This is a genomic window from Candidatus Nanopelagicales bacterium (assembly GCA_041393815.1).
Classification (GTDB): domain Bacteria; phylum Actinomycetota; class Actinomycetes; order S36-B12; family JAWKJK01; genus JAWKJK01.
Genome location: JAWKJK010000002.1, coordinates 57672 through 519044 on the forward strand (window position 1 = coordinate 57672; position 461373 = coordinate 519044).

Annotated in this window: 417 protein-coding genes, 7 tRNA genes, 2 pseudogenes and 2 riboswitches (2 of these 428 running past the window's edge); of the genes and pseudogenes, 235 read left to right on the plus strand and 191 right to left on the minus strand. The window is 73.2% G+C overall.

What is annotated here, in order from left to right; genetic code table 11:
* From R2737_05740 to R2737_05755, 4 genes are all read left to right on the plus strand, one after another.
* Window positions 1-362 carry the 3' portion of an ATP-dependent Clp protease proteolytic subunit gene (locus R2737_05740; protein ID MEZ5115753.1) on the plus strand. It extends 214 nt beyond the left edge of the window, so only the last 362 of its 576 coding nucleotides appear in the window; the start codon falls outside the window, past its left edge; its stop codon occupies window positions 360-362.
* Between the two features lie 38 nt (window positions 363-400).
* On the plus strand, window positions 401-1024 hold the full coding sequence (locus R2737_05745) for an ATP-dependent Clp protease proteolytic subunit (protein ID MEZ5115754.1): 624 nt from the start codon (window positions 401-403) through the stop codon (window positions 1022-1024).
* Window positions 1025-1157: 133 nt separating this feature from the next.
* On the plus strand, window positions 1158-2450 hold the full coding sequence (clpX, locus tag R2737_05750) for an ATP-dependent Clp protease ATP-binding subunit ClpX (protein MEZ5115755.1): 1293 nt from the start codon (window positions 1158-1160) through the stop codon (window positions 2448-2450).
* Between the two features lie 22 nt (window positions 2451-2472).
* Window positions 2473-3402, plus strand: coding sequence for an LLM class F420-dependent oxidoreductase (locus tag R2737_05755; protein ID MEZ5115756.1), 930 nt, complete (start codon window positions 2473-2475; stop codon window positions 3400-3402).
* Here the strand turns inward: R2737_05755 and valS are convergent.
* Complete coding sequence (gene valS, locus R2737_05760) at window positions 3383-5992, minus strand: valine--tRNA ligase (protein MEZ5115757.1); 2610 nt, start codon at window positions 5990-5992, stop codon at window positions 3383-3385. The genes R2737_05755 and valS overlap by 20 nt on opposite strands.
* 66 nt (window positions 5993-6058) lie before the next feature.
* On the opposite strand from valS, the gene R2737_05765 reads away from it, so the two are divergent.
* Both R2737_05765 and R2737_05770 read left to right on the plus strand, forming a co-directional pair.
* Entirely contained in the window at window positions 6059-7486 is a 1428-nt protein-coding gene (locus R2737_05765; GenBank protein ID MEZ5115758.1) for a folylpolyglutamate synthase/dihydrofolate synthase family protein, read from the plus strand.
* Complete coding sequence (locus R2737_05770) at window positions 7483-7821, plus strand: DUF4233 domain-containing protein (protein ID MEZ5115759.1); 339 nt, start codon at window positions 7483-7485, stop codon at window positions 7819-7821. Before R2737_05765 ends, R2737_05770 begins: the two co-directional genes overlap by 4 nt.
* Here R2737_05770 and R2737_05775 read toward each other — a convergent pair.
* Window positions 7793-9319: a DUF222 domain-containing protein gene (locus R2737_05775; protein MEZ5115760.1), complete on the minus strand. Its 1527-nt coding sequence runs from the start codon at window positions 9317-9319 to the stop codon at window positions 7793-7795. The genes R2737_05770 and R2737_05775 overlap by 29 nt on opposite strands.
* A gap of 272 nt (window positions 9320-9591) precedes the next feature.
* Between R2737_05775 and R2737_05780 the strand changes: the two genes are divergently transcribed.
* The 23 genes from R2737_05780 to R2737_05890 all read left to right on the plus strand — a co-directional run bounded on the left by R2737_05780 (window position 9592) and on the right by R2737_05890 (window position 32599).
* Complete coding sequence (locus R2737_05780) at window positions 9592-9744, plus strand: hypothetical protein (protein MEZ5115761.1); 153 nt, start codon at window positions 9592-9594, stop codon at window positions 9742-9744.
* A 58-nt stretch (window positions 9745-9802) separates the two neighbouring features.
* Window positions 9803-10213, plus strand: a complete 411-nt coding sequence (gene ndk / locus R2737_05785) for a nucleoside-diphosphate kinase (protein MEZ5115762.1) — start codon at window positions 9803-9805, stop codon at window positions 10211-10213.
* A gap of 1 nt (window position 10214) precedes the next feature.
* Window positions 10215-11636: an alpha/beta-hydrolase family protein gene (locus tag R2737_05790; GenBank protein ID MEZ5115763.1), complete on the plus strand. Its 1422-nt coding sequence runs from the start codon at window positions 10215-10217 to the stop codon at window positions 11634-11636.
* A gap of 186 nt (window positions 11637-11822) precedes the next feature.
* Window positions 11823-12842: a rod shape-determining protein gene (locus R2737_05795; protein MEZ5115764.1), complete on the plus strand. Its 1020-nt coding sequence runs from the start codon at window positions 11823-11825 to the stop codon at window positions 12840-12842.
* Window positions 12843-12911: 69 nt separating this feature from the next.
* Window positions 12912-13895 (plus strand): rod shape-determining protein MreC, encoded by a 984-nt coding sequence (gene mreC / locus R2737_05800; protein ID MEZ5115765.1) that lies wholly within the window; start codon window positions 12912-12914, stop codon window positions 13893-13895.
* A gap of 2 nt (window positions 13896-13897) precedes the next feature.
* On the plus strand, window positions 13898-14410 hold the full coding sequence (gene mreD, locus R2737_05805) for a rod shape-determining protein MreD (GenBank protein ID MEZ5115766.1): 513 nt from the start codon (window positions 13898-13900) through the stop codon (window positions 14408-14410).
* Between the two features lie 186 nt (window positions 14411-14596).
* Window positions 14597-17008: a penicillin-binding protein 2 gene (gene mrdA / locus R2737_05810; protein MEZ5115767.1), complete on the plus strand. Its 2412-nt coding sequence runs from the start codon at window positions 14597-14599 to the stop codon at window positions 17006-17008.
* Window positions 17008-18183, plus strand: a complete 1176-nt coding sequence (rodA, locus tag R2737_05815; protein MEZ5115768.1) for a rod shape-determining protein RodA — start codon at window positions 17008-17010, stop codon at window positions 18181-18183. The genes mrdA and rodA overlap by 1 nt, the downstream gene beginning before the upstream one ends.
* Window positions 18184-18276: 93 nt before the next feature.
* Window positions 18277-20217 carry a TIGR03960 family B12-binding radical SAM protein gene (locus tag R2737_05820; GenBank protein ID MEZ5115769.1) on the plus strand — a complete coding sequence of 647 codons (1941 nt, stop codon included), beginning with the start codon at window positions 18277-18279 and terminating at the stop codon, window positions 20215-20217.
* Window positions 20214-21029 carry a TIGR03936 family radical SAM-associated protein gene (locus R2737_05825; GenBank protein ID MEZ5115770.1) on the plus strand — a complete coding sequence of 272 codons (816 nt, stop codon included), beginning with the start codon at window positions 20214-20216 and terminating at the stop codon, window positions 21027-21029. Before R2737_05820 ends, R2737_05825 begins: the two co-directional genes overlap by 4 nt.
* Window positions 21030-21163: 134 nt before the next feature.
* Window positions 21164-23995, plus strand: coding sequence for an Rne/Rng family ribonuclease (locus tag R2737_05830; protein MEZ5115771.1), 2832 nt, complete (start codon window positions 21164-21166; stop codon window positions 23993-23995).
* A gap of 278 nt (window positions 23996-24273) precedes the next feature.
* Window positions 24274-24588 carry a 50S ribosomal protein L21 gene (gene rplU, locus R2737_05835; protein ID MEZ5115772.1) on the plus strand — a complete coding sequence of 105 codons (315 nt, stop codon included), beginning with the start codon at window positions 24274-24276 and terminating at the stop codon, window positions 24586-24588.
* 3 nt (window positions 24589-24591) lie between these two features.
* Entirely contained in the window at window positions 24592-24843 is a 252-nt protein-coding gene (rpmA, locus tag R2737_05840; GenBank protein ID MEZ5115773.1) for a 50S ribosomal protein L27, read from the plus strand.
* A 116-nt stretch (window positions 24844-24959) separates the two neighbouring features.
* On the plus strand, window positions 24960-26315 hold the full coding sequence (gene obgE / locus R2737_05845; protein ID MEZ5115774.1) for a GTPase ObgE: 1356 nt from the start codon (window positions 24960-24962) through the stop codon (window positions 26313-26315).
* Complete coding sequence (gene proB, locus R2737_05850) at window positions 26312-27439, plus strand: glutamate 5-kinase (GenBank protein ID MEZ5115775.1); 1128 nt, start codon at window positions 26312-26314, stop codon at window positions 27437-27439. Before obgE ends, proB begins: the two co-directional genes overlap by 4 nt.
* 15 nt (window positions 27440-27454) lie before the next feature.
* The gene (locus R2737_05855; protein ID MEZ5115776.1) at window positions 27455-27844 is read left to right on the plus strand and encodes a hypothetical protein; all 390 of its coding nucleotides are present in this window, start codon (window positions 27455-27457) and stop codon (window positions 27842-27844) included.
* Between the two features lie 47 nt (window positions 27845-27891).
* A complete protein-coding gene (locus tag R2737_05860) occupies window positions 27892-29163 on the plus strand; it encodes a glutamate-5-semialdehyde dehydrogenase (protein MEZ5115777.1) in 1272 nt (423 codons plus the stop codon).
* An 88-nt stretch (window positions 29164-29251) separates the two neighbouring features.
* Window positions 29252-29401 (plus strand): hypothetical protein, encoded by a 150-nt coding sequence (locus tag R2737_05865; GenBank protein MEZ5115778.1) that lies wholly within the window; start codon window positions 29252-29254, stop codon window positions 29399-29401.
* A 71-nt stretch (window positions 29402-29472) separates the two neighbouring features.
* A complete protein-coding gene (nadD, locus tag R2737_05870; GenBank protein ID MEZ5115779.1) occupies window positions 29473-30066 on the plus strand; it encodes a nicotinate-nucleotide adenylyltransferase in 594 nt (197 codons plus the stop codon).
* A complete protein-coding gene (locus R2737_05875) occupies window positions 30063-31340 on the plus strand; it encodes an LCP family protein (protein MEZ5115780.1) in 1278 nt (425 codons plus the stop codon). Before nadD ends, R2737_05875 begins: the two co-directional genes overlap by 4 nt.
* 37 nt (window positions 31341-31377) lie before the next feature.
* Window positions 31378-31791, plus strand: coding sequence for a ribosome silencing factor (gene rsfS, locus R2737_05880; protein MEZ5115781.1), 414 nt, complete (start codon window positions 31378-31380; stop codon window positions 31789-31791).
* Complete coding sequence (locus R2737_05885) at window positions 31788-32435, plus strand: histidine phosphatase family protein (GenBank protein ID MEZ5115782.1); 648 nt, start codon at window positions 31788-31790, stop codon at window positions 32433-32435. The genes rsfS and R2737_05885 overlap by 4 nt, the downstream gene beginning before the upstream one ends.
* A 91-nt stretch (window positions 32436-32526) precedes the next feature.
* Window positions 32527-32599 (plus strand) — tRNA-Ala (locus R2737_05890).
* Between the two features lie 43 nt (window positions 32600-32642).
* On the opposite strand, the gene R2737_05895 is transcribed toward R2737_05890, so the two are convergent.
* Window positions 32643-33980 (minus strand): APC family permease, encoded by a 1338-nt coding sequence (locus R2737_05895; protein ID MEZ5115783.1) that lies wholly within the window; start codon window positions 33978-33980, stop codon window positions 32643-32645.
* Window positions 33981-34096: 116 nt separating this feature from the next.
* Here R2737_05895 and R2737_05900 point away from each other — a divergent pair, with 116 nt between their 5' ends.
* The 6 genes from R2737_05900 to R2737_05925 all read left to right on the plus strand — a co-directional run bounded on the left by R2737_05900 (window position 34097) and on the right by R2737_05925 (window position 40121).
* Window positions 34097-34828, plus strand: coding sequence for an SGNH/GDSL hydrolase family protein (locus R2737_05900; GenBank protein ID MEZ5115784.1), 732 nt, complete (start codon window positions 34097-34099; stop codon window positions 34826-34828).
* Window positions 34825-35466, plus strand: a complete 642-nt coding sequence (locus R2737_05905; protein ID MEZ5115785.1) for a lysoplasmalogenase family protein — start codon at window positions 34825-34827, stop codon at window positions 35464-35466. Before R2737_05900 ends, R2737_05905 begins: the two co-directional genes overlap by 4 nt.
* A gap of 166 nt (window positions 35467-35632) precedes the next feature.
* On the plus strand, window positions 35633-38113 hold the full coding sequence (gene leuS, locus R2737_05910) for a leucine--tRNA ligase (GenBank protein ID MEZ5115786.1): 2481 nt from the start codon (window positions 35633-35635) through the stop codon (window positions 38111-38113).
* Window positions 38114-38166: 53 nt separating this feature from the next.
* Complete coding sequence (locus R2737_05915; GenBank protein MEZ5115787.1) at window positions 38167-38667, plus strand: DUF4232 domain-containing protein; 501 nt, start codon at window positions 38167-38169, stop codon at window positions 38665-38667.
* Entirely contained in the window at window positions 38664-39524 is an 861-nt protein-coding gene (locus tag R2737_05920) for a DegV family protein (protein MEZ5115788.1), read from the plus strand. The genes R2737_05915 and R2737_05920 overlap by 4 nt, the downstream gene beginning before the upstream one ends.
* Before the next feature lie 27 nt (window positions 39525-39551).
* On the plus strand, window positions 39552-40121 hold the full coding sequence (locus tag R2737_05925; GenBank protein ID MEZ5115789.1) for a glycerol-3-phosphate acyltransferase: 570 nt from the start codon (window positions 39552-39554) through the stop codon (window positions 40119-40121).
* A 7-nt stretch (window positions 40122-40128) separates the two neighbouring features.
* On the opposite strand, the gene R2737_05930 is transcribed toward R2737_05925, so the two are convergent.
* On the minus strand, window positions 40129-41379 hold the full coding sequence (locus tag R2737_05930; protein ID MEZ5115790.1) for a hypothetical protein: 1251 nt from the start codon (window positions 41377-41379) through the stop codon (window positions 40129-40131).
* Between the two features lie 175 nt (window positions 41380-41554).
* On the opposite strand from R2737_05930, the gene R2737_05935 reads away from it, so the two are divergent.
* From R2737_05935 to R2737_05945, 3 genes are all read left to right on the plus strand, one after another.
* Complete coding sequence (locus R2737_05935) at window positions 41555-42547, plus strand: ComEA family DNA-binding protein (GenBank protein ID MEZ5115791.1); 993 nt, start codon at window positions 41555-41557, stop codon at window positions 42545-42547.
* Between the two features lie 119 nt (window positions 42548-42666).
* Window positions 42667-45165 (plus strand): ComEC/Rec2 family competence protein, encoded by a 2499-nt coding sequence (locus R2737_05940; protein ID MEZ5115792.1) that lies wholly within the window; start codon window positions 42667-42669, stop codon window positions 45163-45165.
* A 99-nt stretch (window positions 45166-45264) separates the two neighbouring features.
* On the plus strand, window positions 45265-46278 hold the full coding sequence (locus R2737_05945; GenBank protein ID MEZ5115793.1) for a hypothetical protein: 1014 nt from the start codon (window positions 45265-45267) through the stop codon (window positions 46276-46278).
* Window positions 46279-46366: 88 nt separating this feature from the next.
* Here the strand turns inward: R2737_05945 and rpsT are convergent, their stop codons facing one another.
* Window positions 46367-46639: a 30S ribosomal protein S20 gene (gene rpsT / locus R2737_05950; GenBank protein MEZ5115794.1), complete on the minus strand. Its 273-nt coding sequence runs from the start codon at window positions 46637-46639 to the stop codon at window positions 46367-46369.
* 209 nt (window positions 46640-46848) lie between these two features.
* Here rpsT and lepA point away from each other — a divergent pair, with 209 nt between their 5' ends.
* A complete protein-coding gene (gene lepA / locus R2737_05955; GenBank protein ID MEZ5115795.1) occupies window positions 46849-48687 on the plus strand; it encodes a translation elongation factor 4 in 1839 nt (612 codons plus the stop codon).
* 49 nt (window positions 48688-48736) lie between these two features.
* Here the strand turns inward: lepA and R2737_05960 are convergent, their stop codons facing one another.
* Window positions 48737-49237, minus strand: a complete 501-nt coding sequence (locus R2737_05960) for a hypothetical protein (GenBank protein MEZ5115796.1) — start codon at window positions 49235-49237, stop codon at window positions 48737-48739.
* Window positions 49238-49279: 42 nt separating this feature from the next.
* Window positions 49280-49867, minus strand: a complete 588-nt coding sequence (locus R2737_05965) for a hypothetical protein (protein ID MEZ5115797.1) — start codon at window positions 49865-49867, stop codon at window positions 49280-49282.
* A gap of 205 nt (window positions 49868-50072) precedes the next feature.
* On the opposite strand from R2737_05965, the gene R2737_05970 reads away from it, so the two are divergent.
* The gene (locus R2737_05970; protein MEZ5115798.1) at window positions 50073-51932 is read left to right on the plus strand and encodes a long-chain fatty acid--CoA ligase; all 1860 of its coding nucleotides are present in this window, start codon (window positions 50073-50075) and stop codon (window positions 51930-51932) included.
* 29 nt (window positions 51933-51961) lie between these two features.
* Window positions 51962-53179: a radical SAM family heme chaperone HemW gene (gene hemW / locus R2737_05975; GenBank protein MEZ5115799.1), complete on the plus strand. Its 1218-nt coding sequence runs from the start codon at window positions 51962-51964 to the stop codon at window positions 53177-53179.
* 304 nt (window positions 53180-53483) lie between these two features.
* Here hemW and R2737_05980 read toward each other — a convergent pair whose 3' ends face one another.
* The 4 genes from R2737_05980 to R2737_05995 form a co-directional block, all read right to left on the minus strand.
* A complete protein-coding gene (locus R2737_05980; GenBank protein ID MEZ5115800.1) occupies window positions 53484-53765 on the minus strand; it encodes a nuclear transport factor 2 family protein in 282 nt (93 codons plus the stop codon).
* 48 nt (window positions 53766-53813) lie between these two features.
* A complete protein-coding gene (locus tag R2737_05985) occupies window positions 53814-55715 on the minus strand; it encodes a DUF222 domain-containing protein (protein ID MEZ5115801.1) in 1902 nt (633 codons plus the stop codon).
* A 108-nt stretch (window positions 55716-55823) separates the two neighbouring features.
* Window positions 55824-56588 (minus strand): NINE protein, encoded by a 765-nt coding sequence (locus tag R2737_05990; protein MEZ5115802.1) that lies wholly within the window; start codon window positions 56586-56588, stop codon window positions 55824-55826.
* A 71-nt stretch (window positions 56589-56659) separates the two neighbouring features.
* Complete coding sequence (locus R2737_05995; GenBank protein ID MEZ5115803.1) at window positions 56660-57511, minus strand: DUF3097 domain-containing protein; 852 nt, start codon at window positions 57509-57511, stop codon at window positions 56660-56662.
* A gap of 118 nt (window positions 57512-57629) precedes the next feature.
* Here R2737_05995 and hrcA point away from each other — a divergent pair, with 118 nt between their 5' ends.
* The 10 genes from hrcA (at window position 57630) to era (ending at window position 66185) form a co-directional block, all read left to right on the plus strand.
* The gene (gene hrcA, locus R2737_06000) at window positions 57630-58652 is read left to right on the plus strand and encodes a heat-inducible transcriptional repressor HrcA (protein MEZ5115804.1); all 1023 of its coding nucleotides are present in this window, start codon (window positions 57630-57632) and stop codon (window positions 58650-58652) included.
* Window positions 58653-58699: 47 nt separating this feature from the next.
* Entirely contained in the window at window positions 58700-59821 is a 1122-nt protein-coding gene (gene dnaJ / locus R2737_06005) for a molecular chaperone DnaJ (GenBank protein MEZ5115805.1), read from the plus strand.
* Window positions 59822-59839: 18 nt separating this feature from the next.
* The gene (locus R2737_06010) at window positions 59840-60649 is read left to right on the plus strand and encodes a 16S rRNA (uracil(1498)-N(3))-methyltransferase (GenBank protein ID MEZ5115806.1); all 810 of its coding nucleotides are present in this window, start codon (window positions 59840-59842) and stop codon (window positions 60647-60649) included.
* The gene (locus R2737_06015) at window positions 60646-61002 is read left to right on the plus strand and encodes a histidine triad nucleotide-binding protein (GenBank protein MEZ5115807.1); all 357 of its coding nucleotides are present in this window, start codon (window positions 60646-60648) and stop codon (window positions 61000-61002) included. The genes R2737_06010 and R2737_06015 overlap by 4 nt, the downstream gene beginning before the upstream one ends.
* A gap of 112 nt (window positions 61003-61114) precedes the next feature.
* The gene (locus R2737_06020) at window positions 61115-62149 is read left to right on the plus strand and encodes a PhoH family protein (GenBank protein MEZ5115808.1); all 1035 of its coding nucleotides are present in this window, start codon (window positions 61115-61117) and stop codon (window positions 62147-62149) included.
* A 13-nt stretch (window positions 62150-62162) separates the two neighbouring features.
* Complete coding sequence (gene ybeY / locus R2737_06025; GenBank protein ID MEZ5115809.1) at window positions 62163-62633, plus strand: rRNA maturation RNase YbeY; 471 nt, start codon at window positions 62163-62165, stop codon at window positions 62631-62633.
* On the plus strand, window positions 62630-63970 hold the full coding sequence (locus R2737_06030; protein ID MEZ5115810.1) for a hemolysin family protein: 1341 nt from the start codon (window positions 62630-62632) through the stop codon (window positions 63968-63970). Before ybeY ends, R2737_06030 begins: the two co-directional genes overlap by 4 nt.
* Window positions 63963-64319, plus strand: coding sequence for a cytidine deaminase (locus R2737_06035; GenBank protein ID MEZ5115811.1), 357 nt, complete (start codon window positions 63963-63965; stop codon window positions 64317-64319). The genes R2737_06030 and R2737_06035 overlap by 8 nt, the downstream gene beginning before the upstream one ends.
* A 10-nt stretch (window positions 64320-64329) precedes the next feature.
* Window positions 64330-65250 carry an EamA family transporter gene (locus R2737_06040; GenBank protein ID MEZ5115812.1) on the plus strand — a complete coding sequence of 307 codons (921 nt, stop codon included), beginning with the start codon at window positions 64330-64332 and terminating at the stop codon, window positions 65248-65250.
* Window positions 65247-66185, plus strand: a complete 939-nt coding sequence (gene era / locus R2737_06045; protein ID MEZ5115813.1) for a GTPase Era — start codon at window positions 65247-65249, stop codon at window positions 66183-66185. The genes R2737_06040 and era overlap by 4 nt, the downstream gene beginning before the upstream one ends.
* Window positions 66186-66311: 126 nt before the next feature.
* Here the strand turns inward: era and R2737_06050 are convergent, their stop codons facing one another.
* Window positions 66312-67154, minus strand: coding sequence for a GNAT family N-acetyltransferase (locus R2737_06050; GenBank protein ID MEZ5115814.1), 843 nt, complete (start codon window positions 67152-67154; stop codon window positions 66312-66314).
* Entirely contained in the window at window positions 67151-68488 is a 1338-nt protein-coding gene (locus tag R2737_06055; GenBank protein MEZ5115815.1) for an AI-2E family transporter, read from the minus strand. Before R2737_06055 ends, R2737_06050 begins: the two co-directional genes overlap by 4 nt.
* 59 nt (window positions 68489-68547) lie before the next feature.
* Here R2737_06055 and recO point away from each other — a divergent pair, with 59 nt between their 5' ends.
* From recO to R2737_06070, 3 genes are read left to right on the plus strand one after another with little or no spacing between them, the layout of a single operon-like run.
* Window positions 68548-69279 carry a DNA repair protein RecO gene (recO, locus tag R2737_06060; protein ID MEZ5115816.1) on the plus strand — a complete coding sequence of 244 codons (732 nt, stop codon included), beginning with the start codon at window positions 68548-68550 and terminating at the stop codon, window positions 69277-69279.
* Window positions 69276-70118: an isoprenyl transferase gene (locus tag R2737_06065; GenBank protein ID MEZ5115817.1), complete on the plus strand. Its 843-nt coding sequence runs from the start codon at window positions 69276-69278 to the stop codon at window positions 70116-70118. The genes recO and R2737_06065 overlap by 4 nt, the downstream gene beginning before the upstream one ends.
* Window positions 70115-71026, plus strand: coding sequence for a cation diffusion facilitator family transporter (locus tag R2737_06070; GenBank protein ID MEZ5115818.1), 912 nt, complete (start codon window positions 70115-70117; stop codon window positions 71024-71026). The genes R2737_06065 and R2737_06070 overlap by 4 nt, the downstream gene beginning before the upstream one ends.
* Window positions 71027-71041: 15 nt before the next feature.
* Here the strand turns inward: R2737_06070 and R2737_06075 are convergent, their stop codons facing one another.
* Genes R2737_06075 through R2737_06095 form a run of 5 tightly spaced genes read right to left on the minus strand, consistent with a single transcriptional unit; the run spans window position 71042 to window position 74437 of the window.
* Window positions 71042-71458, minus strand: a complete 417-nt coding sequence (locus R2737_06075; GenBank protein MEZ5115819.1) for a Fur family transcriptional regulator — start codon at window positions 71456-71458, stop codon at window positions 71042-71044.
* The gene (locus R2737_06080) at window positions 71455-72282 is read right to left on the minus strand and encodes a metal ABC transporter permease (protein MEZ5115820.1); all 828 of its coding nucleotides are present in this window, start codon (window positions 72280-72282) and stop codon (window positions 71455-71457) included. The genes R2737_06075 and R2737_06080 overlap by 4 nt, the downstream gene beginning before the upstream one ends.
* The gene (locus R2737_06085; protein MEZ5115821.1) at window positions 72282-73073 is read right to left on the minus strand and encodes a metal ABC transporter ATP-binding protein; all 792 of its coding nucleotides are present in this window, start codon (window positions 73071-73073) and stop codon (window positions 72282-72284) included. Before R2737_06085 ends, R2737_06080 begins: the two co-directional genes overlap by 1 nt.
* A complete protein-coding gene (locus tag R2737_06090) occupies window positions 73070-73972 on the minus strand; it encodes a metal ABC transporter substrate-binding protein (GenBank protein ID MEZ5115822.1) in 903 nt (300 codons plus the stop codon). Before R2737_06090 ends, R2737_06085 begins: the two co-directional genes overlap by 4 nt.
* Window positions 73973-74026: 54 nt before the next feature.
* Window positions 74027-74437 (minus strand): DUF6703 family protein, encoded by a 411-nt coding sequence (locus R2737_06095; protein MEZ5115823.1) that lies wholly within the window; start codon window positions 74435-74437, stop codon window positions 74027-74029.
* Window positions 74438-74475: 38 nt separating this feature from the next.
* On the opposite strand from R2737_06095, the gene R2737_06100 reads away from it, so the two are divergent.
* The 4 genes from R2737_06100 to R2737_06115 are packed head-to-tail and all read left to right on the plus strand — an operon-like array spanning window position 74476 to window position 77480.
* Window positions 74476-74904, plus strand: coding sequence for an antibiotic biosynthesis monooxygenase family protein (locus R2737_06100; GenBank protein ID MEZ5115824.1), 429 nt, complete (start codon window positions 74476-74478; stop codon window positions 74902-74904).
* Complete coding sequence (locus R2737_06105; GenBank protein ID MEZ5115825.1) at window positions 74898-75404, plus strand: phosphoribosyltransferase family protein; 507 nt, start codon at window positions 74898-74900, stop codon at window positions 75402-75404. The genes R2737_06100 and R2737_06105 overlap by 7 nt, the downstream gene beginning before the upstream one ends.
* Before the next feature lie 44 nt (window positions 75405-75448).
* Window positions 75449-76831, plus strand: coding sequence for a glycine--tRNA ligase (locus R2737_06110; GenBank protein ID MEZ5115826.1), 1383 nt, complete (start codon window positions 75449-75451; stop codon window positions 76829-76831).
* 10 nt (window positions 76832-76841) lie between these two features.
* Window positions 76842-77480, plus strand: coding sequence for a class I SAM-dependent methyltransferase (locus R2737_06115; GenBank protein ID MEZ5115827.1), 639 nt, complete (start codon window positions 76842-76844; stop codon window positions 77478-77480).
* A gap of 52 nt (window positions 77481-77532) precedes the next feature.
* On the opposite strand, the gene R2737_06120 is transcribed toward R2737_06115, so the two are convergent.
* The gene (locus R2737_06120) at window positions 77533-79344 is read right to left on the minus strand and encodes a bifunctional metallophosphatase/5'-nucleotidase (GenBank protein MEZ5115828.1); all 1812 of its coding nucleotides are present in this window, start codon (window positions 79342-79344) and stop codon (window positions 77533-77535) included.
* Window positions 79345-79514: 170 nt separating this feature from the next.
* Here R2737_06120 and R2737_06125 point away from each other — a divergent pair, with 170 nt between their 5' ends.
* Entirely contained in the window at window positions 79515-80009 is a 495-nt protein-coding gene (locus R2737_06125; protein ID MEZ5115829.1) for an NAD(+)--rifampin ADP-ribosyltransferase, read from the plus strand.
* A gap of 42 nt (window positions 80010-80051) precedes the next feature.
* On the opposite strand, the gene R2737_06130 is transcribed toward R2737_06125, so the two are convergent.
* Window positions 80052-81725: a DHA2 family efflux MFS transporter permease subunit gene (locus R2737_06130; protein MEZ5115830.1), complete on the minus strand. Its 1674-nt coding sequence runs from the start codon at window positions 81723-81725 to the stop codon at window positions 80052-80054.
* A 77-nt stretch (window positions 81726-81802) separates the two neighbouring features.
* Here R2737_06130 and dusB point away from each other — a divergent pair, with 77 nt between their 5' ends.
* The 3 genes from dusB to R2737_06145 all read left to right on the plus strand — a co-directional run bounded on the left by dusB (window position 81803) and on the right by R2737_06145 (window position 86681).
* On the plus strand, window positions 81803-82975 hold the full coding sequence (gene dusB / locus R2737_06135) for a tRNA dihydrouridine synthase DusB (GenBank protein MEZ5115831.1): 1173 nt from the start codon (window positions 81803-81805) through the stop codon (window positions 82973-82975).
* Between the two features lie 181 nt (window positions 82976-83156).
* The gene (ppdK, locus tag R2737_06140; GenBank protein MEZ5115832.1) at window positions 83157-85859 is read left to right on the plus strand and encodes a pyruvate, phosphate dikinase; all 2703 of its coding nucleotides are present in this window, start codon (window positions 83157-83159) and stop codon (window positions 85857-85859) included.
* A gap of 87 nt (window positions 85860-85946) precedes the next feature.
* Entirely contained in the window at window positions 85947-86681 is a 735-nt protein-coding gene (locus tag R2737_06145; GenBank protein MEZ5115833.1) for a YdcF family protein, read from the plus strand.
* Between the two features lie 24 nt (window positions 86682-86705).
* Here R2737_06145 and R2737_06150 read toward each other — a convergent pair whose 3' ends face one another.
* Window positions 86706-87200 (minus strand): SRPBCC family protein, encoded by a 495-nt coding sequence (locus R2737_06150; GenBank protein MEZ5115834.1) that lies wholly within the window; start codon window positions 87198-87200, stop codon window positions 86706-86708.
* The gene (locus R2737_06155) at window positions 87197-87586 is read right to left on the minus strand and encodes a metalloregulator ArsR/SmtB family transcription factor (protein MEZ5115835.1); all 390 of its coding nucleotides are present in this window, start codon (window positions 87584-87586) and stop codon (window positions 87197-87199) included. The genes R2737_06150 and R2737_06155 overlap by 4 nt, the downstream gene beginning before the upstream one ends.
* Before the next feature lie 111 nt (window positions 87587-87697).
* Here R2737_06155 and R2737_06160 point away from each other — a divergent pair, with 111 nt between their 5' ends.
* Window positions 87698-88960 carry a deoxyguanosinetriphosphate triphosphohydrolase gene (locus R2737_06160; protein ID MEZ5115836.1) on the plus strand — a complete coding sequence of 421 codons (1263 nt, stop codon included), beginning with the start codon at window positions 87698-87700 and terminating at the stop codon, window positions 88958-88960.
* 161 nt (window positions 88961-89121) lie between these two features.
* Here R2737_06160 and R2737_06165 read toward each other — a convergent pair whose 3' ends face one another.
* On the minus strand, window positions 89122-90303 hold the full coding sequence (locus tag R2737_06165; GenBank protein ID MEZ5115837.1) for an aminotransferase class V-fold PLP-dependent enzyme: 1182 nt from the start codon (window positions 90301-90303) through the stop codon (window positions 89122-89124).
* A gap of 81 nt (window positions 90304-90384) precedes the next feature.
* On the opposite strand from R2737_06165, the gene dnaG reads away from it, so the two are divergent.
* From dnaG to R2737_06185, 4 genes are all read left to right on the plus strand, one after another.
* Window positions 90385-92340: a DNA primase gene (dnaG, locus tag R2737_06170; GenBank protein ID MEZ5115838.1), complete on the plus strand. Its 1956-nt coding sequence runs from the start codon at window positions 90385-90387 to the stop codon at window positions 92338-92340.
* A 28-nt stretch (window positions 92341-92368) separates the two neighbouring features.
* On the plus strand, window positions 92369-92890 hold the full coding sequence (locus tag R2737_06175) for a hypothetical protein (protein MEZ5115839.1): 522 nt from the start codon (window positions 92369-92371) through the stop codon (window positions 92888-92890).
* 74 nt (window positions 92891-92964) lie between these two features.
* Window positions 92965-93040 (plus strand) — tRNA-Asn (locus R2737_06180).
* Between the two features lie 226 nt (window positions 93041-93266).
* Window positions 93267-94076: an SDR family oxidoreductase gene (locus tag R2737_06185; protein MEZ5115840.1), complete on the plus strand. Its 810-nt coding sequence runs from the start codon at window positions 93267-93269 to the stop codon at window positions 94074-94076.
* Between the two features lie 117 nt (window positions 94077-94193).
* Here the strand turns inward: R2737_06185 and R2737_06190 are convergent, their stop codons facing one another.
* From R2737_06190 to R2737_06200, 3 genes and pseudogenes are all read right to left on the minus strand, one after another.
* Entirely contained in the window at window positions 94194-94880 is a 687-nt protein-coding gene (locus R2737_06190) for a DUF4386 domain-containing protein (protein MEZ5115841.1), read from the minus strand.
* A gap of 152 nt (window positions 94881-95032) precedes the next feature.
* Window positions 95033-96052: a PHP domain-containing protein gene (locus tag R2737_06195; protein MEZ5115842.1), complete on the minus strand. Its 1020-nt coding sequence runs from the start codon at window positions 96050-96052 to the stop codon at window positions 95033-95035.
* A 158-nt stretch (window positions 96053-96210) separates the two neighbouring features.
* Window positions 96211-97245, minus strand: a pseudogene (locus R2737_06200) (MFS transporter).
* Between the two features lie 270 nt (window positions 97246-97515).
* On the opposite strand from R2737_06200, the gene R2737_06205 reads away from it, so the two are divergent.
* The gene (locus R2737_06205; protein ID MEZ5115843.1) at window positions 97516-97722 is read left to right on the plus strand and encodes a dodecin domain-containing protein; all 207 of its coding nucleotides are present in this window, start codon (window positions 97516-97518) and stop codon (window positions 97720-97722) included.
* A 16-nt stretch (window positions 97723-97738) separates the two neighbouring features.
* On the opposite strand, the gene R2737_06210 is transcribed toward R2737_06205, so the two are convergent.
* Together R2737_06210 and R2737_06215 are read right to left on the minus strand one after the other, a co-directional pair.
* A complete protein-coding gene (locus R2737_06210) occupies window positions 97739-101173 on the minus strand; it encodes a hypothetical protein (GenBank protein MEZ5115844.1) in 3435 nt (1144 codons plus the stop codon).
* 86 nt (window positions 101174-101259) lie between these two features.
* A complete protein-coding gene (locus tag R2737_06215; GenBank protein MEZ5115845.1) occupies window positions 101260-101763 on the minus strand; it encodes an OsmC family protein in 504 nt (167 codons plus the stop codon).
* A 65-nt stretch (window positions 101764-101828) separates the two neighbouring features.
* Between R2737_06215 and R2737_06220 the strand changes: the two genes are divergently transcribed.
* On the plus strand, window positions 101829-102197 hold the full coding sequence (locus R2737_06220; protein ID MEZ5115846.1) for a hypothetical protein: 369 nt from the start codon (window positions 101829-101831) through the stop codon (window positions 102195-102197).
* A gap of 40 nt (window positions 102198-102237) precedes the next feature.
* Window positions 102238-104460, plus strand: a complete 2223-nt coding sequence (locus R2737_06225; GenBank protein MEZ5115847.1) for an FUSC family protein — start codon at window positions 102238-102240, stop codon at window positions 104458-104460.
* Here the strand turns inward: R2737_06225 and arsM are convergent.
* Complete coding sequence (gene arsM, locus R2737_06230) at window positions 104417-105280, minus strand: arsenite methyltransferase (GenBank protein MEZ5115848.1); 864 nt, start codon at window positions 105278-105280, stop codon at window positions 104417-104419. The two genes, R2737_06225 and arsM, sit on opposite strands and share 44 nt — an antisense overlap.
* A 448-nt stretch (window positions 105281-105728) precedes the next feature.
* On the opposite strand from arsM, the gene R2737_06235 reads away from it, so the two are divergent.
* On the plus strand, window positions 105729-106667 hold the full coding sequence (locus tag R2737_06235; GenBank protein ID MEZ5115849.1) for a hypothetical protein: 939 nt from the start codon (window positions 105729-105731) through the stop codon (window positions 106665-106667).
* 10 nt (window positions 106668-106677) lie between these two features.
* Here R2737_06235 and R2737_06240 read toward each other — a convergent pair whose 3' ends face one another.
* From R2737_06240 to R2737_06250, 3 genes are all read right to left on the minus strand, one after another.
* Window positions 106678-108363 (minus strand): MFS transporter, encoded by a 1686-nt coding sequence (locus tag R2737_06240; protein ID MEZ5115850.1) that lies wholly within the window; start codon window positions 108361-108363, stop codon window positions 106678-106680.
* A gap of 163 nt (window positions 108364-108526) precedes the next feature.
* Window positions 108527-108658 carry a hypothetical protein gene (locus R2737_06245; GenBank protein MEZ5115851.1) on the minus strand — a complete coding sequence of 44 codons (132 nt, stop codon included), beginning with the start codon at window positions 108656-108658 and terminating at the stop codon, window positions 108527-108529.
* Window positions 108659-108804: 146 nt separating this feature from the next.
* A complete protein-coding gene (locus R2737_06250; GenBank protein MEZ5115852.1) occupies window positions 108805-108963 on the minus strand; it encodes a hypothetical protein in 159 nt (52 codons plus the stop codon).
* Window positions 108964-109144: 181 nt separating this feature from the next.
* Here R2737_06250 and R2737_06255 point away from each other — a divergent pair, with 181 nt between their 5' ends.
* The gene (locus R2737_06255; GenBank protein ID MEZ5115853.1) at window positions 109145-110155 is read left to right on the plus strand and encodes an EamA family transporter; all 1011 of its coding nucleotides are present in this window, start codon (window positions 109145-109147) and stop codon (window positions 110153-110155) included.
* Window positions 110156-110167: 12 nt separating this feature from the next.
* Here the strand turns inward: R2737_06255 and R2737_06260 are convergent, their stop codons facing one another.
* Genes R2737_06260 through R2737_06275 form a run of 4 tightly spaced genes read right to left on the minus strand, consistent with a single transcriptional unit; the run spans window position 110168 to window position 115193 of the window.
* Window positions 110168-110902: a hypothetical protein gene (locus tag R2737_06260; GenBank protein MEZ5115854.1), complete on the minus strand. Its 735-nt coding sequence runs from the start codon at window positions 110900-110902 to the stop codon at window positions 110168-110170.
* Between the two features lie 55 nt (window positions 110903-110957).
* Window positions 110958-111887 carry an NmrA family NAD(P)-binding protein gene (locus tag R2737_06265; GenBank protein MEZ5115855.1) on the minus strand — a complete coding sequence of 310 codons (930 nt, stop codon included), beginning with the start codon at window positions 111885-111887 and terminating at the stop codon, window positions 110958-110960.
* Window positions 111884-113338, minus strand: coding sequence for an HAD-IB family hydrolase (locus tag R2737_06270; protein ID MEZ5115856.1), 1455 nt, complete (start codon window positions 113336-113338; stop codon window positions 111884-111886). Before R2737_06270 ends, R2737_06265 begins: the two co-directional genes overlap by 4 nt.
* A 1-nt stretch (window position 113339) precedes the next feature.
* Window positions 113340-115193, minus strand: coding sequence for a 1-acyl-sn-glycerol-3-phosphate acyltransferase (locus tag R2737_06275; protein ID MEZ5115857.1), 1854 nt, complete (start codon window positions 115191-115193; stop codon window positions 113340-113342).
* A gap of 137 nt (window positions 115194-115330) precedes the next feature.
* On the opposite strand from R2737_06275, the gene R2737_06280 reads away from it, so the two are divergent.
* The 3 genes from R2737_06280 to R2737_06290 all read left to right on the plus strand — a co-directional run bounded on the left by R2737_06280 (window position 115331) and on the right by R2737_06290 (window position 117676).
* Window positions 115331-116284, plus strand: coding sequence for a hypothetical protein (locus R2737_06280; GenBank protein MEZ5115858.1), 954 nt, complete (start codon window positions 115331-115333; stop codon window positions 116282-116284).
* A 46-nt stretch (window positions 116285-116330) separates the two neighbouring features.
* Window positions 116331-116405 (plus strand) — tRNA-Ile (locus R2737_06285).
* A 416-nt stretch (window positions 116406-116821) separates the two neighbouring features.
* Window positions 116822-117676, plus strand: coding sequence for a carotenoid biosynthesis protein (locus R2737_06290; protein ID MEZ5115859.1), 855 nt, complete (start codon window positions 116822-116824; stop codon window positions 117674-117676).
* 415 nt (window positions 117677-118091) lie between these two features.
* Here R2737_06290 and R2737_06295 read toward each other — a convergent pair whose 3' ends face one another.
* Window positions 118092-118655, minus strand: a complete 564-nt coding sequence (locus R2737_06295) for a hypothetical protein (GenBank protein MEZ5115860.1) — start codon at window positions 118653-118655, stop codon at window positions 118092-118094.
* A 968-nt stretch (window positions 118656-119623) separates the two neighbouring features.
* Here R2737_06295 and R2737_06300 point away from each other — a divergent pair.
* Window positions 119624-120250 (plus strand): HNH endonuclease signature motif containing protein, encoded by a 627-nt coding sequence (locus tag R2737_06300; GenBank protein MEZ5115861.1) that lies wholly within the window; start codon window positions 119624-119626, stop codon window positions 120248-120250.
* 7 nt (window positions 120251-120257) lie between these two features.
* On the opposite strand, the gene R2737_06305 is transcribed toward R2737_06300, so the two are convergent.
* Entirely contained in the window at window positions 120258-120572 is a 315-nt protein-coding gene (locus R2737_06305; GenBank protein ID MEZ5115862.1) for a DUF202 domain-containing protein, read from the minus strand.
* Window positions 120573-120583: 11 nt separating this feature from the next.
* The gene (locus tag R2737_06310) at window positions 120584-120925 is read right to left on the minus strand and encodes a DUF202 domain-containing protein (GenBank protein MEZ5115863.1); all 342 of its coding nucleotides are present in this window, start codon (window positions 120923-120925) and stop codon (window positions 120584-120586) included.
* A gap of 49 nt (window positions 120926-120974) precedes the next feature.
* On the opposite strand from R2737_06310, the gene pta reads away from it, so the two are divergent.
* The 3 genes from pta (at window position 120975) to R2737_06325 (ending at window position 124941) form a co-directional block, all read left to right on the plus strand.
* Window positions 120975-123065: a phosphate acetyltransferase gene (gene pta / locus R2737_06315; GenBank protein MEZ5115864.1), complete on the plus strand. Its 2091-nt coding sequence runs from the start codon at window positions 120975-120977 to the stop codon at window positions 123063-123065.
* The gene (locus R2737_06320; protein MEZ5115865.1) at window positions 123062-124303 is read left to right on the plus strand and encodes an acetate kinase; all 1242 of its coding nucleotides are present in this window, start codon (window positions 123062-123064) and stop codon (window positions 124301-124303) included. Before pta ends, R2737_06320 begins: the two co-directional genes overlap by 4 nt.
* A 224-nt stretch (window positions 124304-124527) precedes the next feature.
* Window positions 124528-124941 (plus strand): hypothetical protein, encoded by a 414-nt coding sequence (locus R2737_06325; protein ID MEZ5115866.1) that lies wholly within the window; start codon window positions 124528-124530, stop codon window positions 124939-124941.
* Window positions 124942-124964: 23 nt separating this feature from the next.
* Here the strand turns inward: R2737_06325 and R2737_06330 are convergent, their stop codons facing one another.
* The 3 genes from R2737_06330 to R2737_06340 all read right to left on the minus strand — a co-directional run bounded on the left by R2737_06330 (window position 124965) and on the right by R2737_06340 (window position 126637).
* Window positions 124965-125150, minus strand: coding sequence for a hypothetical protein (locus R2737_06330; protein ID MEZ5115867.1), 186 nt, complete (start codon window positions 125148-125150; stop codon window positions 124965-124967).
* A 224-nt stretch (window positions 125151-125374) separates the two neighbouring features.
* Entirely contained in the window at window positions 125375-125857 is a 483-nt protein-coding gene (locus tag R2737_06335) for a PAS domain-containing protein (protein MEZ5115868.1), read from the minus strand.
* A 105-nt stretch (window positions 125858-125962) separates the two neighbouring features.
* The gene (locus R2737_06340) at window positions 125963-126637 is read right to left on the minus strand and encodes a response regulator transcription factor (protein MEZ5115869.1); all 675 of its coding nucleotides are present in this window, start codon (window positions 126635-126637) and stop codon (window positions 125963-125965) included.
* A gap of 184 nt (window positions 126638-126821) precedes the next feature.
* Between R2737_06340 and R2737_06345 the strand changes: the two genes are divergently transcribed.
* From R2737_06345 to R2737_06360, 4 genes are all read left to right on the plus strand, one after another.
* The gene (locus R2737_06345) at window positions 126822-127253 is read left to right on the plus strand and encodes a DUF1801 domain-containing protein (GenBank protein ID MEZ5115870.1); all 432 of its coding nucleotides are present in this window, start codon (window positions 126822-126824) and stop codon (window positions 127251-127253) included.
* Window positions 127254-127445: 192 nt separating this feature from the next.
* Window positions 127446-128681, plus strand: a complete 1236-nt coding sequence (locus R2737_06350) for a peptidoglycan-binding domain-containing protein (protein MEZ5115871.1) — start codon at window positions 127446-127448, stop codon at window positions 128679-128681.
* Between the two features lie 180 nt (window positions 128682-128861).
* Window positions 128862-131474, plus strand: coding sequence for a cation-translocating P-type ATPase (locus R2737_06355; GenBank protein MEZ5115872.1), 2613 nt, complete (start codon window positions 128862-128864; stop codon window positions 131472-131474).
* Window positions 131475-131520: 46 nt separating this feature from the next.
* Window positions 131521-133182 (plus strand): alkaline phosphatase family protein, encoded by a 1662-nt coding sequence (locus R2737_06360; protein MEZ5115873.1) that lies wholly within the window; start codon window positions 131521-131523, stop codon window positions 133180-133182.
* A 50-nt stretch (window positions 133183-133232) separates the two neighbouring features.
* On the opposite strand, the gene R2737_06365 is transcribed toward R2737_06360, so the two are convergent.
* Window positions 133233-133997, minus strand: a complete 765-nt coding sequence (locus R2737_06365) for a GNAT family N-acetyltransferase (GenBank protein MEZ5115874.1) — start codon at window positions 133995-133997, stop codon at window positions 133233-133235.
* Between the two features lie 329 nt (window positions 133998-134326).
* On the opposite strand from R2737_06365, the gene R2737_06370 reads away from it, so the two are divergent.
* Window positions 134327-134569 carry a hypothetical protein gene (locus R2737_06370; GenBank protein MEZ5115875.1) on the plus strand — a complete coding sequence of 81 codons (243 nt, stop codon included), beginning with the start codon at window positions 134327-134329 and terminating at the stop codon, window positions 134567-134569.
* Here the strand turns inward: R2737_06370 and R2737_06375 are convergent.
* Window positions 134562-134948, minus strand: coding sequence for a hypothetical protein (locus R2737_06375; protein ID MEZ5115876.1), 387 nt, complete (start codon window positions 134946-134948; stop codon window positions 134562-134564). The two genes, R2737_06370 and R2737_06375, sit on opposite strands and share 8 nt — an antisense overlap.
* A 385-nt stretch (window positions 134949-135333) precedes the next feature.
* Between R2737_06375 and R2737_06380 the strand changes: the two genes are divergently transcribed.
* From R2737_06380 to R2737_06395, 4 genes are all read left to right on the plus strand, one after another.
* Window positions 135334-136170 (plus strand): TIGR04255 family protein, encoded by an 837-nt coding sequence (locus R2737_06380; protein MEZ5115877.1) that lies wholly within the window; start codon window positions 135334-135336, stop codon window positions 136168-136170.
* Window positions 136167-136913, plus strand: coding sequence for a helix-turn-helix transcriptional regulator (locus R2737_06385; protein ID MEZ5115878.1), 747 nt, complete (start codon window positions 136167-136169; stop codon window positions 136911-136913). Before R2737_06380 ends, R2737_06385 begins: the two co-directional genes overlap by 4 nt.
* The gene (locus R2737_06390; protein MEZ5115879.1) at window positions 136910-137794 is read left to right on the plus strand and encodes a hypothetical protein; all 885 of its coding nucleotides are present in this window, start codon (window positions 136910-136912) and stop codon (window positions 137792-137794) included. The genes R2737_06385 and R2737_06390 overlap by 4 nt, the downstream gene beginning before the upstream one ends.
* A 115-nt stretch (window positions 137795-137909) precedes the next feature.
* Window positions 137910-137982, plus strand: a tRNA-Arg gene (locus R2737_06395).
* A gap of 28 nt (window positions 137983-138010) precedes the next feature.
* Here the strand turns inward: R2737_06395 and R2737_06400 are convergent.
* The gene (locus R2737_06400; protein ID MEZ5115880.1) at window positions 138011-138844 is read right to left on the minus strand and encodes a DUF2252 family protein; all 834 of its coding nucleotides are present in this window, start codon (window positions 138842-138844) and stop codon (window positions 138011-138013) included.
* Window positions 138772-139746: a DUF2252 family protein gene (locus R2737_06405; GenBank protein MEZ5115881.1), complete on the minus strand. Its 975-nt coding sequence runs from the start codon at window positions 139744-139746 to the stop codon at window positions 138772-138774. Before R2737_06405 ends, R2737_06400 begins: the two co-directional genes overlap by 73 nt.
* Window positions 139747-139868: 122 nt before the next feature.
* On the opposite strand from R2737_06405, the gene R2737_06410 reads away from it, so the two are divergent.
* From R2737_06410 to R2737_06420, 3 genes are all read left to right on the plus strand, one after another.
* On the plus strand, window positions 139869-141065 hold the full coding sequence (locus R2737_06410; protein MEZ5115882.1) for an FAD-dependent oxidoreductase: 1197 nt from the start codon (window positions 139869-139871) through the stop codon (window positions 141063-141065).
* A gap of 96 nt (window positions 141066-141161) precedes the next feature.
* Window positions 141162-141956: a hypothetical protein gene (locus R2737_06415; GenBank protein ID MEZ5115883.1), complete on the plus strand. Its 795-nt coding sequence runs from the start codon at window positions 141162-141164 to the stop codon at window positions 141954-141956.
* A gap of 186 nt (window positions 141957-142142) precedes the next feature.
* Window positions 142143-142652 carry a hypothetical protein gene (locus R2737_06420; GenBank protein ID MEZ5115884.1) on the plus strand — a complete coding sequence of 170 codons (510 nt, stop codon included), beginning with the start codon at window positions 142143-142145 and terminating at the stop codon, window positions 142650-142652.
* A gap of 8 nt (window positions 142653-142660) precedes the next feature.
* On the opposite strand, the gene R2737_06425 is transcribed toward R2737_06420, so the two are convergent.
* Together R2737_06425 and xylA are read right to left on the minus strand one after the other, a co-directional pair.
* Entirely contained in the window at window positions 142661-145228 is a 2568-nt protein-coding gene (locus tag R2737_06425; GenBank protein MEZ5115885.1) for a cation-transporting P-type ATPase, read from the minus strand.
* Window positions 145229-145356: 128 nt separating this feature from the next.
* On the minus strand, window positions 145357-146544 hold the full coding sequence (gene xylA / locus R2737_06430; GenBank protein ID MEZ5115886.1) for a xylose isomerase: 1188 nt from the start codon (window positions 146542-146544) through the stop codon (window positions 145357-145359).
* A gap of 73 nt (window positions 146545-146617) precedes the next feature.
* Between xylA and R2737_06435 the strand changes: the two genes are divergently transcribed.
* From R2737_06435 to R2737_06455, 5 genes are all read left to right on the plus strand, one after another.
* On the plus strand, window positions 146618-147874 hold the full coding sequence (locus R2737_06435; GenBank protein MEZ5115887.1) for an ROK family transcriptional regulator: 1257 nt from the start codon (window positions 146618-146620) through the stop codon (window positions 147872-147874).
* Window positions 147875-147944: 70 nt separating this feature from the next.
* A complete protein-coding gene (locus R2737_06440) occupies window positions 147945-149570 on the plus strand; it encodes a Gfo/Idh/MocA family oxidoreductase (GenBank protein ID MEZ5115888.1) in 1626 nt (541 codons plus the stop codon).
* The gene (locus tag R2737_06445) at window positions 149567-150529 is read left to right on the plus strand and encodes a Gfo/Idh/MocA family oxidoreductase (GenBank protein MEZ5115889.1); all 963 of its coding nucleotides are present in this window, start codon (window positions 149567-149569) and stop codon (window positions 150527-150529) included. Before R2737_06440 ends, R2737_06445 begins: the two co-directional genes overlap by 4 nt.
* 10 nt (window positions 150530-150539) lie before the next feature.
* Window positions 150540-151382, plus strand: coding sequence for a class II glutamine amidotransferase (locus R2737_06450; protein ID MEZ5115890.1), 843 nt, complete (start codon window positions 150540-150542; stop codon window positions 151380-151382).
* A gap of 34 nt (window positions 151383-151416) precedes the next feature.
* Window positions 151417-152502, plus strand: coding sequence for a carbon-nitrogen hydrolase family protein (locus tag R2737_06455; GenBank protein ID MEZ5115891.1), 1086 nt, complete (start codon window positions 151417-151419; stop codon window positions 152500-152502).
* Window positions 152503-152652: 150 nt separating this feature from the next.
* Here the strand turns inward: R2737_06455 and R2737_06460 are convergent, their stop codons facing one another.
* Window positions 152653-153174 (minus strand): peptidase, encoded by a 522-nt coding sequence (locus R2737_06460; protein MEZ5115892.1) that lies wholly within the window; start codon window positions 153172-153174, stop codon window positions 152653-152655.
* A 76-nt stretch (window positions 153175-153250) separates the two neighbouring features.
* The gene (locus R2737_06465; protein MEZ5115893.1) at window positions 153251-153934 is read right to left on the minus strand and encodes a hypothetical protein; all 684 of its coding nucleotides are present in this window, start codon (window positions 153932-153934) and stop codon (window positions 153251-153253) included.
* 38 nt (window positions 153935-153972) lie between these two features.
* Between R2737_06465 and R2737_06470 the strand changes: the two genes are divergently transcribed.
* The 17 genes from R2737_06470 (at window position 153973) to hypE (ending at window position 170320) form a co-directional block, all read left to right on the plus strand.
* Entirely contained in the window at window positions 153973-155388 is a 1416-nt protein-coding gene (locus R2737_06470) for an FAD-binding oxidoreductase (protein ID MEZ5115894.1), read from the plus strand.
* A gap of 31 nt (window positions 155389-155419) precedes the next feature.
* Complete coding sequence (locus R2737_06475) at window positions 155420-156727, plus strand: class I SAM-dependent methyltransferase (GenBank protein MEZ5115895.1); 1308 nt, start codon at window positions 155420-155422, stop codon at window positions 156725-156727.
* A 237-nt stretch (window positions 156728-156964) separates the two neighbouring features.
* Window positions 156965-157540: a DUF1641 domain-containing protein gene (locus R2737_06480; protein ID MEZ5115896.1), complete on the plus strand. Its 576-nt coding sequence runs from the start codon at window positions 156965-156967 to the stop codon at window positions 157538-157540.
* 10 nt (window positions 157541-157550) lie between these two features.
* Window positions 157551-157925: a hydrogenase maturation nickel metallochaperone HypA gene (locus tag R2737_06485; GenBank protein MEZ5115897.1), complete on the plus strand. Its 375-nt coding sequence runs from the start codon at window positions 157551-157553 to the stop codon at window positions 157923-157925.
* Window positions 157922-158626, plus strand: a complete 705-nt coding sequence (hypB, locus tag R2737_06490; protein ID MEZ5115898.1) for a hydrogenase nickel incorporation protein HypB — start codon at window positions 157922-157924, stop codon at window positions 158624-158626. The genes R2737_06485 and hypB overlap by 4 nt, the downstream gene beginning before the upstream one ends.
* Window positions 158623-159597, plus strand: a complete 975-nt coding sequence (locus R2737_06495; GenBank protein MEZ5115899.1) for a hypothetical protein — start codon at window positions 158623-158625, stop codon at window positions 159595-159597. Before hypB ends, R2737_06495 begins: the two co-directional genes overlap by 4 nt.
* 30 nt (window positions 159598-159627) lie before the next feature.
* Window positions 159628-161232, plus strand: a complete 1605-nt coding sequence (locus R2737_06500; protein MEZ5115900.1) for a nickel-dependent hydrogenase large subunit — start codon at window positions 159628-159630, stop codon at window positions 161230-161232.
* A complete protein-coding gene (locus R2737_06505; GenBank protein ID MEZ5115901.1) occupies window positions 161233-161751 on the plus strand; it encodes a hydrogenase maturation protease in 519 nt (172 codons plus the stop codon).
* Window positions 161735-162076 (plus strand): hypothetical protein, encoded by a 342-nt coding sequence (locus R2737_06510; protein ID MEZ5115902.1) that lies wholly within the window; start codon window positions 161735-161737, stop codon window positions 162074-162076. The genes R2737_06505 and R2737_06510 overlap by 17 nt, the downstream gene beginning before the upstream one ends.
* The gene (locus R2737_06515) at window positions 162073-163332 is read left to right on the plus strand and encodes a hypothetical protein (GenBank protein MEZ5115903.1); all 1260 of its coding nucleotides are present in this window, start codon (window positions 162073-162075) and stop codon (window positions 163330-163332) included. Before R2737_06510 ends, R2737_06515 begins: the two co-directional genes overlap by 4 nt.
* The gene (locus tag R2737_06520) at window positions 163332-163694 is read left to right on the plus strand and encodes a hypothetical protein (protein MEZ5115904.1); all 363 of its coding nucleotides are present in this window, start codon (window positions 163332-163334) and stop codon (window positions 163692-163694) included. The genes R2737_06515 and R2737_06520 overlap by 1 nt, the downstream gene beginning before the upstream one ends.
* A gap of 10 nt (window positions 163695-163704) precedes the next feature.
* A complete protein-coding gene (locus R2737_06525; GenBank protein ID MEZ5115905.1) occupies window positions 163705-164262 on the plus strand; it encodes a hypothetical protein in 558 nt (185 codons plus the stop codon).
* On the plus strand, window positions 164259-165503 hold the full coding sequence (locus tag R2737_06530) for an NHL repeat-containing protein (protein MEZ5115906.1): 1245 nt from the start codon (window positions 164259-164261) through the stop codon (window positions 165501-165503). Before R2737_06525 ends, R2737_06530 begins: the two co-directional genes overlap by 4 nt.
* On the plus strand, window positions 165500-167860 hold the full coding sequence (hypF, locus tag R2737_06535) for a carbamoyltransferase HypF (GenBank protein MEZ5115907.1): 2361 nt from the start codon (window positions 165500-165502) through the stop codon (window positions 167858-167860). The genes R2737_06530 and hypF overlap by 4 nt, the downstream gene beginning before the upstream one ends.
* Window position 167861: 1 nt before the next feature.
* Window positions 167862-168122 (plus strand): HypC/HybG/HupF family hydrogenase formation chaperone, encoded by a 261-nt coding sequence (locus R2737_06540; protein MEZ5115908.1) that lies wholly within the window; start codon window positions 167862-167864, stop codon window positions 168120-168122.
* 13 nt (window positions 168123-168135) lie between these two features.
* On the plus strand, window positions 168136-169239 hold the full coding sequence (gene hypD, locus R2737_06545; GenBank protein MEZ5115909.1) for a hydrogenase formation protein HypD: 1104 nt from the start codon (window positions 168136-168138) through the stop codon (window positions 169237-169239).
* A gap of 16 nt (window positions 169240-169255) precedes the next feature.
* Window positions 169256-170320 (plus strand): hydrogenase expression/formation protein HypE, encoded by a 1065-nt coding sequence (gene hypE, locus R2737_06550; GenBank protein MEZ5115910.1) that lies wholly within the window; start codon window positions 169256-169258, stop codon window positions 170318-170320.
* A 23-nt stretch (window positions 170321-170343) separates the two neighbouring features.
* Here the strand turns inward: hypE and R2737_06555 are convergent, their stop codons facing one another.
* From R2737_06555 to R2737_06585, 7 genes are all read right to left on the minus strand, one after another.
* Entirely contained in the window at window positions 170344-172008 is a 1665-nt protein-coding gene (locus tag R2737_06555; protein ID MEZ5115911.1) for an EAL domain-containing protein, read from the minus strand.
* Window positions 172009-172016: 8 nt separating this feature from the next.
* Window positions 172017-174428, minus strand: a complete 2412-nt coding sequence (locus R2737_06560; protein ID MEZ5115912.1) for an ATP-binding protein — start codon at window positions 174426-174428, stop codon at window positions 172017-172019.
* 86 nt (window positions 174429-174514) lie between these two features.
* Window positions 174515-175333 (minus strand): SDR family oxidoreductase, encoded by an 819-nt coding sequence (locus R2737_06565; GenBank protein ID MEZ5115913.1) that lies wholly within the window; start codon window positions 175331-175333, stop codon window positions 174515-174517.
* Window positions 175330-176319, minus strand: coding sequence for a ribonuclease III domain-containing protein (locus R2737_06570; protein ID MEZ5115914.1), 990 nt, complete (start codon window positions 176317-176319; stop codon window positions 175330-175332). Before R2737_06570 ends, R2737_06565 begins: the two co-directional genes overlap by 4 nt.
* A 43-nt stretch (window positions 176320-176362) precedes the next feature.
* Window positions 176363-176977 carry a C40 family peptidase gene (locus R2737_06575; GenBank protein ID MEZ5115915.1) on the minus strand — a complete coding sequence of 205 codons (615 nt, stop codon included), beginning with the start codon at window positions 176975-176977 and terminating at the stop codon, window positions 176363-176365.
* A 3-nt stretch (window positions 176978-176980) separates the two neighbouring features.
* A riboswitch (cyclic di-AMP (ydaO/yuaA leader) is annotated at window positions 176981-177127 on the minus strand.
* A 186-nt stretch (window positions 177128-177313) separates the two neighbouring features.
* On the minus strand, window positions 177314-177583 hold the full coding sequence (locus R2737_06580; GenBank protein ID MEZ5115916.1) for a metal-sensitive transcriptional regulator: 270 nt from the start codon (window positions 177581-177583) through the stop codon (window positions 177314-177316).
* Between the two features lie 134 nt (window positions 177584-177717).
* The gene (locus R2737_06585; protein MEZ5115917.1) at window positions 177718-178419 is read right to left on the minus strand and encodes a metal-dependent transcriptional regulator; all 702 of its coding nucleotides are present in this window, start codon (window positions 178417-178419) and stop codon (window positions 177718-177720) included.
* Between the two features lie 171 nt (window positions 178420-178590).
* Here R2737_06585 and R2737_06590 point away from each other — a divergent pair, with 171 nt between their 5' ends.
* Together R2737_06590 and R2737_06595 are read left to right on the plus strand one after the other, a co-directional pair.
* Window positions 178591-179979 carry a deoxyribodipyrimidine photo-lyase gene (locus tag R2737_06590; protein ID MEZ5115918.1) on the plus strand — a complete coding sequence of 463 codons (1389 nt, stop codon included), beginning with the start codon at window positions 178591-178593 and terminating at the stop codon, window positions 179977-179979.
* Window positions 179980-180007: 28 nt separating this feature from the next.
* Window positions 180008-180769 carry a ParA family protein gene (locus tag R2737_06595; GenBank protein ID MEZ5115919.1) on the plus strand — a complete coding sequence of 254 codons (762 nt, stop codon included), beginning with the start codon at window positions 180008-180010 and terminating at the stop codon, window positions 180767-180769.
* A 36-nt stretch (window positions 180770-180805) separates the two neighbouring features.
* Here the strand turns inward: R2737_06595 and R2737_06600 are convergent, their stop codons facing one another.
* Together R2737_06600 and R2737_06605 are read right to left on the minus strand one after the other, a co-directional pair.
* Window positions 180806-182269, minus strand: a complete 1464-nt coding sequence (locus R2737_06600) for an HNH endonuclease signature motif containing protein (protein ID MEZ5115920.1) — start codon at window positions 182267-182269, stop codon at window positions 180806-180808.
* 336 nt (window positions 182270-182605) lie between these two features.
* Entirely contained in the window at window positions 182606-183535 is a 930-nt protein-coding gene (locus R2737_06605; protein MEZ5115921.1) for a hypothetical protein, read from the minus strand.
* A gap of 102 nt (window positions 183536-183637) precedes the next feature.
* Here R2737_06605 and R2737_06610 point away from each other — a divergent pair, with 102 nt between their 5' ends.
* Window positions 183638-184081 (plus strand): hypothetical protein, encoded by a 444-nt coding sequence (locus R2737_06610; protein MEZ5115922.1) that lies wholly within the window; start codon window positions 183638-183640, stop codon window positions 184079-184081.
* Between the two features lie 13 nt (window positions 184082-184094).
* Window positions 184095-184760 carry a UdgX family uracil-DNA binding protein gene (locus R2737_06615; GenBank protein MEZ5115923.1) on the plus strand — a complete coding sequence of 222 codons (666 nt, stop codon included), beginning with the start codon at window positions 184095-184097 and terminating at the stop codon, window positions 184758-184760.
* A 9-nt stretch (window positions 184761-184769) separates the two neighbouring features.
* Here the strand turns inward: R2737_06615 and R2737_06620 are convergent, their stop codons facing one another.
* The 4 genes from R2737_06620 to pdxH form a co-directional block, all read right to left on the minus strand.
* Window positions 184770-186458, minus strand: coding sequence for a hypothetical protein (locus R2737_06620; GenBank protein ID MEZ5115924.1), 1689 nt, complete (start codon window positions 186456-186458; stop codon window positions 184770-184772).
* Window positions 186459-186569: 111 nt separating this feature from the next.
* Window positions 186570-189542 carry a helix-turn-helix transcriptional regulator gene (locus R2737_06625; GenBank protein ID MEZ5115925.1) on the minus strand — a complete coding sequence of 991 codons (2973 nt, stop codon included), beginning with the start codon at window positions 189540-189542 and terminating at the stop codon, window positions 186570-186572.
* Window positions 189543-189596: 54 nt separating this feature from the next.
* Complete coding sequence (locus tag R2737_06630) at window positions 189597-190844, minus strand: MFS transporter (protein ID MEZ5115926.1); 1248 nt, start codon at window positions 190842-190844, stop codon at window positions 189597-189599.
* A gap of 42 nt (window positions 190845-190886) precedes the next feature.
* Window positions 190887-191585: a pyridoxamine 5'-phosphate oxidase gene (gene pdxH / locus R2737_06635; GenBank protein ID MEZ5115927.1), complete on the minus strand. Its 699-nt coding sequence runs from the start codon at window positions 191583-191585 to the stop codon at window positions 190887-190889.
* Between the two features lie 135 nt (window positions 191586-191720).
* On the opposite strand from pdxH, the gene R2737_06640 reads away from it, so the two are divergent.
* The 3 genes from R2737_06640 (at window position 191721) to R2737_06650 (ending at window position 195294) form a co-directional block, all read left to right on the plus strand.
* A complete protein-coding gene (locus R2737_06640) occupies window positions 191721-192863 on the plus strand; it encodes a citrate synthase 2 (protein MEZ5115928.1) in 1143 nt (380 codons plus the stop codon).
* Between the two features lie 104 nt (window positions 192864-192967).
* Window positions 192968-194119 (plus strand): phosphoserine transaminase, encoded by a 1152-nt coding sequence (gene serC / locus R2737_06645; protein MEZ5115929.1) that lies wholly within the window; start codon window positions 192968-192970, stop codon window positions 194117-194119.
* 2 nt (window positions 194120-194121) lie between these two features.
* Entirely contained in the window at window positions 194122-195294 is a 1173-nt protein-coding gene (locus tag R2737_06650) for a hypothetical protein (protein ID MEZ5115930.1), read from the plus strand.
* A 60-nt stretch (window positions 195295-195354) separates the two neighbouring features.
* Here R2737_06650 and R2737_06655 read toward each other — a convergent pair whose 3' ends face one another.
* The 3 genes from R2737_06655 to R2737_06665 form a co-directional block, all read right to left on the minus strand.
* A complete protein-coding gene (locus tag R2737_06655) occupies window positions 195355-196440 on the minus strand; it encodes a hypothetical protein (protein ID MEZ5115931.1) in 1086 nt (361 codons plus the stop codon).
* Window positions 196427-197704, minus strand: coding sequence for an SAM-dependent methyltransferase (locus tag R2737_06660; protein ID MEZ5115932.1), 1278 nt, complete (start codon window positions 197702-197704; stop codon window positions 196427-196429). Before R2737_06660 ends, R2737_06655 begins: the two co-directional genes overlap by 14 nt.
* A gap of 270 nt (window positions 197705-197974) precedes the next feature.
* Window positions 197975-198613, minus strand: coding sequence for a 2'-5' RNA ligase family protein (locus tag R2737_06665; protein ID MEZ5115933.1), 639 nt, complete (start codon window positions 198611-198613; stop codon window positions 197975-197977).
* 55 nt (window positions 198614-198668) lie between these two features.
* Here R2737_06665 and R2737_06670 point away from each other — a divergent pair, with 55 nt between their 5' ends.
* Window positions 198669-199049, plus strand: a complete 381-nt coding sequence (locus R2737_06670) for a DUF2530 domain-containing protein (GenBank protein ID MEZ5115934.1) — start codon at window positions 198669-198671, stop codon at window positions 199047-199049.
* A gap of 43 nt (window positions 199050-199092) precedes the next feature.
* On the opposite strand, the gene R2737_06675 is transcribed toward R2737_06670, so the two are convergent.
* Window positions 199093-199887 carry a DUF3027 domain-containing protein gene (locus tag R2737_06675; GenBank protein ID MEZ5115935.1) on the minus strand — a complete coding sequence of 265 codons (795 nt, stop codon included), beginning with the start codon at window positions 199885-199887 and terminating at the stop codon, window positions 199093-199095.
* A 177-nt stretch (window positions 199888-200064) separates the two neighbouring features.
* On the opposite strand from R2737_06675, the gene R2737_06680 reads away from it, so the two are divergent.
* Complete coding sequence (locus R2737_06680) at window positions 200065-200532, plus strand: hypothetical protein (protein ID MEZ5115936.1); 468 nt, start codon at window positions 200065-200067, stop codon at window positions 200530-200532.
* A gap of 341 nt (window positions 200533-200873) precedes the next feature.
* On the opposite strand, the pseudogene R2737_06685 reads toward R2737_06680, so the two are convergent.
* A pseudogene (locus R2737_06685) lies at window positions 200874-201062 on the minus strand (cold shock domain-containing protein).
* A gap of 172 nt (window positions 201063-201234) precedes the next feature.
* On the opposite strand from R2737_06685, the gene R2737_06690 reads away from it, so the two are divergent.
* Window positions 201235-201504: a hypothetical protein gene (locus R2737_06690; GenBank protein MEZ5115937.1), complete on the plus strand. Its 270-nt coding sequence runs from the start codon at window positions 201235-201237 to the stop codon at window positions 201502-201504.
* On the opposite strand, the gene larE is transcribed toward R2737_06690, so the two are convergent.
* A complete protein-coding gene (larE, locus tag R2737_06695) occupies window positions 201495-202970 on the minus strand; it encodes an ATP-dependent sacrificial sulfur transferase LarE (protein ID MEZ5115938.1) in 1476 nt (491 codons plus the stop codon). The two genes, R2737_06690 and larE, sit on opposite strands and share 10 nt — an antisense overlap.
* A 216-nt stretch (window positions 202971-203186) precedes the next feature.
* Here larE and R2737_06700 point away from each other — a divergent pair, with 216 nt between their 5' ends.
* Window positions 203187-205652: a helicase C-terminal domain-containing protein gene (locus tag R2737_06700; GenBank protein ID MEZ5115939.1), complete on the plus strand. Its 2466-nt coding sequence runs from the start codon at window positions 203187-203189 to the stop codon at window positions 205650-205652.
* Window positions 205653-205683: 31 nt separating this feature from the next.
* On the opposite strand, the gene menC is transcribed toward R2737_06700, so the two are convergent.
* Together menC and R2737_06710 are read right to left on the minus strand one after the other, a co-directional pair.
* Window positions 205684-206820 (minus strand): o-succinylbenzoate synthase, encoded by a 1137-nt coding sequence (gene menC, locus R2737_06705; protein ID MEZ5115940.1) that lies wholly within the window; start codon window positions 206818-206820, stop codon window positions 205684-205686.
* Complete coding sequence (locus tag R2737_06710; GenBank protein MEZ5115941.1) at window positions 206817-207707, minus strand: hypothetical protein; 891 nt, start codon at window positions 207705-207707, stop codon at window positions 206817-206819. The genes menC and R2737_06710 overlap by 4 nt, the downstream gene beginning before the upstream one ends.
* Before the next feature lie 127 nt (window positions 207708-207834).
* Here R2737_06710 and R2737_06715 point away from each other — a divergent pair, with 127 nt between their 5' ends.
* The 4 genes from R2737_06715 (at window position 207835) to R2737_06730 (ending at window position 212723) form a co-directional block, all read left to right on the plus strand.
* The gene (locus R2737_06715) at window positions 207835-208995 is read left to right on the plus strand and encodes a M20/M25/M40 family metallo-hydrolase (protein MEZ5115942.1); all 1161 of its coding nucleotides are present in this window, start codon (window positions 207835-207837) and stop codon (window positions 208993-208995) included.
* The gene (locus R2737_06720) at window positions 208992-210641 is read left to right on the plus strand and encodes a DEAD/DEAH box helicase (protein MEZ5115943.1); all 1650 of its coding nucleotides are present in this window, start codon (window positions 208992-208994) and stop codon (window positions 210639-210641) included. Before R2737_06715 ends, R2737_06720 begins: the two co-directional genes overlap by 4 nt.
* A 151-nt stretch (window positions 210642-210792) precedes the next feature.
* Window positions 210793-212184 (plus strand): chloride channel protein, encoded by a 1392-nt coding sequence (locus R2737_06725; protein ID MEZ5115944.1) that lies wholly within the window; start codon window positions 210793-210795, stop codon window positions 212182-212184.
* A gap of 2 nt (window positions 212185-212186) precedes the next feature.
* Window positions 212187-212723, plus strand: a complete 537-nt coding sequence (locus R2737_06730) for a hypothetical protein (protein ID MEZ5115945.1) — start codon at window positions 212187-212189, stop codon at window positions 212721-212723.
* Window positions 212724-212755: 32 nt separating this feature from the next.
* On the opposite strand, the gene R2737_06735 is transcribed toward R2737_06730, so the two are convergent.
* The 3 genes from R2737_06735 to groL all read right to left on the minus strand — a co-directional run bounded on the left by R2737_06735 (window position 212756) and on the right by groL (window position 215914).
* On the minus strand, window positions 212756-213493 hold the full coding sequence (locus R2737_06735) for a hypothetical protein (protein MEZ5115946.1): 738 nt from the start codon (window positions 213491-213493) through the stop codon (window positions 212756-212758).
* Window positions 213494-213523: 30 nt separating this feature from the next.
* Window positions 213524-214075, minus strand: a complete 552-nt coding sequence (locus R2737_06740; GenBank protein ID MEZ5115947.1) for a hypothetical protein — start codon at window positions 214073-214075, stop codon at window positions 213524-213526.
* Between the two features lie 219 nt (window positions 214076-214294).
* Complete coding sequence (gene groL, locus R2737_06745) at window positions 214295-215914, minus strand: chaperonin GroEL (GenBank protein ID MEZ5115948.1); 1620 nt, start codon at window positions 215912-215914, stop codon at window positions 214295-214297.
* A 721-nt stretch (window positions 215915-216635) separates the two neighbouring features.
* On the opposite strand from groL, the gene R2737_06750 reads away from it, so the two are divergent.
* Entirely contained in the window at window positions 216636-217001 is a 366-nt protein-coding gene (locus tag R2737_06750) for a DUF5709 domain-containing protein (GenBank protein MEZ5115949.1), read from the plus strand.
* A gap of 167 nt (window positions 217002-217168) precedes the next feature.
* Here R2737_06750 and R2737_06755 read toward each other — a convergent pair whose 3' ends face one another.
* Window positions 217169-217519: a ubiquitin-like small modifier protein 1 gene (locus R2737_06755; protein ID MEZ5115950.1), complete on the minus strand. Its 351-nt coding sequence runs from the start codon at window positions 217517-217519 to the stop codon at window positions 217169-217171.
* Window positions 217516-218793, minus strand: a complete 1278-nt coding sequence (thrC, locus tag R2737_06760; GenBank protein ID MEZ5115951.1) for a threonine synthase — start codon at window positions 218791-218793, stop codon at window positions 217516-217518. The genes R2737_06755 and thrC overlap by 4 nt, the downstream gene beginning before the upstream one ends.
* Before the next feature lie 14 nt (window positions 218794-218807).
* A riboswitch (SAM riboswitch) is annotated at window positions 218808-218940 on the minus strand.
* A gap of 98 nt (window positions 218941-219038) precedes the next feature.
* Here thrC and R2737_06765 point away from each other — a divergent pair.
* On the plus strand, window positions 219039-220034 hold the full coding sequence (locus tag R2737_06765; protein MEZ5115952.1) for a glucosyl-3-phosphoglycerate synthase: 996 nt from the start codon (window positions 219039-219041) through the stop codon (window positions 220032-220034).
* Window positions 220035-220095: 61 nt separating this feature from the next.
* Here the strand turns inward: R2737_06765 and R2737_06770 are convergent, their stop codons facing one another.
* A complete protein-coding gene (locus R2737_06770; GenBank protein ID MEZ5115953.1) occupies window positions 220096-220503 on the minus strand; it encodes a DUF3263 domain-containing protein in 408 nt (135 codons plus the stop codon).
* Window positions 220504-220586: 83 nt separating this feature from the next.
* Here R2737_06770 and R2737_06775 point away from each other — a divergent pair, with 83 nt between their 5' ends.
* Together R2737_06775 and R2737_06780 are read left to right on the plus strand one after the other, a co-directional pair.
* A complete protein-coding gene (locus R2737_06775; GenBank protein MEZ5115954.1) occupies window positions 220587-220931 on the plus strand; it encodes a cupin domain-containing protein in 345 nt (114 codons plus the stop codon).
* Between the two features lie 5 nt (window positions 220932-220936).
* Window positions 220937-221869 (plus strand): DMT family transporter, encoded by a 933-nt coding sequence (locus tag R2737_06780; GenBank protein ID MEZ5115955.1) that lies wholly within the window; start codon window positions 220937-220939, stop codon window positions 221867-221869.
* Between the two features lie 4 nt (window positions 221870-221873).
* Here R2737_06780 and R2737_06785 read toward each other — a convergent pair whose 3' ends face one another.
* The 5 genes from R2737_06785 to R2737_06805 all read right to left on the minus strand — a co-directional run bounded on the left by R2737_06785 (window position 221874) and on the right by R2737_06805 (window position 226508).
* A complete protein-coding gene (locus R2737_06785) occupies window positions 221874-222677 on the minus strand; it encodes a CPBP family intramembrane glutamic endopeptidase (protein ID MEZ5115956.1) in 804 nt (267 codons plus the stop codon).
* Between the two features lie 178 nt (window positions 222678-222855).
* Window positions 222856-224421: an Ig-like domain-containing protein gene (locus R2737_06790; protein ID MEZ5115957.1), complete on the minus strand. Its 1566-nt coding sequence runs from the start codon at window positions 224419-224421 to the stop codon at window positions 222856-222858.
* A 304-nt stretch (window positions 224422-224725) separates the two neighbouring features.
* Window positions 224726-224798: transfer RNA gene (locus R2737_06795), tRNA-Thr, on the minus strand.
* 70 nt (window positions 224799-224868) lie between these two features.
* Window positions 224869-225492, minus strand: coding sequence for a hypothetical protein (locus R2737_06800; protein MEZ5115958.1), 624 nt, complete (start codon window positions 225490-225492; stop codon window positions 224869-224871).
* Window positions 225489-226508, minus strand: coding sequence for a LacI family DNA-binding transcriptional regulator (locus R2737_06805; protein MEZ5115959.1), 1020 nt, complete (start codon window positions 226506-226508; stop codon window positions 225489-225491). The genes R2737_06800 and R2737_06805 overlap by 4 nt, the downstream gene beginning before the upstream one ends.
* Window positions 226509-226606: 98 nt before the next feature.
* On the opposite strand from R2737_06805, the gene R2737_06810 reads away from it, so the two are divergent.
* On the plus strand, window positions 226607-227869 hold the full coding sequence (locus tag R2737_06810) for a DUF4032 domain-containing protein (GenBank protein ID MEZ5115960.1): 1263 nt from the start codon (window positions 226607-226609) through the stop codon (window positions 227867-227869).
* A gap of 24 nt (window positions 227870-227893) precedes the next feature.
* Window positions 227894-229138, plus strand: coding sequence for a cation:proton antiporter (locus R2737_06815; GenBank protein ID MEZ5115961.1), 1245 nt, complete (start codon window positions 227894-227896; stop codon window positions 229136-229138).
* Here the strand turns inward: R2737_06815 and rlmB are convergent.
* The 7 genes from rlmB to R2737_06850 all read right to left on the minus strand — a co-directional run bounded on the left by rlmB (window position 229111) and on the right by R2737_06850 (window position 235090).
* Window positions 229111-230082, minus strand: coding sequence for a 23S rRNA (guanosine(2251)-2'-O)-methyltransferase RlmB (gene rlmB / locus R2737_06820; protein MEZ5115962.1), 972 nt, complete (start codon window positions 230080-230082; stop codon window positions 229111-229113). The genes R2737_06815 and rlmB overlap by 28 nt on opposite strands.
* The gene (gene cysS / locus R2737_06825) at window positions 230082-231488 is read right to left on the minus strand and encodes a cysteine--tRNA ligase (GenBank protein MEZ5115963.1); all 1407 of its coding nucleotides are present in this window, start codon (window positions 231486-231488) and stop codon (window positions 230082-230084) included. The genes rlmB and cysS overlap by 1 nt, the downstream gene beginning before the upstream one ends.
* Before the next feature lie 66 nt (window positions 231489-231554).
* A complete protein-coding gene (locus R2737_06830; GenBank protein ID MEZ5115964.1) occupies window positions 231555-231968 on the minus strand; it encodes a PPOX class F420-dependent oxidoreductase in 414 nt (137 codons plus the stop codon).
* Window positions 231969-232021: 53 nt separating this feature from the next.
* Entirely contained in the window at window positions 232022-232546 is a 525-nt protein-coding gene (ispF, locus tag R2737_06835) for a 2-C-methyl-D-erythritol 2,4-cyclodiphosphate synthase (GenBank protein MEZ5115965.1), read from the minus strand.
* Window positions 232533-233246: a 2-C-methyl-D-erythritol 4-phosphate cytidylyltransferase gene (ispD, locus tag R2737_06840; GenBank protein ID MEZ5115966.1), complete on the minus strand. Its 714-nt coding sequence runs from the start codon at window positions 233244-233246 to the stop codon at window positions 232533-232535. The genes ispF and ispD overlap by 14 nt, the downstream gene beginning before the upstream one ends.
* A complete protein-coding gene (locus tag R2737_06845) occupies window positions 233243-234475 on the minus strand; it encodes a TRAM domain-containing protein (GenBank protein MEZ5115967.1) in 1233 nt (410 codons plus the stop codon). The genes ispD and R2737_06845 overlap by 4 nt, the downstream gene beginning before the upstream one ends.
* A gap of 132 nt (window positions 234476-234607) precedes the next feature.
* Window positions 234608-235090, minus strand: coding sequence for a CarD family transcriptional regulator (locus R2737_06850; protein MEZ5115968.1), 483 nt, complete (start codon window positions 235088-235090; stop codon window positions 234608-234610).
* Window positions 235091-235221: 131 nt separating this feature from the next.
* Between R2737_06850 and R2737_06855 the strand changes: the two genes are divergently transcribed.
* Together R2737_06855 and R2737_06860 are read left to right on the plus strand one after the other, a co-directional pair.
* Complete coding sequence (locus R2737_06855; GenBank protein MEZ5115969.1) at window positions 235222-236004, plus strand: hypothetical protein; 783 nt, start codon at window positions 235222-235224, stop codon at window positions 236002-236004.
* 42 nt (window positions 236005-236046) lie between these two features.
* A complete protein-coding gene (locus R2737_06860) occupies window positions 236047-236562 on the plus strand; it encodes a hypothetical protein (protein ID MEZ5115970.1) in 516 nt (171 codons plus the stop codon).
* A 29-nt stretch (window positions 236563-236591) separates the two neighbouring features.
* On the opposite strand, the gene R2737_06865 is transcribed toward R2737_06860, so the two are convergent.
* On the minus strand, window positions 236592-237272 hold the full coding sequence (locus R2737_06865) for a response regulator transcription factor (GenBank protein ID MEZ5115971.1): 681 nt from the start codon (window positions 237270-237272) through the stop codon (window positions 236592-236594).
* A 2-nt stretch (window positions 237273-237274) separates the two neighbouring features.
* On the minus strand, window positions 237275-238351 hold the full coding sequence (locus tag R2737_06870) for an ATP-binding protein (protein MEZ5115972.1): 1077 nt from the start codon (window positions 238349-238351) through the stop codon (window positions 237275-237277).
* Window positions 238352-238531: 180 nt separating this feature from the next.
* On the opposite strand from R2737_06870, the gene phoU reads away from it, so the two are divergent.
* The 5 genes from phoU (at window position 238532) to R2737_06895 (ending at window position 242738) form a co-directional block, all read left to right on the plus strand.
* Window positions 238532-239200 (plus strand): phosphate signaling complex protein PhoU, encoded by a 669-nt coding sequence (gene phoU, locus R2737_06875; GenBank protein MEZ5115973.1) that lies wholly within the window; start codon window positions 238532-238534, stop codon window positions 239198-239200.
* Between the two features lie 95 nt (window positions 239201-239295).
* The gene (gene mshA / locus R2737_06880; GenBank protein MEZ5115974.1) at window positions 239296-240657 is read left to right on the plus strand and encodes a D-inositol-3-phosphate glycosyltransferase; all 1362 of its coding nucleotides are present in this window, start codon (window positions 239296-239298) and stop codon (window positions 240655-240657) included.
* Window positions 240654-241178 carry a YbjN domain-containing protein gene (locus tag R2737_06885; protein ID MEZ5115975.1) on the plus strand — a complete coding sequence of 175 codons (525 nt, stop codon included), beginning with the start codon at window positions 240654-240656 and terminating at the stop codon, window positions 241176-241178. The genes mshA and R2737_06885 overlap by 4 nt, the downstream gene beginning before the upstream one ends.
* Window positions 241179-241230: 52 nt before the next feature.
* Entirely contained in the window at window positions 241231-241995 is a 765-nt protein-coding gene (locus tag R2737_06890) for a phosphoglyceromutase (GenBank protein MEZ5115976.1), read from the plus strand.
* 5 nt (window positions 241996-242000) lie between these two features.
* Entirely contained in the window at window positions 242001-242738 is a 738-nt protein-coding gene (locus R2737_06895; protein MEZ5115977.1) for an alanyl-tRNA editing protein, read from the plus strand.
* A gap of 3 nt (window positions 242739-242741) precedes the next feature.
* On the opposite strand, the gene R2737_06900 is transcribed toward R2737_06895, so the two are convergent.
* From R2737_06900 to R2737_06935, 8 genes are all read right to left on the minus strand, one after another.
* Window positions 242742-243299: a GNAT family N-acetyltransferase gene (locus R2737_06900; protein ID MEZ5115978.1), complete on the minus strand. Its 558-nt coding sequence runs from the start codon at window positions 243297-243299 to the stop codon at window positions 242742-242744.
* Window positions 243300-243308: 9 nt separating this feature from the next.
* A complete protein-coding gene (locus R2737_06905; protein MEZ5115979.1) occupies window positions 243309-243839 on the minus strand; it encodes an O-acetyl-ADP-ribose deacetylase in 531 nt (176 codons plus the stop codon).
* 14 nt (window positions 243840-243853) lie between these two features.
* Window positions 243854-244690 (minus strand): class I SAM-dependent methyltransferase, encoded by an 837-nt coding sequence (locus R2737_06910; protein MEZ5115980.1) that lies wholly within the window; start codon window positions 244688-244690, stop codon window positions 243854-243856.
* A gap of 25 nt (window positions 244691-244715) precedes the next feature.
* Window positions 244716-245003 (minus strand): DUF2516 family protein, encoded by a 288-nt coding sequence (locus tag R2737_06915; GenBank protein ID MEZ5115981.1) that lies wholly within the window; start codon window positions 245001-245003, stop codon window positions 244716-244718.
* A 256-nt stretch (window positions 245004-245259) separates the two neighbouring features.
* Window positions 245260-245886 carry a hypothetical protein gene (locus R2737_06920; GenBank protein ID MEZ5115982.1) on the minus strand — a complete coding sequence of 209 codons (627 nt, stop codon included), beginning with the start codon at window positions 245884-245886 and terminating at the stop codon, window positions 245260-245262.
* On the minus strand, window positions 245883-246380 hold the full coding sequence (locus tag R2737_06925) for a helix-turn-helix transcriptional regulator (GenBank protein ID MEZ5115983.1): 498 nt from the start codon (window positions 246378-246380) through the stop codon (window positions 245883-245885). The genes R2737_06920 and R2737_06925 overlap by 4 nt, the downstream gene beginning before the upstream one ends.
* Window positions 246381-246506: 126 nt before the next feature.
* On the minus strand, window positions 246507-247481 hold the full coding sequence (locus tag R2737_06930; GenBank protein MEZ5115984.1) for an asparaginase: 975 nt from the start codon (window positions 247479-247481) through the stop codon (window positions 246507-246509).
* Window positions 247482-248093 (minus strand): aerial mycelium formation protein, encoded by a 612-nt coding sequence (locus R2737_06935; GenBank protein ID MEZ5115985.1) that lies wholly within the window; start codon window positions 248091-248093, stop codon window positions 247482-247484.
* Between the two features lie 182 nt (window positions 248094-248275).
* On the opposite strand from R2737_06935, the gene R2737_06940 reads away from it, so the two are divergent.
* Together R2737_06940 and dtd are read left to right on the plus strand one after the other, a co-directional pair.
* Window positions 248276-249664, plus strand: a complete 1389-nt coding sequence (locus R2737_06940) for a hypothetical protein (protein MEZ5115986.1) — start codon at window positions 248276-248278, stop codon at window positions 249662-249664.
* A gap of 1 nt (window position 249665) precedes the next feature.
* Entirely contained in the window at window positions 249666-250139 is a 474-nt protein-coding gene (gene dtd, locus R2737_06945; GenBank protein ID MEZ5115987.1) for a D-aminoacyl-tRNA deacylase, read from the plus strand.
* A 49-nt stretch (window positions 250140-250188) separates the two neighbouring features.
* Here dtd and R2737_06950 read toward each other — a convergent pair whose 3' ends face one another.
* From R2737_06950 to R2737_06975, 6 genes are all read right to left on the minus strand, one after another.
* Window positions 250189-251253 (minus strand): folate-binding protein, encoded by a 1065-nt coding sequence (locus R2737_06950; protein ID MEZ5115988.1) that lies wholly within the window; start codon window positions 251251-251253, stop codon window positions 250189-250191.
* Window positions 251254-251260: 7 nt separating this feature from the next.
* Entirely contained in the window at window positions 251261-251704 is a 444-nt protein-coding gene (locus tag R2737_06955; GenBank protein MEZ5115989.1) for a Fur family transcriptional regulator, read from the minus strand.
* A gap of 18 nt (window positions 251705-251722) precedes the next feature.
* Window positions 251723-252280, minus strand: a complete 558-nt coding sequence (locus R2737_06960) for an FABP family protein (protein ID MEZ5115990.1) — start codon at window positions 252278-252280, stop codon at window positions 251723-251725.
* A 131-nt stretch (window positions 252281-252411) separates the two neighbouring features.
* A complete protein-coding gene (locus tag R2737_06965) occupies window positions 252412-252849 on the minus strand; it encodes a DUF4395 domain-containing protein (GenBank protein ID MEZ5115991.1) in 438 nt (145 codons plus the stop codon).
* 256 nt (window positions 252850-253105) lie between these two features.
* Window positions 253106-253612 carry a thioredoxin family protein gene (locus R2737_06970; GenBank protein MEZ5115992.1) on the minus strand — a complete coding sequence of 169 codons (507 nt, stop codon included), beginning with the start codon at window positions 253610-253612 and terminating at the stop codon, window positions 253106-253108.
* Window positions 253609-254421 (minus strand): alpha/beta fold hydrolase, encoded by an 813-nt coding sequence (locus tag R2737_06975; protein ID MEZ5115993.1) that lies wholly within the window; start codon window positions 254419-254421, stop codon window positions 253609-253611. The genes R2737_06970 and R2737_06975 overlap by 4 nt, the downstream gene beginning before the upstream one ends.
* A 99-nt stretch (window positions 254422-254520) precedes the next feature.
* On the opposite strand from R2737_06975, the gene R2737_06980 reads away from it, so the two are divergent.
* The 12 genes from R2737_06980 (at window position 254521) to R2737_07035 (ending at window position 268429) form a co-directional block, all read left to right on the plus strand.
* Complete coding sequence (locus R2737_06980; GenBank protein ID MEZ5115994.1) at window positions 254521-255336, plus strand: response regulator transcription factor; 816 nt, start codon at window positions 254521-254523, stop codon at window positions 255334-255336.
* Window positions 255333-256319: a mycothiol synthase gene (mshD, locus tag R2737_06985; protein ID MEZ5115995.1), complete on the plus strand. Its 987-nt coding sequence runs from the start codon at window positions 255333-255335 to the stop codon at window positions 256317-256319. The genes R2737_06980 and mshD overlap by 4 nt, the downstream gene beginning before the upstream one ends.
* A 62-nt stretch (window positions 256320-256381) precedes the next feature.
* A complete protein-coding gene (locus tag R2737_06990) occupies window positions 256382-258523 on the plus strand; it encodes an RNA degradosome polyphosphate kinase (protein MEZ5115996.1) in 2142 nt (713 codons plus the stop codon).
* On the plus strand, window positions 258520-260085 hold the full coding sequence (locus tag R2737_06995; protein MEZ5115997.1) for a CYTH and CHAD domain-containing protein: 1566 nt from the start codon (window positions 258520-258522) through the stop codon (window positions 260083-260085). The genes R2737_06990 and R2737_06995 overlap by 4 nt, the downstream gene beginning before the upstream one ends.
* 31 nt (window positions 260086-260116) lie before the next feature.
* Window positions 260117-261046: an NUDIX hydrolase gene (locus tag R2737_07000; protein ID MEZ5115998.1), complete on the plus strand. Its 930-nt coding sequence runs from the start codon at window positions 260117-260119 to the stop codon at window positions 261044-261046.
* Window positions 261047-261242: 196 nt separating this feature from the next.
* Window positions 261243-262337 (plus strand): phosphate ABC transporter substrate-binding protein PstS, encoded by a 1095-nt coding sequence (gene pstS, locus R2737_07005; protein MEZ5115999.1) that lies wholly within the window; start codon window positions 261243-261245, stop codon window positions 262335-262337.
* Between the two features lie 175 nt (window positions 262338-262512).
* Window positions 262513-263427: a phosphate ABC transporter permease subunit PstC gene (gene pstC / locus R2737_07010; GenBank protein MEZ5116000.1), complete on the plus strand. Its 915-nt coding sequence runs from the start codon at window positions 262513-262515 to the stop codon at window positions 263425-263427.
* A complete protein-coding gene (gene pstA, locus R2737_07015; protein MEZ5116001.1) occupies window positions 263427-264500 on the plus strand; it encodes a phosphate ABC transporter permease PstA in 1074 nt (357 codons plus the stop codon). The genes pstC and pstA overlap by 1 nt, the downstream gene beginning before the upstream one ends.
* Before the next feature lie 61 nt (window positions 264501-264561).
* A complete protein-coding gene (pstB, locus tag R2737_07020; GenBank protein ID MEZ5116002.1) occupies window positions 264562-265344 on the plus strand; it encodes a phosphate ABC transporter ATP-binding protein PstB in 783 nt (260 codons plus the stop codon).
* Between the two features lie 492 nt (window positions 265345-265836).
* A complete protein-coding gene (locus R2737_07025) occupies window positions 265837-266619 on the plus strand; it encodes a hypothetical protein (GenBank protein ID MEZ5116003.1) in 783 nt (260 codons plus the stop codon).
* A 51-nt stretch (window positions 266620-266670) separates the two neighbouring features.
* Complete coding sequence (locus R2737_07030) at window positions 266671-266958, plus strand: Dabb family protein (GenBank protein MEZ5116004.1); 288 nt, start codon at window positions 266671-266673, stop codon at window positions 266956-266958.
* A 340-nt stretch (window positions 266959-267298) separates the two neighbouring features.
* Window positions 267299-268429 carry an LppX_LprAFG lipoprotein gene (locus R2737_07035; GenBank protein MEZ5116005.1) on the plus strand — a complete coding sequence of 377 codons (1131 nt, stop codon included), beginning with the start codon at window positions 267299-267301 and terminating at the stop codon, window positions 268427-268429.
* A gap of 153 nt (window positions 268430-268582) precedes the next feature.
* Here the strand turns inward: R2737_07035 and R2737_07040 are convergent, their stop codons facing one another.
* The 3 genes from R2737_07040 to R2737_07050 form a co-directional block, all read right to left on the minus strand.
* Complete coding sequence (locus tag R2737_07040; GenBank protein ID MEZ5116006.1) at window positions 268583-268789, minus strand: cation transporter; 207 nt, start codon at window positions 268787-268789, stop codon at window positions 268583-268585.
* Between the two features lie 111 nt (window positions 268790-268900).
* Window positions 268901-269185, minus strand: a complete 285-nt coding sequence (locus R2737_07045; protein ID MEZ5116007.1) for a metal-sensitive transcriptional regulator — start codon at window positions 269183-269185, stop codon at window positions 268901-268903.
* 132 nt (window positions 269186-269317) lie between these two features.
* On the minus strand, window positions 269318-270157 hold the full coding sequence (locus tag R2737_07050) for an SDR family oxidoreductase (GenBank protein ID MEZ5116008.1): 840 nt from the start codon (window positions 270155-270157) through the stop codon (window positions 269318-269320).
* A 60-nt stretch (window positions 270158-270217) separates the two neighbouring features.
* Here R2737_07050 and R2737_07055 point away from each other — a divergent pair, with 60 nt between their 5' ends.
* The gene (locus R2737_07055; protein ID MEZ5116009.1) at window positions 270218-270922 is read left to right on the plus strand and encodes a Type 1 glutamine amidotransferase-like domain-containing protein; all 705 of its coding nucleotides are present in this window, start codon (window positions 270218-270220) and stop codon (window positions 270920-270922) included.
* A 21-nt stretch (window positions 270923-270943) separates the two neighbouring features.
* Here R2737_07055 and glgC read toward each other — a convergent pair whose 3' ends face one another.
* Window positions 270944-272164 (minus strand): glucose-1-phosphate adenylyltransferase, encoded by a 1221-nt coding sequence (gene glgC / locus R2737_07060; GenBank protein MEZ5116010.1) that lies wholly within the window; start codon window positions 272162-272164, stop codon window positions 270944-270946.
* A 63-nt stretch (window positions 272165-272227) separates the two neighbouring features.
* On the opposite strand from glgC, the gene glgA reads away from it, so the two are divergent.
* Genes glgA through R2737_07085 form a run of 5 tightly spaced genes read left to right on the plus strand, consistent with a single transcriptional unit; the run spans window position 272228 to window position 276887 of the window.
* Window positions 272228-273391 carry a glycogen synthase gene (gene glgA, locus R2737_07065; GenBank protein MEZ5116011.1) on the plus strand — a complete coding sequence of 388 codons (1164 nt, stop codon included), beginning with the start codon at window positions 272228-272230 and terminating at the stop codon, window positions 273389-273391.
* A gap of 27 nt (window positions 273392-273418) precedes the next feature.
* Window positions 273419-274375 (plus strand): EamA family transporter, encoded by a 957-nt coding sequence (locus R2737_07070; protein MEZ5116012.1) that lies wholly within the window; start codon window positions 273419-273421, stop codon window positions 274373-274375.
* A gap of 36 nt (window positions 274376-274411) precedes the next feature.
* Complete coding sequence (locus R2737_07075; GenBank protein MEZ5116013.1) at window positions 274412-274858, plus strand: nitroreductase family deazaflavin-dependent oxidoreductase; 447 nt, start codon at window positions 274412-274414, stop codon at window positions 274856-274858.
* 37 nt (window positions 274859-274895) lie between these two features.
* Window positions 274896-276401 (plus strand): hypothetical protein, encoded by a 1506-nt coding sequence (locus tag R2737_07080; GenBank protein ID MEZ5116014.1) that lies wholly within the window; start codon window positions 274896-274898, stop codon window positions 276399-276401.
* Between the two features lie 9 nt (window positions 276402-276410).
* Window positions 276411-276887, plus strand: coding sequence for a VOC family protein (locus tag R2737_07085; GenBank protein ID MEZ5116015.1), 477 nt, complete (start codon window positions 276411-276413; stop codon window positions 276885-276887).
* 35 nt (window positions 276888-276922) lie between these two features.
* Here the strand turns inward: R2737_07085 and R2737_07090 are convergent, their stop codons facing one another.
* Entirely contained in the window at window positions 276923-277366 is a 444-nt protein-coding gene (locus R2737_07090) for a YidB family protein (protein ID MEZ5116016.1), read from the minus strand.
* Between the two features lie 98 nt (window positions 277367-277464).
* Window positions 277465-278232, minus strand: coding sequence for a CPBP family intramembrane glutamic endopeptidase (locus R2737_07095; GenBank protein MEZ5116017.1), 768 nt, complete (start codon window positions 278230-278232; stop codon window positions 277465-277467).
* 46 nt (window positions 278233-278278) lie between these two features.
* Between R2737_07095 and R2737_07100 the strand changes: the two genes are divergently transcribed.
* The 4 genes from R2737_07100 (at window position 278279) to R2737_07115 (ending at window position 282686) form a co-directional block, all read left to right on the plus strand.
* A complete protein-coding gene (locus tag R2737_07100) occupies window positions 278279-278875 on the plus strand; it encodes a DUF2889 domain-containing protein (GenBank protein MEZ5116018.1) in 597 nt (198 codons plus the stop codon).
* On the plus strand, window positions 278872-280764 hold the full coding sequence (locus tag R2737_07105; protein MEZ5116019.1) for a hypothetical protein: 1893 nt from the start codon (window positions 278872-278874) through the stop codon (window positions 280762-280764). The genes R2737_07100 and R2737_07105 overlap by 4 nt, the downstream gene beginning before the upstream one ends.
* A gap of 225 nt (window positions 280765-280989) precedes the next feature.
* Window positions 280990-282012: a trypsin-like serine protease gene (locus tag R2737_07110; protein MEZ5116020.1), complete on the plus strand. Its 1023-nt coding sequence runs from the start codon at window positions 280990-280992 to the stop codon at window positions 282010-282012.
* 302 nt (window positions 282013-282314) lie between these two features.
* On the plus strand, window positions 282315-282686 hold the full coding sequence (locus R2737_07115; GenBank protein MEZ5116021.1) for a TfoX/Sxy family protein: 372 nt from the start codon (window positions 282315-282317) through the stop codon (window positions 282684-282686).
* A 21-nt stretch (window positions 282687-282707) separates the two neighbouring features.
* Here R2737_07115 and R2737_07120 read toward each other — a convergent pair whose 3' ends face one another.
* Genes R2737_07120 through R2737_07135 form a run of 4 tightly spaced genes read right to left on the minus strand, consistent with a single transcriptional unit; the run spans window position 282708 to window position 287230 of the window.
* Entirely contained in the window at window positions 282708-283421 is a 714-nt protein-coding gene (locus tag R2737_07120; protein MEZ5116022.1) for a PIG-L deacetylase family protein, read from the minus strand.
* A gap of 20 nt (window positions 283422-283441) precedes the next feature.
* Window positions 283442-284578, minus strand: coding sequence for a phosphotransferase (locus R2737_07125; GenBank protein ID MEZ5116023.1), 1137 nt, complete (start codon window positions 284576-284578; stop codon window positions 283442-283444).
* Window positions 284575-285723 carry an FAD-binding oxidoreductase gene (locus R2737_07130; protein MEZ5116024.1) on the minus strand — a complete coding sequence of 383 codons (1149 nt, stop codon included), beginning with the start codon at window positions 285721-285723 and terminating at the stop codon, window positions 284575-284577. The genes R2737_07125 and R2737_07130 overlap by 4 nt, the downstream gene beginning before the upstream one ends.
* Window positions 285716-287230 carry an aldehyde dehydrogenase family protein gene (locus R2737_07135; GenBank protein ID MEZ5116025.1) on the minus strand — a complete coding sequence of 505 codons (1515 nt, stop codon included), beginning with the start codon at window positions 287228-287230 and terminating at the stop codon, window positions 285716-285718. The genes R2737_07130 and R2737_07135 overlap by 8 nt, the downstream gene beginning before the upstream one ends.
* 39 nt (window positions 287231-287269) lie before the next feature.
* On the opposite strand from R2737_07135, the gene R2737_07140 reads away from it, so the two are divergent.
* Window positions 287270-288940: a thiamine pyrophosphate-binding protein gene (locus tag R2737_07140; protein ID MEZ5116026.1), complete on the plus strand. Its 1671-nt coding sequence runs from the start codon at window positions 287270-287272 to the stop codon at window positions 288938-288940.
* A gap of 5 nt (window positions 288941-288945) precedes the next feature.
* Here the strand turns inward: R2737_07140 and R2737_07145 are convergent, their stop codons facing one another.
* Complete coding sequence (locus tag R2737_07145; protein MEZ5116027.1) at window positions 288946-291660, minus strand: hypothetical protein; 2715 nt, start codon at window positions 291658-291660, stop codon at window positions 288946-288948.
* Between the two features lie 63 nt (window positions 291661-291723).
* Between R2737_07145 and R2737_07150 the strand changes: the two genes are divergently transcribed.
* The gene (locus R2737_07150; GenBank protein MEZ5116028.1) at window positions 291724-292623 is read left to right on the plus strand and encodes a L,D-transpeptidase family protein; all 900 of its coding nucleotides are present in this window, start codon (window positions 291724-291726) and stop codon (window positions 292621-292623) included.
* Between the two features lie 69 nt (window positions 292624-292692).
* Window positions 292693-293199: a hypothetical protein gene (locus R2737_07155; protein ID MEZ5116029.1), complete on the plus strand. Its 507-nt coding sequence runs from the start codon at window positions 292693-292695 to the stop codon at window positions 293197-293199.
* A 13-nt stretch (window positions 293200-293212) separates the two neighbouring features.
* Here R2737_07155 and R2737_07160 read toward each other — a convergent pair whose 3' ends face one another.
* Entirely contained in the window at window positions 293213-293866 is a 654-nt protein-coding gene (locus tag R2737_07160) for a hypothetical protein (protein MEZ5116030.1), read from the minus strand.
* Window positions 293867-293963: 97 nt separating this feature from the next.
* On the opposite strand from R2737_07160, the gene R2737_07165 reads away from it, so the two are divergent.
* The 5 genes from R2737_07165 to R2737_07185 are packed head-to-tail and all read left to right on the plus strand — an operon-like array spanning window position 293964 to window position 302480.
* On the plus strand, window positions 293964-296753 hold the full coding sequence (locus tag R2737_07165) for a DEAD/DEAH box helicase family protein (protein ID MEZ5116031.1): 2790 nt from the start codon (window positions 293964-293966) through the stop codon (window positions 296751-296753).
* A gap of 30 nt (window positions 296754-296783) precedes the next feature.
* Window positions 296784-297875: a Gfo/Idh/MocA family oxidoreductase gene (locus tag R2737_07170; protein MEZ5116032.1), complete on the plus strand. Its 1092-nt coding sequence runs from the start codon at window positions 296784-296786 to the stop codon at window positions 297873-297875.
* A gap of 17 nt (window positions 297876-297892) precedes the next feature.
* A complete protein-coding gene (locus R2737_07175; protein ID MEZ5116033.1) occupies window positions 297893-301063 on the plus strand; it encodes an FtsX-like permease family protein in 3171 nt (1056 codons plus the stop codon).
* Window positions 301064-301122: 59 nt separating this feature from the next.
* Window positions 301123-301827, plus strand: a complete 705-nt coding sequence (locus tag R2737_07180) for an ABC transporter ATP-binding protein (GenBank protein MEZ5116034.1) — start codon at window positions 301123-301125, stop codon at window positions 301825-301827.
* On the plus strand, window positions 301824-302480 hold the full coding sequence (locus tag R2737_07185) for an ATP-binding cassette domain-containing protein (protein ID MEZ5116035.1): 657 nt from the start codon (window positions 301824-301826) through the stop codon (window positions 302478-302480). The genes R2737_07180 and R2737_07185 overlap by 4 nt, the downstream gene beginning before the upstream one ends.
* Here the strand turns inward: R2737_07185 and R2737_07190 are convergent.
* The 8 genes from R2737_07190 to xylB all read right to left on the minus strand — a co-directional run bounded on the left by R2737_07190 (window position 302468) and on the right by xylB (window position 310854).
* A complete protein-coding gene (locus R2737_07190; GenBank protein MEZ5116036.1) occupies window positions 302468-302932 on the minus strand; it encodes a heme-degrading domain-containing protein in 465 nt (154 codons plus the stop codon). The two genes, R2737_07185 and R2737_07190, sit on opposite strands and share 13 nt — an antisense overlap.
* A gap of 5 nt (window positions 302933-302937) precedes the next feature.
* Complete coding sequence (locus R2737_07195) at window positions 302938-303675, minus strand: SDR family oxidoreductase (GenBank protein ID MEZ5116037.1); 738 nt, start codon at window positions 303673-303675, stop codon at window positions 302938-302940.
* Between the two features lie 58 nt (window positions 303676-303733).
* Window positions 303734-304555, minus strand: coding sequence for a hypothetical protein (locus R2737_07200; GenBank protein MEZ5116038.1), 822 nt, complete (start codon window positions 304553-304555; stop codon window positions 303734-303736).
* Window positions 304556-304579: 24 nt separating this feature from the next.
* Window positions 304580-305782, minus strand: a complete 1203-nt coding sequence (locus R2737_07205) for an ROK family protein (GenBank protein ID MEZ5116039.1) — start codon at window positions 305780-305782, stop codon at window positions 304580-304582.
* 121 nt (window positions 305783-305903) lie between these two features.
* Complete coding sequence (locus R2737_07210; protein MEZ5116040.1) at window positions 305904-307163, minus strand: ABC transporter permease; 1260 nt, start codon at window positions 307161-307163, stop codon at window positions 305904-305906.
* Window positions 307160-307966: an ATP-binding cassette domain-containing protein gene (locus R2737_07215; GenBank protein MEZ5116041.1), complete on the minus strand. Its 807-nt coding sequence runs from the start codon at window positions 307964-307966 to the stop codon at window positions 307160-307162. The genes R2737_07210 and R2737_07215 overlap by 4 nt, the downstream gene beginning before the upstream one ends.
* 102 nt (window positions 307967-308068) lie before the next feature.
* Window positions 308069-309229 carry a substrate-binding domain-containing protein gene (locus R2737_07220; protein MEZ5116042.1) on the minus strand — a complete coding sequence of 387 codons (1161 nt, stop codon included), beginning with the start codon at window positions 309227-309229 and terminating at the stop codon, window positions 308069-308071.
* Window positions 309230-309462: 233 nt separating this feature from the next.
* A complete protein-coding gene (gene xylB / locus R2737_07225; GenBank protein ID MEZ5116043.1) occupies window positions 309463-310854 on the minus strand; it encodes a xylulokinase in 1392 nt (463 codons plus the stop codon).
* Between the two features lie 80 nt (window positions 310855-310934).
* On the opposite strand from xylB, the gene R2737_07230 reads away from it, so the two are divergent.
* Window positions 310935-311333: an SHOCT domain-containing protein gene (locus R2737_07230; protein ID MEZ5116044.1), complete on the plus strand. Its 399-nt coding sequence runs from the start codon at window positions 310935-310937 to the stop codon at window positions 311331-311333.
* A 56-nt stretch (window positions 311334-311389) separates the two neighbouring features.
* On the opposite strand, the gene R2737_07235 is transcribed toward R2737_07230, so the two are convergent.
* Both R2737_07235 and R2737_07240 read right to left on the minus strand, forming a co-directional pair.
* Window positions 311390-312862: a HAMP domain-containing sensor histidine kinase gene (locus tag R2737_07235; protein MEZ5116045.1), complete on the minus strand. Its 1473-nt coding sequence runs from the start codon at window positions 312860-312862 to the stop codon at window positions 311390-311392.
* Window positions 312859-313572, minus strand: a complete 714-nt coding sequence (locus R2737_07240) for a response regulator transcription factor (GenBank protein ID MEZ5116046.1) — start codon at window positions 313570-313572, stop codon at window positions 312859-312861. The genes R2737_07235 and R2737_07240 overlap by 4 nt, the downstream gene beginning before the upstream one ends.
* 221 nt (window positions 313573-313793) lie before the next feature.
* Here R2737_07240 and R2737_07245 point away from each other — a divergent pair, with 221 nt between their 5' ends.
* From R2737_07245 to R2737_07265, 5 genes are read left to right on the plus strand one after another with little or no spacing between them, the layout of a single operon-like run.
* Window positions 313794-314114 (plus strand): hypothetical protein, encoded by a 321-nt coding sequence (locus R2737_07245; GenBank protein MEZ5116047.1) that lies wholly within the window; start codon window positions 313794-313796, stop codon window positions 314112-314114.
* Between the two features lies 1 nt (window position 314115).
* Window positions 314116-315081: an FAD:protein FMN transferase gene (locus R2737_07250; GenBank protein ID MEZ5116048.1), complete on the plus strand. Its 966-nt coding sequence runs from the start codon at window positions 314116-314118 to the stop codon at window positions 315079-315081.
* Entirely contained in the window at window positions 315078-315605 is a 528-nt protein-coding gene (locus R2737_07255) for a ferric reductase-like transmembrane domain-containing protein (protein MEZ5116049.1), read from the plus strand. Before R2737_07250 ends, R2737_07255 begins: the two co-directional genes overlap by 4 nt.
* Window positions 315602-316942 (plus strand): NADH-ubiquinone oxidoreductase-F iron-sulfur binding region domain-containing protein, encoded by a 1341-nt coding sequence (locus R2737_07260; protein ID MEZ5116050.1) that lies wholly within the window; start codon window positions 315602-315604, stop codon window positions 316940-316942. The genes R2737_07255 and R2737_07260 overlap by 4 nt, the downstream gene beginning before the upstream one ends.
* Window positions 316939-317172 (plus strand): ferredoxin, encoded by a 234-nt coding sequence (locus R2737_07265; protein MEZ5116051.1) that lies wholly within the window; start codon window positions 316939-316941, stop codon window positions 317170-317172. Before R2737_07260 ends, R2737_07265 begins: the two co-directional genes overlap by 4 nt.
* Before the next feature lie 7 nt (window positions 317173-317179).
* On the opposite strand, the gene R2737_07270 is transcribed toward R2737_07265, so the two are convergent.
* Together R2737_07270 and R2737_07275 are read right to left on the minus strand one after the other, a co-directional pair.
* On the minus strand, window positions 317180-318469 hold the full coding sequence (locus R2737_07270; protein ID MEZ5116052.1) for an ArsB/NhaD family transporter: 1290 nt from the start codon (window positions 318467-318469) through the stop codon (window positions 317180-317182).
* Window positions 318466-318921, minus strand: coding sequence for a CBS domain-containing protein (locus R2737_07275; GenBank protein ID MEZ5116053.1), 456 nt, complete (start codon window positions 318919-318921; stop codon window positions 318466-318468). Before R2737_07275 ends, R2737_07270 begins: the two co-directional genes overlap by 4 nt.
* A gap of 53 nt (window positions 318922-318974) precedes the next feature.
* On the opposite strand from R2737_07275, the gene R2737_07280 reads away from it, so the two are divergent.
* From R2737_07280 to R2737_07295, 4 genes are read left to right on the plus strand one after another with little or no spacing between them, the layout of a single operon-like run.
* A complete protein-coding gene (locus tag R2737_07280; GenBank protein ID MEZ5116054.1) occupies window positions 318975-320453 on the plus strand; it encodes a pyridoxal-dependent decarboxylase in 1479 nt (492 codons plus the stop codon).
* Complete coding sequence (locus tag R2737_07285) at window positions 320450-320926, plus strand: YbaK/EbsC family protein (protein ID MEZ5116055.1); 477 nt, start codon at window positions 320450-320452, stop codon at window positions 320924-320926. The genes R2737_07280 and R2737_07285 overlap by 4 nt, the downstream gene beginning before the upstream one ends.
* On the plus strand, window positions 320923-321735 hold the full coding sequence (locus tag R2737_07290) for an SDR family oxidoreductase (protein ID MEZ5116056.1): 813 nt from the start codon (window positions 320923-320925) through the stop codon (window positions 321733-321735). Before R2737_07285 ends, R2737_07290 begins: the two co-directional genes overlap by 4 nt.
* A 34-nt stretch (window positions 321736-321769) precedes the next feature.
* Entirely contained in the window at window positions 321770-322996 is a 1227-nt protein-coding gene (locus tag R2737_07295; protein ID MEZ5116057.1) for an arginine deiminase, read from the plus strand.
* Between the two features lie 124 nt (window positions 322997-323120).
* Here R2737_07295 and R2737_07300 read toward each other — a convergent pair whose 3' ends face one another.
* Together R2737_07300 and R2737_07305 are read right to left on the minus strand one after the other, a co-directional pair.
* The gene (locus R2737_07300; GenBank protein MEZ5116058.1) at window positions 323121-324587 is read right to left on the minus strand and encodes an aminotransferase class V-fold PLP-dependent enzyme; all 1467 of its coding nucleotides are present in this window, start codon (window positions 324585-324587) and stop codon (window positions 323121-323123) included.
* The gene (locus R2737_07305) at window positions 324580-325845 is read right to left on the minus strand and encodes a cysteine desulfurase-like protein (protein MEZ5116059.1); all 1266 of its coding nucleotides are present in this window, start codon (window positions 325843-325845) and stop codon (window positions 324580-324582) included. Before R2737_07305 ends, R2737_07300 begins: the two co-directional genes overlap by 8 nt.
* Here R2737_07305 and R2737_07310 point away from each other — a divergent pair.
* Entirely contained in the window at window positions 325844-326227 is a 384-nt protein-coding gene (locus R2737_07310) for a nuclear transport factor 2 family protein (GenBank protein MEZ5116060.1), read from the plus strand. The genes R2737_07305 and R2737_07310 overlap by 2 nt on opposite strands.
* A 13-nt stretch (window positions 326228-326240) precedes the next feature.
* On the opposite strand, the gene R2737_07315 is transcribed toward R2737_07310, so the two are convergent.
* Together R2737_07315 and R2737_07320 are read right to left on the minus strand one after the other, a co-directional pair.
* A complete protein-coding gene (locus R2737_07315) occupies window positions 326241-327269 on the minus strand; it encodes an alpha/beta hydrolase-fold protein (GenBank protein MEZ5116061.1) in 1029 nt (342 codons plus the stop codon).
* 18 nt (window positions 327270-327287) lie between these two features.
* On the minus strand, window positions 327288-328073 hold the full coding sequence (locus R2737_07320; protein MEZ5116062.1) for a potassium channel family protein: 786 nt from the start codon (window positions 328071-328073) through the stop codon (window positions 327288-327290).
* A gap of 79 nt (window positions 328074-328152) precedes the next feature.
* Between R2737_07320 and R2737_07325 the strand changes: the two genes are divergently transcribed.
* From R2737_07325 to R2737_07340, 4 genes are all read left to right on the plus strand, one after another.
* Window positions 328153-328830: a response regulator transcription factor gene (locus R2737_07325; GenBank protein ID MEZ5116063.1), complete on the plus strand. Its 678-nt coding sequence runs from the start codon at window positions 328153-328155 to the stop codon at window positions 328828-328830.
* On the plus strand, window positions 328827-330461 hold the full coding sequence (locus R2737_07330; GenBank protein ID MEZ5116064.1) for a histidine kinase: 1635 nt from the start codon (window positions 328827-328829) through the stop codon (window positions 330459-330461). The genes R2737_07325 and R2737_07330 overlap by 4 nt, the downstream gene beginning before the upstream one ends.
* Window positions 330462-330602: 141 nt before the next feature.
* On the plus strand, window positions 330603-331127 hold the full coding sequence (locus tag R2737_07335) for a hypothetical protein (GenBank protein ID MEZ5116065.1): 525 nt from the start codon (window positions 330603-330605) through the stop codon (window positions 331125-331127).
* A 45-nt stretch (window positions 331128-331172) separates the two neighbouring features.
* Window positions 331173-332009 carry a CPBP family intramembrane glutamic endopeptidase gene (locus R2737_07340; protein MEZ5116066.1) on the plus strand — a complete coding sequence of 279 codons (837 nt, stop codon included), beginning with the start codon at window positions 331173-331175 and terminating at the stop codon, window positions 332007-332009.
* On the opposite strand, the gene R2737_07345 is transcribed toward R2737_07340, so the two are convergent.
* Window positions 331916-332251 (minus strand): TraR/DksA C4-type zinc finger protein, encoded by a 336-nt coding sequence (locus R2737_07345; protein ID MEZ5116067.1) that lies wholly within the window; start codon window positions 332249-332251, stop codon window positions 331916-331918. The two genes, R2737_07340 and R2737_07345, sit on opposite strands and share 94 nt — an antisense overlap.
* A gap of 92 nt (window positions 332252-332343) precedes the next feature.
* Between R2737_07345 and R2737_07350 the strand changes: the two genes are divergently transcribed.
* The gene (locus tag R2737_07350; GenBank protein ID MEZ5116068.1) at window positions 332344-333813 is read left to right on the plus strand and encodes a glutamate decarboxylase; all 1470 of its coding nucleotides are present in this window, start codon (window positions 332344-332346) and stop codon (window positions 333811-333813) included.
* A gap of 63 nt (window positions 333814-333876) precedes the next feature.
* The gene (locus R2737_07355) at window positions 333877-335157 is read left to right on the plus strand and encodes a serine protease (protein MEZ5116069.1); all 1281 of its coding nucleotides are present in this window, start codon (window positions 333877-333879) and stop codon (window positions 335155-335157) included.
* Window positions 335158-335183: 26 nt separating this feature from the next.
* Here R2737_07355 and R2737_07360 read toward each other — a convergent pair whose 3' ends face one another.
* Together R2737_07360 and R2737_07365 are read right to left on the minus strand one after the other, a co-directional pair.
* Window positions 335184-336161 carry a hypothetical protein gene (locus tag R2737_07360; protein MEZ5116070.1) on the minus strand — a complete coding sequence of 326 codons (978 nt, stop codon included), beginning with the start codon at window positions 336159-336161 and terminating at the stop codon, window positions 335184-335186.
* A gap of 242 nt (window positions 336162-336403) precedes the next feature.
* Window positions 336404-336480 (minus strand) — tRNA-Lys (locus tag R2737_07365).
* 240 nt (window positions 336481-336720) lie between these two features.
* Here R2737_07365 and R2737_07370 point away from each other — a divergent pair.
* Entirely contained in the window at window positions 336721-337272 is a 552-nt protein-coding gene (locus R2737_07370) for a hypothetical protein (protein MEZ5116071.1), read from the plus strand.
* A 150-nt stretch (window positions 337273-337422) separates the two neighbouring features.
* Here R2737_07370 and R2737_07375 read toward each other — a convergent pair whose 3' ends face one another.
* From R2737_07375 to R2737_07400, 6 genes are all read right to left on the minus strand, one after another.
* Window positions 337423-339246 (minus strand): DUF262 domain-containing protein, encoded by a 1824-nt coding sequence (locus tag R2737_07375; protein MEZ5116072.1) that lies wholly within the window; start codon window positions 339244-339246, stop codon window positions 337423-337425.
* A gap of 359 nt (window positions 339247-339605) precedes the next feature.
* Entirely contained in the window at window positions 339606-340283 is a 678-nt protein-coding gene (locus R2737_07380) for an RES family NAD+ phosphorylase (protein ID MEZ5116073.1), read from the minus strand.
* A complete protein-coding gene (locus R2737_07385) occupies window positions 340276-340647 on the minus strand; it encodes a hypothetical protein (protein ID MEZ5116074.1) in 372 nt (123 codons plus the stop codon). Before R2737_07385 ends, R2737_07380 begins: the two co-directional genes overlap by 8 nt.
* A 274-nt stretch (window positions 340648-340921) precedes the next feature.
* Window positions 340922-343921, minus strand: coding sequence for a DUF499 domain-containing protein (locus tag R2737_07390; protein ID MEZ5116075.1), 3000 nt, complete (start codon window positions 343919-343921; stop codon window positions 340922-340924).
* Between the two features lie 72 nt (window positions 343922-343993).
* The gene (locus tag R2737_07395; GenBank protein MEZ5116076.1) at window positions 343994-346780 is read right to left on the minus strand and encodes a hypothetical protein; all 2787 of its coding nucleotides are present in this window, start codon (window positions 346778-346780) and stop codon (window positions 343994-343996) included.
* Complete coding sequence (locus R2737_07400; protein MEZ5116077.1) at window positions 346777-350016, minus strand: helicase-related protein; 3240 nt, start codon at window positions 350014-350016, stop codon at window positions 346777-346779. The genes R2737_07395 and R2737_07400 overlap by 4 nt, the downstream gene beginning before the upstream one ends.
* A 263-nt stretch (window positions 350017-350279) precedes the next feature.
* Between R2737_07400 and R2737_07405 the strand changes: the two genes are divergently transcribed.
* On the plus strand, window positions 350280-351188 hold the full coding sequence (locus R2737_07405; GenBank protein MEZ5116078.1) for a site-specific integrase: 909 nt from the start codon (window positions 350280-350282) through the stop codon (window positions 351186-351188).
* A 451-nt stretch (window positions 351189-351639) separates the two neighbouring features.
* Window positions 351640-351981, plus strand: a complete 342-nt coding sequence (locus R2737_07410) for a hypothetical protein (protein MEZ5116079.1) — start codon at window positions 351640-351642, stop codon at window positions 351979-351981.
* Between the two features lie 512 nt (window positions 351982-352493).
* Here R2737_07410 and R2737_07415 read toward each other — a convergent pair.
* Entirely contained in the window at window positions 352494-352931 is a 438-nt protein-coding gene (locus tag R2737_07415; GenBank protein MEZ5116080.1) for a hypothetical protein, read from the minus strand.
* A gap of 316 nt (window positions 352932-353247) precedes the next feature.
* Here R2737_07415 and R2737_07420 point away from each other — a divergent pair, with 316 nt between their 5' ends.
* The 4 genes from R2737_07420 (at window position 353248) to R2737_07435 (ending at window position 357230) form a co-directional block, all read left to right on the plus strand.
* Window positions 353248-353970 (plus strand): hypothetical protein, encoded by a 723-nt coding sequence (locus tag R2737_07420; protein MEZ5116081.1) that lies wholly within the window; start codon window positions 353248-353250, stop codon window positions 353968-353970.
* Window positions 353971-354179: 209 nt separating this feature from the next.
* Window positions 354180-354371, plus strand: a complete 192-nt coding sequence (locus tag R2737_07425) for a hypothetical protein (protein ID MEZ5116082.1) — start codon at window positions 354180-354182, stop codon at window positions 354369-354371.
* Window positions 354372-355901: 1530 nt separating this feature from the next.
* A complete protein-coding gene (locus R2737_07430) occupies window positions 355902-356615 on the plus strand; it encodes a peptidoglycan-binding protein (protein MEZ5116083.1) in 714 nt (237 codons plus the stop codon).
* Window positions 356616-356651: 36 nt separating this feature from the next.
* Window positions 356652-357230 (plus strand): hypothetical protein, encoded by a 579-nt coding sequence (locus tag R2737_07435; protein MEZ5116084.1) that lies wholly within the window; start codon window positions 356652-356654, stop codon window positions 357228-357230.
* 326 nt (window positions 357231-357556) lie between these two features.
* Here the strand turns inward: R2737_07435 and R2737_07440 are convergent, their stop codons facing one another.
* The gene (locus tag R2737_07440; GenBank protein MEZ5116085.1) at window positions 357557-358558 is read right to left on the minus strand and encodes a hypothetical protein; all 1002 of its coding nucleotides are present in this window, start codon (window positions 358556-358558) and stop codon (window positions 357557-357559) included.
* A 560-nt stretch (window positions 358559-359118) separates the two neighbouring features.
* On the opposite strand from R2737_07440, the gene R2737_07445 reads away from it, so the two are divergent.
* Window positions 359119-359898, plus strand: coding sequence for a helix-turn-helix transcriptional regulator (locus R2737_07445; GenBank protein ID MEZ5116086.1), 780 nt, complete (start codon window positions 359119-359121; stop codon window positions 359896-359898).
* Between the two features lie 49 nt (window positions 359899-359947).
* On the opposite strand, the gene R2737_07450 is transcribed toward R2737_07445, so the two are convergent.
* The 4 genes from R2737_07450 to R2737_07465 form a co-directional block, all read right to left on the minus strand.
* Window positions 359948-361096, minus strand: coding sequence for a site-specific integrase (locus R2737_07450; protein MEZ5116087.1), 1149 nt, complete (start codon window positions 361094-361096; stop codon window positions 359948-359950).
* 214 nt (window positions 361097-361310) lie between these two features.
* A tRNA-Lys gene (locus tag R2737_07455) sits at window positions 361311-361383 on the minus strand.
* Window positions 361384-361506: 123 nt separating this feature from the next.
* Entirely contained in the window at window positions 361507-362409 is a 903-nt protein-coding gene (locus R2737_07460) for a hypothetical protein (protein MEZ5116088.1), read from the minus strand.
* 353 nt (window positions 362410-362762) lie between these two features.
* Entirely contained in the window at window positions 362763-363089 is a 327-nt protein-coding gene (locus tag R2737_07465) for a hypothetical protein (GenBank protein MEZ5116089.1), read from the minus strand.
* A 208-nt stretch (window positions 363090-363297) separates the two neighbouring features.
* Here R2737_07465 and R2737_07470 point away from each other — a divergent pair, with 208 nt between their 5' ends.
* Complete coding sequence (locus tag R2737_07470; protein MEZ5116090.1) at window positions 363298-363564, plus strand: hypothetical protein; 267 nt, start codon at window positions 363298-363300, stop codon at window positions 363562-363564.
* A 74-nt stretch (window positions 363565-363638) separates the two neighbouring features.
* On the opposite strand, the gene R2737_07475 is transcribed toward R2737_07470, so the two are convergent.
* Window positions 363639-364043 carry a hypothetical protein gene (locus R2737_07475; protein ID MEZ5116091.1) on the minus strand — a complete coding sequence of 135 codons (405 nt, stop codon included), beginning with the start codon at window positions 364041-364043 and terminating at the stop codon, window positions 363639-363641.
* Window positions 364044-364189: 146 nt separating this feature from the next.
* Window positions 364190-364813 carry a hypothetical protein gene (locus R2737_07480; GenBank protein MEZ5116092.1) on the minus strand — a complete coding sequence of 208 codons (624 nt, stop codon included), beginning with the start codon at window positions 364811-364813 and terminating at the stop codon, window positions 364190-364192.
* Between the two features lie 181 nt (window positions 364814-364994).
* Here R2737_07480 and R2737_07485 point away from each other — a divergent pair, with 181 nt between their 5' ends.
* Window positions 364995-365915, plus strand: a complete 921-nt coding sequence (locus R2737_07485; GenBank protein MEZ5116093.1) for an alpha/beta hydrolase — start codon at window positions 364995-364997, stop codon at window positions 365913-365915.
* Between the two features lie 12 nt (window positions 365916-365927).
* Here the strand turns inward: R2737_07485 and R2737_07490 are convergent, their stop codons facing one another.
* From R2737_07490 to R2737_07505, 4 genes are all read right to left on the minus strand, one after another.
* The gene (locus R2737_07490) at window positions 365928-367949 is read right to left on the minus strand and encodes a hypothetical protein (GenBank protein MEZ5116094.1); all 2022 of its coding nucleotides are present in this window, start codon (window positions 367947-367949) and stop codon (window positions 365928-365930) included.
* Between the two features lie 89 nt (window positions 367950-368038).
* On the minus strand, window positions 368039-370519 hold the full coding sequence (locus tag R2737_07495; protein ID MEZ5116095.1) for an FAD-dependent oxidoreductase: 2481 nt from the start codon (window positions 370517-370519) through the stop codon (window positions 368039-368041).
* A gap of 146 nt (window positions 370520-370665) precedes the next feature.
* The gene (locus R2737_07500) at window positions 370666-372126 is read right to left on the minus strand and encodes a DUF222 domain-containing protein (GenBank protein MEZ5116096.1); all 1461 of its coding nucleotides are present in this window, start codon (window positions 372124-372126) and stop codon (window positions 370666-370668) included.
* A 76-nt stretch (window positions 372127-372202) separates the two neighbouring features.
* Window positions 372203-372724, minus strand: a complete 522-nt coding sequence (locus R2737_07505) for an HPP family protein (GenBank protein MEZ5116097.1) — start codon at window positions 372722-372724, stop codon at window positions 372203-372205.
* Window positions 372725-372832: 108 nt separating this feature from the next.
* On the opposite strand from R2737_07505, the gene R2737_07510 reads away from it, so the two are divergent.
* On the plus strand, window positions 372833-374059 hold the full coding sequence (locus R2737_07510) for a hypothetical protein (GenBank protein MEZ5116098.1): 1227 nt from the start codon (window positions 372833-372835) through the stop codon (window positions 374057-374059).
* A gap of 27 nt (window positions 374060-374086) precedes the next feature.
* Complete coding sequence (locus R2737_07515) at window positions 374087-374650, plus strand: hypothetical protein (GenBank protein MEZ5116099.1); 564 nt, start codon at window positions 374087-374089, stop codon at window positions 374648-374650.
* Between the two features lie 6 nt (window positions 374651-374656).
* Here R2737_07515 and R2737_07520 read toward each other — a convergent pair whose 3' ends face one another.
* Window positions 374657-376099, minus strand: a complete 1443-nt coding sequence (locus tag R2737_07520; GenBank protein MEZ5116100.1) for a hypothetical protein — start codon at window positions 376097-376099, stop codon at window positions 374657-374659.
* A gap of 28 nt (window positions 376100-376127) precedes the next feature.
* Window positions 376128-376853: an NUDIX domain-containing protein gene (locus tag R2737_07525; GenBank protein MEZ5116101.1), complete on the minus strand. Its 726-nt coding sequence runs from the start codon at window positions 376851-376853 to the stop codon at window positions 376128-376130.
* Between the two features lie 100 nt (window positions 376854-376953).
* Between R2737_07525 and R2737_07530 the strand changes: the two genes are divergently transcribed.
* Together R2737_07530 and R2737_07535 are read left to right on the plus strand one after the other, a co-directional pair.
* On the plus strand, window positions 376954-377958 hold the full coding sequence (locus R2737_07530) for an SPFH domain-containing protein (protein ID MEZ5116102.1): 1005 nt from the start codon (window positions 376954-376956) through the stop codon (window positions 377956-377958).
* Between the two features lies 1 nt (window position 377959).
* The gene (locus R2737_07535; GenBank protein MEZ5116103.1) at window positions 377960-378865 is read left to right on the plus strand and encodes a hypothetical protein; all 906 of its coding nucleotides are present in this window, start codon (window positions 377960-377962) and stop codon (window positions 378863-378865) included.
* Between the two features lie 11 nt (window positions 378866-378876).
* On the opposite strand, the gene R2737_07540 is transcribed toward R2737_07535, so the two are convergent.
* The 5 genes from R2737_07540 to R2737_07560 form a co-directional block, all read right to left on the minus strand.
* Window positions 378877-381693, minus strand: coding sequence for a sulfide/dihydroorotate dehydrogenase-like FAD/NAD-binding protein (locus tag R2737_07540; protein MEZ5116104.1), 2817 nt, complete (start codon window positions 381691-381693; stop codon window positions 378877-378879).
* The gene (locus R2737_07545) at window positions 381690-386705 is read right to left on the minus strand and encodes a 2-oxoacid:acceptor oxidoreductase family protein (GenBank protein MEZ5116105.1); all 5016 of its coding nucleotides are present in this window, start codon (window positions 386703-386705) and stop codon (window positions 381690-381692) included. The genes R2737_07540 and R2737_07545 overlap by 4 nt, the downstream gene beginning before the upstream one ends.
* A gap of 120 nt (window positions 386706-386825) precedes the next feature.
* Window positions 386826-387239, minus strand: coding sequence for a hypothetical protein (locus R2737_07550; protein MEZ5116106.1), 414 nt, complete (start codon window positions 387237-387239; stop codon window positions 386826-386828).
* Window positions 387236-387778, minus strand: a complete 543-nt coding sequence (locus tag R2737_07555; GenBank protein ID MEZ5116107.1) for a hypothetical protein — start codon at window positions 387776-387778, stop codon at window positions 387236-387238. Before R2737_07555 ends, R2737_07550 begins: the two co-directional genes overlap by 4 nt.
* A gap of 2 nt (window positions 387779-387780) precedes the next feature.
* Window positions 387781-388758 carry an alpha/beta fold hydrolase gene (locus R2737_07560; protein MEZ5116108.1) on the minus strand — a complete coding sequence of 326 codons (978 nt, stop codon included), beginning with the start codon at window positions 388756-388758 and terminating at the stop codon, window positions 387781-387783.
* A gap of 98 nt (window positions 388759-388856) precedes the next feature.
* Here R2737_07560 and R2737_07565 point away from each other — a divergent pair, with 98 nt between their 5' ends.
* Window positions 388857-390101, plus strand: coding sequence for a hypothetical protein (locus R2737_07565; GenBank protein MEZ5116109.1), 1245 nt, complete (start codon window positions 388857-388859; stop codon window positions 390099-390101).
* Window positions 390098-391591: a 4-hydroxyphenylacetate 3-hydroxylase N-terminal domain-containing protein gene (locus R2737_07570; protein ID MEZ5116110.1), complete on the plus strand. Its 1494-nt coding sequence runs from the start codon at window positions 390098-390100 to the stop codon at window positions 391589-391591. The genes R2737_07565 and R2737_07570 overlap by 4 nt, the downstream gene beginning before the upstream one ends.
* 18 nt (window positions 391592-391609) lie before the next feature.
* Here the strand turns inward: R2737_07570 and R2737_07575 are convergent, their stop codons facing one another.
* Both R2737_07575 and R2737_07580 read right to left on the minus strand, forming a co-directional pair.
* Window positions 391610-392461, minus strand: coding sequence for a hypothetical protein (locus R2737_07575; protein MEZ5116111.1), 852 nt, complete (start codon window positions 392459-392461; stop codon window positions 391610-391612).
* Window positions 392458-393681 (minus strand): zinc ribbon domain-containing protein, encoded by a 1224-nt coding sequence (locus R2737_07580; GenBank protein MEZ5116112.1) that lies wholly within the window; start codon window positions 393679-393681, stop codon window positions 392458-392460. Before R2737_07580 ends, R2737_07575 begins: the two co-directional genes overlap by 4 nt.
* Before the next feature lie 217 nt (window positions 393682-393898).
* Here R2737_07580 and R2737_07585 point away from each other — a divergent pair, with 217 nt between their 5' ends.
* Both R2737_07585 and R2737_07590 read left to right on the plus strand, forming a co-directional pair.
* The gene (locus tag R2737_07585) at window positions 393899-396874 is read left to right on the plus strand and encodes a hypothetical protein (protein MEZ5116113.1); all 2976 of its coding nucleotides are present in this window, start codon (window positions 393899-393901) and stop codon (window positions 396872-396874) included.
* 61 nt (window positions 396875-396935) lie between these two features.
* On the plus strand, window positions 396936-397427 hold the full coding sequence (locus tag R2737_07590; protein ID MEZ5116114.1) for a hypothetical protein: 492 nt from the start codon (window positions 396936-396938) through the stop codon (window positions 397425-397427).
* A gap of 33 nt (window positions 397428-397460) precedes the next feature.
* Here the strand turns inward: R2737_07590 and R2737_07595 are convergent, their stop codons facing one another.
* Window positions 397461-400259: a cation-translocating P-type ATPase gene (locus tag R2737_07595; GenBank protein ID MEZ5116115.1), complete on the minus strand. Its 2799-nt coding sequence runs from the start codon at window positions 400257-400259 to the stop codon at window positions 397461-397463.
* A 77-nt stretch (window positions 400260-400336) separates the two neighbouring features.
* Here R2737_07595 and R2737_07600 point away from each other — a divergent pair, with 77 nt between their 5' ends.
* On the plus strand, window positions 400337-401563 hold the full coding sequence (locus R2737_07600) for an AI-2E family transporter (protein MEZ5116116.1): 1227 nt from the start codon (window positions 400337-400339) through the stop codon (window positions 401561-401563).
* Here R2737_07600 and R2737_07605 read toward each other — a convergent pair.
* Together R2737_07605 and R2737_07610 are read right to left on the minus strand one after the other, a co-directional pair.
* Window positions 401560-402051 carry a nucleoside deaminase gene (locus tag R2737_07605; GenBank protein MEZ5116117.1) on the minus strand — a complete coding sequence of 164 codons (492 nt, stop codon included), beginning with the start codon at window positions 402049-402051 and terminating at the stop codon, window positions 401560-401562. The genes R2737_07600 and R2737_07605 overlap by 4 nt on opposite strands.
* The gene (locus tag R2737_07610) at window positions 402048-402524 is read right to left on the minus strand and encodes a tRNA adenosine deaminase-associated protein (GenBank protein ID MEZ5116118.1); all 477 of its coding nucleotides are present in this window, start codon (window positions 402522-402524) and stop codon (window positions 402048-402050) included. Before R2737_07610 ends, R2737_07605 begins: the two co-directional genes overlap by 4 nt.
* Window positions 402525-402673: 149 nt before the next feature.
* Here R2737_07610 and upp point away from each other — a divergent pair, with 149 nt between their 5' ends.
* Window positions 402674-403312 carry a uracil phosphoribosyltransferase gene (upp, locus tag R2737_07615; GenBank protein ID MEZ5116119.1) on the plus strand — a complete coding sequence of 213 codons (639 nt, stop codon included), beginning with the start codon at window positions 402674-402676 and terminating at the stop codon, window positions 403310-403312.
* On the opposite strand, the gene R2737_07620 is transcribed toward upp, so the two are convergent.
* From R2737_07620 to R2737_07630, 3 genes are read right to left on the minus strand one after another with little or no spacing between them, the layout of a single operon-like run.
* Window positions 403297-404316, minus strand: coding sequence for a diguanylate cyclase (locus R2737_07620; protein ID MEZ5116120.1), 1020 nt, complete (start codon window positions 404314-404316; stop codon window positions 403297-403299). The two genes, upp and R2737_07620, sit on opposite strands and share 16 nt — an antisense overlap.
* 37 nt (window positions 404317-404353) lie before the next feature.
* Entirely contained in the window at window positions 404354-405772 is a 1419-nt protein-coding gene (gene pntB, locus R2737_07625; GenBank protein MEZ5116121.1) for a Re/Si-specific NAD(P)(+) transhydrogenase subunit beta, read from the minus strand.
* 7 nt (window positions 405773-405779) lie between these two features.
* Window positions 405780-407306, minus strand: coding sequence for a Re/Si-specific NAD(P)(+) transhydrogenase subunit alpha (locus tag R2737_07630; protein ID MEZ5116122.1), 1527 nt, complete (start codon window positions 407304-407306; stop codon window positions 405780-405782).
* Between the two features lie 117 nt (window positions 407307-407423).
* Between R2737_07630 and R2737_07635 the strand changes: the two genes are divergently transcribed.
* Window positions 407424-408422: a tocopherol cyclase family protein gene (locus R2737_07635; protein ID MEZ5116123.1), complete on the plus strand. Its 999-nt coding sequence runs from the start codon at window positions 407424-407426 to the stop codon at window positions 408420-408422.
* A 71-nt stretch (window positions 408423-408493) separates the two neighbouring features.
* Here R2737_07635 and R2737_07640 read toward each other — a convergent pair whose 3' ends face one another.
* The 3 genes from R2737_07640 to R2737_07650 all read right to left on the minus strand — a co-directional run bounded on the left by R2737_07640 (window position 408494) and on the right by R2737_07650 (window position 413351).
* Window positions 408494-410461, minus strand: a complete 1968-nt coding sequence (locus R2737_07640) for an AarF/UbiB family protein (GenBank protein ID MEZ5116124.1) — start codon at window positions 410459-410461, stop codon at window positions 408494-408496.
* A gap of 182 nt (window positions 410462-410643) precedes the next feature.
* Window positions 410644-412437 carry a sulfate permease gene (gene sulP / locus R2737_07645; GenBank protein ID MEZ5116125.1) on the minus strand — a complete coding sequence of 598 codons (1794 nt, stop codon included), beginning with the start codon at window positions 412435-412437 and terminating at the stop codon, window positions 410644-410646.
* 143 nt (window positions 412438-412580) lie between these two features.
* Window positions 412581-413351 (minus strand): DUF2510 domain-containing protein, encoded by a 771-nt coding sequence (locus R2737_07650; protein MEZ5116126.1) that lies wholly within the window; start codon window positions 413349-413351, stop codon window positions 412581-412583.
* Window positions 413352-413420: 69 nt separating this feature from the next.
* Here R2737_07650 and R2737_07655 point away from each other — a divergent pair, with 69 nt between their 5' ends.
* Window positions 413421-414479 (plus strand): SMP-30/gluconolactonase/LRE family protein, encoded by a 1059-nt coding sequence (locus R2737_07655; GenBank protein ID MEZ5116127.1) that lies wholly within the window; start codon window positions 413421-413423, stop codon window positions 414477-414479.
* On the opposite strand, the gene R2737_07660 is transcribed toward R2737_07655, so the two are convergent.
* Window positions 414476-415414, minus strand: a complete 939-nt coding sequence (locus tag R2737_07660) for an SDR family NAD(P)-dependent oxidoreductase (GenBank protein MEZ5116128.1) — start codon at window positions 415412-415414, stop codon at window positions 414476-414478. The genes R2737_07655 and R2737_07660 overlap by 4 nt on opposite strands.
* A 191-nt stretch (window positions 415415-415605) precedes the next feature.
* On the opposite strand from R2737_07660, the gene R2737_07665 reads away from it, so the two are divergent.
* The 4 genes from R2737_07665 (at window position 415606) to R2737_07680 (ending at window position 420374) form a co-directional block, all read left to right on the plus strand.
* Entirely contained in the window at window positions 415606-417477 is a 1872-nt protein-coding gene (locus tag R2737_07665) for a glycoside hydrolase family 15 protein (GenBank protein ID MEZ5116129.1), read from the plus strand.
* An 83-nt stretch (window positions 417478-417560) separates the two neighbouring features.
* The gene (locus R2737_07670; protein ID MEZ5116130.1) at window positions 417561-417929 is read left to right on the plus strand and encodes a hypothetical protein; all 369 of its coding nucleotides are present in this window, start codon (window positions 417561-417563) and stop codon (window positions 417927-417929) included.
* 68 nt (window positions 417930-417997) lie between these two features.
* Entirely contained in the window at window positions 417998-418900 is a 903-nt protein-coding gene (locus R2737_07675; protein ID MEZ5116131.1) for an alpha/beta fold hydrolase, read from the plus strand.
* Window positions 418901-418946: 46 nt separating this feature from the next.
* A complete protein-coding gene (locus R2737_07680; protein MEZ5116132.1) occupies window positions 418947-420374 on the plus strand; it encodes a wax ester/triacylglycerol synthase family O-acyltransferase in 1428 nt (475 codons plus the stop codon).
* On the opposite strand, the gene R2737_07685 is transcribed toward R2737_07680, so the two are convergent.
* The 6 genes from R2737_07685 to R2737_07710 form a co-directional block, all read right to left on the minus strand.
* Complete coding sequence (locus R2737_07685; protein ID MEZ5116133.1) at window positions 420340-421008, minus strand: cytochrome b/b6 domain-containing protein; 669 nt, start codon at window positions 421006-421008, stop codon at window positions 420340-420342. The genes R2737_07680 and R2737_07685 overlap by 35 nt on opposite strands.
* Window positions 421005-421772, minus strand: coding sequence for a molybdopterin-dependent oxidoreductase (locus R2737_07690; protein MEZ5116134.1), 768 nt, complete (start codon window positions 421770-421772; stop codon window positions 421005-421007). Before R2737_07690 ends, R2737_07685 begins: the two co-directional genes overlap by 4 nt.
* A gap of 77 nt (window positions 421773-421849) precedes the next feature.
* Window positions 421850-422644, minus strand: coding sequence for a hypothetical protein (locus tag R2737_07695; GenBank protein ID MEZ5116135.1), 795 nt, complete (start codon window positions 422642-422644; stop codon window positions 421850-421852).
* A gap of 1 nt (window position 422645) precedes the next feature.
* Window positions 422646-425306, minus strand: a complete 2661-nt coding sequence (locus tag R2737_07700; GenBank protein ID MEZ5116136.1) for a hypothetical protein — start codon at window positions 425304-425306, stop codon at window positions 422646-422648.
* Between the two features lie 194 nt (window positions 425307-425500).
* A complete protein-coding gene (locus R2737_07705) occupies window positions 425501-425938 on the minus strand; it encodes an OsmC family protein (GenBank protein ID MEZ5116137.1) in 438 nt (145 codons plus the stop codon).
* A 39-nt stretch (window positions 425939-425977) separates the two neighbouring features.
* Complete coding sequence (locus R2737_07710; GenBank protein ID MEZ5116138.1) at window positions 425978-426934, minus strand: aldo/keto reductase; 957 nt, start codon at window positions 426932-426934, stop codon at window positions 425978-425980.
* A 149-nt stretch (window positions 426935-427083) separates the two neighbouring features.
* On the opposite strand from R2737_07710, the gene R2737_07715 reads away from it, so the two are divergent.
* The gene (locus R2737_07715; protein MEZ5116139.1) at window positions 427084-427551 is read left to right on the plus strand and encodes an SRPBCC family protein; all 468 of its coding nucleotides are present in this window, start codon (window positions 427084-427086) and stop codon (window positions 427549-427551) included.
* A 199-nt stretch (window positions 427552-427750) separates the two neighbouring features.
* Here R2737_07715 and R2737_07720 read toward each other — a convergent pair whose 3' ends face one another.
* Window positions 427751-429238 carry a DUF222 domain-containing protein gene (locus R2737_07720; protein MEZ5116140.1) on the minus strand — a complete coding sequence of 496 codons (1488 nt, stop codon included), beginning with the start codon at window positions 429236-429238 and terminating at the stop codon, window positions 427751-427753.
* 456 nt (window positions 429239-429694) lie between these two features.
* Entirely contained in the window at window positions 429695-431680 is a 1986-nt protein-coding gene (locus tag R2737_07725; GenBank protein MEZ5116141.1) for an acyltransferase family protein, read from the minus strand.
* A gap of 276 nt (window positions 431681-431956) precedes the next feature.
* Here R2737_07725 and R2737_07730 point away from each other — a divergent pair, with 276 nt between their 5' ends.
* A complete protein-coding gene (locus R2737_07730; GenBank protein ID MEZ5116142.1) occupies window positions 431957-432865 on the plus strand; it encodes a phosphatase PAP2 family protein in 909 nt (302 codons plus the stop codon).
* A 45-nt stretch (window positions 432866-432910) separates the two neighbouring features.
* Here the strand turns inward: R2737_07730 and ccrA are convergent, their stop codons facing one another.
* The 3 genes from ccrA to mce form a co-directional block, all read right to left on the minus strand.
* The gene (gene ccrA / locus R2737_07735; protein MEZ5116143.1) at window positions 432911-434248 is read right to left on the minus strand and encodes a crotonyl-CoA carboxylase/reductase; all 1338 of its coding nucleotides are present in this window, start codon (window positions 434246-434248) and stop codon (window positions 432911-432913) included.
* 139 nt (window positions 434249-434387) lie between these two features.
* A complete protein-coding gene (locus R2737_07740) occupies window positions 434388-434606 on the minus strand; it encodes a hypothetical protein (GenBank protein MEZ5116144.1) in 219 nt (72 codons plus the stop codon).
* An 88-nt stretch (window positions 434607-434694) separates the two neighbouring features.
* Window positions 434695-435150 carry a methylmalonyl-CoA epimerase gene (mce, locus tag R2737_07745; GenBank protein MEZ5116145.1) on the minus strand — a complete coding sequence of 152 codons (456 nt, stop codon included), beginning with the start codon at window positions 435148-435150 and terminating at the stop codon, window positions 434695-434697.
* Between the two features lie 125 nt (window positions 435151-435275).
* Here mce and R2737_07750 point away from each other — a divergent pair, with 125 nt between their 5' ends.
* Genes R2737_07750 through R2737_07765 form a run of 4 tightly spaced genes read left to right on the plus strand, consistent with a single transcriptional unit; the run spans window position 435276 to window position 439985 of the window.
* Entirely contained in the window at window positions 435276-436463 is a 1188-nt protein-coding gene (locus R2737_07750) for an acetyl-CoA C-acetyltransferase (protein ID MEZ5116146.1), read from the plus strand.
* Between the two features lie 9 nt (window positions 436464-436472).
* Window positions 436473-437432, plus strand: a complete 960-nt coding sequence (gene meaB / locus R2737_07755) for a methylmalonyl Co-A mutase-associated GTPase MeaB (GenBank protein MEZ5116147.1) — start codon at window positions 436473-436475, stop codon at window positions 437430-437432.
* Between the two features lie 16 nt (window positions 437433-437448).
* On the plus strand, window positions 437449-438297 hold the full coding sequence (gene ureA / locus R2737_07760) for an urease subunit gamma (protein ID MEZ5116148.1): 849 nt from the start codon (window positions 437449-437451) through the stop codon (window positions 438295-438297).
* Window positions 438294-439985: an urease subunit alpha gene (locus R2737_07765; GenBank protein MEZ5116149.1), complete on the plus strand. Its 1692-nt coding sequence runs from the start codon at window positions 438294-438296 to the stop codon at window positions 439983-439985. Before ureA ends, R2737_07765 begins: the two co-directional genes overlap by 4 nt.
* 39 nt (window positions 439986-440024) lie before the next feature.
* Here the strand turns inward: R2737_07765 and R2737_07770 are convergent, their stop codons facing one another.
* Both R2737_07770 and R2737_07775 read right to left on the minus strand, forming a co-directional pair.
* Window positions 440025-440597 (minus strand): hypothetical protein, encoded by a 573-nt coding sequence (locus tag R2737_07770; protein ID MEZ5116150.1) that lies wholly within the window; start codon window positions 440595-440597, stop codon window positions 440025-440027.
* An 85-nt stretch (window positions 440598-440682) separates the two neighbouring features.
* On the minus strand, window positions 440683-441159 hold the full coding sequence (locus R2737_07775; GenBank protein MEZ5116151.1) for an Rrf2 family transcriptional regulator: 477 nt from the start codon (window positions 441157-441159) through the stop codon (window positions 440683-440685).
* Window positions 441160-441241: 82 nt separating this feature from the next.
* Between R2737_07775 and R2737_07780 the strand changes: the two genes are divergently transcribed.
* A complete protein-coding gene (locus tag R2737_07780; GenBank protein MEZ5116152.1) occupies window positions 441242-442870 on the plus strand; it encodes an amidohydrolase in 1629 nt (542 codons plus the stop codon).
* A 10-nt stretch (window positions 442871-442880) separates the two neighbouring features.
* Window positions 442881-443807 carry a tetratricopeptide repeat protein gene (locus tag R2737_07785; protein MEZ5116153.1) on the plus strand — a complete coding sequence of 309 codons (927 nt, stop codon included), beginning with the start codon at window positions 442881-442883 and terminating at the stop codon, window positions 443805-443807.
* A gap of 144 nt (window positions 443808-443951) precedes the next feature.
* Here R2737_07785 and glgB read toward each other — a convergent pair whose 3' ends face one another.
* Window positions 443952-446132, minus strand: coding sequence for a 1,4-alpha-glucan branching protein GlgB (gene glgB / locus R2737_07790; GenBank protein ID MEZ5116154.1), 2181 nt, complete (start codon window positions 446130-446132; stop codon window positions 443952-443954).
* A gap of 43 nt (window positions 446133-446175) precedes the next feature.
* Window positions 446176-448428, minus strand: a complete 2253-nt coding sequence (locus R2737_07795) for an alpha-1,4-glucan--maltose-1-phosphate maltosyltransferase (protein ID MEZ5116155.1) — start codon at window positions 448426-448428, stop codon at window positions 446176-446178.
* Window positions 448429-448574: 146 nt separating this feature from the next.
* Here R2737_07795 and glgP point away from each other — a divergent pair, with 146 nt between their 5' ends.
* A complete protein-coding gene (gene glgP, locus R2737_07800) occupies window positions 448575-451181 on the plus strand; it encodes an alpha-glucan family phosphorylase (protein MEZ5116156.1) in 2607 nt (868 codons plus the stop codon).
* Window positions 451182-451240: 59 nt separating this feature from the next.
* Here glgP and glgX read toward each other — a convergent pair whose 3' ends face one another.
* Window positions 451241-453382, minus strand: coding sequence for a glycogen debranching protein GlgX (gene glgX, locus R2737_07805; protein MEZ5116157.1), 2142 nt, complete (start codon window positions 453380-453382; stop codon window positions 451241-451243).
* Window positions 453383-453579: 197 nt separating this feature from the next.
* Between glgX and R2737_07810 the strand changes: the two genes are divergently transcribed.
* From R2737_07810 to R2737_07820, 3 genes are all read left to right on the plus strand, one after another.
* Complete coding sequence (locus tag R2737_07810; GenBank protein MEZ5116158.1) at window positions 453580-454350, plus strand: matrixin family metalloprotease; 771 nt, start codon at window positions 453580-453582, stop codon at window positions 454348-454350.
* A gap of 135 nt (window positions 454351-454485) precedes the next feature.
* A complete protein-coding gene (locus R2737_07815; protein ID MEZ5116159.1) occupies window positions 454486-455268 on the plus strand; it encodes an enoyl-CoA hydratase-related protein in 783 nt (260 codons plus the stop codon).
* Entirely contained in the window at window positions 455265-456266 is a 1002-nt protein-coding gene (locus R2737_07820; GenBank protein ID MEZ5116160.1) for a methyltransferase domain-containing protein, read from the plus strand. The genes R2737_07815 and R2737_07820 overlap by 4 nt, the downstream gene beginning before the upstream one ends.
* Here R2737_07820 and R2737_07825 read toward each other — a convergent pair.
* Both R2737_07825 and R2737_07830 read right to left on the minus strand, forming a co-directional pair.
* Window positions 456230-457333 carry a site-specific integrase gene (locus R2737_07825; protein MEZ5116161.1) on the minus strand — a complete coding sequence of 368 codons (1104 nt, stop codon included), beginning with the start codon at window positions 457331-457333 and terminating at the stop codon, window positions 456230-456232. The genes R2737_07820 and R2737_07825 overlap by 37 nt on opposite strands.
* A 1-nt stretch (window position 457334) precedes the next feature.
* Complete coding sequence (locus R2737_07830; GenBank protein MEZ5116162.1) at window positions 457335-457874, minus strand: helix-turn-helix transcriptional regulator; 540 nt, start codon at window positions 457872-457874, stop codon at window positions 457335-457337.
* Window positions 457875-457989: 115 nt separating this feature from the next.
* Here R2737_07830 and R2737_07835 point away from each other — a divergent pair, with 115 nt between their 5' ends.
* The 7 genes from R2737_07835 to R2737_07865 form a co-directional block, all read left to right on the plus strand.
* Entirely contained in the window at window positions 457990-458202 is a 213-nt protein-coding gene (locus R2737_07835; protein MEZ5116163.1) for a helix-turn-helix domain-containing protein, read from the plus strand.
* Between the two features lie 54 nt (window positions 458203-458256).
* Entirely contained in the window at window positions 458257-458511 is a 255-nt protein-coding gene (locus R2737_07840) for a hypothetical protein (protein MEZ5116164.1), read from the plus strand.
* Window positions 458508-460019, plus strand: coding sequence for a YfjI family protein (locus R2737_07845; GenBank protein ID MEZ5116165.1), 1512 nt, complete (start codon window positions 458508-458510; stop codon window positions 460017-460019). The genes R2737_07840 and R2737_07845 overlap by 4 nt, the downstream gene beginning before the upstream one ends.
* A 67-nt stretch (window positions 460020-460086) precedes the next feature.
* Window positions 460087-460440 (plus strand): hypothetical protein, encoded by a 354-nt coding sequence (locus R2737_07850; protein ID MEZ5116166.1) that lies wholly within the window; start codon window positions 460087-460089, stop codon window positions 460438-460440.
* Between the two features lie 143 nt (window positions 460441-460583).
* The gene (locus R2737_07855; GenBank protein MEZ5116167.1) at window positions 460584-461012 is read left to right on the plus strand and encodes a hypothetical protein; all 429 of its coding nucleotides are present in this window, start codon (window positions 460584-460586) and stop codon (window positions 461010-461012) included.
* Window positions 461009-461242, plus strand: coding sequence for a hypothetical protein (locus tag R2737_07860; protein MEZ5116168.1), 234 nt, complete (start codon window positions 461009-461011; stop codon window positions 461240-461242). Before R2737_07855 ends, R2737_07860 begins: the two co-directional genes overlap by 4 nt.
* Window positions 461239-461373, plus strand: the start of a protein-coding gene (locus R2737_07865) for a hypothetical protein (GenBank protein ID MEZ5116169.1). The gene runs 168 nt beyond the window's last position; the window shows 135 of its 303 coding nt (coding positions 1-135); its start codon is at window positions 461239-461241; its stop codon lies beyond the right edge, outside the window. Before R2737_07860 ends, R2737_07865 begins: the two co-directional genes overlap by 4 nt.

Consider the following 461373-nt stretch of genomic DNA (forward strand, 5'->3'; position numbering starts at 1 on the left):
TCTACGACGCCATGATGCTGGTCCCCAACGACGTGGCCACCGTCGCGATGGGCCTGGCGGCCTCGATGGGGCAGTTCCTGCTCTGCGCCGGCGCCGCGGGCAAGCGCAGCGCCACCCCCAACACCCGGATCATGATGCACCAGCCGCTCGGCGGCATCGGCGGTACGGCGTCCGACATCAAGATCCAGGCCGAGCAGATGCTGTTCATCAAGAAGCGGATGGCTCACCTGATCGCCGAGCACACCGGCCAGGACGTGGAGACCATCGAGAAGGACTCCGACCGGGACCGCTGGTTCACCGCCGAGGAGGCCGCGGAGTACGGCCTCATCGACACGGTCATCACCACCGGCCCCACGGCCTGACGGCGCACGACGCGCGAGAGAGGACGTCCCACGTGAGCATCCAGGTGCCGTCGGCCCGGTACATCGTCCCGGAGTTCCGCGAGCGCGTCGCCAACGGCGAGCGCGTGCACAACCCCTACACCAAGCTCTTCGAGGAGCGGATCATCTTCCTCGGGGTGCAGATCGACGACGCGTCGGCCGACGACGTGATGGCGCAGCTGCTGTGCCTGGAGTCGATGGACCCCGACCGGGACATCTCGATCTACATCAACTCCCCGGGCGGCTCCTACACCGCGATGACGGCCATCTACGACACGATGCAGTTCGTCAAGCCGCAGGTGCAGACGGTCTGCCTGGGCCAGGCCGCCTCGGCCGCCGCGGTGCTGCTGGCCGCGGGCACCCCCGGCAAGCGGTTCGCGCTGCCGCACTCGCGGATCCTGATCCACCAGCCCTACACCGAGGGCGGCGGCCAGGGGTCGGACATCGAGATCCAGGCCAACGAGATCCTGCGGATGCGCGCGGAGATGGAGACCATCCTGGCCCGCCACACCGGGCGCAGCCAGGAGGACATCGAGCGCGACATCGAGCGCGACAAGATCCTCACCGCCGAGCAGGCGATGGAGTACGGCATCGTCGACCAGGTCATCGCCTCCCGGAAGGTCGGGGCCGGAGCCGGGGCCTGACCTGGGACCCGGACCCCGGATGGGGCACACTTCCGCTGTCGGCTGAACGCGGGGAATCCCGCGGGTCGCAGCGGGCCATCGGTGGGACCCTCGGGGTACGGTCGTACCTCGACCGGGGCGGAAGGGGACGGACGTGGCGCGGATCGGCGACGGTGGTGACCTGCTCAAGTGCTCCTTCTGCGGCAAGAGCCAGAAGCAGGTCAAGAAGCTGATCGCCGGCCCCGGCGTCTACATCTGCGACGAGTGCATCGACCTGTGCAACGAGATCATCGAGGAGGAGCTGAGCGAGGCGTCCGACCTGCAGTGGGACGACCTGCCCAAGCCCCGTGAGATCTACGAGTTCCTCGACCAGTACGTCGTCGGCCAGGAGGTCGCGAAGAAGGCGCTGTCGGTCGCGGTCTACAACCACTACAAGCGGGTCCAGGCCAGCGCGCACGAGCGCGGCCGGGACGAGCAGGTCGAGCTGGCCAAGTCCAACATCCTGCTGCTCGGCCCCACCGGGTCCGGCAAGACGCTGCTCGCGCAGACCCTGGCCCGGATGCTCAACGTCCCCTTCGCGATCGCGGACGCCACGGCGCTCACCGAGGCCGGCTACGTCGGCGAGGACGTCGAGAACATCCTGCTCAAGCTGATCCAGGCCGCCGACTACGACGTCAAGAAGGCCGAGACGGGGATCATCTACATCGACGAGATCGACAAGATCGCGCGCAAGAGCGAGAACCCGTCGATCACCCGCGACGTGTCCGGCGAGGGGGTCCAGCAGGCGCTGCTGAAGATCCTGGAGGGCACGACCGCGTCGGTGCCGCCGCAGGGTGGCCGCAAGCACCCGCACCAGGAGTTCATCCAGATCGACACGACCAACGTGCTGTTCATCGTCGGCGGGGCCTTCGCCGGGCTCGACGCGATCATCGAGCAGCGCGTCGGCAAGAAGCGGGTCGGCTTCACCTTCGACCTCGTGGACGGGGCCGAGGGCGCCGACACCAACCCCGACGACATCTTCAGCAGGGTGATGCCGGAGGACATGCTCAAGTTCGGCATGATCCCCGAGTTCGTCGGCCGGCTGCCGGTGCTCACCTCGGTCACCCAGCTGGACAAGGAGGCCCTGGTCCGGGTCCTCACCGAGCCGAAGAACGCCCTGGTCCGGCAGTACCAGCGGCTGTTCGAGCTCGACGGCGTCGAGCTGGAGTTCAGCGCCGACGCGCTGGACGAGATCGCCGACCAGGCCATGAAGCGCGGCACCGGTGCCCGCGGCCTGCGCGCGATCATGGAGGAGGTCCTCCTCAACGTGATGTACGACGTGCCCAGCCGCGAGGACGTGGCCCGCGTGGTGATCACCGGCGAGGTCGTGCGCGACAACGTGCTGCCGACGCTGGTGCCGCGGGAGAAGACCCCGACCCGGCGCGAGCGGCGCGAGAAGTCCGCCTGACATCGTCGTCCCCGGCCCGCCCGTGGACCTCCGCGTCTTCACCGAGCCCCAGCAGGGCGCCTCGTACGACGACCTGCTCGCCGTCGCGCGGGCGGCCGAGTCGCTGGGCTACGGCGCGTTCTTCCGGTCCGACCACTACCTGGCGATGGGCGAGGCCGACGGCCTGCCCGGACCCACCGATGCCTGGGTGACCCTGGCCGGCCTGGCACGCGACACCGAGCGGATCCGGCTGGGGACGCTGGTCACCGCCGCCACCTTCCGGCTGCCCGGCCCGCTGGCGATCGCCGTGGCCCAGGTGGACGCGATGAGCGGGGGGCGGGTCGAGATCGGCCTGGGCACCGGCTGGTTCGAGGCCGAGCACGACGCGTACGGCATCCCGTTCCCGCCGGTGGCCGAGCGGTTCGACCGGCTGGAGGAGCAGCTGGCGGTGCTGACCGGGCTGTGGTCGACGCCGGTGGGGGAGACGTTCGACTTCGACGGCAGCCACTACCGCCTGCGGGGAGCACCCGCGCTGCCCAAGCCGGTCCAGGACCCGCTCCCGATCATCGTCGGGGGCACGGGTCCGAGGCGGACGCCGGCGCTGGCGGCGCGCTACGCCGCCGAGTACAACGTGCCCTTCGCCTCGGTGGACGACACCGCCGCCGCCTACCGGCGGGTCCGCGCCGCCTGCGTGGAGCGCGGCCGGGACCCCGCCTCCGTCGTCTACTCCGCCGCCCAGGTGCTGTGCTGCGGCCGGGACGAGGCCGAGGTGGCCCGGCGGGCGGCCGCGATCGGCCGCGAGGTGGACGAGCTGCGGGCCAACGGATTGGCGGGCACGCCGGACGAGGTGGTCGCGAAGGCGCAGCGGTTCGGCGCGTTCGGGACGACCCGGCTCTACCTGCAGGTGCTCGACCTGTCCGATCTGGACCACTTGGCACTGGTGGCCGCCGAGGTCATGCCCCGGCTGGGCTGAGCTCCACCTCGGTCACGGCCAGTGCCGCGGCGTCGTCGGGGGTGAGTGCGAGGTCGGCGATCCGGCCCGCGGCGCGCAGGTCGCCCTCGGCCAGCCCGAGCCGGGTCAGTGTCGTCTCCGGACCGGTGACCGCGGCCCGGGCGACGTCGGCCCGCATGCCGACCTTCGCCTCCGACTTGGCCTTGCGCACGGCGCTGAGCACGACGGCCAGGTCCGCCACCAGGGCCGGGTTGCCGTCGGCCGCGGTGGCGCGCACGTCCTCGGCGGTCGGCCAGGCGGCCCGGTGCACCGAGCCGACCTGCCACCAGGACCAGACCTCCTCGGTGACGAAGGGCAGGAACGGGGCGAACAGCCGCAGCTGCACGGACAGCGCCGCGGCCAGCGTCGCCTTGGCCGAGGCGGCGGCCGCCTCGCCCTGGCCTCCGTACGCCCGGTCCTTGACCAGCTCGACGTAGTCGTCGGTGAACGACCAGAAGAAGGTCTCGGCGACCTCCAGTGCGCGGGTGTAGTTGTAGTCCTCGAACGCGTCTGTCGCGCTCGCGACGACGTCCGCGAGGGTCGCCAGCAGCGCCCGGTCGTGCGGGTGCGTGACCGCGTCCGGGTCCTCGGTCGACCCCAGGCCGAGCACGAACTTGGACGCGTTGAGGATCTTGATCGCGAGCCGCCGGCCGATCTTCATCTGGCCGACGTCGAATGCGGTGTCCGTGCCGGGCCGGCCGGAGGCGGCCCAGTAGCGGACGGCGTCGGAACCGTGCTCGTCGAGCAGGCCCATGGGCGTGACGACGTTGCCGCGCGACTTCGACATCTTCTTGCGGTCCGGGTCGAGGATCCAGCCGGAGATCGCGGCGTCGGTCCAGGGCAGGCAATCGGATTCCAGGTGCGCCCGCACCACCGACGAGAACAGCCAGGTCCGGATGATCTCGTGCGCCTGCGGCCGCAGGTCCATCGGCCAGACCCGCGCCCACAGGTCGTGGTCGCGCTCCCAGCCGCCGGCGATCTGCGGCGACAGCGACGAGGTGGCCCAGGTGTCCATCACGTCCGGGTCCCCGATGAACCCGTCCGGTGCGCCGCGCTGGGACTCGTCGTACCCCTCCGGCGCGTCCGACGACGGGTCGACGGGGAGCTGGTCCTCCGTGGGCACCAGCGGCCGGTCGTAGATCGGCTGGCCGTAGGCGTCCAGCGGGTACCACACCGGGATCGGGACGCCGAAGAACCGCTGCCGCGAGATCAGCCAGTCGCCGTTGAGGCCCTCGACCCAGTTCTGGTAGCGGACCTGCATGTGCGGCGGGTGCCAGCGCAGCTCCCGGCCGCGGGCCAGCAGCTGCTCGCGCAGCTCCGGCTCACGCCCGCCGTTGGTGAGGTACCACTGCCGGGTGGTGACGATCTCGAGCGGCTTGTCGCCCTTCTCGAAGAACTTGACCGGGTGCACGATCGTCTTCGGCTCCCCGACGATGTCGCCGGCCGCGGTGAGCCTTGCCACCACCCGCTCCCGCGCGGTGTGCGCGGTGGCGCCGGCGATCTCCAGGTAGGCCTCGCGGCCGTGCTCGGTGGTGATCCAGTCGGGCAGCTCCGGCAGGATCCGGCCGTCCCAGCCGATGATCGGGCGGGTCGGCAGCTGCAGCTCGCGCCACCAGGTCACGTCGGTGAGGTCGCCGAAGGTGCAGATCATCGCGATGCCGGACCCCTTCTCGGGGTCGGCGAGGTGGTGCGCGACGACCGGGACCTCGACGCCGTATCCGGGCGTGGTCACGGTGGAGCCGAACAGCGGCTGGTAGCGCTCGTCGTCGGGGTGGGCGACGAGGGCGACGCAGGCGGCGAGCAGCTCCGGCCGGGTGGTCTCGATGTGGACGCGGTCCTCGCCGTCCGGGCCGGGCTGGTGCCGGTGGAATCCGATCCGGTGGTAGGCGCCGGGGCGCTCCCGGTCCTCGAGCTCCGCCTGCGCCACCGCGGTCCGGAACGTGACGTCCCACAGCGTGGGCGCCTCGGCCTGGTAGGCCTCCCCGCGGGACAGGTTGCGCAGGAACGCCTTCTGCGATGCGGCTCGGGCGTTGTCGTCGATGGTCTGGTAGGTCTGGGTCCAGTCCACAGACAGCCCGAGGCGGCGGAAGAGGTCCTCGAACGCCACCTCGTCCTCGGCGGTGAGCTGCTCGCACAGCTCGATGAAGTTGCCCCGCGAGATGGGGACCTGGCGCTTGGCGTCGGGCTCGGCCGGGGGCGCGAAGTCTCGGGCGTAGGGCAGCGACGGGTCGCACCGCACCCCGAAGTGGTTCTGCACGCGGCGCTCGGTGGGCAGGCCGTTGTCGTCCCAGCCCATCGGGTAGAACACCTCGAACCCGCGCATCCGCCGGTAGCGGGCGATCAGGTCGGTGTGGGTGTAGGAGAACACGTGGCCCACGTGCAGCGACCCGCTGACCGTGGGCGGCGGGGTGTCGATCGAGTAGACCTCGGCGCGCTCCCGGCTGCGGTCGAACCGGTAGACCCCGGCGTCCTCCCATACCTGCGACCAGCGCGCCTCGATGCCGTCGATGGTCGGCTTCTCGGGGAGGCGGGCGGCCCCGGCCGGGCGGGGCTGCTGGGTCTGGTCGCTCATGGGGCGACATCCTAGGGAGCGCCGCGGCACCGGGCCGTCCCGCGTGGCGCCGTAGACTCACCGGCCGTGACCGCGACCGACCCCGCCGAGCGCCTGGGCGAGGTGGAGGCGGCGCTCGTGGCGCGCTGGCCCGAGAACGTGATCGAGCCCTCGCTGGAGCGCATGCGGGCCCTGGTGGACCTGCTGGGCGACCCGCAGCGGGCGTACCCGGTGATCCACGTCACAGGCACCAACGGCAAGACCTCCACGGCCCGGATGATCGAGGCCCTGCTGCGCGCCTTCGGCCTGCATACCGGTCTCTACACCAGCCCCCACCTCACCTCCGTGCGCGAGCGGATCCTGCTGGACGGCGACCCGATCGAGCCCGACCGCCTGGTGCGTGCCTACGACGAGGTGCTGCCGTACGCGCAGCTCGTGGACGCCCGCAGCGAGGCCGACGGGGGACCGGCGCTGTCCTTCTTCGAGCTGATGACGGCGCTGGCGTACGCGGCCTTCGCCGACGCCCCCGTCGACGTGGCCATCGTCGAGGTCGGCCTGGGCGGCACCTGGGACGCCACCAACGTGGCCGACGGCACCGTCGCCGTGGTGACCCCGGTCGACCTGGACCACACCGAGCTGCTCGGGGAGACGGCCGAGGAGATCGCGGGCGAGAAGGCCGGCATCGTCGCCCCCGACTCCGTCCTGGTCATGGCCCAGCAGCGTCCCGAGGTCGCCGAGGTGCTGCTCCGCCGCGCCGCCGACGTGGGCGCCGAGGTGACCCGCGAGGGCCTGGAGTTCGGCGTCCTGCAGCGGCTGGTGGCCGTCGGTGGCCAGCAGCTCACCCTGCGCGGCCTCGGCGGGGTGTACGACGACGTTCTCCTCCCGCTGTTCGGTCCGTTCCAGGCCCACAACGCCGCCGTCGCCCTGGCGGCCGTGGAGGTCTTCCTCGGCGGCGGGGCCCGCGAGCTCGACCCCGACCTCGTCCGCGCCGGTTTCGCCTCGGTCACCAGCCCGGGCCGGGTCGAGGTCGTCCGCCGCGGGCCGACCGTGCTCCTGGACGCGGCCCACAACCCGCACGGTGCGCGCGCCCTGGCGGAGGCCCTCACCGACTCCTTCGACTTCCGCCACCTGGTCGGCGTCGTCGCGGTGCTCGAGGGCAAGGACGCCCGCGGCCTGCTCGAGGCCCTGGAGCCCGTGCTCGCCGAGATCGTGGTCACCCAGAACTCATCTCCTCGCTGCCTGCCCGCCGACGACCTGGCGGCCGACGCGGTCGACGTGTTCGGCCCGGACCGGGTCGAGGTCGTCCTGCGGCTCGACGACGCGCTGGAGGCCGGCGTCCGGCTGGCCGAGGAGTCCGGCGAGTACGGCGGTGCCGGCGTCCTGGTCACCGGGTCGATCGTGACCGTCGGTGACGCCCGCCGCCTGCTGGTGGGGGAGCCTCCCGCGCCGCGCCGCGGCGAGCCCCCGCTGCGCCGCGGCGAGCCCCCGCCCCGCCGCGCCGAGGCCTCCCCGTGAAGGTGCTCTGCTCGTCGGTGCTGGCGTTCGAGGCGATCGTGGTGTTGCTGGCCATCCCGGTGGCGCTCAACTTCGGCTGGGGCTCCGACCGCACTGCGCTGGTCGTCGGGGGCGGGTTCACGCTGGCCCTCCTCCTCCTGCTGGCGATCGGCACTCTGCGCCGACCGTGGGGTCTCACCGCCGGCTGGGTCCTGCAGGCGGCCGTGATCGCCTGCGGGTTCGTCGTGCCGGCGATGTTCGTGCTCGGCGTGGTCTTCGCCGTGCTCTGGTGGGTCGCGATCCACTACGGCAGCCGCGGCGACGCGATCAAGGCGGCCCGGTCGGCGTCGTCGTGAGTCGTGCGCGCGACCCCGTCGACCTCACCGGATCCCCCGACCTCCCCGGTTCCCGTGGCTCCCGCGGCGGACGGCTGAACAGGCTGGGTCGCAACGGATCTCGCTGACGTCGTAGCTCCAATTTGTCGTTCGCGTCCCCGCGGAGGACCCAGCCTCCCTCGTGCACCTGGCGGTGGTGCCACCAGCACAGCCCGACGCAGTTGCCGGTGTTCGTCGGCCCGCCGCCGGCCCAGTGCACGACGTGGTGCACCTCGCGGATCGGGCTGGGGCACCCCGGCCATCGGCAGTGCCGGTCCCGGTGCTCGACCGCGATGCGCGTCCCGGTAGGGATGACCCGGGTGGCGCGGCCCACGTCGATCGGGATCCCGGCCGGGTCCAGCACCAACCGACGGACAGCGGCGTCGCAGCTCAGCCGCCGCACGGACTCCGGGGACGTGGGCACCCGTCCACGAGTCATGCCGTCTCCGCCCGGCCCGGTCGACCAGCCGAGACCGGTGGGCCAGCCGGGGCCCCCGCCACTCGCGGCCGCGTTGTCGGTCGCGAGCCCGAGCAGGGTCGGGGCGTCGAGGGTCAGGTGCACCACGGGCCGGGATCCGCGTCCGACGGGGAGCAGCAGGCGCCCGTCGTCGGTCAGGGCGGTCTCGGCGGCGTCCAGAACGCGACCCAGGGCCTCCAGGTAGCGCACCGCCCGCGGCACCGGCGCCGGGTCGGGGGCCGTCGGGTCGGGGGCCGTCGGGTCGGGGGTCGTGGCGTCCGACGTCCCTGCCGCGTCCGGCGTCGCGGCCTCTTCCGGCGTCGCGGCCTCGTCCGGCGGCGCGAGGGCCGCGTCCAGCACGGCGACGAGGCGGATCCCGAGGTCCGGCGGCAGGAACGCCGTCACGCGGACCCACCCGTCGTCGTGCACCGTGAGCCGCAGGCCGGCGCGGTCGCGCAGGGCTCTTTCGTCAGCGGCGTCCGCGGCGTCGGGGTCGATACGGAGGGTGAGCTCGGTCAGGAATCGGGCCAGCTCCCGCGGCGGCGCCTGCTCGGCGTAGTCGGCGATCACCTCGGCCGCCGCCTCCAGCGCGGGCCGCGTGGTCGGCGCCTTCCCCCACACCGAGGCCAGGACCCGCAGGTGGTCCGCGGTGACGGTTCCCCTCGCGAGCCGCTCGGCCATCACCGTGTGTTGGTCCACGAGGTGACCCAGGCCGATCCGGCGGCTGATATCCGCCTCTCCCGCAGTGGTTCTCGCCCGGAGCCATGCGCGCATGGTGCGGTGCCCGTCCAGGCCCCAGGCGCCGCTGTCGGCATACCTCGCGAGCACCCGGGCGTCCAGCGCCTCGACCCGGGCCAGCAGGCCGGGGAGCGCGAGCACCGCCCACTCCAGCTCGTCCTCGGCCAGGTCCGCGAGATCCACCGACAGGGCGTCGTCGAGGGCACCACGGACTGCCGCGAGCCGCGCGCGCACCGAGCCCGGACGGCTCACCGAGCCCGGGTCACGCAGCGTCTCCACCGACATGGCAGTCTCCGACGGCGATCGAGGACGGGGAACGGGGGTCCGCGTCTCGATCCCGAGGGCGTCGGGGCGAACCGTCCGACGCCAGCCATGTCGCCTCTAGGGGCACCGCGTCCGAGACCACAGTCTCGAACACATGTTCGACTCTAGTCGTCCCGCGCGGCGGCGTCAACCCCCACCCGCAGAGAATCTCGCGGCGGCGTCCCGGTTCACCGCACGGGACCGAGGCCGGATGGCCGCGGGCCCTGGCGCTGCGGGCCCTGGCGCTGCCGGCCGTGGCGCTGCCGGCCGTGGCGCTGCCGGCCGTGGCGCTGCCGGCCGTGGCGCTGCCGGCCGTGGCGCTGCCGGCCGTGGCGCTGCCGGCCGGGACGCTGCCGGCCGGGACGCTGCCGGCGCCGGCGCCGGGGCCGGGCCGTGCCGGCCGGTAGGCTCCCGCGCGGCCCGGCAGCCGCCGGCGAGAACCGCACCCTCACCCCCGGAGTACCCGTGTCCGAGCGCACTCTCGTCCTCGTCAAGCCCGACGGCGTGGCCCGCGGCCTGGTGGGGGAGGTGCTGGGCCGGATCGAGCGGAAGGGCTTCCGGCTGGTCGCGGCCGAACTGCGCACGCTCACCCGCGAGATCGCCGAGACCCACTACGGCGAGCACGTGGGCAAGCCGTTCTTCGAGGACCTCGTGGCGTTCATCACCTCGGGCCCGCTGCTCGCCGCGGTCATCGAGGGCCCGGACGCCATCGTCCAGTGGCGCACGATGATGGGCGCCACCAACCCGGTCAACGCCACCCCCGGCACGATTCGCGGCGACCTGGCCACCGAGACGCAGAACAACGTCACGCACGGCTCGGACTCCCCGGAGTCGGCGGCGCGCGAGATCGCCCTGTTCTTCCCCGGTCTCGCCTGACGTGGCCCCCCGCCGCGCCGCCCTCGTCGCGGGCAGCTCCCTCGTCGCCGGCGGGGTCGCCGCCTGGCAGTCCACCCGCCCGTCGCTGATGCCGTGGCCGCGGCCGGCCCAGGTCGCCGTCGCCGTCGTCTCCGGGCTCGGCGGCGCCCTTGCCGGTGCCGCTCTCGGCGGAGCCGCCGCACTGACGGTCCCGCGCCGACGAGCGGACGAGCCGGCGGCCGACGCCGGTGCGACCGTACGCCGCGCCGTGGGCCTCACTCTCGCCGGCGTGACGGCGGGAACCGTTGTGGCACAGGTGGTCAAGCGTGGCCGCGGTGTCCTGCTCGAGCGGCTGCTCGCCGACGGTCGTGGCACGGACCCCGGTTTCGCCACGCCCCCAACCGACGACGACGTATCCGGCTCGCCGGCGTCGTACGTGGACCACAGCAGCCTCGGCCGCGAGGGCCGCCGCTTCGTCGGCACCGCCACGACCGCCGATGTGATCGCCGCGGTCACGGGCCGGCCGCCGCGCTCCCGTCCCGTCCGCGTCTTCGTCGGCTGGGACTCCGCGGCCACCATCGACGACCGGGTCGACCTCGCGATCCGCGAGCTCGAGCGCACCGGCGGGTTCGACCGGTCCTGGCTGCTGGTCGAGAGCCCGGCGGGCACCGGCTACGCCAACCCCACCCCGGTCGACGCGATCGAGCTCTACACCGGCGGCGACGTGGCCTCGGTCGCCGTGGCCTACGGCCTGCTCCCGTCCTTCCTGTCCCTGAGCCGGGTCCCGATCGCCGCGGAGACCCAGCACCTGCTGCTGCAGCGCATCCACGAGGTGCTGGCCGACCGGCCCGTGGACCGCCGCCCGCGGCTGCTGCTGTACGGCGAGAGCCTCGGTGCGAAGGTGCAGCAGGCGGCCCTGCCCGCCGGCCTGGCGGACCTGGACCGGATCGGCGTCCACCGGGCGCTGTGGGTCGGTACGCCCGGCGGCCGCGAGGCCGATGCGTTCCGGCAGCGGCTGGTCGGCAACTTCGTCACGCTGGATCGTCCGGAGCAGATTCCTGTTGTGCGGCAAGAGGTTCCGGACGCGCGCGTGTGGTTCCTCGAGCACGACGGCGACCCGGTCCACCGGTTCCGGCCCGAGGTGGTCGCCCGCCGGCCGGAGTGGCTGGCCCCGGACCTGCCGCGCGGCCGCGGCGTCCCCGAGGACATGCACTGGCGGCCCGGGGTGACCTGGGTCCAGCTGCTCGCGGACACCATCTACGCCACCGACGTGAAGCCCGGCGACTTCCGCAGCGAGGGCCACGACTACCGGGCCGACCTCGCCGCGGTCGTCGCCGCCGCGTACGGCCTGGACGCCGACCCGGGGTTCCCCGCGCTGCTGGACCGGGTCGAGGAGCGGCTGCGCACCGCCGAGCGGGACCGCGCCGCCCGGATCGAGGGGTAGCCACCCACAAGTCGCACCCTCAACCTCAGGGTGAGATGTGACGAATGGTGCGGGAGTGAAGGCTGGGACTCGGCGTGGCCGAGCACCCCCCGGGCGCCGTACCATGGCTGCTCGCACGCGCCGCGGGCGCCACGTGCCCGCGTGCTCCCAACCCGGAAGGCCCTGGCTCCTCGCATGGCGAACAACCTGTCGTTCATCGGCCGTGACATGGCCGTCGACCTCGGCACCGCCAACACCCTGGTCTACGTCCGCGGCCGCGGCATCGTGCTCAACGAGCCCTCGGTCGTCGCCATCAACCAGAACAGCGGCGGCATCCTCGCCGTCGGGGTCGAGGCCAAGAAGATGATCGGTCGCACCCCGGGCAACATCGTCGCGATCCGCCCGCTGAAGGACGGCGTCATCGCCGACTTCGACACCACCGAGCGGATGCTGCGCTACTTCATCCAGAAGGTGCACAAGCGCCGCCACCTGGCCAAGCCCCGCCTCGTCGTCTGCGTCCCCTCCGGCATCACCGGGGTCGAGCAGCGCGCGGTCAAGGACGCCGGTTACGCCGCCGGAGCGCGCAAGGTCTACATCATCGAGGAGCCGATGGCCGCGGCGATCGGCGCCGGGCTGCCGGTGCACGAGCCGACCGGCAACATGGTCGTCGACATCGGCGGCGGCACCACCGAGGTCGCCGTCGTCTCCCTCGGTGGCATCGTCACGAGCATCTCCATCCGCGTCGGCGGGGACGAGCTGGACAACGCGATCATCCAGTACGTCAAGAAGGAGTACTCGCTCATGCTCGGCGAGCGCACCGCCGAGGAGATCAAGATGGCGATCGGGTCCGCGTTCCCGATCCCGGACGAGCCGCACGCCGAGATCCGCGGTCGCGACCTGGTCAGCGGTCTCCCGCGCACCGTCGTGGTCACTGCCGAGGAGATCCGCCGCGCGATCGACGAGCCGGTCAATGCGATCGTCGACGCCGTCAAGACGACCCTGGACCGTACGCCGCCGGAGCTGTCCGGCGACATCATGGACCGCGGCATCGTGCTCACCGGCGGCGGCGCGCTGCTCAAGGGTCTGGACGAGCGGCTGCGGCACGAGACCGGTATGCCGATCCTGATCGCCGACAACCCGCTGGACTGCGTCGCGCTCGGCTCGGGCAAGTGCGTGGAGGAGTTCGAGGCGCTGCAGCAGGTGCTCATCTCCGAGCCGCGTCACTGACGCGGCCCGCGTTCCCGGTAACCCACCACCCCTTCCCCCGCGCGCGACGGCGACGTACCTGCAGACACGATGAGGGACACCCGGCGCACCAGGCTCGTCCTGGGCCTGCTGCTGCTGGCGGCGCTCACCTTCGTGGTGCTCGACCTGCGGGCCGGCGAGGGCGGACCGCTGCAGCCGATCCGCTCCGCTGCCGCAACGGTCTTCGGGCCGCTCGAGCGGGCGGCGGCCACCGTCTTCGGACCGGTCGTCGGGTTCTTCGGCGACATCGGCTCGTTGGGCGACAAGGACGCCCAGATCGAGCAGCTTCGCCGCGAGAACGAGCAGCTGCGCGCCGACGCCAACACGTACGCCGCGGACAAGGCCCGCGCCGACCAGCTGGACGCGCTGCTGCGCGTCGCCGGGGCGGGGCAGTACAGAACCGTTCCCGCACAAGTGATTGCGGTCGGACCGGCGCAGGGATTCGCCTGGACGGTCACGATCGACGCGGGCGAGCAGGACGGCATCGCCCCGGAGATGACGGTCATCAACGGCGACGGCCTGGTCGGTCGCGTCGTCACCGTGGGGCCCGACACGGCGACCGTCGTGCTCCTCGTCGACACCACGACCTCCATCGGCGCGCGGATCGCGGGGTCCCAGGAGATCGGCATCCTGTCCGGCACCGGGCGGCAGGACGTGATGGAGCTGCAGCTGCTCGACCCGCTCGCCCCGGTCGAGCCGGGGGACCGGCTGGTGACCTTCGGCTCGCGCGGCGGCCGTCCCTACGCCCCCGGCATCCCGATCGGCGAGATCACCGAGGTCGCAGGGACTCCCGGCCAGCTGACGCGGGTCGCGACCGTGCGCCCGTTCGTCAACGTCTCCGCCCTGGACCTCGTCGGCGTGGTGACGGAGCCGCCGCGCACGGACCCGCGCGACTCCGTGCTGCCGCCGGTCCCGACGCCCAGCGCCACCCCCTCCCCGGCACAGACCCCCTCGACGGAGCCCGGCGCGACCGCCACCGACGGCACGGCAACCAACGGGGGCACCGGGCCCGAGCCCTCCCCGAGCGGGGGCTGACCGTGGCGTGGCGTCGCGGGCTGCTCGTCACGGCCCTGCTGGTCACGTCGGTGCTGGTCGAGCTCACCCTGCTCACCCGGCTCGGCCTGCCGGGCGCGACCCCGCCCCTGGTGCTGGTCACCGTGGCCGGGATCGCCCTGACCATGGGGCCCGGCGCCGGGTCGGTCTCCGGGTTCGCGGCGGGCCTGATCCTGGACCTGGTGCCCCCCGCCGACGGCACCGTCGGGCTGACGGCGCTCACCCTCGCCGCCGTGGGCTACGTGTGCGGGGTGGTGCTCGACCCCCACGACCGGCCGGTGCTGCCGACCCTGGCCGTCGTCGGCACCGCCGCGGGGGCGGCGGTCCTGCTGCGGGCCGCCGTCGCGGGCCTGGTGGGGGACACCCGGGTGCTGTGGGACGACGTCCCCTCGCTGGTGCTGTCCTCCGTGATCTACGCCGTGGTCCTGGCCCCGTTCGTGGTCCCCGTCGTCGGCTGGCTGGCCCGCCGCCTCGACGCGGTGCCGGCGGGGGCGTGAGGCGGGTGCAGGACACGTGATCCGTCTCACCCGCCCCAGCCGCCCCGGCCACCTGGGCGAGGAACCCCGCCAGGCCCCGGGTCGTCGTACCGTCGTTGCCGCCGACCGGGCCGGCCGACGCGTGCTGTCCCCGGTCGGTCGGGGCGCTGACCGGCGACCCCGCCGCCGAGCCCGGGAGACGTCGACGTGAGCGAGAGGTCCAACCTCCGGCTCGTCGTCCTCGGCGTGCTCGTGGTCTCCCTCATGGCGACCCTGCTCGGCCGGCTGTTCTACCTGCAGGTCATCAGCGGCGACACCTACCGCGCGGCCGCGGCCAACAACTCCACCCGCGAGGTGGTGACGCCCGCCGTGCGCGGCCTGGTACTCGACGCCCAGGGCCGGCCGATGGTGGCCAACCGGATCTCGCTGGTGGTGTCGGTGGACCGCACCGTCGTCGCCCGCGAGGAGGACGACGGCAAGGCGGTGCTCACCCGGCTGGCCAAGGCCCTCGGCACCGACTACCAGGCCGTGTACGACCGGATGCAGCTGTGCGGCACCCCGGGGGCCAAGCGGCCGCCGATCTGCTGGAACGGCTCGCCCTACCAGCCGATCCCGGTCGCGAAGGACGTCGACACCGAGACGGCGCTGCAGATCATGGAGCAGCGGGCGGACTACCCCGGGGTGCAGGCGCAGCTGGAGGCCGTGCGGGAGTACCCCTCGCCGTACGGCGTCAACGCCGCCCACCTCCTGGGCTACCTCGGTCCGGTCACCGAGCAGCAGCTGGAGGACCAGGGCGACACCGACAAGCCCGGACGCCTTCGTCGCAACGACCTCGTCGGTCGGACCGGCCTGGAGGACCAGTACGACACGCAGCTGCGCGGTGTGCCCGGCGTGAAGACCCTGTCCGTCGACCAGGCCGGACGGGTGACCGGCGTCGCCGGGGAGGTCGTCAGCAAGCCGGGCAACTACGTGGTCACCAACATCGACGCGCGACTGCAGTCGGTGGTCGAGCAGCAGCTCGCCGACGCGATCGAGCGGGCCAAGACCAACGGGTACGTCGGTGACTCCGGCGCCGCTGTCGTCGTGGACGTGCGCAATGGTCATGTCCTGGCGATGGCGTCGTACCCGACGTACGACCCCGGGGTTTGGGTCGGCGGCATCTCGAAGAAGGAGTACAAGCAGCTCGTCAACGCGAAGGCGCTGTCCTCCAACGCGATCCAGGGAACCTTCGCCCCCGGTTCGACCTTCAAGGTCATCAGCACCTCCGCGGCGGGTGTGGAGGGCTACCCGCTGTACGGCACTTACGACTGCCCGAGCAGCTACCAGGTCGGCCCCCAGACGTTCCGCAACTTCGAGTCCGCCGGCTACGGGCCCATCTCGCTGTCGCGCGCGCTCGAGGTGTCCTGCAACACGGTCTTCTACGGCATCGCCGACCGGATGTGGGCGGACGCCGGCGGCCTGGACGCGGGGCCGAACGCACCGGACCCGATCGCGGAGACCGCGAAGGCGTACGGCCTGGGCAGCCCGACCGGCATCGACCTGCCGGACGAGCGCCGCGGTCGCGTGGGCGGCCGGAAGTTCAAGCAGCAGAACTGGGAGCAGCTGCGGGACACCTGGTGCCGCAACGCCGAGCTGGGCTACCCCGAGACGCGCAAGACCGATCCCGCGCTCGCGGACTACTACACCGCGCTGGACAAGGAGAACTGCGAGGACGGCTACATCTGGCGCGAGGGTGACGCGCTCAACGCCGCGATCGGCCAGGGCGACACGGCGGTGACGCCGCTGCAGATGGCGATGGTCTACGCGGCCGTCGCCAACGGCGGGACCCTGTGGCAGCCGGAGGTGGCCCGGGCGATCATGAGCAGCACCGGGGACGTGGTGAAGGAGTTCAAGCCCAAGTCGCGCGGCAAGGTCAAGGTCCCCAAGTCGACCATCGCCTTCCTCCAGGACGCGCTGCCCGGCGTGACGACGGACGGCAGCGGCCGGGCCCCGTTCGAGGGCTTCCCGCTGGACCAGATCCCGGTGGCGTCGAAGACCGGTTCGGCCCAGGTCACCGGGGACAAGCCGTCGACCTCCTGGTTCGCCTCGTACGCGCCGGCCAACGACCCGCAGTACGCGATCGTGATGATGGTGACGCAGGGCGGCACCGGCTCGGGGACCTCCGGCCCGAGCGTGCGCGGCATCTACGAGGCGCTGTTCGGGGTCAAGGGCGACACCGTCAACCCCAAGCGCAGCGTGCTGTACGGCGGCGAGCCCGCGACCACCCTGCCCACCATCAACCAGGACGGGACCCCGGTGACCCCGGAGGGCGACATCGTGCCGGGGCCGGAGTCCGCGCCGCCCGGAGCGAAGCTGGTGTCCCCGTCGCCGTCGACCGACGGGCCGGCCGCCGGTGCCGCCGATCCCGGGGCGACCACCGACCCCGGCGCGACCGGCGACGGGACCGGGGACGGCACCGCGCCGGCCCCGGGCGCCACCGAGCCCGGGGCGGTCTACGACGGGGCGAGCCCCGCGCCGCCGGACCAGGCGGCCCTGCTGGCGCCCGGGCTGCTCCTGCTCGGTGCCGGCGGCCTGCGGCTGACCGGGCGACTGACCCGTCGACGACGGAGGTCCGGCTGATGGCGCACGGATACCCCGCCACCTTCACCCGGACCGCGCCCGCCGGCCGGCCGGAGGAGAAGACCTCCTACTGGCGACGGCTGGACTGGGTGCTGCTGCTGGCGACACTGGCCCTCAGCGGGCTCGGCTCCCTGCTGGTCTGGTCCGCCAGCCGCACCGACCTGGCCGCCGCGGCCGGCGACCCCCAGTCGTTCCTGAAGAAGCACCTGCTCAACATCGCGATCGGGATCGTCCTGGGGCTGCTGGTCTCGCGGATCGACCACCGGCTGCTGCGCGCCTACACCCCGCTGCTCTACGTCGCGTCGATCGTCGGCGTGCTGCTGGTCTACTCGCCGCTCGGCACGAGCGTGGCGGGGGCGCGCGCGTGGATCAAGCTGCCGGCGGGGTTCACGCTGCAGCCGTCCGAATTCGCGAAGATCGCCATCATCCTGGTGATGGCCATGGTCCTGGCCGAGAAGCGCGACGCGGAGAGCGAGCCGCGCGACCGCGACGTGCTGCTGTCCCTGGTGCTGGCCGCCGTCCCGATCGTGCTGGTGCTGGCCCAGAACGACACCGGCACCGTGCTGGTGATGTGCACCATCGTGCTGTCCATCGTCGCGGTGTCCGGCGCCAAGACCCGATGGGTCCTCGGGCTGATCCTCGCCGCCGTCGTCGGCGTCCTGCTCGTCATCCAGCTCGGCCTGCTGCAGCAGTACCAGGTGGAACGGCTCACCTCCTTCGTCGACCCGGAGGCCGATGCCGGTGCCTCCGCGTACAACGCCAACCAGGCGCGGATCGCGATCGGTGGCGGCGGCCTGCTCGGTCGAGGCCTGTTCGAGGGTCCCCAGACGCAGGGCAACTTCGTCCCCGTCAACGAGAGCGACTTCGTCTTCACCGTCGCCGGGGAGGAGCTCGGCTTCGTCGGCGCGTCCGTCCTGCTGCTGCTGCTCGGCGTCATCCTGTGGCGCGGGCTGCGGATCGCGATGCGCGCCGACGACCTGTTCGGCCGGCTGGTGGCCACCGGGGTCGTCGCCTGGCTGACGTTCCAGACGTTCGAGAACATCGGCATGAACCTCGGGATCATGCCGGTCACCGGGGTGCCGCTGCCCTTCGTGTCGTACGGCGGCACGTCGATGTTCGCCGGGTGGATCGCGATCGGGTTGCTGGAGAACGTCCACATCCGCAGCAAGGAGTGACCGCGCCGAGTGGGCGCCCCCGGAGCCCCGGGTTACCCTCGTGCGAATTCCCCGTCCCGCGACATCCCCCGTCCCGCCGGAGGACCCCCGCTCATGCCGGTCGAGTCCGTGTTCCCCCGACTCGAGGCGCTGCTCCCGTCGGTGCAGAAGCCGATCCAGTACGTCGGCGGCGAGCTCAACGCCGTGGTCAAGGACTGGGATGCGACGTCGGTCCGCTGGGCCCTGATGTACCCCGACGCCTACGAGGTCGGCGCCCCCAACCAGGGCGTGCAGATCCTGTACGAGGTCCTCAACGAGGCTGACGACGTCCTGTGCGAGCGGACCTACGCCGTCTGGCCCGACCTCGAGGCGCTGATGCGCGAGCACGGCGTCCCGCAGTTCACCGTCGACGCGCACCGTCCGGTGGGGGAGTTCGACCTACTCGGGGTGTCGTTCTCCACCGAGCTCGGCTACACCAACCTGCTCACCGCGCTGGACCTGGCGGGGATCCCGCTGCTCGCGGCCGAGCGGGGCGACCGCGACCCGGTCGTGGTGGCCGGCGGGCACGCGGCCTTCAACCCGGAGCCGATCGCGGACTTCGTGGACGCCGCGGTCCTGGGGGACGGCGAGCAGGCGGTGCTGCAGATCACCGACGTGGTCCGCGCCTGGAAGTCGGAGGGCTCGCCGGGCGGCCGGCCCGAGCTGCTGCTGCGGCTGGCCGCGACCGGTGGCGTCTACGTACCCCGCTTCTACGACGTCGACTACCTGCCCGACGGGCGGATCCACCGGGTCGCGCCCAGCCGGCCCGAGGTCCCCTGGCGGGTGGCCAAGCACACCCTGATGGACCTCGACGAGTGGCCGTATCCCAAGGCGCCCCTGGTCCCGCTCGCGGAGACCGTGCACGAGCGGATGAGCGTGGAGATCTTCCGCGGCTGCACCCGCGGCTGCCGCTTCTGCCAGGCCGGCATGATCACCCGCCCGGTCCGGGAGCGCAGCATCACCGGAGTCGCCGAGATGGTGGACAACGGGTTGCGGCGCACCGGCTACGAGGAGGTGGGCCTGCTCTCGCTCAGCAGCGCCGACCACTCCGAGATCGCCGACCTGGCCCGCGGGCTGGCGGACCGGTACGAGGGCACCGAGACCGCGCTGAGCCTGCCGAGCACCCGTGTCGACGCGTTCAACGTGGACCTGGCCAACGAGCTGTCCCGCAACGGGCGGCGCAGCGGCCTGACCTTCGCCCCCGAGGGCGGCAGCGAGCGCCTGCGCAAGGTCATCAACAAGATGGTCACCGAGGACGACCTGATCCGGACCGTGACCACCGCGTACGCCGCCGGCTGGCGCCAGGTGAAGCTCTACTTCATGTGCGGGCTCCCGACGGAGACCGACGAGGACGTGCTGCAGATCGCGACCCTGGCCCGCCGGGTGATCCAGGCCGGCCGCGAGGTGACCGGGCGGCGGGACATCCGCTGCACCGTGAGCATCGGCGGCTTCGTGCCCAAGCCGCACACGCCGTTCCAGTGGGCGGCGCAGCTCGACCACGAGACCACCGACGCCCGACTGGCCCGGCTGCGGGACGACATCCGGCAGGACCGCAGCTACGGCAAGGCGATCGGCTTCCGCTACCACGACGGCAAGCCCGGGATCGTCGAGGGCCTGCTGTCGCGCGGCGACCGGCGGGTCGGCTCGGTGATCCGTGCCGCGTGGGAGGACGGAGCCCGCTTCGACGGCTGGAGCGAGCACTTCTCCTTCGAGCGCTGGATGCAGGCCGCGGAGCGGGCGCTGGCGGACGAGCCGGTGGACGTGGACTGGTACACCACCCGCGAGCGCGACCACACCGAGGTGCTGCCCTGGGACCACCTCGACTCGGGGCTGGACCGGGACTGGCTGTGGGAGGACTGGCAGGACGCGCTGGCCGAGACCGAGGTCGAGGACTGCCGGTGGTCGCCCTGCTTCGACTGCGGGGTCTGCGACCAGATGGGAACGGAGATCCAGATCGGGCCCACCGGCCGCACCCTGCCGCTCACCGTGATCGCCCCCGGCGGGACGGGCGCGTGAGCCGCCAGCCCGACCGCGACGTCGCGCCCCCGGTCCAGCGGCTGCGGCTGCGGTACGCCCGGCGCGGCCGGCTGCGGTTCTCCAGCCACCGCGACTTCCAGCGCGCGTTCGAGCGGGCGCTGCGGCGGGCCGACGTGCCGATGGCCTACAGCGCCGGGTTCAGTCCGCACCCGAAGGTCTCGTACGCCAACGCGGCCCCGACCGGGACCGCCAGCGAGGCCGAGTACCTCGAGATCGGCGTGGTCCGGGCGTGCGACCCGGATCGGCTGCGGGACGACCTGGACCGGGCGCTGCCGCCGGGCCTGGACGTGCTCGACGCCGTCGTGGTGCGCACCCCGGACCTGGCCGGACGGCTGGAGGCCAGCGAGTGGCGGCTGGAGCTGCCCGGGGTGCCCCCGGGCCGGGCGGCCGAGGCGGCCCAGGCACTGCTGGCCGTCGACGAGGTGGAGGTCGAGCGGCTGACCAAGAACGGCCGACGCCGGTTCGATGCGCGCGGCCCGGTCCTGCTCCTCGAGGCCCTCGAGGTCGAGGCCGACCCCGCGCGTGCCGCTGATGTCGCTGCCGGGTCCACGGCCGGCGACTGTGCGATACTGCGCCTGGTCGTGCGGCACGTCACACCGTCCGTCCGACCCGACGACGTTCTCGCCGCCCTGCGGCAGGTGGCCGACCTCGCGCCGCCGGTCCCACCCCTGGTGACCCGGCTGGCGCAGGGGCCGCTGGCCGCGGACGGCCGGTCCGTGGGTGACCCGCTGGCTCCCGACCGGAGTGGCGCGCAGCCCGCCGGATCCGGAGGGGCCGTCGTCGGCGCCTGACCGGCGCGGCCGTTGTCGGCCCGCGTGCGGTTCGGGCGCGTCCCACGCAGGCTTGCGTGCCGGTCCGCCGGCACGACGACGGGTCCTCGAGCGGCGCCCCGTGCGCCCGAGGACCGTGACAGGAGTACGTCGCGATGAGTGACGAGCAGACCAGTACCACCCCCGACGCGACCGAGCGCCGCGTCCGCCGCCGGCGCGCGGCCTCCCGCCCGGCGGGACCCCCGCCGGCGGCGCCCCCCGACCAGGCGGGCGGTCCCGACGCCCCCACGGGGACCGCCCCGGGCGGATCGTCGCCCGCCGAGTCCGAGGCGGTCGGGACGACGTCCCGCCGTCGGACGGCCAAGGCGGCCGCCGAACCGGCCGCGAAGGCGACGGCGAAGAAGACCGCCGCGAAGAAGGCGGAGCCGGCGAAGAAGGCCGCGGCGAAGAAGGCGGAGCCGGCGAAGAAGACCGCCGCCAAGAAGACCGCCGCGAAGAAGAGTGCCGCGGCCGACGCCGCGGCCGCGGAGGGCTCGGGCGAGCAGGCCTCCGCGCCCACGCCCGACGAGTCTCCCGCGCCCCGACGGCGTTCCCGTCGGGCGGCGGCCCCCGCCGAGCCGGCGGACGGCGGCGAGGCGCCGTCGGAGGCACCCGCGGCGGCGCCGACGGCGCGACGCCGGTCCCGGGCCGCGAAGGCCGCCGAGCCGGCCGAGCCTGCCCGGTCGGCCGAGGCTGACGGCGGCTCCACTGCCGCGCCGCTGTTCCAGGCGCCGGCGGCGCTGTTCCAGCCACCCGCGGACGAGGACACGAAGCCCGGCACGGGCACGAGGCGCCGCGGCAAGGCGGCCGCGGGCGGGTCCGACGCGGCGGAGGAGACCGCTGAGCAGGCGGACACCGACATCGCGGGGACGGACACCGACCAGGCCGACGAGGAGGGGGCCGAGCAGGAGGGCACCCGGCGGCGCCGTCGGCGCCGGGGCGGTCGAGGCCGACGCCGCAGTGGCGGCGACGCCGGTGGCGACTCCGGCGGCGACGCGACCGAGGGCGAGCCGTCCGCGGAGGGCGAGGCCACCGCGGCGCCCGAGGCGGGACCGACCGAGGAGGCCGGTGAGGACGAGGGCGGCAGTGCCGGCACCCGTCGGCGCCGGCGCCGGCGCCGCAAGGGGTCCGACGGCGACGTCGAGCCCGGGGACGACCCGCCGAACACCGTGGTCAAGGTCCGCGAGCCGCGCTCGCGCAGCGGCGAGGTCACGTCGCTGAAGGGCTCCACCCGGCTCGAGGCGAAGAAGCAGCGCCGCCGCGAGGGCCGCGAGGCGGGCCGCCGGCGCGTCCCGATCCTCACCGAGTCCGAGTTCCTGGCCCGCCGCGAGTCGGTGGACCGGGTCATGGTCATCCGGCAGGAAGGCGACCGCACCCAGATCGCCGCCCTCGAGGACGGCGTTCTGGTCGAGCACTACGTCACCCGCGGCGGGTCCTCGTCGATGGTGGGCAACGTCTACCTCGGCAAGGTGCAGAACGTGCTGCCGTCCATGGAGGCCGCGTTCGTGGACATCGGCCGGGGCCGCAACGCGGTCCTGTACGCCGGCGAGGTCAACTGGGACGCCGCGGGCCTGGAGGGCCAGCCGCGCCGGATCGAGTTCGCGCTGAAGTCCGGCGACTCGGTGCTGGTCCAGGTCACCAAGGACCCCATCGGCCACAAGGGCGCCCGGCTGACCAGCCAGATCTCCCTGCCCGGCCGCTACCTGGTGTACGTCCCCGACGGCTCGATGACCGGGATCAGTCGCAAGTTGCCCGACACCGAGCGCAGCCGGCTCAAGGGCATCCTCAAGCGGGTCGTGCCCGACGACGCGGGCGTCATCGTGCGCACCGCCGCGGAGGGCGCGAGCGAGGACGAGCTGGCCCGCGACGTCGGCCGGCTGGCGCAGTCATGGACCGACATCTCCGCCAAGGCCACGACCGCCAGCGCCCCGGCGCTGCTCTCCAGCGAGCCGGACCTGGCCATCAAGGTCGTCCGCGACATGTTCAACGAGGACGTCAGCCGGCTGGTGGTGTCCGGTGACGGTGCCTGGCGGCAGGTGAACGAGTACGTCACCTCCGTGGCTCCGGACCTGGAGGACCGGCTCAGCAAGTGGGTCGGCCCCGGCGACGTGTTCGCGGAGTACCGCATCGACGAGCAGCTGACCAAGGGGCTGGACCGCAAGGTGTGGCTCCCCAGCGGCGGCTCGCTGGTGATCGACCGGACCGAGGCCATGACGGTCATCGACGTCAACACCGGGAAGTTCACCGGGCAGGGCGGCAACCTCGAGGAGACCGTCACCCGCAACAACCTCGAGGCCGCCGAGGAGATCGTCCGGCAGCTCCGGCTGCGGGACATCGGCGGGATCATCGTCGTCGACTTCATCGACATGGTGCTGGAGAGCAACCGCGAGCTGGTGCTGCGCCGGCTGCTGGAGTGCCTGGGCCGGGACCGGACCAAGCACCAGGTGGCGGAGGTCACCTCGCTGGGGCTGGTCCAGATGACGCGCAAGCGCATCGGCCAGGGGCTGCTGGAGGTGTTCGGCGAGACCTGCGAGCACTGCAACGGCCGGGGCATCCGGGTGTCCCTGCACCCGGTGCCCGGCTCCGATCACGGGGGCAACGGCGGTCACGGTTCCGGCGGCAACGGTTCCGGCGGCAACGGTTCCGGCGGCAACGGTTCCGGCGCCAGCGGCGCCCCCGGCGGCAGCGGTTCCGGCGGCAGCGCCGGGTCCGGGCGCAAGCGTCGCCGCGGCAGCGGGGTGGACCCGGCGGACGTGGCCGCCCGAGCGCTGGCGTCCCGGTCCGACGGCGAGGCCGGGACGGACGGTCCCGACGACCGGGCCGCCGAGGTCGACGCCCCCGAGGTCGAGGCCCCCGAGGCTGAGGCCCCCGAGGTCGAGGCCCCCGAGGCTGAGGCCCCCGAGGTCGAGGCCCCCGAGGTCGAGGCCCCCGAGGCTGAGGCCCCCTAGGTCGAGGCCCCCGAGGTCGAGGCCCCCGAGGCTGAGGCCGCGGAGGTCGAGGCCCCCGAGGCTGAGGCCGCGGAGGTCGAGGCCGTGGAGGTCGACGCCATGGAGGTCGAGACGCCGGACGCTGCCGAGCCCGACCCGGCCGCGGTTTGACCCGGGAGCGGCCCGCTCCGTACCCTTGACCCTCGGTGCCTACGGCACCACCGCACCCGTGCGCCCGCCCCGCGGATCCCTCCGTGGTCGCGGCCGGGGTGCCCCGATCGATCCCGAGGAGACACCCGGTGTACGCCATCGTCCGCGCCGGCGGCCGTCAGGAGAAGGTCGCTGTCGGCGACGTGCTCGAGCTCGACCGCGTCAGCGGCGAGCCCGGCTCGACCGTCACGCTTCCGGCGCTCCTGCTGGTCGACGGCGAGTCCGTGACCACTGACCCGAAGGCGCTGTCCGGCGTCGCCGTGACCGCCGAGGTGGTCGCGCACACCAAGGGCCCCAAGATCGACATCCTCCGGTACAAGAACAAGACCGGCTACCGTCGCCGCATGGGCCACCGCCAGGCGCTGTCGCAGGTGCGGGTCACCGCCATCGAGACGGGGAAGTGACGCATGGCTCACAAGAAGGGTGCGTCCAGCACCAAGAACGGCCGCGACAGCAATGCCCAGCGCCTCGGCGTGAAGCGCTTCGGCGGCCAGCAGGTCAACGCCGGCGAGATCATCGTCCGCCAGCGCGGCACCCACTTCCACCCCGGTGACAACGTGGGGCGCGGCGGCGACGACACCCTGTTCGCCCTGGCCGACGGCCAGGTCGCGTTCGGGACCCGTCGGGGCCGGCGGGTCGTCAGCATCGTCACCGAGTGACACGCTGCGTCCGCGCGACCAGCTGACCTCAGCACTGAGCTGACCTCGACACAGAGCATCCTCGAGGAGGCGGGCCCGGTCCGGGCCCGCCTCCTCGCGTCCCCGGGAGCGGCCGCATGACGACCTTCGTCGACCGCGTCACCCTGCATGTCGCCGCGGGCAACGGGGGCAACGGCTGTGCGTCCATCCACCGGGAGAAGTTCAAGCCGCTCGGCGGCCCCGACGGGGGCAACGGCGGCCGGGGCGGCGACGTGATCCTGGTCGTCGACCCCAGCGTGAGCAGCCTGCTGGACTACCACCGCTCCGCGCACCGCCGGGCCGGGCACGGCAAGGCCGGGCAGGGCTCGCACCGGCACGGGGCGGACGCGGACGACCTGGTCCTGTCCGTCCCCGACGGCACCGTGGTGACCACCGAGGACGGCGAGGTCCTCGCCGACCTGGTCGGTCCCGGGACCTCGTACGTCGCCTCCCGCGGCGGTCGCGGTGGCCTCGGCAACGCCGCGCTGGCCTCGCCGCGCCGCAAGGCACCGGGGTTCGCGCTGCTCGGCGAGCCGGGGGAGTCCGCGGACCTGGTGCTGGAGCTGAAGACCGTGGCCGACGTGGCGCTGGTCGGCTACCCCAGCGCCGGCAAGTCCAGCCTGGTCGCCGCGCTGTCCGCCGCCCGACCCAAGGTGGCCGACTACCCCTTCACCACCCTGGTCCCGCACCTGGGCGTGGTCCGCGCGGGGGACGTGGTGTTCACCGTGGCGGACGTACCCGGCCTCATCCCGGGCGCCAGCCAGGGCAAGGGGCTGGGGCTGGAGTTCCTGCGGCACGTGGAGCGCTGCTCGGTGCTGGTCCACGTGCTGGACTGCGCCACCCTGGAGCCCGGCCGCGACCCGATCCACGACCTGGACGTGATCGAGTCCGAGCTGGCCGCGTACGGGGGGCTGGAGGGCCGGCCGCGGCTGGTCGCCCTCAACAAGGTCGACGTCCCCGACGCCCGGGACCTGGCCGAGCTGGTCCGGCCCGACCTGGAGGCGCGTGGCCTGCCGGTGTTCGAGATCTCCGCGGCCACGCACGAGGGGCTGCGCCCGCTGACCTTCGCGATGGCCGCCGAGGTCGTCGCCCACCGCGCCGCGGAGGGCCCCGCCACCGCGCCGCGGGTGGTCATCACGCCGGCTCCGGTCGACGACTCCGGCTTCACGGTCACCCGCGAGGGGGACCTGTACCGCGTGCGCGGCGCCCGGCCGGAGCGCTGGGTGCGGCAGACCGACTTCTCCAACGACGAGGCGGTCGGCTACCTCGGCGACCGGCTGGCCCGGCTCGGGGTGGAGGAGGAGCTCCTGCGCGCCGGGGCGGAGGCCGGCTGCACGGTCGTCATCGGGGGTGACGACGACGCGGTCGTCTTCGACTGGGAGCCGACGGTGGCCGCCGGCGACGCCGCTCACCACGGGCCGCGCGGGACCGACCACCGGGTCGAGGGCCGATGAGCCCCGCGGCCGCGCTGCGCCGCCAGGTGGCCGGTGCCCGGCGGGTCGTGGTGAAGATCGGGTCCTCCTCGCTCACCCGCCGCGGCGGCGGCCTGGACCCGGCCCGGGTGGACGCGCTCGTCGAGGCCCTCGCGCTGCGCGCGCTCGGCGGCGCGCAGGTCGTGCTGGTGTCCAGCGGAGCCATCGCCACCGGCTTCCCGTCCCTGGGGCTGCAGCGCAGGCCGCGGGACCTGGCGACCCAGCAGGCGGCCGCCAGCGTCGGGCAGGGGATGCTGCTGGCGCACTACGCGGGCGCGTTCGGCCGGCACGGCATCACCGTGGGGCAGGTGCTGCTCACCGCTGAGGACGTCACGCGGCGCGCGCACTACCGCAACGCCCAGCGCACGCTCTACCGGCTGCTGGAGCTCGGGGTGCTGCCGGTCGTCAACGAGAACGACACGGTGGCCACCGACGAGATCCGCTTCGGCGACAACGACCGGCTCGCCGCGCTGGTGGCCCACCTCGTGCACGCCGACGCCCTGGTCCTGCTGTCCGACGTCGACGGGCTGTACGACGGCCCGCCCGGTCGGGCCGGGGCGCAACTGGTCCCCGAGGTGCGGGAGGCGGGCGACCTCGCCCGCGTCACCGTGCGCGGAGCCGGTGCGGTCGGGCTCGGCGGCATGGTGACCAAGGTCGAGGCGGCGCGGATCGCCACCGCCGCGGGCGTCCCCGTGGTCCTCGCCTCGGCGGCCCAGGCCGGAGAGGCGCTGGCCGGGGACGTCGTCGGGACGCTGTTCCACCCCACCGGGGCGCGCACCCCCACCCGGTTGCTGTGGCTGGCCCATGCGACGACGCCGCGCGGGCGGGTGTGGCTGGATCCCGGTGCCGTCGACGCGGTCGTCCGCCGCCGGCTGTCCCTCCTGCCGGCCGGTATCACCGCCGTCGACGGGAGCTTCAGCGCCGGGGACCCGGTCGACCTTCTGGACCAAACCGGCCACGCCGTGGCCCGCGGGCTGGTCAACTTTGATGCGTCGGAACTGCCCGGACTGCTCGGACGCTCCACCCGGGAGCTCGCCCGGGAGCTGGGCCCGGCGTACGAGAGGGAGGTCGTCCACCGCGACGACCTGGTCGTGCTCGGCACGTGACAGGAGGAGGTGGCCGTGACCGGACTGCACGCGGCCGGCGGCGGCGTCCGCCCCGAGACCTCCAGCACGATGTGGCACGTCACCCTCACCCTGTCCGGGACCTCGGTGCCGTCCGCGGCCATCCGCAGCGCGTTGGAGCGGCTGGCGCACGAGCACCCGTTCCTGCTCGCCGGACGGTACGCACCCGACCGGGCGGAGGTCCGGTACTGGGAGGAGGCGCCGACGGCGCAGGTCGTGGCCGACCTCGCGCTGCGGCTGTGGGGCGAGCACAAGGCCAGCTGCGACCTGCCGGACTGGCGCGTCGTGGGGCTGGAGGTCGTGGACCGCGACACGTTCCACCAGCGCGGCCGGTCGGCCCACTCCGCCGGGGGGCTCGTGGTCGCCGGCGGCGTGACGCCGTTCTGACGTGACGCCGTTCTGATCGAGCCGACCCACCCCCGTACCCTCGGCGCATGAGCGACGACCGCGACCTCGTCATCGAGTGCGCCCGGCGCGGCCGGTCCGCGGCCACCGTGCTGCGCCAGCTGACCCGCGACCAGAAGGACGCGGCGCTGCGCGCCATGGCCGACGCGCTGGTCGGTGACCTCGGCCCGATCCTGGCGGCCAACGAGCGTGACGTCGCCCGCGCCCGCGACGCGGGGACGTCGGAGGCGATCGTCGACCGGCTCACCCTCACCGAGGCCCGGCTGACGGCCATCGCGGACGCGCTGCGCGACGTGGCCGAGCTGCCCGACCCCGTTGGCGAGGTGGTCCGCGGCTACACGCTGCCCAACGGCCTGCAGGTGCGCCAGGTCCGCGTCCCGATCGGCGTCGTGGGCATGGTCTACGAGGCGCGCCCCAACGTCACCGTGGACGCGGCGGGACTGTGCCTGAAGAGCGGCAACGCCGCGCTGCTGCGCGGGTCCAGCTCCGCGCACGAGAGCAACCAGGCGCTGGTCGCGGCGATGCGGTCGGCGCTGGCGGGTACGGACGTGCCCGAGGACGCGGTCCAGCTGGTGCCGGGCACCTCGCACGAGTCGGTGAAGCACCTGATGACCGCGCGGGGGCTGGTGGACGTGCTGATCCCGCGCGGTGGCGCGGGCCTGATCCGCAGCGTCGTCGAGGGCTCCACCGTGCCGGTCATCGAGACCGGCGTGGGCAACTGCCACGTCTACGTCGACGCCGACGCCGACCTGGACAAGGCCGTCGCGATCCTGGTCAACGCGAAGACCCAGCGGGTGAGCGTGTGCAACGCGGCCGAGACGTTCCTCGTGCACGCCGACATCGCGGCGGACTTCCTCCCACGGGCGCTGGAGGCGTTGCGCGACAAGGGGGTCACCGTCCACGGCGACGACCGGATGGCCGCGGCCGCGGCGTCGGCGGGGATCGCGTTCGCGCCGGTGACCGACGACGACTGGGCTGCGGAGTACTACTCCCTCGACATCGCCGCAGGGGTCGTCGACTCCCTGGACGAGGCTCTGGAGCACATCCGTCGCTGGTCGTCCGGGCACACCGAGGCGATCGTCAGCGACTCGCAGTCCGCCGTACGTCGGTTCGTGGCCGGCGTGGACTCCGCGGCCGTCATGGTCAACGCCTCGACCAGGTTCACCGACGGCGGGGAGTTCGGCTTCGGGGCGGAGATCGGGATCTCCACCCAGAAGCTGCACGCGCGGGGACCGATGGGGCTGACCGAGCTGACCACGACCACGTTCGTCGTCACCGGCGACGGGCACGTGCGGGAGTGAGCCGCCGGCGGCCGACGTCGGCCGCTACAGTGGCCGCCGACGTCGGGCCGGACGGGCCCGGCCCCGCACGAGGAACCAGGGGACCAGCATGGGCGTGGTGGCGGCGGCGATCCGGCTCAGTGAGGAGGCCGGCGGGCACGAGGCCGGTCAGGTCTCCCCGTACGTCTTCGGGGGATTCGCCTTCGTGGCGCTGTGCCTGCTGCTCGTCGTCACGATGATGGTCAACGTCGACAACTGAGCGGCGCCACCTGATCCACCCCACCGCTCGGCCCTCCCGGCCCCGACGCGACCCGGGATATCGTCGCCCTCGTGCGGCGCAGGGTGGGGGTCATGGGGGGCACGTTCGACCCGGTGCACCTCGGGCATCTGGTGGCCGCCTCTGAGGTCGCCCACCGCTTCGCGCTCGACGAGGTGGTCTTCGTCCCCACCGGGGCGCCCTGGCAGAAGTCCGACCGGCAGGTGTCCGACGCCGAGGACCGCTACCTGATGACCGTGGTGGCCACCGCGTCCGACCCCCGGTTCCGCGTCAGCCGGGTCGACATCGACCGGGACGGGCCCACGTACACCGCCGACACGCTGCGCGACCTGCGCGGGGAGTACGGCCCGGATGCGGAGTTCTTCTTCATCACCGGGGCGGACGCGCTGGCCCGGATCCTCACCTGGCGCGACCCGCACGAGGTGCTTGACGAGGCACACCTGGTGGGGGTGACCCGGCCCGGACACCCGCTGGAGGACCCGGGGCTGCCGCCGGGGACCGTGACCCTGGTGGAGGTCCCCGCGCTGGCGATCTCCTCCAGCGACTGCCGGGAGCGGGTCGCCCGCGGCGAGCCGATCACCTACCTGGTGCCCGAGGGGGTCGAGCGCTACGCCGCGAAGCGCGGCCTGTACCGGGACCCCCGGTGAACCGCCGTCCGGCGGTCGCCGGGCGGCCCCACGGGGGCACCGGCGCCACCAGCGGGCGGATCGTGGCCGTCGTGGCGGTCATCGCGGTGGCTGTCGTGGCCGTCACCTGGTGGCTCTCGCGGCCGTCGGACCCCCCGCCGCCGACCGCGTCACCCAGCCCGAGCGGCACGGCCACCCCGGACCCGGTGCAGCGGACCCTGCTGCTGCAGGTGCGCGACGACGACCAGCTCGCGGTCGACAACGTGCTGATCGGCTCCGGCGGCGCCCCGGACCGGGCCGCGTTCCTGTACCAGCCGGGGGGCCTGCTGGTGTCCGTCCCGGGCGCCGGCACGCTGCCGCTGGCGGAGGCGTCGCAGCTGTCCGACACGCTCGCCTCGGTGCAGGCCGTGTCCGACCTGCTCGCGGTCCGCGTCGACGGTGGCTTCGTGATGGACCGGCTGGCGTTCGCCGGGCTGGTGGACGCCGTCGGGGGCGTGTCCGTGCAGTCCCGCCGCGACCTGGTCGTGACCGACGACGCCGGTGAGCCGGTCGTCGTCATCCCTGCGGGGGCGCGCACGCTGGACGGCGTCGCCGCGTCCTACTACGTGACCGTGCTGATGCCGGACGAGCCGGAGAGCGCCCGGATCGCGCGGTTCTCCGACGTCCTCGTCAAGGTCCTCGCCGCGCTGCCCGACGACCCGGACCTGCTGCGCCAGCTGCTCACCGGGCTCGGCGCCCTCGCCCGGTCGACCGTGCCGACCGAGGAGGTGGCCGACTTCCTGCTGTCGGTGCAGGGGGAGATCCTGGGCGAGCGCTCGGTCGACGAGACGCTGCGCACCGTGGCCCTGGTGGTCGACGAGGAGACCGCCTACCTGCCCCGCCAGCCGGATGCCACCGCCCAGGTCGCCAGGCTGTTCCCCGACGCCGCGCTCACCACCGCCGACGGCGCCCCGCCTCGGGTGCTCGTCCTCGACTCCGGAGCCACGCCCGAGGGTCTCGACCTCGTGCGCGACGCGGTGGCGGAGACGGGGATGACGTACGTCTGGGGCGGTGCCGCCGGCGGCGCGCCCCGACCGGCCACGGTGATCGAGGTGGCGGACTCGGCGCAGGCCCAGGAGTGGGGCGCGCAACTGGTGCAGGTGCTCGGGCTGACGCCGTCCGCGGTCGTGGTGGTCCCGCCGAACCCTGCGGCGGACGTCGTGATCCGCGTGGGTTCGGACGTCGGCGCACCGGCCGAGCCGTCGTCGTCGGCCGAGCCGGTGGCTGTGGTCGATCCATCGGGTGTGGCAGGCTGACCCGCCGTACCGGAGCCCCCGTCCGTCGAGGAGATGCGTGACCGCGACCCCGCGTGCCGTCGAGTTGGCCGTCGCCGCCGCCGAGGCCGCCGCCGAGAAGCTGGCCGAGGACATCGTCGCCATCGACGTCAGCGACCAGCTCGTCATCACCGACGTGTTCGTCCTGTGCTCGGCGCCGAACGACCGCCAGGTGGGAGCCATCGTCGACGAGGTCGAGGAGCGGCTGCGCCACCTGGGCGCCAAGCCGGTGCGCCGGGAGGGTGAGGGCCACAACCGCTGGGTGCTGCTCGACTTCGTGGAGATCGTCGTGCACGTGCAGCTCAGCGAGGAGCGGGTGCACTATGCGCTGGAGCGGCTGTGGAAGGACTGCCCGTTCCTGGAGCTGCCCGAGCACGTGCGTGCCCCCCGCAGCCGGCACGACGAGGACGCCCGGCGCGGGTCGGGCGGGTGAGCGGCCGCCGGTTGGTGGTGTGGCGGCACGGGCGCACCGCCTGGAACCTGCAGCGCCGCTTCCAGGGCCAGATCGACGTCCCGCTCGACGAGGTCGGCCTGCTGCAGGCCGAGCGCGCCGCGCAGCTGCTCGCGGCGCTGGACCCCGACGTGCTGGTCTCCAGCGACCTGCAGCGCGCCGCGGCGACCGCGCAGGCGCTGGCGACGCGGGTCGCCCTGCCGCTGCGGGTGGACCCGGGGCTGCGGGAGACGTACGCGGGGGAGTGGCAGGGGCTGACCCGGGAGGAGCTGGAGGCCCGGTACGGCACCGACCTGGCCGCTTGGGGCGCTGGCTCGGACCTGCGTCCCGGTGGCGGTGAGACGCGGTCCGAGGTCGCCGAACGGATGGTCGACGCCGTGCGACGGGCGCTCGCGGACGTGCCCGACGGCGGGACGCTCGTGGTCGCGACGCACGGCGGTGCGGCTCGGGCGGCGATCGGGAGCCTGCTGGGGCTGCCGATGGAGCACTGGGCGGCGCTCGGCGTCCTCACCAACGCGGCCTGGTCCGTACTGCTGGAGAACCGGTCCGCCTCCGGGCCGCGATGGCGGCTGCAGGAGTACAACGCCGGCTCGCTGCCGGAGCCTGCCCTGGCTGACGACCGGTGATCCGGTTCACGGGCGGAGGGCCCTCGCCGGTTTCGTCCTGACGGCTTCCCCTGGGTATGCTCTGTCGTCGCTCGTCCTCCGCGGACGGCACGGGGCTGTGGCGCAGCTGGTAGCGCACTTGCATGGCATGCAAGGGGTCAGGGGTTCGAGTCCCCTCAGCTCCACCCGATCGAGGTTCACCCGGCGCAGCGATCGCGCCGCCTCATCTCATCCCGCCGTGGGCGTCCGCGCGGTGTCCTCACGGCGGTAGTAGCGCTCCAGCAGCGCCTCCGCGACGAAGCTCAGTACGAGCACACCCAGCAGGGTCGCCCAGGTGGCGACGTTGCCCGCCTTGGCGGTGTCGGTGAAGAGCATCGCGAAGAGCGCCAGGTTGAGCACGACGGCGGTGACCAGCGGCCACGCGTGCGCCTTCGTCTGGCTCCGTACGCGCAGGTGGGCCACGCTCACGGCCGCGTACACCAGCAGGAAGGCCATGCTGCCCATCTGGCCGACCGCCTCGAGCGGGAAGAAGATCACGAACAGGATCACCAGGCCCGCCGTCACGAACAGCGACATCTGCGAGCCGTGCCAGGTGTCCCGGGTGAACTCGCGGGGGAGTTCCTTGTCCTTGGCCACCTGGTAGGACAGGTTCGCCGAGCCGAACATGGTGGCGTTGACCGCCGACGCGGTGGCCAGCAGCGCAGAGACTCCGATCGCCACGAAGCCCACCTGACCGAGGACCTCCTGGCCGGCGATGGCGAGCGCGTGGCCGGACGAGGCCAGGATGTCGCTGTAGTTCAGCACCGTGACCACCGTGGTGCTGACCAGCAGGTACACCAGGGCGACCAGCCCCAGCGAGATGAACATCGCCCGGGGGACGTCGCGCCGGGGTCTCTCCATCGACCCCGCCACGGTCGTGACGACGCCGAAGCCCTGGTACGTGATGTACAGCAGGCCCGCCGCGGCGACGACGCCGAAGGCGCCCTCGCCGCCACCGGCGCCCAGTCGGCTCGGGTCGGCGTGGAACAGCCCGATGACCACGAAGGCCAGCAGGATCACCAGCTCGATGCCCACGATGAACGTCTCCGCCCGGCCGACCAGGCGGGAGCCGAGGACGTTGAGCCCGACGAAGAGCACCACGACCGCGGTGCCGGTGACCTTGGGGGTCCAGCTCGGCCACCCCTCGGGGAGGAACGTGCCCAGGTACTCCGCGAAGCTGGCCGCGTACAGCGAGATCGCGATGATGTAGGCCACGTACTGGAACACGTTCAGGCCGCCGGACAGCAGCCCCGGACCGAAGCCGCGGTTGAGGAACTCGGCCGGCCCGCCGCGGCTGGGGAACGTCGTGGCCAGCTTCGCGTAGGAGTAGACCGAGAAGATCGTCACGAACCCGGCGACGAGGAACGACAGCGGCAGCAGGGGCCCGGAGGACTTCGCGGCCAGCCCCAGCAGGGTGTAGATCCCCGCGCCCATCATCCCGCCGATGCCGATGGCGACCGCTCCTGCGAGCCCGATGCTGCCGCCGCCGGAGCCGGTTCCGGCGGCCTTCGCCGCCTCCTGGGTCATCGGGGCATCCTCCCGGCTGGCGCGGCGCTGCCGGGGCGCCGCTCGCGTCCCGGCCATCGTGACAGCGCCCGCGACGCGGATGCACGCCGAGTGGGCGCGACCGGCAGGATGGCGGTGTGTCCGGTCGCCACCTGCTCGTGCTCGGTGACTCGCTCACGTTCCACGGTCCGGAGCGGCCGGAGGTGCCCACGGACCCGCGGCTGTACCCCAATGTCGCCGCGGCGGCCCTGGGCGAGGACGTCGCGGTGGACCTGCTGGCCCGGGCCGGCTGGACGGCGCGTGACGCATGGTGGGCGCTGACCCGCGACCCGGTGGCGTGGGGCGTCTACCTGCCGCGCGCCAGCGCCGTGGTGCTGTCCGTGGGTCACATGGACGCGTTGCCCGCGGCCATCCCCGGCTGGGCCCGGGACTCCATCGCCTACCTGCGGCCCGGCTCGGTCCGACGGCGGGCCCGGGTCGCGTACGGACGCTGGGGGCCGCCCGTCATCCGGGCGACCCGCGGCCGGATGCGCCAGCTGCCACAGCGGGCCACCGACCACTACCTGGCGCGGCTGGTCGCCGGGGTGCGCCACTGGCGACCGGACGCCCCGGTGGTCCTGCTCGGACCCTCGCCGCACGACGCCGCGCTCTACCCGTCCCAGCGGCACCACGAGGCCGCGGTGGCTGCGGCCCGGCTCTGGGCTGCCACCCACGACGTGGCGTTCCTCGACATCGACCCGCTGGTACGGCCCTCCCTCGTCGACGGCACCGCCAACCCCGACGGGATGCACTGGTCCTGGACCGCGCACCGCCGGGTAGGAGAGGCGCTGGGCGCCAGCCTGGCTGCCGAGTTGGGCGGCACCACGTGACGACCGCCGCCTGGGTGCTGATGGCGCTGGCCGGCGTCGCCGCACTGGTCGACTGGTGGTCGGTCGGCACCGACCGAAGACCGGTGGAGTTCGTCGCGAAGCCGGCCGTCATGGTCCTGCTGGTCGGTGCCGCGCTGACCCTCGACGCGGGCTCGGAGTGGGTCCGCTGGTGGTTCGTCGGGGGGCTTCTGCTCGGGCTGGTCGGCGACGTGTTCTTGATGCTGCGCCGCTTCGTTCCGGGCGCGGCCGCGTTCCTGGTCGGTCATCTCGCGTACATCGCCGGCCTGGTCGTGATCGAGCACCCGTGGCCCGCCGTGCTGCTGGGCCTGGTGATCGTGGGCGCCGACCTGTGGGGACCCGGCCGCTGCATCGTGCGCGGCGCCGCGGAGCGGTCCCGGGTGCTCGGCGTCCTCGTGGCCGCGTACATGCTCGCGATCGGGGCCATGGTGGTGCTCGCGGTCGGGTCCTGGTCGACTCTCGCCGGGCTCGGTGCGCTGCTGTTCCTGGCCTCCGACACCCTGCTGGCCTGGGGCCGGTTCGTCGGCTCCGCACCGGGCGGGCGGGTGCTCGTGCACGCCACCTACCACGTCGCGCAGGCCCTGCTGGTCCTCGCCCTGCCGGGCCTGGTCGCGGCCTGACCGCGCTCGGGTACCCTTCTCCCCGTGCGTACCGGGCTGCTCCTTACCGGGCCGCGTCGAGGCTAGAGCGGCGTCACCACGACGCCCCCGACGCGGCCGACCCCTCCTGCGGAGGGGTTTTTTCGTGCCCGGACCCGACCGTGACAGACGAAGGACGCGACGACAGATGAGCGAGACGACCGCCCGCGGCGAGCGCGAGGTCTACGACGTCGAGGCCACCCAGGCCCGCTGGCTGCCGGTGTGGGACGAACTGCAGCCGTTCCGCTCCGGTCGCCCGGACGACGAGCGGCCGAAGAAGTACATCCTCGACATGTTCCCCTACCCCTCCGGCGACCTGCACATGGGCCACGCGGAGGCGTACGCGCTCGGGGACGTCATCGCGCGGTACTGGGTCCAGCGCGGGTTCAACGTCATGCACCCGATCGGCTGGGACGCGTTCGGGCTGCCGGCGGAGAACGCCGCCATCAAGCGCGGGGTCGACCCGGCCGGCTGGACGTACGACAACATCGCCCAGCAGAAGGCGTCGATGCGGCGCTATGCCTGCTCGTTCGACTGGGACCGGGTCCTCAACACCTGCGACCCGGAGTACTACCGCTGGAACCAGTGGTTCTTCCTGCGGATGTTCGAGCGCGGGCTGGCCTACCGCAAGGCCAGCAACGTGAACTGGTGCCCCAACGACCAGACCGTGCTGGCCAACGAGCAGGTCGTCGCGGGGCGCTGCGAGCGCTGCGACGCGCTGGTGACCAAGAAGAAGCTGACCCAGTGGTACTTCCGGATCACGGACTACGCCGACCGGCTGCTGGACGACATGGCCCAGCTGGAGGGGGCCTGGCCGGAGAAGGTGCTGCTGATGCAGCGCAACTGGATCGGCCGGTCGACGGGTGCCGAGGTCCAGTTCCGGATCGAGGGCCGGGACGAGCCGGTGACCGTCTACACGACCCGCCCGGACACGCTGTACGGGGCCACGTTCTTCGTGGTCGCGGCGGACTCCGACCTGGCTGCCGAGCTGGCGCACGGGACCCCGGCGCAGGTCGAGTTCGAGGCGTACGTCGAGAAGGTCAAGCAGGAGTCCGAGATCGACCGGCTCGACGCGGGCCGCGAGAAGACCGGGGTGTTCCTGCACCGGTACGCCGTCAACCCGGTCAACGGCGAGCGGATCCCGGTGTGGGCCAGCGACTACGTGCTGGCCGACTACGGGACCGGCGCGATCATGGCGGTCCCCGCGCACGACCAGCGCGATCTGGACTTCGCCCGCACCTTCGGGCTACCGGTGCGCGTCGTCGTCGAGGCGGGGGAGGACCCCGCGGAGACGGGTGTCGCGACCGCGGACGACGGTCCGCACGTCAACTCCGGTCCGCTGGACGGGCTGGACAAGGACGAGGCGATCGCCGCCATCACCGCGTCGCTGGAGGCCGAGGGCACCGGCCGCGCGGCGGTCAACTACCGGCTGCGCGACTGGCTGATCTCGCGCCAGCGCTACTGGGGAACCCCGATCCCGATCGTGCACTGCCCGGTCGACGGCGAGGTCCCGGTGCCCGACGACCAGCTGCCGGTGACGCTGCCGCCGGCCGAGGGACTGGACCTCAAGCCCCGCGGCACCTCGCCGCTGGGCGGCGCGACCGAGTGGGCCTCGGTGCCCTGCCCGGTGTGCGGCGGCCCGGCCACCCGCGACCCGGACACGATGGACACGTTCGTCGACTCGTCCTGGTACTACCTGCGCTACCTGGACCCGGCCAAGGAGGACGGCCCCTTCGACCCGGAGCAGGCCCGCGAGTGGATGCCGGTCGCCCAGTACGTCGGCGGCGTGACGCACGCGATCCTGCACCTGCTGTACAGCCGGTTCTTCACCAAGGTGCTGCACGACATGGGGATGGTCGACTTCACCGAGCCGTTCACCCGCCTGCTCAACCAGGGCATGGTCGGCATGAACGGCGCCACGATGAGCAAGTCGCGCGGCAACATGGTCCGGCTGTCCGACGAGCTGGCGCAGCACGGGGTCGATGCCATCCGCCTGTCCATGGTCTTCGCCGGGCCGCCCGAGGACGACATCGACTGGGCCGACGTGTCGCCGGCCGGCTCGCGCAAGTTCCTGGCGCGCGCCTGGCGGCTGTCCGGCGAGGTCGCGTGCCCGCCGGAGACGGACCCGGCGGCGGGCGACGTGGAACTGCGCAAGGCCACGCACCGCGCCGTGCACGACGCGGCCGCCGCGGTCGAGTCGTTCCGTTTCAACGTGGCCGTGGCCAAGGTGATGGAGCTGGTCAACGCCGTCCGACGAACCATTGACACGGGGGCCGGTGCCGCCGATCCGGCGGTACGGGAGGCCGTGGAGGCGGTCGCGGTCATGCTGTCGCTGGTGGCGCCGTACACCGCCGAGGACATGTGGGCGCGGCTGGGTCACCAGCCGTCGGTCGCCCTGGCCGGCTGGCCGGCTGTCGACCCGGCCCTGCTGGAGCAGGAGACGGTCACCTGCGTGGTCCAGGTCGCGGGCAAGGTCCGGGACCGGCTGGAGGTGCCGCCGTCCATCGGCGAGGACGAGTTGCGGGAGCTGGCGCTGGCGTCCGACGCGGTGGTCCGGGCGCTGGACGGCCGCGGCGTGCGGCTGACCGTGGTCCGGCCCCCCAAGCTGGTCAACGTCGTCCCGGAGTAGCTGCCGCGGACGGATACTGGCGCTCTCACTCCGTCCCGCCGTTGGAGGTCGTCATGCGTCGCTTCACCGTGTCCCTGGTCGCGCTCGCGGTAGCGGTCGCGCCGCTGGCGCTGCTCCCGTCCGCCGCGTCGGCCGCGACGCCGGCGACCTGCCGGACGTCCCAGCTGTCCCTGTCGAAGGTGTCGTCCGATGGCGCCGCCGGGACCATCTACAACGTCTGGGCCTTCACCAACGTGTCGTCGCGGACCTGTCGGATGCGCGGCTACCCCGACCTGCAGCGCTACGGTCAGGGCGGTCGCCCGTTCGTGACCACGGAGCGGAAGGTGCTGTCCCCGAACCCGACGACGGTCGTCCTGGCACCCGGTGGCAAGGCCTCGTTCGTGTGGTCGTACAGCGACGTCCCCCAGGGCAATGCCGAGGAGTGCACCACCAGCAAGGTCGTCGGCGTGCGGCCGCCCGGAAGGTCGGCGGGTCTCTACATCCCGTTCGACGTCCCCAACTGCAGCACCTCGATCCAGGTCAGTGCGGTCGCCGCCGGGGTCATCACCCCGTGACCGACCGCCCCGCTGTGGCCGGTCGGGTCGCCGTCGTCACGGACTCCACGGCGTACCTGCCGGCCGGCCGCGCGGTCGAGATCGGGATCCGCGTCGTCCCGGTCCAGGTGGTCATCGCCGGCCGGGCGTACGACGAGGGGTCGGAGGTGACCCCCGACCAGGTCGCGCTCGCGCTGCGGGAGTGGCAGCCGGTCAGCACGTCGCGCCCGGCGCCGGAGACGTTCCTGGCGGCCTACCGCGAGCTGGCCGAGGCCGGCGCGACCGGGATCGTGTCCGCGCACCTGTCGGCGGACATGTCGGGCACCTTCGAGTCGGCGCTGCTCGCGGCCCGGGGCGCCCCCGTGCCGGTGCGGGTGGTCGACTCCCGCTCGATCGCGATGGGGCTCGGGTACGCGGTCCTGACCGGCGCGGAGCTGGCGGGGCGTGGCGAGGGGGTCGACGCGGTGGCCGCGGCGATCGAGAAGCGCAGCACGTCGTCGTCGGTGTTCTTCTACGTCGACACGCTGGAGTACCTGCGCCGCGGGGGACGGATCGGAGCGGCTCAGAAGCTGCTCGGCCAGGCGCTGAAGGTCAAGCCGTTGCTGGAGCTGGTCGACGGGCGGGTCGCCCCTCTGGAGAAGGTGCGGACGGCGTCGAAGGCGCTGGCGCGGCTGGAGGAGATCGCCGTGGAGCGGGCCGGTCCGGGCGACGTGGACGTGGCCGTGCAGCACCTGCAGTCCCCCGACCGGGCGGCCGAACTGGCGCTGCGGCTCGGCGAGCGGCTGCCGCGCGCGGACGTGGTCGTCGGCCAGGTCGGCGCCGTGGTCGGCGCCCACGTCGGACCGGGCATGGTCGCGGTCGTGGTCTCGCCCCGCTGACCGGGCGGCACCGTGCAGTGGTGGTGGGTGGTCGTCGGAGCGCTGGGCGGCTACGCGCTGGGCGCCGTCAACCCGGCGTCTCTGGTCGCGCGGGCCCGCGGGGTGGACCTGCGCGCCGCCGGGTCCGGCAACCCCGGGGCCACCAACGCCGGCCGGGTGCTCGGTCCCGGGTTCGGCGTCCTGGTCGGCGTGCTGGACGTGCTCAAGGGGTTCGTCCCCGCGTTCGTCCTGAGCAGGTACGGCGGCGCCGGGGCCGGTGAGATCGCCGGCCTGGCAGCCGTCGTCGGCCACATCACGTCGCCGTACCTGCGCGGACGCGGGGGCAAGGGAGTGGCCACCGCCCTGGGGGCGATCCTCGGGGTGCAGCCGCTGTGGGCGATCCCGGTGCTGGCCGTCTTCGGAGTGGTGGTGCTGCTGACGCACCGGGTCGGGCTCGGCGCCGTGGCGGGGTCGCTCACGCTGGTGCCGGTGGCGCTGCTGACCGGTGGATCAGGATGGGATGTCGGCTTCGCTGCGGCCCTGACCGTCCTGATCGTGGCGCGCCACCGCGACAACCTGCGGGCGGCGTTCCGCTCGGGGGACGGCGGCTCGGCGTAGCAGGGGGTCAGCCGCGGGGCGGGAGGTCGCGGGCCCAGCGGACCGGGTAGGCCGCGCCCGCGCCGGCCCGGTCGCGCAGGGCCGCGTGGAGCAGCAGGACCTCCGCGGACTGCCAGGGCCACAGCGTCAGGGCACCGCCCCGCACCGTCTCGGGTCGCGACATCGGCCCCCACGCCCGTGACGTCGTCGGCGCACCCCGATAGCTGGGGTGCCAGCCGTCGTCCAGCCAGCCACCCCAACCCAGCCCGAGGATCCCGAACGGGTGCTCCTCCTCCGCGAGCGGAGCAGCGAGGACCCGCGCGGCCCACTCCGGCGGCGGCTCGTCGCCGGACAGCCACGCGCGCGACCCCCCGGCGCGGGCCACCCACTCCCACTCGGCCTCGCTCGGCAGTCGGAAGCCCTCCGGCGTGGCCGCGGCGGCGGCACGGCTGGTGGCCCGTACGACGTGGTGCGGGTTCGCGGCGTCGCCCTCGAGGCCGAAGCTGCCGGCCTGCTGCTGCAGCACCGGTGTCTGCGCGCACAGGAACGGGGCGATCGCGACCTGGCGCACCGGGCGCGCGGTCGCGGTGGCGGCCTTGAGGTGCTCCGCCGCCTCGGGGCCGTACGGCGTGGCCCGCCGGCCGGCGTCCCTGCGCTCCGCGGGTGTCAGGCCCATGGTCAGGTCTCCAGCGGGCACGGCGACGAGCACCAGCCGCCCCCGGGTCGACCCGAGGCGGGGGAGGGAGTACGGGCCCACCGGCTCCCTCGCTGTCCAGCCGCGGCCCAGCGCCGACGCGAGCGCCCGGGTGACGGAGTCCTTGTCCCGGGTCCGTCGCCACCGGTCCAGGCCGGCCAGCTGCGGCCAGTCCGCGGAGTGGTCGCGCGCGTCAGGGTCGATCGGGCGGGCGACCGGCGGGGGCTCGTGCTGGCGGAGGAACAGGACCGCGTACACGTCCTTCTCCCACGACGGCCGGGCGTACGACGGCGTCCCCGGGGGTACCGGTTCCCGGGGGACCCAGTCCGCGCTGGGCGGCAGCCCGAGGGCCACGGCGACCCGGTCCTGGGCCTCGGGCGAGAGCGGGTCGAACGCGTGCTCCGGGTGGGTCAGGGTGTCCCTCAGGTCGGACGCGAGGGCCTCGGCATCTCCTCGGGTGGGATCCAGCCGACGCCCCTCGAGGACCTGCCATTCCGCGAACGTGGCCATGGCGGCGCGCAGTTCGTCGGCACCCGCCGCGCTCAGGCCGCGGACGTAGTGGGGGTACTCGTCGGCTCGGCTCACCCGTGGCTCCTGTCGGTGGGGGAGCCGAGCATGGCACGGGTCTGCCCGCTGCGGAGGTCGTGTACGCCCTCGGGTTCCGGGGCCCTGTCCCCAGGTCCGGCCGAGGCGCGAGGGTCGTCCCCAACCGCGCTCTGACGGCTTCCCGGGGGTCGTCGTGCTCCCTAGCGTCCGCGGCATGCGCCCGGACGTCCCCGTCGAGGAGTGGACCGCGGGGGTCCGCGACCGCCTCGCGGACCTGGCCCGGTCCTGGCGTCCGCCGCCGGCGCCGACGAGGGGCCGCCCTGAGGCGCCCCCGCGTGAGACGAACCGGGGCGAGGAGGTCCGGGACGACGAGGTCCGGGACGACGAGGTCCGGGACGAGGAGTTCTGGGGCGAGGCGTTTCGGGACGCTGGGGATGAGGGCGGCCCGGCTGCGGCGTCCTCGCGGTGGGTGCCGGACCGGCGCGGGCTGCGGGCGGTCGGTGTGGTCGTCGCCACGCTGCTGCTGATCGCTGCCTGGTGGTGGTGGACCGGCCGACCCCGAGCGGTGACACCGGTCGAGGCCCTGCCGGCCGTCGTCTCCGACCAGGCGGTCGCTGCACCGTCCTCGGCGGCGCTCGCCGGGACGTCCGCGGATGCGATCGCCGCAACGGTCTCCACCGTCCCGGACGGGGCGACGGCCGGCGCGGCCACCGGCGGGCAGCCGGTGCCGGAGGTGGTGGTCCACGTCCTGGGCACCGTCGTCCACCCCGGGGTCTACCGGCTGCCGGCGGGGTCCCGGGTCGTGGACGCGGTCGACGCCGCGGGAGGGCTGCGCCCCGGGGCGCGGTCCGGCACCGTCAACCTGGCCCGGGTGCTGGTCGACGGGGAGCAGGTCCGGCTCGGTCCCGGCGCTGCGACGCCGGCGCCCTCGGCCGGACCGGGGGTCCCGGGGCAGGGGGCCGCGGGTGCTGCGTCCGCAGGCCCGGGCGCGCCGGGGGCGGTGCCGGGAGGGCAGGTCGTGCTGGACCTCAACGCGGCGACGGCAGAGCAGTTGGAGGAGCTGCCGAGGATCGGGCCGGTCCTGGCGCAGCGGATCATCGACTGGCGGCTGGCCCACGGACCGTTCCGCGACGTCGTCGAGCTGCAGGAGGTACCGGGCATCGGGGCGGCGACGTTCGCCGGGCTGGCCCCGCTGGTGCGGGTGTGACCGACGCCGCCGGACCTCGCCCGGCCGACGTCGATCAGCCGGCCGATCGGAGGCCCCCGGATCGGGGACACCAGGACCGGCGGCCTCAGGATGGGCGGCTGGTCCTGCTGGCGGCCGGGGTGTGGGTCGGCGCGTTCACGACCCGGCTGCTCCTGGACCGGGTCGGTGCCGGGGTCGCGACGCCGCTGGCGCTCCTGGGCGTCCTCGGGATGGCCGCCGTCGTCCTGGTCCCGATGGCCGTGGCCGTCCGTCGGCGGACCCGGCAGCACCACTCCGGGCGGCACCACTCCGGGCGGCACCCCTCCGGGCAGCACCCCTCCGGGCGGCACCCCTCCGGGCGGCACCGGTCCGGGGAGCACCGGTCCGGGCGACCGCGAGTGACGGTTCCGCTGGCGACGGCGGTGGTGCTGGCGGGTCTGGGTACCGCGGCCGGGGCCGCCAGCGCGGCCCTCCAGGTGGCCTCGGTCGGCCGCGAACCGCTGACGGCGTGGGCCCGCGAGCGGGCGATGGCGACGCTCGTCGTCCGGGTCAGCGGTGACCCGCGCCGGATCGGCGGCGCTGCCAGCGGACCGCGCCGGCTACCGGACTCGGTGCGGGTGCGCGCCGTCGCCCGGCAGGTCCAGGCGCGCGGGGAACGCATCCTCGTCGACCAACCGGTGCTGGTGAGCGCGCCGGTCTCGGGCCCGGCGGCCGGGTGGGCCGACGTCCGCGACGGGGAGACGGTGGTGGTGCGGGGCCGGCTCGCCCCGGTCCCCGTGCTGTCGGACGCCGCGGCGGTGGTCGCGGCCCGAGCGCCGCCGCAGCGCCTGTCCGACGCGGATCCGGTCCCCGCGGTGGCGACATCGCTGCGTCGGGGTCTGGCGGCCGCCACCGAGGGCCTGGACCCGGATCCGGCGGCGCTTGTCGCCGGCCTGGCCGTCGGCGACGAGTCGCGGCAGCCCGCCGACCTCGCCGACGCCATGCGGGCCTCCGGCCTGTCGCACTTGACTGCGGTCAGCGGCGGCAACGTCGCCATCGTGTTGGCCGCGGTGCTGGTGCTGGCCCGCCTCGGGGGGCTGCGGACCCGTGCTCGGCTGGTCCTGGCCGCGTCGGCCCTCGCCGGCTTCGTGGTCCTGGTGCGCCCGCAGCCGAGTGTGCTGCGCGCGGCCGCCATGGGCAGCGTGGCGCTGCTGGCGACGGTCCTGGGAGGCAGGCGCTCCGGCGTGCCCGCGCTCGCCGGTGCGGTGGCCGTCCTCGTCCTGGTCGCGCCGCCGCTGGCCACCTCCTACGGCTTCGCGCTGTCCGTCGCCGCCACCGGCGGATTGGTGGTCGCGGCACCGCGGGTGGTGAGACGGATGCGGCGCTGGCGGCCCACCGCGCGCTGGCCGCCGGCCCTGGCGCAGGCGGTGGCACTCGCCGTCGCGGCGCAGTGCGCGACCGCCCCGCTCATCGCGGCCCTCGGCGGCGGCGTGCCGCTGGTCACCGTGCCGGCCAACGTGCTCGCGGCCCCGGCGGTCGCGCCGGTCACGGTGCTGGGGCTGGCGGCCGCGGTCCTGTCCGCGGTCTCCCCGCCGGCCGCGGCCGCCTGCGCCGTGCTCGCCGCCCCGTTCGCCGGCTGGATCGCCACGGTCGCCCACCGGGCGGCGGCCGTCCCCGGGGGCAGCCTCCCCTGGCCGGACGGGGCCGTGGGTGGGCTGTCGTTGGCTGCACTCGCCGTGGTGGCCCTGGGTCTGGCGGCGCTGGCACGCAGACGGAGGGCGCGGCGCCCGCCAGCAGCAGCGCCCGCGTACGTCCCCACCGGGGTGCTGGTGGCCGCCGGCGTGGCTCTCGTCGTCGTCGTGCTGCTGCTGCGACCACCGAGCCGGGCCGGCTGGCCGCCGGACGGCTGGGTGATCGTGGCGTGCGACGTCGGCCAGGGCGACGCCTCCGTGGTCCGTACCGGCGACGGTTCCGGCCTGCTGGTCGACGCCGGGCCGGAACCCGCCGCGGTGGACCGTTGCCTGCGCGACCTCGGGGTGACCCGGCTGGACGCGGTGCTCACGCACTTCCACGCCGACCACGTGGACGGGCTACCCGGCGCGCTGGCCGGCCGCGATGTGGGGGAGGTCGTGGTGTCGCCGCTGGCGGAGCCGGCCGACTCCGCGGCCCTGGTCGACGGCTGGGCTCGGGCGGCCGGGGCGGGGGTGACGGCGGTGGGCGCGGGCCGCTCCGGCCGGATGGGTGATGCACGCTGGGTCACGCTGTGGCCGCGCCGGACGATCCGGGGGGAGGGCTCCGACGCCAACAACGCCAGCGTCGTCCTGCTGCTGGACGTGGCCGGGCTGCGCATCCTGCTCACGGGGGACGTGGAGCCCGCGGCCCAGCGGGCGCTGCGCGCCGGGCTGCCCGACCTCGGCGTCGACGTGGTGAAGGTGCCGCACCACGGCTCGGCGCACCAGGACCCGGCCTTCGCCGGATGGGCCGGCGCCCGGGTGGCCCTGGTGTCGGTGGGGAAGGGCAACGACTACGGGCACCCCGCGGCCGAGACCCTCGACACGTACGCCCGCTCCGGCGCGGTGGTAGTGCGTACCGACACCGACGGTGACATCGCGGTCGTCCGCTCGCCGGACGGTGCGCTCGGGATCGTCACCCGTGGCTGAGTGCCCGCATCGTCCCTCGCCGGGCGCGCCGTGCCCCGGCACCGGCGCGCAGGCCGGGGCGGCGGGAGGGCGTCGGCGCCCCGTGGCATGCTGACCGCCGTGGCGGCTCCCGCGCGTCCGGCGGACGCGACCCTGCTGGTCGGCCCCGAGCCGGTCCTGGTCGACCGCGCGCTGGCCGATCTGGTCGCCGCGGTGCGCCGGATCGAGCCCACCGCCGAGGTGCGCCGCCTGGACGCGTCCGCGGACGACGCGGCCGGCGCCCTGGCGGAGGCGCTGGGGCCGACGCTGTTCGGCGACGCGGCCGTGGTGGTGGTGCGCGGCGTGGAGGCGGCCGACCAGGCCACCGTCGACGTGCTGCTGCGCGCGCTGTCCGAGCCGGAGCCGGGCACCTGGGTGGTCGTGATCCACCCGGGCGGCGCCAAGGGCAAGAAGGTGCTGGAGGCCGCCCGTGCCACCGGTGCCGCCGAGGTGGCCTGCCCGGAGGTCCGCAAGGGCCGTGACGCCCTGGACTTCCTGGCCAAGGAGGTGGCCCGTCATCGGCGGGCCGCGACCCGCGAGGCGCTGGCGGCGCTGTACGACGCGGTCGGCCACGACGTCCGGCTGCTGTCCGCCGCGGTGGACCAGCTGTGCGTCGACGTCGAGACCGACCCCATCGGGGTGGAGGAGGTGGCCCGGTACTTCGGCGGCGTGGCGGAGGTCAGCGGGTTCCAGATCTCCGACGCGGTGTGGGAGCGGCGGCCGGTGGACGCGCTGCGCTACCTGCGCTGGGCCGCCGAGGCCGGCGACCGGGGTCGGATCGGTCCGGCGACCGTGGGCGCGGTCGCGTCCGGGCTGCGCGGGCTGGTCCGCTACGCGGGCGCACCGCGGGGCGTGCCCGAGGCCACCGTCGCCAAGGAGGTGGGCGTCCCGCCCTGGAAGCTGCGGGTCCTGCGCGGTCAGCTGCAGCGGTGGCGCCCGGAGCAGCTGGCTCGCGGGGTTGTCCGGCTGGCCGAGGCCGACGCGGCGGTCAAGGGCGGCCTGCGCGAGGGGGAGAACCTCGACACCGCTCAGAAGCTGCTGGCCCTCGAGCGCCTCGTCGTCGAGGTGGCGGCGCGACCCGACGACCCCGAGTAGCCCGCCGCCGACATCCCCGTCGGCGGACACGCAACGAGCCGCCCTCCCCGGCGGGGAGGACGGCTCGACGGATGCGTAGGCGACCGCGTCAGGCGGTCTTCTGCAGCTCCGCGGCGCGGGTGAAGATGGCCGACTTGCGGTTGGCGGCCTGGTTCTTGTGGATGATGCCCGCGCTGGCGGCCTTGTCCAGGGCGCGGCCGGCCTCGCGGGCCAGCTCCTGCGCCTTCGCCGTGTCACCGGCGTCGGCGGCCTCGCGGAACCGGCGGACGGCGGTCTTCAGCGACGACTTCACGGACTTGTTGCGCAGCCGCGCCTTCTCGTTGGTGCGGTTGCGCTTGATCTGCGACTTGATGTTCGCCACGGGCCAGCCTTCGTCGGTTCCTGCACAGGGATGGTGGTTCTCGGGCGCACGACACCTCGCGCACCGCGCGACCGCCTAGGATACCGGCGCCGTCGCGGACGCCCAAATCGCCCGTCGAGGCCCACCTGTTCGCGGTCGTGGCCAGCCCGCCGGTCGTGGGACGATGGTGCGTCCGTTCCCTCCCGACCGCTCCACCCCGAGGACCCTGCGTGCCCGCACCGCGCCCCGGCAGCACCGACCCGGCGCTGATCCGCAACTTCTGCATCATCGCGCACATCGACCACGGCAAGTCGACGCTGGCCGACCGCATGCTGCAGCTCACCGGCGTCGTCGACGACCGGTCCATGCGGGCGCAGTACCTGGACCGGATGGACATCGAGCGCGAGCGCGGCATCACCATCAAGTCGCAGGCCGTCCGGCTGCCGTACGAGGCGTCCGACGGGGCCACGTACGTCCTCAACCTCATCGACACCCCGGGGCACGTCGACTTCACGTACGAGGTGTCCCGCAGCCTCGCGGCGTGCGAGGGAGCGGTCCTGCTCGTCGACGCCGCGCAGGGGATCGAGGCGCAGACCCTGGCGAACCTCTACCTCGCGCTCGAGAACGACCTGCAGATCATCCCGGTCCTGAACAAGATCGACCTGCCCGCGGCGCAGCCGGACAAGTACGCCGCCGAACTCGCGCACATCATCGGCTGCGACCCCGCCGACGTCCTTCGGGTGTCGGCCAAGACCGGCGACGGCGTGCGCGACCTGCTGGACGAGGTGGTCCGGCTGGTTCCCGCGCCGACCGGGAGGGCCGACGCCCCGGCCCGGGCCCTGATCTTCGACTCGGTGTACGACTCCTACCGCGGCGTCGTGACCTACGTCCGCGTGGTCGACGGCCGGCTGTCGCACCGCGAGCGGATCGAGATGATGTCGACCGGCGCGGAGCACGAGCTGCTCGAGGTCGGCGTCATCTCCCCGGAGCCGGTGCCCTCCGACGCCATCGGGGTCGGCGAGGTGGGCTACCTCATCACCGGCGTGAAGGACGTCAGGCAGAGCCGGGTCGGCGACACCGTCACCACCCGGCAGCACCGGGCCACCGACCCGCTGGGCGGCTACCGCGACCCCAAGCCGATGGTGTTCTCGGGCCTGTACCCGCTCGACGGCTCGGACTACCCGGAGCTGCGTGACGCCCTGGACAAGCTCAAGCTCAACGACGCGGCCCTGGTCTACGAGCCCGAGACGTCCGCGGCCCTCGGCTTCGGCTTCCGCTGCGGCTTCCTCGGCCTGCTGCACCTGGAGATCGTGCGGGAGCGGCTGGAGCGGGAGTTCGGACTGGACCTCATCTCCACGGCGCCGAACGTCGTCTACCGCGTGATCATGGAGGACGGCCGCGAGCTGGTGGTGACCAACCCCAGCGAGTTCCCGTCCGGCAAGGTCGCCGAGGTGCACGAGCCCGTGGTGCGCGCCACGATCCTGACGCCCAGCGACTTCGTCGGCACCGTGATGGAGTTGTGCCAGGCCCGCCGGGGGAACCTGCTCGGGATGGACTACCTGTCCGAGGACCGGGTCGAGCTGCGCTACACCCTGCCGCTCGCGGAGATCGTGTTCGACTTCTTCGACCAGCTCAAGTCCCGGACCCGCGGCTACGCGTCCCTGGACTACGAGCCCACCGGCGAGCAGACCGCGGACCTGGTGAAGGTCGACATCCTGCTGCATGGGGACCCCGTCGACGCGTTCAGCGCGATCGTGCACAAGGACAAGGCGTACGCGTACGGCGTCGACATGGCCGGCCGGCTGCGCAAGCTCATCCCGCGGCAGCAGTTCGAGGTGCCGATCCAGGCCGCGATCGGGTCGCGGGTGATCGCCCGGGAGACCATCCGCGCGATCCGCAAGGACGTGCTCGCCAAGTGCTACGGCGGGGACATCACCCGCAAGCGCAAACTGCTGGAGAAGCAGAAGGAGGGCAAGAAGCGGATGAAGATGGTGGGCCGGGTGGAGGTGCCCCAGGAGGCCTTCATCGCCGCGCTGTCCACGGGCGGCGAGGAGCCCCGCAAGGCGTAGCCCGCCGCGCCGCTGCCGGTCTCAGCGACAGGGCCGGTGCCTCGGCCGGTCAGCCGGCCGTGGGGGTCACCGTCATCACGACCGTGGTCTTGTCGGACTCCACGTTCGAGATCAGCGCGACCGCCTCGGTGCCCTTCTTCAGCGCGTACAGGCCGCCGGTGCCGCCCTGGCCGGAGCCCTCCATCTGGGTCTCGACGGTCCAGCCGTTGGTCTCCATCAGGCCCACGTAGCCCTTGACGGCGGCGGACTGGTCGCCGGCCGCCTCCCAGACGGCGGTGAAGCTGGTCCTGCCGTCCGACGTGCCCTTGCCGGAGGTCTGCAGGGTGAAGCCGGGCATCTCGGGGACATCCTCGGGCCAGCCGTCGGGGAGGCTGGATCCCTGGCCGATCTCGATGGACCCCTCGTCGTTGCTGATCTTGACGCTGCTGGGGTTGACCTCGACGTCGCCCCCGACCACCTGCTCCGCGACGGTCTTCCCGCCGCAGCCGGTGAGCGCCAGCCCCGCCGCGGCGAGCGTTGCCGCGGCCAGACCGATCCGTCGTACGTCCATGGGTTCCTCCGCTGTCTGGTCTGCGCTGTCTGGTCTGCGCTGCTAGGGCTGCTGCTGGACGGTGACCACGATGCCGGTCTCGTCCCGGCCCTGGTCGCTCACGGTCACGGTCACCTGGGTCGCGCCGTCGGTCAGCACCCAGAAGGACCCGCTTCCGGCGTCGCCGGAACCCTCGTAGCTGGTCTGCACCTCGAACCCGCCGGCGACGAGGGTGTCCACGTACGCCGCCCCCTCGTCGGCCCGGTCGCCGGGGGCGGTCCACACCGCGGTGAAGACGACGCTGCCGCCGGTCTCGGTGCGGGCGGAGGTCTGCAGGGTGAAGCCGGGAACCGGAGGCACCTCTGGGGGCCACCCGTCGGGGAGCGCGGTGCCGTCTCCGACGGTGGTGCCGCCGCCGTCGGTGCTGTTGTCGGTGCCGGTCCCGCTGTCGGTGCCGGCGTCCGTCCCGGCGTCGGTGCCGGCGTCGGTGTCGGTGCCGCCGGAGGCAGCGCTGGAGGCGGCGTCGGTCGACTGGCCGGCGATCGTGCCGCCGACGGCCTGGCCCTGCACCGTGCGCCCCCCGCAGCCGGCAAGGGCGAGGACCGCCACCACCACGCCCGCGAGGGCCACACCCCGCCGCCGACGCTCCATTCGCCCCTCCTGCGCCTCTCGGCCCGGCCGGTGCACGCCGACCGGCGCCCGCGGGCACCCGCACCCTGGACCCGGCCGGACCCTCATGCCACCGTACGCATCCACGGTCTCGTCCGGGCCCCCCGTTCGTCCCATTGTCCGCTCCGGTCGGGACCCGGCAGGCCTAGGCTGCGACCAAGCGCGCGACCACTCGGAGGCGACGTCCATGAACGCAGGCCCGACCATCGTGAAGTCCACCGGATCGCTGACGGCGTCGTATCCGACGCCCTCGTCGTCGGTAGGCCGCATGTTCCTCGACCGGGTGGCCGCCACCCCGTCCCGTGAGGCGTTCCGCGCGCCGGAGCACGGGGGCGGGTGGCGCTCGATGTCGTGGAAGGACGTGGACGCGGAGGTCTCGGAGCTGGCCGCGGGCCTGGTCGCGCTCGGCGTGGGCGTCGAGGAGCGCGTGGGGATCGCCTGCAGCACCCGGCTGGAGTGGGTGCTCGCCGACACGGCCGTGATGTGCGCCGGGGCGGCGACCACGACCGTCTACCCCAGCACGCAGGCCGAGGACATCGGCTACATCCTGGGCGACTCCGGGACCCGGGTGCTGTTCGCCGAGGACCAGAGCCAGGTCGACAAGGTCGAGAGCGAGCGGGCGAACCTGCCGGACCTGATGGCCATCGTGCTGATCGACGGCGAGGGTGACGGCGAGCGGGTGCTGTCCTGGGCTCAGCTGCGGGAGAAGGGGCGCGCGCAGCTGGCCGAGAACCCCGAGGTCATCGTCGGTCGGGTCGACGCCACCGGCCCGGACAGCCTGGCCACGCTGATCTACACCTCGGGCACCACGGGCAAGCCCAAGGGCGTCGAGCTCACCCATCGCTGCTGGGCCTACGAGGGTGCGGCGATCGAGCAGCTGGGAATCCTCACGCCGGACGACGTGCACTTCCTGTGGCTGCCGCTGGCGCACTCGTTCGGCAAGGTGCTGCTGTCGGCGCAGCTGCAGATCGGCTTCTCCACCGCGGTCGACGGCCGGGTGGACCACATCGTCGCCAACCTCGGCGAGGTCCGGCCCACGTTCATGGCCGCGGTGCCTCGCATCTTCGAGAAGGTGCACGCCGCTGTGGTGCGGCAGGGCACCGCCGAGGGCGGCGTGAAGGCGAAGATCTTCGAGTGGGCGTTCGGCGTGGGCGCCAAGGCGTCCGCCAAGCGGCGCGCCGGGGAGTCCGTCGGCGGGGTGCTCGGGATGCAGCTGTCCCTGGCGGACAAGCTGGTGTTCTCCAAGATCAAGGAGCGCCTCGGCGGCCGGATCCGCTACATGGTGTCCGGGTCGGCCGCGCTGGCCGCGGACATCGCCACCTGGTTCGACGCCGCGGGCCTGATCATCCTCGAGGGCTACGGGCTGACCGAGACCAGCGCCGCGACGTGCATGAACCGCCCGGGCAACGTGGGCATCGGCACGGTCGGCGAGCCGTTCCCCGGCACCGAGATCGGTATCGCCGAGGACGGCGAGATCGTCATCCGCGGGCCGGGCGTCATGCGCGGCTACCGCAACCGGCAGGAGCAGACCGACGAGGTCATGCTGGGCGACGGCTGGTTCGCCAGCGGTGACATCGGCGAGATCGACGACCGCGGCCGGGTGCGCATCACCGACCGCAAGAAGGACCTGGTGAAGACCTCCGGCGGCAAGTACATCGCCCCCGGTGCGATCGAGGCCCAGTTCAAGGCGCTGTGCCCGATCGCCGCGAACGTGCTGGTGGTCGCCAACAACCGCAACTTCGCCAGCGCCCTGGTCACGCTCGACCCCGACGCGCTCAGCGCGTTCGCCGACTCCAAGGGGCTGTCCACGGTGGAGCCGGCTGCGCTCGCCCAGGACCCGGCGGTGATCGCCGAGGTGCAGGCCGGGGTGGACAAGCTGAACGCCCAGCTGAACCGGTGGGAGACCATCAAGACCTTCCGGATCCTGCCGCGCGACCTCACCGTCGAGGACGGCGAGCTGACCCCGAGCCTGAAGCTGAAGCGGAAGGTGATCGAGGAGCGCTACGGCGAGTACGTGGAGGACATGTACTCCGGCTCCGGCCGGTAGGGAGTCCCAGCGCCCCGCACAATGTCGGGGTGCCGTCGACGCCGCCACCGGGGGACCCGGTCCCGTCCGACGGCCGGCTGCCCGAGCCCGCGCTCGCGGGTCTGGGTCGCCGGCCGTTCGGCGTCTACGTGCACGTGCCGTACTGCGCGACGCGCTGCGGCTACTGCGACTTCAACACCTACACCGCCGAGGAACTCGGTCCGGACGCCTCCCGGGCGTCGTACGCGGCGTCCGCGGTGGCGGAGGTCCGGCTGGCCCGGCGGGTACTGGGGGACGTCGACCTGCCGGTGTCGACGGTGTTCGTCGGTGGCGGGACGCCGACGCTGCTGCCGCCCGCCGACCTGGTGGCGGTCCTCGACGCGGTGCGGGCCGAGTTCGGCCTGGCGCCCGGGGCGGAGGTGACCACGGAGGCCAACCCGGACTCGGTGAGCCCGCGGTCGCTGGCCGCGTTGCGTGAGGGCGGCTTCACCCGGGTGTCGTTCGGCATGCAGAGCGCCTCTCCCGCGGTGCTCTCGGTGCTGGAGCGCACGCATACGCCGGGAAGGGCGACGGTCGCGGTGGCGGAGGCGCGCGACGCCGGGTTCGAGCAGGTGAGCCTGGACCTGATCTACGGCACGCCGGGGGAGACCGACACGGACTGGGCCGAGTCCGTGGGGGCGGCGGTGGCGGCCGGTGTCGACCACATGTCCGCGTACGCGCTCATCGTGGAGCCCGGCACCCGGCTGGCCCGCCGGGTCGAGCGCGGTGAGCTGCCGGCGCCGGACGACGACGTGCTGGCCGACCGATACCTGGCGGCCGACGCGCAGCTCGCCGCGGCGGGGCTGCGGTGGTACGAGGTGTCCAACTGGTCGCGGCCCGGGGCGGAGTGCCGGCACAACCTCGGCTACTGGCGGGGCGACGACTGGTGGGGGATCGGTCCCGGGGCGCACTCGCACGTCGGCGGGGTGCGCTGGTGGAACGTCCGGCACCCGGCCGAGTACGGGCGGGCGCTGGCGGCCGGGCGCAGCCCGGGGGAGGGGCGGGAGGTGCTCGGGGCTGCGGAGCGGAGGACCGAGCGGGTGCTCCTGGAGCTGCGGCTGCGCGACGGGCTGCCGCTGGAGGCGCTCGACGGAGCCGGTCGTGCCGCCGTCGACCGTGCCGTGTCGGTCGGACTGCTGGAGGTCGCGGCGCTGGCGGAGGGGCGGGCCGTGCTCACCCTGCGCGGCCGCCTGCTCGCCGACGCCGTGGTGCGCGACCTGCTGGGGTAGCCGCCGCTCCTGGGTGGCCGCCGCCGGTCCAGGGTGGCCGCCGCCGGTCCAAAACCGGTCGGGCACGGCGGCCGGCGATGCCCCGTCGGCCGCGTCCGGTCCGTGGCGTCCGGTCCGTGGCGTCCGGTCCGTGGCGTCCGGTCCGTGGCGTCCGGTCCGTGGCGTCCGGTCAGCCGCCGCCGGGGTGAGGCGGGGGCGCTGGTGCACTGTCCGGGACCGGTGTGCCCTGGTGGAAGCGCATCCGCCACCCCTTCTGTCCGTCCTGGACCCAGATCGAGCTCCGCCGGGTCACGGCGGGCTCGGTCTAGGTGTACGTCACGAGGATGACGTCGGGCGCCAACCGGACCGCCCCGATGTCCGTCACCTCCGCGTCGAGGTCGGGGGCAGCAGGCAGATCACGCAGGACACTGTCGTGTGTGTGCGTCCGCCCGCTGGCGCCGAACTCGAGGAAGTCCGGGTGCACCAGCCCTCGCAGCCGCTCGGGGTCGGCCCGGGTTCCGGGATCGAGCAGCGTGATCTCGCCGAGGATCGCCTCGTCGAGGTCGGGGTCTCCGGCGAGGTCGGGGTCGGGGCCGGTCGCACGCACGGGCTGAACCTCCCCGGCGACCGTCACCGAGTCAAGCCGGTCCCGCCGTCACGCAGCCACGAGTGCTGCGGTCCAGCGTTCGAGCGGGCTGTCACCGGGTGTGGGGACCGGGTCCGCGGGCTCGGCGGGGATGGGCGGGGGTCCGGTGTCCCAGATCGGGTCGGGCGGTGTGGGGTAGGTGTGTCCGGTGGGGCTGGTCCAGGTGATCCGCCCGCTGCCCGGGTCTGGGGTCGCGGACCAGCTGGTGTGGGTCTTGATCCGGTGATGTCGCCGGCACGCGGGGTGCAGGTTGGCGGCGGTCGTGTTCGCCCCGTCGTAGTTGGTGGCGTGGTCGAGGTCGGTGTGCAGCGAGGGGATGGTGCAGCCGGGGAAGGTGCAGGTGGTGTCCCGGGCGGTGACCAGTTCACGCAGCCGGTCGCTGGGCCGGTAGCGGGTGGTGCCGGTGGCGACCAGGCGGCCGTGGTCGGTGAGGAACGCCCGCCAGGCGTCCGCGCCGGCCGCGAGCTCACGCGCGAGGGGTGCCGGTACCCAGCCGTGGCCGGGGATCCAGCCGGGGTTGTCGGCCAGCCCGAGCAGGGTGGCGGCGTCGACGATGATGACCGCGGACGACCACGACCTGCCCCGCCCGGCACCGGTCCCGGCTCCCGCGCTGCCACCGGCAGGTGCCGCCCCTGCAGCCGCGCCGGCTCCGGCACCGGCTTCTGCGCCCGTCCCGGCTCCGTCGCTCTCGTTCGCTCCCGTGTTGCCGCTGGTCCCGGTGCCCGGGAGCCCGGTGGCCGTGGTGGCGGCGCCGCTGGCCGGGATGGTCGCCCCGGTGGTGGTCGGGGCGTCGCTGGTGTCCAGGCCGAGGTGCCGGATGAGTAGGCGGGCGGCTTCGATGACGGCGTCGGCGCGTAGCGCTTCCAGGGTGGTGTCGGGGTGGTGCGGGCAGCCGAGCTGGTGCGTCCGGTCGGTGTCCGGCTGGGCGCTGGCACCGGTGCTGTGAACCCCGGTCGCGCGGTGTCCGCGCAGGGCGGCGAGGGTGCCGACCAGGCCGAACCCGGTAGACCCGGCCCGGCCTGTGCCCGCGGGCGCTGCTGCGCCGGTGCCCGCGCCAGTGTCGGTGTCGCGGGGGCAGGTGCAGGGGCCGAGCAGGGTCGTCAGGTCCGCGGTCGGGTCCTTCAGGGTCGCCTGCCGGTTGCGGGCCCAGGTGTCGAACTGGCGCCACGCCCATGACGCCATCGGCTGGGAGGCCTCCAGGGTGATCCTGGCGCGGAAGTCCGGCAGCGGGCTGATCCGCAGCGACCGTTCCCGCCGCCTCTTCTTCGCCCGCTCCGCGGCGGCGGCGGCGTCCAGGCGCAGGATGGTGCGGCGGATGCGGTGCCGCAGCCGGCCCGGGGTCTCCTCCGCGTACCGCGAGGGCTGCCCGTCCGCGTCGGGCAGCGTCTCGGCGACGACGGTCTGCACGACCTTCTCGGTCAGGTTCGGGGCGAGTTCGGCGGTCTCGGACACGACCGCGGACAGGTGCCCGTACCCCCAGGCACCGGTCTCCAGCAGCCGAGCGACCGGGGCACCGGGACCAGCGAGGAACCGGGCGGTGGTGATCCGGTCCGATGCCGCGACGGTGGACAGCCGGCAGGCGGCGGCGACCTCGGCGTGCCGGGCCTCCTCGACGCACTCGAACGGCCCGACGTCCACCGGCCCGCCCTGGTCGTCCGGGTCGGGGTCCCGTGCCGGCTCGGCACCGGCGACCGGGATCACCGCGGCGTACGACCGGGAGGTCACCCACGCCGCCTGGGCCTGCCACGTCGTCAGGAACACCACCCGGTCATGCCCGCACAGCGCCTCGGCGTCGACCTGCTCCAGCAGACCGATCGCCACCGGACCCGGCCCCACCGCCACGGCCTGCGCGAGCAGGGCGGCGTCCCACGGACGCGAGGTCCGCGGACCGGGAACCACGGGATCGAACATGTGTACGAGTCTAGCGTCAGGGTCCGACACCGCGCAAGACCCTGTGCACACGAAAACGTCTGCGCCCCAGACGAAATCACCTGGGGCGCAGCCGTCACACCAGAACCGCTAGTCGCGCAGGGGTCGTCCCGACGCATCCGTCTGGAACGACGGCGAGCCGACCAGGATCATGATCCCCTCGACCAGGCCCCACAGCGCTCCGACGCCGCAGGTCAGGATCGTCACGACGATCTGGATGATGCCGATCGACGTGTAGCCCAGGTAGAACCGATGCACGCCGAAGCCGCCGACCAGGATGCCGAGCAGCCCGGCCACCAGCTTGGACTTCGCCTGCGGGTCGTACGGGGCCGGGTAGCCGGCCGGCGGGTAGCCGCCCTGCGGGTACGCGGCCGGCGGATAGCCGCCCGGCGCGGGCGGAGGGGCGTAGCCACCCGTGGGAGGCGGCGCGTAGCCACCGGCCGGCGGCGGCTCGTAGCCCGGCGGCGGGTACGCCCCGGCCGGCGGCGGCTGGTAGCCCTCCGGCTGCGGCGGCGGGGGAGCGGCGTACCCGGGGTCGGGCGGCGGCTGGTAGCCGGGCGCCGGCGCGTCCGGCGGCGGGTTCACCTGGCTGAGCGTGGGCTCGTCCATCGGCGGCAGCGGGGAGTCCCCGGCCGGGGTCGACACGACCTCGGTCTCGGCGACCGCGGCGTCCACCTGGTCAGCGGCGTCGTACGCCGCACCGGCCGGTGCCGCGTCACCGGCAGCCTCGGCCGCAGCGTCCTCGGCGACGAACTCCGACTCCTGGGCGGCCACGGCCTCGTCGGCTGCCACCTCCGGTTCGGGCAGGGGCGCGGGCTCGGCGGGGTCGGGCACGGCGTTGGGCTGGTCGGTCATCGCACACCTCCGCGGCCCATCCTGTCCCGACGGGCGCCCGGGGTCTACGGCCTTCCCCCGTGAGTCGTGCCTCAGCCGGGCGGCTCGCCGTCCGACGTGACGAAGTCGATGAGCTCCTCCACCCGGCCGAGCAGGTCCGGCTCGAGGTCGGTCCAGCCGTCGACCCGGGCCAGCAGCCGCCGCCAGGCCGCCGCGGTGTCCGCGCGCCACCCGAGCGCTGCGCAGACCCCCTCCTTCCACGGCGTGCCGGGCGGGACGGACGGCCAGGCCGGGATGCCGGCGACCGAGGGCCGGACCGCCTGCCACACGTCGACGTACGGATGCCCGACGACCAGCACGCCCGCTCCGAACGCGGCCCGGGCCTCCGCCGCGACCCGCGCCTCCTTGCTGCCCGGGACCAGGTGGTCGACGAGGACCCCGAGCCGCCGTCCCGGCCCCGGGCCGAACCGCGTCGCCCGGTCCAGCAGGCGGTCCACGCCGCCGAGCTCCTCCACGACCACGCCCTCGACCCGCAGGTCGTCGCCCCAGACCCGCTCGACCAGTTCGGCGTCGTGCCGGCCCTCCACCCAGATCCGCGAGTCCCGGGCGACCCGGGCCCGTTGCCGGGCCACCGCCACCGACCCGGACGCCGTGCGCGAGGGGGCGGCGGGCGAGGACGCCGCCACGGGCCGGACCAGCGTCACCGGGCGCCCCTCCAGCAGGAACGCCGCCGGCGCCAGCCGGAACGGGCGGGCCCGCCCGTCTCGGTCCTCCAGCAGCACGGCCCACCCGTCGGGGCCCTTGTCGAACCCCACGACCGCCCCGCACCACCCGGTCTCGGCGCACTCCACGACCAGCCCCGGGTCCCCCGGCACCTCCGGGACCCGCGGGCGACGGTGCGGGTCGGCGCTGAGGACGTCGGAGCCGTACCGGTCGGTCACCACCCCGGGACCGTACCCGCGCCCGTCCGCACGGCACGGGAGGCGCGAGCGACGTACACTTGGCACTCGAACCCACGGAGTGCCAGAGCACGAGAGACCGACCCCGGCGAGGAGGTGCGCGGTGCTGGACGACCGGAAGCTGTCCGTGCTGCGCGCCATCGTCGAGGACTTCGTCGAGAGCCGGGAGCCGGTCGGGTCGAAGTCCTTGGTGGAGCGGCACAACCTCGGCGTCTCCCCGGCCACGATCCGCAACGACATGGCCGCGCTGGAGGACGAGGGCTACATCGCCCAGCCGCACACCAGCGCCGGCCGGATCCCGACGGACAAGGGCTACCGGCTGTTCGTCGACCGGCTCTCCGCGGTCAAGCCGCTGACGCCCGCCGAGCGCCGCGCGATCCACTCGTTCCTGGACTCCGCGGTCGACCTCGACGACGTGATGTCGCGCACCGTGCGACTGCTCGCCCAGCTCACCCGCCAGGTCGCGCTGGTGCAGTACCCCACGCTGCGGAGCTCCAGCGTCCGGCACGTGGAGCTCGTCGCCCTCGGCAGCCACCGGCTGCTGCTGGTCCTCATCGCCGACACCGGTCGGGTCGAGCAGCGGGTCGTCGACTCCTCGACCGTCATCTCCGAGGACACGCTGGCCGACCTGCGGGCGCGGCTCAACGCGGCGGTCGCCGGCCACCGCTTCGGCGAGCTGGGCGAGCTGGTCGCCGACCTGCCCCAGGCGTTCGCCCAGGACGAGCGGCCGCTGGTGCTGGCCGTGCTGGCCACCCTGCTCGAGGCCGCGGTGGACCGGCACGACGAGCGGGTCGTGCTCGGCGGCACCGCCAACCTCACCCGCTACGGCGACGACTTCCCGCACACCCTGCAGCCGGTGCTGGAGGCGCTGGAGGAGCAGGTCGTGCTGCTGCGCCTGCTCGGCGAGGTGACCGCGTCCGACGCGCTCACGGTGCGGATCGGGCACGAGAACCCGGTCGAGGGGCTGCAGTCCACGTCGGTCGTCGCGGTCGGCTACGGCCGCGGGGGCGATGAGACGGTGGCCAGCCTCGGCGTCGTCGGCCCCACCCACATGGACTACGCCGGGACGATGGCCCAGGTGCGGGCGGTGGCCCGTTACCTCGGGCGCATCCTCGGCGAGCAGTAGGCGTACTCCGACAGGCCCCCACGCGGGGCACGAGCAGTGAGGACACGGTGGCCACCGACTACTACGCGGTGCTCGGGGTCGCGCGCGACGCGGGACCGGACGAGATCAAGCGCGCCTACCGCAAGCTGGCCCGCGAGCTGCACCCCGACGTCAACCCCGACCCGGTGACGCAGGAGCGGTTCAAGGAGGTCACCGCCGCGTACGAGGTCCTGTCCGACCCCGAGAAACGGCAGATGTACGACCTCGGGGCCGACCCGCTGGCGCCCGGGGGCGGCCAGGCCGGCTTCGGCGGGTTCGGCTTCGGCGACATCATGGACGCGTTCTTCGGCGGGTCCGCCTCGCGCGGCCCGCGGCCGCGGACCATGCGCGGCCAGGACGCGCTGATCCGGCTGCAGATCGACCTGAACGAGGCCGCCACCGGCGCCGTCCGCGAGATCCAGGTGGACACCGCCGTCGGCTGCCCGACCTGCGCCGGCGCCGGCACCGCCGAGGGCACCACGGTAGAGACCTGTCCGATGTGCCGCGGCCGCGGCGAGATCCAGTCGGTGCAGCGGTCCTTCCTCGGCCAGGTGATGACGTCGCGGCCGTGCCCGCAGTGCCAGGGCTTCGGCACCACCATCCCGCACCCCTGCCCCGAGTGCGCGGGGGACGGCCGGGTCCGGACCCGGCGCACGCTGTCGGTGAAGATCCCCGCGGGCGTCGATACCGGCACCCGGATCCAGCTGTCGGGGGAGGGCGAGGTCGGTCCCGGCGGCGGCCCGCCCGGGAACCTCTTCGTGGAGATCGTCGAGGCCCCGCACCCGGTGTTCGAGCGGCGGGGCGATGACCTGCACTGCACCCTGGCCGTCCCGATGACCGCGGCCGCGCTGGGCACCTCGCTGGAACTGGAGACTCTCGACGGCGTCGAGACGCTGGACGTCCGGGCCGGCACCCAGCCGGGGTCCGTGACCACCCTGCGCGGGCGCGGCATCCCGCACCTGCGCGGGTCCGGCCGCGGCGACCTGCACGTCCACCTCGACGTGCAGGTCCCCACCCGGCTCGACGCCCGGCAGGAGGAGCTGCTGCGCGAGCTGGCCTCGCTCCGGGGCGAGGAGCAGCCGACCGGTCAGCTGGCACCGGCGCAGCAGGGCCTGTTCTCCCGCCTGCGCGACGCCTTCTCCGGCCGCTGACGCGGCGGACCGGCCGCCGTGAGCGCACCCGTCTTCGTCGTCGAGCCCGCGCTGCTGGCCGGTGCCGGCCCGGGGACCCGGGTGTCGGTCGAGGGTGACGAGGCCCGGCATGCGCTGCGCGTGCGCCGGCTGGCGCCGGGGGAGCCGGTCGACCTGGTGGACGGCCTCGGTCGTCGGGCCCGAGCGGTTGTCGCCCCGCATGATGACTCGCACGACGATTCGCATGACGACCTGCGACACGAGCGGCACCGGCTCCAGGTCGAGGTTCTGTCGGTAGTCGACGAGCCGAGTCCGACGCCGAGAGTCGTTGTCGTGCAGGCGATCCCGAAAGGTGACCGCGCCGAGCTCGCCGTGGAGCTGATGACCGAGGTCGGCGTCGACGTGGTCGTCCCGTGGGCGGCCGCTCGCTGCGTCGCGGTCTGGCGGGGGGAGAAGGAGCGACGGGGACCGGAGCGCTGGCGGGCGGCCGCCCGCGAGGCGGGCAAGCAGTCGCGGCGTGCCCGGTTCCCCGAGGTGCGCGACCTGGCCCGCGCCTCCGACGTCGTGGGCCTGGTCGGTGCGGCCGACGTCGCCCTGGTCCTGCACGAGTCCGCCGCCGACGGCATCGACGCGGTGGAACTGCCCGACGGCGGCGACATCGTGCTGGTGGTGGGCCCGGAGGGAGGGCTCACCGAGGACGAGGTCCACGCGCTGACGGCCGCGGGGGCCCGGGCGGTCCGGCTCGGACCCACGGTCCTGCGCTCGTCGACGGCCGGGTGCGTCGCCGCCGCGGTGATCCTGGCGCGCACCGGGCGCTGGGCCATCGCCGCACCTACGATCGACGCGTGACCGACTCCGACGCGTCCTGCCTGTTCTGCCAGATCGTCGCCGGTGACATCCCCGCGACGGTGGTGCACCAGACCGACCGCGTGGTGGCGTTCCGCGACGTCAACCCGCAGGCCCCCGTGCACGTGCTCGTCGTCCCGCGCGAGCACCACCGCGACGCCGGCAGCCTCGGCGCAGCGGACCCCGAGCTCGCCGGTGCGGTGCTGGAGGCAGCAGCGGTCGTGGCGGACCTCGAGGGCGTGTCCGACAGCGGCTACCGGGTGGTCCTCAACACCGGCTCGGGCGCGGGGCAGACCGTGTTCCACGTGCACGCGCACGTCCTCGGCGGCCGCCCGCTGCTGTGGCCCCCGGGCTGACCCGGTCCCCCGCCCCGCAAAGCGGATCGCCGGTCCGGTGCCCGCCCCGTACCATGGCGTCGTCCCGTCACCGAGGCAGAAGGGCAGGGAGACGGCCGTCCGCGGCCGACCCATGGCGACCACGGCAGAGGCTCAGGCGAAGATCGTCGTCCCGGCGTCGCAGCCGATGGTGGCCGTGCTCGGCTCCGGCGACGAGCTGCTCCGGGTGATCGAGGCGCAGTTCCCCGAGTCCGACATCCACGTGCGGGGCAACGAGATCACCGTCTCCGGCAGCCCTGAGGACGTCGGCCTGGTCGAGCTGCTGGTGGCCGAGATGCTCGCGATGCTCCGCACCGGTCAGGGACTCACCGCGGAGTCGGTCGAGCGTTCGGTGTCCATGCTGCGCAGCGGCACCCGGCCGGCCGAGGTGCTGACGGCCAACATCCTCAGCAACCGTGGTCGCACGATCCGGGCCAAGACGCTGAACCAGAAGCGCTACGTCGACGCCATCGACCACCACACGATCGTGTTCGGCATCGGCCCGGCTGGCACCGGCAAGACCTACCTCGCGGTCGCCAAGGCGGTGCAGGCGCTGCAGGCCAAGAAGGTCAACCGGATCGTGCTCACGCGGCCGGCGGTGGAGGCGGGGGAGCGGCTGGGCTTCCTGCCCGGCACGCTCTCGGAGAAGATCGACCCGTACCTGCGCCCGCTGTACGACGCGCTGCACGACATGATCGACCCGGACTCGATCCCGCGGCTCATCACCAGCGGCACCATCGAGGTCGCCCCGTTGGCGTACATGCGCGGGCGCACTCTCAACGACGCGTTCATCATCCTCGACGAGGCGCAGAACACCTCGCCCGAGCAGATGAAGATGTTCCTGACCCGCCTCGGGTTCGGTTCGACCATGGTGGTCACGGGCGACGTCACCCAGATCGACCTGCCGGACGGCACCTCCAGCGGGCTCAAGGTCGTGCAGCACATCCTCGACGGGATCGACGACGTCACCTTCTGCAACCTCACCTCGCACGACGTGGTGCGACACAAGCTGGTCGGGCGCATCGTGGAGGCGTACGGCCGCTTCGACGCGCAGAACGCCGCCAAGGCGGCGCAGGGCGGGGCGGTCGTACGGACCTCCGGGCGCGGCCCGCGCCGCGGCCGGCGCTGACGGGGTCAGGCGCATGGGTATCGACGTCAACAACGAGTCCGGGCAGCCGGTCGACGAGGTCGCGCTGTCCGAGCAGGCCTCGTTCCTGTTGCGGCGGCTGAAGATCCACCCGCTCGCTGAGCTGTCCGTCGTGCTCGTGGACGAGCCCGCGATGGCCGAGCTGCACGTGCGGTGGATGGACGAGCCGGGGCCGACCGACGTCATGTCCTTCCCGATGGACGAGCTGCGGCCCGGCGGCGACGACGAGGAGCCCGAGCCGGGCGTCCTCGGCGACATCGTCCTGTGCCCGCAGTTCGCCGAGCGCCAGGCCGAGCAGGCCGGGCACTCCCGGGACGACGAGCTGGCCGTCCTGCTGACCCACGGTGTCCTGCACCTGCTCGGCTACGACCACGCCGAGCCGGACGAGGCACGGGAGATGTTCGGCCTGCAGGCCCACCTGGTCGCGGAGTGGGAGGGGCACCGCGCCCAGGGGTTCCCGCCGTGAGCTCCGCCGACGTCTGGCTGCTCGCCGGCGCGGTGGCCCTGATCGTGCTCTCGGCACTGCTCATCGCCGGCGAGACCGCGGTCGCGCGGGTGTCGCGCGTACGGGTCGAGGAGCTGCGGCGCGAGGGGAGGCGCGGCGCGGACCGCCTGCTCACCGTCGTGGACGACCGAGCGCGTTATGTCAACGTGCTGCTGTTCCTGTCCTCCGCGGCGTCGACCACCGCGGTGGCCTTCGTGACCTTCGTCTGCGTCGACTCGCTGCCGTGGGCGGTGGGCTGGTCCCTGACGCTGGCGATCGTCGTCATGGTCGTGGTCCGCTACGTCGCGCTCGGGGTGGCCCCCCGCACGCTCGGGCGACAGCACGCGGAGCGCATCGCGCTGCGCGCGGCCGGGCCGGCCCGGGCGTTCGCCGCACTGCTGGGCCCGATCACGACCCTGCTCATCCTGCTCGGCAACGCACTCACCCCGGGCAAGGGCTACCGGCAGGGCCCGTTCGACACCCAGGCCGAGCTGCGCGAGCTGGTCGACCTCGCGGAGGCGGACCGCCTCATCGAGGACGACGAGGCGCAGATGATCCACTCCGTGTTCGAGCTCGGCGACACCGTGGCCCGCGAGGTGATGGTGCCGCGCACCGAGATGGTGTCCATCGAGCGGACCAAGACGCTGCGGCAGGCCATGTCCCTGGGCCTGCGCTCGGGGTTCTCCCGCATCCCCGTGACCGGCGACAACACCGACGACGTCGTCGGGATCGTCTACCTCAAGGACGTCACCCGGCGGACGTTCGAGCACCGCGACGCCGAGCAGTCCGAGCGGGTCGAGTCGCTGATGCGCCAGGCCTACTTCGTCCCCGACAGCAAGCGGGTCGACGACCTGCTGCGCGAGATGCAGGCGGCCCGGGTGCACATGGCCGTGCTGGTGGACGAGTACGGCGGCACGGCCGGGATCGTCACGATCGAGGACATCCTCGAGGAGATCGTGGGCGAGATCGCCGACGAGTACGACACCGAGTCCCCGGAGGTGCAGCAGTTGGCGGACGGCGGCTGGCTCGTCAGCGCCCGCATGCACCTGGACGACCTGGCCGAGCTCCTCGACGTGGACCTCGACGCGGAGGAGGAGGACGTCGACACCGCGGCCGGGCTGCTGGCCAAGCGGCTGGGCCGGGTGCCGATCCCCGGGGCGTCGGTCGAGGTGGAGGGCTACCGGTTGGTGGCCGAGGAGGCCGCGGGGCGCCGCAACCGGATCGGCCGGCTCCGCGTGACCCCGCTCGCCTCCGCCCCACCCCCGTCGTCGGACCGCCCCCCGACTGCACGAGAACCCCTGGAGCGCACCGATGCCTGACCCGTCCGGCCCCGTGGACCTCGGGCCCGAGGACCTCAAGCTCGTCGCGCTCGCCCGCGCCGCCCGCGCCAACGCCGGCGCGCCGCAGGGGGCGGCCGTACGCGACACCATGGGCCGGTCGTACTCGGCCGCCGCGGTCCGGCTCCCGTCCCTGTCCCTGACCGCCGCGCAGCTCGTCACCGCCGTGGCGGCGTCCAGCGGCGCGTCCGGGCTGGAGGCCGCGGTGGTGGTGGGCGGGGAGGAGCCGGATCCGGCCGACCTCCGCCCGCTGCGTGACCTCGCCGGTGCCGGCGTCCCCGTGTTCGTGTGCGGTACGGACGGCTCGGTCCGCCACCGCCTCTCCACGTGACCGCGGGGCGGTGACCCCCGAGGTCTCGTCGCCCCGGGCGGCACCGACCCGGCTCGCGGCCGCCGTGTCCGTCCTGGCCGCGGCGGTGCTGTTCGGGACGTCGGGGACGGCGCAGGCGCTGGCGGACGTGGGTGCCTGGCCGCCGGCCGTGGCTGCCGCCCGCCTGCTCCTGGGTGCCGCCGGGCTGCTGGCGATCGTCGTCTGGCTCCAGCGGGACGGGGCCGCGCTGGTCCGCCTGCTCCGGCTGCCGACGGTGTGGGCCATCGCGGTGGCGGTGGCCGCCTACCAGGCCCTCTTCTTCGTCGGCGTCGCCCGGGTCGGGGTGGCCGTGGGCACGCTGGCCAGCCTGGCGCTCGCGCCGTTCCTGGCCGGGACGCTGGGCTGGCTGGTCGGGGAGGGCGCGCCCGGCCGGGTCTGGGCGGTGTCCACCGTGGTCGCGGTCGTCGGACTGGCGCTGCTCGTGCTCGGCGACGAGGTGCCGCGCGACGGCTGGGGCGTGCTGGCGGCGCTGGGCGCCGGCGCGTCGTACGCCGTCTACACCGTCCTCGGCGCCCGGCTGGCGCGCTCCGGGCACCCGCCGACCGCGGTCCTGGCCGCCGGGTTCACGCTGGCCGCGCTCCTGCTGCTCCCGCTGCTGGTCGCCTCCGGGACCTGGTGGGCCACCCCGGGCGGGGCCGCGCTGGTGCTGTGGGTCGGCCTGGTGTCGACGACCGCCGCCTACTGGCTGTTCGGCCGCGGCCTGGCGGTGCTGCAGCCGGGGCACATCGCCACGCTGAACCTGGCCGAGCCGGTCACCGCGGCCGTCCTGGGCGTCGTGGTGCTCGGGGAGTCGCTCGGGGCCCGCGGCCTGGTTGGCTGCCTGCTCATCCTGGCCGCGCTCACGGCGCTGGGTGCGTCCGAGGGGCGCCCCGCGAGAGGATCGGCCGCGTGAGCGACCCGCACGCCGACCCCGTGGAGCACCGGTCCGGATTCGTCTGCCTGGTCGGGCGCCCCAACGTCGGTAAGTCCACGCTCACCAACGCGCTGGTGGGCCAGAAGGTGGCGATCACGTCCAGCCGGCCGCAGACCACCCGGCACACGGTGCGCGGCATCGTGCACCGGCCCGACGCGCAGCTGGTGCTGGTCGACACGCCGGGACTGCACCGCCCCCGGACCCTGCTCGGGGAGCGGCTCAACGACTTGGTCCGCACCACCTGGGCCGAGGTGGACGTCATCGGGTTCTGCGTGCCCGCCGACCAGTCGGTCGGCCCCGGCGACCGCTTCATCGCCGCGGAGCTGGCCCGCATCCCGCGCAGTCCGAAGGTCGCGGTGGTCACCAAGACCGACCTGGTGTCGCGCGACACCGTTGCCGAGCGGCTGGCCGAGGTGGCCGCGCTGGGAGACGAGACGGGGGTCGCCTGGGCCGAGGTCGTACCCGTCTCGGCGCACTCCGGGGAGCAGGTGCGGCTGCTGGAGGACCTGCTGGTGGCGCTGCTGCCGCCGGGCCCGGCGCTGTACCCCGAGGGCGAGCTCACCGACGAGCCGGAGCAGGTCATGGTCGCCGAGCTGGTGCGGGAGGCGGCCCTGGAGGGGGTCCGCGACGAGCTGCCGCACTCGATCGCGGTCGTCGTGGAGGAGATGGCACCCCGGCCGGACCGGCCCGCGGACCGCCCCCTGGTGGACATCCACGCGGTGCTGTTCGTGGAGCGCTCCAGCCAGAAGGCGATCGTGATCGGCCGCGGCGGGGAGCGCCTGAAGAAGGTCGGGACCGCCGCCCGCCGGCAGATCGAGGCGCTGCTCGGCACCCCGGTCTACCTGGACTTGCGGGTCAAGGTCGCCCCCGACTGGCAGCGCGACCCCAAGCAGCTCGGCCGCCTGGGCTTCTAGCGCGACGCACGGTCAGCCCGGCCGCCACACGCGCCGGCGCAGAAGTGAGCCGAGTGGTTGCTACCGGGACGTGATCGGGCTGGGTGACGACCGTTCGGCTCACTTCTGTGATCGGTGGCCCTTCCGTCAGCCCGGCTCGGCGGCCCCGGCGTGGCCGACCCGGGCGAAGCCGACCCGCTCGTAGACCCGCGCCACGTCGTCGTCGCCGGCGGACAGCAGCAGCAGGCCGACCCCGTGCGCGACGGCGTCCGCAGCCAGCGCGGCGACCACGGCGCCGGCCAGCCCCCGGCGCCGGTGGCTGGGCAGGGTCGCGACGCCGACGATCTCCGACGCGTCCCCGACCGGTTGGTGCGTCCCGGTGGCCACGACCCCCTCGTCGGTCTCCACCACCGCGACCACGCTCAGCCCCGAGGCCACCCGGGACCGCACGTGGTCGTCCGCCGACGGGTCCCGTACGGCGAGCCGTGCGTCCCGGTCCGCCGGGCCGGCCGGCCCGACGCCCGTGCCGGGGGCGGCGAAGCCGAGCTCGGCCACGACCTGGGCGGCGGGCAGCGCCGGATCGTCGGCGTCCAGGACCCGGACGGCGACACCGGCGACGCTGCCCCCGTCTGCGCGGCCGACACCGTCCGGCGCGACCAGCAGCGGGTGCAGCACCACGCGCAGCCCGGCGTCCGCGAGCAGGTCGCCCAGCGCCGGGGTGCGCTCGTGCACCCACTCGAACGACTCGGGCAGGTCGTGCGCCCGCAGGTACGCCAGCGCCGACGCGACGTCGTCCGCCGTCGGCGCCGGGTGGTCCCGGCGCGGGCGGGCGTAGAACGGCCAGGGCGACCCCTCCGCGACGAACACCCGGAACGCCGCGACGTCGACCGCCCGGGCGGACGACCGCGGTGCGGCGTCGAGGTAGGCGTCCACGGCGTCCAGCAGGTCGTCCGGCGGCCCGCCCCGGGATCGCCCGCGGGTCGCGCTCACCCGGTGGGCGGGGCGGCGTCGCTCCGCCCACCGCCGCGCTGCTCGCCGCCGTCGCGCGTCCGCGCCCCGTCCCTGCGCGTCGGGGCCGCGTGCTCGGACAGCTCCGGCACCAGCTCGTAGCGCTGGCCGTAGGTGTCGACGACCGCGATGATGGCGGCGGCCAGCGGGATGCCGATGATCGCCCCGATCGGGCCGAAGAAGGCCGCGCCGATGAACACCGACGCCAGGGCGAGGGCCGGATGGATGTCCATGGTCGCGCGGCTGACCTTGGGGGTGAACACGTAGTTCTCGACCTGCTGGTACACGGTGGCGAACAGAACGATCCACAGCACGTCCAGCGGGTCGTCGAAGGCCGCGAACACGGCCGGGATCGCGACCCCGATGTAGGTCCCGATGGTCGGGATGAACTGGCTGACGATGCCCGCGAACACGCCCATCGGCAGCCAGTACGGGATGTTGATGACCGCGAAGAACACCGAGTGGAAGAACGCCGACAGCGTCGCCAGGATCACCTTCGAGACCACGAAGCCGCCGGTCTTCTCGATCGCGATGTCCCACACGGTGACGAAGACCCGCTGGCGGGCCGGAGGCAGCCACGACCCGATCGTGCGGCGCAGCCGGGGACCGTCCGCGGCGATGTAGAACGAGAACACCAGCACGGTCAACGTGTCGAACAGGACGCCCACCAGCGACCCGACGATGCCGAACACCCCGCCCGCGAGGTTGCTGGCGATCCCGGTGATCTCCCCGGCGGTGAGGTTGAGCCGATCGGTGATCTCGTTGGGGTCCAGGTTGAGGCTGAAGGTGGAGTTCAGCCAGGCGACGATGTCGACCACCAGGGTCGGCAGGGCCTGCACCAGGCCGGCCAGCTGGGTGAAGAACAGCCCGCCGAACAGGCCCAGCAGCGCGACGACCGCCAGCACCAGCCCGAGCAGGGTGACGCCGGTGCCGAACCCGCGGCGGAACCCGCGGCGGGCGAAGAAGGACACCGAGGGCTCCATCGCGATGGCGAGCAGCCAGGCGAGCAGGATCAGGAACAGGAAGTGGCCCACCGACTCGAACGCCCAGGTGGCGAACTGCAGCGCGACGAACAGCAGCAGCACCAGCACCACGGCCCGGCGCAGTCGCTTCGGCTCGAAGGCGACGTACTGCAGCGAGCTCGAGGGGGTGAGCTCGGGCTCCTCGGGCTCCGTGGCGGCCGGGGGGAGGGACGTCTCCAGCGCCAGGTCGTCCGGGTCGCGGCGGACCAGTCCGGACAGGGGCAGGTGGAAGCGCTGGCCGCCACCCTCGTGGCCGGCCTGTTGCCCGCCGTCGGGCTCCGTCCGCTTCGACATGCCGCCTCCCGGGGGCGACGGTACCCCCGGGCGTCGGCCCGCAGTGCGACGATGTCCCGGTGCCGCTCTACCGGGACGAGGCCGTCGTGCTGCGCACGCAGAAGCTGGGCGAGGCCGACCGCATCGTCACCCTGCTGACGCGCGGACGCGGCCGGGTCCGCGCGGTGGCCAAGGGGGTGCGGCGCACCTCCAGCCGCTTCGGCGCCCGGCTGGAACCGTTCGGCCACGTCGACGTGCAGTGCTACGAGGGCCGGTCGCTGGACACCGTGACGCAGGCGGAGTCCCTCGCCGCGTACGGGGCTGTGCTGTCGACCGACTACACCCGGTGGACCGCGGGCACGGCGATGCTGGAGACCGCGGAGCGGCTCACCCCGGAGGAGGGGGAGCCGGCGGTCCAGCAGTACCTCCTGCTCGTGGGCGGGCTGCGCGCGCTGGTCGCTGACGAGCACGACGCCGGCCTGGTGCTCGACGCCTACCTGCTGCGCTCCCTGGCGGTCGCGGGCTGGTCCCCGTCGTTCGAGGAGTGCGCCCGCTGCGGCGCCCCGGGCCCGCACCGGTCGTTCTCGGTCTCCTCCGGCGGCGCGGTGTGCCCCGACTGTCGGGTCCCCGGGTCGGCGACGCCGTCGCCGTCGACGCTGGCCCTGCTGGGGGCGCTGCTGTCCGGTGACTGGGCGGTGGCCGACGCCAGCGACCCGCGGGACCGGCGGCAGGGCAGCGGCCTGGTCGCGGCCTACCTGCAGTGGCACCTCGAGCGCGGGCTGCGCTCCCTGCCGCTGGTGGAGCGGGCGTGAGCCGCCGCGCCGAGCGGGCGGCCCGCGCCGCGGCCGACAAGGCCACCGGCCGGACCGCTCCGGTCCGGCAGCCGACACCCCACCCCACCGGGGCGCGTCCGCCCGTGATCCCCGCGGACCTGGTGCCGCGGCACGTCGCCCTGGTGATGGACGGCAACGGCCGGTGGGCGAAGCAGCGCGGGCTGCCGCGCACCGCGGGCCACGAGGCGGGGGAGGCGAGCCTGCTCGACTGCGTGCACGGGGCGATCGAGCTCGGCGTCGGCTGGCTGTCGGCCTACGCCTTCTCCACCGAGAACTGGAAACGCTCCCCGGACGAGGTCCGCTTCCTGATGGGGTTCAACCGGGACGTGATCCGCAGGCGGCGCGACGAGATGAACGAGCTCGGGGTCCGGATCCGCTGGGCCGGCCGGCGCCCCCGGCTGTGGAAGTCGGTCATCGAGGAGCTCGAGGTCGCCGAGCGGATGACCCGGCACAACGACGTGCTCACCCTGACCATGTGCGTCAACTACGGCGGCCGGGCCGAGATTGCCGACGCCGCAGCGGCTATCGCACGCGGGGTGCGCGACGGCCGGATCGACCCCGACCGGGTGGACGAGCGCACCCTGGCCCGCCACCTCGACGAGCCGGGCATGCCCGACGTCGACCTGTTCGTCCGGTCCTCCGGCGAGCAACGCATCAGCAACTTCCTGCTCTGGCAGGTTGCGTACGCGGAGCTCGTCTTCCTCGACACGCTCTGGCCCGACTTCGACCGTCGGCACCTGTGGCACGCCTGCGAGCTGTACGCCTCGCGCGACCGTCGCTACGGGGGTGCCCAGCCCAACCCGGAGCCGGGCGCGTGACGGGCGGTCACGCCCACGGGGCGACGGGCCTGCGCAACCGGCGCCGGCTGCTGGTCGCGCTGCTGCTGGGCCTCGTCGTGCTGGCGGCGGAGGTCGTCGGCGCGTGGCTCACCGGGAGCCTGGCGCTGCTCGCGGACGCCGGCCACGTGGTCACCGACGTCGCCGGCGTCGCGCTGGCCCTGGCGGCCGTCACCTACGCGCAGCGCCCGCCCACGCCGACGCGGACGTTCGGGACGCTGCGCGCGGAGGTGCTCGCCGCGGCTGTCAACGGCCTGGTGCTGCTGGGCGTCGCCACGTACGTCGTGGTCGAGGCGATCCGGCGCTGGAACGAGGAGGACGCCGTCGACGGCGGCCTGATGCTCGTGTTCGGCGTGATCGGGCTGGTCGCGAACGCGCTCGCGCTCGCGGTGCTGTCCCGGGGGGCCCGGGAGAGCCTCAACGTGCGGGGGGCCTACCTGGAGGTGCTCGGCGACCTGCTCGGCTCGATCGCGGTGATCGTGGCCGCGGTCGTGATCGCGGTGACCGGGTGGGACCGGGCCGACGTCGTGGCCTCCCTGGCGATCGCGGCGCTGATGGTGCCGCGCACCCTGTCGCTGCTGCGCGACGTGGTGCACGTGCTGCTGGAGGGCACGCCCCGCGGGGTGGACCTGGCCGAGGTGCGCCGGCACATCACCGAGGTCGAGGGGGTCCGGGACGTGCACGAGCTGCACGCCTGGACCATCACCAGCGGGGTGCCGGTGCTGTCCGCGCACGTGGTCGTCGACGACGAGGTGTTCGCCAGCGGGGGCACCGGGCCGCTGCTGGACCGCCTGACCGAGTGCCTGGGCGGCTGCTTCGAGGTCGACCACTGCACGTTCCAGCTCGAACCGGCCGAGCACGCCCGGCACGAGGACGCCGACCACGCCTGAGGCGCCATCGGCCCGTCAGCGGGAGCAGGCCGCGCAGCGGCCGAAGATCTCCAGGGTGTGGCTGATGTCGGTGTAGCCGTACTCCGCGGCCATCTGCGCGGCCCAGCGCTCGACCCCCGCACCCGAGACCTCCACGGTGGCACCGCACTCCCGGCAGACCAGGTGGTGGTGGTGGCCCGAGCTGCATCGGCGGTAGCGCGCCTCGCCGTCGTCAGCGAGCAGCACGTCGACCTCGCCGGAGTCGGCCAGCGCCTGCAGGGTGCGGTAGACCGTGGTGAGCCCGACGTTGTCCCCGCGCTGGCGGAGCAGGTCGTGCAGCTCCTGCGCCGAGCGGAAGTCCGCGACCTCGTCGAGCAGTGCGGCGACCGCGACGCGCTGCCGGGTGGCGCGGCGACCAGGGACGGCGCCGGCGGTGATTCCTGCTCCGCTCACGTCGGTACCGCCCGCCGGCGCCGACGCAGCGGGACCGCGACGGCAGCACACACCCCGAACAGCGCCAGCGCGAGGATCACGATGCTCGGGCCCGGGGGGACGTCGAGGTAGTAGGACCCGACCAGGCCGGACACCGCGGCCAGGACACCGACGACGACCCCGACGACCATGGTGGCCCGGAAGGACCTGGTCAGCTGCTGCGCCGCCGCGATCGGGACGATCATGATGGCGCTCACCAGCAGCAGCCCCACGGTGCGCATGCCGATCACGACGGTGATCGCCGCCAGGACCGTGAGCAGCATGCTCATCCGGGTGGTGCGCACGCCCTGGACCCGCGCCACGTCCGGGTCCAGCGACATCGCGAAGATCTCGCGGCCGAAGACCGCCAGCGTGACCAGGACGATCGCGGCGACGGCCCCCAGCGCGACCAGGTCCTCCGGCGCGACCGTCGACAGCGACCCGAACAGGTACTGGTTCAGCGCGGTCGACGTACCCGCCGACGACAGCGACGTGAACAGCACGCCACCGGCGATGCCGCCGTAGAAGATCAGCGCGAGTGCCAGGTCGCCGGCGGTGCGGCTGCGGGCCCGGATGATCTCGATGACGACCGCTCCCGCCGCGGCGGTGACCAGCGCGGTCGGGACCGGCGCGGTGCCGAGCAGGAACGCCAGGCCCACGCCGGTGAGGGCCACGTGCCCCATGCCGTCGCCGAGCAGCGCCAGCCGGCGCTGCACCAGGAACACCCCGATCAGCGGGGCCACCAGCCCCACGACCGCGGCCGCCGCCAGCGCCCGGCGCATGAAGTCGAAGTCGAGCAGGTCCATCAGGCCTCCATCAGGCCCAGCGGCGGCTCGGGGTTGACCGGGACGTCCGCGTCGTCGTGGTGGACCACGTGGTCGTGCAGGGCCCGGGCGGGCGGCGGCGGCGGTCCGTCGTAGACCACCGACCCGTGCTGCCCGTGGCCGAGGACCACGACCCGGGTGGCCAGGTCGGCGATCGGGCCGAGCTCGTGCGTGACCAGGACGATCGTGCGCCCCTGCTGCTCGAGCTCGGCGAGGGTACGGGCGAGCCGGGCCTGGCTCTCCGCGTCCACCCCGGCGGTCGGCTCGTCCAGCACCAGGGTCTGCGCGTCGACCGCGAGCGCGCCGGCGATCATGACCCGGCGCTGCTGGCCCCCGGACAGGGTGTCCAGGCGTTCGTGCCGCCGGTCCCACAGCCCGACGGCCTCCAGCGCCTCACGGGCCGCGGCGTGGGCCGCGGCCAACCCGGGGCGGAAGCGCCGCCGCGGGCTGACCCGGGCGGCGAGGACGGTCTCGAGGACCGACACCGGGACGGTCCCGGTGGCCGCGAGCCGCTGCGGGACGTACGCGAGCAGGTCCCAGTCGCGGAACCGCGACGCCGGCTGGCCGTAGATCTCCAGCCGACCGTGGCTGATCGGCTCCAGGCCGAGCAGGGCGCGCACCAGCGTCGTCTTGCCGGTGCCGTTCTCGCCCAGCACGGCGACGAACTCGCCCGGCTCGATGACGAGATCCACCTCGTCGACGACGCAGACGCCGTCGTAGTCGACGCAGCCGCGGTGCAGCGCGAAGGGCGGGGTGGTGGGGGAGGGGGTCATGTGCACCGCTGCCCGGTGCGCACCGTGTCGAGGTTGGTGCGCATCACCGACAGGTAGTCCTGGTCGGAGCCGGGCGCCAGTCCCTCCAGTGGGTCGAGGACGGCGGTGGTCGCGCCGGCCTCGTCCGCGACGGTCTGCGCGACCTGCGGGTCGACCAGGGTCTCGAAGTAGACGGTCGTGACGCCGTTGTCCCGGACGAAGCGGGCGATCTCGGCGACCTGCTGCGGCGACGGCTCCGCCTCCGGCGAGATGCCCGAGATGCCGACCTGGGTGAGGTCGTAGCGGTCGGCCAGGTAGCCGAACGCCTCGTGCGAGACGACGAGGTCACGGTTCTCGCAGGTGGCGGTCCCCTGGGCCCACTCCTGGTCCAGCGCGGTCATGTCCGCGGACAGCGAGGCGGCCCCGTCCGCGAACGCCCCGGCTCCCGTCGCGTCCAGCGTGCTCAGGCGCTCCGCCACCGACTCGCCGATGGCGGCCATGTTCAACGGGTTCAGCCACACATGCGGGTCTCCCGGCAGCAGGGTGAGCCCCTCGGTGACGTCCAGCGAGGTGTCCGGCGCCTGCTGGGCGACCGCCTCGTCGACGGCGGGCTGGAAGCCCGGGAGGTAGAGCACCAGGTCGGCGTCGGCGACCTGGGCGACCTGCTGGGCGGTGAGCTCGAGGTCGTGCGGCTCGGCGCCCGCCGGGGTCAGGCCGGTGACCGTCACGCGGTCCCCGCCGACCCGCTGCGCGGCGTACTCCAGCGGGTAGAACGCGGCGACGACGGACACGGTGCTGCCGGCGGCGGCATCCGCGGAGGAGGACGGCTCGCCGGAGGCCGGGCCGTCCGCCGCGCTCGAGCAGCCGGCCAGGCCCAGCGCGACGACGAAGAGGGCAGCGAGTGTGGAACGGGGGCGCATGCCCCGCAGTCTAGCCCTTGTTGAAAATGATTGTCGATTCCAGTTCGGCGCGGGCTACATCCGGCCGAGGAACTTCAGCACCGCGATCCCCACGACCATGCCCACGACGACGACGCGCAGGACCCGCGAGCTGGTGGTGAGCACCGGCCAGGACAGCGCCAGCAGCCAGCCCAGGAACGCCGCGGTGACCAGCAGGAAGAGCCCGCCGAGCCAGGCCAGCGGCCCGGTCAGCACCAGGCCGGCGAACAGGAACAGCCCCATCGCGATGATGACCAGCCAGGTCGGCATGCGGCGCAGCCGCAGCAGCCACGGCCGGCTGGCGTCCTCGAACCGGGCCCGGCCCGGGGTGACCGTGCGGCCGCCGTACCGGGCCGGGTTCGGCGGCCCCACCGGCGGCGGGCCGCCGGGCCCGCGCACGCCGGACCGGCCGGTCTGCTTCGGGCGCTTCGGCTCGGACTGGGCCATCGGTGCTCCCGGGGTCGGGGATCGGGCGGAGGGATAGCGTGGCCCCCCATGGTGGCATCCCCGTCGCGGAGGCACCGCCGGTGCTCGTGCTGACCCGCTACTCCGTGCCGGCGTCGGGGGCCGCGGAGTTCCTCGCGGCGGCCCACCGTGCCCTCGACGCGCTCGGCGCCCAGCGCGGGTTCCGCGGCGGCTGGGTGGGCCGGTCCGCCGACGACCCCGACCTGTTCACCCTGACCACCCGCTGGGACGACGTGGGCTCCTACCGCCGGGCGCTGTCCGCGTACGAGGTCAAGCTGGTCGGCGTCCCGCTGCTGTCCCGCGCGCTGGACGAGCCGACCGCGTACGAGGTGCTCGTCGACCACGACGGCACCGCGTCGGTGACCGCGCCGAGCTCCCGCGCCGCGGACGCCGACACGGTGTCCCTCGGCCACGCCGCCGCCCCCGACGTGGAGAGCGGACCGTGGTAACCGCGGGGACGGGCCGGTTCGCGGACCTGGCCGACGGCGGGCGCGCGCTCGTGCCGCTCACGCAGCGGTTCGCAGCGGATCCCGCCGTGGTCGTCCTGGCGGTCCTGCCCAACGGCGTCCCGGCGGCGGTGGAGGTGGCCCGCGCGCTGGGCGCGCCGCTGCTCGGCGCCGACATGTACCGGCCGGACGGTGGCGAGCCGACCGTGACGCTCCCCGACGGGCTGGCGGGCCGCACCGTCCTGGTCGTCGACGACGCGGTGGAGACAGGCACCGCGGCCCGGCTCGTCGGCCGGGCGGTCAAGGGCGCCGGCGCCGGTCGCAGCGTGCTCGCCGTCCCCGTCTGTCCCCGCCAGGAGGAGGCGACCCTGGCACTGCTGTACGACGAGGTCGTCGCCGCCGTCAGGCCGCTGGCCCGGCGGTCCCTCACCTGGCACTACGAGGCGTTCGAGCCCCTCACGCCGGAGCAGGCCCGCGCGGAGCTGGAGGCCTACCCGGGTTAGGGTGTGCGCTCGTCCGCCGACACCCAGCCGGAGTGGAGGGCCACGTGGCCGCCGATCGGGTCGATTCCGTCGTCAACCTCTGCAAGCGCAGGGGATTCGTCTTCCCCTCCAGCGAGATCTACGGGGGCACCCGGTCCGCCTGGGACTACGGGCCGCACGGCGTGGAGCTCAAGGAGAACGTCCGTCGCCAGTGGTGGCAGGCCGTCGTGCGCGGCCGCGACGACGTCGTCGGCATCGACTCCTCGGTCATCCTGGCGCCACAGGTCTGGACGGCATCGGGGCACGTGGACGCCTTCGTCGACCCGCTGACCGAGTGCAAGAAGTGCCACAAGCGCTGGCGCGCGGATCAGCTGCTCGAGGCGTACGAGGAGAAGCACGGCCGACCCCCCGAGCACGGGCTGGGCGACGTCGTGTGCACCAACTGCGGGACCAAGGGCGAGTTCACCGAGCCCCGCGACTTCAACGGGATGCTGCGCACCATGGTCGGGCCGGTGGAGGACGCCGGCGCGGTGCACTACCTGCGGCCGGAGACCGCGCAGGGCATCTTCGTCAACTACCTCAACGTGATGAACGCGTCGCGGAAGAAGCCGCCGTTCGGCATCGGGCAGACCGGCAAGTCGTTCCGCAACGAGATCACCCCGGGCAACTTCATCTTCCGCACCCGCGAGTTCGAGCAGATGGAGATGGAGTTCTTCGTCCAGCCCGGCACCGACGAGGAGTGGCACGAGTACTGGCTGCAGCAGCGCTGGGACTGGTACGTCGACCTCGGCCTCGACCCCGACAACATGCGCTTCTTCGAGCACCCGAAGGAGAAGCTGTCGCACTACTCCAAGCGGACCGTGGACATCGAGTACCGGTTCCGCTTCGCCGGCTCGGAGTGGGCCGAGCTGGAGGGGATCGCCAACCGCACCGACTTCGACCTGACCACGCACGGCCAGCACTCCGGCGTGGACCTGTCGTACTTCGACCAGGAGTCCGGCGAGCGCTGGGTCCCCTACGTCATCGAGCCGGCCGCGGGCCTGACCCGCGCGGTGCTGGCGTTCCTGCTCGACGCGTACGACGAGGACGAGGCCCCCAACGCCAAGGGCGGCATCGACAAGCGCACGGTGCTCCGTCTGGATCCGCGGCTGGCGCCGGTGAAGGCGGCCGTGCTCCCGCTGTCGCGCAACGCCGACCTGTCCCCGGTCGCGCGGGACTTGGCGGCGACCCTGCGGCGGCGCTGGAACGTCGACTTCGACGACGCGGGGGCCATCGGCCGCCGCTACCGCCGGAACGACGAGATCGGCACGCCGTTCTGCGTCACCGTCGACTTCGACTCGCTGGAGGACCGGGCGGTGACCGTCCGCGAGCGCGACTCGATGGCGCAGGAGCGGATCGGGATGGACGCGCTCGAGGGCTGGCTGGCGTCCCGGCTGCCCTCCTGCTGAGGACGAGCCGGTGCCCGTCCACGCGCACGACCACCCGGTCTTCAGCCGGGTGTACGGCGTCGTCGCCGCTGTCGGCGAGCGCACCGGCCTGGGCGAACTGCGGGCCAGGGTGCTCGCGCCCGCGCACGGCCGGCTGCTCATCGTCGGGCTGGGACCCGGCCACGACCTGGAGCACCTGCCGCCCGCGGTGACCTCGGTCGTCGCCGTCGAGCCGTCGGAGCCGATGCGGCACGCCGCTCGGCACCGGGTCGAGCAGATCGTGGCTGGCGGCGTCGAGGTCGAGGTCGTCGACGCCCTCGGCGAGGCGCTCCCGTTGGAGGACGACTCGGTCGACTCGGTGCTGTTCGCCTACGTGCTGTGCACGATCGAGGACCCCGCCGCCGCGCTCGCCGAGGCCCGCCGGGTGCTGCGGCCCGGCGGCGTCGTGTGCGTACTCGAGCACGTGCGGGCCCAGCAGCCGCGGTCGTTCACCGGGGTGCTGCAGCGTGGCGTCCGCCCCGTCTGGCCGCGGCTCACCGGTGGCTGCCACGCCGACCGCGACACCCGGGCCGCGTTCGTCGCCGCCGGCTACGACGTCGAGGGCCTGCGCGACGTGACGATGCTCAACATCCCCCCGGTGACCCCCACGCTCATCGGCACCGCCCGCTGAACGCGCAGGACGCCCCGGGGCCGAGGCCCCGGGGCGTCCTTGTCGTCCTGTGTCAGCCGACCTCGGTGACCCGGTCGGTCGAGGGCGGTGACACCGGGCTGTAGGCGCCGAAGTAGTTGATCAGCGCCTGCAGGTCGTTGCCACCGTCGAGCCGTGCGCCGGTGACGTCGCCGAACGTGGTGAAGTTGTCACCGCCGTCGGCCAGGAAGTTGTTCACCGTGACCTGGTAGGTCGTGGCGCTGTCGAGCGCCTTGCCGTCCAGCTTCACGTTGGTGACGCTCACCGCGGTGCAGTCGCCGTCGGTGATGGTCTTGGACAGCGTGTACGTGAAGCCCTCGGACACCCCGAGGTGCAGGAACGGACGGCTCGAGCCGGCCGGCTGGCACTGCTCCTCCAGCACCTTCACGATCTGCGCCCCGGTCATGCCCATGGTGACGAGCGTGTTGCCGAACGGCTGGAACGTGAACGCCTCGCCGAAGGTCACCACGCCGTCACCCTCGCCGTCCTCGGACGACGCGTACGTCAGGTCCGAGCGCACGCCGCCGGGGTTCATGAACGCGACCTGCGCGCCCGCCGCGGACGTGGCCCACAGCTGGGCGTCGGCGACCAGGTTGCCCGCGGCCGACTCCACGCCGCGGTCCGACCCCGGCGGGTCGCCGCCGCGGTCGATGTCGGCGGTGATGCTGCCGACCGGCTTGGTCCCGGCCTCGTCGTACAGCGGCTTCCACTTGTCGATGATCCGCAGGATGGCCGGGTCGGGCTGCACCGCGCCCGCGACCGTGCCCTCCTCCGAGGGCTGCAGCACCGCGTGGTTGGTGGCCGTGCTCAGCTTGCGGCGGACGTCGCCGGTGTTCTTGTCCAGCACCAGGTTGATCTCGGAGACGACCTTGCCGTACGAGTAGGCGCTGGTCACGATGCGCGGGTTGCCCGCCGGGTCCTTCAGCTTGCACTTGTACGGCAGGTGGGTGTGGCCGGTGATCAGGGCGTCGATCTCGGGATCGAGCGCCTTGTTGATGTCGACGACCGGGCCGGTGATGCCGACGCAGGCGTTGATGTTCCCGGGCGGCGGGGTCTGGGAGGCGCCCTCGTGCAGCAGCACGACGATCGTCTCCACGCCCTTCTTCTTCAGGATCGGCACCAGCCGGTTGGCGGTGCGCGCCTCGTCGCGGAAGTCCCAGCCCTTGATGCCCGCAGCCGCGACGAGCGTGTCGGTGGCCTCCAGCGTCATGCCGATGAAGCCGACCTTGACGCCGGCGACGTCGGTGATCCAGTACGGGGGCAGCGGGGTCTTGCCGGTGGACTCCGACACCACGTTGGCCGCCAGCCACTGGAAGTCGGCGCCCGCGTACGGCTGGTCCGGGAAGTAGCAGCCGTCGACCGGGTGGCAGCCACCGCGCTGCATGCGCAGCAGCTCGGTGACGCCCTCGTCGAACTCGTGGTTGCCCACGCTGGAGACGACGAGGCCCATGGCGTTGAGCGACTCCACGGACGGCTCGTCGTGGAAGAGGCCCGAGAAGGCCGGGGAGCCGCCGATCAGGTCGCCGGCAGCGACGGTGAGGCTGTACTTCTTGCCCTGGCGCAGCTGCTTGAGCTTCGTCGACAGGTACGCGCCGCCGCCCGCCGCCTGGTCGCCGATGGTGCCGGAGTCGGTCGCCTCGACGTGGCCGTGGTAGTCGTTGAACGCCAGCAGCTGCAGGTTCACCAGCTTGGGCTTCGGCTTCGGCACGGGGGTCGGGTCGGTGACGTCACCGGCGCTGGCGGGGGAGCCGGCCCACAGGGTGGCGGTCGCTGCCAGCCCCAGGGCGGCCATCCCGGCCACCAGTCGTCCCCGTCGTGGTCTGCGTGTCGGCGCGTGGTCGCGCATGGGCACTCCCTCAGGTGTAGGCGCTGCCGAGGAGGTCTAGCAGCCCCGGGCGGGGGCCGACCCCTGGTTTGGCCGGATCCCAGGGGAATCCCGGGGGTGACCTAGGCCACTGCCGCCGGCGGAGCCTCGACCTCGGTCGCCGCCGTCAGTCGCGCGCGCATACTCGGCCCATGAACGACCCGAACCGACCACGCGACCTCGCGCACGTCCCGGACAGCGTCGCCGCCGCCATCACGGCACCCTCCGGTGCCACCGCCGTCTCCGATCCCGGACCGTTCTTCCACGGCACCAGTCGCCCACTCGCCCCGGGCACCCACCTCACTGCGGGCCACCCGTCGAACTACCGTCCCGACACGCTGATGAACCACATCTACTTCACCGCACTGGTGGACGGTGCGGGTCTGGCCGCCGAGATCGCCGTCCTGCTCACCGGTAACCCCACCGCTCACGTCTACCGGGTCGAACCGACCGGCGAGTACGAGAACGACCCCAACGTCACCGACAAGAAGTTCCCGGGGAACCCCACCCGCTCGTACCGGTCCACCGCGCCGCTCCTGATCGTCGAGGAGGTCCACGACTGGGCGCGCCTCACCGACGAGCAACGCGACTCCTGGCGGGAACGCCTCGCGGCCATGACGGCCGGCAACGCCCCGATCATCAACTGACCGGGTGCGTCGTGCGTCCGTCCCGCGCCGCGACTCACCCCGTCAGACCGGGTCCGCCTGGTGTCGCTCCCCGTGCGGGTGCGGCGGCTCGTAGCCCTCGTCCTCGCGCCGGGCGGCGTTCGCGGGCAGCAGGAAGCTGGTGCCCAGCCCGGCGGTGACGAACGCGGCCGCCACCCAGGCGACCATCCGGGTCGCATCCGCATAGCCCTCGGACGCCCCCTCGACCAGGACCTCGCCGTTGGGCGCCGCTGCCAGCGACGGGATGACCGTGCCTGCGGACGCCCGGACGGCTTCGGTCACCTGCTCGGCCTGCGCGGTCTGGACCCCGCGGTCCTCCAGCTGGCCGGTGATCGACCCCATCCCGATGAGCAGGGTGGTGCCCAGCACCGCCGTGCCGATCGCCGCCCCGACCTGGCGGGAGGTGGACTGGACGGCCGACGCCTGGCCGGACTCAGCGACCGGGATCTCGGCCAGGATCACGCCGGTGAGCTGGGCGGTGGCGAAGCCGACGCCCGCGCCGTAGAGGAACAGCCACGGTGCCAGTGCCCAGCCGGTGACCGACGTCGAGATCACCAGGCCGAGGCCGAGGATGCCGATCGCCTCCAGCCCCATGCCGATCTGCAGGACCCGCACGGGGCCGATCCGCTGTGCCAGGCCGGCGCCCGCCCCGGACGCGGTGAAGGACCCGAGCGCCAGTGCGAGCAGGATCACGCCGGTGTCGAACGCGGAGTAGCCGCGCACGGTCTGCAGGAACAGCGGCAGCGCGAACAGCAGGCCGAACTCGCCGAGGCTGACGACCAGCGCCACCACGTTGCCGGCTCCGAACGTGCGGATGCGGAACAGCCGCAGGTCGACCACCACCACCTGGTCGGCGGCGATGCGTCGTTGCTCGACCAGCAGGAACGCGGCGAGCAGCGCGAGGCCCACGACAGCGGCCACCAGAACCGGGGACACCGACCACGTCCACGTCACCGGGCCGGCCTCGAACGGCGCCTGCAGCACCACCCAGCCGTAGCGCTGCCCCTCGATCAGGGCGAACACCACGCCGAGCAGACCGAAGGTCGCGAGCAGCGTGCCGGGCACGTCCACGCCTCGTCGTCCGCCGGGCTCCCGGGTCTCCGGGACGATCAGCAGCACCGCGACGAAGACCGCGATCCCGATCGGCACGTTGATGAGGAACGCCCAGTGCCACGACGCGTTCTCGGTCAGCCAGCCCCCGACCAGCGGGCCGAGGGCGGCCATCCCGCCGATGGTGGCGCCCCACGCGGCGAAGGCCACGGCGCGCGCCTTGCCCACGAAGACCGCGTTCAGCACCGACAGCGACGACGGCAGGATCATGGCCGCGCCGAGCCCCTGCAGGGCGCGCGCGCCAATGAGGGCGGTGCCGCTGCCGGACGCCGCGACCAGCACGCTGGCGACGACGAACACCGCGACGCCGCCGAGGAACATCAGCCGGCGCCCGAACAGGTCCGCGAGCCGCCCCGACACCAGCAGCAGCGAGGCGAACACCAGCGCGTACGCGGCGTTGACCCACTCCGCGTCGGTCGTGGTGAGCCCGAGGTCCTTGACGATGGTCGGGATCGCGACGTTGACGACCGTGGCGTCGAGGATGATCATCGCGACGCCGAGCGAGAGGAACGCGAGGGCGACCCAGCGGCGGCGGCCGGTCAGGACGGTGGCGGCGTACGAGGGGCCGCCGGAGGTCGGTGTGGTCACGGGCGCCGATTCTGGCCCGTCACCGTAGGCGGCCGCGCGCGGGGGACCAGGACCGGGGGATACCGGACAATGGCCCGGTGACCCTGACCGCCGACCCGGCCGCCCCGGCGCGCGACCTGCGCCTGCGGGTCGGCGACGTCGAGGTCCCCGCTGTCGTCCTGGCGCCGATGGCCGGGATCACCAACCGGTCGTTCCGGCGGCTGTGCCGCGAGGCGGGTGCCGGGCTCTACGTCTCGGAGATGGTCACGTCCCGCGCGCTGGTGGAGCGCTCCGCCGAGACGATGGACATGGTCACGTTCGACCCGGACGAGGCGCCGCGATCGGTGCAGCTGTACGGCGTCGACCCGCAGGTCGTGGCCGAGGCGGTCCGGATCGTGGTGGACGAGGACCGGGCCGACCACGTCGACCTCAACTTCGGCTGCCCGGTGCCCAAGGTGACCCGCAAGGGCGGCGGCAGCGCGCTGCCGTGGAAGCGGGACCTGTTCCGCGACATCGTGCGGTCCGCGGTGGGCGCCGCGGACGGGCGGGTCCCGGTCACGGTGAAGATGCGGCGCGGCATCGACGAGGACCACCTGACCTACCTCGACGCCGGGCGGGCCGCGGCCGAGGAGGGCGTCGCCTGGGTGGCCCTGCACGGCCGCACCACCGAGCAGATGTACGGCGACCGCGCGGACTGGGCCTCGATCGCGCGGCTGAAGGAGTCGCTCGAGCCGTACGGGACCCCGGTGCTCGGCAACGGGGACGTGTGGACCGCGGCGGACGCGCTGCGGATGGTGGCCGAGACCGGGTGCGACGGGGTCGTGGTCGGGCGCGGCTGCCTGGGACGGCCGTGGCTGTTCGGCCAGCTCGCCGCGGCCTTCCGCGGGGAGCCGGTGCCCGCGGACCCCGACCTGCGTGGCGTGCTGGCGCTGCTGCGGCGGCACGCCGTGCTGCTGTGCGAGCAGTACGGCGAGGTCAAGGGCTGCCGCGACATCCGCAAGCACATGGCGTGGTACCTCAAGGGCTTCTCGGTGCCGCGCTCGGTGCGCGCCGCCCTCGGCACGGTGGCGACGCTGGCCGAGTTGGACGACCTGCTCGCGCAGATCGACCCCGACCAGCCCTTCGACACCGCGGTGGGCTCCGGTCCCCGCGGCCGGACCGGCGGCGGCCGCCGGCCGACCCTGCCCGACGGGTGGCTGGACTCGCCGTACCTCGACCCCGCCGCGGCCGCGGACCTCGCCGGCGCCGAGCTCGGCGTCAGCGGCGGCTGAGCGCGTCCCCGGGTCGGGTCCGGGACGGACGGCCCATACCGGTCGGGGTATCACGGTCGGAACGTCCCGCGTACGGGGACCTCTGGCCCCTACACCGGACGGCCGGCACACGGTGGGCTAGCGTCGCAGCCGTCCGACCGGACGGCCGGTGGCCCACGAGGAGACGCGAGGTCCTTCCTTCATGACCGAGTACGTGTACGACTTCACCCAGGGTGACAAGGACCAGAAGGACCTGCTGGGCGGCAAGGGTGCCAACCTGGCCGAGATGACCCGGATGGGTCTGCCGGTGCCCCCCGGCTTCACCATCACCACCGAGGCGTGCCGGTTCTACCTGCACCACGGCGAGCCCCCGCTGGAGCTCGCGGCCCAGGTGACCGAGAAGCTGCACTGGCTGGAGTCGACGATGGGCCGCCGCCTCGGCGACCCGGAGGACCCGCTGCTGGTGTCGGTCCGCTCGGGCGCCAAGTTCTCGATGCCCGGGATGATGGAGACCGTCCTCAACATCGGCCTCAACGACGAGTCGGTCGAGGCCGTGGAGCGGCAGACCGGCGACGGCCGGTTCGCCTGGGACTCCTACCGCCGACTGCTGCAGATGTTCGGCAAGACCGTCCTCGGCATCGACGGGGCGCTGTTCGAGGACGCGCTGGACACCGTGAAGGACCTCACCGGCGCGACGCTGGACATCGACCTGAAGCCGGAGGACCTGCGCGGCCTGGTGTCGACCTACAAGCACATCATCCGCGAGCAGACCGGCCGCGAGTTCCCGCAGGCCCCGCGCGAGCAGCTGGACATGGCGGTGCTGGCCGTCTTCAACTCCTGGAACACCGACCGGGCCCGGCTCTACCGCCGCCAGGAGCGGATCCCCAGCGACCTGGGCACCGCGGTCAACGTGCAGGCGATGGTGTTCGGCAACCTCGGCGAGGGCTCCGGCACCGGTGTGGCGTTCACCCGCGACCCGGGCTCGGGCGCCACCGGCTCCTACGGCGACTACCTGCCCGACGCCCAGGGCGAGGACGTCGTCGCGGGCATCCGCAACACCATGTCCCTGGACGCGCTCGAGGACCTGGACAAGAAGTCGCACGACGAGCTGCTCGAGATCATGCACACCCTCGAGACGCACTACCGCGACCTGTGCGACATCGAGTTCACCATCGAGAACCGCCGGCTGTGGATGCTGCAGACCCGCATCGGCAAGCGCACCGCGGCCGCGGCGTTCCGCATCGCGATCCAGCTCGTCGACGAGGGTCTCATCTCCATGGACGAGGCCCTCATGCGCGTCAACGGGGCCCAGCTGGCGCAGCTGATGTTCCCCCACTTCGACGCCGACGGGGAGTACGAGCGGGTCGCCAAGGGCATCGCGGCCTCGCCCGGCGCCGCGGTCGGCAAGTGCGTCTTCGACTCCGGCACCGCGGTCAAGTGGGCCCGCTCGGGCGAGCAGGTCATCCTGATCCGCCGCGAGACCAACCCCGACGACCTCGAGGGCATGGTCGCCGCGGCCGGCGTGCTCACCTCGCGCGGCGGCAAGACCTCGCACGCGGCCGTCGTCGCCCGCGGCATGGGCAAGACCGCGGTCTGCGGAGCGGAGGACCTGGAGGTCGACACCAAGTTCCACCGCATGCGCACTGCTGACGGCCGCCTGATCGAGGAGGGCGACGTCATCTCGATCGACGGCACCAGCGGCGAGGTGTTCCTCGGCGAGGTGCCGGTGGTCCCCTCGCCGGTGGTGCGCTACTTCGAGGGCGATCTCGACCCGGAGTGGGAGGAGGCCGGTGACCTGGTCAAGGCCGTGGACCGCATCATGCGGCACGCCGACGAGGTCCGCCGGCTGCGCGTGCGCGCCAACGCCGACACCCCCGACGACAGCGCCCGCGCGCGCCGGATGGGTGCGGAGGGCATCGGCCTGTGCCGCACCGAGCACATGTTCCTCGGCGAGCGCAAGCAGTACGTCGAGCGGCTGATCCTGGCCGAGGACGAGGTGGAGCGGCAGGAGGCGCTGGACGCGCTGCTCCCGCTGCAGCGCAAGGACTTCGTCCGCATCCTCGAGGCGATGGACGGCAAGCCGGTGACCATCCGGCTGCTCGACCCGCCGCTGCACGAGTTCCTGCCCGACCGCACCGAGCTCGCCGTGCGCACGGCCGTCGCCGAGGCGCGGGGCGAGACCAGCGAGAACGACCTGCGGCTGCTGCAGGCGGTCAACCGGCTGCACGAGGCCAACCCGATGCTGGGCCTGCGCGGGGTGCGCCTCGGCCTGGTCATCCCCGGCCTGTTCGCGCTGCAGGTCCGCGCGATCGCCGAGGCGGCCTGCTTCCGCAACCGGCTCGGCGGCCACCCGATGGCGGAGATCATGATCCCGCTGGTCGGCAGCGTGCAGGAGCTCGAGCTCATCGCCGAGGAGGCGCAGACGGTCCTGGCCGAGGTGGCCAAGGTGCACGGCTGCTCGCTGCGGTTCCCGATCGGCACGATGATCGAGCTGCCGCGCGCCGCGCTCACCGCCGGCCAGATCGCCGAGGTCGCCGAGTTCTTCTCCTTCGGCACCAACGACCTCACCCAGACCACCTGGGGCTTCAGCCGCGACGACGTCGAGGGCGGCTTCTTCTCGGCCTACCTCGAGCGCGGCGTGTTCGGCGTCTCGCCGTTCGAGTCGATCGACCGCGACGGCGTCGGGGCCCTGGTCAAGATCGCGGTGGAGCAGGGTCGCGCGACCCGGCCGGAGCTGCACTGCGGCGTCTGCGGCGAGCACGGCGGCGACCCGGAGTCGGTGCACTTCTTCGACGAGGCCGGGCTGGACTACGTGTCCTGCTCGCCGTTCCGGGTCCCGGTGGCCCGGCTCGAGGCCGGCCGGTCCGCACTCGAGGCGAAGGTGGGGATGAGCGACACCCGCTGACCCGGCAGACGGATCGCACCAGGCCCGGCGCGACGCGCCGGGCCTGGTGCGTGTGTGACGGATGTTGTTTGTGTGACGATGCCGGACGTGTCCGTCCCCGTCCGCGCCCCTGGCCATGCGCCCGACCGCCTCGTCGTCGTCCGGACGTCGGCCACGGGGGACGGGTCCGCCGAGGAGGCGGAGCCGGACCGCGGTCGTCGTCGGTCGCACCCGGTGCGTCGGGCAGTGGTGGCCGTGCTCGCCGCGCTGGGCCTGATCGCGGTCGCCGGCCCCGCCCTCGCCGGCGGCGACGTGGTGCTGTCGGCCGGCAGCGACGACCGGACCCGGACCGACGCGATCGTCGTCCTGGGTGCCGCGCAGTACTGGGGCGACCCCGGTCCGGTGGCCTCCGCGCGACTCGACCACGCCCTGCAGCTCTACGCCGACGGCGTCGCCCCGGTCGTGGTGACCGTGGGGGACGGGCGCCCCGGCGACGCCGTGACCGAGGCCGCCGCGGGACGCCAGGTGCTGCTACAGGCCGGCGTGCCGTCGTCGCGGGTGGTGGCCGTGCAGCGCGGCGGGGACACCTACTCCAGCCTGCGGGCCGTGGCGGACCTGATGGCCGACCGAGGCTGGTCCTCCGCGACCCTGGTGTCCGACCCGGCGCACCTGGCCCGGGTCCGCCGCGTCGCCGAGTCCCTGGGCATCGACGCCCACGTCTCGGCGGCCTCGACCGGGCCGGGCACCGGGCTCACCGCGGAGTACGTCGCCCGGGAGACCCTCGGGCTGCTGCGGTTCGAGCTGCTCACCCAGCGGTCGGTCGACCCGGTCCTCCCGGGCTGAGGGGGGTCCCGCCCGGCCGGGAGGTCAGCGGGCCAGCAGGTCGTCCAGGCGCTCGTACCCCTGCACCACGCCGGTCTCCATGCCGCTGGCCACGAACGCGTCCCGGTCGGCGAACGAGTCGACCAGGGACGTCGCGGTGAGCAGGGTGCGGGAACCGCCGTCCAGCGGGGTCAGCACGAGCTTCTCCAGCGCCACGCCGTCCGGCATCCCCTCGAACGTGAACGTCTGCACGATCCGCTCGCTGGGCCGGACCTCGTGGAAGCTGCCGTGGAACCAGAACTCGTCGTCGCCGCGCCGGTGGACGTAGCGGTAGCCGCCGCCGGTGCGGCAGTCGTACCGCTCGACCTCCATCACCAGGTCGCGCGGGCCGAGCCACTGCACGACCAGGTCGGGGTCGGTGTGGGCGCGGAAGACCGCGGCCGGCGGGGCGTCGAACTCGCGGGTGATGCGTACGAGAGGGACGTCGGCGTCGACCTCGATCCGGGTCTCGGGGTGGGCGGCGGCACGCGGCTCAATCATGACGGGTTCCTCTCGGCGGAGTCGGTGGTGTCCGGGGGGGTCTGCGGGGGGAGCGGCTCGACGTCGTGGGGGAGGCCGGCCAGGACCGTGTCGAGGCGGCGGTAGCGGTCCTCCGCGCGTCGCCGGTAGCGCTCGATCCAGCCGGTCATCAGGTCCAGCACCTCCGCCTCGAGGTGCACCGGTCGGCGTTGGGCCTCCCGGCGACGGGACACCAGGCCGGCGTCCTCGAGCACCCGCAGGTGCTTGGAGACCGCCTGCAGGCTCACGTCGTACGGGGCGGCCAGCTCGCCGACGGTGGCGTCCCCGGCGGTCAGCCGGGCCACGATGTCGCGGCGGGTCGGGTCGGACAGCGCCGCGAAGGCGCGGGACAGCGGGTCGGCCGACACGGCACCCCCTTGCTCAACTGTTCGGTTGACGACGAACCCTGCCCGGGCCGGACACTCTTGTCAACCCTCTGGTTGAACACGCGTGTGCGCGGGGTGGCTAGGGTCGCGCCGATGCCCGAGTACCGGCCGGAGCCGCCCGACGACCGGCTCTCCCCGGGGTACGACCCCGCGGACGAGCGGCGCTACGTCGAGGAGCCGCCCAAGCGCAGCGGCCGCACCGCGTTCGCGCGCGACCGCGCCCGGGTCCTGCACAGCGCCGCCCTGCGCCGGCTGGCGGCGAAGACCCAGGTCCTGGTGGCGGGCCAGGAGGACTTCCCGCGCACCCGGCTGACCCACACCCTCGAGGTCGCGCAGGTGGGGCGCGAGCTCGGGGCGTCGTTCGGCTGCGACCCCGACCTGGTGGAGGTCGCCTGCCTGGCGCACGACCTCGGGCACCCGCCCTACGGGCACAACGGCGAGGACGCGCTCGACGCCGTCTGCGCCGGCATCGGCGGCTTCGAGGGCAACGCCCAGTCCCTGCGGGTCCTCACCCGGTTGGAGGCCAAGACCTTCGACCCCGCCACCGGGCGCAGCGTCGGGCTCAACCTGACCCGGGCGGCGCTGGACGCCGCCACGAAGTACCCGTGGCCGCGGCGCGAGGGCACCCGGAAGTTCGGCGTGTACGCCGACGACGTCGAGGTCTTCGACTGGGTCCGCGCCCCGGCGCCGGAGGACCGGCGCTGCTTCGAGGCGCAGGTCATGGACTGGGCGGACGACGTCGCGTACTCGGTGCACGACGTGGAGGACGCCGTGCACGGCGGCCACCTGGACCTGCGGGCGCTGGCCTCGGGTGCCGAGCGCGCCCGGGTGGTCCAGCTGTGCGGGTCCTGGTACGTGCGCGGCGCCGACCCCGCGGCACTGGAGGCCGCCCTGGACCGGCTGCTGGCGCTGCCGTACTGGCCGGGGTCGTACGACGGTTCCCAGCGCGGGCTCGCAGCGCTGAAGAACCTGACCTCGCAGCTGATCGGCCGCTTCTGCTCGGCGGCGGAGACGGCCACCCGGTCGCGCTCCGGGGGTGGACGGCTGACCCGGTACGCAGCCGACCTGGTCGTGCCCGAGCCGACCCGGCACGAGGTCGCGGTGATGAAGGCCGTGGCCGCCGTGTACGTGATGCAGCGCGAGGGTGCCGAGGCGGTGTACGAGGCGCAGCGCGCGACGCTGACGGAGCTGGTGTCGGCGCTGGTGCTGGACGGGGGACGGTCGCTGGACCCCTGGCTGCGGCCGGCGTACGCCGCGGCTCCCGACGACGCGGCCCGGCTGCGGGTCGTCGTCGACCAGGTCGCCAGTCTGACCGACGTCAGCGTGGTGGACTGGCACCATCGGCTGTGCCGCTAGGCCGCGACGCTGCCCGCCGTCGGCGGAGTCCGCAGAAGTGAGCCGACGGGTCGTTACCCGGGCCCTCGAGCGTCGGGTAGCGACCGTTCGCCTCACAACTGTGCGGCGGGCGACTGGCGTGCGGCGGAAGTGGATCTTCCGCGGACGACCCACTGTCGGCGTCACCGCGTGACGTCGGCGACCGCCGCCACCAGCCGGTCGATCTCGGCCTCGGTGTTGTACGCGTGCGGGCTGACCCGCACCAGGGCGTCGACCTGCTGCGTGGTGAAGTCCTGCAATGCGTACTCCGGCGTCGACAGGCTGGTGTTGATGCCCAGCGACCGCAGCGCGCCCACGATGTCGGCCGCGGCGACCCGGTCGTGGGTGAGTGTCACGATGCCGCCCCGCTCGGACCCGCGGTCGCGCACCACGACCCCGGGGACCTCGGCCAGCCCGGCCCGGGCCCGCTCGGTCAGCGAGCGGATCCGGTCGCGCAGCCGGTCCACCCCGAGGGCCCGCGCGTAGTCCACCGCGGCCCCGAGCCCGAGCAGGCCCGCGTACGAGCGCTCCCAGAGCTCGTACCGACGTGCGGTGTCGGCGACCGCGTACGACGCGTCGCCGGTCCAGGTCGCCGAGTGCAGGTCCAGGGGGTAGGGCTCCAGGGCGAGCGCCCGGTCCGAGGCGTAGAGGAAGCCGGTGCCTCGCGGGCCTCGCAGGAACTTGCGCCCGGTCGCCGACAGGAAGTCGCAGCCGATCCCGGACACGTCGACGGGGAGCTGGCCGACTGACTGGCAGGCGTCGAGGAGGTACCAGGCGTCGCTCCCGGTGTCGCGGAGCACGCGTCCGACGCCGGCGGCGTCGTTGACCAGGCCGTTCTGGCTGGGCGCGTGGGTCACCGCGACCAGCCGGACCCGCTCGTCCAGCATCGACCGGAGCGCGGCGGGGTCCAGCGCGCCGTCCGCCCCGTCGGGGACGAACTCGACCGTGACCCCGAGGCGGCCGACCAGCTGCAGCAGCGGCAGCACGTTGCTGGCGTACTCGCTGGTCGCGACCAGCACCCGGTCGCCGGCCTCGAACGGGACCGACAGCAGCGCCCGGTGCCACGCAGCCGTCGCGGACTCCTGCTGGGCGATGTTGCGCGCCTGCGTGCCGAGGAGGTCGGCGACCGAGTCGTACACCCCGTCGATGCGCTCGGCGGCCTCGGCGTGCGCCTCGTACCCGCCGATCTCGGCCTCGCGGCGCAGGTGGGTGACCACCGTCTCGACGACCACGTCCGGCGGGAGCGACGAACCGGCGTTGTTGAGGTGGACGACGCGCTCGCAGCCGGGGGTGTCGGCGCGCAGCCGGGCCACGTCGAGGTGCATCCGCGCACCCTAGCCACGCGTCACCGACGGGGCTGGGGACGGGCGTCGGCGGCGCCGCCGAGCCGCGCCTAGGATCCCCGCATGGCGGGTCGGATCCGGGACGAGGACGTGGCCCTCGTCCGCGAGCGGGCCCGCATCGACGACGTGGTGCGCGAGTACGTCGGGCTCAAGCCGGCCGGCGGCGGGTCGCTGAAGGGACTGTGCCCCTTCCACGACGAGCGCAGCCCGTCCTTCCACGTGACCCCCTCCCGTGGTCTCTACTACTGCTTCGGGTGCGGGGAAGGCGGGGACGTCATCTCCTTCGTGCAGAAGGTCGACCACCTCACCTTCGCCGAATCGGTCGAGAAGCTCGCGGGCAAGGTCGGCGTCCAGCTGCGGTACGAGGAGGGCGGCGCCGCCGTCAACCGGCAGCAGGGCCAGCGGACCCGGCTGGTCGACGCGCACAAGGCGGCGGCCTTGTTCTACCGGGAGCGGCTGGCATCGCCCGAGGCCGAGATCGGGCGGCGGTTCCTCGCCGAGCGTGGGTTCGACGACGCGGCAGCGGAGCACTTCGGCGTGGGCTATGCGCCGAAGTCCTGGGACGCGCTGACGTCGCACCTGCGCCAGCGCGGTTTCACCGACCAGGAGATACTGGCCGGAGGGCTTGTGTCGCAAGGCAATCGCGGGGTTTATGACCGGTTCCGTGGTCGTCTTGTCTGGCCGATCCGCGACATGTCCGGGGACACGATCGGCTTCGGTGCCCGACGGCTGCACCAGGACGACGAGGGACCGAAGTACCTCAACACCCCGGAGACGCCGATCTACAAGAAGAGCCAGGTGCTGTACGGCATCGACCTGGCCCGCCGCGAGATCTCCAAGCAGCAGCAGGCGGTCGTGGTGGAGGGCTACACCGACGTGATGGCCTGCCACCTGTCGGGCGTGCCGACCGCGGTCGCGACCTGCGGCACGGCGTTCGGGTCGGAGCACGTGAAGGTGCTGCGCCGGCTGCTGATGGACGACGACGCGATGCGCGGCGAGGTGGTGTTCACGTTCGACGGGGACGCGGCGGGCCAGAAGGCCGCGCTGCGCGCGTTCGAGGAGGACCAGCGCTTCGTCGCGCAGACGTTCGTCGCGGTCGAGTCGTCCGGGCTTGACCCGTGCGACCTGCGGCAGCAGCGCGGCGACGAGGCGGTGCGGGCGCTGGTGGACCACCGGGTGCCGCTGTTCGAGTTCGCGATCCGGTCGACCCTGTCGTCGTACGACCTCGGCACCGCTGAGGGACGCGTCGCCGGCCTGCGGGCGGCCGCGCCGGTCGTGGCGCGGATCCGCGACGCGGCTCTGCGCCCGGAGTACGCCCGGGTCCTGGCCGGCTGGCTGGGCATGGACGAGCAGCCGGTCGCACGCGCGGTCGCGGCGGCGGGTCGCTCCGACGGATCGTCGGGTCGCCCCGCCGCCGAGCAGCGGCGGCGCCCGGAGTCGCCGGAGCACGAGGCGGAGCGCGGGTCCGAACGCGGGTCCGACCGTGAGCCGGGCCGCGACGACCAGGCCACGACCGCCCCGCCGCGGGTGCCCCCGCCGGACCGGCGGGACCCGCGCTACGCGGTGGAACGCGAGGCGCTGAAGTGCGTGCTGCAGGAGCCGGCGCTGGTGGGGGAGTGGTTCGCCTCGGTGGAGCCGAGCGCGTTCACGGCGGTCGCCTACGCGCAGGTGCACGCCGCGATCGCGGCCGCGGGCGGCCCCGCCGCGGCACTGAGCGGGCTGGAGTGGGTGGACGCCGTGCTGGCGGCCTGCCCGGACGACGCCGTCCGGGGGCTGGTGCGCGAGCTGGCGGTGGAGCCCGTCCCGTCCGTCGACCAGGCCGACGAGCGCTACGCCACGTCGCTGATGGCCCGGCTGCTCGAGCTGGACGCCGCCCGCCGCGTCACCGACGTCAAGGCCCGGCTGCAGCGGGTCGACCCGCAGGCCCAGCCGCAGGACTACGAGCGGCTGTTCGCCGACCTGCTGGCGCTGGAGGCATACCGGCGGTCCCTGCGCGAGCGGGTGCACGGTGATGTCTGAGCGCGGCCCGGCGCGGGAGGGCTGAGCCGTGGGCCTGTTCCGGCGCGGACTGCCGCCGGCCGCGCGCGAGTCCCTCGACCTGGTGGGCGGCGAGCGACCGATCGCCTGGGGAGCCGGCCCGCGCCTGGCCGGGCGGGAGGAGCCGCCGTACGTCGTCGCCACCGACCGGGCCCTGCACGTGGGCGCGCTGTGGGCGCCGTCTCGCATCCCGTGGGACCGGATCAGCCGGGCGACCTGGCAGGACCCGGTGCTGGAGCTGACCGTCCAGCTGCGCCCCGGGGGTCGGCCGGACACCGTACGGCTGGAGCTCGACGACCCCGGGGAGGTGCCGGTCGTCGTCCGGGAGCGGGTGCAGGCCAGCATCGTGGTCTCGCAGCACGTGCCAATGGAGGGCGAGAAAGGCGCTCGGATCGTCGCCCGCCGGGACTCCGACACCGGTGAGCTGCGCTGGTCGGTCGTGTTCGACACCGGCCTGGACCCCCGGGACCCCGACCTGCGGGCCCGCGCGGACGAGGCGCTGGCCGACCTGCGGGCCTCGTGGGGCGTGTGAGGCCGGCCACGCGCGTGGTCGGGAGCACGGTGCGGGCTTTGTTATCCTTCTCCGGCACCCGCAACGGGTGACGGTCCCGCGTAGCTCAATCGGCAGAGCGTCCGGCTGTTAACCGGCAGGTTATAGGTTCGAGTCCTATCGCGGGAGCCACCAGCGACGAGACGCGCTGACAGACAACGAGAAGGACCCGGCCCGAGGGCCGGGTCCTTCTCGTTGCAGCGGGCGCCGTGGGTCGATCCCACCCTCTGGTGCCCCTTCTGTCACCTACAGCGCGCACAACCGGCACCACAGCGAGTGTCGCTGACGATGGACCCTGGCCCACGCCCCGATGCCGCAGTACGCACGTGGTAGACGCGGCGTCGGTGAGGGGGCTCCCATGGAGGATCTGCGCGGCAGGGTCACGCTGCTGACCGGGGCCGCTCACGGCATCGGCGCGGTCACCGCGAACCTGTTGGCCACCCGGGGTATGGACCTGGCCCTCGTGGACCGCGACGGGGACGCCCTGGCCGACGTCGTACGCACCTGCACGGCCCTCGGTGTGCGGGCCGTCCCGATCCAGGCTGATGTCACCGTCGCGGAGGACCGAAGCCGGGCGCTGGCTGCGACCGAGCGCGAGCTCGGACCGGTCGACGTGCTTGTCAACAACGCCGCCATCATCGAATGGGTGCCGTTCGTCGAGCAGGAGCCCGACGGGATCACCCGGACCGTCGACACCAACGTCACCGCCCCTCTGCAGCTGGCCCGAGCCGTCCTGCCCGGGATGATCCGTCGCCGGTCCGGGCACCTGGTCACCCTGGCGTCCCTCGAGGGCAAGGTTGGCGTACCGCACACCGCCACGTACGGAGCGACCAAGGCGGCACTGCTGATCTGGAACGCGGCGCTGCCCTCCGAGCTGGACGGCACCGGCGTCGGGGCCACGGCCATCGCCCCCGGCTACGTCACCGAGGTCGGCATGTGGGCGGCCTGGGGACTGCCGGCACCGGCCATGTCCGGACCCGTTACCCCGGAGCAGGTCGCCCGCGCGGTGCTACGGGCCCTGAGTGACGACCCGCAGGAGATCATCGTCCGCAACACCCCCACTCGACCCCTGCTCGCCCTCGCCGCGATCCGACCCGAGATCGCCGGCTGGCTGCTGAAGGTCATGGGGATCGACAAGCAGATGAAGTCCCTCGTCAGCCGCCGCTAGCCCGCGTCCGGCAGCGACCCTCCCGCTCGTGTGGTGCCGCTTTCGTCACCTACAGCTCGTGAAAGCGGCACCACAGGGGCGGTCCCGCGGGAGCGGGGAGTTCCGGAAGGCTGCCGGTCACGCCGGTTCCGGCACTGGCTCCGGCTCCGTGGCTCCCCTGACCAGGAGCCAGAGGGCCAGCGTCAGCTCCGCGATGAGTCCCACGACGAAGCTGACGTAGCTCAGCCCGACCCAGTCCGGCAGCAGGAAGTACTGCAGGGGGTACGCGCCCCACGCGACGAACTCCACCATGAGCAGGACGCCGAGGAATCGGGGCAGGTATCCGGACCTGTAGACCAGGTAGCCCAGCGGGAGCAGCCAGGCGGCGAAGAAGAACTGGGCGATGACGAACCCGTTGTCGTACAGGTCGAGGAACAGCGTGGCCAGGGACTGGGACGGGTCGACGCCGACCGTGGCCAGGAACCCGGGGTCACCCAGGACGACCACCGCGGCGAAGAGGTTGAGCAGGTTCAGGCACTGCACCGCGACGCCCGCGAGGTTCAGCAGCAGGAACAGCAGCGCCAGGTCCCGGTTGACCGGCTTCAGCAGGACGTACAGCGCCCACGCCGTCAGCAGGAACAGCACGCCGGCGAGGACGTCGAGGACGAAGCTCACGCGCAGCAGTTCCTCGGATGCTGCGATGTTCCGGGCAGTTGCGGCCGGGTCCCCCTCGACGATGATCCCGCCGCGGGTGGTCGTGGCCAGGGTCGTCAGGAGGATGTAGGTCAGGTACAGGCCCCCCGCGAGCCGCGCCCTTCGGCTCATCGAATGCATGTCGTGCGCCTCCTCGGCAGCAGCGACTCCTGGACGCCTTCGGCCCTGATCGGGCACGGACCCGACCGCGTCCCCACCGGCCACCGTAGCCCTCTCGCATCCTCCGGCCAGGGTCGTCCGGCACTCCCCGCGCACTCGCCGCGTCAGCGCCGTGCCGTCCAGGACAGGACCTCGTCGACGGTCCACGTCGTGACGATGCGCTCGGCCGTCGCCCCGCATGTCGCTGCGCGTTCCACGCCGTACGGCTGCCAGGCGAGCTGTCCGGGCGCGTGCGCGTCGGTGTCGATCGCCAGCAGCAGCCCGGCCTCCACGGCGGCACGCAGGATCCGACGCGGCGGGTCCAGCCGCTCGGGCCGGCAGTTGACCTCCAGCGCCACGTCGAAGCGGCGACAGGCCTCGACCACGATGTCCACGTCGAACTCGGACTCCGGGCGGGTCTTGCCGCCCGCCACCATCCGGCCGGTGCAGTGACCCAGTACGTCCACGTGCGGGTTCGCGACCGCCATCACCATCCGACGCGTCATCGCCTCGCGGGGTGACCGGAGCTTCGAGTGCACGCTGGCGACCACGAGGTCGAGTCGCGCCAGCAGGTCGTCGTCCTGGTCGAGCGTGCCGTCCTCGTGGATGTCCACCTCGATCCCGGTCAGGTAGCGGAACGGCGTGAGCTGCCTGTTGATGTCAGCGACCACGTCGAGCTGCCGCTCCAGCCGTTCGCGGGTGAGCCCGCGCGCGACGGTCAACCGGGGGCTGTGGTCGGTCAGGACGGCCCAGTCGTGTCCCAGTTCGGCGCACGCCACGGCCATCTCCAGCGGCGGGCTCCCGCCGTCGCTCCAGTCGCTGTGGGTGTGGCAGTCGCCGCGTTGCGCGGTCAGCAGTGCGCGGCCGTCGTCATCCAGGCCGTCTTCGGGCGAGGGCCGTGCCTCGAGCTCGGCGAGGTACGCCGGGACCCGACCCGCGGCGGCCTCGATGGCCACCGCCGCGGTCGTGGGTCCCACGTCGGAGAGGTCGGTGAGGGTCCCTGCAGCGATCCGGCGTCGAACCTCCTCGGGTCCGGCGTCCTCCAGAGCTGCGGCTGCCCTTCGGAACGCGCGGACGCGGTAGCTGCTGGCGTTCTCGCGCTCGAGCAGAAACGCCACGCGACGCAACGCGGGGACCGGGTCCACGGTCCGACGCTACGAGACCGGCACGGGTGCGCGGGCGGTGAGCCGTGGCGCGGCCACCCCGACGACCAGCAGGGCGATGCCGCTGGCGAGCAGGATGGCCCCGTAGCCGGACGCGTCGAGCAGCTTCCCGAGAGCAGCCGTGCCGAGGCGCTTCCGACGAACAGCGAGAAGGCGAACAGTGAGATCGCCGTCCCCGGTGCACGAGGGTCCAGCGAGGTCGCCCGGGTCTGCAAGGTGGTGTGGCACAGCGCGAATCCGACGCCCAGTGCGATCACGGCAGGGATCACCGCCTGCCACCTGCCGACCAGCAGGATCAGCAGGAACCCCGCCGCCATGAACGCCGCACCGACGGCGATCAGTGCGTTCTCCGAGGCGCGGGCGGCGATGCGCTTCATCAGCCGGCTCGTCACGAAGATGGCGGCGCCGTCGAGGGTGAGGATGAGGCCGACGATCACGAGGGACAGCCCGTACTCGTTGTGCAGCAACGCTCCCAGGTAGCCGGTGCCCCCGATGATCGCGGCGCCCTCGAGCATCACGAAGCCGTACACCATCCACGCGCGTCGGTCGCGGAGGAGCCGTCGGTGCCCGGCGAACGGCGAGCCGGTCGGCGCCGTGCCAGCCACCGCCCCGCGGCGAAGCCAGAGCGGCACGATCAGCACTGCCGCGAGCGCAGCATCGATCACGAACATCGCCCGCCACGACAGCAGGTCCGCGACGATCCCGCCGATCGCGGCCCCCAGGATCTGGCCCAGGGCGACGGCGGCCAGCAGCGTGGCGATGACCGGCTGCCGGTCGGCGTATGGAACCAGCGTGCCCACGGTCGCCAGTGCGAGGGGGAAGAAGGCGGCCGCGACCGCACCGGCCAGGAACCGCAGCCCGATGAGTGCGCCCAGGTTGGGGACGAACGCGGTGACGGCCAGGACCGCGGCGAGCACGATGGCCGCGACCGACATCACCCGGATCGCGCCCACCCGGTCCGACAACGGCCCGTACGCCAATTGGAACGTCCCGTAGGCGAGCAGGTAGACCGTCAGCGCGATCCCGGCGAACGCCACGGTGGTGCCGAGGTCGGCGGCGATGTCCGGCAGCGTGGCCGTCATCACCCGGCCGTCGGCCATCACCACGAAGATCATCAGGGTCAGGACAGGGAGCAGGCGGGGCGGCATGCCCGGCGGCGCGGCAGGTTCGGTCATCGTCCCTGGCCGGCAAACCCGTGCGGGGGCCCGGCCCCTCCTCCCCGGACACTATGGCGCTGCGGGGAGGCCCTGGTCCGGGAAACGGGGTGGGCGTACCGCTGTGGTGCCGGTTCCGTGAGCCACAGCTCACGGAACCGGCACCACAGCGGTACGGATCGGAGCTCAGAGGCAGCCGCGGACCCGCACGGGGGCGCCCGGGGGGTATGGACGGTGGCGTCGGGACGCGGAAGAGTGCTGGAGAGACACCGTCACAGCGAAGGGAACGCCATGAGCGTCTACCGGGTCATCGACGTGATCGGGACCAGCTCCGCGTCGTGGGAGGAGGCGGCGGCGGAGGCCATCACGACCGCGGCCGGCTCGCTGCGCGACCTGCGGGTCGCCGAGGTGACCGCCCAGGACGTCGTCGTCGGCGACGACGGCGGCCTGGTGTACCGCACCAAGATCCAGCTGTCGTTCAAGTACGAGGCCGAGTAGGCGCGCCGGTCCGGGTTCACCCGGCGGGCAGCCGGGTGCGTACGACGAGCGCACGCACGTGGCCGTCCCGGCGGAACACGTGCGCGCTCAGGTCCGGCCCCAGGCCGGCGCCCTCGATCCGGGTATGGCCGCCCCGAGCGTCCGTCACCGTGATCGAGTCGGAGTCGCCGGGAGCCACGGGGACGAGCACGACCGGGGTCTGGCACAAGGTGAACGCCAGGCCGCCGGCCGGCACGTCCACCGTGCCGGGCCGGCCGTCGACATCGACGTAGCCGAACGCCCTCGGGTCGCGCAGCGGTTCGGCACCGCGCAGCAGCGCGGGGTCGAACTCCAGCGAACCCTCGGTGACACGCACCCCGAGCTCGCCGAGCCTGGTCAGGAACTCCTCCTTCACCTGCCCCGTCATGCCCGGCTGTTGGGCCCCTCGTCCCGCCGGGGTGTGCGAGTACGGGTCGGTCGGGAAGGCCCCGTAGGCGGACGGGGTCTTGTTGAAGCCGATCCCGGCCCGCACGTCCTCGTAGGCATCGGCAAGGGCGCGCACGAGCGCCGGGTCGGCGTCCGCGGACCGGGCCCACCAGTAGTTCTCCTGCACTGCCAGGAGCAGCTTGGACACCATGTGCCAGTAGATGCTGCCCAGGCCCTCGTACGCGAAGAACGTGCCCGAGCGCCCGGTGAAGGAGGAGTGGTCGAACACCTCCTCGAACAGGTCGACCACGCGCTGACCGTCGCTGTCGACGAGGTCGGTCAGCTCGGGGTCCGCCCGTAGCGCGTCGAGTGCCGCGCGCACCGACCCGGCGTTGCGGAAGTCGCCGTGGAAGTGCAGGACGCCGTCCGGCCCGGGCACCAGCACGCTGGTGTCGCCGCGCTCGATCAGCCTGCGCGCCAACGGGATCGCGGTCACCTGGTCGGCCGGTACCTGGTTCTTCCCGAGGAAGCCGGGCAGGTCGCGGTCGGGGTAGAGCAGGTAGCTGTGCTGGTCCGCGCGGTACAGGTCGCTGGCGCGCAGCGCCCGGAGCAGCGTCACCGCCTCCCCGGCGTCGAGCAGGCCCGACGACAGCACCGCCACCTGGCCCTCCAGCATCGGATAGAGGTGGCCGACCGATGCCGTCCCCGGCCCGAGCCGGAGCACGTTGTAGGAGTGGAAGAGTCCGTCCACCCGGCGGTTCGCCGCCAGCGTGTGGTCCACGTACGCGAGCGCGTCGGCCAGCAGCGCCATGGCGTCGGTGACCGGTACGTCGACCCGGGCGGCGGAGAGGCCGGAGGCGTAGACGCGGGCCCGGTAGTCGTCCCCAGCGCGCCCGAGCGCGTCCATGAACTCCCGCCGTGCCGTGTCGTCGAACCCGTCGACCAGCCGAGGGCGGTTGCGCGCGAGCACCGCGGCCACGCCCGAGAGCAGCCCGGCGACCTCGGGGGTCAGCGTCACGCTGCCGCTGGCCGGCTCGAACAGGGTTCTGAGGAAGGTCACCATCCGGCGCAGCTGCGCGGCCGTGACCACGGACAGGCCCTTGCCGACCAGGGCGTTGTTGGCGTCATTCCACTCCGGCCGCTGGGTGTTCATCCAGATGCCGCCCCCCGGCACCAGGTTGCCCAGCTTCACCAGGACCAGCAGCAGCAGCTTCTCGGCGAGCGAGACGTGGACCACCCGTCCGTCCGCGTCGTGCACCAGGGCACCGTCGGTCCCCTCCGCCGCGATCCGCGCGGCCACGTCACGATCGCGGGCCGCGTCGAAGTCGATCGTGCTGTACGGGTCGGCCAGGACCTGCTGGTACGGGCGGATCCGGTACGGGACGTCGGCGTAGCTGAACACTTGCGCGGACAGCAGGTCGCGGAGCGCGCCCGGGTGGAACCGCGCGGAGGTCTCCAGCAGGCGCTGCAGGTAGACGATCTGGTGGTCGCTCCAGTAGCCGATGTGCGCCCACGGGTTGTCCGGCTCCGGCACCTCCCACTCGACCCCCTCGCGCGTCACGCGGTACGGGTTGTAGCCGTCCACGGTGGTGGCGTCGACGAAGCGGGCGACCATGCCCTCAACGAAGCTGGGGAAGGACCAGGCGAGCGGCTCCCAGTTCTGGAAGATGTCCCTCCAGTTGCCCTGGTAGTCCAGCCGTCGTGAGCCGTCCGGGTGTCTGAGGTTGATGGAGAAGCGGTTCCAGGGCCGGCTCGGGTCGCCGTGGCGGCGGCTGAACGTCAGCGGCAGGTACTCGTAGCACAGCCGCACCAGGTCGGGACTGCCGCTGCCCCGGGCGACCTCGTGGAGCTCCTCGACCGGAAGCGACTCCGGCAGGGCGGCGAGGACCTCGCCGTGCTGGTGCAGCAGGGCCGGGCGGCGGGTCCGCATGAACCTGACCAGGTCCTCGCGGTCCACGAGGTCGTTGTCGGCGAAGACCCCGCCCCGCATGATGTTGAACTCGACGTTCGCCAGGTGGTGGGCCGTGGTCAGCCGGTCGGCCGACAGCTGCATCCCGTCGGCCGATGCGACGAGCGACGTGAGGTCCGCGCGGCCGCGCGCGACGTCCTCCTCCAGCTCGGCCGCGAGCGAGGCACGGTCGCGCCGCAACTGCGCCCGCAGCGCGCCGACGCGCGGGTGGTCCTGGTCGACGTCCAGCACGACCGACCAACTCCGCTCCGTGCGCCCGGGCAAGGACAGCTCGGCGACCACGATGTAGGCGCCTCGGCGCCCCTTCACGTCCCGTTCCCCGACCACCGGTCCGCCGCGTCGGAACGACTCGTACTGCAGCTCGGACACCAGGTGCGTCGGCGAGTCCAGGCCGACCTGCCAGGCCACGGTCGCGCGCAGCGACTCGCTGGGCTCCGCCCGGTCGGTGATGGCAGCGCTGAGGGAGTACAGCCCGAGTCCGGAGTCCGGGTCCAGCTCGTCCCGCTTGTACGCGTCCAGCAGGTTGCTCAGCGTGGCCTGCATCGTGCTGCTCACCCCCGCGGGGAGCAGGTTGCGCACGCCGTCGAGCAGTCGTACGTCGCAGGACTCGCCGGAGTCGTTGCGCAGCAGGCTCGTACGGACCAGGCCGAACCGGTCGCTGGTCCGCCAGGCATACCGGAAGGTCAGCCCGAGTCCGTGGTGGACCTCCTCGAAGACCAGCTCGTCGCCGGGCACGCTCTTGTAGAGGTTCCGCCGGGTGGCCGCGTCCTCCGCTGACGCGGCGGTGAACGGCTCCCAGCGGGCGACGGCCGCGCCGCGGGTGACGAACAGGCAGGTGGTCGGGCCGGTGTTGACCGCGTTCTCGCTGACCTTGTCGTCGGTGTAGTAGGGGAACAGGGCCGACTCGGCGCTCACCCGGCCGGCGGTGAGACCGCCGGTGCTGGAGACGAAGGCCCAGTGGTCGGCGCTGCTCACCAGCGTCAGGAAGAACGGCGGCATCCGGTCGTAGTCGGAGATCCGGTAGAACTCCCGGCCCCCCAGGTCGACGAACTCGCCCGCCGGCTCGATCCGCTCCATCCCCGTCATTCTGCTGCCGGACCGCCCGCTGTGGTGCCGCTTGCGTCAGCTACAGCGCACGCAAGCGGCACACAGGGGGAGCGGGACTACGCCAGGGTGGCGGTGACCGGGGGCGAGGTCCGCAGCGTCTGGAGCACGACGCAGTACCGCTCGGTCAGCCGGAGCAGGGTGTCCCGCTGCTCCTGGGTGAGGTCGGCGTCCACCTCGAAGGACAGCCGGATGTCGCGGAACCCGACCGGCGCCTCCCGGTCCACCGCCAGCGTGCCGCGGAAGTCCAGGTCCCCCTCCGCCGAGACCGTGCCGCCTCGGACCTCCAGGCCCAGCGCGGTGGCCACCGCGGCCAGCGTGACACCGGCGCAGGCGACCAGGGCCTCGAGCAGCAGGTCGCCGGAGCAGGCCAGGCTGCCGTCGCCGCCGGTGGCCGGGTGCAGCCCCGCCTCCACCAGCGCCCGGCCGGTGTCGACCTTGCAGCTCAGCTTCTCCGCCCCGAGCTCCCCGTGGGCCCGCAGGGTCACCAGCGCCCGGTCCGGGTCCTCCCGATAGCTCTCCTTCAGCGGTGCCTGCAGCTCGCGCAGTGACGCAGCGTCCACGGTCCCTCCCCGGGTAGGCCTCGCAGCGTAGGCCGCGGGCCTCCCGGCCGGGCAGGATGCGGGGTATGCCCACCGACGGCACGCCCACCGACGGCGGGGCCGGTCACCCCGGCCCGGAGTGCGACTGCGTACTGGCGATCCACCGAGTGGACCTGCTGGACCGCGAGTACCTCGGCATGGACGACGACTTCGGCGAGGTGAGCGTCGAGACCTGCCGTCACTGCGGCACCCGCTGGGTGGAGTACCTGCTGGAGGACGAGTACGAGACGGCCTCCGGCCGGTGGTGGCGGGCTCCGTTCGACCCTGCGGACGGTCCCCGGCCGACGACCCTCACCGCGCGGTCGTACCTGGAGTCCCGGGACTGGCGGATCGTCGGCGGATCGGCCTGGGGAGGCCGGGTGCACGTGGTCCGCGGACCCGTCACGATCGACTGATCCCGGCGCGCGAGGGCTCCCGTCCCGCCAGGATGGGCCGGTGCACTTCGAGCGGCTGCGCGTCGACGACCCGGGCTACGTGGCCCTGCGTCGTGGCATCCGCATCGCCGTCGTGCTGCCGGCGTCGATGGTGCTGTGCAGCAACGGGTTGGACAACCCGGTTGCTGCTCTGTACGCCGCCTTCGGCGCCTTCGCGTTCCTGGTGTTCGCCGACTTCGGCGGTCCGCCGAAGCGACGCGTCCTGGCGTACGCCGGCCTCACCGCGATCGGAGCGGTGCTCATCGTCGTCGGCGTCGCGGCGGCGCAGACGCTGCCGACCGCGGTGCTGGCCATGGCGGTCGTGGGGTGGGGGGTGGCGCTGTCGACCGTCCTGCGCGGGTACGTCGCGGGCGGCGCGCCTGCCGCGCAGCTGGCCTTCGTGCTGTCGGTGACCGTCGGCGGCGACGTCGAGCACCTGCTGGACTACCTGCTCGGCTGGCTGGTGGCCGCGGTCCTCAGCGTCGTCGCGGCGCTGGTGCTCTGGCCCGGCGGTCGGCGCGAGCAGTTGCGCCACCTGCTGGCCGCGGCGACCCGCGACACCGCCGCCGTGGTGCGGTCGCTGTGGGTCACCGGCGCCGACGAGGCCGCCGCGCAAGCGGCGGTCGGTCGCTTGCGCGAGGCCCACCGGAAGGTCTCGCTGTACTGGGGCGGCCTGCCGTTCCGGCCCGGTGGCGCGACCCGGCGGGACCGGGCTCTGGTCTCGCTCGTCGACCAGGTCGCCCGCAGCGCCACCTACCTGGGCTGGGTCGTGCAGTCCGGCGCGGCGCCGGCGAGCGGGCTGCGTGAGTCGGACCGGGCCCTGGCAGCGGAGTCAGCGCAGGTGCTGGAGGACTCGGCGGACGCGTTGGAGGGCCGGGGCTCGCCACCGGATCTGGACCGGCTCCAGGCCGACCGTGAGCAGCACCTGCGTGGCACCCAGGAGTGGATCGCCACGACGGACCTGCCGCCGGACCGGATCGTGCAGGAGTTGGAGGCGATGCATCCGCTGCGCATCTCGTCCTACCTCGCCGCGTTCACCGCGGGCGACACGGCGGCCGCGGTCGGAGTCGGACCCGGCGGCGACATCGTCGCTGTCCGGCACCAGCCCACGTCGTGGTGGCAGGCCGTGCGGAGCCAGCTGGCGCTGCGCTCGCCATACCAGCGCAACGCGTTGCGCGCCGGCCTCGGTCTGGCGCTCGCGGTGCTGGTGGCCGGGCTCACCGGCGTGCAGCACGGCTTCTGGGTCGTGCTCGGGACGATCTCGGTGCTGCGGACCGACGCCCGTGCCACCACCAGGACGGCGCTGAGCGGCATCGGCGGAACCACCCTCGGCTTCGTGATCGCCACCGCGGTGCTGTGGCTGGTCGGGGACAACCAGACCGTGCTGTGGCTGCTGCTGCCGATCACTGCGGCGCTGGCCGGCTGGGCACCCGCGGCCGTGTCCTTCCCGGTCGGCCAGGCTGCGTTCACCCTGGCCATCCTGATCATGTTCGCCGTCCTCTCCGGGCCTGACCTGGGGACCGGCGTCGTCCGGGTGGAGGACGTCGCCCTGGGCGCCGCGGTGTCCCTCGTCGTCGGGCTGGCGCTGTGGCCGCGGGGAGTCGTGGTGCTGCTGCGGCGCTCCGTGGCCGTCGCCTACCGCGGGAGCGCGGACTACCTGGTCGCCGCCCTCGCGCGGCTGTGCCGGGTGCCCGACGCGGAGCCGGAGGACGACGTGCCGGCCGCCCGTCGGCGCGGCGACGAGGACGTGCAGACGGCCCGGGACGTCTTCGAGCAGGCGATGGCCGCAAGAGGGGGGACCCTCGGGCACGCGGTGACCTGGGGTCGGCTGATCTCCGGCTCCGAGCACGTCATGGCGGTGGCGGACCTGCTGGCCAACCTCGGGGCCCGCGGCTACCAGGTGAACAGCCGCGCGGAGGCCGACGAGGTGCTTCTCGGGGCGCGGGACGTGCGGGCCGCGCTGGACGGGGTCGCCGATCGGCTGGAGTCCGGGGGCTCCGCCCCGGGGGTTCGCCGGGCGCGGGGCGGGGACACCGACGACCCCGGCGGCGACGTGGCACCGGCGCCGATGGCCGTCGCGGACCGGCTGGTCGGCCAGGCCCGGGACCGGCTGGCGGCGGGGGACCGCAGCCTGGGGATCACCGTCGACGTCTGGGTCGCCGACTGGCTACGGCACATTGCCTGGGTCGGGGACCGCGCGCTCAGCCGGACGTCCGTGCTCCGGCCGGCCGGCGGGCCCGGATGAAGGCCCCGCTGACCGCGCCGTCGAGGTCTCGTACGAGGTCGTCCAGGGTGGTGCCCGCCGGAAGGTCGGCGGGATCCATGCCCTCGGCCAGCGCGCGCAGGCCGTCGGCGTCGTAGACCTGCGTGGTCTCGACCTCGGCCGCCTCGAACCCCGCGCGCGACAGACCGGCCACGTAGTCGTCACGGGTGAGCGCGCCGGCCACGCACCCGGTCCAAAGCCGCACCACGCGCTCGGCGCCCGGGGGCAGCGGCCGGGTGAGCACGATGTCGCTCACGGCGAAGCGGCCGCCGGGCCGTAGCACCCGGAACGCCTCGCGGAAGACGGCCTCCTTGTCCCCGGACAGGTTCACCACGCAGTTGGAGATGACCACGTCAACCGTGGCGTCGGGGAGCGGGACCGCCTCGATGGTCCCGGACAGGAACCGCGCGTTGTCGACGCCCGCGGCCCGACGGTTCGCCTCGGCGAGCTCGAGCATCTCCGCGGTCATGTCCACGCCGTACGCCATCCCGGTGGGGCCGACCCGGCGGGCGGAGAGCAGCACGTCCAGGCCGCCGCCGGAGCCGAGGTCCAGCACGTCCTCGCCGGGGGACAGCTCGGCCAGCGCGGTCGGGTTCCCGCACCCGAGCGAGGCCAGCAGCGCGCCCTCGGGGACGGCCTCGCGGTCGTCGGCGCCGTACAGGGTGGCGCCGAACGGGACGTCCACCGGCCCGGCGGCACCGCCGCAGCAGCCGCTGGCCGTCCGGGCCGCCGCCGCGTAGTGCTCCCGCACCGCCCGTCGGAGACCGTCGGGTGTCGTCGGCGTGGTCGCCCGGTTCGTCATGGCCGCCTCCAGCCCTAGATATCGACCACCGTAGATATCGATATATGTCAATGTCAAGGGTCGATGGTCCAACGGCACTGCCGGTCGGCGAGGCGGGGGCGGACCGTGGAGGTGCGGGGTGCCGACCCGCCGCGGCACCCCACGGGGGGTGGGGATGCGCCCGATCCGGGCAACGCGTGCGACGTCGGCTGCTCTGCGCGTCTGCGTCGCTCTCGGCGTAGTCGCTGCCGTGTGCTCGTGCTCCGGCCCAGCCGCCCCGTCGACTACGCCCGGCGGTGCTGCGCCGACCGGCGCTGCAGCGACCTCGGTCCTCCCCGGGGCGGTGCCCGCGCCGGAGCCCGGGGGCGTGGCGAGTTGCCCGCCCGGCACGGACCCTGACCTCGCCGGTCCGGTGACGCAGGTCCGACCGCGCCCGGCATCACCGGCCTGGGTCGGGGACCTGCCCGCCGTGGTGATCCCGCGTCTCGGGGTCGTGCTCGCGCTCGACACCCGCAGCGCCACCACCTGGGGCCTGGACCTGTGCACGAACACCTGGCGGCTGATGCACCCCCACCGCGAGCCGATGCTGGAGGAGTCGGGGGAGGTCCGCCTCCTGTACGCCGAACACCTCGACGAGGTGGTCGCGCTGGCCGGCAGCGTGGACCAGTGGGTCTACTCGGTGGCCGAGAACTCGTGGAGCCTGCTCAGCGGCTCCGCCTGGGTGCAGCCGGTGGACGGCTGGCGGTACACGCCGGACCTGGTCTACGACCCGGCCCGTGACCGCATCGTCGCCCGGGACAGCACCTGGGGCGGGCAGCTGTGGTCCTACGACCTGGCCAGCATGGCGTGGGAGGAGGTTCCCGTCCGCGGCAGGTCTCCGCGCGACCTGGAGCTGCCCGGGTCCGCCGAGGTGGCGTCGGCGATGGCGTACGACCCCGCCGTCGACGGCTACGTGCTCGCGATGGTGCCGGTCTGGCCCGAGTCGGCGCGGACGGCCGCGACCTGGGTGTTCGACCCGGACTCCCGCCGGTGGCTGCGACGGAGTGCGGCGCCACCCCGGCTCACGTTCACTTGGATCGGCACGGTGGTCGACGTGCCGGTCGCGTACGACGAGTCGGCCGGACGCACGGTGATCATGAGCCCGATGGGCGGCACCCCCCTCGCCCTGTACGACGCGGCCGGGGACCGGTGGGAGGTCCGTGACGGCGAACCGGGCTGGGGGGCGGCCGGCGCCTCGCGAGAGGGTTACCAGATCCTCTACGACCCGGTGAACGAGCGCCTGGTGGTCCTCGGTGGACTCGAGGCGCACGGAAGCGAGGACTACGAACCGGCTTCGTCCGTCTGGGCGTACGACGTCGCGCTCGACGAGTGGACGGTGCTGGTCCCCCCCGACAGCGGCTGGCGCTGACCGGGTCCGCTCAGCCGCGCACCTCGACGCCGTCGAGCGCCTCAGCCGTGGGGGCGCCCAGCGGGGCCGGCCGCGGGGTCATCGAGCTCACCGGGTGGTCGTTCGCGACCGCGTCGCGCGGCCCGCTGCGCCGCAGCAGCACCAGCGCGATCACCGCCCCGAGGAGGACCAGGGTCGCCGACAGCTTCAGCGAGGTGCCCAGCGCGGAGACGAAGGCCTCGCGCAGTGCATCGGTGACGGGCGCGGCCCGGGTGCCGGCGATCGCGTCGAGGGCCTTCTGGGCCGACGGGGCACCGGCGAGCACCCCGTCGAGGGTCTGAGCCTGGTCGGACGTGATGGTGATGCCGGTCCGGCCGACCAGCTCCACCGTGTTGCTCGCCTGCAGCTGGTTGAACAGAGCACCGGTCACGGCCACGCCGAGGGTCGCCCCGAGCCCGCTGAGGGTCACCAGCAGTGCCGCGGCGGACCCCGCGTGGTTCTGCGGCACCGCGTTCATCGCGGCCAGGTTCATCGGGGTCAGCGCGACGCCGATGCCGAAGCCCATCAGCGCCGTGGGCAGCCACAGGTCCGCGTACGTCGTCTGCACGTCCATCGTCGAGATCCAGAAGACCGACGCCGACATCAGCAGCAGCCCACCCACGATCGGCGGCATGGGGCCGACCTTGCCCGCGATCCGTCCGCCGATCGGGGACGCGATGACCATCAGCCCGGTCAGCGGGAGCAGCAGCACGCCGGTCTCGACGGGGGAGTAGCCGAGCATCTCCTGCAGGTACAGCGGCAGGAAGAACAGCAGCGAGCCGAACGAGAAGTCGATGACGAAGACCGTCGCGATCGCTCCGGTGAAGTTGCGGTGGCGGAAGAACGAGAAGTCGACCATCGGGTTGGTGCTGCGGCGCTCCACGACCGTGAAGGCCGCCGCGAGGACCACGGCCAGGCCGAACAGCACCAGGATCGCCGGGGAGCTCCAGCCCCAGGCCGCTCCCTGGATCAGCGCCAGGGTCAGGGCGGTCAGGGCGGTCACCGACAGCACCGCGCCGGCGACGTCGACCCGGCGGACCGCGTCGGGATTGCGGGACTCCGGGGTCCAACGGGCGGCGAGCGCCGCGATGAGCACGGCCACGACGAGGTCCACGCCGAAGATCCAGCGCCAGCTCAGTGCGCCGGTGAGGACGCCGCCCACGAGGACGCCGATCCCGGAGACCAGCTCGGTGGCCGCCCCCCACATGCCGATGGCGAAGCCGCGGCTGGCACCGGTGAACATCTGCGTGATCAGCGCCATCGACGACGGCATCAGCAGCGCACCGCCGATGCCGGAGACCGCGATGCCGGCGATGAGGACCGGGGTGTCCGGCGCCACCATGGACGCCGCCGAGCCCAGCGCGAACAGCGCGCATCCCGACAGCAGCGCCCGCTTGCGCCCGAAGACGTCCGCGATCTGCCCGGCGACGATCAGGAACGCCGAGAACGGGATGTAGAACGCCGTCACGGTCCACTGCAGTTCCGCCAGGGAGGTGTCGAACTCCTGGTGGATCGTGGTGAGCGCGACCACGATCGCGGCGGTCGGCAGCTGCACGATGCCCGCGGCCGCGACCATCGCGGTCAGCGTCTGCCAGCGCCCCACGTGACCCGTTGCAGCGCCGGTCGTCGTGTCCGTTGCCGGGGCGTCGTCGTACGGCCCTCCGCGCGTCTCCTCCATCGGGCGACCGTAGCCCGGGCGCAGACCAACGTGGTGCTTGTTCCCCGGCCTGTGGTCCGGGCGATCGGTCCCACAGGCCTGGGGCGCGCTCGGCGTGCCGCTGTCGGGGTGCGTGGGGAGTGCCGGCTCGGCTGCCCGCCGCGCGCCAGGTTCGCAGTATCCGTCAGGTTGGCAGGGGGCCCGTCGGCATCAGCGGCTTCCCGCCGGCAACACCCTCGGCCTGGTCCTCGGGGACCTCGATGTCCTCCACCTGGTCGGCCTGCTGGTCGGTCTGCGGCTGCTTCTGGTCCGTCACGTCAGCCCCCACTCCGTACGGGCTCGGCCGCCTGGGCCGGCGGTCGGCGTGCGGCCAGGGTAGGCACGGGGGGTCGGGAGCGAAAGACCCTCATGTGGTGCCGGTTGCCTCACCTCCAGGTGATGCAAGCGGCACCACACGCGGGGCTACAGCGAGTCCCGCAAGCCCTTGCCCGGCCTGAACCTGGGGGCGCCGCCGGCGACGTCCTCGGCCTGGTCCTCGGGGACCTCGATGTCCTCCACCTGGTCCGCGCCCTCGGCCGACTGTGTGGCCGCCTGCTCCGCCGCCTGCTTCTCGTCACCCATGTCTGTCCCCCTCGTCGCGCGGGCTGACCCGACACCGGGTCGACCGGTTCGTGAGGCGCCCACGGTAGGCCGCGCAACCCTCGTTCCGGAAGAACCACTGTGGTGCCGCTTGTACGACTCCCAGGTGAGACAAGGGGCACCACAGACGAGGAGGCGACGGAGCGGGTCATAGGGTTCCGCCGTGTCCGGTCAGCCCTCCGCCGCCGGCACCCCCGGCTCGGGTACCTCCTCCGCCCGCGGGTTGGTCACGAGCGCCTCCGCCGTGGGCGTCGGGATGTACCTGCTGGCGGCGCTGCTGTTCGCGTTCAACGGCTCCCTGGCGAAGCTGGCGATGGGCGCGGGGCTGGACCCGATGCACCTGACCCAGCTGCGCAACGCCGGCGCCGCACTCGTCCTGGTCGGCTACGTCGCGGTCACGAACCGGGGCGCCTTCCGCATCCGACGCGGCGAGCTCCCCTTCCTGCTGGCGTACGGCGTGATCGCGTTCGTACTGGTGCAGTTCCTGTACTTCTTCACCATCTCGCGCCTGCCACTGGGCATCGGGACGCTGCTGGCGTTCCTCGCCCCGGTGGTGGTGGCCCTGTGGGTGCGGTTCGGCCGCGGCCAGGAGGTGAGCGGGCGCCTGTGGGGTGGCATCGGGCTCACGCTGGCCGGCCTGGCCCTGGTCGCCCAGGTCTGGCAGGGCCTGCGGCTGGACCTCGTCGGTGTGCTCGCCGGTCTGCTGCTCGCGGTCGCCCTCGCGCTGTACTGGGTGCTCGGCGAGGCGGGGCAGGTCCACCGCGACGGGGTGTCCCTGACCATGTGGGGCTTCGTCTTCGCCTCGGCGGCCTGGGCGGTGATCGCGCCCTGGTGGGGTTTCCCGTACGACGTCCTCGGCGCCGCCACGGACCCGGTCGCGGGCGGGTTCCCGGAGCTGCCGGTGTGGGCCGTGATGGTGTGGAGCGTGCTGCTGGGGACGGTCATCCCCTTCCTGCTGGTCATCGGGTCGCTGCGTCGCATCGGGGCGCAGCGGGCCGGGGTGGTGGCGACCACCGAACCGCTGTGGGCCGGCCTGATCGCGCTGGTGCTGCTGGGGGAGACGCTCACCTGGGTGCAGGCGCTCGGCGGCTGCATCGTGATCGCCGGCGTGGTGCTCGCCGAGACCTCGCGACCGGAGACGGCCGAGGAGCAGGAGATCCCGACGCCGGTGTGACGGCGAGACCCGTCAGTCCCCGCGCCCGTCGAGCCGCTGCTCGAGCCGCGCCATCTCCGCGCGCAGGTCGCTCACCTCCTGCGTGAGCCGGTCCAGTGACGCCGCTACGCCCGGCCCGGTCTCCTCGGGCGACGGCTCCTGCTCGCGATCGGAGCCCCGGCCCCGTGGTGTTCCCACGATCCAGGCGACGACCTGGGCGGTGAACATGCTCGCCGCCAACACGGCGCACACCCCGACGACGGTGGCCAGGACCCGGCCGTTGTCGGTCACCGGGTTCAGCGACCGCCCGTAGCTGACTCGCAGCAGGCTGGCGAACGCCCACAGGGCGGCGTCACCCGGGGTGCGCAGCTGCGCGTCCTCCTGCTCCTGCTCCAGGTAGACCATCGTGAGCGCCGCCACCACGCCGACGAACGCCACGAGTCCGAGCGAGAACGCGAAGCCATGGCCGGCGGCCTCGGTCCGCAGCAGCAGCACGTAGCCCACGACGAGCACGAAGAACAGCAGCCACGGGACCCCCCGGCCGACCAGCAGCCCGGCCGCCAGCCCGACCGGGTAACCCAGATGGGACAGCAGGTACGCGCGCCGGTCACGCGCCGCGGCGAGGCCGGACCACAGCAGCCCCAGCATCCCGAGCCACAGCACGACCCCGGCGACCAGCAGCCCGATGTCGACCTGGCTCCGCAGCTCCAGCGACTCCCCGGTCAGCACCACCAGTGCGTACGCGGCGTACAGCGCCAACCGCAGCACCGACCGAAGACCTTGGCCGCGATGCGGTGGGTCCGGGGCCACTGGTGGGGGGCGGTCATCCATCGGCGCCGGCCACCGGGCCCGAGAAGGCGTCGCGGTGCGCGGCGGCCCACTCCCGCACCGTCATCGCGGGCGTGCCGGTGAGCCGCTCGACCTCGTCGGTCACCACCTCGGCGCGTCCCTCGCGCCAGGCCCGCAGGTGGCACAGCACGGTCGTCTCCAGCGACTGCCGGTCGGGGGCCACGCCGTACGACAGGAGCATCGCGGCGAAGTCGTCCTCGGTCATGTCGTCGTAGGCGACCGGTCGCCCGAGCGCCTCGGACATCGCCGCGGCCACCTCGGCCATGGTCACCGCGGCCGGTCCGGTCAGCAGGTGGTTGTGACCGGTGTCCGGTTCACCGGTCAGGATCGCCGCGGTCGCGCGCGCCACGTCGTCCACGGCGACGAACCCGATCCGCCCGTCGCCCGACATCCCCATCAGCTCCCCGGCCGCGATGGCCTGCGCGTACGGCAGCAGCGAGGTCTCGAGGACGGAGTTGGGGGAGGAGAACTCGTAGGCCAGCCCGCTCGCGGCGAGGTGGTCGATGGCCCGCTGGTGCATCGTGGACAGGTGGTCGCCGGCGTGGTCCACCGCGCCGGAGAGGTAGACGAACTGCCGGATGCCCGGACCGCCGGCCGCTCGGCTGCGGGCGTCCTCCGCCACCGCGGCGTCGATGACCGCGACACCACGCTCGGTGATGTGCTCGTCCATCGGCGTCGCGTGGAAGACCCGGGTGACCCCGTGCAGGGCCGCCGCCAGCGTGTCCGGCCGGTCCATGTCGGCGGTGACGGAGCGGACGTTCGATGCGGGTGCGGTGAAGCGCGAGGCGTCGCGGACCATCGCCACGACCTCCACGTCGTCGCGACCGGCCAGCCGTGCGGTGAGGGCCCGGCCGAACATGCCGTTGCCGGTCGTGACGAGGACCGTCTCCCGCGGTCCGCTCATGTCAGCGGCTCCGGTGGTGTGGCGGGCCAGTCCGCGAGGGTGGACAGGAACATGCCGCGGACCTTCTCCACCTTGCGGTCGAGGTTCTTCGTGGTCCAGCCCTTGGTGGAGACCGGCGGCAGGACGGCGACGTCGATCGTGCCGGAACCCAGGAAGACCGAGTGGGCGGGCATGAGCTCGCCCGCGTTGCGGATGACGATCGGCACCATGGGGACGCCGGCCTGCATCGCCAGGTGGAACGCGCCCTTCTTGAACGGCAGCAGCCGCGGCGTCGCCGAGCGGGTCCCCTCCGGCGCGATCACGAGCGAACGGCCGGACTTCAGGCTGTCCACCGCGGGAGCGAGCGCGGCCTTTGCGGCGGCCGTGTTGGCCCGGTCCACGTACGCCACGTCCGCCAGCCAGCCCATCGCGGCGAACACCGGGTCGCTCTTGAGCTCCTTCTTCGCCACGGCGGTGAAGTCGGTGCGCAGCAGCGCGGCCAGGATGAGGACGTCGAGCTGGCTCTGGTGGTTGAAGGCGAACACCGCCGGCCGCTCGCGCCACAGGTTCTCCTGGCCCCAGACCTCCAGGCGTACGTCCGCCGCCGCCAGCGCCAGTTCCGACCCCACCGTGGCCGCCACGGACAGGGCCGTGCCGCGGTCGCGGTTGACCAGGCCGAGGCCGACACCGGCCGCCAGGCCGACGCCCAGTGAGGCGAAAGCGGCTCCGGTGCGGGCGATCCGGACGGGGGTGTGCCGCTGGACCTTCGTCAGGCGGGCGATCGGCCAGCCGCGCTCGCGGGCCACGGCGAGGAGCTCGTCGTCGGGGTTCAGCGGGCGTGGGTGGCCCACGACCTCCAGGTAGAGCACGTCCTCGCCGCCGTTGCCGTAGGCGTAGGAGCGCGCCAGGTCGATCCCGTGCTCGGCGGCGAACTCCTTCACCGCGGCCGCCTTGCCGGGGCCCCACAGGATCGGTCCGCGGACCCGGCCGGTGAGCAGACCCGCGTCGTCCTCCTCCGCCTCGGTGACCAGCGTGTGCTCGATGCCCAGGTCTTCGGCCGCTGCGGCCGTCTGGAAGCGGGTGGCCGACGACGCCATCACGATCGTGTGACCCGCGGCGCGGTGGGCCTCGAGGAGGACCCGCGCGTCCGGGAAGATCTTCTTGGCGATCTTGGTGTGGAACAGTCGCTGCCCGAACGCGTCGATCTCGATGACCTGCTTGCCGGCCAGCGCGCCGAGCCCGATGTCCATCAGCCGGGACACGTCCTGGCCGCGGGCCTCGACGTTGACCGTCTCGACGATGGTGTTCAGCAGTTCCCGGGCACCGACCTGGCGGCTGGTGATCCGCTCCTTGAAGTAGATCGCCGCGGAGTAGCCGTCGATCAGCGTGCCGTCGAAGTCGAAGAACGCGCCGACCTCCGGACCCTGCGGACCCGCCTCGATCTCCGCGACCAGGCCGTCGATGTCGGGCATGTCAGTCCTCCCTGCCGGTCGGTGCCGGCCGTCGTTGCGCCAGGTCCCGGATCACGCCCACCCGCTTGACGAAGGCGCGCAGCTCGGCGGCGTACGCCTGCCGCTCCAGCCGCAGCTCCTCGCCGCCCTGGCGAAGCAGGTCACGGTTGCCCGCCAGCTTCAGGGCGCCCTTCATCAGGTCCTTGCTGATCGATTCGGGCGAGTGCAGGTAGCCCTGCAGCCAGCGCTGCCGGGCCACGCCGAGCGCCTCCGACACCAGGTCGTCCTCGTCGACCGGTGCCGCGGGCTCGCGGGCGGCGAGTCGGTCGGCAGCCACGAGGTACGCCTCCAGGAACGGCCCGATCACCCGGTGCGCCAGCAGGATCCGGGAGTGCTCCAGCCCAGCGGTCAGGTCGCCGGGTTGGAGCGGCTCGGTCTCCCACCCCGGCTTGGCCATCTCACTCTCGGCGCGGATCTCCTCCGCGAACTCGCGCTTGCGGGAGAAGAAGAACTCGTACTTCAGCAGGTCGCGCAGCGCCAGCGCCGCCTGCCAGGTCGCCTCCGCCGGGTCGGCCGCGTGCTCCTCGGCGGCGGTCACGGCGGCCACCTCGGTGATGGCGCGGGCGACGAAGTAGTGGGTGATGGTGTTGCGGTAGAAGCCGGCCTCGTGCTGCCGGTCCCGGTTGATCGAGTACACCGGCTCCAGTCCGCCGTCGTACTCGTCCACGACGCCCTCGCGGACCAGAGTCCGCAGCGCCCGCCGGAGGCCCTCGGGCCGGGCCAGGTCGACGTCGGAGGTCAGCGGCAGGCGGCGCATCCGGGCGTACTCGAGGAAGGGGTCGAGCACGGCCAGGGTCTCGGCCAGGGTGAGTGCCTTGTCGTCGTTGTCCAGCAGCGCCGTGGTCACCAGGCTCGAGGGGGTGATCGGAGTCGCCTCGTTGATGCGGTGCGCGATCTCGAACGCCACCCGGGGGACCACGACTGTCGGGTCCGGCGAACCGGCCCGCTCCCGGGCGTCGTCGATGACCTCGCGCAGGGACAGCGGCTGGCCGAAGCGGACCCGGGCCCGCCCGCGCCGCCGGGATTGGGCCCGGGCGAACTTCACCAGCCAGCCGATGCTCTCCGGGCGCTTCGAGCCGCCGGACTCCTCGTACGAGATGGCGCCCACCTCGTGCTGCTGGTCGTACACGATCGCGACGGGCACGACGAAGACGTCGTTCTCCGTGGTCCCGTTGGCCAGGAACGCGTCGACCAGGTAGCGCAGGACGCCCATCCGCGGTGGGCGGAGCTTGCCGGTGCGGGTGCGGCCCCCCTCGAAGTACCACTCCAGGTTGGCGTGGATGTGCAGCAGGAAGCCGAGGTAGAGGCGCAGCATCGCCGGGTAGACCGGGTCGTCCCGGAACTGCCGGCGGATGAAGACCAGCCCGCTGCGCTTGGCGATGGTGCTCAGCGGCCACAGGGCCAGGTTGATGCCGCCGAGGATGTGGTTGGGCGGGAAGCCGCCCTGGTCCAGCGCGCTGCGGAGCACCAGCGGGTCGAGGTAGGAGCGGTGGTTCGGGAGGAAGACCAGCGAGTGGCGACGCCCCAGGGCGCGCAGCTCGGCCAGGTGGGAGGTGTCGGCGTCGACCGTGTAGGACCTGGTCAGCCAGCGGCCGAACCGGTCCCACACGTCGGTGGCGGCGTCGTCGATCTGCGCCGCCATCTCGTCCAGGCAGCGTTCGGCGTCGGCCCGGATGTCGTCGGGGGTGCGTCCGGTCTTGTCGGCGAGGTCCGCGACCGTCTCGGCGAACCGCGGAGACGCCATGATCGTGCGGACCGCGCGCCGCTCCACGGCGGGGCTCGGAATCGCGTCCGCCCCGAGGTCGGACTGCGGCACGAGGCCTCCTTCGGTCGGGCTGGTCGGGCGCGCGGCCGGCGCCCCTACCGAAGGCTATGAGGACGGTCGACTCCTGTCCTCGGGAACCGTGAGGTACGGCGCTAGCCTCGGGGTCGCCGTACCGCGAAGGAGGCCTCATGTCGGTGTCCGCTGCCGTCGCGGTGGCCGTCTACCACCCGGGGGAGGGTGGCGGCGCGGAGCTGGCGAACTGGCAGCGCCGCATCGACCAGGCCGCGGCCCGGTTCCCCGGGTTCATCGGGGTGCAGGGCGCGGCGCTGAGCTCGGACCCGGACGCGTGGGGCGTCGCGATCGGGTTCGACGGGCCGGACAACCTGCGCCGCTGGCTGGACTCCCCGACACGCCAGGCCCTGCTGGCGGAGGCGCTCGACCGCGAGCTGGTGAGCCGGGCCTACTCGGACGTGGTCGTCGTCGAGGGCGAGCAGCCGCCGGGCGGGGTGGCGGTGTTCCTGCACCAGGTGCGGCCCGGCGCCGAGGAGACGTTCATCGGTGCCCAGGAGGCGCTGCAGTTGGCCGCCGGGCAGTGCGACGGGTTCGAGTCGTCCGTCGTGTTCCCGCCCGGTCCGACCGCGGGCCGCTGGATGACGGTGCTGCGGTTCTCCGACGACGACGGGCTCTCGAGGTGGCTGGACTCGCCCGTGCGCGCGACCGCCTTGGACGTGCTGGAGTCCGCCTTGGCCGAGGACTTCGAGTCGTACGCCACCGGGAGGACGTTCGGCGCCATCGTGCGCGTGGAGGACGGCGTCCCCGAGGTCACGCCGCAGTGGAAGGTCGCGATGACCGTCCTGCTGGTCCTCTACCCGACGGTGATGCTGTTGACGAGATTCGTCGGCCCGGCCTTCGCGGAGACGGGGATGCCGTTCTGGCTGAACATGTTCCTCCAGAACATCCTGAGCGTCGCGGCACTCACCTGGCTGCTGATGCCGTCGGCCAGCCGGCTGCTGAGGCGGTGGCTGGACCCGGTGGACGGGCGGTCGCCGCGGGTGTCCTGGCGGGGGGTTCTGGTGGTCGCGAGCTGCTACGCGGTGTCCCTGCTGGTGTTCGCAGTCGTCCCGTTCCTGGAGATCACCTGACGTCTGGCAGGACGGGTGGATCCACCCGGCTACCCTGGGCCGACTCGGGGCGGTAGCTCAGCTGGTCAGAGCGGCGGACTCATAATCCGACAGGTCGTGGGTTCGAGCCCCACCCGCCCCACTGTGACCCGCTGCGAGACAAGCGAAACGGCCCCCCGCGTACGAAGCGCGAGGGGTCGCGTTGGGGTCAAGTGACCCCTACCGTCATCCGCGGGGCTTCCGGACTCGGTCGGCGACGGCCGAGGTCGCCTGACCGGCCTCGGACTCCCACACGCCTCGGCCCCTGGGTAGGAACGCCAGCTGAAGGCCCGCCCCGAGCGATGCTCGGGGCGGGCCTTCGCTGTTGTGCGGTGCCGTGCGGCACCGGGGGATGCGTCGCGCCCATGGCGGGCAACGAGCCGCGGCGGCCCCCTAGCGTGTGGGCAAGCTCAGTTCCTGCAGTGGACCCTCGGGAGGTTTCACATGGCGAAGCCCAATCAGGCAGCAGCGGTATCCGATACGCCTTCCTCCTCACCGCGCCCCAAGCCAGCATCCTTGGTGGTCATCACGTGGGTCCTCGGCGTGGCGTACGTCGTGGGCCTCGTCGTGGCGACCACGAACCCGAGCCTTGCTCCCGGGGTCATGTCGATCGCGTTGAATATCGTTCTCGTCACGACGGCGCTGGTCCACGGGTTGTCCCACTATCGGCTGGGTGACCTGGCCGTCTACTACGTCGCTGTTCTCATCGTCGCGAACGTCATGGAGAACACCAGCATCATCACGGGGTTCCCCTTCGGCCACTACTACTACACGTCGGAACTCGGCCCGAAGTTGTTCAACGTGCCGATCATGATCGGCATCATCTACGCGGCGGCTGGCTACTTCGCCTGGGTCGTGGCCATGTCGATCACGCGGGTCTGGTCGCGTCAGCTGCGCGGTGGTGAGACCTGGATCGTGCCTCTCGTGGCCGCGTTCTGCATGGCGGCCTGGGACTTGTCCATGGACCCGATCAAGTCGACCATCCAGAGTGAGTGGGTCTGGGAGGACGGCGGAAACTACTTCGGCGTCCCGATCCAGAACTGGTTCGGCTGGTTCCTGACCGTGTGGATCTTCTTCCAGATCTTCGGCCTGTGGATGTCGCGGCGCGGCGCGGCGGGCACGCCGGACTCCGATGGCTGGACCTACCGTGCCGGCAAGAGTGACTGGCTGTTCCCCATCTTGATCTACTTCGCCATGGGTCTGCAGGCGCCGTTGGGGGCGCTCCTGGGCTCCACCGAGCAGGTCACGGATGGCGCAGGGCAGGTGTGGTCGGTCGCGGTGATCAAGGACTCGTTGACGTTGGTGACCATCTTCACGATGTGGGCGTACAGCGTGTTCGCCGTCATCAACGTCGTTCGGTCCTACCGACGTTGACCGACCGGCCCGGACTGTTCGGATTGCGCGCGCAGATCACCGAACGGGCGGGGCGACCCGGTGGCAGGCGCGCTCGGCGTCACCTCTGCCCTGTCGGCGGGTCGTCGGCCGGTGCATCGTGGTGGAGACCGGGGGTGTTGCGCGTCCGCCTTCTTGGCAGGCCGGTTGGTGGATGATCGGTTCTGGCGGGAGGGAGTCGACATCGATGTCCAGACAGCCCGTGATTACGCCTGAGAATGAGATCTAGACCGTGCCGGCGTGCGCTGTCCGGTGAGGTGTCGATCGCGGATGCGGCCCGTAGGGAGAAGGTGTCCGAGCAGTCGATCGGGCGGTGGAGCGCGGAGTCCGCGTGGTCGACGAGGTGGCCCGAGTCGCGGCCGCGCTCGAGCAGTCCCTGTAAGGTCCGGGGTCCCGGTCAGCCGGCGAACGTGAGGCCGCGAGTCACCTTCTTGATGTCGGTCAGGGTCAGCCGCGTCGACCACAGTGTCACCAGGGTCGGCTGCAGCAGGGACGAACCGGCGGGCAGGATCACCTCGGTGTAGCCGCCGTACTTCTTCAGCCCGGCGGTCCCGATCTTCTTGCAGCTCCAGTACGACCCGGGGCACAGGACGAACACCCGGGCCAGCGCGCCGTCGACGGAGAACGTGGCGACCAGGGCGACGGGGGCGGGGCCGTCCTCGCAGTTGTTCTGGGACTCGAAGATCTCGAATCCGCGACCGTTGACGGATCCGTACTGGGCGGCGATCTGCTCGTCCAGTCCGGGTGCGGCGCAGTCGAGGAGCTTGAACGACTTCATCTTCAGTCCCAGCGTCTGGGTCGGCGCGTAGACGGAGTAGTCGAGACCGACCTGGGCCTGCTCCCACTTCGGCGACGGGGTCGCTGCCCGCGCCGGGAGTGCGGGGAGCAGCGCAGCGACGAGCGTGACGAGGACGGCGACGGCCAGCAGCAGCGGCGCGGGACGGCGGAGGGAGTGCGTCATGGCCGGAACGTAGCGGCTGGCCTGGCCTCCGGTGGCCGATGCGACGAAAGTGGCTGGAGTGCAACAGATTTCCTGCGCAGACCCCTTGCCGCGGGCGACCGTCGGCCGGTAGACTTCGTACATAAGTTCGACGTCACGGGGGAGTCGATGGGGCCGCAGCAGTACGCCGAGGCGCTGGAGCAGGTGCGCGCCGGGATGGCGGTCCTGGCCACCGCGGCCCCCGAGGACCTGCCCGCGTCGGTGGCGGCCGACGCCGCGGTGGTGCTGCAGCGGGTGCTGGCCCGCGGCGAGGCGGTACTGGCCACGGTCGAGCGGCGGGTCGAGACGTCGGGGCTGTGGGCCGCCGACGGGGCCCGGTCGGCCACGGCGTGGCTGACCCGGCACACCGGTGCCTCGCGCGGGAGGTCGGGGCACGGCTCACCGCGGCGCGGCGGTGCGAAGAACGCCCGGCGTTCGCCGCCGGCTTCGCGGCCGGTGACGTGCGGGTGCGGCACCTCACGGTCCTCGCGGCCGCGCTGGACGGTCCGGGCGAGGCGCGGCGGGTGCGCCGGGAGCGCTTCCTCGAGGTGGCCGAGGCGTTCGCGCAGGTGGCGGCCGCGGCCACACCGGCCCGGTTCGCCCGCGAGCTGGCCCGCTGGTGCGAGCGCGTCGACCGCTGGCCGCGGTGGAGACCGACCTGTCGGCCTGGCAGGACCGGCGGCTGGTGTTCACCGAACTGGGCGACACCGTGCTGTTCGAGGGTCGCTACCGCGGGCCGAGGGCCGGCTGCTCCAGCGCCGCTGCGAGGCACTGGCCAAGGCGCAGGCCACGCAGCGAGCGGGGCGGACGCCGACCCGATGCCGCCGGCGGCGGCGAGGTCGACGGCCACGGCGGTGCCGAGCGCGAGGCGTCCGCTGCTGTGCCGCGTGCGGCGCGGTTGGTGGATGCTGCGCGCTGGTGGAGGCAGCCGCGGCCGCAGGAGGGTGCCGATGCTCGACGGCGTCCCGGCACAGGTGATCGTCGTCGTCCCCGCACCCGACCTCGGCACCGTCACCGCGGGGTTGGGCGGTGCGGCGGGGCCGGGCGGCGGTGCGGCAGGACCGGGAGTCGGTGCCGCGGGACCGGGCTGCGGGCTCGGGCCGCCGGGCAGCGCCCCACCCGGTGGGCGACGGCAGGGGCCGGTGCTGCTGGGCAACGGCCACGGCCCGGCGCCGGTGAGCCGGGAGCAGGCGCGACGACTGGCCTGCGGCGACGCCGAGGTGCGCCGACTGGTCACCGACGCCGACGGCGTGATCACCGAACTCGGACGGTCCCGACGAGTAGCGTCACGAGACCAGCGCCGCTACCTGCTGCTGCGCGACGGCGGCTGCCGCTTCGCCGGCTGCGGCATGCCCGCCGACCGCTGCCAGCCGCACCACCTGCTGCACTGGGCCGACGGCGGCGGCACCGACGTCGCCACCATGGCCTGCCTGTGCACGCACTGCCACCACCTGGTGCACGAAGGCGGCTTTGCCCTGGCCGGTGACCCCGAGGCCGAGCTGATCACCCTGCGGCCCGACGGCACCGAGGTCGGCCGCACCATCCCGGTCCCCGTACCCACCCAGCTGGCCGTCTGACCGGACGTCACAGCCCGCTGACGACCCACAGCCCGAGCAGCCCGAGGGCGATCGGCGCACCGACGACGACCACCGCGGCGCCCGTCCCCATCGGGTGCGGCTCGGCCGCCCGCAGCTGCCGCTCGCGACCGAGCATGACCGCCGACAGCAGCAGGGGCACCGCGATGGGGGTGAACGCGAGGGCCACCGACTCGCTGTGCCGGTAGGCCACCAACCCGACCAGGACGGCCACGGCGGCCACCGCGACCGCGGTGCGGTGCCAGGCCAGCGCGGTCCGGTGCGGCTGCAGCCCGGGATCCACGTCGGTCGGGTCGTCGTCCACGGGGTGCACGGTCAGGAGCCCGTGAGGATCGCCACGACCAGCGCGAGCGCCAGCGCCGCGACGCCGAAGGCCAGGACCGCGGCCATCGGCTGGCGTGGCAGCCGGGTGTGCGACTCCATCGCGCGCTGCACGCGGTGCCAGTGCACCCAGCCGCCGGCGGCGACGACCATCCCCATCACCAGGGCGACCAGGCCCACCACCCGCGTGGTGCCGCTCGGCCCGACGGTGACGTACTGCTCGACCGCGACCCCGCCCGCGACCAGCCCCAGGCCGGTACGGACCCAGGCCAGGAAGGTACGCTCGTTGGCCAGGGTGAAGCGGTAGTCCAGGTCCGACTCGGCGTCCTCGGGCACTGTGCGAGGGTAGCGAGCGCAGGTGCGGCCGACGCGGCAGGATGACCGCGTGGCCCGAGCCGTCTACCTCACCTCGGTCGAGGCGGAGAGCGGCAAGTCGCTCATCGCCCTCGGCCTGCTCGAGGCGCTGTCGCGCGACGTCGACCGGGTCGGCTACTTCCGTCCGGTCGTGGCGGCGGGCGGGGCCGACCCCGCGGTGACCCTGGTACTGGAGCGCTACCGGCTGCGGCAGTCCTACGAGGGGTCGTACGGCGTGACGACGGCCCGCAGCCGCTCGGTCGGCGACAGCCGCACCGAGCCGGCCCTCCTCGACGAGGTGCTGCGGCGGTACGAGGCCCTCGCCGAGCAGTGCGACGTCGTGGTGGTGGAGGGAACCGACTTCGCCGGGGCGTCCGCGGCGTTCGAGTTCTCGCTCAACGCCGACCTGGCCCGCAACCTCGGCGCGACCGCGCTGCTGGTGCTGCGTGCGGCCGAGCACCGGGTCGACCAGGTGCGCGGCGCGCTCGACGCGGCGATGTCCGCGCTGGAGGAACGCGGCGTCCCGCTGCTCGGGGTCGTCGTCAACCGGGTGGAGCCGCAGGTGACCGACCGGCTGCGCGCCGAGCTCGCCGACTGCCGGGTGCCGGTCTGGTACGTCCCCGACGCGCCGGAGCTCCGCCAGCCGACGGTGCGCGACGTGGCGCACGCGGCCGGGGCGCGGCAGCTCTCCGGGTCCGAGGCAGCGCTGGGCCGGGACGTGGAGCGGATGCTGGTGGCGGGCATGGGCGTCGGCCCGCTGCTCGGACGGCTCACCCCGGGCGCCCTGCTCATCGCCGCCGGCGACCGGGCCGACGTCATCACCGGGGCTCTCGTGGCGCGGCAGACCGAGGCCCTGCCGAGTCCTGCGGCGCTCCTCCTGACCAACGACCTGGAGCCGGATCCCATTCTGCTGGAAGCGATCCGTGGCATGCCCGGACCCGAGATGCCGGTCTTCGTCACTGGGTCCGACACCTTCATGACCGCCAACGCGGTGTCCGAGGCCACGCACGTGATGACCGCGGCCGACGGCCGCAAGCTGGCGACGGCGCTGGCCCTGGTCGAGCAGCACGTCGACGTCGACGCGGCCCTGGAGCGGCTGCACGTCTCCGCGTCGGACGTGGTCACGCCGTTGATGTTCGAGCACCGACTCGTCGCGCGGGCCCAGTCCGACCGCCGGCGCATCGTGCTGCCCGAGGGCGAGGACGACCGGGTGCTGGCCGCGGCGGACCGGGTCCTGCGCCGCCAGTCCGCCGACCTGGTGATCCTCGGCGACGAGGACGACATCCGCGAGCGGGCGGACAGCCTGGGGCTGGACCTGTCGGGGGCGGAGATCGTCGCGCCGGCGCGCAGCGCCCTTCGGGTCGGGTTCGCCGAGGAACTCATCCGGCTGCGCGGCAAGCGCGGGATGACCTCCGACGTCGCGTGGGACCTCGCCTCCGACCCGTCGTACTTCGGCGTCCTCATGGTCAACGGTGGCCACGCCGACGGCATGGTCAGCGGGGCGGCGCACACCACCGCGGACACGGTGCGCCCCGCGCTGCAGATCATCCGGACCCGGCCGGGCGTGGGGATCGTGAGCAGCGTGTTCTTCATGGCGCTGGCCGACCGCGTGCTGGTGTTCGGCGACTGCGCGGTCAACCCGGACCCGGACGCGTCGCAACTGGCGGACATCGCCATCTCGTCCGCGGCCACCGCCGAGGCGTTCGGGATCGACCCTCGGGTGGCGATGCTGTCGTACTCCACCGGCGGCAGCGGCTCGGGCAGCGCGGTGGACAAGGTGCGCGAAGCCACCGCGCTGGTGCACGAGCGGGCCCCGCAGCTCATGGTCGAGGGGCCGCTGCAGTTCGACGCCGCCGTCGACCCGGAGGTCGCGCGCACCAAGCTGCCTGACTCGCCGGTGGCCGGGCGGGCCACGGTGCTGGTGTTCCCCGACCTCAACACCGGCAACAACACCTACAAGGCGGTCCAGCGCACGGCCGGCGCGGTGGCGATCGGCCCGGTGCTGCAAGGACTTCGGCTGCCGGTCAACGACCTGTCCCGCGGCGCCACCGTGCAGGACATCGTCAACACGGTGGTGATCACCGCGATCCAGGCCCAGCAGGCACGCGGGGCGGAGGCATGAGGCCGGTCCTCGTCATCAACTCCGGCTCCTCGTCGGTGAAGTACGCCCTCGTCGACCCGCGGTCGGGGGAGCGCCCGGCGATCGGGCTGATCGAGCGGATCGGCGAGGCGGAGGGACGGATCTCCCACCGAGCAGTGGCCGGGGACGGATCGGTCGAGGACGTCGTCGAGGTGCGCCGCGTGGCAGACCACTCCGAGGCGTTCGCTCTCATGGACGAGGCCTTCGCGACCGCCGGTCCGCACGGCCCCGACTACGAACCGGTCGCCGTGGGACACCGGGTGGTGCACGGCGGCGACCGGTTCGCCGCCCCGGCCCTCATCACCCCGGAGGTGGTCGCGGCGATCGAGGCGTGCGTGCCGCTGGCACCGCTGCACAACCCGGCCAACCTGCTGGGCATCCGCGCGGTGCTGGCCGACCGGCCCGGTCTGCCGCAGGTGGCGGTGTTCGACACCGCGTTCCACCAGTCGCTGGCACCGGCCGCCTACACGTACGCGGTGGACCGGGGCACGGCGGAGCAGCACCGGATCCGGCGCTACGGCTTCCACGGGACCTCGCACGCGTACGTCAGCAGGGCGGCGGCGGAATACCTGCGCGACGAGCACGGCGTGCCGGTCGAGTCCTCCCGGATCGTCACGCTGCACCTGGGCAACGGCGCCAGCGCGTGCGCGGTGCTGGGCGGTTCCAGCGTCGACACGTCCATGGGACTCACCCCGCTGGAGGGCCTGGTGATGGGGACCCGGTCCGGGGACCTCGACCCCGCGGTGATCCCGTACCTGGTGCGCTCGGCCGGGCTCGACGTGGAGTCGGTCGACGCGCTGCTGAACAAGCGCAGCGGCCTGCTCGGCCTGTGCGGCAACAACGACATGCGCACGGTCCTCGACCGCGTCGCGGCCGGGGACGCCGCGGCCACGCTGGCGCTGGACGTGTACGTGCACCGGATCCGGCACTACGTGGGCGCCTACCTCGCGGTACTCGGCGGGCTGGACGCGTTGGTCTTCACCGGCGGCGTCGGCGAGAACGCGGCCCCCGTCCGCGAGCGGGTCTGCGCGGGCTGGGACGACCTGGGGATCGGGATCGACCCGCAGGCCAACGCGGGACGGGGGGCCGCGGACGGTCGGGACGCGGGGCCGGTGCGGGACGTCTCGGCCACCGGATCGCGGACGAGGGTGCTGGTGGTCCGCACCGACGAGGAGCGGGAGATCGCGATGGCCGCGGTGACGGTGGCGGGAGTGGCCTGAGCGCGGACGTGACGCGGCGCCCGTGTGGCGAGTCGGCTGACCTCGTTGGTGTGTCCGCTGCGCACGGGCGCTGTGTCTGATGTGGTCATCGGCGCCGGGAGAGGCCGTCCGTTGGGCCGTTCGGGCGATCCGGATGCGGGGGGACTACGGTCGGAGGTGACGGGCGCCCGGCGCGGGCGACCGCCGTCGTGATCCGGACCGACGCTGGAGGACACGTGAGCCCCGTGAGCAGCACCTCGCCCTCGGACCGGGACGACCTCGGTCGTCTCATCGTGCTGAGCGGCGGCGAGGTCGACGCGCTGGACTGGGAGCCGCTGCGCGGACTGCCGGGCGTGCACCACAAGGTGCTGTGGCGGTCCGGCGACGTCGTTCTGGGTCTGATCCGGGTGGATGCGGGGGCGGAGAAGCCCGCGCACAGCCACCACGGCGCCCATCACCACATCCTGGTGACGCAGGGCAGCTGCACGATGGTGGGGACGCCGATGGACACCGGCGCGTACGCCTACATCCCGCCGGGCGTCGAGCACGAGGTCACCGACGTCGGTCCTGACGGGGTGACGTTCTTCTACACCTACCGGCCGCTGGAGGTGCCGGCCACGGTCGGCCTGGTCGAGGGCGACCACGGCCACCCGGTCTGAGCCGGGGTCAGCCCCTCAGGGCGTCAGCCCAGCCCGGGCAGGGCGTCGAAGCGCCGCGGCATCCGCCGCGAGTCGTCGGCCAGCCGGCCGAAGGCCGACGAACGGGTGACCCCGACGGGCGCGGTCGACACGTCGCCGAGCTGCTGCACGCGCTCGCGGCCGCGGGCGGTGAGGTCGTCGGAGCGGACGTCGTCGAACGAGCCGAGCATGGGTGGGGTCTCCCTCCGGGGGGCGGCCGGATGCCGCCGGTGCGCTGACGTCCCGGATCTACCCCGCCGTCGGCTGGCCGAAACCCCCGGCCTGGGACCGGTGTGAAGTAATACCCCCAGGGGTATGATGTGACCATGCCCGCGCCCGCCCCCCGCTGCGTGCTCGACCGGTCCCGGCCGTGCAACTCCTGCGTCGCTGACAGCCCGCGGGAGTGCCCCTACCCCTACCTGCTGGCGGACGAGCCGCGACCGGTCACCACCGGCGCCGCGGCCGACGCCGAGCCGTCGAGGTCGACGTACTCGCACACGTAGAGCACCGGGTCATCGCGCAGGTCGCGGACCAGGCGCACCGTCGTGCGCACGCGGACCGGGTCGTCCCCCGGCCGCCGGACGCGGTCCTCCAGGGCGACTGTCCCCGACGGCTCCTCGGCCACGTCGACGAACGCCGCCGTCACCAGGGGCACGTCCTCGGGGGGCGCGAGGTCCGGGGCGGGCCGGCCGAGGAACCAGGAGCGCGGCCGGCCGGCGAGCCGGCACAGCGCGTCGTTGACGTAGCGGATGCGCTCGTCCAGGCCCACCGCGGCCAGTCCCGCCTCGGCGTGGTCGGCCCAGGGCCGGTAGGGAGCGGTCGCCAGCCCGCCGGTGTGGGCGGGGACGGCGCCGGTGAGCACGGCGGCGGGTGGAGGGGAGACGGTGGACTGGGTCACGATGAACACCCCCGATCGGTCACTCGACGCTACGCCGACGCCCGCACGGCAGCCACGGTGCCGCCACCCGATCGGACGCGGGGATCCCCCGCGGCCCGACGCGGATCACCCCTGGGGCTGGGAGCGCTCGTTGAGGAAGATCAGCGCGGCGGTGAGCCGGCGGTCGGTGCTGCCGTCCGGCGGGAGGTCCAGCTTGCGGAAGATCTGGGTGATGTGGCCCTCGACCGCCTTGACCGTGATGGACAGCCGGTCGGCGATGCCCTTGTTGCTCAGGCCGCGGGACAGCTCGGACAGCACGTCGTACTCGCGCCGGGTCAGCTCGGCCAGGCCCGGGTGGCCGCCGCGCCCCACCAGCACGTCGACGGCGCTGGAGTCCAGCGACACCACGCCGGTGTTGGCATCCTCCAGCGCGCGCACCAGCGTGCGCGGGTCGTCGACGTTGCCGTCGATGAGGTAGGCGACGTTCTCGGGACCGGACTCCAGCAGGGTGCGCACCAGGCCGTCGCCGCTCGGTGAGACCACCACCAGCGACAGCGGCTCGGGGTCCTCCCGCACCAGCCGGGAGACCTCGCCGAGCTGCGGGCCGGCATCGGTGCCGGCCGGCAGGCACAGGACGACCGCGTCCGGCGAGGGGTCCGCGTCCAGCTGAGCCGGCAGCTCGTCCACCGTGCAGGTGCGCCGGACTGTGACCTCCGGCTGCCCGGACAGCAGGCAGGCGATGCCCTCGCGCGTCAGGGACACGTCGCCCGCGACCAGGACCTCCATCGCCGGTTCGACCATCGGGCGGCCTCCTTGTCGTCGGTGCCCACGTCGTCAGATGTCCGCGTCGTCGCCCTCAGGCTATGCGCTCGGGGTCGGCGCGGGTGGGGATCCCCCGGATCCGCAGGGCGGCGGGTCCCTCACTCCCGGGGGCGAGCGGTACCGTCCGGCGTCCGGGTGCCGCCGAGCGACGCGGGAGTGCGGGATGGCCGAGTCAGCGCTGGAGACGTACGTCGCGGGCCTGTCCGACGAGGACGCCGCCGCCGTCCGGACCCTGGACGCCGCGATCCGGAAGGCGCACGCCGGCTTCGACGTGGCGGTGAAGTACCGCATCCTGATGTACGCCCTCGCCGGCGACTGGCGGCACTGGGTGGTCTCCGTGGACGTGACGAAGCGGGGTCCCGCGCTGCGGTTCCTGGCCGGAGTCATCATGGACGACCCGCGCGGCGTGCTGCGGCCGGGGACGTCGACGCTGATGACCTGGGACTTCGACCGCGGTGCGCGGATCCCGGTGACGGCCGTGCGCGCGTACGTGCGGGAGGCGGTCGCGAGGTACCCCGACTACCGCGAGCGCGCCGAGGAGATCACCGCGCAGGCCCGGGAGGCGCACGGCCGGCGCGGTCCGCGTCCGCGCTAGTGGGCCGACGATCACCGAAGTGAGCCCAGCGGTTGCTACCCGGGTGTCCGCACGTCGGGTAACGACCCGTCGGCTCACTTCTGCGCGGGAGGCCCGGGGAAGGAAGCCGGTGGTCGCCCCCTCCCGCAACGGCGCTTCCGCTGTTACCGTGCTCAAACGTCACGCACGTGTCTTCCCGAACCACCACACACCATGCGGACCACCCACCCCATCCGTCTCAGCGTCGCCGCCAGCCTGTGCGTCGCCGCCGGATGGCTCACGCTCGCACCCGCCGGCCTCTCCGGCGCGGTGACCCGGACGTCCGCGGACTCCTCCGCCGGCGCCCGCACGGCACCGCGCGGCCTGCCCGCGACCGGCAAGGCCTCGGCCCGCGTCGCCCAGCCCGCCAGCCCGTACGTGCCCCAGACCTCCTGCGACCCGGTGGCCAAGCCCGGGGTGGTCGCCTTCCGCGACCTCGTCCTCGCGACGTACCGGGTGGGCCAGGACTGGGGCATCACCCGCGAGTGCACCGTGGGCGGGGTCAGCGAGCACAAGGAGGGCCGGGCGTGGGACTGGGGCGTGGACTCCACCGATCCCACCCAGGCCGCCGCCGCCCGCGACCTGCTGCGCTGGCTTCTGGCGCCCGGGCCCGACGGTGCTCCGGGCTGGCAGGCCCGTCGGCTGGGCGTGATGTACATCGGCTGGAACAAGCGGATCTGGGGCGCCTACCGCGCCGCGGAGGGCTGGCGCCCGCTCCCCGCGGGGTGGAACCCCCACACCGACCATGTGCACTTCTCGTTCTCCTGGCCCGGGGCGGTCAAGGCGACCGCGTGGTGGACGGCCCGGCCCGCGGCCGCCGACTACGGACCCTGCCCGTCGTACGAGGGCGGACCGGCGCCTCGGCGGCGCGCCGTCGGTGCCAACCACCAGCCCTGCCCCCCGGCGCCCCCCGCGCCCGTCGCGCACGGGCGGCTGCTCTGGTACGGCTCCAGCGGCGGCGACGTCGCCACCCTGCAGGCACGCCTGGGAGTGTCACCACAGTCCGGCTGGTACGGCCCCCTCACCGCCGATGCGGTCGCCGCGTGGCAGGCGGCTCATGGGCTGCCCCGCACCGGCGTCGTCGACGCCCGCACCCGACCGGGGCTGCTCCCCGCCCCGCCGGCCGCGGCCGGTGCACGTCCCCAGGCGACCGCGGGTGAGTCACCGCCGAGCCCGCAGACCCGGCGGCTGCTGGTCCACCGGTTCGGGTCGAAGATCCTCCGCCCCGGGAACCGCAACAAGGCCGTGCGCGCCGTGCAGAAGCTGCTGGTGATGCCGGTGGCGCACCGCACCGGGTTCTTCGGACCCCTGACGCGCGCCGCGGTCACCGCGTACCAGACCCAGCGCGGACTGGTCGCGGACGCCGTCGTCCGCCCGGCGATGTGGGAGCTCCTGCGCGTGGCGCCCTGACCGCCGCGGCCGCTGACGACGTCGTCTCTCACGGACCCGGTCGGACCTCGGCGAACGCGGGCCCCCCGTCCGGCCGAGTACGCCACGGTGACCACGGCCACAGGGCCGTGGCGTTCGGCACTGACAAGACGACGCCGGCGGGAGCATCGTGGTGCGCGAACACCTCGAGGAAGCGACGCCGTGACGGTCACCTCCGCGCAGCCCCGGACCGGCCTGTCGACCCGGGAGGCCGCCGAACGCCTCGCCATCGACGGGCCCAACGAGCTGCCGACCGCGAAGCCCCGCAACCTCGCCCGCCAGGCCTGGGACGTCGTACGGGAGCCGATGCTGCTCCTGCTGCTGGGTGCCGGCACGGTGAACTTCCTGCTCGCCGAGCCACTGGACGGCGCGATCCTGATGTCGTTCGTCGTGGTGGTGATCGGCATCTCGCTGTACCAGGAGCACAAGACCGAGAACGCCCTGGCCGCCTTGCGGGACCTGTCGTCGCCGCGCGCGCTCGTCGTCCGTGACGGCGTGCAGCTGCGCATCCCGGGGCGGGATGTCGTCCGGGGGGACACCATCCTGCTCGCCGAGGGCGACCGCGTCCCCGCGGACGGCGTGCTGGTCGAGAGCGTGAACGTCAGCGTGGACGAGTCCGCCCTGACCGGGGAGTCAGTGCCGGTCCGCAAGGTGGCGTCGCACGACGATGCCGCCACCTACCGGATGGGCCGCCCCGGCGGGGATGCCACCACGTGGGTGTTCTCCGGGACGCTGGTCGTGAAGGGACATGGGGTCTCGGTCGCGCTCGGCACCGGCAGCGACACCGAGCTCGGCCGGATCGGGACCCAGTTGCGCGAGATCGAGACCGGCCGCACGCCGCTGCAGCGCGAGGTCAACCGGCTCGTGGCCGTCATCGCCGTCATCGGGGTGCTCGCCGCCGTCGTGGTGGTCGTCGTGTACGGCCTGACCCGAGGCGTCTGGCTGGAAGGACTCCTCGCGGGGATCGCGACCGCGATGGCCATGCTGCCGGAGGAGTTCCCGGTGGTCCTGACCGTCTTCATGGCGCTGGGCGCATGGGGGATGTCGCGACGGCGGGTGCTGACCCGGCGGGCCGCCGTCATCGAGACACTGGGGTCGGCGACGGTCCTGTGCGTGGACAAGACGGGCACGCTCACCCTCAACCAGATGACCGTCCACGCGTTCGTCGTCGACGGGCGCACCATCCTCGTCGGCGACGGACCGCTGCCCGAGGACGCGCGAGCCGTCGCCGAGTCCGCCGCGCTGGCCTGCCCGCCGGAGCCGTTCGACCCGATGGACCTGGCGTTCACCTCCGTCCGCGACCACCACCTCCCCGACTCGGCGCGCCCGCCGGCGGGTTCCGAGCTGGTCCGGGAGTACCCGCTGACGGAGCAGCTGCTGGCCGTCACGCAGGTGTGGCGCGTGCCGGGACGCCACGACCTCCAGGTCGCGGTCAAGGGCGCACCCGAGGCCGTGACCGGACTGTGCGACCTCGACCCCGACCGTGTCGGTTCGGTCACCGCCGAGGTCGAGCGGGCGGCGGAATCCGGCCAGCGGATCCTCGCCGTGGGCCGGGGACGCCACTCCCCGGACCGGCCGCTGCCGGACGACCCGCGCGGGTTCGACCTGGAGTACCTCGGCCTGGCCGCCCTGTACGACCCGGTCCGGCCGGGCGTCGCCGACGCGGTCGCCGAGTGCGCGCACGCGGGCGTGCGCACGATCATGATCACCGGGGACTACCCCGCCACTGCCCTCGCGATCGCGGACGAGATCGGGTTGGACACCGGCTCGGGGTGCATCACCGGGCCCGAGCTGGAGCGACTGTCGGACGACGAGTTGACGGACCGGGTCCGCCGGGTCAACGTCTTCGCCCGGATGGTGCCCGAGCAGAAGCTGCGCCTGGTGCGGGCACTGCAGTCCCACGGGGACGTCGTCGGCATGACCGGGGACGGCGTCAACGACGCCCCCGCGCTGCGGGCCGCCGACATCGGGATCGCGATGGGGGCCCGCGGGACCGACGTCGCCCGGGAGTCGGCCGACCTGGTCATCACCGACGACGACTTCGGGTCGATCGTGGGAGGGGTCCGTCAGGGTCGCGGCATCTTCGACAACCTGCGCAAGGCGATGGCGTACATCATCGCGGTGCACGTGCCGATCGTCGGGATGGCGTTGGTCCCGGTCTTCGTCGCGGAATGGCCGCTGGTCCTGCTGCCGGTGCAGATCGCGTTCCTGGAGCTCATCATCGACCCGGCCTGCTCCGTGGTCTTCCAGGCCGAGCAGGTCGACCCCCGCATCATGGACATCCCCCCGAGGGGCCTGGGCGAGCACATGCTCCGCGCCCGTGTCCTGGTGCTGTCGATCCTCCAGGGCCTGTCCGTGCTGGCGATGGTCCTGGCCGTGTACGTGGTGGCGGTCCTCGCCGACCGGCCCGACGAGGAAGTGCGGTCGATCACCTTCGTCACGCTGGTCATCGGCAACCTGGCCCTGATCCTGGTCAACCGCTCGTGGCGGCTCCCGGTATGGCGGACGTTCGCCGAGCGCCGCAACCCGACGTTGAAGTGGATCCTGGCCGGCGCCGGGATCCTCCTGGTCCTGCTCATGAGCGTGCCCGCACTGCAGAACGCCTTCGGGTTCGGCCCGGTCACGCCGGCCGACTGGCTGCTGGCGGCCTCGGCCGGGGTTCTCGGGGTGCTGTGGTTCGAGGCGTACAAGAGCCTCCGTCTCATCCGACAGACTTCGCGGGGTCGGGCGACAGGCGGCCCGGCCTGCGAGCAGGATTCACCTCGGGCGTCGTGACGCGGCCGCCGAGACCGCGCCGAACGCCGGACCGAGGAGAGCCGCCATGGCAGCGCAGGACCGTTCCCACGCGATGGACCACGTCATCGTCGTCCTCTTCGAGAACCGATCCCTGGACAACCTGCTGGGCCACCTGTACGGCCCCGACGACGGCAGGTCGTTCGAGGGCGTTCTCGGCGCCGAGCTGAGCAACCCGGTCCCCGACTGGGCCGAGCACCAGCCGCCCGACGGCAGCGGTCGGGTCGCCGTCCACGTCGGCGACTTCATGGACGCGCCCAACCCGGACTCCGGCGAGGAGTACTTCCACACCAACACCCAGCTGTTCGGCGTCCTCGACGACCAGAACCGGTTCGCCGGTGGCGACGACATCAAGCCTCCGTACAACGCCCCGGCCGACGGCGCCGTCCCCACGATGGACGGCTTCGTGGCCGACTACATCTCGTTCTTCACCTGGGAGATGGGCCGGCAGCCGACGTATGAGGAGTACGCGCAGATCATGCAGTGCTACACCCCCGAGCAGGTGCCGGTGCTGAACGGCCTGGCCCGCGCATTCGGGGTGTTCGACCACTGGTTCTGCGAGGTCCCGTCCCAGACGTTCATGAACCGGTCGTTCTGGACGGCCGCCACCTGCACCCCGCTGCCCACGGGCGGGACGACCAACTCGCCCGTCGGCCACTGGGTGCACGACAACACCGCAGAGACCCTCTTCAACCGGCTGGAGGCCCACGGCCGGACGTGGAAGGTGTACGTCGAGGGCGATACCGGCGCCTCCCTGACCGGCCTGATCCACTGGCCCCGGCTGCACGAGCGCTTCGCCACGCACTTCGTGCCCTTCAGCGAGTTCGAGAAGGACGCCGCGGCCGGCGACCTCCCGGACTTCGCGATGATCGAGCCGAACCTGTTGGTGGGCCACGGTGACTACCACCCGGCCGCCGGCGCCGCGCTGGCCAAGGGCCTCCACCTCGACGTCGACGTCCCGTCGTCGATCCTGTCCGGCGAGGACTTCCTGCAACGGGTCTACGACGCCTACCGCGGCATGCGCTCCCCCGAGGGGGCGAACGTGTGGAACACGACCCTGCTGATCGGCTGGGACGAGCCGGGCGGCACGTACGACCACGTCCCGCCCGGTCCCGTCCCGGCGCCCGACCCGGCGGCCCCCGCCGGCCAGTTCGGGTTCCGGTTCGACCGGTCCGGGTATCGGGTGCCGGCCATCGTCGTGTCGCCGTGGGTGGAGCCCGGCTCGGTCTACAACGCCGAGCACCGACACACCTCGCTGATCGCGACCCTGCGGCGGCTGTGGGACATCGGCGACGCCTTCACCGAGCGCGACAAGGTCGCGGCGCCGATCGACTACGTCTTCAGCCGAGAGACGCCCACGGGCCCGGAGCAGTGGGACGTCCCCCGGGCGAACCCGGTGCCGCAGTGGCAGATCGACTGGGAGGCCAGCGACCGGACCCTCAGCACCCTCGGCAAGGTCGCCATCCCCGGCCTGATCAAGACGGCCCGGCAGAAGGGGTGGCCGGTCCCGCCCCAGCTGGAGGACCCGAACTTCCACCTGACCACGAACCTGGCGTTCCACGCGCAGCAGCTGCTCTTCAAGCACATCTGGCCGCTGCTGGGCCCACAGGGCCAGGATCTCGACCAGCTCAAGGCTCTCGTCGCGCAGGACCTGGCGGAGGCCACGACGCCGGAGGCATCGGCCGGGTGAACGACCCGGGGCGTCGCGGATTCCGGCTCACCGGAGTCCGTCGACCGCGGTCATCCTGAGTCGGCAGAGGTCCAGAACGGCCACTCCTCGAGCACCCGGAAGCCCACCCGCCGGTACACGCCGAGGCCGGGTGGGGACGACTGCAGCCACACCCACCTGGCCCCCTCGGCCAGCGCCGCCCGGGTCGCCGCGGCGGTGATCGCAGCTCCGTACCCATGCCCGCGACGCTGGGGCGGGGTGGCGACGTTGAACACCCCGACGCTTCCGTCCGCCGTCGGGATGGTCAGCGCCGTGGTCACCGCCACCTCGTCGACGAACCCCAGCCAGCACTTCTGGTCCGGGATGACGTCGGTGGCGCGCATCATCTGCTCGTACAACGGCACCAGGCACTCGAAGCCCGACGCCGCCACCTCCACGTGCGTGCCGCGCTCACCCGCCGTCGCCTGACGGACCGTGAGGTCGCCGACCTCGGCGTCGCCCCTCAGCACGGCGGGGTCCTCGACGGCCATCAGGGGGACGGACTGCTGCGCCTCGAGGGCGTGCTCCGCGACCGCGACCCGCGCAGCCTCGGCACACCCCGGCCGTACCTGCACGCAGTACGGCACTCCGCGAGCGGCCACCTCGCCGACCAGGTCGGCGACCTGGGTCGGCGACGCCTCGGCGCCGTGGACCCAGACGCCGTTCATGGTGGGGAAGGGGACGCCGCTGACGACGGCGAGGACGCCGGGCTCCTCGCGCACCCACCCCCCGGGCACTCGGATGCCCAGACGCCGGAAGAGATCCACGACGGCCGCCGCGGTCGCCTCACCGTTCATAGTCGACTCCGTCTCATCCGGTCCGCGAGTGCGTCGGCCACGCCCGGCGACGCCGGCCCGTCAGTGGCTGCCGCAGCCATGCGAGCATGGCTCTGTCGGACTGCATACTGTTCCGACCCCCGGCCCCGTAGGACGTCCGAGAAAGGGTGGTCGAGGGCGCTGATTGAGCGCGTTTCTCGGACCTTGTGAGCCCTGTCCTGCAATCCGGTGTCGTGCTGGATCTAGAAATGCCTAGGTTCGCCTGAGGTCGTCACGCGGAGTTACTTGGGGACTTTCGGACGCCTGAGAGCAGTGGTTTGAGTTCGCGGGCCGGCCTACCGTCCCGCGCCATGACCGACGGGCATCGCCACGACAGAACGCCGCTGCTCCTGGTGCGCGAGGGGGTGGGCGAACTGTTGCTGTTCGGGAACCCTGAGGAGCCTCAGTCGCTGGACGCTGCCTGGTTCAAGCCGGACGTGCCAGGTGGCCAGTGGGTCCGGGTACCTGACGGGATGGTTGAGGAGGTGGCCCGTTCGACGACGTGGAAGCAGGCGCTGCTTCGCATCGAGAAGGCCCGCCGCTGGTTCAGGTGACGGGGTCGATCGCGATCTCCAGTTCTTGATGTGGGCCCTCGGGATCGGTCATGCCGAAGATGACGATCCGGGTTGGGTGTCCGTCCCAGCCCTGCGTGATCATGCCTTCGCGGGCTTCGCGGATCTCGGCCTCGAACTCCTCGTGGACTGGTCGATCGACTCGTAGCGGGCTCTTCACGACGAGCGCCCTTCCTTGGTCGCCACGTTCCATGTCGGCGAGGACCTGTGTGTGAGGGTCGGTGCGCAGGGCGATGCTGTGTCCTGGCTTTCCGATGTAGAGGTCGATCGCCACGGCGTCGTACCCCCAGGGCAAGACCACGGGGATGACCGGCCGCTCGGTGACCTGCTCCGTGTAGTGGCGCAGTTCGGTTCGTGGCACCGAGATTCTCAGGGCGTGTTCCCACCCGGGCGCGATCTCGACGGAGCCTGGCGCGGCCGCGCGCGCTCAAGAGCGGCGCTTCGCTGCCGTGGCACCCGCACGACGCCCGGCAACTTGCCACCGCCTTCCGTGACGGCCAGGCCATGGCGTCCTGAACCCGGCGCCGCGGCAGATGTCGCGACATCGCCTCACCGGCGGGCGGCCGGCGCCGTAATGCGCGCCGAACCTGCCCAACGCTTATGCGGCCGACATCCGCGAAGGTCAAGAACTTCGCAAAACGGACATATACATCACAGATCCGCGAGTTTGAGCGTTCAGTGGAGGTCCGGGCGGACCGATAGGTAGCGTAAAGCGCACTGTAAAGTCGAGTGTAAGGTGGCGCGTGATGAAGATGGACAAGCCCTCACTCGTGTTCGTCATCGCGGCCGCCCGTTTCGCGCAGGCGCCGCTCGACCTTCTCCATGACGCCGATCGCACGTCGCAGTTCCGCTCCGCGATCCAGCGCCCCCTGGCCGCTGCTGGGCTCTCGCAGGTTGACGTGAGCAAGGGACGTCAGTTCAACATCGCAGCGAACGCCAACGGCGAACTCCAGGTCAACGCCTTCGAGGCCTCTGTCCTGACGGCCGCCGACCCGTCAAAGCAGGTTGCGGTAACAGTCGACCCCGGCGGGATCTCGGTGCGAGCCACCGCCGACGCCTACGTCACGCACGAGTGGTTGTTCGGACTACTCGACATCGCCCTAGGGTCGCTCGCAGCCTCGGCACCGGAAGTGCGCTACGCGAGGCTGGGCCTTCGATACCTGGATCTGGTGTTGCCCGCCGAGCAACACGATGTCAGCGACTATCTGTCTGGTCCGTTCGCCGTAGACATGTCCACCGCTCATGTGCCATCCCAGATGAACCTGGAGGAGTACGTCCAGGTGGCGGTGCTGAGCCAGCCCAAGAGCAGAGCAAGGCTGGTCGCAAAGTGCTTCCGGGGAAGCGGCAAGGTCCAGATCCCGGCAGACATGGCCGATGCAGTGGTCGTTCCAGCACTCCCCGACGCCCCGAGCGGCTTCGCTCTACTCGACATCGACCACTTCATCGAGGCAGCAAGTCCTGCCGAAACCATGGGCGTTGACGATCTGCGCGCCGAACTAACCTCGCTACACCAGGGTGTCAGGGACGTGTTCGTTAGCCTGCTGTCCGATCACGCCAAGACGGAATGGGGGGTGACGGAGTGACGACAATCGTTGGCCACGACGTCGTAGATAACGTCGAGCGTGCCATCAACTACGAGTCCACCGGAGAGCGCGAGCACCTCATCGCGACACCGGTAAGCACTCAGTGCAGCAACTTCGCCATCGTCTACGTCAACAACGAAGCCATCCCGATTGGGGAGCCGGTGTTCGCCACCGGCATCATGGCGCACAGCCTCGACGACCTTCTGCCGCATCATGCTGAACTGCGCATGACGCGCACGATCGACCTCTTCGCCAAGGCGATGACCGGGAACCTCCTCGGCGGCCTGAGCGAGTCCATCCTGAACGCGACCGTCCTGATCGACACGAGCCAGAAGGATGCAGCCCTTCTCGCCGACTCGGTGATCTCAGGGTTTCACCTGACCAAGACACAGTTGGCGTCCATCGCTGGCGTTTCCCGCCAATCGGTCCACGGCTGGCTGCGCGGTGCCCAGGACATGAGCCCGGCAACATACCGCCGGCTGACTCATCTGGACCATCTGCTCACGGCGCTGGCAAACGCAGGGGTGCGGCGCCCAGGGGCGGCTCTCGCTGTTCCCATCTTCGAGGGCCGCCGTTCGGCGGCCGATCTGATTCGCGACGATGAGTGGGATGAGGTCCGAGACACAGCCCTTCTCGTTGGGCAGGCCACCACGCGACCCCGACCGGCATCGGTAGACATCGACACCGAGCGTGTCATGCGCGAGGTCGACCGAGCAGGACGCTTCCTGTCGAGGGATGAGTGACAGCCTCACCTGCCCGTCGAACACAGGGATCGCTCGTAGCCGCCGGCGACCCTGTGCTCGAAGAGATCAAGAAGCGATACCAGTACACCTGGCGCGAAGACGCCCGCTGGATCATCACGACACATGAGTGCTGCTTCGAGTCTGACCAGGTCACCTCGCTTGAGGTGATGCAAGCGACCTACACGGATCACGAACCGGACTCGTGGGCCCAGACAGGTCAGAGCGCCCGTCAGATCGCCCTCCCGTTCGGAGAGGGATGGCTCCTGGTTGAGTCTGACCGTCGCGTCGTGCTGCGGAAGACCAAGAAGCAACGAGGCAAGGTGGGCCTGGAGAACTTCCTAGTCGACGACACACGGTTCGACATCTTCAGGAACTGGCTCGGACACAGGTACTCCCGGCCAGCGCTACCGGACAAGGTGAGCGAGTCGCTGTCGAACCGCGGCATCAACCGCGGGATGGCTGACCTTCTGCGTGAGCGCCGAGAGACGTACCGAGTGCTGATCACGGGCCACGAGGGGGCAGACGAGTCAGGCGACGCCGTTATCGGGATCAGCCTCGTGATTCTGCTGGACGGAAGCGAACTCGTCGGGCCCCCGTACGACGCGGAACGAGAAGCATGGCTCGACAAAGTTCGCTCGCTCAACTGGGCTACCGACGCTCCCGGCGACCAAGGAGTGGCACTCGATGAGGTGCGCTTCGACTCCGCGCGTGAGATGTCCGTGGCCGAGTTCGCCCAGTACGGGGTGGTCGACTTCGAGTTCATCTCGAACTCGTACTCGCTGGAGCGCCAGGACCATGCCCACGGCCACCGAGAACCGTGGTGGAAACTCTCCGGATGGTTCACGTCCGTGCGCAATCGCCTTCCGTTCCCAAGGCGTTAGCCGGCGCCCTGGCTGGCCACCGCCCCTGACAAATCTCAGCACCACGGACCCGTAGGCTTTGCCCCGTACGAACACGGTCCGTTACCTGTTTCTCGGACGCATGGTCGTACGTGCCGGCCCCGTAGCTCAGGGGATAGAGCAGCGGTTTCCTAAACCGCGTGTCGGAGGTTCGAATCCTCTCGGGGCCACGCGATGTCGATCTTCCGCGGAAGATCGCTACGGCGCCGTCGGCTCGGTGGCCGGCGCGCTCGCCGCCGCCTTCGTCGCCGGGGCTTTCCTCGTCGTCGCAGCCCGCGTCGCCGCCGTCTTCTTCGTCGCCGTCTTCCTCGTCGCCGTCTTCCTCGCCGGTGTCTTCTTCGCCTTCGCCGCGGGCTCCGCCAGCCCGGCGTTGCTCAGCGAGTCCACCGCGGTGACGACCTGCTTGCCGCCGGGCTCCTCGTACGCGGTCATCCGCCCATCACGGATGGCGGCCATGAAGGCGGCGTAGTCCTCGTCCACCTGCTGCACGTACGCGGAGCCGAACGCCTCCATCGCCTTGTCGAACGCGCGCCCCTTCCCGAGGTACGCCGCGAGCGCGACCGCGTCGCCGGCCCGGGCATGCGCGCGCGCCAGGGTCCGGCCGGTGACGACCGCGAACCGCTGGATGCGCAGCTCGTCGAAGCGGGAGGGATCGGGGGACCACTTCATGTCGCGCAGCTGGCGCACGTAGAAGCTGCGCCCCCGCGGGCCGTCGATCCAGCCGAGGAAGGAGTCGCTCGCGGCCTGCATGAGGCGCTGCCCGACGACGACCCGTCGCCCATGCCGGGTGTACGCCGAAGGCCTGGTGAAGGCCTCCAGCACGGACGACTGCGCCTGCTTGACCTGCAGCACCATCAGGTCGTCGTCGTCGCGCCCCTGCAGCAGGAACACGAACGCGAGCAGCCCGACACTGCCGACCCCGACCACCTTGTGCCCGAAGTCGATGATCTCGTAGCGCTTCAGGAGCTCCTGGCGGTCCTCCTGCAGGGTCGCCCGGTACTCGCGGAACAGCTGGCGGAACAGGGCCGCCACGTCATCGTCGAGGTCGAGCCTGGCCAGCACGGGGGCTGCGAGCGGAAGCGGCGCTGTCCGTCCACGACCTCGGTGAGCTTGGACACCGCGGACCAGGAGTCCCGCGAGCGCGCCTTCTCCGCCGCCGTGTCGATGATCCGGCGCGCTCGCCTCGCGAGCTCCTTCGACGTCGGGACCACCTCTGAGCCGGTGATCGTCGCGTAGACCCCGGCGAGGTCCAGCCGCTCGTACCACAGGTCGATCTCCGGCATCTGCGCGAACTCGGCCATCGACGTCCGGTACGAGGCCGAGGCGGCGGTCGCCGCCTCCTGGCCGACGCGGTCGGACAGCCCGGAGTCGCGGGCGGCCAGCAGGAACGACGTCACCAGCCGCTTGACGTCCCACTCGAACGGACCGGGGTGGGTCTCGTCGAAGTCGTTCACGTCGAAGACCAGGGTGCGGTCGGGGGCCCCGAAGACGCCGAAGTTCGACAGGTGGGCGTCCCCGCACAGCTGCACGTCCAGCGCGGTCCGAGGCTGCGAGGCCAGGTCCGAGGCCATCACCAGCGCGGACCCGCGGTAGAACGCGAACGGGCTGACCGCCATCCGGGCGTGCCGCAGCGGCACCAGATCCTGCACCCGGGACTCCTCCTGGCCCATGAGCAGGGCGACCGGGTCCGGGCGGTCCGCCGCCGGCAGCCACGCGCCGAGCTCACTGCGCGGGACCTCCGCTCGAGCCACGCGCCCCCGCCGCCGGCGGTCCTCCAGCGTGGGATGGACGACGGGCCGGACGTTGGAGGCCTTGGCCAGCCGCTGATGCAACTCCTCCTCGGCCTCGATCAGGTCGCGGTCGAACAGGTCCGTCACGCTGCCGGGCTTCGCCCCGGGACCGCCCGCTACGGGCGTCCCGCCACTGGTTGCCATGCCCGGAGCGTAGGACCCGCGCAGCCGCGCGGGGCGCGGTTGCCGGAGACTCCGCGGCCTGCTGTTCTGTCCCCACGGACGACCCGGTCCGGAGCCTGACCTCCGGCGAACGAGGAGACGACGTGGCCGACCCCACCCCGCTGGTGCTGTACGGAGCGGCCTGGTGCCCGGACTGCCGGCGCAGCAAGGCGTTCCTGTCCGAGCAGCGCATCCCGTACCGGTACGTCGACCTCGAGGCCCACCCCGAGGAGGACGCGACCGTCGAGCGCTACAACGACGGCAAGCGGATCATCCCCACCATCGTCTTCCCCGACGGCAGTCACCTGGCCGAGCCGACCAACGAGGAACTCGCGGACAAGCTGGGGCTCAGCCGCGAGGCGGCGGCCAGCACGTACGACCTCGTCATCGCCGGCGGCGGGCCCGCCGGGCTCACCACCGCGATCTACGCGGCCCGGGAGAACCTGCGCACCCTGGTGCTGGACCGCTCCGCGCTGGGCGGGCAGGCGGGCGCCACCGACCGCCTGGACAACTACCCCGGCTTCCCCGACGGCATCGGCGGGGCCGAGCTCGCGGACCGGTTCGTCCGGCAGGCGCAGCGGTACGGCGTCGAGCTGCTCGCGGCGACGGGCGTCGACGCCCTGGAACCGCGTGACGGCTGCGTGTCGCTCCGCACCTCCACCGGGCAGCGCCTGTGCGCGGGCGCCGCTCTCGTCGCCACCGGGTCCACGTACCGGCGCACGGGCGCGGACGGCGAGGACGACCTCATCGGCGCAGGCATCCACTTCTGCGCGACCTGCGACGGGCCCTTCTACCGTGACGCGGACGAGCTGGTCGTCGTCGGGGGCGGCAACTCCGGCTTCGAGGAGGGGCTGTTCCTGACGCAGTTCGCCCGGCACGTGACGATCGTGGAGCAGCTGCCGGAGCCGCGGGCCTCCCGGCTGCTGCAGGAGAAGGTCGCGGACCACCCGCGGATGACGGTGCTCAGCGGGACCAGCGTCGCCCGGTTCGAGGCCGACGAGGCCGGCCGGCTGGACACCGTGGTCCTGCAGTCGCCCGACGGCGAGGAGACCCCGCACCCGGCCCGGGCGGCGTTCGTCTTCGTCGGCCTGGACCCCAACACCGGCTGGCTGCAGGGGCTCGTCGACCTCGACGCGCACGGCTTCGTCGTCACCGACCGGACCCTGCAGACCTCGGTCCGCGGCATCTTCGCCGCGGGCGACGTCCGCGCCGGGTCCACCAAGCAGCTGGCCGCCGCGGTCGGGGAGGGCGCCGCCGTGGCCCTCCAGATCCGCCACCACCTCGACGACCTGACCGGCTAGCCGGGAGCCCGCCCGAGCGGCGTGACGTACGCCTCTGACGACCACACCGGCGACGTCTAGCGTGAAAGACGACGGTCATGGATCGAGGTGGTCGTCATGTCACGCGGTCGGACCGGGTGGCGCCTGCTCACCCTCGCCCTCCTCGCAGCACTCGCACTTCCCGTCGGACCCCCCGCAGCCGCCCAGACGGTGGCGGGCTCGTCCATCAACGTCACGATCCCCGACGTCATCCACGCCCCGGTCTCCTGCAGCCGGTATCCCATCAGCGTCACGATGCACAACGGCGGTCCGTTCGGCCGCCTCGATGACGTCACCATGACCCTGCTGGACTCCCGGCTCACCGAGGTCGGCCGCGCCTTCACCTATGCCGCCACCGACGGCATCACCACGCTCACCGACGACCTGCAGGTGTGCGAGTTCCGCTACGAGTCCGCGGTGCCTCCGTTCACGCTCAAGGTCGACTACGACGCGTACCACTACAGCACGGCACCGGACGAGACCCTGCAGATCCCGTGGACGTTCGTCGTGTCGCCGACGCCGACGCCGACCCCAACGCCCAGCCCGAGTCCGAGCCCGGCGCCCACGGTGTCGCGGCAGCACGTCTACTTCCTCGGCCCGTACCTCACCCCGAGCCGATTCACCATCGGCACCCGGGTATCCGTGCAGTGCAAGCTGCGGTACGCGGGCAAGGGCGTCGCCGGGGAGCCGGTCAAGATCGTGTACGCCCCGAGCGGGGCCAGCAAGCAGGTCCGCACCCGGTGGACGCTGAGCTCCGGCTCGGTCAAGGTCACGTTCGTCCCGACCAAGTCCGGCCGGATCTACTGCCGCTACGCGGGTGACGCGCGGCACTATCCCGCGACGTCGTCGATCGTGCGCCTGTACCGGGTCTGACCGAGTAGTCCCGCCACGCGCACGTACTCCCGGACGGCGGGGCAGGAGGGGCCCCGCCGTTCGGATGCACCCCTCCACCGTTCGGATGATTCTGTCCCGCAACGGTTTCAGTCAGACCCCCGTCGGGGACGACGTGGATGCCAGGCCGCCGGGACCCCACCGGGGCCGCACCCTCAGGAGGCTTGCATGACCCGCATCCGCACCCGAGCCGCCGCCCTCGCCGTCGCCGCCGCGATCGCCGTCCCCGTGGCGCTGGCCGCACCCGCGCTGGCGGCTCCCGCGACCCCGCAGCAGACGTCGACAGCGGTCGCGGCCGCGGCCCAGCCGACCAGTGCCCAGCTGGCGTCCTGGGGCTTCACCAAGAAGCCCAACGTGACCGCCTGGGGCGGGACCGCGAAGATCAGCACCAACTCGGCGAAGCAGTACCAGGACGTCCTCCTGACCGGTACGGCGCCCTCCTTCGCCAAGCCGGGCCAGGTGCTCACTCTCAAGCGCTTCGTCCCCACCGACAACAAGGGCAGCGGCTACATGGTCAGCGTCGGCGCCCAGACCAAGGTGAACAAGGACGGCTCGTACACCCTGCACATGCAGCTCGGCCGGACCGGCTTGTACGGCTACACCGTCGGCTACAGCACCGGCGGCTCCTCGCCGGAGTGGGTCGGCGTCGAGTTCCAGCTCAGGACCACGTCGGTCTGACCGCACAGTCACGGGCCACCCCGGCCTCGCCAGGCCTTGTCGGCAGCATCGGCCGCGACCACGCCAAGCGGAGTGGTCGCGGCCGCTGCCCATCCCAGCGCCGACGGCCAGGAGCCACCCAGCAGGGTCGCCAGGAACGGGACCGCGAGGAACGCCACCAGGAGCACCAGGCTGGACGCCACGGCCACGAGGAGCAGCCTGTTGCGCAGGAGGGGGACGGCACCGGCCCAGTGACTCTCGCTGCGGCAGGCGAACGCGTTGCCCACCTGCCCCAGGACGACCGCCGCGAACGCCGTCCCGGAGGCCACCGCCAGCAGCGTGCCGCCGGGCGAGGCGCCCCATACCCACCCGCCGACCAGCAGCACCGCGGCGAAGGCCGCCATCTCCACCAGCGCCTCCGTCGGCCCGAGAACCCCGAACGCCCGTCGTAGGACCACCCGGTCGATCAGCCCACGCGGCGGCGGCGCACCCCTCATGACGCGACGACCCGGCGGCTCCGCGCCGAGGGCCAGCGCGGGGAACAGGTCGGTACCGATGTCCAGGCACAGGACCTGCAGGACCGTCAGCGCCAACGGGATCCGACCACCGCTCAGCGCCCACAGCGCGAACGGGGTGAGCTCGGCGACGTTGTCGGTGAGGTGATAGGTCAGGAACCGGCGCACGTTCGTGTACGTCGCCCGGCCCTGGGCGATCGCGGCCACGATGGTCGCGAAGTGGTCGTCCAGCAGCACCAGGTCCGCGGCCTCCCGTGCTACGTCGGTCCCCGACTCGCCCATGGCGACTCCGATGTCGGCGGCCTGTAGCGCGGGCCCGTCGTTCACCCCGTCACCGGTCATCGCGACGACATGCCCACGCGACTGCAGCGCGCGGGCGATGCGCAGCTTGTCCTCGGGTGCCACCCGGGCGATGACGACGTCGTCGCGGTCGATCAGCTCGGCCAGCGCCGCGTCATCCACGGGCAGGTCGGATCCCGTCACGACCAGCGGGTCGCCACCGACCAGCCCGGTCGCGCGGGCAACGGTCAGCGCGGTCGCCGGGTGGTCCCCCGTCACCATCGCCACCCGGATGCCGGCGTGCCGGCAGGCGGCCAGCGCGGGGGCGACGTCCTCGCGCGGCGGGTCCTCCAGGCCGACCAGGCCGAGCAGGGTGAGGCCCGACTCGGCCTCCTCCGCCGTCGCCGGCCGGGACCCCTCACCGTCCAGGGGTCGCCCGGCCACCGCCAGCACGCGCAGCCCCTCCGCCGACAGGGCGTGGACCGCCTCGTCCGCGCCGGGCACCGGGGCGCAGCGGGGCAGGACGGAGTCCGGCGCACCCTTCACATGGACGGCTCCTGCGTGCAGCGCCGACATCCGCCGGCGGCGCGGGTCGAACGGGAACCGATCCTGCGCGCGAACCGGGTGCGTGGACGCAGGAGCGCCCAGCCGCAGCGCCAGCACGTGCAGAGCCACCTCCATCGGGTCTCCCTGCGGCACGAACCGACCCTCGCGGCGCACCAGCCGACCGGTCGAGCAGGCCACCGCCGACGTGGCCACCGCGCAGGCGGCGCACACCGCGTCGGCGCCCCCCTCGACCCGCGCGAGGGGCGCGTACCGGTCGCCGAGGACCCGCACCGACCCGACCGGGGTCCACACTGCGACCACCGACATCACGTTGGTCGTCAGCGTGCCGGTCTTGTCGGTGCAGATGTACGTCGTGGAGCCGAGCGTCTCCACCGACTCCAGGTGTCGGACCAGCGCCCGCCGCTGGGAGAGCCGTTGCGCACCGAGGGCCAACGAGAGCGTGACCGTCGGGAGCAGACCCTCCGGGACCAGCGCGACGGTGACCCCGATGGCCAGCAGGAAGCCGTCGTGGGCCGGCGCCCCGAGCGCCAGCGCGACCACGAAGAACACCGCCCCGACGGAGACCGCCACCACGCTGATGACGCGGACGACCTGGTGCAGGCGACGGGCCAGCGGGGTCGGCGGCCGCGGGGACCGGCGCGTCAGCGCGGCGATCTCGGCCAGGCGGGTCCGGGCGCCGGTGGCGACCACCTGGCCCTCGGCCTCTCCGTCGACGACGAACGTGCCCGCGAACGCGCTCTCCCCGACCGACGGCCGGACCGGGCGGCTCTCGCCGGTGAGCATGGACTGGTCGATCTCCAGCGAGCTGGTCACGGTCAGCACCAGGTCGGCGCAGACCCGGTCCCCGGGGAACAGCAGCACGTCGTCGCCGACGACCAGCCCGGCGGCGTCGAGGTGCAGTCGGTGCCCGTCGCGGCGGACCACGACCCGGGTCGGCAGCAGGTCGCGCAGCCGCTGGGTGGAGCGGTCCGCGCGCCACTCCTCGGCGAACGAGAACAGTCCGTTGAGCAGGATCACCACCACGATCGCGACCGCGAGGGCGGGCATCCCCGCGATCAGCGCCAGCACCGCCGCCACCCACAGCATCACGGCGAACAGGTGCGTGACCTGCCGCAGCAGCTGCAGGGGCACCGGCGTCGGCCGGGAGGCCGGCAACTCGTTCGGTCCGTCCCGGGCCAGCCGAGCGGCGGCCTCGCGAGAGGTCAGGCCGGGACCCCCGGGCACCGGGGTGGCCATACCGCCAGCGTCCGCCGGCGCTCCCCGGTGCCGTCAGGGCCGGACGGCCCGCAGACCCTCCGTTGTGGTGCCGGTTGCGTGCGCTGTGGCTCACGAAAGCGGCACCACAGGGGGGTGGCGGGGAGCGGCTAGCGGCGGGCGCCCAGCAGGTGCTCCACGGCGAGCTGGTTGAGCCGGACGAAGCCGTAGCCCTCGGCCCCCACCGCGTCGGGGTCGAACTCCTCGAACGCCGACCGGTCGGCCAGCAGGTCCTCGTACGTCTCCCCCTCGGCCAGCGTCGACTGGGCCAGCTCGGCCACCCGCGCGGCCGCGAGCGCCTCCTGCACCTCGGGGTCGGCGCGGAACGCCTTCGCCCGCTCCTTCAGCAGCAGGTAGGTGCGCATGTTGGCCTCGGCGGACTGCCACACCCCGGACATGTCCTCGGTGCGCGCGGGCTTGTAGTCGAAGTGCCGCGGGCCGTCGTACGCGGGTGCGCCGCCGGGGCCGTTCTCCAGCAGGTCCACCAGGAAGAACGCGTTGAGCAGGTCGCCGTGCCCGAACACCAGGTCCTGGTCGAACTTGGCGCCGCGCTGGCCGTTGAGGTCGATGTGGAAGAGCTTGCCGTGCCACAGCGCCTGCGCGACGCCGTGGACGAAGTTCAGCCCGGCCATCTGCTCGTGCCCGACCTCCGGGTTGAGCCCGACCATGTCGGAGTGCTCCAGGCTGGAGATGAACGCCAGCCCGTGCCCGACGGTCGGCAGCAGGATGTCGCCGCGCGGCTCGTTGGGCTTGGGCTCCAGGGCGAACCGGATCCCGTAGCCCCGGTCGAGCGTGTACTGCGCGAGGGTGTCGATCGCCTCGCGGTAGCGGTCCAGCGCGGCCCGTACGTCCTTGGCGGCGTCGGACTCCGACCCCTCGCGGCCGCCCCAGAAGACGTACGTCGACGCACCCAGCTCAGCGGCGAGGTCGAGGTTGCGCATCACCTTGCGGATCGCATACCGGCGGACCGAGCGGTCGTTGGAGGTGAAGCCGCCGTCCTTGAACACCGGGTGGGTGAACAGGTTGGTGGTCACCATCGGCACGACCAGGCCGGTCTCGTCCAGCGCCTCGCGGAACCGCTTGATGTGCGCCTCGCGCACGCCGTTCTCCGCCCCGAACGGGATGAGGTCGTCGTCGTGGAACGTCACGCCGTACGCCCCGCGCTCGGCGAGCCGGTGCACGCTCTCCACCGGGTCCAGCGCGGGCCGGGTCGCGTCGCCGAACGGGTCGCGGGCCTGCCAGCCGACCGTCCACAGGCCGAAGGTGAACTTGTCGTCGCGCGTCGGCTGGACCGACATGGGGTGCCTCCCGGGGAACGGATCTTTGTTTAGCCATTGAACATACCCCCGACGTGTGGCAGGGTCAACGGTCGTGGAGCACCGACCTCCCCACCTGCGTCCGGTACCCGAGCCGGTCCGGCAGTCCGGGCTGCGCGACCACAACCTGGCCGTGGTGCTGCGGCGGGTCGCGGAGGCGCAGGAGCCGGTGTCCCGCGCGGACCTCGCCGTCGAGACCGGCCTGACCCGGGCCACCGTGTCCAGCCTCGTCGACACCCTGGTGGAGGGCGGGCTGCTGACCGAGCTCGAGCCGCGCAGCGGCCCGCAGGGCGGGCGTCCCGCGGCCGGACTGGTGCTGTCGGACCGCCGCGCGGCGGGCATCGGCATGGAGATCAACGTCGACTACGTCGCCGTGGCGGTGCGCGACCTGGCCGGCCGGGTGCGCTACCGGACCGTCGCCCGCGGGGACCAGCGCAGCCGCACCACGTCGCGGGCGGTGCAGGCCCTCACCGGGCACGCGGTCGACGCCCTCGACGCCGCGGCCGAGCAGGGCCTCACCGTCGCGGGCCTGTCGGTCGCCGTGCCCGGCGTGGTCGACGTCGCCGACGGCGTCCTCCGGCTGGCCCCCAACCTCGGCTGGCGCGACGTCGAGGTGCGCGACCTGCTGCGGCGGGACCCCCGGCTGGAGGCGCTGGAGATCAGCGTCGACAACGAGGCGAACCTGGCCGCCCTCGGCGAGCTCGACACCAACCCCGAGTGCCCCGGCAGCTTCATCCTGGTGTCCGGGGAGATCGGCGTCGGCGCCGGCATCGTGGTGAACCGCCAGCTCTTCCGTGGCACCCGCGGGTGGGGCGGGGAGATCGGCCACGTGGCGGTGGACCCGCTGGGCGCGCCCTGCCGGTGCGGGTCGCGCGGCTGCCTGGAGACGGTGGCCGGGCAGGAGGCGCTGCTGCGCGGTGCGGGCCTGACGGCGCGTGCCTCGTCCGCGCTCAGCGGCGACGACAGCGTGCGGCAGCTCGTGGACGCCGCCCGCACCGGCGACCGACGGACCCTGCTCACCCTGGAGGACGCCGGGCGGGCGCTGGGGATGGCCATGGCCGCCGCGGTGAACCTGCTCGACGTCGAGGCCGTGGTCCTCGGCGGGATCTTCGCCCCCCTGGCGACCTGGATGCGGCCCGGGGTCGAGGCGGAGGTGAGCCGGCGGGTGCTGGTGGACGCCTGGTCGCCGGTGCGGGTGCTGGTCTCGCGGGCGGGCACGGACGCGGCCGTCCTCGGCGGCGCCCGGTCGGCCCTCGACCCGGTGCTGGCCGACCCGGCCGGCTGGCTGCGCCGGGTGGGCGCCACCGCGTGACCCCGCGCCGGCGCCTCGCCCCGTCGGGGAACCGGAGGCGCCCCACCCCGACCGCGCCTAGGGTCGGGCCATGACGCTCGCCGTCCTGGACCTGCGGCTGGCCGACGACGACCTGCGCGCGGCGGTGGCGGCCGCCGGGTGGGCCCGCGACGCCGGCATCACTACCGTGCCGCCGGACGACCCCGCGGCGGTCGACGCCGCGGTCGTGCTGCTCGTGACCGACGGGCCCCTGGACCCGCAGGTGACGGCCGACCTCGACACCGCCCGACGCGACCGGCCGCTGCTGCTGGTCGGGCCGACCCTCGCCGCCCAGCGCGGCGACCCGCTGGCGGAGGCGGCCGGAGTCCGGGCCGGCGGGACCACCCCGAAGCACGAGGTGCGGGTGCGACCGCAGGGGGCGCTGCGGGCGCGGGGAGCCGTCAGCGAGGAGTGGACGGACCGGGTGACGTCGGTGGAGTCGGTCGACGACGACGTCGACGTGCACGCGACCGCGAACCTGTCCTTCGCCGACCACCCCGTGCTGACCTACCGACCGTCGACCGGCATCGGCACCGCCACCCTCGGGGCCGCGCCGGACGCGTGGCGCGGGCGGGACCTGGTCCGGCTGCTGCACCGCTGGCTGCACGTCGTCGCCGACGTACGGAGACCGGAGCCGGTCGGGGTCGGCATGGTCGGGTACGGCGCGATCGGGGCGGAGCATGCGCGGGCCGTCGCGGAGGTCCCCGGGCTGACCCTCGCGGCCGTCGCCGACCGCGACCCGCAACGGCTGGAGGCCGCGCTCGCCCTCACCCCGGGCGTCCGTACGACCACCGACGCCGACGCGGTACTCGCCGACCCGGACGTGGGTCTCGTCATCGTGTCCACCCCTCCCAACAGCCACGCGGCGTGGGCCCACCGGGTGCTCGACACGGGCCGGCACGTGGTCCTGGAGAAGCCGATGGCGCTCACCGCCGAGGACTGCGACGCGGTGCTCGCCCACGCCGCCGAGGTCGACCGGGTCGCGCTGGTCTACCAGAACCGCCGGTTCGACCCCGACTTCCGAGTGCTGCAGCGGCTGGCCGCTGACGGCGACCTCGGCGAGGTGTTCCACCTCGAGGCGTTCGTCGGCGGGTACGGACACCCGTGCAACTACTGGCACAGCGACGCCGGCGTGTCCGGCGGCGCCCTGTTCGACTGGGGCTCGCACGTGGTGGACCAGGTCCTCGCGCTGCTGCCGCAGCCGGTGGAGCACGTGACCGGGGCCCACCACAAGCGGGTCTGGCACGACGTCACCAACGCCGACCACGCCCGGCTGACGATCCGGTTCGCCGACGGCACCGAGGCGGAGTTCGTCTACTCCGACCTCGCCGCCGCGCTGAAGCCCCGGTGGTACGTGCTCGGCACCCGCGGCGCCGTCGTCGGCGACTGGCGGCAGGAGCGGGTCGTCGCCCGGTCCCCGATCGGGACGCTGGCGGAGGACGTGCTCGCACCGGCGGACTCCCCGGCCCGGATGTCCCTGCACCACCCGGACGGGTCCGTCACCGAGCTGGCCGAGCCGCCCGCGCCGGAGCACGCGTTCCACCACGACCTCGCCGACCACCTGCTCGAAGGGATGCCCATGCGCGTCACACCCCAGCAGTCCCGCCGCGTCGTGGCCGTGCTGCAGGCCGCCGAGAAGTCCGCCCAGCAGGGCGGCCAGCCGGTACGGCCGTCATGAGCGTCCGGTGGGGGTTCATCGGCGCCGGCTGGATCGCCCGCGTCGCGCTCGCGCCGGCCCTGCACAGCGCCGACGGCGCGGTCCTGCAGGCCGTCGCCGCCCGCGACCCGCTGCGCGCGGCCGGCCTCGGTCCGGTGGGCGCCGTGTACGACGACTACGCCGCCCTCGTGGCCGACCCGTCGGTCGAGGCGGTCTACATCTCACTCAGCAACGAGGCGCACAAGCCGTGGGTCCTCGCGGCGCTGGCCGCCGGCAAGCACGTGCTGTGCGAGAAGCCGCTCGGCCTCGACGCCGAGGAGGTCGTCGCGATGGAGGCGGCGGCGCGTGACGCCGACCGGCTGCTGGTCGAGGCCACCTGGTCCCGGTGGCACCCGCGCACCCGTCGGGCCGCGGCCCTGCTGCGCGCCGGGGTCGTCGGCGAGGTGCACGCGATCGACAGCGGCTTCGTGTTCGAGGGCGTGGACGACTTCAACTACCGGCTCGAGCCGGAGCGCGGCGGCGGGGCGCTGTACGACCTCGGCCCGTACTCCGTGGGCGCCCCGCTGTGGGCGGTGCCCGACGAGGACCCCCAGGTCGTCCGCGCCGAGGCCACCCGCGGTCCCAGCGGCGTCGACCTCGCCATGGACGCGACCCTCGTCGTCGGCGGGGCCACCGCCCGGACCCGGTCGTCGTTCGTCGAGGCGGACCGGCAGTGGCTGCGGATCGAGGCCGACCGTGGCGGCCTGGAGTTCTCCGACCCGGTGTTCACCGACCGGTGGTCCCGCTCGACCCTGACGGTGACCAGCCCCGACGGTGAGCGGGTGGAGGAGTTCCCGCCGGTGGACCCGTACCAGGTGATGCTCGAGCACGTGAGCCGTCGCGTCCGCGGGGACCGGACCGCGTGGGTGCTGCCGCTGGAGGAGTCGCTCCGGGTCGCGCGTGCCCTGGACGCGGTCTTCGCCGCGGCCGGGATGCGCTGAGGCGCCTGCGATGTGCCGCCTGTTCGGGCTGACCGCCGGACCGGCTCGGGTGTCCGCGGCGTTCTGGCTGCTGGACGCGCCGGACAGCCTGGACGCCGAGAGCCGGCGCAACCCCGACGGCGCCGGGATCGGATGGTTCGACGGGGACGGGCGACCAGAGGTGGAGAAGCATCCGGACCCGGCGTACGACGACCCGGCCTTCACCCGCACCGCGCGCACGGCGACCTCGCGGACGTTCGTGGCGCACGTGCGGCTGGCCACCACCGGCGCCCACACCGTCGACAACACCCACCCGTTCCTCGCCGAGGGCCGGCTGATGGCCCACAACGGCGGCTTCGGCGACCTCGACGCGATCGACGCCGAGCTGGGCGACTACCGGCGGCTGGTCCACGGCGACACCGACTCCGAGCGGTTCCTCGCGCTGGTCACGAAGCGGACGGACGAGCACGACGGCGACGTCTCCGCCGGGATCACCGCGGCGGCCGGGTGGATCGCGGCGAACCTGCCGATGTACTCGCTGAACCTGGTGCTGATCGAGGACGGCGAGCTGTGGGCGCTGCGCTACCCCGACCAGCGCGCCCTCCACGTCCTGGCGCGGTCGCCCCGGCCCGGCGGGGCCGTCGACGGCTGGGAGGCCAGCGGGTCCCGCCTGCGGGTGCGCGCCACCGCCGTGACGCCCACGGTGGTCGTGGCCTCCGAGCGGCTCGACGACGACCCGGGGTGGCGGATGCTCGATCCGGGTGAACTGCTGCACGTGCGGCCCGACCTCACCGTCGACAGCCAGGTCGCGCTGCCGGACCCGCCGGCCCACCTGCACCTGCTCGACGAGAAGGACCCCAACATCGACACCTGATCCGCGCCGGCCGCGGTGGGGGCACGATGACCCCATGACGATGCAGCAGCACTCCCGGTACGTCGACCTGGTCGCGGTGCAGCCCCGGGTCCGGATGGAGGAGTACGCCTCGGAACGGGCGTACGCCGACCACCACCGGGCACTCGCGGACCGGGCGGCGGACCTGGTCGCGCAGGCCGGGCCGGACCCGGACGGCGCGACCCCGGCGGTGCTGGCGGTCTGGCCGGAGATGGTGGGAACGTTCCTGGTGCTGCAGGGCCGCGCGGACGCCGTCCGGGGCGCCACGACCACCGACCAGGCGCTGACCCGGGTGGCGCTGCGGATGCTGCCGCGGCTGCTGGCGACGATGGCGTCGCACCGCACGCTGTCGACGACGCGGGCCTTCCTGACCGCGGCCGCGCCGGAGGCCTGGGGCGCGCACCACCGCACGTTCGCGGCGATCGCCCGCGACCGCGGCTGGTGGGTGGTGGCGGGGAGCCTGCTGGTGCCGCGCAACGCGCTGGGCGAGGCGTCGGCGCAGTTCCGCGCGCTGGGCGGCCCGGAGGGCGCGAAGGTCTACAACACCGCGTTCACGTTCGACCCGTCCGGCCGGTGCGTGCTGTCGACCCGCAAGGTCAACCTGGTGCCGACGCAGGAGGACGTGCTGGACCTGTCCCCTGGGGACCCGGCGGACCTGGTGGTGCTGGACACCGAGGTGGGGCGGCTGGGCACGCTGATCTGCTACGACGGCTTCCGCGAGCCGCACACCTCCGGGGAGCCGGAGTGGGAGGCCTGCGTACCCCGGCTGGACCGCCTGGGGGCCACGGTCCTGGCGCAGCCGAGCGCGAACGCGTGGCTGTGGGACGCCCCGTGGGCGTTCAACGACGAGAGCATCGGCGAGCGGCAGCTGCGGAAGGAGCAGTGGTTCACCGAGGGGCTGTTCAGCTCGATGGCGGCGCTGACGTCGATCCGCTACGCGGTGAACCCGCAGCTGGTCGGCGACGTGCTGGACAACCACTTCGAGGCCCCGTCGCTGATCCTGGGCCGCTCCGCGTCCGGCGAGGCCGAGGTGCTGGCGCAGTCCGACGACCCGTACGGCGAGGACGTCCTGCACGCCCGCGTCCCGCTCGCCGCGGACTGACCGCGCGCCGCGGGCTGATCGCGCCCCGCGGGCTGATCGCGCGCCGCGCCAGCCTCGTACGCCCCTCCCGCCCCCGCCGGTGGAACCTTGCGCCAGCAATCTGGCGCCTGGGCCTGGCCAGACGTTCCACCAGTGGGGGTGGGACTCGGGCTATGCGGCGAGGAAGGTGGCCAGGACCGCGAGGTCGGGGTCGGCCAGCGGGTCCACCCCGACCGCGCTCACCAGCCGGGTCACGGTGCCGTCCGGCTCCGCCTCGACCCAGCCGGCCCGGTGCTCCAGCCCCAGGTGCGGCACCCCCGGCAGCAGCAGCACCCCGGACGCGGCGCCGAGCACCTCCGGGGTGGACGGCACGGTCTCCGACGGCGGGTGCAGGACCAGCAGCGCCGGCGGCTGGTGGTCGGCGAACTCCCCGGGCCGCGGCGCGCCCTGCCCGAGGACCGGTCCGGCGCAGGTGACCAGGCCCACGGTGTCGGGCTGCGGGTCCTCGGGGAGGTCCTCCACCGCGGTGAAGACGGCGGTGGTGGCGAGCATGCCCGGCCAGGCGGCCACCCGGACGGCGACCGCGAGCAGCTGGGTCCACTCCCGGGTCGACTCCGGCCACCGGCCGGAGAGCACGAAGCCGGCGAGCGACCGGTCCCTCCGGTGGTACGGCGCGACGTGGATGGGGCTCACGCGTCGCAGGGTGCGGCAGGAGGCTCCTGGCACACAAGCACCCTCGAGTGCCAGCCGGGTCGTGTCGGGGTCCAGGTCAGGGGCCGCGGGCGCTGACCTGCTGCCCGTCGCCCCCGCCGGAGCCGCCCCCGTCCTCGCCCGGAGCGGGCGTCGGGTCGGCCTCGTCGAGGTCGGCGAAGACGGCGTCCACCCGCGTGGGCAGGTCGAACAGGGCGGGCGCCGGCAGCGCGGCCCGCAGCATCGGCTCCGCGGCGGCGAACGTGTCGTTGACGGCCTGCTGCGGCCGGACGAACTCGGCCGGGTCGTCCGTGGCCGCGGACAGGTAGTCCTGCCACGCCATGTTGTGCGCCAGGTACGCGGTCCGGGCATCCCGGATCGCGGTGTGCCACGGCAGCACGAACACGGACGACACCGCGTCGCCCGCGGAGGTCACCGCCGAGTCCCCCTGCGCCGCCACGCCGGACAGGTCCTCCAGCAGCTGCTGCCGCTCGTCCTCGGCGAGCGGCTCGGTGCGCTGGGTCAGGGGGTCCAGCTCGGCCGCGACGGCCGCCTGGGTGTCGCCCATGGCCGCCTCGGACCGCTCCACCGCGGCCAGCAGCGCGCGCATCTCCAGGTTGCGGGCCGCCCAGTCGGCGACGACCAGGGCGAGCGCCCCGAACACCACCACGCCCACCACCGCGCCCACGACCCACGGCCAGCGCCGGGGGGGCCGCGGCGGCCCGACCGGCCCCGCGTCCATCACCTCGTACGACCAGGACACCGGGTCATCCTCCCCCAGGCCGGACTACGGTGGCACCCGTGGTGGAGGAGCGGACCCCGTGCGGGCTCGACCGCGGGGGCTACCAGGACCAGGTCGCCCGGCTGCTGGACCAGTACGCCGAGCTCGCCCCGGGCGAGCCGGTCCGGCTGGCCAAGGCCACGTCGAACCTGTTCCGCCCGCGGGCGCGCACGTCCAGTCCCGGGCTGGACGTGGCGGCGTTCGACGGCGTGCTGGAGGTCGACGAGTCGGCCCGCACGGCCGACGTGCTCGGGATGACCACGTACGAGCACCTGGTGGACGCCACGCTGCCGCACGGGCTTGCCCCCATGTGCGTGCCGCAGCTGCGCACGATCACCCTCGGGGGCGCGGTCACCGGCCTGGGCATCGAGAGCACGAGCTTCCGCAACGGGCTGCCGCACGAGTCCGTCCTGGAGATGGACGTGCTCACCGGGGACGGCCGGGTGCTCACCATCAGCCGGGCGGACGACGACCCCCACCGGGACCTGTTCTTCGGGTTCCCCAACTCGTACGGGACCCTCGGCTACGCGCTGCGGCTGCGGATCGAGCTGGAGCCGGTGGCCCCGTACGTGCACCTGCGGCACGTCCGGTTCGACACCGCGACCGAGCTGGCGGAGGCGGCCGCCCGGATCACCGCCGAGCGCAGCTGGCGCGGTCAGCGCGTGGACTTCCTCGACGGCACCGTGTTCTCACCCGAGGAGCAGTACCTCACCCTCGGCGAGAAGGTCGCGGCACCGACCGCCGCCAACCCGCTGGCGTCCAACTACACCGGCATGGGGGTCTACTACCGGTCGATCCAGCGGCGCCGGGAGGACCTGCTCACCATCCACGACTACCTGTGGCGCTGGGACACCGACTGGTTCTGGTGCTCGCGCGCCTTCGGGGTCCAGCGCCCGGAGGTCCGGCTGCTGTGGCCGAAGTCCCGGCTGCGCAGCGACGTCTACTGGAAGCTGGTCGCCCTGGACCGACGCTGGCGGCTGTCCGCACGCGCCGACCGGCTGCGCGGCCGCCCGGCGCGCGAGCCGGTGGTGCAGGACATCGAGGTGCCGGTGGACCGGCTGCCGGAGTTCCTGGACTTCTTCCACCGCGAGGTGGGCATCGAGCCGGTCTGGGTGTGCCCGCTGCGCCAGCGCGACCCCGCCGCGCGGTGGCCGCTGTACCAGCTGGACCCGTCGACCACGTACGTCAACGTGGGGTTCTGGTCCACGGTGCCGCTTCCGCCCGGGGTGGACCCGGAGGAGGGACGGGTCAACCGTCGGATCGAGCGCGTGGTGGCCGACCTGGGAGGCCGCAAGTCGCTGTACTCCACCGCGTTCTACGATCGCGACGAGTTCTGGGCCACCTACGGGGGCGGGGTCTACGACGGGTTGAAGAAGGCGTACGACCCGGACGGGCGGCTGCTGGGGCTGTACGAGAAGTGCGTGGAGCAACGATGACGGGGACGACCACGACGCCGGGAGGTCGCTGGTGAGACTGGCCGAGGCATTCACGATGGTGGTGGGCAACGACCGTGGCCTGGGGTTCCGGGCCTATGACGGCTCCAGCGCCGGTCCGGTCGACGCCGAGGTGTGGCTGGAGGTGCGCAACCCGCGCGCGGTGCAGTACTTCGCCGCCTCTCCCAACCAGCTGGGGCTGATGCGGGCCTATGTGACGGGCGACCTGGAGATCCATGGCGACGTCCACACCGCCCTGAGCCGGATGTGGCCGTTCAGCGCCACGCTCACGCTGCGGGAGAAGCTCGCGCTCGCCCGGGAGTTCGCGCCGTACGCGCTCGCCCGTCCCACCCCGCCGCCGCAGGAGGCGCGGATGTCGGGTCGCCGGCACTCCAAGCGCCGCGACGCCGACGCGATCGAGCACCACTACGACGTGAGCAACCGGTTCTACCGCTTCGTGCTGGGCCCGTCGATGGCGTACACCTGCGCGGTGTTCCCCACCGAGGACACGTCGCTGGAGCAGGCGCAGGAGGAGAAGTTCGACCTGGTCTGCCAGAAGCTCGGGCTGCAGCCGGGCATGCGGCTGCTGGATGTGGGCTGCGGCTGGGGCGGCATGGTCCTGCACGCGGTGAAGAACTACGGCGTCACCGCGCTGGGGGTGACGCTGTCCGGCCAGCAGGCCGCGTGGGGCCAGCGCGCCATCGCCGACGCGGGGCTGGAGGACCGGGCCCAGATCCGGCACTCCGACTACCGCGACGTGGCGGAGGGCGGCTTCGACGCGGTGTCGTCGATCGGCCTCACCGAGCACATCGGGCGGGCCAACTACCCGTCGTACTTCTCGTTCCTGCTGGCGAGGCTGCGGCCCGAGGGCCGCCTGCTCAACCACACCATCACCCGGCCGGACAACCAGCAGCCCACGCACTACGCGAAGTCGTTCGTGCAGCGGTACGTCTTCCCCGACGGCGAGCTGTCCGGGCCGGGTCACATCCAGTCGGTCATGAACGATGCCGGCTTCGAGATCCGCCACCAGGAGAACCTGCGGGAGCACTACGCGCTCACCCTCAAGCACTGGTGCGAGAACCTGGAGGAGCACTGGGACGAGGCGGTCGAGGAGGCGGGTCTCGGCATCTCGCGGGTGTGGCGGCTGTACATGGCGGCGTCGCGGCTGGGGTTCGACACCGACAACATCCAGCTGCACCAGACGCTGGGCGTGAAGCTCGGTCCGGGTGGACGCTCCGGCATGCCGCTGCGGGCGGGCTGGCAGTACCCCACCCCGCAGTCGGTGCGCCTGGGCCTGGCCGACCCCGTCGGGTCCGGCGTCGGCTCGACCGCCCCGCACTGAGCGGCCACGGTCCGGCCGAACGGGGGGATGCCCCCCGGGGTATGTATCCCGCACGACGGGACACGGATCGCGTGAACCCGTTGCGCGCCAAGAAATTCCCAGCGAATGACCAAGGTCCCGTGTGAACGGGGTCACACCGCAGTAGCGTGCGCGCCACGGGCGCAGGACCAGGTGCCCTGCGCGCGTCACGCCGCAGGACACCCGGCCTGCGCCGTGTGCGTCCGACGGAGGTGACCCGTGACCCTGGCCCCCGACCTGCCCGCTGCCGGTGCGCCGACCGACGACGAGCTCGCCGCCCTGCTGCGCGACCCCGAGATCCGCCAGTCGCTGGCCGTCATCGCCGCCAACGCGCCCACGCTGGCGGTGCTGGCGTCGATGGGCTCGGCGCTGCTGCAGCGCTCCCCGGAGATCGTCGACAACGTCAACGGCATCGTGCGCGACCTGCGGACCCAGGTGGAGGGCCCCGAGGGCGCCGGCGGGCGGCAGATCGCCCAGGCGATCTCCAGCCTGGCCGACCTGGCCCCGGTGGCCCCGGCGCTGGCGGCCCGCAAGGAGACGATCACCGGGTTCCTCGACTCCCCGATCCTGCAGCCGGAGATCGTCGAGATCGTCGGCCACCTCGGCGAGGCGGCCCTGGCCGCCGACCAGGCCACCCGCGGCCGCCAGGTCAGCCCCGGCGGGGTGTTCGCCCTGGTCAAGCGGATCAAGGACCCCGAGGTCCAGGAGACCCTGGCCTTCCTGCTGGAGTTCGCCACCGTCTTCGGCCGCCGCCAGCGGTCGTCGTCCGCCACGCCCCCGGCATCGGCCCGGTAGCAGCCCTCCCATGCACGAGCTCTCCGTCGCGCACGCCGTCGTCTCGACGGTCGTGGACGCCCTGCCGGCCGAGCCGGTCCGGGTGCGCGAGGTGCACGTGCGCATCGGTGCGCTGTCCGGGGTCGTCCCGCAGGCGCTGCAGTTCGCGTACGAGGTGGCGGCGCTGGACACCCCGCTGCAGGACGCGGTGCTGCGGATCGAGCAGGTGCCGGTGAGCGTGCACTGCCCGGCCTGCGACGAGGACCGCGAGCTGCCCGCGACGACGCTGTTCCGTTGCCCGTCGTGCGGCACGCCCACCGGCGACGTGCGGCACGGCGAGGAGCTGGAGGTGGCCAGGATCGTCTACGACGAGGCGCCCGTCCCGGCCGCGGGAGGTGCCCCGTGAGCACGCCCCGGGTCGTGGAGCTGAGGCGCGGCATCCTGGAGAAGAACGACCTGCTCGCCGCGCAGCTGCGGGCCTCCTTCGCCGCCGCCGGCGTCCGGGTCTCCAACTGGGTGTCCAGCCCAGGCACCGGCAAGACGGCGCTGCTGGAGACGCTGCTCGCCCGGGCCACCGAGCGGGGCGTCAGCGCCGCCGCCCTGGTCGGCGACTGCGCCACGGACAACGACGCGCGGCGGCTGGCCCGCTCCGGCGCCCCCGTGCGCCAGATCGTCACCGAGGGCATGTGCCACCTCGAGGCCGAGATGCTGGCGGAGCACCTCGACGCCTTCGACCTCGACGCGCTCGACCTGCTGGTCATCGAGAACGTCGGGAACCTGGTGTGCCCCAGCGGTTTCGACCTTGGCGAGGACACCCGACTGGCGCTCCTCAGCGTGACCGAGGGCGAGGACAAGCCGGTGAAGTACCCGCAGCTGTTCCACTCCTCCGACGCGCTGGTCATCACCAAGACCGACCTGGCCGATGCTGTCGGCTGGGACCGGGACGCCGCCTACGCCGCGCTCGCCGCGGTGAACCCGGACGCTCCGGTGATCGAGACGTCGGCCCGTACGGGCGCCGGTGTCGACGCCGTGCTCGACCTGCTCCTGCTCACCCCCTCGCCGGAGGCGACCGCCGCCGGCTCGATCCCATCCCGGGAGGCACCGTGACGTCCGTGCTGTGGTTCCAGGGCGGCGCCTGCAGCGGCAACACCATGTCGTTCGTGAACGCCGCCGAGCCGAGCGTGGTCGACCTCATCGTCGACTTCGGCCTGGAGATCGTCTACCACCCGACGCTGTCGATGGAGATCGGCAAGACGGCGCAGGACCTGTTCTGGCAGTACGCGAAGGGCGAGAAGGAGATCGACATCTTCGTGTACGAGGGCACGGTCATGGAGGGACCGGAGGGCTCCGGCCGCTACGACATTTTCGCCGGCCGGCCGATGAAGGACTGGGTCGACGACATCGCCCCCAAGGCGGGCATCGTCGTGGCCATCGGCGACTGCGCCACCTGGGGCGGCCTGCCCGCGGTGCCGCCGAACCCGACGACCAGCCGCGGCCTGCAGTTCGACCGGGGCGGCAAGAGGGGCGGCTACCTCGGCCCCGACTTCGTGTCCAAGCTCGGCCTGCCGGTCATCAACATCCCCGGCTGCCCGGCGCACCCGGACTGGATCAGCCAGATCATCGTCGCGCTCGCGGCCGGCCGGGCGAAGGACCTCGCACTGGACGAGCTGCAGCGCCCGAGCACGTTCTTCACCACCTTCACCCAGAGCGGCTGCACCCGGGTGCAGTTCTTCGCCTACAAGCAGGACCCGCCCAGCTTCGGCCAGGGCATGCGCACCGGCTGCCTGTTCTACGAGTTCGGCTGCCGCGGCCCGATGACGCACTCCCCCTGCAACCGGATCCTGTGGAACCGGCAGTCCTCCAAGACCCGGGCCGGCATGCCCTGCACCGGCTGCACCGAGCCCGGCTACCCGCACGGGGACCTCGAGCTCGGCACCGTGTTCAAGACCCAGAAGGTGGCCGGGGTCATCCCGAAGGACGAGCCGGCCGGCATGGACGCCGCCTCGTACATGGCGCTCGCCGGCGTCGCCCGGGCCGTCGCGCCGCAGTGGTCCAAGGAAGACATGTTCGTCGTCTGACGTCCCCGAGCGAACCCAGGAGAGCCCAGCATGACCACGATGGACCTCAACGTCTCCCCGCTCGGACAGGTCGAGGGCGACCTCGACGTCAGGGTGACGGTGACCGACGGCGTCGTCACGGACGCCTGGACCGAGGCCGCGATGTTCCGCGGCTTCGAGATCATCCTGCGCGGCAAGGACCCGCAGGCCGGCCTGATCATGACGCCGCGCATCTGCGGCATCTGCGGCGGCAGCCACCTCTACAAGGCCTGCTACGCGCTCGACACGGCCTGGGGCACGCACGTGCCCCCGAACGCCACCCGGGTGCGCAACATCGGCCAGATCACCGAGACGCTGCAGAGCATCCCGCGCTGGTTCTACGCGATCATGGGCCCGGACCTGACTGCGGCGCAGTACGCCAACGCGCCGTCGTACGAGGAGGCCGCGCGCCGGTTCGCCCCGTACGTCGGAGCGTCGTACCAGAAGGGCGTCACGCTGTCCGCGCTGCCGGTGGAGATCTACGCCATCTTCGGCGGGCAGTGGCCGCACTCCTCGTTCATGATCCCCGGCGGCGTGATGTGCGCCCCGACCCTGTCCGACGTCACCCGGTCGCTGGCGATCCTGGACCACTGGAAGAACGAGTGGCTCGAGGGCCAGTGGCTCGGCTGCTCCGTGGACCGCTGGATGGAGAACAAGACCTGGGCCGACGTCGAGGCCTGGATGGACGAGAACGAGTCGCAGCACAACAGCGACTGCGCGTTCTTCCTGCGCTGGGCCAAGGAGATCGGCCTGGACACCTACGGCCAGGGCTACGGCAACTTCCTGGCGACCGGCACGTTCCTCGACCCGGAGCTGTACCAGGACCCGACGATCGAGGGGCGCAACGCGGCGCTGAAGTCCCGTTCCGGCATCTACGCCGACGGCGAGTACTTCGACTTCGACCAGGCCCGGGTGACCGAGGACATCACCCACTCGTTCTACCGGGGCACCGGATCGCGGCATCCGTTCGACGGCGTGACGGACCCGATCGACCCGGAGGAGGGCCGCAAGCAGGGCAAGTACACCTGGGCCAAGTCGCCGCGGTACGAGGTGCCCGGCAAGGGGTTCGTGCCGCTCGAGGTGGGGCCGCTGGCGCGGCAGATGATGGCGGCGCGTCCGGACGCGGCCGCGCACCAGGACTTCGACCCGCTGATCAAGAACGTCATCGACCAGCTCGGCCCGAGCGTCATGACCCGGGTGCTGGCGCGGGTGCACGAGGCGCCGAAGTACTACAAGCAGTGCCGGCAGTGGCTGAACGAGCTGGACCTGCACGAGGACTTCTACGCCAAGCCGGCCGAGCCGTCGTCCGGCAAGGGGTTCGGGTCCACCGAGGCCGCCCGCGGCGCGCTGTCGGACTGGATCGTCATCGAGAACGGCAAGATCGCCAACTACCAGGTCATCACGCCGACCGCATGGAACATCGGGCCGCGTGACGGCAACGACGTGGTGGGCCCGATGGAGAAGTGCTTCATCGGCGCGCCGGTGGAGAACCCGGACTTCCCGGTCGAGCTGGCGCAGGTCGCCCACTCGTTCGACTCGTGCCTGGTCTGCACCGTGCACGCGTACGACGGGAAGACCGGGCGGGAGATCGCGAAGTTCCGGATGGGCGGCGGCTGATTGGCCGACGCCGACCCGACCGAGACCGCAGCGACCTTCGGTCCCCCCGCCACCGACACCCTCGTCGTCGGCTGCGGCAACCTGATCCGCGGCGACGACGCGGCGGGGCCCGTGCTCGTCCGGCTGCTCGCCGAGCGCGGCGTCCCCGCCGGGGTCCGGCTGGTGGACGGGGGGACCGCCGGCATGGACGTGGCCTTCGCCATGCGCGGCGCCCGGCGGGTGATCGTCGTCGACGCGTCGCGGATCGGCGTGGAGCCAGGCACCGTGCACCGGGTCCCCGGCGAGGAGCTGATGGACTTGCAGCCGCCGCAGGGCAACCTGCACCGGTTCCGCTGGGACCAGGCGCTGGGATTCGCCCAGTGGCTGCTGAAGGACGACTACCCCGACGACGTCACGGTCTGGCTGATCGAGGGCGCGTCGTTCGACGCCGGCGCCCCGCTGAGCCCCGCGGTCGACGCCGCGGTGACCGACGTGGCCGACCGGATCGCTGCGGACCTGGCGCATGAGCGGACCGGCTGAGCCGCAGCTACCGGACCCGGAGCTGCCGGATCCGGCCGGCCGGCCTCCCGGGCGCGAGCACCCGCACGGGTGGCCCGTCGTCCAGGAGGCCTGGGCCGCGGACGCCTCCGTCGTCCCGGAGTCCGGCCGGTGGGTCGTCTACCTCGACGTGGTGCTCGAGTCCGGTGCGGTGCGGCGGCGCGTGGGGGACTATCCCGACGAGCGGCGGGCCCAGACCGCGGCCAGGATCATCGAACGCAACGCGCGCCGGCACATCCCTGCGGCAGGCTTCCGGGAGGCGCCGGACGACCGCCGACCGGACCAGCCCACGGACGGGAGCCCATGACGACCACGCAGCCAGAGCCGGCCGTGCCCGGGCCGGCCCTGCCCGGACCCCGGCCGCAGCCGCTGGGCGTGCTGCCCTGGCCCGCCGGGATGCTCGTCCTGGCCACGGCACCCGCCGACGCGGTCGCGGCCCTGACGGCGGGCGGCGAGCCGGACCCCTGGCCGGACTCGCTGGCCTACGTGCGGGCCGCCCTCGACGGCGACGCGGAGCGGGCCGCCTCCCTCGTCCCCGGCGACGACGCGGTCGCGACGTACAACCGCGCCGTCCTGGTGGGCGGCGACGCGGTGTGGGACGGCCTCGCCGTCGGGACCGACGGCGAGCTGCGCGCACTGGTCGACACCGCTCGGTTCAGCCTCGGGCTGGTGGACGAGCCGCCGGGGGTGGCCGGGTGCGCCGGGGAGGTCGCCGCCGTGGTGCGGTCCGCCCGGGCCTCGGCCGCACTCGAGCGCGGCGACGTGGCCGCCGCGGTCCTCGAGCTCGCCCGGGCCGGACAGGACGCGACGGCGGGCGGGTCGCCGCTGCTGGCGGCGTCGCTGCGGGCGACCCGGGCGGACCTGCTGCGGGAGCGGCTCGACGACCCGCGGGCGGCGGCGCAGGAGGCCGACGCCGCGCTGCGCGCGCTGCCGGCCGGTGCCCCCGACGAGCTGCGGGCCGAGCTGCTGGTGACGCGCGCGCTGGCCCGCCAGCAGGCGGCCGGGACCGACCGGGGGGCCCTGCTCGCGGTGGTCGGGGACCTCACCGGGGCGCTGAAGACCTACCGTGAGGACACCCACCCCGAGCAGTTCGCCGCGTGCAATCAGCAGCTGGCGCTGGCCTACCTGGTGATGCCGATGAGCGACCAGGGCGACCGGATCCGGCTCGGTGTCGCGGTGACGTCGCTGCGCGCGGCGCTGCGGGTCTTCACCCCGCAGACGCACCCCGCCGCCTGGGCCAGCACCCAGCTCAACCTGGCCAACGCGCTGCAGTACCTGCCCAGCGTCCACCAGGAGCAGAACCTCGACGAGGCGGTGCAGCTGTACGAGGAGTTGCTGCAGTTCCGCGACCCCGACCGCGACCCGGTGGGCGTCGCCCGGATCCTGGCCAACCAGGGCAACGCGCTGGGGCACCTCGGCGCCCTCGACTCCGCCCAGCAGCGGCTGGAACGGGCCCGCGGGCTGTTCGCCGCCGCCGGGGACGGCGAGGGGGTCGCGGGCGTCGACGACATCCTCGCCTCGGTGGCCGAGGCCCGGGCCCGTCGCGATCAGGAGGACGGCTGATGGAGCCGTTCCTCCGCCAGCAGTTCGACCTGCTCCTGCAGGAGGCCGCCGGCGCCTTTGTGGAGCGGGCGGTGCACCGCTGCGGTGGCCCGCAGCCGGCGCTGGACGCGCTGCGGGCCGACCCGGAGTCCGAGGGCGTGTGGCTCGCCGACTTCGTCGACGCGTTCTTCGAGGAGCACCTGCTGGACAACCCGGCGGGCGCGGCGTTCGTCCTGCAGGCGCTGGAGCGCCGCACGCTGCCGCCGGACGCCGGCGGCTCCGTGGCCGAGGTACTGGACCGGTTGGCCCGCACCGCGTTCGGCGACGTGCTGACGGCGCAGGCGGGGCAGCTGCTGCAACGACAGCTGGCGTTCGGCGGGTAGAGGAGGCGGGATGACCACCGACCACGCGGCCGAGACCCGGCCGGCAGCGGGCGACGAGCCGGAGTCCTTCGAGGACCTGGCCCGCCGGGTGGACGAGCTGCGCGACCGGGTGCGGCACGCCGACGCCGGCCCGCTGCTGGACGAGACCGTCGAGGCGATCACCGCCTTCAACCGGGCCGGGCTGGTCACGCTGGTGCAGCTGCTGCGGTCGGATCCCCGCGGGGTCGAGCTGCTCTACCGCGCGGTCGACGAGCCGGAGGTCATGGCGCTGTTCGTCGCGCACGGGATCGTCCGGGCCGACCGGACCGTGGAGGTGCTGCGCGCGGTCGAGCAGCTGCGGCCGTACCTGGTCGCGAGCAGCATCGAGCTGGACGTGGTCCGGGTCGCCGACGACGTGGCGGTCGTCCGCTACCCCACCGGGTGCAGCGCCCCCGCGCAGGAGGTCAAGGACGAGATCGCGCAGGTGCTGGTGAGCCGGGTGCCCGGGCTGCGGGCGGTGGAGGAGGCCGAGGCCGAGCAGTCGGGCGCCTTCGTCCCGCTCACCTCGCTGCGGGTGGGGCCGCCGTGACCGCGGTCCCCCCGGTCTGGCGCGCCACCCCCGGCGGCGCGGCCACGCACGGCGTGTCGGCGCGACCCCTGCTGCGCCTGGGTGCCGACGCCCCCGGAGGGTTGGCCCTGCCCGCCGCCACCCCGACGGCGACGCAGCTGTACGCCCCGCGCGGGGTGTGGACCGACGGCGAGCGCGTCGTGGTGGCCGACACCGGGAACCACCGGGTGCTGGTGTGGCACCACCGGCCCGACCGCGACGGGGCGCCCGCGGACGTCGTCCTGGGCCAGCCGGGCATGACCGCCGAGGGGCCGGCGGCCGGTGGCAGGTCCAGCGAGCGCGGACTGCACCTGCCCACGGGGGTGTCGGTCGTCGACGGCCGGCTGGTGGTCGCGGACGCCTGGCACCACCGACTGCTGGTGTGGGACGCGCTGCCGCAGGACGACTTCGCCGCACCGGACCTGGTGCTCGGACAGCCCGACGCCACGGCGGTGGCGGAGAACGCCGGCGGGGACGTGGGGCCGGCGACGTTCTACTGGCCCTTCGGCTTCGGCGTCGTCGCCGGCACGTTCTGGGTCACCGACACCGGCAACCGGCGGGTGCTGGGCTGGTCGGGCACCGGGGTCCCCGAGCCCGGACGGGAGCCGGACGTCGTCCTGGGGCAGGACGACCCGCGGTCGCGGGCGGAGAACCGCGGCGGGGCGGTCGGCCCGGCCACGTTCCGGTGGCCGCACGCGGTCGCCGGGGATGCCGGCACGCTACTGGTGGCCGACGCCGGCGACCACCGCGTCCTGGGCTGGACCCCGCCCCCCACCGCCCCCGCGCAACCCCCACCAGTGCCACGTTCGACCAGCCCGGGCGCCCCGCCCGCTGGCGGAGCGTTCCACCAGTGGGGTGACCGGGACGCGGACCTGGTGCTGGGGCAGCCGGACTTCACGACGGCGGCCGAGCTCACCTACCTGCCGCAGGGGCCCTCGCGCCTGCGGTTCCCGTACGGCATCGCCTCCGACGGGGGACGGCTCGCGGTCGCCGACACCGCCAACAACCGGGTGCTGCTGTGGGACGCGCTGCCGCGCACCGGATCCGCCGCTCCCGCGGACGCCGTGGTCGGCCAGCCGGACTTCGACCTGCACGGGGAGAACCGCTGGGCGACGGTCGAGGACGACAGCCTGTGCTGGCCGTACGGCCTGTGCCTGTCCGGCGACCTGCTCGCGGTCGCGGACTCGGGCAACAACCGGGTGGTGCTGTGGCGCCTGGGGTGACGGTCGTGCGGGTCGGCGTGCGGGTGACCGGAGTCGTCCAGGGCGTGGGCTTCCGCCCGTTCGTGCACGGGCTGGCGACCGGACTGGGCCTGGCCGGCCACGTCGGCAACGACGCCCAGGGCGTCTTCGTCGAGGTCGAGGGACCCGACCCGGCGATCGCGGAGTTCGTCCGCCGGGTCCGGGACGAGGCGCCACCGCTGGCGGTCGTCGAGTCGGTGACCACGACGCCCGTCGATCCCACCGGGGTCCCCGGGTTCGTCATCGTCACCAGCCGCGAGGGCGACGCGGCAGCCGACGTCGCCCTCATCCCTCCCGACACCGCCGTCTGCCCGGACTGCCTCGCCGACGTCGCGGACCCCGGGAACCGCCGCTACCGCTACCCCTTCACCGCCTGCACCTACTGCGGTCCGCGCTACACCATCGTCACCGGGCTGCCCTACGACCGGCCCTTCACGACGATGGCGGCGTTCCCGCTGTGCGCGGACTGCGCTCGCGAGTACGAGGACCCGGCCGACCGGCGGTTTCACGCCCAGCCCACCGCGTGCCCGCGCTGCGGGCCGACCCTGCGATGGCGCGACCCGGACGGCGCGGACGGCCTGCACGCCGACGCCGCCCTCGCCGCCGCGCAGGACGCCCTCGCGCAGGGACGCATCGTCGCCGTGAAGGGCGTCGGGGGCTACCACCTGGCCTGCGACGCCCGGGACGCCGCCGCCGTGCACCGGCTGCGCGACCGGAAGGCGCGCGGGGACAAGCCGTTCGCGGTGATGGTGCGCGACCTCGACGCAGCCCGCTCCCTGGTCCACCTCGACCCGGAGGCCAGCGCGCTGCTCACGTCACCGCAGGCGCCGATCGTGCTGGCCCCGGTCCGCGACGACGACGCCGCGGCCTCCGTCCGGAACGCCGTGGCGCCGCACCAGGGCTTCCTCGGCGTGCTGCTCCCCTACTCGCCGCTGCACCACCTGCTGCTGTCCCCCCACCCGGACCGCCCCGCCGGGCGGGTGCCCGACGTCGTGGTGATGACGAGCGGCAACCTCTCCGACGAGCCGCTGGCCATCGACCCCACGGAGGCGGAGGAGCGGCTGGCCGGCATCGCCGACGCCTTCCTGCACCACGACCGCGGCATCCACGTGTCCTGCGACGACTCGGTCGTGCGCGTCGTCGACGGCGACCGCCAGCCGGTGCGCCGCAGCCGCGGCTACGCGCCGATGCCGGTCCGGCTGCCGCTGGACTCGCCGCCGGCGCTCGCGGTGGGCGGGGAGCTGAAGACCACCGTGTGCGTCGCGTCCGGCCGGCGGGCCTGGATGAGCCAGCACATCGGCGACACCGCCAACCTGGAGACCCTGGCCCTGCTGGAGCGGACCGCGGACACGCTGTCCGCACTCGCCCGGGTGGACCCGGGACTGGTGGTCGCCGACCTCCACCCCGGCTACCTGTCCCGGCGCTGGGCCGAGCAGCGGGCGGCCGCCACCGGTGCGCGGCTGCGCCTGGTCCAGCACCATCACGCCCACCTCGGGTCGCTGCTCGCCGAGCACGGCGTAGCTCCCGGCGAGCCGGTGCTGGGCGTCGCGTTCGACGGCACCGGCTACGGCACGGACGGCACCATCTGGGGCGGCGAGCTTCTGCTCGGGTCGTACCAGGAGGTCGAGCGGGTCGGCCACCTGCGCCCGGTGTCGCTCCCCGGCGGCGACGCGGCGATCCGCCGCCCCGCCCGCACCGCGCTGGCCCACCTGGCCGCCGCAGGCGTCGACGCGGACACCGGCATCCCGGCCGTGGCCGCCTGCGATGACGTCGAGCTGCGGGTGGTGGGCCGGCTGCTGCAGACCGGCGCCGGCTGCACCCCGACGACGTCGGTCGGCCGGCTGTTCGACGCGGTCGCCAGCCTGCTCGGCGTGCGGCACGACGCGTCGTACGAGGGTCAGGCCGCCATCGAGCTGGAGGCGCTCGCGGCCGGCGCGGACCCGGGGCCGGACGGGGCGGCCTGGCGGATGGCGGTGGAGCGCGACGACGCCGGCGCGCTGGTCATCGACCCGCGACCGGCGGTCCGCGCGGGCGCCGCGGCGACCCGGGCGGGTGTCGCGGCGCCCGCGGCCGCACGGGCCTTCCACGAGGCGCTCGCGGACGCGGTCCGGGACGCAGCGGTCCTGGTCCGCGCCGAGACCGGCGTCGTCCGGGTCGGGCTGACCGGGGGCGTCTTCCAGAACTCCCTGCTCACGGCCGCGTGCCGGGGCAGGCTTGAGGCGGCGGGCCTCACGGTGCTGGTGCACCGGGTGGTCCCGCCGAACGACGGCGGACTGGCGCTCGGGCAGGCGGCTGTCGCAGCATCGGGTGGCGGTGTGGCCGGCGGAGGAGGGACCTGACATGTGCCTGGGAGTACCCGGACGGGTCGACGAGGTGTGGGAGGCCGACGGGACGCGGATGGCGACCGTCGACTTCGGCGGCGTGCGCAAGGAGGTGTGCCTGGCGTACGTGCCGGACGTGGCCGTCGGGGACTACACGATCGTCCACGTCGGCTTCGCGCTGACGAAGCTCGACGAGGCGTCGGCCAAGGAGACCCTGGAGCTGTTCAAGAGCGTCGGGCTGCTCGACGAGGAGCTCGGCGTCACCTACGACCCGCGGTAGCGCGGCGGCCACGATGAAGTACCTCGACGAGTTCGCCGACCCCGACCTGGCCCGCGCCCTGCTGGACGAGATCACCCGCACCGTCACCCGCCCATGGGCGGTGATGGAGGTGTGCGGGGGCCAGACCCACACGATCATCCGCAACGGCATCGACCAGCTGCTGCCCGACGGCGTCGAGCTGATCCACGGCCCCGGCTGCCCGGTCTGCGTGACCCCGCTGGAGATGATCGACCGGGCGCTGGAGATCGCGTCCCGCCCCGACGTCATCTTCTGCTCGTTCGGCGACATGCTGCGCGTCCCCGGCTCCAGCACCGACCTGTTCCGGGTCAAGGGCGCGGGCGGCGACGTGCGGATCGTGTACTCGCCGCTGGACGCCGTGCGCATCGCCCAGGCCAACCCGGACAAGCAGGTGGTCTTCTTCGGCATCGGCTTCGAGACCACGGCGCCCGCGAACGCGATGACCGTGCAAATGGCGCGGCGCCTGGGCCTGGACAACTTCTCCCTGCTCGTCTCGCACGTGCTCGTGCCCCCGGCCATCACCGCGCTGATGGAGTCCCCCACCCGACGGGTGCAGGGCTTCCTCGCCGCGGGGCACGTGTGCACGGTGATGGGCGTGTCGGAGTACGAGCCGCTGGTGCAGCGCTACTCCGTGCCGATCGTGGTCACCGGGTTCGAGCCGCTGGACGTGCTGGAGGGCATCCGCCGGGTCCTGCTGCAGCTGGAGCAGGGCCGCGCCGAGCTGGAGAACGCCTACCCCAGAGCCGTTCAGCCACAGGGGAACCCGGCCGCGCAGGCGGTGGTGCGCGACGTGTTCGAGACCTGCGACCGGGCCTGGCGCGGGATCGGCACGATCCCGATGTCGGGCTGGCGGCTGGCGCCGGAGTGGGTCGAGTTCGACGCGGAGAAGCGCTTCGACGTGGAGGGCATCACCACCGAGGAGTCGCCGCTGTGCCGCTCCGGCGAGGTCCTGCAGGGGCTGATCAAGCCGTACGAGTGCGAGGCGTTCGGCCAGCAGTGCACCCCGCGCTCGCCGCTGGGCGCGCCGATGGTGTCCAGTGAGGGCGCCTGCGCCGCCTACTACCAGTTCCGCCGGCTGGCCCAGCCGGCCGGGACGTGACGCGGACCAGGCCGACGTGAGCGAGTACCTGGACCTGGAGAACTGGTCCTGCCCGATGCCGCTGCGGGACCACCCGCACGTCGTGATGGGCCACGGCGGCGGGGGGCGGCTGTCCGGCGAGCTGGTGCAGCACCTGTTCCTGCCCGCGTACGGCAGCGGCGACGGGGTGCTCTCGCAGCTGGGTGACGCCGCCGTCGTCGGCGTCGGCGGTCAGCGGCTGGCGTTCAGCACCGACTCGTACGTGGTCCGCCCGCGCTTCTTCCCCGGCGGCAACATCGGCGACCTCGCGGTCAACGGCACGGTGAACGACCTGGCGATGACCGGTGCCCGGCCGCTGTTCCTGTCGGTGGGGATGGTGCTGGAGGAGGGGCTGTCCCTGGACGAGCTCACCCGGATCGCGGCGACGATGGGGGAGGCAGCGCGCCGGGCCGGGGTGGAGATCGTCACCGGAGACACCAAGGTGGTGGACGCCGGCCACGGCGACGGGTTGTTCGTCAACACGGCGGGGGTCGGCGTCGTGCCGGACGGGGTGGACCTGGGCCCGGGCCGGGTCCGGCCCGGCGACGCGGTCCTGGTGTCCGGTCCGATCGGGCTGCACGGCATCGCCGTGCTGTCGGTGCGCGAGGGCCTGGAGTTCGGCGCGGACGTGGCCACCGACTCCGCTCCGCTGGCGGCGCTGGTCGCCTCCCTGCTCGACGCCGGCGTGGACGTGCACATGATGCGCGACCCGACCCGCGGCGGGGTCGCCGCGTCGCTGAACGAGATCGCGACCGCCGCCGGCGTCGGAGTGGTCCTCACCGAACGGGCGGTGCCGGTGCCGGACGCGGTCCGGGCGGCGTGCGGCTTCCTCGGCCTGGACCCGCTGTACGTCGCGAACGAGGGCCGACTGGTGGCGTTCGTGGCGCGCGAGCACGCCGAGCGGGCCCTGGCCGTCCTGCACGCCGACCCGCTGGGGGCGGGGGCGGCGCTCATCGGCGAGGTCACCGAGGAGCACCCCGGCGTGGTGGTCGCCCGGACCGGGATCGGCGGCACCCGCGTGGTCGACCTGCCGCTGGCCGAGCAGCTGCCGCGGATCTGCTGACCGGATCTGCTGACCCCCGGGGCCTACCTCAGCCCGGGCGGCTCGGGCTCCGGCGCCGGCAGCCGGGTCGGGGACGCGGGCGCGGGCGCGCCGAGCAGCAGGCCCTGCGCGAACCGCACCCCGACGCGGCGGGCCAGGGCGACCTGGTCGGGGTGCTCCACGCCCTCGAGCACCACGTCCGCCCCGATGGCGTCCGCCACCGAGGCCAGCGCGGCCAGGATCGCCTCGTCGCGGCGTCCCGGGTGCAGGCTCACCAGCGTCCGGTCCACCTTGACCAGGTCCACCGGGAGGTCATGCAGGTAGGACATGGTGGCGAAGCCGCTGCCGAAGTCGTCGATGGCGACGCGCAGCCCAAGGTCCCGCAGGGCGCGCACCTGCGCGGCGGCGCGGCCGCGGCCGGCCAGGTCCTCGGTCTCCAGGATCTCCAGCGCGAACCGCTGCCCGGAGACGCCGTGGCGGCGCAGCGCCGCCGCCACCGTGCCGACCAGGTCGGTCTCCACCAGCTCCCAGGGGGACACGTTGAGCCCGACCCGGAAGTAGTCCAGGTCGGCCACCCGTTCCCACACCGCGACCTGCCGGGCGGCCTCGTCGACCACCCAGGCCACCAGCCGGTCCGAGGCGTCCGCGTGCAGCCGACCCAGGAACTCGGGAGGGGCCAGCAGGCCACGCTTCGGGTGTCGCCAGCGCAGCAGCGCCTCGGCCCCGCCGCACCGCCAGTCGGTCACGTCGACGACCGGCTGGTAGTGCAGCAGCAGCTCGCCGCTGTCGATCGCCTCGACCAGGTCCGCCGACGTGATGGGGGCCAGGGCACCCGCGGCCTCGGCCTCGTCGTACACCACGGTGACGGCCGGCCCGCCGGGGTGGGCCGACGTCCGCGCCTCCGCCAGCGCCGCCGCCGCGTCCCGCAGCACCGTGTCGGCGTCGTCGGCGGGAGACACCACCACGCCGATGCACACCCGCGCGCCGCCGGCCCGCTCCGACAGGCGGGGGACCGTCTCGGCCCGCAGCCGGTCCAGGAAGACGCCGATGGCGTCGGCGTCCGAGAGCCCCTCGGCCAGCAGGGCGACCAGCCCGGGACCGGCGTCCACGACCCGGTCCCGGTCGCGCACGACGGTGCGCAGCAGCGCGGCCACCTCGGCGGCCAGGTCTCCCGTCTCGGTGCGGGTGACGACGGTGGGGTCACCGGGCGCCACCGCGAACTCCAGCAGCGCCAGGGCGAACGACGCACCCTCACGCGCCCGGCCCACCGCGCGACGCACCTCGGCGGCCAGCTCCCCGTCGTCGTCCGGCGGGCCGGCCGTCACCCGCCCCGGGCCGGCCCGAGCGCGGTCCTCCCCCGCGCCGCGCGCTCGGCGCACCGCCGGCTCGGTCTCCCGGCGCAGCCAGCACACCGCGTGGTCGGTGTCGACGCCGACCACGTCGTAGCGCACGGTCGCCACCACCGAGCCGTCCGGGTCGCGCAGGACCGCGGTCCCGGCGGGCTGGCCGCCGTCACGTGCCCGGCGCAGCAGGTCCGCGGCGTCCACGTCGGCGCAGGAGCTCAGGGCGTCGACCGCGCGGGCGCCGAGCAGGTCCACCGCCGCCGGGTTGGGGCTCATCCGGACCCCGCCGGGCTCGGCCGCGAGCAGCATCCCGGGTGCGGGCGAGGACGCCAGGACGGCCCACGCGGCGGCCGGGTCGGGGGACACGGACACCGTCAGTCCGGTGACGTGGAGCGGTCCGGCTGCGTCGAGCGCGGGCGGCACCACAACCGGATCGCGCCCTCGAGCGCCGACTTGTTGATCGGCTTGGACAGGAAGCCGTCCATCCCCGCGCGCTCGGTGTCCAGCAGCGCGTCCCGGGTGGCGTTCGCCGTCAGCGCCAGGATCGTCGTACGCCGCGCGCCGGCCGCCTCGCGCGCCCGGATCCGGCGGGTGGCCTCCAGGCCGTCCATCTCCGGCATCCGCACGTCCATCAGGATCAGGTCGTAGTCCCCGCGCTGCACGGCCGCCACCGCCTCGACCCCGGTGGCGGCCTGCTCGGTGTCGCAGCCGATCTTCCCCAGGATCGCGGTGACCAGGACCCGGTTGACGTCGTTGTCCTCCGCGAGCAGCACCTTCGGCCGCCAGCCGAGGGCACCGCCGGGAGGCGCCGCGGGCACCGCGGGAGCGGGGAGGGCCGCCACCGACGGGTCCGGCAGGCCGAGCACCGCGGTGAACCAGAACCGCGAGCCCCGCCCCGGCTCGCTGTCGACGCCGATCTCGCCGTCCATGCGCTCCACCAGCCGCCGCGCGATCGACAGGCCGAGCCCCGAGCCGCCGTACCGGCGCGTCGTGGAGGCATCCGCCTGGACGAACGGCTGGAACAGCTTCTCGGCGTCCTGCCGCGTCATCCCGATGCCGGTGTCGCGCACCTCGAACCGCAACCGGACCGCGCTGGCGTTGGCGTCCAGGCCGTCCGCGGGGAGCGCGTCGTCGACCTCGAGCCGGATGTCGACCGTGCCGCTGTCGGTGAACTTGACCGCGTTGGACAGCAGGTTGAGCAGCACCTGCTGCAGCCGGACCGGGTCGCCGATGACGACCGGCGGCACGGCGTCGGCGGCCGACCAGCCGAGGTCGAGACCCTTGGCCTCGGCCCGGCCACTGACCATGCCCAGGGACCGACCCACGAGGTTGCGGGGGTCGACCTCCAGCGCCTCCAGCTCCAGGTGCCCCGCCTCGATCTTGGACAGGTCCAGGATGTCGTTGACCAGCGCGAGCAGCACCTCCGCGCCGTCCCGCTGCCGCTGGGCGAGTTGGTGCTGCTCACCGTCGAGCTCGGTGTCCAGCAGCAGGTCGGTCGCGCCCAGGATCGTGGTCAGCGGAGTGCGTAGCTCGTGCGTGATGGTCGCCAGGAAGTCGCTCTTCGCGTGGGATGCGGCCACGGCGGCGTCCCGGGCCTCGCGGGCCTCGCGCTGGGCCCGGGTGAGCCGGGTGACGTCGAACGCGGTCATGACGACGCGTTCCTCGTCCACCCGGGAGATGACCACCTCCTCGACCCGGGTCTCGCCGTCGGCCCCGTGCGCCGGTCGGGTGACCGTCATCCGGTGCGGAGCCGCGTCGTCAGCCGCCGCGACGATCTCGTCGTACAGGCCGGAGTCCTCCGCGCCCGGGTCCGCCACCAGCAGGTTGAGCCCGACGACGTCGCGGACCTCCAGCCCCGGCGGGCAGGCCGGCTCGTTGAGGAAGTCGTACGTCAGCCCCACGACCGCGCCACCGGTGCTGCGATGCACGCGCAGCACCGCGAACGGGTTGGGCGAGCTGTCCAGGGCCACGTACAGCAGTCGACGCGCGCGGGACGCGAGCATGGCGGCCTGGTGGACCTGCTCCTCCAGCCTGCGGGTCTCCCCGAGGTCGCGCAGCACGACCAGCACCGAGGCGTCGTCCACCGGCATCGTCGACCAGTCCAGCTCGGCCCACCCGCTGGCGACCTGCACCGCGCGCCGGCCGTGTGCCCGGCCACCGTCCGTCAGCGCGGAGGCCGCCAGTTCGGCCAGGGCCGCCCCGGCGGGGTCGTCCGGGTCGACCACGACCCCCGGGGCCAGCGCGGGCACCAGCACTCGGGCCGCCTCGTTGGCGGTCTCCACCACCCAGCCGGTGCTGTCGGGCAGGTCCGGGCGCAGCGCGTGCAGCATGACCAGCCCGTCCGGCAGCGCGTCCAGCGTGGCGTCCAGCCGGGCCCGGGCGGTGGCCTCGGAGCGGCGTAGCCGCTCCCGCTCGGTGCGGTCCACGAAGAACGCGACCATCCGGTCGGGGGGCACCGGTGCCTGGTGGAACTCCACGACGCGACGCCCCCCGGTGCCGTCGGGCAGCGTCATCGAGCCGGTCACCGAGTCCCGCCACCGGCCCGCGTCGACGTGGTAGCCCCACAGCGCGTCGGCCACCTCCGGCTGCAGGGTCCGGATGCTCGACCCCAGCCTCCAGCCCGGCGGGAGGACGGCGGTGAACAGGTCCAGCGCCGCCCGATTGGCGTGCTCGACGACCATGTCGACGACCTCGCCGTCGGCGTCGATCACCACGCGGTCGACCACCGCGGCCATCGGATGGGCGTCGACCAGCGCGGCGATCGGGTCGTCGCCGGGAGCAGCCACGCCTGGCAGCCTAGGGCGGTCGGGGCGCAGTTGCCCGGCCTGTGCGCGGTCCGCCGGGGGTGCTCGAGCCTCGCCGCCCGTTCGTGCTAGGAGGCGCCGAACGCCGAGCCGGGGCCGCTCACGTCCAGGCCGCCGTCGGCCACGACCGTGGTACCCGTGATGTAGTCCCCGGCCGGGGAGAGCAGGAACGCGATCACGGCGGCGACCTCGTCGGCGGCCTGCAGCCGGGCCAGCGGCACGATCTGCGCGATCTGGTCGGGGTCCAGGCCGTAGCGCTCCCACGCCGGGGTGTGCACGATGCCCGGTGCCACGGCGGCCAGCCGGATCCCGTGCCGGCCCCACTCCACGGCGAGGGTCCGGGTCAGGCTCTCCACGGCCGCCCGCGCGGCCGAGGAGTGCGCCATCCCCGGCATGCCGCGGCGCGGCGTCATGGTGACGCTGACGACCTTGCCGTACCCGGCGGGGATCATCGAGCGGGCCGCCACCTGGGTGGTGACGTACCAGGTCGCGTCCAGGTTCAGCCGGGTGACGGCGCGGAACCCCTTGGGGGTGATCTGCTCGGCGGGCGAGACGAACTGGCCGCCGGCGTTGTTGACCAGCAGGTCGACCCGGCCGAACGCATCGAGCACCCGGTCCAGCATCGCGTCGACCTGGTCGGTCTCCCGCACGTCGCACGACACCGGGAGCAGCTCGGGGCGGTGCGGCAGCTCGCGGGCGACCTCGGCCGTCTCGGCCAATGCCTCCAGCCGCCGGCCCACCACCGCGACCCGGGCCCCGAGTCGGGCCAGCAGCACCGCGGTGGCCCGGCCGATGCCGGACCCGCCCCCGGTGACCAGGGCGGTCCGGCCCTGCAGGCAGCCGTCGCGGAGGGTCGCCAGCGCCGCGGCGTTGGTGGGGGCGGTCATGGCCCCACCCTAGGAGCGGGGGCCGGGGGCCCGTGGTCGGGTCCGCCGTGGTGGGGCGGGTGCCCGAGGACGCGCCGGCCGGCGGCGATCGCGGTGGGCACGTCGGCGTCCATCGCCACCGCGCCGACCAGGGCCTGCACCGAGTCGGCCACGTCCCGGTCGATGTCGGCACGCCGCCGACGCCGGGACCCCCGACCCTGGGAGCCCTGCCGGAGCGGGCGCAGCCCCAGCCGCGCCCCGGCCGCGGCGAGCCGGTGGTTGTTGTCCAGCGCGCGCCGGCGTTCCGACAGCACGCCCTCGTCGGCCGTCGGCAGTTCCTCGTACAGCGCGGTCGCCGACGAGGCCTCCAGCACCGCGTCCCCGAGCAGGGCCAGGCGGCGGCGCTGCGCTCCCGGCTCGACCGCCCAGGCCGCCCAGCCGGGGGTCGCGAAGCCGTGCCCGAGGGCGCCCTCGAGCCGGGCCAGGTCGGCGGGCCCGCGGCCGGGGGGCCGGGTGACCCGCACCTGCTGCTCCGACAGCACCGGATCGGTGACCAGGTGGCGGGCGACCGCGGCCGCGGCGACCGGCCCGGCGTCCACCCAGGCGGCGCCGATGCAGGCCTCGACCCGGTCGGCCAGCCGCTGCGAGGAGGCCCGGAACCCGCCGACCGGAGGCAGTCCGGACACCCGGGCGACGCGGGTCAGCGCCCGGTCGCTCACCAGCTGCTGGCGACGGTCGGAGACCGCGCCGAGGTCGGGGTTGTCCCAGCGCTGGCGCTCCAGCAGTGCCCGCACGGTGACCGCGTCGAGCAGCGAGTCGCCGACCCACTCCAGCCGCTGGAACAGCGGTCCGCGCGGGTCGACCAGCGCGTGCACCAGCTCGGGGTCGCGCAGCCGCAGGCCGAGGGCGTCGTCGAGGCGCTCCACCCGCTCGGCCTCGGCCGGGTCGAGGTCGGCCCGCCAGTCCGGCCGCTCGGGCGGGTGCCCGGTGGGCGGCTGAGCGGTCACGGCGTCATGCTGCCGCGCCCGGGGGGCGTGCGGGTGCCCGGGGTCAGGGCTGCAGCGCCGGCACCCGGCCGAAGAACACGTGACTGGACCAGATCGGCACCCTGCTCACGACGTCGCCGGTGCGCGGGGAGTGCCACACCCGGCCGCCGCCGGCGTAGATGGCCGCGTGGTAGACCCGACCGCCGGAGTGGAAGAAGACCATGTCGCCCCGCTTGGCCTGGGAGCGTGGGATCGGGGTCGTGGAGGCCCACTGGTCGCGGGACACCCGGGGCAGCGAGATGCCGACCTGGCGGAACACGTACGAGGTGAACCCGGAGCAGTCGAAGCCGGTGTTCGGCGACGTGCCGCCGGCGCGGTAGGGGATCCCGGCCAGCCGGGCCGCCTCGACCATGATCTGGATCCGGGTGGCGCGGATGGCGGCCGCGCGGGCCTGGGCGCGGGATGCCGCCTGCTCGGCCCGGCCGTACGCGGCCGACGCGTCGGCGGACCCGCCGGACCCGCCGCTTCCGTCGGCGCGGGGGACGGCGACGGCCGCCGGGGTGGTCGCGGCGGCCGGGGTGGCCGCGGTGGCGGGGGATGCGGGCAGGACCAGGCCGGCGGTCAGCAGTCCGGCAGCCAGGGCGGCCGCGACTGCGGCCGGGCGGCGCGAGGGACGCACGGGGCTTCCTCTCCGACGCCTGCGAGGTGAGCTGTCGGGTTCGGACCGGGAGGTGGCCCGGCCGTCCGGCGTGCGCCGTCCGGCTTCACCCCGAGGACTCCGCGGAGGAGCCCGGTGGTGGGTCCCCCGCTCCCGCCGCGCGTGGTTGTGCGGGTGGCCCGCGGGCGGCGGCGGGACTCGGCGTTCCGCCCGGGGTGGCCCCCTCCCTCGGAGGCCGAGGGCGAGGCTAGCGAAGTGTCACGCGTAAGTCACGACCGGGTCACGGTCGTGACTCCGGGGTGCTGCCACGACCGGGTCACGGTCGTGACTCCGGGGTGCTGACAGCGAGGCGGGTGCTCAGGCCAGCGCGAGGAACAGCTTCTCCAGCTGCTCGGGCGTCATCGGGGGCGCCTCGCCCCGCTCCTGGGCGGCCGCGCACTGCTGCAGGCCGTTCGAGACGATCTTGAAGCCGGCCCGGTCGAAGGCCCGCGACACCGCGGCCATCTGGGTGACGACCTCGCCGCAGTCGCGGCCCTCCTCGATCATCGCGATGATCCCGGCCACCTGGCCCTGGACCCGGCGCAGCCGCGTGACCACGTCGCGGCGGCAGGCTTCCTCGATCTGCATGGGGACTCCTCCACGCGACGGGGGCGCCGGATCGGTGCCCTACCCCCCAGGGTACGCGCCGACCGCGGCCGGCGGGGCCGGACGCGTCCGCGCCGCCCACGCGTCGTTCCGCCGGGGGGCGGGAACCGGCCAGGTCAGCTCGGCACGTCGACGAACACGTACGCCGCCACGTCGTGGCCGAGCTCGACGTACTCCCCCGCACTGCCGACGAGGACGCCGCCGGGGGCGCGCAGCACCTTGACCGAGCCACCGGGGACCGCGCCGGCGCGGCGCAGCAGCGCCATCGTCTGCGGGTCGTTCTGCACCGGCTCCCCGATCCGCCGCACCACCACGCGCGCCACCTCGTCGCGCGCCGCCTGATCCAGCGGGGCCAGGCCCGCGTCCGCGGCCGCCGTCGCCGGCGACCCGTCCGGGACCTCGCCGAGCTCGTCCAGTCCCGGGATCGGGTTGCCGTACGGCGAGGTGGTCGGGTGATCGAGCAGCTCCAGCAGCCGGCGCTCGACCGAGTCGGAGATGACGTGCTCCCATCGGCAGGCCTCGGAGTGCACGTCCGCCCAGTCCAGCCCGATGACGTCCACGAGCAGGCACTCGGCCAGCCGGTGCTTGCGCATGACCCGGGTCGCCAGCTCCCGGCCGGCCGGGGTCAGCTCGAGGTGTCGGTCGCCCTCCACCGTGAGCAAGCCGTCGCGCTGCATCCGGGCCACCGTCTGGCTGACGGTCGGGCCCGACTGGCCCAGCCGCTCCGCGATCCGGGCCCGCAGCGGGGTGATGCCCTCCTCCTCGAGCTCGAAGACGGTGCGCAGGTACATCTCCGTCGTGTCGATGAGATCGCTCACTGCACATCCTCGTTCGGGGCCGGGTCCGGGCCGCCGGTCCGCCGGCCGCGCCGCCCCCATTCTGTCGTCCCTCCGGCGTGTCGTCCCTCCGTCTGCCGTCCCCTCCGGTCTGTCCCCGGTGCGGGCGAGCCCCGGGATGCCGGGGTGGCCGGGCTGGCCTAGCGTTCCCGCGTGCCGACCCTGCTGTGGTTCCGCCGTGACCTGCGGGTCCACGACCACCCGGCCCTGCTCGAGGCCGCCCGCGAGGCGGCGGCCGACGGGGACGGCCGGGTGCTGCCCCTGTTCGTGCTGGACCCCGCCGTGTGGGATCCGGCCGGCCCGGTCCGTCGCGCCTACCTGCTGCGCTCGCTGGCCGCGCTGCGCGCGGACCTCGGCGGCACCCTGCTGGTCCGCGCCGGCGACCCGAGCGCGGTGGTGCCCGCCGTGGCGGCCGACTCCGGCGCCGGCTCGGTGCATATCAGCGCCGACTTCGGGCCGTACGGGTCCGCCCGCGACCTACGGGTCGAGGCCGGCCTGGCCGGGGACGGCCGCCGACTGGTCCGGACCGGGTCGCCGTACGCGGTCGCGCCCGGCCGGGTCACCAAGGACGACGGGACGGCGTTCCGGGTCTACACGCCGTTCTTCAAGGCCTGGCTGCGGCACGGCTGGCGGGCGCCGGCACCGGACCCCGACCCGGCGCCCACCTGGTGGTCCCCCCGCGACGGCGACCCGCTGCCCGACGAGCCCGACCTCGGCGACCTGGTGCTGCCGCCCGCCGGGGAGGCGGCCGCGTACGCACGCTGGGACGCGTTCCGCGCCACCGGGCTGGCGGCGTACGCCGACGATCGCAACCGGCCCGACCTGCCGAGCACGAGCGCCCTCGGCCACCACCTGAAGTGGGGCGAGATCCACCCGCGAACGCTGCTGGCCGAGCTCGGGGACACCCCCGGCGAGGAGGTCTTCCGCAAGGAGCTGGCCTGGCGGGAGTTCTACGCCGACGTCCTCGCCCAGCGCCCGGAGTCCGCGCGCCACAGCCTGGACGAGCGGTTCGTCGCCATGACCTGGGACGCCGGAACGGCCGCGGACGAGGCGTTAGAGGCCTGGGCCGCGGGCCGCACCGGGTACCCGTTCGTCGACGCCGGGATGCGCCAGCTGCGAGCCGAGGGCTGGATGCACAACCGGCTGCGGATGGTGGTGGCGTCCTTCCTGGTGAAGGACCTGCACCTGCCCTGGCAGCGCGGCGCGCGGCACTTCCTGCACTGGCTGCGCGACGGCGACCTGGCGAGCAACAGCCACGGCTGGCAGTGGACCGCGGGCAGCGGCACCGACGCCGCGCCGTACCACCGGATCTTCAACCCGGTCACCCAGGGGCTGCGGTTCGACCCCGACGGCGACTACGTGCGGCGGTACGTCCCCGAGCTGCGCCACCTCCCCGGCGCGGCGGCGCACGAACCGTGGGACGCCGCCGACGGGTACGCCCACGGCTACCCGCCGCGGCTCGTCGACCACGCGGTCGAGCGCACCGTCGCCCTGGCCCGCCTGGACGCGGTGAAGGGGGACCCCGCGCGCCGGACCGGATGATGATCACCACGGGTGGCAGACTCCCGGCATGCACTCGATCGCCGTCCTCTCCCTCAAGGGCGGCGTCGGCAAGAGCACGGTGACCCTGGGTCTGGCTGGCGCGGCCGCGGCTCGGGGTCTGCGCACCCTGGTGGTGGACCTGGACCCGCAGGCCAACGCCACCGCCGCCCTGGACACCGGCGAGCACGAGTTCACCTCCGGCGACGTCCTGGCCGACGCGCGCGCCGGCATCGCCGCCGACGCGATCACCCCCACCGGCTGGGGGCCGCAGGTCGACGTCATCGCTGCCGACCGGGCGCTGGAGCACCGCAACGTCCCCGAGGGCCGGGACTCCTCGCTGCGGCTGCGGGTGGCGCTGTCCGGGCTGGAGACCAGGTACGACCTGGTGCTCGTCGACAGCCCGCCGTCCCTGGGGGAACTGACCCGCAACGCGCTCGCCGCCGTCGACCGCGCGCTGGTCGTCACCGAGCCCGGCTACTTCGCCCTTCAGGGCGCCGCCCAGGCGCTGGACGCGGTGTCGGTGGTCCGCTCCGCGGCCAACCTGGGGCTGCGCCCGGTCGGCATCGTGGTCAACCGGGTCCGTTCCCAGCACGCAGAGCACGCGTTCCGGCTGACCGAGTTGCGCGAGGTGTACGGCTCCCTGGTGCTGGACCCGGTGGTGCCGGACCGGTCGTGCATCCAGCAGGCCCAGGGTGCCGGGGTCGCGGTGCAGACCTGGCGCACACCGGCCGCGCGCGAGGTCTCCGACGTGTTCGACCGCCTCCTGACGCACGTGCTCGCCGCGCGCTGAGCCCGGCGTCGCCTGCTGCATCCCGGACCCCTTCCTTCAGGCCGCGGGCGTCAGTGCCCGCCCGACGCCGTCCGGCGGGTGGAACTCGAGCCGGTGGTCGGGGTGCCCGGTGATGCGCCATCGTCGTTCGTGGACCTCGTGGTGGTGCCACCAGCACAGTCCGACGAGGTTGGCCAGGTCGGTGGGGCCGCCGTGGGCCCAGTGCACGATGTGGTGGATCTCGTCGATCGGGCAGTCACAGCCTGGCCATCGACAACCGGTGTCGCGGTGGGTGACCGCGGCGCGTTGGGCGGGGCTGATGACGCGGGTGGTGCGGCCCACGTCGAGCACGGCGCCGCCCGGGTCGACCACGAGGCGGCGGATCGCGGCGTCGCAGGCGATGCGGCGCGCTCCGGCCGGCCCCAGCGGGACGGTGACGGCGCCGTTGGCCCCGGCGAGCGCGGCGGTGGGCCTGTCGTCGAGGGCCAGCTGCAGCGCGTCGGCCGCATCCGCCGCGTCGGCCGGGTCGGCGTGCTCGGCGAGGCGGGCGAGCTCGGCGGGGGTGACCGTGATCTGGACGACGGGCCTCGAGCCGCGCACGTCCGGGAGTCGGGACGGGCCGAGGGAGGCCTCGGCGGCGGCGAGCAGGCGAGCCAGGGCGTCGAGGTTGCGGATGCGCCGCGGCCGCCGGTCGCAGACCTGCCCGTCGGCGCCGGTGGACGCGGCGCCGTCTGACGCGGCGCCGGTGGACGCGGAGGCGGTGGACGCGGAGGCGCTGCCGGTGGATCCGGGGCCGCGGTCGGTCTGGTGGTCCGCAGGCGTGGCGCCGTCGGCGCGGCGGACGGCGAGGCCGGCGGATTGCAGGCAGGCCAGGAACGTCGCGCCGATGTCCGGGGGCAGGGTGGCCGCGACCTGGACCCAGCCGTCCATCAGGGTGGCCACGTCCAGCCCGGCGCGCTCGTGCAGCCGGTGGGCGTCGGCGTCGTCCACCGCGGCGGCGTCGACGCGGATCAGCAGCGCGGACAGGAACCGGCGCAGCTCCTGCGGGGTGTGGCACGCCGCGTAGTCGGCGATCGCGGGTTCGGCGGCGTCCAGCGCCGAGGACAGGGCGGGCACCCAGGCGTGGGCGTCGGCCACCGCGCGCAGGTGCTCGGTGCTGACCGTGCCGTCGGCCAGGCGCGCGGCGAGGTGGCGGTGCCGGGCGCACAGGTCCGCCACCCGGGCTCGCGCGGCGACCTCGCCGTGCCCGGCGCGGGTGTGCGTCCGCAGCCAGGCCTTCGCGTTGCGGGACCCGTCGCCGGCCCAGATCCCCGAGGCGGTGAACCGCCGCACCACCGCGGCGTCGACCGCGGCCAGCTTGGCCCGCACCCGCGCCAGCGCCTCCGCCGCGTCGGCCAGGTCCAGGTCGCCGGCGTCGGCCACCGCCGCGGAACCCAGCAGCCGGTCCAGGTCAGCCTCCACCCCGGCCACGGCCGCGACCAGCGGCAGCGCAGGCGGGACCACGGACGGCACGACGGACACCGGACGACCTCCACGACACGCAGGGCCCACCACGGACCCACGACGGTCCAGCAGATGGGGCGGGACGACGCAGCACCAGCGGCTGCAGCAGACGCGGAGAGAAGCTCGACACCAAGCGTGGGCGGGGGCCGGACGGCCCGGGTGTCCGACGTGCCGGTCGAGTAGAACGAATACTCGAACACCAGTACGAATAGTACGCCGGTCCGCGACCCCCGTCAACCCCTACCGCGAGGAATCCTGGGGCCGATTCCGGCGCCGCGCGAGCACCCGGTCGCCGATCCGCCACCGCATGCCGGAGGTCACGCCACCCGCGCGCCCGCTACTCCCCACGACGCCTCAGCCCAACTCGAACGACGTCAGCCCGAAGACCCGGCTCAGGTCCAGGCCGGGATCGGCGCCGCGGTACATCCGCACGCACGCGAACGCGGGCGTCATTCCCCGCTCCTGCACCATCGCCACGCCGAGCTCGTTCGGGTCCGGGACGTCGATGCTCACCTCGCCCCACGGCGCCCCGAGGACCAGCAGCGCGTCGAGCAGGTCCGCCGCCACGTCCGGGTCGTCCGCGAACAGCGGCGCGATCTTGGCCCCCGTGACGCACCGGCGGACCACGCCGTAGCCGAGCACCCGCCCGGACGCGCCCACGGCGACGCGCGCGGACGTCTCGGGCATCTCCAGCCAGGCCCGCAGGAACGCCTCGCGGGGCCCAGGGAACGCACGCACCCGCCGCTCGTACTCACCCACCGCCGCCACACCCACGTCATCGGCGTCCACCAGCGAGGCGCCGGAACGCGCGCCCACGGCACCCACCAGCGAGGCACCTACCAGGGACGCAACGACGGCCACCGACCAGCGGCGGCTGAGGTGCGCGCGGACGAACCCCAGCGACGCGTACAGGCCCTCCCGCTCGACCACGCCGTCCAGTCCCACGCTGGGCAGGTCGTCCACGTGCCGCAGGCCGATCTCGGACAGCCGGGTCCCGTAGCCGCGGCCCCGTTCGGTCGGCTCGGTGACATACAGCCCGCAGAAGCCGAACGCCTCCCCGTAGCGCACGGCAGACATGGTGGCGACCAGTTCGTCACCCCTCCGCAGGCCGAAGAAGCCGTCGGGGTCCTGGGCGAAGAACGGACCGGCGTCGTACCGGCCCGGCCGCCAGCCCTCCGCCGCGGCCCAGCGCAGCGCCAGCTCCACCACGGCCGGATCGCCGACCACGAGCGTCGGGTCCGCCTCGTCCCGGTCGCCGGCCGAGCCGGCGCTGTCCTCGGTCACGGGGAGCAGCCTCCCACCGCGCGGCAGCGGTCCGTGGGTCGCCGCGCGCCGTAGGGTCGGGTCCACCGGTGGTACGGGCACGAGCAGGAGGAGGCGCGACCCGTGGCGGAACGACGGCGCACCACACCCGGATCCGGCTCGAGCCCGCGACCGGCGCTGCGCAAGGCGCCGGACGCCTCGGTCCACCCCGCCGCCCCCGACTCGCCCACCACTCCGGGAGCGCAGGCGCAGGCGAGCGCCCCCGCCGCGAGCCGTGCCGCTCGACCCGGCGGCCTCCGGCACGCGGGGACGTCCGGCTCCCCGTCCGCGTCCCCGTCCGCGTCCCCGGCCGCCCGCGGTGGCGCGGACCCGGGGCAGCGCCGCATGGTCCGGGTCGGCTCGGCCACCTCCGACGTGCTGCGCGGCAAGGCCGGCGACAAGCTGGTCGAGATCACCGTCCGGCTGCCGAAGTCCCTGCGCAAGCAGCTGAAGGCCGAGGCGAAGGCCCGCGGGACCACCGTCGACGACCTGGTCGCGCACTGCCTCGCGCAGAAGCTGCTGCGCTGACCCGCTCCCGGCCGTGACCGAAAGCCCCATCCCCCCTACCACCGCGCCGGTCCCGCCGGGCGCGTCCCTGGACGGGCTGCGCCGCGCCGCCGCCGACTGCACGGCGTGCGAGCTGGCCGCCCAACCGGGCGTACGGACCGTGTTCTCCCGCGGGCCCGCGACCGCCCGCATCGCCCTGGTCGGCGAGCAGCCCGGCGACGTGGAGGACCGCGAGGGGCTGCCGTTCGTGGGGCCCGCCGGCAAGGTGCTCGACCGCGCGCTCGGCGACGCCGGGCTCGACCCGGCCGCGGTGTACGTCACCAACGCCGTCAAGCACTTCCGCTTCCGTCCCCCGGACCGCCCCGGCGGCCGGCGGATCCACGTCACCCCGGACCTCGAGCACCTCGAGGCCTGCCGACCCTGGCTGCGGGCGGAGCTGGCCATCGTCGACCCGGAGATCGTCGTGCTGCTCGGCGCCACGGCCTGCCGCTCGCTGCTGGGACCGCAGGTGCGGGTGATGCGCGACCGCGGCGTGTTGCGCCCGCGGCCGACCTGGCCCGACGAGCCGGCCCGGGTGGGGCTGGCCTGGTGGCTGGTGACCGTGCACCCGTCGTCGGTGCTGCGGGCCGACGACCAGGAGGCCGCGTACGCCGCGCTCGTCGCCGACCTCACGGTCGCGGCGCACGCCCTGGCCCTCTGAGCCGCCGCCCTACCCGACCCGCTTGACGAAGATGTCCTCCCCGTACTCGTTCCCGTCGCCGGGAGCGAGGTTGCGTGCGTTGGAGGTGAACAGGACGCGGGTCGCGTCCGGTGACCAGATCCCCGGCGCGGACTCGTAGGTGCTCGAGTTGGACTCGCCCTGGACGCCGGAGGCATTGGACGACACGAGTTGGACCCGTCCGGTCTTCAGGTCCTTCACGAAGACGTCCCGCAGCCCGTTCGTGTCGTTGGGGACGAGGTCCGAAGCCAGCGACGTCCAGGCGATCCGGATCCCGTCCGGCGCCCAGCCCGCCACGTAGTGGTCCTTGATCGACGGGCTGTCGTCCGACTTGGTGGAGACCAGGGCGAGCAGCCCCGTCGACACGTTCTTGACGAAGATGTCGACGCCGACGTTGATGTCACCGGCGACCAGGTCGTTGGCACCGGACTGGAACAGAACCCAGGTCCCGTCGGGCGACCACGACGCGATCTCGGAGCCACCACTGCCCTGCGCGCCGCCGGTCCCCGTGGACACCCGCGTGATCTGGCCCGAGGTCAGGTCCTTGACGAAGACGTCACTCGACCCGTTCGTGTCGCCGGGGACCAGAGTGGGCGACTCGGACTCGAAGACCACCTTGTCCGCACGCGGGGACAGCTGGGGCCGCAGCGAGCTGCCGCCGCTCGCGACCGTTCCGTCGCTGGCGCTGCTGGCGACGACGAAGTCCGAGCAGTACCCCAGGGTGCTGCTCGTCTCGATCACGAGGATGTCCCAGAAGCCGTTCCCGTCGTCGCACGGCCACGGTCCGGTCGCCGCGAACGCGATGCGGTTGCCGGTCCACACCGGGTGGCTGCACTCCGGTCCGAACCACTCGACCCTGCCGGTCTGCAGGTTCTTGCCGAACAGCCGCGCCCACGGGTGCACGTTCGGCATGAGCGAGTTCGACGAGGCGCAGAACAGCAGCCAGCTGCCATCGGGGGAGAACGCCAGGCCGGAGTGCGTGGACTCCAGACAGTCCCCCAGGTTGCCACTCGCGTCGCGGTCCACGGCGCTGATGGCTCCGGTGGCCAGCGTCTTGACGTACACGTGGGGGCACCCGTCGGCTACCCCGGGGACCAGGTTCGTGGCCGCCGAGATGAACGCGACCCGTGATCCGTCCGGGGACCAGGTCGCGCTGCCGGCCTCGGCGTTGCCGCCCCTGCCGGCCGCGTCGGCATTGACGCGGACGATGGCCCCGGCGGAGGTGGTGGGGCCCGTCGACGTGCTCCCGCCGGCGGAACCCCCGGAACCGCCGGTCCCCCCAGAACCGGCGGACCCGCCGCCCGCCGGGACGGGAACGGTCACCCGCACCACGGCACCACGGATCCCGGAGACGGAGACGACGATGCGCACGGGGGTCGTGACCGACGCCGGGAAGGCGCACCGGATGCGCGCCTGGGTCGCCGCCCTCGGCGGCCTCGGCACGAGCCCGACCACGCGACACGTCAGCGGACCGTCCTTGATCCTCAGCCGGCTCGGTGAGGTCACCCGCCAGGACTTCCGGAGCGACACCGTGACGGTGCTGGCCGTCGCGGCCGTCACGACCGCGGGAACGACCCGGGCGACGGACGACGACGTGCCCGCACCCGCGGGGACGGGCAGCCCCGTGAGGACGAGCGTGGCGGTGGCGACGATGGCGGCGGGGCGCGTGAGGTTCCACATGGTGGGCCGTCCTGTCCTGGAAGCGATCCGACGCCCCCGAAGGTCTCGCCCCCACCCACCCGGCGTCGTCGTCCACCTGCGCCACGTTGGGCGGCGCGACCGCGATGCGTCTCAGCCGGTCATCGCGGCGACGGCGGACAGCCGGTCGGGAGCGCCCAGCTTCGTCCGGGCGTTCTCGACCAGCCGCCGGACCGTGGGTCGCCCCACCCCCAGGCGACGGGCGATGTCCGTGTACGTCGCTCCTCGCGCCACCAGGTCGAGCACCATCCGCTCGCGCTCGGTGAGCAGGCCGGATCGGTCGGGCGCCCTGCGCGCGGCGCGCGGAACCCCGGCCAGACGCAGCGAGCGGTGGACCCGGGCGAGCAGTGGGGCCATGGCCGCCTCGGACGCCGCCTCCTCGACCCGCAGCAGTGCGTCGACGGCTCCCGGGTCCCCGACCAGCCGGCGCGCCTCGGCAGCCCCCCAGCGGGCCCGCAGCGCCAGGCCGAACGACCGCTGCAGTGCCGCATCGGCCACCGCCTCGAGCTCCGCCGCTGCCCGGGCCGGATCCTCGGCGAGACCCGTCACGGCCCAGGCCTCCCGCACCAGCAACCGGTCGATCCGGGTCGGGCTGGCGTCGCGCGGCGGGGTCACCGCCTGCCCGAGGTCGTGCTGCGCCCACGCGCGCAGCGGCTGGAGATGTCCCCTGACGTACGTGAGCGCGTACTCGTCGACGTCACCCCGCAACGCCGCGTCGGCCACCTCCACGGTCAGGGCGGGCCGACCGGCCGCCAGGTGGGCCCAGGCGTGCAGGAGGTAGAGGCCAGCGTCGCCGGCGTCGACCACCGCAGGCGGGAGCGCGGGCAGGAGGGCCTCGGCCGCCTCTACCAGCCCCAACTCGATCAGGCACAGCGCCCGGGTGTTGCGGGACTGGTCGAGGGTCAGCCGGTCGACCGCGGCGGACAGCACGGCGTCGACCTCCTCGAGCGCCTCGCGGAAGCACCCGCGGAACATGAGCAGGTTGGCCGCCATCGCACGGAACTGCGCCTGCCACTCCCCGAGCCCCAGCTGAGCGGCCAGCCCCGCCATCTCGTGGGCGAGCGTGAGACCCGCCTCCTGGTCCCCGTTCGACTCCTGCCAGGTGACCACGTTGTTGGAGGTCCGCATCAGTGCGTCGACGTCCCCCTCGTCGCGGGCCGCGTCGCGCCCCGCCGACCACTCGGCCAGACCCTCACCCTGTCGGATGTAGGCGAGGATGCCGGCGGCGTTGAGCAGGGCCGCGCGGCCCGGGCCCTCGCCCGTCAGAGCCAGCGCGCGCGCCAGCATCTCCTCGTGCTCGGGCCGCGGGCCGACCGACAGGGCCTCGCGGGTCACCAGCTCCCCGAGGAGCGCCGCCTCGACGGCGGTGCCGGTGCCCTCGACCACCGCCGTCCCGGCGCGAGCGGCGGCGACCGCCTCCTCCGCGGAGCCGAGGTGCCACAGGGCCCGGGCACGTGCCAGCGCGAGCCGGCCAGCGTCCTGCCGGGACAAGGCGCTGGGGTCCAGCCGGTCCGCGGCTTTCACCACCTCCCCGGGTCGACCCGCGGTCGACCAGGCCTCCAGCGCCCACAGCCACAGCGCCTCCCGCCGCTCGTCCTGGCAGGCGTCGGCCGCCAGCTGGAGCATGCGGGCCCGGTCGACCGGCTGGTCCGTGGCGCCGGCCGCCTCGAGGGCACGGGCGACGGCCGGCTCTGCATCGCCGGCGGCGGCCAGGTGGGCCGCGGCGGCGGCCGGGTCGTCGGTCGCCGCGGCCAACGTCCGGTGGACCTCCCGGACCTGTTCCGGATCCGCGGCGGCCACGACCGCGTCGGCGACGAGCGCATGGTGGATGCGGACCGCACCGTCCTCGGTCCGAGTCGCGATGCCGGCACGCACCAGCGCGTCGGTGTTGTCGTCCGGGGGGAGCGGCCGGTCCGCCAGGGCGAGACCCAGAGCGCACGTCGCCAGGCGCCCGGGCAGGCTCTCCACCGCCGGCACCAGCCCGCGGCCCATCGGCGCCGTCGGATCCCCGCACAGGAACTCCACCAGCAGCGGGAGCCCCCCGGCCCGCTGCACCACCCGTTCCACGTCGGTCGGCACCAGACCGGGGGCCAGCGACGTGGCCAGCCGCGCCACCTCGGCGTCGGGGAGCGATGCCACGGGAAGGGCGTCGATCCCCGACTCGGTCAGCCGAGCGACGGGACCGTGCACGACCGAGCCTCCACCTGGCGGCTCGTCGTCCGGTCGGGCCGCCAGCAGCAGCGTCACCCGGCCGGAGAGGGCGCACAGCACCGCCAGGGTGCCCTCGTCGACGAGGTGGACGTCGTCGACGACGAGCACACCCGGCCCGACCACGCGCTCCACCCGGGCGGCGACCGCTTCCACGTCCCCGACCAGGGACACGTCAGGCAGAGCCCGGCCCAGGACCCGGTACTCGCTCCAGCGCAGGGTCTCCTGGCCGCTCGTGACATACCTGGCCCGACCGGTCGCTGCGGCGGCCGCGCGCAGCAGGGCGGTCTTGCCCACCCCGCCCTCGCCGACCAGGACCACCGAGCGGTCATCGGTCAGCCGGCCGATCATCAACGCGAGATCCGCGTCCCGACCCACGAGGCTCACCTGACGGCGGGGGGCGGGTGCTCCTCCTCCGGTCCCCACGCCAGCCGACCTCAACGCCGCCACGGCCTCGGCGGTGCTGCGGACGCCCAGGATCCGCCGTGCCGCGGCCACCCGGCGGTCGGCCGTCCGTCGAGAGACGTGCTCCAGCCGGGCCGCCTCCCCGAGGGTCCGGCCGGCGGCGAGGTGCTGGAGAAGTGCCACCGCGTCGGCCGGCAGGTCGTCGACCGGCCGCGGCTGTGGGTGGTTCACGAACTCGACCTCGCCGGTGCGCCGCAGCTCGGCGACGAGCAGGCCGAGGATGTCGTCCGCGACGTCGTCGCCGTCGAGGCACGCCGCGACCCGCTCCCCCCGGCTCGCCGCCTCCACCGCGGTGGCCACGTCCGCGGTGTCCCGGACCGCGACCACGACCGCATCCGGGAAGGCCTGGGCAGCCAGGTCCGGCGCCCAGTGCGACAGCAGGACGTGCTCCACCCGGCCCCCGATCCCCGCGTCCGGCAACGCCAGACACACACGGTAGCCCGGCGGCTACGGGACGGGGTGGCGCGCGTCGTAGCGGACGAAGGACGGGATCGCGAACGCCAGCGCCACCGCGAGCACCGCGCTGGCCAGCCCGCCACTCACCACGGCCACGGTCTCCCCCAGCAGCACCGCGACCGCGCCGGCCTCCACGTCGCCCAGCCGGGGCCCGCCCGCGACGACGACGGTGAACACCCCCTGCAGGCGGCCGCGGTACTCGTCCGGCGTCGCCGCCTGCAGGATCGTCGTACGGAACACCGCGCTGACCGAGTCCGCGCCGCCGGCGACGGCCAGCAGCAGCAGCGCCAGCGGCAGCCACCGGACCAGCCCGAACGCCGCGATCGCCAACCCCCACACCACGATCGAGACGACCACGGCCAGGCCTTGCCGGCGGACCCGGCCCAGCGGCCCGGACAGCGCGCCCGCCACCACCGCTCCGACGGCCGGCGCCGCCGAGAGCAGGCCCACGACGGTCGCCACCTCGCGGGCCGTGCCGCCGTACCACATGGCCGCGATCGCGGGGAACAGCGCGCGGGGCATCCCGAAGACCATCGCGACGATGTCCTCGTAGAAGGACATCTGCAGGTTCTTCTTGCCGCGCAGGAACTTCAGCCCCTCGACCACGGACGCCAGCCCGGCGCGGCGCACCGGGCCCGTCGGCGGCAGCGCGGGAAGCCGCCACATCGCCAGCAGCATCGCGGCGAACGCCACCACGTCGACCGCGTACGGCACCGCGACGCTGCCGGTCACCCCGATGAGCAGGCCGCCCAGCAGCGGTCCGAGGGTGAAGCCCAGGTTCCAGGTGATGACGCCGAGTGCGTTGGCCGCCGGCAGCAGGGGCTCGGGCACCAACCGGGGGATGATCGCCTGCCGCGCCGGGTTGCCCACGGCGAAGAAGGCGGACTGGACCGCCACCACCGCGTACAGCAGCGCCACGTTGTCCCAGCCGGCGAGCGCCTGGACCAGGAACGCCACCGAGCACACCCACAGCCCGGCGGCGGTGAGCAGCCCCACCAGTCGTCGGTCGTGCGCGTCGGACAGCGCGCCACCGTAGAGCCCGAACGCGACCAGCGGGACCAGCTGGAACAGCCCGACCAGGCCGACCGACCATGACGACCCGGTGATGGCGTACACCTGGATGCCGACCGCGACCGCGGTCATCTGGTGGCCGACGTTGCTGACCCCCAGCGCCAGCCACAGCCGGCGGTAGGCCGGACTGACGCGCAACGGCGTCAGGTCGGCGAACAGGCGGGCCACGGCGGCAGCCTGCCCGACCCGCCCCCGCCCGCGGACCCGGGGCTACGGCGACAGCCGCTCCACCACCCAGCCGGAGGGGTCGTCCATGGCCGGCACCCGGTCCGGGTCGACCCGCCGGTAGCGCAGCCGATCGTGCAGGCGGGACTCGCGGCCCTGCCAGAACTCCACCGTCACCGGGTGGACCACATAGCCGCCCCACACCTCCGGCAGCGGCACGTCCGTGCCCTCCGGGTAGCGCTCCCGCAGCTCGGCCACCCGCTGCTCCAGCACTGCCCGCGACCCGATCACCCGGGACTGGTCGCTCGCCGCGGCGCCGATCTGGTGCCCGTGCGGGCGGGAGCCGAAGTACGCCGCCACCTCGCCGCGGGTGACCGGCTCGGCCTCCCCGACCACGACGACCTGCCGGTGCAGCGGCAGCCAGGCGAAGACCAGCGACGCCCGGGGGTTGTCCTCGAGGTCCCGGCCCTTGCGGGACGCCAGGTTGCTGTAGAAGGCGAACCCCCGCGGACCCACGTCCTTGCACAGCACCGTGCGCGCGCTGACGTCACCGTCGAGCGTGGCGGTGGCCACCGTCATCGCGTTCGGCTCGGGCAGCCCGGCCGCCACGGCGTCGGCGAACCAGGCCTGGAACTGGCCCAGCGGGTCCGGGGCGAGCGCCGACTCGTCCAGCGTGCGGTCGCCGTACGACACCCGCATCGCCGCCAGGGCATCGGACTCGGTCCCGCGCCGTACGTCTCCCACCCCCTGATGACACCAGATCCGGCCCCGGGCTGCGCGCCGTCCCCCGCTGTGGGTTGAATACCCGGGGGCCGCTCACGAGGCGGCCCGTACCGGGTCGCGCGACGGGCGCGGCCCCAGGAGCAGGGAGCGGCCCGTATGCCCGACTTCGTCCCCGGCCTCGAGGGCGTCATCGCGTTCGAGACCGAGATCGCCGAGCCGGACAAGGAAGGCAGCGCGCTGCGCTACCGCGGCGTCGACATCGAGGACCTGGTCGGCCGGGTGTCCTTCGGCAACGTGTGGGGCCTGCTCGTCGACAACGAGTTCGGCCCCGGCCTCCCCCCGGCCGAGCCTTTCCCCATCCCGGTCCACTCCGGCGACGTACGGGTCGACGTGCAGTCCGCGATCGCGATGCTCGCCCCGGCCTGGGGGCTGCAGCCGCTGCTCGACATCGACGACGAGGAGGCCCGCGAGGACCTCGCCCACGTGTCGGTCATGGCGATGTCCTTCGTCGCCCAGTCCGCCCGCGGCCTGGGCCTGCCGATGGTGCCGCAGAGCCGGATCGACGAGGCCAAGACGATCGTCGAGCGGTTCATGGTCCGCTGGCGCGGCGAGCCGGACCCGCGGCACGTGCAGGCCGTCGACGCCTACTTCGTGTCCGCCGCCGAGCACGGCATGAACGCCTCCACCTTCACCGCCCGCGTCATCGCCTCGACCGGTGCGGACGTGGCTGCGTCGCTGTCCGGTGCGGTCGGCGCCCTGAGCGGACCGCTGCACGGCGGTGCCCCGTCCCGGGTGCTCGGGATGATCGACGAGATCGAGCGCACCGGCGACCCGCGCGGCTACGTCAAGGGCGTGCTCGACCGGGGCGAGCGGCTGATGGGCTTCGGCCACCGCGTCTACCGCGCCGAGGACCCCCGCGCCCGCGTGCTGCGGCAGACGGCCCGCCAGCTCGACGCGCCGCGGTACGAGGTCGCCGAGGCGCTCGAGACCGCCGCCCTCACCGAGCTGCGCGAGCGCCGTCCGGACCGCGTGCTCGAGACGAACGTGGAGTTCTGGGCGGCCATCGTGCTCGACTTCGCCGAGGTGCCGCCGCACATGTTCACCTCGATGTTCACCTGCGCCCGGCTGGCCGGGTGGAGCGCGCACATCCTGGAGCAGAAGAAGACCGGCCGGCTGATCCGGCCGTCCGCCCGGTACGTGGGCCCCGGGCCCCGCCGGCCGGAGCAGGTCCCCGGCTGGGACGCGGAGGTCGTGGCCCCGTCCGGGTACTTCCAGGAGGGGCTCGCGCACCGCGAGTAGACCCGCGCGACGACGCGGCCGGCTCGGTCCGCACCGTGGTGACGCCCGTCTCACGCTGCGGACCGGGTCGACACCCGGCCTCGGCCGGCGCCTACCCTGCGGCCGTGGCTGACATCGACCCGAGCGGCATCGACCCGACCAGCATCGTCATCCCTGCCGACCTGCGTCCCGCGGACGGCCGGTTCGGCTCCGGGCCCTCCAAGGTCCGCCCGGCGCAGGTGGACGCCCTGCGCGAGGTGGCGACCACCTACCTGGGGACGTCGCACCGGCAGAAGACGGTGAAGTCGCAGGTGGGCCGGCTGCGGGCCGGGCTGGCCTCGCTGTTCTCCCTGCCCGACGGGTACGAGGTAGTGCTGTCCAACGGCGGGTCCACCGCGTTCTGGGACGTGGCGACGTTCGGGTTGATCGAGGACCGCGCCCAGTTCCTCACCTTCGGCGAGTTCGGGTCCAAGTTCGCCAAGGCCGCGAAGGACGCGCCGCACCTCGGCGACCCGACGGTCATCAGCTCCGACCCCGGCGACGCGCCGGACTTCCGCGTCGAGGCCGGCATCGACCTGTACGCCAGCCCGCACAACGAGACCTCCACCGGTGTCGCGATCACCCCGACCCGGGTGGCCGGTGCCGACGACGGCGCCCTGATGGCGTTCGACGCGACGTCCGGCGCCGGCGGCCTGCCGGTCGACCCCGAGCAGTTCGACGTCTACTACTTCGCCCCGCAGAAGTCGTTCGGCTCCGACGGCGGGCTCTGGTTCGCCCTGATGTCCCCCGCCGCGATCGAGCGGGCGGCGCGAGTGAAGGCGAGCGACCGCTGGATGCCGGCGTTCCTGGACCTGCAGACGGCGATCGACAACTCCCGCCTGGACCAGACGTACAACACCCCCGCGCTGGCCACGATCTACCTGATGGCCGAGCAGGTCGACTGGTTCAACGCCCAGGGCGGGCTGGACTGGTGCGTGGCGCGCACCGGCGAGTCCAGCCGGATCCTCTACACCTGGGCCGGGCAGTCGACCTACGCCACGCCGTACGTGACCGACCCGGCGAAGCGCTCCCCGGTCGTGGGCACGATCGACCTGGACGACACGATCGACGCCACGGCCGTCGCGAAGGCGCTGCGCGCCAACGGGATCGTGGACACCGAGCCCTACCGCAAGCTGGGCCGCAACCAGCTGCGGATCGCGATGTTCCCGGCCGTCGACCCCCAGGACGTGCTCGCGCTCACCACCTGCATCGACTTCGTCGTCGACGCGCTGGCCTGACCGTGGACGGACCGGTCGTCGTCCCGCAACGCGACCGTCCGACCTGGATCTCCTACGCCCAGCTCGCGGCGTACGGCTGGTTCCTCTACGCGTTCGGGCCGTCGCTGGTCCTGCTGCGCGACGAGCAGGGGACGTCGCGTGCCGTGTCCTCGCTGCACGGGACGATGCTGGCCGTCGGCGCGGTGGCGGCCGGCCTGCTGGTGGCCCGGCTGGTGGCCTGGATCGGCCGTGGAGCGGTGCTGCGGGTCGGCACGCTCGCCCTGGTCGCCGGGATGCTCGGCTACACCGCGGGCGGCGGGCTGCCGGTCACGCTCGGGTCGATGCTGGTGGCCGGCGTCGGCGCCTCGCTGCTGCTGGCCGCGGTCAACGCCTTCATCGCCGAGCACCAGGGCCGCGCGGCGCCGGTGTCCCTGAGCGAGGGCAACGCGGGCGCGGCGTTCTTCGGCCTGATGGGGCCGCTCGTCGTGGGTGTCGGGGTGGCGTTCGCCACCTGGGGCTGGCGCATCGGGCTGTGGGTCGCGGCCCTGGCGTTCCTGGTGATCGAGGTGGTCCGGGGGCGCGACCTGCGGGTGTTCGACGGCACCAGCGGGCACCCCGAGGGCGAGCCCGGGCACGACCCGGGCGGCCGGATGCCCGCGCTGTTCTGGTGGTCGTGGCTCACGCTGGTCCTGCTGATCGGCGTGGAGTTCTGCCTGACCCTGTGGGGCTCGGACCTGCTGCGCAGCCGCGGCGGGCTGGGGCCCGCGGCCTCCGCGGCCGCACTGGCGGCGATCGTCGGGGGCATGGCGATCGGCCGCTTCGCCGGGTCGCGGGTGCTGGAGCGGGCCGACCCCGAGCGGCTGCTCGCCGGCGCGATCCTGCTGGCCGGGGCCGGCTTCGCGCTCACCTGGGTCGTGCCTGCGGCGGTGCCCATGGTCGCGGGGCTGTTCGTCGCCGGCCTGGGCGTGGGCCTGCACTTCCCGCTGGGCATCACGCGCGCGATCCGGGCCTCCGGCGGTCGCTCCGACCGGGCCTCCGGGCTGGGGTCGGTCGGTGCCGGGATCGCGACGGGCGGGGCGCCGTTCGTACTGGGGGCTCTGGCCGACGGGGTCGGCGTGCACCTGGCCTTCCTGGTCGTCCCCGCCCTGCTCGCCGGTGCGCTGGTGCTGCTGCTCGCGCGCCCCGTCCCCGCGTGACAACCGTCGCAACACCTGCCCGACGGGTCGCTCCGCGGCCGCCGCTCAGGTAGCAGCCAGTCAGGTCCGCAGCCGCCAGGTGGCCAGCGCGACCAGTCCGACCGCCCCGGCGGCCAGCGCCGCGCCCCACAGCACCCGGTTCGGGTCGTCGGCGGCGGCCGCGGCGGAGGCGGCCGACGGGCTCGTACCGGGCGCGGGCTCCGACGGGTCGGTCCCGGCGGGCGACGCATCGACGGGTTCCCCGGTCGACGGGGCCGCGGTGCCCGACCCGCCCTCAGGACCGGACCCCGCGGACCCGGTCCAGGCCTCCTCCGGCAGCGGTACCCGCAGCAGCCGGTCGTCCATCTCGCCCGCCACCAGCAGGGCCCGGCCGTCCGCGGCCCACGCGACCGCCTCCCCGCGCGGCTGCACCGGCAGCTCGATCCGGGCGAGCTCCCGGCCGGGCGGCAGCCCCTCGTAGACGCGGGCGTCGAGGTAGTCGCGCAGGACGTACCTCGAGGCGTCCGGCGCGACGGCGCCGTCGGTGACCAGGCCGCCCTCGTCGCCGAGCCGCTCGGCCGTCATCACCTCGTCGCGGACCAGCGGGATCGGCAGCCGCCACAGGCCGCCGGTGGCCAGCTGCTTGGTCACGACCCACAACCGCTGGCGGTACGGGTCGGCCAGCAGCGCCTCGGCGTTGTGCGCCCCGTCGGCGTAGGTGAACTCGTACGTGGCCGAGCCGACCGTGGCGTCGACCAGCTCCTTCGGCTCACGGACGCGGTGGATGCGGACGGTGTCCCAGGCGTCGAGGTTGTCGCCGATGTCGCCGACCCACAGCACCGGACGTCCCTTCGCGTCGACCCCGGACGCGATGCCCTCGAGGTCGCGGGCCTCGATGCCGTCCACGGTGAGGCGGGCCAGCGTCTGGCAGGTGGTGCCGTCGACGGCATACAGGTACGGACCCCCGGAGGAGTCGTTGTGCAGCCACAGCACGCCGGGGTGGAGCAGCGACGGCGCCATCCCGCTGATCTCGGTCAGCCGCTCGTCGTCGAACCGGCACACGACGGTGACGTCCTCGGCGGCTGCGGGCGGAGCGACGGCGGCTGCGGCCGGAGCGGCCACCGCCACGGCCGCCAGCAGCAGCGCGGCAGCCCTACGTGGACGCATCGGCGGCCTCCAGCTCGTCCGCGAGCAGCACTGCCAGCCGCGGCGTGACGCCCCACTCGCCCACCAGGACGCGGTAGTCGGCCCACGCGCGGTCGTCCGCCGCCGCCCCGGTGCGGTGCGCGCGGATCATCACGTTGCGCGGCGTGTGCTCGGTGCCGACGAACTCGACCACGTCTACCCGGTGCCCGAGCAGGCGCAGCAGGTGGGCGCGCAGTGCGTCGGTCAGGACGTCGCCGAACCGCTCGCGCAGGATCCCGTGCCGGGTGAGGACCTCATACGGGGCCGGAGCGGTCCCCGCGCGCAGCTGCCGCTGGAGGTCGTGGTGGCAGCAGGGGGCGACCAGCAGCAGCCGCGCCCCGCACCGGACGCCGCGGGCCACGGCGTCGTCGGTCGCGGTGTCGCAGGCGTGCAGGGCGAGCACGACGTCGGCGTCGTCGTCGGCGCTGCCCGGCCGAGGGGTCGGGAATGCGAACTCCGCGGTCGCGATGGGGGCGGTGACGAACGAGACGGTCCCGGCGAGCCCGAGGTCCTCCGCCAGCGCGGCGTTGCGGCGGCGGGCCTGCTCCTTGACGTCGACCCCGATGACCTGCGCCGGGAGCCCGCGGGCGGCGAGGTGGGCCACCGCGGCGAAGGTGAGGTACGCGTTGCCGCAGCCGAGGTCGACCACGCGCAGCGGACGGTCGGCTGTCGGTCGGTCCACGCGGCCCGACTCCAGCGCGTCCTGCAGCGCGGCATCCAACAGCCGGACGAACTCCTCCACCTGGCGGTACTTGTCCTGCCGGCGCGGTCGCACCCGGCCGTCCGCGTCGGTGATGCCGAGGGCGTGCAGGTACGGCTCGCCCGGGTCGATCAGCCGGGGCTTGTCCCGGTCGTGCGCCCGCGTCGGCGCCGGCAGGTCGACCCGGGCGGCGCGGTGGACCTGCGCCTCGCCGCGCTTGGTCACCCGGACCTGCAGGGTGCGGTCGACGGTGTCCACGTGCCAGTTCCCGAACGGCTCGGCCAGCAGCGCGTCGACCGCCTGCGCCGCGCCCTGCGGCCCGGGGTCGGCCCAGTCGTGGTTGCCGGTGAACGCCTGGGTGGCGTCGTACGCCGTCACCTGCAGCCGCGGCCCGGACGCCAGGTCCACCGGACGCAACTCGGCCCGCCGCCAGCGCGGCCCGGGCTGTCCCCGCCGGCGTCCGGCGGCGACCGCGCGGACCAGGCGGGCGGGGTCGAGCAGTGCGGCACGGACCTCGGCCAGCGCCTCCGGCAGGGGCTGCGTCATCAGCGCACGAGCGCCGCGACGACGACGGCCACCAGCAGGACCGCGAGGGCGCCGAGGGTCACCAGGCGACGGGTCCGCGGGTCCACGACGGAAGCCTAGGCGGCGCCCACGGTCGTCGGCCGCCCCCGACCCGCCGGGCGCCCGCGTCGCCCTCCGTCGCCGCGCCCCCCGGGCGCTCGCCTGCGCCGTTGTGGTGCCGGTTGCGCGAGCTGTAGCTCGCGCAACCGGCACCACAACGATCCGCGGACGGGGCGGGGGCGAGCGGCTCGCTCAGGTCGTCGGGTCCGCCCGGCCCAGGGGGAGCACGGCGACGTCGTCGTACCGGGGCTGCGGGCCGGTGGTGGAGCGCACCAGCGCCAGGGACGCCACCGACCAGGGCGGTCCCTCGTACGACGCCAGCGCCCGGGCCAGCGGCCGCGGGTCGGGCCGGCCCGACCGCATCCGGGCCAGCGTCACGTGCGGGCGCCAGGCCCGCTCCTCGACCGCGAACCCGCTCCGGCGCAGGGCCCCCTGCACGGACCGCGCCAGCCCCGCCAGGGCCGCCAGTCCCGACGGTCCGGCGGGGGTCCCGGCACCGGCGGGGGTCCCGGCACCGGCAGCATCGACCGGCCCGGACGCGTCGGCGTCCCGCACGCCGACCCAGAGCATGCCGCGACCGAACGTCCCCGCGCCGGCCAGCCGTACCGGCGGCGTGGGCCGGTGCCGGACCGCCGTGCGGGCCAGCCGGTCGCGCGCCTGCTCGCACCGCTCGTCCGCCAGCTCACCCAGGAACGCGACGGTGAGGTGCCAGCGGGACGGGGGCTGCCAGCGGACGCCGCGGGCGTCGTCGGCAGCGCGCACCGGGTCCAGCGCCGCGTCGAGGTGGGCCACCGCCTCCGGCGGGGGCCAGACCGCCACGAACAGCCGCACCCGCCGATCCTGCCCCAGCCGCTGCGGGGTCCGCGCGCGGGCTAACCTGCTCGCCGTGCCCGACACCGAGCCGAGCGGCCCCGATCGGACGCACGCCGAGCAGATGGACGCCGGGCCGACCGGCCCGACGCAGCGCGGCGTCGGCCCCCGGAACGCCGAGCGATCCGACGCGGGACCCTCCGACGCCGAACCCTCCGACGCCGAACCCTCCGACATCGAGCCGCTCGACGTCGACGGCGTGGGCGCGATCGCCGTCGGCACGGTGCTGTGGTCGGTGGCGTTCGTGGTCCTGCTGGTGCTGCGGGACCGCCTGGCCGAGGCCGGGACCGAGTGGTGGCTGTGGGTGTGCGCGGCCGGCGCCCTGCTCGGGCTGCCGGGGCTGTGGATCGTGACCCGCCGCCGCGCGGCCTACCGGCGGGCCGGCCGACGCGGCTGAGCGGGGACGCCCCGGTCCGCGCGCGGCAGACCAGCGCGCGGGATCAGGAGTGGCCGAGGTCGAGCACGTCGTAGCCGACGTGGTCCACGACAGCCCCGCTGGCCTCGGCCAGACCGGGGGCGCCGCCGGGCTCGGAGTACCCGCCGCAGCCGTGGTCCAGTGCCACCGCCCGGCCGTCGGAGGGTGACAGCCGGTTGGCGCAGATCCCGAAGGCCTGGCCGGCGGGGCCGCCGATGGTGAGCAGGAAGCCGCAGCTGGCGCACCGCCCGGGGGCCGCCTGCGCGATCGGGGCCCGCGGGCCGGCGTCGCCGTCGTACCAGCGGTCCAGCGCCTCGTCTCGGCCCAGCGCGGACAGCACCCGCGGCCGCCCGAGCCCGATCTCCCACTGGGTGGGGCGCAGCGGCGCGTCGGTGCCCTCGCCGTACAGGTCGTCCTCGCCGCTGAAGCCGGGCGCCAGCCGCGGGTCGCCGGGGTCGGCCGGCAGCACGTCGCCCACGCCGAGATCACCGGGCTGCACCCGCTCGCTCCACGGCACCCAGGCAGGGGCCAGCAGGCTGTCGGCCCCGGGGACCAGGACGACCTCGTCGACGGTCACGTGCCGGGCCCGGGAGGCACGGGCCACGGTCACCGACCAGTGCCAGCCCCGGTAGCCCGGCTGCAGGCACTCGAACAGGTGGGTGACCACGCGGTCCGCGTCCGGCTCGGCCGCGACGCCGACGTGCTCGCCGACGCCACCGGCGGGCGCCTCCTCCTCGGCCGCGGCGCGCGCGAGGTCCACGGCGGCGGCGCAGGCGGCGTCGGGCGCGGCGGTCTTGCGACGGGCGGTGGCGGCGGTCACCGGACGATTGTGGCCCACGACGGGGGTGCCGCGTGCACGGGGCGGTCGACCGCCGGTGCCGGGCCGCCGCCGGGTCGGGTCGGCGACCCGGTCGCGGCGGCCACCGGGTCGGGTCGGCGGGCTGGCCAGCGGTAGCCTTCGAGCGGACATCGACCCCGCGCAGATCCGGAGCCCCGCATGACCCGCGCCCGTCACGTCACGCTGGCCGCCACGCTGGTCGTCGCCGGTCTCGGGCTGGCGGCGTGCGAGAAGCCGGCGCCGTCGGTGTCGGTGTTCTCCGGGACGACGACGCAGCACCGCGAGGCCCTGTGCTGGTCCTTCGACTCCGACTCGCTGGCCCCGGGGTCATGCGCGCAGGACCTGGTCACCAAGGCGCTCGAGGGGGACGGCGTCGCGACGATCCCGGTGGTCCCGGGCGAGACGATCGGGATCAGCGTGGACACCGTGGTGGCCGAGGCCGGCTGGACGCCGGTGATCGGCGGCCAGAAGCTGGTGCAGACGCCGCTGGAGGGGACGTACTACCGGTTCGTCTACCCCGACCTGCAGGAGGTCCCGGCCGACGGGCTGTCGCTGCAGGTCGTGGCCGGCCGCGACACCAAGACCCGCGGGGTCTGGGTGTTCCGGCTCGCCCCGGCGAACGCCTGACCCGCACCGTCCCGCCCCACCCACTGGTGGAACCTCCGACCAGCCGCTCGACGCCCCGAGGCGGTCGTACGTTCCACCGGGGGTGACGGGAGTGACGGCGCGTCCGGGTGTCGCCCGGGGCCCGGGGCCCGGAGAAAGAGGCGGCGTCAGACGTCGAGGTCGTCGGCGACGGCGCGCAGCACCGCGGCGATCTTGTGCGCGTGGTTGTCGTCGGGGTAGCGGCCCCGGCGCAGCTGGTTGGACAGCCCGTCGAGCAGCTTGATCAGGTCCTCGACGAGGACGGCCATGTCGTCCGCCGGCTTGCGGCTGGCCTTGACGACGGAGGGGGCGGCGTCGAGCACGGTCACCGACAGCGCCTGCTTGCCGCGCCGGCCCTCGGCCACGCCGAAGTCGATCCGGGTGCCCGGCTTGATCGTCGTCATGCCCTCGGGGAGCGACGAGGCGTGCAGGAAGACGTCCTCACCCTCGTCGGACGCGACGAACCCGAACCCCTTGTCGGAGTCGAACCACTTCACCTTGCCGGTCGGCACCGTCGCACCCCTGTCCTCGTCGTACGGATGCCGCTCGTAGACCGGCGGCACCAGGCCCACGAACGGCCGCCACCGGTACGAAGCGGCGTCCCAGGCTAACGGCGCGCCCCGCGGGAGCCCAAAGCGGTTCCCGTGGGACCCCCGCGACGCCGACCGGCATACCCTGGCGGGCGTGACCGGCTCCCCCGCCCGCCCCGGCGACCGCACGCTGCGCGTCGGGATCGTCCTCACCGTGGTCGGGCTGGTGTTCACGCTGGTCGCGATGGTCCCGCTGGTGGTGCCGTCGGTACGGCTGCCCGGCGCGTTCTGGTTCCTCGCCATGCTCACCGGCGTCGGCCTGCTGGTGGTCCTGGCCGGGCTGCTGCGCGCCGCCCGGGCCCGCGGCCGCGCGGTGACCGCCGCGGTCGAGACCGTCGCCGCCCCGGAGATTCCTCAGCGGTAGCGGTCGGGCTCGTCGAGGAGCTCGTTCATCGCCCCGGACCGGAAGCCCCGGGGGTCCACCTCCACCGCACCGAACCCGGCGGAGCGCACCGCCTCGGCGACGGCCGGGCTGGCCGCTGCCGCCGCGACCGCCGACGGGGTGACCTCGACCCGCGCGGCCTCCCCCAGGTCACGCACCCGCACGTCCGGGCTGACGATCCCCTCGGCCGCCAGCGCCGCCCGGACGGCGCGCTCGGCGACGTCGACGCGCCGCAGCCGCGACGGCGTGACCTGCAGCCCGTAGGCGATCCGCGACGACAGGCAGGCCGCCTGCGGCTTGTCCCAGGTCGGCAGCCCCCAGACGCGTGAGGCCGTACGCACCTGGGCCTTGCTGAGCCCGGCGTCGGCCAGCGGGGTCGCGGCACCGCGCTCGGCGGCGGCCCGGATGCCCGGCCGGAAGCCCGCGACCACGTCGTCGGCGTTCGTCCCCGTCGCCACCGCCGCCAGCCCGAGCTCCCCGGCCAGCGGCGTCAGCACCTCCAGGAGCTCGGCCTTGCAGAAGTAGCAGCGGTCGCCGGCGTTGGCCCGGTAGCCCTCCCGGTCCAGCTCGTGCGTGACGGGGGTGACCAGCCGCACGCCCAGGCCGGCCGCGAACGCGCGCGCCCCGGCCAGCTCGCCGGCGGGCAGCGAGTCGCTGATCGCGGTAGCTGCGGCCACCCGGTCGGCCCCCAGCGCACGGACCGCCGCCGCCAGCAGCAGCGCGGAGTCGGCTCCGCCGCTGAACGCCACCAGCACCGACCCCAGGGCCCGCAGCCGACGCTCCAGGTCGGCCAACCGGTGGTCGAGCACCGCGCCGGACAGCCAGGCGGGGAAGCCGTCGAGGTCCGGCAGCACGACGTCTGCGCCCGCCTCGGCCAGCACGTCCGCAGAGGTGGGCCCGGTGGGGACAACGACCGCGAGAGCGCCGGCGACGGCCGCCGCGCGCACGTCACCGGCGTGGTCACCGACGTACGCGAACGCGCCCCGCTCCCGCAGCACGGCCCCCTTGGCCTCCGCGAACAGCTCGCCGACCACCTCGTCCGGCGCCAGGCCCGCAACCCGGCAGGCCTCCCACGCGTGCTCGGCCTTCTTCGCGGTGACCACGACCGTACGGCCGCCGAGGGCGCGCACCGCCGACAGCGCCTGCGCGGCACCGGGCAACGGGACCGTGGCGGGGATCCCGTACCGGGCGTAGTGCGCCCGGTACTCCGCCAGCAGCGACGCGTAGTCCAGGTCCGACAGCCACCGCGGGAACACCAGGTCCAGCGGCAGCCCGACCGTGGCCCGGACCTCCGCGTCGGACGCCTCGACACCGTGGGCGGCCAGCACGTGGCGGATCGCCGCCACGATGCCGTCGGCGGAGTCCACCAGCGTCATGTCGAGGTCGAACCCGACGACGAGCGGCACCGTCAGCGGCGCCGGGGCCGGTCCCTGCCGCGCGGTCGTCACGGGCGCGAGCGTACGTCCCGCCCGGACCCCGCCGCCGTCCCCTCCTCATCGCGACACCGGTCGCGGGCGCCGGGAGCCTCGGACGCAGGGCACGCGACCTGAGCACGCGGGGGCGCCTTCGCCATCCTCGCCGGCCTGCTCGACCGGCGCCCGGTCACCGGCTCACTGGACCCCACCGACTTGGGTCCGGACCCGGGACGCCGTAGCGTCGTGCGGATGGCCGGGCGCACCGACACCGACGCCGCCGGCGCCCCCGGGCGCGCGGCGGTCCGCAGCCTGGCCGACGACCTTCGCCGACGCGACGACGACGCGCTGCGGACGCTGCTGGAGCTGCGGCCGGACCTGCTGCACCCGGTCCCCGCGGACCTGGTGCAACTGGCGTTGCGAGCCACCACCGCGACCTCGGTCGTCGCCGCCCTGGACCGGCTGGACCGCTGGACCCTGCAGGTCGCGGAGGTGCTGGCGGTGCTGGACGAGCCGGCGTCCGCGACCGAGGTGCACGCCGCGTTCGCCGACCCCGACGGGTCCCTCGCGCAGCCGGTGGCCGAGGCGCTGCAGCGCCTGCGCGCGCGGGGCCTGGTGTGGCTCGACGGGGGCGACGACCCCGGATCCGAGGACGGCGAGGCGGACGTCGCGGACGGCGGGCTGCGGCTGGTACGCACCGCGCGCGATGCACTCGGCCCCTACCCGTGCGGCCTCGGCCCGCCCGGCGCTCCCGCCCACCCCAGGCTGGCCGCCTACGCGGCCGACCCGTCCCGGCTGGACGCGGCACTCGCCGACGCCCCCGAGGCCGCGCTGCGGGCGCTGCACTCACTGGCAGCGGGTCCCCCGGTCGGCTCCGTGGCGGGTGCGGACCGGCCGGTCAGCGAGGCCAGCGCGCGGACCCCGGTCGAGTGGCTGCTGGCCCGCGACCTGCTGCTGCCACGCGGCCCGGACAGCGTGGTGCTGCCGCGCGAGGTGGGCCGGGCGCTCCGCCGCGGCGTACTGGTCGCAGATCCCGCCCACCCACCCCGCCGACCGACCGCGACGGGCCACACCGACCCGGCCCGGGCCGACAGCACCGCCGGGCAGCAGGCGCTGCGCACCGTCACCGCGGTGGCTGCCCTGCTCGACTCCTGGGCCGTGGCCCCGCCGCCGGTGCTGCGCACCCGCGGGCTGGCCGTCCGCGACCTGACCGCGACCGCCCGTGACCTGGACGTCGACGAGCCGACCGCCGCGCTGTGGGTGGAGACCGCGTACGCCGCCGGCCTGCTCGCCGGGGACGACGAGGCCGACGAGTCCTGGGTCCCGACCGCGACGTACGACGTCTGGCAGGCCCTGGAGCTGCCCGAGCGCTGGGCGGTGCTGGCCCGGGCCTGGCTGCACGGCGTCCGGGTCCCGGGGCTGGTGGGCGGTCGCGACGCGAGGGACGTGCGCATCAACGCGCTGTCGGAGGCGGCCGGCCGGCCGCGGGCCGCCGCGGTCCGCGCGGCGACGCTGGAGGTGCTGGCCGAGCTCGGGCCCGGCGCGTCCGCGGACGCCGACGAGGTCCGCGCGGTGCTGGACCACCGGGTGCCCCGCCAGGCGTCCCGGCTGCGGCACGACCTGGTGGGGTGGACCCTCGCGGAGGCGGAGGTCCTCGGCGTCACCGGCGCCGGTGCGCTGTCCGCCCCCGGCCGCGCCCTGCTGGAGGCGTCCCGAGCGCCTGCGGCCACCGCGCCGGGGGCACGTCCCGCGACCGGTCGCGGGACGCGTCGCCACGCGACCTGGTTCGACCCCGACGCCGCGACCGCCATGGCCCCGCTGCTGCCGGACCCCGTCGACCACGTGCTGCTGCAGGCCGACCTCACCGCGGTGGCGCCCGGTCCGCTGGAGCCGTCCCTGGCACGGGAGCTGGCGCTGCTCGCGGAGGTCGAGTCGACCGGCGGCGCCACAGTCTACCGGATCGGCGAGTCCTCCGTCCGCCGCGCGCTGGACGCCGGGCGGGACGCCGCGGGCATCGTGGACTTCCTCGAGCGGCACTCCCGCACCCCCGTCCCGCAGGCCCTGCGCTACCTGGTGCAGGACACCGCCCGCCGGCACGGCAGCGTGCGGGTCGGGACGGCCTCGTCGTACGTCCGCAGCGACGACGAGACGGCCCTCACCCTGGCGCTCACCGACCGGCGCGCGGCGTCCCTCGGCCTGGTCCGGCTCGCGCCGACGGTGCTCGCGGCCGCGGCCCCGGTCGACGAGGTGCTGCACACCCTGCGCTCCATCGGGCTCGCCCCGGTCGCGGAGGCGCCGGACGGGGCGGTCGTGCTGCGCCGGCCGGAGGAGCGGCGGACCGAGCCGCGGCCCGAGCCGACGGCGACCGTCGGCCCCCCTCCCGCGAGCCCGACCCTGGTGTCGGCCGCCGTGCGCGCGCTGCGCGCCGGGGACCGGGCCGCCACGGCACCGCGCGGGCAGGTCGTCACAGGCCCGGCCGGCTCCGGGCACGTCCCCCGCACGTCCACCGCCACCACGCTGGAGGCGCTGCGGGCGGCGGTCGAGGCCGAGGCCCCGCTGTGGCTGGGCTACGCGGACTCCGGCGGCGCCGCCAGCGAGCGGGTGGTCGAGCCGCTGCGGCTGGCCGGCGGGTTCCTCACCGCGTACGACCACCGGGCCGACGAGGTGCGCACGTTCGCGGTCGCCCGGATCACCGGGGTCGCGCCGCTGGACGCCTGACGAGGACCGACCCGCGGGCTGCCCGGGCAGGTCAGGGGCGCAGCTCCTCCGTCCACCGGGTCATGCCCGCCAGCACCTCGGGGATCGGGTCCACGCCGATCCCGGGACCGGTGGGCACCGGCAGCCGGCCGTCCTTCAGCACGAAGGGCTCCGTGACGTCGAGGCTGAAGTACCGGCTCGACGCGCTGGTGTCACCGGGCAGGGTGAACCCGGGCAGCGCTGCCAGCGCCACGTTGGCCGCCCGGCCGATCCCGGTCTCCAGCATCCCGCCGCACCACACCGGGATCCCGCGCTCGCGGGCCAGGTCGTGGATGGCCAGCGACTCCAGGTAGCCGCCGGCCCGACCGGGCTTGATGTTGATGATCTCCGCGGCGCCGAACGCGATCGCGGACTCGGCCGACGCCAGCGAGATGATCGACTCGTCCAGGCACACGGGGGTGCTGATCTCGTCGGCGAGCAGCTTGTGCCCGAGCAGGTCGTCCTCGGGCAGCGGCTGCTCCACCAGCAGCAGGTCGTACTCGTCCAGCGGCGCCAGCAGGTGGAACTGCCCGCGCCGGTACGCCTGGTTGGCGTCCACCTGCAGCGGGACGTCGGGCCACCGCTCGCGCACGGCGGCCACCGGCGCGGCGTCCCAGCCGGGCTGGATCTTCAGCTTGATCCGCCGGTAGCCGGCGTCGAGGTACGACGCCACCTCGTCCAGCAGGGCCGGCACCGACTCGTCGGTCGGGATGCCCACGGACACCCCGCAGTCCACCTCGTCGGCGGTGGCCCCGAGGTAGGCCGCCAGCGACCGGTCCTCCCGGCGCAGCTGGGCGTCCAGCACGGCCGTCTCCACCGCGGCCTTCGCCATCGGGTGCCCCTGCACCGGGCGCAGCGCGCGGTGCACCGCCTCGGCGTCCGGGGCGCCGTCCTCGCCGCGGGCGGCCCAGGCCCGGGGCACCAGGTAGCGGCGGATCACGTCGATCGCCGCGTCCACGTACTCCGCGGAGTAGCCCGGCCACGACATCGCCACGCACTCCGCCCAGCCGGACACCCCGTCCGAGGTCACCGCCTCGACCAGCAGCACGTCGCGCACCGTCTCCGTGCCGAACGAGGTGCGGAAGGGCCGCACGAGCGGCACCTCCAGCCGGTGCAGCCGGACCAGGTCCAGCGTCGAGTCCGCGGTCATGCCGGAACCTCCACCACGTACGCCCCCTCGTCGGTCACGCCCACGACCCGACCGCCCCCGTCCAGCAGCGGCTGCAGCGCGTCCCGGACCTCGTGCCGCCACGCCAGCGCCCGGTCGGGGTGGGCGATCCGCAGGGCCACGACGTCGTCCGGCAGCGCCACCAGCACGGTCGCGGCGCGGCCACCGGTGGCGCGTGGTGCCCCGCCGTCGTCCACCGCGACCGCGTCGACCGCCCCGGCGGCCCGCAGTTCGGCGGCGTCGAGCACGGTCAGCCGTCCCGCCGCGGCGTCCGACGCCCGGTCCGAGCCGACGGCCCACCAGGCGAGCAGCCGGTCCGTCGGGCCGCCCGCGTTCACCTCGTCGTCCATCTCGCCGTAGAAGTCCGGCAGGTACGCACGGACCTCCGCCCCCAGCTTGACCAGGTTGAGTCGGGCGTTGCGGCGGACCAGGGGATCGAACGTCCACGCCACCACGGGAATCCCGAGGTCCAGCGCCCACCAGCGCTGGTGCAGCTTCAGCGCGGTCCCCACGTGGCGGTCCCGGAACACCGGCAGCACCGCGGCCATGTGCGAGTGCAGGTGCACCGCCCAGCCGCCGTCGTCGGCGCGGTGCCGGCCGATGAACGCCAACGCCGCCCCGACCGGACGGTCCCGCTCGTCGAACGCCGCGACGACGTAGCCGCCGGAGTGCGAGATGGCGCGCAGCATGTTCGCCGTCACCTGGGTGCCGCCACCGATGGTGGGCCACACCCGGTCGAACAGCACCCGGGCCACGTCGAGCTGGACCGGCCCGGACAGCTCGCGCACGGTCACGCCCGCGCGCTCCTGCGCGGCCTCGCTGGCCTCCAGCGCTGCCGCGCGCACGTCGTCGTGCCCGGTCGCGGTCACCGGACCATCCTGGCCGATGCCGGTCGCGCCGTCTCCCGGTCGCGCAGTCTCCCGGTCGCCGTCTCCCGGTCGCGCCGTCCGTCCGGGCATCCGGACACGGCGGCCGCGGCTGCGCCACCATGGGCCGGTGCGCGCCGGACCCGAGCTGCTGGACCTGCTGCGTCGTCGGACCGACGACATGGTGGAGTCGACCCGACTGCTGGTGCAGGCCGAGTCCCCGTCGTCGGACCTCGCGGCCTGCGAGCTGTGCGTCGAGGTCGCGGCGACGGTCGTGTCCGAGTGGCTCGGCGAGCGCGCCCGGGTCGAGGTGCACGGGGGCCGGCCGGTGCTGCGCTGGGGCCCGCCGTCGCCGCGCGTGCTGCTGCTGGGCCACCTCGACACCGTGTGGCCGGTCGGGACGCTGACGCGGCTGCCATGGACCGCCGACGAGGAGCGGATGACCGGACCGGGTGTCTTCGACATGAAAGCCGGTGCGGTGCAGGGCATCGCGGCCCTGGCCTCCCTGGCCCACCTGGACCTGGCACCGCTGCCCGGGGTCGGACTGCTGCTGACCACCGACGAGGAGACCGGCTCGCTGGCCTCGCGCGACCTGCTGCGGGAGGCGTCCTCCGCCGCCTCCGCGGTCCTGGTGCTGGAGCCATCGGTCGACGGGGCGCTGAAGACCGCCCGCAAGGGCACGTCCTGGTACGCGCTCACCCTGCACGGGCGCGCCGCCCACGCCGGTCTGGACCCCTACTCGGGCGTCAACGCGCTGACGGAGCTGGCCCACCTGGTGCACGACGCCACCACCTGGGCCGACCCCGGGGCCGGCACGACCGTGACTCCGACCACGGCAACGGCGGGAACCACCGCCAACACCGTGCCCGACCGGGCCGACCTCACCCTGGACGTGCGCGCCTGGACGTCGGCCGAGCAGCACCGGGTGGACCTGGCCGTGCGCGGCTGGCGCCCGCAGCACCACGAGGCGACGTACGAGGTCGGCGGCGGCATCGACCGCCCGGCGATGGAGGAGTCGGCGTCCGCCCCGCTGGACGCGCTGGCCCGCACCGCCGCCGATCGGCTGGGGATCGCGCTGCCCGCCGGACGCTCCGTCGGCGGGGCCAGCGACGGCAACCTGACCGCCGCCTGGGGCGTACCCACGCTCGACGGCCTCGGGGCGGTCGGTGCCGGGGCGCACGCGGACGACGAGTGGGCCTCAGTGCCGGCGCTGCCCGAGCGGGCCGCGCTGGTGGCCGCGCTGGCCGCGGACCTGCTGGACGGACCCGGCGCTGGGACAATCACCGGGTGACCGACGGACCGCTCATCGTCCAGAGCGACAAGACCCTGCTGCTGGAGGTCGACCACCCGGCCGCGGACGACTGCCGCCGGGCGATCGCCCCGTTCGCCGAGCTCGAGCGCGCCCCCGAGCACGTCCACACCTACCGGGTCACCCCGCTCGGCCTGTGGAACGCCCGCGCCGCCGGCCACGACGCCGAGCAGGTCGTCGACACGCTGCTCACCTACTCCCGCTACCCCGTCCCGCACGCGCTGCTGGTCGACGTCGCCGAGACGATGTCGAGGTACGGCCGGCTGCAGCTGCTGCAGCACCCGGCGCACGGGCTGGTGCTGCACGCGCTGGACCGGCCGGTGCTGGAGGAGGTGCTGCGCAGCGCCAAGGTCGCTCCCCTGCTGGGCACCCGCTTCGACGACGACACCGTGGCGGTCCACCCCAGCGAGCGCGGGCACCTCAAGCAGGTGCTGCTGCGGCTGGGGTGGCCCGCGGAGGACCTGGCCGGCTACGTCGACGGCGAGGCCCATCCCATCGCGCTCACCGAGGCCGGGTGGGCACTGCGCGACTACCAGCGGCACGCCGCAGAGTCGTTCTGGCACGGCGGTTCCGGCGTGGTCGTCCTCCCGTGCGGCGCCGGCAAGACGATCGTCGGCGCGGCCGCGATGGCCCTCGCCCAGGCGACCACGCTGATCCTGGTCACCAACACGGTGTCGGCCCGGCAGTGGAAGGCCGAGCTGATGCGGCGCACCACGCTGACCGAGAGCGAGATCGGCGAGTACTCCGGTGCCCGCAAGGAGATCCGACCGGTGACGATCGCGACCTACCAGGTGATGACGACCAAGCGGAAGGGCGTCTACCCGCACCTGGAGCTGTTCGACACCCGGGACTGGGGGCTGATCGTCTACGACGAGGTGCACCTGCTGCCGGCGCCGATCTTCCGCTTCACCGCCGACATCCAGTCCCGCCGCCGGTTGGGCCTGACGGCCACGCTGGTCCGCGAGGACGGGCGCGAGGGCGACGTGTTCTCCCTGATCGGGCCGAAGCGGTACGACGCACCGTGGAAGGAGATCGAGGCCCAGGGCTGGATCGCGCCGGCGGACTGCGTCGAGGTGCGCGTGACCCTGCCCGACCGCGACCGGCTGCTGTACGCGACCGCCGAGCCGGAGGACCGCTACCGGCTGGCGTCCAGCAGCCACGTGAAGAACCGGGTCGTGGAGTCTCTGGTCGCCCGGCACGCCGACGACCAGGTCCTGGTCATCGGGCAGTACCTCGACCAGCTCGCCGAGCTCGGCGAGCACCTTGGCGCGCCCGTCATCACCGGCGAGACGACCGTGAAGGAGCGCGAGCGGCTGTTCCAGGAGTTCCGCGACGGGGTCACGCCCGTGCTGGTCGTAAGCAAGGTGGCCAACTTCAGCGTGGACCTGCCCGAGGCGGGCATCGCGATCCAGGTGAGCGGCACGTTCGGGTCCCGGCAGGAGGAGGCCCAGCGGCTCGGCCGGGTGCTGCGCCCCAAGGGCGACTCGCGCACCGCGCACTTCTACGCCGTGGTCACCCGAGACACCGTCGACGCCGACTTCGCGCAGCACCGGCAGCGGTTCCTGGCCGAGCAGGGCTACGCGTACCGCATCGTCGACGCCGACGACGTATTGGACGGCCGCAGCTAGGCCCGCCACATCACCCACCGCGTCACGGACCACGGCACGGACCGCGGCACGGACCGCGGCACCGGCACGGCCCGCCCAGGTGGCGTGACGGCCCCGCGCCGGGCCGTCGGGTCTGGTCACCGTCTGGTCGCGCGAGCCCTAGCCTGGGCCCGTGTCCGACGCCTCGACGCCCGCTCCGGAGGCGACACCCGCCCCGGAGTCCGCCCGCAGCCCGGGCGCGCCGCCCCGGCCCGAGTCGCCGCCGGCAGCGGACGAGAAGCAGGTCCTGCTGCTGGTCGGGCTCTCGCTGCTGGTGGGGACGGTCGTGGCGTTCGCGGCCTCCGGCTTCGTCTGGCTGGAGCACGAGCTGCAGCACCTGGTGTGGCACTCCCTGCCGGAGGGCCTCGGCCTGGACTCGACCCCGTGGTGGTTCGTCGTCGCCGCGCTGCTGGTCGGCGCGGGCATCGTCATGCTGGCCTGGCGGATCCCCGGGGGTGGCTACGGCCACGCCCCGGTGCAGGGTCTGCACTTCGACGTCGGGCCGAGCCAGATCGCCTCGGTGCTGGTCGCCGCCCTCGGCAGCCTGGTGTTCGGCGCGGTCATCGGGCCGGAGGCGCCGCTGATCGCCCTCGGCACCGCCATCGGCGCCCTGCTCATGCGCGGGCGGCCGAAGCAGGTGGTCCAGCTGGCGATGGTCGTCGGAGGCGCGGCAGCGATCGGCGCGATCTTCGGCAACCCGCTGATCACCGCGTTCATGCTGCTGGAGTTCGCCGCCATGGGCCTGATGCCGGCGGCGATCCTGCTGCCGTCCTTCATCGCCCTGGGGGCCTCGTACGTCGTCCAGGTCGGCGTCGGCGCGTGGAACGGAGTGGGGACCGGCGCGATGGAGGTCCCCGGCCTCACCGCGATGACGCAGCTGACCTGGGGCGCCCTGCTGATGGCCGTGGTCGTCGGGGCGGTGGCCGCCGTGCTGGCCCTGGCGGCCCGCGAGGGCGGCGAGCGGATGCTGGCCCTCTTCACCAAGCGGCCGGCGCCGACGCTGCTGGTGACCGCGCTGGTCACCGCGGGCGCCGCGATCGTGGTGCAGGCGACCACCGACCAGGACGCCAGCATCGTGCTGTTCTCCGGGCAGGCGGCGATGCCGCAGCTGCTCGCGGAGACGTCCGTCGGCGCGGTCCTGCTGATCCTGGCGATGAAGATGGTGGCGTACGCGGTCGGCCTCGGCGGCGGCTTCCGCGGCGGACCGATCTTCCCGGGGCTGTTCCTCGGCGTCGGGGTGGGCGTGCTCACCGCGCTGGTGATCCCCGAGCTGTCGCAGGCCGGGATGGTCGTGGCGGGCATGGCCGGGGCGACGACCGCGGTGCTGCGACTGCCGCTGAGCGGTGCGCTGTTCGCGGTGTTCATCGGCGCCGGCGCCGGGGCCGAGGCCACCCCGCTGGCCATCATCGGCTCGGTCGTCGGCCTGCTGGCGCGGATGCTGCTGGACCGGATCGACGCCCGTCGCACCGCTGCCGATTTCGCGACCGCCACCGCGACCGCGACCGCGGGCAGCAGGGACGCCTGATCATGGGCTCCACGGCTCCTCCCGCGGCCGACATCCCGGACGACGCCCACGTCGCGGAGGAGGAGGTCCACCGCACCTCGCTGGCGGTGTACGCCACCATCACCCTGCTGGGGGTCACCGCGGCCGCGTCGTGGAAGAGGTTCGTCACCGACGAGCCCGAGCTCATCGTCACGCTGGTCGGCGCCTCGCTCGCCGTCGTCATCGCGCACGCCTGGTCCAGCGTGATGGCCCAGCGCCTGGTGCACGGGACCCGCCTCAGCCGCCGGCAGGTGACCACCGAGATCGTCGTCTCGCTGTCGTTCTTCATCGCCACCGGCATCGCGATCGCCGCCATCGTGCTGGGTCAGGTCGTGCTCGACCTGGAGTTCGCCGACACCGTGCTGCTGACCGAGCTCGTCCTCGTCGGCGCGCTGTTCGTCCTCGGCATGCTGGGGGCCCGCCGCGCGGGGACCGGCTGGTGGCGCGCCCTCGCCTGGGGGGCCGTGGACGCCTCGATCGGAGTCGTGATCATGGTGCTCAAGCTGGTGCTGGGCGGCTGATCACACCGGGCGGCGGTAACGCCGGGCGCTGGTCACACCAGCTTCGGGTAGGCCAGCAGCAGGCCGGCGGCCACCAGGAACAGCACCAGCGCGGCCCCCAGTAACGCCCACTGCGCCGCACTCGACTTCATCCGCCCGGACACGGCGGCGAAGAACAGCACGGTGGCGAACAGCACGGCGAGCAGCGTGTAGTTGTCGCCGCGCTGGTTGTTCTCCAGCGCCTCGGCGAACTTCTGCTCCGCCCGGTCGTCCGCCGCCTGGGCCGCCGCGCGCTCGGGCAGGTCGTACTCCGGCATCGAGAAGGGCGAGCTCGGCGCGTCCGGATTGGTCCGCGGCGACAAGGCGATCCATGCGGCGAAGGCGGCGTCCAGCGGCTCGGGGAACCGCTCGGACAGGAAGTCCATCAACTCCTGGTTGTCGTCGCCGGCCGCCTGCAGCCACTGGGTGAACAGCCCTACCTGGATGCCCTGTCGCGCGTTGGCGGCCGCGTCCTGCCGCGACGCCTCGATCCGCGCCGACGACGCCTGGCTGAAGGAGATCGACATCGCGCCGCCCCACTTGCTGGACTGGAACGCCGACCACGCGGTGAGGATCGCGGTGACCGAGAGCAGGATCACGGCGACGAACTCGCGCCAGTCGACGTCCTCGAAGCGACCTGCGGTGTGCTGCCCCCCGCCGCGCTGGCCCCCGGCGGCCTGCCCGCCGCCGCGCTCCCCGCCGGCCGCGCGCTCCTCGCTCGCGTCGCCCCGCGTCCGGTCGGCCGCACCCACCCGCGCAGTATGGCGCCGGGTGCGGGGCCGTCAGGCCGGATCGCCGAGGTCCAGCCGCACCTCGGAGGCGACCTCGAACGAGATCTCGTTCAGGTGGCTGAGTCCGGGCAGGGGGATGTGCACGTCCTGGAAGGTGGCGCTTCCACCGAGGGTGAGCCGGCCCCCACCCGCGTGCTGGGCGGTCACGGTCATCGGGACCACGACGTCGCCGGCCCTCGCGTCGCCGGCGAAGTCCCACGGCCCGCCGTGGGTGGTACCCGCGGCCGCGCGGGCGTCGAACACCAGCCGCTCGCCGTTGCCCCGCGACACCAGCACCCGGGCGGCCGCCTGCAGCAGCGGGTTGCCGGTGGTCAGCTGGTCCAGGCCGAGTTCCAGCCGCAGCCCCGTCCCGTCCTGTGTGTCACCGCCGGTGTCACCCGCACCGGCGTCACCCGCACCGAGCCGGAAGACCCCGCCGAGCACCGGTGCCGATGCCTCGAGCCGGATCAGCCCGATCCGGGCGGTCTTGAGATGGACCAGCGGGGGGCCGGCGATGTCGATCTGCCAGGAACCCGGCGGGATCGCGGCGGAGGAGGAGGACATACCCGCAGCCTGGCAGACGGACACCCGCCGGCGCCGTCACTCCGGCCTCACCCGTCACCCCACCCGGATCATCTGCCCGCGTTCACCCCCGACACGCCGAACGACGAGGGCACACGATCCGCTCAGCGGATCGTGTGCCCTCGTCGGGTAGGTCGACGTGGGCCCGGTTCGGGGGGGGTGACCGGACCGCGCGTCAGACCCGTGGGTCGGACCTCCGGATCAGAAGTCCATGTCCCCGCCGCCCGGCATCGCCGGGGCGGCCGCCTTCTCCGGCTTGTCCGCCACCACGGCCTCCGTGGTGAGGAACAGCCCGGCGATCGACGCGGCGTTCTGCAGCGCCGAGCGGGTGACCTTGGCCGGGTCGATGATGCCCGCCTTCACCAGGTCGACGTACTCACCGGTGGCGGCGTTGAGGCCCCAGCCCGGCTCGAGGTGGCGCACCTTCTCCGCCACGACGCCGCCCTCGAGGCCGGCGTTGACCGCGATCTGCTTGAGCGGGGCCTCCACGGCCACGCGCACGATCCCGGCGCCGGTCGCCTGGTCGCCGTCGAGCTCCAGACCGGCGAACGCCTTCTCCGACGCCTGCAGCAGGGCGACGCCGCCACCGGCGACGATGCCCTCCTCGACGGCGGCCTTCGCGTTGCGCACGGCGTCCTCGATGCGGTGCTTGCGCTCCTTCAGCTCGACCTCGGTCGCCGCGCCCGCCTTGATGACGGCCACGCCGCCGGCCAGCTTGGCCAGCCGCTCCTGCAGCTTCTCGCGGTCGTAGTCGGAGTCGCTCTTCTCGATCTCGGCGCGGATCTGGCTCACGCGGCCCGCGATCTGCTCGGGGTCGCCGGCGCCCTCGACGATCGTCGTCTCGTCCTTGGTGACGACGACCTTGCGGGCGCGGCCGAGCAGCTCCAGCCCGGTGTTCTCCAGCTTCAGGCCGACCTCCTCGGAGATCACCTGGCCGCCGGTCAGGATCGCGATGTCCTGCAGCATCGCCTTGCGACGGTCACCGAAGCCGGGGGCCTTGACGGCGACCGAGCGGAAGGTGCCGCGGATCTTGTTGACGACCAGGGTGGCCAGCGCCTCGCCCTCGACGTCCTCGGCGATGATCGCCAGCGGCTTGCCCGACTGCATGACCTTCTCCAGGATCGGCAGCAGGTCCTTGACCGCGGAGATCTTGGAGTTCGCGATGAGGATGTACGGGTCCTCCAGGACCGCCTCCATCCGCTCCGCGTCGGTGACGAAGTACGGCGAGATGTAGCCCTTGTCGAAGCGCATGCCCTCGGTGAGCTCGAGCTCCAGGCCGAAGGTGTTGCTCTCCTCGACGGTGATGACGCCTTCCTTGCCGACCTTGTCCATCGCCTCGGCGATGATCTCGCCGACCTCGGGGTCGGCCGCGGAGATGGACGCGGTGGCCGCGATCTGCTCCTTGGTCTCGACCTCCTTGGCCATGTCGAGCAGCTCGGCACTGACGGCCTCGACGGCCTTCTCGATGCCGCGCTTGAGGCCCATCGGGTTGGCGCCGGCCGCGACGTTGCGCAGGCCCTCACGGACCAGCGCCTGCGCGAGGACCGTCGCCGTGGTGGTGCCGTCACCGGCCACGTCGTCGGTCTTCTTCGCGACCTCCTTGACCAGCTCGGCCCCGATCTTCTCGTACGGGTCCTCGAGCTCGATCTCCTTGGCGATGGACACACCGTCGTTGGTGATCGTGGGCGCGCCCCACTTCTTCTCCAGCACGACGTTGCGGCCCTTCGGGCCGAGGGTGACCTTGACGGCGTCGGCGAGGGTGTTCATGCCCCGCTCGAGCGCGCGACGGGCTTCCTCGTCGAACGCGATGATCTTTGCCATGGGGTGGGGTTCCTCCCGGAACGCATCGGGGTCGCACCGACCGACGCCCGCGACGGACGGTCGGGACGGGGGCGTTCCTTCCGCACCCCGCCGTCGACCTCGCCGGTCGATGTGGGTCCTGCCACTCGCGTTATCACTCGGACCTCGCGAGTGCTAACGGACATGTTGGCACTCGACCCTGGCGAGTGCAAGTCGCGCCCCGGCCGACCGACCGTCGCCCCGGCCCCGCCCCGCCCCGTGCCGGCCCGCGCCAGGGAGCGACACACGATCTTCCGCGGAAGATCATCACCGGCGGACACCGCCATGTCCCCCAACTGAGCCCCGGCGCACCCCAGGTGAGCACCGCTCAGCCCCTCCGGCGCGGCCTCAAGGGCCTGGAGTGGATCTTCCGCGGAAGATCGACTTCGCTCCGTCGGGCGTGCCAGCGCGCGGATCATGGTGCGAGCACCAGACGACCGGGTGGCACCGTCGACCCGGTCACCGTGCAGCACCACGCGCGCGGGGAACGCGCGGGGGAAGTGGATCTTCCGCGGAAGATCGACTTCCGGTCTCGGGGTACCCGCGCGGACGACCAGGGGCAGGGGTACGCCGACATCCGCGGACGCAAGGGCCACAAGCACGCGACACGGGACGCGCCCAAGGAGCACGATGGGGTCGCAGGGTCGGACCACGGGTCCGGCCCCCGACCCCCTCGACGGGACCGCATCGGGAAGGAGGGGTCATGACGGAGTACGACCGCACCGTGTCCGGTCGGCGTGGCTGGCGCGAGGACCCCGCCCGCGACGTGATGGACGAGCTGTACCGGGAGCTGTCGGAGGACCTCGGCACCGACGGACCGGAGGAGACGTTCGGGCATCCCGACGACAGCCGGGTCGGCCGGCTGATCGAGGACGACGAGGGCTGGCGCCCGGACGAGACCAGCGACACCATCGCGCACGACTCGCACGACGTCGACGGGCTGTCGGCCGAGGAGGCCGCGATGCACTACATGGACGAGGAGGCGCTGGACGCCGACGACGCCAGCCTGCGGGCCGACGTCGAACTCGCCGACGTCGAACTCGCCATCGACCGGCTCGAGCAGCCCTGACCGCGCCGCTCGCCTCGTGCGACGCGTCGCCCGGCAGCGAGTGAGGCCCCACCTGACATAACCTCGCCCGGATTCACCCGTTCGGAGTATTCAGACGGGCGGCCCCGGTGCCGATGACGTGAGTGTGGCCCGCCCCCTGCGGCGGGCCTCGTCGCGTCCGGGGGTCGCTACCCGCCGGCCACCGCGGGGATGACCGACACCGACGCACCGTCCCGGGTCGCCGTCTCCAGGCCGTCGGCGAACCGGACGTCCTCGTCGTCGACGTAGACGTTGACGAACCGGCGCAGCCGGCCGTCGTCGTCCAGCACCCGCGCCCCGATCCCCGGTGCCGTGGCCTCGAGCGCCGTGAGCACGCCGGCCAGCGTGGCGCGGTCCGGCTGCACGACGACCTGCGCCTGGCCACCGGTGTAGGAGCGCAGGATGGTTGGGATCCGCACGGTCACCGCCACGCCGCCGCCCGCCACGCCGCCGCCCGCCACGCCGCCGCCCGCCACGCCGCCGCCCGCCACGCCGCTCACCGCCCGGCCAGCGCGAGCAGCGCCTCGTCGGCGTCCGCGTCGACGGTCGCGGTCGGGCCGACGTGCCCCGCGACCGCGTCGAGGGTCTTCAGCCCGTCGCCGGTGTTGAGGATCACCGTCTCGGCGTCCGGGTCCAGCCGGCCCTCGGCCAGCAGCCGGCGCAGCGTCGCGACGACGACGCCGCCCGCCGTCTCGGCGAAGACGCCCTCCGTCCGCGCGAGCAGCCGGATGCCGTCGACGACCTCCTCGTCGCTGACCGCGCCCACCGCGCCGCCGGTCCGCCGCACCACGTCCAGCGCGTACGGGCCGTCCGCGGGGTTACCGATCGCCAGCGACTTGGCGATGGTGTCCGGCCGGACCGGGCGGACGACCTCGTGCCCGGCGTCGAACGCCTGCGCCACCGGCGAGCAGCCGGTGGCCTGGGCGCCGAAGACGGCGTACGGCGTCGCGTCGACCAGGCCGAGCGCCGCCAGCTCCCGCCACGCCTTGTCCACCTTGGTCAGCAGCGACCCGGACGCGACAGGGACGACGACCTGCTGCGGCAGCCGCCAGCCGAGCTGCTCGGCGACCTCGTACCCCAGCGTCTTGGACCCCTCGGCGTAGTACGGCCGCAGGTTGACGTTGACGAACCCCCAGTCGTCGGTGACGGGGTCGCCGACCAGCTCGCTGCAGAGCCGGTTGACGTCGTCGTACGAGCCGCGCACCGCCAGCAGCGTCCCGCCGTACGCCGCGGTCGTCACGGTCTTGCCGGCCTCGAGGTCGGACGGGATGACCACGACCGAGCGCTGGCCGGCGCGCGCGGCGGCGGCCGCGACCGCGTTGGCCAGGTTGCCGGTGGAGGCGCACGCCAGCGTCCCGAGGCCGAGGCGGCGGGCCGCGGACTGGGCGACCGCCACGACCCGGTCCTTGAACGAGTGGGTCGGGTTGCCGCTGTCGTCCTTGACCCACAGCCGGCGCAGGCCGAGCTCGGCGGCCAGGTTGTCGGCGCGGACCAGCCGGGTGCCGCCGGGCTGCAGGTTGGGCTCGTCGCCGGCGTACGGGGCGACCGGCAGCAGGCTGGCGTAGCGCCAGATCGACGCCGGGCCGGCCTCGATCCGGGCGCGGGTCACGTCGCGGAACTCGTAGCCGACCTCGAGCGGGCCGAAGCACTCCGCGCAGGCGTACGCGGCACCGAGGTCGTAGGTGGCCCCGCACTCGCGGCAGCACAGGTGGGAGGCCGGACCGAAGTCAGAAGCGGAGCGGACGCGCGCGGGCGCGTCGACAAGAGTGGTCATCAGCGAGGCCTTTCTCCTCATCTGTCCCCGCACCGTTCGGTGGGGGTCGGACTTGGCACCGGTCCCGCCGGCCTCGCGACAGCAAGGAGAAACGGGATGGTTGCCGGGGCTTCATCGGGCCGTTCCCTCTGCCCCTCGGGATGAGCGTGTTCAGTTGTGTCGCCGGTCTCCCGCGCACGCGGGCGCCGCAGCGATGGCGGAGACTGTACAAGTCACCGCCGATCCGACGCCAGAGGGGTGCCAGCATGCGGGCAGACGCGCGCGACTGGTTCGCCCGCCGCACCTCCTCGGCCGCCGACTGGCCCGTTCCCGCGCTGCGCCGGGCCAAGGGGTCGACCACCGTCGCGGTGGTCTTGCCCGCCCTGGACGAGGAGGAGACGGTCGGCGACATCGTGACGTCGATCCGGACCGCGCTGATGGGGGGCGCGCAGCACGGCGACGACCCGCTGGTGGACGACCTGGTCGTCGTGGACTCCGGCAGCAGCGACCGGACCGGAGCCGTTGCCGCCCAGGCAGGGGCCCGCGTCGTGCACCGCGACGAGGTCCTGCCCGGCATCCCGGCCGTCGCGGGGAAGGGCGACACCATGTGGCGCGGGCTCGCGGCCACCACCGCCGACGTGGTCGTGTTCGTCGACGCCGACCTGCGCTCGTTCACCCCCGCGTACGTCACCGGGCTGCTCGGTCCGCTGCTGGCCGACCCGGGAGTGGCGCTGGTCAAGGCGATCTACGAGCGGCCGCTGGTGCAGGGCGCGGACGTCGTCGAGGCCGGCGGCGGCCGCGTCACCGAGCTGGTGGCCCGCCCGCTGCTCAACCTGGCCTGGCCGCAGCTGGCCGGCGTGGTCCAGCCGCTGGCCGGGGAGTACGCCGGGCGCCGGTCACTGCTGGAGCGGCTGCCGTTCCCGTGCGGCTACGGGGTGGAGCTCGCCCTGCTGGTCGACACCGTCGAGCTGCTCGGCCTGGACGCGGTCGCCCAGGTCGACCTCGGGGTACGGGTGCACCGCCACCACGACGAGCGGCGGCTGGGCCGGATGGCCGGGGAGATCTGGCAGACCGCGCTGGACCGGCTGGACCCGGACGGGCGGCTGCGCCGCGACCGGGACCTGGGCACGACGATCACGGTGTTCGACCGAGGGCCGGAGGGGTTCGTGCTGTCCGAGCGCGAGGTGCTGGCGCTGACGCGACCGCCGCTGGTGACGGTGCCGGAGTACGCCGGGCGGGCGCAGGTGGCGGAGCCGACCTAGGACCGGGGCGATGGGGGCCCGCCGGAGCCGCCGGAGCCGCCGTCGGGCTGGGAGCCCGGCGCTACAGCTCGATGCCGAGGCGACGCGCCGACCGAGCCCGCTGGCGGGCCGCCCGCATCCGGCGCAGCCGCTTGATCAGCATCGGGTCGAAGGCGAGGGCGGCCGGCTGGTCCAGCAGGGCGTTGAGGATCTGGTAGTAGCGGGTCGCGCTCATGTCGAACAGGTCACGGATCGCCTGCTCCTTGGCGCCGGCGTACTTCCACCACTGCCGCTCGAACTCCAGGATCCGACGGTCGCGCTCGCTGAGCGTGTCGTCGTCGTGCGCGCGGTCGAGCGGGGATCGCGCGACGTCCATGGGGCTCTCCTCGCGGTCGTCGGCGGGCGGGGCGGCGGCCTCGGCCTGCTCGTCCGAGACGTCACCCGGGAGCAGGGCACCCGGGGCGCGGCCATCGTAGGACGCGAATCCCACCGCTGTCATTCACCTCCGCCCGCTCCGCGTGCCGCCCGGCATCCCGTCGAGCGCGCCGACGTGGCGCACTACCCTGCCCGACCATGGTCCCCCAGCAGCCGTACGCCCGTCACATCGCGTCCCTCCCGCTCGAGCCCGGCGACCTCGACCCCGGGCAGGTCGTGGCGGGGGCGCCCCGGGTGCTGGGGGCGGATCTCGACGTGCCCGGCGGACTGGCCGCGGGGGTCTGGGAGCACACCGCGGGGACGTCCACCGACGTCGAGGTCGACGAGGTGTTCGTGGTGGTGTCCGGACGGGCGACCGTCGCCGTCGAGGGGGGACCGGTGCTGGAGGTGGGCCCGGGCGACGTCGGAGTGCTGACGGCCGGGGCGCGCACCACCTGGACGGTGCACGAGGACCTGCGCAAGGTCTGGGTCACCCGGGCCTGACGCCGGTGCCCGTCGGCACGGGACGCCCGCCGCTGGCCCCGGCCCGGGTGTGGCTGCCCTCCTGGCTGCTGCTGGTGGTCGTGTGGGGCTTCGCGTTCCTGTTCATCAAGGTGGCCGTCGAGGTCCTGGCCCCGCTGCAGGTCGCCTTCGGCCGGGTGGCGCTCGGTGCCGCCGTCGTCCTGGTCCTGGTCGCGGTGACGCGGCGGCGGCTGCCCCGCGACTGGCGCGCCTGGCGGGACGTGTCAGTGGTGGCGCTGTTCCTGCACACCGCGCCGTTCACGCTGTTCGCCTTCGGGGAGACCCGGATCTCCTCCGTGCTCGCGGGCATCTGGAACGCCACCACGCCGCTGTGGGCGGTTCTCTTCGGGCTGGCGCTGCTGCCCGAGGAGCGGCTGACGCGGGAGCGGCTGGCCGGCCTCACCCTCGGCTTCGTCGGCGTCCTGGTGGTCCTCGGCGTCTGGCAGGGCGTGGGCGGGGCCGACCTGCTCGGCAGCGCCGCGTGCGTGGCGGCCACCGCCTGCTACGGGGTCGGGGTGTCGCTGACCAGGCGGCTGCTGTCCGGCCGGCCCGAGGGCCCGCTGCCGGTGGTCGCGGCCCAGCTGACCAGCGGCTCCCTGCAGCTGGCGGTCCTGGTGCTGCTCTTCACCGCGCCGCCGGGGTCCCTCCCCCTCGACGTGGTCGGGGCCATGCTGCTGCTCGGGGTGGCCTCGACCGGGCTGGCGTTCGTCCTCAACTTCCGGATCGTCCGCGACGCCGGGCCGGTCGTGTCGGCGGCGACGACGTACGCCACCCCGCTGGTGTCCACGGTCGCCGGGGTGGTCCTGCTCGGCGAGCCGCTGGCGTGGTACCAGCCGGTGGGTGCCGTCGTGGTGCTGTCCGGGGTGGCCCTGATCCAGGGCCTGGTCCGGCTGCCGCGCCGCGCTCGCCCGGAGGGCTGACCGGCTATTCCTCGGCGGCGTCCCGGCGCTCCCGCTCCGCGGCCTCCTCGGCCTCCTCGCGCTGCTGGTGCCGGATCCGCAGCCGGATGATCACCCAGGAGAACGCGTAGCCCAGCCCGTTGGTCGCCCAGTGCAGGCCCATCGGCGCCAGCAGGCTGCCGGAGAACAGCCGCAGCCCGTTGAACACCACCCCGGCCAGCCCGGTACCGAGGACCGACAGGCCGACCGCGAGCACGTTGCCGCGCCTGCCCTCGCCCACGACGGACCCGAGCGCGGCGTTCTGCTCGTGCGTGCCGATGGACGGCAGCACGTGCCAGAAGCCGAACAGCACCGCGGAGATCACGATGGCCCACACCACCCCGAACCGGCGGGCCAGCATCGAGAACAGCACGCCGCGGAAGGCCACCTCCTCCAGCAGCACGGTGCCGAACGGCACCTCGACGAGCGCGTTGAACACCAGCCGTCCCGCGCTGAGGTCGACCATCCGCTCGTCGTGGAACGCCTGCCGGGTCTTCCGCAGCGACGCGCCCACGAGGTAGACGAGGGTCACCACGCCGATGCACAGCGAGCCCCAGATCAGCCCGGGGATGAAGTAGCCCAGGCCCAGGCCCATGTCGGTGAACGAGTTGCCGTCGAGCAGGCCGAGGGCGAGCAGCGCGGTGGAGCCGGCGAACGCCCACAGCAGGTAGTGCTCCTGCGGGGCGACCCGGTTGTTGACGACGTTGAGCACGACCAGCGCGACCAGCACGGCCACCAGCGGCCACCAGGGCAGGCCGGACACCTGCTCGGGGGCCACGATGTGGAACACCCGCGACCTCCCCGGCCCGGCTCGACATGGGCGGGAGCCCGCCGGGGGCATCGTACGAGCGCCCCGGACCGGACGCGGGTCGGCGGGCCCGAACCCGCGCCGCGCGGCCGCCGCGGGCCCGGACGGACGACGGGAGCCGCACCCCCGGCCGGGGGTGCGGCTCCCGTGGTGCGCTCGGTCAGCCCGCGGCGGGCTGCTCCGCGGCCGGCGCGGCCGGGGGCGGCTCCGGGGCGGGCGGGGGCTCGGGAGCCGGCGGCTCGGGAGCCGGCGGCGGCTCCGGAGCGGCGGTGTCCCCGCCCCCGGACCCCCCGGACCCCCCGGACGACCCGCCGGACGAGCCGCCGGACCCCTCCGTGGGCTGCTGGGTCGGCTTCGGCGTGGGCTTCGGGGCCGGTGTCGACGGCGAGGACGGCGACGACGGCTCCTGCGACCCCCCGCCGCCGGACGACCCGGACGACTGCGACGCGTCGGGACTCGGCTTGTCCGTGGTCGCCGACTCCGACGGCTTCGGCTTGTCCGGCTTCTGCGTCTCCTCCGCGGCGGGCTTGTCCGGCGCCCGGGTGGGCGGGCCCTCGGGCACCGGACCCTGGTAGACGATCTCCTGGGCCCTGGGCGCCTTGCCGACCGTCAGCTCCGAGACGCCCCACGCGCGGGTCCCGGGCTGAGCCGCGGAGTCCTTCTTCCAGTCCGGCCACGGGATGTTCCACAGCCCGCCCCAGCCGTTGCGGTACTCCATGTCGGGCGCGCCCTTGTCCCCGACGAAGACCACCGGGTCGCCGTACAGGGCGGTGTCGTAGAACCAGCCGGCGTCGGTGTCGTTGACGTTGGTGCACCCGTGGGAGCCGGCGTAGACGCCCAGTCGGCCCAGCGCCCACGGCGCGGAGTGCAGGAACTCCCCGGAGGAGGTCAGCCGCAGCGCGTAGCGGGACGTGAGCCGGTAGTCCTCGGTGAAGTCACCGACGGCGTCGTTGGTGAAGATCTTGTTCGGCGTGCGCTCCATGATGATCTTGATGCCGCGACGCGTCTTCCAGCCGGACTTGCCGGTGGAGACCGCGACGTCGCGCACCTTCTCGCCGTCGACCTTGACGATCCCCATCTGGGTGTCCAGGTCGATCTTCGTCAGCTGGGACCGGCCGATCTTGAACGTCTGCGTCGCGGAGGCGACCCCGCGGTAGCCGACGCCGTCGATCACGCCGAGCCCGACCCCGCCGAGGGCGACGGTCACCTCGACGTTGGTCCGCGCGGGCCACCACTCCTTGGGCCGGAACGCGATCGTCGAGTCGTCCAGCCAGGACCAGGTGGCCACGCCGAGGTCCCGGCTCGCCGTGACGTACAGCCCGGCCTGGACCTGCTGCTTGAGCTCGTCGGGGATCTGCTGGTCGAACTCGACCACGATCGGCATGCCCACGCCGTAGGTCTCGGTCCGCCGCGGCAGGAGGTCGTCCAGGCCCACGTCGACGACCCGCTTCGCCGCGCTGATGTCGACGGGGACCGGAGCGGGGGCCGGCGGACCGGTGGGCTCGGGGGAGGCCGTCGGGTCCGACGTCGCGGGCGCGGTCGGCGCGTCGGACGCGCCGGCGCCCGAGCCGAAGCTGGCGAGCACCTCCGGGGCCGCCTTGGCCGAGGACACGACCGCGGGCGTGGAGTCGGCAGCGGCGGGGCTGCAGGCCGTCAGTCCCACCAGCGCGAGGGCCGTCAGGCCGATCGTCGCCCTCGTCCGAGGGACGTCGTCGTGGCCGGGCATGGCACTCCGTTCGTGGCGTCGGGGAAGCGCCCCCGACCCGCGTCGAGGGCGTGCACCACCGTCTACGGTAAGCGAGACCCCGCGCAGGATCACGTCAGCCCGCCGCCCAGCGCGCCGCCGCGGCGCCGCCCCGACCCACGCGAATGCTCGCCCGTGGGGGTTCCAGGACCGTCCCGCAACCCCCACCCGCGAGCACTCGCGAGGGGAATGCGAGCGCTCCTGCTCGGCACCGACCCGGTCCGGCCGCTGGCCCTGGCGGGCAGGGCGCTGGTCCTGGTCGGGGCATGGCTGACCAGCCGCGCAGAGCCTCCGCCCGGACTCGAACCGGGGACCGATCGCTTACAAGGCGAGCGCTCTGCCAACTGAGCTACGGAGGCGCGCGGCGACGGTACCGCAGCCTCCCGCCGCTGCCCGGCCGGGCGGCGCACGTCAGCCCGGCAGCAGGACTCAGCCCGGCAGCGTGACGAACTCGCGCGCGACGTCGTGGGCTGCGGCGGGGTGCCCGTCCACCAGCACCGCGGCGGCGGCCCGCGTGCCGTCCGCGGCGAAGTGCGAGGCCTCCCGTTCCCGCCAGCCCGCCAGCGGGCCCTCGACCGCCGGGCCGTCGCGGCGCACCACCCGGTCCGGCCGGACCTCCTCGGCAGCCTCGACCCAGCAGACCAGCACCGCGTGCTCCCGCAGGCCCGCCTGCGCGGCCCCGACCCCCTCCAGCACCACCACCGGGGCCGCGGGCGCCTCCCGCCAGGACCGGTAGGCACCGGCCGACCAGTCGTACACCGGGTGCCGACCCGGCAGCCCGTCGCGCCACGGCAGCAGCAGCCACGCGTGCAGCCGCTGCACCAGCGCCGTCCCGAGCGGCCCGTCCCACCCGTCGTAGACGTCGTCGAGGTGCACCACCGGGGCACCGCCGAGCGCCCCGGCCAGGCGCTGCGCGAACGTGGTCTTCCCCGACCCCGACGGCCCGTCGACCACGACCAGCCGGCAGTCGCCCAGCAGCGAGGAGGCGGCCCGGATGGCGGCGGCCAGGTCGGCGTACGGCACCACCCGGGCGTTGCCGGGGTCCCCGCTCACCGCACCGGCGCCGCGCCCGTGGACGCGCGGACCACGAGCTCGGGCCGGAACACGTACTCCGTGCGCGGGGTCGGGGATCCACCCATCTGGTCCACCAGCGCCTGCACGGCGGCATCGGCCATCGACGGCACCGCCTGCCGCACGGTCGTCAGCGGCGGGTCGGTGAACGCCACCAGCGGGCTGTCGTCGTAGCCGACCACGGACACGTCGTCGGGCACCGACAGCCCCGCGCCGCGGACCGCCCGCACCGCCCCCAGCGCCATCAGGTCCGAGCCGCACACCACGGCGGTCACGCCCCGGGCCAGCAGGGTCTGGGCCGCGGCCTGCCCGCCCTCGACCGAGAACAGCGAGCTGACGACCAGACCCCGCCCCTCGTCCTCGGCCACGCCGAGGTGGTCCTGCAGCGCGCGCAGGAACCCCTCCCGCTTGCGCACCACCGGGACGAACCGCTCGGGCCCCACCGCGAGTCCGATCCGGTGATGGCCGAGAGCGGCAAGGTGCCCCACCGCGAGGTCCATCGCGGCGGCGTCGTCGTCGGACACCGAGGGAGCGTCCACGTCCGCGGCGTGCCCGTTCACCAGCACGATCGGCAGGCCCTGGTCGACCAGGGCTCGGTAGCGGGCGTGGTCGGACGTCACGTCGGCGTGCTCGCCGGAGACGAACACGACGCCGGACACGCCCAGCTCCAGCAGCATGTCGACGTGGGCGTCCTCGGAGACCCCGCCGGGGGTCTGCGTGCACAGCAGGGGCGTGTAGCCGCTGTGGGCCAGCAGCGTCTGGATGACCTGGGCGAACTCCGGGAAGATCGGGTTCACCAGCTCCGGGACGACCAGCCCGACCAGCGGGCGGCCCCGCGGTCGCAGCCGGACGGGGCGGTCGTAGCCCAGGACGTCGACCGCCGTGAGCACCGCCCGGCGGGTCGCCGCCGAGACGCCCGGGCGGTCGTTGAGGACGCGCGAGACGGTCGCCTCCGAGACCCCCGCCGACGCCGCGATGTCGGCCAGCCGCGACCCCACCCGCGCCACGGTAACAGCGCGGCCGCAAGTCCTTGCACCGACTGACGGGTTCTTGCGAGGCCCTCCGGGCCGGCGCACGGACGGTTAGGGTCCGCTGCGTGGGCCTGCGCCTCATCGGCACCCCGGACGAGCCGGAGTTCCTGTTCCTGCCGTGGTCGACGCCGCTCGAGCAGTGGCCGGACGACACGGTGGTCGCGCTGCCCCGCGGCATCTCCCGGCACGTGGTGCGCTTCGTGCGCATCAACAAGGCGGTGTACGCGGTCAAGGAGGTCGAGCAGCCGCTGGCCGAGCGCGAGTACGCGCTGCTGTTCGAACTCGGTCGGCTGGACGTCCCGTGCGTGGAGCCGGTGGGCATCGTGACCGGCCGGGAGGACCGCGACGGCGAGCCGCTGGCGGCGGCGCTGGTGACGCGCCACCTGCGCTTCTCGCTGCCGTACCGGGCGCTGTTCTCCTCCACCCTGCGCGACGACACCGCCAACCGGCTGATGGACGCGCTCACCGTGCTGCTGGTCCGCCTGCACCTCGTCGGCTTCTCGTGGAACGACTGCTCCCTGTCCAACACGCTCTTCCTCCGCGACGCCGGCGCATTCGCCGCCTACCTGGTCGACGCGGAGACCGGCGAGCTGCACGACGCGCTGTCGGACGGCCAGCGGCGCTACGACCTGGAGACCGCGGCCACCAACGTGGCGGGGGAGCTGATGGACCTCGCGGCGGGCGGGCGCCTGCACGAGTCGATCGACCCGATCCAGGTCGGGGTCAGCCTGATGGCCCGGTACGACGCCCTGTGGTCGGAGCTCACCGAGCCGCTGAGCCTCACCGCCGGGGAGCGCTACCTGCTCGACGCCCGGATCCGCCGGCTGAACAGCCTCGGCTTCGACGTCGCCGAGCTGCAGGTCCACGGCGAGGAGGGCGGCGCCCGGGTGAGCGTGCGGCCCAAGGTCGTGGACGCCGGCCACCACTCCCGGCGGCTGCTGCGCCTCACGGGGCTCGACGTGCAGGAGAACCAGGCCCGCCGGCTGCTCAACGACCTGGACACCTTCCGGGCCGACGAGCACCCGGACGAGGACGAGGAGATCGTGGCGCACCTGTGGGTGACCCAGCGCTTCGAGCCGGTGGTCCGCTCGGTGCCCACCACGCTGCGCGGCAAGCTCGAGCCCGCGGAGGTGTTCCACGAGGTCCTGGAGCACCGGTGGTTCCTGTCCGAGCGTCAGGGCCGCGACGTCGGGCTCCTCGCCGGGGCACGCGACTACGTCGACACCGTGCTCGCGCACAAGCCGGACGAGCAGGCCGTGCTCGGGGCCCGCCCCGGCGTCAGCACCGAGGACACCGCGGAGCTGCGGATCGTCCTGCCGCCCGAGTGACCGGCCCGAGCTGAGGGAGACGGCGTGACCGAGCTGGTCGACGTGGGGTCGCTCGCGGCCGTGGTGGCCGAGGCGGCCGACCCGCTGGAGCGCGAGCTGGGCTCGCTGCTGGCGATCGCCGCGATCGCCGCCCTCGCCCCGCTGCTGGTGGGGCTGCTGCGGCTCAAGGTCGCCGAGGTGGTCGTCCTGATCGGGCTGGGCGTGGTGGCCGGACCGGAGCTGCTGGGCCTCATCGAGCCGGACGACGCGATCCTGCTGCTGAGCAACCTCGGCCTGGGCTTCCTGTTCTTCCTGGCCGGGTACGAGATCGACCAGGACGCCCTGAGGGGCGAGCCGGGCCGGCTGGGTCTGATCGGGTGGCTGGTCTCGTTCGGACTGGCCATCGTCGTGGTGGGAACGCTGGACCTGGTGGGCATCGCGCAGACGTTCGCGGCCACCGCGATCGCACTCAGCAGCACGGCGCTGGGGACGCTGCTGCCGGTGCTGCGCGACCAGGGGCAGGTGGGCACTCCGTTCGGCCGACTCTTCCTCGGCGCGGGGGCCTTCGGCGAGTTCGGGCCGGTACTCGCGATGTCGGTCCTCCTCGGTGCCCAGGGCAAGCTGGCCGCGATCATCAGCCTGGTCCTGTTCGGGCTGGTCGCCCTGCTGCTGTCGTGGGTGCCCGAGCGGATCCGCAACCGGCGGATCGAGGGGGTCATCACGCAGGGGGACGAGACGAGCAGCCAGACACCGGTCCGGCTGACCGTGCTGCTGCTGGTGGCCCTGCTCGCCCTGGCCGGCGGCTTCGGCCTGGACGTGGTCCTCGGCGCCTTCCTGGCCGGCATGATCTTCCGCCGCTACGCCCCGGACGGGCCGGAGGCGACGCTGCGGACCAAGATCGAGGCGCTGGCGTTCGGCTTCTTCATCCCGCTGTTCTTCGTCGTGTCCGGGGCGACCCTGGACATCCGCTCGATCATCGACAACCCGGTCCCGCTGGTGATCGCATTCGTGCTCCTGCTGCTGCTGCGCGGCGCTCCCCAGCTGCTGGTCTACCGGCGGGCGATCCCGGACCCGCTGCGCCGACTGCAGCTCTCGCTGCTCATCGCCACCGGGCTGCCGATCATCGTCGCTGTCACCTCGGTCGCCGTCGGCAGCGGGGCGATGACGAGCGGCAACGCCGCGGCCCTGGTCGGTGCGGGCGCGCTGACCGTGCTGGTGCTGCCGCTGGCGTCGGACGTGGTGGGTCGCCGGGCCGACGCGCGTCAGGCCCGCGCCGAGGCGACCGCGTAGAGCGCGATGCCGGCGGCGACGCCGGCGTTGAGCGACTCGGTGCTCGCCGTCATCGGGATCGACGCCCGCAGGTCGCACGTCTCGGCCACCAGCCGGGACAGCCCCGCTCCCTCGCTCCCGACGACGAGCACCAGCGGGCCGCGGGCCAGGTCCGGGTCGACGTCGGGCAGCGAGACGTCGCCGTCCGCGGCCAGGCCCACCACCATGCACCCGGCGCGCTGCAGGTCCTTCAGCGCCCGGGTGAGGTTCACGGCCCGCGCCACGGGGATCCGGGCCGCTGCACCCGCGGAGGTCTTCCACGCCGCGGCCGTGACGCCCGCCGCCCTCCGCTCCGGGACGACCACGCCGTGCGCGCCGAACGCGGCCGCCGACCGGACGACCGCGCCGAGGTTGCGCGGGTCGGTCACACCGTCGAGGGCCACCACCAGCAGCGGCTCGTCCGCCGCGGCCGCGCGGTCCAGCAGGTCGTGCGGGTCGGCGTACTGGTAGGGGGTCACTTTCAGCGCCAGGCCCTGGTGCACCCCGCCGCCGGTCATCCGGTCCAGCTCCGGCCGGGTCACCTCCAGCAGCGAGACACCCCGGTCGGCCGCCAGCCGCACCGCGTCGCGGACCCGGTCGTCGGTGTCGACGTACTGCTGCAGGTACAGCGCGGTCGCCGGGACCCCGCCGCGCAGCGCCTCCACCACCGGGTTGCGCCCCATCACCAGCTCGGCGCCGTCGCGCGCGGTCCGGGGACCCCGGGAGCCCGACCCGCGCGACGCGTTCGCGTGCTTCTCGGCAGCGCGCGCCCGACGCCGGGCCGGATGGCCCTCGCGGTCCTCCGCCTTGGGGGTCGGGCCCCTGCCCTCCAGACCCTTGCGCCGCTGCCCGCCGGAGCCCACGGTGGCACCCTTCTTGCTGCCGGCCTTGCGCATGGCGCCCTTGCGCTGCGAGTTGCCCGCCATCAGTGCTCCCCCTCCAGGGACCAGCGCGGCCCGGCCGGGGTGTCCTCGACCTGGACCCCGGCTGCCGTCAGCCCGTCGCGCAGCGCGTCCGCGGCGGCGAAGTCCTTGCGCGCCCGAGCGTCCGCGCGCTGCTGCAGCACCGTGCCGACGAGCGCATCGACCACGACCCGCAGCCGCTCAGCACCCCCGTCCGCGGACCCCGCCCACGGCGCGTCGGTCGGGTTGACGCCGAGCACGGAGGCCATCGCGCCCACGGCCCGCGCGGTGGCCGCGACCTCCTCGTCGTCGCCGCGGTCCAGCGCGGCGTTGCCGTGCCGCACCGCGTCGTGCAGGACTGCCAGCGCGCGCGGCACGCTCACGTCGTCGTCCATGGCCTCCGCGAACGCCGCGGGCACTGCGTCGGCCAGCGGGCCCTCGACCGGTCCGGCGGCGGCACGGCGCAGGAACGCCTCGATCCGGCGGTAACCCGCGGCCGACTCCTCCAGCGCCTCGAACGAGAACTCGATCATCGAGCGGTAGTGGGCGGCGACCAGGTAGTAGCGCAGCTCGACCGGCCGGACCCGCTTGACGATCTCGGTCACCAGCAGCGAGTTGCCCAGCGACTTGCTCATCTTCTCGCCCGCTGTCGTCACCCAGGCGTTGTGCAGCCAGTAGCGGGCGAACGGGTCCCCGGCGGCGTTGGACTGGGCGATCTCGTTCTCGTGGTGCGGGAAGACCAGGTCCAGGCCGCCGCCGTGGATGTCGAACGACGCCCCGAGGTACTTCGTCGCCATCGCCGAGCACTCCAGGTGCCAACCCGGGCGGCCCGCTCCCCACGGCGTCGGCCAGGCCGGCTCCCCCGGCCGCGCGGACTTCCACAGCGCGAAGTCGTGCGGGTCGCGCTTGCGGTCGGCGTGGTCGCTGTCCGCCGCCGCCTGCATGTCGTCGATGCGCTGGCCGGACAGGGCGCCGTACTCCGGCCACGAGCGCACGTCGAAGTACACGTCGCCGTCGGAGGGGTAGGCGTGCCCACGGTCGATCAGCCGCTGCATCAGCTCGACCATCTCCGGCACGTGGCCGGTGGCCCGCGGCTCCGCGGTCGGCGGCAGGCAGCCGAGCACCTCGTACGCCTCGGCGAACGCTCGCTCGTAGTGCGCGGCGACGGCCCACCACGGCCGGTCCTCGTGCACGGCGGTGTCGAGGATCTTGTCGTCGATGTCGGTGACGTTGCGGATGAACAGGACCCGGGTCCCCTGCGCCTCCAGCCAGCGCCGCAGCACGTCGAACGACACCCCGGAGCGGATGTGCCCGATGTGGGGGGCCGCCTGCACGGTCGCGCCGCACACGTAGACCGACACCTCGCCCGGTCGCAGCGGGACGAAGTCGCGGACCGCCCGGGTGGCGGTGTCATACAGGCGCAGGCTCACCCGCGGCAGCCTAGTGGGCACGCAGCCGCACCCCGCCCGCCCGCGGACCCGCGCCCGCGGGGACGGTCAGCCCCGGACGACCACCTTGTCCGGCGTGATGCGGACGACGACCCGCACGTTGTCGGTGCCGTCGTCGCCGGCGTAGCGGTCCACCCCGTGGTACTTGAGGTTGAGCCGGTCGATGAGCTCCCGGCCGCCCTCCTCGGTCAGGGAGGCCGTGCCCCGCACCTCGACGTACGAGTACGGCTGCTCTCGCGGAGAGACGAGGACGGTGGCGCGCGGGTCGCGGACCAGGTTGCGGTGCTTGCGCCTCCCGACGACGGTCGACACCAGCAGGTCGTCGCCGTCGCGCTCGACCCAGACCACGGACAGGTGCGGACGCCCGTCGGGCTCGACCGTGGCGATGGTCGCGAACTCGGGGGCGTCGATCCAGGCGCGCGCCTGGGGAGGCAGCTCGGTCGAGGAGGACAGCGTCGGCATGGGGTGACCGTACGGCCGCGGCCGGCGTCCCGCACCCCGGGGGGGGGGCGGCCTCAGGAGCGGGTGACCAGGGCCGTGGCGATCGCCGCCACGCCCTCGCCGCGCCCGGTCAGCCCGAGGCCGTCGGTCGTCGTCGCGCTCACCCGCACCGGGGCGCCGCAGGCCGTGGACAGCGCTTCCTCCGCCTCCTGGCGCCGGGGCCCCAGCCGGGGCCGGTTGCCGACGACCTGCACCGCGACGTTGCCGATGCGCCAACCGGCGGCCGCCAGCCGGGCCGCGGTCTCGGCCAGCAGCGCCGCGCCGGACGCGCCGGCCCAGCGGGGGTCGGCGGTGCCGAACTGCGACCCGAGGTCGCCCAGCCCGGCTGCGCTCAGCAGCGCGTCGCATGCCGCGTGCGCCGCGACGTCGGCGTCGGAGTGGCCGGCCAGGCCCGGCTCGCCCGGCCAGTGCAGGCCGGCCAGCCACAGCGGCCGGTCGGGGTCGAACGGGTGCACGTCGACGCCGATCCCGACCGCGATGGCCGCCGGCGCGGGCGACTGCGCGGACCCCGAGTGGGACGGCTGCTCAGGTGAGGGCACCGGCGGCCCTCCTGCGCGCCAGGACCGCCTCGGCCAGGACCAGGTCCAGCGGTCGGGTCACCTTGAAGGCCTCGGCGTGCCCGGGGACGACCCGTACCCGGACCCCCGTGCGCTCCACCAGGCCGGCGTCGTCGGTCGCCGGGTCGTCGCCGCCCGCGGCGGCGTGCGCGGCCTGCAGCACCGAGCGCCGGAACCCCTGCGGGGTCTGGATCGCGCGCAGCGCGGCGCGGTCCAGCGTCGCGACCACGTCGTCGTCGCCGTCGACCTGCTTGACGGTGTCCGCCACCGGGAGCCCCGGGACGACCGCGTCCTGCCCCGCCAGCACCGCCTGAGCGACCGCCTCCACCAGGCCCACCGGGACCAGCGGCCGGGCCGCGTCGTGCACCAGCACGACCTCGACGTCGGCCGGCAGGGCGAGCAGCGCGTGCGCCACGGAGTCCTGCCGGGTGGCCCCCCCGGGGACGACCTCCAGGTCCGCGCCGCCGACGTGGTCGTGGAGCAGCGACCGCACGTCGTCCTCGTCGCCCGGCGGGGCCGCGACGACCACCAGGTCCACCGACCGTGCCGCGGCCAGCGCACGGACGGCGAGCGCCAGCATCGGGGTGCCGGCCAGGGTGCGCAGGGCCTTGGGCGCCCCGGGTCCGAGCCGTAGCCCCAGACCGGCGGCGGGCACGACGGCGGCGACCCGCGGACCGGTCACGACCGGCCGTCCCGACCGGTGCGGCCGCGGTGCGGTGCGGCCGGGCGCAGGTCACCGGGCGTGGGGTGCTCGTCGGGCGCGGGCGCGTGCGCGGGGCGCACGCTGCGACGCAGGTCCGACCCGCCCGCCTGGCCGAGCGTCTGGCCCCCGGGCTGGGCGAAGACCAGCCGGCCGTTGGCCGTCATCAGCACGCTGCTGATCACCACCTCGAGGTCCTCACCGACCCGGTCGCGCGCCCCCTCGACCACCACCATCGTCCCGTCGTCGAGGTAGGCGACCGCCTGGCCCTGTTCCTTGCCCGGCTTGGTCAGGTGCACCGTGAGCAGGTCGCCGACCACCACCGGTGGGCGCAGCGACAGGGCCAGCCGGTGCATGTTGAGCACGCGCACGCCGGCCAGGGAGGCGACCTTCGCCAGGTTCGAGTCGAAGGTGAGCAGCGCCGCCGGGCGGTCCAGGCACATCCGGACCAGCTTGGCGTCCACCTCCGGGATCGCGAGCGCGCCGTCGGGGACCACCTCGAGGTCGACGGTGTCCTCCTTGCGCAGGGCCTCGAGCACGTCCAGCCCCCGGCGCCCCTTGGCGCGGCGCAGGTCGTCGGAGGAGTCCGCCAGGCCCTGCAGCTCGGCGAGCACGGGCTCGGGGACCAGGATCTGCCCGCCCTGGAAGCCGGCCCGGACGACGTCGAGGATGCGGCCGTCGATGGCGACCGAGGTGTCCAGGATGCGCGGCAGCCGGCCGATCCACGGCCCGCGGGAGGACAGGCCGGCCCGCGGCCCCACGGCCTCGAGCACCGCACCGCGCCGCCGGCGGCCGGCCTGGAACCCGAAGACGGCCGCGGCCACCACGACGAACAGGAACAGCGGGACGGCCAGCAGCGGCGTCATCAGCAAGAAGACCGGCCAGGTCACCAGCGTCGCCAGCGCGGCGCCGAGCAGCGCCCCGAAGCCGCCGGCGACGACCTGCTCGGCGGACAGCCCGTCCAGCGCCCGCTCGCCCCGGTCGAAGAACGTCATCAGCGAGCGCACCAGGACGCCGCCGAGGGAGAAGCCGAGACCGGCCCCCACGATCACGCCGATCCACAGCCCGTTGAACGGCCCGAGCAGGTTGGTGTCCTCGTCCGCGCCGAGGGCCTGCGCCACCTGCCAGCCGACGCCCGCGCCGAAGATGACGACGAGCAGCCGCAGCGCCTCCACGGTGGCGCTGGGCACGCGGGTCAGCCGCGGTCGCATCGAGCCTCCGCGACCGGCCGCGCCGCGACCCGTGCCGGGCTCAGCGCCCCGGAACGTGCGACACCCGGCCGCGGGCGCGGCCGGGTGTCGGAGTCGTGGTGCTCGGACACGGCACCGGTGGGGACGCCCCCGTCAGGAGGCGAGGACCTCGTCGAGGATCGCCTCCGCCTTGTCCTCGTTGGTGTTCTCGGCCAGGGCCAGCTCGCTGACCAGGATCTGGCGCGCCTTCGCCAGCATCCGCTTCTCCCCCGCCGACAGACCGCGCTCACGCTCGCGGCGCCACAGGTCGCGGACCACCTCGGCGACCTTGATCACGTCGCCGGAGGCCAGCTTCTCCAGGTTGGCCTTGTAGCGGCGCGACCAGTTGGTCGGCTCCTCGGTGTACGGCTGGCGCAGGACCTCGAACACCCGGTCCAGTCCCTCGGCGTTGACCACGTCGCGAACGCCGACGAGGTCGACGTTGTCCGCGGGCACGCGGACGGTCAGGTCACCTTGGGCGACGCGCAGGACGAGGTATTCCTTCTCGGTCCCCTTGATGGTCCGGATCTCGATCGACTCGATGAGAGCGGCCCCGTGATGGGGGTAGACGACCGTGTCGCCGACCTTGAACGTCATGCAGTTAGCCCCTTTCCCGGACTACCCAGGGTAGCACGGGAGATTGATCTTGGTCCCGGATCGGCCGAACCGCTGGACCGGACGGGACCGCCGCGGTGGCGACCGTCCCGGGCCCGGCGGATACTGGACCCATGGGCGCGCTCGAGCCGGACGACCTGCCGCCCGAGCTGCGGGACGTGGTGATCCCCGACGACGCCCGCGAGCTCGATCGGGACCGGCTTGCCTACTACCGCGAGCTCGCGGCGCGTGCCCGAGCCGACGCGCGACCCGGGTCGCCAGCCGCCCGGATCCGCCGGCTCCCCAAGCCTTTTGACCCGACCCGTTCCCCGCAGTTCCCGTCCGCGCCGGACGGGATGATCACGTCCCTGGCCATCGGCGTCGCCGTCATGGTGGCGCTGTTCGGGGCGCTGCTGCTGACCTTCAGCGTGAGCGGCGGCCCGCTGCCGCAGACGATGCCGCGGGCGACCGTGGACGTCCCGGTCGGCCAGCCCGGCGGGCTGCTGCCGGACGTCCCGGTCGTGGTCAACGGCCTGGACCGCTCGACGGCCGACGTCCGCCCCGCGGTGCTCGTGCTGTGGCCGGCAGAGGGGTGCGGCACCGGTTGTGAGGCCGCGCTCGCCGACGTCGGCCGCGCCGCCGCCGAGCAGCGTGTCCGGGTGGTTCTGGCCGGGACGCCCGAGCAGGGCGAGGACATGCGCGCGGCCGCCCGGCAGGTCCCGGGCAGCGCCACCTGGCTGACCGAGCCGACCGGGGCCCTGTCGGTGGTCGGCCCGAGCGGCCTGACCGTCGTGACCGTGCACGCCGACGGCGTCATCGGCGACGTGCTGCGCGACGTCGGCCCCGGGACGTCGTACGACGGCAGCTTCGACACGTTGAGCCTGCCGGGCGCCCCGGCGGCAGCCCCCGCCCGCTAGGCTCCCCGCGTCGTGGTCCCCGCCCCGCAGGAGCCAGCCGCCGTGAGCCGTACCGTCGTCCGCCGCACCGCCGCCGTCGCCCTCGCCCTCGCCCTCGTCCCCTCCCTGTCGGGCTGCTTCAACGGGTTCGAGGCGACCACGACGGTGCAGAACACGATGAACACCGGCAACGGCGTCCAGGCCCAGGTCGGTGACATCAAGATCGAGAACGCCACCCTCGTCCTGGGGCCGGAGGGCTCGACCAGCGCCACCCTGGTGATGCGCCTGGTCAACGCCGGCGACACCGAGGACGAGCTGGTCGAGGTCGACATCGCCGACAACCAGGCCTACATCACCGGTGGGACCGTGAAGGTCGCCCCCGGCGCCTCGGTCGGTTTCGGCTCGGAGGGCGGCCAGGCCTGGGTCAACGCGTACGACACCGAGCTGGCGGTCAGCACCTACGTCCCGGTATCGATCGTGATGGCCAACGCCGGCATCGCCGACATCAGCGTCCTGGTCGTTCCCGCCACCGGCTACTACGAGGGCATCCGACCGGTCCCGGCCGAGCCGGTCGCCTGACCCGACGCGGTGCGCAGGACTCGCGTCGCTCAGGCCTCGTACTTGTAGCCCAGTCCCCGCACGGTGACCAGGTGCACCGGGTTGCCCGGGTCGGGCTCGATCTTCCCGCGCAGACGCTTGACGTGGACGTCGAGCGTCTTGGTGTCGCCGACGTAGTCCGCGCCCCACACGCGGTCGATCAGCTGGCCGCGCGTGAGCACGCGGCCGGAGTTGCGCAGGAAGAGCTCGAGCAGCTCGAACTCCTTCAGCGGCATGGCCACCTCCTGCCCGCGCACCGTCACCGAGTGCCGCTCGACATCCATGCGCACCGGGCCGGCCTCGACCACGGCAGGGACGAGCTCGTCCGGCTCGCCGCCACGGCGCAGCACCGCGCGGATGCGTGCCACCAGCTCGCGGGAGGAGAACGGCTTGGTCACGTAGTCGTCGGCGCCCAGCTCCAGCCCGACGACCTTGTCGATCTCACCGTCCTTGGCGGTCACCATGATGATCGGGACGTTGGACTTCGACCGCAGGGTGCGACACACCTCGGTGCCGGGCACTCCGGGGAGCATCAGGTCCAGCAGCACCAGATCGGCCCCGTGCTGGTCGAACTCCTCGATGGCGCGGTGCCCGTCGGCGGCCACCGCCACCTGGTAACCCTCCTTGCGCAGCATGAACGCCAGGGCGTCGGAGAACGACTCCTCGTCCTCCACCACCAGCACTCGGGTCACTGTCAGCCTCCCTGCGGGACCAGCCGGTCCTCGGACTCGGGAACGGGTGCGGACGGCAGGCGCTCGGCGGCGATGACGGGCAGTCGGAGGGTGAACGTGGAACCGACCCCGACCTCCGACCACACCCGGCAGTCGCCACCGTGGTTGCGGCACACGTGCTTGACGATCGCCAGCCCCAGGCCGGTGCCCCCGGTATCGCGGGAGCGGGCCGGATCGACGCGGTAGAAGCGCTCGAAGACGCGGTCCAGGTCCGCCGGCGGGATGCCGATCCCCTGGTCCTTGACGTCGACCTCGACGAATCCGTCCGCGACACGGGCCGCGACCGCGACCCGGGTGCTGGCCGCCGAGTAGGTGATGGCGTTGACGACGAGGTTGCGCAGCGCGGTGACCAGCTGCGACTCGACCCCGTACACGACTAGACCGGTCTCGTCGCCGGTGAGCAGCTCGATGTCCTTGCCTGCCGCGAGGGTGCGGCACCCGTCGAGGGCGTCCGCCACGACCCGGTCGACCGGGACGGTGGCCGCGCGCCCCAGCGGGTCGTCGCCCTGTACGCGGGACAGATCGATGACGTCGTTCACCAGGTTCCCGAGCCGGATTGCCTCCGCCTGCATCCGGCCGGCGAAGCGACGGACGGCCTCGGGCTCGTCGGCCGCCGCCAGCACCGCCTCTGCGAGCAGCGCCAGCGCGCCCACCGGGGTCTTGAGCTCGTGACTGATGTTGGCCACGAAGTCCCGCCGGACCGCGTCGACCCGGCGCTCCTCGGACAGGTCGTCCACGAGCACGAGGATCCGCTGGTCGTCGAGGCTGGCGACCCGGATCCGGATCTCCACCCGCTCACGCAACAGCGGAGGGCGCCGGATCCACAGGTCCTGGTCGACGACCTCGTCGGTGCGCCGACAGCGGGCAACGGCTCGGCGGATCTCGCCCACGGAGATCCGCTCGTCGCGGACCAGCCCCAGGGCGGAGGCCCGGCCGGACGCCCACAGGACCTGGTCGTCGGGGCCGAGGACCAGCGATCCGCCGGGCAGGACCGCGAGGACGCGCACGACGTCCTCGGGCAGTTCGCGACCGGTGGGCACGGGTCGAGCATAGGCGCGCCCGGACCGACGACCGCACCTCACCAGGAGGCCTGCACCGCAACGTTGTCCGGCCGTTCACCGGGGTCACCGGGAGTTCATCGGTCGGTTGCCGTACGTTCACCGGGGCGGTCACCGACGTCACCGAGCCGACCTAGGGTGAGGCCGACATCAGGAGGGCCGATGCGGCAGCGCTACCACGACCAGCTCGACGCGATCAGCGAGGACCTGGTCCAGATGACCACCCTGGTCGGATCCGCGATGAACCACGCCACCCAGGCACTGCTGGACGGCGATCTGCAGCTTGCGGAGTCGGTGATCGACGCCGACGAACAGCTCGACGCACTCACCACGGTCGTCGAGGACAAGTGCTTCGACGTGACGGCCCTGCAGGCCCCCGTCGCCACCGACCTGCGGATGATCGTCGGGGCCCTGCGCATCGCTGCGTCACTCGAGCGGATGGGCGACCTGGCCGAGCACGTGGCAAAGCAGGCCCGGATGCGCTACCCCAAGCCGGCCGTCCCGCAGGAGCTACGGGCCACCTTCGCCCAGATGGGCGCGCTGGCCGAGGCCATCGTGTCCAAGACGGGGACGGTGCTGGCGACTCGGGACATCTCGCTGGCCGCAGACGTCGCCGCGCACGACAACGAGATGGACCGGCTGCACCGCGAGCTGTTCACGATCGTGCTGTCCCCGAGCTGGTCGCACGGGGTCGAGGCCGCCATCGACGTGACCCTGCTGTCCCGCTACTACGAGCGCTACGCGGACCACGCCGTCACCATCACCCGTCGCGTGGTGACCATGGTCACCGGGGAGCCCTACGCCTCCGTGGAGATCGAGTCCACCCCCTGAGCGACGCTGCCGTCCCCCTCACCTCGTCCCCCTCACCGGGACGGGGATCGACTGCGGGTGCCGCGCGGCGGGGAATGCGGGAGGATCTGCCCCTGTTGGCAGTCCCCGAGGCACCACAGCAGGTGCCCGTCCCGGTCCGGGAGGTGCTCGTGCGCGTCATCGGCGGTCACGGTGTGCTCCCGCGCCGGGTCGCCATGCTGTCGGTGCACACCTCCCCACTGGACCAGCCCGGTACGGGTGACGCGGGCGGGATGAACGTCTACGTCGTCGAGACCGCGACCCGCCTCGCAGCGGCCGGGGTCGAGGTCGAGGTGTTCACCCGAGCGGCCGCGTCGGACCTGCCGCCCACCGTGGAGCTCGCGCCCGGCGTCCTGGTGCGCCACCTGTCCGCCGGCCCCTTCCAGGGGCTGCGCAAGGAGGACCTGCCCGGCCAGCTGTGCGCCGTCACCTCGGGGCTGCTGCGCGCCGAGGCGGCCCGGCCGGAGGGCTGGTACGACCTGGTGCACTCCCACTACTGGCTGTCCGGCCAGGTGGGCTGGATCGCGTCGGAGCGCTGGGGCGTCCCGCTGGTCCACTCGATGCACACGATGGCGAAGGTGAAGAACCTGGACCTGGCCACCGGCGACGCACCGGAGCCCCCCGTGCGGGTCATCGGCGAGGAGCAGGTCGTCGCGGCCGCCGACCGCCTGGTGGCCAACACCGCCGACGAGGCGGGCCAGCTGGTGCGGCTGTACGGCGCCGACCCCGACCGGGTGGACGTCGTGCACCCGGGGGTCGATCTCGACGTGTTCACCCCCGGCGACCGGGTCGCGGCACGCTCCCGCCTCGGGCTGCGGCCCGACGCCCAGGTGCTGCTGTTCGTCGGCCGGATCCAGCCGCTGAAGGCCCCGGACGTCCTGATCCGGGCCACCGCGGACCTGCTCGCCCGGGAGCCGCGGCTGCGCGAGCGGCTTGTCGTCGTCGTGTGCGGCGGCCCCTCCGGCAGCGGGCTGGAGCGACCGCAGGCCCTGGTCGAGCTGGCCGAGTCGCTCGGGGTCTCCGAAGTGGTCCGGTTCGAGCCCCCGCAGACCCGCACCGGGCTGGCGCAGTGGTACCGCGCCGCCGACGTCGTGGTCGTGCCGTCGTACTCCGAGAGCTTCGGCCTGGTGGCCGTGGAGGCGCAGGCCTGCGGGACGCCGGTGGTGGCCGCCGCCGTGGGCGGGCTGGTGACCGCGGTCGCGGACGGCCGCTCCGGCGTCCTGGTCGACGGCCACGACCCGGCCGACTACGCCCGGGTCCTGGACCGGCTGCTGCACGACGGGCCCGAGCGACGCCGGCTTTCCCTGGGCGCGCGGGAGCACGCGGCGGCCTTCGGCTGGTCCGCGACCGCGGCCCGGACCCTGGACGTCTACGCCCACGCCCTCCGCGACCGGGCCGCGGCGCCGCTGCGTGAGCGGGCCGTCGCCGGGTTGTCGTGACCGGGACGCACGCGCAGCGCGAGGCCGCCGCGACGGTCGTCCGCGCGTACCTCGCCGAATCCGGCCTGGAGCACGAGGAGGCCGCTCCCGACTCGTTCGTCGTGGTGCTCCCCGGGGAGCGCAAACTCAAGACCACCACCTCGCTGGTGGTCGGCGACCACGCCCTGAGCATCAACGCGTTCGTGGCGCGGCACCCGGACGAGAACCACGCCGCAGTGCACCGCTGGCTGCTGGAGCGCAACCGGCGCACCTACGCCGTCGCGTTCGCGCTCGACCAGTTCGGCGACATCTACCTGGCCGGCCGGATGGCGCTTCCCGCGGTGACGCGGGACGAGCTCGACCGGGTCCTCGGCGCGGTGCTGGAGTACGCCGACGGCTCCTTCAACACGATCCTCGAGCTCGGGTTCGCGACGGCCATCAAGGCGGAGTGGGAGTGGCGTCGGTCCCGCGGGGAGTCCACGGACAACCTCGAGGCGTTCCGGCACATCGCCGAGCGACCCGAGGCCGAGTCCGGCGACTGACCGCTGCGGACCCGGGCGGCGACCGGTGCGCGGGTACGGCAGGATCTCGGGCATGAGCACCGCTTCCGCCCCGTACACCCTGATCCTGCTGCGCCACGGCCAGAGCGACTGGAACGCCAAGAACCTGTTCACCGGCTGGGTCGACGTCGACCTCACCGAGGCCGGTGAGGCCGAGGCCGTGCGCGGTGGCCGCCTGATGGCCGAGTCGGGGATCCTGCCCGACCTGCTGCACACCTCGGTGCTGCGGCGCGCCATCCGCACGGCGAACCTCGCCCTCGACTCGGCCGAGCGCGCGTGGATCCCCGTACAGCGCAGCTGGCGGCTCAACGAGCGCCACTACGGAGCGCTGCAGGGGAAGAACAAGAAGGAGACCCTGGAGGCGTACGGCGAGGAGCAGTTCATGCTCTGGCGGCGCTCGTACGACACCCCGCCGCCGCCGATCGACCCGGACAGCGAGTGGGCGCAGACGTACGACCCCCGCTATGCCGCGCTCCCGCCCGAGGTGGTCCCCCGCACCGAGTGCCTCAAGGACGTCGTGCACCGGATGCTGCCGTACTGGGAGGACGCGATCGTGCCCGACCTGCGCTCGGGGCGGACCGTCCTGGTGACCGCGCACGGCAACTCGCTGCGGGCGCTGGTCAAGCACCTCGACGGCATCTCCGACGCCGACATCGCGGCCCTCAACATCCCGACCGGCATCCCGCTGGTGTACCGGCTGGACGAGGCGCTGAAGCCCCTCACCCCCGGCGGGGAGTACCTCGACCCGGAGGCGGCGAAGGAGGCCGCGGCCGCGGTCGCCGCGCAGGGGCGGGGCTGACGGCGGTGGGCGCGGACCGGCACGGCCGGACCCACCGGCTGGAGCTGGCCGACGCGACCGTGCGCGAGTGGGACGCCACCGTGCTCGCGGTCGACCCCGAGCAGGGGCTGGTGCTGGACCGCTCGGCGTTCTACCCCGGCGGAGGCGGCCAGCCGCCGGACCACGGCGTGCTGCTGTGGGGCGGCGTGCAGACCCGCATCGACGGGGTCCGCCGCGGCGACGACCTGTGGCTGGTGCCGCGCGAGGGCGACCCGCTGCCGCCGGTCGGCACCGCGGTGCGCGGGGCGGTCGAGGACGACCGGCGGACCGCGCTGATGCGCACGCACTCCGGCCTGCACCTGCTGTCCGGGGTGGTGTTCCGCGACTTCGGCGCGCTGGTGACCGGGTCGAACATGGAACCGCTGGAGGGCCGGCTGGACTTCAACCTCGACACGGTCCCGGAGGGCTTCAAGACCGCGGTCGAGGAGGCGTGCAACGTCGAGGTCGACGCCGACCGCGGGATCGAGGCGTACGAACTGCCGCGCGAGGAGGCGTTCCGCATCCCCGACCTCATCCGGACCGCGACCAACCTGCTGCCGCCGGACATCGAGATCGTCCGGATCGTCGACATCGCCGGACTGGACGTGCAGGCCGACGGGGGCACGCACGTGGCGTCGACCCGGCAGATCGGCCGGATGCGCGTGGCCAAGGTGGAGAACAAGGGCCGGGGCTTCCGCCGGATCCGGATCGCGCTGGAGCGATAGGGGCTAGAGCGGGTCGCGCAGGTCGAGGACGTGGTCGACGAGGTCGACGCCGTACCAGCGGTCGGTCAGCCCGAGCCGGGTCATCCCCAGCTGGTCGCAGACGGCCAGCGACGGCGTGTTGCCGGCGTAGACCACGGCGCGCACCTCGGGCATCCCGCCGGCACGGGCCCGCAGCGCCATCGCCGCACCGGCTTCGCGGCCGTAGCCGCGCCCCCACACGGACGGGTGCAGGTGCCAGCCGATCTCGTACGCGCCGTCCTCGCCCCCGCCGTCGCTCGCGGGCAGGTCGAGCAGCAGCGCGGTGCCCAGCGGGCGGTCCGGGCCGCCGAACGGCACGACGGCGAACACGCCCAGCGTGCCGTCCGCCCTGTCCGCCCAGCGCACCAGCCGGCCGTGCACCTCGTCACGACCTCGGGGCGGCGAGGGGCGGGACCCCAGCCACCGGGACACCTCGCTATGGCGGTAGATCTCGTACGCCGCGTCGACGTCGCCCTCGTCATCCGGCCGCCAGGGGCGCAGCAGCAGCCGAGGGGTCACCTGGGCGTCGGGGAGGCGCGGCATCGGATGAGGTTATGCCGCGCCGGTAGCCGCGAGGAAGGCGTCATACGCGGTCTGGTCGAACAGCACGAACCGCACGGTGGTCACGGTGCTGTCCGGGTGGTCACGCTCCCAGTCCCGGACCGCGGCGACCGCGACGGGGGCCGCGTGCACCGGGTCCCAGCCGTATACGCCGCAGGAGATGGCCGGGAACGCCACCGACTCGGCGCCCAGCGCGTGGGCCTCCTCCAGGACCCGGCGATGGCAGGAGGCCAGCAGGTCCGCGCCGCCGTCGGGGTGCTCCCAGGCCCGCGGGCCGACGGTGTGCACCACCCAGCGGGCCGGCAGGTCCCCGGCCGTGGTGGCGACCGCGTCCCCGGTGGGCAGCCCGTCGGGGTAACGGTCCCGACGGGCCTCGCGACACGCGGCGAGGATCCGCGGGCCACCGCGCCGGTGGATCGCCCCGTCGACGCCGCCGCCGCCGAGCAGGCCGGCGTTCGCCGCGTTGACGACGACGTCGACGCGCTGCTCGGTGATGTCCCCGAGGACGGCCTCCACCCGCACCCGCCCAGGATGGCTCACCCGGTGGTCGGGGCGACCGCGCTCCACGGGACCGTGACCTCGCCGAGACGCCACCGGGCCGGACCGTCGCGGACCGGGACACCGTCGGACGCGAGCGACCGGACCGTCGCGACCCAGCGCTGGCGGGCGCCGAAGGCGGCGTACGGGGCGGCCGCGGCCCAGGCCCGATCCAGCCGGCGGAGCAGGTCGTGCACACCCTCGCCGGGGACGTTGCGGTGGATCAGCGCCTTGGGCAGCCGCTCGGCCAGGTCCCCGGGACGGGCCAGCGAGCCCAGGTGGGCGGCCAGCGTGAGGGTCTCCGGGACCGGCGTCGCGTCGCGCTCGCGGGCCGAACCGGCGCGCACCGTGACCCAGCTGGCCCGTCGCCCGACCTCGTCGCAGGTGCCCTCGACGAGCTGGCCGCCCGGGGCGAGCCGGTCGACCATCGTCCGCCAGGCACCGGGCACGGCGTCCTCGGGGTACTGGCGCAGCACGTTGAACGCGCGGACCACCACCGGCCGCGCATCGTCGGGCAGCGGCAGCTCGAAGCCACCGAGCCGGAAGGTCAGCCGCGGCCCCTCCCAGCGGCCCGCGGCCTGCACCCGGTCCGGGTCGATCTCGATGCCCACGACCTCCACGTCGGGGCGCACCGCGCGCAGCCGGTGGGCGAGCTCCGCGGTGGTCACCGGCTCGGCGCCGTAGCCGAGGTCCACCACGACGGGGCGGGGGGCGTCGCGCAGCACCGGTCCGGCTGCGCGGACCAGCCAGCGGTCGACCCGGCGCAGCCGATTGGGATGGGTGGTGCCGCGAGTGACGGTGCCCTGCGGGCGGGGCGCCCGCGCGGGCTGCGTCACCACGGCAGCCCTACCCCCGGCGGTGTCACCAGCGACGCTGGGTGATGTCCACGATCCGCGGACGGATGTCGAACAGGTACACCAGCGACACGACCAGGCCGGCGATGCCGACCAGGCCCAGCGGGGACAGCACGACGGCGGTGAGCGCGGCGATGCCGGTGAGCACCAGCCACAGCGTCTTGCTCTGCCGGCCGACGGCCGGGAACGCGTCCGACCGGCGCCGGGCGCAGTCGACGAAGGCCCAGACCTTGAGCAGGAGGAACAGCACCCACAGGGCCGTCATGACCAGGTTCTGGGTCAGGTCGAAGAGCACCCGACCACGGTACGCGAACCCCGCCCACCCCGCCTCCGCCCATTCCCCCGACGTCACGCGTCCACTGACGCCGAGTGCCGGGTTGTGGCCGCCGCAGAACCCTGGCGCACGGCCACAACCCGGCACTCGCGAAGCGGTCGGAGGATGCGGGTGAGACACGTCCGGGGGGCCGCACCGTTCTGCACGGTGCGACCCCCCGGGGTCGTTCGGTCCGGCGCCGCGCTACCGCGGCCGGGGACCGATCACTGCTGTCGGGTCACAGACCCAGCGCCTCGCGGACCAGGACGACGGCCTTGGAGACCGACTCGCGCACGTCGGCGACGGCCTTCTCGACCCAGTCCTGCGCGTCCTTGGAGTAGCCCTCGACCTTGGCCTGGACGTCCTTGGAGTAGCCCTCGACCTTGGCCTGGGCGTCCTTGCCGAGCTCCTTGGCCTTCTCCGGGGCGTCGTGCACCCGGCTGCGCAGCTCCTCGGCGGTGGGGACGTCCACCTTGGGCAGCTCGACCTTCGGCAGCTTCACCTCGGGCAGCTCGACCTTCGGCAGCTTCACCTCGGGCAGCTCGACCTTCGGCAGCTTCACCTCGGGCAGCTTGACCTCGGGCAGCTTCAGCTCGGGCAGCTCGACCGCGCTGAGGCGGGCGCGCAGGCCGGAGACGGGAGCGGTCGCGCGGGTGGCGGCCTTGGTGGCGGGGGCCTTGGTCGCGGCCTTGCGGGCCGGGGCCTTCTTGGCGGTGGTCTTGCGCGCGGTGGTCTTCTTGGCCGCGGTCCGGGTGGTGGCCTTGCGGGCCGGGGCCTTCTTCGCGGCGGTCTTGCGCGCGGTGGTCTTCTTGGCGGTGGTCCGGGTGGTGCCGGTCACCGGGGTCTCGGTGCTCGGGGTGCTCATGCGGTGCTGTCCTCTCGTCGGGGCCCCGGACGATCGGTCCGGCGGCCGGTCGCGGGCTCGTCGCCCGCGGAGGGTGCCGCGGCAACCTGGTCGGTCGCCCGGGTGCCACCGGGCTCGGGTGAGCCCGGTGTGGGGGTCTGCGCGGTGGCGGAGGCCCGGTTCTCGGCCTGGAAGGCCGCGTAGATCTCCAGCAGCGTGCGCCGCTGCCGCTCGGTGAGCGTGGGGTCTGACGTGAGGGCCGCCACCACCGTGACGTCGCCCTCGCGCTCCTCGAGGATCCCGGCTCGGATGTAGAGCGTCTCCGCCGAGATGCGCAGCCCCGCGGCGATCCGGTTGAGGATCTCCGCCGAGGGCCGGCGCAGGCCCCGCTCGACCTGGCTGAGGTACGGGTTGGAGATGTCCGCCGCCTTGGCCAGCTGGCGCAGTGACATCTGCGCCTGGTCGCGCTGCTCGCGGATGTACTCCCCGAGCCCGCTCACATCGATCCGTGCCACGCCCCCAGTGTCCCCCATGTGCTTGCTATTGCAAACATACGGCTAGCACTTCGGGGGTGACGCTTCTCACGATCACCCGAGAGGATGACCCCAAGTCAGCAAGCACCCGCGGAGAGTCACGCCCGATCACGGGAGAACGGACAGGGCGGGGGCACCCACCACGGCCCCGACCGGCTGCCCGCCCCCGGTCAGCACCAGCTCGGCCTGCTCGTCCACGACCGGCGCGCCGACCCCCAGGGTGCGCAGCAGGGTGGCCATCACCACCGGACGGGCCCGGGCACCCCCGTCGTCCACCTTCACCGCGACCGTCGTCCGGTCCGGCAGCGCCACGGCGTAGACCGCCTCGGCGCCCTCCTTCGCCAGCAGCCCGGGGACCCCGACCATCAGGGCGGTGGCGTCCCGACGGGTGCCGGCCGCCCACTGCGGGTAGCCGAGCATCGCGTCCGCAACCCGGCGCTCGGGCGTGCCTGGCTCCCCCACGGCCACCGAGCGGAAGGCGCGTGCGAGGCCGGTCAGCGAGACGGCCAGCACCGGGGCGCCGCACCCGTCCACCCCGACGGCGGCGACCGACTCGCCCGCGGCACGGGCGATCTCCGCGGCGATCGCCTGCTGCAGCGGGTGGTCCGGGTGCCGGTAGGTGCCCACGTCCCACCCGTTGCGCACGCAGGTGGCCAGCATCGCCGCGTGCTTGCCGGAGCAGTTCATCACCAGCGGGTCCGGGGGCAGCCCCTCCCGCACGCGCTCGTCGCGCTCCTGCGGGTCGAAGGGCATCTCGGGCGGCGTCTGCAGCGCGTCCGGCCCCAGCCCGGCGTCGGCCAGGATCTGCAGGACGCCGAGCAGGTGGAACGACTCCCCGCTGTGGGAGGCGGCCGCCAGCGCCAGCAGCGGACCGTCGAGGTCCAGACCGAGGCGGAGCATCGCGACCGCCTGGACCGGCTTGACGGCCGACCGGGGGAAGATCGGCCGGTCCGGATCGCCCCACGAGGCGCGCACCCGCCCCTGCGGGTCGAGCACCACCGCGCTGCCGCGGTGCACCCCCTCGACGAACCCCGAGCGCCGGACCTCGGCGAGGACGGCCGACCCCGGCCTGCCGGACGTCACCTAGCCCTCGGACCCGCGGTCCAGCAGCGCCTCGACCGACGCGTCCCCGTCGCGGTAGCGCCGGCCCACCTCCACCGCCAGCAGGTCGCCCACGCGGTGCACCTCGTGGCGCACCTCGGACACCTCCGACTCCAACGCGCGCAGCCGGACCAGGTCCGCTCCGAGCTCCTCGGAGGACCGGCGCGCCGGGTCGGACAGCGCCGGGTCGGACCAGGCCCGCTCCACCCGGCGTCGACTCTCCCCGACCCGCGAGGGCTCCGCGGTCAGATGCCGCCCCGACCCGTGCGGAGGGGCGATCGGCTCGGCCAGGGCCGCGACCAGCCGGGCCACCAGAGCCTCGTCGCCGGGCTGCGCCCCGCGGGCCGATGTCGCCACATGGTGGCGGCCCTCGGAGGGGGGAGTACCGCCGGCCCGTCCGCGCAGCTCGGCGTCCAGCAGGTCGATGCGTCCCTGCAGCAGGCGGCGCAGGTACGACAGGTCCGCCTCCTCCTGGTCCACCTCCGCCCGCCGGGCCCGCAGCTCGTCCAGCGGCAGGGCGGACAGATCCGCGACGAACGCGGGCGCGAGCACCCGGTCGATGCGCCGGCGGCCGCCGGGGACGGGACGGGTCATGCGCGGCATGATTCCACGTCGCGACGCGTTCTCACGGGGGAGTGCGGTCCCGGCCCGGTGTCGCCGTCGTCCGGTCGGCCCCCCATATGCGTACCGCGAGACCGATGCCACGTCGGGCGGTGTTGCGTACGCTCGCGGGAGGGCCGAGACGGCTCGCGGGGGCGGACGGGAGGGGAGGGCTGATGTCCGACGACGGCGCGCAGGACCACGGCGTCGGCTCCCTCCTGCACCGGTCCGCCGAGCACCGACTCACCGGAAGCCTCGTCCTGCACGGGCCCGAGGGCCTCACGGCGCACGTGTGGATGCGCGAGGGGCAGGTCTACGCGGTCCAGGTCCCCGGCCGGCGCCCCATGCTGGGCGTCCGACTGATGTCGGCGGGGATCATCGGCCCGGACGCGCTGGCGGAGGCGCTGGAGGTCCAGCGCACCCAGCTGCCCGGCTGGCGGGTCGGGGAGCTGCTGGTCCACCTCGGCTTCGTCGACCGGTCGGTGGTCGACGGGTTCGTGCTGGACCAGATCCGCGACCAGATCGCCGACCTGCTGCAGTGGCAGGTCTCCGGCGCCGAGGAGCACCCGGGCGACGAGACCCGGGAGGACGTCGCGCCCCCGGTCGACGTCGACGAGCTGGTCGACGCGGCCCGCGTCCGCGACGAGCGCTGGCAGAGCGTCATCGCCGCGTTCGGCGGCCCCGCCGCGGTGCCGCGGCTGTCCACCGGCAGCACGTTCGACGCCGACGTCGTGCTGGGACCGCACGACTGGGCGCTGCTGTGCAAGGTCGACGGCCGCCGGTCGCTGGCGACGCTGGCCGAGGAGTGCGGGTTCACCGTGCACGAAGCCGGCCAGATGCTGCAGGCGCTGGCCGACTCCGGCCTGGTCGAGGTCGACCGGGTCGAGGTCGACCGGGTCGAGGTCGACCGGGTCGCGCCGCCGACCCGCCCCGAGGCCGCCGCCGAGCTCCCGCCCGAGCCGGCACCGACCGCACCGGCGGCACCGGCGCAGCAGGCCCGACCGGAACCTCCCGCCGCGGCGGAGCCGCCGGACGAGCGGCTGGTCGAGCCGCCGGCCCAGCCGCCCGCACCCCCGCCCGCCCCGGCTGCCGAGCCACCGGCACCCGTCGAGCCACCGGCACCCGTCGAGCCGCCGGGATCCCTCGAGCCTCCGGGATCCCTCGAGCCGCCGGTACTGCCCGAGCCGGCACCCGCGCCCGAGCCGACGGCTCCGCCGCTGGCACCCGCCGCCGCGTACGACCCCGACGCTGCGCACGAGGCCTCCTCGCTGCTCACGGCGATGGTGCAGGAGGGCCCGCTGGCCGCCGAGCACCCGCAGGTCCCGCCCGCGCAGCCCGCGGCCGCCGCGGCGGACGCGGCCGCCCCGCCGCCCCCGCCGCCGGTGCCCACACCGCCCCCTGCGGCCCCGCTGGACCCCGCCGACGCGGCCGCGCTGCTGCGCGAGCTGTCCAGCCTCAGCGACGCGGACGAGGCACTGCCGAACGCGCCCCGGCCCGCCCCGCCTCGCCCGACACCGCCACCGGAGCCGCACAAGAAGAAGAAGCGCGGCTTCTTCGGCCACTGAGATGCGGGCGGTGGTGCAGCGGGCGGACGGCGCCCGCGTCGAGGTGGCGGGGGAGGTCGTCGGGTCCTTCGACGGACCAGGACTGGTCGTCCTCGTCGGCGTCACCCACGACGACACCGCCGAGGTCGCCCGCCGGCTGGCGGCCAAGGTGCACGACCTGCGGCTGTTCGAGTCCGCGCGGGTCCGCGCTGCCGACGGGCACGTCCCTCCCGACGGTCCCCGGGAGCTGTCCGCCTCCGACCTCGGGCTGCCGCTGCTCGTGATCAGCCAGTTCACGCTGTACGGCCAGACCCGCAAGGGCCGGCGACCCACCTGGGACGCGGCGGCCCCCGGCGACGTCGCCGCTCCGCTGGTCGACGAGGTGGTGGCCGAGCTGCGGCGCCGGGGCGCGCGGGTGGAGACCGGGGTGTTCGGCGCCGACATGCGGGTGTCGCTGACCAACGACGGCCCGGTCACCGTCTCCCTGGAGCTGTGACGTCGCCGTCGCGGCGGCTACCCCGCCGCGGCCCACCCTGTCGCGGCGGCTACCCCGCCGCGACCACGACCTCCTGGCCGGCCGGCACTCCGCCGGCCACCAGCACGGCGTCGGTGGGCGTGGCCCGGCGGACCACCGCCGTCGCGATCGGTCCCAGCTCGTGGTGCCGGGCGACCGAGCCCACCCACCCCACCTCGCGTCCGTCCAGCAGCACGGGGTCCGCGTGCCCGGGCAGCTCGCCGGTGCTGCCGTCGAGATGCAGCAGCACCAGCCGGCGCGGGGGCCGACCGAGGTTGTGCACCCGCGCCACCGCCTCCTGACCGCGGTAGCAGCCCTTGGCCAGGTGCACTGCCGGCCCGACCCAGCCCACCTCGTGCGGCAGGGTGCGATGGTCGGTCTCGAACCCCAGCCGCGGGACGGCGGCCGCGACCCGCAGCGCCTCCCGGGCCCAGGTCCCCGCGGGCGCCCCGGAGCCGGCCACCCGGTCGGCGACCGCAGCGCGGGGCACCAGCACCTCGCGGCCGGGGAACGCGGCCGGGCGCAGGGGCACGTACCGCGAGGCGTCCCCGCCACGATCCCGACCCGCGTCGACGCTGCCGGTCCCCGCGTAGTCCGGGGGCACCAGCCAGGTCACGCGGTCCGGATCCGGTCCGTCGACCGGCTCCGCCACGACGCCCCACGCGTCGGTGACGTCGGCGACCTCCACCCGCATCAGGAAGCGCATCGAGTCCAGGTACGCCGCGAGCGCCGGCGCAGTGCCCGGCTCCACCGTGATCCAGGTGGTCTGCCCGTCGTCGACGAGGTGCAGCTCGTGCTCGACGTGGCCGTGCGGACTGAGGATCAGCGCCAGCGCACTGTCCCCCGCACCCCACGTCTCCAGCGCCTGCGTCGTCAGGCTGTGCAGCCAGCCGGCCCGGTCGGGTCCGGTGACCGTGAGCACGCCGCGGTGGGACAGGTCGACCGCGCCCGCGCCCGCAGCGAGGGACCGCTGCTCGCGGTGCGGGTCCCCGTAGTGCCACGGCACTCCCGCGTCCGGGCTGCCGTCGGGGGGCGGGCAGGCGCCGGGCAGCGCCAGCGTGGCCGACGGGGGACGTGTCGCGGTGCGGTCGGTCATACGGACGTCAACGACCCGGACCCGTCCCGGTCTTCCCGGCACAGTCGCGGCAGATGCCGTGCACGGACACGTGGGTCACGTCCGTGACGAAGCCGCGCCGCTCCAGCAGTGCCTGGCAGAACGGCTCGGCGACGGCCGCCTCGACGCTCTCCACCCGCCCGCACCGGTCGCAGACCAGGTGGATGTGCGCCTCCTCCTCGACCGTGTGGTAGGTCGGTGCGCCGTGCCCGATGTGCGCGTGCGTGACCAGGCCGACGTCCTCGAGCACCTCGAGGGTCCGGTACACCGTCGACAGGTTCACGCCGGTGGCGGTGCGCTGGACCTCCGCGAGGATCTCGTCCGGCGTGCCGTGCCGCAGCTGGTTGACGGCCTCGAGCACCAGCTGGCGCTGGGGGGTGATCCGGTAGCCCCCGGCCCGCAACCGCCGGTCCCAGTCGTCGGTTCCCGCCATGGCCGTCCGCCGGTCCGGTCAGTCCTGCGCCGGGCGCAGCCGCGCCGACAGGTGGTTCTGCAGCGGCTGCCCGACCGCGGCCATGTCGTAGGTCCAGAGCAGATCGCCCTCGACCAGTCCGAAGAGCCGGTGCCCGGCCTCGTACGGCTTGGCCGACTCGGTCCGGGCGACCAGGTCGGTGCGCAGCTCCGCCCGCGCGCCGGTGATCACGTCGCCGGTGATCTCGGTGACCTCGACCCGGCCGTACCAGATCTCCACGTACCCGGTGGGGTGCGTCAGCGTCACCTCGACCCGGTTGTCCGGGCGGGGCCGCCAGAACCCGGTCTCGGTGGCGGTGGGCCGGACCCGCTGTCCGTCGTCGTCGAGCAGCCAGCTGCGCGACCAGTAGCTCAGGAAGGGGCGGCCGTCGGTGCTGAACTGCACCTCCTGCGCGAAGCGGAAGTCGTCGATGGTGGGGTACTGGCCCAGCCCGACCCCCATCCAGCGGCCGATCAGCCACGACAGCGGCAGTAGCTCCGCGGGCAGGTCGGGGCGCGAGGACTCGGCCGACCCGTCGGCCGCGGCCCCGCCGGGCACGGTCAGCCCTGGCCCTTGTAGAGCTTGTAGACGACGTACGCCGAGAACCAGACGATGACCAGCACGGCCAGGACGAGCAGACCGGTGTAGAAGAGCTCGACGGCGTCCACGGCCGCGAGTCTAGCCAGCCGTCAGCGGGTGGCAGCCCGAGGCGCCCGGACCCGTCGGGCGAGCAGGTACACCTCGCAGCCCAGGCAGTAGCCGAATGCCGCGTTGAGGAACGCGGCCGCCAGTGCCAGTCCGACCGCGGCAGTGGCGACCACCGTGGCCCCGGCCAGCAGGGCGAGCAGCGCCGCCAGCGCGAACGCCAGACCCACCGCCTGGGCGAACCGCGGTGGCGCGGCGGCCTCCAGCTCGACCGGGGGACCCAGCCGCGGGCGCACCAGGCGCCGGAAGACGATGCCGTACGGCTGGGCGCCGAGCCCGACCAGCGCGCCGAGGGCGAAGACGACGGTCTGGGCGGCCAGCAGGGCCACGCCCGCCGCTGCGGGCAGCCAGACCAGGGACAGGGCGAGCACGACGGTGGTGACGGCCGCGCCGAAGCGCGGACCACGGGGGTCGATCTGCACGGGGGACTCCGGGAGGTGTCGGTGGGGACGGGTCGGCGGCGGGCGACCCGGCACCGACGGCGCCGCGGTCGCTCAGGAGCGCCGACAGACCGCTGAGGCGACGTGGCCGTGGTCCACGGCCCGGCGCCGAGTGAGGACGGTCCCGGTCATGACGGCGGACCGTACCCGCGCCGCGCCGGTCGGAGAAACCCGCGTCCGCATGCTGGAATCCGTTGTGTCAGTTGCGAAGTCCTCGCAGGAGGGACTGCCGTGCAGGTCACAGCACCTCGCCCAGCGCCGCGATGACGTCGGCCTTGCGCGGCAGGCCGGAGGCCCGCTTGCGCAACGCGCCGTCGCGGTCGAGGACCAGCACCGTCGGGGTGCGCAGGACGTCGAAGCGGCGGACCAGGTCCAGGTGGGACTCGGCGTCGATCTCGACGTGGGCGACGCCGGGGACCATCCCTGCGATCTCGTCCAGCACCCGGTGCGTCGCGCGGCAGGGGGCGCAGAACGCGGTCGAGAACTGCACCAGCGTGGCCCGCTCCCCCAGCGGACCACCGAGGTCGGCCGCGCTGAGCCGCTCCCCGCCGTGGTGCGCGGCGTCCGGGCTGTCCACAGCCACCGGGGCGGCATCGTCAGGCACCGGGACCGGCGCGCCCGCGGGTGGCACCGCGACCGGGCCGGCTGTCGGGACGTCGCGGACCCGGCCGTCGGTGGCGCGGCGCCACAGCCCGAACGCGGTCGCCGCCGCGAGCACCGCGAGGACCACCCACACACCGGTCATGACGCTCGCCAACGCGGGGAGGGCAGCGCGTTGTTCCCGGTCCGCATCCGCGCCCACAGCCCCATCCGGTCCAGCAGCTCCGCCGGGATCGCGGCCTCCGCGTGCCCGAAGCCGTGCTCCCACCACAGCTCCGCGACGTCCGCCCCGGCCGCGCGGGTGGCCGCGGTGTGCAGCGCGGTCGCGTGCTCCTGCGGGAAGAACCGGTCCTGGTCGCCGTGCACCACGAGCAGCGGCGTACGGCCGAGGAGGGCGGCGGCCTCCACCGGCGGGATGGGCGGCGGATCCGGCCAGGGCGGCCGGTCCAGCCGGGTGCGCAGCGCGGTGCGGACGACCGCCCGGCCCACGCGGCTGTCCACGGCGCGGTGCAGCCGCCGCATCACCGGGGTGCCGCGGTAGTACCAGTACGCCGGCCCGCTCACGCTGATGACGGCGTCGGTCCCGCCGTGCAGGGCAGCGTGCCGGACCACCACCGAGCCGCCCATGGAGAAGCCGACGGTGACCACCGTCGGATAGCCGAGCAGCCGCGCCCACCGCAGCGCCGCGTCGACGTCGAGGACCTCGAGGTGACCCAGGGTGGACCGCCCGCCGGAGGCGCCGTGGCCGCGCAGGTCGACGGCCACGACCCCGGCGTACGGGGCCAGCCCCTCGACCACCCGCAGCACCGCGGGGCGTCGCCACGAGCCGGAGAACCCGTGCGCGAGCACCACGGCGACGTCGGAGGGACCGCGGCGGTGCGCGGCCGATAGGGGGATCCCGTCGTCGGTGACGAGGGTGCGCCGCTCCAGGTGGGCCGCGGGGTCGGTCCGCATGGTGGGCTATTGTCCTGGGTGGGGATCCGGGCGACGACGCCTCCGGGTCCCCGGTGTGCTTTCCGGGCCCCACCGGGCCCCCGAGCGAGGAGGTGCGGCGTGCGGCTGCTGCTGCTCACGCACTCGGTCGAGCCGTCGGCGGAGGTGCTGCCCGCGCTGGGCCTGCTGGCCCACCACGTGCGGATCCTGCCCGCCGAGGTCGGTGCCCTGATCGACGCTCCCCCGTGCGACCTGATCCTGGTGGACGGCCGACGCGACCTGCCGCAGGTGCGCAGCCTGTGCCGGCTGGTCCGCCAGACCGGCGTGGAGGTCCCCCTGGTGCTGGTCGCGACCGAGGGCGGCCTGGCCGCCGTCCACGTCGACTGGGGCATCGACGAGGTGCTGTTGGACTCCGCCGGCCCGGCCGAGGTGGAGGCGCGGCTGCGGCTCGCGGTCGGGCGGCTGGCCCAGGCCGAGGGCGGCCGCGGCGACGAGCCGGACCAGATCCGCAGCGGGGAGCTCGTGGTCGACGAGGCCACCTACACGGCGCGCCTGAAGGGCCGGGCCCTGGACCTGACGTTCAAGGAGTTCGAGCTGCTGAAGTTCCTCGCCCAGCACCCCGGCCGGGTCTTCACCCGGGCCCAGCTGCTGCAGGAGGTCTGGGGCTACGACTACTTCGGCGGCACCCGCACGGTCGACGTGCACGTCCGCCGGCTGCGGGCCAAGCTCGGCGTCGAGCACGAGCAGCTGATCGGCACCGTCCGCAACGTGGGCTACCGGTTCGTGCCCGAGCGCACCGACGAGGCGACCCGCGCCACCCTGGCCGACGACGAGACGGACCGCACGGACGCCCGGGCCGCGGACGGGGACCCCGTGCCCGGCGCCGCGTGGGCCACGGCGTCGGCTCCGGGGGCCTCCCGGCCGGCACGCCGGTGACCCCCGGGCCCGCGGCCCCCCTGCGCACCGAGGTCCTCACCCGGCTCGACCCGGTCGAGGTGGACCGCGTCGCCCTGCTCATCGAGCGGGTGACCGAGGCCGACGGGGTGCGCCCGCTGTCCGAGCACGTGATGCTGCACCTGCGCTACGGCGGCGACTACGACGTGCGGCACGTCCTCGTCTGGGCCGACGAGCCGACGGGTGAGGAGCTGGCCGGCTACGGCCACCTCGACGTCACCGACCCGGTCGAGGGCCCCAGCGCCGAGCTCGCGGTGAGCCCCCGCTACCGGCGTCGCCACGTCGGCCGGCGGATCGTCGAGACCCTGCTCGGGGAGACCTCCGACGGCGCCATGCGACTGTGGGCGCACGGGGAGCAGGCCGCGTCCGGCCGGCTGGCGCGGGCCATGGGCTTCCAGCGGACGCGGGTGCTGTGGCAGATGCGGCGGTCGCTGTACGCCCCGCTGCCCCGCCCGGCCCTGCCCCCCGGGGTCTCGCTGCGCACCTTCGAGGTCGGCCGGGACGAGGCGGAGTGGGTCCGCCTGAACGCCCGGGCGTTCGTCGAGCTGCCCGACCAGGGCGGCTGGACCGAGCAGGACCTGTGCCGGCGGATGCAGGAGCCGTGGTTCGACCCCCACGGGTTCCTGGTGGCAGAGCGCGACGGGCGGATGGTCGGCTTCCACTGGACGAAGGTGCACGGCGGGGAGGTGCACGTCCACGGCGACGGCGGGGCGGACGACCCGCCGCACGTCCACCTGGAGCACGGGCACGAGCCGATCGGCGAGGTCTATGTCGTCGGCGTGGACCCCGACGAGCAGGGCCACGGCCTCGGCCGGGCGCTGACCGTCGCCGGGCTGCAGCACCTGCGGGGGATCGGCCTGCCCGCCGCGATGCTGTACGTCGACGCCACGAACATCCCCGCGATCCGGGTGTACGAGGGCCTGGGGTTCACCCGCTGGGACACCGACGTGCTGTACCGCCGCTGACCGACCTCGGACAGGCCGGAGGGCCCCTCACGGGACCCCCACCCTGTGGGACGATCACCGCCATGAGTACCGACGAGCTCACGGTGGCCGCGGTGCCCGCCGTCGCCCCCGAGCCCGAGTCGGAGGAGTCCCCCGCCGAGGCTCTCCCCGCGGACCGGTTCCTGGACCGGGAGATCTCCTGGCTGGCCTTCAACCAGCGGGTGCTCGAGCTCGCCGAGGACCCCGACCTGCCGGTGCTCGACCGGGCCAAGTTCCTCGCCATCTTCGCCAGCAACCTCGACGAGTTCTTCATGGTCCGCGTCGCCGGCCTCAAGCGCCGGATCGCGACCGGGATCGCCGTCCGGGCCGCCAGCGGGCTGACCCCCCGGGAGGTGCTCGAGGCCATCCTCGAGCGCAGCCACAAGCTGATGCTGCGGCAGGCCGAGGACTTCCGGCGCGAGGTGCTGCCGGAGCTGGCCGACAAGGGCATCGAGATCCTGCGCTGGGACGGCCTCACCGAGCTCGAGCGCTCCGAGGTCTCCGTGCTCTTCCGCGAGCGGGTGTTCCCGGTGCTCACGCCGCTGGCCGTGGATCCGTCCCACCCGTTCCCGTACATCAGCGGGCTGTCGCTGAACCTGGCCGTCGTGGTGCGCAACCCGGCCACCGGGACCGAGCTGTTCGCACGGGTCAAGGTCCCCCCGCTGCTCGACCGGTTCATCCACCTCGGGCACGAGCGATTCGTCCCCCTCGAGGACGTGATCGCCGCCCACCTCGGCGAGCTGTTCCCGGGCATGGAGGTGCTGCAGCACCACACCTTCCGGGTGACCCGCAACGAGGACCTCGAGGTCGAGGAGGACGACGCGGAGAACCTGCTCAAGGCGCTGGAGCGGGAGCTCACCCGCCGCCGGTTCGGCCCGCCGGTGCGGCTGGAGGTCGAGCAGTCGATCGACCCGTACGTGCTGGACCTGCTGGTCAGCGAGCTCGGTGTCTCGGAGCAGGAGGTCTTCCGGCTGCCCGGGCCGCTGGACCTGACCGGCCTGTGGGGCATCTACGCGCTGGACCGGCCGGACCTCAAGCAGACCCCGTTCGTGCCCAAGACCAGCCGGGAGCTGTCCGAGGTCGAGACCGCGTCGCCCCCGGACGTGCTGGACGTGATGCGTCAGCGGGACGTCCTCGTGCACCATCCGTACGACTCGTTCTCCACCAGCGTGCAGCGCTTCCTGGAGCAGGCCGCCGCGGACCCGCACGTGCTGGCGATCAAGCAGACGCTCTACCGCACCAGCGGCGACTCCCCCATCGTCGACGCGCTCATCGACGCGGCCGAGGCCGGCAAGCAGGTGCTCGCGCTGGTCGAGATCAAGGCCCGGTTCGACGAGCAGGCCAACATCTCCTGGGGCCGCAAGCTGGAGCAGGCGGGCGTCCACGTCGTCTACGGCCTGGTCGGGCTGAAGACCCACTGCAAGCTGTCGATGGTCGTGCGCGACGACGGCGACGTGCTGCGCCGCTACTGCCACCTCGGCACCGGCAACTACCACCCCAAGACGGCCCGGCTGTACGAGGACTACGGGCTGCTCACCACCGACCCGGTCGTCGGGGAGGACGTGGCCCGGCTGTTCAACGTGCTGTCGGGCTACTCGATGAGCACCGAGTACGACCGGCTGCTGGTGGCGCCGCACTCGATCCGGATCGGGCTGGTGGAGCGGATCGAGCGCGAGATCGAGCACCACCGTGCCGGGCGCCCCGCGCGGATCCGCTTCAAGTGCAACTCGATCGTGGACGAGCGCATCACCGACGCGCTCTACCGCGCCTCCCAGGCCGGGGTGCCGGTCGACATCTGGGTGCGCGGCATCTGTGCGGTCCGGCCGGGCGTGCCGGGGCTCAGCGACAACATCCGGGTGACCAGCATCCTCGGTCGCTTCCTGGAGCACTCGCGTGCCTACGAGTTCCTCAACGGCGGCGACCCGGAGGTGTGGATCGGCTCGGCGGACCTCATGCACCGCAACCTGGACCGCCGGGTCGAGACCCTGGTGTCCCTGGGGGCTCCGGAGCACATCGAGGAGATCTCGAACCTGTTCGACTTCGCGCTGGACCCCCGCACCGCGTCCTGGCACCTCAGCGCCGACGGGAGCTGGGAGCGCCGGCTGCGCGACCAGGAGGGTGAGCCGCTGGTCGACTACCAGGAGACACTGATCCGGCTCAAGCAGGTGCGGGGGAAGCACAAGTGACGAAGCCGACCGAGGACCCGGACCCGGCGGAGCCCGACCGTCCCGAGGTCGTGCGCGAGGTCGAGCGCAAGCTGCGCGTCGGCGACGACTTCGCGCTGCCGGAGCTGGCCGGGGCGGTGAAGGGCGTCGCTACCGTCGAGCCGGGCGACCCGGTCACGTTGCGGGCGGTCTACCACGACACCGAGGACCTGCGGCTGTTCCGCTGGAAGGTCACGTTGCGCCGCCGCGAGGGCGGCTCGGACGCCGGCTGGCACCTGAAGCTCCCCGTGGACGGGGAGGCGCCCGGGGTGCGCGACGAGGTCCGGCTGCCGCTGCGCGCCGGGCGGGTCGGACGGGTCCCCGCCGCGCTGTCCGACATCGTGACCGCGCTGGTCCGCGGCGCCCCGCTCGTCCCCGTCGTGGCGCTGACCACCGTGCGGACCCCGTACCTGCTGCTCGACGCCGACGGGCACGCGGTCGCGGAGCTGGTCGACGACCGGGTCACGGTGTCCGTGGGAGACGAGGAGCGCGACCAGTTCCGCGAGATCGAGGTGGAGGCGCTGGAGCCGGCCGGCAACGCCGTGGTCGACCGGGTGGCCGACCTGCTGGTGTCGCTCGGCGCCACCCCATCCGCCGCGTCCAAGGCGGCGTCCGCGCTCGGCGCCGCCGCCGCCCAGCCCCCGGACGTGCCCGAGCCGGGCCGGGTCCGGCCGAAGGACCCCGCCGGCGACGCCGTCCGCGCGCACCTGGCGACCCACGTGCGACGCCTGCTGCTGCAGGACGTGCGGATGCGCCGCGACCTGCCCGACGCCGTCCACCAGATGCGGGTGGCGGCCCGGCGGCTGCGCAGCGGGCTGCGCGAGTTCGCGCCCCTGGTCGACAGCGACTGGGGCAAGCAGCTGCGGGACGAACTGGGCTGGATCGCCGGCGAGCTCGGCCTGGCGCGCGACACCGAAGTCCTGCTGGAGCGGCTGGACGAGCACGCCGACCACCTCGCGCCGGCGGACGCGGCGCGCGCCCGGGCCGCCATCGACCCGTGGCTCCGCGCCCGGCTGGAGTCCGGGCGGACCGCCGGGCTGGCGGCGCTGCGCACCGACCGCTACCTCGCACTCCTCGGCACGCTGGTCGACGCGGCTGCCGCTCCGCAGCTGACCGACGCGGCCTCTGCTCGGTGCAGCAAGGCGCTCCCGCCGCTGGTGGCCCAGGCCAACGAGCAGCTCATCCGCGACGTCAAGCGGCTGAAGTTCGGCGGCGCGAGCCGGCGCTGGCACCGCGCCCGCATCACGGCCAAGCGGGCCCGCTACGCCGCGGAGGCGGCGGTGCCCGTCTTCGGACGCCGGGCCGAGCGGGTGGCGACCGCGCTGGAGCAGGTCACGGAGCTGCTCGGCCTCCACCAGGACGCCTACGTCGGCCAGACCACGCTGCGCGAGCTGTCCACGCACGACGGCGTCGACGGCCCCACCGGCTTCGCCCTCGGGCTGCTGCACGCGGTCGAGGAGCAGAACGAGCTGGTCTACCGCCTCGACTTCGAGGAGATGTGGCCCGGCGTTCGGCGTACCCTGCGGCGCACCACGCTGGACTGACGCGGCGACCGGTCGACGGGCAGGGGGTGCGGTGGAGGACTTCGGTGAGGACGTCGTCCGGGCTGCCGGCGTCGTGCTGCTGCGCCCGGGCCGACGCGGCGCCGAGGTCCTGGTCCTCCACCGCCCGCACCGCGCCGACTGGTCCCTGCCCAAGGGCAAGCTCGACAGCGGCGAGCACGTGGTCACTGCGGCGGTGCGCGAGTGCGACGAGGAGACGGGCTACGTCCCCGTCCTGGGGCCGCCGCTGGAGGTGCGCGCCTACGTTGCCTTCGGACAGCCGAAGGTCGTGCACTACTGGGCGGCCACCATCGGCGACAGCGTCGGCTTCACCCCCGGCGACGAGGTCGACGAGATCCGCTGGCTCACCGTGCCGGTCGCGGCGCTGCGACTGTCGTACGCCGACGACGTGGACCTGGCCCGGAGGGCGGCGGCACTGCCCCCGACCTCCCCGATGATCGTGCTGCGGCACGCGCAGGCGCAGAAGCGGCACGACTTCAAGGGCAAGCACGACGGCCGACGTCCGCTGTCCGGTCGTGGCCGGACCCAGGCCAAGGCACTGGTCGACCTGTTGGCGGCGTATGGGATCCGCGAGGTGCACAGCAGCGACTCGCGGCGCTGCGTCGACACCGTGCGGCGCTACGCGAAGTCCATCGACACCGACGTGCGCACCGACCGCTGGGTGAACGAGAAGGGGCACGAACGCCGACCCAAGGCCGCTGCCAGGCACACCCTGGCGCTGGCGGCGAGACCCGAGCCCCTGGTGCTGTGCAGCCACCGCCCGGTGCTGCCCTCGATCCTCGGCGCCGTGGCCACCTTGCCCGGCGTGGACCCCGAGGACCCGACGGTCGACCCCAAGCTGCCGCCCGCCGGCTTCGTCGTGCTGCACCGCGCGTTCGACGACGACGGAGCGGTACGGGTGGTTGCGGTCGAGCGGCACGAGGCCTGGCCGCCCGACCACTGAGCGAGTCACCCGCGGGTCACCCCGAGTTCGCCGGCGCGACGTGTGACCCGCATCGCGGGGTCGGCAGCGTCGTCGCCGTGTCGTCGGGGGGCGTTCACCTCCGGGTCACCTGGCGCACCCGTTCGTGACACCACCCCTCCCTAGCGTCCGAGACGTATCGACAACGACACGATCTCTCCGACCTAGGAGGACCAGGGTGAAGCTCACCCGACCCGTCGCCCTCGCGGCGACCCTGACCGCCGGCGTGCTCGTCCTCGCCGCCTGCTCCAGCGGCTCCGACAGTGGCTCGACGACCAGCGGCGCCGCCGGCTCCGCCGACTGCGTGAGCGGCAGCATCAAGGCCTCGGGCTCGTCCGCGCAGGCCAACGCGATGACCGAGTGGATCAACGGCTACCAGACCCAGTGCCCGGACGCGACCATCGAGTACCAGCCCAACGGGTCCGGTGCCGGGGTCCAGGACTTCATCAACGCCCAGACCTCGTTCGCCGGCTCCGACTCCGCCATCAAGGACGAGGACCTGACCAAGGCCACCGAGCGCTGCAGCGCCGGCCCCGCGATCAACATCCCGATGGTCGGCGGCGCCATTGCCGTCGCCTACAACCTCGAGGGCGTCGACTCCCTCGTCATGACGCCCGACGTGATCGCCGGCATCTTCGCCAACACGATCACGAAGTGGAACGACCCGGCGATCGCCGACCTCAACCCGGGCGCGACGCTGCCGGACGCCTCGATCGCGCAGTTCCACCGCAGCGACTCCTCGGGCACCACCGACAACTTCACCAAGTACCTGGCGGCCGCCGCACCGACCGCGTGGACCTTCGAGCCGGGCAAGGACTGGCTGGCCCCGGGCGGCCAGGGCTCCAAGGGCTCCGACGGCGTCACCTCCTCGGTGAAGAGCACCCCTAACTCGATCGGCTACGTCGAGCTGTCGTACATCCAGGACGCCGGCCTCGGCGCGGTGGCGGTGGACAACGGCGGTGGCGCCGTCGAGGCCACCAGCGAGAACGCCGCCACGACGATCTCGGCGGCCGAGGTCACGGGCACGGGCAACGACCTGACCCTGTCCCTCGACTACACGATCAAGGAGGCCAACGCCTACCCGATCGTGCTGCTCACCTACGAGATCACCTGCGAGAAGGGCCTGCCGGCCGACCAGCTCGACCTGACCAAGTCGTTCCTGAAGTACGCCGCGAGCGACGGCCAGTCGATCCTGACCGAGATCGGCTACGTGCCGATCACGGGGGACCTGCTGACCAAGGTCCAGGCCTCGGTCGACGCGCTGAGCAGCTGACACGGGGGGAGGGGCCCGCCGGCTTGCCGGTCGGGCCCCTCCCCTCGGTCGATCCACACGGATCCACCCGGATCCACCCGGAGAGGACGCGACCGTGGCAAGCCCACAGCCCCATACCCTGCACGATCCCGTGGACGGACACGACCCGATCGCGTTGCGGGGCAAGGGGACTCGCGTGGGAGACCGCGTCTTCTCAGGGGTCAGCCGGGGTGCCGGCATCCTGGTTCTGGTCATCATGGGCGCCATCGGCGCCTTCCTGATCTGGAAGGCGATCCCGTCCTTCCAGGACAACAGCGCCAACTTCTTCACCGAGACCCAGTGGCTCCCCGACGCGGACCCACCCGTGTTCGGCATCGCGGCACTGGCGTTCGGGACGCTGATGACCTCCGTCATGGCCCTCGTCCTCGCCGTCCCGGTCGGGATCGGGATCGCCCTGTTCATCGCGTTCTACGCGCACCGCCGCCTCGCCGCCGCGCTGGCGTTCGTCGTGGACCTGCTGGCCGCGGTCCCGTCCATCATCTTCGGCCTGTGGGGGCTGGACTTCCTGATGTCCAACCTGCAGGGCATCCAGGAGTGGCTCAACGACTACCTGGGCTGGATCCCGCTGTTCAACAACGAACTGGGCATCTACACCAAGAGCATCTTCGTCGCGGGGGTCGTCCTCGCGATCATGGTCCTGCCCACGGTGTCGGCGGTGACCCGCGAGGTCTTCGTCCAGGTGCCGCAGGCGCACATCGAGGCATCCCTCGCCCTCGGCGCGACCCGGTGGGAGATGGTCCGGCAGGCGGTGTTCCCCTTCGGTCGCGCCGGCATGATCTCGGCCGCGATGCTGGGCCTGGGCCGCGCGCTGGGCGAGACGATCGCGGTGGCGCTGATCCTGTCCGCCGTGTTCGAGATCAACTGGCACATCACCGAGCCCGGCGGCAACACGTTCGCCGCGAACATCGCCTTGAAGTGGAACGAGGCGGGCTCCAACGGCCTGTCCGCGCTGATCGCAGCGGGCCTGGTGCTCTTCCTCATCACGCTGGCCGTCAACATCATCGCCCGGCTGGTCATCGCCCGTCGCCGCGAGTTCTCCGGAGCCAACTGATGAGCGACCCGACCACGACCACCCGGCCCGCGGGCGACGTCGACCTGCGCGCCCGGCTCCGCGGCGCCCGACTGCCTCGCTGGGCGCCGTACGCGGCAGGCGCCGCCGCCGTCGTCCTCGCATTCCTGCTCGCGATGGTCACCGGTATCGAGGGGTGGGGTGGCACGGCGACCGTCGCCGTGTTGCTGTTCCTCGTCGGCCTGACCTCGTGGAGCTTCCTCGTGGAGGGACGTCGACACGCCGTCGACCGACTCGCCACGACCCTGGTGTACGCGACCTTCGTCATCGCGGTCGTCCCCCTCGTGGCCGTGCTCTTCAGCGTCATCCAGCGGGGCATCTCGGCGCTGAACCTGCAGTTCCTCGTCAACGACATGCGCAACGTGAGCCCCCGCGCGGTCGGCGGGGGCATCGCACACGCCCTGGTCGGCACGATCGAGCAGGTGCTCATCGCCACGGTCATCGCGGTCCCCATCGGAGTGCTGGCCGCCATCTACCTGGTGGAGTACGGCGGCGGCCGGCTGGCGAAGGCCGTCTCCTTCTTCGTGGACGTCATGACCGGCGTCCCGTCGATCGTGGCCGGTCTGTTCGTCTACACCGGCCTGGTCCTCACCCTCGGCCTGGACCGCTCCGGCTTCGCGGCCGCGCTGAGCCTGGTGGTCCTGATGATCCCGGTGATCACGCGGACCACCGAGGAGATGCTCAAGATCGTGCCGAACGACCTGCGCGAGGCCTCGTACGCCCTGGGCGTGCCCAAGTGGCGCACGATCCTGCGCGTGGTGATCCCGACCGCGCTCGGCGGGATCGTGACCGGGGTCATGCTGGCCGTCGCCCGGGTCGCCGGCGAGACGGCGCCCCTGCTGCTGACCACGTTCCTGTCGCAGAACATGAACTGGAACCCGTTCAGCGGTCCGCAGGCCTCGCTCCCGCTGTTCGTGTGGTCGCAGATCGGCTACGGCACCGACGCCGCCATCGCCCGAGCCTGGGCTGGCGCGCTGGTCCTGATCCTGTTCGTGGTGGTCATGTACGTCTCGGCGAAGCTGGTCGCCCGGCGATTCGCCCCGAAGGCCCGGTGAGTCCGGTGCGCTCGTCCCGCCCGTCCGTCCCGGCCGCGTCCCGAAGGTAGGAATCGTCCCCATGTCCAAGCGCATCGAGGTCGCCGACCTGGACGTCTACTACGGCAAGTTCAAGGCCGTGGAGGACGTCTCGATGTCCATCGAGCCCCGTGCCGTGACCGCCTTCATCGGGCCGTCCGGGTGCGGCAAGTCGACCGTGCTGCGGACCCTGAACAGGATGCACGAGGTCATCGAGGGGGCCTGGGTCGACGGCAAGGTGCTGCTCGACGGAGAAGACATCTACGCCCCCGACGTGGACCCGGTGAACGTGCGGCGCACCATCGGCATGGTCTTCCAGCGGCCCAACCCGTTCCCGACGATGTCGATCTACGACAACGTGGTCGCCGGCCTGAAGCTGGAGCGGCGCAAGGGCACCAAGAAGTCCGACTTCGACGACGTGGTGGAGCGGTCGCTGCGCGGCGCCAACCTGTGGGAGGAGGTGAAGGACCGGCTGGACCGGCCCGGGTCCGGGCTGTCCGGCGGGCAGCAGCAGCGGCTGTGCATCGCCCGCGCCATCGCCGTGGAGCCGCAGGTGGTCCTGATGGACGAGCCCTGCTCGGCGCTGGACCCGATCTCCACGCTGGCGATCGAGGACCTCATCCTGGAGCTGAAGGAGCAGTACACGATCGTGATCGTGACGCACAACATGCAGCAGGCGGCGCGGATCAGCGACACCACCGGCTTCTTCAACCTCGCCGGCGTCGGACAGCCGGGACGCCTGATCGAGATGGGCCCGACGGCCCAGATCTTCTCCAAGCCCGACGTCCAGGCCACCGAGGACTACATCTCCGGCCGCTTCGGCTGACCCCTCCCTCCCCGCTCTTCCCACCCTTTTCTCGGGCACACGATCCGCTATGCGGATCGTGTGCCCAGGTTGGGCGGCGTGTCGCGGCTGAAGTCGGGCATACGATCCGGGTCCCGTGACGTAAGGGGCGCCTGAGACGTCGACGGCGTAGGCCGCGGGGGCGCACGGTGCGGCAACGCCGCCATCCCCACCCGGTCCCGTGCATCCACAGCCCACCTTGCGGGACGGACCGGAGGCGCGCCGGACGAGCACTCTGACCCGGTGCGCGGATCGCTGACAGCCGGCCAGTCCCTGCGGGAGTCCCGCGAAGCCATGGCCGTGATCGCCGCTTCGCAGGGCGGCGCCTTCACTCGCGCCCAGGCCCTCGCCGCTGACGTACCGCCCCACCTTGCCCGGCGCCTGGTCGAGAGGGGCCTGTGGCGCCCCTTGCGGCGGGGCGTGTACGTCGACCGAGACGTGCTCGATGCCGCTCTACCCGATCCGGTCGGCCGCGTGCGGATCGACACCGCGGCGGCCATCCTCGCCGCACCCCGCGGAGCGGTCGCAGCCCACGTGACGGCATGCCGGGTCCGCCGCTACCCGCTGCCCCAGCACGTCGACTCACGGCTGCACCTCCTGCGGCCCCCGGGCTCGGACCACCGGGCCCTGGCAGGTGCGGTGATCCATACGCACCCGTTCAGCGCGGCCGACGCGGACGTCATAGACGGGCTGCCGACGTCGTCCCCCGCGCTCACCGTCTTGCTGGCGCTCGACGACCTGCCGCGGGACTGGGGGATCGCCGTGGTGGACCACGTGCTCCACACCGGGGACGCGACGCGGGAGCAACTTGACGCCGAGTTGGTCCGGCTGCGGTCTCTGCGGCACCGGAGCCGCAAGGGTCTGGTGCTTCGAGACGCAGACGGCCGAGCGGAGAGCCCGCTGGAGTCGCTGTCGCGCATACGGCTGGTGGCGCGCGGGGTCCCGGCCCCCGTTCTGCAGCCGGAGTTCCGCGACGCACAGGGGGTCATGCGCGGCGACCTCGGCTGGCCGACGTACGGGGTGGTCGGGGAGGCGGACGGAATGGCGAAGTACGGCACCGGACCGACGGAGATGGCCGCGCGGCTGGCCGCCCAGCGGGAACGACAGGACCGGCTCGAAGCCCTCGGCCTCATCGTCGTGCGATGGACGTGGGACGAGATCATGCAGGCCCCGCTCATGGTGGCCCAGCGGGTCCTGGCCGCACTGGACCGAGGTGCCGCCCTCAAGCGCGCGGGGTTCTGGGACCGGGCCGCCTGAGTCACGGCGACGACCGCTACGGGGGCCGGGCGTCTCGGGCAGGATTCCCCCGTGATCACCCATTCCGTCCTCTTCCAGCTGCATGAGCCCGCCGACGCCGACGAGGTGGTGCGACGGCTCGAGGGCCTGCGGGGGCGCATACCGACGCTCCGCTCTCTGACCGCCGGGGTCGACGTCGGACACGACCCGGCGGGCTTCCACGTCGCCCTGGTGACCACGCACGACGACCTGGAGGGTCTGGTCGCGTATGCCGAGGATCCGCTGCACCGAGAGTTCGGTGCGTGGCTGGCCCCCAGGATGGCGGCCCGCGCGGCCGTCGACTTCGAGGCTGGCGCCTGAATCCCCGCGTCTGAATCCCGGCCGGGTCGCCAGCACCACCCGCACCACCCGTCCCCTGACCCGGATCGTGTGACCGACTCCGCCCGCGACACGCCGCCGAACCTGGGCACACGATCCGCTATGCGGATCGTGTGCCCAAGTGGCGGGGCAGAGCGGCGGCGGGGGCGGGTTGATCGGATCCTTACCGGAGCGGGATGCCTCCGTGCCCGGGCGGGGGGAACCGGGCGGCGCCCGACGTGGTCCACTAGGAGGCGACCCGGCGACCCCCGGGTCCCTCGACCCATGAGGCCGGACCACCCGCATCCGGACCTCGACGCCGCACCCGAGGAGCCGTGCCGCCGTGACCCGCCCCGCCCCCCGTCGTCGTACCCGGCTCGCCGTCGTCGCAGCCGGAGCCGCCGCCACCGCACTCGCCCTCACCGGCTGCAGCGGCGGGTTCCCCGGCACCCTGTCCGCCGCTCCCGCGGCCCACGTCGTGGTTCAGCAGGCCGCCGACGCCACCCGAGCCGCGGGCACCTCCCGGGTGTCGATGGACGCGACCGTGACCGTGGACGGCACCGAGACCAGCATCACGGGCAGCGGGGTCGTGGACTACGCGGACGGGACCGGGGAGTTCACCCTCGACCTCGGCCCGCTGGGGACCGTGCGCCAGATCGCCACTGCGGACACCGTGTACGTCCAGGTGCCGTCGGTCTCGGACAGCTGGTACGCGATGCCCGTCGAGGGCGATGCCGGTGCCCACGGATCCGTCGCGGACGGGCTGGCGCCGGACGACGTGCTGGACAGCCTGCGCGAGTTCGGCACGGTCACCGAGGACGGCACCGAGACGATCGACGGCGTCGAGACCACCCGGTATGTCGCCACGCTGGACCTGGCGGCCGCACTGGCCTCCTCCGGTCTGCCGACCGACGTGCTCGGCGACCTCGGCCTGGGCCTCGGGACGCGGCCGACGGATGCCGAGCCGGCGGTCGTCACCGTGTGGGTCGACGACGCGGACCGGGTCGTGCGCGTGTCCCAGCAGATGGACCTCGGCGGCACGATGAGCGTCACGTCCACCCTCTCGTTCACCGACTTCGGCGTCCCGGTCGACGTGACCGCGCCCCCGGCCGATCAGGTCGTGACGGACCCGCAGGGTCTGCTGGGCGGACTGCTGGGGAGCCTCGGTGGCGGTCAGGCCGGCGACCTGGGCTCCCTGCTGGAGGGCCTGGGGCTGGGCGACCTGAACCTCGACGACCTCAACCTGGGCGACCTCGCCGGCGACCTGGGGCTGCAGGACCTTCAGGGACTGGACCTGCAGGGTCTGCAGGACCTTGACCTCGGCTCGCTGCTCGGCGAGCTAGGCCTGCAGGACCTGAACCTGGGCGACCTCGGCCTCGGCGACCTCGGGGGCCTCGGCCTCGGGGGCGCAGCGGGCGACGGGCAGGGCGGCCTCAGCGGCGCCACCGGCACCGGCGGCCAGCTCAGCGCCTGACTCCGCCTGACCGTCCCCTAGGACGGAATGAGTCTGGGCGTTGCTTGACGACCCGAATCCGGGCCGCAAGCAACGTGCGGACTCATTCCGTGGGCACGAAGGGGGCGCGGGCAGGCCCGGGCTGCACCGGGCGGGAGCCCCGCTCTGGGGAGCTCAGGCCAGGTCGTAGCCGGCCTCGTCGACCGCGGCGCGCACGTCGTCGACCGCCAGCGGCTGCCCGCTGGTCACGGTGACCAGACCGGTCTCCAGCACGACGTCGACGCTCTCGACGCCGGCCAGGGCCGAGATCTCCTCGGTGACGGCCTTGACGCAGTGCTCACAGGTCATGCCGGTGACGGTGTAGGTGGCCGTGGTGCTCACTGCAGCTCTCCTCGCAGTCGGGTCGGTGCCGGATGTCGGGGACGACGCTCTCGGGTCGTGTGGTCGGGCGGTGGGACGGTCGGGGCGGGTCGGCGCTCAGGCGGGCCGCGGTCAGGCGCGCAGCAGCCGGGCGATGGCCGCGGTGGCCTCCTCGACCTTGGCCTGGGCATCCGGGCCGCCACGCTCGCAGGCCTCGGCCACGCAGTGGCTGAGGTGGTCCTCGAGCAGGGCGACCGCGAACGACTGCAGCGCCCGCGTGGCCGCCGCGACCTGGGTGAGGACGTCGATGCAATACACGTCCTCGTCCACCATCCGCTGCAGCCCGCGGACCTGCCCTTCAACCCGCCGCAGCCGGGCCACGTGGGAGGCGCGGCGGTCGGCGTAGCCGGGCCGCACGCCGTGCAGCGCGTCGTGCGCCTCGGGCAGCGGCGGGGTCGGGGGCGTCGTCGAGGTGCTCACCATGCGGACAACCATACCCCCCCTGGGTATATTCCCGCCACTCCCCCGCGCGACCCGCGGAGGCGGGCGTCACGCGTCGCGCCGGGCCTTGGCCTGGTTCAGCCGGCCGATCCGGGCGAACAGCGGCGCCGCGTGCAGCACCAGGTCCGGCACCGCCCCGAACAGCCGGACCTGCGCCCCCCGCCAGCGGGGCACGCTGGCGACCGTGCGCGGCCGGTCCACCAGCCCCACCGCGCGCTCGGCGACCTCCGCCGGCGTGACCACCCGCAGCCCGGTGAACGACAGCGCCACCGCCGGGTCGTCCAGCACCTCGGTGATCATCGGCGTCAGCATCCCGTCCGGGCACACCACCGACAGCCCCACGCCGCGCACCCCGGCCGCCCGCAGTTCGGCCTTGAGCCCCAGCGTGAACGACAGCACCCCGGCCTTCGTCGCCGCGTAGACGCACTCGCCCGGCACGGGCACCCACGACGCCAGCGACCCGACGTTGATGACGTGCCCGCGCCCGCGACCGCCGTCGCGCGACCGCATCACCGCCACGGCCGCACGCGTGCCGTGCATCACGCCGAGCAGGTTCACCCCTACGACCGTGTCGATCACGTCGTCCGGCTGGGTGGCCGCGTCGCCGGCGCCGAGCACCCCCGCGCAGTTGACCCACACCTCCGGGTCGACCTCGCGCGCCAGCGCGCGGCACGCCTCGGGGTCGCGTACGTCGAGCACCCGGTCCGCTCCCACCACGTCGGTACGGACGACCTGGTAGCCCTCCGCGGCCAGCCGGTCGGCGATGGCCAGTCCGAGCCCGCGGCCGGCCCCGGTCACCACGGCCGTACCCCGCCCCCCGTCGGGCCCGGGGGCACCGCCGCGCGCGGCGGGACGGATGGCGGGCGAGGCGGGCGACGCGGTCGTCATGGCGGTCACCGTACGCGGCGTCCGCGCGCGGTCGACCCCGCCCCGACGTACGCTCCCCACGTGCCCGGACCCCTCGCCCTGGTCGGCTCCGGGGAGTACCTGCCGGTGATGCAGGACCTCGAGGCCGGCCTCATCGCCGGCCGCCCGCCGCGGTACGTCCAGCTCGCCACCGCGGCGGCCCCGGAGGGCCCGGCGTCCCTCGGCCGGTGGCGCGACCTCGGCGCCGCCCAGGCCGAGCGGATCGGCGTGGAGCAGGTCTGGGTTCCCGTCACCGACCGCGCGTCCGCCGACGACCCCGACAACGCCGCGCTCGTCGCGGGCGCCGGCCTGGTCTACCTCAGCGGCGGCAACCCCGCCTACCTGGCCGAGACCCTCGCCGGCACGGCGGTCTGGGAGGCGATCGTCACCGCCTGGCAGGCCGGCGCCGCGCTGGCCGGCTGCAGCGCCGGCGCGATGGCGATGTCCACCTGGGTCCCGCACATCCGGCCGCGGCTGTCCGGTCCTGCCCACGTCGACGGCCTCGGCCTGTTGCCGCACGTCCGCGTCATCCCGCACTTCGACCGGATGCTCGGACGGGTCCCCGACCTGCTCACCCGCTACCTGCTGCACGCTCCCGACGGGGTGGCCATCGTCGGCGTCGACGAGGACACCGCCCTCGTCGGGGGACCGCACGAGTGGACGGTGCGAGGCCGCAGCTCGGCCTGGCTGCTCGGGCACGGCCGACGCGAGGAGTACCCCGCGGGCAGCACGGTCACGATCCCCTGAGGATCAGGCGGGAGGCCTGCCTCAGACGACCTCCTGCTTCTTGCCCAGCACGACGACACCGGCGTCGCTGACCGTGTAGTGCTCGCGGTCGCTCTCGTGGTCGACGCCGATCTGCGCGCCATCCGGGACCTTCACGTACTTGTCCAGGATCGCGTTGCGCACCACGGCATTGCGGCCGATGCGCACACCCGGCATCAGCACGCTGCCCTCCACGTACGCACCGGGCAGCGCCTGCACGTCGTACGACAGCACGGAGTTGCGCACGTGCGCGCCCGCGATGATGGAGCCGGCGCCCACCATCGACTCGTGCGCGTTGCCGCCCTCCACGAACTTCGCGGGCGGCAACGGCGGCAGGTTGGTCAGGATCGGCCAGCGCCGGTTGTAGAGGTTGAACACCGGGTGCACGGACACCAGGTCCATGTGCGCGTCGTGGTAGGAGTCCAGCGTCCCGACATCGCGCCAGTAGCCGCGGTCGCGGTCCGTGGCGCCCGGGACCTCGTTGAGGTCGAAGTCGTAGACGCACGCCTTCCCGGCGTCGGTGAGCATCGGCAGGATGCTGCCACCCATGTCGTGCACCGACCCGGTGTCGCCGGCGTCCACCTTCAGCGCCTCGATCAGCACGTCGGTGTCGAAGACGTAGTTGCCCATCGACACGTACGACTGGTCCTCCGCGCCGGGGATCCCCGGCGGGTCCAGCGGCTTCTCCAGGAAGCGCTTGACCTTCACGCCGTCGTCCGCGGCCTCGATGATGCCGAACTGGTTGGCCATCGACCGGGGCATCCGGATGCCCGCCACGGTCACGCCGGCCCCGGTGTCGAGGTGGTGGGCGACCATCTGCGCCGGGTCCATCCGGTAGACGTGGTCGGCGCCGAACACCACGACGATGTCGGGCTGGTCGTCGTAGACCAGGTTGAGGCTCTGGTAGATCGCGTCGGCGCTGCCGGTGTACCAGCGCGGACCGAGCCGCTGCTGCGCGGGCACCGGGGTGACGTAGTTGCCCAGCAGGTTGGGCATCCGCCAGGTCGTCGTCACGTGCCGGTCCAGCGAGTGGGACTTGTACTGCGTGAGCACGCAGACCCGGTGGTAGCCGGCGTTGATCAGGTTCGACAGCACGAAGTCGATGAGGCGGTACGCGCCGCCGAAGGGGACCGCCGGCTTGGCCCGGTCGGCGGTCAGCGGCATCAGCCGCTTGCCCTCTCCACCGGCGAGGACGATCCCGAGAACGCGAGGTTCGGAGCCCACGACCCCACCCTAGCCACGCCCGACCGGCCCCCGTCAGGGTTCGCCTGGCCCTAGGCTGCCCGCGTGCGCATCGGCATGCTGACTCGCGAATGGCCACCCGACATCTACGGCGGCGCCGGGGTCCACGTGGAGCACCTCGTCGCCGAGCTCCGCCGGATCGCCGAGGTGGACGTGCAGTGCTTCGGGTCCCCCCGGGAGGACGCCCGCGCCCACTCCGTCCCCGCCGACCTGACCAGCGCCAACTTCTCGCTGCAGACCCTCGGCATCGACCTGCAGATGGCGCGCGATGCCGTGGACGTGGACGTCGTCCACTCCCACACCTGGTACGCGAACATGGGCGGCCACCTCGCTGGGCTGCTGCACGGCATCCCGCACGTGCTCACCGCGCACTCGCTGGAGCCGCGGCGGCCGTGGAAGGAGGAGCAGCTCGGCGGTGGCTACCGGGTCTCGTCCTGGGTCGAGCGGGCCGCGTACGCCGAGGCCAACGCGATCATCGCGGTGTCGGCCGGCATGCGCGCGGACATCCTCGACTGCTACCCGTTCGTGGACCCCGACCGGGTCCGGGTGGTGCACAACGGGATCGACACCGACGTCTACCGGCCCGACCCCGAGGTCGACGTGCTGATGCGGCACGGCGTCGACCCCGGTCGGCCGTACGTGCTGTTCGTCGGGCGGATCACCCGGCAGAAGGGGCTGGCCCACCTGCTGGCGGCCGCCCGGCGCTTCGACCCCGAGCTCAGCCTCGTGCTGTGCGCGTCCTCCCCGGACACCCCCGAGATCGGGGAGGAGATCGCCACCGCCGTCGCCGACCTGCGGGCCGAGCGCGGCGACGACGCGGTGGTCTGGATCGAGGAGCAGCTCCCCCGCCCGCAGGTCGTCCAGCTGCTCACCCACGCGCTGGCGTTCACCTGCCCGTCGGTGTACGAGCCGCTGGGCATCGTGAACCTGGAGGCCATGGGGTGCGAGACCGCGGTCGTCGCCAGCGACGTCGGCGGCATCCCCGAGGTGGTGGTCGACGAGCAGACCGGCCTGCTGGTGCCGTACGACGCGGCCGAGCCACGCGCCTTCGAGCATGCCTTCGCCGACGCGGTCAACCGGCTCGCTGCCGAACCGGCAGTCGCCACGGCGATGGGCGCCCGCGGCCGGGCGCGCGCGGTGGAGCACTTCTCCTGGGCGTCGATCGCCGAGCAGACGCTGGACGTCTACCGCTCGGTGGTCGCCGGGTGACCGGAGCGGTCCGGCTGCGCGGCGTGCGTGAGTGACCTCGCCGAGCCGATTCCCGGGGTCGCCCCCGCGGACCGGCGGCGGCTGTGGATCGGCTACCTGCTCTACCTGGGCGCCGCGACCCTGTTCGCGGTCAACGGGACGGTCTCCAAGTCGATCCTGCTGACCGGCATCTCCACCGCCCGGCTGTCGCAGCTGCGGGTCACCGCCGCGTTCCTGGTACTCGTCGCCGTCGTCGCCCTGACCCGCCCCGCAGCGCTGCGGCTGCGCCGCGGCGAGGTTCCCATGCTGCTGGCGTACGGCATCGCCGGGATCGCGATGACCCAGTGGCTGTACTTCGTCGCGATCGAGCGGCTGCCCGTCGGCGTCGCCCTGCTGATCGAGTTCACCGCGCCGATCATGGTCGCGCTGTGGTTCCGGTTCGGCCGCCACGAGGCGGTGCGCAACCGGGTGTGGTTCGCCCTGCTGCTCGCCCTGGTCGGGCTGGCCATGGTGGCGCAGGTGTGGCTGGGCTTCACCCTCGACGGCCTCGGGGTGGTGGCGGGCTTCGGCGCCGCCGCGGCGCTGGCGCTGTACTACCTGCTCGGCGAGCGTGGCGTGCACGGGCCGTACCCGCGGGACCCGGTGTCGCTGACCATGTGGGGCTTCGCCGCCGCGGCGGCGTTCTGGGCGGTGGCCCAGCCCTGGTGGTCGTTCCCGTGGGAGGCGCTGTCGGGGACGGCCACCCCGCTGGACGGTGGCCCGACGGTGCCGCTGTGGGGCCTGGTCGGCTGGATGATCGTGCTCGGCACCGTCGTGCCGTTCTGGCTCGTGGTCGCCAGCCTGCACCACCTCAGCGCGGCCCAGGCCTCCGTCGTCGGGATGACCGAGCCGGTGCTCGCCACCCTGATCGCGTGGGTCGTCCTCGGCGAGGCGCTCACCCCCGTGCAGATGCTGGGCGGCCTGGTGGTGCTCACGGGGGTGCTCCTCGCGGAGACCTCCCGCTGACGGGCGGCGCAGCGCCGGCCGACCTACAGTGCCGTCATGCCTCTGGATGGTGAGTACGTACCCAGCCCCTCCGCCTGGGTCCGCGAGCAGGTCGAGCAGTACGAGGCGTCCGGCGGACAGCGGGCCAACACGCTGTTGGACACCGGGCTGCCCGTGATCATCGTGACGCACCGCGGCCGCACCAGCGGCGCGGTGCGCAAGACCCCGGTGATGCGCGTGGAGCACGAGGGCGAGTACGCGCTGGTCGCCTCCAAGGGCGGCGCCCCCGAGCACCCGGACTGGTACGGGAACCTCGTCGCCGACCCGAGCGCGGTGATGATCCAGGACGGACCCGAGCCGTTCGACGCCGTCGTCCGCGAGGTGGACGGCGACGAGCGTGCGGAGTGGTGGGAGCGCGCGGTCGCCGCCTACCCGCCCTACGCGGACTATCAGCAGCGCACCGACCGACGCATCCCGGTGCTGGTCGCCCGGCGGCGAGACTGACCCTCGCCCGCGGGGTCGCGGCGCTAGCCTCACCGACGTGAGCGACGAGCAGCGCGGGGTCGCGTTCCCGGTCGGCGGCGACGGCCGCCGCAGCACGTCGGCGACCGGCCGGGCGGTGTTCGCCGACTCGATGCGCGGCGTCGACCCGGACCTGGCGGTGCGGGTCGAGGCCACCGGCAACTGGCGCGACGGCTACCTGCAGCCGGTGTGGGACATGTCGGCCGCCGCGGCGCGGTCGCCCGAGGCCGCCGTACGCATCTCCGCCGACGGGCTGGACTCGCTGTACGCCCGCTTCGGGTTCGAGGACGACGACGGCCGCCGGTCGCTGCTGGACGGCGTACGGGACACCCTGGCCGCGCCGCTGGGCACCGTCGAGATCGCCGGCACCAGCGCGCGGGAGACCGAGCTCTCGGTCCCGTACCGAGGTCGCCGGCTGTTCGACTCCGACCTGCGGCTGCAGCTGGACCGGTGGGTCGTCAACGGGATCGCCGAGCCCACCTTCGGCGCCGCGGTGGCGGCGGTCCTGGACAACCCGGAGTGGCTCGACCTCAGCGACGTCACCGTGGTGGTCCTCGGGGCCGGCGCGGAGATGGGGCCGCTGCGCTCGCTGCTGCACTGGGGCGCCACCGTCTACGCGGTCGATCTGCCGCGACCGGAACTGTGGCGGCGGCTGATCGAGTCCGCCCGCGGATCGGCGGGGCGCCTGGTGGTTCCGGTGCCCCGGGGCGCGCTCGGGCCGGAGCCCAGCGACGACGACATCGCGGCGGTCGCCGGGGCCGACCTGCTCACCCAGACCCCGCAGGTGCGCGCCTGGCTGTCAGCGATCCCGCAGCCGTTCGTGCTCGGCAACTACGCGTACGCCGACGGCGCCACCCACGTCCGGCTGTCGATGGCCGCCGACGCCCTGGCGGTGTCGCTGCAGCAGGAGCGCGGCGACGTGTCCCTGGCCTACCTGGCGACGCCGACGGACGTCTTCGCGGTGCCGCCGGGGGCGGTGGAGATGGCCCGGTCCCGTTGGCACGACCGTGGTTTCCGGCGGCTGATGCAGGCGCCGATGCGGATGGCCCGGATGTACCGGCCCAACTACGACCGGACCGTCACCGACAACACCGGCCGCGAGGTGGGGCTCGCCGACTGCGTGGTGCCGCAGCAGGGGCCGAACTACATCCTGGCCAAGCGGCTGCAGCGCTGGCGCGCGATCGTGGCCCGCGACAGCGGGACGCTGGTGTCGCTGAACGTCGCCCCCGCCACCCGCACCCGCTCGGTGGTGAAGAACCGCGCGCTGGCCGCCGCGTACGCGGGGGCCGGTCGGTTCGGGATCGAGGTGTTCGACCCGTCGACGTCCAACACGCTGATGGCGGCCCTGCTGGTGCGGGACCTGCGCGACCCGGTGTCGGCATCGCATCCGGACCGCGCGCTGCACAACCCGGTGGACCTGTTCGCCGACGCCGCCAACCACGGCGGCCTGTGGCGCACCGCGTACGAGCCGCGCAGCGTGCTCGGCGTCGCGGCCGTCCTCGGCATGTTCGAGTCACGCGCCTAGGGAGGCACCGTGCCCCAGTCCCTCGTACCGAACCTGTGGTTCGACACCCAGGCGGAGGAGGCCGCGCAGTTCTACGTCTCGGTTTTCCCCAACTCGCGGATCCTCAGCACCAGCCGCTACTCCGACGCCGGCCCGGGCGAGCCCGGCAGCGTCATGACGGTCGAGTTCGAGCTCGACGGCACCCGCTTCGTCGGCATCAACGGCGGACCCCGGTTCACCTTCGACGAGGCCGTGTCGTTCGCCATCACCTGCCGGGACCAGGACGAGGTCGACCACTACTGGGACCGGCTCACGGACGGCGGCGAGGAGTCCATGTGCGGGTGGCTCAAGGACCGCTTCGGGCTGTCCTGGCAGGTGATCCCCGAGGGCCTGGGGGACGTCCTGGGCGACCCGGATCCGGCGCGGGCCCAGCGCGCGGTGCAGGCGATGCTGGGCATGCGCAAGCTCGACCTGCCGGCGCTGCGGCGCGCCGCCGACGGGGCGTAGCTTCGGCCGGTCGGGCTACCTCCGGCCGCTCCCGGCTACTTCCGGCCGGGGATGAAGCTGGAGACCAGGCCGGTGACAGTGTCGGCGCCCGGGATCTTCGACAGCAGCGACTGGAGCTGGTCGGCGCCCGGGACCTGACCGGTCGGCGTGAGCTTGTCGATCAGGGACGGCAGCAGCTGGGACAGCGACGACGCCACGTCGTCGACGGACAGACCCGACTGCTCCGCGAGCTGCTTCATCCGGTCCGCGCCGAGCGCGTCGGCGACCTGGGACGGCGACACCGGCAGGTTGGGGCCGTTGCTGACCCACGACTGCACCTGCTGCCCGATCGAGCTGTCCTGCAGCGAGGACACGACGCCGCCGAAGCCGCCCTCGGACTGGAACATGCCCAGCAGCGGCGCCCCGAGCTGGGTGGCCTTGTCCATCCCGCTCTGCGCCCCGCCCATCAGGGCCGCGATCACGTCGTCGATTCCCGCCATGTCCTGCTCCTTCGCCGGTCGGTCGTCGGCACACCGTACGGCCGTTGGGCCGTCCCCGCTCGCCGATCGCGGTCGCGGTCGCGGTGCCGACCCGCGCACTACGGCAGCCAGCCCACCCGGTCGCGCAGCAGCGCGTACCCGACGAACGCGACGATGTCGATGAGCGCGTGGGCGATGACGAACGGTGTCGTGCGGCGCCAGCGGGTGAACAGCCAGCCGAACAGCAGGCCCATCACCAGGTTGCCCACGAAGCCGCCGAACCCCTGGTACAGGTGGTAGGCGCCGCGGATCACCGCGCTGGTGGCGATCGCGGCCCACGGCCCCCAGCCAATCTGCCGCAGCCGGTGGATCAGATAGCCGAGGATCACGACCTCCTCGAGCAGGGCGTTCTCGACGGCGGCCAGCACCAGCACCGGGAGCGACCACCACGCCTCCCCGAGCGCGACCGGGACGACCCGCAGGTTCAGCCCGGCGGCGTACGTCGCCAGGTAGAACGCCAGCCCGGTGCCCCCGACGACGGCCGCGAGCACGACACCGCGGAGCAGGTCGCGGCCGGGCTCGGTGGCGTCGAAGCCGATGCCGCGCACGCCCTCCCCGGAACGGCGCAGCAGGTGCGCCACCAGCAGCACCGGGACGAGCGCGAGGGCGATGCCGACCAGCTGGTAGAGCAGGTCCAGCCACGGGCGGTCCGGGGTGACCGAGCGGACGATGGTGGCGCTCTGGTTGGCCAGCGGCTGCCCGCGGGTGAGCGAGTCCAGCAGGTACAACAGCGCCCGGATGGCGGAGGCGCCCAGCGACACCAACAGCACGAGGACCACCTCGGCGCCGAGCGTGCGCCGGTCGAGCCGCTCGGGTTGGGTGGTCACGCGGGCCATTCTGCGGCCGGCGACCCCGGTACGAGAGGGTGGGCGCATGACGGAGTCGTCCCGGGCCCCGGCGCACCGGCGGTCGCTGCAGTTCGACGTGTACGACGACGACCCGGGGCTGCTGCGGGTCGTGGCCCGGCTGCGGGACGAGCGCCCGTGGGCGCAGGATCCGCGAAACCTGCCGGTCGTGCACGACCTCGAGCTCATCGTGTCGGTGGGCCGGGACGACCTGGTGATCCGGTCCGCGACCGCCGTGATGAACACGTACCCGCACGCGGAGTGCCCGTTCATCACCGGGGCGTACCGCCGGCTGGAGGGCCTCGCGGTGGCCCGGGGCTACACCCGAGCGCTGCGGGAGCGGCTGGGCGGGCCGGCGGGGTGCACGCACCTGAGCGAGCTGGCCCGCGCGATGGGCCCGGTGGTGCTGCAGTCGGCGTTCTCCGCGCACGCGCGGGGCATGGTGGCCGGGACGGAGGCGTCGGACGACGGACCCGGGGACCCGCGCGTGACGCTGGCGTTCCTGCGCGACACCTGCCATGTGTGGGCCGAGGACGGCGTCGGGATGGAGAAGCTGCGGCGGGGCTGGCGGCCGGGGACGACGGCGTACCCGATCCCGCCGCTGGCGGAGTTCCCCGAGCCGTGAGGGGATCGTTCCTGCGCTGGGTCCTGGTCGCCGAGGCGCTTCTGGTGGTCCACCCGGTGTTCGCGCTGTCGTCGCTGGTCGGCGCGCCGCAGACGGTCGCCAAGGGCCTGGTCCAGGTGCAGGCCGCGGACGTGGTCGCCGCGGGCGTCGCCGTGCTGCTGGCGCCTCTGGTCGTGCTCGCCCTGCTGGAGGCGGGGGTCGCCGCGCGCGGACGGCCGCGGTACGGGTGGGCGCTGATCCTGCAGGTGCCGGTCGCCGCGTTCGCGGTGGTGCCCATGCTGGCGCCGATGGCGACGCTGTCGCGGTGGCCGCGGGTGAGCACGATCGCGCTGCTGACGCTGGCGCTGGTGGTCGTGCTGTCGCCGCTGGTGCCCTCCGGTGCGCGCTACGAGGTGGCCCCCGGGGCCCGCACGCGGGCGCGTCGGCTGGCCGTCTCGCCGCTGGCCCTCGGGCTGCTGGTGGCGCTGGTCAGCGGGACGGTCGGCGCGTTCAGCACGTCGCTGCCGACGGACCTGGGGGCCCTCGCGCCTGCGGGCTTCGACAGCGGGCGGCGGGGTGTCGCCGCGGAGACGACGCCGGCCGCGCAGAACCCCGCTTTGGCGCCGGACCCGTTCGGGTTGCTGCACAACGACTCCTGGGCGACCGATGCCTACGTCGTGCCTGGGCCGTCGGAGCCGATGACAGCGGAGGTGTCGTCGCTGTTCACCGGCGGGGACTGCGCGACGATCACGTTCGACTCCGCGGGCCGGTTGATCACCCTGTGCTCCTCGCTGACGCGGGTGACCGCGTGGGCCGTCGACCCGGTGACGATGACGCCGCTGGCGAGCACGGTGGTGGGTCGGCGTACGCCGTCGCTGACGGACTTCTCCGGCGGCGGGTACTTCGTGCTCGACGCGGAGGACCGGGTGGTCATGCCGGCGCAGGACGGCTGGCTGCGGTCGTGGACGCTGTCGCCGTCCGGTGACGCGTTCGTGGAGGGCGTGTCGGTGGACGTGTCCGGGTCGCTCGCCGACGGCGAGTCGGTGACGTCGGTGGTGCCGGACTGGTCCGGACGGTGGTGGTACGTCGGGTCGCGCGGCACGGTGGGCGTCGTGTCCCCGGGCGCGGGAGGTGCTGCGCCGCAGGCGATCTCGCTGAACGGGGAGTCGATCGAGAACTCGTTCGCCGTGGCCCAGGACGCGGTGTACGTGGTGACGGGCGCGGCGATGTACCGGCTGTGGGCCGGGCCGGACAAGGCCCCGCGGGTGGTGTGGCGGCAGGCGTACGACACCGGGACCCAGCGCAAGCCGGGACAGACGAGCCGCGCGTCCGGGACGACGCCGACGGTCTTCGACGGCGGGCGGCTGGTGGCGATCACCGACAACGCCGAGCCGCGGATGAACGTGGTGGTGATGCGGACGGCGGTCGCCGGGGACGGTCAGCGGGTGGTCTGCACGGTGCCGGTGTTCGCGCCGGGGGCCAGCGCGACGGAGAACTCGCTCGTCGCCGTCGGCCGGTCGCTGTACGTGGAGAACAACTACGGGTACGCCCCGCCGCTGACGGTGGTGGCTGCCGGGGGGTCCACGTCGCCCGGGCTGGCGCGGGTGGACGTCGGGGCGTCCGGGTGCGCGGTCGCCTGGACGAACGAGACGATTCGCATCCCATCGCTGGTGTCGAAGGGCGTGGCCCCCGACGGGGTGGTGCTCACGTACACCAAACCGACGAGTGCGTGGGGCGTGGACGCGTGGTACGTCACCGCGGTGGACCTGGAGTCCGGCGAGGAACTGTGGTCGCGGCGCGCGGGGGCGGGGATGGCGGCGAACAACCACTACGCCGGGGTGGCCCTCGGCCCCGACGGCTCCGCCTACGTCGGCGTCGTCATGGGCCTGATCAAGCTCGCGACCACGTAGCCCGCCGCGGAGGCCCGGGAGCGCGGGGGTCCGCATGATCGCCGGCGTCCCTGTGGGCACATGGAGTGACGGACGGGGTGCGCACGGTTCTCCCGGTGACCCGCTGGGAGACCCCCGTTCCGCCGGATCCATGCGGGTGACAGGATGCGCCGCGTCCGGTCTCCGCGGCCGGACGACGTACGGGGGAACCGGCTGTGCACGACAACTTCCACATCAGGAGACCCTGTGCGCCGAACCACCAAGCTCCTCGCCATCGCGGCGACCGGAGCGGCCCTCGTGGCCACCGCCCTCCCCGCCACCGCCATCACCGGCGGCCAGCCGACCGGTGATGGCAGCTTCCGCAACGTCGCGTTGATCACCTTCTACGCGAAGGACTTCGAGGACGAGACCGTCTACTACCGCTACCGGTGCACCGGCACCCTGGTCAGCCCGACGGTCGTCCTGACCGCGGCCCACTGCACCTACATCACCGGCGGGGCCACCCTGGTGACGTTCTCGCCCGACGTGGCTCCGGTCGCACCGCCGAACAACGACCCGCTCCTGTCGCCGCTCCCCCGAGCCGCTGACGACTCAGCGACTGGTCCGGACGGATGGGGGAGCTCCTCCACCGGGTTCGCGCACGTAGGAACCACCAAGGGCAACCAGAAGTACTACGACTGGTACAAGTTGACCTACGGGACCACCCTGGAGAACCCGACCTACTACTCGGGCACGGCCTACAAGCACCCCGATTACTCCAACTTCACCGACCTCAAGAACTGGAACGACGTCGGTGTGATCGTCCTCGATCAGGAGGTCGAGGGCATCGGGACGGCGCCAGTTGCTCCTCAGGGCTTCCTCGACCAGTTCACGCCGAAGGTGCTGAACAAGACCGTCTTCACCCCGGTCGGCTACGGGACCGAGGTGCGCAAGCCGGTCGCGGGGCCGCAGAAGCCGACGCCGATGAGCTACCCACTGATCCGTCGCGTCACCACGTCCAACGGCCAGAAGCTCACCCCGCAGATCCTGCAGACCAACGGCAATCCGAACAACAACATCGGTGACGGCGGAACCTGCTTCGGGGACTCCGGCGGCCCGACGTTCAAGGACGGCTACGTCGTGACGGTGACCAGCTACGGGTACACCAGCAACTGCCGCTACCTCGACGGCCTCCAGCGCATCGACATCCCCGGCGTCGCCGACATTCTCGCCGACGCGATCGGTGACTCCGGGTCCGTGCCAGCGAACTGGGAGCTCATCTCTCGGTGACCGATCGCGCGCTTCTCTGACTCACAGCCGGAGGGGGCGTGGCCTGCGGGCTGCGCCCCCTCCGCGTGTCCCGGGACCTGGTGATCCGCGCGAGATCGCAGTTGTGGCGCGTCGGAAGGCCCCGGATCGCGCCACGAGTGCGATCTCGCGGAAGCCCAGGCCCGGGGGCCGGGATCCGGGATCCGCTTGATCGCCGCGAGACACCAGAAGGGGCCCGGTACGGGGGCGAAGAACCGGCCCTTTCTGGTGTCTCGCGGTGATCTTGGGTGCACCGGAGGTCGCCGGAGGGGCAGGATCGGGCGATGGCGTACGACGAGGACCTGGCCGCGCGGATCCGGGCGGCGCTGGCGGACAGCCCCGCGCTGACCGGGAACCCACCGACGGAGAAGGCCATGTTCGGCGGGCTGGCCTGGCTGGTCGGGGGGCACATGTCCGTCGGCGTGAACACCGGCTGCCTGATCGTCCGCATCCCCCCGGAGACGTACGAGCAGATGCTGGCCGAGCCCGGCTGCTCGGAGATGGTGTTCACCGGCCGGCCGATGAGGGGCTGGGTCCAGGTGGACGAGGAAACCCTGGCGGACGACGGCGCCCTGGCCACCTGGGTGGAGCGTGGCGTGGCCTACGCGGGCAGCCTCCCGGCCAAGGACCCGAAGCAGCAGAAGCGGAAGCGCTGAGCGGCTCCCGCCCCAGGCCGGTCAGAACTCGAACAGCTCGAAGGACAGCGTCGGCACCCCGCCGAACCTCTCGCCGGTCGTCTCCAGGAACATCCGGATGAACTCCGGGTCCGCCATCGGGTGATCACCGAGGCCCTCGAGGTACGCGCGGTGCTCGGACAGCGACGCCACCGCCCGGTCGACGCCCTCGGACACGTCCAGCCCGTGCGTCGCCAGCGGTGACCCGGTCACGAGGGCCCGCCGCACCCCACCCCACGGCTCGAGCCCGAGCTCGGGGTGGATCCAGCGGTTGCCCGCGTCGCCGACCGCGTCCAGCGCGGCCTCGCCCGTGTGGCGGTGGTCCGGGGAGTTCAGCCGACCCGGCCCCCACGTCTCCCGGTGGTTGAACAGCAGCAGCGTCTCGGGCCGGTGCCGACGGATGGCCGCAGCGACCTCCCGACGCAGCGGGAGGCCGTACTCGATGGCCCCGTCGGGATGGTCCAGGAACTCCACGGTGGACACGCCCACGACGGCCGCCGACCGGATCTCCTCCTCGACCCGCACCCGTGCCGCCTCGACGGGTTCCATCCCGTCGATTCCCGCCTCGCCCCGGGACGCGAGCAGGTACGCGACCTCGTGACCTGCGTCGGTCCAGAGGGCGACCGCCGCGGCAGCGCCGTACTCCAGGTCGTCGGGGTGCGCGACCACGGCCAGCACGCGGCCGACGTCGCCCTCCAGCGGGATCAGCGGCTCCATCGGGCGACCCTACGCCGACGCTAGGCGGACACCAGGTCCAGCAGCCGATCCACGGCGGCCGTGATGCGCTCGACGTAGCCGAGGGGCATGTCCTGGCCCAGCACCTGCTGGAAGGCCAGCCGGTTCAGCGCCTCGTCCATGACCTCGCCCCGGAACGCCTCGTCCCACTCCTGAGGATCCAGCCGGACGTCGCCGGCCCGCTCCACCCACGAACGGTGCCTCCGCACCAGGCCGCGGATGTCATCGTCCCCCCAGTCCGGGGTCACGGTGAAGGTCAGCATCTCGACCAGGTCGCGCAGCGGCGTCCCCCACGATGCGAGCTCCCAGTCGTACACCAGCGGCCGCCCGTCACCTCGGAAGCAGGCGTTGCGCGGGTTGAAGTCGTCGTGGGCCAGCGTGTGGGGGTGCTCCGCGACCGCTCCGTACCAGTCGCCGGCGGTGTCGGCGAGGCGCAGTCGGCGGCGCAGACCGGCGTCATCCAGCAGGTCGGGTCGGACCCGGTGCACGTACTCCGCGGACGCGGCCCACAGGTCGCGGTCGGCCGCCACGTCCGCGGCCGAGAACGGCGCGGGCAACGAACGCAGCCCTGGCGGGGGTGACCCGGGCGGCCCGAGGAACGCCCCGTGCACCGCCGCGATCGCCGTCACCTGCGCGTCCACCCGGGCACGCGTCCACCCGGACACGTCCGCGCCGGTGTCCATCAGCACGGCGTCGGGGACGAACTCCACCACCAGCGCGGACAGGTCCGCGTCCTCGTCCACCATCGAACCGACCAGCGCGGGCTGGCAGGCCGCCAGCGCCGGCACGTCTCTCTGGCGGGCGTACACGTCGATCTCCCGCCGCAGCACGGGGGTCATCTCCCGCGCCGCCCGGAAGCCGGAATAGGGGCGCGGCAGCGTGATCCCGAGCCGCGCGTACACACCCGGCATGAGCGTCACCGAGATCCCCGGGCTGTGCCGGACCTTGCACACCACGTCCCGGTCCACCCCGGCCGCATCGGTGACCGTGAGGGGATGGGTGCCGAGCAGCCCGCCGCCGTACTTGTCCGCCAGCCACGGCGCGGTGAGCTCGTCGGTGTTGGCGCGGCGCGGCCGCACCGAGGCCGCGTCGATCCCGCAGCGCCGGACGACATCCAGCATGGGGTCCACCGGGGTCATACGACGTTGACCTCCGGCCGCAACGTCCCGGCGTCGAAGCGCGCGACGTCCAGCGGCGACACGTCCACGAACGGTGCGCGACCCAGGTACAGGTCCCGCAGGATCTCCCCCACCGCAGGCCCCTGCAGGAACCCGTGCCCGGAGAACCCGGTGGCGTACAGGAACCGCGACACCGAGGCCGTCTCCCCCAGCAGCGCGTTGTGGTCGGGCGTGACCTCGTACAGCCCGGCCCAGCCGGTACGCACGCCCAGGTCCAGCAGCCCCGGCGCCCGCACGGACGCCAACTCCGCCAGCCGCTCCGGGAACGCCGGGTCCCGCTCCAGCGAGAACCCCGGCGGCACGGTCCGGTCGGAGAACCCGGTCAGGATTCCCGGCCCCTCGCGGTGCCAGTAGAAGGACGTCGCGAAGTCGATCGTCATCGGCATGTCCACCGGGTCCGGCATCGGCCCGGTCACCAGGATCTCTCGCCGGTACGGCACCACCGGCAGGTCCACCCCAACGAACGATGCGACCACCGGAGCCCACGCGCCCGCGCAGTCCACGACGCACTCCGTCGCGACCGTCCCGGCCGACGTCCGCACCGCCGCGATCGCGTCGCCGCGTACGTCGATCCCGACGACCTCGACGCCGGTCAGCACGCGCGCCCCGTGCCGGCGGGCGCCGGCCGCGTAGCCCAGCACCACCGCCTCCGGCGTGCAGTGCCCGTCGTCGGGCGACCACGCGGCGGCGAGCACCCCATCCGGCGACAGGTACGGCGACAGTCGCACCGCCTCCTCCGGCGACACCATCCGGGACCGCACGCCCAGGGAGTTCTGCAGCGCCACGGACTCCTCGAACCGGGCCACGTCCGCGGCGCGCGTCAGCACGAACAGGTACCCGCTGCGGTGCAGGTCGATCTCGTACCCCGGACGACGCCCGAAGTCGGCGAACAGCGCGAGCGAGCGGGCGCCGAGCGCGATGTTCAACGGGTCGGAGAAGTTCGCCCGCACCCCGCCGGCGGCCTTCACCGTCGAACCGCCGGCCAGGTCGCCGCGCTCGAGCAGCAGGACGTCCACGCCGGCCTCGGCGAGGTGGAACGTCGTCGACGCCCCCATCACCCCGCCGCCGACGACGACCACGTCGGCGCGGGACGGCAGGTCAGCCACCGAGCCGGTACCCGGGGTCGTGCTCCATCTCCAGGGTGTCCATCTGCGCCTTCTGCAGACGCCCCGACCAGTCCCAGTTCACCGCCTGCCAGCGGGTGAACTGGTCCAGCACCCACATCCCGCTCTGGCGAGAACCGTTGCCGCTGCGGCCGTTCCCGCCGAACGGCAGGTGCGCCTCGGCGCCGGAGGTCGAGTTGTTGACCGACACCATCCCGGCGGAGATGCCCTGGCGGAAGCGCCACACCGACTCCGGGTCCCGGGTGTAGATGGACGAGGAGAGCCCGTACCCGTGCCCGTTCGCCAGCTCGATCGCCTCGTCGAGGGAGCCGAACGCTCCCAGCCCGACCAGCGGCCCGAACGTCTCGGTGTCGTACAGCGCATCACCCGGTCGCACGCCCTCGACGATCGTCGGGTGGGCGAAGATGCCGGCGTCGGGGTCGCCGACGAAGCCCTTGCGCGGGTTGTCCGACGTGATCCGGCCGATCCCGGTCGACCCCAGGAGCCGGTGGTGCGGCTGCACCAGCTGCAGGTGCAGCTCGTGGGTGTGCAGGTAGCCCTCGGCGATCATCGGCCCGTACAGCACGTCCTCGAACGGATTCCCGACGGCGGCGTCCTCCACCGCGGACACGAACCGGCCGCGCACCTCGCCATAGACGTCGCGGTGCACCCACAGCGTCCCCAGCGACGTGCACCGCTGCCCGGCCGTGCCGAAGCCGGAGAACAGCGCGCCCTCCACGGCCAGGTCGAGGTCGGCGTCGGGCATGACGACCATCGGGTTCTTGCCGCCGAGCTCCAGGCACGGGGACTGCAGGTGGCGGCCGGTGAGCTCGCCGAGCCGCTGGCCGACGGCCGTCGACCCGGTGAACCCGACCTTCTGCACCAGGCCCTCTCCCAGCGCGCGGTCGAGCGCCGCGTACGTCGTCCCGCCGTCGGCCACGACCGTGCGCAGCACGTCGCGCGGCACCCCGCCGGCGATGAACAGCTCGGTGAGCGCACGGGCCACGGCCGCCGAGTGCTCGGCCGGCTTCCACACCACGGAGTTACCGCACAGCAGCGCGGGGACGAGGTACCAGGACGGCACGGCCGTCGGGAAGTTCGCGGCGGTGATGATGAACGCCGTCCCGACCGGGTTGCGGTAGGTGAACAGCTGCTTGTCCGGCATCTCGCTGGGGACGGTCTGCCCGTACAACCGCCGGCCCTCGCCGAGGAAGAAGTCGCAGGTGTCGATGACCTCCTGCACCTCGCCGAGTGCCTCGGCGTAGACCTTGCCGATCTCCCGGGTGACCAGCGCGGCGAGGGCCTCCTTGTTGGCCTCGACCAGCCGGCCCACCTGCGCGATGACGCGACCGCGCGCCGGGGCGGGCACGGCGGCCCACGCGCGCTGCGCCTCGTGCGCGACCCTGGTCTCGGCGACCAGGGTGTCGACGTCGGCGAGCGCGACCTCGGCGACGACGTCGTCGAGGTCGGTCGGGTTGCGGGACAGGAACACGCTCTGCTGCGCGGTCACGGCGCGACCTCCGGGCCTGGTGATGACACAGTGGGGCTCATGGCCGAGCATGCCACCCCGACGGTCGCGGCCGCCGTGCTTGACCTGTTCGCGGCGCAGGGGGTCGAGGTCTGCTTCGGCATCCCCGGCGTGCACAACCTGGCCTTCTGGGACGCGCTGCACCACGCCCGGCCCAGCATCCTCGGCGTCCGGCACGAGCAGTCCGCGGTGTACGCCGGCGACGGCCTGGCCCGCGCCACCGGGGGCCTCGGGGTCGCGCTCACCACGACCGGGCCGGGTGCCGCGAACGCGGTGGCGGCGTACGGCGAGGCGCACTCGGTCGGCTCGCCGGTGCTGCTGCTGTCCTCGGAGGTCTCGGCCTGGCAGCGCGCGGACGGCGGCCCCCGCGGCGTCCTGCACGAGATGGCCGACCAGGGCGGCATGTTCGCCGCGTTCGGCGGGCGCCCGATCCGGGTGGCGCTGACCGCTGAGGAGGCCGTCGACGCGGCGCACGACGCCGTGCGTGCGTGCCTGGAGCCGCCGCCCGGGCCGGTGTACCTCGGCATCGGCTCGGACGTGCTCGCGGAGTTCCCGCCGCCGGGCGGGGCGATCGCGGCCGGCCACGACCCGCCGACGGCGACCCCGTTGCCGCTGCCGGAGGACGACCTGCTGCGCCTGGCCGACCTGCTGCTGGCCAGCGAACGGGTCGTGCTGTGGGTCGGCGGCGGGGTGGTGTCGTCGGGCACCGAGGCGGACGTGACCGTGCTGGCCGAGCTGCTCGGCGCGCCGGTCGTGACCACGTACGCCGGCAAGGGCGTGCTGGCGGCGCACCCCTTGCTGGTGGACGCCCCGCCGCACGAGCCCGAGGTGGCGCACGTCATCGCGGACGCCGACCTGCTGCTCGGCCTGGGCTCGGCGTTCGACGCGATGAACACCCGCGCGTGGCGGATGCCGGTCCCGCCGCGGCTGGCCGCGGTGACGCTGGGGGACGAGGTCTCCCGCACCTTCGACTGGGACCTGCTGGTCGGTGCCGAGCTGGGCGCCGCCCTGCCCGTGCTGATCGGCTTGCTGCGCGAACGGCTGCCCCGGCCCCGGCAGCCGTGGCTCGCGGAGCCGGGGTCCGTGCGTCCCGCGGTCCTGACCCGGCTGGCCGACGACCCGGCGACGGCGCCCGCGGTGGCGCTGGTCCGGGCGGTCGAGCGCGGCTGGCCCGCGGACGCGGTGGTCGTGTGCGACATGGCTGTCGCCGGCTACTGGGTCGGGGGCTACTCCTCGCAGCCGCGCACCCGGCGGCTGCAGTACCCCGTCGGCTGGGGGACCCTCGGCTACGCGCTGCCCGCCGCCATCGGCCCTGCCTCCCTGGGCATTCCGGCGCTGGCGGTGTGCGGTGACGGCGGGCCGATGTTCGCTCTGGGGGAGCTGGCCACGTACGCCCAGGAGTCGCTGCCGGTCACGCTGCTGGTCGTCGACGACGGCGGCTACGGGATGCTGCGGTACGACCAGCAGGTGTACGGCCACCCGGAGAACGGGGTGGACCTGCTGACCCCGGACTGGCTGACCCTCGGCCGGTCGTTCGGCATCGGCGGGGTCGAGGTGCCCGACGCCGAGGGGCTCGCGGCGGCGCTGCGCTCGGCGTACGCCGCGAACCTGCGCGGCGAGCCCCGCCTGGTGGTGGTGCACCGCCGGTTCACCCCGCCGCGCACCACGTCCCCCCGCTGGTTCGAGGACTGAGCACATCAGCCCTTGCGGCCGATGATGAGGTCGGCGACCAGGCCGGTCCAGCCGGTCTGGTGGGAGGCGCCGAGGCCGGCGCCGTCGTCGCCGTTGAAGTACTCGTAGAACAGCACCGCGTCGTTCCACCGCGGGTCGCTCTGGAACCGCTCGCTGCCGCCGAACACCGGCCGCCGCCCGTCGGCGTCCCGCAGGAACGTCGAGATCAGCCGGCGCCGCAGCTCGTGCGCGACCTCGAGCAGGTTCATCATCTGCCCCGACCCGGTCGGGCACTCCACCTGGAAGTCGTCGCCGAGGTACATGTGGTAGCGCTCCAGCGCCTCCACCACCAGGTGGTTGATGGGGAACCACACCGGCCCGCGCCAGTTCGAGTTGCCGCCGTACATCCCGGTCGTCGACTCGGCCGGCTCGTAGTCGACGGTGAAGGTCCGGCCCTCGACGGTCACCGAGTACGGATCGGCCCGCAGCCGGCGCGACATGGACCGCAGCCCGGTGGGGCCCAGCAGCGAGTCCTCGCTGAGCACCTCCACCAGCAGCCGGCGCAGCCGCTCCGGGTCGGCGACGGTCAGCAGCGCCTCCCGCCGTCCCTCCGCGCCCCTCATCTGCACGAAGCCGGTGTGCTCCCCCTCCTGGTGCTCCGGGTCGCGCATCCGCCGGCGCATGAAGCTGGCGAAGCGACGCTGGTAGCGCTCGGCGTCCTGGGCGGCCCCCGCCCCCTCGAGGTACGCCGCCGCCAGGACCGGGATCACCCCGACCAGGGAGCGCACCTTCAGGGGCACTCGCTCGCCGTTGGGCAGGGTCAGCTGGTCGTAGAAGAACCCGTCGTCGGGGTCGAACATCTCGACGTCGGACATGCCGTCGGTGATCGCGGCGAAGTGCTCCAGGAACTTCAGCACCATCGGCGAGTAGGCGCCGTCGTGCTGCGCCAGGCGCAGCGCCATGCGCAGCATCGACAGCGCGTAGAACGCCATCCAGGCGGTGCCGTCCGCCTGCTCGATCTCGTACCCGGGCGGCAGGTGCGACCGGTCGATGGGACCGATGTTGTCCAGCCCGAGGAAGCCGCCCTCGAACACGTTGTTGCCCTCGGCGTCCTGCCGGTTGACCCACCAGGTGAAATTCATCAGCAGCTTCTGGAACACCTGGGCGAGGAACTTCAGGTCGCGGCCGCCGTCGATCTCGAAGATCCGGATCGCGGCCCAGGCCTGCACCGGCGGGTTGACGTCGCCGAAGTTCCACTCGTACGCCGGGATCGCGCCATTGGGATGCATGTACCACTCCCGCAGCAGCAGGAGCATCTGGTACTTCGCGTACTCCGGGTCCACGTGGGCCAGCACGACCGTGTGGAACGACAGGTCCCAGGACGCGAACCAGGGGTACTCCCACGCGTCCGGCATCGAGATCACGTCCGCGGCATCGAGGTGCTTCCACGCCGCGTTGCGCCCGGCACGCCGCTGCGCCGGGGGTGGCGGCTCCCCGGGGTCGCCGAACAACCACTGCCGCACGTCGTTGCGGTAGAACTGCTTCCCCCAGATCATCCCCGCGAACGCCTGCCGCATGACAGCCCGCTGCTCGTCGTCGACGTGCGGCGCGAGTGCCGCGTAGAACTCGTCGGACTCCTTCTCCCGCAACGACATCAGCGCGTCGAACGGCCGCCCCTCCCACCCCGGCTGCGGATGGTCACCCTCCTCCGGCGACCACAGCCGCAGTCGCACCTCCACCGTCTCGCCGGGGTCGACGGTCACGCGATACCAGTACGCCGCCTTGGTGCCCCGCTCCTCCGGGTTGACCGTGTCGGCGCCGTGCACGACATGGTCGTTGATCCCGTCCTTGGGGTACGGCGAACGCACCGGGGCGTCCGGCCCGAACAGCCGCGTGGCGTTGGTCGCGTTGTCGCAGAACAGCGGCACCGGCGCCGACCCGTCCGGCCCGGCGGCCGCGTCGAAGTGCCAACGACCGGCTCGGTGGTGGTCGGCGATGATCGTTCCGCTGTCGTGGATCACCTCCGGCATCGGGTGACCGTGCGACCAGTTCCAGGTGTCCCGGAACCACAGCGTGGGCAGGACGTGCAGGGTGTCCCGGTCCGGTCCGGCGTTGGTGACGCGCACCCGCATGTGCAGGTCCGACGGGTCGTTCTTCGCGTACGAGACCTCCACCACCCAGTAGCGGTCCTCGTCGAAGACGCCGGTGTCCAGCAGCTCGTACTCCGGGTCGTGCTTGCCCCGGGAGGCGTTGGTACGCACCAGGTCCTCGTACGGGAACGCGGCCTGGGGGTAGTGGTAGCGCGTCCGCAGCCAGGCGTGCGACGGGGTGGCGTCCAGGTACCACCAGTACTCCTTGACGTCCTCCCCGTGGTTGCCCTGGCCGTTCGTCAGGCCGAAGAAGCGCTCCTTGAGGTGGTCGTCGCGGCCGTTCCACAGCGCCAGCGCCAGGCACATGTCCTGGTGCAGGTCACTGACGCCCGCGATGCCGTCCTCGTTCCAGCGGTACGCGTGCGACCGGGCGTGGTCGTACGGCAGGTAGTCCCAGGCATCGCCGTCGGCGGAGTAGTCCTCACGCACGGTGCCCCACGCGCGCTCGGACAGGTACGGACCCCACTGGTACCAGGGGCCGGCGTCCTCGGGGCCGTAGACCATCCCGCCCGCCTCCGCCATCCGGGCGGCCTCGGCGGACGGCAGCGGGGGACCGGCGGGCCCCGGGTCGGACGGCGGCGACGTCGGCATGCCCCGATCATGCAGGGATCGATCGGCGAGAGCCAGGGGGCTGCGGTGTCGTACCGTGGAACGGTGACCGGTCGGATCGCGCGCGGCGGCACCGCCCTGGCGGCGGTGCTCTCGGCCGCTCTGGTGTGGTCGGCGCTCATGGCGGGCCCCGCGCACGCGGAGGACTCCGCGACGCCGGACCCCGCCGCCTCGGCGAGCACGTCGGCCCCCGCCGCGGAACCGGAGCCCACCGACACCGGCACCCCCACGCCGAGCCCGACCACGACCCCCACGCCGACGCCCACCCCCACCCCCACCAAGCCGCCGCCGACGAAACCGCCGGCCAAGCCGCCTGCGAAGCCGCCGGTCTCCACCGTGCTGAAGTTCCCGCTGGACTCCGGCACGCGCAGCACCTACGTCCGACTGCTGCAGAAGCGGCTGATGTGGCTGGGCTACGACATCAAGCCGATCGAGTACCAGCGGAAGAAGTTCGGCCACACCACCGAGAAGGCGGTCAAGGCGTTCCAGGTCAAGTTCTTCCAGGTTCCGACCGGCGTGGTCCGCAAGGGCACCTGGGAGGACATCAAGTCGATGTCCGGGCGGATCGGCAAGCTGCCGAGGGCCTGCACCGAGCGGACGTCGCTGTGCATCGACAAGACCCAGAAGCTGCTGCGGTACGTCCGGGACGGCAAGGTCGTCATCACCCTCGACGCCCGGTTCGGCATGTCGTCCACGCCGACCCGTGAGGGCGTGTTCTCGGTCTTCCGCAAGAGCCGCGACCACTACTCCAGCCTGTACGGCTCCTGGATGCCGTTCGCGATGTTCTTCTCCGGCGGCCAGGCGGTGCACTACTCCCCCTACTTCGCCCGCGACGGCTACTACGGCGCCTCGCACGGGTGCATCAACATCCGCGACTACGACGGGGTGCGCTGGGTGTACGACCGGGTGCCGCTCGGCACCCGGGTCGTGGTCTACCGGTCCTAGCCGGGAGGGGCTCCGGGGGCACCAACACCCGGTGTGGACTCGCGCGACGCCGAGGACGAGGATCGGACCATGTCCGGCACCCACGACGACCCCACTGCCCCTCGTGCTCTGTCCACCGACGAGCAGTTGTCCGAGCTGCGCAGCCGCCGCAGCCAGCTCAAGGAGGGGATGACCCGGCTGGAGTCGGCCGTGGCGCGGCCGGTGGCCGGCGACGCGTCGGCATGGGCGGACGAGGTGGGTGAGGCCCTCGCCCGGCTGCGGGAGGACTTCGCGGTCCACATCACCGTGACCGAGCGCGAGGGCGGTTTCCACGACCAGCTGGTCCATGACGCGCCGCGGCTGGAGGGCAAGGTGCGCCGGCTGACCCGGGAGCACGAGACCCTGCGGCACGACATCGACGAGGCCCAGGAGGCCTGGGTGCAGCTGGTGTCCGAGGGCACTGCCGGCGGCGACGAGGGTGTCGACGAGGTACGCCGCCGCGTGACCGACCTGCTCGGCCGGCTGTCGCGGCACCGGCAGCGGGGGTCGGACCTGGTCTGGGAGGCCTTCGCGTTCGACCTCGGCGGCGAGACGTAGCGCGCGAGGACCGCTAGGACCCCACGGCGACGACGCGGAACACGTCCTCGTCGGTCTGCTTCACCCGCCACACCTGCTCGCCCGCCTTCGGCAGGCTGACCAGGAACTGCCCGCCCTGCCCGATCGGGGACGACTGGTTGCCGGCCACCCCCTTCTCCACCAGCGTGTAGCCGGTGTAGTCGCCGACGCCGGCGTACCGCACGACGACGGGCGCGCCGACGGTCACGTAGTAGGTGTCGGCCTCGGGCTGCACGCCGTCGGGGCCGAACAGCAGCTCGATCTCCAGCCGGTCCAGCGGCTTGGCCTGCGAGCCGGTGGCCGGGGCGGTCGGCACGGCGCCGGGGTCGACCACGCTGCCGCCGGACGCGTCACCCGATCCGCCGGCGTCGGAGGACGACGCGGTCGCCTCGGGGCTGCTGCCGTCGGGGCTCGCGCCCTCGGAGGCAGTTCCCTCGGAACTGGAGCCCTCGGAGGCACCCGGGATGGTGGCGGCCGGGACGCCGCCGGCACCCTGGGCCGCGTCGTCCGACGAGCCGCCGCGCAGCACCAGCACGGCGCCGACCACGACCGCGAGGACCACGACGACGGCGAGGACGGCGAGGACGGCGAGCAGGGCGGGCGACACGCGGGAACGGCCGGGGGGCGGGGACTCCGGGAGCACGGACATGGCGACCAGCGTAGGTTCCGGTCCGGGCGCCCCCGGCCAGCGCGTGTTCGGATCGGGTAAGGGCGCACCGGCCCGGCCGTGGCTAGCCTCGGCCCCGATGTCCTCCGACCCCGGCGCGACCTCAGCGCCCTCCGCCTCCCCGCGTCCGGCCTCCCCACGACCGGCCCCGCCGCCGCTGCGCCGCCAGCAGGCCGAGGCGCTCGCGGCCCTGGACGAGGCCTGGCGGGCCGGCCGGCGGGCCGCCTGGGTGGTCCTGCCCCCCGGCGGCGGCAAGACCCGCGTGGGGGTCGAGGCCGCGCTGCGGCTGCGCCGGCGCACGGTCGTGCTCGGACCCAACACCGCGATCCAGGGCCAGTGGATCGCCCAGTGCGGTGGGCTGGGGCTGTCGGCCAGCGACGACCGGTCGCTCTCCCAGCCCGCCACGGTGCTGACCTACCAGGCCCTGGCGGTGTTCGACCCGGACGCGGGCGACGACGCACCGGCCGAGCCGGAGGAGGGCGAGGACCCCGAGCAGGCCCGGGGGCCGCAGCATCTGGACCGGCTGCACCCCAACGCCCGGGCCCTGGTCGACACGCTGGCCGCGGCGGGACCGCTCACCCTCGTGCTGGACGAGTGCCACCACCTGCTGGAGGTGTGGGGCGAACTGCTGGGCGAGGTGCTCGGGCTGCTCCCGGACGTGGTCGTCGTGGCCCTCACCGCCACCCCGCCGGAGGCGCTGTCCGCCGACGAGGCGGACCTGGTGGCCCGGCTGTTCGGGCCCATCGTCTACAGCGCCACCATCCCGTCGTTCGTCCGCGACGGGCACCTGGCGCCGTTCCGCGAGCTGGTCCGCTTCACCGACCCCACCACCGACGAGGCGGCGTACGTCTCCGGCGAGGCGCGCAGGTTCGCCGAGCTGCGCTCGGACCTGATGGCACCCGGCTTCGCGACCACCGGGTTCCTGGCCTGGCTGGACGGGCGGTTCGTCCGACGGCAGACCGAGGCCGGGACGAAGGCCGTGCCGTGGTCCCGGCTGGAACGGGACCGCCCGGACCTCACCGCCGCCGTGCTGCGGGCCCACACGGCGGGACTGCTCGGCCTGCCCGAGGGCGCCCGGGTGCGTGAGGAGCACCGGGCTCCGCTCGACGCCGAGGACTGGGTCGAGCTGATCGAGGACTACGTCGTCGGGTGCCTGACACCGTCGGCCGACCCGACCGATGTGGCTGCGCTGGAGGCGATCCGGCGAGCGGTCCCCTCCGTCGGCTACCGCGTGACCAAGCGCGGCCTGGCGCGGACGACCAGCCCGGTGGACCGGGTCGTGGCCCGGTCCGCGGCGAAGGGCACCGCTGCCGTGGGGATCGTCGACGCCGAGTGGGGCGTCCGCGGCGACGGTCTGCGCGCCCTGGTGCTCTGCGACTTCGAGCGTGCCTCGGCCCAGGTGCCCGCGCGCCTGGTGGGCGTCCTGGAGCCGGAGGAGGGGTCCGCCCGCGGGGTCCTGCGGCGGCTGGTGGCCGACCCCACGACCGTGGCCCTCGACCCGGTGCTGGTCTCCGGACGGTCGGTGGCGTGCTCGGCGCGGACGGCGCCGAGGCTGGTCGCCTGGCTGCGGACCCAGGACCCCGGGCTGGAGCTGGCCGACCCGCCGGCGGTCGACGGTGCGCAGGAGGCCGACCTGCTGGTGGACCTCGAGGGCCGGTGGAGCCCGCGCCGCTGGGTGCCCCTGCTGACCCGGTGGTTCGAGGAGGGCCAGGGCCGCGTCCTGGTCGGCACCCGCGCGCTGCTCGGGGAGGGCTGGGACGCGCGCGGCATCAACGTGCTGGTCGACCTGACCACGGCCACGACCCCGGTCGCGGTGACCCAGACCCGGGGCCGGGCGCTGCGGACCGACCCCCGCGACCCGGACAAGGTCGCCCACACCTGGACCGTCGTCTGCGTCGCCGACGGGCATCCGCTGGGGGACGCCGACTACCGCCGCCTCGTGCGCAAGCACCGCGGCTTCTTCGCGGTCACCGACGACGGACTCATCACCGACGGCGTCGCCCACGTCCACCCCGAGCTGTCCCCGTACGCGCCACCGACCGGCCCGGACCGCGAACGCATCAACGTGGAGATGACCCACTCCGCCGCGGACCACGCCCGCACCCGCGCCCTGTGGCAGGTCGGGGCCCCGTACGACGACGTGCCCGTCGTCGAGGTCCGGGTCCGGGCCGCCCGGCCTCTGGGCGCCGACCTGCGCGTGGGTGCGGTGACCGTCGCTGGCGCCGGCGCCCGCCGCGGCGTCGCGGACGCGGTCGTGCTGCGGCCCCGCCGCGACGGCACCGCGGCGGTGTCGCTGCGCTCGGGCCGATGGCGGTCGCTGCGGTCCTGGCTGTCCGGTGGCGACGACCTGGCCGCCGCCGCGGACCGCGCGACCGCGCTGGAGTCGTTGGCCTGCGCGGTCGCGGACGCGCTGTCCGCCGGCCAGGCGGTCCCGCGGGGTGCGGACGCGGTGCGGGTCGCGCCGACCCGGGACGGGCAGTACCGGGTCTGGCTCGACGGCGTCCCGGAGGAGGCCTCCGCGGTGTTCTCCGACGCGCTGGACGAGGTCGTGTCGCCACTGTTCGCGCCGCGCTACGTCGTGCCGCGGTACGTGATCGAGGTGCCGGACGACCCGCGTGAGCGGCGCCGGCTGGCCTGGCGCCGACTGTGGCGCCGTCGCATCCCGGTCACGGTGGTGTGGCACGCCGTGCCCTCGGTGCTCGGCGTGAACAAGGAGCGGGCAGCACTGTTCGGCGCCGCCTGGAACCGATGGGTCTCCCCCGGCGAGCCGCTGTACACCGGGTCCCCCGAGGGCGCCGGCGTCCTGGCCGCCCAGCGCGGGGACGACCCGTTCGCCGTGACGACCGCGGTCCGCACCGAGTGGCGCTGACGCGGCGGCCTCGGCTGGTTGACTGACGCCATGAGCGACGACCTGCGCGTGGCGCTGCTCGGGTACGGCCTGGCCGGCCGCGTCTTCCACGCCCCCCTGATCACCGCCACCCCGGGCCTGCGGCTGGCCGCGGTGGTCACGGCCGACCCGGGTCGGGTCGCCGAGGTGCGCGCGGACCACCCCGACGTCGCCGTCCTCGCCGATGCCGCGTCGGTCTGGGACGGGGCGGACGCGTACGACATCGCCGTGGTCGCGACGGCCAACGCGGCCCACGTCCCCCAGACCAGGGCCGCGCTCGGAGCCGGGCTGCACGTCGTGGTCGACAAGCCGATGGCCGCGGACGCCGCCACCGCGCAGGACCTGGTGGACGCCGCGGGCACGGCCGGCCGGATGCTCACCGTGTTCCAGAACCGGCGCTGGGACTCCGACCTGCTCACGGTGCGCCGGCTGATGGCCGCGGGCACGTTCGGCGAGGTGCACCGGCTGGAGTCGCGGTTCGAGCGCTGGCGCCCGGAGCCGAAGGGCGGCTGGCGGGAGACCGGCGGGCCGGAGGACATGCCCGGGCTGCTGTACGACCTCGGCGCGCACCTGGTCGACCAGGCCCTGCTGCTGCTCGGACCGGTCGTGTCCGTCACCGCGTCGGCGCGCGCGGTCCGCCAGCCGGGCGGCGCGGACGACGACACCCAGTTGCTGCTGCGCCACGCCTCCGGCGCCGTCAGCCTCCTGTTCGCCTCCGCGGTCGCCGCACTGCCCGAGCCGCGGCTGCGCGTGCTCGGCACCCGGGCCGGGTACGAGGTGGCCGGTCTGGACAGCCAGGAGGACGCGCTGCGCGACGGCCGTTCACCGGCGTTCCCCGGCTGGGGTGAGGAGCCGACGGACGCGTGGGGACGTCTGGTGACCGCCGATGGCGAGACGCGCCCGGTGCGCAGCGAGCCCGGCGACTGGCCGGCGTTCTACGCCGGTGTCGTCGCCGCGGTCCGAGACGGCGCCCCGCCGCCGGTGGACCCCAGGGACGTGGTGGCCGACCTACGTGTACTGGACGCCGCCCGCGAGTCCGCGCGCACCGGGGCGACCGTGGTCCTCGACCCCCCGGCGGCGCACGTCGCCGCGACGACGGCCTGACCGGCCGGTCAGCCCCCATGGCACGAGCGAGTGCCCGGGTGCCGCTGGTGGTCCAGGCGCTGTGGTGGCGTCGCGGCGTCTCGCTGGTCACGCTGGTCGTCGCGGCGCTCACCGTCGCCGCCGCCGCGATCGCGCCGATCTACTCGCGAGCGGCCGCGGAGTCGGTGCTGCGAGACCGGCTCTCGACGGCGGCACCCGAGGACGTCGGAGTCTCCGTCGAGGGGACGGTCGCGACCGGGGACCCGACCGCGACCGCCGACGCGCTCGCGTCGTTCCCCGTGGCCGGGCAGACCCCGTGGTATCCCCGTCGGATCCTGGCATTCGGAGTCATCAGCCAGACCGGTGTGACGACCCCGGAGCCGGCCGGGAGTCGCGTCGCCACGCAGGTGTTCTGGCGCGACGACGTGTGCGCGCACCTCGTCATCGTCGACGGGCGGTGCCCAGCCCGGGCCGGGGAGATCGCCGTGAGCGCGCGCACGTCGGAGGAGCGGCCCGAGTGGTCCCTCGGCGCCAGGGCGCCGCTGGAGGAGCTGCCCACCGCCACGGTCGCCGCGGACGGCAGCACCACGACGGCGCCGATCGTGGGCGAGGTGGTGGGCATCTACCGGCCCCGCTCGACGGCCGACCCCTACTGGTTCGGACGCACCTACTTCAACGCCCACCCCTACACCGGCCGCGGCGAGGGTCCCGACACCGTGGACGCCTTCGTCACCGACCGGGCGACCTTCGACCGGCTCGCACCGTCCGCGGATGCCACGGTGACCGCGGACTACCCGCTCGACCCGTCCGCCGTCCGGCTGGCCGACGTCCCTGCCCTGCGCGGCACTCTCGGGTCGATCCGCACGGGGCCCGCGGCGGAGGCCGGGTACGAGGTGCGCAGCAGCCTCGACGCGGTGCTCGACAGCACCGAGCAGGAGGTCGCCCTGCTCACCGTCGCGGCACTCGTGGTGTCCGTCCAGCTCGCGCTGCTCGCCGCGGTCGTCCTCTTCCAGGTGGTCGCCGACACCACCGAGGCACGGGGCAACGAGATCGCCCTGGCCAAGCTGCGTGGGCTGCCGTCGCGCTCCACGGTGCTGGTGGGCCTCGCCGAACCGCTGGTGCTCCTCGTGGCCGCCATCCCGCTCGGCCTCGGCGTGGCCTGGGTCACGAGCGCGGCGATGACGCGGGTGTTCCTGCTGCCCGGTACGCCCGTCGCTGTCCCCCTGGGTGCGGGGATCGCCGTGGTGCTGGCGCTCCTCGGCGGAGGGACGGCCGCGGCGCTGGCCGCGCGCAGGACGCTCACCCGCCCGGTGCTCGAGCAGTGGACCTCGGGTGCCTCCGTGTCGGACCGGTCCGGCCGACGCCTGCTGCTCCTGGACCTCGCCGTGGCCGGCACGTCGCTGGCCGGCTTCGCGCTGCTCTCGACCCTGACACCCGCGGCCGCGCCCTACGCGAGCGCCGCCGCCGACGCGACCACGGGAGTGGCCGGAGTCCTCGTGCTGCTGGCGCCGGGCCTGTTGGTGGTCGCGGTCGCCCTCCTCGGGGTCCGCCTGGTCCCCGTGGTGGGGCGTCTGGGTCTGCGACCCACCCGGGCGGGTCGCCGGGTCGGGCTGTTCCTGGCGCTGCGGCAGGTCGTCCGGCGACCCGCCGGCGTCCGCCTGGCCGCTCTCCTGGCGGTCGCCCTGGGCCTGGCGACCTTCGCGGTCGGTGCGGAGTCGGTCGCGACCACCAACCGGGATGCGCGCGCGGCACTGGAGCTCGGCGCGACGCAGGTGCTCGACGTGTCCTTCGAGCGACGCCACGACCCGGTCGAGATCACCCGCCGGGTCGATCCCGAGGGTCGCTGGTCGATGGCGGTGGCCGCGTGGCTGCCCTACGGCGGCGACGTGACGGGGACGGTCCTGGGGGTCGACAGTGCCCGGCTGGACGCGGTGGCCCGGTGGGATGCCGTGGGCTCGCCGACCAGTGCGCCGGACGTGACCGCGCGGATCGCCCCGGAGCTCCCCCCTCCGGTGACCATCACCGCGGACGCCGTGCGCGTCGTCCTGGAGGAGGTGAGCTTCACCGGAACCGCACCGGTCGTCACCGTCCTGGTCTCCGACGACGCGGGCTACCACCTGCTCGTCGCCGGCCCGCTGGTCCCGGGAACGGGGACCTACCAGGCGGCGGCGCCCTGCCTCGCCGGCTGCCAGCTGTTGCAGATCGGCCTGGACCGGCGGCATGTCAGGGACTCCCCGTTCCGCGGGCGGCTGGTCTACGCCCGCATGGACGAGCGTCGGGACGGCAGCTGGCGACCCGTCGACACCGGCTTCGGCGTTCCGGGCGCGTGGCGGCCCACCCCGCTGGCGGGGATCCCGTCGCCGAACCACCTGACCGTCAGGAACGGCCAGCTGCACGACGACGTCGCGACGATCGGCAGCGAGACGCCCTCGATCCAGCATGCGGACGCGCCGCTGCCCCTGCCGGCCCTGGCCACACCCGGCTCGACGCGCCAGGAGGACCCCGAGGCGCCGCCGACGATGGAGGACTCGCGCGGCCGTGTCATCCCGCTGGACCTCGTGGAGCGCCCCGACCGGTTGCCGGTCGTCGGGGCTGACGGCGTCCTGGTCGACCTCGGGAACCTCAGGACGGTGGCCCTGGGCAGCGAGACCGAGTCCCGCTGGTCGGTGTGGCTCGGCGACCAGGCACCACCCGATGCGGTCGCACGACTCACCGCCGCCGGGCTCCTCGTCAACTCGACCGCGTCGATCGCCGACCGCGAGGGGCTGCTGAGCCGGCAGGGGCCGGCGCTGTCCCTGCGGCTCCTGCTGGTCTGCGCAGCCGCCGGCGCGGCGCTCTCGGCCGGAGCGGTGGCCGTCGCGGTGGCCGTGACCGGGCGTCGTCGGTCGTTCGAACTCGCGGCGCTGGGTGCCGTCGGGGTGCCCCGCCGGCAGTTGATGGCGGCATGCGTGGGCGAGCAGGGCCTCCTGCTCGGTGCCGGCCTGCTCGTGGGCGTTCCGGCCGGGGTCGTCGCCGCGCGGCTGTCGCTGTCGCTGATCCCGCAGTTCGCCGATCCCACTCCCGCCCTGCTCACCCTGACACCCGGGGTCGCACCGGTGGTCATCCTGACCGTGGTGGCCGGGGTACTCGTCGCCGCCACCGCCTGGATCGCGGGTGTGGCAGTGCTGCGCGCGTCCGTCCCGGCTCGCCTTCGGGAGGCCGACCAGTGAACGGCCCCGTGAGAGCCGGCCTGGCCCTCTCCTGCCGACGCCTGACGCACGCGTACCGGATGGGAACGGACGAGGACGGCGCGCAGGCGGCGACCCTGGTCGCCCTCGACGACGTGAGCCTGGAGGTCGCGGCCGGCGAGAGCGTCGCGGTCCTCGGGCCTTCCGGTTCCGGGAAGTCGACGCTGATGTCGATCCTGGCGGGCCTCCTGCGACCCACCTCGGGCCGGCTACTCATCGGCGGCGACGACGTGAGCGCGATGTCACAGCGGGACCTGCTGCGGCTGCGCGCGCACGGCGTCGGGGTGATCCTGCAGAACCCGGCGCGCAACCTGCTCGCGTACGCCACCGTGCTGGACAACATCCGTTTCGCCCAGCGTGGGGTCCGGCGCCCCCGCAGGGGCCAGCTTCCCGACCCTCTCTCCCTGCTGGACCGCCTGGGCCTCGCCGACTTCGCCGAGCGCCGCGCCGGCCGGCTGTCCGGCGGGGAGCAGCAGCGCCTGGCCGTCGCGATCGGCCTGGCGAACGCGCCGGGCCTCGTGCTGGCCGACGAGCCGACCAGCCAGTTGGACGCCGCCAACCGGGAGGCCGTCGTGGCGCTGCTGGGCAGGGCGACGGGCGAGTTCGGCACCACGCTGGTGGCCGTGACGCATGATCCGGAGGTGGCAGCGGCGCTCGGACGGACGGTGCACATCGTCCAGGGCCGTCTGTCCGAGGACCCCCCGAGGGCTGGACGCCCGACCGGCCCGCTCGAGGACGCGCCATGACGGCGCGGCCTCCCGGGAACCTGGTCCTCACGGCCACGGACCTGCGGTACGTGCGCGACGGTCGCGTGATCCTCGACCGGGTCTCCCTGACCGCGACGGCCGGCACCGTCGTCGCGGTGACCGGGCCCTCGGGCAGCGGGAAGTCGAGCCTGCTGGCCCTGCTGTCCGGCCTCGAGGCGCCCGACGAGGGAGCGGTGACCCACGGCGACGCGGCGGGGACGGGCGCCATCCCCCGGGACACCGGGCTGGTCCTTCAGGGGTACGGCCTGGTCGGGATCCTCACCGCGGCGGAGAACGTGGAGGTGGTCCTCCAGTCACGCGGGCTGGCCCGCGCCGAGGTCCGCCGGCGGGCCGCCGACGCCCTGCGGTCGGTCGACCTGTCCGCATTCGTGGACCACCGGGTGGATCGGCTGTCGGGTGGGCAGCAGCAGCGGGTGGCCGTCGCCCGCGCACTCGTCGTCGAGCCGCGGTTGCTGATCGCCGACGAGCCCACGGCCCAACTCGACGCCGCGGCCGCCGAGCGGGTCCTGCACCTGATCTTCCAGGCCGCCCGAGCCGGAGCTGCCGTCGTCCTGGCGACCCACGACCAGGAGGTCGCAGCCAGGTGCGACCTGCAACTGCGGCTGCGTGACGGCCGCGCTCAGCCCAGGTAGTCCCGGAGCACCTCCACCAGGAACGCGTGGTCCTCCCGCTGCGGCAGTCCGGACACGCCCACGAAGCCGACGACGCCGGTGCCGACCACCGAAAGCGGGAAGCCGCCGCCGTGGGCCGCGTACTCCGACAGCGGCAGCCCGGTGGCGGCCTCGAACGTGGTCCCGCGCTCCTCGTACGACAGCCGCACCTGCAGGGTCGACCGGCCGTACCGCTCGACCACCCGGGCCTTGCGCTCCAGCCAGGAGTCGTTGTCCGGGCTGGTGCCGGGCAACGCCGCCCGGAACAACACGCGGCCGGCCCGGCGGACCTCGATCGCCACCGGCAGAGCCCGCTCGCGGGCTCGCGCCACCAGCAGGGCGCCGAGGTCGAGGGCGTCGTCCTCCGACAGCGACGGCAGGACCAGCTCGGCCTCCTGCGCCGCGACGTCGGCCGCGGTGAGGTCCTCCGACATCGCGGTCAGCTCTGCTGGCTCATGGGCCACAGCGCCCAGACCGTGGTGCGTACCCGGCGCGGCTGGCGCAGCACCGAGACGATCGAGGCGGCGACGTCGTCCGGGCGCAGGTAGTCGGCCAGCGAGGGGTCGCCTTCGGTGCGGCCCTTGCCGATCGCGAACTCCGTCTCCACCCCGGCGGGGCAGATAGCGGTGACGCGGATCCCCTTCTCCCGCAGCTCGCGGTCCAGGGAGCCGGCCAGGCCGACCTGGGCGAACTTCGTGCCCGCGTAGACGGCCTCGTCGGCGCCACCGCGCAGGCCGGCGACCGACGAGACGATGACGATGTCGCCGCCACCGGTGCGCGACAGCAGGGCGGGGACGGCGGCGCGGACCGTCCAGACGGTCCCGTCGAAGTTGGTCCGGACCATGTCCGCGAGCTCGTCGTCGGTGTTGTCCATGATCCCGCCGTACATGCCGACGCCCGCATTGGCGACGACGGAGTCCAGCCGGCCGAAGGTCTCCTCCGCCAGCCCGATCAGCCGCTGGTTGTCCTCGGGCACGCGCACGTCCATCGGGACGCCCAGCGCGTTGTCGGCACCGAGCTGGTCGACCAGCTCGGCCAGCCGCTCCTCCCGTCGCCCACCGAGGGCGACCTTGGCGCCGGCCTCCACCAGCTGCACCGCGGCCTGCCGGCCGATGCCGGCGGTGGCACCGGTGATGGCGACGACGGTTCCGGTGAGGTCTCGGGACTCCGCGGGCACGACACACCTCCAAGGACGGGGGCCGCGGGCGCGACCCCACTGATTGCGAACCTACGCCTCAGTCGAGCGACCAGTGCCAGGTCGTCGACAGCCGGACCGGCCGGCCCGGCGCGACCCGGTGGACGTCCGCGGCGCCCAGCCCGTCCGGCGGCCCGGTCTGCGGCTCCAGGCACACCAGGTCGGGCAGCTCGTCGAACAGCACGTACCAGTGCGCCGGGGCGTGGTCCACGGTGGCGACCACATCCAGGCGCAGCAGTCCGGGCCAGGTCAGCGCGGCCATGCCCGAGGGCACGACGAACGCGTCGTCGAAGGGCCCGCTCACGTCCGTCACCTCCCGCCGGACGCCGGTCGGCAGGTGGTCGGGGCCGCGGTCGAGCAGCGCCGACGCGGCCAGGTCGACCTCCAGCGGCGCACCGCCGGCCAGGCGGCGCGGGAACCAGGGGTGCAGGCCGAGCACCACCGGGAAGGAGTCGGCGGCCGAGGACACCTCGACGTCGCAGGACATCCGGCCGTCGGCCAGACCCCAGTCGACGCGCACGACGCCGTCCCACGGCCAGACCGCACCCAGCGGGGCGGTCAGCGTGACCGCGTCCGTGGTCACATCCTCGACCGCGAAGGCCGTGTCCCACGCGGTGCCGTGGATCGCCCACTCGTCGTACGTCGGCTCCAGCGTGACGCCGCCGCCCTCCGTCGGGACGCGGTTGTCCCGCAGCCGTCCGGCCCAGGGCGCCATCGGGTACATCCCGTGCTCCACCGCGTGGTCGCTGCGCCCGGTCAGCAGCTCGTGGCCCGCCACGGTCCAGGACACCGCGCGGGCGCCGGCCGCGGGGCGCACGACGAGCGCCGCGTCAGCGTGGCGCAGCGTGACGTCGTCGCTCACCGCGCCCTCGTCATGATGTCCTCGTCACGACGCGGCCGCGCGGGCCCGGGCCAGCCCGCCGAGCGGGTCCGCCAGCAGCGCGCCGAATGCCTGCTCGGCGGCCCCCAGCAGGGTCGAGTCGCCGCCGAGCTCGGGCAACGCGAGGCGGACCTGCTCGCGCGGGGCACTCAGCGCCGTCGTCATCGCCGCCCGCACCTCGTCCTCCGTCTCGGCGAAGATGTCGCGCAGCACGCCGCCGAAGATGACCACCTCGGGGTTGAACAGGTTCACCAGGTTGGCGACGCCGATGCCGATCCACTCGCCGATGCGCCGCAGCCCGGCGCGCGCCTTCCGGTCGCCGGTGCGGGCGGCGGCGAGGGCATCCAGCACGTCGTGCTCGCCGTCGTCCAGCCCGGTGGCGCGCAGCACTGCGTCCTCGCCGATCTCGGTCTCCCAGCAGCCGCGAGCACCGCACCGGCAGACCAGGCCCTTGGGGTTGACCACCATGTGGCCCACCTCGCCGCCGTAGCCGCCGGAACCCGTCATCGGGGCGCCGTCGAGGATGATGCCGCCGCCGACGCCGACCTCGCCGGACAGGTAGATGACGTTGTCGGAGCCCACCGCGGCGCCCCGCACGTGCTCGGCCACCGCACCGAAGTCGGCGTCGTTGCCGACCACGACCGGCAGCCCGTGCGCGATCAGCTCGGTGAGGTGGCGCCCGAGGGGGACGTCCACCCAGCCCAGGTTCGGGGCGAACCGGACCAGGCCGTCCCGGTGCCGGACCACCCCCGGTACGCCGACCCCGATCCCCGCGCACACCCCGTCAGCGGGCGCCTGCTTGGTGAGCGACCGGGCCAGTGCGCCCAGGTGCCGCAGGGCGTCCCGCTCGCCGAAGGAGTCGCGGCGATGGACCCGCTCGCGCCGGGCCAGCACGGTCCCGCCGAGGCCGACGAGCGCGGCGACCGTGCGCTCGACCCGGAAGTCGAAGGCCAGGACGTAGGCGCTGGTGGCGACGGGCTCGACCACGATGGAGGGGCGCCCGACCCCTCGGCCGACCGGGGTGGTCTCCCGGACCAGCCCGGCGTCGGCCAGCTCGGAGGTGAGCACCCCGACCGTGCTGCGGTTGAGCCCGGTCTCGGCGCCCAGCCGGGACCGGGTCGCCGGACCGTGCAGGTGGAGGATCTGCAGCAGCCGGGCCAGGTTGTGCCGACGCACCTCGTCCTGGGTCACCCCCGACAGGCTGGTCACCGGGGCGCTCCTTCCAGGACTCCGGGCCGAATGGGCGATCGTCCCGGGCGTCCGGGGGGCTCGAGGCTCCCCCCGGACGCCCGGTGCTCGTGGCGCGGCGCGACGGACGCGCCGCGTCCCGCTATCGGGCGGGTGTCGACCTTCGGCGCGAGATCGCGTCGACGCTGGCCGCGATCAGCAGGACCAGGCCGGTGACGATGAACTGGATGCCGGAGGTCTGCGTGATCAGCGGGAGGCCGTTGGCGATCACGCCGATGACCAGACCGCCGATGACCGCGTCGCGCACCTTGCCCTTGCCGCCGAAGAGGCTGACGCCGCCGATGACGGCCGCACCCACCGCGTACAGCAGGGTCTGCGCCCCACCGGTCGTGGGGGACACCGAGCCGTCGCGGGAGGCGATCAGGATGCCGGCCACCGCCGCCATGGTCGAGCCGATCATGAAGCAGGTGACCCGGACCCACGGAACGCTGATGCCGGCCCGGCGGGCGGCCTCGGCGTTGCCGCCGACCGCGTAGATGTGCCGACCGTAGGCGGTGCGGTTGAGGACGAAGGTCAGCCCGACCAGCAGGACCAGGATGACGAGGACGACCCAGGGGACGCCCTGGATCACGATGGGCGCCGACGGACGCTGCCGCTCCTGGTTCAGGACGTAGACGGCGATGCCGAACAGCGCGGCCAGGGACGCCGCCTTCGCCAGCAGGACGCTGCTGGACTCGGCCGGAAGGCCGCGGGACCGGCGCCGCATGATCCGCCGGTAGCCGGCGAACAGGTAGCCGAGGACCACGAGGGCCCACAGCACCCACCCGGCCCACACCGGCATGTTGCCCGCGTTCAGCGCCTTGATGAAGTCGTCCCGGATCGGGATGGTGCCGCCCTCGCCGATCACGAGGAGCATCACGCCCTGCAGCCCGAGGAACCCGGCCAGGGTCACGACGAAGGACGGGATCCCGAGGAAGGCGACCAGGAGGCCGATCGCCAGGCCGATCACCAGACCGGTCAGCAGGGCGGCGGCCAGCGCGAGCGGCATGGGCCACGAGTGCTGGGTCAGCGTGACCGCCAGGATCGCGGCCGCCGTCCCCGCCGTGAACCCGGCAGACAGGTCGATCTCACCCAGCAGCAGGACGAACACCAGGCCCATGGCGATGACCATGACGCCGGCGGACTGGTTGAGCAGGTTGGCGAAGTTCAGGGCCGAGAAGAAGACGTCACCCTGGCGCCAGGTGAAGAACGCGACCAGGACGACGAGGCCGAGGACGGCCGGGAGCGAGCCGACGTCGCCGCCGCGCAACCGGGTCCAGTAGTCGCTGAGGGCCTGTCCGACCCCGCCGCGGTCGCCGGCCTCGGGCAGGTCGACATCCGTGGTCTGCGTGGGGGTGCTCACGACGCCTTCACCTCCGTCGAGCCGGTGCCCATGGAGCCGTCCGCCTGAATCCCGATATCCCCCGTGCGGCCGGCGGTGATCAGTTGCACGACCTCCGCGTGATCCACGCTCTTCGCGTCGACCTGGGCGGCCATCTGGCCCAGGTACAGGCAGGCGATGTTGTCGGAGACGGCGAACACGTCGTTCATGTTGTGCGAGATCAGGATGACCGCGAGGCCGTTGTCGGCGAGCCGACGGACCAGGTTGAGTACCTGCTCGGTCTGGGCGACGCCGAGGGCCGCGGTCGGCTCGTCAAGGATGACCAGCTTGGAGTTCCACAGCACGGCGCGGGCGATGGCGACGGTCTGCCGCTGCCCACCGGACAGGCTGGAGACCTGCTGCCGGATGGACTTCAGGGTTCGGACCGACAGCCCGGACAGCGTCTCGGTGGCGCGCTGCTCCATGTCGATCTCGTCCAGCGTGATGCCGGTCTTCTCCTCGCGGCCGAGGAACATGTTGTGGACCACGTCCAGGTTGTCGCACAGGGCGAGGTCCTGGTAGACGACCTCGATGCCGAGGGCGTTGGCCTGCTTGGGGCCGGTGACGTGCACCTTCTTGCCCTCGAACCACACCTCCCCGCTGTCGAACGGGTAGATCCCGGCCACCCCCTTGATCAGGGTGCTCTTCCCGGCGCCGTTGTCCCCCACCAGCGCCGTGACCTTGCCGGCGTATGCGGAGAGGTCGACGTTCTGCAGCACGTGGACTGCGCCGAAGCTCTTGTTGATCCCGCGCAGCTCGAGCAGCGGGGTCTCCGTTGCGGACATGCGTCTCCTCAGGAACGTCGTGGACGGAGGGGAGGAACCGGGAACGATCCGGGGCGGATGCGGGTGGGGGCGGGTACTCGAGTACCCGCCCCCACCGTCACATCACGGAGTGACGCCGTACTCCTCGCACTTCTTCTTGATCGCGTCGGTCGTGCAGACGCGGTCGTAGGTGGTGAACCCGTCGGCGATGACGTCCTTGACCTGCTCCGGGCCGATGCCCTGGGGCTCCAGCAGGACCGAGGGGACCTGCTCGCCGGTCGTGGTGTCCTCCACCGTCGCGCTCGCCATCGCGTCCGCGGCAGCGGTGTCGCCGTTGATCAGGTCGATGGCCAGCTGGGCGGCCGCGTCGGCCTCCTTCTTGACCGCCTTGTAGACGGTGACGCACTGGGTGCCGAGCAGCACGCGCTGCAGGCCCTCGTCGGTCGCGTCCTGACCGGTGACCGGGATCTTGCCGGCCTGGCCGTTCTTCTCCAGGACCGTGATGACCGCGCCGCCGAGGCCGTCGTTGGCGGAGTTGACGCCGACGAAGTCGCCGTTGGCCTTGGTGTACATCTGCTCGAAGATCGTGCCGGCCTTGGTGTTGTCCCAGTCGGGCACGCTCTGGTCCGCCGCGATGGTGTAGCCCGCGTCGGTGATGACCTGCTCGTAGCCCTGCTTGAACAGCGTGGCGTTGTTGTCGGTCGGCGAGCCGTTGAGCAGGGCCACCGGGCCGGAGTCGTTGCCGTTGGCCTGCATGCAGGCCACCAGGCCCTCGCCCATCGTGGAGCCGACGGCCACGTTGTCGAACGACACGTAGTACGAGGCGCCGCCGCCCAGGGTCAGGCGGTCGTAGTCGATGGTGGGCACGCCCTGGTCGGCGGCCTTCTGGATGACCGTGGCACCGGAGTCGCTGTCCAGGTTCACGATCATGAGGACCGACACGCCGCTGGCCAGCATCTGGTCGGCGATCGTGGCGAACTTGGCCTTGTCGCCGTTGGCGTTCTGGATGTCGTACTCCACGCCGGCGGCCTGGAAGGCCTGCTCGAGGAACGGCCGGTCGGCCGTCTCCCAGCGAGCGGAGGACGCGGCGTCGGGGAGGATCACGCCGACCTTGCCCTCTGCTGCAGGGGCCGACGACTCCTCGCTGGCGCTCTCGCTGGCGCTGGCGCTCTCGCTCGCGCTGGCGCTGGCGCTGGAACCGCTGTCGCTGCTGCTGCTACACGCGGCGACGAGGAGTGACGAGGCGGCGAGGCCGGCCACCACTCCGAGGGTGCGCTTACGCATGCGTGCTGTCCTTTCCGCGCAGGAGAACCTGCGTCCGGTCCCGAGGGATGGCCCGACGGGCCCCCAGCGGTGATTGTTGGCGGCCCGAACATATTGGGGTCGTCCGCGAGGTATCAACCGTCTGGAGAGAACGATTTTGTCGGCGCCGATAACAATTCGGTCACGCCGCCGAAACCTGGGGTCAACACCCCGTTCACGACGGCGGCATCCCCGATACGGCTCCGGGCGCGCCGTCAGACCCCGTGCGCCGCCCGGCGCGCCTCGGCGTAGGCGTGCCGCACGTCGGGTCGGTCGTCCGGGTCCAGCACCCGGGTACCGGCAGCGGGCCAGTGCGGCGGCTCGGCGCCCCCGGACAGCGCCCAGGCGGCCTGGCGCGCGGCGCCGTCGGCGACGTACTCCCCCGGCGGCGGCACGTGCACGGGCACGCCGAACAGGGTGGCGGCGACCTGCTGGACGGCGGGCGACGCGGAGGCCCCGCCGACCAGCAGCACGCGGCGCGGGCTGACCCCCACGGCGACCAGGGCATCGACGGCGTCGGCCAGGCCGCACAGCATCCCCTCGACCGCGGCGCGGGCGACGTCCGCCGCGGTGAGGTTGCCCCGGGTGATGCCCGACAACGCGCCCGTCGCAGCGGGCAGGTTGGGCGTGCGCTCGCCGTCGAGGTAGGGCAGCAGGACGAGGCCGGACGCCCCGGGGGGCGCCTGCAGCGCCAGGTCCGACAACCGGTGCAGGTCGACCCCGAGCAGGTCCGCGGTGGCGGCCAGCACGCGGGCGGCGTTCAGGGTGCAGGCCAGCGGCAGGAAACGGCCGGTGGCGTCGGCGAACCCGGCGACCAGGCCCGTGGGGTCCGCCGCCGGCACCTCGCTCACCGCGAACGCCGTCCCGGACGTCCCCAGCGACACGACCACGTCCCCCGGACCGAGGTCGAGGGCGAGGGCGGCGCCCATGTTGTCGCCGGTGCCCGGCGCGATCAGCGCTCCGGCGGCCGTCTCCCCGATCACGGCGGCCGGCTCCGCCACCGCGGGCACCGCGAGGTCGCGCCCGAACGCCAGCTGGAGCAGGTCGTGCCGGTAGCCGCCCGAGGCAGGGGACCAGTAGCCGGTGCCCGAGGCGTCACCGCGGTCGGTCACGGGGGTGTCCGGGGTCCCGGCCAGCCGCCAGGTCAGCCAGTCGTGGGGCAGCAGGACCTGCGCGGCGCGGGCCGCGTGCTCCGGCTCGTTGCGGGCCAGCCAGCGCAGCTTGGTCACGGTGAACGACGCCAGCGGCACGCTGCCCACCGCATCCGCCCACGCGGCGGGGCCGCCGAGCTCGGCGACCAGGTCCGTGCCGTCCTGGGCCGACCGGGTGTCGTTCCACAGCAGCGCCGGCCGGACCACCTGCCCCGCCTCGTCCAGGACGACCATCCCGTGCTGCTGCCCCGCCACGGCCAGGGCGGCGACGCCGTCGAGGAGAGCATCCGCGGTGGCCCGCTGCAGCGCCGACCACCAGTCCGCGGGGTCGCACTCGGTGCCGTCCGGGTGCGGTGCGCGACCCTCGCGCACCAGCGCTCCGGTGTCGGCGTCGCGCACCACGACCTTCACCGACTGGGTGGACGAGTCGATCCCGGCGACGAGGCGCGCAGTCATGGCCGGAACCCTAGTGAGCGCTCGGGCTACTATCCCCCGCAGCAGCGCCGGATCGGCTGGCGCATGTGAATGGAGTGTGCGTGAACAGCTTCGGCGACTTCCTGCTGTATGCGATCTACATCTTCTTCTTCGCCATGTACCTCATGGCGCTGTTCTTCATCCTCACGGACCTGTTCCGTGACCACGAGCTCAGCGGCTGGTGGAAGGCCCTGTGGATCCTGGCTCTGTTCGTCATCCCGTTCCTGTCGATGCTGGCCTACGTGATCTTCCGCGGGCCCAGCATGGCGAAGCGGGCCCAGGCCGCGGCCCAGCGCGACCAGGAGGCCACGGTCGCCGTGGCGCGGCAGATCGTCGCGCAGACCGGGGGCCCCCAGGGCGGGTCGGCCACCGACCAGATCACCCAGGCCAAGTCCCTGCTCGACTCCGGCGCGATCACCCAGGCCGAGTTCGACCAGATCAAGGCCAAGGCGCTCAGCTGAGCTGACGCCAGCAGGTCCGGATCGGGCCCCGCACCGGTGACGGTGCGGGGCCCGTCCTATGCCTGGGCGGCGGGCAGCGTGACGACCACCTCGGTCCCGTGGTCCTGCGGGTCGGTCCAGGACCGCAGGGTCACCGTCCCGCCCTGCGCCTCGACCACGGACCGGACGATGGACAGCCCCAGGCCGGAGCCCCCCCGGTCACGCGAGCGGCCCTCGTCCACGCGGTAGAACCGCTCGAAGGCGTGCTCGGCGGCCGCGGGCCCCATTCCCGGCCCGTGGTCACGGACCCGGACCGAGCAGGTCCGGGACGACACGGTCACGCCGACCTCGACCGCCGCCGTGACCGGCGTATGGACGCGGACGTTCGTGAGCAGGTTGGCCAGGACCTGCCGGAGCCGGTCCGGGTCCCCCTGCACCAGCGCCGCGGACTCCGGCACCGTTACCACGACCTGCCGGTCCGGTTCGGCGGCGTGGAGGTCGTCGGCCGCCTGGCGCACGAGCCGGACGAGGTCCACGGTCTCGCTGCGCAGCGGGCGCCCCTGGTCCAGCCGGGCCAGCAGCAGCAGGTCGTCGACCAGGCCCCCCATCCGGATGGCCTCCTCCTCGATCCGCGCCGTCGCCAGCTCCGCGGCCACGGGGTCCGACGCCATGCCGCGTCGCGTCAGCTCGGCGTAGCCGCGGATCGACGCCAGCGGCGTCCGCAGCTCGTGTGAGGCGTCGGCGACGAACCGGCGCAGCCGTTGCTCCGCCGCCATGCGGGCCGCCAGCGAGTCGTCGAGGTGGGTCACCATCGCGCCGAGCGCGTCCGACAGGTCGGACACCTCGGCCGAGCCGTGCTCGTCGGGGAGGGCCAGCGAGCCCACCGACTCCACGGCACCCGGGCCGACCAGGTCGGTCGCCGCGATCCCCCGCGCCTCGGCCGCGATCCGGCCCAGCGGCGCGAGTCCGGTCCGGATGATGAGGAGCCCGGCCCCGGCGATCACCAGGAGGGCCAGCCCCCCGACGACCGCCTGCACCGCGACGAGGCGCTCCACGGTGTCCTCCAGCGGCGACTCCGGCAGCGCCGCGACCAGGGTCACTCCCGGGTCGTCCCGGTCGGGGCGGGCCAGCGCGACTCGGTACGGCTGCCCCGCGAGCAGCCCCGACGTCGTCGCGCCGGGAGCGGCATCGGCGACGAGCGCCGTGAGCTCGGGCGCCGGCACCTCCGGCGCACCCTCGCCGAGGACGAGCACCTGCGCGGACCCGTCGGGCGACAGCAGGGCCACCACGGCGCCCGGGGTGGCGATCCCGGGCAGCGCAGACCCCTCGTGCCCCGGTGACTCGTCGCGCTCCCGGGCGGCCCCCTCCGCGGTGGCCGCCAGTGACACGACCTGCTCGTCGAGTCGCTGGTCGAGGAACCCCCGCAGCACGCTGGTGACGACCACGCCCGCGACCACGAGGACGACCGCCGCCAGCGCCGTGACCGCGAGGGACAGCCGCCAGGCGAGCGGCCAGCGACGCCGCCGGGCCGCGGGCGGCGTCCCGCTCACGTGGTCCCGGCCGGATCGGACGGGTCGGGCTCGCGCACCACGTACCCGACCCCGCGCACGGTGTGGATGAGGCGGGGCCCGTGCTCCTCGAGCTTGCGACGCAGGTAGCCCACGTACAGCTCGACGACGTTCGGGTTGCCGCGGAAGTCGTACTCCCAGACCCGGTCCATGATCTGGGTCTTGGACATGACCACGCCGCTGTTGCGCACGAGGAAGCGCAGGAGCTCGAACTCCGTGGGGGTCAAGGAGATCCGCGCGCCGCGGTAGTGGACGTCGTGGCCGTCCTCGTCCACGACCAGGTCGCCGAGCCGCAGGGTCTCCGGCTCGACCCGCGCCGGGGCGGCCCGCCGCAGCACCGCACGCAGCCGGGCCACGAGCTCCTCCAGGCTGAACGGCTTGACCACGTAGTCGTCGGCACCGATGCGCAGGCCCGACACCCGGTCCTCGGTGGCGTCCCGCGCCGTGAGGAAGACGACCGGGGTCTGGTCCCCGCCGTCGCGCAGCCGGCGCAGCAGGGTGAAGCCGTCGGTGTCGGGCAGCATCACGTCGAGCACGATCACGTCGGGACGCTGCTCGGCGATGGCATCGACCGCGTCGGCCCCCGTGCCCGCGGTGCGCACGTCCCACCCCTCGTAGCGCAGCGCCATCGCCACGAGGTCGGCCAGGTACCGCTCGTCGTCGACGACGAGCGCGCGGGTCGGCTCGTCCATGAGGCTGACGCTAGCCCGCCCACCTGTGCGTTTCCTGTGAGCCTGCTGTGCCGCGGTCGTCGTCCCCGGCGCCCGCCGGCGGTCCCGCCGCCGACCAGCGGGGCAGCCGGACACCGCCCACAGCCGCCGCACAGGTTCGGCACAGCACCGGGACAGGAACAGGGGCGACAGTCCTCCGCGTCATCGCACGTCACCGACACCGCCGACGACGAGGAGTCACCGTGTCCCGCTGGACCCCCGCCCACCGCGACGCCGCCCTGCTGCGGGTCGAGCGCCTGACCGCCGCAGTCGCGACCGTCGGCGTCCTCAGCGCGGCGGCGCTCGGCTACCTGCTCGCCGGGCAGGCGCAGGCCGCGACGACCGGCACCACACCGGCCGGGACGGCGCCGGTCACCACCGGGTCCGGGCCCACCGCGGGCGCCAGGTCCGACGACGACGCCCTGGCGGCGCCGAAGCAGGCCCCCGCCGCCCCGGCCCCGGCGGCCCCGGCCCCGGCGGCCCCCGCCCCGGCCGGCGGGTCGGTCACGTCGGGAGGGTCCTGAGATGTCCGGTCCTGAGATGTCCGCGAGCCACGACGTCAGCAGCGCGACGTTCCCGCTCTGGGGCGGGACGGCCACCGTCCTCAGCACCGAGCCCCGCGCCCTCCCCGCTGTGCTCGCCTCGGTGCGGGCCACGCTCGCCGAGGTCGAGCTCGGCTGCAGCGCGTACCGGGACGACTCCGACCTGAACCGCGTCAACCGGGCACTGGGGCGACCCGTAGTCGTGGGCCCGATCCTCCTGACCGCCCTGGAGGTGGCCCTGCGTGCGGCCCGGGTGACCGGGGGCCTGGTCGACCCGACGGTCGGGGCCGTCACGCAGCCGGGTGCGCCTCCCCGGCGGGGACCTCGCCCGGTGGCGGCGGACGGCCGTCCGCTGGGGTGGGCCGACGTCGAGGTGGACCCCGTGGTCGGCTCGGTCCGGCTGCCACCCGGCCTCCGGCTGGACCTCGGGGCCACGGCCAAGGCGTGGGCGGCCGACCTGTGCCTGGCCCGGGCGATGGATGTCGCCGACTGCTTCGGGTCCGGGCTCCTGGTCTCCCTCGCCGGCGACCTCGCGGTGGCCGGTCCCGCCCCCGACGGCGGCTGGCGGGTCCGCGTCACCGACGACCACCGGACCCGGCCGGACGACCTCGACGTGCCGGGCACCACCGTCACGCTCGTCGACGGTGCCCTGGCCACGTCGAGCATCACCGTCCGGGAGCGCACCGGCGCGGACGGCTCCGCCGCGGCCCACATCGTGGACCCGCTCACCTGGCGCCCAGTCCGGCCCCGGTTCCGCACGGTGTCGGTGGCCGCGTCGAGCTGCGTCGACGCCAACACCGGCTCCACCGCGGCCCTGGTCATGTCCGCGGACCCGGCCGACTGGCTGCGCGAGCGCGGCCTGCCGGCCCGCCTCGTGGCCACCGACGGCCAGGTCACCACCGTCGCCGGATGGCCGGCCGACCCCGCCCCGGGCGAGGTCGCCGCGTGAACGCGCTGTGGTTCGCCACGCGGTCCACCGGCCTGATGACGCTGGTACTGCTGACCGCCGTCACGGTGCTCGGCATCCTCACCGCGGGGGGCTGGGTCCACCGGCACTGGCCTCGCCTGGTGACGTCCGGGCTGCACCGGAACCTGTCCCTGCTCACGGTCCTCTTCCTCGGGACGCACATCGCGACGACGGTCGTGGACGGCTACGCCCCGGTCGGCTGGCTGGACGCGGTCGTCCCCTTCGCGTCGCCGTACAAGACGCTGTGGCTGGGGCTCGGAGCGGTGGCGGTCGACCTGGTGATCGCGCTGGTCGCCACCAGCCTGATCCGGTCCCGGCTTCCTGTCCGGGCATGGCGCGGCCTGCACTGGACGGCCTACGGGGCGTTCGGACTGGCCGTGCTGCACGGCCTCGGCGCCGGCACCGACACCGGCCTGGACCTCGCCCTGTCCCTCGCCTGCCTGCTCGCCGTCGCCGGCACCGCCGCGGTGCGCTTCGGCCTGACCCGCACGGAGACGTACGCATGACCGCCGCCACGACCATCGCGCCCCCGACGGCGACCGCAGCCCGGCTCCTCGCCGGCGACGACGGGACCGGCCGGGCCCTCGGGCTCGACGAGCACCTGGCGCTGCACGGCCCCCTCCCGCACCGGGGCACGGCCCGTCGCGGGTCCGTCGGCCCGCTGGTCTCGACCGTCGACGCGGCGGGGCTGCGCGGCCGCGGGGGTGGCTGGTTCCCGACCGCCCGGAAGCTGCGCGCCGTCGCCGACGCGTCGGGACAGGCCCGCCGGCGTCCGGTGGTCGTCGGCAACGGCATGGAGGGCGAGCCCGCCTCCGGCAAGGACGCCGTCCTGTTGTCGCGATCACCGCACCTGGTGCTCGACGGACTGGAGCTGGCCGCCGAGGCGGTCGGCAGCCGCGAGGTGTACCTGGCCGTCCACCGCGGCAGCCCGGTGCTCCCCGCGGTCGAGCACGCGCTGGCCGAGCGCCGGTCGCGGGCCCGCGACCGGGTCGAGATCACCCTGGTCACCCCGCCGGAGCGCTACGTCGCCAGCGAGGAGTCGGCGCTGTCGCAGTATGTCGGCCGGGGGGTCGCGCTCCCCACCTCCGGTCCGAGGCCGTTCGAGCGCGGGGTGTCCGGGCGTCCGACCCTGGTGCAGAACGTGGAGACGCTGGCCCACCTGGCGCTGCTGGCCCGCCACGGCGCGGACTGGTTCCGCAGCCTCGGCACCGCGGAGGCGCCGGGGACGGCCCTGGTCACCGTGGGTGGTGCCGTCGGTGCGCCGGGCGTCGTCGAGGTCGCGGTGGGCACCCCGATCACCGAGGTGCTCCAGCGCTGCGGCGGTCCCACCGGGTCCCCGCAGGCGCTGCTGACCGGGGGATACGGCGGGGCCTGGGTGGGACCGGCCGCCGCGGACGCGCCGTGGTCGCCGGAGGGGCTGGCGGCGGTGGGCGGGGTCATCGGTGCCGGCGTCCTGCTCGTCCTGCCGGACACCGCCTGCGGGCTGGCCGAGACCGCGCGCGTCGCCACCTGGATGGCGGGCGAGAGCGCCGGGCAGTGCGGGCCGTGCCGGTTCGGGCTGCCCTCGGTCGCCGAGGACCTCGCCGGTCTGGCGGCCCGCGGTCGCTCCGACGTGCGTGACCTGCAGCGGCTCCGCGGCCGGCTCGGGCTGGTGACGGGTCGCGGGGCCTGCCGCCACCCGGACGGGACGGCACGCCTGGTCGGCAGCGCGCTGCGCGTCTTCGAGGCCGACGTCGTGCGCCACACCCGCGGTACCTGCTCCGCCGGGCACCGGCACGGCTGGCTCCCCGTCCCCGCGGGGCGGCCGGTCCCCGTCCCCGCCGCGGGGAGGGAGTTCCGATGAGCCTGCTCAACCGCACGCCGGGCACGCAGACGGCCGAGCTCGCGCTGGACCCGATCGGCTGCCAGGGGCACGGGACGTGTGCCGAGCTGCTGCCGGAGCTGATCCATCTGGACGAGTGGGGCTACCCGGTCCTGACCGACCGGCGGGTCCCGGCACACCTGATGGCCCACGCCCGCCGCGCCGTGGCGGCCTGCCCGGTGCTCGCGCTGCGGCTCTCCCCCGGACGGTGACGGCCGGCTACGCGTACCGCAGCAGGATGTAGGGCACGCACAGCGCGATCGACATCACGGCCGTGGGAACGCCGTACTTCAGCCACCCGGCGAACGTGATCTTGTGCCCGTAGCGCAGCGCGATCCCCACGATGACGACGTTCGCGCTCGCGCCGACCGCGGTCGCGTTGCCGCCGAGGTCGGCGCCGAGTGCGAGCGCCCACCACAGCGCACCGTCCTGCCCCAGCTCGGGGTTCGTCGCGATCAGCGACGCCACCACCGGCGACATCGCGGTGACGTAGGGGATGTTGTCCACGATGGCCGACAGCACCGCGGACGCGATCAGGATCACCATCAGGGTGGGCACCAGCTGCGCACCGGTGAGGCTGGCGATCTGCTCGGACAGCTTCTCCAGCGCGCCCACGTGCACCAGCGCGCCCACGAGCACGAACAGGCCCATGAAGAAGACCAGCGTCTCCCACTCCACGTCGGCGAGCAGGTCCACCGGGCGGGCCGGGGAGAGCAGGACAAGGACACCCGCGCCGACCAGGGCCACCACCGCGGGCGAGACGCCGGTCTGCCGCTGCAGGACGAAGCCGACCAGGATCGCCGCCAGCACCACCAGGCTGCGGATCAGCAGCGTGCGGTCCTTGATGGCCTCCCTCTCGTCCAGCGCCATCAGGTCCTCGGCCCGGCTCGGGTCGCCCACCAGGGCCTTCCGGAACAGGAACCGCGACATCAGGATGAACGCCGCGAGGATGACCGCGACGATCGGCAGCATGTGGATCAGGAAGTCGTTGAACGCCAGGTCCGCCCGGCTGGCGATGATGATGTTCGGCGGGTCGCCGACGAGGGTCGCGGCACCGCCGATGTTGGAGGCGAGCGCCTCGGCGATGAGGAACGGCACCGGGTTCAGCGCCAGCCGGTCGCACACGAGCAGCGTCACCGGCGCGACGAGCAGCACGGTGGTGACGTTGTCCAGGATGGCGGAGGCCACGGCGGTGACCAGGATCAGCAGCACCATGACGCGGAAGGGCTTGCCCCGCGCGGTCTTGGCGGCCCGGATCGCCATGTACTCGAACAGGCCCGTGCGCTTCACGACGCCGACGACCAGCATCATCCCGAGCAGCAGGAAGATGACGTCCCAGTCGATGCCGGTCTCGTGGGAGTAGAACGCCTCCTCCGACCCGACGATCCCCAGCCCCAGCACGATGGCGGCCCCGCCCAGGGCGGCCGCGACGCGGTGGACGCGCTCGGTGGCGATGAGGATGTAGGCGCCGACGAAGACAGCGACCGCGATCCACGCGACGACGGTCATGCGAGCAGCCGCGAGACCAGCCGGTTGACGGTGACGGCTCCGAGCAGGCGACCGTCGTCGACGACCGCCACCAGCGGTGCGTGCGCGGTCGCCATCACCGCCGCGACCTCGACCAGGGTGGCGTCGCCGTCGACCACGGCCGGGGGCCGGTCGTCGTCGCGCTCGTCCTGCATCTGGGTCAGCAGGTCCTGCACGGTGCGCCCGGGCAGGTCCTGGGCCAGCCGGTCGGCGTGCGCCTCGTCCCAGACGCGTCCGAGGGACGGGTCGTCGAGCACGTACGCCGGCAGCAGCAGCCGCAGCAGCTGCGAGCCGGGGACCGCGATGTAGCCACCGTGCCCGACGTCGACCAGGATCCCCGGCTGGGCGCTGAACGCGAAGCGGGCCAGGGCGTCGGCGGCGGAGTCCTGCGGGCGCAGGACTGCGGCGGACTCGGCAAGGTCACGTGCGCGCACGCCGGGCAGTCTGCCGGACCCGAGCCGGGCCGGGGGCGTCTACCCTCACGACGGTGGAGAACGCACGGTTCGAGGACCTGATGGGGCGTGTGGGGCGAGGGATCGACGCCTTCCTGACCGAGCCGCGCGAGGACGCGGTGCGCGGCCGCGCCGCATGGGAATCGCTGGCGGACCTGCCCGTGCCCGACGAGGGCGTGGGAATCGACGCCCTCGTCGACGAGCTCGTGGACGTGGTCGTACCCCACGGAACCCGGATCAGCGACCCGGGCTTCTGGGGGTTCATCACCACCGGGCCCAGCACGGCGCCGGTCCTCGCCGCCGCGGCCGCGTCGGTGCCCAGCCCGCAGCGCTACCTGCTGACCGCGTTCAACCGGATCGAGGAGCGCAGCCTGGACATGCTCGCGTCCCTGGTCGGGCTGGGCGAACACATGAAGGGCGTCTACTCCAGCGGGGGCTCGGTCGCGAACCTGGTCGCACTGGGCGCGGCCCGCCAGCACGCCTTCGAGCGGGCCGGCATCGACCCGGCGGCCGACGGTCTCGGCGGCGTCCGTCCCGCGCTGTACGCGTCGACCGAGGTCCACCACACCGTGCAGCGTTCGGCTGGGGTGCTCGGACTGGGCCGGTCCTGCGTCCGCGCGGTCCCGACGGACCGGGCGCAACGGGCGGACCCGGCGGCGATGGCGCGGATGCTCGAGCAGGACCTGCGCGACGGCAGGCTCCCGGTGGCCCTCGTCGGGACAGCCGGCACCACGAACACCGGCGCGATCGACCCGCTGCGCGCGATCGGTGAGCTGGCGCGCGAGCACGGGGTGTGGTTCCACGTGGACGGGGCGTACGGCCTGCCGGGGATCCTCGACGACCGCATCAGGGACCGGTTCGACGGGCTCGACCTGGCCGACTCGGTGATCGTCGACCCGCACAAGTGGCTCGCCACGCAGGTGGGCGTGGCGGCGACGTTCGTGCGCGACCGGGCGCTGCTGTACCGCGCGTTCACCCAGGAGCCCGCGGAGTACCTGGAGGGGTCCTTCCTGGCGCCGGAGGACGCCGAGGTGTCGATGGACTCGATGGGCATCCCGTACGCCGACTTCGGCGTCGAGCTGTCGTCGCCGCCGCGGGGCATCCAGGTCTGGGCGGTGCTGCGGGAGCAGGGGGTTCGGGGCGTCACCGAGCGGATCCGCACCGACAACGACCGGGCGGCTCGGGTGGCCGACCTGGCCCGCCGGCACCCGCGGCTGGAGTCGCTGACCGAGCCGGAGCTGTCGATCGCGTGCCTGCGCTACCGGCCGGACGGGATCGACCCGGCGACCGACGGCGCTCGGCTGGACGACCTCAACCAGGCCCTGCTGCGACGCCTGGTCCGCGAGACCCCCTACGTCCCCAGCGCCACGGTGGTCAACGGGGCCTATGCGATCCGGCCGTGCTTCATCAACACCCGCACCACCGACGACATGGTCGACGACTTCGTCGCGACCGTGGCCCGGCTCGGCGACGAGCTCGCCGGGGATCGCGTCGCAGCGGAGGCCGCGCGGTGAGCGAGGAGCGCGCCCTGGCGGCGGTGTCGGACTCGGGCATCGCGTACGACGTGATCCGCCACGGCCCGGTCGGCTCGCTGCGGGAGGCCGCCGAGGCCCGCGGGGTGGCGCCGGCCGCCGTGGTGAAGACGCTCGTGGTGCGCAGGGGCGAGGGCGACTACGTGCTGGTGCTGGTACCCGGGGACCGGTCGCTGTCGTGGCCCAAGCTGCGGGCCCTGCTGGGCGTCTCGCGCCTCTCGCTGCCGCCAGCCGACGAGGCGCTGGCGGCGACCGGCTACCCGCGCGGGACGATCACCCCGTTCGGCGCGCTGGGCGGGTGGCCGGTGTACGCCGACGAGCGGATGCGCGGCGAGCGGGTGACGCTGGGCGGTGGCGCGCACGGCGTCGCTCTCGGGGTGGACGCGGACGCGGCGCTCGACGCGCTGGGGGCCGTGGTCGCCGACCTCACCGAGCCGGAGGGGGCGGACTCGTGACCGCGATCGCCGGCGCGCACGCGCTGGTGACGGGCGGGTCCAGCGGCATCGGGCTGGCGACGGCGCTCGAGCTGGGCCGGCGCGGTGCCCGGGTGTCGCTGGTCGCCCGCCGGCCGGAGCCCTTGCAGGAGGCCGAGGACCTGCTGCGGCGCAACGGGATTCCGGTGGCGACGGCCTCGGCGGACGTGTCCGACCGTGAGGCGATCACCGCGGCGGTCCGCGACCTGGAGGACCGGCAGGGGCCGTGCGACGTGCTCGTGACGTCCGCGGGGATGTCGCGGCCGGGGCGCTTCCTCGAACTGGCCGACGAGCACCTCGAGCGGCTGATGGCGGTCAACTACTTCGGCACCGTGTGGCCGGTCCGCGCGGTGGTGCCGGGAATGGTCGAGCGCCGCCGGGGCAGCGTCGTCGGCGTCTCCTCAGCGGCCGGACTGATCGGCGTCTACGGCTACACGGCGTACGGGGCGTCCAAGTTCGCGGTCCGCGGGCTGCTGGAGGCGTTGCGCGGGGAGGTGGCCCCGTACGGCGTGCACGTCGGCGTGGTGTGCCCACCGGACGTCGACACCCCGATGCTGGCCGAGGAAGCGCAGTGGAAGCCGCCGGAGACGGCGGCGATCAGCGGCACCATCGCACCCATCCCGGCGGAGCAGGTCGCCGTGGCGATCGCACGCGGGGTCCAGCGGGAGCGCTTCTGGATCACCTGCGACGCGCAGACCGCGGCGGTGCTGCGGGCGGCGGGGCCGGCCTGGGAGGTCCTGCAGGCGGTCATGGACCGTTCGGCCCGGAAGGCGGGCCCTCACCGCGCGTAGTGTGGCCGGTGTCCCTGCGACGACGGGAGGCGCCATGTCGTTCGGTGTGCGGTCCGAGGTCGGTCAGCTGCGTCAGGTGGTCCTGCACCGTCCCGGGTTGGAGCTGCAGCGGCTCACTCCGATGAACGCGGAGGCGCTGCTCTTCGACGACATCATGTGGGCCGAGCGGGCGCGGGAGGAGCACAACGCCTTCGTCTGGAAGCTGCGCGACCGCGGCGTCGTGGTGCACCTGTTCCACGAGCTGCTCGCGCAGGCGCTGGACCAGCCGGGGGCTCGTGACTTCGTGCTCGAGCGCATCGCCAGTGACGACACCGTGGGGCCCGAGCTCGTCGGTCCGATCCGCGACCTGACCGAGGGCATGGACAGTGCCCGCCTGGCGGAGTTCCTGGTCGGGGGGATCCTGAAGAAGGACCTGGACCTTCCGACCGGGTCGAGCCTGCTGTGGAGTGTGCTGGAGGACAACGACTTCGTCCTCACCCCGCTGCCGAACACCGTCTTCCAGCGTGACAACAGCGCGTGGGCGTACGGCGGGCTGTCCGTGCACCCGATGGCGAAGACGGCCCGCAAGCGGGAGAGCGTGAACTCGCGGGTGGTGTGGAACTTCCACCCGATGTTCGCCGGCGAGGACCTGCACTTCTACTACGGCAACGACGACGTCGACCACGAGCAGGCCACCGTCGAGGGCGGCGACATCGCCCCGATCGGCAACGGAACCGTGATGGTCGGCATGGGCGAGCGCACCAGCCCGCAGGGCGTCGCGGTCCTGGCCCGCGCGTTCTTCAGCAGCCCGCTGCAGGAGGTCGACCGGGTGATCGTGGTCGAGCTGCCCAAGGAGCGTGCGTTCATGCACCTCGACACGGCCATGACGATGGTCGACCGGGACCGGTTCTCCGTCTACCCGTACCTGCCGACCGACCTGCGCTCGTACACGCTGACCAAGAAGGACGCCGGCGGTGCGTACCGGCTGGACGAGAACACCGACCTGTGGCCGGTGGTCGCCGACGCGCTGGGCGTGGAGAGGGTGACGCCGCTGAAGGCCCCGATCGACGAGCTCAGCGCCGCCCGCGAGCAGTGGGACGACGGCAACAACTTCCTCGCGGTGTCCCCCGGGGTGATCTTCGCCAACGAGCGCAACGTCACCACCAACACCTACCTGCGGCACAACGGCATCGAGGTGCACAGCATCAACGCCAGCGAGCTCGGTCGCGGCCGCGGCGGCCCGCACTGCCTGTCCTGCCCGATCGAGCGCGACCCCGCCTGACCCCAACCCACCCCCGCTGCTGGCACGTACGACCAGCGCGCACACGTGCGGCGCTGGTCGTACGTGGCACCGGGGGTGAGGCGTGGGGCGAGCGTGACGCGTGGCGGGACCGGGATGCGTGTGATCAGGCCGGGACCTCGGAGCGCGGGGGCTCGGAGCGCAGGACCCGCAGGGTCGCGACGGTCGGGTCGGCGGCGTACGCGACCCGAGTGCCGTGCGCGACCAGGTCCCGAAGACCGGCCACGACCTCGGCGGTGACCAGTTCCCCGGGCGCGAGGACGGGCACGCCCGGGGGGTACGGGGCGACCAGCTCCGCGCTGACCCGTCCGACCGCGTCCCCCGCCGGCACCGCGACCCGGTCGGCGAAGAACGCCTCCCGCAGCGGCACCACCGGGTGGGGACGCACGGTCCAGGCGAGCTGCGCCGCGACCGGCCGCGGCGGACCGGACCGGCGGGTCAGCGAGTCGACCAGCGAGTCGACCAGTCGGGTCACGGACGCCTCGTCGTCCGCCACGGTCACGATGGGGACGATCGTGTCCCGGTCGGCCATCTCCACCGGCACGCCGCGGTCGAGCAGGTCGCGCTCGACGGCCACCCCGTCGGCCCCGCAGCCGGCCGTCAGGACCACCAGCTTCATCGGGTCGAACCGCCCCGCCTGCAGGTCCTCCGGACCGGGCACCACGACGCCGGGCACGGCTCGCAGCGACTCCCGGGCCCGGGCGACCAGGGGGAGCACGCCGGCGAGCAGTGTCGCGCCGCGGTCCGCCAGCAGCGCGCGCACCCCGTCGATCGAGGCCAGCGGCGCGCCTGGCGGTGACGTGGTCAGCCCGGCGTCCACGCCGCGGTCCAGGCGGTCCGCGTCGATCCGGTCGGTACGGGCCAGCACCACGGCCGCGGCGCTGTAGCCGGGCAGCACCTTGTGCACGCTGGTCACCAGCACGTCGGCGTCGGCCTGCAGCGCGTGCGGCGGCAGGTCGGGGTGGAACCCCAGGTGAGCGGCCCAGGCCTGGTCCACCACCAGCGGCACCCCCGCCTCGTGCGCGACGGTCGCGAGCGCGGGCAGGTCGGCCAGCGCCCCGAGGTAGCCGGGGTCCACGGTTACGACCGCGCACACGTCGTCGTACTCGCGCAGCGCCCGGGCGACGTCGCCCGGGTCCAGCCCGGTGGGGATGCCGGTGGCCGGGTCGATCCCCGGGTTGACCCAGACCGGCTCCAGCCCCGCCAGGACCAGGCCGGTGAGCGTGGAGCGGTGCGCGGCGCGGGTGAGCACGACCCGCTGCCCCGGGCGGCCGAGTGCCAGGCACACGGCCTGGTTGGCGTGGGTCGAGCCGCCGGTGGTGAACCGGGCGTGGTCGGCGCCCCACAGCGCAGCGGCCCGTCGCTCGGCGTCTGCCACCACTGCCGCGGCGGACTTGATCGTGCCGAGCCCGCCGTACATCGGCACGTCCACGTCCACGCACCGGCCCAACCCCGCGTCCAACCGGGACGCGCGCCGCTTGTGCCCCGGGATGGTGAACGGGGCGTCACCCGCGTCGAGCCGGTCCAGGTAGGCCGCGAGCAGCGGCGCGTCGTCCCGCAGCGGGTCAGGCACGCGCGGCCGCCTCGGCCACCGCCTCCAGCAGACGGTCGACGTCGGAGTCGTCGGTGTAGGGCGTGAGCCCCGCGCGCACGGCCCCGTCGTCGCCCAGGCCCAGCCACCGGCTGGCCTCCAGCGCGTAGAAGCTGCCCGCCGGCGCGTTCACCCCTCGGGTGGCCAGGTGCTCGTACACCGCCCGGGAGTCCACGCCGGTGACCGAGAACAGCACGGTGGGGGTGTGCCGCTCGGGCCGGCCGTACCTGACCACCCCGGGGATCGTGTCCAGGCCGTCGACCATCCGGTGCCACAGGGTGTCCTCGTACGCCTCCGCCGCGGCCATCGACGCAAGGATGCGCTCGCGACGGGATCCCTTGCCCGGCACCAGGTCCGCGATCACGTCGACCGCGGCGGCGGTGCCCGCGAGCAGCTCGTACGGCAGGGTGCCGAGCTCGAACCGCTCCGGCACCCGGTCGGTCGACGGCAGCAGCTTGTCCGGCCGGATCGCCTCGAGCACCGCTGGCGCGGCCGCGAGCACGCCGTGGTGGGGGCCGAAGAACTTGTACGGCGAGCACGCGACGAAGTCGACCCCGAGGGACGGCAGGTCGATCGGCGCGTGCGGCGTCAGGTGGACGGCGTCGAGGTGGACCAGCGCGCCGACGGAGTGCGCCGCTGCGGCGATGGCGGGCACGTCGGGCCTGGTGCCCAGGAGGTTCGACGCGCCGGTCACCGCGACCAGCCGGGTGCGCTCGTGCAGCAGGTCGGTGATCGCCCAGGTGGGCAGCTCCGCGCTCTGCCGGTCGAACGCGGCCCACCGCACGGTCGCGCCGACGGCCTCGGCAGCCTGGACCCAGGGCCGGATGTTGGCGTCGTGGTCGAGCCGGGTGACGACGACCTCGTCCCCGGGTCCCCAGTCCTTGGCAGGGCACGGGCCAGGTCGTAGGTGTTCTGGGTCATCGAGCGGCCGAAGACGATGCCGTCCGGGCTGGCACCGAGAAGGTCGGCCATCGCCTCGCGGCCGGCGATCACCGCGGCCTCGGCATTGCGCTCGGCGGTGGTCACCACCCCGCGGTTGGCCATGGGACGGACGAGCGTCGCGGCGACCGCGTCGGCCACCTGCTGCGGCACCTGCGACCCTCCGGGTCCGTCGAAGTGGGCCGCACCGCCCTCGAGCACGGCGGGGAACCAGGTGCGCACCCGGGCGACGTCGTAGCCGCCCACCTCGTCGGTCATGCCGGCATCCTGCCGGACGTCCGGTGGGGTTGGATGGCCGCATGACCCACCCGTTCCGCACCGCCGTCGAGGCCCGCGACCGCGCCGCGATGACCGCGCTGATGGCGCCGGACGTCCGGTTCTTCTCCCCCGTCGCGTTCCACCCGTTCGTCGGCCGGGAGTCGGCGGCCGAGCTGTTCAGCAACCTGCTCGAGGTGTTCGAGGACTTCCACTACGTGGACGAGCTGGAGGGCGACGGGACGCACGCTCTCGTCTTCCGGGCGACGGTCGGCGGAAAGTCGCTGGAGGGCCTGGACCACCTGCGCTTCGACGCCGACGGTCTGGTGTCGGAGTTCACGGTCATGATCCGGCCGCTGTCCGGCCTGGTCGCGATCGGCGTGGCGATGGGCCCGCGGGTCGGGCACCTGCCCAAGGGCGACGCCTGACCGGGGCATCTGACTACCGAGCCAGTCGCTCCGCCAGCCAGGCCAGCGACATCGGGTAGCGGTAGTCGATGCCCATGTGCGTGGCGTCGAACAGCTCGAAGTGGATCCGGTCGTCCGGCAGGCCGACCCGGTCCAGCTCCTGCCGGAACGCCTGCGCGCCCAGGTCGAGGAACCACTCGTCGCGGGTGCCGGCGTCGATCCAGACCGCGCGCCAGGTCCGCACGTCGTCGGCGTGGCGGTCGACCATGCGGACCGGGTCCCAGTCCAGCCAACGCTGCCACTCCTCGGCGCGCAGTACCCCGGTCACCGGGTCGAACGGGAGGACCGGTGTCCCGTCCTCGGCGGCGGAGAAGCAGGCCGAGCAGCCGAGCATCATCAGCAGGACGTGGTCCTCGGTCCTGGTGAACGACGTGCGGGAACGGAAGTCGTCCCACCAGGCGCCGATCTCCCCGTCGTAGGTCCGCAGGTCGCGGACCGCCTTGCCGAACTCCGGGAGGTACGACAGCTCGTACAGCGAGTCGCCGGCGTGGGTGGCCAGCGCGGAGAACAGGTCCGGCCGCAGCATCGGAGTGATCATGGCGCCGAACCCGCCGGACGACTTGCCGGCGATGGCGCGGGACTCGCGGTCGGCGATGGTCCGGTAGCGCGCGTCCACGAACGGGACGACCTCGTCGCACAGGTACGAGTGGTAGTTGCCGGTGCCGGGCGAGTCGACGAACTGGGAGCCGCCGTACGCCGTCCACGCGTCCACGTACACGACGATGCACGGGGGCGCCTCGCCGGACGCGAACGCGGCGTCGGCGGTCTCGGGGAACGGCTGGCGGTAGGGCTGACGGTTGGCCCACATCCCGACGTGGCCGGTGTAGCCCTGGATGACGTACACGGTCGGGTAGCGCAGCGACGGGTCGTCGTCGTAGCCCGGCGGCAGGTAGACCCACAACGGCCGGACGTGCGGATCACCGAGGACGTTGTCCCGCAACAGGTCCGACTCGATCGTGAGCTTGTCCAGGCGTCCGGCGAGCTCCACGTCCCAGGGCAGCATGGCGTCAGTCAACACCGCTCAGGCCCGCGCCGGGGGCTGCAGCCGTTCCAGCAGCCGCCGGATCTCGGCCTGCTCGGCGGCGAGTGAGTCCAGCCGCCTCACCAGCTCGTCCCGGTTGTCGCCGGCGGCAGCAGCCCCGGCGTCCCCGTCGACGTCGTCGACCTTGCCGTCCTTGCCCGCGCCCCTGCGGGTGACGAACCACGCGGCGACGGTGGCGCTCACCGTCCCGATCAGGCCGATGCCGACGACCATGACCACCACCGCGATGACCCGGCCGAGCGCGGTGACGGGCGTGTAGTCGCCATAGCCCACCGTGGTCGTGGTGACCGCCGCCCACCAGACCGCCTCGCGGAAGGTGGTGATGGTGGCGCCGGGGGCGTTGCGCTCGACCATCCACACCAGCCACGCGCCGACCATGACCACGACCACGACGATGCTGAAGATGGAGCCGGCGATCTTCTCCGTGGTCACCCCGGACAGGCTGCGCCGGACGAGGACCACGAGCCGGAGCAGCCGCAGCATCGGGATCAGGACCATGAGCAGGTCCAGCTTGTGGTGCTTCACGAAGGACCGCTTCGACGTCGCCAGCGTCAGCCGGACCACGTAGTCGACGGCGAACACCGCCCACACCAGCCAGGAGACGCCGTCCAGGAGCTGCGGGACGGGTGGCGGCGCATCCGGCAGGCTCCAGATGAGCACGAAGTCGGCCAGGAACACCCAGGCCAGCACGTCGAGCGGGAGGCGCATCACCTCGCTCCAGTGCTGCTCGCGGGGCGACGGGACGTACGGGTCCTGGTGCTTCATGCGCACAGTCTGGCCACAGCCCACGGCCGTCCGGGACGACAATGGGCCGCAGTCGTCCCGAGGTGAGGAGGCCGGGCGGATGACCGCTTCCGACGCTGCCGTGAGCGTGCTCCTTGTCGACGACCACGCCGTGGTCCGCCGCGGGCTGGCCTCCTATCTGGGCACCGAGCCCGGCATCGAGGTGGTCGGCGAGGCCGCGAACGGGCGTGAGGCGCTGGCGCGGGTGGAAGCCCTGGCCCGGTCCGGTCGGGCCCCCCAGGTCGTCCTCATGGACCTGCAGATGCCGGACCTGGACGGGGTGGAGACGACGAGGCGGATCCGGGAGTCCTGGCCGGACGTCGCGGTCGTCGCGGTGACGTCGTTCGTGGAGGAGGCACGGATCCGGGCGGCGTTGGAGGCCGGGGCGAGCGGGTACCTGCTCAAGGACGCCGACGCCGACGACGTGGTGGACGCCATCCGCGCCGCGGTCGCAGGACGGGTGAGCATCGACCCCGCGGCCGCGGCGGTGCTCGCGTCGTCGCTGCGCGCGCCGCGCGACCCGGGACCCGCGCTGACCGCGCGCGAGCGGGACGTGGCCACCCTGGTGGCGACCGGGCGGACGAACCGGGAGATCGGACGCGAGCTGGGGGTGACCGAGCGCACCGCGCGCACCCACGTCTCCCACATCCTGGCGAAGCTGGGCCTGTCCAGCCGGACCCAGCTGGCGCTGTGGGCCGTGCGCGAGGGCCTGGTGGACGGATCGGAGGCGAGCGGGTGACGACCACCCCGCCGCACGAGGAGCGGCACTCCCCGCTGCGCAGCACGTCGATGCCGACGGAGCCGCTGATCGAGCCGCTACCGCCCACCTCGGTGAGCCTGGATGCGCAGATGGTGGACCTGTTCTTCGACCAGGTCCCGTTCGGCCTGGCGGTGTTCGGCCTCGACGGCCGGCTGCAGCGCTGCAACCGCACCTGGACCGGCTTCTACGAGCTGTACTTCGGCGCCGGACCGGACTACACCGCGCCGGGCCGGTCCCTGTACGACATGATCCCGGGCAACGACGAGGCCCTGGACCAGCTCTTCGGCGCGGTCCGGGCCGGCAACGTCGTACGGCAGGCCGCGCAGCGGATCACCATCCCCGGGGTCACGACCTACTGGGACGTCGTGTTCGCGCCGCTGTACCGGGATGGCGAACTGGTCGGTGTGCTCGACGTCGTCACCGACGCGACCGACCGGGTGCTGTCGACCGAACGGCTCACGGCCCGGATCCGGGCGTTCATCACGGTCGCGGCTGCGATGACCGTGGACCAGCCGCTGGGCGCGACCCTGGCCACCATCCGCGACGAGGTGCTGCGGACGACCGACGCGACGGCCTGCTCGGTGGTGGCGTCGCCCGAGCCGCCGGGCTCGCCGAGGACGACCGCCACCGTCGTCGCGGACCCCGCGTTCGGACCGGGCTACGCCGCCGCCCTGGCCGCGCGCGAGACCGGCCCCTGGTACGGGCCCGACGAGGGCGCGACCGCGGTCGACTTCCGCCGGAACGCCCGGCTCACGGCGCTCAGGGACCCGGGCTGGGCCGACGTACGTGCGTACTGGAGCCGACCGGGGCCGGACTGGGACGACCTCGTGCTCGTCCCCCTGGTCTCCGCCGGCACCCGGTTCGGGGAGCTCCAGGTGCACCTGCCGGGCGGCATCCGGTTCGGCGCGGAGGACTCCGACCACCTGCGAGCGATGGCCGACCACGCCGCCATCGCGGTCCAGAACGCCGCGCTGTTCGCGGAGCAGGCCGAGTCGGCCGGGCTGGCGGAGCGCCAGCGTCTGGCCCGTGAGCTGCACGACTCGGTCAGCCAGGCGCTGTTCTCCATGACCCTGCACGCGCGTGCCACCCAGCGCCGTCTCGAGCCCCTCGGGGCGCAGGCGGACCCGGCCCGTGACGAGGTGGGTCGGCTGCTCCAGCTGACCCGGCAGGCCCTCGCCGAGATGCGTGCCCTGATCTTCGAGCTGCGCCCCGACGCGCTCGCGGAGGAGGGACTGGCGGCGGCGCTGGCCCGCCAGGCCGCTGCACTGGCGTCCCGCGAGCAGGTCGAGATCGAGGTGGACGCCCCTGCCGAGCGGCTGCCGCTCCCGCTCGAGGCGGAGGAGCACCTCTACCGGATCGCACTGGAGGCCCTGCACAACGCCGTGAAGCACGCGAACCCCGCGCGCATCGACGTGCACCTGGAGCACGCGGCGGGATCGGTGACCCTGACCGTGGCCGATGACGGTGCGGGCTTCGACCCGGACCTGCCCCGGCCGGGGCATCTGGGCCTGACGACGATGCGGGAGCGGACCGAGTCGGTCGGGGGGACGTTCACGGTGTCCTCGCAACCGGGGTCCGGGACCCGGGTGAGCGTCTCCGTGCCCGCCTGACGGCACGTACGTCATTCGGCCGAGGAGGTCCTCGGCGGAAGAGCACGCTCCGCACGGGCCTCGTGGCCGACGTGCCCGGCGCGCCGGGTCGGGATCGTCGACACCACGACGTCCCGTCCCCGCAGACCCCCGGAGCACCGCATGAGCCTGACCCAGTGGATCCTCACCGCCGCCCTCCTCGCGTGGGCCCTGCTGCGCAACGTCGGCGCCCGTCGAGTGACGGCCCAGACGTTCGCCGTCCCCGTCGCCGTCGTGGTGGTCGCGGCGGTGGCCTTCCTGGTCCCGCTGCCCGCCGCCGGCAACGACCTCGCGCTGGTCGGCGTCTTCGCCGCCGCCGGAGCGGCTCTCGGCCTGCTCACCAGCGCAGCCACCCGGGTCCAGGTGCGCGACGGTGCCGTGGTCGCGACCGCCGGGCTCGGGTTCGCGCTGGTGTGGCTCGCGGTGATCGCCGGACGGATCGCGTTCGCCGAGTGGGCCACGGGCCCCGGCGCGCGCACCGTCGGAGAGTTCTCCCGGGACCACCTGATCACCGGCGCGGACGCCTGGACCGCGGCGTTCGTGGTGCTCGCCCTGGTGATGGTGCTGACGCGCACCGTCGCCCTGGCGGTGCGCACCAGCCGCGCCAGGACCGCGACGTCCGCGCTCACCGCCCCGACCGCCGCCTGAGTGCACCGCCGCCCTACCCCGACGTCCCGAGCTGAAGGAGTCACCATGCCCGCGTCCGCCATGACCGGAACGGTCCCCACCCGGCCGGTGCACGACCCCGGCCACCCGGTCCGCACCGCACTGGCCCTGACGGCCGCTGCCGTGGTCGTCACCCTCGTCGGTGCGTGGGTCGTCGACCTGCTGGCCCCGTCCGCCGACCCGCTGCTGCGTCGACTGCCCGTCGTGCTGGCCCTCATGGCGATGGCCCTGCTAGCGGCGCGCCGGATCGGGTGGCGGGAGGTGGCGGCCGGGGGGCCGTCGACCTGGCGTTCCCTGTACCTGCTCGTCGTCCCCGCTCTGATCGCGCTGGCCCCGCTGGCGGCGGGCTGGTCCCCGGAGTACGCAGTCCTGGGCGCGCTCACGCTGGGGTATGCCGCAACCGCGGTGTACGAGGAGCTGTGGTTCCGCGGGGTGATGCTGCGTTCGGCCCTGCCCCTCGGGCCGGTCCGCGCCGCGGTCCTCACCGCCGTGCTTTTCGGTGCGTCCCACCTGGCGAACGTGGCATTCGGCGCGAACCTCGCCGTGACCCTGGCCCAGGCGGTGGGGTCGGCGGCCGGCGGGTTCGCGTACGCGGTCCTGCGGCTGCGCACCCGCGCCCTGTGGCTGCTGGTGGCCGTGCACGGGGTCGGCGATCTGCTGCTGCACACGACCGGTCTGCACGGGGGGATGCTGTGGGTGGCTCTGGTGGGCCACGACGTCGCGCTGTTCGCCTGCGGGCTTGCCGCGCTGCCGCGACTGCGCCGCGCGCCCTACGGTGCGTCCTCCACGCAGACGGTCGCCCAGGGTAGCGCCTCCAGCCGCTCCTCCGGGATGGCCCCGTCGCATACGTCGCAGCGCCCGTAGCTGCCCTCGTCCAGCTTGGCCCGGGCCCGCGTGATGTCGGCCAGCATGGCCGTGAGGCGGTCGTGCACGGCGACAGAGGCGAACCGCTCGACCGCGGCCGACGTGCCGTCGCCGACCCGCTTGCCGAACCCGATACCGGCGCTGGCGGTGCGAGCCTGGTCGGTGATGTCGGCGAGCTGAGCCTCGATCTCCGCCTGCTTCTCGGCCAGGCGCAGTCGCACCTGCTCCGGAGCCGTGACCACCCGACGATGCTAGGGCCGGCTGCTGCAAACACGGGCGGCAACGGTCTCGCGCTGCCTACGCTGGGGGTCGCGACAGACGACGGGAGGCTTCGATGTCCCCACAGGACGACCACTCTGCGGACGCGCACGCCGAGGAGCTGCAGGAGATCCGTGCGGCGTTCAAGAAGTGGTCCGGTGACGAGCTGGACGCCGCCTCACTCGCCCGGACCGTGTTCGCGCCGCTCTTCGCGCGGACCGGTGAGACCACCGACCGCGGCAGGCACCGCCTCATCGACCTGCCGCGCGCACCGGAGGTCGCCTACCAGTACATCCACGACATGCTCATGCTCGACGGCAACGCCCGCCAGAACCTGGCCACCTTCGTCACCACGTGGATGGAACCCCAGGCGGACCGTCTCTTCGCCGAGACGTACGACAAGAACATGATCGACAAGGACGAGTACCCGATGACGGCGGAGGTCGAGTCGCGCTGCGTGTCGATCATCTCCGACCTGTGGCACTCCCCCGCGGAGGCGGAGCCGACGGGAACCTCGACGGTCGGGTCCAGCGAGGCCGTGATGCTCGGCGGGATGGCGCTGAAGTGGCGGTGGCGGGAGCGGATGCGGGCCGCGGGCAAGCCTGCCGACAAGCCGAACCTGGTGATGGGCATCAACGTCCAGGTGGTCTGGGAGAAGTTCGCGCGCTACTGGGACGTGGAGCCGCGGTACGTGCCGATGGCCCCCGGGCGGATGCACCTGACCGCCGAGGAGGCGGTGAAGTACTGCGACGAGAACACCATCGGCGTGGTGGCGATCCTCGGCTCGACGTACGACGGGTCGTACGAACCGGTGGCGGACATCTGTGCCGCGCTGGACCGGCTTCAGCAGGAGAAGGGCTGGGACATCCCGGTGCACGTGGACGCCGCGTCCGGCGGGTTCGTCGCGCCGTTCCTGGACCCCGACCTGGAGTGGGACTTCCGCCTGCCCCGGGTGAAGTCCATCAACTCCAGCGGCCACAAGTACGGCCTGGTCTATCCCGGGGTCGGGTGGGTCGTCTGGCGCGAACCGGAGGACCTGCCGAAGGACCTCGTCTTCGAGGTGAACTACCTCGGCGGCGAGATGCCCACGTTCACGCTGAACTTCTCCCGGCCGGGCAGCCAGGTCGTGGCCCAGTACTACAACTTCCTGCGCCTGGGCCGGTTCGGCTACTACGAGGTCCAGAAGGCCTGCCGGGACACGGCCACGTACTTGTCGGGGCAGATCGCAGCCCTGGGACCGTTCGAGCTGCTGTCGGACGGCAGTGAGCTGCCGGTGTTCTTCTTCCGGCTCAAGGACGATGTCACCAACTACACCGTGTTCGACGTGTCGGCGAAGCTGCGTGAGTTCGGCTGGCAGGTCCCGGCCTACACGCTGCCGAAGGACCTGGAGGAGGTCAGCGGTCTGCGGATCGTGATCCGCAACGGCATGGGCCGCGGGCTGGCCGACCTCCTGCTGGACGACCTGCGCCGCGCGGTGGACTTCTTCGAGGGCCTCGACGCCCCGCTCCCGCAGGATCCCAGCCACACCGCGGGCTTCAGCCACTGACGCACGACGCGTAGGCTGACCGCCTCACGCCGGGAGGCGCCTCTGGTGGGGAGGTGGCGGCGCATGCGGCTGCTGGGATCGCGGGGCCGATGGGCCGTCGTCGTGACGGCGTGCACGGTGACGGCCGCCGGACTGGTCGGGACCTCGTCCGCGGCAGCCGGCAGCCCGGACAACCCGGACAGCCCCGACCGTCAGGTACGTGTCATCAACGGTCACGACGCCGCGCCGGGTGAGGTGCCGTCCGCCGTCGCCCTCGCCGTCCGAGTGGATGCCACCCGGATTCGCCGGTGCGGCGGCACCCTCGTGGCCCCCTCCCTCGTCGTCACCGCCGCCCACTGCGTCGTCCTGGACGGCCAGGTGATCGCTGCCGCGAGCGCGAGAGTCACGTCCGGCCTGGACCGGCAGGGAACGGACAGCCGGGCCAGCACTGTCGCTGCCGTCGCCGTCCACCCCGGCTACCAGATCGGCGCCACGACCACGCCGAACGACCTGGCCGTCGTCACGTTGGCCGAGCCGCTCGACGGAGTCCCCACGACACCCGTCGCCGGTCCCGCAGAGGCCGCCGTGATCGCAGCGCCCGGGGCACGTGCGTTGACGGCCGGGTGGGGCGACACCACCTGGGGTGAGGGGGTCTCCGCCAGCTGGCTGCAGGTGGCCGAGCTGTACATCCACCCGGGAGCGAAGTGCGCCTCCCGCCAGACGTACACCGTGGCGGGCACCACCTACGTCGGACGCGGGTCGGGCGTGGATCCCGCGACGATGATCTGCGCCGCCGCCACCACATCCACCGGTGCGCTCGTGCACCCGTACAAGGGCGACTCCGGTGGACCGCTCGTCGTGACCGTCAACGGCGGGCAACGACTCGTCGGCGCGGTGTCGTACGGGTCCCTCAGCGAGCCCACGGTGCCGGTCGCCGCGGTCTACACCCGGCTGTCCGCCTTCGCCGGCTGGCTGTCCTCGCTGGGCGTCCCGGTCACGGACCCCCCTCCTTTCGAGCCCGATCCGGACCCGACCCCTGACCCGAGCCCTTCGCCTCCTGCCGACACGGTCGCGCCCGTCGTCACGGCCTTCGTCGCGTCCGGCCGGCGCGGCCAGACGATCGAGCTGCGGTACCGGGTGAAGGAGGTCTCCCGCCTGACCCGCGAGTCGGTGAAGGTCAAGGACCGCTACGGCCGGGTGGTGTGGACGACGCAGACCGGGATGGGCAGGAGCGACCCCGACACCACGTACTACACCGACTACCGGGTCCCCAGGAACGCGACCAGCGGGAAGTGGTGCGTACGCTCCACCGACCCCGCCGGCAACCGGAGCACATGGTCGTGCGCCGCCCTGCGGGTCCGTTGACAGGGCGGCGCGACCGGCAGTGATCCCTACGGCGCGTCCGCGCGGGGCGGGTCGATCCGGAACTGGAACGGGATCGTGGTGCAGGCCTCCGTCGCGGACGCGTCGGCGGGGTCGCAGTCTGCGCTGCGGATCTCGTACCCGGCCGTGCCCTGCTGCACCGACTGCAGGTACATCCGGAACGTGGTGCCGGACTGCCATACGAACGTGGCGGCGACCTTCTTCTGCTTCAGGTTCCCGTTGCTGTCCAGGCTCATCCGGTACAGCCGCAGCGGCGCGTCCGCCTGGTCCCACCGGCCGGTGACCTGCAGCTCGTCGAAGGCGGGCATCGACGTACGGTCCATCCGGGCGGTGACGCCGGTGACGTTGCCCTGCAGGCGGGGCCCGACCGGGTAGCCCAGATCGGCCCACTGCGCGCTCGTGGGCTGGGGGAGCGTGGTGTTGAGCTGGAAGCTGACCCCGCCGAAGGCGGCGTGGCCCGCGTACCAGCCGAGCCGGTAGCCGTGGTGACCGGGCACGCCCAGCCGCATGGTCAGCCGGAAGCTGTGGTCGCGGTTGACCACCGTCGTGATCCCGGTGTCAACGAAGCGGCCGGAGTGCGCGTCGACCGGGACCCAGCGCTGCAGCGACAGGACCTGTCCGGGGTCGGCGTCCCGCACGGTGCCGCGCATCGTGACCGGGTCGAAGCGACCCGCCGCGATCCGGTCCAACCGGGCAGTCACCCCCCAGGTGTCGTCCTGGAGCCTGGGCCCGACCGCGAACCCGAGTCGGTCGAGCTGCTGGACGGTGAGCGTGCGGGTCCGGTCGGCGCGGTCGGGCGCCTGGCCGGGTGCGGCGACGCCCGCTGCCTGGGCGGATGCCGCACTGGCGGCGGACGCGGACGAGGCCGACATGCCGACGGCGCCAATGGCCAGGGCCACCAGGGCCAGGGCGCCGACGCGGGTCGACCTGGTGCCGGAGGTACGGGAGGTGCTGCTGCCGGTGGTGCGGGTGCGGGTGCGGAACATCGGGGTCCTCCTCGGTGGGGCAGCGGACCGCTGATTGTGGTCCGTCTGCGTGAGTGCCGGGATGGTTCCCCGGACCTCCGGGAGCTACCCCCCGTTCGCTGTCGCACTTGCGTCGCAGTTACGTCTCGTCCCGCGCCGGCCGACGGGCCGAGGATCCGAGTGCCGGTGGACGGCATCTCGGCGGGCCTGCGACTCTCCCGAGTGGATCTTCCGCGGAAGATCGTTTCGGGCTGGAGTGAGTGTGGGCCGCCAGGGGCTCGAACCCTGAACCCGCGGATTAAAAGTCCGCTGCTGCCTCGTCTGGAGTTGTCCGTCAGCGTCCATGTTCTCATGCGAGACAGCCACATTGACTGCTCAGTGTCCATGGTCGTCCATGGATGACCGCCGGGATGGATGCCGGAATGGATGCCGCGACTCCGCGACTTGCCTTGCTGGTGGATCTGTCGGTTCAGCCGAGCGGAGGAGGCAGCGGCGCTGCCCCTGCACGCTCTAGTCCGAGGGTGGGATTGCCGTGAGAGTTCGGGCTGCTTCCCTTCCTAGTCGGCAACGAAACGGTGCCGTGGTTGCGGCCGACTGGACCCGGGCAGCCAACCAGGAGCAGGCAATCCTCAAGAGGCATGTGGCGGTCACGGACGAACTGGAGTCCATTGCGAGGGCATTTCACCTTAGCGGCGCAGTGAGCGACGATAGGGAAGTGCTTGACGAGGTCGATGCAAACCGATGGGAGACGCTGCTCAAGCAGGAGGCTGTGCTTCGCCAAGCGGGCCTTCAGTGGGTGACCATCTATGCAGACCGGAAGCGGATCGAGGGGCAGGATGACCCCGTGGCTCTCGCCGCGGTGCGCAACCGGCATGACGAGATTGCAGTACGCGCGAACAAGGCGGCCCGCCATGTGGCCGGCGTTGCGGCCAGCGGAGTTCAGACGAAGCCTCGCCCCGAATGGCTTCAACTTCTCACGAACGGAATCATTCTGGGCGGAGGGAAGGACCGGTCCGAGATCGCGGAGATCGAGGCTTTGCGAAAGCGTTTGACGCAGGTGGCGGCTGAAACGCCATCCGTGGCCCTTGAGGCCTCGCCGCTGCCGAGTCTTCGGCTAGCGGCTGTTGCGTAGGTTCAGGCGATGCACTTGGCCTGAGGCCTCCTACGGCCGGCAGCAGCCGCCGCCCGCCACGAACGATGGCCGCGACACCGCTGTGCTTTGCGATAGATCCGATCGCACCTTCGCGCGAGTAACCTCCCGCCTCCTTCTTGGCACCTGCCCTCAGTCGTCGGTGTCGTCGCCGACGTCCCCGTCATCCCATCCCTCGACCACATCCATCTCAATGGGCTTCCCCATTGCCAGCGAGACCTTGGATAGCAGTGCTCGTCGTCGCAGGTCGAAGAAGCCATCGAAGTCGTCCGACCGCAGGCACTCTGAATCAACGAGGTGCGTCGCAAGATGCTGGTTGAGCATGCCGGCCTGGATGGGGGTCGCGTTCTGTAGACGCTGGGTGTACTCGGATGGTGCGTAGCCTCCAATGACCCTGTTCGTTCGTGCCGACAATGGGGTCTTGTTGATGACCGAGTTGTAGACCTTGGGGTCGATTCCCTGCTTCTCGGCCCACGCCCTAGGGAAGATGTGGTGGATATCCACCGCTTCGTCGAAGTAGTTCTGGACACTGGACGGCGAGCCTGTCCGCCAGTCAACCGCGCCTTCTCTCATCAGCAGGGCATACACGCCCTTATAGGCCGCGCTGCCGCGAGTACGAAGCGTAAAGAGCCTTCCCGGGTTGAACTGCGCTTCGGTGACTGTTCTCGGCTCCGGTCCACCGCCACAGATCCAGGAGAGCACCTCCGGGAGGTCGCGGCTGAAGCGGGTCTCGGTCGTCCCGCCGTACAACTCGCCAAACACTCCGCACCAGAACCACTGAGCCAGCCGCTCCTGAGCCGTCGCTCCCTCGGCGTCGTGTCCGGCGACCGCGAGAATGGCTGACAGTGGAATCAACTGAGTCCCGTACGGCAGGAACTTGGTCTCGAACAGGAACTGCTGATGGAGGAACCTTGCTGAGGCCTTGAGACCTTCGACAATCTTGGGCGCGTACCTCTGGTACTCATCCAGACTCAAGACCAGCATGTCCGCTCTCTTGCAGCCGACGCGCGGTGCGCGCTCCTCGTCCCCGCTCACCTTCAGGAACTCCTGGCGGCGGGCCTGCGTTGAGAGCAGGGTTACTGCTTGGAGAAAGTCGGTGTTGGAGAAGTCTCTGAGGACTCGGTACTCCGGTCCTGCCCATGACGCTCGCCTCTGCTCCCAGTCCTTGCGTAGGTCGAACTCGTCCGCGGCGAATGTGGCAGTCAGAAGTTCAAAAACCGTGAGGGTGACGCCGCCGGTGTTGACCTTCTCGAAGACTTGGCAGACGGCTTGCTTGGGTGTGTCTGCTCCGAGTTCGATCACCGGTACCTGGTACTGATCGAAGCGCTTGATGACTTCCCGGTGGAACGAGTGCCATGTCTTGATCTTGTCCTTGTCGTAATCCCAGTACTCCTGGTACCCCATGGACCATTCGTCAGGATCGAATACGTGCATGAGCGGAAACACGCCGTGCTCGTACTGCTTCTCGGAGGAGGAGTAGTCGGCTATGACCTCCCCGCGGAAGTTGCGCACCACCAAGTCCTCGGGGATGAACCGGATGGCCTCCTCCCGGTCAACGTGCGGATCCAGCGCAGGACCAACTTCGATGAAGAACCAGCCAGCCACGGGCTTCTTGCGAACGTCCACCGTGCGCACTGGCTGCCCAAGCAGTAGCGCCTGAAAGAGGGAGGTCAGCCGCTGCTGGCCATCTAGGATGAGGCGTTCGGCCGGTTTGGCGGGCACTTCCTCGACACCTTCGACCGACCGCTGTTTGAAGCGAACATCTCCGCCGGTTCGAAGCATCATTACGGTTCCCACCGGATAGCCCATCGAGATCGACGCCAGCAGGCTGGAGATGTTGCGGTCAGGCCACACCCACCCACGCTGAAACTCGGGAAGTCGAGCCTTTCCCACACGAACTTCTTCGAGGAGTCCGCGGAGGAACTCCTTCTCGATGCCGAACGTATCCACCGCCATGACCGGCGACCCCCAAAGGCAGAGACTCTATGGGTCAGATTGTGCTAGATGATCAGTCGGAATGGCTGGCTACTCCAGAAGCGCTGGTGCGGCCACCACCGGGGCCAAGGGAGTTGTGTGCCCAGAGGCCTGGTTCCTACACCGCAGCATCGAGCGGGTCGTGTGGTGACCTATCGGGGGAGCACTCACCGTGGTCGAGTGGGCGGCGGCGGGCGACCTCGAAGACCTTCTGAATCTGATTCGTCCTCAGCCGTTGGGGTGCTCGCCTGAATGCACCGGGAACATCCATCCTGTCGAGAGCAAGCATGCTTGCGGGGCCACCAACAAGATGCTCACTCCCGTTCCCCGAGCGGCGGTACCTAGAAGACTACAAGGTTGAACTCGCGCGCGATCAGGACCAACTCGGGGCACCCGCGGTCGATCGGTCTTACCGCCTGCTGCACCAGCGGAACATCTTCAAAGACGGCCCAGCACTCCCAGTCCCCGAGACGAGAGACATACCGAATCCCTGCGAAGAGGCCATCACCCACCTCGTTCGTCGCATGGTAGGCCCAAGCGGAAACCAGCCGTGTGAGCCGTCTATCCCTGCCCCGAACCGCAGGAATATCCAGGTGGTCTACGCCTAGTTCGTTCAACTCACTGGCCAGCTCGCTGGTGAGCAGTTGGTGGGTTTGGACGCTCTCGATATCCAGGAATCGGTAGTCGTGTAGTGGTGCCGCCTTCACCGCAAGGCGTCGGTTTCGCCAGTCGGCGGGGACTGACCCGACAGCCATGAATCCCCGGCTCTTCCACTCATCGGAAATCGCCGCTTGAACAGACGCGGATGGGCGGAAGCGAGCAAGGGTCTCCGCGAAGCATCCCTCCAATCGCGTCGCGAAGTAGAGGACCCCGATTTCCTGACAATCAAACCTGTTGCCCGCATGCCTGACGCTGGCATCTTCGATATCAAGGTAACTTGGGCGAAGCGGGTCGTCACCTCGACCGACGCGCCAGAAACCGCCGGTCGCTCTCGCTATTGCGGGCGCGTACTCAACCACCGCTGCAGAATGCTCTCGCCGCGGCCAGGACATCCCGCAAACGGTCTTCGGCGAGTGCTTCGACCGGAGCCAGGTCTTCCAGTTGCGGGTTCATCCCAACGAACCAGGCCCGAACTGTGTGTGGCGACTCGACCGACTGGAGCAGATGGAAGACTTGAAATGCCGTACGAAGACGCCTCTCTGCATCGGGCCTCGGCTGGTTCTGCCCGCTAGCCCATCGACCGACTGCCTTTGGGTCCATGCCGCCCGCAAGCAGCGCGACGAGCCTCTGGCCGAGGTTCTCCTGCAGAAATTCAGAAATATCAGCAATGTCCACCTGGACCGACAACGCGTGAGCGTCGCGTTCCGTCTTCGTCGCAGCCACAAGACCACCTCATCGCCAGCCAGAGTGTGCCAGTCCTGGGTGTCCGTCCTACCCAGTCCCAAGGGGCATACAAACAGGGTACCTTTTGGGGGGTCCTTTGGGTACTTGAATGTCCGAGTGCCGCGACCGGTCGGCGCGGCGTGTGCAGGCCTGCGACGAACGGGAGCGCGGCGGGATGGGCTGCCCGACGCCAACGCGGGGGACTGTTCCTGCACGGCCGAGCCCACCGGAGGTCCCCTTCGCTGTTCTGCAGGAACCCGATCCTGGAACCGCGCTAAACGTCACGGGTTGTCGCTTGGATGCCCAGAGTCTCCGCCGCTTCCTCGATCCTGGTGGCGCTGTCTGAGTCGGTGACGATCTCAACGGTGCCGGTGATGAACGTGCTGCCGTCAGTCATCAGCGCTGAGTACAGCGACCCGATAACTGACTGCACGCCGTTGCGGTCGCTGCCGGTGAGGTCATGGGCGAGCGTGAACTTGATCGACTTCGTTGTCTTCGCTGGTGTGTGGCCGGCACACTCGGTGAGCGGTTTGCCGCATTCGAGGCACATGCCGGGGTGGTGGCCGTCGCAGTCGGCCTTGCCGCAGACCTCACACACGACCGTGTCGTGTTGCCCGCCGCACTCGGACAGGGGCTTGCCGCACACTTCGCAGGCACCGACTGGTGCGGGCTTCGCGAGCCGGAACCCCTGGCTGCTCAGGTTGATCGCGTCGGGGCTGTCTACCGCGACTTCGGGGCCGTCCGCCTTCACCAGGCGGAGTTCTCCCGCTTGGATGGCGGCGAAGATCGCATGCCGGAGGTCTTGCTCCCCGTTGGGCAGGAGCGGGAGCCGGGGAGTCTGGTAGAACGCGTCCCGCAGTTCGGCTAGGGGCCGGTCGTAGTCGGTGTCACGCAGGTTGTGCAGCAGTGCCTTCGACCCGAACTGTCCGGGTAGGAAGACCTTCTGCTTGGCGGCGAGTTCCTTCCACACCACGGTGCCGTCCAACGCCGTGAGGGCGTCCTCGTCCAGCGTGATCTCCTCCACCGTGCGAGGAGATTCGGGGGTGGGCTGCGACAGGTACAGGATGTGTTGGAACGCGCGCTTGAGGTTCTTCTTCAGGTGGGTGTCGGCTTCCCGCATCCCGTCCTGCGCGGTGGACCGCCCGGAGTCGTTACCAACGAGTTCGGGGGACTCGTAGGTGCGCCTCCACGCGAGGTAGTCACTGGCGGCTTCGCGGGCGGCGCGGCGGCGCTGCGTGTTGACCACCACGAACACCGCTGAGGACGCCCACTCGACGGGGGCGGCAGCAGCACCGAGTCCCATGGCGGCTTCGACCGCCTCCATAGTCTTTTCGCTCATGCCGTTGCGGAGGCTGAACCCGGACGGGTCGAGGATGATCATCCGGTTGGTGCGGGCGTCGTCCACTCCTGCGTTGAGGAGTGTGTCCACGGCGATGTCGCGGCGGGCTTCGTCGGTCGCCAGCGCCCGGTCTGCGTCCACGAATGGCTTCTTCTTGAACGGGCCGGTGGTGGCGATGTCTTGCGCCGTGATCGCGATGAGGTCGTCACGGTCCTGCGGAGTCACGGCTTGCCGGTGCTGCCGGTAGATGACCTTCGGACCGGTTTCGGGGTTGATGTGGAAGCGGGGTTGCTGCCCCTTCACGCTGGTCTTGTCCACCGCAGCCATCGCGGCGTCGGAGTTGATGTCGGTGAGCCGGTCGAGGACACCGTCCGCGTCGCCCACCCCGTACGCAAGGTTCGGGATGCTGGACGCGACCTTGATCTCGGCGGCGGACGCTCCCCTGCGTCCTTGGCCGCGTGGCATCAGGGACGTCACGGCGATCATGGTGGCAGCGCGTTCGTGGGCTCGCGGGTTCAACTCACCCCACGGCTCAGGCGGAGTGTTCTTGTCGTCCAGGAGCCGGGCTTGTCCGCCGCGTACGTCCGCTTCCGCGAGGGTAGTTATGTCCCCTTGCATGATGGACCGGTAGTTCTGTTCCAGGCTGGAGTCGGAGATCAGCCCGGAGCCGAGGATGCTTTCCCGGACTGTGGAGTTCCACAGCGGAAGGTCACCGGGGCCGATCAGCCACGGAGCCCACCCGTCGCTGTGCGCGGTGCTTGACCATGCGTAGATCGTGGCCGCGAAGACCCGGATGGTGGCCCGGACGTTCTGGTAGCCGGAATGCTTGGCCCACTCCTGCTCCGCCAGGTGCATCAACTGCGGGTGGAACGGGTACGACCGCTCTACCTCCGAGGCCCACTGCCCTACCCAGGATGCCCCGAGCGAGTCGAACGTCTTCGCCCAACCCTTGTCGTCCATGACCGGGCGGTACAGGTCAGCGGTGGCGTGCGTGAGGTCCGGGGTCGGTGGGTTGGTGAACAGTCGCCGGCGCAGGATCGCGGTGAAGTCGGTGTCCTCGTTCACCGTCGCGGTGTGGCCGTTGCGGTCCAGTAGCGAGTGTAGGTCGGCCTGGCGTTCCTTGCCGTCCTTCGCAAGCGAGATCCGGTCCTTCTCCGGGTCGATCATTGCGACCAGCATGGCGACGTTGGGCACGTCGTTGACCACGTCCACCAGCGCGCGGAGGAACCCCATATCCTGCGCCGTCAACTGAGGATCGTTCACCCCCGTCAGCCCGTTGCCGACGTAGTCCATGATCTCGTCAATGATGATCAGGACCGGGCGATCCACGGACTCCAGGGCTTCACCGATCTTGTCCTTGTCGGACCAGAACTCGCGATAGTCCTTGAACTTGTTCGCGTCCCCATCGAACAGCCGCCACAAGAACCGTTCATACAGGTTCCGGGCGAACGGGCCGTCGTGCTCCTTCTTCGTCGCCCCCGGGGTCGCCTTGTCCAAGTCCAGAACGACGACGACCGGGTTGTTCAGGTTCGCGGGCAGATCGTGCCCCAACTTCTCCTTCACCTGAACTGCGACCGCGCGGCCAATGTCCGTGCCCAGGAATGCCTGAGGGTTTGCACCTAGGTGGTAGGCGGCGATCTCCGCGTGCGACTTGCCGCCACCCATGCCCTGACCCATCCGGATCAGCGCACGGGCATTCTTGTACTCCGCTGGCCCCCCACCTAGCCGGATCGCGATACCGGACAGCAGATCCACCATCCGCGCGGTCGGGTGCGTGATCTGCCCGAAGTAGTCCGCGTCCGCGTACAACGGGCGACGCGGACCCGTCGCGTACACCGCGTCACCTAGCGACATCTGCACGTCATCGATCTGCCCGGACGCATCAATGATCTCCGGACGGATCTCCAACGCCTGCCACCACGGCGACACACTCACAGCCACAACCGAACCCCCGACTCCCTCAACAACACGGGCACATCCTGATACCCACAACCACTATCGGCTTGTTCACACACCGGTGCCGCCCGAGAAGTCCAAGGACTCCTGCACCGACGCCGCATCCGCCGCAGCACCCCGCGCAGAGGCCGTCACCCCCGACTGGTTCCGGATGATCTTCGTCCACGCAATCGCATCAGGGTCCGACTCCGGCAGACGGTTCGACAGGAACTTCACCGCCGCCCACAAGTACGGATCATCCTCGCGACCCGACGCAGCCAACACAGCACCGACAGCGTCCATACCCTCAGCCCACGCCCCAGCCATCGCCAACGTCACGTCTATCACCGCGGACTCATGTCCGATGAGACCCTTGAACTTGGCTGAGTCGGTGAACCGGACCCCCTTGCTGGTCTCGAACATCAGGTCACGCACCGCAGCCAGATCCATGTCGGCCGCCAGGGTCTGCCACCGCATTTCGCTCTTTGCGGTCTCGTTCTTCCCGAACAACTGCACCCACCACAACGCGTACCGGGTACGAGCGTCGAACGTGTCCAACGGGTGATGGTCGATCTCAATCCGCGCGTCCTCCTGAACGGCGCGCCGCGCCACCACCAGATACTCAGTCGGGTCCACCGGCTCACCGGCGATGTCCAACACCCGCTCGTATCGCCCCACGACCTCCATCGCAGGACCAGCGGACGCCATCAACATGTCGGTGGGGGCCAGCCCCGACTTCTCCCACAACTCGATGCGGGACATAACCTCCGCCCTCACCTCAGCCTCGACTGACGCCTTCATCCCATCCGGACGGTTCGCTGCGGCAGGGCGACACGACATCGTCAACGTGGTCTCGATGTTTGCCTTTCCCTGTTGTCCGCCAGACTCCGTCCTCGCGGGCCACGACCCCGTCATAACCAGTCCGGCTGACATGATCGCTGCCAGTAGCCGCTGCCAAACCTCTGGGTCGCCATGCCCAAACACAATCGTGACGAGACCGTCGCCAGGAATCACGCGGCGCATCTCAACGAAGGATTCGGAGATCAAGCGATCATAGTGTTCCCTATTCCTGTGCTCGCCCGGAGCCTTGCCGTGCTCCTTGACGATGATTTCAAGCGTCTTCTCTTGAAGGCCCCTGGCGTCCGCCGTGATCGCCATTTCGGGCCTGGTGTTTGCTAGGGCACGCTTGAGCCAGGAGTAAACCAAGTCCGATGAGTCTGAGTAGTAGACCATTGAGTCGTACGGTGGATCCGTCACGACCGCTGTGAGGGACGAATCCGCAAGCGGTAGGTTCGTCGCGCTTGCCCGAGAGATTCTCGCGGGGTGTCCGCGGATCTCTGAGGTGATGTTCTTCAGAGTGCTGATCAAGTTCGCACTGACGGAACCCCAGGTCCCGGCACCTTCCCCGATCCCCGTCTCGAAGAAGTCGTATGAAAAGGCAATCGCTCCTTCATTGAGGTAGATGTCGGTAACTTGTTGATTCGCAACGTAGAGCGTTGCGCCGCGAGTCGAGTAGCGGATCTTCTTGGCGACGCAGGCGGCCGCGTATCCGGCCAGAGCGTCAACGTAGTCAGCACTCACCCCCATCCTCCGCAGGTCCGCTGCCACATCTCCTATGGCCTGACAAAGCGAGACCGTCGAAAGCGTCTGGCGGGGGCACATTAGGTCCCCGTATGTCTTCGCGCCATAGAGAGAGGGCCGGATAGTCGCTCCGTTGTTGAGCGGGATCTGCTCGGTGGGAACGGCAGGGAGTATTGGGGAAAAGGGCTTGCAGGAGCCAAGTTCCTTTGCGGCCTGTCCTGTCGCGGCGAGTTCTGCGTTAGTGGGCTCGCGATACCACTTCTGCTTGTCGCCAACCTCAGCAACTACGAGTAGCACGTCGTTTCCTTGGCCTTCTCCGGCCAATCGCTGATGCGTATCAAGGGAATGAACATGCCCGCAGTCGGGGAATGGGCAGATGGCTGACTTACCCCGAGTCCTCTTCCCTTCACGAAGTGGACTGCTCAACGTCGGCGTTCGAACGGGCGTCCCATCGTGGACCACTGCGCGAAACGAACCCGTCGCAGGATCTCCGTCAATGTAGAACGACTGCCCAGCGTCGTACTCGCGGTTGGCGGTCCCGCGACGCTTGAGTTCCGACGGGAGACGGAGGTTGTATGACCCAACAAGAGGAAACCGCCGACCGCACTCTTGGCAGGGAATTGTGACTGCCCACAGATATCCCCACGGGAGTCTTCCTTCAGATGCGGGGTACAGATGTTCCATGGCTTTCGCTTGCCGTCGTCCGACCTCAGCGAGCACGGTAGCCACGTCGCGCAGCAACCTTGCTCCGAGTGGCTCGCTTTCGAACATTGACTGAGCATTGCGTGCAGTCGCACCGCCAGTTGCGCTTGCGAGAGCCGCTTCGTCAGCAAACTGGATCGAAGGTTCTGCCGACCAGTCAACAAAGGGGTACGTGCAGAGCAACTGGCTTGCGAGTGCGGCGACCGGCGAGTAGTCGATCCCAACAGACTCCAGCCCCAGCCGTGCAGCCTCCAGGGGAAGGATTCCGCGACCGCTGAAAGGATCGAGTACGCTCGCGCCGCCCGGGTTTGCCTTCAGAATCTCTCTACGAACCTCGGCGCTGGCCTCGTACCGCCCGGTCATGGCCCTTCGGACTATGTCCTGAAGCCGCTTGCGCTCTTGCTCATCCTGCGGCCACGGCAGGAGCGAACAGATCACTGCCGCCTTCGCCTGGGCAGGGGGGCGTGCCGCGAACCACGGGAACACCGCCTTCTCGGCCCTGCCAAGTCCCCAGCCCTTCTCGACGGACTGGCTCACTTCAGCGCAGGGGAACCATCGTTCGATCATGCGGGTCATGAGGGTGGTTCCTCCGTGTTTGTGGCGTTCTTGAGGCTGCTGCCGGGGATGGTGACGGTGACGGCTCCGGTGATCTCGGTACGGAATGTGCTCATGGGGTTCCGATAGATGCCGTAGATGGTGCCGGTGCCGGTTTCGCAGTGGTCGATGACGTAGAGCCAGTAGTCGTCGGTGTGCTGGGTGGCGATGAGTACTTCACGTCCGGTGAGGTCGATTCCACTGCTGGTGGCGCTCTTCCAGATGCCTTTCACCTCGACCATGCGTTGTTCGGGTCCCTTGCGGGCAAGGAGGTCGAATCCGCGTCCTTGGGTCTGGACATCGTCCACGGTCCAGCCCTGGGACTTCAGGAGCGTGACGACGCGGAGGATGGCGATCTGTTCGCTGTTCTTCTCTTCGATGGTCGGGGGTGCTGCAGCGCCGTAGACGTGGACGTGCCCGATGAGTTCGGGCGCGCTGACTTGGACGGCGATCAGGACTTCCAGGTCGGTGAGCCGCTGGTTCACCTTCTCCTCTAGCCGGGTGTATTCGCGGGCGCGGGCGGCGGGGTCGGTGATGTTCTGGGTGAGGAGGAAGGGCAGGGTGGCGAGGTCTTGCTTGGCCTTCTTGAACCATTCCCGGCGCACCTGCCGCTGCTCAATCTCTGAGGTGGTGGCGGTGGTGCTGGCTGCTTCTTCGGCTCGGTGCGCGTGCAGCGGGTTGTGGGGGGTGTCGTTGCGGCTGCTGGGGGTGAGGTTGGCGAGGGTTTCCCAGCGGACCGGCAGTGCGGTGCCTGTGGCGTCCACCCGGATCAGGGACGCCCATTGGGTGGTCTTCCGGCCTCCGGATTCGGTGAACGTGGCCCGGTAGGCGTAGAGGTCGTAGTCGGTGATGCTGGTGGCGTCGTCAGCGGTGCCGCCCCGGTATAGGTCGGGTGAGAACTGGCTCGCGGCGAGGCCGATGAGGTCGGTGAATCCTTGTTCGCCGGGGCCGAGGGGAATGACACCGGTCACGTCCACTTCTTCGGCAGCGGCGGTGAGCGCGTCCCCGCTGACGGCAACGGTGGCGGTCTTGGCGTTCCGGTGCCCGGTGAGGGAGTCGGGCAGCCCGGCGGTTCGGGTGAGCCGGAGGATGCCGTCACCTTGTGCGGACGGGGCGGCGGTGATGAGCCCGGCGTGGGCGAGACGGTCGAGGTAGGCGGTGACGATCGCCGGGTTCACTCGTTCCAGTAGGTCGTCTTGCAGGAGGGTGAGTGCGGCGCGGGCCTCCACCGTGGACGCCAGTTGCTTGTCCTCTTCGCGGAGTTGCTGGGTCTTCGCTTTGAGGTCGGCGGTCTTGACCGCTCGCGCGGCGGCGAGTGCCTTGTCCTTCGCGGTCTGGTCGTCGCCGTACACGGCTTTGAGCCATTCCTCGTAGTTGATGTTCGCGAGTTCCGCGACCAGGGACAGTGAGTCGAACAACTGCCCGTCCAGTTCGTTCGCCGCGTTCACGAAGTTGTTCAGCAGGGTGAGGAGGGTGTCCCCTTCGCGGGTGTCGGTGGCGATGAGGTTGTACAACTCCACGTCCCGGTTCTGCCCGACGCGGTGGATGCGGCCCATCCGCTGCTCCAGCCGAACCAACGACCAGGGGATGTCGTAGTTGACGAGGACGTGCGCAGACTGGAGGTCGATACCTTCGTTGCCTGCGTCGGTGGACACGATGATCTGGTACTCGCCGCGCATGAACGCGGACCGGATCTCGTCCCGCTCCGCGTTGGTCTTCCTGCCCGAGTACACCCGGGCGGTGTACCCGTCATCGGTCAGCCGACGCTCGATCCAGTCGGCGGTGTCGGCGTATTCGGTGAACACCACGGCCTGCTCGACCCCGCCGGGCAGGATGCCGTTGCCGCCGAGCACGTCACCGGTCAACCGGCTCCACTTCGACGGCTCGTAACCGCCGGCGAACGTGGTGTCGATCAACGCGACGATGTCGTTGATCGCGGACTTCTCTCGACGTGACGCCACCGAGTCCGCGTGGGTCACCTTCGCTTCGTCTTCGGAGTCGATCACGTCGGTGTCGAACGGGTCCACATCCGCCGACGGCTTCACTGGGTCGTTGGACCCCATGTTGTCCCGGCGACGCAGCAGCGTCTCCCGCAGCGAGTGCAGCGACGACGCGGCCCGCTTCCCATACACCATGCGCGCCAGCGGCTGCGCTGACGGCGGGAAGAACTCATCCACCATGTCCAACGCCTGCTGGTAGATGACCCCTTCCACGCTCGATAGGGGGATGTCGAGGTTGTGCGCCCTGCGGCCCTTGAACAGCCGCGTCGCCCCGTCGTAATCGACCAGCGACTCCTTCATGCGACGCAGGAAATGAATCGCTCCGGGCCTCAACCGGGGCAGTTCCGAATCGTCCTTGGGCTTGTCCTGCCCCGGGTCGGGGTAGATATCCGGGTCCACCAGATGCAGCAGGTGCCGGAAGAGCCACTCCGACCCGCGGTGCGGGGTCGCCGTCATGAACAGGGCACGCGGCGTGGACCGGGCCAGCAGCCGACCCACCCGGTGGAACGTGCCAGCGGTCGGGGTGAGCCGGTGCGCCTCGTCGAACACGACAAGGTCCCACCCCGCCTTGTCCGGGCGGATCGCGTCCTGCACGTTCGGGTTCATCGCCGCCAACTCCAGCGACACGATCCACAGATCGTGGTCCACGTCCAGCGCGTGCTCATGGACCGTGCTCGCCGTGATCTGACGCAACCCCCCACCGAAGAACCGGTCGAAGTCCGCGATCCACTTCGACACCAGGCCCGCCGGGGCCACCACCAGGCCCCGACGCACCAGTCCGAGCCGCTGCATCTCCCTCAGCGTCATCCCGGCCATGATCGTCTTGCCGGTTCCCGGCTCATCCCCGAGCAGGAACCGCAACTGCGGCTGCGGCAGCATCGCCCCGTACACAGCGGTCGTCTGATGCGCGAACGGACGTAGTGTCGTCGCGGCCAGCAGCGACGTGCGCGCGTTGTGGTTGGCTGCGCTCATCCACTGCGTCCACAGCCCGGCCAGGACGCGCTCGGAGTCGCCCGACCCGTCGTGGGCCAGGACTTCGATCAAGGCCCACTCCGCGGCGCTGAGGACAACCTGCTCGGGTCCCCCGCCGTCCGGGGCGACGAAGACGCGGTACTTGCCGCTGCCGTCTGGCACCGCGCCGTGGAAGGTGACCCACTCCGAGCGGCCCGGTACTCGGACGCGACTATCCAGGGCGATCTCCTGCGACTGGTCAGCCAAGGCCCCCACCGACTACGTCGAACGTGACTCTGTGTGCGTTTCGCCCTATTCAACCGGGTCACTGGGCTACTGCCCGGGAACTGGCGAATCGGTCATGCATCTGCCCTGGGGCTGGGCATCCAGGGTCGCCCTTAAGGGTCGGGGTATCCGCAGATAACTGGCCATTATCCGCGGTATCCTAGGCGCGACGCCTTCGATCCGTGAGGGATCCGGTGTGTGGATCTCCGGAGGCTTCTTGCTGGTTATCTGCGGAAGGAGTCCCGGTGGCCGAGGTGCGGAGGCTGCGGCCGGCGACGACGGTGTCATGGGCCGACGCGGTGGACCGGTTCCTGACCGAGCGGGACCTGGCGTCCAACAGCGTGCGGGCCTACCGGATCACCCTCGCCCGGGTCGGCACGCACCTGCCGGCGGGGGACCTGGCCGACCTGCAGCCGAACCAGGTGGCCAGCGCGCTCCGGGCGGCATACCCGGCCGCGGCCCCGACGTCGTGGAACCGGCACCTGGCCACCGTGCGGTCCTTGCTGGCGTACACCACCCGGCAAGGCTGGACCCGACCTGATCTGGCCGCCACCGTCGAGCGCCGACGCGAGCCCGCCGACCATAACCGGGCGCTGTCACGGGCCGACATCGACCGGCTGCTGACCCGCAAGGACATCCCGGTCCGCGACCGCTGCCTGTGGCGGATGCTGTACGAGACCGCCGCCCGGGCCGAGGAGATCCTGCGACTGAATGTCGAGGACCTCGACCTGGCCCGCAAGCGCGCCGTCGTACGACGCAAGGGTGGAGCGATCGACACGGTGCACTGGCAGACCGGCACCGCCCGCCTGCTGCCCTACCTCATCCGCGGACGGACGCACGGCCCGGTCTTCCTGTCCTCCCGATCACCGGCGGCAGGACGTGTCCCCGCCACCCGGGACCTGGATCCCGACACCGGACTGGCGCGGCTGTCCTACCGCCGCGCCGCGGAGGTCTTCACGGCCGAAACCGGGGCCACTCTCCACCAGTTGCGGCACTCCGCCCTGACCCACCTGGCCGAGGACGGCGTCCCGCTACCGCTGCTCATGGCCAAGTCACGCCACCAGTCGCTGCGGACACTGCAGCGCTACGTGCACCCCAGCGAGGAAGCCGTCGCCACCCTGACGGCCGAGCATGATCCGGCCCGCCGCAGGTAGGTGCTCGGGACATCAGCGGGCCTTCTCCTGGCGAGCCCGAATGCTCATGCGGGCTCTGCCGGGGGCCAGTGACGATTGCCCGGCTCAAGTTTCTGCCGCCGCACTCAGTGGCTTGCCCTGCATCCCGGTATGGGATGGGAGCACGATGACCCTTGGTCAGGCCGAAACGACTGGGGGTGCGTCGAGGATGGGCAGCGCAGGCAGAACGGGCCGAATGCGGACGACCGCGGCTGGGGCCGTGATGGCCTTGGTTGGGTCGCTGTTGGCAGCCAGTTCGGTCCCTGCGTCCGCGGTCAGCGCTCCCTCAACGGTCCAGTCCCCTGGATCCTCGGTGGGCGCGGCTGTGCCGGCCGCAAGGATCCCCGTCCCCCGCCTCGGGTACATCTGGATCAAGTCGTATGCCTACGCCTCCACCGCGCCGTCTTTCCCGAGACGAGCCCCAGGCTTTCAGGTGGGCCGGACCAAGCGCGTGACGGTTCGGGTGTTCCAGGGCTACGGCTGGGAGGACGTGTTGGGGTTCCCCGGGCCGGCGGCCAACGACTGCGCTGCCTACCGATGGTTCGTCAGGTGGCGCTCGGCCAACCCCGACGTCACGATCCGATCCGGGGCCGACGCCCTGGCCACAGGGCCTGGGCCGGTGACGAAGACCCGACCGGGCGGCACCGGGGCCATCGCGGGCTCGTCCTGCTACGAACCCGTCTTCGCCTTCGGTCGGGCACTCAACGGCAACGGATCCAACCTCGCGGATATCTACGTGGAGTATCAGATCTGGAGAAGCCGGCCGGTCGTCTAGGCGTCGCCTCCGGCTAGCCACCAAGCGCACGGCCTCGTTCCGATCGGGAACCACGGCATCCAGCAGCGGTCGCATCGCAGCAGGCTGCAGGCACGGGTGATCGCGCTCGATGCGAGGCTCGCCCGGAACCCTGACTCACCACTTGGGTCCCACTTGCCCAAACTCGGGGCCGGCGACCTGGCACCTACGTGTCGGCAAGAGCCCGTGGGCTACTGACACTCGGTGACCGGGCGTTGCCGCCCGAGAGATCAACTGTCATCGACGCACCCACGCTGTGATCAACTTCCCTGTGCCGGGGACGTTCATTCAGTCCCGACCGCCAACGCTGTTACCAACTCACCCTGCCCCGTATTCCGCGACTTCCGGTCGGCACACCACCACTGTGATCAACATCCGGCCTGACCCACACGATCGCGAGCGTTGAGCGGTTGGAGACACCCTGCGGCCCCGCACTGACTGCGGAGCCGAGCAACGGGGCCGCCTGGCGGCAGCAGCCGAGACGCGCCTTCGCCCTACCGGAGCGGCCGATAGAACTCACACCCGCGGACGCCACCGAAGTCGTTGCGCACCAGCAGCGAGCAGCGGGGGATCCGGATCATGGACGACGGAACACCGCGGAACGTGACCCGGGCTACGAAGACTCCTGGGGTTGTCGTCCCGTCGCGCAGGATCAGGGTCACCTTCCCATTCCGATACTTCAGCCGTCCCGACACTGAGTGGAACACCATCCCCGAAAGGTCGGCCGACTCTGCGCGGAACCTCAAGCCACTAGTTGTCTTGGTGATCACCAAGCCGTACATCGGATCGCCGAAGTCCCGACTCATGCCGTAGTACTTGCCGGGCTTCAGGGCAGTGCCGCGGGGTTCATCTGCAGCAGCCGCTGCGCCCGGCCCAGCAGGCAAGAGCGTGAGCGTTAGGACGGCCGCCGCGAGAAGGGTCAGTCGCTTCACAGGAGCACCGCCAGACTTGTCGATCGGCCCACCAAGTGGGGACCTTGGACCCCGGTCTCGGTACTACTCTCGCAGCAGGTTGGGCCTCAGCGAAGTGTGGCAGCAGCGTCGTGGACGGGGGTCAGGAATCGTGCAGAGCCATTGGCGGACGGTCTGCCTGGCGGTGTCTCTGACGGCGACCTCCACGCTGGTGGGCTGCTCGGTGGCGGCGGAATCGTCACCGCCCACCGCGACGGTGACCGTGACCCAAGACGCGACCGCCGCTCCCCAAGGAACTGCCTCGGCCAAGCCCGCGGCACTGCCGCCACTTCCCCGCGTGAAGGACAACGTCTGGACTCCGGACTACGTCATGCTCCGCAAGGTCCGAGTGCGCACGGACGGCTCGGCCGTCTTGACCTACGACCGTCTTCAACCCGTTCCGCTCTCGTCAGGAGGTGCCTGCACCGTTGCCAGATACACCGAACCGGACGGCATGTACTGCCTGCGCAACGAATCCACCAAGGAGCGGACGGTAGGGGCCTTGTCGTCCGCCGACGTGCTGATCGGTGGGAGGGGGGTCACCTGGGACGCCCTGCAGGAGGCCGTGGTCACGGCGGTCGAGCCCGACCCCTCCAGTCCCTACACAGAACTGGTGTACAACTCCAAGGGTCTGGCGACGCGCATCGCCGTGCATCCGGTCGATAGCACCGACGCCGAGGTACCTGATGACGTTCTCGACGCGCTCGCTGACGACCCCGTGCCGGAGGGGACTGAGGAACCCCCGACCACTGCCCAGGACCAGGTCTCCGTTCCGCGATTCATCGGACTCGGCAACAAGACCGCGAACAGCCTGGCCATGAGTGCCGGCGTGTATCTGGTTCCCAGTTACACCAACACCGACCCGTCACTGCGCGCTCAGGCGCTCAACCTGTGTCTGGTGGTGGGTCAGTCTCCAGGAGCCGGCAGCGTCCTCCCACGCCGGGGAACGGTCAGGGTGCTCCTCGACTGCCCGCTCACCGGCTACGACGCGCCAGCGCCGCCCCAACCTTGGTCGGGCTAGGGAACGGGAGGGAGCGAGTGCAACGTCGTGCAGTCAAGGCGATCGTGAGCGTCGGATTCGTGGCCGCGTCGGTCCTGAGTGGGTGCAGCGCCCTCCACGCTCCAGGCTCACCGACCACAGGGATTGCCACCCCCATCTCGCAATCCGAGGTCGTCGAGGCGGTCAAGTGATGCTCGAAGAAGACCATCGACCTCTACGACCCCCAGTTCGTGCTGGAGCAGGTGTGGACCGGAGGCGCATCCGCACTCGCTGCTGAGATCGGGACCTGTGTCGAACGCGAAGCCCCGGGCAACATCGAGTGCGGGCCGAACGCGGAGGGATTGATCGTCTGCGGCCCCGTCGGTAGCGGGTTCGGCGTGTCGGTCGCGGCGGTGATGGTGGACTACTTGCCCAATCCGTAGGCGCTCCACCGTGTGCCCGGCACTCCCCAGGACCCTCGACCCCGCGAAGACCGTAGCCCGCTGGCGGCTCTGTGAGGGGCCTTCCAACAAGGGGTTCTCCCGGGCACTGAGAGGGGCGTTTCGAGCCCCTGCGTGGCTCCTGCTGCCTCGGTGAGGCACTCAGGCCCCGTCCTGCTCTGACGCGCCAAGCCCACGCGGTGCATGTCCCTGGGTCGGCCAGCATGCGGCTGCGACCGAGGATCAGCCGCCGCGGGGCCACCTCGACGTGCCTAGCGGACCTGCTGAACTGGGAGGCGGCCAAGAGACAGCCAACTCACGGTGACGTGGTCCTGTCCTTGCGTGCTCGCTTGCCTGGGCGTCCCGATCGAGGGCCGCCCACAGGTGAATCCCGTACTGCTGCAGGTGACGGGCCAGGCTCGTTGGGTTCCACCCGTCGGAACCAATGTCAGAAGGTGTGTATTGGACCGCGACCCGGGCAGGAAGAAGCCCTCGCGAGCCTGCCATCGGACTGTGGAACACGACCCCTCAGAGACGCCATCCTCGACGGTGTCGTAGTAGGGGTACCCGCCTGGGAATGAGCACACGTAGGTCTGGGTCGGGGTGACGAAGGCGGTCACCTGTTCCAGAGTGCTTCGCGAGACATGGCGGAGGCTCGACCCTGGTCCGCTCAGGACCACCTGATCACCACCGAAGCGCGCGACACGGCGAACCTGCCAGCGACCGGTGGAGAAGTCCCTCCCGTACACCAAGAACTCCCGGCCCGTGCCGCCGACGAGCCCCTCTGGGTAGAACCTGGAGTCCTGGTTGGACCAGACCGCGGTCCACCGTCCACTGCTGTAGGCGGCAACCCCGCTGGTGCCGGATCGGTCAACGATGAGCGCCTGTGGCTGCCCGGTCGCCAAGTCGTAGGCCGCGCCATACAGAGAACGAGAGGTCGGGAGGGTCAGGATGGTCCGGGGAGCCTTCCTGCTGCCGAGGGTCGCAACCAGCAAGCGGTCTGTCCGTGTCCGGCAGTCGTACGCAGCCAACAACAGGCGCTTCTTCGACGACTGATAGTCGTAGGGGATCAGTTGCAGCCCTGCCCGTCCCTTGATGGCGAGGGAATCTCGGACAGTGCGCCCCGTGCTATCGATCCACTGCACCCGCACCTGATTGCCACATCCGAGCGTGGCGTAGACGACCGCGGTGCCAGAGGTGGCCTGAGCGGTCGAGATGGGGACTCCCACGCCGACAACAGCCATTGTCAGGGAAGCGGCAACAAGTCGCGCTGTCCATCTGCGCATCCCAAACCCCCGAAATCGTCCCGTAGCCGCGCGCAACCATCGTAGGCAGGCGAGCCGGGCGTCATTGCCCGGTAGGGGGTAGCCCCATCGCTCGGTTTTCACCTACTAGCATCGTTGCTGAAGGTCAGGGTTCCTCGCGCGGGGGGTCGCCATGTCGATTCGACGGACGATCCAGATCGCAGCGCTCGCGACAGCGCTTGGGCTTACTGCCTGCGGTGGCGGGGCAGGAGCCGAGTCCCCTTCGGGGATGCCGACACCTGGCGTCGGCGCCCGCTCAACTTCGGCGTTGCCGACAATCAGCCCGTCGAAGGCCGCCGAGCGCAACGAAGACTCGGAAGATCCGGCTGCAGCGAAGGACGCGAAGGCCTCATCCGCGACACCAGCCTTCCGAGAGGCCGTCGCAGACCCCAGCGACAGGTGGTACTACCTGTGCCTGGCCGACCTCGACGAACTGTCCACTCTTCGCGACACGGATGCCAACACCGATGACGTGACGCTTCTCCAGTCGCTCCTGACCGATCTCGGCTACCAACCAGGACCAGTTGACGGCGTCTACGGGTCGATGACAAAGGCGGCGGTGCGCGGGTACCAGCGCTACCACGGACTCATCGTCGATGGCATCACGGGTCCGCAAACGTGGGGAAGCCTGCAGGTGAACGACCTCTGCGGTGAGGTGCGCGGTGAGGTCGCCGAGCACGAAGCGACGCGGGACCCCCAGAATCCAACCGACGGCCCAGAATGGAACGAGCCACCGGACCGACCGGCAAACACAGTGCAGATGGTGGAAGTGCCCAACATCGTGGGACTGGATCCGGCTACTGCCCAACGCGTCCTCGTCGAGGCGGGGTTGCGTCTCGGAAACGGGAACATCGGAGGATACGGCGTGGTCTCCAGCCAGAGTCCCGCTGCCGGGCAGGCCGTCCCTGTGGGAACGAGCGTCATGGTGATGGTGCGCTACTGAGGCGACCCATGGATCGCGGAGGGAGGAGCGGCAGACGTGTCAGACGGACGACGTGAGGATGGCCGGCTCTACTCGCCGGACGGCAAGCATTGGTGGGACGGGACGGCGTGGCATCCCGTGACTGTGCCACCGGAGCCGGATTCGACCGCAAAGCCGATTCGGGAGTCACGCTCCACCGGTCTCTTGATCGGCGCGGTCATAGTAGTCGGCGCAGTGGTCGTGGCGGCCGTCTGGGGCATGTTGGCAGTCATGCGGTCCAGCCCCGTGGCTGGCAGTTCAGCCCCGGACTCGACTGCCAACGACTATCCAGCCACTCAGGCTGGTCTGGACAAGGCCATCTCGGACTGTGCCCGCGAGGTCATCACTCTAGATCAGTTCGTCAGCACGGCTGATGTGATGGAAGCCGCGACCGCCATCGACAACGTCCTTGTCTTCACGGCAGACTGCGTTGAGTCAAAGAACACCGAGTTCGTTTGCGCCCCGGCAGACACGGGAACCGGTATCGCGGGTACTCCCGTATGCGCATTCAAGCGGAGTTCCAACTACGGAACCATGCTGTTGAGGACAGACGCAGTGGATCAAGCCCTTCGGGACGCGGGTGCACCCGGCTACTAGAGCACTTCCGGGGCGGTCTGCCTTCGCTCGATGGCTCCGCTCGGCTTCAGCGGCCGTCCGACAGGGATTCGATGTAATCGTTAAGCAGTCTCGCGGGGACGCGGCGGCTCCTACCGATCTTCACCGACGGGATGGCGCCAGACGAAAGCAGGTCATAGGTCTTCGTGCGGGACAATCCCAGAATCCGGGCAACCTGCGACGGGCTGTAGAGCATGGGGGCATTGGACAAGTTGATCACCTCTGGGTCCATGGTGGGTCGTCCGCATCCACCCGTCAGGGTGAACGTGTCGTCAACCGTCCACCTCGGTCACCAATCCGTAGACGGCCTACGGGGTCGGGATCCGGATCAGGCGACCCGAGGAGAGGTCGAGGAAGTGCGAGGGCGGTCCTTGGAGATCCACCGGAATACCGGGCAAGAGACCTGCCTTCCGGACCCTCGCACGCCGATCATTCAGTTGGGATTCGCTGAAGTCGCTGGTTAGCCCGCATGCCTCAAGGTGAAGGAACCCGACGATCTTCTCGCGATTCTGGGGCGTCATGCCCATGAGGATGTTGGACAGATCTGTGGAAGAGGGGAGAGGGCTTCCCCATCGTGTCGCGTTCCAACGGTGCTCCAGGGCCTGCCACGCTGTGTGAGCGGAGACGTCAGAGAGGCGCCGCAGGCCCAGGGCATTTAGGCGGTCCCTTCGGATCTCGGTCTCGAACCGGAATCGTCGATCGCCGGCCTTGGTCATAACTGCCTGGACCGTATCGCTGGCCAGTTCAGCGGACTTGTCGTAGATCCGCTCCATGCCAGTGCTCTTCGTCTGATTGGTCAGGGTCCAGGATCCGTGGGGGCCTCGATACTCGGCCTTCGTCTTGCCGTACTTCGGCTGCACCTCCTTGAGGACCCGCTGGACGAGTGCGGGCTGGTCGATGATGAAGTCCCGGGCCAGATCCAGCCGCCGCAACTTCACTTGGTCTTCCCAATGGGGAGCCCAGCAGACCTGACCCGTTACCTCGTCCACGTTCTGGAAGACGGGCCACACGACGGTGGACACCTCCTCAATCACCTTGCCCACCAGGACGGACAACGCATCGGGAGGGAGAAGGTCCGGCGCCTTCAACCCGGCCATCCTCGCGGCGTTGAACTCCAGGTGGCAGATTCCGCGTTCGGTGTAGAGGCGAACTGCGGCATTGGCGGATGTGCCTTGGTACCGCCCACGGAACGTCTCTCCGGTCGCCGACTGGGGAGTCCGCGGGTTTCTGCTGCTGCTGCCGAGCCACAGAGAGGAAGACGTGTCGCACTGAGACAGATCGACCTCAAAGGCGACCTTCACGGTGTCCACTCCGAAGGAGTAGCCAATCCCGCTTGCAGCGACGGCCTCCTGAGGGTCTTCCTGCCCTGTGTCACTAAGAGAAGTAGGGGAACTTCCCGACTCCTTCGCGTTGCCGCTGCCCGAGAGGCGGCACCGAGAAGTCGGGCACTGGTCGTGGGCGCTCCCGGAGTTGACCTCGATCTCCGAGGCGGTGTATTCGGCGTGCGGGAGAGCCCTACGCACCGGACCCGCCAGCAACGGTGACCGAGACCGACGTGGTGGTCCGGGGAGGCGAAAGAGACTCGATGAAGTCGTTGAGGGACGCCGTCGGTACGCGCCTGCAGCGACCAATGACTACGCTGTGCAGGTCCCCCCTCTGAATCAACTCGTAGGTCTTGGAACGGGACAGGCCGAGGGTGTCGGCGGCCTGTGAAACGGTGAGCAACAGCGGGTTCATCATTGTCTCCGGTGGGTCGGGTGACCAGGCGCCTCCAGGTTCATCGAGGGGCCATTGAGACCACCCCGTTCAGCGGGAAGCCCGCGGAAGGACTCTCATGAAGCGGACAGACGGTGAGGTCAGGACCGAGGTCATGACCGTGTCGGAGTTGGTGTGTCGCAACGTGTGGACGGTGCGGGCCGAGAACATGCGGATCGCGCAGGAGAGGGACCCCGGCACCAGAGGCGCGTGGACGCAGGCTGCGGTGGCCGCCATGCTCGGGATTCCAGAGAGCACATATCGGGGGTTGGAGACCCGACCGCCAGACAAGCGCTTCCGACGGAACCCCTCGGGCAACCCGTCCGGCGCCAAGAACGCGCGGTCAGAGATCACCGTGGACGAGTTGGTCGCTCTGGCGGATGTCCTGAACTGCGACGTCGCATCGTTGTTGGCTCCCTCGTCCTCTGCTCTAGCGGGCGACGTCCACCTCGATCTGGAAGTCCGAGAGACGAGGCGCGGTCGGGCGCTTTCGGTCGAGGCGAACTGCTGGCGGGAGTGGCTGAGTGGGTTGAGGGCGTTGCCAAACCAAGATGCGCGGGCCTTCGATCGGCTCACTTCGCGCAGCCACCTCCATGAACCCAGCGGCGACACGCGGAGCGTCCGACCCCGAGCGGCCGCTCAGGGATCAGGTCCCGGATCACCAGTGGAGTCCGGCTGGCAGGCAGTCGCAGAGCGCTCACGCGAGGATGCGCGGCTGCTGGCGAAGCAGCCGCTTGGCGACTTAGCCACACAAGCGGTGCGCGCGATCCGTCAGTTGGTCAAGGCAATCGAGACTGGTGCGCCGGACGACGTCATGGCGGGTGAGTTCGACCGCTTGGACGCGCTGGTGACGGAGATCGGCTCTCGCGCGGTCCGGCGACCGGTCGAAACCTGATATCGGACGGTGTCACTCGCCGCGCACTTCTGCTGCTGCGCGGACGTGACTACTCGGACGTGAGATCCGTCCCGTCTTGGTTGCCTGTACTGCGGTAGCGGTTGATCACCATTTTGGCAATGTCCCCAATCCGGAAGGCGTCCTGGTGGGTGTACGTGTCTGCGGTGAGAGTGATCGTGGAGTGCCCGAGGACCGTGCTGATGTCTTTCATATCGAGGCCTGCAGCGTGCATGGCAGTGGCCGCGGTGTGGCGAGCGTCGTGCAACCGGCGAGGCTTCACACCCGCGGACTTCAGCAGCGCCTGCCACTGCCGATGGTCGTTTCGCGCCAGAACCTGATTCCCGGTCGAGGTCACGAAGACCAGCCCCAGCGGATTGAAGTCAGCCTGCTCGGACGCCAGGACTTCCTGTTCGCGTCGGACCTCCTGGAGCACGGTGGTCAGGGGGTGGCCCAGGGGGAGGCTGCGTCGCGATGCGGCGGTCTTCAGCGGTTGGCGTTCCTCGCCGACGTGCTTGCCGGCCAGCGCGGCGCGGATGTGGATAGTTGAGTTGGCGAAGTCGATGTCGTCCCAGGTGAGGCCCAGTACCTCACCCTGGCGGAGCCCCAAGGCTAGGACGAGCAACCGCCGGGCGTATTCCGACGGGTTCCGTGTGCTGGCCTTCTGGAGGACGGTCCAAGACTCTTCGGGAGTCAGTGGTGAGATCGGCTGGGAGGACCCCCTGGGGCGTGCAGCCAATCGGGCCGCGTTGCGGGAGACCAGGCCCTCGGCTTCCGCGTCCTTCAGGGCGCGCGACAGCACCGCTCTCGCCTGCTGAGCCGAACTGGCGCTCTGCCCCGAGTCCACCATCTGATGCAGGCACGCATTGACGTGGGATGGCCGCAAGTCGCCCAGGGGCAGGTGACCGAGTCGGGGGGCAAGGTGGTGATCGATCAGGCCCCGATAGCGCGCCTCCGTGGAGGGACGGATCATTCGGCTGTGCTGGGCCACCCACGACTCAAGCCACGTCGCGACCGAGATGGGTCGGTCAGCGTGGCGCTGGCTCGGCAGGTTCCGGATCTTGTTCACGACCTCCTGGCGCGTACGGCCCCGCACGTAGCGCCGCTTGCCGTCCACGCGTACAGAACCGCGCCAGCCATCGTGGTACTTCTTGATGTGCCCCTCGCCGTTGGACCGTCGCGTTCCCGTGGTTGGTGTCACTAGTGCTTCCTCTCGTCGTCATCACGACGAGGACAGCAAGCGCGACCCGAGGGACCGGGTGATCCGCGGGAAGCCCGCGGAGGCCCACCCCGCGCCCCACCCGGGGTCGGAATGGATGCCGAATGGATGCCATTCGACCCAAGACCCCCTTGCCGCCAGGGGAACATCTGACCCCTGGCCTGCGTTTCGGCAGGTCAGGAGGGGTGTGCGTGGGTGGGCCGCCAGGGGCTCGAACCCTGAACCCGCGGATTAAAAGTCCGCTGCTCTGCCAGTTGAGCTAGCGGCCCGTGAGAGGGGGATGAATCTCCGGACTTCGCTCGGGACTGTACAGGGGAATGTCTCCCGGCCGACCGGGCACTTGGCACCGCGCCACCCGGCTCCCGTCACCAGAGCTGAGGGTGCCCTGGCAGTTAGTCGCTCCCCGTGAGCGCAGCCGTGGCATCGACGAGCGCCGTTCGGTCTGCGGGGTCGAGGACTTCTTCGCTGGTGGTCGCGCCGTCGAGCTCGAGCACGTCCGCTTCGATGCCTTCCGCCTGCATGGCCGCCACCATGGCGGTCGTGCCGTCACCGATGTCGACACAGCCGTCGACAAAGGCATCGACGAGCAGAAGCTGCTGCCGCATCTGGCCGGTGGGGTCCCGCTGGGCGAGCCAGGTCGGTGAGGTCCCGGCCTCGCAGCGCTGGGTGGCTTGCGCCGTGTTGTCGCTGAACGCCGCCACGACGGGGACGCGGGGCGCCGTTGACAACACGTTCCACGGCGTGACAGCAGCCGCGATGCGAGCCGCGTCGGCTCCGTAGCTGTCCCATAGGTTCATTCCGGCCAACCAGTCGCCGTCCCACACGACCAGACCTGCGGCCTGCCACCGACGTGTCCTGTCGAGACAGCCACGCACCGGCGCGACGGTCGGCGCGAGCGCCGTGAGCGAGGCCAGGTTCCCCCCGTACATCTGCCCCATCAGCACCAGACGCCGCGGATCGGCCCCGAGCCTGCGAGCGCGACCGACCGCGAACGCGACGGCGCACGCCTGCACCGCTCGCCCCTGCATGACAACATCGACGACCTTGTCAGCCGTTGACTCGTCCGTGCCGAGCTGGCTCCAGTTGGACACCGCCACGACGATCCCGCGCTGAGCCAGCGCGGTTGCCAGCTCCGCGTACTCAGCCCAGGTGTCCTTCGTGACTCCGTGCGCGGTGAACAGCACCACCAACGGGGCACCGTGTGCGTCCTTGGCCGCGTACAGATCCATGACACGGTCGGTCCACAGGTCGGCCGCGGGTGCGGCCGCGAACCGAACGTCGCGCTCCACGGTCACCGCCGGTGACGATGACGGCCGCATCTCAGACGAGGCCACCGAAGTCCCGGCCGTCGCGATGGTGGTTGACGACGAACCGGACGACGCAGAGCCGCACGCCGACACAGCGAGCCCGCCAGCCACGATCGCGCTATAGAGCCACGCCCTACCTCGGAAGCCGGCGGTCAGCATGGCGACCACCCCTACGCCGAGCGTCGCCCGCGGCGTTCCACCCGCCCAGTGCCGTTGGACCCTGCCCACGGGCAGCCGCTCTGATCCACGTGCAGAGGGCGGTTGAACCCGTCCGCCGATACTGATTCCGCCGGGAGGTTCCGGCGTTCACGCTCACCCCGCCGGGCACCGCCGGGAGGCGGTCAGCGGCTCTGGGGCAGCGCCTGCAGGGACTCGAGAAGGGCTGCCGCGTCCTGCAGCGCGGTGGTGGCCCAGGGGGCGCCGGGCCTGTGGGTGCACAGTGAGGTGAGCCCGAGGAGTCCGGCCCAGATGCGCAAGGCACGTTCATGACTGGTCTCCGGGTCGGTTGCCTGGTGGGCGCGGACGAGGTCGGCGACGCGATCCAGCAGGTCGAGGCCTGGGCCGAACGGGGTGAGCTCGTCGGGCATGGCGTCGGCGCTCTCGAACCACTGGTCACCGGCGCCAGTTCCGGCATCGGCTCTGCCTTCGCCGAGGCTCTCGCCACCCACGGGTCATTCGCGGGCGGGGACGCGACCCGGATCGCAGACGAGGTCACCGTGAACGTGACCACGGTCGTGGGACTGACCCGCGCCCTGCTGCCGGGGATGCTGGCTCGTCAGCGGGGCGCTGTCGTCGACGTGGCGAGCACCGCGGCGTTCCAGCCGGTGCCCTTCATGGCCGTCTACGGCGTTCAACGAGGCGCTGTGGGGGGAGCTGGTGGGCACCGGCGTGACGGCCCTGGCCCTGTGCCCCGGCGCCACCCAGACGGAGTTCTTCGACATCGCCGGCAACGCCGCCAGCGTCGGGCGGCGCCAGACCCCCGAGCAGGTCGTGGCCACCGCCATGCGCGCGCTGGGCCGCCGCACGCCTCCGCCGAGCGTGGTGTCCGGCCGTGGCAACGCGTTGTCCGCCCGGCTGCCGCGCCTGGTGCCGCGGCGCACGACGATCACGATCACCCGACGTCTGATGACAGCGAACGCATGAGCGGCTCGCACTGCGGCCACGCACCCTCAGCGACGTCGACCCGGTCCAGGCCGGCGGCGGCGACCCACAAGTACTCAGCTGGGCCCCGCGACGGCCACGACCGCGCAGAGCACGACCAGCACGAGGGTGATCCCACCGAACACGTACCGCTCGATCCAGTGCTTGCCCATGAAGTTCATGGGCGTGTTGATCGCCATGAAGGCCACGATCACCCAGGACAGCACCGTCACCACGGTGCTGTCTCCAGCGCTCCCGATGACCCCTACCCTGACGAGGATGACGGTCGCGAAGAGCAGCAACAGGACGGCAGCGACGGCGCTGGCGAGGCGGTACGCGGGCGGCAATGTCCCGTCGTCCCTGACGGCGCGGCCACCGAACGCGTACTGCCCCCATGGGACGCCGAGGGCGAGCGCGACCTGGAACAGGGCCATGACCCCGAAGAGCAGGGCGGCAGCGATCGCGACGACGTCGACTCCCATCTCCGAACCCTAGTGTTGGAATGCGCATGCGCGAGAGGCGCTTTGGCCGTTCTGCGTCTGCCGCGGGCAACCCCGGCACAGGACGTGGGGGACTTCTCCGAAGCGCACTCGGGACCGCCCGCCGAGAAGTCCGCGCACGAGCCGCCTCAGGGTGTCCAGTGGGCGAGCAGGGCCACGCCGAGGACCAGCGTCGGCAGGTAGAGCGCCGCGGGGATGACGTCCCCGGTGCCGAGCAGCCAGCCGATCGCGCCGATCCCGCAGAGCAGGATGAGGACGGCAACGCCCACCGCCCCCGTCGCTGTCAGCAGCAGCGCGACCCCCAGGCCGGCCAGGGCCACGCCGGTGATGAGCACGAACCCCTGGAACAGCCCGGTCGTGGCAGCGTCGAGCAGCAGCGCGTCAGGTCGGGCGCTGGCCTCGGCCTCCTGGTCGGCGAGATGAGGGGTGATCCGGGTACGGATGGCAAGAACCGCGCACCACAGGGTCCCGCCGACGAGGTAGCCGATCGACGCGGACAGCACCCCCGCGACGGCCGACCCGTCCGGCAGGGAGAGCGCGAAGACGACCAGCCCCGCCGTCGTGGCGATCGTGGCCAGCGCGAACCCCGCGTTGAGCCAGGCCCACGCGGAGCGGTGCGCCCCGACCGTGGCGATGAAACGGTCGTGCGGCATCGACCACTCCGACACCAGCGCGGGGTTGCCGACCGGGAACATCCCCACGATCGGCCCAGATACCAGCAGCCACCCAGCCAGGACCACGCCACCAGTCACGGCCGGCTCCCTCCCCGCTCAGCCCTTCTCGGGGCTGGATGCGGGCGTCCCGGCGCGGCCACTCGCCCAGGGCACCACGCACTGTGAGCGTGAACCTGATCGCGTGGGTGGTCAAGGGTTGGCACCTCGGTGCCCGTCGTTGGGTTGAGACGCGACAGCGGTCGGCGGGACAATCGAGTTGATGCGTGCACGTCTGGCAGCGGCTGTGGCGGTGGGAACCGCCGCGGCCGCGGGCTGGGCCGCGACGCGCTACCGCCGTGACCTCGCCCAGACTCACGCTCGCTTGGCAGCCTTCGACCGCAGGCTGGCGGACACCCCGTTCGGCCCGGTGGAGTATGCCGAGCGCGGTACGGGGGAGCCGCTGCTGGTGAGCCACGGCATCTTCCACGGCTGCGACGGCGGGCTGGAATCGGTGCGGGACACCGTCGCCGACCGCCGCGTCATCGTCCCGTCGCGGTTCGGCTACCTCGGCTCTGCGCTGCCCCCCGAGGCGAATGCGGCGGACCAGGCCGACGCATTCGTGGCGCTGCTGGACCACCTGGGCCTCGACCGGGTGGACGTGATGGCCATCTCCGCGGGGACGAGCGCAGCCGTGCAACTGGCGCTCCGGCACCCCGATCGGGTGCGACACCTCGTGCTCAGCTCGGGCAACTTCCCCGGCAGCACCACGGCGCAGGCACCGCCGGAGTGGGCGACGGTCTTCTACTCCGACCCGGCGATGTGGCTGCTGAAGGCCACGGCCCGACCGATGTTCGCCCGGTTGATGGGGGTGCCGGACGGGTTCCCACGGGGCCCCGAGGACGAGGCGGTCATGGCGCGGATGCTGGGGAGCATCTTCCCCATCGGCCCGCGGGTGGACGGCGCGATCCTCGACGCCTACCGCACCAACCCGGAGATCACCGGCTACCCGTTCGAGGAACTGCTCGTGCCGACGCTCGTCGTCCACGCGGTCGACGACCCGCTGGCCTCGTACGACGCCGCGGCGGCTGCGGCCGCGAGGATCCCCGGGGCACGCCTGGTCAGCCTGGAGTCGGGCGGCCACCTGCAGCTCGGGCAGACGGAGCGCGTACGACGCGAGATCGCCGACTTCCTCGCGACCTAGGTGCCGGCGGCTCTACTGGTCGTCGGTGGCTCCCGGCTCGAGCGGGCCGCGGATCGCGATGACGCCCAGCACCTCGGTGTCGCGGGCTCGCGGCGCGTACTTCTTCGGCGGGTTCAGCTGCGACGTCGCTCGGCGCGGGTTGTCGGGGTCGACAAGGCGCCACCCGATCGCCGACTCACCGCGCCGAGCCGCCTCGCGAACGGCGTCGACGAACGAGAACTCCTCGCCCAGGCCGTACTGCTCCGGGCTCCGGATCACGATCTCCGAGCCGGTCACGTCGAACAGGTCCTCGAAGACGCCGGCCAGGACGGGTGTCTCGCTGATCTGCGTGAGCAGCAGGGCGGTCAGCCGGTCGCTCACGATGAAGTCGTCCGGCGCTGCCAAACCGCCGGCCACCTGCTCGTCCTGGGCGCGGAGCAGCTCGGTGACCACGTTGGCCCCCTGGCCGGGCCGGGACACCGCGTTCCGCACGTGCAGAAGGGTCAGCAGGGTGTGGGCCTCGGCATCGTCCTCCGAGAGGTCGCCCCGGTAGCACAGGACCAGGACGTGGTCGTACGGCGCGCCCGTGGCGAACAGCCAGTCGACGAAGCGCGCATCCGCCGTGTCGCCCTGCACCGCGGTGACACTCGAGCTGTCCGAGTGCAGCCGCGTGGCGACCCGTTCGGGAACGCGCATCGGATCGAACGCGACCGTGGCCTGCAGGCGATCCCCGAGCTCCACCGTCAGCTGCTCCAGGACCTTGTCCCCCATCGCGCTCCAGCCGATGATCAGCACGCGCACGGCGTGGTCAGCCGACGCGGACTGCACGACCTGGGGGGCCGTGCCGGCGAGGTCCGCCGCCACCGGCTCCCGCTCCGGGTTCGAGAACAGCCGCGGGTCGTCGTCCTCCGCCAGGACGATGAGGCTCTCGACGGATGCCAGCGGGAGGTCCAGCGGCGGCGCCAGGCGGGCGACGCCGTCCGCGTCCACGACGCCCACGACGCAGGCGCGCGGCCACGACAGCACGACGTCCCCGAAGACGGCGTCGGGTGACCAGTCGGACTTGGGTCGCAGGTAGAACTCCTGGCCCTGGAAGTCCAGCAGGTCCTCGTAGATGCTGCTGAGGCCGCGGTTCCGCAGCACCCGTGCGGTGATGTGCCCGACCACCTCTTGCGGGATGCGGATGACGGGCGGCGGGGAGCCGGCGACTCCGTCGAGATGCGCGGCCATCGTCCGAAGCCCGGTGTCCAGGGACCGTGCGATCGCCGGGTCCCGCAGCTCCAGCACCGTCGGGCGGCGACCCGATGCGGTGATGGACGCCGTGGCTGGGAACTGTTGCAGCGCCATCGCGATCCGCACGACCTGGGCGTCGGGGTCCGGCCGGCTGGGCGACACGACGATGATCGACCGCGCCTGGGTCGGGCGGACCAACTGCAGGTCGATCGCGAGCGCCGGGTCCCCGTTGCGCACGACCAGCCGAGAACCCCGCAGATCCCTGACAGCCGAACGGATGTCGTGCTCGACCTCGGTGGCCGCCCGCTCCGTGAGCACCACGATCGCCGGCCGTCTCACGCTGGAGAAGACCGCGTTGGCCTCGGCGAGCTCGGACACGATCCGGGGGACGAGCGGCGACCACCCGAGGATGAGCTGGTGCCCCTCCTCCACGACGAAGGAGTGACCCTGCCGCAGCTCGTCGAGCCGCCGGTCGATGCCCGTGGTGGCCAGACCGACCAGGGTCGCCAGGATCAGCAGCCCGGCGAGGGTCACCAGCAGGGTGATGAGCCGGAACCGGGTGCCCTCGTCGCCTCCGAACGTCCCGGGATCGAGGGACCGGGTGAGGGCAAGCCACATGCCCTCCAGGAACGATGTCTGCTCGTCCGCCGGCCCCCAGCCGGTCAGCCACATGGCGGTCGCGGCGAGCGCGACCACGACCACCGTCACCGCGATCAGCCAGCCCAGGACGGGGACGGAACCCCGCAGCAGCGCGTTGTCCAGCCGGTACCGGATCCGCTGCCCGGCCGTCACATGCTCCCCGCTGCCGCGTGTCGCGCCCATGTCGGACTCCGTCCCGCTGCGCCGTCGCACCGCATCCTGACCCCCCGCCGGGCAGGCTGCCGCCGATTCCGCGTCATTCCCCCGAGGATCTAGGACCTCACCCGCAGACCTCTGGGGTCGTAGAGGGGTCGCAGCGAGGCCGTCGCCGGGATCCGCTCGCAGGCGACCTCCACCTCGTACGCGCGGTCCTCGAGGGACGGTCCGTCGAGGGCGCCATGCTGGGTGGAGACGTACCCCAGCCCGAGAGGTGCTCCGACGGTGTGCCCGTACGCGCCGGAGGTGATCCGGCCGACGATGCTCCCGCCGCTCCAGATCGGTTCGTTGTGGTAGATCAGGGGGCCGTCGTCGGGCAGCCGGAACTGAAGCATCCGATGCGGAGGTCCGCTCTCGCGCATGGGCAGCAGAGCCTCACGGCCGAGGAACCCGCCGGGCTTGTCCCACGCCACCGCGAAGCCGAGTCCGGCCTCGATCGGTGTCTCGTCCGTGGAGATGTCGTGACCCCAGCTGCGGTATCCCTTCTCCATCCGCAGCGAGTCGAGCGCGTGGTAGCCGCACAGCCTCAATCCCCACGCGGCTCCGGCCGCCTCGACCGTGTCGAAGACGCCGGCGGCGAACTCCGTCGGCACGTAGAGCTCCCAGCCCAGCTCACCCACGTAGGTGATGCGGCTGGCCCGGACACGCGCGTACCCCAGACCGACCTCGCGCGACGTGCCGAAGGGGAACCGCTCGTTGTCGAGGTCCACGTCGACCAGCTCGGCGATCAGGTCACGCGACCGGGGACCCATCACGCTCAGGACGGCCAGGCCTGAGGTGATGTCCGTGACCACGCAGCGCGCACCGGGTGGGACGTGGTCGACGAGCCACGCCAGGTCACGGACCTGGGTGGCCGCCGCGGTGACCACCAGGAAGCGGTCGTCGGCCTCGCGGGTCACGGTGACATCCGCCTCGATGGTGCCGCGCTCGTTGAGCCACTGGGTGTAGACGATCCGGCCGACCGGTACGGCGACATCGTTGGCGCAGACCCGGTTCAGCACCCGCTCCGCGTCTGCGCCCTGGACCAGGAACTTGCCGAACGACGACTGGTCGAACAGCCCCACCGCCTCGCGGACCGCACGATGCTCCTCGCCCGAGTGGGGCAGCCAGTTCTGCCGGCCGTAGCTGTACTCGTAGCGCGGCGTGACGCCGGTCGGGGCGTACCAGTTCGGCCGCTCCCAGCCGGCCACGACTCCGAAGCATGCGCCGCGGCTCTCGAGCCGGTCGTGCAGGACGCTGCGCCGCACACCTCGCGCCGTCTCCGGCTGCCGGTACGGCCAGTGCATCGCGTACAGCAGCCCGAGCGTCTCCACGGTCCTGTCCCGCAGGTACGCGCTGGTGCGCTGGAAGGGCATCATCCGGCGAACGTCGACGTCCCACACGTCCATCGGGGGATGCCCGTCGACGATCCAGTCCGCGACGACCTTGCCGGCCCCGCCGGACGACTGGATCCCGATGGAGTTGAAGCCGCAGGCCAGGAAGAGGCCCTTGACCTCGGCGGACTCGCCCAGCAGGTACCGGTCGTCCGGGGTGAAGGACTCGGGGCCGTTGAAGAACAGCTGGATGCCGGCCTGGGCCAGGGCGGGAACCCGGTGCATCGCGGCCTCCATCATCGGCTCCAGATGCGTGAAGTCAGGAGGCAGGGAGCCGAACGTGAAGTCGTCGGGGATCCGACCTCGCCCGCGGGCGTCAGCGGCCGGCCACGGCTTCGCCACCGGCTCGAACCACCCGACCAGCAGCTTCCCGCCCTCCGGCTTGAAGTACGCGTAGCCGTCCTGATCGCGCAGCACGGGCATGTCGGCAGGGATGCCCTCGATCGGGTCGCTGACGACGTAGTAGTGCTCGGCCGCATACAGCGGCACGGTGACCCCGGCGTCCTCGCCGAGCTGACGGCTCCACATCCCGGCGGCGTTGACCACCACCTCGCACGCGATCCGATACGGCTCGCCGTCGATGGTGCACTCCACCCCGGCGACCCGGCCGTCCTCGACGAGGATGCGGGTCACGGGGGCGTGCTCGCGGATGACGACTCCGGCTGCGCGCGCGCCGCGGGCGAGTGCTCGCGTGGTGTCGACCGGACTGGTGACTCCGTCACCGGGCAGGTAGACACCCCCGACGACGTCATCCACCCGGGCCATCGGCACCCTGGCGGCGATCTCCGGCGTGTCCAGCAGCTCCACCGTCAGTCCGAACAGGCGGGCCATCGAGGCCTGCCGCTTCAGCTCCTCGAAGCGCTCCGAGTGGGTGGCGATGCTCAACGAGCCCGTCTGGCGGAACCCGGTGGCCTGTCCGGTCTCGGACTCCAGGGACGCGAACAGATCGCTGGTGTACTGGGCCAGCCGGGTGAGGTTCTGCGTGGCTCGCAGCTGGCCGACGAGGCCGGCAGCATGCCAGGTGGTACCGCTGGTCAGCTCAGCACGCTCGAGCAGGACGACGTCCGTGCAGCCGCGTCGCGCCAAGTGGTAGGCAACGCTGCAACCGACGATGCCACCGCCGACGATGACGACCCGCGCCGTGCTGGCCAGTTCGTCTCCCATGGGCGCTCCCCGACCGTGGACTCGTCCTACCGCTAGTCGCCGCTCGTCCTCGTCGCCGGGCGGTACCGACGCCGTCGCTCCCATCGTGGCCGAACGCGTGCAGCCGCGCAGGCAAGGTTGAGATCCCCTGTCCAGGGCCCCGACTGTCAGAACGGGGGCTCGTCGGGTGGGGGTCGGGACGGGCCGGAGGGGTGGGGCAGGACCTCGGTGGTGGTGGCGCGGTAGGTGCGTGCCAGGGGTGAGGTCCACACCGGTTCGGGTCCGGCGTAGGGGTCTCGGATCGGGTCGGGGCGGGCGGTCCAGCCGGCGGCGTCGCGGCCGCGGTTGTGCTTCGGGCAGGTCGCGGCCAGCCGGTCCGCGCGGGTGCTCGGGCTGTCGCGGTACGCGGGGACGTGGTCGACGTCGCAGCCGGTCGCCCGCCGCCCGCAGCCGGGGTGGGTGCAGCGGGCGTCGCGGGCCTTGATGAACCGGGCCAGCCGGGTGCCGGGGAAGCGGCGGGTGCCGTCGTCGAGCAGGTGCCCGGTGACCGGGTCGGTGACCCAGCGCACCCAGTCGGCGTCGCCGGCCAGCGCGCGGGCCAGGTCGGGGTCGATCGGGCCGTACCCGGGCAGCAGCCCCGGCGCATCGGCCAGGTCCAGCAGGGTGGCCAGGTCGACCACCACCCCCACCACCGGCCCGCACCCCGGCCCCGACGGCGCCGGGCCTGCGGCCGACGCCGCGCCCGGAGTGGGTCCGCTGGTGGGGTAGGTCGCGCTGGGGAGGGCGAAGGCGTCCAGCACCGCGGCCACCCGCCACTGCCCCACCGTGAACCCCGCGCCCTCGGCGTCACCGGCGTCACCGGCAGCCGACGCGGCTGTCTGGGAGCCGCGGGCCTGGGCGGCTGTCTGGGCGTGGTGGGCGTGGGCGTGGATCGCGTCGCGCAGCCGCAGCAGGTCCGGGGCCGCGCCGCGCACCGCCAGGCAGCCCATCGCGTCCGGCTCGGCCCACCACGACACCCCGGACTCCTCCCGCACCGCCCGGCGGCGCCGCCGCGCCGCCGCGGCCGGGTCCAGCGCCAGCACACACGCGGTGACCCGCTCCCGCAGCCGGGCCGGGGGGTAGCGGTGCGCGGTCCACAGCAGCCGCTCCACGGCCACCTCGGCCAGGTCCCGGCCCTGCGCGTCGAGGCGGCCGGCCAGCACCGCCACGCCCTCCGCGACCACCCTCGCCTGGCCCCACGTCAACGACCCGGCCGCAACCTGCTCGCCCAGCACCGGCCAGCGGCGCACCAGGTCCCACGCCGCGGCGACCCGGCCCACCGCGGTGCGCGGCGCCAGCCGCAACGCCGCGCCGACCTCCTCCCCCACCCACGACGACGACGACGTCGCGGCGCCCCGGTCACCGGCGGCGGCCTGCACCGCGTCGGCGACATCGACCAGGGCGTGCGCGGAGCGCACCGCCACCCAGCCCGCCAACGCCTCGCACGCCCGCAGCAGCGACACCCGCGCCTGCCCCGGCAACGACGACCCGTCGACCTCGGCCAGCACCGCCGCCAGCTGCGGACCCGGCGCCAGGCCCTCCCACGGCCACCCGCCGTCGGCACTCAGGTCGAACCAGCCCTCCGCCACGACCCCCACGCTACCCAGGGGGTCCGACACAACCCACCGCCCGAAACAGACTGGGGATGAACGGGTTTGAGGAGCGCTAGGAGACCTTGCCGACCCCACCCGGGGGAGCTCCCCACCACGGCGTCGCCGTACCGAAGACCCGGTTGATGACGGCAGCCACGACGACGAGAACGAGGACGGCCGCCATCATCACGACCAGGTCCCCCACCGTGTCGAGCAGTCCGAGGGCGACGATGAGCGTCGTCGCCCCGGCCGGGGCGTGCGCCACTCCCAGCCACGTCATCACGGACAGCGTGAGCGCGAGCGCCACGGTCACGGCACCGACGCGGGCCCAGGTCACGTCCTCCAGGTCGGGCGCGACACCCCACAGCCCGAACGCCAGCAGCCCGACCACCCCGGCGAGCACGCCCACAAGATGACCACCGAGCACGGAGCGCGGGCAGGCCGCGAGCGCCAGGGGCGTGGCGAACACGATGTAGGCCGTGGGCCCGAGGCTGGGGAACACGAACGGCTGGTGGGTGGCCAGCGCGAGCACGCCGACGACCGCGATGCTCGCGGCGGAGGCGACCAGCAGGTACCAGCCGGGGGACTCGTCCATGCCGTCATCCAAGCCCCGTGCCGCATCCGGACGGAAACGCACCGGCGCCGTCGCCCATCGGCCACCATGGCACCGCTCGAATCGGATGACGCGACGAAGGACGGGACCATGCCGCTCGCCCACGACCTGGAGGCCGGTCGGTACGACGACGTGGTGCGCGAGGTCGCCGCGTGGGTCGCCGACGACCGGGTCGCCGCCTTCAGCGACCCCACCGTGAAGCGCTGGACCGCACTGCGGTGGAAGGACCTGTTCCTGCGCGAGGCGGTCCAGGACCCGGTGGCGCTGGAGCACGCCGAGAAGCCGGCCGGGCTCGGCGCGGCCATCCCCCGCATCGGCAAGGACACCCGGTCGGACCGGCAGCGCATCGCCGACCGGTTCCTCAAGGGCATCAGCGCGGCCGACTGGGACGTGGAGCTACCCGACCCCGCGGTCGAGGAGATCACCGACACCACGCTGCTGCTGTGCCCGGGGATGCTGTCCGGGATCCTGCACCCGGGCGCGCACGCCTTCGTCGAGGAGGCGCCGGCGCTGGCCGAGGAGCGGGGGTGGCGCACTCTGCGCGCCGACCTGCACCCGTTCCGCGGCTGCGTGGCCAACGAGGCCGACCTGCTCGCGGCGCTCGACCGCGGTGAGGGGTTCGAGGCCGACCTGACCCCCGTCGTGGATCCCGAGCCGCCGGGCGACGTCTGGGTGATCGGCTACAGCAAGGGCGGCCCGGACATCGCGACCTTCATCGCCGACCACCCCGAGTACGCCGGTCGCATCAAGGCCGTATTCACCTGGGCCGGCGCCATGGGCGGCTCGTACACAGCCGACAGCATCTACGGCCAGATCGAGGACCTCGACACTCAGCGCATCTCCGACCAGCTCGACGCGTTCCTGCAGATGCTCTCCCCCGGCTTCGTCGACCGGACCGGCCTGCGCCGCGTGGACGAGTACGACATCAAGCAGGCCTTCTACGACCTGCGTACCGACGTCCGCGAGCAGTTCAACCACGACACCGCGGACCTCTTGCTGGACCTGCAGATCCCCTTCTTCAACGTGACCGGGTCGACCACGCCGCTGGAGGTCCCGTCGTTCCAGTTCGTCGACACGGTCCGGATGCAGCAGTACGACGCGAACAACGACATGCAGCTCACCCAGAAGCAGGCGACGATGGACCTGGCCACGGCCACGCATGTCGCGATGCTGCACGGCACGCACTGGGACATCGCCTACGCACCCTTCCCCGCGCGGATGCGAGCGCTGTCCCCCAACCTCGACCACCCCTTCCCGCGGAAGGCCGCGCTGGCGGCGTCCTGGCTGCTGCTCGCCGAGCTGGGATTGATCTCGTAGCGCCGCCGGCTGCGCTACGTTGCGCGGATGCGGACCCTCTCGCGCCCGGTGCGCGTCCTCGCCGGCCTCGTCGCCTTCGCCACCCTCGCGTCGGTTCCCGTCACGGCGTCGGCCGTTCCCGCCGGCGACGTCGCGGCCGGACCGTACGAGCGGGTGCAGGCGACGGTGTCGTGGACCGTGTACGCGCCCACCGTCACCTACGGCCTGCCGCGCTCGGGCTTCCAGCGCATCCCGTGCCCGGGGACCGAGGCCGGCATCAGCGTCGACTACGGCAGCCAGGCCACGCGCAGCTCACGGTGGATCGGGCTGAACGAGTACGACGGCCGCCCCTGCCTCGACGGTCCGGACGGCGTGACGCGTTACACGACCTTCTGGGTACGCGGCGCCAAGGCGGTCGTGAACGGGGACTGCGCCAACGACCGGCCCACCTGCGCCAGCACCACGGCCGCGCTCGTCAAGCAGGGCGCGTACACCACCGTCAGGCTGCCCGGTGCGAACGGGCGGTCGGCGACGTTCGTCGAGGTCTACACCCAGAACCTGGCGCTGGCCGACATCAAGCGCTTCGTCCGCGGCCTCGTCCCGGTCCGGTAGCCGCGGCTACTCGTCGCCGAGCCGTGGCGTCACCATCCGCACCTCCACGGGGGCGCCGGGTCGGCCACCCGAACGGGAGGCGTACTCCGGGACCCCGACGCAGGTGAAGAGCAGCGTGGCGACGTCCTCCTCGATGCCGAGGAACGCCGGCACCTCGGAGTCCAGGAAGGTCATCCCGGACGCCGACGCCCCCAGCGCGTACGCCGCCAGGTGCAGGCGCCCCTCCACCACCCCCGCGGCGAGCTGCGCGGCCCGGTAGGAACGGTCGTCCAGCACGGCGGCGGGCGCCGCCGACACGACGACGAATGCCGCATCGGCCGCGAGCATCTGGTCCAGGCAGACCCGCATCGCCTCGTCGCGCAGGTCCCCGGCGTAGACGGGAACCAGCCCGTCGAACCACCGGTAGACCCCCGCCGGCACATCGTCGACACCGTGCACCACGACCCAGTGCGGGACGTCGATCCCGCGGGTCGCAGCAGCCATCGACCACTCGAGCGTCTCGCGAGGCAGCGTGCGGGACCGGTCCATCAACCGCTGCGAGCCACGGCGCAGGGTGACCGCGTCGAGCGAGTCCGACGGCGGGACGTGTTCCAGCACAGGGCCTTCGAGCCATGCCCGTCCCACGCGGCTCCGCTCGCCCGCCTCCTGGGCCGCGGTGCACAGCGGGAACTCGACCGGTGGGAGCTCACCCGCCACCGCGTCCCCTGCGGGCCCGATCGCCGGGTCGCCGTCGGCGACAGTCAGCAGCGCGAGCGGGTACTCGTGGACCCCGTCGGCTCCGACCAGGCGCCGCGCGGACGCGTCGGGGAAGACCGACCGGATCCCCGCAGGCCACCCCGCCGATCGCGCCGCCGCGGACAGCTGCGCCAGCAACGTCCCGCCGTCCCAGTACAGGTGCCGCCACCCGCGCTCGGCGTAGCGCCACCCGGTGCGCCACGGCACGCCGGTGACCACCAGGGTCGTGGCCGTGCCCTCGGGCGCGGGTCCGACCTGCACCAGCGCGTGCCGCTGCCCGTCGTACCAGTGCACGCCGTCCGGCACCCCGGCCACGCCGCGGGTGCACGCGTAGACCTCCAGCGGGAAGCGCGCCCCGGCGGACCCCGACGCCCGGAACAGGAACCGGCGCCCGTCCGCGTGGTCGTACGTGCGCACCACGCCCGCGCCGAGGAACAGCAGCCGGCCCAGCCAGGCAGCATCCAGCGGCCGGGGATCGGCCTCGACCCCGGCGAGCACGGACGTCGCCGACACCCCGGGGTCGGGCAGGTCCCGCGGCAGCAGCACCGTCGGCAGGCCGGGGTCGTACGACTTCATCGGCGGCGGGAACGTCGCGACCTCGTTCGGCTCGAGGTCGTGCCGCACCCGGGGATCGTCGGCGGGCATGTCCCAGTCGCGGTCGGGCGAGTACGACGTGAGCCGGTGCAGCAGCCCGGCACCGGAGTCAGGGTCCACGGCTCCAGCCTGCCAGGCGGCGAGAGCGCTACCGCTCGGCGAACCGCTCCCGCAGCAGCGGCGGGTGGATCGAGCCGGTCGGCCCGGCGCGGTAGAGGGTGGCCGGTCGACCCGGACCGTCGACGACGGTGAGCCCGGTGTCCTCGAGCAGGCCGGGCGTTCCGGTCACCTTCCGGTGGAAGTTCCGGGGGTCCAGCGACACTCCCCAGACCGCCTCGTACACCCGGCGCAGCTGGCTGACCGTGAACTCGCGCGGGCAGAAGGACGTGCCGAGGGAGGTGTACTCCAGCTTGCTGCGCGCCCGCTCCAGCCCGTCCCGCAGGATCCGGCGGTGGTCGAACGCCAGCCGCGCCGCCAGCGCCTCGTGCACCGGCCACCACCCGGCGTCCGCCGCGTGCGAGCCGGCCGACGGGTCCGGGAGGTCCGGGGCCAGCGCCAGGTAGGCCACGGACACCACGCGCATCCGGGGGTCGCGGTTGGGCGCTCCGTAGGTGGCCAACTGCTCCAGGTGGCCCGGCACCCGGCGCAACCCGGTCTCCTCGGACAGCTCGCGGGCCGCCGCCTGCGGCAGGTCCTCGTCCGGGAGCACGAACCCGCCGGGGAGCGCAGGTCGGCCACGGAACGGCTCCCCGCCACGCGTCACCAGCAGCACCCGCAGCTGGTCGTCCCGAATGGTCAGCGCCACCAGGTCGACTGTGACCGCGAAGGGCGGGAAGTCCCCCGGCCGGTAGTCGTGGGAGCCGTCTCCTGCCATGACGCACACCATATCTCGTCGACTTGACGATATCTATCCTCGGGGTTATCGTCGATTCGACAAGAATCATCCGTCACGGCATGGACCCGAGGAGGTCGTCATGGCCACCATCCGTCGCTACCCGTTCCTCAGCCACCTGCGCAGCGCCCCGACGATGTACGCGGTCCACACGTCCGCCGGCAGGCTGCGCCACACCGGCCCCGGCACCGCCTTCTGGTTCCGCCCTCTGTCGGCCGCGATCAGCGAGGTCCCGGTGGACGACCGGGAGCTCCCGGTCGTGGCGCACGCCCGTACCGCCGACCTGCAGGACGTCACGGTCGCCCTGACCGTGTCGTTCCGGTTCGCCGAGCCGGAGACGGTAGCCCAGCGGATCGACTTCGGTGTCGACCCCGACACCGGCGCCTGGAGCGCCACCCCGCTGGAGCAGGTCGAGCAGGTCGTCACCGAGTCCGCGTCCGCGCTGGCCCGCGACGCCGTGGCGACCCTGACCGTCGCCCGCGCGGTGACCGCCGGTACCGCCGACCTGGCCGACCGGATCGTGTCCGGCCTCCGCAGCGACGACCGCCTGGTGTCCACCGGGATCGGCGTCCTGGGCGTGCGCATCCGCGCGGTGCGCGCGGACGCCGACATGGAGCGCGCGCTGCAGACGCCCGCCCGCGAGGCCGCGCAGACCGAGGCGGATGCCGCGACCAGCACCCGTCGGGCGCTGGCCGTCGACCGCGAGCGCGCCATCGCGGAGAACGAGCTGGCGAACCGGATCGAGCTGGCCGCCCGCGAGGCGGGCCTGGTCGCCCAGGAGGGGCTCAACGCCCGCCGGCGCGCCGAGGAGGCGGCCGCGGCGGCGCTCGTCGAGACCACCGCGCGCGTGGAGCGGGACGACCTGGTCGCCGGCGCCCAGGCGCAGCGCACCCGCACCCTCGGTGCGGCCGAGGCGGACGCGCAGGCCGCACGCCTGGCCGCCTACGACGGGGTCGACCCGTCGGTGCTGACCGCGCTGACGCTGCAGGAGCTGGCCCGGCACCTCCCCGAGATCGGCCACCTCACGGTCACCCCCGACCTGCTCACCACCGCCCTCGCCGGCCTGGTCGGTCCGAAGGAGTCCTGACATGGCAGCCGTCCCGCGCGCCGTCGTCGTGCACCGGCGCACCGAGCTCGACGACCTGGTGGACCGGCACGGCACCCGGGGCGCGGCGGAGTTCTTCCTGCGCACCCGGGGCCGGACCCTGGCCGAGGTGCAGGACCGGCACGATCACCTCGGGTCCGCACTGGACCGGGTCCGTGACGCCGTCCCCCCGGCGTGGCGGCGCGGCTCGGTCGAGCGGGACGACCTGGCCCGTTTCCCGTTCGAGCCCGACGACGTCGTCCTCGTCGTCGGCCCGGACGGCCTGGTCGCCAACGTCGCGAAGTACCTCGACGGCCAGCCGGTCGTGGGCATCGACCCCGAGCCGGGCCGCAACCCTGGCGTGCTCGTGCCGCACGCACCCGAGATCGTCCCGGCGCTGCTGGCCGCCGCGGCCAACGGCGCGCTCGCCTGCGAGTCCCGCGTGATGGTGCACGCCGCACTCGACGACGGCCAGGAGCTGCACGCGGTCAACGACGTGTACGTCGGCCACGCCAGCCACCAGTCCGCCCGCTACCGGCTGCGCGCCCCTGGCAGCGACGCCCCCGAGCGGCAGTCGTCGTCCGGCCTGGTCGTGGCCACCGGTACCGGTGCGACCGGCTGGGCGGCCTCACTGGTCCGCCAGCGGGTCCACCCGGTGCCGCTGCCCGCGCCCACGGAGCCGGTCCTGGCCTGGTTCGTGCGCGAGGCCTGGCCCTCGCCCGCAACCGGCACCGACCTCACCGAGGGCGTCCTCGCGACCGACGAGTCCCTGGTCCTGACCGTGGAGTCCGACGCGCTGGTCGTCTTCGGCGACGGCCTGGAGCCGGACCGCCTCACGGCTTCCTGGGGCCAGACGGTCCACGTGGACGTCTCCGCCCGGGTGCTGCGGCTGGCCACACCAGGCCGGTAGGAGCCGGACGGTCAGGCCAGGCCGTGGGCCTCCCGGCTTCGGCGCTCCTGCGCCTTGAACTGGCCGAAGCGAGGCAGGAACTTGTCCCAGTCGATGATGTGCGAGTCGATCTCGGGGCCGTCGATGCAGGCGTGCTTGCGCACCAGCTTGCCGTCGATGGTCACCGGCACCATGCAGGCGCCGCACATCCCGGTCGCGTCGACCATGATCGAGTTCAGGCTGGCGACGCAGGGCACGCCGTGCGCGACGGCGAGGTCGCTGACCGCGCGCATCATGAGCGGCGGGCCGATGGTGACGACCTCGGCGACCCGGCGGCCCTCGCCGCGCGCGTTCGCCTCGAGCATCTGCTCCAGCGGTCCGGTGACGAAGCCGGGGACGCCGTACGACCCGTCGTTGGTCGTGTACACGACGTCGAACCGGTCGGGGTACTCCGCTTGCAGTACCCCGACCCGCTCGTCGCCCCCGTCCCAGAACATCAGGTCCTTGCTGCGGAAGCCCGAGACCAGCGTGACGTGGTTCCCGACCTTCAGGTGGGCGCGCATGATCGGGTACGCCGGCGGCAGGCCCAGCCCGCCGGCGGTGAACACCACCGTCGTGTCCGGGTCGTACGCATGCACGTCGCTGGCCCGCCCCAGCGGTCCGGCGATGCCGGTGAAGGCGTCACCCACGGACATCTGGTTGATCTCGATGCTGCTGGTGCCCACGCCCTGCACGACCAGGCAGATGGTGCCCTCGTCGGGGTCCCAGTCCGCCAGCGTGAGCGGGATGAGCTCGCCGTCGGGCCGCGGCAGCAGCCGGACGAACTGTCCGGCCCGCGCCGAGCGGGCGATCATCGGCGCGCGGACCGTGAACTCCTCGATCCCGTCGCTGAGGTGGCCCTTGGCCAGGATCGTCGGCGGCGTGGCAGCCAGGTCGGAGTAGACCCGGGCCCGCGCGACCTTGTCGCGGATCTCGTCCAGCGACATGTGGTCCGCGCCGAGGATCTCCCGGGCCGCGGCCTGGCCGTCACCGGCGGCGAGGATCGCGGTGGAGCCGCCGCGGGCGGCGTCGCCACCGGTGTAGACGCCCTCCATGGACGTCTCCTGCGAGCCGGAGTGGTCCAGTTCGAGCGTCCCCCACCGGGAGGTGTGCAGCCGGGGCTCGGAGTCCTTGATGATCGGGTTGGCGTCGTTGCCCAGCGCCATGATCACCAGGTCGGCCTTGACCACCTCGGTCTGCCCCGTGGCAACGGGGCGCCGGCGGCCGGAGTCGTCGGGCTTGCCGAGCTCCATGACGTGGAGCACCGCGCCCGACACGAAGCCGGTCTCGGTGTCGCCGAGGAACTCAGACGGCGAGCGCAGCACCTGCAGCGCGATGCCCTCCTCCAGCGCGTGCTCCAGCTCCTCGACGCGGGCGGGCATCTCCTTCTGGGTACGGCGGTAGACGATGGTGACGTTGCCGCCGAGCCGCTGGGCGGTGCGAGCCGCGTCCATCGCGGTGTTGCCGCCGCCGATGACCAGGACCTGCTTGCCCTCGGTGTCCGGCAGCGGGGTCTCGTAGTCCGACCGCAGGCCCTGCATCAGGTTGACCCGGGTGAGGAACTCGTTGGCGGACATGACGTTGAGCAGGTGCTCGCCCGGAACGTTCATGAACCGGGGCAGGCCGGCACCGGTGCCCACGAAGATCCGCTGGAACCCGGCGTCGCGCAGGTCCTCCAGGGTCGCGGTCTTGCCGACGACGAAGTTGGTGACGAACTTGCCCCCCAGCATCCGGATCTTGCCCACGACGTCGTCGATGAGGTCGTTGGGCAGCCGGAACTCGGGGATGCCGTAGCGCAGCACCCCGCCCAGGGCGTGGAACGCCTCGAACACCGTGACGGGGAAGCCCTCCGCCGACAGCAGGTAGGCGTTGATCAGACCCGCAGGCCCGGAGCCGACGATAGCGACCGGCGGGTGCGTCGCGGCCTCCCACGGGTCGCGGTGCCGGGCGAAGCGGCGGTTGGCCGCGTCCGGGTCGAGCAGCTTCTCCCGCTCGGGCAGGAACCACTCCAGCTGGCCGATCGCGATCGGCAGCTTCTGCAGGCAGACGCCCTGGCACTGCAGCTCCTGCGGGCACACCCGGCCGGTGACGTCGGGCAGCGGGTTGCTGGACTCGACCAGCTCCAGGGCCTCGCGGAACTTGCCCTTGCCGATGAGGTCGATCACCTGCGGGATGTGGATGGAGACCGGGCAGCCGCCCTTCGGGCCGCGGTGGTCGGCCAGGAACACGCCGAGCTCGCAGGGCTTCTCCTCGCACTGCTTGTCCCGCATGACCTCCAGCCACACGAACAGGTCCACCTCGCGCTGGGTGTAGCCGACGTTCATGTAGCCGAGGTAGCCCTGGTTGACCAGGCCGAAGTCGTGCGTACGGTCCTCGGCCTCCCGGATGTACGGGGGGATGCCGCTCTGCGACGGCCAGTCCACGGACAGGTGGTCGAACATCGGGTAGCGGTCGGTCAGGTGCGCCTCGATCCCGCGGATGAACTTGCGCTTGCCGCTCAGCGGCAGGTCCCACAGGAACCGCATCAGCACGACGCTGGCGTCGTCGCCGCGCAGCAGCATCTCCCACAGCCGGAGCACGAACTCCCGCGACAGGTCGGGCTGGCGGAACTCCCACGCGACCGCCTGCATCCCGTCGGCGATGAACATGTCCCGGAAGGACCGCGGGTCGGAGATCAGCCGCCGCTTGAGCAGGTCCATCTGGTGGTGGAACGACTCCACCTCCTCGGTGCGCTCCAGCACCTCGACCTGCGCCTGGCTGTCAGCCAGCGTGGTGCTGGCCTCCAGGTAGCGGGACAGCTCGTCCGTCATCGGATGATCTCCCCGTCGCAGGACTTGCGGACCCGGTCGATCCGCTTCTGGATGTCGGGGGTCACCTCCACGGTGTCGATCGCGCCGGGGATCATCTGCGCGACCTGGCGGCTCTGCCCGTCGATGATCACCGTGGTCTTCTCGAAGAACTGCGGGAGCTCCTGGTAGCAGGTGCCGCAGTCGTTGCAGGCCTCGAGGTCCGCCGGGTCCAGCCACACCGGCGCACCCTCGGGGCCGCCGGCCGCAGCGGGCGCCGGTGCCGCGGCAGGCGCCGCGGTGGCCGTCGCAGCTCCGCCGAAGCCACCGGCGGGGGCGAACCCGCCGACCGGTGCCGCGCTGGACGTAGCCAGCTCCGACATGGCCCGGGCGATGTCGTCCAGCGTGCTCTCCCGCTGCGCAGTCGCCTGCTCGTACAGCCCGCGCAGCTCCTCCAGGTCGGCCTTGTGCAGTGCGGTCAGCTGCGCCTCGTGCACGCCGGAGAGGTACTGCAGGGTCTGCCAGTAGCGGCGCCGGTCCTCGACCAGCGCGACGATCGCCGACGAGCACGCCACCTTGATCAGGCGCTTGTCGTCATCGGTGGCGTACACGAACGGGGTCCGGCCCCCGCGGGCATCGGCCGTCAGCTCGACGAACTCGTCGATCGGGAGCGCGCCCTCCTCCTCGGACTCGCCCAGCCGGCGGAACTGCTTCTTGAAGCGCACCTCCCCGAGCGCGAACTCCGCGGGCGTCAAGGGGGTGGTCATCAGATGCAGGGCACCGGAGTCGTCGACGTACTCGATCGTGCTCGTCGTCCAGGTCTTGTCGACATCGGGGTTGCCGTCGAGCGAGAACCAGTCGTGCAGGGTCTCCCCGTTGCGCGGGTCGTGCACGAACAGCGGGTGCATCCGGCTCTCCACGGCCAGCCGCGCCCGCAGGTTGGACGACGCCTCGGACACGCCGTGCTCGCCGCCGCAGGGGGTGTAGACGTCCATCACGGCGGCAGCCGGGTAGTCGATCATCCGCATCGTGCTGGCCAGGAAGTGGCCGTGCATCGCGGTGCTGGTGGCGCAGGCGAACACGTGCGGGTGGAACGACGCCAGCAGCCCCAGTTCCTTGCGCGCCTCGTGCTTGCCGTGGTGGGCACCGCCGAAGCGGGACAGGTCGGAGTCCTGCCCGATGAACGACGACGTCGAGGCCTGGCCCCCGGTATTGGAGTAGACGCCGGAGTTGAGCACGACCACCTTGATCGGAGTGTCGCTGGCCAGCACCCGGGACATCGCGCCGAAGCCGATGTCGACGCTGGCGCCGTCACCGCCGACGGTCAGCACGGTCGGCATCAGGCCCATCTCGTCGGGCGTGAAGTGGTCCCAGGCGAGCATCCGCAGCTGCGGGTCGTGCACGGCCGCGTCGTACGCGTCGGCCAGCTCCAGCCGGGCCAGCCGCAGCGCGCGGACGTCCGGCACCAACTGGGCCGACAGGCCCTCGAAGATGCCCTTGGCCAGCGGCTGGGTGTCCTGGAACAGGCTGTTGACCCACGGGTCGAGGTAGGAGTTGTACGGCATCGTCGACGCGTAGACGCTGCTGCAGCCGGTGGCGTTGGCGATGACCGTCGACGCCGGGCCGTTGCCGGTGGGGCCGCCCTCGTACAGGTAGAGCCGGCGCTCCAGCGCGGCGACCAGCCCGGTGATCCGGTCCCGACGCTCGGAATCGTCCGGTCCGAGCGAGTCGCGCTTGTCCTGCAGCGCCGCGACCAGCTCCTCCAGCTCCTGCTGGTGCGCCTTGCGGCGCTCCTCGCCCAGCGCGTGGCTGGTGGCCATGACCAGCCGGATCGCGGTGACCTCGCCGCAGCCGCGGCACCCGCCGTGGCCGCCGGAGGTGGAGTAGAAGTTGGGGTGGTCCAGCATCAGCCGCTTGAGGTCGCCGTCGAGCTCGGTGGACCCCTCCACGAACCGCTTCGGCGTGTTCGGCAGCGCGGACATGAACTCGAAGCGCTCCTGCAGCAGGCCGAGCACGTCCGCGTCCTGGTCCAGCGGCGTTAGCGCACCGGGACCGCAGACCTCGATGCACTCCAGGCAGCCGGTGCACTTCCAGGGGTCGATGGTCGCCGAGAACAGCCCGCCGGTGCCGGGGACCTCGTTCTCCATCGAGTCGAAGAACGGCCGTGTGCGCGCCACCGGGTAGACCGACAGCTCCTGCACCAGCGCGTCCACGTTGCGCAGCAGGGTCGGGTGGTCGACGTCGAGGGTCGACGCCACCTCGGCCACCACCTCGTGGAACGGCCGCGGCGTCTTGTCGCGCCGGTAGGCGTCCCGCACCCGCTCGGTGAGCGGGTAGACCTGCGCCTTCAGCAGCTCGCGCTGGCTCTCGGGCAGGTCGAGGTGGGCGATCCCGGTCAGCAGCAGGTCGTGGATCTCGTGCACCGTGTTGGGGATCGCGGCATCCGGGCAGACCAGCGCGCACTCCATGCAGCCGGTGCAGGTGTCGTAGTGGAACTCCGGGACGGTGAGCCGGAACAGGCCCTTGTCCTTGGACGCCGCCGACCCCGGCGGCATGAACAGCCCGGCACCCGGCAGCACCGGCGCCTCGGCGATGGTGCCCTCGCGGAACGGCCGTGCCATCAGGTCCTCGTAGTAGGCCGGGTCGAAGATGGCGGTGGGGCTGGCCGTCGTCGTGCTGGTGCACATGGACGCGGACAGGGCGACGCTGAGCAGCGTCTGGGCCGGGCCGGCCTCCTCGTCGATGGCGCGGAAGGCGGGGCTGTCGTAGTCGACGACGTGGGCGACCTCCATGCCCTCGCGGATGACGGCCATGTTGCCCTCGACCACCGCGACGCCCTTGGTGCCGAACTTCTTCTCGATCTGGGTCTGCACCTTGTCGTGGATCGCGTCCTGGGACGCACCCTGGGTGATGCGGTCGACGTGGCCGACGACGGCGCCGATGAACGCGATGCCCATCATCCGCAGCTCGAGCTCGGGCCGCGGGGCGTGCCGCTTCGCGACCCCGAACGCGTCGAGCACCAGGAAGCGGATCCCCTTGTCCCGGATGGTGCGGCGGGCGTACTTGGGCAGCTCGCGCCAGACCTGCTCCGGCGACAGGTCGGACTGCAGGATGAACGTCCCGCCCTCCACCAGGCCCTTGAGCGGGTTGGTGTGGATGAACGACTTGTGGTCGGGCGAGACGACGATCTCGACGTCCTCGAGCTCGGCGTTGGTGAGCAGCACCGGCTCGGGGCTGAGGGTGATGTAGTAGTTGGTCGGCGCGCCGCTCTTCTCCGACCCGTACTTCGGGGCGGACTTGGAGTGCATCCCCAGCACGCCGGCGAGGATGTCGGTGAGCAGCTTGCCCGTCGCGATGGTCCCGTAGCCGCCGACGGAGTGGAACCGGATCCGCAGCCCGGACTCGGGCAGCAGCACCGGGTTCGGCTCGGTCTCCAACGCCATCAGCTCGGTCTCCGGGTACGCCGCGCGCAGCCGCTCCTGGATCTCGGCCATCGCCGGCGACGGGTCCTTGGAGAAGAACTGCGACCCGAGGTAGATCAGCGGCGAGGCGCCGCGGTCTGCGGCGTGCTCGGCCATGTGCTTGTACGCCGCCACGATGTGCCGGGGCTGCACGTCGTGGCCGCCGAGGCCGAAGATCGCCGTCGTCAGGCGGGGCAGCCGGTCCAGTGCGGGGATGCCGGCGTACTGCTCGACGTCGGCGTTGGCACGCGCCTTGAACAGCGCCTGCGTCACCAGCGACGTGAGTGCGGTCTGGTCGGACCGCTCCAGCACGGTGACCGCCTTGGCGGTCGCCAGCGCCTCGACCAGCTCGGCCTCGGGGAACGGCTGCAGCAGCTTGACCGACACCAGCCCGACCTTGAGGCCCTGGCTGCGCAGGTACGGCAGCACGGCCTGGACGTCGTCGGTGATCGACCCGAGCCCGACCATGACGTAGTCGGCGTCCTCGACGTCGTACGTGTGCAGCGGGGAGTAGGGCCGTCCGCTCATCGCCGAGTACTCGGCCATCGCCTGGCGGACGAGGGCGGGCACCGCACTGGCGAAGTGGGTGCGGTGGTCCACAGCACCGGCCTGGAAGTCGGGCTGGTTCTGCACCGGCCCGGTGAGCCCCGGGTTGTTGGGGTCGACCAGCGCGGGCACGAGCTGGCGGGTGCCCTTGCGGAAGGAGTTGACCCACTGCCGCCGCCACGGCGCCCGCAGCTCCGCCGGGACCCACTCCAGCGTCTCGGCCACCATCTCCCCGGCGTCATCCTGCTCGACCATGTCCGCGGTGGCGTCCAGGAACGACGCCAGCGACTCCAGGTCGGCGGGGCGGAAGTCGTCGCGGTGCCGCTCGAGGTAGCGCTGCAGCTGGTAGACCCGGCCCTTGGCGCCGAAGAGCAGCTCCTGCGCCACGGTGGGGCTGGGGATCCGGCCGGCGGGGTCGCCGAGGTAGTCGCGCAGCAGCTCCGGCTCGGGCAGGTTCGCCTCGCTGAGCATGTGGCTGGTGGAGAACCCGTCCATCGCGTTGGCGACCGGGATGAGCGACAGCGCCGACGCCCGGTAGGAGATGGCGGCCAGGTCGGCCGCCTCCTGCGGGTTGGAGCCGAACAGGATCGTGTAGCCGGCGGACAGCAGGGCGTAGACGTCGTCGTGGCCCGCCATCACGTTGAGGGAGTGCTTGGACACCACGCGGGCGGCGACCTGGAGCACGAAACCGCCGATCTTCTTGCCGACGGTCACGTAGTGCGACTCCATCGCGTACAGGATCCCCTGGCTGGAGGACGCGTTGGAGATGAACTGACCGCCCGTCAGGGCGGCGCCGAGGGCGCCGCTCTGCGCGGAGTGCTCACCCTCCGGCTCGAAGAAGAACGGGTGCCGGCCCCACGCGTTGACCCCGCCCTCGGCCCGAGCGGCCTCGAACAGCTCGGAGATCTCGGTCGAGGGCGTGATCGGGTAGCCGATGACACCGCCGCAGACGTGGCGCATCACGTGGGCGACAGCCCCGTTTCCGCTGATGACGCTGGGAATACCTGGGTACGTGGGCTGCTCAGTCATGTGCCTATCCGGAGCCGTGGGATCGGTTTGGCCCAGCCTGACTCCTGCGGCCGCCGGAATCCCGGGTCCATCGTCCCCCGATGCCCTCTCCAACGGCCCCCTTGAAGCGTCAACAGGGCCTCAGTCGCTCCGGCGGGGCTGCACCGGGTCCGGTGCCCAGATGTCCGGTCCGGGGTCCACGGCGTGCCGGTCGGCCTCGACCCGCTCCTCGACATGGGGCACGGGGGGTGCCTGGTCGCCGGTCGCTTCGTCCAGGGACTCGGCCACCCGGAAGCCGTGCGCGCGAAGCTCGGCCGCGACCGCGTCGTCCCGCGTCACCACGGTGACGGCCGGCGCCACGAGCAGGGCCGCGGCGAGGTCCCCGGACGCGACCTCGTGCGCGGTGAGGAGGTCCACGACAACGGTGCGGCCACCACCCCCGGCGCCGGCGGCGGCAGCGGCGACCGCTCCGGCGTCGTTCGCCGTCACGCGACCGTGGACCCGCACCACGGCCACGCCGTCGAGGTGGACGACCGACACGGAAGCAGCGCTCATGGGGTCACTCTGGCAGCCCGACCGGAGTCGGCAGGTGTCTTCCCGGTGAACAGAAGCAGCCCCCAGCCGGCCAGGGTCGCGGCCGCCAGCAGGTGCCACGCCGCGTGCCACTGGACCCATGACGCCTGGTCGCACAGCGGCGACCCGGTCCGGCCCAGCCGTAGGGCGACCAGTGCCGTCATCCCCAGAGCCATGACGGTGACCACGCGTCGCCGGGTCGCCCCGGGGAGCACGCGGCACCCGCGGAGGGCCCGCACCAGCGGGACCCCGACCGCGAGCGCCACCACGACCACGAGGGACCCGTCGTGCACCGCGACCGCGACCCCGGGCTGGGGGCCGTGGTAGAGCAGACTCCCGACCCCGACCAGGGCCAGCCCGCCCGCGTACGCCCAGGAAGCGGTCCGGCGGCCGCCGGACGCTCCCGCCGTGGCCACCAGCAGCCACACACCGGCGAGTACGAACGCGAGGCTGGACCAGGCGTTGACCGGCTGGACCCACCAGCCGGTGCCGAGGGCCTCGCAGTCCGACAACCCGAGCACGGCTACCCCGTGGCATCCAGGAACGCGGAGACCAGCGCCGACGTACGACCGGGCTGCTGGAACAGGAACGCGTGCCCGGCGCCGGGCACCAGCACCAGCCGGACCCGGGGCAGCGCGGCGGCCAGCAGCCGGGAGTTCGCCGGTGGGGTGACCACATCGCCGGCGCCGGTCACCACCAGGGCCGGCACCCGGACGCGTGGCAGCGCGCGCAGGTTGGCCGACGATCGCAGCCAGGGATCCTCCGCCGCGACCATCCCGCGGTACGTCCGGTCGGGGACGACGTCGGGCGGGTAGCGGCCGGAGTCCAGCGCCGCGGCCAGCCGTCGCAGGAACGCGCGACCGTCGGCCCGGGCCGACGGCGGGAAGTTGGTGCGCAGGAACGTCCCCAGCCCGGCGTTCGGGTCTGAGTCGGCCTCCTGCACCCACCGCGGCCCGAGCACCGTGCGCGGCGACCCGGGCGAGGTCCCCGCCAGCACCAGCGCGGACACCAGCCCGGGGTGGCGGACCGCCAGCTGCTGGGCCACGAAGCCGCCCATCGACCAGCCGAGGACGTCGACCCCGTCCCGCAGGCCGACCCGGCGCAGCAGCCCGGCCACCAGGTCCGCCATCCGTGCGAAGCGGAAGGTCCCCGCGGGGACGTCGAGGTCCGACGCACCGAGCCCGGGGTAGTCCAGGACCAGGACCCGCCGCCGGTGCGCCGCCAGCGCCGCCAGCAGCGCGGGATCCCACTGCGACATCGGCGACGCGGTCCCGTTGAGCAGCAGCAGCGGGCGGCCCGCGCCCAGGCACGCGTACGCGATCCGGATGCCGTCGACCCGGAGGTGCGCGGGCACCAGGCGGACGTCGCGGGGATGCGACGGAGCCGGGAGGCAGGTGGTGCCCCGCGGGGAGATCGGGTCGGCGCCGGCGGACACGGGGACCGCGACCGTGCCGACCAGCGCGAGGGCGGCCGCGATCACCCCCACCACGGCCCGGAGCACCCGGGCACGGTACCGGTGTCGACGGCGGGCGCGGTCCCGTGCGACCGTCGTACCTGGCCGGGGCGTCGCACCGGTGTGACGAGGAGGACGGTGGTCCGATGGACCGGCACGCGGAGCTGCGCGCGGCGGGCGGCTTGATCGGCGAGGCCGCCGCAGGCACCGTCGGCATCGTGAGGGACGTCCACCGCGCGGTGTCCGACCGGGTCGAGGCCGCACTCCCGGCAGTCGCGCAGCCGGTGACCGCGGCCCAGGGGGCCGTGACTCACCTGGTGTACGCCGGCGTCGAGGCCGCGCACCGGTGGGCCCCGGTCCTCGGCGCCGAGATCTGGGCCCGGACCTCCGACGCCGAGGCTCCCCCGCCGTCGCACTCCCCGTCGGGGCGGTTCGTCGTCCCGGCCGTCAACGGCCTGTGGGGTGACCGGATCGAGGAGCGCCATCCGGCGCTGTCCGTGCCGATGGCGGTCCGGGTCGACCACCACGACACGCCCCTCGACCCCGACGGGGTGGCGGCGGCCTTCCCGACGGCCACGCCGCGACTGGTGGTGTTCCTGCACGGCCTGAGCGAGAGCGACTCCTCCTGGTGGCTGGGCTCCGGCCCGGACCGTTCGCTGCCCTCCTACGGGGACCGGCTCGCCGACGACCTCGGCACGACGGCCGTGTACGTCCGCTACAACACCGGGCGCCGGATCAGCGCCAACGGTCGGTCCCTCGCCCTCCTGCTGGACGACCTCGTCGCCGCATGGCCCGTCCCCGTGGAGCGCATCGACCTGGTCGGGCACTCGATGGGCGGGCTCGTCATCCGCAGCGCCGGCCACTACGGGGACGTCCACGACGCTGCCTGGGTACCACGGCTGGGGACGGTGGTGACTCTGGGCACCCCCCACGGCGGCTCGCACGTCGAGAAGGCCGCGCACGTGGCGGACCGACTGCTGTCACGGCTGCCGGAGAGCGCCCCGCTGGCCCGCCTGCTCGGGGCCCGCAGCGTGGGCATCAAGGACCTGCGCTACGGGCGGATCGTGGACGAGGACTGGCTGCACGACGAGGCCGAGGCGTTCCTGACCGACACGTCCACGGACGTGGCGCTGCTGGACCACGTCACCTACTACTACGTCGCTGCCGCGGTGACGCGCGACCCGCAGCACCCCGCCGGCCGACTGGTCGGCGACGGCCTGGTGCGCCACCCGAGCGCCCGCGGCGCGGCCACCACCCGCCGGGTCGCGCTGGAGTTCCACGACGGCGCCCATCTCGGCGGCGTCGGGCACCTGTCGCTGCTCAACCATGACGACGTCTACCCCCATCTGCTGCGCTGGCTGACCGCCGACTCGGGGAGCGTCGCGTCGTGACCAGCACCGAGCCGCGTACCGACGTGTGGGCCCGGGTTCCCCGCGGGATCGTGACCGGGGACGACTACATCGCCAGCCTGCGCGGGCGGGACCTGCGGGTGCACTACCTGGGCGAGCGCGTGGCCGAGCCCGTGGACCACCCGGTGGTGCGGCCGTCCGTCAACGCCGTGGCCCGGACGTACGACCTCGCGGTCGAGGACCCGGCCCTGGCCACGGCGCACTCGTCACTCACCGGACGACGGGTCAACCGCTTCCTGCACGTCGCCGAGTCCGCGGACGACGTGGTCATGCAGAACCGGATGCAGCGCCGCCTCGGGCAGGACACGGGGACCTGCTTCCAGCGCTGCGTCGGCATGGACGCGTTCAACGCGCTGTGGTCGGTCACGTACGAGTGCGACGCCGCGCACGGCACCGACTACCACGCCCGGCTGCGCTCGTTCCTGGCCTACTGCCAGGAGGAGAACCTGGTCATCGGCGGCGCGATGACCGACCCGAAGGGCGACCGGGGCAAGGGTCCGTCGCAGCAGCACGACCCCGACCTGTACACGCACGTGGTCGAGCGTCGCGACGGCGGCATCGTCATCCGCGGGGCCAAGGCCCACCAGACCGGCTGCCTCAACAGCCACTGGCTGGTCGTGATGCCGACCATGCGGATGGGCGAGGAGGACCGCGACTACGCCGTCGCGGCCGCGATCCCGGTCGACCACCCCGGGCTGACGTACGTCCTCGGCCGGCAGTCCTGCGACACGCGGGCGCTGGAGGGCGGCGACATCGACGTCGGCAACGCCCGCTACGCCGGGCAGGAGGCCCTGGTCCTCATCGACGACGTCTTCGTCCCGGACGAGTACGTGTTCCTCGACGGCGAGTTCGAGTTCGCCGCGCCCCTGGTCGAGCGGTTCACCGCCTTCCACCGGCGCTCGTACGTGTGCAAGACCGGCCTCGGCGACGTCCTCATCGGCGCCACGGCCCAGATCGCGGAGTGGCAGGGCGTGGCCCGCGCCTCGCACGTGCGGGACAAGATCGTCGAGATGGCGCACCTGAACGAGACCGTCTTCGGGACCGGCATCGCGTCGTCGTACCAGTCCACCCCGACCGCGGCCGGCAACTACCAGAACGACGGCCTGCTCGCGAACGTGTGCAAGCACAACGTGACCCGCTTCCCGTACGAGCTGGCCCGGCTCGCGCAGGACGTCGCCGGCGGGCTGGTGGCGACCATGCCCGGGGAGCGGGACCTGCTCGACCCCGAGGTCGGACCGCTGCTGCAGAAGTACCTGTCCAGCTCCCCGGACGTGCCCACCGAGCACCGGGTCCGGATGCTGCGACTGATCGAGAACCTGACCATGGGCCGCAACGCGGTGGGTTACCTCACCGAGTCCCTGCACGGCGCCGGGTCACCGCAGGCGCAGCGGGTCCAGATCGCGCGCGAGATCGACCTGGAGGCCGACAAGGCCATGGCCCGACGGCTGGCCGGCATCGACCCCCAGACGTAGCGGCTGAAACCCGCTGCGTCAGAACGACTGAGCGATCGACGACATGATCGCGTTGACGTCGTCGACGATGTCAGCGCCGCGCAGGTAGGTGAAGTCCGCCAGCGCCACCACGCCGTCCTGCCGCAGCAGCGCGAACATCACGCCCTGCACCGGGACCGACCCCTGCTGGCTGACCAGCGACCCCTCGTACTCCTGCAGCGCCGCGGACACGATGTTCGCGGAGTTGGACTGCAGCGGGACCACCTCGGCCAGCTTCAGCCCCTCGATCTGCTCCGACAGCGCGCCTTGGACGTACTGGGCGAGGACGTCCTCCGCGGTCGACTTCTGGAACCCGGCGCGGGTCAGGATCAGGGCCATCGCCTCGTCGGAGGAGATCAGCGCCGCGTTGCCCTGGTCGATCTGGTCGACCTGCCAGCCGGGCGGCAGCACGAACGTGACCGCGCCGCCGAAGTCGACCAGTTCGCCGTCCGGCACGGTCGGCTCCGGTGTCGGGGTCTCGGTGACCCCGAGGTCGGTCGGCTCCTCCGTCGGCTGGACGGTCGGCTCCTCGGTGGGGAACTCGGTCGGCTCCTCAGTCGGCAGCGGCTCCGACGTCGGGGTCGGCTGGTCGCTGATGGGTGACGGCGTGGGCTCGCCGGTGGGCTCCGCCGTCGCCGACGGCGACGCGACACTGGCCGCCTGGACCGGGCCGCCCGACCGCGCCAGCAGCAGCACGACGCCACCGGCCACCAGGACGAGGACGACGACGGCACCGACCAGGACCCACGGGTTGAGCCGGCTGCGCGCCTGCTGCGACGGCGGCGGCGTCACCGGGGGGAGCGGCGCGGCGGGGACGTAGCCGGGCGGGGGCGGCGGCGCGGGGGTGCTCATGCGGACCCCTCCCCGCCGTCAACGGGTGTGGACCCACCGGGGGCGGACCCCGCCGGCGCCGGGACGGCCGGTCGGGGGCCGGTCTTGGGCCGGGCCCGGACCGACTCACCGCACGCCACGCAGAAGAGCGCGCCCTCCAGCAGCGGCATCCGGCACTCGGCGCAGAACGTCTCCTGACCGGCGGCCCACTTGGACCCGCTGGCCCGGGCCGCCGCCTCCAGGGCGCCCTCGATGAGCCCCTTGTGCAGCGCCGTGCGGACCCGCAGCAGGGCGACGAGCGCGACCAGCAGGCCCCACAGCATGCCCAGGACGGCTCCGGTGGCGCCCTCCACCAGGCCGGTCAGGTAGAGGCCGGCCTGGAACGCGACGAGGAACAGCATCGCCTCGAGCGTGCGGACCACGAAGGTCCCGGTGAAGCCGGCGTACCCCTCTCCGAGGCCGGAGAACTGGGCCGCCGCCAGGCCGGCCGCGCTGCCGTAGACCAGCGGCTTGATCAGCGCGGCGGTGATGATGACCGACAGCCAGACCGAGCCGTCCGCGGTCTCCGCGCCGCTGCGCAGCAGCGACCAGTTGAGCACCAGCGTCTCGAACGCGGCATAGGCGACGCCCGACACGACCCCGAAGGTGAGGCCGTCCATCAGGTCGTCGAAGGCCGGGCGGGAGGCCAGGTAGAGCGGGCCGATGAGCATCAGCACCATCGCCACCACGGGGACCAGAACCGACGGCACCAGGAACTGCGTGAGGTCGAAGGTGCCCGCCTTGCGGCTCAGCGACAGCGACAGCGCATCGCCGAACAGGACGTACCGCCACAGCCAGGTGAAACCGACCGCCAGCGCGCCGCTGAGCGCGAACGCGGCCAGCACCACCGGGACCGGCGCGTCCTCCCACAGGTTCATGTCGTAGAGGTAGACGACGTAGACGACCGGCACGACGAACACGGCGGTGGCCAGCGCGAACGGCAGGGCCCCGAAGGCCCAGGCCAGAACCGGGATCGCCAACCCCACGGCCAGCGCCCACCGGTAGGTCTGGGGAGTGCGGTCCGACGCATGCGGCATGAGAGTGCTGACGACGGCGAACGAGGCCACCGACTCCGACGGGTTCGCCGCGTAGGCCGAGCGCTTCTCGGTCTCCCGCAACGAGTCCCCGCACGCCTGGCAGAAGCGGGCCGCGGCGGGGTTGCTGGTAGCGCAGCGCGGGCACGTCACCGGCGGGGCGGGCACCCCACCATCGGCGCTGTCCGACTGGTCCGACGACACGCGGCCTCCCCACGCCGGCGAGGGCGGGACACCCTCTGACGGGCCGGATGGTAGGGCACCCGGGACCTCGGCGGGAGGGTCCGTACGTACGACGGGCAAACCCTGTTCCGCGGGCCGACCCGCGCCTAGGATCCTGGCGTCCCGATCACGGGGCGCTGCAGGCTCGGGAGGGGGCGTGGCGATGGTCCGCGCACGACGGGGGCGCGCCGCCCTGGCGGGGGCCGCGATGGCGTGCGCGGCACTGGTTCTCAGCGGCTGCGCCGGCGGGTCGGCCCTGACGACCGGGCTCGGCGACACCACCCAGCCGGCCGAGTCCCCGACCGTCCTCACCTCCGACCTGTACGCCGCGTCGGTCGGAGCGGATGCGCAGCAGCAGCGCGTGGCCGAGCTCGATGCGCTCGTGCGCGAGCTGCGCAGCGCCACGACCTCCGGGTGGCAGGTCCGCCAGGACGACACCTACGGCTACGCCCGCGACCTGTCCGGCGGGCGCTTCGCGGGCCCGGGCGAGCCGGTGGACGTGGCCCAGGGGTTCCTCGAGGCCTACGGCGACGTCTTCGGCCCGGACGCCGCCGCGTCGGTGGAGTTCGTCGCCCAGCCGTACGCGGCCGACGGCGTCGCCCCGCTGCGGCTCCCCCAGGTCTACCGGGGCATCCCGGTCGACGGTGGCTCGCTCGTCGTCCCGGTCACCCGCAGCGGCGACGGCGGTGAGATCTCGCTGGTCCGCGGGACGTTGCTCCCCGTGGGCGACGTGGACACGACCCCCACGGTCACGGCGGCCCAGGCCGCCGCCACCGTCACGCGGGCGGTCGGCGCAGTGCCCGCCGGGCCGCCGGAGCTGGTCGTGTACGCGGGCCCGTCCGAGGCGCGGCTGGCGTGGCGCGCGGCGGTCACCGTGGCCGGGCAGGCCGACCGGCAGGAGACCGGCACCGGCCGCAACCTGGGACTCGACACCGGTCCGGCGATGGTGTTCGTGGACGCGCAGACCGGCGCCGTCCTGGGGAGCCGCCCGCTGGGCACCGACCCGGCGCTGACCGCAACGGGGTCGAGCGGACGCACCGCCGCCGTGCGGGCCGCGACGACCCCCGACCTGGGCAAGTACGACTTCACCCTCCCGCCGCGCGGCCGCGCGGTGAAGGTCCGCGGCACCCTGCCCGACGGCCGGACCGTCCAGGTCAACGCCGAGCGCCTCGCCGACGGGTCGCTGGCGATGGTCGACGCGACCGGGCCGAAGGCCAACCGCGCCACCAAGAAGGGGCTCATCGTCCTGTTCGACGGCAGCCGGCTCGACGGCCGGACCAACGCCGTGGGACCGGTCCTGCGCTTCCCCCGCGGCCGTCAGCCCAGCACCGACGCCGTGATGGCGATGTGGTCGGCCCGGCAGGTGCTGGACTACTACCGCACGGAGTTCGGCCGCCTGTCGTTCGACGGGAGGAACAGCCCCCTGCTCGTGGTCCTCAACTTCACGCAGGGCGACGTCTGCATGGACAACGCCTTCTTCGCCACGGTGCCCGGCGAGTCCCGGATGATGATCGGCGTCCCGTGCCCGCAGCCCAACGGCAAGCCGATGGTGCGCACGTACGCCGACCTCTACATCGTCGGCCACGAGGTGACGCACGGCGTCACGCACACCAACGCGCTGGACTTCGCCGGCGCCAACCGGGTCCAGCAGGGCGCCATCGACGAGGGCACGTCGGACTATTTCGGCGTGCTGGTGCAGAACCGCACGCTGAAGCAGATCAGCACGACCGGCGCGCACTTCGCCTGCTACGAGCTGGAGTCCGAGCCGTTCTGCGCGGAGATGACCAACGGGCAGCGGGGCCTGCGCGACATCAACAGCGGCGCCACCTTCGACGACTTCGCGTTCACCCTGGTCGACCCGTTCGGCCTGGCCACCCTCATCGGGGACGACGGGCACGTCAACAGCATGGTGTGGACCAACGCACTGTGGAAGGCACGGGTCCGCCTCGCCGGGCTGGACGGGGGCGACCTCATCAACTCCCCCCGGGCCCGTGCCTTCGACAAGGCGGTCAACCGCGCGACGACGCTGTACCTCGACAGCACCAGCGACCTGGTCGACGCGGCTGAGGCGGTGCAGCGGGCGATGACCGAGGTGAAGGGCCTCGGCGGCACCGAGCAGCGGCTGGTGCTGGAGCAGTTCCAGCTCAGCAAGCTGTGCCGCGGCTGCACCGTCCCGGCGGAGCTCGGACCGTACGTGGCCGCGTCCTCCCTGGTGAAGACCCGGCCGCAGGTGACCGGCCGGGGCGTCGTCTACACCCAGTTCGAGGGGCGGCTGCTGTCGCGCACCGTCCTGGGCGTCGCCGGTCAGCCGAGCTCGACCGCGCTGGGCCCCGGCGACCGGATGGCGCTGCGGACGGGCGCGCACGGCGACTGGGTCGCGGAGACCGTGGTGCAGATCGACGCCCGCGGCAACGAGCTGGACTCCGCGGTGCTGCGCAACATCTCCACCAAGGAGTCCGTGACCCTCTCCTCCTCGGTCGACCCCACGGTGGGTCCGGCCGTGAGCGAGACCGCCGCGGTGTGGTCCGACTGGGGCCCGCGTGGCTCGTCGGTGCGCTTCCGGCCGCTGAGCCTCGGCACCGCGAGGACGCTGGACGTCGGTCCGCCGATCGCGCACCTGGCGACCGACGGGACCCGGGTCGCGATCTACCTCGAGGACGGGACGCTCGCCCTGTGGGACACCGCGACGGACCGCGTGCGCGTGCTCGGTCAGCACGGGTTCGCCCGGGCGGGCGGGATCTTCGTCCCCAGCGGCGGGCTGGCGATGTCCGGCGACCGGATCGCCGTGATCGACGAGCCCCTCGGCGTGGGCCGGGTGATGGTGTACGACCTGGCGGCGGACAAGGTGACCACGCTGACGGAGGACGCGTCCCCGTTCGGGATCGCCCTGGACGGCGACCTGGTGGTGTGGTCCGAGGTCACCGGCCTGATGCCGGGGCTCATCAACCAGATCAGCAAGGCCGGGTTCGTCGACACCGAACTGCGCGGCTACTCGTTCGCCACCGGCACCTACTACGAGATGGCGGACCCGCGGGGCCAGCAGGGCTTCCCCGACCTGCTGGACGGCACGCTGGCGTGGCAGGACACCGTCGGCGGAAGCAACGACATCTACCAGATGGGCATCCCCGACGGCTCCTGACCGGCGGTCGCTGCGAGGACCGCGACCGTGGACTCCGCCTGGCTGACCGGAAGGACCCTTCGTGACCTACGGCATCCGTGACGTGGACGGGCGGCTTGCGGAACTGTGCGACGAGTGCGGGTTCGACGGGCGCGAGGCCATGGATCTTCGGGGGAGGCTGACGGCCGGCTACGCGGCACTGGCTGACCTGGCCCGGCACGCCGACGCGGACGTACGGCCGGAGGCGCAGACCTGGTCGGCGGTCGAGTACGCCGACCACATCGTCGAGGTGACCGTGGCGAACATCGACGGCTGCCGGGACACGCTCGGCCTGCCGCCCGTGCCGGTCGCGGTCACCCTGGGCCAGGCCGCCGAGACGGCCGTGTCGTTCGTGTCGGCCCTGACGGTCGACCAGTTGGGGACCGTGACGGACTTCTGGCCGTTCCCCGCGACCGTTGACGCCGTGTGCCAGCACCTGCTGCACGACCTGGAGCATCACGTCCTGGACGTACGTCGAGGCCTGGCCGTGATCGGACTGGCCGACGGCACAGAGGTCGTCACGACCCGCCGCTGACCGCACGCACACCGGCGGGTACCAGCAGCGGTACTAGCCGGAGACGCCGACGGTGGCCCGGCCCCGGCCCGGGGTGACTGCGGCGACCGGGTCAACCGGGACCGGACCCTCGTGCCGACGCGCGCGGACCCGCCGGGCCCACTTCTCCAGCTCCACCACGACCGGCAGCACCAGAGCCAGGCCAAGGCTGGCCAGCCACTGCCCACCCGACAGCGACGTGGTCGCCAGCAGCTTCTGGAAGAAGGTCCACTCGACCGAGACGACCATCAGGGCAGCGGGGATCGCCAGCACCTTCAGCGCGGTCATGATGGGCGGCAGCAGGCCGGACTCGGGGTCGCGCCTCATCACCAGACCGCTGAGGACGGTGCCGAACCCCATGACGACGAACGCCATCGTCATGGGGACGCTGGGCACCTCGGTGCTGAGGTCACCGGGCCCGAACAGCAGGGCGACGAGCGTCGCGACGAACAGCACCGTCCCGTAGAACAGCCACTGCCCCACCGAGCGCCGGTTGGCGATCGGCAGCGACGGGTCGCGCGGTGGCCGGTCCATGAGCCCCGGCGCCGGGGGATCCAGCACGATCGCGACCACGGCGAAGCTGGCCACGAAGAAGTTGAGGAACAGCACCATGAGCGGCGTCATCGCGACGCCCTCGTTGATGTTGAAGACGCTCGCGACGAGGAACAGCAGCACCAGGGACAGCAGCTGACTCATCTGGAACCGCACGTAGGACACGATCTTCTCGTAGATGCTGCGTCCCAGCCGGATCGCGGTGACGAGGGTGCCGAAGTGGTCATCCGTCAGGATCATCTTGGCGGCCTGCTTGGTGACCTCGCTGCCGGACCCCATCGCGACCCCGATGTCGGCCTGCTTCAGGGCAGCGGCGTCGTTGACCGCGTCACCGGTCATCGCGACGATGTCGCCGTTCTCCTGCATCAGGCGCGCCAGCCGCAGCTTGTCCTGCGGCGTCACGCGGCCGAAGACGTGGACGTTCGGCAGTGCCGCCCGCAGCTCGTCGTCGGTCATCCCGTGCAGATCGGTCCCGCTCAGCGCCCCAGGCCCCAGGCCGAGCTCGGCACCGATCGCGGCCGCGGTGATCGCGTGGTCACCGGTGATCATCCGGACCTCGATGCCCGCGTGCTGCGCGGTCCGCACGGCGTCGACCGCGCTGGGGCGCAGCGGGTCGATGATCCCGACCATGCCGACGAACGCGAGGTCCTGGACGAAGGACATCGGGTCGGCTCCGACCTCGTCCTCGTGACCGCTGACGTCGCGGATCGCGAAGGCCAGAACCCGCAGGCCCTTCTCGGACATCTCGCGGTTGGCGTCGAGGATCTGCTGACGCACCTGGTCCAGCGGCACGGGGGTCTCGGAGTCCAGGAACGCGCTGGCGCATCGGTCCAGGACGACGTCCGGGCCTCCCTTGACCAGTTCGAGCAGGAGGTGCTGACCGTGGCGGTCGGTGACGTGGTGGAACGTCGCCATGAACTTGTACGCGGAGTCGAACGGGACCTCCGCCACCCGGGGGTAGGCGCGCCGGGTCTCCTCGGCGTCGACCCCGACCTTGGCGGCCAGGACCACGAGCGCCGCCTCGGTGGGGTCCCCGACCACGTCGCCGGAGTCGGAGACGGTCGCGTCGCTGTCGAGGCACAGGCCGAGCGCGAGGTTGGTGAAGTCGGGCTCCGCCTCGCCGGCGGCGTGCCGGATCGCACCGGACTTCTTGTAGCCCTCCCCCTCCACCGTGTACCAGTGCCCGCGGTAGTACAGGGACCGCACCATCATCTCGTTCATCGTGAGGGTGCCGGTCTTGTCCGAGTTGATGGCGCTGGTCGCGCCGAGCGTCTCCACGTCGGTGAGGTTCTTCACCACGGCCTGGTGCTCGGCGAGCTGACGAGCGCCGTACGACAGCATCCCCTGCACGAACGTGGGCAGGCCGGTGGGGATGGCGGAGATGGCCATCGCGATGCCGAGGAGGAGGACGGACTGCCAGTCCTGGCCGCGGAGCAGGCCGAGGACGACGATGAGGGCCACCGCACCCCAGGCGATGACGCCCAGCACCTTGGTGAGCCCGTCCAGCTCGCGCTGCAGCGGTGACCGGCTCGGGGGCACCGCCGACAGCATCGCCGCGATCTGGCCCATCTGGGTCCGCATCCCGGTGGCCACGACGACCATGCCGGCCGTGCCCCGCGTGACCGAGGTGTTCTGGAACACCATGTCCGAGCGGTCTCCGAGCGCGACGTCCTCGTCCGGCAGGACCCCGGGGTCCTTCGCCACGGGGGCGCTCTCCCCGGTGAGGGCTGCCTCCTGCGTCTCCATGCTGGCGGAGCGCACCAACCGCCCGTCGGCGGGCACCAGGTCGCCGGCCTCCAGGTTGACCAGGTCCCCCACCACCAGGTCGGTGGCGGGGACCTGGACCAGCGATCCGCCGCGCACCACCCGGGCCTGCGGGATCTGCATCTTCGCCAGGGCGTCCACGCTGGCCCGCGCCGCCATCTCCTGCCGGGTGCCGAGCACCACGTTCAGCACGACCAGGACCGCTACCAGGATTCCGGTGGAGATCTGACCGATGAGCAGGCTGACCACGGCCACGGCGACCAGCATCAGGTTCATCGGGTCCTTGAGCTGGGTCAGGGCCACCGCCCACACGGAGGGCTGGGGCTCGGCCGCGACGGCGTTGGGGCCGTCGGCCGCGAGTCGCCGTGCGGCCTCGTCCGGCGTGAGGCCGCTGGCGAGGTCGGTGCCGACCTGCGCCGCCACGTCGTCAGGGGTGAGCGACCACCACCGACGCTCCCCCTGCTCCGCCGCTGCCGTCGATGCCGTCGGTGCCGTCATGACCGCCTCCCTGAGGATCTCCGTGCCACCATAGGCCGGTTCGACGGACCGGCGTCGAGGTGCGGAAGTGGAGTCCGATGGCGTCTGATGCGGCGGCGGCCCCGACGGGGTCGGCCGATGGCCCGGCCGAGACCTCGCCACCCGGGGGGTCCGGGCGCTCCCTCGAGGTCACCCTCTCGCCGGCGAACATCTGGCGGGTCGGGTTCACCGTCGTCGGCGTCATCGCCATCGCGCTGTTCCTGTCCTTCGTCCTCGACGACGGCGGCAGCGTCATCTTCACCGTGCTGATGTCGTGGTTCGCGTCCCTGGCGATGGCGCCCGCGGTCGACCGGCTGGCCCGGCACATGCGCCGCGGCGTCGCGACGATGATCGTGATGATCAGCTTCATCCTGGCGGTGGCGCTGTTCCTGCTCGCCTTCGGGAACCTCCTCGTGCAGCAGATCGCGGAGATCATCGACTCGGTGCCCAGCCTGCTCGAGTCCGCGCTGGCCTGGGTCAACACGACGTTCGACATGAGCCTCAGCGTCAACGACATCCTCAACTCGCTGAACCTCAGCCCCAGCCAGATCGCGGAGATCGCCGCCGAGGTCGGGGTCAACGTCCTCGGGGTCCTCGGGTCCGTCCTCGGGGCCGTGTTCAGCATCTTCACGTTCGGGCTGTTCACGTTCTACCTCTCGGCCGACGGTCCGCGGTTCCGCCGTTGGGTGGCCGCCCTGTTCCCGGCGCGGATCCAGGCGGTCGTCGTCAACGTCTGGGACCTCACCGCGGTCAAGACCGGCAACTACATCAGCGCCCGGGTGGTGCTCGCCGCCATCAACAGCGCCACGACGGGGATCGTGTTCCTCATCATCGACATGCCGTACTGGCTGGCGCTGGCACTGTGGACCGGCATCGTGGCCCAGTTCGTGCCCACGATCGGTACGTACATCGCGATCATCCTGCCGGTCATCGTCGGCCTGCTCAGCGACAACCCGTGGGTGGGCGTGTACGCGCTGGTCTGGGCCCTGCTCTACCAGCAGGTGGAGAACCTCACCATCGAACCGAAGATCAGCGCCCGCGCGGTCAACGTGAACCCCGCCGTGTCGTTCGGCGCGGTCATGCTGGGAGCCGCGCTGTTCGGCGTGGCTGGCGCCTTCCTCGCGGTGCCGGTGGCGGCCATGCTGCTGGCGCTGCTGGACATCTACGCGAAGCGGCACGAGCTGCTGCCTCAGCTGCGCGACCCCGAGGCGGAGTTCGACCTGGGAGAGTCGGGCACGGTCATCGACGAGAGCAGCGTCGCCGCCGCGGAGAAGGCGGAGGGCTAGGGCTGCACCCCGGCGTCGCGCCGGTCGGCGAAGAAGCGCCGCACCAGCGCGCCGCACTCGTCCGCCAGGACGCCGCCGACCACCTCCGGCCGGTGCGCGATCCGGCGGTCACGCACCAGGTCCCAGGCCGATCCCGCGGCACCGTAGGCGTCGTTCCACGCGCCGAACACGAGCCGGTCCACCCGGGCCAGCACCAGCGCGCCCGCGCACATCGGGCACGGCTCCATCGTGACGACCAGGGTGCACCCGTCCAGCCGCCAGTGGCCCACCGCGGCGGCGGCCTCGCGCAGGGCCACGACCTCGGCGTGCGCGGTCGGGTCACCGGTGAGCTCACGCTCGTTGACACCGCGGCCCACCACGATGCCGTCCGGGTCCAGGACCACGGCTCCCACGGGGACGTCGTCGGACGCGGGTGCCCCCTCCGCCAGGGCCAGGGCCAGCCGCATGGCCGCAACGTGGTCGGACGCCCGGGCGCCCACGTCGCTCATGCCAGCGCGCGCTCGACCTCGGTGGCGAAGCCCAGCCGGGATGCGATGGACGCCAACTGCTCGTCGGGGAACAGCTCCGGGTCGCTGCACAGCACGTCCAGCTCGGCCGCGTCCATCCCGAGGTCGGCCAGCAGCGTCACGTCACCCGCCGGCTCCGGCTCGTCCAGCTCGTCCTCGTCGTCGGGCAGCTCGATGCCGAGCAGGTCGGCGGCCTGCTCCGCCAGCGGCCAGTCGTACGCGGCGTTGAGGTCGGACAGCACCAGCCGCACCGACTCCCCGGCGACCCGGATCACCAGCAGGAACTCGTCGGCCACCGACACGAACCCGAGGGAGCCGCCCTCACCGGGCAGCTGCCGCAGCGCCTTCACCAGCGTGTCCAGGCCCTCGGCGACGCGGGGAGGCATCGACGAGACCGACCATCGGCCCTCCTCCCGCCAGGCAGCCAACGCGAAGTCGAGCGCCTCGTCGTTCACGTGGACCTCCTGCGGTCACCGGCCGACGCCGTGGGGCGTCGGTCGGCATCGTGGCACGGTGGGCCCGACGGCGTCACCGGGTCCGGGCGACCTGTGGCAGATCTCTCCCCGTGCCCGCGCCCCCACCGGGGCGGCACTAGCCTCGCGGCATGCGCACCCTCGTGGCCGACCACCCGCTCATCGCCCACAAGCTGACGACCCTGCGTGACGAGCGCACCGAGTCGCCGACCTTCCGCGCGCTGACGGAGGAACTGGTGACGCTGCTCGCGTACGAGGCCACCCGGGGACTGCGGACCCGGCCGATGACCGTGACGACTCCGGTGGCGGAGGCCCGCGGGGTGCACCTGGACGCGCCCAAGCCGTTGGTGGTCCCGATCCTGCGCGCCGGGCTGGGCATGCTCGACGGGATGGTGCGGCTCATGCCGACGGCCGAGGTCGGCTTCCTCGGCATGGTCCGCGACGAGGAGTCCCTGATCGCGCACACGTACGCCGACCGGCTGCCCTCCGACATCAGCGGCCGCCAGGTGTACGTACTCGACCCGATGCTCGCGACCGGCGGCACCCTGGTGGCCGCGATCGACCTGCTGCTGGAGCGGGGGGCGCGCGACGTCACCGCGATCTGCCTGCTGGCGGCCCCGGAGGGGCTGCAGCGCGTCGAGCAGGCGTACCTCGACCGCGACGTGGACGTCACCGTCGTGACGGCGGCGCTGGACACCCGGCTCAACGACAAGGGCTACATCGTCCCCGGCCTCGGTGACGCCGGCGACCGCCTCTACGGCGTGGTCTGACCGTCGGCCCGGTCCCGACGCGCCTCCTTCGCCTGGTACAGCGCGTCGTCGGCCCGCGCGAGCGCCTCGTACACGCTCTCGTCGGCCGACCAGGACGCCACGCCCCCCGTCCACACTCCCGGCGCCCCCGTACGCAGCCTCGCGAGTAGCGCCTCCGCCTGCGCCGAGTCGGTGCCGGGCAGCACGAGGGCGAACTCGTCGCCCCCGTAGCGTGCCAGCAGGTCGCCGGCCCGCAGCTGCGGCGACCAGTCAGCGACGAGATCCCGCAGCAGGTCGTCCCCGGCGCGGTGCCCCTGGGTGTCGTTGAAGCGCTTGAAGTCGTTGAGGTCGATCAGCGCGACCGACGCGGCAGCGCCGGACCGGGCCACGACACCCCGCACGATCCGGCTGCGGGTCTCGAGGCCATAGCGGTTCAGCGAGCCGGTCAGGGCGTCGTGCTCGGCCTGGAACCTCAGCCGGTGCGCCAGGCTGGAGACCAGGAAGGCCACGCCGGCGACGGTGCCGGAGACGCCGAAGGCCCAGACCAGGGCACCCGGCAGCACGGGATTGAGCGCCAGGGCGATCACCCACGCACCCAGCAGCAGGGCGAGCAGGAAGCCCAGCGCCCGTCGCGACACGTAGAGGGCGGCGAAGACGGCGGGCAGCACCAACGCCAGCCCGGCGCCTACCTGGCCCTGCGGAGTCCTCACGAAGAGCGTGACGGCCGCGAACACCAGCCCGGTCACGGCCGCCGAGACGCCCAGCCACGAGGCGGGCAGGCGCGGCACCGCGAGCAGGGTGAATCCGGCCAGCGCCAGGCAGCACAGCGAGAGGGTCCCGTACACCGCCTGCGGCGTCACCGGAAGGGGCGGGAACAGGGCGAACAGTGCGAGGACCACGCCGAAGAAGACCTGGATGCCGGCGAGCACAGACCCGGGGGCGGACGGCCGCACCCGTCGCGTGACCGGCCGATCGTCCCGCCCGGAGCCCGGACGCGGGTGGAGCTCGCCGGCTGACCCGCTCATACCACCACGCTAGGAACTGCCGAGCGCCGTGTCCTGCTCAGAGCGCCCGGAGGATGTCCTCGACCCGGTCCTTGGCGTCGCCGAACAGCATCGCGCTGTTGTCGCGGAAGAAGAGCGGGTTCTGCACCCCGGCGTAGCCCGACGCCATCGACCGCTTGAAGATGATGACCTGGCCGGACTCCCACACCCGCAGCACCGGCATGCCGGCGATGGGGCTGGCCGGGTCGTCCTCCGCGGCCGGGTTCACCGTGTCGTTGGCGCCGATGACCAGCACGACGTCGGTGTCCGGGAAGTCGTCGTTGATCTCGTCCATCTCCAGGACGATGTCGTAGGGCACCTTCGCCTCGGCGAGCAGCACGTTCATGTGGCCGGGCAGCCGGCCCGCCACCGGGTGGATGCCGAAACGCACCTCGACACCGGCCTCCCGCAGCTTGCGGGTGAGCTCGGCGACCCCGTGCTGCGCCTGCGCCACCGCCATCCCGTACCCCGGGGTGATGATGACGGACTTGGCGTTCACCAGCAGGTCCGCCGCCTGCTCGGCGTCGACGACGTTGGGCTCGCCGTACTCCGTGGAGTCGGTCGGCCCCGCCTCGATGCCGAAGCCCCCGGCGATGACGGAGATGAACGAGCGGTTCATCGCCTTGCACATGATGTACGACAGGTAGGCACCGGAGGAGCCGACGAGGGCGCCGGTGATGATGAGCAGGTCGTTCTCGAGCAGGAAGCCCGATGCCGCTGCTGCCCACCCGGAGTAGCTGTTGAGCATCGACACCACGACGGGCATGTCACCGCCGCCGATGGACGCGACCAGGTGCCAGCCGAGCAGCAGGGCGATCACCGTGACGACGATCAGCAGCCACAGTTGCGGCGTGATCACGAACCACACCGTCAGGGCGGCGAAGGCCACCAGCGCGCCGATGTTGAGGGCGTTCTTGCCCGGCAGCACCATCGGCTTGGAGTCCATCCGTGCCGACAGCTTGAGGAACGCGACGATCGACCCGGTGAACGTCACCGCACCGATGAACACGCCGATGAAGACCTCGGCGTGGTGGATCCCCAGCGTCCCCTGCAGCTCGAGCAGCGCCACCTCGGCCGGGTCGGCCCCGCCCTCGACGAGCAGGTAGCCGTTCCACCCCACCAGGACCGCGGCCAGGCCGACGAACGAGTGCAGCAGCGCGATCAGCTCGGGCATGCCGGTCATCTCGACCACGCGCGCCCGCCACAGCCCGACGCCGGCGCCGACGACCATCGCGACGCCGATCAGGATCAGGCCCAGCGAGTCGATGTCACGGGTGACCGCCAGGGCGATCGTCGCCACCAGGGCGACCGCCATGCCGGCGATGCCGTAGTTGTTGCCGGCCTTGGCCGTCTCGTGCTTGGACAGCCCGGCCAGGGCCATGATGAACAGCAGCGCAGCGACGAGGTACGCCGCTACGGCGATGGACTCGACGGTCATGTCGGCGTCAGCTCCTGGTGAACATGGAGAGCATGCGGCGGGTCACGGCGAATCCACCGAAGACGTTGATGCTGGCCAGCAGCGTCGCGACGAAGGCCACCGTCGTGATCACTGCGTCACCGTGGCCTATCTGCAGCAGCGAGCCGACGATGATGATCCCGGAGATGGCGTTGGTCACCGACATCAGCGGCGTGTGCAGGGCGTGGTGCACGTTGCCGATGACGTAGTAGCCGATGACGATGGCGAGCGCGAAGACGGTGAGGTGCCCGCGCAGCGCCTCCGGCGCCGCGGCCACGAGCAGCAGCAGCGCGGCTGCCACGACGCCGACCATCGTGTAGCGCCTGCTGGCCGGGGGCGGTTCGGGCGGCGCCGGTGCCTGGGCGGGCGCGGCCGCGGCGGCGGGCGCCGGGGCGGCGGACACCTGGACCGCGGGCGGCGGCCAGGTGACGTCGCCGTCGCGGGTGACCGTGACCGAGCGCTGGACGACGTCGTCCCAGTCCAGGACGAGCTCGCCGTCCTTGCCGGGCGTCATCAGCTTGATCAGGTTGACCAGGTTGGTGCCGTACAGCTGGGAGGCCTGCGTCGGCAGCCTCCCCGGCATGTCGGTGTAGCCGATGATCGTGACGCCGTTGGGCGTGACGACCTTCTCCCCGGGGACGGTGCCCTCGATGTTGCCACCGTTCGCGGCCGCCAGGTCCACCAGCACGCTGCCCGGCCGCATGCTCGCGACCATGTCCGCGGTGATCAGCTTCGGCGCCGGCTTCCCGGGGATGAGCGCGGTGGTGATGATGATGTCGACGTCCTGGCACTGCTCGGCGTAGAGCGCGGCGGCGCGCTGGTTGTAGTCGTCCGACATCTCCTTGGCGTAGCCGGTGGAGCTGACCTCGACGTCGGCGGCCTGCACGGCGAGGTACTCACCTCCCATGGACTGCACCTGGTCGGCGACCTCCGGGCGCGGGTCGGTGGCGCGCACGATCGCGCCGAGGCTGCCCGCCGCGCCGATGGCGGCCAGGCCGGCCACGCCGGCGCCCACCACGAGCACCTTCGCCGGCGGGACCTTGCCCGCCGCGGTGACCTGGCCGGTGAAGAACCGGCCGAACACGTTCGCGGCCTCGATGACGGCCCGGTAGCCGGCGATGTTGGCCATCGAGGACAGCACGTCCATCGACTGGGCGCGCGAGATCCGCGGGACCGCGTCCATGGCGAGCGAGGTGATGCCGCGCCGCGCGAGGTCCTGCAGCAGCTCGGGGTTGAGCGCCGGCGCCAGCAGGCAGACCAGCGTGGTGCCCGGGCGCATCCGGTCCAGCTGCTCGCTCGACGGCGCGTTGATGCCGAACACGACGTCGGCCGCCGCCGCGTCCCCGATGGTGGCGCCGGCGGCGACGAAGGCCTCGTCCGGGAACTCGGACTCGGCACCGGCGCCCGCGTCGACCACCACCTGGTAGCCGATCTTCTCCAACTGGGCCACGGTCGCGGGGGTCGCGGAGACCCGCGTCTCGTCCGGCCGGGACTCCCTGAGGACTCCGATGATCACGACTTCTCCCTCCGGGACACTGCCTCCGAGAAACTATCGGAGGCCCCCGGCCGCCTCGGCCGCCGAGGGTCCGGCTCCATGGGGACTTTCGTCCCGAGCGGCCCTACCCTGTGCCGGGTGAGAGGTCCGGTGCAGCGGGTGCGGTCGGTGCTGCGGCCCGACGGCTACCACGGCCGGGGTGTCCGGTCGGGCTTCTTCGAGGGCTGGTACGTCAAGCTGGTCTCCGCGGACCGGTCGGCGCCGTGGGCGGTGATCCCCGGCGTCTTCCTCGGGACGGACGGGGACGACCACGCCTTCGTGCAGGTGCTGGACGGGTCGACCGGGCGCAGCTGGTACCTGCGCTACGACGTCGCCGACTTCTGGGCGTCACCGGACCGCTTCGACGTCCGGGTCGGCCCGAGCCGGTTCACCGAACGGGGAGTCGACCTCGACCTGCCGGACGGGCTGCTGCGCGGCCAGGTGGCGTTCACCGACCCGCTCGACCCCTGGCCGGTGACGCTCGGGTCGCCGGGGATCATGGGCTGGTACTCCTGGGTCCCGTTCATGGAGTGCTACCACGGGATCTGCTCGTTCGGGCACGGCCTGGCCGGGTCGCTGGAGGTCGACGGTGCCCCGGTGTCCTTCGACGGCGGCCGCGGCTACCTGGAGAAGGACTGGGGCCAGGCCTTCCCGGCCGGGTACGTCTGGGTGCACTCCAACCACCTCGCGGCCGACCCCGACGCCTGCCTGACCGCCTCGGTGGCGCTGATCCCGTGGCTGCGCGGGTCGTTCCGGGGATTCATCGTCGGCCTGCGGACGCGCGACCGGCTGTACCGCTGGGCGACCTACACGGGGGCGCGCGAGACCCACCTGGAGATCGACGACGCGCACGTGCGCTGGGGCCTGACCGGACCGGACGGCCGGATCGAGCTGGTGGCCGAGCGGACCCGGGGCGGCCTGCTGCACGCCCCCGTGCGCACCTCGATGCACGAGCGGGTCGAGGAGACCCTCGACGCCCGGGTGCACGTCACGCTGCACGACGCCGGCGGGCGCAGGGTCCTGGACACCACCGCCGGCGTGGCGGCGCTGGAGGTCGTCGGCGACCTGGACCGCCTGCTCGCGGTCGGGACCCGGTAGCGGGTCGCGGTCAGCCGAGTCGCGGTCAGCCCGAGTCGCGGTCAGCCCGACTCGCGATCAGCCGGACGCGCTCAGCCGTTGTCGCCCGGCGGCCGCCGGCGCAGGATCTGGGCGACGACGCGCATCTGGATCGCGGTGGACACGATGATGCCGACGAAGCCGATCGCGCGCAGGTAGGTGGCGAACTCCTCGTTGCCCGCGAGGCCGCCCGCCACCAGCAGCAGCGACGAGCTCAGCAGCCCGAGCATGCCGAGCGACGCCAGCAGCGCCCGGTCCACCCAGCGGTCCAGCTGTCCGGTGTCGACGTCGTCGCGGGCGGTCCGCAGCGTGAGCCGGCCGGACCGGGCCTGCAGCGCGATGTCCTCGGTGAGCTGGGGAAGCGCCCGCAGCGACGGGACGGCGCGCACGGCCTCCTTCACCAGCATGTCGCGCGGGTTGAGCTGCTCGACGCCCACGATGCTCGGCAGCTCCTCCTGCGCACGCACCGCCATCCGGAACTCCGGGTCGACCAGGCGCAGCGTCCCCTCCAGCGTCAGCGCCGCCCGGGCCAGGACGGTCAGCGCGCGGGGCGCGGGGACCCCGTGCCGGCGCAGCACCCGGACCACCTGCTGCAGCGCGGCGGGGTCGAAGCCGCCGGTGGAGACGTCGGTCAGGACGACCCCGAGCTCGAACTCCAGGGCGACCATGTCCAGGCCCTCGCCCTGCGCTCCCGCCAGCCGCCGGACCGCGCGGGCCAGCAGGGACGGGTCGCGCATCATGAAGCCCATCGCCAGCTGCTGCAGCGCCTCCAGCGTGACCGGGTCGAGGTGCCCGACGGCTCCGTAGTCGATGAGCCACATCTCCCCCGCGCTGTCCAGGAGCACGTTCCCCGGGTGCGGGTCGGCGTGGTAGATCCCGTCGTTGAGGACCTGGGCCAGGAACGAGTGCAGCAGCCGGTCGGCGAGCTGGTCGCGCGGCACGCCGGACCTGTCGACGGCGGCCTCGTGGTCGACGGACACCCCGGTCACCCGGTCCATGACGAGGACCCGGCGCGTGGTCATCGCGCGGTAGATCTCGGGGAACTCCACGCCGGGATCGTTGACCCGCGCCCTGCGCATCGCCGCGTTGTTGGCCGCCTCGCGCGTGAAGTCCAGCTCCTCGATCACCCCGGCCACCAGCTCGTCGACCAGCCCGCGCACGCCGAGGCGCGCGGCCGAGTCCGAGCGCCGCTCCAGCTGTCCGGCCGCCCACTGCATGACTCGGGCGTCGCGCCGGACGACCTCCTCCACGTCGGGCCGCTGCACCTTCACGATCACGTCCCGGCCGTCGAGCAGGGTGGCCCGGTGCGTGACGCCGATCGACGCTGCCGCCAGCGCCTCGAGGTCGAACGACGCGAAGACCGACTCCAGCGGCGCGCTCAGCTCGGTCTCGACCACGCGCCGCACCGTCTCGGGCGGGAGCGGCTTGACCGCGGACCGCAGCTGGGCCAGCTCCTCCGTCATCGTCGCCGGCAGCAGGTCCTCGCGGGTGGAGGCGATCTGGCCGAACTTGACGAACATGCCGCCGCACTCCTCGAGGGTCAGCCGCAGCGCGTGGGCCCCCTCCGGCGTGGACAGCGCGGCGACGGACCGGAAGCGCCGGCCCACCAGGCCGTTGCGCCGAGCGGCCCGCACGATGTCGCGCAGCCGGCCGACCGTGTCGAGCCGCCGCCTGATCGCGCGGATCGGGTGGGGCAGCCGCACACCCCTGCGGTCCGGCCGGGGCCGCAGGAGCACCTCGAGGATGATGCTCGTGAGCATCGTCACCAGCAGGACGTAGCCGATGAACCCCAGTCCGAGGCGGGCCGCGTCGCCCACGTCGTTGAACTCGGTCTGGCCGCCGTACTGGACGTTGATCAGGATGTCCCCGGCGATGTAGCCGACGATCGCCGCGACCGCGGCGCGCCAGAAGCCGCGCCGGACCCCGAGGATCCGGCCCGAGACCCAGCCGATCGCGAACAGGAACAGCGCGAGCACGAGGATGCCGAACACCTCGTTCAGCACATCCGCCACCGTGACCACGTGCCCGCTCCTCGCTCGTCGGTCCGCTGCGCGCGCTCACGGCCCACGGGGGCCGGGGCCGTCCGCGGCACCCGGGCATGCTCCCACGAACATCCGGCCCGGGCGGCGGGTCCGGCACCAGCGCCGGTCGAGTCGGCGATCTCCGGTCAGGTCGGCGACTCCGGTCAGGTCGGCGACGCCGGTCAGGATCGCGGCGGTCCGTCCGGGGGGTCCGTTCCCGGCTCCGCCCTCTCGACGGGCGGGTTCTCCGCCGCCCAGCGCTCGTAGCCCTCCACCGCCGTCGGCAGCGTCGGGTAGATGTGCTCGGCGCCGATCCGAGCGGCGATGCCGTGCCGTTCCAGTGGCATCAGCAGGTCCTGCTTGACCCGGGCCAGCGCGAACACCACGTCGCGGTCGGCACAGACCTGGCGGAACTGCTCCATCGCGTCCAGGCCGGTGATGTCCACCTCGACGTTGGCCTCCACGTTGAGCAGGAACCACCGCGCCGGCGGGTCGGCCCCGTCCAGGGCGTCCTCGCACTTCTCCAGGAAGTCCTCCGCGTTGGCGAAGAACAGCGGGGAGTCGTAGCGGAACACGACCAGGCCGGGGACCTGCTGGGCGTCGGCGTAGTCGTCGACGTCGTGCCAGCCGGCCAGCCCGGGAACCCGTCCCAGCACGCCGTCGTGCGGGCGCGCGACGCGGACCAGCAGCTCGGCGATCGACAGCGCGATCGCCACCAGCACCCCGTAGAGGATGTCGAAGACCAGCACCCCCAGCGTCGCGCCGACCGCGAGAGCGAACTCGCGTCGCCGGAAGTGCCACAGCCGCCGGAACTCCGCGACGTCGACCAGCCGCAGGGCCGCGTAGATGACCAGCCCGCCGAGAGCCGCGCTGGGGAACGCCGCCAGCACGTCGCGCAGGAACAGCAGGACGACGACCACGCCCGCGATGGCGACCAGCGAGTAGACCTGGGTACGCGCACCGCTGGCCTCGGCGATGACCGAGCGGCTGGCGCTGGAGCTGACGGGGAACCCGCGGACCAGGGACGAGCCGACGTTGGCCGCCCCGAGGGCCAGCAGTTCCTGGTTGCTGTCGATCCGGTGCCGGTGCCGGGCGGCGAAGGTGCGACCCGTGAGCACGTTGTCGGCGTAGCCGACGACGAGGATGCCCACGGCGGGGAGCAGCAGCACGGAGACGTCGGCGCCGGACAGGCTGGGGAGCCCGAGCTCCGGCAGGGCCGCGGGGATCTCGCCGACGGTCTTGATCGTGTCCGGGTCCGGGTGGACGAGCGCGACGATCGCCGTCGCCAGCAGCACCGCGACCAGCGGCATCGGGATCCGCGGGTAGCGGCGGGCGAACAGCAGCAGGAACACCGTGACCCCGAGCCCCAGCGCGAGTGTGGGCCAGGACACCCCGTACTCGGGCAGGTTCGTCACGAAGGAGCGGATCTGCTGGAGGAAGGTCTCCCCCGCCACGTCGACGCCGGTCACCTTCTCCAGCTGGCTGGCGATCATGATGACGGCGACGCCGGCCATGTAGCCGACCAGGACCGGCTTGGAGAGCATGTCGGCCAGGAACCCCAGCCGGAGCACCCAGGCCAGCAGCGCGGCGAGGGCGACCAGCAGCGCGAGGGTGGACGCCAGCGCGGCGTAGCGGGCGGGGTCGCCCAGCGCGAGCGGCGCGAGGATGGCGGCGGTCATCAGCGCGGTGGTCGACTCCGGTCCCACGGACAGCAGCCAGGACGTCCCGAGCACGAAGTAGATCGCCAGCGTGACGATGATCGCGTAGAGGCCGACCTGCGGCTGCAGCCCGGCGAGGACCGAGTACGCCATCACCTGCGGGACGAGGTACGCGGTGACGGTGACGCCGCCCATGAGATCGCCGCGCAGGTAGCGGCGGGTGTCGTAGTCGCGCATCCGGACCAGGCCCGGGACCAGCCGGCCGAGCCGTCGGCCGAGGGACGGCGCGTGCTGCTCCGCCCGGGCCGAGACCGCCACCGACCGCACCTCCCCGGTCCGCTCCGTCAGCTGCCGCCCCGCCGTCCGGTGGGCCGCCGCACGCTCCGTGGGACGTCACGGTAGGGCGACGGCGCCGCGTAGGGCGGGAGAAACGGCGGGAGAACGGGAGGCGAACGCGCGGGTCAGGTGCCGGCGTACCAGCCGGCCGGGCCGCCGCGGAAGGCGTGCCGCGCCCGCAGCTCGGCGGCGAGGACGGGGGCGAGGGCGAGCACGCACGCGTCCAGCGGCTGGGGCAGCCGCACCTGCCGCTCGATCCCCAGGTACGAGGCGCCCTCCAGCGTCAGTCCGAGCACCAGGGCGGCCATCGGGTGACCGCCCGGCCCCACCAGCCGCGCCGTCCCGGCATCGAGGTCCTCGGTCGTCGCGTCCAGCACCGCCCGGACCCGACCCCCGACCACGATCTCCAGCCGGTAGCGGCTCACCGGAGTCGGCCCGCGCAGGCCCACCAGCCCGACGGTGCGGCGGTCGAACCCGACCTGGTAGCCGACGGGGGACCAGGTCGCGGTCACCGCCGGTCGGTTCCAGTCGTCGACGACGGTGAGCGTCGCCGGCGCCGTGGGCGCCGGCGGGAGGACCCAGCCCACGTGACCACCCGCGCCGTCGCGCAGCGGCGCCGGCGCACCGGACCCCGCGTCGACGAGCACGAGCCGGGAGGAGTCCAGGCCCACACCGTGCTCGGGCGGCACCGCCAGCCCCGCGAGCGGTTCGGTCGAGGTGCGCCCGGCATCCGCGACCGCGTCGGTCCAGCGCCGGCCGTCCCACCACCGGAACTCGTGCCGACCGGTCGGGTCGTGCCCCCACGCGCCGACGGGAGGTGCCGTGCCGTCCAGGCCCGGGAGCGGACCGGCGCCGTGCGCGGGTCCGGGCGGGGACCCTCCGGTGCCGACGGTCACCATCGCACCGTACGTCGGCGCCCGCCGCGAGGCGACCCCGACCCCGCGACCGGTCTCTACAGTCGGCCCATGGCCACGTCCTCATCGCCGTCCTCATCGCCGTCCTCGTCGCCGCAGCCGACACCCAAGCCGTCGCTCGACCCGGCCCGCTGGACACCGCCGCGGGACCGGGGGCTGACCGGGCCGTTCGCGCCGACCGACGCCGTCCACGGCCTGGAGCTGTGGCCGGTCCCCGGAGGCGGCCCGGAGGACATCGCCGTCGATGCCGCAGGGACCGTCTACACCGGGGTCGGCGACGGCTCGATCCTGCGCATCACCGACGAGGGCCGGGTGATCGAGCGGGTCGCGCACACCGGCGGCCGGCCGCTCGGCGTGGAACTGGCCCCGGACGGGACGCTCGTGGTCAGCGACTGCGAGCGCGGCCTGCTGGGGGTGGACCCCGCGTCCGGCGCCGTCACCGTCCTGGTCGACGCGGTGGACGGCCGACCGCTCACGTTCACCAACAACGCGTCCGTGGCCGGCGACGGGACCATCTACTTCACCGAGTCGTCCAGCAAGTTCACGCTGGCGCACCTCAAGGGGGACATGCTCGAGCACCGGGGGCTCGGCCGGCTCATGCGCCGCGGACCGGACGGTGCCGTCGACGTGCTGCTCACCGGCCTGGACTTCGCCAACGGCGTCGCGCTGTCGGCCGACGAGTCACACCTGATGGTCGCCGAGACCGGTGGCTACCGGGTGTCCCGGGTCTGGCTGACCGGCGAGCGGGCCGGCTCCCGCGACGTGCTGCTCGACAACCTGCCGGGCTTCCCCGACAACATCTCGCTCGGGCCGTCCGGGCTGTTCTGGATGCCGATCGTGTCCGAGCGCAACGCGCTGCTGGACCGGCTGCTCCCGCTGCCGGGCGCGTTGCGCAAGGCCGTGTGGGCGCTGCCCGACGCCCTGCAGCCGGACGCCTCCCGCAGCCTGCTCGTCGTCGGCTTCGACGCGGACGGCTCGGTCCGGGTCGTGCTGGAGGGACCCGGCGACCGCTACCACTACGTCACCGGCGTGCGCGAGCACGACGGCTGGCTGTACCTCGGCAGCCTCGAGGAGGACGCGGTGGCGCGGGTACGCCGCCCGGGCGCCTAGCGATCCACCTCGATCAGGTCGACCTCCACCTCGGCGTCGACCTCGCCGCCCTCGTCGTCCACCTCGACGTCGACCTCGATGTCGGCCTCGGCGACGATCCGCTCGACCGCGGGACCGCCCTGGCCGGCGGCGTGGCCGTGCCACGAGGCCATCGACCGGGTGACGCCGAAGAGGTCCGCGGCCCAGTCGTACACCCGCGGGGGCAGCAGACCGCGCAGCACCGGGGTCAGGTTCACCAGCCACGGCGTGAGCACCAGCGACCGGTCCCGGCGGACGCCCGTCAGCACCTGGTCGGCCAGCTTCTCCGGCGTCAGCCACTGGGTCAGCCGCGGTGGCGTCGACCCGTCGAACAGGCCGCTGCTGACGAAGCTGGGGCACACCGTGGTCACGCCCACGTGGTCCAGGCCGCGCTGCTTGAGCTCCAGCCGAAGCGACTCCCCGAACCCCAGCGCGCCCCACTTGCTGGAGGCGTACGTCGACCCGAACGGCACGCCGACGAGCGCCGAGGCGCTGGAGATGACCACGATGTGCGCCTCCGGACGCCCGATCAGCTCCGGCAGGAACGCGTGCGTCATGGCGACGACGCCGATCGTGTTGACCTCGTACGTGAGGCGGTGCCGACCCATCGGGACCTGCTCGAACGGCCCGCCGAACACGGTCCCCGCGTTGTTCACCAGGACGTCGATCGGGCCGACCTCGTCGCCGAGGCGGTCGCGCAGGGCCAGGATCGCCGCTTCGTCGGTCACGTCGAGCTGGTAGCCCACGGCGTCGACCCCGCGCTCGCGCAGCCGGGCCGCCGCGACCTCGACCCCCGGGCCGTCGAGGTCGGTGAGCACGAGCGCCGCGCCCTCGAGCGCGAACCGCTCCGCGATCGCCAGCCCGATCCCGCGGGCGCCGCCCGTGACGAGTACCCGTCGGCCGTTCAGGTCACGCATGTCAGTCCTCCGTGGCAAGGTCGCATCAGGCACAGTCGCCGGTGTCCCTCCCGATCCTGGCAAGGCCCGACCGCCGGACCGACGGCCGTTGGACCCGAATCACCCGGGACCCCGCGCGACCTGCGCCACACCCGGGCCGGCCCACGCCGGGTCCGGCACCGGCTTTCGACGGAGGGGAGGGACACGGCGCCATGGCCGGCCGGATCGAGGACTACGCGATCATCGGGGACACCCGCACCGCGGCCCTGGTCGGCCGTGACGGCGCCGTCGAGTGGCTGTGCGTGCCCCGCTTCGACAGCGGCGCCGTGTTCGCCGCCCTGCTCGGCGACGACAGCCACGGCAGTTGGCGGCTGGACCCGACCGACGAGGTGGTCGCGGTGGAGCGGCGCTACCGCGGCGACAGCCTGATCCTGGAGACCGAGCTCGCCACGCACGGCGGGCGGATTCGCATCGTCGACTTCATGACCCCGGCACCGGACCGCCAGGCGCTGGTGCGGCTGGTCGAGGGACTGCAGGGGTCCGTCCCCGTGCACATGTCGCTGCGGCTGCGGTTCGACTACGGGCACACGATCCCCTGGGTGAAGGCGGTGCCGGGAGGCATGACCGCCGTCGCGGGGCCGCACGCCATCCGGCTGGCGACGCCGGTGCCGCTGCGCGGCGAGGACCTCGCCACGGTGGCCGACCTCGAGGTCCGCGAGGGCGACTTGGTGCCGTTCGTGCTGTCGTCGTACCACCCGGCCGAGGAGCCCCCACCGCAGGTGGACGCGCAGGAGGCGCTCGCCGACTGCCAGCGCTACTGGGCCGACTGGATCGGGACCTGCTCCTACGAGGGTCCCTACCGCGAGGCGGTGGTCCGGTCGCTGCTGACGCTCAAGGCGCTGACCTACGGCCCGACCGGCGGTGTCGTCGCGGCCGCCACGACCTCCCTGCCGGAACAGGTCGGCGGCTCGCGCAACTGGGACTACCGCTACTGCTGGCTGCGCGACACCACGTTCACCCTGTACGCCTTCTCCGTCGCCGGCCACGAAGGAGAGGCCGCGTCGTGGCGGGACTGGCTGCTGCGTGCCGCGGCGGGCGCCCCCTCCCAGCTGCAGATCATGTACGGCGTCGACGGCGAGCGTCGGCTGGTGGAGTCCACCATCGACTGGCTGCCCGGGTACGAGCGCTCCGCCCCCGTGCGGGTGGGGAACGCCGCCTCCGGGCAGTTCCAGCTCGACGTCTACGGCGAGGTGATGGACGCCTTCCACCTGGCCCGCAAGGCCGGCCTGCCGCCGGACGCCGACGCCTGGGACCTGCAGCGCGAGCTGGTGGAGTTCGTGGTGGAGCACTGGCGCGACCCGGACGACGGGATCTGGGAGGTCCGCGGCGGCCGGCAGCACTTCACGTACTCCAAGGTGATGGCGTGGGTCGCCCTCGACCGCGCGGCCAAGGGGGTCGAGCGCTACGGGCTGGCCGGCGACGGGGAGCGCTGGCGGCGGGTGGCGGACGAGATCCATGCCGACGTGTGCCAGCACGGCTACGACGCCGGGATCGGCGCCTTCGTGCAGTCGTACGGCTCCACCACGCTGGACGCCAGCGTGCTCGCCATCCCGCTGGTCGGCTTCCTGCCCCCGGACGACCCGCGGGTGGTGAGCACCGTGGACGTGCTGTCCCACGCGCTGGTGCAGGACGGGTTCGTGCAGCGCTACCGCACCGACACCACCGACGACGGCCTGAGCGGGTCGGAGGGCACGTTCCTGATCTGCTCGTTCTGGCTGGTCGACAACCTGGCCCTGCAGGGCCGGCACGGCGAGGCGCGGGAGCTGCTCGAGCGCCTGCTGGCGCTGCGCAACGACGTGGGCCTGCTCAGCGAGGAGTACGACCCGCGCGCGGGCCGGATGCTGGGCAACATCCCGCAGGCGTTCTCCCACGTCGGCGTCATCAACGCCGCGCACAACCTGCGCGAGGGTGGTGGCCCGGCGCACGACCGGGCCGAGGTGCACGGCCCGCCCGAGGTGCACGGCCCGCCCGAGGTGCACGGCCCGCCCGAGGTACCGCCGGATCGAGACACAGTTGCGACCTGATCCCCCTACGCGTTCGGTGACCACGGAGCTACTCTGAGTAGAGAGTTCGGAGGAGGCCACCACACCGTCGGGGGGAGGTCGGGATGGACGACCGACGGGTTGACACCCGGCACGAGACCGGCGCCCACCGTGACCACTGGCGCGACGCGGACGTCGAGGACGCGGCGGACGGCCGGCTGACCCGGGTCGCCTGCCCGGTCTGCGGCACCGACGCGCTCTACACCGCGGTGGGGGTGCACGCGCGGCCCTGGCACCGGGTGCACTGGTACCTCGACGCCCGGGGCCGGGTGCTGGCCCGCTGGACCGACGGCGACGGGGACCTGCACGAGGTGGCCGCCCGCGCCCCTGAGGTCTTCTGCCAGGGCTGCCACACCCGGGTGAACGGCCCCGAGGTCTGGCGGGCGGAGGACCCGGTCGCCCCCTGGCCCCGGGTGTTCTTCCGCGGCGCCTGACCGGCCGCGCCGGTCGACCGCGGACCGACCCGAGGGCCGCAGCCGGGTCGCCGCGTACCCTCCCCGGCATGACCGCCGACCCCGTGCACGCCCCGGTCACCCGCTTCGCCGACGTGGGCTCGGTGACGCTGGCATACGAGACGTTCGGCGACCCCGCGGGCGAGCCACTCGTCCTCGTCATGGGGCTGGCGACGCAGATGATCGCCTGGCCGGACCCGCTGTGCCGGGCGCTCGCCGACCTGGGGCACCACGTCATCCGCTTCGACAACCGCGACATCGGGTTGTCCACGCACCTGGACGGCCTGCCGACGCCGAAGCCGTGGGACACGCTGCTGCCGCACCGGCGCCCCCCGTACTCCCTCGACGACATGGCCGACGACACCGTCGGGCTGCTCGACGCGCTCGGGCTGGAGTCGGCCCACCTGGTCGGCGCGTCGCTGGGCGGGTTCATCGCGCAGACGGTGGCGGTGCGGCACCCGGACCGGGTGCGGTCGCTGTCCCTGGTCATGACGTCGACCGGGTCACGCCGGGTCGGCCTCCCCAGCCCGCGGGCGGCCCTGGTGCTGCTGCGCCGGCCCCCGACCCCCGACCGCGAGGCCGCGATCCAGATGCGGATCGACACCTTCCGGGTCATCGGCTCCCCCGGCTACCCCCTGGACGAGACGTACGTCCGGGACCTCGCCGGCCGCTCCTACGACCGCGCGTTCGACCCCGCCGGCGTCACCCGCCAGCTGGCCGCAGCGATGTCCCAACCGGACCGGACCCGCGCGCTGGCAGGGGTACGGGTCCCGACCGTGGTGATGCACGGGCTGGACGACCCGCTGATCCACCCCAGCGGCGGCCGCGCCCTCGCGCAGGCGATCCCGGGGGCCCGCTTCGTCGGCTTCCCCGGGATGGGCCACGACCTGCCCGCGGCGCTGTGGCCCCAGTACGTCGACGAGATCGCCTCGGTCACCGGCCGGGGCCACTGACCCGACCGGGCCACCGGGGGACACCGGGCCCGGCCATACTCGCCCGATGGAGCGGATGAGCTGGCTGGACTCGATGTTCCTCCGGCTGGAGAACGACCGGCAGCAGATGGCCGTCGGCGCGGCCCTGACCTTCGACGGGCCGATGCCGTCGTACCGCGAGGTCCTCGAGGCCGTCGCCGGCAAGCTGCCCGCCGTCCCGCGCTACCGCCAGCGCGTCCACACCCCGCCGCTGGGCGTCGGGCGTCCGGTGTGGGTCGACGACCCGCACTTCTCGCTGCGCTACCACGTCCGCCACACCGCGCTGCCCGCTCCCGGCACCCAGGAGCAGCTGCTCACCACGGCCGGCCGCATCTTCTCGCTGCGCCTGGACCGCGACCGCCCGCTGTGGGAGATGTGGCTGGTCGAGGGCCTCGGGGACGGCGGCTGGGCGCTTCTAAGCAAGACCCACCACGCGATGGTCGACGGCGTCGCGGGGGTGGACCTGGCCGGTCTGCTGCTCGACCCCCAGCCCACCCCCGCGCGCCCGCGCGTGATCCCCGCGGACGACCAGCCCGTCGGCACCGACACGGACTGGGCCGCGGAGGGGTCGCCCTCGACGCTCGACGTCGTCCGAGTCACCGTCCAGGGCTCGGCCACGGACCTGGCGCACGGCGCGGTCGCGTTCGGACGCACCCTCGCGCGACCCGCGGACGCGGCGAAGCTGGTGGCCGGGGTCGCCTACGGCGCAGCCCGCCTGGGCGGCCGCCTCGCGAGCCCCCACGTCAGCGAGCTCACCGGCCCGCTCAGCCCGCACCGGCGCTGGGCCTGGGCCCGGATGTCGATCCGCGAGGTCAAGACGGTCCGGCAGGCGTTCGGCGGCACCCTCAACGACGTCGTCCTCACCGCCGTCACCGGCGGGTTCCGGGCCCTGCTGCAGTCACGGGGCATCGCGGTCGACGGCCGGGTCGTCCGCACGATGGTCCCGGTCAACACCCGCACCGAGCCCGACCCGGCCGGGCCGCGCAACGCGGTGTCGGCGCTGTTCGTCGACCTCCCCGTCGGCGAGGCCGACCCGGTGGCCTGCCTGGAGGACCTCACCCGGACGCTGCAGGCCGCGAAGACCTCGGGCATGGCCGAGGTGATCACCGGGGCGTTCGCGCTCGCCGACGTCCCCCCGCCGGCGCTGCTCGACGCCGCGACGACCTGGATCGGCCAGTACGGCTGGCAGGACCGGGTGTCCACGGTGACGACCAACGTGCCCGGGCCGCGGATCCCGCTGTACTTCGCCGGCCGCCGGCTGCAGGAGATGTTCCCCTACATCCCGCTGGGCATGTCCGTCCGGATCATCATCGGGATCATGTCGTACGACGGCCGGCTCGCCCTCGGCATCACCGGCGACCTCGATGCCGCACCCGACGTCGACGTGCTCGCCCGCGGGGTCGAGGACACCATGGCCGCGCTCATCGCGGCGGCGCAGGACCGCCGGACGGAGTAGTCCCCGGTTCGTCCGCACCGGCCCACGCGCCGTGCTCGCGGCGGGCCCAGTCGACCGGGACCGACCCGGTGCGCATGCCGGCCCTGGCCACGGGATCCCGAGCGGCCATGTAGAGGTGCCCGACGGCGACCACCGCCACCGCCAGCGCGAGCCAGTCGTGCACGAACGTGGCGCCGGTCCGCCACTCCAGCGGCCACAGCCAGGCGAACCGCATCACGGTGCCGGTGCCGAGCAGGACCAGGACCGCGCCCAGGGTGAAGGACGCGTTCAGCTTCTGGCCGGCGTTGAACTTGCCGACGGCGATCCGTCCGCTACGACGGTCCGAGGAGCGCAGCCACTCCCAGTCCCCCGGCCGGAACCGGTTGAGCCGCCGCACGTCCGCCCGGAACGACGGCGACAGCAGGAACCCCAGCAGCAGCGGGACGGGGAGCAGGAAGCCGCACCACAGGTGCACCTGCACCACCAGCGAACGGCGCCCGACGAGCTGGCTGAGGTCGGGGACGTACAGCACCGCCGCGCTGGCCAGGCAGCCGAGCATCAGCACCCCGAGGCTGCGGTGCACCCACCGCTCGCCGCCGGTGAACCGCTGCAGCATCAGCCGGGTTCCCGCCACCGGGTCGCTGGCCGCCGTCATGCGATCGGCTCGTCATTGACGCGACCGTTGGAGGATCCGACCCAGGCGTCGATGTCGTACCCGCGCAGCTCCCAGTAGCCGGGTTTCACCTCGGCCGTCAGCTCGATGCCGCCGAGCCACTTCAGCGACTTGTAGCCGTACATCGGGGCCACGTACAGGCGCACGGGACCACCGTGCTCACGCCGCACCTCGGCGCCGAGCATGCCGGTCGCGACCAGGACGTCGTCGCGCATCGCCTGGTCGAGCGTGAGCGACTCGGTGTAGACGCCGTCGAACGAGGTGAACCGTACGGCGGTCGCCGCGTCCTGGACGCCGACGAGGTCGAGCACGTCCCGGAGCAGCACGCCCTTCCACGGCACGTCGTCGACCCGCCACCCCGTGACGCACTGGAAGTCCGCCGTGATGCCGGTCTGCGGGAGCAGGCCCAGGTCGGAGAACGTGAGCTCCCGCGGACGGTCCACCAGGCCGCCGACGGTGAGCCGGTAGTCCTGCTTGGTCCGCTCCGGCTGGACGCTGGTCACCGAGTAGAAGCGGAAGCCACCCGCGCCCGGCAGCAGGCTGGTGATGCCCGTCGGGTCGTTGGCGAACAGCGAGCTGACGCCGCGGGCCACCGCCGACCCGCCCAGGACGCCGAGCGCCCCGAGCCCGAGCATCCCGAGCACGACCCGGCGGCCGACCGGGCTGCCGCCGGTGTCCGGGGGTCTGCCGTCGACGGCGGTGCCGTCCGCACGGTCGTCGGCGCCGTGATGAGAGGTCCGGTCCACCGCACCAGGACAGCACACCAGGCCGGCACCGGCACCGCCCCTCGCCTTACGGACCGGTGACGGCTGGGGCGCGCATCTCAGGCGTAGGGAGCCTCCCGCGCCACCTCGTGCCAGGCCTGGGCGCAGGCCCGCCAGTCATTCCACCCCGGTCGCCACAGCAGGTCCTCGTCCCCCATCCCGCCGGACCGACGCAGACGGACCAGCTGGTCCGCGGACAGCGGGCCGGTCGCCTCGGCGGCATCCGTCCCCTCCGCCGGGGTGTCTGCCGGACGGCGGTACCACGGTGTGGCCGCAATCGGGAACCACCCGGATCCCACCGGGTCCCCGGCACCTCGGGTGACGTCCCGCGCGCCGGCGAACGACGACGTCGCGATCCGGCGCACCCCGTCCCCGGGATCGACCCACAGCTCCACCCGACCGGCGTCGTCGCCAGGACCGTCACCGTCAGTGTCACCGACACCGTCACCGCCCGCAGGCTCGGACACGGTGAAGGCGGCCGCGAGGTCACCGGCGACGAAGGCGCCTCCCCGGCAACGGCCGTCCTCGGCCAACGTCAGCGCCAGCCCGTCGCCGCCGGGACCGAAGACGTGGATGACCCGGGTCCCCCACCCCACCGGGACCGGGCCCACCCTCGTCCAGCCGTCTCCGTCGAGCCCGCCGGACTCGGCCCCACGGGCCTCGGCCCCGCCGGCCGCGGCCCCGCCGGCCGCGGACCCGCCGGTCACCGCCCCGGCGGCGTCCCGCAACCGATCGAGGACGACCAGCGCCGCCACGACCTCGTCGTCGTCGACCGCGTCACCGCGCGCCACCCGCGACAGCACGGCGAGCACTCGCGGCCAGGACGCCGCTTCGGGTTGACGCGAGGCCGCCATGTCACACCCCCCGCCACCGACGCATCGGGCCCGGGCCACCGGGCTCGTCCCGCGCCGCGCACGCCAGAGCGGCCTCCACCCAGGACTCCGGCCAGCCCGCCACGCCGTTCGGCCCGACGACGTCCTCGGGGTGCGCCCGCAGCCGCGCCAGGGCCAGCGACTCCTCGATCGCGGCTCCCCTGGGCAGGTACTGCATCCCGACCAGGAGGGCGGGGCTGGTCACGACACCACTCCAGGCGAGGAGGGCGCACGCCGCCGTCACCGCGGCGGTCCGGGCGGCCGCCACCGCGAGCGCCCTGGTCCGCTCCCCCTCCTTCGTCATCAGCCCGTCCGGGCCCGTCGGCATGGGCCAGTCCTGCGACCACCAGGAGTCGATAGCGCGCGGGTCGTCGTAGCCGGCGTCCCCCGCCAGCACGACGGCCGCCCAGTTGTGGGGGCCGACGAGCCCGGGGAACTCGTACGTGATGGGCTCCAGACCGAGCATCCGCGCGGCCGTCTCCGGATCGAACGCGGCCGCCGGCGGCGTACGACCTGCCCGGCGGGCGAGCAGCCACTCCACCACGCGGGGGGCCATGTTGCGGCAGATGTACGGGCTGGTCAGGTCTGCCACGGCCCCGCAGCGAAGGTTCCAGGCGGCGCCGGTGACCAGCCGCCACACCGGGTCCTGGACACGGGCGGACCAGGCGCCCTCCCGGACCGACCGCCAGTAGGCCTCGTACACCGGGTTCACCAGATCCAGCCCGCCACCGGCAGCCGGGTCGCGATGGTGGGCATTGACCGCCTCGACGAGGGCCTGCGCATTGCGGCCGACGTCCACCAGCAGCGCCGTGCCCTCACGCGCGGACTCATCGGCCCCGTCGGACTCGACGACGAGGTCGACCGTGGGGAGCAGCCGCCACTGCAGTCCCGACCACCTCAGCTGCCAGTGGGCCGTCCCGCCGGAATCGGTCTCGACGCGCTCGTCGGACGCGACCGTCAGCGAACCGGGTGCGGACCCCGGCCCCTCCACCCGGCACCGCAACGGGATCCCGGCCAGTCGGCGCCCCCAGTCACCGGGAGCCACGGCGGCCACGGCCAGGTCGACCGTCCCCGCGTCGCGCCCCGGAACGGCCCACAGCCGCAGGTGCGGGCACACCACCCTCAGCGGCCAGACCGTCGGCGGGAGGTCCTCCCCGAGCCCGGTCGGGGTACGCCGGCGCGCCAGCACCTCGATCTGCGGGCGCCACGCGCGGCGACCTTCGGAGTCCAGGAGGAGCCGGCTGGTGGTGACCTCGAACGTGAGCGTGTGGGGTGGGGAGAGATCCTCGCGCAGGCGGAGCACCACCTGGTCGGCCGCGAACGCCGGGATGCCGCGCAGGCGGGCGCCGACCACGGCCACGGACGGGCTCGGCTCGTCCCGGCCACCGACCTCGCGGCCGTACGCCACCAGCCGAAGCAGCGCCCTCCCGTCCGCCAGCAGGTCCACGTCGCGCAGCTCGCGGCCGTCCGGGTCGCGCAGGACGACCTCGAACTGGGTGCGCACGTGAACCGCGCAGGCAGCGCTCGTCCCGGCGCCGGGGCCGGACGACGTCGCCACGACCTCCAGGTCGACGTCCGCGACGCCCGGGTCGACGTGCACGCCGACCTCCGCCGCCGACGGGGTTCCGGCCCGGTCCAGCCGAATCCCCGGGACCGGCGCGGACAGGGTGACGTCCACGACGGCCTCGGGTGCGGGCAGGACCGCGCCCGTCGGGTCGACCCGCCAGGCCACCGCCCGCAGCGGGACGGTGCGGTCCGGTGGTGTGGTGATCTCCGGCGGGTCCACCTGCAGCAGGTACACCGTCTCCGGCGGCGACCCCGGCGGCCCTCGACGGGCACGCAGCGCCCAGGCCACCAGCAGGGCCGCCGCCAGCAGCAGGCCGAGTCCGCCGACCAGGGGGATCCACGACACCGCACCGGTCGCGGGGGGAGCCGGACCCGCGGACGAGGACGGCGCGACACCCGAGGCGGACGGGGTCGCGGGCGCGCCGGACGGCGGGACCGCCGCCGTGGCCGCGTCGTCGACGAAGGGGTTGAGGTACCCCTCGACACGGAGGACCTCGCCGACACCACCGGTCCGTCCCACCGATACCGAGAACGTGACCGGGACGCCGTGGGGAACGGCCAGTCGCAGGCGAACCGGCCAGCGGCGGATGTCACCGGCACCGGCCTCCAGCGGCTCTCCCGCCGGAGGGAAGGACACCGATGTCTCGGGCGTGATGTTCCCGGCGATCGACAGCCGGGCGGACCCGCTCACGCGGGTGACGGCCGCCGAGCTCGCCGTGGCGGGCAGCCCGACCACGAGGTCGGCGTACAGAACGACCTGGTCGGACAGGACCTGACCGTCCACCCAGCGGTCCTGGACCGGCCCGCTGATCCGGTCCAGCCCGGCACCCTCGAGGTTCCAGGTCAGGGCCAGCCCGTCCGCAGGGTCGCCCACCGACTCGCCCCACGTCCGGACCGCCCCACCAGGCCGGACCGCCGTGCCCGACCCGGCCGCCGTGCCCGACCCGGCCGCCGTGCCCGACCCGGCCGCCGTGCCCGACCCCGGCGCCGCCAGCGCCGACGCCGGCGCCGAAAGGGCCACCAGGACCGTGCCGGCAGCGGCACCGACGAGCAGGGGAAGGAGGCGGCGGATGCCCACGTCGGGCAGCCTCGCCCGAGCCGACCGCACCAACCAGGGTCCTTGGCCTAGTCACCCCCGCCGTACGGGGGATGCACCCGACCCGGGCGCGGTCGGCCTCGACCGGGTCCCGACTCGGGCATGGTTCCTTCCCTCGCACTGACTCCTGCGTCCGTGGCCCTGACACGCTCGCCGCCGACTCCGGAGTCGCCGGCTCAGGAGTCGAGGCTGGCCTCGAGCGAGATCTCGGGAACCGCCGCGAGGGCCCGGCTGACCGGGCAGCTCTCCTTGGCCTGCTGCGCCATCGCCTGGAAGTCCTGCTCGCTCACACCCGGGACGGACGCGGTCACGCGCAGCACGATCGAGGTGATCACGAAGCCGGTCTCGTCGCGCCCCAGCGTCACGCTGGCGTCGACGTCCAGGGCGAGGACCGGCGTACCGGCCTGGGCCAGCGCGTGCGCCAACGACATCGAGTAGCAGGCCGAGTGAGCGGCGGCGATCAGCTCCTCCGGGCTGGTCTGCCCCTCCGGCTCACCCGCGCGGGACGGGAAAGACACCGGGAAGTCACCGGCGTTGGACGAGTTCAGGCTGACCGAGCCCGACCCCGACATGAGGTCGCCGGTCCAGTGAGTCGTGGCGTGGCGGGTAGGCATCGCATCTCCTCCGGCTCGGTCTCGCTCGGCGGCGCTCGCTCAGCGCAGCGGGGGCCGCGGCTGGTCGTCGGGGTACATCGAGTCCGCCGCAGGAGGCGTCGTGCTGAGCACGGCCACCTCGTCGGCGCTGAGGACCAGCTCGGCGGCCGCGACGCTGTCCAGGACGGACTCCGGCCGGCTGCTGCCCGGGATAGGGATCACCACGGGCGACAGCGCGAGCAGCCAGGCGAGGACGACGCGCTGCGGACTGACCCCGTGGTCGGCGGCGACCCGGCCGAAGGCCTCGTACCGGGACCCCACCTCAGCCGCCTGGTCCGCGCCACCGAGGGGTGACCACGGCAGGAACGCGATCCCGAGCTCGGTGCAGCGGTCGAGGACGTCGGCATCCCCTCGGTACCGTGGCGAGAACTCGTTCTGGACCGAGACCACGCCGCCGCCACCCGTGCCGCCGAGCAGTTCCAGCGCCAGGTCCAGCTCCGGCAGGTTCACGTTGGACAGACCCACCTGCCGCACCAGGCCGCGGTCCCGGAGTGCACCGAGGGCGGCGACCTGCTGCGCATAGGGGATCGCGGGGTCGGCACGGTGGTGCTGGTACAGGTCGATCACGTCCACGCCGAGCACCCGCAGGCTCTCCTCCGCCGCGCGCAGCAGCCCGTCGGGGCTCCCGTCGCGACCCCATGTCTCACCGGGCCCGCGGGTGATACCGCCCTTGGTGGCGACCACCAGCGCGGACCGGTCCGCGGCTTCGCCGTCCCACGTACGCAGCGCCTCCGCGACCAACTCCTCGTTGTGGCCCATGGCGTTCCACGCGGGCGCATAGATGTTCGCGGTGTCCAGCAGCGTGACGCCGGCATCGAGCGCGGCATGAATGGTCGCCAGTGCCCGCGGGCGGTCGTCCAGCATGAGCGGGAAGGACATCGGCATGCAGCCGAGGCCGATGCAGCCGACCTCGCGATCGCCGATGCGCCGCTGGGGCAGACGCGCGTGCACGGTCATACCGAGATCCTGTCAGCAGGTACGCAGCCGTCGCACCGGCACGATCCCCTGCGGCACCCGCAGCACGCTCAGGGCGCCAGCGCCGCGGACGGCACCGGACGATCCGGCGGGCCTGGTCGCGCGTAGGGATCGGACGCCAGACTGTACGGATGGACCCGGTCACCGTCAGCCGCCACGTCGAGGCGCCCCCGGAGGTGGTGTGGGAACTCACTACCGACATTGCCGGCTCTCCGCGGACGCTCACCGGAGTCGTCCGGGTGGAGATGCTGACCGAACCCCCGTTCCGGGTGGGGACGCGGTGGCGGGAGACGCGGGTGATGATGCGCCGCGAGGCCACCGAGGAGATGTGGGTGACCGAGATCGACCCCGGGACGTCCTACACCGTCGAGGCGGAGAGCAACGGGATGCACTACCGGACCGTCGTCACGGTGGCCGCGAGCCCCGGCGGCGGCACGGACCTGGCGATGACGTTCTCGGGAACGCCGACCCACGTGGTGTCGCGCGTCCTCGGCGCGATCATGAACCCGTTCGTCCGGCGCAGCATCGAGGGCATGGTCGGCAAGGACCTCGACGACCTGGCCGCGGCGGCGCAGTCCCGGACCACCGGGCCCGACTGAGGACCGAGCGTCGGACCAAGGGCACCCGCCCCCGCAGGCCACCGTGAGTCGGACCCGCGCAGGGCGCACTGCCGGCCCAGGGCCCTTGGCGGGCGATGGGCAGGCAGTCGCACCGTCGCGCACGCCTCCTGCCGCGCAGCCCCTGTCGCGCACGCCCACCGTCGGTCTTGCCCTCGTCAGGCGCCCGGTCTTGCCCTCGTCAGGCGCCGAGCAGCGCCCCGACTGCGGCGTTGAGGTGGAGTCGTTGGCCGCGGGCGTAGCGGGCGGCCGCTTTGCGTAGTTCGTCGGCGGCGGGGTGTAGGGAGTCGTCGCGGGTCAGCGGGGGCGCGCCGGGGGTCGGCTGGACTGGGGGGTGTTCGGGTAGGGGGCGGCCGTCGGGCAGCCAGAAGGTGAACCGCCCGGGGTCGGGGATGCCGATGCTGTAGGCCTGTTCGTGCAGGCGGCGGTGGTGGAAGCCGCACAGGGTGATCAGGTTGTCGCTGTCGGTGGTACCGCCGTGGATCCAGTGCCGGACGTGGTGCAGGTGCAGGTGCCGGCGCGCTGCGCAGCCGGGGTAGCGGCAGGCCCCGCCGTCGCGTCGTAGCACCGCGGCGCGCTGCCGGGCCGTGGTGCGGCGGCGGGTGCGGCCCAGGTCGATCCCGCGGCCGTCGCCGAGTTCGGCGATCAGCCGGATCTGCTGGTCGCACAGCACCCGGGCGAGCAGGACGGGGTGGGCGCCCAGCCCGATGTCGAAGCTGGATCTGCCCCGGCGTTGGTGATCTTCCGCGGAAGATCGTTTCCCGGTCTCCGCGTCCATCCCGGCGTGCGTCCCGGCGTCCGTGCCGGCGTCCGTGCCGGCGTCGGTGCCGGCGTCGGTGCCGGCGTCGGTGCCGGCCGCGGGTGCCTCGGTCCAGGCGGCGGCCTCGGCCAGGGCGGGCAGGTCGGCGTGCAGCACGACCTGCACCGGTGCCCGCTGCCCGGTCGGGTCGACCCCGGCGGCGTCGGCGACGGCGTCGGCGTAGGCCTGGGCCAGCGCGACCACCGCGTCCGCGCGGGACCGCACCGCCCGCTCCCCGTGCCGGCCGTGCGCCCCGTCCTGCGCCCCGTCGTGCGCCCCCTCGTGGGCCCCGTCGTCCTCATCGCCGGGCTCGGCCGGGTCCGGCTCGTTCAGGGCGGTGGCGTAGGCGGCGTCCAACGCGGCCACCACCAGCGCCCCCTCCTCCCCGGCCAGGCGCGCCCTCAGCACGACCATGCCGTCGGTGTCGACGTACCAGCGGGCCTCCCGGGCCCGGTGCCGCGCGGACTCCTCCTGCGGGCGCAGCGAGCGGCGCAGCCCGGCCACCAGCCGCTCCACCTGCGCCCCGGTGCACTGCACCGCCAGGTCCAGCAGGGTGTCCTCCCCGACCTCGTCGACGGCGCGGGTGACCGCGCGGACCTGGGAGTACGACAACCGGCCCGCCGCGAACTGCGCCACCGTCCTGGGCATCCGCCTCAGCGCCCGCGCCACCCGCACGTGCTCGGCCGCCGTGCCCGACCCGATGCCGCAGCGCCAGGACAGCCAGTGCGCCGTGGACCGCACCCCGTAGGAGTGGGACCAGGCGGACCGGCGGTCGAACTCGCCCAGGTGCAGCAGCCACGCGCACGTCGCCGCCGCGATCCGCCCCGCCTCACCCACCACCAGCTCCTCCAACGCACCGTCATCCAGCACATCGACACCCGGCACATCGACGGCAGGCACATCGACGGCAGGCACATCGGCGCCCAGCGCATCAGCGGCGGCCCCGTCAGCCCCGACGAGGTGGTCAGGGCCACCGAGGCCAGCGCCGCCCAGGCCAGCGCCGCCCAGGCCAGCGCCATCGAGGTCAGCGCGACCGACGTCAGCCTCGGCATCACGCGCGTCGACGCGGCGCGGGCGGACGAGGGATGCGCCCGCGCGGCGGGCAGCGCCGGTCCCACCGGGCGCGGTCGGCGAGGACTCGGGTCGGACGTCAGACACCAAGGTCAGGTGATCAGGCATGACCCGACGCTACGGCGGAGGTCAGACACCCCCGCCTGGACAGCCAATGCCGGGCGGCAGGCAGCCCGCGTCACAACGATGACCCGTCCCGGGGGGCGACGGCAGCGGAGTGCGAGGGAGCGGAGTGCGAGGGGAGGCCGACTCGGGTCAGAGCCCGGCGACCTGCTTGACCAGCTTGGCGTAGGCCTTCATGCCGTCCCCGGTGAGGTGCACGCCGTCGGAGACGAAGTACTCGGGGTGGCCCTCCGACACCGACTTCCAGTCCGCGATGACCGCGTTGGGGTAGTCGGGCACGACCTTCTCGATGACCTCGTTGTTGGGGTCCATCCAGCGCCGCGGCACGTTGACGTTGACCACTACGACCCGCTGCCGGTTGTCCAGCGCCTCCAGCATGTCGCGCAGCTGGCTCTCGGTGATGATGCCGTTGGTGCCGGTGTGGATCATCACGGTCGGTGCCAGCTTGCCCTGCGACTGCAGCGTCTCGATCCGGGCCAGCACCCCGCCGGCCTGGCGGCCGACCTCGGCGTCCACGCCGGTCATGTCGATGACCCGCTGCAGGGTGACGCGGGCGCCGAGCAGGACCGAGTCGCCGATGGCGGACAGCCGGCCGTTGCGGTTCTTGGTGACCCGTGCGTCAGGCTCGGCCGAGGCGCCCGAGCCTGAGCCCGATCCCGCCTCGGTCGACGGATCCTGGGTCGGTCCCGCGTCGGTGTCGCCTCCGTCCGCCGGCCCCGCGCCGTCGTCGACAACCTCACCGGCCCCGGCGGGCTGCGGGTCGTCCAGGGAGACGCTGGTCGGGCCGCCGTCGGCTACGCCGATCGCGGCGGCCACGTCGGAGGCCAGGCCGCCGTTCTCGTCGGCCTTGGGTGCGGTCGCGAGGCCGGCACCGACGAGGGTCACGCAGGCCACCGTCAGGCCGACGCTCACCAGCGCCCGGCGGCGGTAGATGTCGCGGGTCTGGTGGTCGGACTCCTTCCATCGGGCCATGAAGCGGCCGATGGCCCCGTGCCGGATGGGCAGCTCGACGTAGCGATAGGACAGCTCGGCGACGCCGAAGGTGAGCCCGAGCCGCAGCAGGAGGTTCCAGACCCCCTCGACAGGGATGTCCAGGTCGGGCCGGGTGACGACGAAGATCGGCCAGTGCCACAGGTACAGGCCGTATGAGCGCTCGCCGATGTAGCGCCACGGCTGGGTGCCCAGCCAGCGGCCGAACGGGGCGCCGGGGTGGCTCGCCGCGGCGATGAGCACCGCCACCACGACCGCGATGACCAGGAAGCCGCCGCGGTACAGCGCGTTGGAGAACTCGCCGACGTTGAGATAGATCCAGCCGACCGCGAGCAGGGCCGCGATGCCCACCCCGGTCACGACCGCCGCGCCGCCGGGGGCCAGCTTCTGCTTGAGCCGGCCCGGCCGCCAGGCGGTGGCCATGGCGGCACCGACCAGGAGGCCCATGGCATGGGAGTCCGCCCCGAAGTAAACCCGGCTGGGGTCGGCGAGCTCGGGGTAGCCGTTGCGGATCGACAGCCAGGCCATCCATACCGTGGACAGCACCGCGCCGACGACGGCCACGATGCGCACCGCGGACCGGCCCCGCCAGCGCAGGGCGCCGAAGACGACCAGCGGCCAGATCAGGTAGAACTGCTCCTCCACCGCCAGCGACCACAGGTGCTGCAGCATCGCCGGCCGGCCGATGAACTCGAAGTACGACTGGTCGGCGGCGATATACCACCAGTTGGTGACGTAGAAGAACGCCGCGGGCACGTCGGTGCGTACCGACGGCGCGGCGTCGCGGTAGAAGAAGGCGGCCATGACGGAGACGACCGCCAGCACGAGGAACAGCGCCGGCAGCAGCCGGCGCGCCCGTCGTATGTAGAACCGCTTGAAGTCGATGGTGCCGCGGCGGTCGAACTCCTCCAGCAGCAGCGAGGTGATGAGGAAGCCACTGAGGACGAAGAAGACGTCGACGCCGAGGAAGCCGCCCTCGATCCAGGTGAGGTCGGCGTGGTAGAGCAGCACGCCGAGCACCGCGATGGCCCGGATCCCGTCGAGGCCGGGCAGGTAGCCCATCTCGCCGGCGGGGCGGCCGCGGTCGAGGTTCCAGGGGACGCGCGTGGGCGCCGGGCTCGAGGCCACGCATCCTCCTGGCTCGCGGGGGCGGGGGATCCCGGGGGTACCGACGCGCCGGGGCGGGACGGGGTTCCCCGGGCGGGGTCAGGTGCACGGTGATCGGATCGTGACGATTCTACGAGAGGGGACCGACTGCCCCCGCACGCCGCGCCCGGCGGACAGGGGCCCCATGGGTCACTCCCGGCTCAGGAACCACTTCCGGCCCGTGACGGCACGATCCCGACGGAACCGATCCCGACGGCATGATCGCGACGGCATGATCCCGACCGGAGGGAGGGCCGGATGAGCACCACTCCCGTGGCGGCGACGGCCATGGTGCCGGTCGAGCGGACCGTACGACGGCTGGGCTGGCTGGCCGGCTGGTGCGGCGCGCTCGCCGTGGCCGCGTACGGGGTGCTGGTGTGGACGTCCTGGGGCCAGCGCGGCGATGACGAGGCGTGGGTGTCCCGCGGCGCCATCGACCACCCCGACCTCCTGGTCGACCGTGACCTGCTCGGCGTGGTGACCGTCGCAGGACTGGTGGTCACGCTGGTGCTGCTCGCCGCGGTCGGGCTGGCCCGGCGCACCCCGCGACGGGCGCTGGTGGCGGCAGCCGGTTTCGCCGGCGCCGTCGTCACCGCGGAGGTCCTGCGCCGGGTGCTGCCCCGCCCGGGTCTGGACGACGTCTGGGCGGACGTGCTGGGGGAGAAGGCGTTCAACACGTTCCCGAGCGGGCACGCGACGATCGCCACGGCGTCCGCGCTGGCGCTGGTGCTGGTCTCGGCGCCCGCGTGGCGGAGGTGGGTGGGCCTGGCCGGCATCGCGTGGGCCTCGCTGGTCGGCATCGCGACGGTCGCCAGCGGGTGGCACCGGCCCTCCGATGCGCTCGGCGGCGTGCTCCTGGCCGGGCTGTGGCTGTCGGGCGTCGCGGCGTGGTGGGTGGCCCGCGCCGGACGACCCGGACCCTCGCGCCGGATGGCGTACGGGCTGCCCTGGGGCCTGGGCCTGGTGTTCGTCGTCGCCGTCGAGCTGTGGTGGTCCCGTTCCGGAATCGGGACCGGGGTGGGGAAGGCGGGCGGCACCGAGGTGCTCGTCTACGTCCTGGGCCAGGCGCTGGTGGTGCTGGCCGTGGTCGTGCTGCTCACGACCTACGGCCCGCTGATGCACCACGTGGTCCTCGAGCCCGAGGACGGGGACGGGCGGCCGGGCTGAGGGGTGCGCGGGCGGCCGCCCGGCCGCCCGTCCGACCCGTGCCGGTCAGGTCCCGCGGAAGCGGTTGATCTGGTCGAGGTGCTGCGTCCGAAGCTCCTCGTCGCGGACGCCGAGCCCCTCCTGCGGGGCCAGGGCGAGCACGCCGACCTTGCCCTGGTGCAGGTTGCGGTGCACCTCGAACGCCGCCTCTCCCGTCTGCTCCAGCGGGAACGTCTTGGACAGCGTGGGGTGGACCATGCCCTTCGCGATGAGCCGGTTGGCCTCGTACGCCTCGCGGTAGTTGGCGAAGTGCGAGCCGACGATGCGCTTGAGGTTCATCCACAGGTAGCGGTTGTCGTACTCGTGCATGTAGCCCGACGTCGACGCGCAGGTCACCACCGTGCCGCCCTTGCGGGTGACGTAGACACTGGCACCGAACGTCTCCCGGCCCGGGTGCTCGAAGACGATGTCGACGTCCTCGCCGCCGGTCAGCTCGCGGATCCGCTTCCCGAAGCGCTGCCACTCCTTGGGGTCCTGGGTCGTCTCGTCCTTCCAGAACCGGTAGCCCTCCGCGTTGCGGTCGATGATCAGCTCGGCGCCCATGGCCCGGCACAGGTCCGCCTTCTCGGGGCTGGACACGACGCACACCGGGATCGCGCCGCCGTTGACCGCCATCTGCGTGGCGTACGAGCCCAGGCCACCGGAGGCACCCCAGATCAGGACGATGTCGCCCTGCTTCATGCCCGCGCCGTTGCGCGACACCAGCTGGCGGTAGGCGGTGGAGTTCACCAGCCCGGGCGCCGCCGCCTCCTCCCAGGTCAGGTGGGCGGGCTTCGGCAACAGCTGGTTGCTCTTGACCAGCGCGATCTCGGCCAGGCCGCCGAAGTTGGTCTCGAAGCCCCAGATCCGCTGCTCGGGATCCATCATCGTGTCGTTGTGGCCCAGCGGGCTCTCCAGCTCCACGGACAGGCAGTGCGCGACCACCTCGTCGCCGGGCTTCCAGGCGTTCACGCCGGGACCGGTGCGCAGCACCACGCCGGACAGGTCCGAGCCGATGATGTGGTACGGCAGGTCGTGCCGCTTGGCGAGCGGATGGCTGCGGCCGTAGCGCTCCAGGAAGCCGAACGTCGAGACGGGCTCGAAGATCGACGTCCACACGGTGTTGTAGTTGATGGACGACGCCATCACCGCCACCAGTGCCTCGCCGGGGCCGAGCTCGGGCACCGGGACGTCGTCGAGGTGGAGCGACCTGCGCGGGTCCTTCTCCCGGGACGGCAGCCCCTCGAACATGCCGACCTCGTCCTTGTGCACCGTGACGGCGCGGTAGGACTCCGGGACCGGAAGCGTGGCGAATGTCTCGGCCGGGGTGTCCCCGGCGAGGATGGCGTCGCGGATCTCCTGCACGGCTGCCTCCGAAGGGTCGGGTCGGCCCAGCCTGCGTGGGCCACCGGCCTCGCGGCGAGCGGACTCGCGGCGAGGGACCGGGACCGACGTTACCGGCCGGTAGCGTCGGTCCTCGCGCAGGGGTCGGGGAACTGCGGGGTCAGCGGTCCAGCCAGGTGTCGAACCATCCGTGGGTCACGCCGTACCAGGCCAGGACCACGGCGACCACCAGCGCGGAGAACACGATCAGCTTGGTCGCCTTCGTCACCACGCCCCAGACGAGCAGCGCCCCGAACAGGCAGCCGAAGACCACCTGGATCAGCTCGATCTGCTGGTCGGTGAACGTGTAGCCGAACAGGGTCAGCCCGACCTGTCCCATCGGCCCCTCCTGCGGGTGTGCTGCCGGCGATGGCCCGATGCGGCCCGTGGCTGTCTGGCCGCCAGTGTGGGCCGGTCGTGCCCGTCGGTCAGTGCGACGCGCCGGGCGCGGCCTCGACCAGCTCCACCAGCACCCCGCCGCAGTCCTTGGGGTGGGCGAAGTTGACCCGGGATCCGGCGGTCCCGCGCCGGGGGGCGTCGTACAGCACCCGCACGCCCGCCGCCTGCAGGCGCCGAGCGGCCTCCTCGACGTCGTCGACGCCGTACGCGACCTGCTGGATGCCCGGACCGCTGCGGTCGAGGAACTTGCCGATCGTGGAGTCCGGGCTGAGCGGGGCGAGCAGCTGGATGCACGAGCCGGAGTCGCCGACGGCGAGCATCGCCTCCCGGACGCCCTGCTCCTCGTTGACCTCCTCGTGCACGACCTGGAGACCGAAGGCCCGGGCGTAGAACTCCTTCGCCGCGTCCAGGTCCGGCACCGCGATGCCGACGTGGTCGATCCGGGTGATGAGCGGTCCGAGCGCCTCGGTCGCGGGGGTGGTCATCGGTCTCCTCCGGTGGTCGGTCCGGGCCGCGCGGCCCGGGGGCGGTCCGGGTGGGGCCGTCGGCGGCGGCCGGCGGGCCCCTCGCTATCGTGGCAGCACTCCATCGACGGCTCTCGGGAGGGCCCATGTCCGGATCGGTCATCGTCGCGGGGGCACGCACCCCCATGGGTCGGCTGCTCGGGTCGCTGAAGGACTTCTCCGCCGCCGACCTCGGCGGCTTCGCGATCAAGGCGGCGCTCGAGCGGGCCGGGGTCGCGCCCGACCAGGTCGACTACGTGATCATGGGCCACGTCATCCAGGCTGGCGCGGGTCAGAACGCCGCGCGGCAGGCGTCGGTCAAGGGCGGCATCCCGATGGACGTGCCGGCCCTGACGATCAACAAGGTGTGCCTGTCCGGCATCGACGCCATCGCGCTCGCCGACCAGTTGGTCCGCGCGGGCGAGTTCGAGATCGTGGTGGCGGGCGGCATGGAGTCGATGACCCAGGCGCCGCACCTGCTGCCGAAGTCCCGGGAGGGGTTCAAGTACGGCGACACCGCCCTGGTCGACTCGATGGCGTACGACGCGCTGTTCTGCGCCTTCGACCAGCTCGCGATGGGCCTGAGCACCGAGCAGTACAACGGCCGCTACGACCTGACCCGCGAGGAGCAGGACGCGTTCTCCGCGCGCTCGCACCAGCGGGCCGCCGAGGCGCACAAGAACGGCCTGTTCGACGACGAGATCGTCGCCGTCGAGATCCCGCAGCGAAAGGGCGACCCGATCGTCTTCGCCCACGACGAGGGCGTCCGCGGGGACACCACGACCGAGACGCTGGCCCGGTTGCGCCCGGCGTTCGCCAAGGACGGCACGATCACCGCCGGCTCGGCCTCGCAGATCTCCGACGGCGCCGCTGCGGTCGTCGTCATGAGCAAGGCCAAGGCCGAGGAGCTCGGCCTGTCGTGGCTGGCCGAGATCGGTGCGCACGGCGTCGTGGCCGGCCCGGACGCCTCGCTGCAGGAGCAGCCGGCCAACGCGGTCCTCAAGGCGTGCGAGAAGGAGGGCATCACGCCCGCCGACCTCGACCTGGTCGAGCTGAACGAGGCCTTCGCCGCGGTCGGCATCGTGTCCACCCGCAAGCTCGGCGTGGACGAGGAGATCGTCAACGTCAACGGCGGCGCGATCGCCATGGGCCACCCCGTGGGCATGTCGGGCGCGCGGCTGGTGCTGCACCTGGCGCACGAGCTGAAGCGGCGCGGCGGCGGCGTCGGCGCGGCCGCGCTGTGCGGCGGCGGCGGCCAGGGCGACGCCCTGATCGTGCGCGTGCCGAAGGCCTGACCCCGACCCGTGGCCCGCTCGTACGACGTCGACGAGCTCGTCGAGCGGGCCCGGCGCGGCGAGCCCCGGGCGGTCGCCCGGCTGATCTCGCTGGTCGAGGACGCCTCGCCGCAGCTGCGGCGGGTGATGGCCGCGCTGGCGCCGGACGCCGGTCGCGCGTACGTCGTGGGCATCACCGGTTCCCCGGGGGTCGGCAAGTCGACCACGACGTCGGCGATCGTGTCCGCGTACCGGGCCCAGGGTCGTCGCGTCGGGGTGCTCGCGGTCGACCCGTCGTCGCCGTTCTCCGGCGGGGCGCTGCTGGGGGACCGGGTGCGCATGCAGGTGCACGCGACCGACCCTGAGGTCTACATCCGGTCGATGGCGTCCCGCGGCCACCTCGGCGGCCTGGCCTGGTCGACGCCGCAGGCCCTGCGCGTCCTCGACGCCGCCGGCTGCGACGTGGTGCTGGTGGAGACCGTCGGCGTGGGCCAGTCCGAGGTGGAGATCGCCTCGACGGCGGACACCACCGTGGTGCTGCTGGCGCCGGGCATGGGCGACGGGATCCAGGCGGCCAAGGCCGGGATCCTCGAGATCGGCGACGTGTTCGTGGTCAACAAGGCGGACCGGGACGGCGCGGACGCGACCGCGCGCGAGCTGCGCCACATGCTCACGCTGGGCGAGCGCCCGGACGGGGGCTGGACGCCCCCGGTGCTGAAGGCCGTGGCCTCGCGCGACGAGGGGATCGACGCGGTGGTGGGGGCGATCGACGACCACCGCCGGTGGCTGGAGGAGACCGGCGGGCTGCAGCTGCGCCGGGTCGGCCGGGCCGCCGCGGAGGTCGAGGCAATCGCGGTGGCCGCCGTGCGCGCGCGCATCGGCGACCTGCGCGGTGACGCGCAACTGGTCGCGCTGGCCGAACGCGTCGTCGCCGGCGAGCTGGACCCCTACGGCGCGGCGGACGTGCTGCTGGCCGAACTGGGGTCCTGACCGGCACGATCGGCGGGTGGACCTAGCCCCGCAGGAACGTGACCGGCTGCTGCTGTTCCTCGCCGCCGAGCTGGCCCGGGCCCGCCGGGCCCGGGGACTGCGGCTCAACGTCCCCGAGGCCACCGCGCTGGTCGCCGACGCCGTGTGCGAGGCGGCCCGCGACGGCGCGCGGCACGCCGACGCGGTGGCCGCCGGCGGCTCAGTGCTCACCGTGGACGACGTGCTCCCGGGCGTGGCCGACGTCCTGGACGTCGTCCAGGTCGAGGCGGTGTTCGACGACGGCAGCCGGCTGGTCTGCGTGCGCGACCCGGTCGCCGGCCCTCGGCTCGGACCAGAGGCACCGGGTGCGGTGCTGCCGGGTGCTGGCCGCGACCGTGACGGGGCGCACGCCGACGTGCGCGACCGCTGGTCGGCGCGGGACCGGGTGCCGGTGGTGGTCGTCAACGAGGCCGCGGTCCCGGTCGCGGTGACCAGCCACTTCCACTTCTTCGAGGTCAACCCGCGGCTGCGCTTCGACCGTGCCGCGGCGTACGGGCGACGGCTGGACCTGGCGTCGGGGCAGTCGGTGCGCTTCGACCCGGGGGAGCCGGTGACGGTCGAGCTGGTGCCGATCGGCGGCGACCGGGTCGTGGTCGGCTTCGCCGGGCTGGTCGACGGCCCGCTGGACGCACCGGGGGCGCGCGAGCGGGCCCTGGCGGCGCTGCGGGAGTGCGGGTTCGCCGATACAGGGGACACCGCGGCCGGTACCGCAGCCAGCGATGGCGTGGACGACAGCGGGGACAACGACCGGGGTCCGGGGCCGGACGGGGCGGCGGCAGCGGCGGTGCGGCGGCGGCGGCGCCAGGCCGACGGGGACCCGTCGTGACCGGCGTCCCCCGCGGTGCCGACGACCTGGCGGCGTACGGTCCTCGGCGCGGCGACCGGGTCCGGCTCGGCGACACCGGGCTGGTCGTGCAGGTCGAAGCGGACGACCGGGAGCCCGGCGACGAGTTCGCGATCGGCTTCGGCCGCAACGGTCGCGACGGCATCGGGCTGCGCTCCGTACGCGCGGACGAGTCCTGCGACGTCGTGGTCAGCGACGTCCTGCTGCTCGACCCGCTGCTGGGCGTGCGGGTCACCTCGCTCGGCATCCGAGCCGGGCGGATCGCGGCCGTCGGCCGCGCCGGCAATCCCGACACCACGCCCGGTGTCGGCGTCGTCGTGGGCAGCGGGACCGTCGTGGTCCCCGGAGACGGTCTGATCGCCACCCCGGGAGCGGTGGACACGCATGTCCACGCCCTGTCGCCGCGGGTGTTCGAGGCGGCCCTGTCGTCCGGGGTGACGACGCTGGTCACGCAGGAGTTCGGCCCCTTCTGGGGTGTGGGCGTCGGGTCGTCGTGGGCGCTGCGCCGTGCGTACGCGGCCTTCGACGCATGGCCGGTCAACGTGGGCGTGCTGGGCCGTGGCGCGGCCTCCACCCCGGGGCCGCTGCTGGAGGCGCTGGAGGGGGGCGTCTGCGGGTTCAAGGTGCACGAGGACACCGGTGCGCACCTGGCGACCCTCGACACGGCCCTCTCCGTGGCCGAGGAGTACGACGTCCAGGTCGCGTTGCACACCGACGGCCTGAACGAGGGCCTGACCGTGGACGACACCCTGGCGGTGCTGGACGGTCGGGTGGTGCATGCGTTCCACGTCGAGGGCTGCGGCGGCGGCCACGCGCCGGACGTGCTGCGGCTCGCCGGGATCCGACACGTGCTGGCGTCCTCGACCAATCCGACGCTGCCGTTCGGGCGGGACGCCCTCGCCGAGCACGTCGACATGATCATGGTGTCGCACCACCTGCACCCCGAGCTGCCGGCCGACGTGGCCCTGGCCCGGCAGCGGGTCCGGGCCGCCACGATGGGCGCGGAGAACCTGCTGCACGACCTCGGCGTGATCCCGATGACGAGCAGCGACGCGCAGGGCATGGGCCGGGCGGGGGAGACGGTACGGCGCACCTTCGCCCTCGCCGCGGTCACCCGGGGGCTCGAGGGCGCTGAGCCGGATGACGGCAGCGGGCACGACAACGCACGGGTGCTGCGCTACCTGGCCAAGCTGACCGTCAACCCGGCCCGCACCCACGGCCTGGCGCACGAGGTCGGGTCACTGGCGCCGGGCCGACTGGCCGACGTCGTGCTGTGGTCGCCGCGCGCCTTCGGCGCCAAGCCCGCCCTGGTGCTCAAGGCCGGGCTGCCGGCCTGGGGGGCCGTGGGGGATCCCAACGCGACCATCCCGAGCGCCCAGCCGCGGGTGCTGGACCGCCAGTTCGGCGCGCACGGCGCGATGCCGGCCGAACTCGCGGTGCTGTTCACCAGCGGCGCGGCGGTGGAGTCCGGCGCCGACCCGGTCCCGACCCGGCGCCGGCGGGTGCCGGTGCGCGGCTGCCGGACCGTGACCGCGGCGGACATGGTCGGGCACGGGCGGCTCGGCGACGTCCGGGTGGACCCGTCGGGCGCGCGGGTGACCCTGGACGGCGTGCCGCTCGTCATGGACCCGGTCGACCGGGTCCCGCTGGGCCGGCTGTACTTCCTGTGACCGGACGCGACGACTGTCGGGCGAGGCGCGGCGCGGCGGCTACTGGGCGGCGACGACCGCGTCGGCCACGGTGACCAGCCCGGCCCGGAGCACGGCCGGGTCCGGGGGTGATCCGCTGGTGAAGAACGCGCTGATCGCGACGTTCACGGCCGAGTCGTCGGCCAGCAGCACGTTGAGGTCCGCCTCGTTGACGAGGAACGCCTCCTCGCCCAGGCCATCGATCCACTCGAACGGGACGTCCTGCTTCTCGTACTTCGCCTTCTCCCGGTAGTAGTCGCCGGTGGTCACCGTGGCGATCAGCCCCTCACCCTCCGACCCCTCGACGGCCGCGACGCAGCCCCGACCGGTGCCGGTGACATCCTGCGGCGCCCCGAACGTGAGCGTGCCGCCGAAGGCGGCCGACAGGTCGACCGACTCCACTGCCGCGCACACCGCGTCGGCGCCGCCGTCGCCTGTGGACCCGGCGTCCTGGGCTGCGGCCGCGGCGCCGCCGCCGTCCGCGGCATTCCCGCCGGCCGGGTCGCTCCCGCCGCCGCACGCGGCGAGCAGGAGGGCGGTGGTCACGAGGGCGGCCGTCACGAGGGCGGCGGGGCGTCGTCCGGTGCGGGTCATGTCCGTCCTGGGGTCGGTGTCGGGGTCCAGCCGGACGTGTGCCGGCGCTCGACCGTAGCCCGCCACCCCGGCCGGTGGGGTCGCTTCAGCGGCGTTCCCAGGCCCCCGGCTCGTCCAGCAGGGCGCCGACCGGCGCGGGCAGCCGACCGGCGGACACGTCGGCGAGCGTGACGTTCTCCAGCACCTGCCGCAGCGACGACCGCACCGCGATCCACACCTCGCGCAGGTGCGCCGCCGCGCCGTCGTACGCCATGTCCTCGGGCCGCTCGCCCCGCACCGCGGCCAGCGGCCCGTCCAGGGCCCGGACCACGTCTGCCACCGTGACCTCGTCCGGGTCGCGGGCGAGCCGGTAGCCGCCCTCCGCGCCGCGCTGGCTGGCGACGATCCCCGCCTGGCGCAGCTGGCGCAGGATCCCCTCGAGGAACTTCACCGGGATGTCCTGCTGGCGGGCGATCGCGTCGCCCTTGACCAGGCGCCGCGGGTCGTCCTGCGCCGCCTCGGTCAGCACCAGCAGCGCGCGCATGGCGTAGTCGACCCGGGCGGACACGTACACGACCGCCATCGTGCCGCATCCGTACGGGGCGCCGGGCCGGAAGCGGGGCGGCGCGCTTGAACGCCGCAGCCCTCCCCAGCATGCTCGGCGGATGGCGTACGGCGGGGTCGACCTGGTGCTGAGGGACGGGGCTGTCTGGACCGGCGTGCGCCGGGCCGGACAGGTGGTGACGGCGCACGCGGTCGCCATCGGCGGCGGACGCGTCCTCGCGCTGGGCGACGAGGCCGAGGCCCTGGCCGACGCGGCGACGTCCGTGGTCGGCCTGGAGGGCGGCACCCTGGTCCCGGGCTTCGGCGACGGGCACGCCCACCCCACCCAGGGCGGCATCGCGGCGCTGTTCGCGGACGTGGGGTCGGCCGGGTCGGTGGACGAGGTCGTCGCCGCGGTCCGGGAGTGGGCGGCCGCGCACCCGGACGCGGAGTGGGTCCGCGGCGAGGGCTACGACCCGTCGCTGGCGCCGCGCGGGGAGTTCGACGCGCGCTGGCTCGACGCGGCGGTGCCGGACCGGCCGGTGGTGCTGCGCGCCACCGACTACCACACCGCCTGGGTCAACAGCCGCGCCCTGGAGCTCGCCGGGATCGGCCAGGGAACCCCGCAGCCCGCGGACGGCGAGATCGTGCTGCGAGCGGACGGCACCCCGATGGGCACGCTGCGCGAGTGGGGTGCGTGGCGGCCGGTGTACGCCCTCGTCCCCGCCCTGGACCGGGACACCCGCGTGGCCGCGGTGGAGCACGCGACCGAGACGTACGCCGCCGCGGGGGTGACCTGGCTGCAGGACGCCTGGGTGGAGGACGACGTCTGGACCACCTGGCGCGCAGGCCACGACGCGGGCCTGCTGCGGCAGCGGGTCAACCTGGCACTGCTCGCCGAGCCGGGGCGGTGGCGGGAGGACCTGCCCGGCCTGGTCGAGCGCCGCCGGGAGGTCGAGGCCCATGCCCCCGGCGTGCTGTCCGCGCGCACGGTCAAGTTCTTCGCCGACGGCATCCTCGAGGGCGGCACCGCCGCGCTGCTGGAGCCGTACTGCGACTGCCCGACCTCGCACGGGATGCCCAACTGGGAGCCGGCCGAGCTCGCTGCTGCGGTGACGGCCGTCGTGGGCGCGGGTTTCCAGCCGCACATCCACGCCATCGGCGACGCGGGGGTGCGCGCGGCCCTGGACGCGGTCCGGGCGGCGGTGCGCGAGCACGGCACCGCCCGCCGGCCGGTCATCGCGCACGCCCAGCTGGTCGACCCCGACGACCTGCTGAGGTTCCGCGACCTCGGGGTGGTGGCCAACTTCGAGCCGCTGTGGGCCCAGCTGGACCCGGCGCAGACGGAGCTGACGCTGCCCCGGCTCGGGCAGCCGCGGGGGGACCGGCAGTACCCGATCGCGACGCTGCTGCGTTCGGGGGCGCCGGTGTCCTTCGGCAGCGACTGGCCGGTCTCGTCCCCGGTGCCGCTGCGGGGCATCGCGGTGGCGGTCACCCGGCAGACGCCGGACGGCCGGCCGCCGGGCGGCTGGGTCCCGGCCGAGCGGCTGACCCTGGACGAGGCCCTGCTGGCGTACACCGCGGGCGTGGCCCACCAGGCGGGCGAGGAGGGGCTGTGGGGGCGGATCGTGCCGGGCGCACGGGCCGACCTGGCCTGGCTGGCCGCGCGCGTGCACGAGCTGGATCCCGCGGCGCTGCCGGAGGTCGCGGTCGCGGGGACCTGGCTCGCGGGCATCCGCGTGCACGGGTGAGAATGCCGGGGTGAGCCAGCAGATCCCCGTCCACGGCGCCGTGGACCTCTCCGCCCTCGCCAGCCAGCGCCAGGCCCAGCAGCGTGCCGACGCCGCCCTGGCGTCCGCCCCCGCCGGCGTGATCATCGACGTCACCGAGGCCACATTCCCGGCCGAGGTGATCGACCGGTCGATGACCGTCCCCGTCGTGGTCGACCTGTGGGCCACCTGGTGCGGGCCCTGCAAGCAGTTGTCGCCGGTGCTGGAGCGCCTGGCCGCGGAGTACGGCGGCCGGTTCGTGCTCGCCAAGGTGGACGTCGACGCGGAGCAGCGGATCGGGGCCGCGTTCCAGGTGCAGTCGATCCCGACCGTGGTGGCCGTGGTGCAGGGGCAGCCGGTGCCGCTGTTCCAGGGCGCGCTGCCGGAGCAGCAGGTCCGGGCCTACCTCGACGAGCTGCTCAAGGTGGCCGCGCAGGCGGGGGTCACCGGGACCGTGGGCGGCGCGGACGCCCCCGCCGCCCCTGCGGAGGAACCGGCGGAGCCGCCGATGGACCCGCGCTTCGTCGCGGCGTTCGACGCCGTGGAGGCGGGTGACTGGGACGCCGCGCGGGCGGCGTACCAGCAGGTGATCGATGCCGAGCCGGGCAACGCCGACGCACGGGCCGGACTGGCACTGGTGGACCTGTACGCCCGTACCGACGGCGCGGACCCCGAGGCGGCGATCGCCGCCGCGGACGCTGCCCCCGACGACGTGGTCGCCGGCCGGCTGGCCGCCGACATCGAGGCCGTCAACGGCGACTGGGCCGCCGCGTTCGACCGCCTGGTCGGGCTGGTCCGGCGCACCTCGGGCGACGACCGCGAGGCGGTCCGTACCCACCTGCTCGCGCTGTTCGACGTCGCCGGCGACGACCCGGCCGTGCCGAAGGCCCGCACGGGTCTCGCCAGCGCGCTCTTCTAGCGCGCGTCGAGCTCGCGCGCCCCGCGCCGCCCGCACCCCGCGGCACCCCACCCTCACCGGTGGAACGCAGGACCAGGGCCGAGCCCGTGGGGGGTGGCGGGACGTTCCACCGGGTGAGACGGGTGGGGCAGGTGAGGGCTGGCGTCAGCCGTCGTAGCGCAGCCAGACCGTCGCCAGCGGCGGAACCGTCACCAGGGCGCTCGACCCCCGGCCGTGCCACGCGGTCGGCTCCGCGTCGACGCCGCCCAGATTGCCCACGCCCGACCCGCCGTACGCCTCCGCGTCGGTGTTGAGAATCTCCGTCCAGCGGCCGGTGTAGGGCAGGCCGACCCGGTAGCCGCTGCGCACCACCGGCGACATGTTCGCCAGGCACGCGACCACCGAGCCGTCGGAGCCCCAGCGCAGCCAGGAGAACGTGTTCCCCGCGGAGTCGTTGGCGTCGATCCACTCGAACCCGGCGGGCGTGTGGTCCTGGTCCCACAGGGCGCGGGTGGCCGCGTACGCGCCGTTCATGTCGCGCACGCACGCCTGCATGCCCTGGTGCTCGGCGAACTCCAGCAGCCACCAGTCCAGCGACCGGGCCTCGGACCACTCGTGCGACTGGGCGAACTCCCCGCCCATGAACAGCAGCTGCTTGCCCGGGTGCGCCCACATGAAGGCCAGGTAGGCGCGCAGGTTCGCCAGCTTCTGCCAGCGGTCCCCGGGCATCTTCTCGATCAGCGAGCCCTTGCCGTGCACGACCTCGTCGTGCGACAGCGGCAGCACGTAGCGCTCGCTGTAGGCGTACATCATCGCGAACGTCATCTCGTTGTGGTGCCACTGGCGGTGGACCGGCTCGCGGCTCATGTAACCGAGCGAGTCGTGCATCCAGCCCATGTTCCACTTCAGCCCGAAGCCCAGGCCGCCGAGGTGCGTCGGCCGGGTGACGCCGGGCCAGGCGGTCGACTCCTCCGCGATGGTCACGACGCCGGGGACGCGCTTGTAGACGGTCGCGTTGGTCTCCTGCAGGAACGAGACGGCCTCGAGGTTCTCGCGGCCGCCGAACTGGTTGGGGAACCACTCGCCGTCCTTGCGCGAGTAGTCGAGGTAGAGCATCGAGGCGACGGCGTCGACCCGCAGCCCGTCGACGTGGAACTCCTCCAGCCAGTAGACCGCGTTGGCCACCAGGAAGTTGCGCACCTCGGTCCGGCCGAAGTCGAAGACCAGCGTCCCCCAGTCCGGGTGCTCGCCGCGGCGCGGGTCGGCGTACTCGTACAGCGGGGCGCCGTCGAAGCGGGCCAGCGCCCACTCGTCCTTGGGGAAGTGCGCCGGCACCCAGTCGACGATGACGCCGATGCCGTTCTGGTGCAGGCGGTCCACCAGCAGCCGGAACCCGTCCGGGTCGCCGAACCGGGAGGAGGGCGCGAAGTACGAGGTCACCTGGTAGCCCCACGAGCCCCCGAACGGGTGCTCCGCGACGGGCAGGAACTCCACGTGCGTGAACCCGTTGTCGCGGACGTAGGCCGACAGCTCGTCGGCCAGCTGCTCGTACGACAGGCCCTGGCGCCAGGAGCCGATGTGGACCTCGTAGACGCTCATCGGGCCGGTGGCCGGGTCCGACTCGGCCCGGCGTCGCATCCAGTCCGCGTCCCCCCACTCGTAGGTGGACGTGAAGACGCGGGAGGCGGTCTGCGGCGGCTCCTCGGTCCAGAACGCCATCGGGTCGGCCTTCTCGTACCAGCCCCCGTCGCGGCCGAGGATGTGGAACTTGTAGCGGGTGCCGTCGCCGATGCCGGGCACGAACAGCTCCCACACGCCGCTGGACCCCAGCGAGCGCATCGGGTTGGCGACCGGGTCCCAACTGTTGAAGTCGCCGGCGATGCGGACGCCCTGCGCGTTCGGGGCCCACACCGCGAACGAGGTCCCCCTGACGTCCCCGTGCAGGCTGGGGAAGTGCCGCACGTGGGCGCCCATCACCTGCCACAGCTGCTCGTGCCGGCCCTCGCCGATGAGGTGCAGGTCGACCTCGCCGAGGGTGGGCAGGAACCGGTAGGCGTCGTCGCCGGGCAGCACGTTGCCGTCGTACTCCACGTCGATGGAGTAGTCGGGCACCTCCGAGACCGGCAGCACCCCGACCCAGACGCCCCGGTGCTCGTGCTCCAGCGGCACCCGCAGCGTGCCGGACACGACCGTGACCGACTCGGCGCCGGGCCGCAGCACCCGGACGGTCACGCCGCCCTGGTGCGGGTGCGGCCCGAGGATGCCGTGCGGGTCGTGGTGTGCCCCGTCGACCAGGCGGTCGATCTCCTCCAGGGCGACCGGACGGACCGGCGGCATGGCGGCCATGGCGTTCACCTCTCGACGTGCGCGGGGCGACCCGCGGACCGGGTCACCAGCGACGGACGTGGACGACGTGCGCGACGTCGCCCCAGGGCTCCAGCCTGACGTACACGGCCTGGCCCCACGTCCACTTCTGGCCGGTCACCTCGTCGTGGGCGACGAACTGGTCGTGCCAGTCCATGCCCAGGGCCGGCATGTCCAGCCATACCGTGGTCTCGCGGGCGGCGTGCGGGTCGAGCAGGCACACCACGAGGACGAGGTCGTCGCCGTCGGCCTTGGAGTACGCGATCACCGCGTCGTCGTCGGTGTGGTGGAAGCGCAGGTTGCGCAGCTGCTGCAGCGCCGGGTGTGAGCGACGGGCCTGGTTCAGCCGTGCGATGTACGGGTTCAGCGTGCGGCCCTCGGCCTCGGCAGCCGCCCAGTCGCGGGGGCGGTACTGGTACTTCTCGGAGTCGAGGTACTCCTCGCTGCCCGGCCGCACCGCGACGTTCTCGAACAGCTCGAAGCCGCTGTAGACGCCCCAGGTCGGAGACAGGGTCGCCGCCAGCGTCGCGCGGATCGCGAACGCCGCCGGGCCGCCGTGCTGCAGGTAGGCGTGCAGGATGTCCGGGGTGTTGACGAACACGTTGGGGCGCATGTACGCCGCGGCCGGGCCGGACAGTTCGGTGAAGTACTCCACCAGCTCGTCCTTGCCGTTGCGCCAGGTGAAGTACGTGTAGGACTGCTGGAACCCGACCTCCGCCAGCGCGCGCATCATCGGCGGGCGGGTGAACGCCTCGGCCAGGAAGAACACGTCCGGGTCGGTCGCGTTGATGTCCGCGAACAGCCGGTCCCACACCCACAGCGGCTTGGTGTGCGGGTTGTCGACCCGGAAGATCCGCACGCCGTGGTCCATCCAGTAGCGGACCACCCGGACGACCTCGGCGTACAGCCCCTCGGGGTCGTTGTCGAAGTTCAACGGGTAGATGTCCTGGTACTTCTTCGGCGGGTTCTCCGCGTACGCGATCGTGCCGTCGGCGCGGGCGGTGAACCACTCGGGGTGCTCGCGGACCCAGGGGTGGTCGGGCGAGGCCTGCAGCGCCAGGTCGAGGGCGACCTCCATGCCCAGCTCCCGGGTGCGGGCGACGAAGGCGTCGAAGTCCGTCATCGTGCCCAGGTCGGGGTGCAGGGCGTCGTGCCCGCCCTCGGGCGCCCCGATCGCCCACGGGGACCCGGGGTCGCCCGGTCCCGGGTCGAGGGTGTTGTTGCGGCCCTTGCGGTACGCCGTGCCGATGGGGTGCACCGGCGGCAGGTAGACCACGTCGTAGCCGAGTGCGGCGATGGCCGGCAGGCGCAGCGCCGCGGCGCGCAGCGTGCCCGACACCGGGGGGTCGTTCAGCGCGCCCTCGCTGCGGGGGAACATCTCGTACCAGGAGCCGTACAGCGCCCGGCGGCGCTCGACCCGCAGCGGCCACGGTCCGCAGGCGGTGGGGTGGTCGCGCAGGGGGTGCCGCTCCACGGCCTCGTCCACCTCCGCGGACAGGGCGGCCGCCAGCCGGACCTCCATCGGCAGCGACGGGTCCCGGATGACACGGGCCGCGGAGTGCACCACGTCGGCGCCGCTGGCGCCGGCCGCCTCGATCGCGTCGGCCTCCCGGTCCAGCAGCAGGGCGCCCTCGGTGAGCTCGAGCTCGACGTCCAGGCCGGCGGGGACCTTGACCTCGGCGCGGTGCCGCCAGGTGGCCCACGCGTCGCCCCAGGCCTCGATCCGGAACGACCCGTCCCCCTCGGTGTCGGGCCGGATCCAGCCCTCCCACCGGTCCATCCCGGCCCCGATCGGGACCATCCGGACGCGCTGCGCGGTGCTGCCGTCGGGCCGGAGCAGGACGACCTCCACGCCGAGCGCGTCGTGCCCCTCGCGGAACACGGTCGCGCGCACCGGGATCGGCTCGCCGACCACCGCCTTGGCCGGTCGGCGGCCGGACTCCACCGTGGGCTCGACGTCGATCACGGGGAAGCGGCCGTCGAGCACCGGCGGCGGGACCAGCCCGCCGGTGCGGCCGTGCCCGGGGTCGACCTCAGGAGCGGCAGGGCGCGCGGCGGCCGATGCCCGGGCCGTCCCCCTCGTCGCGGCGGTCTTCGTCGCGGCGGTCTTCGTCGCGGCGGTCTTCGAGGCGGCGGCGGTCTTCTTCGCCGGGGCCTTCTTCGCGGCGGTGGCCTTCGTCGCGGCGGTGGCCTTCTTCGCCGGGGCCTTGCGTGCCGGCGGGGTGGCGGCCGGCACGGGAGCGGTCGGGTCCGGGGTGTCGTGCGCGTCGGTGTCCATCGGCGCCCGACCCTACCCGCCGGGACGGGCGCGCGCCGGGGCGTCCGCGCGGGACCGCCACCCGTTTCTGCAAGATCTTGCGATCGATGCAAGAACGTGACAACCGAGCGGGCGGCGCCCGGCCGGGCGCGCTACGGTGACCCCCCGTGAGAGCCATCCGCCGGTTCACCGTGCGCACCGTCCTGCCCGACGCCCTCCGCCCGCTCGACGAGCTGGCCACCAACCTGCGGTGGTCCTGGCACGTGGAGACCCGCGACCTGTTCGAGTCGATCGACCCCGACCTGTGGCGGTCGACCGGCTACGACCCGGTCCGGCTGCTCGGCGAGGTCCCGATCGAGCGGCTGCGGGCGCTGGCCGAGGACGCCGAGTTCGTCGCGCGGGTGGACGCCGCGCTGGCCGACCTGCACATGTACCTGGCCGGGGACCGGTGGTACCAGACGCTGGGCGAGCAGGCCCCGCGCGCCATCGGCTACTTCTCGCCGGAGTTCGGGATCGCCGCCGCGCTGCCGCAGTACTCCGGGGGCCTGGGCATCCTGGCCGGCGACCACCTCAAGGCGGCCAGCGACCTCGGGGTGCCGATCCTCGGCGTCGGCCTGTTCTACCGGTCCGGCTACTTCCGCCAGACGCTCTCGCGCGAGGGCTGGCAGCTGGAGCACTACCCGGTGCTCGACCCCGACGGGATGCCGGTCAGCCTGCTGCGCGAGGAGGACGGCACCCCCGCCCGGGTCGAGCTGATCCTCCCGGGCAGCCGCACCCTCGTGGCGCGCATCTGGGTGGCCCAGGTGGGCCGGGTCCCGCTGCTGCTGCTCGACTCCGACGTGGAGGACAACGAGCCGTCGGAGCGCGAGGTCACCGACCGGCTGTACGGCGGCGGCTCCGAGCACCGGCTGCAGCAGGAGCTGCTGCTCGGCGTCGGTGGTGTCCGCGCGCTGCGGACCTACGCCCGGATCACCGGGTCCCCCACCCCGGAGGTGTTCCACACCAACGAGGGGCACGCCGGCTTCCTCGGCGTCGAGCGGATGCGCGAGCTGGTGCAGGGCGACAGCGGCCTGACCTTCGACGAGGCGCTGGAGGCGGTCCGGGCCGGGACGGTGTTCACCACCCACACCCCGGTGCCCGCCGGCATCGACCGGTTCCCCCGCGAGCTGGTGGCCCGGCACTTCACCGGCGACTGCGCCGTGCCGGGCCTGCCGGTGGAGCGCATCCTCGCCCTGGGCGCGGAGACGTACGAGGGCGGAGACCCGCAGGTCTTCAACATGGCGGTGATGGGCCTGCGCCTCGCGCAGCGTGCCAACGGCGTGAGCCTGCTGCACGGCACGGTCAGCCGCGAGATGTTCGCCGGGCTGTGGCCGGGATTCGACCCCGAGGACATCCCGATCGCCTCGGTGACCAACGGCGTGCACGCGCCGACCTGGGTCGCGCGGGAGGTGTGGAACCTCGCGGCGCAGCGGGTCGGTCCGCGGCTGGTGGACGAGGCGCAGAACTGGGAGGCGGTCGCCGACATCCCGGACGATGCGATCTGGGCGACCAAGCGGGCGATGCGCGACCGGCTGGCCAAGATGACGCGTCGGCGGCTGCGCGCCGCCTGGGTGGCGCGCGGCGCCTCCGACGCCGAGCTGGGCTGGGTCGACGACGTGCTCGACCCCGACGTGCTCACGATCGGCTTCGCCCGCCGGGTGCCGTCCTACAAGCGCCTCACCCTGATGCTGCGCGACCGCGACCGACTGCGGTCGCTGCTGCTGGACCCGGAGCGACCGGTGCAACTGGTCGTGGCGGGGAAGTCCCACCCGGCCGACGACGGCGGGAAGCGGCTGATCCAGGAGCTGGTGCGATTCGCCGACGACCCGGAGGTGCGTCGCCGGATCGTGTTCCTGCCGGACTACGACATCGGTATGGCCACCGTGCTCTACCCCGGCTGCGACGTGTGGCTGAACAACCCGCTGCGCCCGCTGGAGGCCTGCGGCACGTCGGGCATGAAGGCCGCCCTGAACGGCGCCCTCAACCTGTCCATCCTCGACGGGTGGTGGGACGAGTGGTTCGACGGCATGAACGGCTGGGCCATCCCCACCGCCGACGGCGTGGAGGACCCGGACCGGCGGGACGACCTCGAGGCGGCGGCGCTGTACGACCTGATCGAGAAGAGCGTCGCCCCGGCGTTCTACGAGAAGGCCGAGGGCGGCCTGCCCACCCGATGGATCGCCATGGTGCGGCACACCCTGCAGACGCTGGGACCCAAGGTCCTCGCGTCGCGGATGCTGCGCGACTACGTCTACCGGCTGTACGCCCCCGCTGCCGCATCCTCCCGCGAGGCGGTGGCCGACGACTTCGCGCTGGCGCGCGACCTGGCCGCCTGGAAGGCGAAGGTGCGTGCTGCGTGGCCGGGCGTCCGGGTCGACCACGTGGAGGCCAAGGGGATCGGCGACACCCCGTTGATGGGGACGGTGGTCTCGGTGCGCGCCTTCGTGTCGCTGGGGACCCTGACGCCGGAGGACGTCGACGTGCAGCTCGTCCACGGCCGGGTCGACGCGGACGACCGGATCGTGGGCCGGGAGCACGTGTCGCTGGTGGCCGCGGAGTCCTACGAGGGCAACCGCTGGCGGTTCGAGGGCGGCGTCGCCATGGAGCGCACCGGCCCGTTCGGCTACACCGTGCGCGTGCTGCCCCGCCACGCCGGGCTGGCGTCCCCGGCCGAGCTCGGCCTGCAGACGCTGCCGCCGCCGACCGTGGGCCTGGTCGAGGGCGACCTGCGCTAGTGGGACGCGCGGTGGGGTGACCGTAGGGTCAGCCCACCGCCGGTCGGTTCACCGTCGGATCAGCCTGCTTCGGCCGGGGCGTCCTCGGTGACGCGCAGCAGCACGGTGCTGCGCGGCCCGAGCATCACGGTCGCACCGGCGGGGTCCTCCCACGGCGCGTCGTGCGGCACGTCCTCCTGGGTGTCCAGGATCCGCCGGTAGCGCAGTCCGTACGGCGCGCCGGGCAGCACGAACGGCTCATGCCCGTCGCCGGCGTGCAGCAGCAGGAGGAACGAGTCGTCCCGGATCGGCCGGCCCTGGCGGTCCCGGGCGCGCAGCCGACCGGAGACGTACATCCCGATCGTCCGGGTGTCGGGGGAGTGCCACTCCTCGTCGGTGAGCTCGGTCCCGTCCGGGCCCAGCCAGGCCAGGTCCTTGGCGCCCCCCGCCTCCACCGGCGCGCCGTCGAAGAAGAAGCGGCGGCGGAAGACACGGTGGTCGCGCCGCAGGCGCAGCAGCCAGCGGGTCGTCGTGAGCAGGTCGTGCTGCCAGGGCTGCAGGCCCCAGTCCAGCCAGGAGATCTCGTTGTCCTGGCAGTAGGCGTTGTTGTTGCCCCGCTGGGTTCGACCGAGCTCGTCACCGGCGGTGATCATCGGTACGCCGGTCGACAGCAGCAGAGTGGTCAGCAGGTTGCGCAGCTGGCGCTGGCGCACCCGCAGCACCTCGGGGTCGTGGGTCTCGCCCTCGACCCCGTAGTTGTCCGAGCGGTTGTTGTCCGTGCCGTCGCGGTTGTCCTCGAGGTTGGCCTCGTTGTGCTTGCGCTCGTACGTCACCAGGTCGCGCAGGGTGAAGCCGTCGTGCGCCGTGACGAAGTTGATGGAGGCGTACGGCCGGCGACCCTCGCTGGCATAGAGGTCGGCCGAGCCGCTCAGTCGCCAGCCCAGTTCGCCGACGCCGGCGTTCCCCCGCCAGAAGTCGCGCACGCAGTCGCGGTAGCGGTCGTTCCACTCGGTCCACAGCGGCGGGAACTCTCCCACCTGGTAGCCGCCCGAGCCGATGTCCCACGGCTCCGCGATGAGCTTCACCCGGCGCAGCACCGGGTCCTGCTGGACAGTGCTCATGAAGGTGCCGAGCATGTCCACGTCGTGGAAGGACCGGGCCAGCGCCGAGGCCAGGTCGAAGCGGAACCCGTCGACGTGCATCTCCTGCACCCAGTAGCGCAACGAGTCCATGACCAGCTGCAGGACGTGCGGCCGGGAGACGTCGAACGTGTTGCCGCAGCCGGTGTAGTCCGTGTAGCGGCGGCCGTGGTCGCGCAGCCGGTAGTAGTCGTCGTTGTCGATCCCCCGGTAGCTGAGCGTGGGGCCCGTCTCGTCGCCTTCCGCGGTGTGGTTGTAGACGACGTCGAGGATCACCTCCAGGCCGGCGTCGTGCAGGGCCTTCACCATCTGCTTGAACTCCCGCACCTGCTGCCCGCGCTGGCCGGAGGCCGAGTACGCGTTGTGCGGCGCGAAGAACGCGATGGAGTTGTAGCCCCAGTAGTTGGTCAGCCCGTTCTGCAGCAGGTGGACCTCGTCGACGAACTGGTGCACGGGGAGCAGCTCGACCGCGGTGACTCCCAGCGAGGTCAGGTGCTCCAGCGCGGCCGGGTGCGCCAGCCCCGCGTAGGTGCCGCGCAGCTCCTCCGGGATGCCCGGGTGCAGTCGGGTGAACCCGCGTACGTGCGCCTCGTAGATGACGGTGTCGCCCCACGGCACCCGCCGGGGTGAGTCGTCCCCCCAGTCGAAGTCGTCGCGGACTGCGACCGAGCGGGGGACGAAGGCGGCCGAGTCGGTGTCGTTGCGGGCCAGGTCGTCCCCCAACTGGTGGCCGAGGATCGCCGGGTCCAGCGACATCCGGCCCTCGACCGCGCGGGCGTAGGGGTCGATGAGCAGCTTGTTCGGGTTCCACCGCGCCCCGCGCTCGGGCTCCCACGGGCCGTCCACCCGGAAGCCGTAGCGCGTGCCCGCGGACATCCCCGGCACGTAGCCGTGGAAGACGTGGAACGTCCGCTCCTCCAGCGGCAGCCGGTGCTCGGTCCCGTCGTCGTCGAACACGCACAGCGTCACCGCGTCGGCGCCCTCGGCCCACACCGCCACGTTCGCGCCGTCGTCGTCGACGGTGACGCCCAGCGGCTCGCCGTCACCCGGCCACACCGGTGCCGGAGCGGATGCGTCGTCCACACGGTCTCCCTCGCAGGTTCACGGCCGGGGCCGCCACGGCCGGCGCGCCACCGTACCCCGCCGTGACATCGACTCCGCGTGACGACGGCCCGCGGCCGCTGCTCCGTTCGGGTGATGGCGGCCACCGGCTTTCAAGACGGGCACCCCTAGGGCCGATCTCTGAGGTGTCAGCGACGGAACGAGGCCGGGAGGCCACGATGCGGAAGGGGATCGCCGCGGTGGCGGGGACCCTCGCGGCGCTGTCGGTGGCCACCTTCGCGACCAGCTCCACCCCGGCGTCGGCCGCCTCGGCCGCCTACTCGCTGGCCTCGAGCACCACCTCCACCGGGCAGAAGCTCCCGATGCGCTGGAACCCCTGCCAGCCGGGCATCACCTACAAGGTCAACGTCTCCCTGGCCGGCTCGACCTCCTCCGCCCGCGCCGCGGCGCTCGCCGACGTGAAGAAGTCCTTCGACATCCTCGGCTCCGCCACCGGGATGACGTTCACCTTCACGGGCACCACGAGCTACATCCCCGACGGCCGGTCGTGGTCGACCGAGCAGCCGGCCGAGATCGTGGTGGCCTGGGTCAACCCGACGCGGACGAAGACCTCCTCCAGCCTGCTCGGCACCGACTCGAACGGCCGTCCGGTCGCCGGCACCGGCGGGTACTCCTTCAAGCAGTGGGCCTACCCGGGCGAGCCCTGGACCGGTGCGATCGGGCGCGGCTACGTCGTCCTGAACGCGCTGGAGAACAAGACGGTGCGTCCGGGCTTCGGCAAGGGCATCACTCGCGGCAACCTGCTGCTGCACGAGCTCGGCCACGTCGTGGGCCTGGAGCACGTGAGCTCGACCAGCGAGCTGATGTACCCGGTGCTCATCAGCCGCCCGTCCGCGGGCTACCACGACGGCGACCGGGCCGGGCTGGCCAAGGTCGGCATGCAGGCCGGCTGCATCGACGTCCCCTCGGTGGTGTGGACGGACCTGTGAGAGGGCGACCTGACGCCGCGCCGCTAGGCTGCCAGCCCCCGGACCGGATCCGGGGGCTGGATCGTCTCCCCGGTCGGCATCGCGTCCGGGGCTCGGCTCGGTCCGGGGGCACGGCTCGACGAGCGGAGGCACGGCGTGGGTGAGTTCGTCCGGCTCGAGGTGGACGACGACGGGGTCGCCACCATCCGGCTCGACCGGCCCCCGATGAACGCCCTGTCCGCGCAGGTGCAGGACGAGCTCGGCGCGTGCGCGCACGAGGCGTCCACGCGCGGGGACGTGCGCGCGGTCGTGGTGTATGGCGGTCCGAAGATCTTCGCCGCCGGTGCCGACGTCAAGGAGATGGCGGACTGGTCGTACCGGGACGCCGTGGACCGGTCGGTCGGCCTGCAGGCCGGATTCACCGCCGTGGCCCGCATCCCGCACCCGACCATCGCCGCGATCACGGGGTATGCCCTCGGCGGCGGCTGCGAGCTCGCGCTGTGCTGCGACCTGCGGGTGGTGGGCGACAACGCCAGGCTGGGACAGCCGGAGATCCTGCTGGGCATCATCCCCGGCGCCGGCGGCACCCAGCGGCTGCCCCGCCTGGTGGGCCCCTCCCGGGCCAAGGAGCTCATCTACACCGGCCGGTTCGTCGATGCCGAGGAGGCGCTGCGGATCGGGCTGGCCGACCGCGTGGTCGCCCCGGACCGGGTCTACGACGAGGCGCGCGACCTGGCGGCCCAGCTGGCCCGTGGCCCCGCCTACGCGCTGCGGGCCGCGAAGGAGGCCGTCGACCTTGGCCTGGAGACCGACCTCGACACCGGCCTGGACATCGAGCGGATCCAGTTCGCCGCGCTGTTCGCGACCGAGGACCGGACCACCGGCATGCGCTCGTTCCTCGAGCACGGCCCCGGGAAGGCGGAGTTCCACCACCGATGAGCACCGACACCCCGATGACCACAGACGGCCCAGCGACCGCCGCGGAGCAGCTCGCGCGGGCCTGGGACGACCCCAAGCTCGCCAACGTGCTGTACCACGACTGGGAGGCGTCGACCTACGACGAGAAGTGGCACATCTCCTACGACGACCGCTGCATCGACTACGCGCGGGACCGGTTCATGCACGTCGCGGGCGACGAAGGATGGCCGTACGGACGCGCACTGGAGGTGGGCTGCGGGACCGGGTTCTTCCTGCTCAACCTCCAGCAGGCCGGGGTCCTGGCCGAGGGCCACGTCACCGACATCTCCCCGGGCATGGTCGACGTCGCGGTGCGCAACGCCCGCGCGCTCGGCTTCGAGGTCGAGGGCCGGGTCGCCGACGCGGAGCGGCTGCCGTACGACGACGACGAGTTCGACCTGGTGGTGGGCCACGCCGTCCTGCACCACATCCCGGACGTGGACACGGCGATGCGCGAGGTGCTGCGGGTGCTGCGGCCCGGCGGGCGGTTCGTCTTCTGCGGGGAGCCGACGCAGCGCGGCGACACGGTGGCCCGCTGGCTGTCCCGCCTCACCTGGGAGACGGCGACCCGGGTGACGCAGCTGCCATGGCTGCGTGACAGGTGGGCGCGGCCGAGGGAGGAGCTGGAGGCGTCCTCCGAGGCAGCGCACCTGGAGTGGATCGTCGACCAGCACACGTTCGACCCGGACGACCTGGCCCGGACCTGCCTGCGGGCCGGGGCGATCGACGTGGAGACCGTGACCGAGGAGCTCACGGCGTCCTGGTTCGGCTGGCCGGTGCGTACGTTCGAGTGCGCGGTGCGGCCGGAGGCCCTCGGCTGGGGCTGGGCCAGGTTCGCGTACACCGGCTGGATGCGGCTGTCCTGGTGGGACGAACACGTGCTGTCCCGCGTCGTGCCCGACGAGTTCTTCTACAACGTCTGCGTGACGGGTGTTTGCCCAGGTCAGAGCCCTGATGAGGCTCCGCCAGTCCGCAAATAGTCCGCAGGAGTCCCGAGAACCTGCCGCACGAGACCACCCGCGGCGGCCCTGGTCCGGTCCTCCGCCGTCGGCCACAGGTGCGAGTACGTCGCCAGTGTCGTGGTCGCGCTGGAGTGCCCGAGTGCCCGCTGCACCGTCACCACGTCGCACCCGGCCGCGATCAACCCCGACGCGAAGAAGTGCCGCAGATCGTGCAGCCGGAACCCGGTCACGCCAGCGGCCCGACAGGTGCGGCGCCAGCGGTGACCGACCGCGTTCTGGTCCCACGGCGTCACCCCGTCGCGGGTGAACATCCACGCCGCATCGAGGTCGACCACGGGGGAGAGCAGGGCCAGCAGCTCGTCGGGCACGTACACCGTGCGCTCGGCGCCGTACTTCGGCAGCCGGACGTCGACCGTGCCATCGCCGGCGCGCTGCACCTGGCGGCGGACATGGACCTTGCGCCCCAGGAAGTCCACGTCGCCCGGCTGCAGCCCGGCCGCCTCCCCGACCCGGGTCCCGGCGAACGCGCACAGCGCCACGAACGGGGCGAACCCGCTGTCAGCGCCCAGGAGCGCCCCGACCTGCTCGGGCGTGGGGATACGCATGGCCGCGTCCCTGCGCCGCACACGGGGCGTCTGCACCCCGTCCGCGGGGTGCTCACCGATGACCTTGGCCTTGCGGGCACCGTGCAGTACGGCGCGCACGTTCTGAACCCTGGTCTTGATGGTCGACGCCGCCAGTCCCCGCCGCTCCATCGCCTTCACCCACGCCTCGACGTGGGTCGCGTCGACCCGGCCCAGCGGCACGTCGGCGAACGAGCACGACCGCACCGCCAGGTCCATCGCCCGTGCCGTCGTCGGCGCCCACACCTGGCGCTCGGCCCACCCGGCGTAGAACTCCCGCAGCGTCACCCGGCCGGCCCGCGGGTCGACGTACGACCCGGTCACCACCGCGGCCGTCACCGAGTCGAGCCACCGCTGCGCGTCGACCTTCCGAGTGAAGTGCTTCGCGTGCTCCCGACCGGCGCGGTCCCTGTACCGAGCCCGCCACACGCCGGTGCGCTGAATCCTGCTGATGCTGGCCATGTCAGCCCTTCGTGTTCTTGCGGCGCCGGCGACGGCCCGCCGCGGTCTCGATGAGTGCCAGGAAGTCGGGCGGCATCGGGGGGATCAGGTCGTTGTCCAGGGCGTAGCGAAGATGGACCGGGTCGGCTCCGTCCGTGAGCTCCGCCAGGGCCTCCACGACCTCGTCGCTGGCACGCCTGTTCGCCGCCTCGGCGAACTTCAGGGCGTCGTTGGCCGCCTTCAGGTTCGCCAGCTCGCCGCGGAGAGCGCGCAGGGACTCCGCGACGTCGTCGGGCAGCCCCTCGTCGGGGTCGACCACCAGGGACGTCATCGGGATGTCGAAGACCTGCGACAGCGCCACGAGCTCGTCGACCCGTACCGCCCGACGCGGGGTGCCGCCCTCGATCTTGTAGATGGCGGACGGCTGGATGGGGCAGCCGATGTCGGTCATCCGCTTGGCGAGCGACTCGGGCGTCCAGCCGCGCGACTCGCGCTCGACCTTGACGCGCCTGGCCAGGGCGTCTTCCGCCCCGATGCTGCGCCCCTTGTTCTGCCTCGGCATGCTCCGGCCTCCGATTCCCTAAACGGAATAGAAACATACCCCACCCGTTTGACTGCGGTCAACGCCAGCCGTTACAACTGATAGGGAACCACTGCCTCCCCGGAAGGGAATGGAGATGGACAAGTACCTCACCACCAGGGAGGTCGGCGAGCTCGCCCGGGCGCCCGAGACGACCGTCCGCTACTGGCGGCACATCGACTACGGCCCGCCGTCGTTCAAGGTCGGCCGCCGGGTCCTGTACCGCGAGCGCGACGTCATCGCCTGGCTGGAGCGCCTCCAGTCCGAGGCGGCCATCCCCGTGGCGGCGCTCACCCGTCCTCAGTCCTGACATGCCGACGGCCCCCGGTGACCAGGCCGGGGGCCGTCGAGGAGGAGCTACGACGTGAACAGAGTAACCGTCCCTGGGCTCGCCGCCCGCGCCCTCGCGGCGCTGCGGCTGCCGCCGATCCCCTGCGGCTGCACCGATCCACGCGACCGCGACCATCACCACCACCCCGCATATTCCGCACAAACGCAGAACGCCTGCTACCGATGCAGTGCGGTCGGCCTGGAGGCGCTGGCCTACCGCGCCACCGAGCCTGACCCGCGCTGCCGGTGCGCCCGCGCTCTCGGTGTCGTCGTCGGCGGTGCCGCGTGAGTCGAGCGCAGACCTTCGCCGCCACCGACCCCGTCCCCCTCGGCGCGGTGCGGCAGCCCAAGTCCGCCCCGGTCGACGTGTTTCCCCGCTGGCTCGGCGACCACGTCACCGCGCTCGCCGACTTCGCCCAGGTCGACGCCGCGATGACCACGGGCGCAGCCCTCGGTGTCCTCGCCGCCTGTGGTGGGGGTCGAGCCCAGGTCGAGGCCCGACGCGGGTGGACCGAACCGACCAACGCCTACGTCGGCGTGGTCGCCGCCCCCGGTGAGCGGAAGTCCGCGGTCCACCGCGCGATGACCGAGCCGCTGGTGACCATCGAGCAGGCGCTCGCCGAAGGGGCCCGACCCGGCATCGTGGAGGCCGCCGTCACCCGCGAGGTCGCCCAGCGTGCCGCCGACGCAGCCCGCACCAGTGCAGCCCGCAAGGACGGCCAAGACCGGGATGCCGCGCTGGCCGAGGCCATCGACGCCGCTGCGATGGCCGGCGCCATCGTCGTCCCCGCCGAGCCGCGGCTGTTCGCCGACGACGTCACCCCGGAGGCCACCGCGACGCTACTGGCCGAGCAGGGCGGGCGGCTGGCGATCCTGTCGGCCGAGGGGGGCGTCTTCGACATGCTCGCCGGCCGCTACACCTCCGGCCTGGCGAACCTCGACGTGTTCCTCAAGGGCCACGCCGGGGACACCTTGCGGGTCGACCGCAAGGGACGCGCACCGGAGTACGTCGAGCGCCCCGCGCTGACCCTGCTGCTGATGCTGCAACCACAGGTGCTCCAGGCGATCGCGCGGCACGACGGGTTCCGCGGACGCGGCCTGCTGGACCGCTTCTGGTGGGTCCTGCCGACCTCGAGGGTGGGGTCCCGCAACGTCGACCCACCCACGATCCCCGACCCGGTGGTCGACGGCTACGCCGCCGGCATCACCACCCTCGCGGGCTCGCTGGCGGGCTGGACCGACCCGGCCGTGCTGACCCTCACGACCGACGCGACGAGCGCCCTGGTGGGCTTCCTGCGGCACCTGGAGCCACGCCTGGCACCGGGCGCGGACCTCGGGCACGTCGCCGCATGGGGCTCGAAGCTCGGCGGTGCCGTCGTGCGGATCGCCGGGCTGCTCGCGCTCGCCGACGACCCCGAAGGCGCCGGGCGCAAGCCGGTGGAGTCCACCCATGTCGACCGGGCCGTGCTGCTCGCAAACTGGCTGGTCGGCAACGCCCTGGTCGCCTTCGACCGGATGGGCGGCGACGTCGAGCTGGACGACGCCCGCTACATCGTCGCGGTGCTGCGACGCCTTGGCGCCGAGACGGTGTCCAAGCGGGACGTGTTCAACGCCGCCCGCGGACGCTTCCGCAAGGTCCCCGACCTCGACCCGGTGCTCGACCTGCTGACCGACCACGGGTGGATCGAGCCGAAGCCCGAGCCGCCGCGCGACGGACCCGGCCGACCCCCCTCACCCACGTTCCGCGTGCACCCACAGGTGCTCGCAGATTCCGCACAACGCGCACAACGCCGCTGACACAGGCATTCCGCAGAAGTGCGGAATGTGCGGCCACCTCCACCACTACGAAACGGGAGCACACGACATGACCACCACGAAGGTGCTCGACTTCTCCATCGAGGGGAACCACCGCACCGCCGACCGCTACGGGCGGCTGTGCTTCAACGTCGGCCTACCCGACGGCCGCGAGGCCTACTGCCTGGCCGACTCCATGACCGTCAGCGACGGCGTGCTGACCCTGTGGTCGGAGACTCAGAAGGTCAGCGACGACGCGCGCATGGACCGCGACCCGCTCGCCCTGCTCGTCCTGGCGCCCGGCGCGTGGGTCCACGCCTACGCCGCGTCCGCGCTCGACGGCTCACCCGTCGGCGTTAGCCACCTCGACCCCCCGCAGCGCCCCAGCGGACTGTTCGACGAGTACGACGAGGACGCCGCATGAGCGGCCTGACCCATCGCCCCGGCTGTCCGCTGCCGCCGCCCGAGGTCACCTCACGCGGCCGTCGGCCAACCGGTCGAGGCCACCCGCCGGATCAGCGAGCTGTGGCGGACCCCGACCACCGAGCCCACGAACGGAGCATCCCGATGACCGCCCCCGCCACCACCCGGCCGACCTGGGCCGACCTCGAGGCCGCCATCACCGCCGCGACCGGACAACCACCCGAGCACCGCACCCTCGGCCGGTCATCTTGGCGCGAGTACCGCGTGCCCCACCCGTCCGGCGGCAGCTTCTCCGTCGAGGTCACGCTGCGGCCGAGGTACTCCGCCGTCGCCGTCGACCGCTGGTGGACCACGTCCCGCCCACCCGAGGCGGACGCCTGGTTCGAGGCGACCCTGTGGCCGCTCGTCCGTACGGCCACCGAGGCCCGCAGCGGCGACCGATGCGGCTGGCTGCCCGCCGGCGACGTGTTCGCGTTCGCCGACCCCGTCCTGACCACCGACCTGCACGCCGTGCTGACGACGTGGCTGGCGCAGGAGATGGCCTGGGCCTACGACCCCGAGGACGACCAATGACGGCCGTCCGCCTGCACCGCCGACACCGCGTGTGGCGAGTCCGCCGGATCAATTTCGACGGCGAGGTCCGCGCCACCCGCACCTACCTGCACCGGGCCGCCGCCGAGGCCCGAGCTCGCGTCTGGCTGACCGTCCCCGGCACCGCGCAGGTGACGCTCGAACGCACCAGGCCGGTCCGCTTCGCCGAGGTCGACGCCTACGCCCCGCCGGCGCCGGAGGTGACGCCGTGACGACCCAGGACCAGCGCCCACGCCGGGACCGGCGCCGGGACCGCGGCAGGGGCCACGTCGTCGCCCGGCTCGACTTCGACCTGCCCGACCGGCCCGGGCACGCCGCGCTGCTGCACCACCAGCTCGGCAGC

Bases quoted from the DNA above. Each gene is read 5' to 3' on its own strand.
- valS (MEZ5115757.1), bottom strand. From the start codon at position 5,992: ATGAGCGACCAGACCCAGCAGCCCCGCCCGGCCGGGGCCGCCCGCCTC.
- R2737_05775 (MEZ5115760.1), bottom strand. From the start codon at position 9,319: ATGTCGGTGGAGACGCTGCGTGACCCGGGCTCGGTGAGCCGTCCGGGC.
- mreC (MEZ5115765.1), top strand. From the start codon at position 12,912: ATGAGGGACACCCGGCGCACCAGGCTCGTCCTGGGCCTGCTGCTGCTG.
- rodA (MEZ5115768.1), top strand. From the start codon at position 17,008: ATGGCGCACGGATACCCCGCCACCTTCACCCGGACCGCGCCCGCCGGC.
- R2737_05820 (MEZ5115769.1), top strand. From the start codon at position 18,277: ATGCCGGTCGAGTCCGTGTTCCCCCGACTCGAGGCGCTGCTCCCGTCG.
- R2737_05830 (MEZ5115771.1), top strand. From the start codon at position 21,164: ATGAGTGACGAGCAGACCAGTACCACCCCCGACGCGACCGAGCGCCGC.
- rpmA (MEZ5115773.1), top strand. From the start codon at position 24,592: ATGGCTCACAAGAAGGGTGCGTCCAGCACCAAGAACGGCCGCGACAGC.
- obgE (MEZ5115774.1), top strand. From the start codon at position 24,960: ATGACGACCTTCGTCGACCGCGTCACCCTGCATGTCGCCGCGGGCAAC.
- proB (MEZ5115775.1), top strand. From the start codon at position 26,312: ATGAGCCCCGCGGCCGCGCTGCGCCGCCAGGTGGCCGGTGCCCGGCGG.
- R2737_05860 (MEZ5115777.1), top strand. From the start codon at position 27,892: ATGAGCGACGACCGCGACCTCGTCATCGAGTGCGCCCGGCGCGGCCGG.
- R2737_05865 (MEZ5115778.1), top strand. From the start codon at position 29,252: ATGGGCGTGGTGGCGGCGGCGATCCGGCTCAGTGAGGAGGCCGGCGGG.
- R2737_05895 (MEZ5115783.1), bottom strand. From the start codon at position 33,980: ATGACCCAGGAGGCGGCGAAGGCCGCCGGAACCGGCTCCGGCGGCGGC.
- leuS (MEZ5115786.1), top strand. From the start codon at position 35,633: ATGAGCGAGACGACCGCCCGCGGCGAGCGCGAGGTCTACGACGTCGAG.
- R2737_05915 (MEZ5115787.1), top strand. From the start codon at position 38,167: ATGCGTCGCTTCACCGTGTCCCTGGTCGCGCTCGCGGTAGCGGTCGCG.
- R2737_05935 (MEZ5115791.1), top strand. From the start codon at position 41,555: ATGCGCCCGGACGTCCCCGTCGAGGAGTGGACCGCGGGGGTCCGCGAC.
- R2737_05960 (MEZ5115796.1), bottom strand. From the start codon at position 49,237: ATGGACGTACGACGGATCGGTCTGGCCGCGGCAACGCTCGCCGCGGCG.
- R2737_05965 (MEZ5115797.1), bottom strand. From the start codon at position 49,867: ATGGAGCGTCGGCGGCGGGGTGTGGCCCTCGCGGGCGTGGTGGTGGCG.
- R2737_05970 (MEZ5115798.1), top strand. From the start codon at position 50,073: ATGAACGCAGGCCCGACCATCGTGAAGTCCACCGGATCGCTGACGGCG.
- R2737_05985 (MEZ5115801.1), bottom strand. From the start codon at position 55,715: ATGTTCGATCCCGTGGTTCCCGGTCCGCGGACCTCGCGTCCGTGGGAC.
- R2737_05990 (MEZ5115802.1), bottom strand. From the start codon at position 56,588: ATGACCGACCAGCCCAACGCCGTGCCCGACCCCGCCGAGCCCGCGCCC.
- R2737_06020 (MEZ5115808.1), top strand. From the start codon at position 61,115: ATGGCGACCACGGCAGAGGCTCAGGCGAAGATCGTCGTCCCGGCGTCG.
- ybeY (MEZ5115809.1), top strand. From the start codon at position 62,163: ATGGGTATCGACGTCAACAACGAGTCCGGGCAGCCGGTCGACGAGGTC.
- R2737_06035 (MEZ5115811.1), top strand. From the start codon at position 63,963: ATGCCTGACCCGTCCGGCCCCGTGGACCTCGGGCCCGAGGACCTCAAG.
- R2737_06055 (MEZ5115815.1), bottom strand. From the start codon at position 68,488: ATGTCGAAGCGGACGGAGCCCGACGGCGGGCAACAGGCCGGCCACGAG.
- R2737_06080 (MEZ5115820.1), bottom strand. From the start codon at position 72,282: ATGGACCTGCTCGACTTCGACTTCATGCGCCGGGCGCTGGCGGCGGCC.
- R2737_06085 (MEZ5115821.1), bottom strand. From the start codon at position 73,073: ATGACCCCCTCCCCCACCACCCCGCCCTTCGCGCTGCACCGCGGCTGC.
- R2737_06090 (MEZ5115822.1), bottom strand. From the start codon at position 73,972: ATGCGCCCCCGTTCCACACTCGCTGCCCTCTTCGTCGTCGCGCTGGGC.
- R2737_06095 (MEZ5115823.1), bottom strand. From the start codon at position 74,437: ATGGCCCAGTCCGAGCCGAAGCGCCCGAAGCAGACCGGCCGGTCCGGC.
- R2737_06120 (MEZ5115828.1), bottom strand. From the start codon at position 79,344: ATGCGCGACCACGCGCCGACACGCAGACCACGACGGGGACGACTGGTG.
- R2737_06125 (MEZ5115829.1), top strand. From the start codon at position 79,515: ATGAACGACCCGAACCGACCACGCGACCTCGCGCACGTCCCGGACAGC.
- ppdK (MEZ5115832.1), top strand. From the start codon at position 83,157: ATGACCGAGTACGTGTACGACTTCACCCAGGGTGACAAGGACCAGAAG.
- R2737_06150 (MEZ5115834.1), bottom strand. From the start codon at position 87,200: ATGATTGAGCCGCGTGCCGCCGCCCACCCCGAGACCCGGATCGAGGTC.
- R2737_06160 (MEZ5115836.1), top strand. From the start codon at position 87,698: ATGCCCGAGTACCGGCCGGAGCCGCCCGACGACCGGCTCTCCCCGGGG.
- R2737_06165 (MEZ5115837.1), bottom strand. From the start codon at position 90,303: ATGCACCTCGACGTGGCCCGGCTGCGCGCCGACACCCCCGGCTGCGAG.
- dnaG (MEZ5115838.1), top strand. From the start codon at position 90,385: ATGGCGGGTCGGATCCGGGACGAGGACGTGGCCCTCGTCCGCGAGCGG.
- R2737_06185 (MEZ5115840.1), top strand. From the start codon at position 93,267: ATGGAGGATCTGCGCGGCAGGGTCACGCTGCTGACCGGGGCCGCTCAC.
- R2737_06190 (MEZ5115841.1), bottom strand. From the start codon at position 94,880: ATGAGCCGAAGGGCGCGGCTCGCGGGGGGCCTGTACCTGACCTACATC.
- R2737_06205 (MEZ5115843.1), top strand. From the start codon at position 97,516: ATGAGCGTCTACCGGGTCATCGACGTGATCGGGACCAGCTCCGCGTCG.
- R2737_06210 (MEZ5115844.1), bottom strand. From the start codon at position 101,173: ATGGAGCGGATCGAGCCGGCGGGCGAGTTCGTCGACCTGGGGGGCCGG.
- R2737_06220 (MEZ5115846.1), top strand. From the start codon at position 101,829: ATGCCCACCGACGGCACGCCCACCGACGGCGGGGCCGGTCACCCCGGC.
- arsM (MEZ5115848.1), bottom strand. From the start codon at position 105,280: ATGACGAACCGGGCGACCACGCCGACGACACCCGACGGTCTCCGACGG.
- R2737_06240 (MEZ5115850.1), bottom strand. From the start codon at position 108,363: ATGGAGGAGACGCGCGGAGGGCCGTACGACGACGCCCCGGCAACGGAC.
- R2737_06250 (MEZ5115852.1), bottom strand. From the start codon at position 108,963: ATGGGTGACGAGAAGCAGGCGGCGGAGCAGGCGGCCACACAGTCGGCC.
- R2737_06265 (MEZ5115855.1), bottom strand. From the start codon at position 111,887: ATGAGCGGACCGCGGGAGACGGTCCTCGTCACGACCGGCAACGGCATG.
- R2737_06270 (MEZ5115856.1), bottom strand. From the start codon at position 113,338: ATGCCCGACATCGACGGCCTGGTCGCGGAGATCGAGGCGGGTCCGCAG.
- R2737_06280 (MEZ5115858.1), top strand. From the start codon at position 115,331: ATGTCGGTGTCCGCTGCCGTCGCGGTGGCCGTCTACCACCCGGGGGAG.
- R2737_06295 (MEZ5115860.1), bottom strand. From the start codon at position 118,655: ATGACGCACTCCCTCCGCCGTCCCGCGCCGCTGCTGCTGGCCGTCGCC.
- R2737_06300 (MEZ5115861.1), top strand. From the start codon at position 119,624: ATGCTCGACGGCGTCCCGGCACAGGTGATCGTCGTCGTCCCCGCACCC.
- R2737_06320 (MEZ5115865.1), top strand. From the start codon at position 123,062: ATGAGGCCGGTCCTCGTCATCAACTCCGGCTCCTCGTCGGTGAAGTAC.
- R2737_06330 (MEZ5115867.1), bottom strand. From the start codon at position 125,150: ATGCTCGGCTCGTTCGACGACGTCCGCTCCGACGACCTCACCGCCCGC.
- R2737_06340 (MEZ5115869.1), bottom strand. From the start codon at position 126,637: ATGGTCGAACCGGCGATGGAGGTCCTGGTCGCGGGCGACGTGTCCCTG.
- R2737_06345 (MEZ5115870.1), top strand. From the start codon at position 126,822: ATGGCCGAGTCAGCGCTGGAGACGTACGTCGCGGGCCTGTCCGACGAG.
- R2737_06350 (MEZ5115871.1), top strand. From the start codon at position 127,446: ATGCGGACCACCCACCCCATCCGTCTCAGCGTCGCCGCCAGCCTGTGC.
- R2737_06360 (MEZ5115873.1), top strand. From the start codon at position 131,521: ATGGCAGCGCAGGACCGTTCCCACGCGATGGACCACGTCATCGTCGTC.
- R2737_06365 (MEZ5115874.1), bottom strand. From the start codon at position 133,997: ATGAACGGTGAGGCGACCGCGGCGGCCGTCGTGGATCTCTTCCGGCGT.
- R2737_06370 (MEZ5115875.1), top strand. From the start codon at position 134,327: ATGACCGACGGGCATCGCCACGACAGAACGCCGCTGCTCCTGGTGCGC.
- R2737_06380 (MEZ5115877.1), top strand. From the start codon at position 135,334: ATGAAGATGGACAAGCCCTCACTCGTGTTCGTCATCGCGGCCGCCCGT.
- R2737_06405 (MEZ5115881.1), bottom strand. From the start codon at position 139,746: ATGGCAACCAGTGGCGGGACGCCCGTAGCGGGCGGTCCCGGGGCGAAG.
- R2737_06415 (MEZ5115883.1), top strand. From the start codon at position 141,162: ATGTCACGCGGTCGGACCGGGTGGCGCCTGCTCACCCTCGCCCTCCTC.
- R2737_06420 (MEZ5115884.1), top strand. From the start codon at position 142,143: ATGACCCGCATCCGCACCCGAGCCGCCGCCCTCGCCGTCGCCGCCGCG.
- R2737_06425 (MEZ5115885.1), bottom strand. From the start codon at position 145,228: ATGGCCACCCCGGTGCCCGGGGGTCCCGGCCTGACCTCTCGCGAGGCC.
- xylA (MEZ5115886.1), bottom strand. From the start codon at position 146,544: ATGTCGGTCCAGCCGACGCGCGACGACAAGTTCACCTTCGGCCTGTGG.
- R2737_06440 (MEZ5115888.1), top strand. From the start codon at position 147,945: ATGACGCTCGCCGTCCTGGACCTGCGGCTGGCCGACGACGACCTGCGC.
- R2737_06445 (MEZ5115889.1), top strand. From the start codon at position 149,567: ATGAGCGTCCGGTGGGGGTTCATCGGCGCCGGCTGGATCGCCCGCGTC.
- R2737_06450 (MEZ5115890.1), top strand. From the start codon at position 150,540: ATGTGCCGCCTGTTCGGGCTGACCGCCGGACCGGCTCGGGTGTCCGCG.
- R2737_06455 (MEZ5115891.1), top strand. From the start codon at position 151,417: ATGACGATGCAGCAGCACTCCCGGTACGTCGACCTGGTCGCGGTGCAG.
- R2737_06485 (MEZ5115897.1), top strand. From the start codon at position 157,551: ATGCACGAGCTCTCCGTCGCGCACGCCGTCGTCTCGACGGTCGTGGAC.
- R2737_06500 (MEZ5115900.1), top strand. From the start codon at position 159,628: ATGACCACGATGGACCTCAACGTCTCCCCGCTCGGACAGGTCGAGGGC.
- R2737_06510 (MEZ5115902.1), top strand. From the start codon at position 161,735: ATGAGCGGACCGGCTGAGCCGCAGCTACCGGACCCGGAGCTGCCGGAT.
- R2737_06515 (MEZ5115903.1), top strand. From the start codon at position 162,073: ATGACGACCACGCAGCCAGAGCCGGCCGTGCCCGGGCCGGCCCTGCCC.
- R2737_06520 (MEZ5115904.1), top strand. From the start codon at position 163,332: ATGGAGCCGTTCCTCCGCCAGCAGTTCGACCTGCTCCTGCAGGAGGCC.
- R2737_06525 (MEZ5115905.1), top strand. From the start codon at position 163,705: ATGACCACCGACCACGCGGCCGAGACCCGGCCGGCAGCGGGCGACGAG.
- R2737_06540 (MEZ5115908.1), top strand. From the start codon at position 167,862: ATGTGCCTGGGAGTACCCGGACGGGTCGACGAGGTGTGGGAGGCCGAC.
- hypD (MEZ5115909.1), top strand. From the start codon at position 168,136: ATGAAGTACCTCGACGAGTTCGCCGACCCCGACCTGGCCCGCGCCCTG.
- R2737_06565 (MEZ5115913.1), bottom strand. From the start codon at position 175,333: ATGACCGCCCCCACCAACGCCGCGGCGCTGGCGACCCTCCGCGACGGC.
- R2737_06580 (MEZ5115916.1), bottom strand. From the start codon at position 177,583: ATGCAGATCGAGGAAGCCTGCCGCCGCGACGTGGTCACGCGGCTGCGC.
- R2737_06595 (MEZ5115919.1), top strand. From the start codon at position 180,008: ATGCACTCGATCGCCGTCCTCTCCCTCAAGGGCGGCGTCGGCAAGAGC.
- R2737_06620 (MEZ5115924.1), bottom strand. From the start codon at position 186,458: ATGTGGAACCTCACGCGCCCCGCCGCCATCGTCGCCACCGCCACGCTC.
- R2737_06640 (MEZ5115928.1), top strand. From the start codon at position 191,721: ATGCCCGACTTCGTCCCCGGCCTCGAGGGCGTCATCGCGTTCGAGACC.
- R2737_06655 (MEZ5115931.1), bottom strand. From the start codon at position 196,440: ATGCGTCCACGTAGGGCTGCCGCGCTGCTGCTGGCGGCCGTGGCGGTG.
- R2737_06660 (MEZ5115932.1), bottom strand. From the start codon at position 197,704: ATGACGCAGCCCCTGCCGGAGGCGCTGGCCGAGGTCCGTGCCGCACTG.
- R2737_06680 (MEZ5115936.1), top strand. From the start codon at position 200,065: ATGACCCGCGCCCGTCACGTCACGCTGGCCGCCACGCTGGTCGTCGCC.
- R2737_06700 (MEZ5115939.1), top strand. From the start codon at position 203,187: ATGGCCGGGCGCACCGACACCGACGCCGCCGGCGCCCCCGGGCGCGCG.
- menC (MEZ5115940.1), bottom strand. From the start codon at position 206,820: ATGACCGCGGACTCGACGCTGGACCTGGTCCGGCTGCACCGGCTGGAG.
- R2737_06730 (MEZ5115945.1), top strand. From the start codon at position 212,187: ATGGGCTCCACGGCTCCTCCCGCGGCCGACATCCCGGACGACGCCCAC.
- R2737_06740 (MEZ5115947.1), bottom strand. From the start codon at position 214,075: ATGTCCTCCTCCTCCGCCGCGATCCCGCCGGGTTCCTGGCAGATCGAC.
- groL (MEZ5115948.1), bottom strand. From the start codon at position 215,914: ATGGCAAAGATCATCGCGTTCGACGAGGAAGCCCGTCGCGCGCTCGAG.
- R2737_06750 (MEZ5115949.1), top strand. From the start codon at position 216,636: ATGACGGAGTACGACCGCACCGTGTCCGGTCGGCGTGGCTGGCGCGAG.
- thrC (MEZ5115951.1), bottom strand. From the start codon at position 218,793: ATGACCACTCTTGTCGACGCGCCCGCGCGCGTCCGCTCCGCTTCTGAC.
- R2737_06765 (MEZ5115952.1), top strand. From the start codon at position 219,039: ATGCGGGCAGACGCGCGCGACTGGTTCGCCCGCCGCACCTCCTCGGCC.
- R2737_06775 (MEZ5115954.1), top strand. From the start codon at position 220,587: ATGGTCCCCCAGCAGCCGTACGCCCGTCACATCGCGTCCCTCCCGCTC.
- R2737_06790 (MEZ5115957.1), bottom strand. From the start codon at position 224,421: ATGCCCGGCCACGACGACGTCCCTCGGACGAGGGCGACGATCGGCCTG.
- rlmB (MEZ5115962.1), bottom strand. From the start codon at position 230,082: ATGGCGGGCAACTCGCAGCGCAAGGGCGCCATGCGCAAGGCCGGCAGC.
- R2737_06830 (MEZ5115964.1), bottom strand. From the start codon at position 231,968: ATGCCGACGCTGTCCTCCTCGACCGAGCTGCCTCCCCAGGCGCGCGCC.
- R2737_06845 (MEZ5115967.1), bottom strand. From the start codon at position 234,475: ATGCGACCGCGGCTGACCCGCGTGCCCAGCGCCACCGTGGAGGCGCTG.
- R2737_06850 (MEZ5115968.1), bottom strand. From the start codon at position 235,090: ATGACGTTCAAGGTCGGCGACACGGTCGTCTACCCCCATCACGGGGCC.
- R2737_06855 (MEZ5115969.1), top strand. From the start codon at position 235,222: ATGGGCGCGCTCGAGCCGGACGACCTGCCGCCCGAGCTGCGGGACGTG.
- phoU (MEZ5115973.1), top strand. From the start codon at position 238,532: ATGCGGCAGCGCTACCACGACCAGCTCGACGCGATCAGCGAGGACCTG.
- R2737_06890 (MEZ5115976.1), top strand. From the start codon at position 241,231: ATGAGCACCGCTTCCGCCCCGTACACCCTGATCCTGCTGCGCCACGGC.
- R2737_06900 (MEZ5115978.1), bottom strand. From the start codon at position 243,299: ATGCCGCGCCTCCCCGACGCCCAGGTGACCCCTCGGCTGCTGCTGCGC.
- R2737_06920 (MEZ5115982.1), bottom strand. From the start codon at position 245,886: ATGAGCACCCCGAGCACCGAGACCCCGGTGACCGGCACCACCCGGACC.
- R2737_06935 (MEZ5115985.1), bottom strand. From the start codon at position 248,093: ATGACCCGTCCCGTCCCCGGCGGCCGCCGGCGCATCGACCGGGTGCTC.
- R2737_06940 (MEZ5115986.1), top strand. From the start codon at position 248,276: ATGTCCGACGACGGCGCGCAGGACCACGGCGTCGGCTCCCTCCTGCAC.
- dtd (MEZ5115987.1), top strand. From the start codon at position 249,666: ATGCGGGCGGTGGTGCAGCGGGCGGACGGCGCCCGCGTCGAGGTGGCG.
- R2737_06950 (MEZ5115988.1), bottom strand. From the start codon at position 251,253: ATGACCGACCGCACCGCGACACGTCCCCCGTCGGCCACGCTGGCGCTG.
- R2737_06955 (MEZ5115989.1), bottom strand. From the start codon at position 251,704: ATGGCGGGAACCGACGACTGGGACCGGCGGTTGCGGGCCGGGGGCTAC.
- R2737_06970 (MEZ5115992.1), bottom strand. From the start codon at position 253,612: ATGACCGGTGTGTGGGTGGTCCTCGCGGTGCTCGCGGCGGCGACCGCG.
- R2737_06975 (MEZ5115993.1), bottom strand. From the start codon at position 254,421: ATGCGGACCGACCCCGCGGCCCACCTGGAGCGGCGCACCCTCGTCACC.
- R2737_06990 (MEZ5115996.1), top strand. From the start codon at position 256,382: ATGAGTACCGACGAGCTCACGGTGGCCGCGGTGCCCGCCGTCGCCCCC.
- pstA (MEZ5116001.1), top strand. From the start codon at position 263,427: ATGAGCGACCCGACCACGACCACCCGGCCCGCGGGCGACGTCGACCTG.
- pstB (MEZ5116002.1), top strand. From the start codon at position 264,562: ATGTCCAAGCGCATCGAGGTCGCCGACCTGGACGTCTACTACGGCAAG.
- R2737_07050 (MEZ5116008.1), bottom strand. From the start codon at position 270,157: ATGACGACCGCGTCGCCCGCCTCGCCCGCCATCCGTCCCGCCGCGCGC.
- R2737_07075 (MEZ5116013.1), top strand. From the start codon at position 274,412: ATGCCTCTGGATGGTGAGTACGTACCCAGCCCCTCCGCCTGGGTCCGC.
- R2737_07090 (MEZ5116016.1), bottom strand. From the start codon at position 277,366: ATGGCGGGAATCGACGACGTGATCGCGGCCCTGATGGGCGGGGCGCAG.
- R2737_07100 (MEZ5116018.1), top strand. From the start codon at position 278,279: ATGACGGAGTCGTCCCGGGCCCCGGCGCACCGGCGGTCGCTGCAGTTC.
- R2737_07115 (MEZ5116021.1), top strand. From the start codon at position 282,315: ATGGCGTACGACGAGGACCTGGCCGCGCGGATCCGGGCGGCGCTGGCG.
- R2737_07120 (MEZ5116022.1), bottom strand. From the start codon at position 283,421: ATGGAGCCGCTGATCCCGCTGGAGGGCGACGTCGGCCGCGTGCTGGCC.
- R2737_07125 (MEZ5116023.1), bottom strand. From the start codon at position 284,578: ATGACCCCGGTGGACCCCATGCTGGATGTCGTCCGGCGCTGCGGGATC.
- R2737_07140 (MEZ5116026.1), top strand. From the start codon at position 287,270: ATGGCCGAGCATGCCACCCCGACGGTCGCGGCCGCCGTGCTTGACCTG.
- R2737_07145 (MEZ5116027.1), bottom strand. From the start codon at position 291,660: ATGCCGACGTCGCCGCCGTCCGACCCGGGGCCCGCCGGTCCCCCGCTG.
- R2737_07155 (MEZ5116029.1), top strand. From the start codon at position 292,693: ATGTCCGGCACCCACGACGACCCCACTGCCCCTCGTGCTCTGTCCACC.
- R2737_07160 (MEZ5116030.1), bottom strand. From the start codon at position 293,866: ATGTCCGTGCTCCCGGAGTCCCCGCCCCCCGGCCGTTCCCGCGTGTCG.
- R2737_07165 (MEZ5116031.1), top strand. From the start codon at position 293,964: ATGTCCTCCGACCCCGGCGCGACCTCAGCGCCCTCCGCCTCCCCGCGT.
- R2737_07170 (MEZ5116032.1), top strand. From the start codon at position 296,784: ATGAGCGACGACCTGCGCGTGGCGCTGCTCGGGTACGGCCTGGCCGGC.
- R2737_07175 (MEZ5116033.1), top strand. From the start codon at position 297,893: ATGGCACGAGCGAGTGCCCGGGTGCCGCTGGTGGTCCAGGCGCTGTGG.
- R2737_07180 (MEZ5116034.1), top strand. From the start codon at position 301,123: ATGGGAACGGACGAGGACGGCGCGCAGGCGGCGACCCTGGTCGCCCTC.
- R2737_07185 (MEZ5116035.1), top strand. From the start codon at position 301,824: ATGACGGCGCGGCCTCCCGGGAACCTGGTCCTCACGGCCACGGACCTG.
- R2737_07190 (MEZ5116036.1), bottom strand. From the start codon at position 302,932: ATGTCGGAGGACCTCACCGCGGCCGACGTCGCGGCGCAGGAGGCCGAG.
- R2737_07215 (MEZ5116041.1), bottom strand. From the start codon at position 307,966: ATGTCCGCAACGGAGACCCCGCTGCTCGAGCTGCGCGGGATCAACAAG.
- R2737_07220 (MEZ5116042.1), bottom strand. From the start codon at position 309,229: ATGCGTAAGCGCACCCTCGGAGTGGTGGCCGGCCTCGCCGCCTCGTCA.
- xylB (MEZ5116043.1), bottom strand. From the start codon at position 310,854: ATGACTGCGCGCCTCGTCGCCGGGATCGACTCGTCCACCCAGTCGGTG.
- R2737_07240 (MEZ5116046.1), bottom strand. From the start codon at position 313,572: ATGGACGAGCCGACCCGCGCGCTCGTCGTCGACGACGAGCGGTACCTG.
- R2737_07250 (MEZ5116048.1), top strand. From the start codon at position 314,116: ATGTCCGGTCCTGAGATGTCCGCGAGCCACGACGTCAGCAGCGCGACG.
- R2737_07260 (MEZ5116050.1), top strand. From the start codon at position 315,602: ATGACCGCCGCCACGACCATCGCGCCCCCGACGGCGACCGCAGCCCGG.
- R2737_07265 (MEZ5116051.1), top strand. From the start codon at position 316,939: ATGAGCCTGCTCAACCGCACGCCGGGCACGCAGACGGCCGAGCTCGCG.
- R2737_07270 (MEZ5116052.1), bottom strand. From the start codon at position 318,469: ATGACCGTCGTCGCGTGGATCGCGGTCGCTGTCTTCGTCGGCGCCTAC.
- R2737_07295 (MEZ5116057.1), top strand. From the start codon at position 321,770: ATGTCGTTCGGTGTGCGGTCCGAGGTCGGTCAGCTGCGTCAGGTGGTC.
- R2737_07310 (MEZ5116060.1), top strand. From the start codon at position 325,844: ATGACCCACCCGTTCCGCACCGCCGTCGAGGCCCGCGACCGCGCCGCG.
- R2737_07305 (MEZ5116059.1), bottom strand. From the start codon at position 325,845: ATGCGGCCATCCAACCCCACCGGACGTCCGGCAGGATGCCGGCATGAC.
- R2737_07315 (MEZ5116061.1), bottom strand. From the start codon at position 327,269: ATGCTGCCCTGGGACGTGGAGCTCGCCGGACGCCTGGACAAGCTCACG.
- R2737_07320 (MEZ5116062.1), bottom strand. From the start codon at position 328,073: ATGAAGCACCAGGACCCGTACGTCCCGTCGCCCCGCGAGCAGCACTGG.
- R2737_07325 (MEZ5116063.1), top strand. From the start codon at position 328,153: ATGACCGCTTCCGACGCTGCCGTGAGCGTGCTCCTTGTCGACGACCAC.
- R2737_07335 (MEZ5116065.1), top strand. From the start codon at position 330,603: ATGAGCCTGACCCAGTGGATCCTCACCGCCGCCCTCCTCGCGTGGGCC.
- R2737_07340 (MEZ5116066.1), top strand. From the start codon at position 331,173: ATGCCCGCGTCCGCCATGACCGGAACGGTCCCCACCCGGCCGGTGCAC.
- R2737_07350 (MEZ5116068.1), top strand. From the start codon at position 332,344: ATGTCCCCACAGGACGACCACTCTGCGGACGCGCACGCCGAGGAGCTG.
- R2737_07355 (MEZ5116069.1), top strand. From the start codon at position 333,877: ATGCGGCTGCTGGGATCGCGGGGCCGATGGGCCGTCGTCGTGACGGCG.
- R2737_07360 (MEZ5116070.1), bottom strand. From the start codon at position 336,161: ATGTTCCGCACCCGCACCCGCACCACCGGCAGCAGCACCTCCCGTACC.
- R2737_07375 (MEZ5116072.1), bottom strand. From the start codon at position 339,246: ATGGCGGTGGATACGTTCGGCATCGAGAAGGAGTTCCTCCGCGGACTC.
- R2737_07395 (MEZ5116076.1), bottom strand. From the start codon at position 346,780: ATGACCCGCATGATCGAACGATGGTTCCCCTGCGCTGAAGTGAGCCAG.
- R2737_07430 (MEZ5116083.1), top strand. From the start codon at position 355,902: ATGCCGACACCTGGCGTCGGCGCCCGCTCAACTTCGGCGTTGCCGACA.
- R2737_07445 (MEZ5116086.1), top strand. From the start codon at position 359,119: ATGACCGTGTCGGAGTTGGTGTGTCGCAACGTGTGGACGGTGCGGGCC.
- R2737_07475 (MEZ5116091.1), bottom strand. From the start codon at position 364,043: ATGGGAGTCGACGTCGTCGCGATCGCTGCCGCCCTGCTCTTCGGGGTC.
- R2737_07485 (MEZ5116093.1), top strand. From the start codon at position 364,995: ATGCGTGCACGTCTGGCAGCGGCTGTGGCGGTGGGAACCGCCGCGGCC.
- R2737_07490 (MEZ5116094.1), bottom strand. From the start codon at position 367,949: ATGGGCGCGACACGCGGCAGCGGGGAGCATGTGACGGCCGGGCAGCGG.
- R2737_07495 (MEZ5116095.1), bottom strand. From the start codon at position 370,519: ATGGGAGACGAACTGGCCAGCACGGCGCGGGTCGTCATCGTCGGCGGT.
- R2737_07505 (MEZ5116097.1), bottom strand. From the start codon at position 372,724: ATGGACGAGTCCCCCGGCTGGTACCTGCTGGTCGCCTCCGCCGCGAGC.
- R2737_07510 (MEZ5116098.1), top strand. From the start codon at position 372,833: ATGCCGCTCGCCCACGACCTGGAGGCCGGTCGGTACGACGACGTGGTG.
- R2737_07515 (MEZ5116099.1), top strand. From the start codon at position 374,087: ATGCGGACCCTCTCGCGCCCGGTGCGCGTCCTCGCCGGCCTCGTCGCC.
- R2737_07525 (MEZ5116101.1), bottom strand. From the start codon at position 376,853: ATGGCAGGAGACGGCTCCCACGACTACCGGCCGGGGGACTTCCCGCCC.
- R2737_07530 (MEZ5116102.1), top strand. From the start codon at position 376,954: ATGGCCACCATCCGTCGCTACCCGTTCCTCAGCCACCTGCGCAGCGCC.
- R2737_07535 (MEZ5116103.1), top strand. From the start codon at position 377,960: ATGGCAGCCGTCCCGCGCGCCGTCGTCGTGCACCGGCGCACCGAGCTC.
- R2737_07540 (MEZ5116104.1), bottom strand. From the start codon at position 381,693: ATGACGGACGAGCTGTCCCGCTACCTGGAGGCCAGCACCACGCTGGCT.
- R2737_07545 (MEZ5116105.1), bottom strand. From the start codon at position 386,705: ATGACTGAGCAGCCCACGTACCCAGGTATTCCCAGCGTCATCAGCGGA.
- R2737_07550 (MEZ5116106.1), bottom strand. From the start codon at position 387,239: ATGAGCGCTGCTTCCGTGTCGGTCGTCCACCTCGACGGCGTGGCCGTG.
- R2737_07565 (MEZ5116109.1), top strand. From the start codon at position 388,857: ATGGACCGGCACGCGGAGCTGCGCGCGGCGGGCGGCTTGATCGGCGAG.
- R2737_07575 (MEZ5116111.1), bottom strand. From the start codon at position 392,461: ATGAGCACCCCCGCGCCGCCGCCCCCGCCCGGCTACGTCCCCGCCGCG.
- R2737_07585 (MEZ5116113.1), top strand. From the start codon at position 393,899: ATGGTCCGCGCACGACGGGGGCGCGCCGCCCTGGCGGGGGCCGCGATG.
- R2737_07595 (MEZ5116115.1), bottom strand. From the start codon at position 400,259: ATGACGGCACCGACGGCATCGACGGCAGCGGCGGAGCAGGGGGAGCGT.
- R2737_07600 (MEZ5116116.1), top strand. From the start codon at position 400,337: ATGGCGTCTGATGCGGCGGCGGCCCCGACGGGGTCGGCCGATGGCCCG.
- R2737_07605 (MEZ5116117.1), bottom strand. From the start codon at position 402,051: ATGAGCGACGTGGGCGCCCGGGCGTCCGACCACGTTGCGGCCATGCGG.
- upp (MEZ5116119.1), top strand. From the start codon at position 402,674: ATGCGCACCCTCGTGGCCGACCACCCGCTCATCGCCCACAAGCTGACG.
- R2737_07620 (MEZ5116120.1), bottom strand. From the start codon at position 404,316: ATGAGCGGGTCAGCCGGCGAGCTCCACCCGCGTCCGGGCTCCGGGCGG.
- pntB (MEZ5116121.1), bottom strand. From the start codon at position 405,772: ATGACCGTCGAGTCCATCGCCGTAGCGGCGTACCTCGTCGCTGCGCTG.
- R2737_07655 (MEZ5116127.1), top strand. From the start codon at position 413,421: ATGGCCACGTCCTCATCGCCGTCCTCATCGCCGTCCTCGTCGCCGCAG.
- R2737_07660 (MEZ5116128.1), bottom strand. From the start codon at position 415,414: ATGCGTGACCTGAACGGCCGACGGGTACTCGTCACGGGCGGCGCCCGC.
- R2737_07665 (MEZ5116129.1), top strand. From the start codon at position 415,606: ATGGCCGGCCGGATCGAGGACTACGCGATCATCGGGGACACCCGCACC.
- R2737_07670 (MEZ5116130.1), top strand. From the start codon at position 417,561: ATGGACGACCGACGGGTTGACACCCGGCACGAGACCGGCGCCCACCGT.
- R2737_07675 (MEZ5116131.1), top strand. From the start codon at position 417,998: ATGACCGCCGACCCCGTGCACGCCCCGGTCACCCGCTTCGCCGACGTG.
- R2737_07680 (MEZ5116132.1), top strand. From the start codon at position 418,947: ATGGAGCGGATGAGCTGGCTGGACTCGATGTTCCTCCGGCTGGAGAAC.
- R2737_07685 (MEZ5116133.1), bottom strand. From the start codon at position 421,008: ATGACGGCGGCCAGCGACCCGGTGGCGGGAACCCGGCTGATGCTGCAG.
- R2737_07695 (MEZ5116135.1), bottom strand. From the start codon at position 422,644: ATGGCGGCCTCGCGTCAACCCGAAGCGGCGTCCTGGCCGCGAGTGCTC.
- R2737_07705 (MEZ5116137.1), bottom strand. From the start codon at position 425,938: ATGCCTACCCGCCACGCCACGACTCACTGGACCGGCGACCTCATGTCG.
- R2737_07710 (MEZ5116138.1), bottom strand. From the start codon at position 426,934: ATGACCGTGCACGCGCGTCTGCCCCAGCGGCGCATCGGCGATCGCGAG.
- R2737_07715 (MEZ5116139.1), top strand. From the start codon at position 427,084: ATGGACCCGGTCACCGTCAGCCGCCACGTCGAGGCGCCCCCGGAGGTG.
- R2737_07730 (MEZ5116142.1), top strand. From the start codon at position 431,957: ATGAGCACCACTCCCGTGGCGGCGACGGCCATGGTGCCGGTCGAGCGG.
- R2737_07740 (MEZ5116144.1), bottom strand. From the start codon at position 434,606: ATGGGACAGGTCGGGCTGACCCTGTTCGGCTACACGTTCACCGACCAG.
- mce (MEZ5116145.1), bottom strand. From the start codon at position 435,150: ATGACCACCCCCGCGACCGAGGCGCTCGGACCGCTCATCACCCGGATC.
- R2737_07750 (MEZ5116146.1), top strand. From the start codon at position 435,276: ATGTCCGGATCGGTCATCGTCGCGGGGGCACGCACCCCCATGGGTCGG.
- R2737_07770 (MEZ5116150.1), bottom strand. From the start codon at position 440,597: ATGACCCGCACCGGACGACGCCCCGCCGCCCTCGTGACGGCCGCCCTC.
- R2737_07775 (MEZ5116151.1), bottom strand. From the start codon at position 441,159: ATGGCGGTCGTGTACGTGTCCGCCCGGGTCGACTACGCCATGCGCGCG.
- R2737_07780 (MEZ5116152.1), top strand. From the start codon at position 441,242: ATGGCGTACGGCGGGGTCGACCTGGTGCTGAGGGACGGGGCTGTCTGG.
- glgB (MEZ5116154.1), bottom strand. From the start codon at position 446,132: ATGGCCGCCATGCCGCCGGTCCGTCCGGTCGCCCTGGAGGAGATCGAC.
- R2737_07795 (MEZ5116155.1), bottom strand. From the start codon at position 448,428: ATGGACACCGACGCGCACGACACCCCGGACCCGACCGCTCCCGTGCCG.
- R2737_07810 (MEZ5116158.1), top strand. From the start codon at position 453,580: ATGCGGAAGGGGATCGCCGCGGTGGCGGGGACCCTCGCGGCGCTGTCG.
- R2737_07820 (MEZ5116160.1), top strand. From the start codon at position 455,265: ATGAGCACCGACACCCCGATGACCACAGACGGCCCAGCGACCGCCGCG.
- R2737_07825 (MEZ5116161.1), bottom strand. From the start codon at position 457,333: ATGGCCAGCATCAGCAGGATTCAGCGCACCGGCGTGTGGCGGGCTCGG.
- R2737_07830 (MEZ5116162.1), bottom strand. From the start codon at position 457,874: ATGCCGAGGCAGAACAAGGGGCGCAGCATCGGGGCGGAAGACGCCCTG.
- R2737_07835 (MEZ5116163.1), top strand. From the start codon at position 457,990: ATGGACAAGTACCTCACCACCAGGGAGGTCGGCGAGCTCGCCCGGGCG.
- R2737_07850 (MEZ5116166.1), top strand. From the start codon at position 460,087: ATGACCACCACGAAGGTGCTCGACTTCTCCATCGAGGGGAACCACCGC.
- R2737_07855 (MEZ5116167.1), top strand. From the start codon at position 460,584: ATGACCGCCCCCGCCACCACCCGGCCGACCTGGGCCGACCTCGAGGCC.
- R2737_07860 (MEZ5116168.1), top strand. From the start codon at position 461,009: ATGACGGCCGTCCGCCTGCACCGCCGACACCGCGTGTGGCGAGTCCGC.